The 461,373-nt window shown below is 65.3% G+C and carries 393 protein-coding genes, 2 tRNA genes, 1 other RNA gene, 6 pseudogenes and 1 riboswitch; of the genes and pseudogenes, 199 read left to right on the top strand and 203 right to left on the bottom strand.

Translation table 11 applies throughout. The features are described 5' to 3' along the window. Positions 1 to 132: 132 nt before the first annotated feature. The gene (locus HL666_RS22500) at positions 133 to 918 is read left to right on the top strand and encodes an MOSC domain-containing protein (RefSeq protein ID WP_172183668.1); all 786 of its coding nucleotides are present in this window, start codon (positions 133 to 135) and stop codon (positions 916 to 918) included. Positions 919 to 1,142: 224 nt separating this feature from the next. On the opposite strand, the gene HL666_RS22495 is transcribed toward HL666_RS22500, so the two are convergent. After that, complete coding sequence (locus HL666_RS22495) at positions 1,143 to 1,796, bottom strand: TIGR02594 family protein (protein WP_172115594.1); 654 nt, start codon at positions 1,794 to 1,796, stop codon at positions 1,143 to 1,145. A 256-nt stretch (positions 1,797 to 2,052) separates the two neighbouring features. Between HL666_RS22495 and HL666_RS22490 the strand changes: the two genes are divergently transcribed. Together HL666_RS22490 and HL666_RS22485 are read left to right on the top strand one after the other, a co-directional pair. Then, complete coding sequence (locus tag HL666_RS22490; protein WP_172115592.1) at positions 2,053 to 2,916, top strand: alpha/beta fold hydrolase; 864 nt, start codon at positions 2,053 to 2,055, stop codon at positions 2,914 to 2,916. A gap of 58 nt (positions 2,917 to 2,974) precedes the next feature. Next, complete coding sequence (locus HL666_RS22485) at positions 2,975 to 3,325, top strand: DUF805 domain-containing protein (RefSeq protein ID WP_172183666.1); 351 nt, start codon at positions 2,975 to 2,977, stop codon at positions 3,323 to 3,325. A gap of 64 nt (positions 3,326 to 3,389) precedes the next feature. On the opposite strand, the gene HL666_RS22480 is transcribed toward HL666_RS22485, so the two are convergent. After that, complete coding sequence (locus HL666_RS22480) at positions 3,390 to 4,295, bottom strand: LysR family transcriptional regulator (protein ID WP_172115588.1); 906 nt, start codon at positions 4,293 to 4,295, stop codon at positions 3,390 to 3,392. A gap of 126 nt (positions 4,296 to 4,421) precedes the next feature. Here HL666_RS22480 and HL666_RS22475 point away from each other — a divergent pair, with 126 nt between their 5' ends. Next, positions 4,422 to 5,282, top strand: a complete 861-nt coding sequence (locus HL666_RS22475; protein WP_172183664.1) for an alpha/beta fold hydrolase — start codon at positions 4,422 to 4,424, stop codon at positions 5,280 to 5,282. A gap of 482 nt (positions 5,283 to 5,764) precedes the next feature. On the opposite strand, the gene HL666_RS22470 is transcribed toward HL666_RS22475, so the two are convergent. Then, the gene (locus HL666_RS22470; protein ID WP_172111305.1) at positions 5,765 to 6,184 is read right to left on the bottom strand and encodes a secondary thiamine-phosphate synthase enzyme YjbQ; all 420 of its coding nucleotides are present in this window, start codon (positions 6,182 to 6,184) and stop codon (positions 5,765 to 5,767) included. Between the two features lie 192 nt (positions 6,185 to 6,376). Here HL666_RS22470 and HL666_RS22465 point away from each other — a divergent pair, with 192 nt between their 5' ends. Next, positions 6,377 to 6,793, top strand: a complete 417-nt coding sequence (locus HL666_RS22465) for a GFA family protein (protein WP_172183662.1) — start codon at positions 6,377 to 6,379, stop codon at positions 6,791 to 6,793. An 865-nt stretch (positions 6,794 to 7,658) separates the two neighbouring features. Here the strand turns inward: HL666_RS22465 and metW are convergent. Continuing rightward, positions 7,659 to 8,324: a methionine biosynthesis protein MetW gene (gene metW, locus HL666_RS22460; protein WP_172131129.1), complete on the bottom strand. Its 666-nt coding sequence runs from the start codon at positions 8,322 to 8,324 to the stop codon at positions 7,659 to 7,661. Positions 8,325 to 8,327: 3 nt separating this feature from the next. Further along, the gene (metX, locus tag HL666_RS22455) at positions 8,328 to 9,542 is read right to left on the bottom strand and encodes a homoserine O-acetyltransferase MetX (RefSeq protein ID WP_172131130.1); all 1,215 of its coding nucleotides are present in this window, start codon (positions 9,540 to 9,542) and stop codon (positions 8,328 to 8,330) included. 91 nt (positions 9,543 to 9,633) lie between these two features. Next, positions 9,634 to 9,713, bottom strand: a riboswitch (SAM riboswitch). Between the two features lie 199 nt (positions 9,714 to 9,912). Between metX and HL666_RS22450 the strand changes: the two genes are divergently transcribed. Genes HL666_RS22450 through HL666_RS22440 form a run of 3 tightly spaced genes read left to right on the top strand, consistent with a single transcriptional unit; the run spans position 9,913 to position 12,818 of the window. Beyond that, positions 9,913 to 10,746, top strand: a complete 834-nt coding sequence (locus tag HL666_RS22450; RefSeq protein ID WP_172111309.1) for a chorismate mutase — start codon at positions 9,913 to 9,915, stop codon at positions 10,744 to 10,746. Positions 10,747 to 10,788: 42 nt separating this feature from the next. Beyond that, positions 10,789 to 11,886, top strand: a complete 1,098-nt coding sequence (gene hisC, locus HL666_RS22445; RefSeq protein ID WP_172111310.1) for a histidinol-phosphate transaminase — start codon at positions 10,789 to 10,791, stop codon at positions 11,884 to 11,886. Further along, entirely contained in the window at positions 11,883 to 12,818 is a 936-nt protein-coding gene (locus HL666_RS22440; RefSeq protein WP_172111311.1) for a prephenate/arogenate dehydrogenase family protein, read from the top strand. Before hisC ends, HL666_RS22440 begins: the two co-directional genes overlap by 4 nt. Before the next feature lie 2 nt (positions 12,819 to 12,820). Here the strand turns inward: HL666_RS22440 and HL666_RS22435 are convergent, their stop codons facing one another. Beyond that, positions 12,821 to 14,005 (bottom strand): DUF2125 domain-containing protein, encoded by a 1,185-nt coding sequence (locus HL666_RS22435; protein ID WP_172183660.1) that lies wholly within the window; start codon positions 14,003 to 14,005, stop codon positions 12,821 to 12,823. A 99-nt stretch (positions 14,006 to 14,104) separates the two neighbouring features. Between HL666_RS22435 and HL666_RS22430 the strand changes: the two genes are divergently transcribed. After that, on the top strand, positions 14,105 to 14,704 hold the full coding sequence (locus HL666_RS22430) for a gamma-glutamylcyclotransferase (protein WP_376698610.1): 600 nt from the start codon (positions 14,105 to 14,107) through the stop codon (positions 14,702 to 14,704). 6 nt (positions 14,705 to 14,710) lie between these two features. Here HL666_RS22430 and HL666_RS22425 read toward each other — a convergent pair whose 3' ends face one another. From HL666_RS22425 to ftsE, 4 genes are all read right to left on the bottom strand, one after another. Next, positions 14,711 to 15,478: a lysophospholipid acyltransferase family protein gene (locus tag HL666_RS22425; RefSeq protein WP_172131133.1), complete on the bottom strand. Its 768-nt coding sequence runs from the start codon at positions 15,476 to 15,478 to the stop codon at positions 14,711 to 14,713. A 12-nt stretch (positions 15,479 to 15,490) separates the two neighbouring features. Continuing rightward, on the bottom strand, positions 15,491 to 16,204 hold the full coding sequence (locus HL666_RS22420) for a YdcF family protein (RefSeq protein WP_172183658.1): 714 nt from the start codon (positions 16,202 to 16,204) through the stop codon (positions 15,491 to 15,493). 255 nt (positions 16,205 to 16,459) lie between these two features. Further along, positions 16,460 to 17,428 (bottom strand): cell division protein FtsX, encoded by a 969-nt coding sequence (locus HL666_RS22415; RefSeq protein ID WP_172183656.1) that lies wholly within the window; start codon positions 17,426 to 17,428, stop codon positions 16,460 to 16,462. Continuing rightward, a complete protein-coding gene (gene ftsE, locus HL666_RS22410; protein WP_006615648.1) occupies positions 17,421 to 18,080 on the bottom strand; it encodes a cell division ATP-binding protein FtsE in 660 nt (219 codons plus the stop codon). Before ftsE ends, HL666_RS22415 begins: the two co-directional genes overlap by 8 nt. 214 nt (positions 18,081 to 18,294) lie before the next feature. On the opposite strand from ftsE, the gene HL666_RS22405 reads away from it, so the two are divergent. Both HL666_RS22405 and HL666_RS22400 read left to right on the top strand, forming a co-directional pair. Continuing rightward, positions 18,295 to 19,152 (top strand): MJ0042-type zinc finger domain-containing protein, encoded by an 858-nt coding sequence (locus HL666_RS22405; RefSeq protein WP_172183700.1) that lies wholly within the window; start codon positions 18,295 to 18,297, stop codon positions 19,150 to 19,152. 54 nt (positions 19,153 to 19,206) lie between these two features. Beyond that, on the top strand, positions 19,207 to 19,587 hold the full coding sequence (locus tag HL666_RS22400; protein ID WP_172183654.1) for a response regulator: 381 nt from the start codon (positions 19,207 to 19,209) through the stop codon (positions 19,585 to 19,587). 932 nt (positions 19,588 to 20,519) lie between these two features. Here the strand turns inward: HL666_RS22400 and HL666_RS22395 are convergent. Then, positions 20,520 to 21,389, bottom strand: coding sequence for a LysR family transcriptional regulator (locus HL666_RS22395; protein WP_172183652.1), 870 nt, complete (start codon positions 21,387 to 21,389; stop codon positions 20,520 to 20,522). Between the two features lie 457 nt (positions 21,390 to 21,846). Here HL666_RS22395 and HL666_RS22390 point away from each other — a divergent pair, with 457 nt between their 5' ends. The 5 genes from HL666_RS22390 to HL666_RS22370 all read left to right on the top strand — a co-directional run bounded on the left by HL666_RS22390 (position 21,847) and on the right by HL666_RS22370 (position 26,680). Continuing rightward, on the top strand, positions 21,847 to 22,923 hold the full coding sequence (locus HL666_RS22390) for an LLM class flavin-dependent oxidoreductase (RefSeq protein ID WP_172131136.1): 1,077 nt from the start codon (positions 21,847 to 21,849) through the stop codon (positions 22,921 to 22,923). Continuing rightward, on the top strand, positions 22,920 to 23,432 hold the full coding sequence (locus tag HL666_RS22385; protein WP_172111320.1) for a flavin reductase family protein: 513 nt from the start codon (positions 22,920 to 22,922) through the stop codon (positions 23,430 to 23,432). Before HL666_RS22390 ends, HL666_RS22385 begins: the two co-directional genes overlap by 4 nt. Before the next feature lie 17 nt (positions 23,433 to 23,449). Further along, entirely contained in the window at positions 23,450 to 24,940 is a 1,491-nt protein-coding gene (locus HL666_RS22380; RefSeq protein WP_172111321.1) for a sodium:solute symporter family transporter, read from the top strand. A gap of 64 nt (positions 24,941 to 25,004) precedes the next feature. After that, a complete protein-coding gene (locus HL666_RS22375) occupies positions 25,005 to 25,292 on the top strand; it encodes a hypothetical protein (RefSeq protein WP_172183650.1) in 288 nt (95 codons plus the stop codon). A gap of 59 nt (positions 25,293 to 25,351) precedes the next feature. Next, on the top strand, positions 25,352 to 26,680 hold the full coding sequence (locus tag HL666_RS22370; RefSeq protein WP_172183648.1) for an LLM class flavin-dependent oxidoreductase: 1,329 nt from the start codon (positions 25,352 to 25,354) through the stop codon (positions 26,678 to 26,680). A gap of 55 nt (positions 26,681 to 26,735) precedes the next feature. On the opposite strand, the gene HL666_RS22365 is transcribed toward HL666_RS22370, so the two are convergent. From HL666_RS22365 to HL666_RS22335, 7 genes are all read right to left on the bottom strand, one after another. Next, the gene (locus HL666_RS22365) at positions 26,736 to 27,905 is read right to left on the bottom strand and encodes a mandelate racemase/muconate lactonizing enzyme family protein (RefSeq protein ID WP_172183646.1); all 1,170 of its coding nucleotides are present in this window, start codon (positions 27,903 to 27,905) and stop codon (positions 26,736 to 26,738) included. A gap of 33 nt (positions 27,906 to 27,938) precedes the next feature. Then, the gene (locus tag HL666_RS22360; RefSeq protein ID WP_172131138.1) at positions 27,939 to 28,646 is read right to left on the bottom strand and encodes an SDR family NAD(P)-dependent oxidoreductase; all 708 of its coding nucleotides are present in this window, start codon (positions 28,644 to 28,646) and stop codon (positions 27,939 to 27,941) included. Further along, positions 28,643 to 29,713, bottom strand: coding sequence for an ABC transporter substrate-binding protein (locus HL666_RS22355; protein WP_172131139.1), 1,071 nt, complete (start codon positions 29,711 to 29,713; stop codon positions 28,643 to 28,645). Before HL666_RS22355 ends, HL666_RS22360 begins: the two co-directional genes overlap by 4 nt. Before the next feature lie 22 nt (positions 29,714 to 29,735). Further along, the gene (locus tag HL666_RS22350) at positions 29,736 to 30,575 is read right to left on the bottom strand and encodes an ABC transporter permease (RefSeq protein ID WP_172183644.1); all 840 of its coding nucleotides are present in this window, start codon (positions 30,573 to 30,575) and stop codon (positions 29,736 to 29,738) included. Then, on the bottom strand, positions 30,568 to 31,389 hold the full coding sequence (locus tag HL666_RS22345) for an ABC transporter ATP-binding protein (protein ID WP_172183642.1): 822 nt from the start codon (positions 31,387 to 31,389) through the stop codon (positions 30,568 to 30,570). The genes HL666_RS22350 and HL666_RS22345 overlap by 8 nt, the downstream gene beginning before the upstream one ends. 77 nt (positions 31,390 to 31,466) lie before the next feature. After that, entirely contained in the window at positions 31,467 to 32,411 is a 945-nt protein-coding gene (locus HL666_RS22340; RefSeq protein ID WP_172131142.1) for a dihydrodipicolinate synthase family protein, read from the bottom strand. Between the two features lie 25 nt (positions 32,412 to 32,436). Further along, positions 32,437 to 33,252 carry an IclR family transcriptional regulator gene (locus HL666_RS22335; RefSeq protein ID WP_172183640.1) on the bottom strand — a complete coding sequence of 272 codons (816 nt, stop codon included), beginning with the start codon at positions 33,250 to 33,252 and terminating at the stop codon, positions 32,437 to 32,439. 230 nt (positions 33,253 to 33,482) lie between these two features. Between HL666_RS22335 and greA the strand changes: the two genes are divergently transcribed. Then, positions 33,483 to 33,965, top strand: coding sequence for a transcription elongation factor GreA (gene greA, locus HL666_RS22330; RefSeq protein WP_172111331.1), 483 nt, complete (start codon positions 33,483 to 33,485; stop codon positions 33,963 to 33,965). 29 nt (positions 33,966 to 33,994) lie between these two features. Further along, the gene (locus HL666_RS22325) at positions 33,995 to 34,456 is read left to right on the top strand and encodes a metallophosphoesterase family protein (protein ID WP_172183638.1); all 462 of its coding nucleotides are present in this window, start codon (positions 33,995 to 33,997) and stop codon (positions 34,454 to 34,456) included. Between the two features lie 53 nt (positions 34,457 to 34,509). Here the strand turns inward: HL666_RS22325 and HL666_RS22320 are convergent, their stop codons facing one another. Next, positions 34,510 to 36,858: a phosphocholine-specific phospholipase C gene (locus tag HL666_RS22320; protein WP_172183636.1), complete on the bottom strand. Its 2,349-nt coding sequence runs from the start codon at positions 36,856 to 36,858 to the stop codon at positions 34,510 to 34,512. Positions 36,859 to 37,026: 168 nt separating this feature from the next. Between HL666_RS22320 and HL666_RS22315 the strand changes: the two genes are divergently transcribed. Next, on the top strand, positions 37,027 to 37,902 hold the full coding sequence (locus HL666_RS22315) for a MurR/RpiR family transcriptional regulator (RefSeq protein WP_172183634.1): 876 nt from the start codon (positions 37,027 to 37,029) through the stop codon (positions 37,900 to 37,902). Between the two features lie 21 nt (positions 37,903 to 37,923). On the opposite strand, the gene HL666_RS22310 is transcribed toward HL666_RS22315, so the two are convergent. Beyond that, positions 37,924 to 40,566 (bottom strand): TIGR02302 family protein, encoded by a 2,643-nt coding sequence (locus HL666_RS22310; RefSeq protein WP_172183632.1) that lies wholly within the window; start codon positions 40,564 to 40,566, stop codon positions 37,924 to 37,926. Between the two features lie 966 nt (positions 40,567 to 41,532). Here HL666_RS22310 and HL666_RS22305 point away from each other — a divergent pair. Both HL666_RS22305 and HL666_RS22300 read left to right on the top strand, forming a co-directional pair. Continuing rightward, positions 41,533 to 41,775, top strand: a complete 243-nt coding sequence (locus HL666_RS22305) for a DUF1902 domain-containing protein (RefSeq protein ID WP_172183630.1) — start codon at positions 41,533 to 41,535, stop codon at positions 41,773 to 41,775. Continuing rightward, positions 41,772 to 41,966, top strand: coding sequence for a type II toxin-antitoxin system HicA family toxin (locus HL666_RS22300; RefSeq protein WP_172183628.1), 195 nt, complete (start codon positions 41,772 to 41,774; stop codon positions 41,964 to 41,966). Before HL666_RS22305 ends, HL666_RS22300 begins: the two co-directional genes overlap by 4 nt. A 100-nt stretch (positions 41,967 to 42,066) precedes the next feature. On the opposite strand, the gene HL666_RS22295 is transcribed toward HL666_RS22300, so the two are convergent. The 5 genes from HL666_RS22295 to argH form a co-directional block, all read right to left on the bottom strand. Further along, positions 42,067 to 46,149 carry a helix-turn-helix domain-containing protein gene (locus HL666_RS22295; RefSeq protein WP_172183626.1) on the bottom strand — a complete coding sequence of 1,361 codons (4,083 nt, stop codon included), beginning with the start codon at positions 46,147 to 46,149 and terminating at the stop codon, positions 42,067 to 42,069. 332 nt (positions 46,150 to 46,481) lie between these two features. Then, a complete protein-coding gene (gene argC, locus HL666_RS22290) occupies positions 46,482 to 47,456 on the bottom strand; it encodes an N-acetyl-gamma-glutamyl-phosphate reductase (RefSeq protein ID WP_172183624.1) in 975 nt (324 codons plus the stop codon). A gap of 487 nt (positions 47,457 to 47,943) precedes the next feature. Continuing rightward, on the bottom strand, positions 47,944 to 49,209 hold the full coding sequence (gene lysA / locus HL666_RS22285) for a diaminopimelate decarboxylase (RefSeq protein ID WP_172183622.1): 1,266 nt from the start codon (positions 49,207 to 49,209) through the stop codon (positions 47,944 to 47,946). A gap of 310 nt (positions 49,210 to 49,519) precedes the next feature. Next, positions 49,520 to 49,813 (bottom strand): LPS translocon maturation chaperone LptM, encoded by a 294-nt coding sequence (lptM, locus tag HL666_RS22280; protein WP_172111342.1) that lies wholly within the window; start codon positions 49,811 to 49,813, stop codon positions 49,520 to 49,522. Positions 49,814 to 49,911: 98 nt separating this feature from the next. After that, on the bottom strand, positions 49,912 to 51,303 hold the full coding sequence (argH, locus tag HL666_RS22275) for an argininosuccinate lyase (RefSeq protein ID WP_172183620.1): 1,392 nt from the start codon (positions 51,301 to 51,303) through the stop codon (positions 49,912 to 49,914). Between the two features lie 96 nt (positions 51,304 to 51,399). Between argH and tlpA the strand changes: the two genes are divergently transcribed. After that, positions 51,400 to 52,089 (top strand): thiol:disulfide interchange protein TlpA, encoded by a 690-nt coding sequence (gene tlpA / locus HL666_RS22270; protein ID WP_172183618.1) that lies wholly within the window; start codon positions 51,400 to 51,402, stop codon positions 52,087 to 52,089. Between the two features lie 145 nt (positions 52,090 to 52,234). Here the strand turns inward: tlpA and HL666_RS22265 are convergent, their stop codons facing one another. From HL666_RS22265 to HL666_RS22240, 6 genes are all read right to left on the bottom strand, one after another. Further along, positions 52,235 to 52,432, bottom strand: a complete 198-nt coding sequence (locus tag HL666_RS22265; RefSeq protein WP_172111345.1) for a putative motility protein — start codon at positions 52,430 to 52,432, stop codon at positions 52,235 to 52,237. 73 nt (positions 52,433 to 52,505) lie between these two features. Beyond that, positions 52,506 to 53,384 carry a 3-hydroxybutyryl-CoA dehydrogenase gene (locus HL666_RS22260; protein ID WP_172111346.1) on the bottom strand — a complete coding sequence of 293 codons (879 nt, stop codon included), beginning with the start codon at positions 53,382 to 53,384 and terminating at the stop codon, positions 52,506 to 52,508. A gap of 100 nt (positions 53,385 to 53,484) precedes the next feature. Continuing rightward, on the bottom strand, positions 53,485 to 54,423 hold the full coding sequence (locus HL666_RS22255) for an electron transfer flavoprotein subunit alpha/FixB family protein (protein ID WP_172183615.1): 939 nt from the start codon (positions 54,421 to 54,423) through the stop codon (positions 53,485 to 53,487). Beyond that, positions 54,423 to 55,172 (bottom strand): electron transfer flavoprotein subunit beta/FixA family protein, encoded by a 750-nt coding sequence (locus HL666_RS22250; protein WP_172111348.1) that lies wholly within the window; start codon positions 55,170 to 55,172, stop codon positions 54,423 to 54,425. The genes HL666_RS22255 and HL666_RS22250 overlap by 1 nt, the downstream gene beginning before the upstream one ends. Positions 55,173 to 55,289: 117 nt before the next feature. Continuing rightward, positions 55,290 to 55,862 (bottom strand): cob(I)yrinic acid a,c-diamide adenosyltransferase, encoded by a 573-nt coding sequence (locus HL666_RS22245; protein ID WP_172131157.1) that lies wholly within the window; start codon positions 55,860 to 55,862, stop codon positions 55,290 to 55,292. Positions 55,863 to 55,903: 41 nt separating this feature from the next. Further along, positions 55,904 to 56,098, bottom strand: a complete 195-nt coding sequence (locus tag HL666_RS22240; RefSeq protein WP_008964842.1) for a twin transmembrane helix small protein — start codon at positions 56,096 to 56,098, stop codon at positions 55,904 to 55,906. 130 nt (positions 56,099 to 56,228) lie between these two features. Here HL666_RS22240 and HL666_RS22235 point away from each other — a divergent pair, with 130 nt between their 5' ends. Then, positions 56,229 to 57,122, top strand: coding sequence for a YihY/virulence factor BrkB family protein (locus HL666_RS22235; RefSeq protein WP_172111729.1), 894 nt, complete (start codon positions 56,229 to 56,231; stop codon positions 57,120 to 57,122). On the opposite strand, the gene HL666_RS22230 is transcribed toward HL666_RS22235, so the two are convergent. The 3 genes from HL666_RS22230 to HL666_RS22220 all read right to left on the bottom strand — a co-directional run bounded on the left by HL666_RS22230 (position 57,049) and on the right by HL666_RS22220 (position 60,459). Beyond that, positions 57,049 to 58,302, bottom strand: coding sequence for an ATP-binding protein (locus HL666_RS22230; protein WP_246739166.1), 1,254 nt, complete (start codon positions 58,300 to 58,302; stop codon positions 57,049 to 57,051). The two genes, HL666_RS22235 and HL666_RS22230, sit on opposite strands and share 74 nt — an antisense overlap. Before the next feature lie 421 nt (positions 58,303 to 58,723). Next, a complete protein-coding gene (gluQRS, locus tag HL666_RS22225; RefSeq protein ID WP_172111350.1) occupies positions 58,724 to 59,596 on the bottom strand; it encodes a tRNA glutamyl-Q(34) synthetase GluQRS in 873 nt (290 codons plus the stop codon). After that, positions 59,593 to 60,459, bottom strand: a complete 867-nt coding sequence (locus tag HL666_RS22220) for a DNA polymerase beta superfamily protein (protein ID WP_172111351.1) — start codon at positions 60,457 to 60,459, stop codon at positions 59,593 to 59,595. The genes gluQRS and HL666_RS22220 overlap by 4 nt, the downstream gene beginning before the upstream one ends. A 96-nt stretch (positions 60,460 to 60,555) precedes the next feature. Here HL666_RS22220 and HL666_RS22215 point away from each other — a divergent pair, with 96 nt between their 5' ends. The 6 genes from HL666_RS22215 to HL666_RS22190 all read left to right on the top strand — a co-directional run bounded on the left by HL666_RS22215 (position 60,556) and on the right by HL666_RS22190 (position 67,861). Beyond that, on the top strand, positions 60,556 to 61,200 hold the full coding sequence (locus HL666_RS22215) for a DNA-3-methyladenine glycosylase family protein (protein ID WP_172111352.1): 645 nt from the start codon (positions 60,556 to 60,558) through the stop codon (positions 61,198 to 61,200). An 81-nt stretch (positions 61,201 to 61,281) separates the two neighbouring features. Then, a complete protein-coding gene (locus tag HL666_RS22210) occupies positions 61,282 to 63,054 on the top strand; it encodes a flavin-containing monooxygenase (RefSeq protein ID WP_172111353.1) in 1,773 nt (590 codons plus the stop codon). Positions 63,055 to 63,084: 30 nt separating this feature from the next. Continuing rightward, entirely contained in the window at positions 63,085 to 64,056 is a 972-nt protein-coding gene (locus HL666_RS22205; RefSeq protein ID WP_172183613.1) for a peptidyl-alpha-hydroxyglycine alpha-amidating lyase family protein, read from the top strand. A 221-nt stretch (positions 64,057 to 64,277) separates the two neighbouring features. Continuing rightward, a complete protein-coding gene (locus HL666_RS22200; RefSeq protein WP_172111355.1) occupies positions 64,278 to 64,835 on the top strand; it encodes an HNH endonuclease in 558 nt (185 codons plus the stop codon). Between the two features lie 419 nt (positions 64,836 to 65,254). Next, positions 65,255 to 65,551 carry a hypothetical protein gene (locus HL666_RS22195; protein ID WP_210262017.1) on the top strand — a complete coding sequence of 99 codons (297 nt, stop codon included), beginning with the start codon at positions 65,255 to 65,257 and terminating at the stop codon, positions 65,549 to 65,551. 345 nt (positions 65,552 to 65,896) lie between these two features. Then, positions 65,897 to 67,861 carry a putative bifunctional diguanylate cyclase/phosphodiesterase gene (locus tag HL666_RS22190; RefSeq protein WP_172183609.1) on the top strand — a complete coding sequence of 655 codons (1,965 nt, stop codon included), beginning with the start codon at positions 65,897 to 65,899 and terminating at the stop codon, positions 67,859 to 67,861. 52 nt (positions 67,862 to 67,913) lie between these two features. Here HL666_RS22190 and HL666_RS22185 read toward each other — a convergent pair whose 3' ends face one another. The 4 genes from HL666_RS22185 to HL666_RS22170 all read right to left on the bottom strand — a co-directional run bounded on the left by HL666_RS22185 (position 67,914) and on the right by HL666_RS22170 (position 74,673). Continuing rightward, positions 67,914 to 69,017 carry an NAD(P)/FAD-dependent oxidoreductase gene (locus HL666_RS22185; RefSeq protein ID WP_172183607.1) on the bottom strand — a complete coding sequence of 368 codons (1,104 nt, stop codon included), beginning with the start codon at positions 69,015 to 69,017 and terminating at the stop codon, positions 67,914 to 67,916. After that, positions 69,014 to 71,950, bottom strand: a complete 2,937-nt coding sequence (locus tag HL666_RS22180; RefSeq protein WP_172183605.1) for a LodA/GoxA family CTQ-dependent oxidase — start codon at positions 71,948 to 71,950, stop codon at positions 69,014 to 69,016. The genes HL666_RS22185 and HL666_RS22180 overlap by 4 nt, the downstream gene beginning before the upstream one ends. 163 nt (positions 71,951 to 72,113) lie before the next feature. Beyond that, positions 72,114 to 73,397, bottom strand: coding sequence for an MgtC/SapB family protein (locus HL666_RS22175; protein WP_172131163.1), 1,284 nt, complete (start codon positions 73,395 to 73,397; stop codon positions 72,114 to 72,116). 34 nt (positions 73,398 to 73,431) lie between these two features. Next, positions 73,432 to 74,673, bottom strand: a complete 1,242-nt coding sequence (locus HL666_RS22170) for an APC family permease (protein ID WP_172183603.1) — start codon at positions 74,671 to 74,673, stop codon at positions 73,432 to 73,434. Positions 74,674 to 75,494: 821 nt separating this feature from the next. Here HL666_RS22170 and yidI point away from each other — a divergent pair. The 5 genes from yidI (at position 75,495) to HL666_RS22145 (ending at position 81,823) form a co-directional block, all read left to right on the top strand. Next, positions 75,495 to 75,947, top strand: coding sequence for an inner membrane protein YidI (yidI, locus tag HL666_RS22165; protein WP_172111362.1), 453 nt, complete (start codon positions 75,495 to 75,497; stop codon positions 75,945 to 75,947). Positions 75,948 to 76,390: 443 nt separating this feature from the next. Next, positions 76,391 to 77,530: an RNA ligase RtcB family protein gene (locus HL666_RS22160; protein WP_172111363.1), complete on the top strand. Its 1,140-nt coding sequence runs from the start codon at positions 76,391 to 76,393 to the stop codon at positions 77,528 to 77,530. Further along, the gene (gene prfH, locus HL666_RS22155) at positions 77,527 to 78,150 is read left to right on the top strand and encodes a peptide chain release factor H (protein ID WP_172111364.1); all 624 of its coding nucleotides are present in this window, start codon (positions 77,527 to 77,529) and stop codon (positions 78,148 to 78,150) included. The genes HL666_RS22160 and prfH overlap by 4 nt, the downstream gene beginning before the upstream one ends. 387 nt (positions 78,151 to 78,537) lie before the next feature. Beyond that, entirely contained in the window at positions 78,538 to 80,214 is a 1,677-nt protein-coding gene (locus HL666_RS22150; RefSeq protein ID WP_376698614.1) for an amidohydrolase, read from the top strand. Between the two features lie 349 nt (positions 80,215 to 80,563). Beyond that, positions 80,564 to 81,823: an Hsp70 family protein gene (locus HL666_RS22145; RefSeq protein ID WP_172183602.1), complete on the top strand. Its 1,260-nt coding sequence runs from the start codon at positions 80,564 to 80,566 to the stop codon at positions 81,821 to 81,823. A gap of 9 nt (positions 81,824 to 81,832) precedes the next feature. On the opposite strand, the gene HL666_RS22140 is transcribed toward HL666_RS22145, so the two are convergent. Then, positions 81,833 to 83,104, bottom strand: coding sequence for a hypothetical protein (locus tag HL666_RS22140; RefSeq protein ID WP_246741598.1), 1,272 nt, complete (start codon positions 83,102 to 83,104; stop codon positions 81,833 to 81,835). A 455-nt stretch (positions 83,105 to 83,559) separates the two neighbouring features. Continuing rightward, positions 83,560 to 84,972: a phosphatidylglycerol lysyltransferase domain-containing protein gene (locus HL666_RS22135; RefSeq protein ID WP_246739167.1), complete on the bottom strand. Its 1,413-nt coding sequence runs from the start codon at positions 84,970 to 84,972 to the stop codon at positions 83,560 to 83,562. Positions 84,973 to 85,334: 362 nt separating this feature from the next. Between HL666_RS22135 and HL666_RS22130 the strand changes: the two genes are divergently transcribed. Beyond that, positions 85,335 to 85,907: a GNAT family N-acetyltransferase gene (locus HL666_RS22130; RefSeq protein WP_172183598.1), complete on the top strand. Its 573-nt coding sequence runs from the start codon at positions 85,335 to 85,337 to the stop codon at positions 85,905 to 85,907. A gap of 5 nt (positions 85,908 to 85,912) precedes the next feature. On the opposite strand, the gene HL666_RS22125 is transcribed toward HL666_RS22130, so the two are convergent. After that, positions 85,913 to 86,962, bottom strand: a complete 1,050-nt coding sequence (locus HL666_RS22125) for an alpha/beta fold hydrolase (protein WP_172183596.1) — start codon at positions 86,960 to 86,962, stop codon at positions 85,913 to 85,915. Between the two features lie 136 nt (positions 86,963 to 87,098). Between HL666_RS22125 and HL666_RS22120 the strand changes: the two genes are divergently transcribed. Together HL666_RS22120 and HL666_RS22115 are read left to right on the top strand one after the other, a co-directional pair. Beyond that, positions 87,099 to 88,652 (top strand): winged helix-turn-helix domain-containing tetratricopeptide repeat protein, encoded by a 1,554-nt coding sequence (locus HL666_RS22120; protein ID WP_210262016.1) that lies wholly within the window; start codon positions 87,099 to 87,101, stop codon positions 88,650 to 88,652. 160 nt (positions 88,653 to 88,812) lie between these two features. After that, a complete protein-coding gene (locus HL666_RS22115; RefSeq protein ID WP_172111370.1) occupies positions 88,813 to 88,983 on the top strand; it encodes a Flp family type IVb pilin in 171 nt (56 codons plus the stop codon). A gap of 129 nt (positions 88,984 to 89,112) precedes the next feature. On the opposite strand, the gene HL666_RS22110 is transcribed toward HL666_RS22115, so the two are convergent. Further along, on the bottom strand, positions 89,113 to 89,517 hold the full coding sequence (locus HL666_RS22110) for a four-helix bundle copper-binding protein (protein WP_172131172.1): 405 nt from the start codon (positions 89,515 to 89,517) through the stop codon (positions 89,113 to 89,115). Between the two features lie 281 nt (positions 89,518 to 89,798). Continuing rightward, positions 89,799 to 91,814 (bottom strand): primary-amine oxidase, encoded by a 2,016-nt coding sequence (locus tag HL666_RS22105; RefSeq protein WP_311976144.1) that lies wholly within the window; start codon positions 91,812 to 91,814, stop codon positions 89,799 to 89,801. 202 nt (positions 91,815 to 92,016) lie between these two features. Between HL666_RS22105 and HL666_RS22100 the strand changes: the two genes are divergently transcribed. The 7 genes from HL666_RS22100 to HL666_RS22070 all read left to right on the top strand — a co-directional run bounded on the left by HL666_RS22100 (position 92,017) and on the right by HL666_RS22070 (position 99,103). Beyond that, on the top strand, positions 92,017 to 93,036 hold the full coding sequence (locus HL666_RS22100) for a helix-turn-helix domain-containing protein (protein ID WP_172183595.1): 1,020 nt from the start codon (positions 92,017 to 92,019) through the stop codon (positions 93,034 to 93,036). Between the two features lie 65 nt (positions 93,037 to 93,101). Then, positions 93,102 to 94,619, top strand: coding sequence for an AMP-binding protein (locus tag HL666_RS22095; RefSeq protein ID WP_172183593.1), 1,518 nt, complete (start codon positions 93,102 to 93,104; stop codon positions 94,617 to 94,619). 72 nt (positions 94,620 to 94,691) lie between these two features. Continuing rightward, positions 94,692 to 96,137 carry an FAD-binding oxidoreductase gene (locus tag HL666_RS22090; RefSeq protein WP_172131174.1) on the top strand — a complete coding sequence of 482 codons (1,446 nt, stop codon included), beginning with the start codon at positions 94,692 to 94,694 and terminating at the stop codon, positions 96,135 to 96,137. After that, positions 96,134 to 96,574: a DUF4383 domain-containing protein gene (locus tag HL666_RS22085; RefSeq protein ID WP_172111375.1), complete on the top strand. Its 441-nt coding sequence runs from the start codon at positions 96,134 to 96,136 to the stop codon at positions 96,572 to 96,574. The genes HL666_RS22090 and HL666_RS22085 overlap by 4 nt, the downstream gene beginning before the upstream one ends. Then, the gene (locus HL666_RS22080) at positions 96,571 to 97,674 is read left to right on the top strand and encodes a hypothetical protein (RefSeq protein ID WP_172111376.1); all 1,104 of its coding nucleotides are present in this window, start codon (positions 96,571 to 96,573) and stop codon (positions 97,672 to 97,674) included. The genes HL666_RS22085 and HL666_RS22080 overlap by 4 nt, the downstream gene beginning before the upstream one ends. Then, positions 97,658 to 97,963: a hypothetical protein gene (locus HL666_RS22075; RefSeq protein WP_172131176.1), complete on the top strand. Its 306-nt coding sequence runs from the start codon at positions 97,658 to 97,660 to the stop codon at positions 97,961 to 97,963. The genes HL666_RS22080 and HL666_RS22075 overlap by 17 nt, the downstream gene beginning before the upstream one ends. A 168-nt stretch (positions 97,964 to 98,131) precedes the next feature. Further along, a complete protein-coding gene (locus HL666_RS22070) occupies positions 98,132 to 99,103 on the top strand; it encodes a S1C family serine protease (protein ID WP_172111378.1) in 972 nt (323 codons plus the stop codon). A 19-nt stretch (positions 99,104 to 99,122) separates the two neighbouring features. Here the strand turns inward: HL666_RS22070 and HL666_RS22065 are convergent, their stop codons facing one another. Then, positions 99,123 to 101,060 carry a Tle-like phospholipase domain-containing protein gene (locus tag HL666_RS22065; RefSeq protein WP_172183592.1) on the bottom strand — a complete coding sequence of 646 codons (1,938 nt, stop codon included), beginning with the start codon at positions 101,058 to 101,060 and terminating at the stop codon, positions 99,123 to 99,125. A gap of 348 nt (positions 101,061 to 101,408) precedes the next feature. On the opposite strand from HL666_RS22065, the gene HL666_RS22060 reads away from it, so the two are divergent. The 4 genes from HL666_RS22060 to HL666_RS22045 all read left to right on the top strand — a co-directional run bounded on the left by HL666_RS22060 (position 101,409) and on the right by HL666_RS22045 (position 105,077). Beyond that, positions 101,409 to 102,473 carry an alpha/beta hydrolase family protein gene (locus HL666_RS22060; RefSeq protein WP_172131178.1) on the top strand — a complete coding sequence of 355 codons (1,065 nt, stop codon included), beginning with the start codon at positions 101,409 to 101,411 and terminating at the stop codon, positions 102,471 to 102,473. A 132-nt stretch (positions 102,474 to 102,605) separates the two neighbouring features. Further along, positions 102,606 to 103,958: a hypothetical protein gene (locus tag HL666_RS22055; RefSeq protein ID WP_172111381.1), complete on the top strand. Its 1,353-nt coding sequence runs from the start codon at positions 102,606 to 102,608 to the stop codon at positions 103,956 to 103,958. 3 nt (positions 103,959 to 103,961) lie between these two features. After that, positions 103,962 to 104,780 carry a COG3904 family protein gene (locus HL666_RS22050; RefSeq protein WP_172183590.1) on the top strand — a complete coding sequence of 273 codons (819 nt, stop codon included), beginning with the start codon at positions 103,962 to 103,964 and terminating at the stop codon, positions 104,778 to 104,780. Positions 104,781 to 104,870: 90 nt separating this feature from the next. Next, positions 104,871 to 105,077 (top strand): hypothetical protein, encoded by a 207-nt coding sequence (locus HL666_RS22045; RefSeq protein ID WP_172111383.1) that lies wholly within the window; start codon positions 104,871 to 104,873, stop codon positions 105,075 to 105,077. Between the two features lie 74 nt (positions 105,078 to 105,151). On the opposite strand, the gene HL666_RS22040 is transcribed toward HL666_RS22045, so the two are convergent. From HL666_RS22040 to HL666_RS22030, 3 genes are all read right to left on the bottom strand, one after another. Then, a complete protein-coding gene (locus HL666_RS22040) occupies positions 105,152 to 105,814 on the bottom strand; it encodes a DsbA family protein (protein WP_172183589.1) in 663 nt (220 codons plus the stop codon). A 5-nt stretch (positions 105,815 to 105,819) separates the two neighbouring features. After that, entirely contained in the window at positions 105,820 to 106,605 is a 786-nt protein-coding gene (locus HL666_RS22035) for a sulfite exporter TauE/SafE family protein (RefSeq protein WP_172183587.1), read from the bottom strand. A gap of 147 nt (positions 106,606 to 106,752) precedes the next feature. Then, positions 106,753 to 107,256 carry a hypothetical protein gene (locus tag HL666_RS22030; RefSeq protein WP_172111386.1) on the bottom strand — a complete coding sequence of 168 codons (504 nt, stop codon included), beginning with the start codon at positions 107,254 to 107,256 and terminating at the stop codon, positions 106,753 to 106,755. Between the two features lie 190 nt (positions 107,257 to 107,446). Between HL666_RS22030 and HL666_RS22025 the strand changes: the two genes are divergently transcribed. After that, on the top strand, positions 107,447 to 107,752 hold the full coding sequence (locus HL666_RS22025; RefSeq protein WP_172183586.1) for a hypothetical protein: 306 nt from the start codon (positions 107,447 to 107,449) through the stop codon (positions 107,750 to 107,752). A gap of 83 nt (positions 107,753 to 107,835) precedes the next feature. Continuing rightward, on the top strand, positions 107,836 to 108,921 hold the full coding sequence (locus HL666_RS22020) for an AbrB family protein (RefSeq protein WP_172111388.1): 1,086 nt from the start codon (positions 107,836 to 107,838) through the stop codon (positions 108,919 to 108,921). A 94-nt stretch (positions 108,922 to 109,015) separates the two neighbouring features. Here the strand turns inward: HL666_RS22020 and HL666_RS22015 are convergent, their stop codons facing one another. Beyond that, entirely contained in the window at positions 109,016 to 109,555 is a 540-nt protein-coding gene (locus HL666_RS22015; protein ID WP_246739168.1) for a disulfide bond formation protein B, read from the bottom strand. Positions 109,556 to 109,729: 174 nt separating this feature from the next. Here HL666_RS22015 and HL666_RS22010 point away from each other — a divergent pair. The 3 genes from HL666_RS22010 (at position 109,730) to HL666_RS22000 (ending at position 111,837) form a co-directional block, all read left to right on the top strand. Beyond that, positions 109,730 to 109,814: transfer RNA gene (locus tag HL666_RS22010), tRNA-Leu, on the top strand. Positions 109,815 to 110,036: 222 nt separating this feature from the next. Beyond that, a complete protein-coding gene (locus HL666_RS22005; RefSeq protein ID WP_172111389.1) occupies positions 110,037 to 111,407 on the top strand; it encodes a tyrosine-type recombinase/integrase in 1,371 nt (456 codons plus the stop codon). A 196-nt stretch (positions 111,408 to 111,603) separates the two neighbouring features. Then, positions 111,604 to 111,837: a hypothetical protein gene (locus HL666_RS22000; protein WP_172183584.1), complete on the top strand. Its 234-nt coding sequence runs from the start codon at positions 111,604 to 111,606 to the stop codon at positions 111,835 to 111,837. A gap of 164 nt (positions 111,838 to 112,001) precedes the next feature. Here HL666_RS22000 and HL666_RS21995 read toward each other — a convergent pair whose 3' ends face one another. The 5 genes from HL666_RS21995 to HL666_RS21975 all read right to left on the bottom strand — a co-directional run bounded on the left by HL666_RS21995 (position 112,002) and on the right by HL666_RS21975 (position 117,207). Continuing rightward, entirely contained in the window at positions 112,002 to 112,805 is an 804-nt protein-coding gene (locus HL666_RS21995) for a carbohydrate ABC transporter permease (protein ID WP_172183583.1), read from the bottom strand. Between the two features lie 29 nt (positions 112,806 to 112,834). Continuing rightward, a complete protein-coding gene (locus HL666_RS21990; RefSeq protein ID WP_311976139.1) occupies positions 112,835 to 113,773 on the bottom strand; it encodes a carbohydrate ABC transporter permease in 939 nt (312 codons plus the stop codon). Continuing rightward, positions 113,770 to 114,930, bottom strand: a complete 1,161-nt coding sequence (locus HL666_RS21985) for an ABC transporter ATP-binding protein (protein ID WP_172183581.1) — start codon at positions 114,928 to 114,930, stop codon at positions 113,770 to 113,772. Before HL666_RS21985 ends, HL666_RS21990 begins: the two co-directional genes overlap by 4 nt. A gap of 70 nt (positions 114,931 to 115,000) precedes the next feature. Beyond that, positions 115,001 to 115,930: a metallophosphoesterase family protein gene (locus tag HL666_RS21980; protein WP_172183580.1), complete on the bottom strand. Its 930-nt coding sequence runs from the start codon at positions 115,928 to 115,930 to the stop codon at positions 115,001 to 115,003. Next, positions 115,930 to 117,207 carry an ABC transporter substrate-binding protein gene (locus HL666_RS21975; RefSeq protein ID WP_246741597.1) on the bottom strand — a complete coding sequence of 426 codons (1,278 nt, stop codon included), beginning with the start codon at positions 117,205 to 117,207 and terminating at the stop codon, positions 115,930 to 115,932. Before HL666_RS21975 ends, HL666_RS21980 begins: the two co-directional genes overlap by 1 nt. Positions 117,208 to 118,404: 1,197 nt before the next feature. Between HL666_RS21975 and HL666_RS21970 the strand changes: the two genes are divergently transcribed. The 3 genes from HL666_RS21970 (at position 118,405) to HL666_RS21960 (ending at position 121,349) form a co-directional block, all read left to right on the top strand. After that, positions 118,405 to 119,496: an ABC transporter substrate-binding protein gene (locus HL666_RS21970; RefSeq protein WP_311976137.1), complete on the top strand. Its 1,092-nt coding sequence runs from the start codon at positions 118,405 to 118,407 to the stop codon at positions 119,494 to 119,496. Positions 119,497 to 119,580: 84 nt separating this feature from the next. Then, positions 119,581 to 120,399, top strand: coding sequence for a GntR family transcriptional regulator (locus HL666_RS21965; RefSeq protein WP_246739170.1), 819 nt, complete (start codon positions 119,581 to 119,583; stop codon positions 120,397 to 120,399). 164 nt (positions 120,400 to 120,563) lie between these two features. Beyond that, positions 120,564 to 121,349, top strand: coding sequence for a class I SAM-dependent methyltransferase (locus HL666_RS21960; RefSeq protein WP_172183578.1), 786 nt, complete (start codon positions 120,564 to 120,566; stop codon positions 121,347 to 121,349). 119 nt (positions 121,350 to 121,468) lie between these two features. On the opposite strand, the gene HL666_RS21955 is transcribed toward HL666_RS21960, so the two are convergent. Beyond that, entirely contained in the window at positions 121,469 to 121,918 is a 450-nt protein-coding gene (locus tag HL666_RS21955) for a hypothetical protein (RefSeq protein ID WP_172183576.1), read from the bottom strand. A gap of 730 nt (positions 121,919 to 122,648) precedes the next feature. Beyond that, the gene (locus HL666_RS21950; protein ID WP_172183575.1) at positions 122,649 to 123,569 is read right to left on the bottom strand and encodes a hypothetical protein; all 921 of its coding nucleotides are present in this window, start codon (positions 123,567 to 123,569) and stop codon (positions 122,649 to 122,651) included. Positions 123,570 to 123,911: 342 nt separating this feature from the next. On the opposite strand from HL666_RS21950, the gene aepX reads away from it, so the two are divergent. The 5 genes from aepX (at position 123,912) to phnY (ending at position 129,655) form a co-directional block, all read left to right on the top strand. Further along, entirely contained in the window at positions 123,912 to 124,859 is a 948-nt protein-coding gene (gene aepX / locus HL666_RS21945) for a phosphoenolpyruvate mutase (protein ID WP_172183573.1), read from the top strand. Positions 124,860 to 124,897: 38 nt separating this feature from the next. Further along, the gene (locus HL666_RS21940; RefSeq protein WP_172183563.1) at positions 124,898 to 125,977 is read left to right on the top strand and encodes a methyltransferase; all 1,080 of its coding nucleotides are present in this window, start codon (positions 124,898 to 124,900) and stop codon (positions 125,975 to 125,977) included. Positions 125,978 to 126,045: 68 nt separating this feature from the next. Further along, a complete protein-coding gene (gene aepY, locus HL666_RS21935; protein ID WP_172183561.1) occupies positions 126,046 to 127,212 on the top strand; it encodes a phosphonopyruvate decarboxylase in 1,167 nt (388 codons plus the stop codon). 44 nt (positions 127,213 to 127,256) lie between these two features. Next, positions 127,257 to 128,198, top strand: coding sequence for a DMT family transporter (locus HL666_RS21930; RefSeq protein ID WP_311976135.1), 942 nt, complete (start codon positions 127,257 to 127,259; stop codon positions 128,196 to 128,198). 14 nt (positions 128,199 to 128,212) lie between these two features. Continuing rightward, positions 128,213 to 129,655: a phosphonoacetaldehyde dehydrogenase gene (phnY, locus tag HL666_RS21925; RefSeq protein WP_172111401.1), complete on the top strand. Its 1,443-nt coding sequence runs from the start codon at positions 128,213 to 128,215 to the stop codon at positions 129,653 to 129,655. Between the two features lie 93 nt (positions 129,656 to 129,748). On the opposite strand, the gene HL666_RS21920 is transcribed toward phnY, so the two are convergent. Continuing rightward, on the bottom strand, positions 129,749 to 130,735 hold the full coding sequence (locus HL666_RS21920; protein WP_311976132.1) for a sugar-binding transcriptional regulator: 987 nt from the start codon (positions 130,733 to 130,735) through the stop codon (positions 129,749 to 129,751). A gap of 169 nt (positions 130,736 to 130,904) precedes the next feature. On the opposite strand from HL666_RS21920, the gene HL666_RS21915 reads away from it, so the two are divergent. The 8 genes and pseudogenes from HL666_RS21915 (at position 130,905) to HL666_RS21885 (ending at position 139,497) form a co-directional block, all read left to right on the top strand. Further along, positions 130,905 to 132,113 carry an ABC transporter substrate-binding protein gene (locus tag HL666_RS21915; RefSeq protein WP_172183547.1) on the top strand — a complete coding sequence of 403 codons (1,209 nt, stop codon included), beginning with the start codon at positions 130,905 to 130,907 and terminating at the stop codon, positions 132,111 to 132,113. Between the two features lie 15 nt (positions 132,114 to 132,128). Further along, a complete protein-coding gene (locus HL666_RS21910; RefSeq protein WP_172183545.1) occupies positions 132,129 to 132,938 on the top strand; it encodes an ABC transporter ATP-binding protein in 810 nt (269 codons plus the stop codon). Then, on the top strand, positions 132,931 to 133,656 hold the full coding sequence (locus HL666_RS21905) for an ABC transporter ATP-binding protein (protein ID WP_172183543.1): 726 nt from the start codon (positions 132,931 to 132,933) through the stop codon (positions 133,654 to 133,656). Before HL666_RS21910 ends, HL666_RS21905 begins: the two co-directional genes overlap by 8 nt. Positions 133,657 to 133,662: 6 nt before the next feature. Then, positions 133,663 to 134,517, top strand: a pseudogene (locus tag HL666_RS34520) (branched-chain amino acid ABC transporter permease); the annotation flags it as partial. 99 nt (positions 134,518 to 134,616) lie between these two features. Further along, on the top strand, positions 134,617 to 135,576 hold the full coding sequence (locus HL666_RS34515; RefSeq protein ID WP_311976167.1) for a branched-chain amino acid ABC transporter permease: 960 nt from the start codon (positions 134,617 to 134,619) through the stop codon (positions 135,574 to 135,576). Beyond that, positions 135,573 to 136,919 (top strand): amidase, encoded by a 1,347-nt coding sequence (locus HL666_RS21895; RefSeq protein WP_172183539.1) that lies wholly within the window; start codon positions 135,573 to 135,575, stop codon positions 136,917 to 136,919. Before HL666_RS34515 ends, HL666_RS21895 begins: the two co-directional genes overlap by 4 nt. Continuing rightward, on the top strand, positions 136,919 to 138,196 hold the full coding sequence (phnA, locus tag HL666_RS21890; protein ID WP_172183537.1) for a phosphonoacetate hydrolase: 1,278 nt from the start codon (positions 136,919 to 136,921) through the stop codon (positions 138,194 to 138,196). Before HL666_RS21895 ends, phnA begins: the two co-directional genes overlap by 1 nt. 2 nt (positions 138,197 to 138,198) lie before the next feature. Next, on the top strand, positions 138,199 to 139,497 hold the full coding sequence (locus HL666_RS21885) for an alkaline phosphatase family protein (RefSeq protein ID WP_246741595.1): 1,299 nt from the start codon (positions 138,199 to 138,201) through the stop codon (positions 139,495 to 139,497). A gap of 103 nt (positions 139,498 to 139,600) precedes the next feature. Here HL666_RS21885 and HL666_RS21880 read toward each other — a convergent pair whose 3' ends face one another. Next, entirely contained in the window at positions 139,601 to 139,972 is a 372-nt protein-coding gene (locus tag HL666_RS21880; RefSeq protein WP_172131196.1) for a nuclear transport factor 2 family protein, read from the bottom strand. Between the two features lie 30 nt (positions 139,973 to 140,002). Further along, a complete protein-coding gene (locus HL666_RS21875; protein ID WP_246741594.1) occupies positions 140,003 to 140,746 on the bottom strand; it encodes a hypothetical protein in 744 nt (247 codons plus the stop codon). Positions 140,747 to 140,950: 204 nt separating this feature from the next. Between HL666_RS21875 and HL666_RS21870 the strand changes: the two genes are divergently transcribed. Further along, on the top strand, positions 140,951 to 141,421 hold the full coding sequence (locus HL666_RS21870; RefSeq protein WP_311976130.1) for a helix-turn-helix domain-containing protein: 471 nt from the start codon (positions 140,951 to 140,953) through the stop codon (positions 141,419 to 141,421). Positions 141,422 to 141,537: 116 nt separating this feature from the next. Here HL666_RS21870 and HL666_RS21865 read toward each other — a convergent pair whose 3' ends face one another. From HL666_RS21865 to HL666_RS21825, 10 genes and pseudogenes are all read right to left on the bottom strand, one after another. Beyond that, the gene (locus HL666_RS21865; protein ID WP_376698613.1) at positions 141,538 to 142,245 is read right to left on the bottom strand and encodes a DUF2285 domain-containing protein; all 708 of its coding nucleotides are present in this window, start codon (positions 142,243 to 142,245) and stop codon (positions 141,538 to 141,540) included. Further along, positions 142,184 to 142,312, bottom strand: a pseudogene (locus HL666_RS34640) (transcriptional regulator domain-containing protein); the annotation flags it as partial. The gene HL666_RS21865 and the pseudogene HL666_RS34640, both read right to left, overlap by 62 nt. Positions 142,313 to 143,356: 1,044 nt before the next feature. Further along, the gene (locus HL666_RS21860) at positions 143,357 to 144,742 is read right to left on the bottom strand and encodes an MmgE/PrpD family protein (protein WP_172183531.1); all 1,386 of its coding nucleotides are present in this window, start codon (positions 144,740 to 144,742) and stop codon (positions 143,357 to 143,359) included. A 218-nt stretch (positions 144,743 to 144,960) separates the two neighbouring features. Continuing rightward, positions 144,961 to 145,977, bottom strand: coding sequence for an ABC transporter ATP-binding protein (locus HL666_RS21855; protein ID WP_172183529.1), 1,017 nt, complete (start codon positions 145,975 to 145,977; stop codon positions 144,961 to 144,963). Next, complete coding sequence (locus tag HL666_RS21850) at positions 145,977 to 146,972, bottom strand: ABC transporter ATP-binding protein (protein WP_172183527.1); 996 nt, start codon at positions 146,970 to 146,972, stop codon at positions 145,977 to 145,979. The genes HL666_RS21855 and HL666_RS21850 overlap by 1 nt, the downstream gene beginning before the upstream one ends. Positions 146,973 to 146,977: 5 nt before the next feature. Beyond that, positions 146,978 to 147,847, bottom strand: coding sequence for an ABC transporter permease (locus HL666_RS21845; protein WP_172183525.1), 870 nt, complete (start codon positions 147,845 to 147,847; stop codon positions 146,978 to 146,980). Further along, the gene (locus HL666_RS21840; RefSeq protein ID WP_172183523.1) at positions 147,844 to 148,782 is read right to left on the bottom strand and encodes an ABC transporter permease; all 939 of its coding nucleotides are present in this window, start codon (positions 148,780 to 148,782) and stop codon (positions 147,844 to 147,846) included. Before HL666_RS21840 ends, HL666_RS21845 begins: the two co-directional genes overlap by 4 nt. Before the next feature lie 76 nt (positions 148,783 to 148,858). Then, a complete protein-coding gene (locus HL666_RS21835) occupies positions 148,859 to 150,256 on the bottom strand; it encodes an NAD(P)/FAD-dependent oxidoreductase (RefSeq protein ID WP_210262014.1) in 1,398 nt (465 codons plus the stop codon). Continuing rightward, a complete protein-coding gene (locus HL666_RS21830; protein WP_172183519.1) occupies positions 150,253 to 150,546 on the bottom strand; it encodes a (2Fe-2S)-binding protein in 294 nt (97 codons plus the stop codon). Before HL666_RS21830 ends, HL666_RS21835 begins: the two co-directional genes overlap by 4 nt. Continuing rightward, the gene (locus HL666_RS21825; protein WP_246741591.1) at positions 150,527 to 151,693 is read right to left on the bottom strand and encodes an NAD(P)/FAD-dependent oxidoreductase; all 1,167 of its coding nucleotides are present in this window, start codon (positions 151,691 to 151,693) and stop codon (positions 150,527 to 150,529) included. Before HL666_RS21825 ends, HL666_RS21830 begins: the two co-directional genes overlap by 20 nt. Positions 151,694 to 151,731: 38 nt before the next feature. Between HL666_RS21825 and HL666_RS21820 the strand changes: the two genes are divergently transcribed. Next, positions 151,732 to 152,649, top strand: a complete 918-nt coding sequence (locus HL666_RS21820) for a LysR substrate-binding domain-containing protein (RefSeq protein WP_172183517.1) — start codon at positions 151,732 to 151,734, stop codon at positions 152,647 to 152,649. On the opposite strand, the gene HL666_RS21815 is transcribed toward HL666_RS21820, so the two are convergent. Next, positions 152,636 to 154,216 (bottom strand): ABC transporter substrate-binding protein, encoded by a 1,581-nt coding sequence (locus HL666_RS21815; protein WP_172183515.1) that lies wholly within the window; start codon positions 154,214 to 154,216, stop codon positions 152,636 to 152,638. The two genes, HL666_RS21820 and HL666_RS21815, sit on opposite strands and share 14 nt — an antisense overlap. A gap of 877 nt (positions 154,217 to 155,093) precedes the next feature. Here HL666_RS21815 and HL666_RS21810 point away from each other — a divergent pair. After that, positions 155,094 to 156,023: a DMT family transporter gene (locus tag HL666_RS21810; RefSeq protein ID WP_311976124.1), complete on the top strand. Its 930-nt coding sequence runs from the start codon at positions 155,094 to 155,096 to the stop codon at positions 156,021 to 156,023. Positions 156,024 to 156,040: 17 nt separating this feature from the next. Here the strand turns inward: HL666_RS21810 and HL666_RS21805 are convergent, their stop codons facing one another. The 6 genes from HL666_RS21805 to HL666_RS21780 all read right to left on the bottom strand — a co-directional run bounded on the left by HL666_RS21805 (position 156,041) and on the right by HL666_RS21780 (position 165,305). Continuing rightward, a complete protein-coding gene (locus tag HL666_RS21805) occupies positions 156,041 to 157,843 on the bottom strand; it encodes a dipeptide ABC transporter ATP-binding protein (RefSeq protein ID WP_172183511.1) in 1,803 nt (600 codons plus the stop codon). 19 nt (positions 157,844 to 157,862) lie between these two features. Then, a complete protein-coding gene (locus tag HL666_RS21800; protein WP_172183509.1) occupies positions 157,863 to 158,714 on the bottom strand; it encodes an ABC transporter permease in 852 nt (283 codons plus the stop codon). Beyond that, on the bottom strand, positions 158,714 to 159,730 hold the full coding sequence (locus HL666_RS21795; protein WP_172111425.1) for an ABC transporter permease: 1,017 nt from the start codon (positions 159,728 to 159,730) through the stop codon (positions 158,714 to 158,716). Before HL666_RS21795 ends, HL666_RS21800 begins: the two co-directional genes overlap by 1 nt. A 134-nt stretch (positions 159,731 to 159,864) precedes the next feature. Then, positions 159,865 to 161,355 carry an ABC transporter substrate-binding protein gene (locus HL666_RS21790; RefSeq protein ID WP_172183507.1) on the bottom strand — a complete coding sequence of 497 codons (1,491 nt, stop codon included), beginning with the start codon at positions 161,353 to 161,355 and terminating at the stop codon, positions 159,865 to 159,867. A 44-nt stretch (positions 161,356 to 161,399) separates the two neighbouring features. Continuing rightward, positions 161,400 to 163,232 carry a hydantoinase B/oxoprolinase family protein gene (locus HL666_RS21785; protein ID WP_172183505.1) on the bottom strand — a complete coding sequence of 611 codons (1,833 nt, stop codon included), beginning with the start codon at positions 163,230 to 163,232 and terminating at the stop codon, positions 161,400 to 161,402. Positions 163,233 to 163,241: 9 nt separating this feature from the next. Continuing rightward, positions 163,242 to 165,305 (bottom strand): hydantoinase/oxoprolinase family protein, encoded by a 2,064-nt coding sequence (locus HL666_RS21780; protein ID WP_172183503.1) that lies wholly within the window; start codon positions 165,303 to 165,305, stop codon positions 163,242 to 163,244. A 186-nt stretch (positions 165,306 to 165,491) separates the two neighbouring features. Between HL666_RS21780 and HL666_RS21775 the strand changes: the two genes are divergently transcribed. The 3 genes from HL666_RS21775 (at position 165,492) to HL666_RS21765 (ending at position 169,389) form a co-directional block, all read left to right on the top strand. Next, entirely contained in the window at positions 165,492 to 166,193 is a 702-nt protein-coding gene (locus HL666_RS21775) for a GntR family transcriptional regulator (protein WP_246741590.1), read from the top strand. Between the two features lie 80 nt (positions 166,194 to 166,273). Beyond that, positions 166,274 to 167,653, top strand: a complete 1,380-nt coding sequence (locus tag HL666_RS21770; protein WP_172183501.1) for an aspartate aminotransferase family protein — start codon at positions 166,274 to 166,276, stop codon at positions 167,651 to 167,653. Between the two features lie 5 nt (positions 167,654 to 167,658). Then, positions 167,659 to 169,389, top strand: a complete 1,731-nt coding sequence (locus HL666_RS21765; RefSeq protein WP_376698612.1) for an acetolactate synthase catalytic subunit — start codon at positions 167,659 to 167,661, stop codon at positions 169,387 to 169,389. Positions 169,390 to 169,397: 8 nt separating this feature from the next. Here the strand turns inward: HL666_RS21765 and HL666_RS21760 are convergent, their stop codons facing one another. The 5 genes from HL666_RS21760 to HL666_RS21740 form a co-directional block, all read right to left on the bottom strand. Next, positions 169,398 to 170,174, bottom strand: a complete 777-nt coding sequence (locus tag HL666_RS21760) for an SDR family NAD(P)-dependent oxidoreductase (protein WP_172183497.1) — start codon at positions 170,172 to 170,174, stop codon at positions 169,398 to 169,400. 2 nt (positions 170,175 to 170,176) lie between these two features. Then, the gene (locus tag HL666_RS21755) at positions 170,177 to 171,205 is read right to left on the bottom strand and encodes a cyclase family protein (RefSeq protein ID WP_172183496.1); all 1,029 of its coding nucleotides are present in this window, start codon (positions 171,203 to 171,205) and stop codon (positions 170,177 to 170,179) included. Further along, the gene (locus HL666_RS21750) at positions 171,198 to 172,055 is read right to left on the bottom strand and encodes a GntR family transcriptional regulator (RefSeq protein ID WP_172183494.1); all 858 of its coding nucleotides are present in this window, start codon (positions 172,053 to 172,055) and stop codon (positions 171,198 to 171,200) included. Before HL666_RS21750 ends, HL666_RS21755 begins: the two co-directional genes overlap by 8 nt. Before the next feature lie 57 nt (positions 172,056 to 172,112). Then, positions 172,113 to 173,396: an aminotransferase class I/II-fold pyridoxal phosphate-dependent enzyme gene (locus HL666_RS21745; protein WP_246741589.1), complete on the bottom strand. Its 1,284-nt coding sequence runs from the start codon at positions 173,394 to 173,396 to the stop codon at positions 172,113 to 172,115. A gap of 371 nt (positions 173,397 to 173,767) precedes the next feature. Beyond that, positions 173,768 to 174,547, bottom strand: a complete 780-nt coding sequence (locus HL666_RS21740; protein ID WP_172183493.1) for a helix-turn-helix transcriptional regulator — start codon at positions 174,545 to 174,547, stop codon at positions 173,768 to 173,770. 695 nt (positions 174,548 to 175,242) lie between these two features. Here HL666_RS21740 and HL666_RS21735 point away from each other — a divergent pair. Beyond that, a complete protein-coding gene (locus tag HL666_RS21735; RefSeq protein WP_172183491.1) occupies positions 175,243 to 175,965 on the top strand; it encodes an acyl-homoserine-lactone synthase in 723 nt (240 codons plus the stop codon). A 131-nt stretch (positions 175,966 to 176,096) separates the two neighbouring features. Here HL666_RS21735 and HL666_RS21730 read toward each other — a convergent pair whose 3' ends face one another. The 11 genes and pseudogenes from HL666_RS21730 to HL666_RS21680 all read right to left on the bottom strand — a co-directional run bounded on the left by HL666_RS21730 (position 176,097) and on the right by HL666_RS21680 (position 194,470). Further along, positions 176,097 to 177,110 carry an aldo/keto reductase gene (locus HL666_RS21730; RefSeq protein ID WP_172111434.1) on the bottom strand — a complete coding sequence of 338 codons (1,014 nt, stop codon included), beginning with the start codon at positions 177,108 to 177,110 and terminating at the stop codon, positions 176,097 to 176,099. A 230-nt stretch (positions 177,111 to 177,340) separates the two neighbouring features. Beyond that, positions 177,341 to 177,574, bottom strand: coding sequence for a DUF2274 domain-containing protein (locus HL666_RS21725; protein ID WP_172183688.1), 234 nt, complete (start codon positions 177,572 to 177,574; stop codon positions 177,341 to 177,343). Between the two features lie 5 nt (positions 177,575 to 177,579). Further along, positions 177,580 to 178,017, bottom strand: a pseudogene (locus HL666_RS21720) (TraB/TrbI/VirB10 family type IV secretion system protein); the annotation flags it as partial. Beyond that, positions 178,013 to 178,870, bottom strand: a pseudogene (locus tag HL666_RS21715) (ParB/RepB/Spo0J family partition protein); the annotation flags it as partial. The pseudogenes HL666_RS21715 and HL666_RS21720, both read right to left, overlap by 5 nt. 113 nt (positions 178,871 to 178,983) lie before the next feature. Further along, positions 178,984 to 179,940 (bottom strand): ArdC family protein, encoded by a 957-nt coding sequence (locus HL666_RS21710; RefSeq protein ID WP_172183490.1) that lies wholly within the window; start codon positions 179,938 to 179,940, stop codon positions 178,984 to 178,986. 970 nt (positions 179,941 to 180,910) lie between these two features. Continuing rightward, positions 180,911 to 184,006: a DEAD/DEAH box helicase gene (locus HL666_RS21705; protein ID WP_246741604.1), complete on the bottom strand. Its 3,096-nt coding sequence runs from the start codon at positions 184,004 to 184,006 to the stop codon at positions 180,911 to 180,913. 236 nt (positions 184,007 to 184,242) lie between these two features. Further along, entirely contained in the window at positions 184,243 to 184,740 is a 498-nt protein-coding gene (locus HL666_RS34635; RefSeq protein WP_376698611.1) for a molybdopterin cofactor-binding domain-containing protein, read from the bottom strand. Between the two features lie 78 nt (positions 184,741 to 184,818). Beyond that, positions 184,819 to 185,739, bottom strand: coding sequence for an FAD binding domain-containing protein (locus HL666_RS21695; protein WP_172183486.1), 921 nt, complete (start codon positions 185,737 to 185,739; stop codon positions 184,819 to 184,821). Then, positions 185,736 to 188,423, bottom strand: a complete 2,688-nt coding sequence (locus tag HL666_RS21690; RefSeq protein ID WP_172183485.1) for a molybdopterin-dependent oxidoreductase — start codon at positions 188,421 to 188,423, stop codon at positions 185,736 to 185,738. The genes HL666_RS21695 and HL666_RS21690 overlap by 4 nt, the downstream gene beginning before the upstream one ends. After that, a complete protein-coding gene (locus tag HL666_RS21685; protein ID WP_172111475.1) occupies positions 188,420 to 189,061 on the bottom strand; it encodes a TetR/AcrR family transcriptional regulator in 642 nt (213 codons plus the stop codon). The genes HL666_RS21690 and HL666_RS21685 overlap by 4 nt, the downstream gene beginning before the upstream one ends. Before the next feature lie 1,314 nt (positions 189,062 to 190,375). Further along, positions 190,376 to 194,470, bottom strand: a complete 4,095-nt coding sequence (locus HL666_RS21680) for a PAS domain S-box protein (RefSeq protein WP_172183483.1) — start codon at positions 194,468 to 194,470, stop codon at positions 190,376 to 190,378. Between the two features lie 361 nt (positions 194,471 to 194,831). Here HL666_RS21680 and HL666_RS21675 point away from each other — a divergent pair, with 361 nt between their 5' ends. Next, positions 194,832 to 195,050 carry a helix-turn-helix domain-containing protein gene (locus HL666_RS21675; RefSeq protein ID WP_172111477.1) on the top strand — a complete coding sequence of 73 codons (219 nt, stop codon included), beginning with the start codon at positions 194,832 to 194,834 and terminating at the stop codon, positions 195,048 to 195,050. Between the two features lie 259 nt (positions 195,051 to 195,309). Further along, the gene (locus HL666_RS21670; RefSeq protein ID WP_172111478.1) at positions 195,310 to 195,795 is read left to right on the top strand and encodes a DUF3833 family protein; all 486 of its coding nucleotides are present in this window, start codon (positions 195,310 to 195,312) and stop codon (positions 195,793 to 195,795) included. Between the two features lie 277 nt (positions 195,796 to 196,072). Here the strand turns inward: HL666_RS21670 and HL666_RS21665 are convergent, their stop codons facing one another. After that, positions 196,073 to 196,684 (bottom strand): hypothetical protein, encoded by a 612-nt coding sequence (locus HL666_RS21665; RefSeq protein ID WP_172111479.1) that lies wholly within the window; start codon positions 196,682 to 196,684, stop codon positions 196,073 to 196,075. Between the two features lie 690 nt (positions 196,685 to 197,374). On the opposite strand from HL666_RS21665, the gene HL666_RS21660 reads away from it, so the two are divergent. Both HL666_RS21660 and HL666_RS21655 read left to right on the top strand, forming a co-directional pair. Then, positions 197,375 to 198,502, top strand: a complete 1,128-nt coding sequence (locus tag HL666_RS21660; protein WP_172111480.1) for a mandelate racemase/muconate lactonizing enzyme family protein — start codon at positions 197,375 to 197,377, stop codon at positions 198,500 to 198,502. 1,325 nt (positions 198,503 to 199,827) lie between these two features. Next, the gene (locus tag HL666_RS21655) at positions 199,828 to 200,070 is read left to right on the top strand and encodes a hypothetical protein (RefSeq protein ID WP_172183482.1); all 243 of its coding nucleotides are present in this window, start codon (positions 199,828 to 199,830) and stop codon (positions 200,068 to 200,070) included. A 309-nt stretch (positions 200,071 to 200,379) separates the two neighbouring features. On the opposite strand, the gene HL666_RS21650 is transcribed toward HL666_RS21655, so the two are convergent. The 13 genes from HL666_RS21650 to HL666_RS21590 all read right to left on the bottom strand — a co-directional run bounded on the left by HL666_RS21650 (position 200,380) and on the right by HL666_RS21590 (position 215,451). Beyond that, the gene (locus tag HL666_RS21650) at positions 200,380 to 200,622 is read right to left on the bottom strand and encodes a hypothetical protein (protein WP_172111483.1); all 243 of its coding nucleotides are present in this window, start codon (positions 200,620 to 200,622) and stop codon (positions 200,380 to 200,382) included. Positions 200,623 to 200,749: 127 nt separating this feature from the next. Beyond that, the gene (locus tag HL666_RS21645) at positions 200,750 to 201,982 is read right to left on the bottom strand and encodes an MFS transporter (protein WP_172183480.1); all 1,233 of its coding nucleotides are present in this window, start codon (positions 201,980 to 201,982) and stop codon (positions 200,750 to 200,752) included. Positions 201,983 to 202,093: 111 nt separating this feature from the next. Next, entirely contained in the window at positions 202,094 to 202,783 is a 690-nt protein-coding gene (locus HL666_RS21640) for a substrate-binding domain-containing protein (RefSeq protein WP_172111485.1), read from the bottom strand. A 119-nt stretch (positions 202,784 to 202,902) separates the two neighbouring features. Further along, the gene (locus tag HL666_RS21635; RefSeq protein ID WP_172183479.1) at positions 202,903 to 203,535 is read right to left on the bottom strand and encodes a glutathione S-transferase family protein; all 633 of its coding nucleotides are present in this window, start codon (positions 203,533 to 203,535) and stop codon (positions 202,903 to 202,905) included. Between the two features lie 61 nt (positions 203,536 to 203,596). Beyond that, on the bottom strand, positions 203,597 to 204,190 hold the full coding sequence (locus HL666_RS21630; protein ID WP_172183684.1) for a GNAT family N-acetyltransferase: 594 nt from the start codon (positions 204,188 to 204,190) through the stop codon (positions 203,597 to 203,599). A gap of 99 nt (positions 204,191 to 204,289) precedes the next feature. Continuing rightward, positions 204,290 to 204,784, bottom strand: a complete 495-nt coding sequence (locus tag HL666_RS21625; protein WP_172183478.1) for a hypothetical protein — start codon at positions 204,782 to 204,784, stop codon at positions 204,290 to 204,292. Positions 204,785 to 204,840: 56 nt separating this feature from the next. After that, a complete protein-coding gene (gene glpK / locus HL666_RS21620) occupies positions 204,841 to 206,343 on the bottom strand; it encodes a glycerol kinase GlpK (protein WP_172183476.1) in 1,503 nt (500 codons plus the stop codon). A 307-nt stretch (positions 206,344 to 206,650) separates the two neighbouring features. After that, positions 206,651 to 207,424 carry an SDR family NAD(P)-dependent oxidoreductase gene (locus tag HL666_RS21615; RefSeq protein WP_172111490.1) on the bottom strand — a complete coding sequence of 258 codons (774 nt, stop codon included), beginning with the start codon at positions 207,422 to 207,424 and terminating at the stop codon, positions 206,651 to 206,653. 205 nt (positions 207,425 to 207,629) lie between these two features. Further along, on the bottom strand, positions 207,630 to 208,772 hold the full coding sequence (pimD, locus tag HL666_RS21610) for a pimeloyl-CoA dehydrogenase small subunit (protein WP_172111491.1): 1,143 nt from the start codon (positions 208,770 to 208,772) through the stop codon (positions 207,630 to 207,632). 145 nt (positions 208,773 to 208,917) lie between these two features. Then, positions 208,918 to 210,108: a pimeloyl-CoA dehydrogenase large subunit gene (pimC, locus tag HL666_RS21605; protein WP_172183475.1), complete on the bottom strand. Its 1,191-nt coding sequence runs from the start codon at positions 210,106 to 210,108 to the stop codon at positions 208,918 to 208,920. A gap of 229 nt (positions 210,109 to 210,337) precedes the next feature. Continuing rightward, entirely contained in the window at positions 210,338 to 211,525 is a 1,188-nt protein-coding gene (locus tag HL666_RS21600; RefSeq protein WP_172183473.1) for an acetyl-CoA C-acyltransferase, read from the bottom strand. 19 nt (positions 211,526 to 211,544) lie between these two features. Continuing rightward, a complete protein-coding gene (pimA, locus tag HL666_RS21595; RefSeq protein ID WP_172183472.1) occupies positions 211,545 to 213,209 on the bottom strand; it encodes a dicarboxylate--CoA ligase PimA in 1,665 nt (554 codons plus the stop codon). Positions 213,210 to 213,357: 148 nt separating this feature from the next. Further along, on the bottom strand, positions 213,358 to 215,451 hold the full coding sequence (locus HL666_RS21590) for a 3-hydroxyacyl-CoA dehydrogenase NAD-binding domain-containing protein (RefSeq protein WP_172183470.1): 2,094 nt from the start codon (positions 215,449 to 215,451) through the stop codon (positions 213,358 to 213,360). Between the two features lie 212 nt (positions 215,452 to 215,663). Here HL666_RS21590 and HL666_RS21585 point away from each other — a divergent pair, with 212 nt between their 5' ends. The 9 genes from HL666_RS21585 to HL666_RS21545 all read left to right on the top strand — a co-directional run bounded on the left by HL666_RS21585 (position 215,664) and on the right by HL666_RS21545 (position 225,626). Continuing rightward, entirely contained in the window at positions 215,664 to 216,560 is an 897-nt protein-coding gene (locus HL666_RS21585; RefSeq protein ID WP_172183469.1) for an IclR family transcriptional regulator, read from the top strand. A 66-nt stretch (positions 216,561 to 216,626) separates the two neighbouring features. Next, entirely contained in the window at positions 216,627 to 217,424 is a 798-nt protein-coding gene (locus HL666_RS21580) for an ABC transporter ATP-binding protein (protein WP_172111497.1), read from the top strand. Next, positions 217,421 to 218,134: an ABC transporter ATP-binding protein gene (locus HL666_RS21575; protein ID WP_172111498.1), complete on the top strand. Its 714-nt coding sequence runs from the start codon at positions 217,421 to 217,423 to the stop codon at positions 218,132 to 218,134. The genes HL666_RS21580 and HL666_RS21575 overlap by 4 nt, the downstream gene beginning before the upstream one ends. Positions 218,135 to 218,147: 13 nt before the next feature. Then, entirely contained in the window at positions 218,148 to 219,026 is an 879-nt protein-coding gene (locus HL666_RS21570; RefSeq protein WP_172111499.1) for a branched-chain amino acid ABC transporter permease, read from the top strand. Between the two features lie 2 nt (positions 219,027 to 219,028). Next, positions 219,029 to 220,045, top strand: a complete 1,017-nt coding sequence (locus HL666_RS21565) for a branched-chain amino acid ABC transporter permease (RefSeq protein WP_172111500.1) — start codon at positions 219,029 to 219,031, stop codon at positions 220,043 to 220,045. A gap of 10 nt (positions 220,046 to 220,055) precedes the next feature. Then, a complete protein-coding gene (locus HL666_RS21560) occupies positions 220,056 to 221,279 on the top strand; it encodes an ABC transporter substrate-binding protein (protein ID WP_172111501.1) in 1,224 nt (407 codons plus the stop codon). A gap of 339 nt (positions 221,280 to 221,618) precedes the next feature. Continuing rightward, positions 221,619 to 222,842, top strand: coding sequence for an ABC transporter substrate-binding protein (locus HL666_RS21555; protein WP_172111502.1), 1,224 nt, complete (start codon positions 221,619 to 221,621; stop codon positions 222,840 to 222,842). Between the two features lie 251 nt (positions 222,843 to 223,093). Then, entirely contained in the window at positions 223,094 to 224,317 is a 1,224-nt protein-coding gene (locus tag HL666_RS21550; RefSeq protein WP_172183467.1) for an ABC transporter substrate-binding protein, read from the top strand. Positions 224,318 to 224,345: 28 nt separating this feature from the next. Continuing rightward, positions 224,346 to 225,626, top strand: a complete 1,281-nt coding sequence (locus HL666_RS21545; protein ID WP_172183466.1) for a glycerate kinase type-2 family protein — start codon at positions 224,346 to 224,348, stop codon at positions 225,624 to 225,626. A gap of 14 nt (positions 225,627 to 225,640) precedes the next feature. Here the strand turns inward: HL666_RS21545 and HL666_RS21540 are convergent, their stop codons facing one another. Then, positions 225,641 to 226,147: a MarR family winged helix-turn-helix transcriptional regulator gene (locus tag HL666_RS21540; RefSeq protein WP_172111752.1), complete on the bottom strand. Its 507-nt coding sequence runs from the start codon at positions 226,145 to 226,147 to the stop codon at positions 225,641 to 225,643. 196 nt (positions 226,148 to 226,343) lie between these two features. On the opposite strand from HL666_RS21540, the gene HL666_RS21535 reads away from it, so the two are divergent. Genes HL666_RS21535 through HL666_RS21525 form a run of 3 tightly spaced genes read left to right on the top strand, consistent with a single transcriptional unit; the run spans position 226,344 to position 229,879 of the window. Then, complete coding sequence (locus HL666_RS21535) at positions 226,344 to 227,384, top strand: branched-chain amino acid ABC transporter permease (RefSeq protein ID WP_172111505.1); 1,041 nt, start codon at positions 226,344 to 226,346, stop codon at positions 227,382 to 227,384. Between the two features lie 3 nt (positions 227,385 to 227,387). Continuing rightward, a complete protein-coding gene (locus HL666_RS21530) occupies positions 227,388 to 229,157 on the top strand; it encodes a branched-chain amino acid ABC transporter ATP-binding protein/permease (protein WP_172183465.1) in 1,770 nt (589 codons plus the stop codon). Then, on the top strand, positions 229,154 to 229,879 hold the full coding sequence (locus HL666_RS21525) for an ABC transporter ATP-binding protein (protein ID WP_172111507.1): 726 nt from the start codon (positions 229,154 to 229,156) through the stop codon (positions 229,877 to 229,879). Before HL666_RS21530 ends, HL666_RS21525 begins: the two co-directional genes overlap by 4 nt. Positions 229,880 to 229,908: 29 nt before the next feature. On the opposite strand, the gene HL666_RS21520 is transcribed toward HL666_RS21525, so the two are convergent. From HL666_RS21520 to HL666_RS21495, 6 genes are all read right to left on the bottom strand, one after another. Then, complete coding sequence (locus tag HL666_RS21520; RefSeq protein ID WP_172183463.1) at positions 229,909 to 230,715, bottom strand: shikimate dehydrogenase family protein; 807 nt, start codon at positions 230,713 to 230,715, stop codon at positions 229,909 to 229,911. A 97-nt stretch (positions 230,716 to 230,812) separates the two neighbouring features. Continuing rightward, entirely contained in the window at positions 230,813 to 231,958 is a 1,146-nt protein-coding gene (locus HL666_RS21515; protein WP_172111509.1) for an ABC transporter substrate-binding protein, read from the bottom strand. 212 nt (positions 231,959 to 232,170) lie between these two features. Then, on the bottom strand, positions 232,171 to 232,590 hold the full coding sequence (locus HL666_RS21510) for an acyl-CoA thioesterase (protein WP_172111510.1): 420 nt from the start codon (positions 232,588 to 232,590) through the stop codon (positions 232,171 to 232,173). Positions 232,591 to 233,006: 416 nt separating this feature from the next. After that, positions 233,007 to 233,771, bottom strand: coding sequence for an SDR family NAD(P)-dependent oxidoreductase (locus HL666_RS21505; protein ID WP_172183461.1), 765 nt, complete (start codon positions 233,769 to 233,771; stop codon positions 233,007 to 233,009). A 25-nt stretch (positions 233,772 to 233,796) separates the two neighbouring features. Beyond that, positions 233,797 to 235,698 (bottom strand): feruloyl-CoA synthase, encoded by a 1,902-nt coding sequence (locus tag HL666_RS21500; RefSeq protein WP_172183459.1) that lies wholly within the window; start codon positions 235,696 to 235,698, stop codon positions 233,797 to 233,799. Between the two features lies 1 nt (position 235,699). Then, positions 235,700 to 236,503, bottom strand: a complete 804-nt coding sequence (locus HL666_RS21495; RefSeq protein WP_172183457.1) for a crotonase/enoyl-CoA hydratase family protein — start codon at positions 236,501 to 236,503, stop codon at positions 235,700 to 235,702. Positions 236,504 to 237,516: 1,013 nt separating this feature from the next. Here HL666_RS21495 and HL666_RS21490 point away from each other — a divergent pair. Then, positions 237,517 to 237,843, top strand: a complete 327-nt coding sequence (locus HL666_RS21490) for a hypothetical protein (RefSeq protein WP_172111514.1) — start codon at positions 237,517 to 237,519, stop codon at positions 237,841 to 237,843. A 211-nt stretch (positions 237,844 to 238,054) separates the two neighbouring features. Here the strand turns inward: HL666_RS21490 and HL666_RS21485 are convergent, their stop codons facing one another. From HL666_RS21485 to HL666_RS21470, 4 genes are all read right to left on the bottom strand, one after another. Then, positions 238,055 to 238,534 (bottom strand): DUF3237 domain-containing protein, encoded by a 480-nt coding sequence (locus tag HL666_RS21485; RefSeq protein WP_172183455.1) that lies wholly within the window; start codon positions 238,532 to 238,534, stop codon positions 238,055 to 238,057. Then, a complete protein-coding gene (locus HL666_RS21480) occupies positions 238,534 to 239,850 on the bottom strand; it encodes a TRAP transporter large permease (RefSeq protein WP_172111516.1) in 1,317 nt (438 codons plus the stop codon). The genes HL666_RS21485 and HL666_RS21480 overlap by 1 nt, the downstream gene beginning before the upstream one ends. 6 nt (positions 239,851 to 239,856) lie before the next feature. Further along, a complete protein-coding gene (locus tag HL666_RS21475) occupies positions 239,857 to 240,366 on the bottom strand; it encodes a TRAP transporter small permease (RefSeq protein WP_172111517.1) in 510 nt (169 codons plus the stop codon). A 279-nt stretch (positions 240,367 to 240,645) separates the two neighbouring features. Further along, a complete protein-coding gene (locus tag HL666_RS21470) occupies positions 240,646 to 241,662 on the bottom strand; it encodes a TRAP transporter substrate-binding protein (RefSeq protein WP_172111518.1) in 1,017 nt (338 codons plus the stop codon). A 417-nt stretch (positions 241,663 to 242,079) separates the two neighbouring features. On the opposite strand from HL666_RS21470, the gene HL666_RS21465 reads away from it, so the two are divergent. After that, positions 242,080 to 242,505, top strand: coding sequence for a PaaI family thioesterase (locus HL666_RS21465; protein WP_172131248.1), 426 nt, complete (start codon positions 242,080 to 242,082; stop codon positions 242,503 to 242,505). Positions 242,506 to 242,510: 5 nt separating this feature from the next. On the opposite strand, the gene HL666_RS21460 is transcribed toward HL666_RS21465, so the two are convergent. Further along, entirely contained in the window at positions 242,511 to 243,395 is an 885-nt protein-coding gene (locus HL666_RS21460; RefSeq protein WP_172111520.1) for a LysR family transcriptional regulator, read from the bottom strand. A gap of 119 nt (positions 243,396 to 243,514) precedes the next feature. Here HL666_RS21460 and HL666_RS21455 point away from each other — a divergent pair, with 119 nt between their 5' ends. Further along, positions 243,515 to 244,144: a pyridoxamine 5'-phosphate oxidase family protein gene (locus HL666_RS21455; protein ID WP_172183453.1), complete on the top strand. Its 630-nt coding sequence runs from the start codon at positions 243,515 to 243,517 to the stop codon at positions 244,142 to 244,144. 96 nt (positions 244,145 to 244,240) lie between these two features. Here HL666_RS21455 and HL666_RS21450 read toward each other — a convergent pair whose 3' ends face one another. After that, complete coding sequence (locus HL666_RS21450) at positions 244,241 to 244,969, bottom strand: glutathione S-transferase family protein (protein ID WP_172111522.1); 729 nt, start codon at positions 244,967 to 244,969, stop codon at positions 244,241 to 244,243. Between the two features lie 217 nt (positions 244,970 to 245,186). On the opposite strand from HL666_RS21450, the gene HL666_RS21445 reads away from it, so the two are divergent. Both HL666_RS21445 and HL666_RS21440 read left to right on the top strand, forming a co-directional pair. Continuing rightward, positions 245,187 to 245,885 (top strand): helix-turn-helix transcriptional regulator, encoded by a 699-nt coding sequence (locus HL666_RS21445; protein ID WP_172111523.1) that lies wholly within the window; start codon positions 245,187 to 245,189, stop codon positions 245,883 to 245,885. Positions 245,886 to 245,889: 4 nt separating this feature from the next. Further along, a complete protein-coding gene (locus HL666_RS21440) occupies positions 245,890 to 246,198 on the top strand; it encodes a YkgJ family cysteine cluster protein (RefSeq protein ID WP_376698608.1) in 309 nt (102 codons plus the stop codon). Positions 246,199 to 246,211: 13 nt separating this feature from the next. Here the strand turns inward: HL666_RS21440 and HL666_RS21435 are convergent, their stop codons facing one another. From HL666_RS21435 to HL666_RS21420, 4 genes are all read right to left on the bottom strand, one after another. After that, positions 246,212 to 246,604 carry a hypothetical protein gene (locus HL666_RS21435; RefSeq protein ID WP_172111525.1) on the bottom strand — a complete coding sequence of 131 codons (393 nt, stop codon included), beginning with the start codon at positions 246,602 to 246,604 and terminating at the stop codon, positions 246,212 to 246,214. 95 nt (positions 246,605 to 246,699) lie between these two features. Then, positions 246,700 to 247,050, bottom strand: a complete 351-nt coding sequence (locus HL666_RS21430; RefSeq protein WP_172111753.1) for a DUF3307 domain-containing protein — start codon at positions 247,048 to 247,050, stop codon at positions 246,700 to 246,702. A gap of 295 nt (positions 247,051 to 247,345) precedes the next feature. Continuing rightward, positions 247,346 to 248,230, bottom strand: a complete 885-nt coding sequence (locus HL666_RS21425; RefSeq protein ID WP_172111526.1) for a DUF6537 domain-containing protein — start codon at positions 248,228 to 248,230, stop codon at positions 247,346 to 247,348. A 20-nt stretch (positions 248,231 to 248,250) separates the two neighbouring features. Then, positions 248,251 to 248,919 carry a Crp/Fnr family transcriptional regulator gene (locus tag HL666_RS21420; RefSeq protein ID WP_172111527.1) on the bottom strand — a complete coding sequence of 223 codons (669 nt, stop codon included), beginning with the start codon at positions 248,917 to 248,919 and terminating at the stop codon, positions 248,251 to 248,253. Positions 248,920 to 249,720: 801 nt separating this feature from the next. Between HL666_RS21420 and HL666_RS21415 the strand changes: the two genes are divergently transcribed. The 3 genes from HL666_RS21415 to HL666_RS21405 all read left to right on the top strand — a co-directional run bounded on the left by HL666_RS21415 (position 249,721) and on the right by HL666_RS21405 (position 252,176). Continuing rightward, entirely contained in the window at positions 249,721 to 250,518 is a 798-nt protein-coding gene (locus HL666_RS21415) for an enoyl-CoA hydratase/isomerase family protein (RefSeq protein WP_172111528.1), read from the top strand. 157 nt (positions 250,519 to 250,675) lie between these two features. Next, positions 250,676 to 251,410, top strand: a complete 735-nt coding sequence (locus tag HL666_RS21410) for a LuxR family transcriptional regulator (protein WP_172111754.1) — start codon at positions 250,676 to 250,678, stop codon at positions 251,408 to 251,410. A gap of 82 nt (positions 251,411 to 251,492) precedes the next feature. Further along, the gene (locus HL666_RS21405) at positions 251,493 to 252,176 is read left to right on the top strand and encodes an acyl-homoserine-lactone synthase (RefSeq protein ID WP_172111529.1); all 684 of its coding nucleotides are present in this window, start codon (positions 251,493 to 251,495) and stop codon (positions 252,174 to 252,176) included. A gap of 650 nt (positions 252,177 to 252,826) precedes the next feature. On the opposite strand, the gene HL666_RS21400 is transcribed toward HL666_RS21405, so the two are convergent. From HL666_RS21400 to HL666_RS21365, 8 genes are all read right to left on the bottom strand, one after another. Then, on the bottom strand, positions 252,827 to 253,474 hold the full coding sequence (locus HL666_RS21400; protein WP_172131251.1) for a nitroreductase: 648 nt from the start codon (positions 253,472 to 253,474) through the stop codon (positions 252,827 to 252,829). A gap of 145 nt (positions 253,475 to 253,619) precedes the next feature. Beyond that, positions 253,620 to 254,867, bottom strand: coding sequence for an acyl-CoA dehydrogenase (locus tag HL666_RS21395; RefSeq protein ID WP_172183451.1), 1,248 nt, complete (start codon positions 254,865 to 254,867; stop codon positions 253,620 to 253,622). A 119-nt stretch (positions 254,868 to 254,986) separates the two neighbouring features. Then, the gene (locus HL666_RS21390) at positions 254,987 to 256,231 is read right to left on the bottom strand and encodes an acyl-CoA dehydrogenase (RefSeq protein WP_172183449.1); all 1,245 of its coding nucleotides are present in this window, start codon (positions 256,229 to 256,231) and stop codon (positions 254,987 to 254,989) included. Between the two features lie 149 nt (positions 256,232 to 256,380). Next, positions 256,381 to 257,508 (bottom strand): acyl-CoA dehydrogenase family protein, encoded by a 1,128-nt coding sequence (locus HL666_RS21385; protein WP_172183447.1) that lies wholly within the window; start codon positions 257,506 to 257,508, stop codon positions 256,381 to 256,383. 157 nt (positions 257,509 to 257,665) lie between these two features. Further along, positions 257,666 to 259,534: an AMP-binding protein gene (locus HL666_RS21380; protein ID WP_172183445.1), complete on the bottom strand. Its 1,869-nt coding sequence runs from the start codon at positions 259,532 to 259,534 to the stop codon at positions 257,666 to 257,668. Between the two features lie 41 nt (positions 259,535 to 259,575). Then, positions 259,576 to 260,382, bottom strand: a complete 807-nt coding sequence (locus HL666_RS21375; protein ID WP_172183443.1) for an enoyl-CoA hydratase/isomerase family protein — start codon at positions 260,380 to 260,382, stop codon at positions 259,576 to 259,578. 152 nt (positions 260,383 to 260,534) lie between these two features. Continuing rightward, on the bottom strand, positions 260,535 to 261,293 hold the full coding sequence (locus HL666_RS21370; protein WP_172183441.1) for an SDR family NAD(P)-dependent oxidoreductase: 759 nt from the start codon (positions 261,291 to 261,293) through the stop codon (positions 260,535 to 260,537). A gap of 57 nt (positions 261,294 to 261,350) precedes the next feature. Continuing rightward, positions 261,351 to 262,010 (bottom strand): TetR family transcriptional regulator, encoded by a 660-nt coding sequence (locus HL666_RS21365; RefSeq protein WP_172111537.1) that lies wholly within the window; start codon positions 262,008 to 262,010, stop codon positions 261,351 to 261,353. A gap of 138 nt (positions 262,011 to 262,148) precedes the next feature. Between HL666_RS21365 and HL666_RS21360 the strand changes: the two genes are divergently transcribed. From HL666_RS21360 to HL666_RS21345, 4 genes are all read left to right on the top strand, one after another. Then, a complete protein-coding gene (locus HL666_RS21360; protein WP_172183439.1) occupies positions 262,149 to 263,321 on the top strand; it encodes an acetyl-CoA C-acetyltransferase in 1,173 nt (390 codons plus the stop codon). A gap of 172 nt (positions 263,322 to 263,493) precedes the next feature. Beyond that, positions 263,494 to 265,029 carry an acyl-CoA synthetase gene (locus tag HL666_RS21355; RefSeq protein ID WP_172131258.1) on the top strand — a complete coding sequence of 512 codons (1,536 nt, stop codon included), beginning with the start codon at positions 263,494 to 263,496 and terminating at the stop codon, positions 265,027 to 265,029. A gap of 259 nt (positions 265,030 to 265,288) precedes the next feature. Then, entirely contained in the window at positions 265,289 to 266,359 is a 1,071-nt protein-coding gene (locus tag HL666_RS21350) for an alpha/beta fold hydrolase (protein WP_172183682.1), read from the top strand. Between the two features lie 97 nt (positions 266,360 to 266,456). Continuing rightward, complete coding sequence (locus HL666_RS21345; protein WP_172131259.1) at positions 266,457 to 266,843, top strand: hypothetical protein; 387 nt, start codon at positions 266,457 to 266,459, stop codon at positions 266,841 to 266,843. Between the two features lie 265 nt (positions 266,844 to 267,108). Here the strand turns inward: HL666_RS21345 and HL666_RS21340 are convergent, their stop codons facing one another. Continuing rightward, positions 267,109 to 267,831: a hypothetical protein gene (locus HL666_RS21340; RefSeq protein WP_172183436.1), complete on the bottom strand. Its 723-nt coding sequence runs from the start codon at positions 267,829 to 267,831 to the stop codon at positions 267,109 to 267,111. 201 nt (positions 267,832 to 268,032) lie between these two features. Here HL666_RS21340 and mbfA point away from each other — a divergent pair, with 201 nt between their 5' ends. The 3 genes from mbfA to HL666_RS21325 all read left to right on the top strand — a co-directional run bounded on the left by mbfA (position 268,033) and on the right by HL666_RS21325 (position 271,165). Then, positions 268,033 to 269,004 (top strand): iron exporter MbfA, encoded by a 972-nt coding sequence (gene mbfA / locus HL666_RS21335; RefSeq protein WP_172111541.1) that lies wholly within the window; start codon positions 268,033 to 268,035, stop codon positions 269,002 to 269,004. A 78-nt stretch (positions 269,005 to 269,082) separates the two neighbouring features. Then, positions 269,083 to 269,613, top strand: coding sequence for a cytochrome b (locus tag HL666_RS21330; RefSeq protein ID WP_172111542.1), 531 nt, complete (start codon positions 269,083 to 269,085; stop codon positions 269,611 to 269,613). A gap of 82 nt (positions 269,614 to 269,695) precedes the next feature. Further along, the gene (locus HL666_RS21325) at positions 269,696 to 271,165 is read left to right on the top strand and encodes an amidase (protein ID WP_172183434.1); all 1,470 of its coding nucleotides are present in this window, start codon (positions 269,696 to 269,698) and stop codon (positions 271,163 to 271,165) included. A gap of 308 nt (positions 271,166 to 271,473) precedes the next feature. On the opposite strand, the gene HL666_RS21320 is transcribed toward HL666_RS21325, so the two are convergent. Together HL666_RS21320 and HL666_RS21315 are read right to left on the bottom strand one after the other, a co-directional pair. Further along, positions 271,474 to 272,562: a Zn-dependent alcohol dehydrogenase gene (locus HL666_RS21320; RefSeq protein ID WP_172183432.1), complete on the bottom strand. Its 1,089-nt coding sequence runs from the start codon at positions 272,560 to 272,562 to the stop codon at positions 271,474 to 271,476. 41 nt (positions 272,563 to 272,603) lie between these two features. After that, positions 272,604 to 274,388, bottom strand: a complete 1,785-nt coding sequence (locus tag HL666_RS21315; RefSeq protein WP_172183430.1) for an acyl-CoA dehydrogenase family protein — start codon at positions 274,386 to 274,388, stop codon at positions 272,604 to 272,606. Between the two features lie 110 nt (positions 274,389 to 274,498). On the opposite strand from HL666_RS21315, the gene HL666_RS21310 reads away from it, so the two are divergent. Both HL666_RS21310 and HL666_RS21305 read left to right on the top strand, forming a co-directional pair. Beyond that, positions 274,499 to 275,518, top strand: a complete 1,020-nt coding sequence (locus tag HL666_RS21310) for a glutathione S-transferase family protein (protein WP_172111546.1) — start codon at positions 274,499 to 274,501, stop codon at positions 275,516 to 275,518. A 90-nt stretch (positions 275,519 to 275,608) separates the two neighbouring features. Beyond that, a complete protein-coding gene (locus HL666_RS21305) occupies positions 275,609 to 276,310 on the top strand; it encodes an SDR family NAD(P)-dependent oxidoreductase (protein WP_172111547.1) in 702 nt (233 codons plus the stop codon). Positions 276,311 to 276,563: 253 nt separating this feature from the next. On the opposite strand, the gene HL666_RS21300 is transcribed toward HL666_RS21305, so the two are convergent. Continuing rightward, the gene (locus HL666_RS21300) at positions 276,564 to 277,175 is read right to left on the bottom strand and encodes a GNAT family N-acetyltransferase (RefSeq protein WP_172183429.1); all 612 of its coding nucleotides are present in this window, start codon (positions 277,173 to 277,175) and stop codon (positions 276,564 to 276,566) included. A gap of 78 nt (positions 277,176 to 277,253) precedes the next feature. After that, complete coding sequence (locus tag HL666_RS21295) at positions 277,254 to 277,457, bottom strand: DUF1127 domain-containing protein (protein WP_172131266.1); 204 nt, start codon at positions 277,455 to 277,457, stop codon at positions 277,254 to 277,256. A gap of 112 nt (positions 277,458 to 277,569) precedes the next feature. On the opposite strand from HL666_RS21295, the gene HL666_RS21290 reads away from it, so the two are divergent. The 3 genes from HL666_RS21290 (at position 277,570) to HL666_RS21280 (ending at position 280,487) form a co-directional block, all read left to right on the top strand. After that, complete coding sequence (locus HL666_RS21290) at positions 277,570 to 278,490, top strand: transcriptional regulator GcvA (RefSeq protein WP_172131267.1); 921 nt, start codon at positions 277,570 to 277,572, stop codon at positions 278,488 to 278,490. 119 nt (positions 278,491 to 278,609) lie between these two features. After that, the gene (locus HL666_RS21285) at positions 278,610 to 279,920 is read left to right on the top strand and encodes an MFS transporter (RefSeq protein WP_172183427.1); all 1,311 of its coding nucleotides are present in this window, start codon (positions 278,610 to 278,612) and stop codon (positions 279,918 to 279,920) included. Positions 279,921 to 280,004: 84 nt separating this feature from the next. Beyond that, complete coding sequence (locus tag HL666_RS21280) at positions 280,005 to 280,487, top strand: CinA family protein (RefSeq protein WP_172131268.1); 483 nt, start codon at positions 280,005 to 280,007, stop codon at positions 280,485 to 280,487. A gap of 206 nt (positions 280,488 to 280,693) precedes the next feature. Here the strand turns inward: HL666_RS21280 and HL666_RS21275 are convergent, their stop codons facing one another. The 10 genes from HL666_RS21275 to HL666_RS21230 form a co-directional block, all read right to left on the bottom strand. Continuing rightward, positions 280,694 to 282,034 (bottom strand): HlyD family type I secretion periplasmic adaptor subunit, encoded by a 1,341-nt coding sequence (locus tag HL666_RS21275; RefSeq protein ID WP_172131269.1) that lies wholly within the window; start codon positions 282,032 to 282,034, stop codon positions 280,694 to 280,696. Between the two features lie 13 nt (positions 282,035 to 282,047). Then, on the bottom strand, positions 282,048 to 283,790 hold the full coding sequence (locus tag HL666_RS21270) for a type I secretion system permease/ATPase (RefSeq protein ID WP_172131270.1): 1,743 nt from the start codon (positions 283,788 to 283,790) through the stop codon (positions 282,048 to 282,050). 194 nt (positions 283,791 to 283,984) lie between these two features. Continuing rightward, on the bottom strand, positions 283,985 to 284,254 hold the full coding sequence (locus HL666_RS21265) for a GlsB/YeaQ/YmgE family stress response membrane protein (RefSeq protein ID WP_009030922.1): 270 nt from the start codon (positions 284,252 to 284,254) through the stop codon (positions 283,985 to 283,987). Between the two features lie 125 nt (positions 284,255 to 284,379). Next, the gene (locus HL666_RS21260; RefSeq protein WP_172183425.1) at positions 284,380 to 285,363 is read right to left on the bottom strand and encodes an ABC transporter ATP-binding protein; all 984 of its coding nucleotides are present in this window, start codon (positions 285,361 to 285,363) and stop codon (positions 284,380 to 284,382) included. A gap of 307 nt (positions 285,364 to 285,670) precedes the next feature. Next, entirely contained in the window at positions 285,671 to 287,083 is a 1,413-nt protein-coding gene (locus HL666_RS21255; protein ID WP_172183423.1) for an amidase, read from the bottom strand. Further along, a complete protein-coding gene (locus tag HL666_RS21250) occupies positions 287,080 to 287,277 on the bottom strand; it encodes a hypothetical protein (RefSeq protein WP_172111556.1) in 198 nt (65 codons plus the stop codon). The genes HL666_RS21255 and HL666_RS21250 overlap by 4 nt, the downstream gene beginning before the upstream one ends. Before the next feature lie 28 nt (positions 287,278 to 287,305). Continuing rightward, positions 287,306 to 288,355, bottom strand: a complete 1,050-nt coding sequence (locus HL666_RS21245) for an ABC transporter ATP-binding protein (protein ID WP_172111557.1) — start codon at positions 288,353 to 288,355, stop codon at positions 287,306 to 287,308. A 208-nt stretch (positions 288,356 to 288,563) separates the two neighbouring features. Beyond that, entirely contained in the window at positions 288,564 to 289,463 is a 900-nt protein-coding gene (locus tag HL666_RS21240; protein WP_172183421.1) for an ABC transporter permease, read from the bottom strand. 2 nt (positions 289,464 to 289,465) lie between these two features. After that, positions 289,466 to 290,419 carry an ABC transporter permease gene (locus HL666_RS21235; protein ID WP_172131274.1) on the bottom strand — a complete coding sequence of 318 codons (954 nt, stop codon included), beginning with the start codon at positions 290,417 to 290,419 and terminating at the stop codon, positions 289,466 to 289,468. A gap of 208 nt (positions 290,420 to 290,627) precedes the next feature. Then, entirely contained in the window at positions 290,628 to 292,244 is a 1,617-nt protein-coding gene (locus HL666_RS21230; RefSeq protein WP_246741603.1) for an ABC transporter substrate-binding protein, read from the bottom strand. Between the two features lie 248 nt (positions 292,245 to 292,492). Here HL666_RS21230 and HL666_RS21225 point away from each other — a divergent pair, with 248 nt between their 5' ends. Beyond that, entirely contained in the window at positions 292,493 to 294,088 is a 1,596-nt protein-coding gene (locus HL666_RS21225) for an ABC transporter substrate-binding protein (protein WP_172183417.1), read from the top strand. A 279-nt stretch (positions 294,089 to 294,367) separates the two neighbouring features. Here HL666_RS21225 and HL666_RS21220 read toward each other — a convergent pair whose 3' ends face one another. Further along, a complete protein-coding gene (locus tag HL666_RS21220; protein WP_172183416.1) occupies positions 294,368 to 296,602 on the bottom strand; it encodes a CHASE2 domain-containing protein in 2,235 nt (744 codons plus the stop codon). 99 nt (positions 296,603 to 296,701) lie between these two features. After that, positions 296,702 to 303,001 (bottom strand): Npun_F0296 family exosortase-dependent surface protein, encoded by a 6,300-nt coding sequence (locus HL666_RS21215; protein ID WP_172183414.1) that lies wholly within the window; start codon positions 302,999 to 303,001, stop codon positions 296,702 to 296,704. A 600-nt stretch (positions 303,002 to 303,601) separates the two neighbouring features. Here HL666_RS21215 and HL666_RS21210 point away from each other — a divergent pair. Beyond that, complete coding sequence (locus tag HL666_RS21210) at positions 303,602 to 304,372, top strand: transglutaminase-like cysteine peptidase (protein WP_172183412.1); 771 nt, start codon at positions 303,602 to 303,604, stop codon at positions 304,370 to 304,372. Between the two features lie 12 nt (positions 304,373 to 304,384). Here the strand turns inward: HL666_RS21210 and HL666_RS21205 are convergent, their stop codons facing one another. Further along, on the bottom strand, positions 304,385 to 305,860 hold the full coding sequence (locus HL666_RS21205) for an amidase (RefSeq protein WP_172183410.1): 1,476 nt from the start codon (positions 305,858 to 305,860) through the stop codon (positions 304,385 to 304,387). A gap of 345 nt (positions 305,861 to 306,205) precedes the next feature. On the opposite strand from HL666_RS21205, the gene HL666_RS21200 reads away from it, so the two are divergent. The 4 genes from HL666_RS21200 to HL666_RS21185 are packed head-to-tail and all read left to right on the top strand — an operon-like array spanning position 306,206 to position 312,041. After that, on the top strand, positions 306,206 to 306,568 hold the full coding sequence (locus HL666_RS21200) for a hypothetical protein (RefSeq protein ID WP_311976094.1): 363 nt from the start codon (positions 306,206 to 306,208) through the stop codon (positions 306,566 to 306,568). Between the two features lie 58 nt (positions 306,569 to 306,626). Continuing rightward, positions 306,627 to 307,895 (top strand): divalent metal ion exporter subunit IhpA, encoded by a 1,269-nt coding sequence (gene ihpA, locus HL666_RS21195; RefSeq protein WP_172111566.1) that lies wholly within the window; start codon positions 306,627 to 306,629, stop codon positions 307,893 to 307,895. Then, a complete protein-coding gene (gene ihpB, locus HL666_RS21190; RefSeq protein ID WP_172183408.1) occupies positions 307,892 to 308,881 on the top strand; it encodes a divalent metal ion exporter adaptor subunit IhpB in 990 nt (329 codons plus the stop codon). The genes ihpA and ihpB overlap by 4 nt, the downstream gene beginning before the upstream one ends. Then, positions 308,874 to 312,041, top strand: coding sequence for an efflux RND transporter permease subunit (locus HL666_RS21185; protein ID WP_172183406.1), 3,168 nt, complete (start codon positions 308,874 to 308,876; stop codon positions 312,039 to 312,041). The genes ihpB and HL666_RS21185 overlap by 8 nt, the downstream gene beginning before the upstream one ends. Before the next feature lie 50 nt (positions 312,042 to 312,091). On the opposite strand, the gene HL666_RS21180 is transcribed toward HL666_RS21185, so the two are convergent. Further along, positions 312,092 to 312,664 carry a hypothetical protein gene (locus HL666_RS21180; RefSeq protein ID WP_172111569.1) on the bottom strand — a complete coding sequence of 191 codons (573 nt, stop codon included), beginning with the start codon at positions 312,662 to 312,664 and terminating at the stop codon, positions 312,092 to 312,094. 212 nt (positions 312,665 to 312,876) lie between these two features. On the opposite strand from HL666_RS21180, the gene HL666_RS21175 reads away from it, so the two are divergent. From HL666_RS21175 to HL666_RS21165, 3 genes are all read left to right on the top strand, one after another. After that, positions 312,877 to 313,272, top strand: a complete 396-nt coding sequence (locus HL666_RS21175; RefSeq protein WP_172111570.1) for a GFA family protein — start codon at positions 312,877 to 312,879, stop codon at positions 313,270 to 313,272. Positions 313,273 to 314,157: 885 nt separating this feature from the next. Next, positions 314,158 to 315,414, top strand: coding sequence for an aminopeptidase (locus tag HL666_RS21170; protein ID WP_172183404.1), 1,257 nt, complete (start codon positions 314,158 to 314,160; stop codon positions 315,412 to 315,414). A 208-nt stretch (positions 315,415 to 315,622) separates the two neighbouring features. Continuing rightward, a complete protein-coding gene (locus HL666_RS21165; protein WP_172183402.1) occupies positions 315,623 to 318,412 on the top strand; it encodes a methyl-accepting chemotaxis protein in 2,790 nt (929 codons plus the stop codon). A gap of 72 nt (positions 318,413 to 318,484) precedes the next feature. Here the strand turns inward: HL666_RS21165 and HL666_RS21160 are convergent, their stop codons facing one another. Next, a complete protein-coding gene (locus tag HL666_RS21160) occupies positions 318,485 to 318,949 on the bottom strand; it encodes a DUF4399 domain-containing protein (protein ID WP_172131286.1) in 465 nt (154 codons plus the stop codon). Between the two features lie 325 nt (positions 318,950 to 319,274). On the opposite strand from HL666_RS21160, the gene HL666_RS21155 reads away from it, so the two are divergent. After that, the gene (locus HL666_RS21155; RefSeq protein ID WP_172111574.1) at positions 319,275 to 319,727 is read left to right on the top strand and encodes a cupin domain-containing protein; all 453 of its coding nucleotides are present in this window, start codon (positions 319,275 to 319,277) and stop codon (positions 319,725 to 319,727) included. 2 nt (positions 319,728 to 319,729) lie between these two features. Here HL666_RS21155 and HL666_RS21150 read toward each other — a convergent pair whose 3' ends face one another. Beyond that, positions 319,730 to 320,548, bottom strand: coding sequence for an MBL fold metallo-hydrolase (locus HL666_RS21150; protein ID WP_172183400.1), 819 nt, complete (start codon positions 320,546 to 320,548; stop codon positions 319,730 to 319,732). Positions 320,549 to 320,649: 101 nt separating this feature from the next. Here HL666_RS21150 and HL666_RS21145 point away from each other — a divergent pair, with 101 nt between their 5' ends. Beyond that, on the top strand, positions 320,650 to 321,573 hold the full coding sequence (locus HL666_RS21145; RefSeq protein ID WP_172183398.1) for an alpha/beta fold hydrolase: 924 nt from the start codon (positions 320,650 to 320,652) through the stop codon (positions 321,571 to 321,573). Between the two features lie 5 nt (positions 321,574 to 321,578). Here HL666_RS21145 and HL666_RS21140 read toward each other — a convergent pair whose 3' ends face one another. After that, positions 321,579 to 323,105, bottom strand: coding sequence for a permease (locus HL666_RS21140; RefSeq protein WP_172183396.1), 1,527 nt, complete (start codon positions 323,103 to 323,105; stop codon positions 321,579 to 321,581). Continuing rightward, positions 323,102 to 323,851 (bottom strand): ABC transporter ATP-binding protein, encoded by a 750-nt coding sequence (locus tag HL666_RS21135; RefSeq protein ID WP_172111578.1) that lies wholly within the window; start codon positions 323,849 to 323,851, stop codon positions 323,102 to 323,104. The genes HL666_RS21140 and HL666_RS21135 overlap by 4 nt, the downstream gene beginning before the upstream one ends. A 220-nt stretch (positions 323,852 to 324,071) precedes the next feature. Between HL666_RS21135 and HL666_RS21130 the strand changes: the two genes are divergently transcribed. The 8 genes from HL666_RS21130 (at position 324,072) to HL666_RS21095 (ending at position 330,517) form a co-directional block, all read left to right on the top strand. Further along, positions 324,072 to 324,848 carry an SDR family NAD(P)-dependent oxidoreductase gene (locus HL666_RS21130; RefSeq protein WP_311976163.1) on the top strand — a complete coding sequence of 259 codons (777 nt, stop codon included), beginning with the start codon at positions 324,072 to 324,074 and terminating at the stop codon, positions 324,846 to 324,848. 6 nt (positions 324,849 to 324,854) lie between these two features. Next, positions 324,855 to 325,034: a DUF2256 domain-containing protein gene (locus tag HL666_RS21125; RefSeq protein WP_172183394.1), complete on the top strand. Its 180-nt coding sequence runs from the start codon at positions 324,855 to 324,857 to the stop codon at positions 325,032 to 325,034. Between the two features lie 4 nt (positions 325,035 to 325,038). Further along, the gene (locus HL666_RS21120; RefSeq protein WP_172183392.1) at positions 325,039 to 325,500 is read left to right on the top strand and encodes a DUF3429 domain-containing protein; all 462 of its coding nucleotides are present in this window, start codon (positions 325,039 to 325,041) and stop codon (positions 325,498 to 325,500) included. Positions 325,501 to 325,568: 68 nt separating this feature from the next. After that, the gene (locus HL666_RS21115) at positions 325,569 to 326,318 is read left to right on the top strand and encodes an aspartate/glutamate racemase family protein (RefSeq protein WP_172183390.1); all 750 of its coding nucleotides are present in this window, start codon (positions 325,569 to 325,571) and stop codon (positions 326,316 to 326,318) included. 356 nt (positions 326,319 to 326,674) lie between these two features. Continuing rightward, positions 326,675 to 327,760 carry an ABC transporter ATP-binding protein gene (locus HL666_RS21110; RefSeq protein WP_172183388.1) on the top strand — a complete coding sequence of 362 codons (1,086 nt, stop codon included), beginning with the start codon at positions 326,675 to 326,677 and terminating at the stop codon, positions 327,758 to 327,760. Between the two features lie 24 nt (positions 327,761 to 327,784). Continuing rightward, positions 327,785 to 328,831 carry an ABC transporter substrate-binding protein gene (locus HL666_RS21105; protein ID WP_172183386.1) on the top strand — a complete coding sequence of 349 codons (1,047 nt, stop codon included), beginning with the start codon at positions 327,785 to 327,787 and terminating at the stop codon, positions 328,829 to 328,831. 4 nt (positions 328,832 to 328,835) lie between these two features. Next, entirely contained in the window at positions 328,836 to 329,705 is an 870-nt protein-coding gene (locus HL666_RS21100; RefSeq protein WP_172111585.1) for an ABC transporter permease, read from the top strand. Then, a complete protein-coding gene (locus tag HL666_RS21095; RefSeq protein WP_172111586.1) occupies positions 329,702 to 330,517 on the top strand; it encodes an ABC transporter permease in 816 nt (271 codons plus the stop codon). The genes HL666_RS21100 and HL666_RS21095 overlap by 4 nt, the downstream gene beginning before the upstream one ends. 196 nt (positions 330,518 to 330,713) lie before the next feature. Here the strand turns inward: HL666_RS21095 and uraH (HL666_RS21090) are convergent, their stop codons facing one another. Continuing rightward, a complete protein-coding gene (gene uraH / locus HL666_RS21090) occupies positions 330,714 to 331,055 on the bottom strand; it encodes a hydroxyisourate hydrolase (RefSeq protein ID WP_172183678.1) in 342 nt (113 codons plus the stop codon). A gap of 29 nt (positions 331,056 to 331,084) precedes the next feature. On the opposite strand from uraH (HL666_RS21090), the gene HL666_RS21085 reads away from it, so the two are divergent. Both HL666_RS21085 and HL666_RS21080 read left to right on the top strand, forming a co-directional pair. Continuing rightward, the gene (locus HL666_RS21085; protein WP_172183384.1) at positions 331,085 to 332,278 is read left to right on the top strand and encodes an MFS transporter; all 1,194 of its coding nucleotides are present in this window, start codon (positions 331,085 to 331,087) and stop codon (positions 332,276 to 332,278) included. Beyond that, on the top strand, positions 332,265 to 333,614 hold the full coding sequence (locus tag HL666_RS21080; protein ID WP_172183382.1) for an amidase: 1,350 nt from the start codon (positions 332,265 to 332,267) through the stop codon (positions 333,612 to 333,614). The genes HL666_RS21085 and HL666_RS21080 overlap by 14 nt, the downstream gene beginning before the upstream one ends. 319 nt (positions 333,615 to 333,933) lie before the next feature. Here HL666_RS21080 and puuE read toward each other — a convergent pair whose 3' ends face one another. From puuE to HL666_RS21045, 7 genes are all read right to left on the bottom strand, one after another. Further along, the gene (gene puuE / locus HL666_RS21075; RefSeq protein WP_172183380.1) at positions 333,934 to 335,361 is read right to left on the bottom strand and encodes an allantoinase PuuE; all 1,428 of its coding nucleotides are present in this window, start codon (positions 335,359 to 335,361) and stop codon (positions 333,934 to 333,936) included. 4 nt (positions 335,362 to 335,365) lie between these two features. Beyond that, positions 335,366 to 335,722 (bottom strand): hydroxyisourate hydrolase, encoded by a 357-nt coding sequence (uraH, locus tag HL666_RS21070; RefSeq protein ID WP_172183378.1) that lies wholly within the window; start codon positions 335,720 to 335,722, stop codon positions 335,366 to 335,368. 81 nt (positions 335,723 to 335,803) lie between these two features. Further along, the gene (locus tag HL666_RS21065) at positions 335,804 to 337,096 is read right to left on the bottom strand and encodes a four-carbon acid sugar kinase family protein (RefSeq protein ID WP_172183376.1); all 1,293 of its coding nucleotides are present in this window, start codon (positions 337,094 to 337,096) and stop codon (positions 335,804 to 335,806) included. Beyond that, on the bottom strand, positions 337,093 to 338,367 hold the full coding sequence (locus HL666_RS21060; RefSeq protein WP_172111592.1) for a ribulose-bisphosphate carboxylase large subunit family protein: 1,275 nt from the start codon (positions 338,365 to 338,367) through the stop codon (positions 337,093 to 337,095). The genes HL666_RS21065 and HL666_RS21060 overlap by 4 nt, the downstream gene beginning before the upstream one ends. A 2-nt stretch (positions 338,368 to 338,369) precedes the next feature. Then, complete coding sequence (locus HL666_RS21055) at positions 338,370 to 338,909, bottom strand: VOC family protein (protein WP_172183374.1); 540 nt, start codon at positions 338,907 to 338,909, stop codon at positions 338,370 to 338,372. A gap of 31 nt (positions 338,910 to 338,940) precedes the next feature. Next, the gene (locus tag HL666_RS21050; RefSeq protein ID WP_210262024.1) at positions 338,941 to 340,797 is read right to left on the bottom strand and encodes a TRAP transporter large permease; all 1,857 of its coding nucleotides are present in this window, start codon (positions 340,795 to 340,797) and stop codon (positions 338,941 to 338,943) included. 52 nt (positions 340,798 to 340,849) lie between these two features. Beyond that, on the bottom strand, positions 340,850 to 341,863 hold the full coding sequence (locus HL666_RS21045) for a TRAP transporter substrate-binding protein (protein ID WP_311976161.1): 1,014 nt from the start codon (positions 341,861 to 341,863) through the stop codon (positions 340,850 to 340,852). 149 nt (positions 341,864 to 342,012) lie between these two features. Between HL666_RS21045 and HL666_RS21040 the strand changes: the two genes are divergently transcribed. After that, positions 342,013 to 343,068 carry a LacI family DNA-binding transcriptional regulator gene (locus tag HL666_RS21040; RefSeq protein WP_172111596.1) on the top strand — a complete coding sequence of 352 codons (1,056 nt, stop codon included), beginning with the start codon at positions 342,013 to 342,015 and terminating at the stop codon, positions 343,066 to 343,068. 9 nt (positions 343,069 to 343,077) lie between these two features. Here the strand turns inward: HL666_RS21040 and HL666_RS21035 are convergent, their stop codons facing one another. Then, positions 343,078 to 343,971 carry a LysR family transcriptional regulator gene (locus HL666_RS21035; RefSeq protein ID WP_172131299.1) on the bottom strand — a complete coding sequence of 298 codons (894 nt, stop codon included), beginning with the start codon at positions 343,969 to 343,971 and terminating at the stop codon, positions 343,078 to 343,080. 134 nt (positions 343,972 to 344,105) lie between these two features. On the opposite strand from HL666_RS21035, the gene HL666_RS21030 reads away from it, so the two are divergent. The 3 genes from HL666_RS21030 (at position 344,106) to HL666_RS21020 (ending at position 346,994) form a co-directional block, all read left to right on the top strand. Further along, positions 344,106 to 345,044: a ring-cleaving dioxygenase gene (locus HL666_RS21030; RefSeq protein ID WP_172183368.1), complete on the top strand. Its 939-nt coding sequence runs from the start codon at positions 344,106 to 344,108 to the stop codon at positions 345,042 to 345,044. Next, a complete protein-coding gene (locus HL666_RS21025) occupies positions 345,041 to 345,673 on the top strand; it encodes an alpha/beta hydrolase (protein ID WP_172183367.1) in 633 nt (210 codons plus the stop codon). Before HL666_RS21030 ends, HL666_RS21025 begins: the two co-directional genes overlap by 4 nt. A gap of 115 nt (positions 345,674 to 345,788) precedes the next feature. Beyond that, complete coding sequence (locus HL666_RS21020) at positions 345,789 to 346,994, top strand: amidohydrolase family protein (protein ID WP_172183365.1); 1,206 nt, start codon at positions 345,789 to 345,791, stop codon at positions 346,992 to 346,994. Between the two features lie 6 nt (positions 346,995 to 347,000). Here the strand turns inward: HL666_RS21020 and HL666_RS21015 are convergent, their stop codons facing one another. From HL666_RS21015 to HL666_RS20990, 6 genes are all read right to left on the bottom strand, one after another. Then, entirely contained in the window at positions 347,001 to 348,233 is a 1,233-nt protein-coding gene (locus tag HL666_RS21015; RefSeq protein ID WP_172183364.1) for a carboxylate-amine ligase, read from the bottom strand. A gap of 19 nt (positions 348,234 to 348,252) precedes the next feature. Then, on the bottom strand, positions 348,253 to 350,025 hold the full coding sequence (locus HL666_RS21010; RefSeq protein ID WP_172183362.1) for an N-acetylglutaminylglutamine amidotransferase: 1,773 nt from the start codon (positions 350,023 to 350,025) through the stop codon (positions 348,253 to 348,255). A gap of 21 nt (positions 350,026 to 350,046) precedes the next feature. After that, on the bottom strand, positions 350,047 to 350,874 hold the full coding sequence (locus HL666_RS21005; protein WP_172111603.1) for a class II glutamine amidotransferase: 828 nt from the start codon (positions 350,872 to 350,874) through the stop codon (positions 350,047 to 350,049). A gap of 146 nt (positions 350,875 to 351,020) precedes the next feature. After that, positions 351,021 to 351,233 (bottom strand): hypothetical protein, encoded by a 213-nt coding sequence (locus tag HL666_RS21000; RefSeq protein WP_311976086.1) that lies wholly within the window; start codon positions 351,231 to 351,233, stop codon positions 351,021 to 351,023. Between the two features lie 264 nt (positions 351,234 to 351,497). Continuing rightward, on the bottom strand, positions 351,498 to 352,274 hold the full coding sequence (locus HL666_RS20995) for a succinate dehydrogenase iron-sulfur subunit (protein WP_172111604.1): 777 nt from the start codon (positions 352,272 to 352,274) through the stop codon (positions 351,498 to 351,500). 87 nt (positions 352,275 to 352,361) lie between these two features. Further along, positions 352,362 to 353,243, bottom strand: coding sequence for a LysR family transcriptional regulator (locus HL666_RS20990; RefSeq protein ID WP_172183359.1), 882 nt, complete (start codon positions 353,241 to 353,243; stop codon positions 352,362 to 352,364). Positions 353,244 to 353,352: 109 nt separating this feature from the next. On the opposite strand from HL666_RS20990, the gene HL666_RS20985 reads away from it, so the two are divergent. Then, positions 353,353 to 353,772, top strand: a complete 420-nt coding sequence (locus HL666_RS20985; RefSeq protein ID WP_172183358.1) for a CidA/LrgA family protein — start codon at positions 353,353 to 353,355, stop codon at positions 353,770 to 353,772. Beyond that, a complete protein-coding gene (locus HL666_RS20980; RefSeq protein ID WP_172183356.1) occupies positions 353,747 to 354,457 on the top strand; it encodes an LrgB family protein in 711 nt (236 codons plus the stop codon). The genes HL666_RS20985 and HL666_RS20980 overlap by 26 nt, the downstream gene beginning before the upstream one ends. Here the strand turns inward: HL666_RS20980 and HL666_RS20975 are convergent. From HL666_RS20975 to HL666_RS20960, 4 genes are all read right to left on the bottom strand, one after another. After that, positions 354,438 to 355,292, bottom strand: a complete 855-nt coding sequence (locus HL666_RS20975; protein WP_172111608.1) for a type 1 glutamine amidotransferase — start codon at positions 355,290 to 355,292, stop codon at positions 354,438 to 354,440. The genes HL666_RS20980 and HL666_RS20975 overlap by 20 nt on opposite strands. Before the next feature lie 22 nt (positions 355,293 to 355,314). Continuing rightward, a complete protein-coding gene (locus HL666_RS20970) occupies positions 355,315 to 356,145 on the bottom strand; it encodes a dienelactone hydrolase family protein (protein WP_172183355.1) in 831 nt (276 codons plus the stop codon). A gap of 132 nt (positions 356,146 to 356,277) precedes the next feature. Then, positions 356,278 to 356,733 carry a hypothetical protein gene (locus tag HL666_RS20965; RefSeq protein ID WP_172131307.1) on the bottom strand — a complete coding sequence of 152 codons (456 nt, stop codon included), beginning with the start codon at positions 356,731 to 356,733 and terminating at the stop codon, positions 356,278 to 356,280. A 118-nt stretch (positions 356,734 to 356,851) separates the two neighbouring features. Then, positions 356,852 to 357,538: an HAD family hydrolase gene (locus HL666_RS20960; RefSeq protein WP_172111611.1), complete on the bottom strand. Its 687-nt coding sequence runs from the start codon at positions 357,536 to 357,538 to the stop codon at positions 356,852 to 356,854. Between the two features lie 107 nt (positions 357,539 to 357,645). Here HL666_RS20960 and HL666_RS20955 point away from each other — a divergent pair, with 107 nt between their 5' ends. The 5 genes from HL666_RS20955 (at position 357,646) to tcmP (ending at position 364,611) form a co-directional block, all read left to right on the top strand. Next, positions 357,646 to 358,359, top strand: coding sequence for a hypothetical protein (locus HL666_RS20955; RefSeq protein WP_172131308.1), 714 nt, complete (start codon positions 357,646 to 357,648; stop codon positions 358,357 to 358,359). 129 nt (positions 358,360 to 358,488) lie between these two features. After that, positions 358,489 to 360,528 carry a YgiQ family radical SAM protein gene (locus HL666_RS20950; RefSeq protein WP_172183676.1) on the top strand — a complete coding sequence of 680 codons (2,040 nt, stop codon included), beginning with the start codon at positions 358,489 to 358,491 and terminating at the stop codon, positions 360,526 to 360,528. Between the two features lie 1,122 nt (positions 360,529 to 361,650). Further along, positions 361,651 to 362,631, top strand: a complete 981-nt coding sequence (locus HL666_RS20945; protein WP_172183353.1) for a hypothetical protein — start codon at positions 361,651 to 361,653, stop codon at positions 362,629 to 362,631. A gap of 71 nt (positions 362,632 to 362,702) precedes the next feature. Beyond that, the gene (locus HL666_RS20940; protein ID WP_172183352.1) at positions 362,703 to 363,449 is read left to right on the top strand and encodes a DUF5131 family protein; all 747 of its coding nucleotides are present in this window, start codon (positions 362,703 to 362,705) and stop codon (positions 363,447 to 363,449) included. Position 363,450: 1 nt separating this feature from the next. Further along, positions 363,451 to 364,611, top strand: coding sequence for a three-Cys-motif partner protein TcmP (gene tcmP, locus HL666_RS20935; RefSeq protein ID WP_172183350.1), 1,161 nt, complete (start codon positions 363,451 to 363,453; stop codon positions 364,609 to 364,611). Positions 364,612 to 364,639: 28 nt separating this feature from the next. Here the strand turns inward: tcmP and HL666_RS20930 are convergent, their stop codons facing one another. Then, entirely contained in the window at positions 364,640 to 365,062 is a 423-nt protein-coding gene (locus HL666_RS20930) for a hypothetical protein (RefSeq protein WP_172183349.1), read from the bottom strand. Between the two features lie 271 nt (positions 365,063 to 365,333). Between HL666_RS20930 and HL666_RS20925 the strand changes: the two genes are divergently transcribed. Further along, positions 365,334 to 365,510, top strand: coding sequence for a hypothetical protein (locus HL666_RS20925; RefSeq protein WP_172111615.1), 177 nt, complete (start codon positions 365,334 to 365,336; stop codon positions 365,508 to 365,510). Between the two features lie 222 nt (positions 365,511 to 365,732). On the opposite strand, the gene HL666_RS20920 is transcribed toward HL666_RS20925, so the two are convergent. Both HL666_RS20920 and HL666_RS20915 read right to left on the bottom strand, forming a co-directional pair. Next, positions 365,733 to 365,999 carry a hypothetical protein gene (locus tag HL666_RS20920; RefSeq protein WP_172183348.1) on the bottom strand — a complete coding sequence of 89 codons (267 nt, stop codon included), beginning with the start codon at positions 365,997 to 365,999 and terminating at the stop codon, positions 365,733 to 365,735. Positions 366,000 to 366,402: 403 nt separating this feature from the next. Continuing rightward, a complete protein-coding gene (locus tag HL666_RS20915; protein WP_172131313.1) occupies positions 366,403 to 367,644 on the bottom strand; it encodes an NF038122 family metalloprotease in 1,242 nt (413 codons plus the stop codon). 262 nt (positions 367,645 to 367,906) lie between these two features. Here HL666_RS20915 and HL666_RS20910 point away from each other — a divergent pair, with 262 nt between their 5' ends. Continuing rightward, a complete protein-coding gene (locus HL666_RS20910) occupies positions 367,907 to 368,857 on the top strand; it encodes an aldo/keto reductase (protein WP_172183346.1) in 951 nt (316 codons plus the stop codon). A 236-nt stretch (positions 368,858 to 369,093) separates the two neighbouring features. Beyond that, positions 369,094 to 370,260: a TAXI family TRAP transporter solute-binding subunit gene (locus HL666_RS20905; protein WP_172111619.1), complete on the top strand. Its 1,167-nt coding sequence runs from the start codon at positions 369,094 to 369,096 to the stop codon at positions 370,258 to 370,260. A gap of 18 nt (positions 370,261 to 370,278) precedes the next feature. On the opposite strand, the gene HL666_RS20900 is transcribed toward HL666_RS20905, so the two are convergent. Continuing rightward, the gene (locus HL666_RS20900; protein WP_246741588.1) at positions 370,279 to 371,730 is read right to left on the bottom strand and encodes a sensor histidine kinase; all 1,452 of its coding nucleotides are present in this window, start codon (positions 371,728 to 371,730) and stop codon (positions 370,279 to 370,281) included. Between the two features lie 5 nt (positions 371,731 to 371,735). Continuing rightward, positions 371,736 to 372,407 (bottom strand): response regulator, encoded by a 672-nt coding sequence (locus tag HL666_RS20895; RefSeq protein ID WP_172111621.1) that lies wholly within the window; start codon positions 372,405 to 372,407, stop codon positions 371,736 to 371,738. Between the two features lie 482 nt (positions 372,408 to 372,889). Between HL666_RS20895 and HL666_RS20890 the strand changes: the two genes are divergently transcribed. After that, on the top strand, positions 372,890 to 374,449 hold the full coding sequence (locus tag HL666_RS20890) for a glycosyltransferase family 39 protein (RefSeq protein WP_246741587.1): 1,560 nt from the start codon (positions 372,890 to 372,892) through the stop codon (positions 374,447 to 374,449). Between the two features lie 81 nt (positions 374,450 to 374,530). Here the strand turns inward: HL666_RS20890 and HL666_RS20885 are convergent, their stop codons facing one another. Then, positions 374,531 to 374,860, bottom strand: coding sequence for a hypothetical protein (locus HL666_RS20885; protein ID WP_172183343.1), 330 nt, complete (start codon positions 374,858 to 374,860; stop codon positions 374,531 to 374,533). An 830-nt stretch (positions 374,861 to 375,690) separates the two neighbouring features. Here HL666_RS20885 and HL666_RS20880 point away from each other — a divergent pair. The 11 genes from HL666_RS20880 (at position 375,691) to HL666_RS20830 (ending at position 387,547) form a co-directional block, all read left to right on the top strand. Next, positions 375,691 to 377,118 (top strand): SWIM zinc finger family protein, encoded by a 1,428-nt coding sequence (locus HL666_RS20880; RefSeq protein WP_172183342.1) that lies wholly within the window; start codon positions 375,691 to 375,693, stop codon positions 377,116 to 377,118. Between the two features lie 2 nt (positions 377,119 to 377,120). After that, the gene (locus HL666_RS20875) at positions 377,121 to 378,548 is read left to right on the top strand and encodes a DUF5691 domain-containing protein (RefSeq protein WP_172183341.1); all 1,428 of its coding nucleotides are present in this window, start codon (positions 377,121 to 377,123) and stop codon (positions 378,546 to 378,548) included. Continuing rightward, on the top strand, positions 378,545 to 379,648 hold the full coding sequence (locus HL666_RS20870; RefSeq protein ID WP_172111626.1) for an ATP-binding protein: 1,104 nt from the start codon (positions 378,545 to 378,547) through the stop codon (positions 379,646 to 379,648). Before HL666_RS20875 ends, HL666_RS20870 begins: the two co-directional genes overlap by 4 nt. A gap of 1 nt (position 379,649) precedes the next feature. Further along, positions 379,650 to 382,022 carry a DUF5682 family protein gene (locus HL666_RS20865; protein ID WP_172111627.1) on the top strand — a complete coding sequence of 791 codons (2,373 nt, stop codon included), beginning with the start codon at positions 379,650 to 379,652 and terminating at the stop codon, positions 382,020 to 382,022. A 5-nt stretch (positions 382,023 to 382,027) separates the two neighbouring features. Then, on the top strand, positions 382,028 to 383,212 hold the full coding sequence (locus HL666_RS20860) for a vWA domain-containing protein (RefSeq protein WP_172111628.1): 1,185 nt from the start codon (positions 382,028 to 382,030) through the stop codon (positions 383,210 to 383,212). 46 nt (positions 383,213 to 383,258) lie between these two features. Further along, a complete protein-coding gene (locus tag HL666_RS20855; RefSeq protein ID WP_172111629.1) occupies positions 383,259 to 383,699 on the top strand; it encodes a hypothetical protein in 441 nt (146 codons plus the stop codon). Next, positions 383,696 to 384,778 (top strand): M48 family metalloprotease, encoded by a 1,083-nt coding sequence (locus tag HL666_RS20850; RefSeq protein ID WP_172111630.1) that lies wholly within the window; start codon positions 383,696 to 383,698, stop codon positions 384,776 to 384,778. Before HL666_RS20855 ends, HL666_RS20850 begins: the two co-directional genes overlap by 4 nt. A gap of 29 nt (positions 384,779 to 384,807) precedes the next feature. Next, positions 384,808 to 385,422 (top strand): glycine-rich domain-containing protein, encoded by a 615-nt coding sequence (locus HL666_RS20845; protein WP_210262006.1) that lies wholly within the window; start codon positions 384,808 to 384,810, stop codon positions 385,420 to 385,422. A 4-nt stretch (positions 385,423 to 385,426) separates the two neighbouring features. Then, positions 385,427 to 386,251, top strand: a complete 825-nt coding sequence (locus tag HL666_RS20840) for a TIGR04222 domain-containing membrane protein (protein WP_172183339.1) — start codon at positions 385,427 to 385,429, stop codon at positions 386,249 to 386,251. Positions 386,252 to 386,315: 64 nt separating this feature from the next. Further along, positions 386,316 to 387,137: an NAD(+)--dinitrogen-reductase ADP-D-ribosyltransferase gene (locus tag HL666_RS20835; protein WP_376698607.1), complete on the top strand. Its 822-nt coding sequence runs from the start codon at positions 386,316 to 386,318 to the stop codon at positions 387,135 to 387,137. An 11-nt stretch (positions 387,138 to 387,148) separates the two neighbouring features. Continuing rightward, a complete protein-coding gene (locus tag HL666_RS20830) occupies positions 387,149 to 387,547 on the top strand; it encodes a cobaltochelatase CobT-related protein (protein WP_172183336.1) in 399 nt (132 codons plus the stop codon). Positions 387,548 to 387,776: 229 nt separating this feature from the next. Here HL666_RS20830 and HL666_RS20825 read toward each other — a convergent pair. Together HL666_RS20825 and HL666_RS20820 are read right to left on the bottom strand one after the other, a co-directional pair. Beyond that, positions 387,777 to 387,853: transfer RNA gene (locus HL666_RS20825), tRNA-Arg, on the bottom strand. A 198-nt stretch (positions 387,854 to 388,051) separates the two neighbouring features. Continuing rightward, positions 388,052 to 389,527 carry a sensor histidine kinase gene (locus tag HL666_RS20820; protein ID WP_172111634.1) on the bottom strand — a complete coding sequence of 492 codons (1,476 nt, stop codon included), beginning with the start codon at positions 389,525 to 389,527 and terminating at the stop codon, positions 388,052 to 388,054. Between the two features lie 541 nt (positions 389,528 to 390,068). On the opposite strand from HL666_RS20820, the gene rpmH reads away from it, so the two are divergent. The 11 genes from rpmH to dapE all read left to right on the top strand — a co-directional run bounded on the left by rpmH (position 390,069) and on the right by dapE (position 399,826). Then, positions 390,069 to 390,203 (top strand): 50S ribosomal protein L34, encoded by a 135-nt coding sequence (rpmH, locus tag HL666_RS20815; protein WP_006609582.1) that lies wholly within the window; start codon positions 390,069 to 390,071, stop codon positions 390,201 to 390,203. A gap of 30 nt (positions 390,204 to 390,233) precedes the next feature. Beyond that, positions 390,234 to 390,644 (top strand): ribonuclease P protein component, encoded by a 411-nt coding sequence (gene rnpA / locus HL666_RS20810; RefSeq protein ID WP_172111635.1) that lies wholly within the window; start codon positions 390,234 to 390,236, stop codon positions 390,642 to 390,644. Between the two features lie 22 nt (positions 390,645 to 390,666). Next, positions 390,667 to 392,535 (top strand): membrane protein insertase YidC, encoded by a 1,869-nt coding sequence (gene yidC, locus HL666_RS20805; RefSeq protein WP_172183335.1) that lies wholly within the window; start codon positions 390,667 to 390,669, stop codon positions 392,533 to 392,535. A 154-nt stretch (positions 392,536 to 392,689) separates the two neighbouring features. Further along, positions 392,690 to 393,349, top strand: a complete 660-nt coding sequence (yihA, locus tag HL666_RS20800) for a ribosome biogenesis GTP-binding protein YihA/YsxC (RefSeq protein ID WP_172183674.1) — start codon at positions 392,690 to 392,692, stop codon at positions 393,347 to 393,349. After that, a complete protein-coding gene (locus tag HL666_RS20795) occupies positions 393,346 to 393,717 on the top strand; it encodes a DUF423 domain-containing protein (protein WP_172183334.1) in 372 nt (123 codons plus the stop codon). Before yihA ends, HL666_RS20795 begins: the two co-directional genes overlap by 4 nt. Positions 393,718 to 393,791: 74 nt before the next feature. After that, a complete protein-coding gene (gene argB, locus HL666_RS20790; protein ID WP_172111639.1) occupies positions 393,792 to 394,688 on the top strand; it encodes an acetylglutamate kinase in 897 nt (298 codons plus the stop codon). 86 nt (positions 394,689 to 394,774) lie between these two features. After that, positions 394,775 to 395,839 (top strand): DUF1036 domain-containing protein, encoded by a 1,065-nt coding sequence (locus tag HL666_RS20785; RefSeq protein WP_172183672.1) that lies wholly within the window; start codon positions 394,775 to 394,777, stop codon positions 395,837 to 395,839. Positions 395,840 to 396,044: 205 nt separating this feature from the next. Continuing rightward, a complete protein-coding gene (locus tag HL666_RS20780) occupies positions 396,045 to 396,740 on the top strand; it encodes a pyrimidine 5'-nucleotidase (RefSeq protein ID WP_172183332.1) in 696 nt (231 codons plus the stop codon). A 359-nt stretch (positions 396,741 to 397,099) separates the two neighbouring features. Then, positions 397,100 to 397,945: a 2,3,4,5-tetrahydropyridine-2,6-dicarboxylate N-succinyltransferase gene (gene dapD, locus HL666_RS20775; protein ID WP_172183330.1), complete on the top strand. Its 846-nt coding sequence runs from the start codon at positions 397,100 to 397,102 to the stop codon at positions 397,943 to 397,945. Between the two features lie 64 nt (positions 397,946 to 398,009). Further along, positions 398,010 to 398,675, top strand: a complete 666-nt coding sequence (locus HL666_RS20770) for a DUF805 domain-containing protein (RefSeq protein WP_172183328.1) — start codon at positions 398,010 to 398,012, stop codon at positions 398,673 to 398,675. After that, positions 398,672 to 399,826, top strand: a complete 1,155-nt coding sequence (dapE, locus tag HL666_RS20765) for a succinyl-diaminopimelate desuccinylase (protein WP_172111643.1) — start codon at positions 398,672 to 398,674, stop codon at positions 399,824 to 399,826. Before HL666_RS20770 ends, dapE begins: the two co-directional genes overlap by 4 nt. Before the next feature lie 12 nt (positions 399,827 to 399,838). Here the strand turns inward: dapE and truA are convergent, their stop codons facing one another. The 3 genes from truA to def form a co-directional block, all read right to left on the bottom strand. Continuing rightward, positions 399,839 to 400,576, bottom strand: coding sequence for a tRNA pseudouridine(38-40) synthase TruA (truA, locus tag HL666_RS20760; protein WP_172111644.1), 738 nt, complete (start codon positions 400,574 to 400,576; stop codon positions 399,839 to 399,841). A gap of 116 nt (positions 400,577 to 400,692) precedes the next feature. Then, a complete protein-coding gene (gene fmt / locus HL666_RS20755) occupies positions 400,693 to 401,628 on the bottom strand; it encodes a methionyl-tRNA formyltransferase (RefSeq protein ID WP_172183326.1) in 936 nt (311 codons plus the stop codon). Positions 401,629 to 401,768: 140 nt separating this feature from the next. Then, positions 401,769 to 402,296, bottom strand: coding sequence for a peptide deformylase (gene def, locus HL666_RS20750; protein WP_172111646.1), 528 nt, complete (start codon positions 402,294 to 402,296; stop codon positions 401,769 to 401,771). Positions 402,297 to 402,465: 169 nt separating this feature from the next. On the opposite strand from def, the gene HL666_RS20745 reads away from it, so the two are divergent. The 3 genes from HL666_RS20745 to HL666_RS20735 all read left to right on the top strand — a co-directional run bounded on the left by HL666_RS20745 (position 402,466) and on the right by HL666_RS20735 (position 405,578). Further along, positions 402,466 to 403,710: a DNA recombination protein RmuC gene (locus tag HL666_RS20745; RefSeq protein ID WP_172183324.1), complete on the top strand. Its 1,245-nt coding sequence runs from the start codon at positions 402,466 to 402,468 to the stop codon at positions 403,708 to 403,710. 92 nt (positions 403,711 to 403,802) lie between these two features. Continuing rightward, on the top strand, positions 403,803 to 404,108 hold the full coding sequence (locus tag HL666_RS20740) for a GIY-YIG nuclease family protein (RefSeq protein ID WP_172183322.1): 306 nt from the start codon (positions 403,803 to 403,805) through the stop codon (positions 404,106 to 404,108). 84 nt (positions 404,109 to 404,192) lie between these two features. Beyond that, complete coding sequence (locus tag HL666_RS20735; protein ID WP_172183320.1) at positions 404,193 to 405,578, top strand: AmpG family muropeptide MFS transporter; 1,386 nt, start codon at positions 404,193 to 404,195, stop codon at positions 405,576 to 405,578. A gap of 1 nt (position 405,579) precedes the next feature. Here HL666_RS20735 and HL666_RS20730 read toward each other — a convergent pair whose 3' ends face one another. The 6 genes from HL666_RS20730 to ffs form a co-directional block, all read right to left on the bottom strand. Next, entirely contained in the window at positions 405,580 to 405,960 is a 381-nt protein-coding gene (locus HL666_RS20730) for a hypothetical protein (RefSeq protein ID WP_172131333.1), read from the bottom strand. 67 nt (positions 405,961 to 406,027) lie between these two features. Then, on the bottom strand, positions 406,028 to 406,453 hold the full coding sequence (locus HL666_RS20725) for a hypothetical protein (protein ID WP_172183318.1): 426 nt from the start codon (positions 406,451 to 406,453) through the stop codon (positions 406,028 to 406,030). Positions 406,454 to 406,472: 19 nt separating this feature from the next. Next, positions 406,473 to 407,072 (bottom strand): recombination mediator RecR, encoded by a 600-nt coding sequence (gene recR, locus HL666_RS20720; RefSeq protein ID WP_172111652.1) that lies wholly within the window; start codon positions 407,070 to 407,072, stop codon positions 406,473 to 406,475. Between the two features lie 25 nt (positions 407,073 to 407,097). Beyond that, positions 407,098 to 407,418 carry a YbaB/EbfC family nucleoid-associated protein gene (locus HL666_RS20715; protein ID WP_172111653.1) on the bottom strand — a complete coding sequence of 107 codons (321 nt, stop codon included), beginning with the start codon at positions 407,416 to 407,418 and terminating at the stop codon, positions 407,098 to 407,100. Between the two features lie 78 nt (positions 407,419 to 407,496). Next, positions 407,497 to 409,338 carry a DNA polymerase III subunit gamma/tau gene (locus tag HL666_RS20710; RefSeq protein ID WP_172183316.1) on the bottom strand — a complete coding sequence of 614 codons (1,842 nt, stop codon included), beginning with the start codon at positions 409,336 to 409,338 and terminating at the stop codon, positions 407,497 to 407,499. 145 nt (positions 409,339 to 409,483) lie between these two features. After that, positions 409,484 to 409,580, bottom strand: an RNA gene (gene ffs, locus HL666_RS20705) — signal recognition particle sRNA small type. A gap of 146 nt (positions 409,581 to 409,726) precedes the next feature. Between ffs and HL666_RS20700 the strand changes: the two genes are divergently transcribed. The 5 genes from HL666_RS20700 to HL666_RS20680 all read left to right on the top strand — a co-directional run bounded on the left by HL666_RS20700 (position 409,727) and on the right by HL666_RS20680 (position 413,639). Beyond that, positions 409,727 to 410,146: an HIT domain-containing protein gene (locus HL666_RS20700; RefSeq protein ID WP_172111655.1), complete on the top strand. Its 420-nt coding sequence runs from the start codon at positions 409,727 to 409,729 to the stop codon at positions 410,144 to 410,146. A 3-nt stretch (positions 410,147 to 410,149) separates the two neighbouring features. Further along, positions 410,150 to 411,088 carry an NAD(+) diphosphatase gene (gene nudC, locus HL666_RS20695; protein ID WP_172111656.1) on the top strand — a complete coding sequence of 313 codons (939 nt, stop codon included), beginning with the start codon at positions 410,150 to 410,152 and terminating at the stop codon, positions 411,086 to 411,088. Positions 411,089 to 411,224: 136 nt separating this feature from the next. Beyond that, positions 411,225 to 411,725, top strand: coding sequence for an Lrp/AsnC family transcriptional regulator (locus HL666_RS20690; protein ID WP_172131335.1), 501 nt, complete (start codon positions 411,225 to 411,227; stop codon positions 411,723 to 411,725). 149 nt (positions 411,726 to 411,874) lie between these two features. Beyond that, complete coding sequence (locus HL666_RS20685; RefSeq protein WP_172111763.1) at positions 411,875 to 412,153, top strand: hypothetical protein; 279 nt, start codon at positions 411,875 to 411,877, stop codon at positions 412,151 to 412,153. Positions 412,154 to 412,172: 19 nt separating this feature from the next. Then, the gene (locus HL666_RS20680) at positions 412,173 to 413,639 is read left to right on the top strand and encodes a methyl-accepting chemotaxis protein (protein WP_172183314.1); all 1,467 of its coding nucleotides are present in this window, start codon (positions 412,173 to 412,175) and stop codon (positions 413,637 to 413,639) included. A 62-nt stretch (positions 413,640 to 413,701) separates the two neighbouring features. Here the strand turns inward: HL666_RS20680 and HL666_RS20675 are convergent, their stop codons facing one another. The 4 genes from HL666_RS20675 to HL666_RS20660 form a co-directional block, all read right to left on the bottom strand. Continuing rightward, positions 413,702 to 415,201: a phosphomannomutase/phosphoglucomutase gene (locus HL666_RS20675; protein ID WP_172183312.1), complete on the bottom strand. Its 1,500-nt coding sequence runs from the start codon at positions 415,199 to 415,201 to the stop codon at positions 413,702 to 413,704. Between the two features lie 192 nt (positions 415,202 to 415,393). Next, the gene (locus HL666_RS20670; protein WP_172111764.1) at positions 415,394 to 415,894 is read right to left on the bottom strand and encodes a TIGR02281 family clan AA aspartic protease; all 501 of its coding nucleotides are present in this window, start codon (positions 415,892 to 415,894) and stop codon (positions 415,394 to 415,396) included. A gap of 160 nt (positions 415,895 to 416,054) precedes the next feature. Next, positions 416,055 to 418,529: an ATP-dependent helicase HrpB gene (hrpB, locus tag HL666_RS20665; protein WP_172183310.1), complete on the bottom strand. Its 2,475-nt coding sequence runs from the start codon at positions 418,527 to 418,529 to the stop codon at positions 416,055 to 416,057. Between the two features lie 110 nt (positions 418,530 to 418,639). Beyond that, positions 418,640 to 419,959 (bottom strand): UDP-glucose dehydrogenase family protein, encoded by a 1,320-nt coding sequence (locus tag HL666_RS20660; RefSeq protein ID WP_172111661.1) that lies wholly within the window; start codon positions 419,957 to 419,959, stop codon positions 418,640 to 418,642. Between the two features lie 151 nt (positions 419,960 to 420,110). Between HL666_RS20660 and HL666_RS20655 the strand changes: the two genes are divergently transcribed. Next, entirely contained in the window at positions 420,111 to 421,163 is a 1,053-nt protein-coding gene (locus HL666_RS20655; protein WP_172131339.1) for an acyltransferase family protein, read from the top strand. A gap of 8 nt (positions 421,164 to 421,171) precedes the next feature. Here the strand turns inward: HL666_RS20655 and HL666_RS20650 are convergent, their stop codons facing one another. Beyond that, positions 421,172 to 422,140: a quinone oxidoreductase family protein gene (locus HL666_RS20650; protein WP_172183308.1), complete on the bottom strand. Its 969-nt coding sequence runs from the start codon at positions 422,138 to 422,140 to the stop codon at positions 421,172 to 421,174. A 99-nt stretch (positions 422,141 to 422,239) separates the two neighbouring features. On the opposite strand from HL666_RS20650, the gene HL666_RS20645 reads away from it, so the two are divergent. From HL666_RS20645 to HL666_RS20635, 3 genes are all read left to right on the top strand, one after another. Further along, the gene (locus HL666_RS20645; RefSeq protein ID WP_172183306.1) at positions 422,240 to 423,094 is read left to right on the top strand and encodes a LysR family transcriptional regulator; all 855 of its coding nucleotides are present in this window, start codon (positions 422,240 to 422,242) and stop codon (positions 423,092 to 423,094) included. Between the two features lie 72 nt (positions 423,095 to 423,166). Then, entirely contained in the window at positions 423,167 to 426,190 is a 3,024-nt protein-coding gene (polA, locus tag HL666_RS20640; protein WP_172183304.1) for a DNA polymerase I, read from the top strand. A 1,147-nt stretch (positions 426,191 to 427,337) separates the two neighbouring features. After that, positions 427,338 to 428,537, top strand: coding sequence for a glycosyltransferase family 87 protein (locus tag HL666_RS20635; RefSeq protein WP_172183302.1), 1,200 nt, complete (start codon positions 427,338 to 427,340; stop codon positions 428,535 to 428,537). Between the two features lie 120 nt (positions 428,538 to 428,657). On the opposite strand, the gene HL666_RS20630 is transcribed toward HL666_RS20635, so the two are convergent. Continuing rightward, positions 428,658 to 429,284, bottom strand: coding sequence for a glutathione S-transferase family protein (locus HL666_RS20630; protein WP_172111667.1), 627 nt, complete (start codon positions 429,282 to 429,284; stop codon positions 428,658 to 428,660). A 182-nt stretch (positions 429,285 to 429,466) separates the two neighbouring features. On the opposite strand from HL666_RS20630, the gene pyrE reads away from it, so the two are divergent. Together pyrE and HL666_RS20620 are read left to right on the top strand one after the other, a co-directional pair. Continuing rightward, a complete protein-coding gene (gene pyrE, locus HL666_RS20625; RefSeq protein WP_172111668.1) occupies positions 429,467 to 430,024 on the top strand; it encodes an orotate phosphoribosyltransferase in 558 nt (185 codons plus the stop codon). Between the two features lie 176 nt (positions 430,025 to 430,200). Then, positions 430,201 to 431,016 carry a DUF2865 domain-containing protein gene (locus HL666_RS20620; protein WP_172183300.1) on the top strand — a complete coding sequence of 272 codons (816 nt, stop codon included), beginning with the start codon at positions 430,201 to 430,203 and terminating at the stop codon, positions 431,014 to 431,016. A gap of 87 nt (positions 431,017 to 431,103) precedes the next feature. Here HL666_RS20620 and HL666_RS20615 read toward each other — a convergent pair whose 3' ends face one another. Next, positions 431,104 to 431,535 (bottom strand): hypothetical protein, encoded by a 432-nt coding sequence (locus tag HL666_RS20615; protein WP_172111670.1) that lies wholly within the window; start codon positions 431,533 to 431,535, stop codon positions 431,104 to 431,106. A 184-nt stretch (positions 431,536 to 431,719) separates the two neighbouring features. Here HL666_RS20615 and HL666_RS20610 point away from each other — a divergent pair. The 3 genes and pseudogenes from HL666_RS20610 to HL666_RS20600 all read left to right on the top strand — a co-directional run bounded on the left by HL666_RS20610 (position 431,720) and on the right by HL666_RS20600 (position 435,665). Beyond that, positions 431,720 to 432,021, top strand: a pseudogene (locus HL666_RS20610) (GIY-YIG nuclease family protein). 217 nt (positions 432,022 to 432,238) lie between these two features. Beyond that, entirely contained in the window at positions 432,239 to 434,746 is a 2,508-nt protein-coding gene (locus HL666_RS20605; protein ID WP_172111671.1) for a glycogen/starch/alpha-glucan phosphorylase, read from the top strand. A gap of 100 nt (positions 434,747 to 434,846) precedes the next feature. Beyond that, a complete protein-coding gene (locus HL666_RS20600) occupies positions 434,847 to 435,665 on the top strand; it encodes an acyl-CoA thioesterase (protein WP_172111672.1) in 819 nt (272 codons plus the stop codon). A 241-nt stretch (positions 435,666 to 435,906) separates the two neighbouring features. Here the strand turns inward: HL666_RS20600 and HL666_RS20595 are convergent, their stop codons facing one another. The 3 genes from HL666_RS20595 to HL666_RS20585 all read right to left on the bottom strand — a co-directional run bounded on the left by HL666_RS20595 (position 435,907) and on the right by HL666_RS20585 (position 441,426). Further along, entirely contained in the window at positions 435,907 to 437,520 is a 1,614-nt protein-coding gene (locus HL666_RS20595; RefSeq protein ID WP_172183298.1) for a phosphoenolpyruvate carboxykinase, read from the bottom strand. Between the two features lie 251 nt (positions 437,521 to 437,771). Further along, positions 437,772 to 440,348, bottom strand: a complete 2,577-nt coding sequence (locus HL666_RS20590; protein ID WP_172111674.1) for a CHAT domain-containing tetratricopeptide repeat protein — start codon at positions 440,346 to 440,348, stop codon at positions 437,772 to 437,774. Positions 440,349 to 440,691: 343 nt separating this feature from the next. Beyond that, positions 440,692 to 441,426: a HugZ family pyridoxamine 5'-phosphate oxidase gene (locus tag HL666_RS20585; protein WP_172111675.1), complete on the bottom strand. Its 735-nt coding sequence runs from the start codon at positions 441,424 to 441,426 to the stop codon at positions 440,692 to 440,694. Positions 441,427 to 441,643: 217 nt separating this feature from the next. Here HL666_RS20585 and HL666_RS20580 point away from each other — a divergent pair, with 217 nt between their 5' ends. The 5 genes from HL666_RS20580 to HL666_RS20560 all read left to right on the top strand — a co-directional run bounded on the left by HL666_RS20580 (position 441,644) and on the right by HL666_RS20560 (position 445,762). Then, positions 441,644 to 442,345 carry a response regulator transcription factor gene (locus tag HL666_RS20580; protein ID WP_006611449.1) on the top strand — a complete coding sequence of 234 codons (702 nt, stop codon included), beginning with the start codon at positions 441,644 to 441,646 and terminating at the stop codon, positions 442,343 to 442,345. A gap of 230 nt (positions 442,346 to 442,575) precedes the next feature. Then, entirely contained in the window at positions 442,576 to 444,381 is a 1,806-nt protein-coding gene (locus tag HL666_RS20575) for a sensor histidine kinase (RefSeq protein WP_172111676.1), read from the top strand. Beyond that, positions 444,378 to 444,830, top strand: a complete 453-nt coding sequence (locus HL666_RS20570) for an HPr kinase/phosphorylase (RefSeq protein ID WP_172183296.1) — start codon at positions 444,378 to 444,380, stop codon at positions 444,828 to 444,830. The genes HL666_RS20575 and HL666_RS20570 overlap by 4 nt, the downstream gene beginning before the upstream one ends. Positions 444,831 to 445,034: 204 nt before the next feature. Then, positions 445,035 to 445,436, top strand: coding sequence for a PTS sugar transporter subunit IIA (locus HL666_RS20565; protein WP_006611446.1), 402 nt, complete (start codon positions 445,035 to 445,037; stop codon positions 445,434 to 445,436). Beyond that, positions 445,433 to 445,762 (top strand): HPr family phosphocarrier protein, encoded by a 330-nt coding sequence (locus HL666_RS20560; RefSeq protein ID WP_172111678.1) that lies wholly within the window; start codon positions 445,433 to 445,435, stop codon positions 445,760 to 445,762. Before HL666_RS20565 ends, HL666_RS20560 begins: the two co-directional genes overlap by 4 nt. A gap of 200 nt (positions 445,763 to 445,962) precedes the next feature. On the opposite strand, the gene HL666_RS20555 is transcribed toward HL666_RS20560, so the two are convergent. After that, positions 445,963 to 447,567, bottom strand: coding sequence for a glycosyltransferase family 39 protein (locus tag HL666_RS20555; RefSeq protein WP_172183294.1), 1,605 nt, complete (start codon positions 447,565 to 447,567; stop codon positions 445,963 to 445,965). Positions 447,568 to 447,683: 116 nt separating this feature from the next. Between HL666_RS20555 and lepA the strand changes: the two genes are divergently transcribed. Together lepA and HL666_RS20545 are read left to right on the top strand one after the other, a co-directional pair. After that, positions 447,684 to 449,495, top strand: a complete 1,812-nt coding sequence (gene lepA / locus HL666_RS20550; RefSeq protein ID WP_172111680.1) for a translation elongation factor 4 — start codon at positions 447,684 to 447,686, stop codon at positions 449,493 to 449,495. A 137-nt stretch (positions 449,496 to 449,632) separates the two neighbouring features. Further along, positions 449,633 to 451,600: a methyl-accepting chemotaxis protein gene (locus HL666_RS20545; protein ID WP_172131349.1), complete on the top strand. Its 1,968-nt coding sequence runs from the start codon at positions 449,633 to 449,635 to the stop codon at positions 451,598 to 451,600. Between the two features lie 200 nt (positions 451,601 to 451,800). Here HL666_RS20545 and HL666_RS20540 read toward each other — a convergent pair whose 3' ends face one another. Further along, positions 451,801 to 452,199, bottom strand: a complete 399-nt coding sequence (locus HL666_RS20540; protein WP_172131350.1) for a rhodanese-like domain-containing protein — start codon at positions 452,197 to 452,199, stop codon at positions 451,801 to 451,803. A gap of 99 nt (positions 452,200 to 452,298) precedes the next feature. Between HL666_RS20540 and ftrA the strand changes: the two genes are divergently transcribed. Continuing rightward, positions 452,299 to 453,285: a transcriptional regulator FtrA gene (ftrA, locus tag HL666_RS20535; RefSeq protein ID WP_172111683.1), complete on the top strand. Its 987-nt coding sequence runs from the start codon at positions 452,299 to 452,301 to the stop codon at positions 453,283 to 453,285. Between the two features lie 76 nt (positions 453,286 to 453,361). On the opposite strand, the gene HL666_RS20530 is transcribed toward ftrA, so the two are convergent. Next, positions 453,362 to 455,587, bottom strand: a complete 2,226-nt coding sequence (locus tag HL666_RS20530; RefSeq protein ID WP_172131351.1) for a sensor domain-containing protein — start codon at positions 455,585 to 455,587, stop codon at positions 453,362 to 453,364. Positions 455,588 to 455,962: 375 nt separating this feature from the next. On the opposite strand from HL666_RS20530, the gene mepA reads away from it, so the two are divergent. Next, positions 455,963 to 456,904 carry a penicillin-insensitive murein endopeptidase gene (mepA, locus tag HL666_RS20525; protein ID WP_172111685.1) on the top strand — a complete coding sequence of 314 codons (942 nt, stop codon included), beginning with the start codon at positions 455,963 to 455,965 and terminating at the stop codon, positions 456,902 to 456,904. A gap of 172 nt (positions 456,905 to 457,076) precedes the next feature. Continuing rightward, entirely contained in the window at positions 457,077 to 457,592 is a 516-nt protein-coding gene (locus tag HL666_RS20520) for a hypothetical protein (RefSeq protein WP_172183292.1), read from the top strand. 3 nt (positions 457,593 to 457,595) lie between these two features. Here the strand turns inward: HL666_RS20520 and HL666_RS20515 are convergent, their stop codons facing one another. Then, entirely contained in the window at positions 457,596 to 459,389 is a 1,794-nt protein-coding gene (locus tag HL666_RS20515) for a potassium/proton antiporter (protein ID WP_172111687.1), read from the bottom strand. Positions 459,390 to 459,598: 209 nt separating this feature from the next. Here HL666_RS20515 and HL666_RS20510 point away from each other — a divergent pair, with 209 nt between their 5' ends. Together HL666_RS20510 and HL666_RS20505 are read left to right on the top strand one after the other, a co-directional pair. Continuing rightward, entirely contained in the window at positions 459,599 to 460,915 is a 1,317-nt protein-coding gene (locus tag HL666_RS20510) for a mechanosensitive ion channel family protein (protein WP_172111688.1), read from the top strand. A 264-nt stretch (positions 460,916 to 461,179) separates the two neighbouring features. Continuing rightward, positions 461,180 to 461,373, top strand: a pseudogene (locus HL666_RS20505) (hypothetical protein); the annotation flags it as partial.

The following is a 461,373-nucleotide window of genomic DNA, read 5'->3' as shown; positions in this document are numbered from 1 at the left end:
CGCGCCAATCCACGTCGCCGGCCTGCGCCCGGCTTGAGAAGAAATGTGGGAAGGCGGCCCGAAAACGGAAGGGGCTGCTTCACAAATTCGTGTGCCCTGGCCGCGGCGACGGGAATCTCCTATGACCCCGCCATGAGCCAGACTTCTCCTGCCCGCATCGCCGGCCTGTACCGCTATCCCGTCAAGGGCCTTACTCCGGAACCACTGCAGAAAGCTCCGTTGCGGGTCGGGCAAACGCTGCCGGCCGATCGCCGCTACGCGCTGGAGAACGGCCCGACCGGCTTCGACCCGGAGGCCCCGGTATGGAAGCCGAAGACGGCGTATCTGATGCTGATGCGGAACGAGCGGCTGGCCGGCTTCAAGACGCTGTTCGAGGACGCGACCAACGTCCTCACCATCCGCAAGGACGGCGCCATCGTCGCGCAGGGCGATCTCGAAAGCCCGGAGGGGCGCGCCGCCATCGAGCGCTTCTTCGCGACCGAGTTCGCCGGCGAATTGCGCGGTCCGCCGAGACTGCTGTCGGGCGGCGGCTACAGCTTCACGGATCTGGCCCGCAAGGTGGTCTCGATCATCAACCTCGCCTCGATCGCCGAGATCGAGCAACTGGTGGGCGCGACCGTGCACCCGCTGCGCTTCCGCGCCAACATCTACGTCACCGGCTGGCCGGCCTGGTACGAGGCCACGCTGATGGGCGAGACCTTGCGCATCGGCGCGGCACGTCTGAAGGTCGTCAAGACCACCACCCGCTGCGCCGCCGTCAACGTCGATCCCGACACCGCGGCGCGCGACCTCGACATCCCGCCCGCGCTGATGCAGGCCCGCGGCAACAATGAATGCGGCATCTACGCCGAGGTGATCGAAGCCGGCGACATCGCCGTGGGCGATGATCTCGCGGTGGAGCAGCCGCGGCTGGTGTGAGGCCTCAGTCTCTCAGCGTCATCTGAAGAGCCGAAGGCGACGAAGCAATCCAGACTGTCCATGTGGCCCTGGATTGCTTCGCTGCGCTCGCAATGACGCCGTTGTTGGAGCCGATCTCTCACCACGATCGCGGTGCGCTCCCTCGCCCCGTTCTTACGGGGAGAGGGTTGGGGTGAGGGGCAGCCGCACGGGCGGTGCCGCCCTCGTCCAGAACGCCGGACCTATCAGTTCGGCATCACATACGCATACACGCGGCCGCGCGACACCGCGGTCTCGCGGACGCGGCCGCCATTGTTGCCGGAGATGACGATCGGATTGCCCTGGGCATCGACGCCCGAGACCACGCCGACGTGACCGCCGCCGCGGCGGCTCATGACTGCGATGGCGCCGACCTGCGGGCCGGAGACGCGCTGGCCATAGCTCGCGAAGGAGCGCGCCATGTCGGAGCCGGTACCGCGATGGCCGGTGCGCTCCAGCACCATGTTCATGAAGCGCGCGCACCACAGGCTGCGCCGGCCAGTGGGATTGCCGCCGCCGATGAAGCTGCGCGCCGCAGAGACGACCGTGCTGCCGCCGAAGCCTCCTGACGACGCCATGCCGTCGGACGCCGAGCCAGGCATCATGAGGCTGGCCTGCGCGTCGGCGACGCCGGTGACCTGCATCCGCGCCACGCCGCGCTCCCAGCGCGACAGCCGGGCGGCGGAACGACGGTGGTGATGATGCCGAGCGTAGTGATGGCCGCCGTGGCTGCGGTGGGCATGATGCCCGGAGCCGTGATGCGGACGGGCCGAAGCCGGTGTTGCGGTGGCGGCAATCACTGCCGAGCACATGGTCAGCGCAACGATGTGAAGCGACCGGCGAAGGGTAGACACAACCATACTCAATCCTTCTGTTACTTCCCCCAGTACCCTGACTTGGCACCCCCTGGTCCTCAGCGCGGCCCCTCTGCAAGCCGCCAGCGGGGTCCGTAAAAAGTCGCCGTGTGACCAAACCATGACGATTGGCGGCGAAAAACCGGCGACGAGGGGGTGATTCCGGGCTTATTCTGCGGCCAAAATCAGGCGGCTGGACCACCGATTGTCGCGCCTCGCGCGATCAGTCATGCTCCGGCACGCGACACGGGAGGAGCTGAGAATGCCCCATGCAACGGCGAAAGACGGCGTTCGCCTCTATTTTGAAGAGGCCGGAGCGGGCACGCCGCTGCTCTTCCTGCACGAGTTCGCCGCCGACCACACCAATTGGGAGCCGCAGCTGCGCTACCTCGCACGCCGCCATCGCTGCATCGCCTACTCGGCCCGCGGCTATACGCCCTCGGACGTGCCGCCATCGCCCGACCTCTACAGCTACGTGCACTTCACCACCGACGCGCTGGCCGTGCTCGATCACCTCGGCATCGACCGCGCGCATTTCGTCGGCCTGTCGATGGGCTCCTACTCGTCGCTGCAGGTGGCTCTGAACGCGCCTGATCGCATCCGCTCCATGGTGCTGGCCGGGGTCGGCTCCGGCTCGGACCTCGCGCAGCTCGAAGCCTTCCGCGCCCAGTGCCGCGCCACCGCCGAGCAGTTCGAGACGCTCGGCTCAGCCGAGACCGCCAAGGTGACGCGCGAAGCCCCCGGCCGCATCCCTTTCCTGGTCAAGGACCCGCGCGGCCACGCCGACTTCTACGCCGCGCTGGCCCGCCACGACGCCAAGGGCTCGGCCAACACGATGCGCGGCTTTCAAGGCGGCAGGCCCTCGATCTACACCATGGCCGACGCCATCCGCCGCGTGCAGACCCCCGCTTTGATCATCTGCGGCGACGAGGACGACGCCTGCATCGAGCCCAGCCTGTTCCTGAAGCGGCATCTGCCGGCCTCGGGGCTGATGGTCTTCCCGAAGTCGGGGCATGTGCTGAACCTGGAGGAGCCGGCGCTGTTCAACGAGGCCGTCGAGCGCTTCATCGCCCTGGTGGAGGCCGGCCGGTGGGGACAGCGCGATCCGAGATCGATGGCGGGATGACGAGATGGCTGTGGCTCTTCGCGTTCTGCGACAAACAAGTGACGGCTGCTGAAGCGTGATGCGATTGCTGCGTTTCCTGTTTTCATTCGACGGGCGGGTCAGCCGATCAGCGTACTGGCTCGGCCTCGTCCTGCCGCTCGCATTCGCGTTCTTTGTGGTGGTCGCCGTTGTGCCGCCGCTCGCATTCAATAATGCCGTGCTCGGCTTGTCTCTCCTGGCCTTGTGGCCAACTCTGGCGATCGGCGCGAAGCGTTGCCACGACCGCGGTCGCTCGGGTTGGTATCAACTGGTCGGCCTGATACCCTTCGTTGGACAGATCACGCTGTTCATCGAGCTGGGCTTCCTCCGTGGGACTGACGGGCCGAACCGCTTTATCGCTGCGCGCGGCGTGTCCAGCGGGCTATCGTGACTCGCCGCGCGCCGAAGTGCTCCCGATATCCATGACGATCTCTCCTGCCTCGCCTTGACGAGCCTCAAATCGCCGCCTCCACCAATCGCTGCCGCAGCAGCGGCACGACGAAATCGACGAAGGCGCGCAGCTTCAGCGGCAACCGGGTCTGGCCGTCATAGACGAGATGCACCGGACGCGGCGCCGGCTCGAAGGCGTCGAGCACGAGCTGAAGCCGGCCGCTGCGGACGTGGTCCACGACCTGATAGGACAGCGCCCGCACCAGCCCTGCCCCCGACAGGCCGGCTTCGATCGCCGCATCGATCGTGTTGACGCCGAGCCGCGCGCGAAAGCCGGCGGCGATCTCGGCGCCGTCGACCTCGAACCGCCAGGTGCCGGGCACCGACACGCTCTGGAACGAGATCACGCTGTGCCGTGCCAGATCGTCCGGCCGCACCGGGCGGCCGTTGGCGGCGAGATAATCCGGGCTGGCGCAGATCACATGGCGAACGCTGCCGAGCCGGGTAGCGATCAGGCTGGAATCCGGCAGCTGCCCGATGCGCAGCGCCACGTCGACCTGGTCGTCGAGAAAGTGCGCGACACGATCGGTCATGACGAGATCGACTGCAACATCCGGATAGGCCGCAAGGAAGCGCGTTACGACAGGCAGCGCATGCAGCCGGCCGAACATGATCGGCGCCGTTACGACCAGATCGCCCTTGGGCTCGGAATATTCACCGCTCGCGGCGCGCTCGGCTTCCGCGACCTGCTCCAGGATCACGCGCGCCGCCGCGACATAGGATCGCCCCGCTGGCGTCAGCTCCAGCCCCTTGGCCGAGCGGATCAAGAGCGAGGCTTTCAGATGCGCCTCGAGCTCGGCGACCTTACGACTGACGGTCGCCAGCGGCAGCCCAAGCGCCCGGCCGGCCTTCGACAGGCTGCCGGCATCAGCGGCAGCGAGAAGCACGGACATCGCATCCAGGCGATCCAAGCAGAACCCTTCCAAATTTCGAGAGGCAACTTCCCAATCCTATCGGCTGCCGCCGATTTTTGGAAGGCATACAAGTCCGTACCACACGGCCAACGACCCCGCCTTCCGAGAGACCAGGAGACCCTCATGACCACCACGACCCGCTACCGCAGCGCGACCGTTCACGGCCGCAAGGTGTTCTACCGCGAGGCCGGCGATCCCACCGCGCCGACCATCCTGCTACTGCACGGCCTGCCGACCAGCAGCCAGATGTTTCGTGACCTGATCCCCGCGCTGGCCGACCGCTTCCACCTGGTCGCGCCCGACTACATCGGCTTCGGCCATTCCGACGCGCCCGATCGCGGCGAATTCGCCTATACCTTCGACAATCTCGCCGCCCATGTCGAAGGCCTCGTCGACGTGCTCGGCCTCGAATCGTACATCCTCTACATGCAGGACTATGGCGGGCCGGTCGGCTTCCGCCTGTTCACCCAGCGACCCGAGCGCGTGAAGGGCTTCATCCTGCAAAACACCAACGCTTACATGGAGGGGGTCGGCGACGCGCCGAAGAAGGTGCTGCTGCCGCTGTGGGAGAAGCGCACGCCTGAGACCGAGGCGCCGGCGCGTGAGTTGCTCAGCCTCGACGGCACCAAATTCCAGTGGCTCGTAGGCGCGAGGGATCCCGAGGCCGTCAATCCCGACAACTGGATCTTCGACCAGGCCCTGCTCGACCGTCCGGGCACTCAGGACTATCAGCTCGATCTCCTGGAGAACTACAAGACCAACGTCGCGTTATATCCGCAGTGGCAGGCGGCGTTCCGCATCCGCAAGCCGAAGACGCTGATCATCTGGGGCCAGCACGATCCGTTCTTCATCCCGCCCGGTGCCCGCGCCTATCTCAACGACCTCTCCGACGTGAAGCTGGTCTGGCTCGACGCCGGCCACTTCGTGCTCGACGAGAACACGCCAAAGGTCGCCACAGAGATTAAGGCGGTGTTCGCCGGATAGGCGGCGCCGGCGTCGACGTCATACGACATGTCGGCAGACGACACGCGCCGTCTCAAGCTGGACGCCCGCCTGCGCCGACATGACAGCGGAGGTTGTCACCACCCTCCTCCGTCATCGCGAGCGCCAGCGAAACGATCCAGGGGCGACACGGAAAGACTTCACGCGTCGCCCGTGGATTGCGTCGTCGCTTGCGCTCCTCGCAATGACGGCCGTGGCGAAGCCGGCCGCACCACCACAGCTGTCATCGCCCGGCTTGACCGGGCGATCCAGTATTCCGAGATCGCCGTATGTCCCCGAGAGGCCGCGGCGTACTGGATGCCCGCCTGCGCGGGCATGACAGCGGAGGCTGTCGTCGCCGCCCTCCGTCATCGCGAGCGCCAGCGAAGCGATCCAGGGGCCACACGGAAGGACTTTACGCGTAACCCCTGGATTGCTTCGTCGCTTCGCTCCTCGCAATGACGACCGGGGCTCATGACATCACCCTACTCGCCGATGATCTTGATCAGCGCCCGCTTGCGGCGGCCGCCGTCGAATTCGCCGTAGAAGATCTGCTCCCACGGGCCGCAGTCGAGCTTGCCTTGCGTGATCGCCACCACGACCTCGCGGCCCATGATCTGCCGCTTCATATGGGCGTCCGCATTGTCCTCGCCGGTGCGGTTGTGGCGATAGCCCGAAACCGGCTCGTGCGGCGCCAGCTTCTCCAGCCACTGCTCATAGTCGTGATGCAGCCCGCTCTCATCGTCATTGATGAAGACGGAGGCGGTAATGTGCATGGCGTTGACCAGGACGAGTCCTTCGCGCACGCCGCTCTCCCGGAGCGCCGTTTCGACCTCACCAGTGATGTTGATGAAGGCGCGCCGGCCGGGGATGTCGAACCACAGCTCCTTGCGGAAGGATTTCATGAGCGCGTCTCTCCAAGATTGCCGAGGCCGCTGTCGAAGCCATATGTTACTGCGTTGCGAATGCTAAGAATCCGCTCGTCCTTTTATCCCACAATATCGTATGTGGCACATCGTGTGTGGCACTTGGCGGAAATGGCGTCGGATCGACAGAGTGAATTCGAAACAGAGTGAATTCGAAATTGGAGCCGCCCGATGATCAAAGGGAGCTGCCTCTGCGGAGGCATCCGATTCGAGATTGATACCGTTCGCGCTCTGACCCACTGCCATTGCAGCAACTGCCGCAAGCTGAGCGGAGCGGCCTTCGCCAGTTATGTTCACGTCGATGTCGACAAATTCCGGCTGCTATCCGGTGAGGAGCTCATGCAGCAGTTTGAGTCAGCGCCGGGCAGCCTTCGATTCTTTTGCCGCGTTTGCGGTGCGGCGGCGCCCGGCAGGGCTCCTTATCTTCCCACGGTCAGCATTCCCGCCGGACTGCTCGATGACGATCCCGGCGTCCGACCCAAGCTGCATGTGTTCGCTGGCTCCAAGGCGCCTTGGTGGGACATCACGGACGGGCTGCCTCAACACGAAAAGTGGGTGCCCGGATTCGGCCCCAAATCCGAGACGTGATTGTCCTTTGCGCTCTGCGCGCCGCGCCAGACCATCTTTCCGGTCTCTCCAAGCCTTCGTTCTAAGGACGCGACGCCGCAGTTCTGCACGACGGGCAATTCCCGCAGGCGCGCCATGCACAAACTGCCCGTCGTGTTAGTTTGTCGCATGATCGACACTTGCACCGTCGGGCAAATCAAGCGCAGATTTCCGGCCGTCCCGCCTCGCAGCAAGAGGGCGTATCGCGGTCGTCACGAACGCTGAGGCGGGATGCGGTGGGCGTGTCGGGTTGCGCGTGAGTTCGCTTGCGCGGACGAACAATTTCGGCACGCACGGTCAAGTCGCGCGGTCCTGATCCTCCGACGCTAGGATCAAGTTGGCGATGAATGTCGCAGACGATGGTGGCCAGAAAGCCCGGCGCACCAGGGAGAACGCGAAGCAGCCGTACAACCATCGCGCAGGGAAGGCCGGGTGTTCCGGCTCGTACCTGTGGTACCTGCCGCCTGCATTTTTCTCGCAGGCGGGCCATGGGTGCGGCCAGCATCCGGCCTTCCCTGCGCCTCTTCTATCGGAGGCGATGACTGACGCAGAGCTCGGGCGCGGATGCGCTGCGAGGCGGTGATCCATGCCGCCAGCAAGTCGAGGTGTGGAGCGCGACTATGACCTTGCTCGCAAAACAAAGATCGCAGCTTTGTCCATTGCTGTCATCGTCCGCGCAGGCGGATGATCCAGTACGCCGCGGCCTCTCGGCTCAAGCGCTGCCGTCTCTGGAATACTGGATCGCCCGGTCAAGCCCGGCGATGACGGCGGAGTGAATGGCACAAGTGATTTCGTCGGGGCCGGGATGAACACCGCCGGGAGCGTCATGCGAACGACGGCAACACCCCTACCGCCCCTTCTCCGCCCTGCTCAGCAGGAACACGCCCTGCTCGCCGAACATGTTCCAGAACCACCAGGGCATGGCGACACGCAAGGGGCGGGCGTAGGCGTCGAGCGCCACCGCGCGTTCCATCTTCACGCCGATCTCGTCGCAGAGCTGCACGAAGTCCTTGATGGTGCAGAAATGGATGTTAGGCGTGTCGTACCAGGTGAAGGGCAGATTGTCCGTGCGCGGCATGTGGCCGCCGACCAGCAGTTGCAGCCGCAGCCGCCAGAAGCCGAAATTCGGAAACGTCACGATGGCGCGGCGGCCAATGCGCAGCAGATTCTCCAGCACGACCTTGGGCTGGCGCGTCGCCTGCAGCGTCTGCGACAGGATCACATAGTCGAACGCATCGTCGGGATAATCGATCAGATCCGTGTCGGCATCGCCCTGCACCACCGCGAGCCCCTTGGCGACGCAATGGTTGACGCCCTCGCGCGACAGCTCGATGCCGCGGCCGTCGATGCCGCGGCTCTCCAGCAGCTGCAGCAGGTCGCCGTCGCCGCAGCCGATGTCGAGCACCTTGGAGCCGCGCTCGACCATGCCGGCGACCAGCAGATGATCGGGCCGATAGGCCAGCACCTCGCCACCGGAAAAGCCGTTCAACGGCAGCACACCCTGCAAGCTCATGACTTAGCCTCCATTCGGCGCCTTGAGGCCGCGCGCCTTGCCGGCGGATTCGAGAAAGGCGCCGGCGATGTCGATGAACTCGGGCACGTCGAGCAGGAACGCGTCGTGCCCCTTGTCGGTCTCGATCTCGGCGAACGACACCCGTGCGCTGGAGGCGTTGAGCGCGTGCACCAGGGCACGCGATTCCGAGGTCGGAAACAGCCAGTCGCTGGTGAACGACACCACGCAGAAGCGGGTCTGGATGCCGCGGAACGCCGCCGCCAGCACGCCGTCATGGTCGGCGGCGATGTCGAAATAATCCATCGCGCGCGTCAGGTAGAGATAGGAATTGGCGTCGAAGCGCTCGACGAAGGACGAGCCCTGGTAGCGCAGATAGCTCTCGACCTGGAAGTCGGCGTCGAACGAGAAGGTCGGCAGCTCGCGGTCCTGCATGCGGCGGCCGAACTTGCGATGCAGCGCCGCGTCCGACAGATAGGTGATGTGCGCGGCCATCCGCGCCACCGCGAGGCCGCGATGCGGATGGACGCCCTTGTCGCCGTAGCGGCCATGGTCCCAGTCGGGATCGGCCATGACCGCCTGGCGGCCGAGCTCGTGGAAGGCGATGTTCTGCGCCGAGTGCCGCGTCGCGCAGGCGATCGCGAGATTGGCGAACACACGCGCCGGATAGGCCACCGTCCATTGCAGCGCCTGCATGCCGCCCATCGAGCCGCCGACCACCGCGAACAGCGTATCGATGCCGAGATGGTCGATCAGCATCGCCTGCGCCCGCACCATGTCGGGGATGGTGATGATCGGGAAATCGAGCCCCCACACCTTGCCGGTCGCGGGGTTCATCGAGGCCGGCCCTGTCGAGCCCATGCAGCCGCCGATCACGTTCGAGCAGATGATGAAGTAGCGACTGGGGTCGAGCGGCCGTCCCTGGCCGACCAGCGTCTCCCACCAGCCGGGCTTGCCGGTGACCGGATGACGGTTGGCGACGTGCTGGTCGCCGGTCAGCGCGTGGCAGACCAGCACCGCGTTGGACTTGTCGGCGTTGAGCTCGCCATAGGTCTGGTAGGCGATCTGGAACGGCGCGAGGTCGACGCCGCAATCGAGCTTGAGCGGCTTGTCGGCGCCGAACTGCGCGACCAGCGAGCTCGGATGGTCGACCTCGTGCGAACGCTCTTCCGGCGCAACCGTGCGCAATGCGGAGGTGGATTTCGGCGTCAGGCCTGTCATGTCTCTCACCCCGGCCATTCCGCCGGAGCTCCCGAACCACGTGACATATCAGGCCATGAAAAACCCGGCCTGAACTGGGGTTCGGCCGGGATCGATAACGTCCCCGGCCTGTTTAGCGAGTTTTTTAACGTGGCTGCAAGCCGGCCGGCTCAAATGACCACGGAACGAGCAGAAACTAGTCCCGCGGGCGCTCCTCGTCAAGGCAAGCTGGGGTTGACCGCCGCTCGGGCTTTCCACGGCTGCAGGCCAGCCAAGCCTAGCCAGCACAAGGTAAACTTGCTGTTGCGCAGGCACGGCGCATCGGAGAGAACGGCATCCGTTCCCTGTGGCCGCGCGTTTCCCCGTGGCCTCGCGAAGAGTGACCTCAGCCATGTCGAACCCACCGCCTGCCCCGCCTTCGCTTGCCGATCTGCGCAAGGAGATCGACGCGATCGACGAGCAGGTGCATCACCTCCTGATGAACCGGGCCGACATCATCGACCGGCTGATCAAGGTCAAGAAGACCCAGGAGGTTGGCTCGGCGTTCCGCCCGGCGCGCGAGGCCGACATGATGCGCCGGCTGGTGCAGCGGCATCGCGGCATCCTGCCGCTCGACACGGTCGAGGGCATCTGGCGGGTGATCGTATCGACCTTCACCTATGTGCAGGCGCCGTTCTCGGTGCATGCCGACGTGTCGGTCGGCGAATCCGCAATGCGCGATTCCGCCCGGTTCCATTTCGGCTTCGTCGTGCCCTACGTTGCCCATTTCAGCGCCCAGGCCGCGGTCGAGGCGGTGGCGCGCTCGAAGGGCGATCTCGCGCTGGTGTCGACGACGTCGGGCCATACGCCCTGGTGGATCACGCTGGAGCCCACCGGCGCGCCGAAGATCATTGCGCGGCTGCCGTTCATCGAGCGCGCCGATCATCCGGCGGCGCTGCCGGTGTTCGCGGTGTCGCGTGTCGCCGACGATGCGCTGGTGCTGGAGGTCGAGACCTGGAGCATCCGCGTGTCCGGCTGGAACGCCCAGGTGTCGCGGGCGCTGTCGCCGCTCGCCGATGTCATCGCGGTGCCCGATACCGCCTTCGACGGCGCTGCGTTGCTGGTGTCGATCGAGGCGCCCGCGAACCTCGAAAAAATCAAGGCAGCCCTGATCGCGGCAGGCGCCTCGGTACGCTCCGCAGCCCTCGTCGGCGGCCACGCGAAACGCTATACGGTTCCCAGCTGAGGCCGCCTTGCGCCCCTCCCAAGACATTCTCCGGAGTTGACGATGTCCCGTCCCGTGCCGAACCCCGGCATTCTCGATATTGCGCCCTACACGCCCGGCAAGAGCCCGAAGCCGGAGCCCGGCCGCAAGGTCTTCAAGCTGTCGGCCAACGAGACCCCGTTCGGTCCGTCGCCCAAGGCGATCGAGGCGTTCAAGAGCGCGGCCGGTCATCTTGAGGATTATCCGGAAGGCACCTCGCGGGTGCTGCGCGAGGCGATCGGCCGCACCTACGGCCTCGACCCCGACCGCATCGTGTGCGGCGCCGGCTCCGACGAGATCCTCAACCTGCTGGCGCACACCTTCCTGCGCGAGGGCGACGAGGCGATCTCCAGCGCGCACGGCTTTCTGGTCTATCCGATCGCCACCATGGCCTGCGGCGCCAAGAGCGTGATTGCCGCCGAGAAGGAGTATCGCACCGATGTCGATGCGATCCTCGCCGCGGTGACGCCGCGCACCAAGCTGGTGTGGCTCGCCAATCCGAACAATCCGACCGGCACCTACATTCCGTTCGACGAGGTCAAGCGGCTGCGCGCCGGCCTGCCCTCGCATGTCGTGCTGGTGCTCGACGCCGCCTATGCCGACTACGTCTCGCGCAACGACTACGAGTTCGGCATCGAGCTGGTCGCGACGACCGAGAACACGGTGGTCACACACACCTTTTCCAAGATCCACGGCCTCGCCGCGCTGCGCGTCGGCTGGATGTTCGGCCCGGCGCACATCGTCGATGCGATCAATCGCATCCGCGGGCCGTTCAACGTCTCCTCGCCGGCGATGTTGGCCGCAGTGGCTGCGATCGAGGACACCGCGCATCAGCAGATGTCGAAGACGCACACCGAGACCTGGCGCAACCTGCTGACCGAGGAGATCGGCAAGCTCGGGCTGAAGGTCACGCCGAGCGTGACCAACTTCGTCCTGATCCACTTTCCGACGGAGAAGGGCAGGACCGCGGTCGAGGCCGACGAGTTCCTGACCCGTCGCGGCCTCGTGCTGCGCGCGCTCGCCAACTACAAGCTGCCGAACGCGCTGCGCATGACGATTGGTACCGAGGAAGCCAACCGTCTCGTGCTTGACGCCCTGCGTGAATTCATGGGGGCGAAGTGAGCGGTTCCGGGCGTTTCGAACGCGTCGCGCTGATCGGCTTCGGCCTGATCGGCGGCTCGATCGCGCGCGCGGCAAAGCTGCAGGGCGTGGCTGGCGAGATCGTCACCACGGCGCGCTCGGAGAAAACCCGCGCCCGCGTCACCGAGCTCGGCATCGTCGACCGCGTCGTCGCGAGCAACGCGGAGGCGGTGAAGGATGCAGATCTCGTCATCCTCTGCATTCCCGTCGGCGCCTGCGGCCCGGTCGCGGCAGAGATCGCGCCGCATCTGAAACCCGGTGCGGTCGTCTCCGATGTCGGCTCGGTGAAGGGCGCGATCGTCCGCGACATGGCCCCGCATCTGCCGGCGCATGTGCACTTCGTGCCGGCGCACCCGGTCGCGGGCACCGAAAATTCGGGTCCTGATTCCGGCTTCGCCGAGCTGTTCATCAACCGCTGGTGCATCCTGACGCCGCCCGACGGTGTCGACACCGGCGCGATCGATCGTCTTCGCGCGTTCTGGGCTGCACTCGGCGCCAAGGTCGAGATCATGACGCCGGATCATCACGACCGCGTGCTCGCGATCACCAGCCATCTGCCGCATCTGATCGCCTACACCATCGTCGGCACAGCGGATGAGCTGGCGCAGGTGACGGAATCCGAGGTGATCAAGTTCTCCGCCGGCGGCTTCCGCGATTTCACCCGCATCGCCGCGTCGGACCCGACGATGTGGCGCGACATTTTCCTGAGCAACAAGGATGCCGTGCTCGACATGCTCGGCACCTTCACCGAGGACCTGTCGAAGCTGACGCGCGCGATCCGCCGGGGGGATGGCGAGGCGCTGTTCGATCACTTCACCCGCACCCGGGCGATCCGCCGCGGCATCGTCGACATCGGCCAGGATTCGGCAGCGCCCGATTTCGGCCGGCCGCTGCCGCAGCTCAAGAAGCCCTGAGATCAGAACAGCGGAGGGACGCGGGCGACCTTGAACGGACCGAGTACGACGGCCCCGTCGGAGAAGCGCAACGGGAAGGTCCGCGCCTTGCGTCCCTCCAGCGTGGCCTCCTTGCCGAGCGCATTGATCCCGGCGGCGACACCGACATTGGCGTTCTGCTTGACCACCTTGCCGAGGCCGGGAATGGCGCGGTCGAGCGCCCCGATCAGGTTGCTGACGTCCTGCGACTTCACGCCCGGCGCGACGCGATCCAACGTCGCCTGCGGCACGCCGTTCTCCAGCATCTTGTCGAGACCGAGCGCCGGGATGACCTTTTCGATCCCCGCCACCGTCATCTGTACCTCGCCCTCGATCCCGCCATTGGCTGTGAGGGTGAGCGTGCCCGAGGCGACCGCGAGCAGTTCGCCCTGCTGGATGCGCGACTGGACGATCTCGACATGACCGCCGGCCGCCTGGATCTCGCGAAACCGCTCCGGCCAGGGTTTTGGGCGGAAATCCTTCAACCCCGTCACCCGGCCCTGGATATCCGCGCTGAACGGCTCGGCGAGCAGCGGATGGGCGCCCTGGATGCTGCCGCCCGCGATCTGCAGCGACGTCTCCAGCACCGGGTGGTCAGACGGCGTGCCCTCGGCGAACCGGCCGTGCAATTCGGCGTGATCGGCCCGCGCGGCAGGCACGGCGGCACTGCCCTCGATGCGCTCGACGGTCGGCTGCTCGAACACGAGATCGGCACGCTGAGGTGGCCCCGGCAGGCCGCGGACGCTGGCCTGCCCCACGCTCCAATTGACGGCATAGGACGCCGGCCCACGCCCGTCGGCGACGGTTGCGGGGCCCTTGAACTCCGCAATCACGCGCTTCGGATCCCAGACCTGCGCGACGACCAGGATTTCATCGAGCTTGGCATTCATCAGGGGGGTGCCGGCCGCCTGCGAGAACAAGGCGACGCTCGGGTCCGCACAGCGGACCTCGAGGCGGAACGGGAAACCGGCGACCGACCGCTTCGCGCAATCGTAGACGCGGCCGGCCTTCGCCTCGCGCGCGCGCCAAGCGTCGGCCTGGCCATCGACTTGCGAAGCGGCGAAGAACCAGAACGCGCTCCACGCGACGGCGGCGATCAGGAGCAGGACGGGGGCAAGAAACAGCCCCCAGAGCGGGCGCCTGCGGCGCGCTTGTGGCAAACGAGACATGCAGGACACCCTTTGGGCAGCAATTTTGGCAATTCCGCGATCACGGATTGTGTACATAAGTTAACAATTCGCGAGCACCACACTTAGGCTTCCGCTGCCATGTCCGCAATGACCCTCTCCCCACGCGACCTTCCCCACGGCGACCTCTGGGTGTTCGGCTATGGCTCCCTGATGTGGCGACCGGGCTTCGACTTCGTCGAGCAGGTGCCCGCACGCCTGATCGGCGAGCATCGCGCGCTGTGCGTCTATTCCTTCGTCCATCGCGGAACGCCGGAGAAGCCGGGCCTCGTGCTCGGTCTCGATCGCGGCGGCGCGTGTCGCGGCATTGCGTTTCGTGTGGCTGAAAACAAGCGCGACGAGACGATCGCGTATCTGCGCGCGCGCGAGCAGGTGACCTCGGTGTATCGCGAGGTGACCCGATCGGTGTGGCTGGAGAACGACGCGCGCGCGCGGGTGAGCGCGCTGGTCTACGTCGTCGATCGCGGCCATGTGCAATATGCCGGCCGGCTGTCGCCGCAGGAGCAGCTGCGCCATGTGCGGCAGGGTCACGGCCAATCCGGCGCCAACCGCGACTACGTTCTCTCGACGGTGAATGCGATCGAGGCGCAGGGATTTCGCGATACGCAGCTGCATCGGCTCGCGATGATGCTGCACGACGATGGCCACTCGCTTCACCCCGCCTCGGGACAGCAGGCATAGCGAGCTTCACGCTTTCGCCTCTGCCGGCACGCGGCCGAACAGCTGGGCCTGCTCCGCCTGCCCGACCGCCACGAGACGATTGGTTGCATCCTCGATGACGCTCTCGACGCGTGCCATGAATTCATGCCGCGACAAGCCCGGCGGCAGGGGATCGAGAAACTCCACCACCAGGGTCCCGGGATAGCGCAGGAACGTGCGGCGCGGCCAGAACAGACCCGAATTGAGCGCGACCGGCAGGCAGGGCACGCCGCAATCGACATAGATCACGCCGACGCCGGCCTTGTAGTCCGGCGGCGCGCCGGGCGGGCGCCGCGTTCCCTCGGGAAAGATCAGGAACTGGCGGCCGTGCTTCACCTCCTCGGCCGCCCGCCGCATCACCTGCTTCAAGGCGCGCGCGCCCGAGCTGCGGTCGATCGCGACCATGTTCGCCTTGACCAGGTACTGCCCGAACAGCGGGATGCGCAGCAGCTCGCGTTTGAGCACGAAGAACGGCTGGTCGAAGAAATGCAGCAGCGAGATCGTCTCCCACATCGACTGGTGCTTGGCGGCGACGATCAGCGGTCCCTTGGGGATCTTCTCGGCGCCGCGATATTCGACGCGGATGTTGCAGATGACGCGCATCAACAGAATGTTGCTCTGCGCCCACCAGTTCGCGACGCGCAGCAGCGCCTTTCGCGGCATCGCCAGGGTCGGCAGCGCGACCAGCAGCCAGAACACGAAGTTCGGGTAGAACAGGATGTTGAACAGGAGCGAACGCAGGAAGATCGAGACCATCAGAAACCCAGTTCAATTGGCTTGCGCCGTCGCCGGACGGCGCGACACCGAGCCGGTCGGCAGCTCGCTCTCGGGCACCAGATCGATGCCGAGGTCGGCGAGCCGCAGCCGGGCCTCGGCGGCAACGAATTTGGCATATTCGGACAGCAGCAGGCGAAGCGTCGGTCCGCTGGTCCACCACGGCTCATCCCGCCATTTCTCGCCGACGACGGCATAGGGAATGAGATCCATGCTCGGCATCGCATGCGACAGCTCCACGATGGCCCGAGGCATGTGATAGTTTGACGTCACGACGATCAGCGACTTGAACCCCCGTTCGGCCGCCCAGCGCCGCGTCTGGGCCGCGTTGCTGCGGGTATTGATTGCGGAATAATCCAGATCGACGCAGCAATTGATGAACGATCGCGCCTCCGGCAGCGAGCGGGTGATGTCGCTGGCCTCGTTGGTGGGGTGGACACCTGAAATCAGCAGTCTGCGGCCATAGCCGCCGGCCAGCAGCTCGACCGCATCCGACACCCGCGAGGAGCCTCCGGTCAGGACCACGATGCCGTCGGCCTTGCGCTCGGGCTTGATCTCGGCGCCGCGCAGCTGCGACAGAAAACCGACGAAGCCGACGGCCGCGACGAAGAAGCCGACCCCGAGTATGGCCACGACGCCCGCGAACGTCCGGCCCACCACCACGAGGAGCGGCAGCTTGCGGCTGCTATCGTCGGTCTCAGACCCCATGCTGCGCTTGGCGATTCCTTGCCTGCCCGCGCGCGGCGCCGTGCCGTCGCGCAATCCCGTCGTTCAAGTCCGGGAGCGCAGGCGGGTTTCGCCGGCATCCCGATCACGTTCGCTCGCCGCCGATCCTGTCGCGCGCCCTCAACCGTGTTCGTGACCCAGCTCACCCCATCTTGCCTCATCCCGGCGCGGACGATTCTAGGCGGTTTTCGGGCCGAGTGAAATCCACACTGAGGCGGCTGGGGACAGAAGCTGCCATCAGTCGATGCTCGCCAGGGTCGCGAACAGGGTCCGGCGGGCGGCCCAGCCGGTCACCGCGGCGATGACCACGGCCTGTAGCGCAATCGCCACATAACCAAGCGGCCGGAGCGAGAAGGTGCCGAGCAGCGCCGCGAACTGATCGCCGACCGGCGTCCCGGAGAACCAGCTGGCGATCGACTCCGAGAACCCGAAGCCGAGCATTGCCAGCCCGCCGCCGATCACGCCGCCCTCCAGCCCGAGCTGGAGAAAGTGGCGCAGGAAATGATTGGCAATGTAGCGGTCGCCGGCGCCGACGAAATGCAGGACCTCGACGATCGGCCGGTTCGCGGCCATGGCACCGCGGGTCGCGAACGACACCGAGATGATGGTGGCCACGATCACCAGCACGAGAATGCCGAAGCCCGCGAACAAGGTCGCGCCGGTCATCGAGCGCATGCGCTCGATCCAGGCACGATGATCGTCGACGCTGGCGCTCGGCGCCACCTGGGTCACGCGGTTGCGCAACGCGTTGAGATCGAAGCTGGTTCCGGGCTGCACCCGGGCGATGATCACGCGCGGCACCGGCAGCTCCTCGAACGACAGGCCGCTGCCGAGCCACGGCTCCAGCAGCTTGCTCGATTCCTCTTTGGTGAAGGGCCGGACCTCGACGATGCCGGATTGCCCCCGCATCGCCTCCGTCACGAGAGCAATGTCACGCTCGATATCGCGGCCGGTCTTGGGACGCACCTGGACCGTGATCTCGCTGGCGACCTCCGACTGCCACTCGGCCGCGGACTCGCTGACCAGCAGCACGGCGCCGGTGGTGATCGACGCCAGGAAGGTCATGATCGCCACCACGGCGACCAGCGCGCGGCCTGCAATCGAGGCCCGTGGCACGATCGGCGACACGATGCGCGCCTGCGCCGGCAGTTGCGGGCGGTCCTCGCCGAGATCGACCAAGAGGCCGCGATCGTCCACGCTACTCATAGATGTGCAATCGTCCCTGGTGCAGCACCAGCCGGCGGGCCTCGTACTGGTCCATCAGCGTGATGTCGTGGGTTGCGATGATCACCGCCGTGCCCGAGCGGTTCAGCTCGATGAACAGCCGCAGCAGCCGGCGCCCGAGCGTCGGATCGACGTTGCCGGTCGGCTCGTCGGCGAGCAGGAGCTGCGGACGCGAGATCACGGCGCGCGCGATCGCGGCGCGCTGCTTCTCACCGCCCGACAGGATCGGCGGCAGCGCATCCATGCGCTCGCCCAAGCCGACCCATTTCAGGAGGTCGATGACCTCCTTGCGGTAGCTCGATTCATCCCGCCCCATGACGCGAAACGGCAGCGCCACGTTCTCATAGGTCGTCATGTGGTCGAGCAGGCGAAAGTCCTGCAGCACGATGCCGATGCGCTTGCGCAGGTCGGCGATCTCCTCCTTGCTCAGCAGCGAGATGTCGTAGCCGAACAGGTTGACCAGCCCGCGCGTCGGCCGCAGCGACAGGAACAACAGCTTCAGCAGCGACGTCTTGCCGGCACCCGACGGGCCGGTCAGAAACTGAAAGGAATGGGCCGGAATCTGGAAGCTGAGGTCGCGGAGGATCTCCGGCCCCAGTCCATAGCGCAGCCCAACATTTTCGAACCGAACCAAAGCCTCAGCTCCGTTCGACCGCGTGCACGGCAAGCCCGCACGCTCCAAGCTCAGCGGTACGATGACCCGATTGAGCGCCCGTTATGGTTTCCGGTTCGTTAATGGTTGCCATGTACCAATGGCGCGATTGGGTTCCGAAGTTCGTCGACATGGCGGTCCTTGTAGCACGAACTGTCGGAAACAAAGCGGCAATGGCCGTTGGAGAAAAGGCGCGATGTTCATCGTTTGCCCCCATTGTGCGACGTCTTATGCCATCGATCTGGCAACTCTGGGTATGGCCGGCCGCAGCGTACGCTGTTCCCGTTGCAAGGAGGTCTGGCTGGCGCGTCCGGAGGATGCGGTCGAGGCTCCGGCCCCGATCCCGGCGATGGCCGAGGCCGGCGCGACCTCGGCGCCACGTGATGCCGCCGACGAATGGGAAGCCCTCGCTCGGGAGGACACCGACGAGCAGCCCCCCGAGGTGGAAAGCCCGTCCATAGCTGCCGGCTGGCCTGAGGATGCCGTCACCGAGGATTCCGAGGACACCGCGGCCGATGGCGATCAGCCGGCACCGCAGGGCAAGCTCGCGCGCCTCGCTGGCCTCCGCAAATCGATCAAGCTCTCGTCCTTTCCGGACTTCCCCGGGAAGAAGGTATTCAACCTGCCGGCGCTCACCGCGGCGATGGCGGCACTCTCGATTGCGCTCGTGCTGTGGCGCGGCGACGTCGTCCGCCTGCTGCCGCAGACGGCCTCGTTCTACAAGCTGGTCGGGCTCGAGGTGAACCTGCGCGGCCTGTCCTTCAAGGACCTGAAGGTGGCGACCGAAACCGTCGACGGCAAACCGGTGCTGGTGATCGAAGGCACCATCGTCAGCGTCACCAAGAAGGCGGTCGACCTGCCCCGGCTGCGCTTCAGCGTGCGTGACGCGCAGGGCACGGAGATCTATGCCTGGAACACGCTGCTCGAGCAGACCACGCTCAAGCCCGGCGAGCGCACGGCATTCAAATCGCGCCTGGCCTCGCCCCCTCCCGAAGGCCGCAATATCGATATACGGTTCTTCAACCGGCGCGATCTGGCCGCCGGCAGTGCATGATGATTCCGGTCTCGTGGGTCGCCCGCGGGGCCCACGAGACGGAGACGAAACGACATGTCGCGCGTCCTGATCGCCGACGACGAAGATTCGATGCGGACGCTGGTCGCGCGCGCCATTGCGATGGACGGCCATGACATCGTGACCGCGCAGGACGGCGCCGAGGCGCTCGACATCCTCACCCGCGAGAACGGCGCCTTCGACCTGCTGCTGACCGACATCCAGATGCCCATCATGGACGGCATCGCGCTGGCGCTCTCGGCGGCGCGCGACTTTCCCGACTTGACGATTCTCCTGATGACCGGCTTTGCGCATCAGCGCGAACGGGCGTCGAATCTCAGCGCGATCGCCCATGACGTGATCACCAAGCCGTTCTCGGTCGCCGACATCCGCACCGCGGTCGCCGATGCGCTGGCGTCGAAGCCGGCCAAGGCGTAGGGCGGCCGCCGCGGTGGCCGTTGAGATACGAAAGCTGGTCCTCCATCGTGCGCCATCACGCGTCCCTGGGGTTCTGGGTCCCGGCGTTCGCCGGGACGACGGCGGGGGTGGCGCGCCAGATGAGGGTCTCACCAACGCTCGCGCCTTGCCAATGATCGTCGAGGGTGCCTCACCTCTCTCATCCGTCATTGCGAGCGCAGCGAAGCAATCCAGAATCCGTCCGCGGTGACAGTCTGGATTGCTTCGCTGCGCTCGCAATGACGCCGGGGCAGGCATCTCATGTCCTCAATGTCATCTCGTAGATATGAGATCGCGATCCCGCGGCACGTGATGCCCGAGCTGTGCTGATCATCGTCACCCTCCTCAAGGTCGGAGGGCGCAGGGAATGCCGGGTGAAGGCCTCACCCATGGCCCGCCTGCGAAAGACAATGCAGGCGGCAGGTACCACAGGTTCAGCCGATCATCCGGCATTCCCTGCGCGATGGGCTTACGGCTGCTTCGCGATCTCCCCGGTGCGCCGGCTTGTTGGCCACCGTCATCCACGCCGTGCATCAGCAGCGGCGCAGACTTGACCTCAGCGTCGGGAGGCCAGGACTACACGACTTGACCGTCCGCAAGCGCCCGTTCGTCCGCACATCCGTCNTACACGACTTGACCGTCCGCAAGCGCCCGTTCGTCCGCACATCCGTCAGGACATGCTGCGAGCTCTCGCGGCCATCGCATCCCCGCCTCGCGTGTCGTGACGATCGCGCGCAACGCCCCTTCCGAGTGAGACGGGATGCGCGGAAACATCGTCCTGATTTGCCCGACGACACAAGCCTGCAAGGTGCGGCAAACTGGCTCGACGGGCAGTTCGCGCAGAGCTGTCATGAGTAGATTGCCCGTCGGGCAATCGTGTCATCGCCCTTTCTTCATGCGAGGCGCAGCCGGAACTATTCCACGCGCGTACCGAACAGCGCCACGAACCTGTCGATGTCGTGCTCACGCAGGCCGAACAGCCAATAGCGCACGGGAATCTCCAGCATGCCGATGCGCACGAGCCGCCCCGACATCAGCCACGGCTGCGCGGCGCGGTCCGCCACGAAGCCGATGTAGTGGCCGCCGAGCAGCGCCGAGATCACCGCCGTGCTCGACGACAGCCTGAGGACGGGATGCGCCACACGCTCGGGCTCGACATGGTGAGAGACGAGCGCCGCCGTCAGCGTCTGCGTCAGCTCGCCGTGCTCCCACAACAAGGGCGCCTGCTCGGCCAGTGACTTCCAGCTCAGATCGGCCGGCACATGCTGTGCCCGTTCGGGATGAGCGCATAGCACCAGACGGTCGGCGAACACGGCGACCTGGCGGAACTGCGGGTGGCTCGGCATGGCGCTGGTCACCCCTGCATCCGCCGTTCCACGCATGACATAAGCCGCCACCTCGTTGACGCTGCCCCGGACGAGATCGACACCGGATACGCCGGGACCATTGTCCCGCGCCAGAAGATGCGGCATCCAGAAGTCGTAGGCACTGGGGGTGCAAGCCACCAGCGCGGACGGCGAGACGGGACGCCGGCCTTCGACGCGGCGCATCGTCAGCTCGACGTCACGCAGGATCCGCTCCGCCTCGTTCAACAGCACCTGCCCGGCCTCGGTCAGCATCAGCCGGCGCCCGGAGCGGTCGAACAGCGGAACGTCCAGCTTCTCCTCCAGCTTCTTGATCGAGACGCTGACTGCCGATTGCGTGAGGCCCAGCCGCTCGGCAGCATGGGTGAAGCTGCCAAAATGAGCGGCTTCGAGGAAGATCCGCATTTGCTCGAAGGTCATGGACTCTCCTGGGCCTCGGCGACATCCGGCTCGCCGCCGAATGCGCTCCCACGGACAAATTCGAACCAGTTCCTGAGCCGGCCTGCCGTCAAACCAGTCACTCCCATGGCTTTCGATGAATTCGTTTCATCCTCGCAGGGACCAGCAGCAAAAGCGGCGCCGCATCATTCATACACTTCAGTGCGCATGAACTGAATGAATAAGTAGTTCAGATCTGCTTTCACCGCGGGCATTTCAGGACGCTTTATCGATCAATCACGCCGCTATTTTCAGCATCGGCCTTCGACGCCTGCGCGTGACCCGATTTGGCAAGGCGCTTGCTAATTACTTCGCACGAAGGTTTTTCGAGCGAGGACAGCGAGGACATGCCGCCTGCACCTTCTGCGACACAAGCCGACGAGGCACCGATCCATGATGGTGCTCCGCGAGCTTCCTTCACAGCATGCGAGGTGGCGTGATGGAGTTCGGCATCTGGCTTCCCGTCTATGGCGGCTGGCTGCGTTCGCTGGACGCACCGACCGGCCCTGACGTTGCAGCCTGCCTCGCCATCGCGCAGCAGGCCGAGGCGCTCGGGTTCGACTTCCTCTATGCGTCGGAGAATCTGCTCAACTGCATCCATGGTCCAAGCGAAAGCGTCGCCGACGCCTGGAGCATCATGGCTGCCATTGCCGCGGTGACCAGCAAGGTCGGGCTGTGCGGCGCGATCAAGCCCGGCTTCCGCTCGCCCTTTCTGGTTGCTCGCATGCTCGACACGCTGTCGAAGATCGCCGAGCGCCGGCTTGGCATGAACATCGTCTGCGGCTGGTGGAAGGAAGAGTTCGATCTGTCCGGCGTCGACTGGCTCGATCACAACGGCCGCTACGACCGCGCCAGCGAATTTCTCCGCACGCTGTACGGCCTATTCCAGCCGCCGGCCGAGATCGTCGAGACCGACGTCGGCGCGGGAGCGACGCCGTCGGTCGAGATCAAGCAGCCTCCGACCTACGGCCTGGACCAGAACGCGCTCCCCGAGGTCTGGATCGCGGGTCACTCCGACCGCGCCATGCGGATGGCGGCCGAGTGGGGCCACTGCCTGTTCCTGAATGGCATGGGCGACGAGGAGTTGAAGCGGCGCATCCAGGCGGTGCGGCAGGAAGCCAACGGCTGGGGCCGCCGCCTCCTGATCGCGGCCAACGCCTATGTCATCGCGACCGAGACGACCGAGCAGGCGCAGCAGCGCTGGAAAACGGTGGTCGCCCGCCGCAACTCCGAGACGATCGACTTCTTCCGCAAGGTGATCGGCAGCTCCGGCGCCGCCGCCTGGGCCGCGCTCGGCGAGGAGCAGATGGTCGATTCCAATGCCGGCTTCGAGCTCGGCCTGATCGGCTCCTTCGAAGACATCCGCAACCGCATCCCCAGGCTGCAGGCCATGGGCCTCGACCGCATCGTCTGCCAGTTCGACGACCCGATGCGCGATGCCGGGCCGTTCATGAAGCAGGTGATCCGGCCGCTGCGGGACAATCGCACGCTCGCCTTCGAAGGTCAGATATCATGAGCACGATCGAAGCGGCGATCACCCCCGCCGACAATCTCCGCCAGGGCTTCAAGGACGTCTTCAGCCAGCTGGCGTCCGGCGTCAGCGTCGTCACGTTCTGGCGCGGCAACCACCTGCACGGCTTCACGGCCACCTCCCTGACGTCGGTGTCGCTGCAGCCGCCACGGGTGCTGTTCTGCGTGGCGCAGGGCAGTCAAAGCTACGCAGCGCTCGGCGCCGGCACATGCGTCGGCATCTCGCTCCTCAGCGCCGGACAGCGCGAACTCTCCGACCGCTTCGCCCGCAAGCTCGCGCCGGGCGCCTATGAGGACGTGGCGCTGACGGGACCCGACGAGCGCGCGCCGCTGATTGCAGGCGCGCTCGGGCACCTGACGGCCGACATCGTCGAGCTGATCCCATCCGGCGACCACGCCATCGTGCTTTGCGACGTCACCGCGGCCCAGGCCGCCGGCGGCGCGCCGCTGCTGTACCACGCCCGCGCCTATCACACGCTTCACCCCCGTTCCTGAACCCCGGAGATATCGCAATGGACAAGTCTATCTTTGCCGCGATGCCAAGTCTGACGCCGACCCTCGGGTTCGCGTCGATGATCGGACTAGGCCTGTTCTCGCTCGCCCTGTCCTACGCCGTGAAGACCCTGCTCGTCAGGAACACCCACGACTTCATCATCGCCGACCGTCGCGTCGGGTTCGGCTTCGGCGTCGGATCGGTCATCGCCGTGTGGACCTGGGCCATGGCCGTGATGATGAGCTCGGCCATGACCTATCAATGGGGCCTGTCGGGCCTGTTCTGGTTCGTCGTGCCCAACGGCTTCGCCGTGATGGCGATGATCCCGTTCGCCCGCATCCTGCGCAAGAACATGCCGGAGGGCTACACGATCTCGGAGTTCATCGAATATCGCTTCAGCCGGTCCAAGGTCGCGACCGCAATCGTGACGGTGACGATGATCTTCGGCATCATCCTGGAGATCCTGATCAACCTCAAGGGCACCTCGGTCGTGGTCTCGACGGTGTTCGGGATCGACTGGAAGGTGGCGACCGTCGTCGGCATCATCTGCGTGCTGGCCTATTCCTATTTCGGCGGATTGTGGACCAGCGTGATGACCGGCACGCTCAATACGCTGATGATCACGGTGCCGGCGGCGATCGTCGTCGCCGCAGTCTACGCCGTGATCCCCGGCGGGTCGGAAGCCGTCTTCAAGGCCGCAGGCGAGGCGGATGCCCGTAACCTCTCCGTCCTGCGTCCCGACGCGGCCGCGGGCTTCGGCATCACGCTGGCGTTCGGCCTGCTCGCCGCCACCGTCTCCGACCAGACCTTCTGGCAGAAGGTGTGGGCGATCAAGAGCCGCGATGTCGGCCGCGTGTTCCTGTGGTCGGGCGCGCTGTTCTATCCGATCCCGATCTGCCTCGGCATGCTCGGCCTGGTTGGCATCGCCTATGGCCTGAAGCCGTCGGATTTCGGCGGTGACATCGTCGCAGTCGGCCCCTACATCGTCTCGCATATCGGCCTCGGACTAACGCTGGTGCTGCTCTACGTCCTCGTCATCCTCGCCGCCTGCTATTCGACGATCGACGGTGCCAGCGCTGCGCTGTCCTCGGTGGTCGCCGTCGACATCGTCAAGCGCTACTTCCCGCAGACATCCGAGAGCAGCCTGTTCGTGATCACCAAGCTGTCCGTGCTGCTGGGCGGCATCGTCGCGACCCTGATCGTGCTCTCGGGCCTCGACTTCACCACGCTGGTGCTGACGACCTACGCGCTGAAGACCTCGATCCTGCTGCCGCTGGTGCTGTCGATCCTGTGGCCGAAGACCAACATGGTCGGCTTCGTCGGCGGCATTGTGCTCGCGATCGCGGTGGGCATGCCGATCTATGCGACCGCGGGCGAGCTGATCGGCACGCTCTCGATCGTCGCGATCAGCGGCCTGACCGTGCTGGTCGCGGGCCTGATCGGCGGCAAGGATTTCGACCTCGCCGGCCTGCGCCGCGTCGGAGACGAAGTCTCGGCCCCTGCCGAATAGCTGCATCACGGCGCGCCGGGCATCGGCGCGCCGCATCCCTCAAGCCCATCCGAAGGAGCCAAGCATGTACATCTTCATCACGGTCGTCGGCATTGCCGTGACCCTGTTCTTCCTCGCCGGGTTCTGGCGCGGCCTGCAGAACGCCATTGCGGAATATCGCGGCGGTGCGCCGGAACGCTCGGACGTGCCCGACTACGGCTATGGCGGGCTGGCGGCGGTGTCCGTCATCGCCTCCGCCGTCATCATCGCCGGCGCCGGCTTCAGCCCGGCCATGATCTATGCCGGCCCGCTGCTCGCGCTGGTGACCGCGGCCGGATGCGGCCTCGCATTCTTCGTCGAGCAGAAGGGCTGAGCGGGCCGCCATCCGTTCGACGCTCGGCCAGATGAAGTCCTGAAGCAGGAGACAATCAGATGACGACGACCACGAAGAAGAAGGCTCACCTTCTGGGATTCATCCAGCACGGCGTCAACAGCCACGCGACCGGCATGTGGCGCCACGTCAAGGACAAGATCGGCTGGGATTTCGCCCGGCCGGAATATTGGCAGCACATGGCGCGCACGATGGAGCGCGGGATGTTCGACGCGATGTTCATCGCCGACGAGCTCGCGCCCTACAACACCCATGAGGACAGCTCCGACGCCATCGTGAAATGGGCGGTGCAGTGCCCGACCCACGAGCCGTCGACGATCGTGCCGATCATCACCACGGCGACCAAGCATCTCGGCGTCGGCGTCACGCTGTCGACCGCGTTCGAGCATCCCTACTCGATGTGCCGCAGGCTCTCCAGCCTCGACCATCTGTCCAACGGACGGGTCGCCTGGAACATCGTGTCGTCCTACTCCAAGAGCGAATGGGACGCCTATGGCCACACCATGACCGAGCGCAGCGGCCGCTATGACCGGCTCGAGGAGTACATGGAGGTCTGCTACCAGCTGTGGGATTCCTGGGAGCCCGATGCGATCATCGCCGACAAGGCCTCGGGCATCTACGCCGACCCGGCCAAGATCAAGGTCGTGAACCACGAGGGCAAATACTACAAATGCCACGGCCGACACTTCTGCGCACCGTCGCCGCAGGGCCGTCCCGTGCTGTGGCAGGCCGGCTCGTCCAACCAGGGGCGCGACTTTGCCGCCAAGCACGCCGAGGCGATCTTTGCCGTGCATCCGAACGTCGACCGCATGAAGCAATATGCCACCGACCTGAACGAGCGGCTGGCCGGCAAGTTCGGCCGCAGGCCCGGCTCGGTGAAGCTGATCTATGGCCTGCAGACGGTGGTCGCCGAGACACGCTCGGAGGCGCAGGAGAAATATGCGCGGATCAAGGAATGCATTCCGCCCGAGGGTGCGCTCGCCTGGATGTCCGGCCATTTCGGCCTCGACTTCTCGAAATTCGATGGCGACGCGATCGTGCAGAACATCGAGGTGCCCGGCATCCAGGGCCTGTTCGAATCGATCATCTACGCCAAGGGCGGCGCGCCGGTTACGGTGAAGGAAGCGGCGATGATCTACGCCCAGGGCATGGGCATGCCGGTGGCGGTCGGCACCGCGAAGGACATCGCCGATCAGATCGAGCAATATATGGACGAAGGAGGCGCCGACGGCTTCATGCTGGCCGCGACCTACACGCCCGGCTGCTTCGAGGAGTTCGCCGACCTCGTCGTCCCGGAGTTGCAGCGTCGCGGGCGGTTCCGGACGAGGTACACCGGTTCGACGTTGCGCGACAATCTGCTGGAGGATTGAGGTCTTCCGTCATGGCCGGGCTGTCCCGGCCATGCCTTGGAAACTTGCCCTCGCCTCACGCGCTCAAGGCGCGCATCTCCGCGTACAGATCCGACTTGCCTTCGAAGCCGATGCCGGGGAGATCGGGCATGGTGATGTGGCCGTCCACCACCTTCACGCCGTCGGGGAAGCCGCCATAGGGCTGGAACAGGTCCGGGTAGCTCTCATTGCCGCCGAGGCCGAGACCGGCGGCAATGTTGAGCGACATCTGGTGGCCGCCATGCGGGATGCAGCGTGACGGCGACCAGCCATGGGTCCTGAGCACGTCGAGCGTGCGCAGATATTCGCACAGGCCGTAGGACAGCGCGCAGTCGAACTGCAGCCAGTCACGATCGGGGCGCATGCCGCCGTAACGGATCAGGTTGCGGGCGTCCTGGTGGCTGAACAGGTTCTCGCCGGTGGCCATCGGTCCGGGATAGAAGTCGGCCAAGGTCGCCTGCAGGTGATAGTCGAGCGGATCGCCGGCCTCCTCGTACCAGAACAGCGGATAGTCGCGCAGCATCTTGGCGTAGGCGATCGCGGTCTCCAGGTCGAAGCGGCCATTGGCGTCGACGGCGAGCTGATTGGTCGGGCCGATCTCCTCCAGCACCGCCTCGATGCGCTGGCGGTCCTCGTCGATCGGTGCGCCGCCGATCTTCATCTTCACGACGGTGTAGCCACGCTCGAGATAGCCGCGCATCTCGCGGCGGAGCGCCGAGAGATCCTTGCCGGGATAGTAATAGCCGCCGGCGGCGTAGACGAAGACGCGCGGATCGGCCTTGCGGTGGTGACGCTCGGCGAGCAGGCGGAACAGCGGCTTGTCCGCGATCTTCGCCACCGCGTCCCAGATCGCCATGTCGAGCGTGCCGACCGCGACCGAGCGCTCGCCGTGGCCGCCGGGCTTCTCGTTGCTCATCATCGCCGCCCACGCCTTGTCGGGATCGATGTTGTCTTTGGTTGCATCGAGCAGCGAGGCCGGATCGGCTTCCAAGAGGCGCGCGCGAAACCGCTCGCGGATCAGCCCGCCCTGGCCGTAGCGGCCGTTGGAGTTGAAGCCATAGCCGACGACGGGGCGCCCATTGCGCTCCACATTGGTGATGACCGCGACCAGGCTCGACGTCATCTTGGTGAAGTCGATATAGGCGTTGCGGATTGGCGATGAGATCGGCTTCGTCACCTCGCGGACGTCGACGATGCGGATGGTCATGGGTCTTCTCCTGATCGTGGTCGCGCGCTGCCCCTAGAGCGAAGCGCCTGCGCAGATGGTGATGGTCTGTCCGGTGATGGCGCCCGCCTCGCCCGACAGGAGGAAAGCGGTCAGCGCGGCGACTTCCGCGGGATCGACGAAGCGGCCCATCGGCGGCAGCACCGGCGCGGTGCCGGCGCGGCCGGGATCGCGCAGGAACGGCGTGTCGGTGGCGGCCGGCGCGATGACGTTGACGGTGATGCGGCGCGGCGCCAGCTCGATCGCCCAGGAGCGCGCGAGGCCCGTGAGCGCAGCCTTGGTCGCGGCATATTGGCTGCGGCCCGCCGCGCCATTGGCGGTGCGGCTGCCGATCAGCACGATGCGGCCGCCATCGGCCATGTGTGGAGCCAGCGCATTGGCCAGCGCCTCCGCCGCGCCGACATGGACGCGCCACATGCCCTCGCCATTGTCGGGCGCGAGCTCGCCGAGCCGGCCGACGCGCATGTAGCCGGCGGCGTGAACCAGCGCAGTCACCGCGCCGATGTCGTCGAGGCGCGCGAGCAGCGCCTGGGGGTCCCAGAGGTCGGCCTGCAAGCCAACGAAGCCCGCTTGCGTCACCGCCGATGGCGCGCGATCGATGCCGGTCACGCGCCAGCCGGCGGCAAGCAGCCGCTCGGCGATGGCGCGGCCGATGCCGGAGCTGGTTCCGGTCACCACCGCATGGCGGAGACCGGAACCGCTGTCGTGATGCTCTGCCGTCATCCCTTGTACGCAGCCGCCTCGGCCTTGACCTTCACCGCATCGAAATTGTTGATCTTCTCGATCAGCTCATTGGTGTAGAGCGCATTGTAGTCCTTGATGTCGAGCCCGTTCATCGCGGCTTCGGTGCGGAACTCCTGCTCGTTGATCGTGCCCATCTTCGTATCGGCATAGGGCGGCGTGTACAGCTTGATGCGGCGGCTGATCGACTGCAGCACGGCCTTGACGGCCTCGTCCTCGCTGGCGCCGCGCGGCGCCGTCTCCGGATAGAGCTTCAGGAACGCCCTGGCGCCGGCGGCGGGATTGGCGAGCAGGAACTGCGAGGCCTTGCACACCGAGCGGCCGAAGCCGATCAGGAGATCTCTCTCCTTCTCGAACGTCTGGGGCATCGCCATCAGGAACTGGCCGCCGACCATCGGAATGGTGGTCGGGCGCGGCAGATAGGCCAGCTCGATGCCGGCGGCCTCGATCTGGCCGAAGCCGGTGTCGAAATAAGCGAGCGCATCGATGACGCCGCGCTGCAGGGCGACGCCCGCCGGCGTGCCATTGCCGACCGCGACGAAGCTCACGTCCTTCTCCGGATCGAGACCGAGCGCCTTCAGCACGTTCTTGGTGACCGGATATTCGGTGGCGCCGAAGTCGGACACGCCGACCTTCTTGCCCTTCAGGTCCGTGTAGCTCTTGAGCGCGGAGCCCGGCGGCACCGCGATGTCCCATTTGTAGGGATAGGTGTACTGATAGAACATCTTCGCGCCGCCCCATTCGCCCTTGGCGAGCAGCGGCAGCGCCGTCGAGGGCACGCCGATGCCGATGTTGACCGTGCCGCGATCGGTCGCGACCTGGACGTTGGCATTGGTGCCGAGCGCCTGCACGTCAAGCGAGAAGCCCTCTTGCGCATTGTAGCCGAGCGCCTCGCCGATCACGCAATTGATGACGGTGGCATTGAGCGCCTTGAGCCCGACGCCGAAGCGGATCTTCTTTGCGTCGGCGGCAACCAGGCCGGCCGGTGCGCCACTCAGCAGCAGCGCGGCGCCCGCGCTGCTCTTCAGCAATGACCTGCGCGAAATCATCTTCCGTTCCTCCCTGTTGGTCTTATTTCTTTCGATTGGCACCCCAATGCACCACCTTGGCCTCGCACCAGCGCACGATCCCGTGCAGCACGATGCCGAGCACGCCGAGAATGACCAGCGCGGCGAACACGCCAGCGACATCCGACACCGCCTGCGCCTGGGTGATCACGACGCCCATGCCGCGCTGCGCGCCGAGAAACTCGGCGACGATGGCACCGAGCAGCGCGTACACGACGGCCATGTCGAGCCCGGCAAAGATGAAGGGCGCGGCGTTGGGCAGCTTGACGATACGATAGGTCTCGAACCGCGAGGCCGACAGCGAGCGCATCAGGTCGATCCGCTCCGGCTCGACGGCGCGGAGGCCCGTGAAGCTGTTGATCAGCACGGGGAAGAACGACAGCAGCGCCGAGATCGCGATCTTCGACCCGTCGCCGAAGCCGAACCAGATCACGATCAAGGGCGCAATCGCCACTTTCGGCAGACTCTGCAACGCGAACGCATAGGGCATCACGAGACGCTCGATCGCCTCCACCTCGGCCATCAGCGAGCCAATGACCAGGCCGAGCCCGACGCCGATGGCGCAGCCGGCGGCGGCATTGCTGAGTGTGCTCCACAGCGGCAGGTAGTAGCCAAGCGGGCTTGCCGGGCTGACGGCGAGACCGGACCATAACGCGCGCACCACCGCCTCGGGCTTGGGAAGAATGTAGGACGGGATGTTCAGCAGATTGACCGCGGCGATCCAGCTCAGGATCAGCACGGCCAGGCCGATCCAGGCGATCGGCGATCCAAGACTGACACGGCGGCGCGGCTTCGTTGGTGTCTGAGACATGGCTGAAACGGCGATGTTGGCGAGATCAGTCATGGCCGTGCTCCTGCGCGTTGAGCAGTCCGCGGACCTCCTTGGCGAGCCGCGCGTAGTCCGGATGCAGCACGATGTCGTCGAACGTCCGCGGCCGCGGGATCGGGACGTGGAGATCGGCGAGGATGCGGCCGGGACGCGCCGACATCACGACGACGCGGTCGGCCAGGAAGATGGCTTCCGAGATCGAGTGCGTGATCAGCAGGATGGTCTTGCGGTTCTCCTGCCAGATTCGCTGCAGTTCGAGGTTCAGCCGCTCGCGCGTCAGTGCATCCAGCGCGCCGAACGGCTCGTCCATCAGCAGGATTTCCGGATCCCGCGCGAGCGCGCGGCAGATGCCCGCGCGCTGCTGCATGCCGCCGGACAGCTCATAAGGGAATTTGTCGCCGAAATCGCCAAGGCCGGTGACCGTGAGCAGACGCTCGATACGATCGCCCGCCGGCGCATGTTTGCCGCCGACGCGCAACGGCAGCCCGACATTGTCGCGCACCGTCATCCACGGCAGGAGGTTGGCGGCCTGGAACACGACGCCGACCTTGCGCGAGGGGCCGGCGACCTTCTCGCCATCGAGCAGCAGGCGCCCCTCGCTGTAGCTGTCGAGACCGGCGAGGAGACGCAGCAAGGTGCTCTTGCCGCAGCCGGACGGACCGACGACGCAGACGAATTCGCCCGGCTTGATGTCGAGCGAAATCCGGCTCAGCGCATGGACCACCGCGCCCGAGGCGGAGACATAGGTCTTCGACACCTGGTCGATCGCGATCAGCACGTCGTCCGGCGCGACGCGCCGGGGTGCGGTCTCGACATCCATCATCAGCATGAGCGTCCACCCGGAATCTTGTTCGTTCATTTGGGCACGGCAGCCGGGCGCGGCCCGGCTGCCGCCTCTTCGCAAACTCAGGCCGCAGCCTGCACCGTCAGTCCGGCCGCAGCCACCGCGGCGCGGATCGCGGCCATCTCCTCAGCGCTCGGCGCATGCGTCGGCGGGCGCACGGTGGCGTCCTTGATGACGCCGGCCACCTGCATCGCGGCCTTCATGCGGCCATGTGCCTCGCCAGTCGGTTCGCCCGCGCCATACACGGCGTCCTTCAGTGGATCGATCATGCTTTGCAGCTTCATCGCGAGCTTGAGATCACCGGCGGTGACGGCGGCGAACAGATCGTGGATCAGGTCCGGGATCAGCGAGGCGAAACCGACCAGCGCGCCGTCGACGCCCTGTACCATCGATGCCAGCAGATATTCGTCATGGCAGGTCAGTAGCGCCTTGTGCGGCGCCGCCGCGCGGATCGCCTTGAGGTCGCGGGCGTATTTGTTCATCTCGCGGGTGCCGATCTTGAACGCCTGGACGTGATCGAGACGCGCGAGTTCGGCGAGCAGCTCCGACGAGAACGAGGCGCGCGTCCAGGCCGGATAGACGTGGACGATCAGAGGCAGCCTCGTCGCCTCGCCGATCGCGCTGAAGTAATCGAGGCAATGCTCGCGCTTGAAGCCGAAGCGCAGCCAGTGATGCGGCGGCATGATGTCGAGCGCGGTGGCGCCGGCCTCCTTGGCCATGAGCGCATGCTCGATGCCGTCCTTGATGCCCTCGCAGACCACCGAGGAGATGGTCGGACAGATGCCGGTCAGCGCCTTGGCGACGATGCGCGTCACCTCCGCGCGCTCCTTGGCGGTGAGGCTGAACACCTCGCCGGTGTGGCCATTGGTCATGATGCCGACGATGCCGCGGCGCTTGCCGAGCCAGGCCGCGTAGCGCGTCAGCTCCGCCTCGTCGATCGCGTGGTCGGCGTTGAAGGGGACGGCGATCGCGGGGATGATCCCCTTGAAGTTGGTCATGACGGTCATGTCGGGCTCCTCGTGAGTTCTGATGTCATCGGCTGGAAACGGTAGCGGTGGCGCCGCCCATGGCTTCGAGCGCGCGCGACAGCTGCGCGGCTGCGCGCAGCAGCGGCGCGACGCCCATCCGCTCGAACGCCTCGGCCGAGATGCGCATGGTCGGCGCGGCGACGCTGATCGCGGCGAGCGGCACGCCATCGCGATCCACGACGGGCGCAGCGAGCACGCACAGGCCGGGCGCATTTTCCTGGTTGGACAGCGCGTAGCCAGCGGCCTTCACCTGGCGCAGGCGCTGCAGCAGCGCGTCGAGATCCGTAATCGTGGTTTCGGTGCGCTTGATGCGCGGCTGCGCTTCGAGCACCTCGATCTGCGTTTCCACCGGCAGCAGCGCGAGCAGCGCCTGGCCGACGGCGGTCGAGTAGACCGGCGCGCGACTGCCGATGCGGACGTCGACGCCGAGCCGGACCAGGCCGGCCTGGATGCGCTCGACATAGACGATGTCGCTGCCGTCGAGCACCGCCAGCGAGGCAGCCTCGTTCATCTCGCCGACCAGGCTGCGCAGGATCGGACGCGCCTGGTCGCGCAGCTCCGAGCGCGCGATCGCGTTGAAGCCGAGATCGAGACATTTCAGCGTCAGACGGAAGCGCCTGGTGTCGCCGACCTTCTCGACATAGCCGAGCATCACGAGCGTGTTGAGCAGGCGGAACGTGGTGCCCTTGTCGAGCGCGGCGCGGCGCGCGACGTCAGCCAGCACCAATTCGGGCTCCTCGCTGGTAAAGGCGTTCAGCACCTGGAAGCCCTTGGCCAGCGACTGCACGACACTCTTCCCGGCCTTGGCATCCTCGTCCACGAGAGGCTCCGACGTTTCCTGTTTGACGCCCGTCTCAATGGCGGGCATTTTCGGCTTCCTATAGTTCGGATTGCGAACTATAGTTCGTATATTCAAGCGAGGTTACCGACGCCTGTCAAGAGGTGCGCCGTCGCTTGCGCACGGCGGTCATCGACCGCTTGAAATTCGCGTGTCCGGCATGATCTCTCACCGATGCGCTGCGCATCCGGCAGCGCTTGCAGGAGACCGGCGTGAGCGTTGCATTCACCAAGGAAGAGAGCGCCGAGACCGCTGCCGAGACGATGCTGCCGGACCGGCCGATCTCGCCGCATCCGAACCTCGTTACCGAGGCGGGGCTGAAGGCACTCGAGGATCAATTGCGCCAGGCGCAGGCGGCCTACGAGGCGGCGCAGGCGATCGAGGACGTCAACGAGCGCCGGCGGGAGCAGGCGCTACCGTTGCGCGACGCGCGCTATTTCTCGGCGCGGCTGCGCACCGCGCAAGTGATGCCACCGCCCGCCTCGACCGAGACGATCGCGTTCGGCAGCACGGTGACGTTCAGGCGCGGCGACGGCCGCGTGCAGACCTACGCAATCGTCGGCGAGGACGAAGCCGACCCGAAGCTCGGCATGATCTCCCACGTGGCGCCGGTCGCGCGATTGTTGATGGGCAAGGCGGTCGGCGACGTGATCGAAGCATCGGGTCAGGAGCTGGAAATCCTGAGCATCGCGTGAGCGCTCAACGCATCAGGTGAGCTTCCGCCATGCGCATCGGCATCATCTCGGACACGCACGGCCTGCTCCGCCCGGAAGCGAAGCGGCATCTCGGCGGCGTCGATCACATCATCCACGCTGGCGACATCGGCCGTCCCGAGATCATCGATCGTCTCCGCTTGATCGCACCGGTCACCGCAATCCGCGGCAACATCGACACCGCGGAGTGGGCGAAGGCCTATCCTGCGACCCAGACCGTCGAACTTGGCGGCAGACGCTTTCACGTCGTGCATGACGTCCACGACCTCGCGATTGATCCGGCAAGCTCTGACATCGACATGGTCATCTCCGGCCACTCGCATCGCGCCAACGTCGAGATGCGCGACGGCGTGATGTACCTGAATCCCGGCAGCGCGGGGCCGCGGCGTTTCGGGCTGCCGATCACGCTGGCGACGCTCGATATCTCCCCGGGCAGTCTGTCGCCGGTGATTCACGATCTCGGCGGCGGCTGAATGGCAAGAGGGCGCCCAGGGGCGCCCTCCGCGACTGATTGAGAACACCGCGATCAGAAGCGGTCGGCGAGCGCCATGCCGGGGTCGCTGAACGAGGGACGGCCGGTCTCGATGTGGCCGGCGACGCGGCGGTAGAAGCTGTCATCGGTGTCGCTGGTGACGACGAAGTCGTACCACAGGCCGGACTTGCGCAGGTGCCAGTACAGCTCGCCGTGGTGGCCGGGCGCCGACGCCTTGACGGTCCACGAGGTCGACGGGCCGCCATGGCTCGGGCCGGGGAAGAAGCTCGGCGCGCCGAAGCCGAAGCCCGGCGCATCGAAATCCGGCGCCGGACGGAAGCCCGGGACGGGGCCGAAGCCGACCGGATGCACGTCGGGCCGCGGACCGAAGCCCGGACACATCGGCTCCAGCGCGGCCGACACCGACGCCGTGACGGCCTGCAGCGGTCCATAGATCGCGTTGGACTTCACCGCGAAATTCACGCGGCCCTGGCCGTCATTGCGCAGCTGCATGTGCAGGCCGCCCTCGAACAGGTTGTAGCCGACGAAGATCTCGGGGTTGGCCGCATGTGCCTGCCTGACCTTGCCGACATCGCCCTTGAAGTGACGATGGAAGCCGTTCGGGCCGAGCACCCAGAGATCGTACAGCCCGTCCTGACCGACGCTCCATTCGTCATCCAGCATCTTGCCGGCCTCGACGGTGTAGCGGCGCGGAATGAGATCGAGATGCCGCTTATCGTAGACATGGAAGACGGCGCCGGCGAAGCCGGTGTTGGCGAATAGGAGCTTCACCTTGCCGGAGGCAGCATCGACCTTCGCGGTGGCGTGCAGGATGTAGGGCAGCGGGCGCGAGTAGCGCGCGCCGGTCTCCTGGAACAGCGGCTGCGGCGTCGCGGGCGCGACGGGTGCCGGCAAGGTCTTCTGGTGCGCATCCGACGCCTGCCAGTTGCTCTGGTCGGGCAGCTCCGGGAAGCGCGGATCGTTCGGGCTGGCGAAATCGAACGCGGAGGTCAGATCGCCGGAGATCGCGCGGTGCCACGGGCTGATGGCCTCGACCTTGATGCCGAAGCGCTTCTCCAGGAAGCGGCCGACCGAGGTGTGATCGAACACCTGCGAGTTGACCCAGCCGCCCTTGCTCCACGGCGACACCACATACATCGGCACGCGGGCGGAGAGGCCCCATGGCCGGATGTTGCCGCTGATCGTGTCCGTCGCCGTCAGCACGTTGCCGACGGTGTTGGAGAAATACTCGCCATCGAGCGGCAGGGTCGCCTTGCCCATCAGTCTGCCGTTGATGTCGTAGGACGGCACGGCCGGCGCCGGCAGATGATCGAAGAAGCCGTCGTTCTCGTCGAAGGTCAGGAAGAAGACGGTCTGGCTCCAGACCTCGGGATTGGCCGTCAGCGCTTCCAGCACCTGGTCGGTGAAATTGCCGGCGCGGGTCGGGCTGCCGCCGCCGGGATGCTCGGAATTCGCCTGCGTCGGCAGGATCCACGACACCTGCGGCAGGGTGCCGGCCATGACGTCGGCCTTCAGCCGGTCGAGATAGTCCGGACCGCCGGTCAGGCCGTGCACGTAGTTCGGATCGTTCGGCTGCGCATGGCGGAAGCTGGAGAACGCGAGACAACCGTGCATCGCGCCGGTCCAGTTGTCGTTCATATCCTGATAGATGTGCCAGCTGACGCCGGCCTTGTTCAGGAGGTCCGGCAGCGTGTCCCAGTTGAAGTCGCTGCCGACGTATTTGTAACTGGCCTGCGGCTGCGGCTGGCCCGCGACCCAGGTGTGCGGGTTCGGCCAGCAGCGCAGATTGTTCGGCTCGGAATCGTTGGTGGTCGAGTTGACGCCCTGCGCGCGCAGCGCCGGATTGAAGTTGGAGCCGGACCAGAACACGATGCGGTTGGGATCGGTGCCGGTGGTGATCGAGGCGTGGTAGGCGTCGCAGATCGTGAACGCCTCGGCGAGGGCGAACTGGAACGGGATGTCGTCGCGGCCGAAATAGCCCATCGCATAGGGCGTCTTGTACTTCGCCCAATAGCCCATCTTGCCCTGATTCCACGCTGCCTGGCTGTCGCCGAAGGAATGCGGCGTGCCGTAGCCGACCAGCGCGTTGGAGGTCGTGGAGTCGCGGTGATAGGGCGGGATCTCGCGGGTGCCGTCGGACTGGAACCAGACTGGCTTGCCGCTCTCCAGCGGGATCGGGAAGCGGTCGCCGAAGCCGCGCACGCCGCGCAGCGTGCCGAAATAGTGGTCGAACGAACGGTTCTCCTGCATCAGGATGACGATGTGCTTGACGTCCTGAATGGTGCCGGTCCGGCGCCGCGCCGGAATGGCCAATGCCTGGCGGATGCTGGCGAAGGTCGCCGCCGCCGTGGCGCCTGCGAGAAAGTCGCGACGTGTTGTCATGATGTTTCGGCCTTCTGAAATCCTGGAGAGGACATCGGCGGCGGCCGGACAACGGCCTCCGCCTGGGAGCGGCCGAAGGGGTAGCAGTGCGACTTGACGTCGCTGTGAAATATTTATTTATGATCGGATTCACGATGAGATTTTCTCAGTCAAACGCATGAGGGTTGCGTGACGGGTTCCACCTTCAGCTCCGGGCCGGCGGCGACCGGCATTCTGTCCCGCGTGCGGGAGCTGCAGAACGAGCTGCCGCCGAAGGCGCGGCAGATTGCGGAGCTGGTGCTGGCGCGGCCGGAGCCGTTCATCCACATGTCGATCACCGAGGTGGCGGAGGCCTGCGGGGTCAGCGAGGGGACGATCGTGTCGTTCTGCCGGCGGGTGGGCGTGCGCGGCTTCCAGGAGCTCAAGATCATGCTGGCGCGGGACCTGATCGAGCCGGTCCGGCTGATCCAGGAGGATTTGCATCGCGGCGATGACCCAGCGACCGTCACGGACCACATCTTCGCCGCCCATGCCGCCTCGCTGCAGGAGACGCGGCGACTGCTGTCGATGGACGCGCTGGCGCAGGCGGCGAAGCTGCTGCGCGAGGCGCGGCGGATCGAGATCTACGGCATCGGCAGCTCGGCGCCGGTGGCGCAGGACCTCTCCTATCGGCTGCTGCAGCTCGGCCTCGCCGCGAATGCCATCGTCGACTCCCATGTCCAGGCCGTCAGCGCCGGGATGACCGGGCCTGAGGTCGCGACCGTCACCGTGTCGCATTCCGGCAGCACGGTCGAGACCGTGCTCGCGACCCGGCTGGCGCAGGCGGCGGGCGCGCGGACCATCGGCATCACCCGGCTCGGCAAGTCGCCGCTGGCGGCGCATTGCGAGGTGCTGCTCTACACCGTCGCCAACGAGACGCGCTACCGCCCGGAGGCGATGAGCAGCCGCGTCGCGCAGCTCGCGATCATCGACACGCTGGTCAGCTGCTGCGCGCTGACCGACACCGAACGCTCGGTCGAGAAACTGCAGCACGCGGCGCGCATCCTGTCCGAGAAGCGCTACTGACATCCGCAGCCCGCGCGCGAACTAATAGTCCTTCAGCAGCCGCTCGATGTAGTCGAGTTCGAGCTGCGGCCGTGACTGATCGCCGAGGCGGCGGCGCAGTTCTTCCAGAATGCGGCGGACGCGCTGGACGTCGATTTCGCCGGGGATCTTCTGCGAGAAATCGTCGATGTCGCGGCCGGGATGCATCGGGCGTCCGAGCGGATCGGTCTGCTGCGCGCCCTGCTGGCGGCCGGCGCGCTGGCCGGGGCCGTCGCCCGGCTGGTCGCCGTCGCCCTGCTGCATCGCCTCGGCGAGGCTCTTGGCGCCCTTGCGCAGCGCATCGAGCGCCTTGCCCTGCGACTCCACCGCACCGTCGGCATTGCTGTCGCCGAGCTGGCTGCCGGCATCGCCCATCGCGCCGTCGGCCTCGTCGAGACCGTCGCCGGCATCGCCCTGCTCGCCTTGATCCCCCTGCTCGCCCTGCTGACCCGGCTGCCCCTTCTGGCCTTTCTGACCCTTCTGTCCCTTTTCGCCCTTCTGGCCCATGCCGCGCTTGGCGAGCTGCTCCTGCAGCTGCTTGAGCCGGTCGCGCAGCGCCTGCTGGTCCTGCTGCAGGTCGCCCATGCTCTGGTCCTGGTCGCCCTGCTGGCCCTGCTGCTGCCTGCCACGGTTGCGCCGGGAGTCCTGGCCCTGCTTGAAGGTCTTGTCGCGAAGCTGCTGCTGCTTGCGGATCATGTCGCCGAGCTCGTTGAGCGCCTGCTCCATGTCCTGGTCGCCGCCCTGCCCCGGCTGCGCCATCTGCAGATTTTCCAGCATCTGCTGCAGCTGCTCGAGCAGCTCGCGCGCGCCCTCCTTGTCGCCCTGGCGCGACAGCCGCTCCATGCGGTCGATCATGTTCTGCAGGTCCTGCTGGCGCATGACCTTGGTGTTCTGGTCGAGCGGCCGCTGCGCCATCTGCGGATTGTTGCGCAGCTGCTCGGCGAGCTGGCGCATGTAGTTGTCCATCGCCTTGCGCAGGTCTTCGGCGAGCTTCTTGATCTCCTCGTCGCTGGCGCCGCGCTCCAGCGCCTGCTTCAGCGCGTCCTGTGCCGCGCGTAGCGCCTTATCGACGTCAGAGATGTTGCCGTCCTCGATCGTGACCGCGAGCGCCCACAGGCTCGCCACCACCTCGCGCAGGGCATCGTCGGTGCGGGCCGCCTCGAGCTGGTGCGTGACCGAGCGCAGGCCGAGATACTGGCCGAGCTCCGGCGAGAACAGTTCAGGCGCGATCGCCAGCGCATCGAGCGCGGTGAACACGTCGCCGTTGCGGTTGCCGTCGAGCGCCAACAGGCGCCGCTGCTCGATCAGCGCCCGCGCCAAGGGTTTTGTGAACAGCCGCTCGGGCAGCCTGGTCTCGAACGGCTCGCTGGTGCCCTCGTTGCCGGCCTCGTCCTTGGCCGTGAGGGTCAGCGTGACGTCGGCGCCGGCATAGGGGTCCTCGCTCAGATCCTTGACGGTCTGGCCGAGGCCATTGCGGGTGCGCGCGTTCGGCAGCACCAGCGGAAACTCCGGCGGCTGGAACAGCGGCCGCGCCGCTTGCGCGTCCGGCTTGGTCTCGGCGGCGCGTGCGGCAACCTTGGCGCGGGCTTCGGTGACACCGTAATCATCCTCGATCTTGTAGGACAGTTTCAGCGAGCCGCGCGCCTGGCGCTCAGGGTCCTTGGCCATGCTGATGACCGGCGGCTTGTCCGGCGTCGCCGCGAACACCCATTGCGGCTGGCCCGCCGGCGCGCGCACATGCACGGTGCCGTCGGACTTGATGACATAGTGCTTCTCGGTGGTTCCCTTCGGCGCGGCCTCGCCGGCGGCGACCTCGTTCGCCGCGGCCTCCGTCACGCCGCCACCGGTGATGACGTCGAGCGTGCCGCCGCTGGAGCGGATGATCAGGGTCGAGCCGGCGGGCACCACGATCGGGCCGTTCGCCGGCACCGCGCCTTCCTTGTTGGCGGCGGACAGGATGATCGGCGGCTTCGCGGTATAGAGCGGCGGCTTGACCCAGGCATCGACGCGGATCGCGACCGGCGTCATCACGCCGTTCCAGTCGAACGCGGAAGCCACGCGCATCGGCCGCTCGTCGCCAGCGGCAAAATAGGTCGCGACCAGCAGCACGACGACCAGCGCGCGCACCGCCCAGGGATCGTGCAGCAACAGCCGCGGCCGCGGCGTGCCGGCGCGGATGCGCTGGACGGACGCGAGCGTGCGCTCGCGCTGCGCCTGCCACAGCGCCTGCGCGATCGGATCCTTGCTGGTGAGCGTATCGGTGAGCGCGGTGGCCGGGCGATGCGCGATGCCGGAGCCGCGATCGAGCCGCGACAGGCCCTCCTCGCGGCTCGGCCAGCGGTACTTCAGGATCGGCACGGCGGCGCCGAGCAAAAGCAGGAGAAACAGCGACACGCCGATCATGCGCGCCGCGAACGGCAGGCCAAGCCACAGCCCGGCCCAGGACACGATCAGGAACAGGCCGATGACCATCAGCAGCCGCGCCAGATGCGGCCAGCCGCGCTCCCAGGCGATGGCATACCGCGCCCGCTTCAGCGCCTGCGCCAGCTTGAGCCGCGCGAGAGCGTCGCTGGACAGCCCATCGCCGGGACGCCGATCGGGAGTGCTGCTTGCCGGCGAGGCCGGCTCGTTCGTGAGGCCGCTCAACAGTCTCTCCAGGTTGCCCGGATGTTCACCCTACCACAAAGGCATCCATGAGGCACGCACCGTGCCAAGACTTTCCCGCCTGCGCAGGCCGTCCACACGGGAGTGTGACCGGGCTGGGTTCCCGGGGAGTTACGGGGCGGCATCTGGGGCCTCATGGTTCGAGACGCGCCGCGCCCGCGACAGTATCGCCGCACATCAGACATCGTCCGGCGCGGCGCTCCTCACCATGAGGGTCAGCAGTGGGACCAGCGCTGACACTCAGCGGCCACTCAGCAGACAACTCGCGCCCCTCACCCTGAGGGCCCGCCGCAGGCGGGCGTCTCGAAGGGCGAGGCCCCCGCTGCCGACCACACGCACCTCATGCACATGCGTTCTCGCGGCGCCTTTGCACCCGAGCTATCCAAGAATTCGTCACCCTCCTCAAACAGAGGGCGCAGGGAAGGCCAGGTGCCGACTGGCACCTGCGGTCCGCGTGCAACAAATAAGCACGCGGCAGAACCACAGGCTCAGCCGGGATCACCCGGCCTTCCCTGCGCGATGGTGTTACGACTTATACGCGCTCTTCCCGGGGACCGGCTTGTTGGCCCCGTCGCGGACGACACGTCATCGCCCACTTGGCATCAGCACCGGGATGCCAGAACCACGCGACTTCCTCGTCGCACCGGGATCGTTCGTCCGCGCGAGCAAGCCCGCGCTGCGTCCCCATGCGCCCACCGCATCCCGCACCCGACGTCCGTGACGATCGCGAAGCGCCCCCTCAACGGGACGGGATGCGAGGGAGTAGAGCATGATTTCGGATAAAGCGCAATAGAAATCTTCTGGGTGGAGGGCTCGGCAAAGGCCAGCGCGCTAACAATGCTACTGAGTTGGCTAACCAAGCGGCAAAATTGGCGGACATTGGGGCTGCGGGGTTGATTTTTCAGAACGGCGCGCCACAACATACACGCGGAAGAGGAGCACGCCGACATGTCGACGATCGTGGTTCGCGCGACTTGGGACCCGGAAGCCAGCTATTGGGTGGCCGAGAGCCCTGACGTGCCCGGCCTCGCCACCGGCGCCGCCACACTGAATGAGCTGGCCGCCAAGATCCCCGGTATCATCCAGGACCTGCTCGAAAACGCCGACGCTTCCGGCGTGACCGAGACCGAAATCCCCATTGAGATCATCGCCTCGATCTCAACGAAGGTGCGCGCCCACTTGGCCGCATGAAGAGCTTCACACCCGAGCTCAAGAAGATCCTGCGCGAAGCAGGATGCGAGTTCGTCAGGCATGGACGCGGCGACCATGAGATCTGGCAAAGCCCGATCAACGGCCACCGCTTCGTCGTCGACAATGCCATTCCCTCGCGCCACCTCGCCAACGCTGTTCTGAAACAGGCAGGATTACCGAAGGCGTTCTGACGACCAATCCCTTCGGAAGGCAGCTATGCATTTGACTCCTGCATCTTGCGGCCTTGGCCTTTATCCAGTGTACTACGACCGCAATCCCCCGAGCACTATCTCACCACTGAAAGCGATCGGCATCATCATCGGAATCGACACCGTCGCGAAGATAATGCTGCGAAAGCTGATCGAGCACAGCCGACGTGTGCGGCCACTCGAGACGAAGGTCCCTTGCAAGCTTGCGATAGTTTTTGGCCAAGTCACGCTCTTGTATGCCGCCATCAGTAGGTCGGCGCCAAGTCGCACCTCTCTTGTTGACGACACCCAAATAGAATCCACGCTCAATTGAACGACTGCCAACATGTTCGATGAGTTCTCGCACTGCCGTGCAGGGCCACGTTCCATCATCGTCGGCCGGTGAATACGCAAACAGCCTTCCGATATGCTGGTCGGCCACCTCGGAGCGGTCGGCATCCGCAGCCAGTATTCGTGCAGCCTTCACCCAGGCATCGAGCATGGCGCCATCCACCTTGTTCTCGGACCGTCCGGGGATTTCATGCCAATCGTTAAGTAGTCTGTAGGCATGACCTGCGATGGCCGCTTCTCGTTTTTTCTGCTCTTCTGACGCCGGATCACTCTCCTGCAGCTCTTCATGGTCGCCTGCCTTGCGCGGCCGATATATCACCGACAGAATCTGAACGAAGAGCTGGGGCGTAGTCGACAGAGCTCTCCGTAAAGTGGTCGGCGGCCGCTTCGAGCGCTGCAACACGTTCAGAAAGCTCCACTCCAACCGAGCCATTTCCGTTTCGGGTACGTCTCCGCTATCATCGAGGCACTGAAAGATCCGTTCGACGTGATACTGAAACATCGATGATTCATTGTGATCGTTTGAATTCGCACTCTGCTTCAAAGCGCCATCAAGAATGCGTACCAAAAGAGAGCTCGGCAGCCCTTCCAAATGATGACCGGCGAGATGGATGCAATCGCGCCCGCGACCAACAGCGAGCAGTTTCTCGATTGCCGAGACTATCGCCTCTTGCGTTCCCTGAATCCAGTGGGAACCCAGCCGAGTCCAGTACAGTCTATCGACGTCATCCCCTAAGCTCGACGCTCTCTGCATAAAATGCTCAGACTTCGGCAACGATAGCAGAATGCGCAAAAGCGCTTCGTTACCCCATCCTTCGGCTACAGCCCGGCCAATCAAGCGGTCGCCCCATGCATCACCTTTAGAGGAATTGAGGGTAATGATAATACCGTGGGCAAGATTCCAGCTCTTGTCGTCGCCAGCAAGAATTCCGCTGGCCAAGATTTCTTCAATCGCTGCATCATCTGCAACCTGTGCGACGGCGCGACCAATCAAGCCCGCCTCTTTGACGAGGCGTGCGAGCGTGAAGATGTCTTCAACACTGCCGTCAATCATCAAACTTGAAATGGCAGTGCGCCTCGCTTCGTTCGACGCTTCAATGTTGCGCTCCCAGGCGTACGCCGACAGCGGATTGAGAAGCGGTGCTTGTTCGTTCTCGAAGAGCCATTCAATCTTCTTGAACTTGTCGAAAGGAGCCAATGCAGTATAGACAGCCTCGAGCTCGTCCAATTCAGTTTCGGGGAGAGACCAATCGCTCTCTTCGAATTGACGGTGATGGTTGATCAACGCACGCAGAGCCCGTTGAATATTCGCTCTATCCTCATCATTGATAATCTTGCTGTCAGTCGCCAGCAACTTCTTGATGGCCGATTCTCGAAGATCGGGCGCCCATGCATCAAAGCCCTCGATCAGCTGCACCCAACGCGCGCTACTGATCCCCACATCATCCAGAAGCCAATCGCCGATTTGCTTCGCGCCGGAGAAATAAAGGGCGTCCGTAATTGGCTCGGGGTCTTCTTCGGTGAAATCCCGCCACCGCGGAACCGGCGCGGGGTCGACCGTGTCGTGGGGGCGTGGATATAGACCGAGCAGTAAACTCCACGACACCTCGGGCTCCGTCTTGCGCAATCGATTTAGCACTTTCAGCCGATCCTGCAGCGACGCGTTTGTTTGTGGGCACCAGAGAACGAAAACTTCCCGCAGGCTTCGTGCTGGCCGATTTCCCCAGCGGCCACCGGGATCCAGCGCCGTCAATCTAGCCAGCAATGCGGCTGCCCTCGCGAGGTAGTCTCTGCTCCAGGCGAGGGTTTCGAGCGCCCAGAGCAAATTTGCGTGGTAGGCGGAACCTCCCATCGGACCTCCGCCTTCAACGAACAGCTCAAGGATTGGCTTTGAATTGGTGTTCAGGCTGTCTTCGACAGCACCCAAGAATTCTTCAGGTGACGCCTCTGCGAGAACCTGAAGCTGGCTGGATAGCGACCACCAGCGTACGGCGTCGGCCTCGCGAAGGAGGCCTCTGACGATTGCTGCACCGCGAGCATCGGCGTGCGGGACGGCGGTGACTTGCTTTCCAAAGACATTCAGCAAAACCAAAGTTTCCGAAATGCCGGACTGTAGAAGCCCGGAATAGGCGGGCCGTTGTCCGTTGACGCCAGCCATCCAGCGCTCGTCCGGCGCCATATTGAAGCGCGGATCGACTGACGTGAGAACAAGGTTGGCAGCTTTGGTAAATCGGTCCAAATCCGCCGCGGTGATATTCCGCGCGATCCGGAACCAAGCATCCCGCGGAGAGGCGATTTTCCAGCAGTTGCCAGCTTTGCGAAGGGGGCTGTCGGCCATGCTGAGAAGAGGCGTAAGAGCCGCAGATACCTTCTCATAACTTGCTCCCGCCAATTCCTCGACGATTTGTCGATCGCCCTCTTGCCCCTCATCCCAGGCACCGGCGAGCAACGCCGGCATTAACGCTCTCGCGGCCTCGGCGGTCGCCCATTCCGGCACCTTGTAGGACGGCGCCGCAGGAATAAGGCGGCGAAGAATGGTCAGGCTTCGCCCAGAGTCGTGGGCGAAATTCCTGGCATCGCGCTCCGCCAAACCCATCTTTTCAAGTTCGTTTTCGATGGCATAGCGAGTCGGACGTTCGAGGATTAGCGCCTCCGACGGAGTTCCGATGTTGGAGCCGAACGCAAGAAAGACGTAGTGTCCCTTTTCGACGAGATGCATTGCCAGTCCAGCGTCTGGCTCATCCAGAACAATTATCAGAGGTGTCGCAACGTCCGCCAACGATCTAGCCGCGTTGGCATCTGCGGCAACAATAGCCCTGGTGTGGTAGAAATCGCGATTTCCCTCCGGCAACTGTTCGATCGAAGCATAGAGGAATGCAATCGCCTCTCCAGGGGCTTCCGCTTGCACAGATATTGCGCTTGCTTCAGCATAGAGCCAGTTCAGCAATTTCGTGCCTGCATCCTCGCGATCGACAACAATCAGGTCAGTGCTAAGCGGCGGCTTCGTCGAAAGCGACCATTCACGCCAGACCTCGCACAGCTCACGAACGCCTTCCGGTGCCTTCTCGATCAATCTGGCAAGCCAGAGGCCAACAGCCGGGAAACGTTCGATCCACTGTACGAGATCGACCGCGTCATAGGCTCGTACGTCGCGCCATTGGTTTTCTGCGCGACGCTCCTGAACCCATTCTTCTTTCTGAGCCCAACGCCGCGGCGTAACAAAAACGAACGTAGTTTCTGCCGGATTGAGGTCAAGCGCATCTTTGGTTCGGTGCTTATAGTCCTTGTCGGCCTTTCTCCTCGGACCGCGATCAGTACCGAGCTCCCAGCCCGACCAACCGGCGGGAACTTGGTCAGTGGCGATCTCGACCCTGCATTGCCCATCCCACCCATGCATCTGCACGCTGTCGCCCGATGGAAAGCGCAGCTCGGGGAAGTAGCCTTTTTCCGCGAGTATCAGTCGCCGGACTAGCTCTGGCAACATGGACTGCCCGTCTCGACGGTCGGCCCAATGATCAAGGTCCGTTTCGGTTATCCAGCGGATCGGCCGAAGCTTGTCAGCGGTGACATTTGAACGACTGCTCACCGCGTAGGTTGGCCCGGCAACTGCGCCGCCCGCGGGAAATGAAATGCCCGCCGACTCAAGGGCACCACGAATAGCATCCAGGTTATTGGGAACAGGCGAGCGGCTCCTGCGCTCGAAATCGGCCAGCGTCGAAGTCGCAACACCGGCTCTCCCAGCCAAATCCGCCTGCGACCATCCCAAGAGTGCTCGAGCAGCCTTGACCTGCACTGGCGTCAGTGCCGGACCCTGCTCAGTCGGCTCGTGTATCATCTCTATGACCTCATATTTTTAATAGGAGGTAGCCGATCAGCTTGGGGGTAGCAAGCGCCGCCTGTTCACGTTCTGTTTATCGCTGCGCCTGAGACTCAAGGACGATGCAATGCCGGCCCAAGTCGGCCCGAGCCGAGCTCGATCCAGAGGGCGTGCCTGATGGATACGTATTTGACCTAAGACCATCGACACGGGTGGCGTTACTTGGGTTCGCTCGGCACAACCTCAATGGAAATTAGCGCGGCCTCACAACCACAGCGCCGGCGTATCCATCGCAATCGACCCCCGACCTCGATCCGCAACCAGACCACCGCCGCCTGCTCGCCCCGACCTCACGGCCAGACCGGCGCCCCCTCCAGCCCCGCAGTCTCCGGCAGCCCGCAGATCAGGTTCGCATTCTGCACCGCCTGCCCGGCGGCGCCCTTGCCGAGATTGTCGACGACGCCCATCGCGATCACCAGGTTGCGGTCGGGGTCGGCGGCGTAGCTGACGAAGGCGAGGTTGGAGCCGGTGGCCCATTTGGTCTGCGGCGGCGTGTCGGTGACGCGGACGAAGGCGCTGTCACGATAGAAGCGGCGGGCGGCGTCGAGGCATTGCGCCGTGGTGGCGCGACCGCGGGCGTAGATGGTGGCGAGGATGCCGCGCGTCATCGGCACCAGATGCGGCGTGAACACGAGGCCTGTGGCGCTGCCGCCGCTGAGCCGCGCGATCGTGCGTTCGATCTCGGGCATGTGGACGTGCCGGAGCAGGCCGTAGGGGATCAGGTTCTCGTTGCTCTCGGCGTAGCCGAATTTGCTGTCGCCGCCGCGGCCGGCGCCGGAGATACCGGTCTTGGCGTCGATCACGATGGTCTCGGGCGAGATCAGTTGCGCGGCGAGCAGCGGCGCCAGCGGGGTCAGCGCCGCCGCCGGGAAGCAGCCGGGATTGGCGATGCGGGTCTGGCCCGTGATCTCGTTCGGCCAGACGTCGGCGAGGCCGTAGGTCCAGCCGTCGGCGTAGCGGTGGTCGCCGCCGATGTCGACGATCTTCACGTGGCCTGGCACGCGCGCCAGCGCCTCCCGCGAGGCGCCGGTGGGGAGCGAGGCGAACAACACGTCGAGCGGCGGCAGCGCTGTGGGGTCCCACTTCTCGATCACGAGATCGGCGAGTTTTGCGGGCACGCCGGGGAAGCGCGCCGCCAGACGCTGGCCGGCGCTGCCCTCGCCCGCGGCGTAGACCAGCTCGAATGCGGGATGCCCCGCGACCAGGCGCATCGCCTCGCCGCCGCCAAAACCGGAGATGCCGACGATGCCGATGCGAATGCTCATGGGGGGTCCTATTGGTGGAGCGGAAGAACTTTAGCTCGGCGGAAGCTGCGTAGGTGAGAAAGCAGAAGGCCGGTCTGCCGGCGATATTCGTTGTTGGCTGGATGATTGATGCCTAAGCAGTAGTCAATTGAAGCAGAACTCCAGATAATCCGAACAATATCGCCAATGACACTGATAGAGCCAAACGCCTACGGCGCCGTTGGCATCTCTCAGAAAGAGCGGGATGTAAGAGCGCTAACAGAGACAATGTGGATCTGCTCACCAAGTCCATGCTCTGGCAATGATCTTCCCGCCACTCCTTGAAAAACATTGTCTGTTGGTAGGCTGCCACGATCAGCATCGAAGCTGTTCCAAGGAATAAGGAGAGGTCAGCTATCGAAAGCAACGCCTTCATCCCTCAACAATCCGCATTCTGTCGAGTTGCCGTGCCTAAGACCGCGCCATAGGCGACTCAAGTCACGGGCCACCACGCGCAAACAACTTGCCCTCACAGCCACGGCGCCGGTGTATCCATCGCGATCAGTTGCTCGACCTCGATGCGCGGGCGGATCACGGCGGACTGGTCGCCCTTGACCAGCACCTCGGGGACCAGCGCGCGGGTGTTGTAGGTGCAGGCCTGGACGGCGCCGTAGGCGCCTGCGGTCATGATGGCGAGGAGATCGCCGGGCTTGGGCTCGGGCAGCGCGCGGTCGAGGGCGAGGTAGTCGCCGCTTTCGCAGACCGGGCCGACGACATCGGCCACGAAGGCGGGCGCGTTCGGCGCGGCCTGCTTCACGGGCAGGATGTCGTGATGCGCCTCGTAGAGCGTCGGGCGGATCAGGTCGTTCATCGCGGCGTCGATGATGACGAAGTTCTTGGCCTCGCCGTGCTTCACATAGATCACCTTGGCGACCAGGATGCCGGCATTGCCGACGATCATGCGGCCGGGCTCGAACATCAGCGTGCAGCCGAGATTGTGGCTGACGCGCTTGACCATCGCGGCATATTCCGCGGGCTCCGGCGGCACGGCGCGGTCCATGTGATAGGGGATGCCGAGGCCGCCGCCGAAATCGACATGGGAGATGTCGTGGCCGTCGGCGCGCAGGGTCTGCACGAAGTCGGCGAGGATGCGGAACGCGGTTTCCATCGGACCGAGATCGGTGATCTGGCTGCCGATATGGACGTCGACGCCGGTGACCTTGATGCCCGGCATCTTCGCCGCGCGGGCGTAGACGCGGCGGGCGTGGTCGAGCGGAATGCCGAACTTGTTCTCCGACTTGCCGGTCGAGATCTTGGCGTGCGTGCCGGCATCGACGTCCGGGTTGACGCGGATGGAGATGCGGGCTGTGTGACCCGTTTCGACCGCGAGACGCGCCAGCAGATCGAGCTCGGGCTCGGACTCGATGTTGAGGCAGTGGATGTCTGCGACGAGCGCGGCGCGCAGCTCGGCCTCGGTCTTGCCGACGCCGGAGAACACGATTTTCCGCGAGGGGATGCCGGCCGCCAGCGCGCGCTTCAATTCGCCGCCGGAGACGACGTCGGCGCCAGCGCCGAGGTTTGCCAGCGTGCGCAGCACCGACTGGTTGGAATTGGCCTTCATCGCGTAGCAGATCAGCACGTCCTGGCCGGCGAAGGCGTCGGCGAACACGCGATAGTGCCGCTCCAGGGTGGCGGTGGAGTAACAGTAGAACGGGGTGCCGACGGTGGCGGCGAGATCAGCGAGATTGACGTCCTCGGCGTGCAGCACGCCGTCGCGGTAGTCGAAATGGTTCATGGGTCAGGTCCGCGCGCGGGGCTGCGAGAATGGGAGATTGTGGCGGCGAATTGCCGGGAAATGGCAGGCATTGTCAATTGACGCTGCCAGCCTCCCCCTCCAGGGGAGGGTGAAGCGGCGCGCGCGGAGTTCGCTTGTGCCCGGCTATCTCTCCGGCGTCATGCCCGGGCTTGACCCGGGCATCCACGCCCACCGCGGATGCCGAACGACGTGGATGGCCGGGTCAAGCCCGGCCATGACGAGAGGGGAGGCCCGGGACCAGATCGTTGGGCCGGTGAGGATCAGACGGCGTCGTCGCGCCGCACCGCCCCTATTTGCTGTCCAGCAGCGGATCCAGGAAGAACGGTTTCTTCTGGCCGCGCGTCGCCGCGGGGGCGGCGTCGGCGCCGTAGCCGGAATTGAACAGGCCGGGCTTGTTGGCGGCGTCCGTCGCGGTGTCGGCGGGCGCCGCGGACATCTGCGGGGCCGGCGGGGAATTGGCCGGCAGGTCCAACGGGCCCTTGCGGCCGCAGGCGGCCAGCAGAAGGGCTGAAGCGCCCAGGACGAGCAGGACCCGGGCGGCGGAGGTTGGACGGCGAGCGCGATTCACGTGTGAAATCCCCATGCGGGCGGCACCATACAGAGAATGCACCGGCCTGACGAGTGCGGGAGTGCCACGCCAGGACGATCAAATTGCGGCGATCGAATTTCGGGCGACCCCCCCTACTTTCGCTGCTTTTCCAGCCGCTTCAGCCAGGCCTTGGCCTGCGAGGCGACGTTCTTCGGCGCGGTGCCGCCGAAGCTGGTGCGGCTCTTCACGGAGGATTCCACACTGAGCACGCCGAGCACGTCGGCGGTGATCTTGGGCTCGACCTCCTGCATCGCCTTCAGCGGCAGCTCGTGCAGCGCCACGCCCTGCTTCGACGCCAGCGCGACGATGCGGCCGGTGACGTGATGGGCCTCGCGGAACGGCATCTTGAGGGTGCGGACCAGCCAGTCGGCGAGATCCGTGGCGGTGGCATAGCCCTCGCCGGCGGCGGCCTTCATCCGGGCCTCGTCCGGCACCAGGTCGAGCGCCATACCGGTCATGGCCCTGATCGCCAGCGACAGCGCGGCGAACGCCTCCATCGCGCCCTGCTTATCCTCCTGCATGTCCTTCTGGTAGGCGAGCGGCAGGCCCTTCATGACGATCAGGAGGCCGTTGAGCGCGCCGATGACGCGCCCTGTCTTGGCGCGGACCAACTCGGCGGCGTCCGGATTGCGCTTCTGCGGCATGATCGAGGAGCCGGTGGTGAACTTGTCCGACAGCTTGATCAGGCCGACCAGCGGCGAGGTCCAGATCACGATCTCCTCGGCGAAGCGCGACAGGTGCACGGCGCAGATCGATGCGGCCGAGAGCGTCTCCAGCACGAAGTCGCGATCGGAGACGGCGTCGAGCGAATTGGCCATCGGGCGGTCGAAGCCGAGCGCTTCCGCGGTGGCGTGGCGGTCGATCGGGAACGAGGTGCCGGCGAGCGCGGCGGCGCCCAGCGGGGATTCATTGAGGCGCTTGCGGGCGTCGAGGAAGCGGCCGCGGTCGCGGCCGGCCATCTCGACATAGGCGAGGAGATGGTGGCCGAAGGTGACGGGCTGGGCGGTCTGCAGATGGGTGAAGCCGGGCATCACGGTGCCGGCATGGTCGAGCGCGCGGGACGCCAGCGCGTGCTGGTAGGCGGCGAGCGATGCGTCGATGTCGTCGATGGTGTCGCGCACGAACAGGCGGAAATCGGTCGCGACCTGGTCGTTGCGCGAGCGCGCGGTGTGCAGCCGGCCGGCGGCGGGGCCGATCAGCTCGGACAGCCGGCTCTCGACGTTCATATGAATGTCTTCGAGCGCCCGCTTGAACTCGAACGAGCCCTTGGTGATCTCTGACAGGATCGTGTCTAGACCCTTCCCGATATTTTTCGCATCACCTGCCGTGATGATGCCCTGGGCGGCGAGCATGGCGGCGTGCGCCTTGGACGCGGCGATGTCCTGCGCGTAGAGGTGGCGATCGACGTCGATCGAGACGTTGATGTCCTCCATGATCTCGTCGGGACGTTCCGTGAACCGGCCGCCCCACATCTTGTTGCTCATGCCTGCCGCTCTTAAACCTTGATGACCGCGTCTGGATGGGACACACCGCTTGGATGCCCCGAAATTCGCGCCTCTGATAGCCGCAACCGACCCGAGATGACAAACGATAAGCCAGAGCCGTCCCCTGCCCGCCCCGCCTCGCGCGGCAGAACCGTGCTTGCCGCCGGCGCCGTGGCCGTCGTCGCCGTGGCCGGCATCGCGGCGGTTTCGTTCGGCGGACTGTTGAAGGGCAAGCCGTCCGGGGACCAGGCGTGCGAGGCGGCGGTCAAGACCGCGGCCCGGATCGCGCCGCTGATCAGGGGCGAGGTGGCGGCGCTGACGGCGGCAACGACGCCGCTGCGGCTGCCGGATCTGGCCTTCGAGGACGCCTCGGGCGCGGCGAAGAAACTGTCGGACTTCCGCGGCAAGACGGTACTTTTGAACCTCTGGGCGACTTGGTGCGTGCCCTGCCGCAAGGAGATGCCGGCGCTGGACGGGCTGCAGGCCAAGCTCGGCAGCGACGCCTTCCAGGTGGTCGCGGTCAACATCGACACCCGCGACCCGGAGAAGCCGAAGACGTTCCTCGCCGACGCCAAGCTGACGCAGCTCGCTTATTTCAGCGATGCGAAGGCCAAGGTGTTCCAGGATCTCAAGGCGGTCGGCCGCGCGCTGGGCATGCCGACCTCGGTGCTGGTCGACGGCAATGGCTGCGAGATCGCGACCATCGCGGGACCGGCCGAATGGGACAGCGCCGACGCGCTCAAGCTGATCCAGGCGGCGACGTCGAAGGCCGCCGCGGGGCTGTAGACCTATCCCCACGGCCGTCATTCCGGGGCAGCCCGCAGGGCTGAACCCGGAATCTCGAGATGAGTCCGACGAACTCTGGATTCCGGGTTCGATGCTGCGCATCGCCCCGGAATGACCGTGGATCAGGGAGGAAGGCCCCTCGCGCTCAGGCCGCGATGTTCAGGTTGCCGCCGACGCCGGGGCCGACATTGGCGAGCGACAGGGTCTGCTGGGCACCGCCGAGCAGCGTCAGGACGGCGTCCTTCTGCGCGTCCAAATTCTGCTTCAAGACCGACGTCGCGACCTGCTGCTGGGTCGCACTCGCCTGCTGCGCCATGACCGCAGCCACCAAGCTCATATCCATACGCACATACCTCGTCTGAGCTGAACGGTAACCGATCAGCCTTAACGAAGCGTGTGGATCGTTTCAGATTGTTTCAGCGGGTCGGCACCGGCTTGGGGCCGCGATAGTCGTAGAAGCCGCGCTGCGTCTTGCGGCCGAGCCAGCCGGCCTCGACATATTTCACCAGCAGCGGACACGGCCGGTACTTGGAGTCGGCCAGGCCCTCATGCAGCACCTGCATGATGGAGAGACAGGTATCCAGGCCGATGAAATCGGCCAGCTCGAGCGGCCCCATCGGGTGATGCGCGCCGAGCTTCATCGCCGCATCGATCGCCTCGACGTTCCCCACGCCCTCGTACAGCGTGTAGATCGCCTCGTTGATCATCGGCAGCAGCACGCGGTTGACGATGAAGGCCGGAAAATCCTCGGAGACGGCGACCTGCTTGCCGAGCCGTCCGACGAACTCCTTGGCCGCCTCGAAGGTGGCGTCGTCGGTGGCGATGCCGCGGATCAGCTCGACCAGTTCCATCAGCGGAACCGGGTTCATGAAATGAATGCCGATGAAGCGTTCGGGGCGATCGGTGCAGGCTGCCAGCCGCGTGATCGAGATCGAGGAGGTGTTGGAGGCGATGATCGCCTCGGGCTTCAGGACCGCGCAGAGATCGTGGAAGATCTTGCGCTTGATGTCCTCCTTCTCGATCGCGGTCTCGATGACCAGATCGCAATCGGCCAGACCGTCGAGGCTTTCCGTGATCGAGATCCGGCCGAGCGCCTGGCTGCGCGCCTCCTCGGAGATCACCTTCTTGGCCACCTGGCGGGTCAGGTTGCCGTTGATGGTCGCCATGCCCGATTTCAACCGGTCGGAGGTCACGTCGTTGAGCACCACGTCGAGCCCGGCCAGCGCAGCGACATGCGCGATGCCGTTGCCCATCTGTCCTGCGCCGATCACACCGAGCTTGTTGATCTGAGCCATGTCGTCATCCACCGGAACGGCGCGAGGTCGGCGCCCATCCATGCCTTAACAGATGAAACACCGGCCGCGACAGTCCCATGCGCGGCCGGTGTGTAGGGTCTTACTTGCCGAGCGCGTCCGTCAGCTCGGGAACCGCCTGGTAGAGATCCGCCACCAGGCCGTAATCGGCGACCTGGAAGATCGGCGCGTCCTCGTCCTTGTTGATCGCGACGATCACCTTGGAGTCCTTCATACCGGCGAGATGCTGAATGGCGCCTGAAATGCCGATGGCCACGTACAGCTCCGGCGCGACCACCTTGCCGGTCTGGCCGACCTGCCAGTCGTTCGGCGCGTAGCCGGCATCGACCGCGGCGCGCGAGGCGCCGACGCCGGCCCCGAGCTTGTCGGCGAGCGGCTCGATGTACTTGGCGAAGTTCTCGCGGCTCTGCATCGCGCGGCCGCCGGAGACGATGATCTTGGCCGAGGTCAGCTCGGGACGATCGCTCTTGGCGACCTCCTCGCCGACGAAGCTCGACAGCGCCGGATCACCGGCCGCCGCCACCGTCTCGACCGAGCCGCTGCCGCCTTCGCTCGCCGCAGCGGCGAAGGTCGAGGTGCGCACGGTGATGACCTTCTTGGCGTCCTTGGACTTCACGGTCTGGATCGCGTTGCCGGCATAGATCGGCCGCTCGAACGTGTCGGGCGCGACCACCTTGATGATCTCCGACACCTGCATCACGTCGAGCAGGGCGGCGATGCGCGGCATCACGTTCTTGAAGCGCGAGGTCGCGGGCGCGACGATCGCGTCGTAGTTCGCGGCGAGCTTGACGACGAGGTCCGCGAGCGGCTCGGCGAGATCATGCGCATAGGCCGCATCGTCCGCGAGCAGCACCTTCTTGACGCCGGCAAGCTTGGCGGCGGCGTCCGCCGCGCCGTTCGCACCTTGGCCCGCGACCAGCACGTCGACATCGGCGCCGAGCGCGGCAGCCGCCGTCAGCGCCTTGTTGGTCGCGTCCTTGATCCCGGCATTGTCGTGTTCGGCAATCAGCAGCGTGGCCATCAGAGCACCCCCGCCTCGGTCTTGAGTTTGGAAACGAGCTCGGCGACGTCCTTCACCTTGACGCCGGCCTTGCGGCCCGCCGGCTCAGTGGTCTTGATCACTTCTAGCCGCGGCGTGAGATCGACACCGGTGTCGGCGGCGGTCTTCTCGGCGATCGGCTTCTTCTTCGCCTTCATGATGTTCGGCAGCGACGCGTAGCGCGGCTCGTTGAGGCGCAGATCGGTGGTGACGATCGCCGGTCCCTTCAGCTTCACGGTCTGCAGGCCGCCGTCGACCTCGCGGGTGACCTTGAAGTCGGCCCCTTCGACCTCGAGCTTGGAGGCGAAGGTCGCCTGCGCCCAGCCGAGCAGCGCGGCGAGCATCTGGCCGGTCTGGTTGCTGTCGTCGTCGATCGCCTGCTTGCCGAGGATGATCAGGCCGGGCTGCTCTTCCTGCGCCACGGCTTTCAGGATCTTGGCGACCGCCAGCGGTTCCACGTTGCCTTCGGCCTTGACCAGGATGCCACGGTCCGCGCCCATCGCGAGCGCGGTGCGGATCGTCTCGGACGCCTGCGCGGGCCCGATCGAGACCACGACGACCTCGGTGGCCTTGCCAGCTTCCTTCAGCCGCAGCGCTTCCTCGACGGCGATCTCGTCGAACGGATTCATCGACATCTTGACGTTGGCGAGCTCAACGCCCGATCCGTCGCTCTTGACGCGGACCTTGACGTTGTAATCGACCACCCGCTTGACCGGCACCAGAACCTTCATCGATCCTCTTTCGCTCTAAATTGTCCGGGGTTGACCTTTCGGGCGCGGAACCTAAAGCGCCCGTACCCCCCGGTCAACGCGCGAGGGGTGAAAAAAGCAAGCTCGCACGCCGCCGGGTTAACGGTTCTGCCCGGGCACCCACAACACGTCGCCGGCGCCGTTCCGGTTGGCGGCGCGGCTCGCCACGAACAGGAAATCCGACAGCCGGTTCATATAACGAATGGCAGCCTCGCTGACCGGCTCGTCGGGCTTGCCCGCGAGTTCCGCCATGATCCGTTCCGCCCTGCGGCAAATGGTACGCGCGACGTGCAGATGGGCGGCTGCGGGGGTTCCCCCGGGAAGCACGAACGAGGTCAGCGGCGACAGCCGCTCGTTCAGCGTATCGATGTCCCGCTCCAGCCGATCGACCTGGCTGCCGACCACGCGCAGCCGCTCCGCCTTGCCCTCGCGCTGCGGCACCGCCAAATCGGCGCCGAGGTCGAACAGGTCGTTCTGGATCAGGCCCAGCATCGCATCGATCTCGGGCGCTTCGGCGAGATGCAGCCGGACGACGCCGAGGGCAGCGTTGGTCTCGTCCACGGTTCCATAGGCGGAGACGCGCAGGTCGAATTTCGGCCGGCGCTCACCATTGCCGAGCGCGGTCGTCCCGTCATCACCGGTGCGCGTGTAGATGCGATTGAGGACCACCATGCTGTTTTCTCAACGTCCCAGTTTGCCAGCGTCGAAGCGTCTCAGCGTCCCATCGCCCAGATCGCCGCCATGGCAATGACGATCGCGACGAATTGCAGGATCACCCGCCAGCGCATCAGCTTCTGCGACAGATTGGGCGAGCCGCCGCGCGTCATGTTGACGAGGCCGAGAAACAGCACCAGGGCGACCGCGCCGACGGCGATCGGAAGGATGAATTTACCGAGAAGTGAAGCCATTCGCGCTAGATAACACCGCAGACGAAGGAGCGCCATGCCGGATCGGGACGTCCAGGGCTGCAACTTCTGGCTTTTGCATCCGTAATATCGGATTGTAGGAGATCGATTGTTTCGCGGAGTGCAGGGACAGGTGAAGGCGCTTCGCTACATCTTCCACGTCGTCATGGATGCGTTCTACACGTTCCTCGCCGATGACGGCTGGGCGATTGCCAGCCACATCGCGCTGTCCACCCTGATGGCGCTGTTTCCCTTCCTGATCGTGTTGACGTCGCTCGCCGGCTTTCTCGGCTCCAAGGACCTCGCCGACCAGGCCGCCACCCTGATGCTCGAGACCTGGCCGGCGCAGGTCGCGGATGCGCTGACCGGCGAGATCCACGACGTGCTGACCACGACCCGGACCGACGCGCTGACGATCGGTGCCGTTCTCGCGGTCTATTTCGCCTCGAACGGCGTCGAGGCACTGCGGGTCGCGCTCAACCGCGCCTATGGCGTGATCGAGCAGCGCCGCTGGTATTGGCTGCGGCTGGAATCGATCGGCTATACCCTGGTTGCCGCGATCACGGCGCTGGCGATGTCGTTCCTGATCGTGCTCGGCCCGCTGATGCTGGCCACCGCCCGGCGCTATCTGCCGCTGGCGGTCGAGGCCAATGAGCGCTTCGTCAACCTGTCCCGCTATGGCATCACCATCAGCGCGCTGGTCGTCGCGCTGTTCATCCTGCACGCCTGGCTGCCGGCGGGGCGGCGCAGCTTCATGCAGATCATGCCAGGCATCGTCTTCACCTTCGTCGCCTCGCTGGTCTCGGGCATCGTGTTCGGCCAGTACCTGGCGCGCTTCGCCAACAACTACGTCACCATGTATGCCGGACTCGCGTCCGTGATCATCGCGCTGGTGTTCCTGTATTTCATCGCCGCAATCTTCGTGTATGGCGGCGAATTGAACGCCTCGATCATCAAGTCGCGGCTGCCGCGCGGCGTGTCGCTCCAAGAAGCGCAGTCGCTAGAGCCCGCGGTGAAACAGGCTTGAGCAGGAACGCGTCCGCGCCGGCGGCGCGCGAGGCCGCCTCGTCCTCGCCGCGTCCGGACACGCCGATGATCGGGATGGTCCCGTGGGGCGCACCAAGGGCGCGGATCTGGGCGATCGTCTCGATGCCGTTGATGCCGGGCAGCACCATGTCCATCAGCACGGCGTCGTAGCTGCCGGCAGCGACCCGCTCGGGCGCGGCTTCGCCGCGACCGATGAACTCGGCCTGATGGCCGAGCTCGTTGAGGATGGTGTTGAGCACCACGCGGCCGAACGGATTGTCCTCCACCCCGAGGATGCGCAAGGCCCGGGTCGGGACCAAGGTGACGCCATCCTCGCCGCCCTCCGCCGTCGTCTGCGGGACCGCCGCAACGGTCAGCGTGACCGTCAAGGTGAAGGTCGTCCCGCCGCCCTCGTGCGGCTCGACCGCGACATCGCCCCCCATGGCGCGGGCCAGCTGCCGGACCGAGGACAGGCCGAGACCCGCGCCGCCAAAGCGCGAGGCAATCGAGACGTTGGCCTGGCTGAAGGGACGGAACAGCCGCCGGATTTCCTGGAGGGTCAACCCGATGCCGGAGTCGGAGATACGAAAGGCGACCGCGACCTTGCCCTTTGCTGTACTTTTGACGGCTTTTGGCGCCTTGCCGCGCCCGGCCTTGCCGGCCAGCCCGATCTCCAGCGCCACGCCGCCCTGCTCGGTGAACTTCACCGCATTGTCGATCAGGTTTTCCAGCGCCGCACGCAGGCGGACGGGATCGCCGACCACGAGCCCCGGCAAGGACTCTGACAGGTCGACCCTGGCCTCCAGGCCCTTCGCCGCGGCGCGGCCGGACAGCGAGTCGCCGGCAGCCCGTGCCAGCACGCGGAGATCGAACAGATCCTCGCGCAGCAGCGCCCCCGTGGTCTCGTCCTTGGCGGCGTCGACGAACAGGGTCGCCAAGCTGGAGAGGTGCTCCGCGCCGGCCTTGATGGTGTCCACCCAGCGCCGCTCGCGCTCGCCGAGTTCGGATGTGGCGAGCAGGTCGCTGATCGCGAGAATGCCCGTCAGCGGCGTACGGACCTCATGGGCGAAGACCGCGAGCGCGGCCTCGACGACACCGGGCCCAGGCAGGGCGCCATCAGCGGTCTTTGGTCGCGGCTTGCTCGCCTCTTGTCTGGCCGAACTGTATCGGGCTCCGGCCATGCCGGTCACCTGCGGGACGTGCTTCTTCAGAGGCCGCGCCTTCGCGCGCTCTTTCACCGGTGCCGCGGCTGTCGCTTTCGACGACCGCTTAGAAGACGACGGCCTCGAAGAAGTCTTGGACGACTTGGTTTCAGCAAGCGATTTGGTCGTGCCGGCGCGCTTGGCAGCCGGCTTGGCCGGGCGGGCCCGACGCCCCGTACTCGTGTTCCGAACGCGCTTCATCATGGCCCCTGTGACATGAACTCCGAAAAACGAAGGGGCACTTGTCTTGTCATGTCTCGCCGTGCCGCTTTCGATTGAAGCTCCCGATTACCCCGCGCTACCGAGCAGCATGGCACGGTCGTTTCCGGGTGTCACGATGCCCCGGAGGTTGTCCCCTCCGGAAACATGTGGAGACAGCGGGACTTGCGCGAGGACACGGCTAGACCAAGCCGATCCTGTGTCGGATTTCGGCCGGAGAGACGCCTTCCGCGCGCAGAGCGCGCAATCCTGTCGCCTGGCTCGACTTGGAGAGCTTCTGGCCGCGGTCATCGCGAATCAGTTGGTGGTGCCGATAGGTCGGCGCCGGCAGTCCGAGCAGGGCCTGCAAGAGCCTGTGCACGCTGGTCGCATGAAACAGATCCTGACCGCGGACGACCTCGGTCACTCCCTGGAGCGCATCGTCGATCACGACCGAGAGATGGTAGCTGGTCGGCGTCTCCTTGCGCGCCAGGATGACGTCGCCCCAGGCCTCTGGCCGCGCATCCACGCCCCCCGTCTCGCCGGACGGGCCGGCGCCCAACTCATCCCAGCTCAGCCGCCCGGCACGTCCGACCGCGGCGGCCATATCGAGCCGCAGCGCATAAGGCTGGCCGCCGGCGATCAGCTCTGCACGCTGGGCTTCGGACAGGGTTCCGGCGCTTCCCGGATAAAGCGGCGCGCCGTCAGGATCGCGGAGCCAGCCGCCGTGCGCCTCGCGCTCCGCCACCAGGCGGGCGATCTCGGCCCGGCTCTCGAAGCTCGGATAGACCAGCCCCAGCGCCCGCAGCCGGTTCAACGCAGCGCCATAGTCGGCGAGATGCTCCGACTGCCGCCGCACCGGCCGCTCCCAGACGATGCCGAGCCAGGCGAGATCTTCTTCGATCGCCTGCTCGAACTCCGGCCGGCAGCGGGTCTGGTCGATATCCTCGATGCGCAGCAGGAAACGGCCGCCGCTCTCCTGGGCGCGCCGGAAATTCAGCAGCGCCGAATAGGCGTGGCCGAGATGGAGATAGCCGTTCGGGCTGGGGGCAAATCGGAAAACGGGTGGCGTCATGGCGATATCGAGGAAACCAATCCCTGCTTCCCTGCTCCCTGCGCCTCGGATTCCAGACGCTCAACCACGGTCCGGTAAAATTGCTCCGCCTGCTGCATCATCTCGGCCGAACTGCCACGAGCGTCGCCGAAGGCCGACCGGGCCAGTTCGAATTCGACATCGATGAAGTCGGCGACGGCCATCGGCAGCGCCGCGCTGCCAAGCTCATGGGTCAGCGCCTTCCGGCGCAGGAGATCCGCGACCTCTTCGCTCAGCGCGGCGGGCGGATCGCATTCGGCCATCAAGGTCGGGAAATGCATCGGCGCCACGGCTTCGGCCGGATGCAAGCGGAGCCAGCGCAGCGTCGCAGCAGGCCGCAGCGCATAGAAGATCTTCTTCTGCGCCACGCTGGTGCCGTCGCCGAAATACACCCGCCGCTGCCGCTCGCCGAGATGCAGATAATGCCGCGCGATGGCGTCGCGCCTCGCCGCGCCTCTGGCGAAGGCCAGGAAGTCATCACGAAACCAGGCGACGCCGCGATACACCACCGGCGAGCGCAGCCATTCGATGATCACGGCATTGCCCTTCAGCAGAAGACGCAACGCCTTGGCGAGATCCCAGCCATTGGCGTCGAAATCGTCCTGCAGCGGAAACTCGATGACGTCGCGCACCGGCCACGGCTTGATATGGTCGGCGGCGCGACGCACATAGACGAACCGGCAATCATAGTCGCTGTCGGGCGAGGCGAAGCCCCAGGCGCGGCTGCCGCTCTCGATGGCCAGAGGCAGGAACACGCCGTGCTCGCGAACCACACGATCCAGCAGGGAGTCGACCCCGGCCACCTTGTCGCGGTCCATGTCCGAGGGGATGTTACGCAAGCTCATGAGAGTTCCAACTTTGACTGATCCTGCCTTAGCCCCGGCTCTTCGTGCCGTCCACCCGGCTGGGCATTGCGCAGCTCGGAGCAGCGCGACAGCCCGATGACCCTTCATCTCGACAGCCAGGACATCCTCGAGGACGCGATCCGAGACCTCGTCAGACAGGACACCCGCCTCGCGCCGATTCTGCAGGTCACCGGCATGCCGGCGCTGCGGCGGCGGGAGCCGGGGTTTGCCGGCCTCGCGCACATCGTCTGTGGCCAGCAACTGTCGACTGCCAGCGCGGCGGCAATCTGGGGACGGGTGCAGGCGGCGTTCGATCCGTTCGACGCGGATGCGATCCGCCGCGCCCGCGCCGACCGGCTGGGGCGGCTCGGGCTGTCGGCCGCCAAGATCAAGACACTGAAGCACATCGCGCGCGAGCTCGGCGCGGCGCGGCTGAACTTCGACGTGCTCGCCAATGAGGACGCCGACGCGGCGCACGCGACCCTGACCGCCCTTCCCGGCATCGGCCCGTGGACCGCAGACGTCTATCTGCTGTTCTGTCTCGGCCATGGCGATGCCTGGCCGGCGGGCGACCTGGCGGTGCAGGAGGCGGTGAAGGTCGGGCTCGGCCTGGCCACCCGTCCGACCGCGAAGCAGATGATGCCGCTCGCGGAAGGCTGGCGGCCGCTGCGCGGCGCGGCGGCGCATTTGTGGTGGAGCTACTACCGCGTGATCAAGCAGCGTGAGGGCGTCGTCGGATAGAACCCTATCCGCCCGCCTCGGTCCCGGGTTACGCTCGGCAAACGTCGGGGCCGCACGGACATGACGGCCGGGAGGATACGCATGCTCGACCGGACGCACGACCTCACGGCGACCGTCGAGAGCTGGCTCGCCGCGTTCGCACAGGCGCTCGCAGCGCCCGACGCCGGCGATCTCACAAGTCTGTTCCAGGCCGACAGCTATTGGCGCGACGTGCTGGCGCTGAGCTGGCGCATCAAGACGCTCAATGGGCGCGAGGCGATCCTGCGCGAGCTGCCGGCCGATGCGCGCGCGGCCGCGCCGCGTGCCTTCGCCATCGCGGCGGGACGCGCCGCCCCGCGCCGTGTGACGCGCGCCGGCACCGACAGCATCGAGGCGATCCTTCAATTCGAGACCACCCAGGGCCGTGGCTTCGGCATCGTCCGGCTGATCCCGGATGCCGCCGATGGCCAGCGCCCGAAGGCCTGGACGCTGCTGACGGCGCTCGACGAACTCAAGGGGTTCGAGGAGCCGATCGGCGCTCACCGGCCGCGCGGCCAATCCTATTCGCGCGACTTCCGCGGGCCGAACTGGCTCGACCAGCGCGAGGCCGCGCGCGCCTATGCCGATCGCGATCCCGCCGTGCTGGTGATCGGCGCGGGACAGGCCGGGCTCGCCATCGCCGCGCGGCTGACGATGCTGCAGATCGACACGCTGGTGGTCGATCGCGAGGCCCGGATCGGCGACAACTGGCGCAAGCGCTATCACGCGCTGACCCTGCACAACCAGGTGCAGGTCAATCACATGCCCTACATGCCGTTTCCGCCGAGCTGGCCGGTCTACATCCCCAAGGACAAGCTCGCCAACTGGTTCGAGGCTTATGCCGAGGCGCTGGAGCTGAACATCTGGACCGCCACGGAATTCGAAGGCGGCACCTATGACGAGGCGGCGCGGCGCTGGCGCGTGACGCTGCGCCGTGCAGACGGCAGCCAACGCGTCATGCAGCCTGCTCACATCGTCATGGCGACCGGTGTGAGCGGCATTCCCAACCGGCCGGAGCTGCCGGGCCTCGCCGACTACAAGGGCACGCTGCTGCATTCCAGCCAGTATGGCGACGGCGAGCCGTGGGCCGGCAAACACGCGCTGGTGATCGGCACCGGCAATTCCGGCCACGACATCGCGCAGGATCTCCAAGCCGCCGGCGCCGAGGTCACCATGGTGCAGCGGGCGCCGACGCTGGTCACCAACATCGAGCCTTCGGCGCAGCTCGCTTATGCCGCCTACAATGACGGCACGCTCGAGGATAACGACCTGATCGCGGCATCGATGCCGTTGGCGCTCGGCCGGCGCAGCCACCAGATGCTGACGGAACAGTCGAAGCAGCTCGACCACGCGCTGCTCGACGGCCTCGCACGGATCGGCTTCAAGCTCGATTTCGGCGAGGACGGCACCGGCTGGCAGTTCAAATATCTCACCCGCGGCGGCGGCTATTACTTCAACGTCGGCTGCTCCGACCTCCTGGTCAGCGGCGCGGTCAAGCTCATCCAGTTCGATGCGATCGCGCGCTTCGGCGCCGAGGGTGCGGAGCTGAAGGATGGACGCAAACTGGCGGCCGACCTGATCGTGCTCGCCACCGGCTACAAGCCGCAGGAGGAGCTGGTGCGCCGGCTGTACGGCGAGGCGGTCGCCGACCTGATCGGTCCGATCTGGGGCTTTGGTCGCGGCCAGGAACTGCGCAACATGTACACGCGTACGCCGCAGCCAGGGCTGTACTTCATCGCCGGCAGCCTCGCGCAGTGCCGCATCAACTCCAGATATCTCGCGCTGCAGATCAAGGCGATCGAGGAGGGCTTGCTGCCGGCCGGCGTATCGGGCTGAATGGCCACCTTGGATCACGGAGACCATGGCATGTCCGCTACCCTCGGCACCGGCGACTACACCTATCGCGTCGTCAAGAACTGGGCAAAGCTGCCCGAGGGTTTTGCGCTGACCGACGTCGCCTCGGTTGCCGTCGACAGCCGCGACCGCGTCTACGCCTTCAACCGCGGCGCCCATCCGATGATCGTGTTCGATCGCGACGGCAATTTCCTGCGAAGCTGGGGCGAGGGCCTGTTCAGCCGCGCCCATGGCCTGTCGATCGATGCGGACGACAATCTCTACTGCACCGATGACGGCGATCACACCGTGCGCAAATGCACTGCTGACGGCAAGGTGCTGCTGACCATCGGCCTGCCCGAGCGCCCCAGCCCGTTCATGAGCGGCGAGCCGTTCAACCGCTGCACCCATACCGCGCTGTCGCCGTCGGGCGAGATCTACGTCTCCGATGGTTACGGCAATGCGCGGGTTCACAAATACACGCCCGAGGGCAAGCTGCTGCGCAGCTGGGGCGAGCCGGGCTCCGATCCCGGCCAGTTCAACATCGTTCACAACATCGCGACCGACGCGGACGGCTTCGTTTACGTCGCCGACCGCGAGAATCACCGCATCCAGATCTTCGATGGCAACGGCCGCTACGAAACGCAGTGGAACAATCTGCACCGGCCCTGCGCATTGTGCGCCTGCGGAGCGAAGCGCAAGACCTTCATCATCGGCGAGCTCGGTCCCGGCATGCCCGTCAATCTCAACGTGCCCAATCTCGGGCCGCGGCTGACCATCACCGACGCCGGCAGGCGGCTGGCGCGGCTCGGCGGCGAGCACGGGCCGGGCCTGGAAACGGGGCGTTTCCTGGCGCCGCATGGCCTCGCCATCGACAGCCGTGGCGACATCTATGTCGGCGAGGTCGGCGTCACCAATTGGAGCACGAGCTTTCCCGGCCAAGCCATGCCGGCAGAGGTCAATACCCACCGCTGCTTGCAGAAGCTGGAGCGGGTGGCCACCTGACGGCACCGGGAAACCGTGGGGAGAACGACGCCGGATTTGCGAGCGAGTTGCACCGCAGATATCCACGCTATTGCCTTGCATCCGACGTGCTTTGGGCGCAGGCTCGAAACGTGGACAAGAGGGGCCCAAGCCATTCTTGGGGCTTCACAATCCCGTCACGCTGCATGTAGTATGTCAGGGCATGCTGCTTTGCAGCCGTATATGGAGGCCAGGAGCGTTACTTGAACGCACATGTCTCACAAGGCGGTTGGCCGGTGTTGGTGCTGAACGCGGACTTCCGGCCGCTGAGCTACTATCCGCTGTCGCTTTGGTCCTGGCAGGACGCGATCAAGGCGGTGTTCCTCGATCGCGTCAACATCGTCGAGTACTACGACAGGGCGATCCGAAGTCCCTCCTTCGAAATCCAGCTGCCCAGTGTGGTGTCGCTGAAATCCTTCGTGAAGCCGACGACCCATCCGGCCTTCACCCGCTTCAACGTCTTCCTGCGCGACCGCTTCGCCTGCCAGTACTGCCACTCCGGCGACGACCTCACCTTCGATCACGTCATTCCGCGCAGCAAGGGTGGCCAGACCACCTGGGAGAACGTCGTCGCCGCCTGCTCGCCCTGTAATCTGAAAAAGGGCAACCTGACGCCGCAGCAGGCCAAGATGTTTCCCAAGCAGGCGCCCTACGCGCCGACGGTCCATCAGCTCCACCGCAACGGCCGCCTGTTCCCGCCGAACTATCTGCACGAGAGCTGGCTCGACTATCTCTACTGGGACACCGAGCTGGATCCGTAGCAACGGGCCGGTACGGCTGTTCGGTGCACGTGGCTTGACCACCGCTGCATCAGTCAGCGCGCGGCGGCTTCGCGTGGCGCGCGACGTAGCCATCCGTGCGATTCGACCAGCGCCGCCGCACGAACCCGCGCCATGCGAGTCCGCAGGCGGCCGCAAGAGCGTTCGGCTGGGGCGGTTACGCTCGCACGCACATCGATGTTCGCCAGCCCCGGACAAGTGCCGCTGGCCCGCCTCGTCTGCACGTTCCTCTGAGTGACGAGGATCACGCAAGCAGGAGGCCCGGTTCGACTTTCGGTTGTCCGGCTCGAACGCCGCTCGTTTCCAGTCCGACCGATGATCACGGCGCCAAACGGTGCGTTCGACCGGGCACGCCGAACATCACGCCATCGATCAAACGGGTACAGGAGAAGGATATGGATATGAAGCTTTTGGCCAAGATGAACTGTCGGGTCCCGGCATTGATCCGGAATCCGGTCACCGCTTTCACGCTCGCGGCCCTCGTCGCCGGGGCCGCGTCGGCTTCGACGGCAGCGAGGGCGGCTGAAGGCTGCAACCCGCCATGCCCGAAAGGGCAGGTCTGCGCATTCAAGGACGCGAGAGGCGGCAATGGAGAAACGGTCTGCAAGACCCCGATCAAGATCGAGTGCCCCAACAACAACGACCCGCTCTGCGGTTTGAAGAACACGACGGGTCCGAGCTCACTGCGCGCCAAGTAGCTGAGCCCGCCACGGGCGGCGTCGAGCGACCGATCGCAGGCCTGTGACGCAACACCACCTCGACGCACTCCGCCGCCCGGCCTTGCCGGAGCACGGCGGAGTGCGACCGCGGCTGTCTTGCCTTCGGCGAGAACGATCGGATCGCGCCAAACGGTGCGGCCACGAAGGCCCGCACCGTCCCCACTCCGGCCGCCTGGACGGCCAACAAGGCGATGGCAGTACGGTATTATTTGACGGATTAACTCCACCTTAGGCCTCCGTCCAACATGCTCCTGCGCTGCCGCATGGCCGCCACCAGAGCTGCCTTCTTCCGTGACCGATCCAGCAGGGCCATCCGTTTCGCGCATGCAGACCGCTCCCACCGACCCCAAGGCGGCGGCGCTCGCGAAAGCCCAGGCCGCCAGCTCGCTGCAGAACATCGCCCTGACCCTGTTTGCCAACGTCGCCATCGCGGTGTCGCTGGCGCTGCTGATCTATCTGCGGGAGGGCAGCGCGCCGATCCTGTGGTGGCTGGCCGCGGCCGTGGCCTTTGCCGTGCTGCGCGCCGCATGGGTCTCGCACCTGAAATCGTCGGGAAAGATCGAGCGACATCCGCATCGCGTGCTTCGCGGCCTGACGATCATGGCGTTCGTCAGCGGATTGCTCTGGTCGGTGGTCCCGCTCGGCCTGCCGGTCTTCACGCATGCGCACAACGTCAACGACGTCGTCTTCATCATGGCCGGCACCACGACCGGCGCGATCATCCAGAGCCTGGCCTATTCGCCGATGGCGATCGCCTTCGGCGCGCCGTTGATGGGCGCCACGATCCTGCGGATGCTGCTCTCCGGCGGCGACGTCGGCTATATCGTCGCCGCCGACATCGCGTTCCTCACCGTCATGCTGTTCCGCGCGGCGCGGCTCGGCGAACGCAACTTCATCGCCAGCCAGAGCACGACGATCGCGGCCACCGAGCTGGCCGAATCGCTGGCCGCGGCCAACCACACGCTCGAACGCCTCGTGAGCATCGACTCGCTGACCGGCCTGGCCAATCGCAGCCACTTCCGCTCCGTGGCCGGTGCCGCCTGCGCTGCGGGGCGCGGCGTGGCCTTCCTTCTGTTCGACGTCGACAACTTCAAGATCATCAACGATACCCGCGGCCATGATGCCGGCGACCGCGTGCTGCAGACCGTGGCCGCGCTGCTGCGCTCGGCCTGCAGCGGGGACGATCTCCCGGTCCGCCTCGGCGGTGACGAGTTCATCGTGGTGCTGCAGGGTGAGGATGTGGCCAATCGAGCCGTTGCCCTCGGCGAGCGGCTGATGCAGGCGCTGCTGCGGCCGGTGATGATCGCCGGCCAGCCACTGGCCGTGAGTTGCTCGATCGGCATCGCCACGCAGGCGGAGGGCGCCATCGACCTGGAGGAGCTTTCGGCCCGGGCGGACGCTGCGCTGTACCGCGCCAAGGACGACGGCCGCGCCTGCATGCGGGTGTTCGACGCAAAGATGCAGTGCGCGCTCACGCTGCAACGCCGCCTCGACGCGGAGCTGCCGGCGGCGCTGGCGCGGCGCGAGCTCCATGTCGAATTCCAGCCGCAGGTCGCGATGGCGACCCAGGAGGTCATCGGCTTCGAGGCGCTGCTGCGCTGGAAGCACCCGACCGCCGGCCTCATTCCACCGCCCGACATCGTCTCCGCCGCGATCCGGCTGCGCCTGTCCGGCCAGCTCACGGAATTCGTCGGCGAGCGCGTCTGCGCGTTCCTGCGGGCGCTCGACCGCAAGAAGGCGCAAGCCATCCGGGTCTCGATCAACGTCTCGCCGCGCGAGTTTCCGATCCACTCGCCGGCCCAGACGCTCAAGCTCGTGACCGAGCGCTACGGCGTCGATCCCAGGCGGATCGAGATCGAGGTCACCGAGGAGGCGATGTTCGATCCCAAGCGCTGCGCCGATGAACTCAAGCTGATCGACGAGCACGGCTTCGCGCTCGCGATCGACGATTTCGGCGTCGGCCATTCCTCGATTGCCAACCTGATGGCGGTCGAGATCGACACCATCAAGATCGACCGCTCCTTCATCGACGGCATCGCCGGCAATCGCAGGGATCAGCAACTCGTCGCCGCCATCACCGCCGTGGCGCTGCCGCTCGGCCATCGCATCATCGCCGAGGGCGTCGAGCGCGAGGCGGATGCGGAGTGCCTGCGCATGCTCGGCTGCTCCTACGGCCAGGGGTGGCTCTACGGCAAGCCGATGAAGGAGGACGACGCGATCGCCTGGCTCGTCCGGCATCGCGGCGCTGCTCCGCCGGCGGTCGCTCCCATCGTGGCGCGCAGCGCGTAGCCGCGATCGCACGCTCGCCGTCGTCGGCGTACCGCGCTTCACCCGCATCGCCTCAGGCATCGCGGCGGTCCTCATTATGCCGCCGGCGCCAGAATGGCTGCGCAGTGAAGCGGCGCTCCTGGCCGTACCAGGCCACGAGGTGATCGTCATAGGCTTGCCGGATCGCAGCCAGGCCGGTCGCGTACTCCGGCAGCGCCGCGGCATCGCCATCGAGGTGGCGATGGGCCGCCTCGGCCGCGGCAAGGCCGGTGTAGAGCGCATGGAACAGGCCCTGCGACGACAACGGATCGAAGGCAAGCGCGGCGTCTCCGGCCGCGAGCCAGCCCTCTCCGGCCGGCGGCGCAAGCGCGGCGCTGTGCGCGGCGCAGACGCCCGATGACGCGTCAGGCGCGAAGCCGCTGGCGGCGAGAACGGCGCCGAGCTCCGGCAGCCTTGCGGCGCGCGCCAGCAGCGCCGTGGCGCTGCGGGTGTCGGACGCCGCGCCAAGGTCGGCATCGGTATGGAACGCGAGCACGCGGCGGTCGCCGGGCAGCGGCGCGGTGTACCACCAGCCCTCGGGCTCCGCGGCCGTGAAGGTCACGCCGGCGTCGGCGGCCCGTCGTGCGGTCCCCTGAACCCAGCCGCACAGCAGCTTGTCGCCGGCGTTGCGCCGGCCGCCGAACGGCCGCAGCAGGGTCGAGCTCCGGCCGCCGGCATCGATCAGAAGCGGCGCCCTCACCAGCAGGCGCTGGTCGCGATGGGCGACGCGCAGCTGCCATGCGCCATGCTCCCACGCGACGCCGATCGGGTGCGCCGGCGACAGCACGGCGGCGCCGCGGGCCGTCGCAGCGGTGCGCAGCATCGTTTCGAAGCGGACGCGATCGAGATGCCAGCCATGGCCGAGGGGATCGCGGATCGAATCCTGCTCGTCGGCCGCGGCGCCGCCCCACACGCTGCGGCGGACGTAGCAGGGCGCATGGCGATCGGCGGCGAAGGCGTCCCACAGCCCCATGTCCGCCAGCAGGCGGCGGATCGCGCCGGGCACGGACTCGCCGATGCGCGGGGCGGGCGCCGCGTTGCGCTCCAGCACCAGCACGCGGCGGAACGGCGCCAGATTGAGCGCCGTCGTCGCCCCGGCGGGGCCGCAACCGACGACGACGACATCGGCCTCGATCATTCCGTTCGACGTCCGAGACCTCCCGGGAAGCGCCGCACCTTCTCGATCTGCGTCAGGTCGACATCGACGAACACCGCCGGCGTGCCGCGCTGGCTCGACACCCGCGTCCCCGCGGCGCGCAGCTTCTTCTGCGCCTGCGGCGTATCGGTCGCGTCCTTGATCGGCTCGTGCTGATCCTCGACCTCGATCATGGCCGGGAACGCCGCATCGCCGGGACCCTTGCGCACCTCGACGACGCCGAGATGATCGAAGCCGTGGATCATGTTGTTGATCTGGTCGGTGTAGCTCGTCGTTCCCAGCGGTGCGATCCAGGCGGCGCGGTTGGCGAAGGCGGCGAGCCGCTCCTGCATCGGCTTCCCGGTGTCCATCACGATGGCGTAGTTCTCCTTGGTGAGAACCTGGTTCGGCACCCGCGCCGGCCAGAAGCTCGGCACATAGGGATCGTAGCTCTTGTCGTAGCCGGAGCGGCAGCTCGCGGTGTCGGTCTGCCACGGCACGGCCATCCAACGCGTGATGCTGCCCGGCAATTGGCCATAGAGCGGCCCGTTCGGAATGGTGACGCCGTCGCTGGTCAGTACCTCGCCGAGGCCCGGCTCGATCCAACCCTCAGGCGCGTGCAGGAATCGAAACGGTTCGAGATACATCGTCGCGGCTCGCACCGGCCACGTCATCTCGCAGCCGGGATGGAACGCATCGGCCAGGCAGAATTCGAGCGCGGCGCGCGTCAGCGTCTCGCCTTGCGCCGCGACCGGCACCTCCTCGATCGTCGCCGGGGCCTTGCGCGCCGGATCATAGTCGGGATCGAAATCCCCCGCCGCCCATTGCTGCAACATCATCAGCTGCGTGTTGCTGAGAGAGGCGTGCTGCAGCGGCGTCTGCGCCGGCGGGATGTTCATGGCGTCGCCATACAGCCACGGCCACGGCACCGGCGACCAGGAATCGATCTTGTCGTTGCGGAACTGATTGGCGATCACCTTGCGCAGCTCGGCATTCGCCGCACTGCCGTCGCCGAGCCGTGCGATCCAGTCCGGGCTCGCGAAGTCGAACGCGCTGCGCCAGCCGAAGCCGGCGGCGAAGCCTGCATTCACCCATTGCAGGCCGTTGAGGCGCTGGAAGATCGGCAGGATGTCGAAGCTGAAGGATGGTCGTGCCGGGCGCGGCAGCTGACCGGCAGCAATGGCGACGTCGCGCATCAGGTCCCACAGCGTGCGCACCGATTTCTGCTGCGGTCCATAATTCGGCGGCGCCACGACGACCCAGGCCGGCACCACGTCGAGCGGCGCACCATCGAGCTCGACGCGCGCCGTCACGGGGCCGTCGGAAACGTCGTCGTGCCAGCCTTCATTGTTGGCGAAGGTGATGGCGCGGGAGTGGTCGAACGATGCCGAATGACCATGACCGCCGAGCACGAGCAGCCGTCCCTGCGCATCGGTGAAGACCTCGCCGAGATAGACGCGCTTGCCCATGAACTCGCCGCTGTCGAATTGTTGCGGCGGGGCATTCGCCCCGGACACCGCGCGCCGGCCAGGCTTGATCGAAAGGCGCGTGCGGTCGGCGACGGCGGCGTTGCGCAGCACCGTCGGCGGCGCGGAGGCCGCCTCGGGAATGTCGAGCGCGAGCTCGAAGCCATACCACGCCGCCTTGGTGTTCGCGAGCTCGACCGACCAGGTGATCTTGGCATCGTCCGCGGTGAGCTCCTTGACGATCACGCCGCGCGCATTGACGCCATAGATGCGAAAGCGCGCCGCCTGGCGCTTCAGCGCGCCTTGGGCATCGCGATAGAAGCCTTTGGGCGCCGGCGGCGGATCGGGCACCTCGGGGCCGATGAAGTAGTCGTGGGGGCTGGTGCCGACGCGGGCGATGCCGATCGAGGGATAGATCACCGCCTTGACGATGCAATGATCGGGCTCGGCTTTGGGCTCTGCCGCCGGGCGCGGTGCTGTCGGGTCCTGCAGCGGCTGGCCGTTCGCACTATGACGCACATCCGCGCTCGACGCATAGACCACCTTGCGCGCCGCGGCGATCGTCGACTCCTTGGCCGGCGCATTCACCTCCGGAACGCGCCAGATGTTGTAGGCGAGACCTTGGCCATACTCCGGCTGGCCGCGCTCGTTCACGTCCTGGCGGGGCAGCTCCAGGATGCCGACCTCGACGAACGGACTCTCGCTCTCCGGCCAGTCGACGGTCGCCCGGTCGAGCGGCATCGTCGCCGGATTGGTGCGCAGCTGCACCATGAAGCGGAAACGATAGGGACGCTGCGACAGCCTGAGCGCGAGGTCGGTGGCGAGATAGTCGGCGGCGTCGTTCGGCACGTTCTCCGGCGGCGTCTCGGGATCGAGACGATACTTCACGAACCGGTCGCCGCAGCGGAACGGCAGGATCGCCCAATAGGTCGTGGTCAGCACGCTGCCCTCGACCCGGGCCATGTCGTCGAGAATCTTCGCGGTTGTCGGATGCTTGGCGAGATAGCCGGGATAGTCGCCTGCGACGACGCCGGCGTAGGTGAACTCACACATCTGCTCGACGTCGTCGACGAAGAACACCGGGTAGTTCTGCATGATGATGTCGGCAGTGTCGCCGTGGGTCCCCAGCGCATCGCTTCCGGCGACGCCGAACAGCTTGACGCCGATGCCGAGCGTCGACTGCAGGTCCGGCGAGGTCGGCGACGTATCACTCGAGAAGCGGACCCAGGCCGGCAGGCGGCGATGGGCGAAGATGCCGACCTTGAGATCGGCCGGCAGGTCGGCGCGCATCTCCAAGGTCCCATGCGCAACGCCATGCAGTTTGCGGAACACCGGCCGCTCGGCCGGCCGCTGGCCGAGCGCGATGCGCTTCTCCTGAACGATGCCGACGAACATCTCGTCGAGGCGCTCGGTCGCCTGATGGGCACAGTCGAAGCAGGATGGAGGCTTGGGCGAGAACTCATCGGTCATCGAAATATCTCCCGGTAGGAGCGAAGGGCGCGCGGCGCTGAGGCGAATCTAAAAATTTATGTAACCAATGGTTGTCGAGCCTAGTCGCGCCGGGAATGACGGTCAAGCGTCGGACCGCCGCGCTTTTGGGAGAGCATGATCGATCGCGTCTCGTGTTGCTCCTTCAATGAGTGAGAAAATGTTGCGCGACGTCTACGCCGAACGCGCCGGCCCACGCCGCGGCGACGACGAGAATAAGTCCGGGAACCAGCCGCAGCGCGAACGACGATCCGCCGCTGGTCCATGCCACGACGATCTTGCTGATCGTATTCATCGACAGCGCGGCCAGGATCGGCAGCACGGCTGCGGCGGCGTCGATCTTGCCGGAAGCGGCGAGCGTGGCCGCGGCCACGGCAGGCGCATGCGTGTCGGCGAGGCCCGCGACCGCTGCGCCGAGCACGAGGCCGGTTTCGCCGAACATCTCGCGCAGGCCGGCGGAGATCACCATCACCGCGGAGATCGTCGCGGCCAGCATCACGGCGCCCGGCAGGCTGAAGGCGCGTCCGGGCTCGAGCTCCGCGCTGCTCGCCTGACGCAGGCCGGCGATGGTGAAGATCGCTCCATAGGCCGCCGCGGCCGCACCGGCGCAGAGCAGCGGGACCAGCAGCGCCCGCAGCGCGGCGGGGCTCGTTGCGGCGAGAACCGCAGCGAGTTGGATGACGGTCGCAAGGGTCGACAGCGTCGCGCCGGCCGCGGCTGCCCCGCGCAGCTCCGGCGTGGTGCGCGCCCGTGCGCCCATCGCGCCGATCGTCGCCGTGCTGGAAATGAAGCCCGATGCGAAGCCCGAGACGGCGAGGCCGCCACGGGCGCCGAGCAGCCGCATCGAGACATGGCCGGCGGCGCCGATCGCCATCATGAGGACGACCAGCATCCAGATCGCACGCGGATTGAGCGTGCCGAACGGACCGAGCGGCCGATCGGGAAGCAGCGGCAGGACCACGAGGGTGGCGGCGGCGAAGATCAGGCCGTCCCTGAGCTCGCTTTCGCTGAGCACCGAGCGGACGAAATCGTGCAGCACCGGTCGCGCGGCAAGCAGCACCGCCAGGATGACGGCGACCCCTGCGGCCAGAGCCGCATGCTCGGTGGCGAGGCCACCGAGCAGAACGGTCAGGACGAGCGCCGTTTCCGATGTTAGTCCGGGATCGTCGCTACGGGACCGCAGATATGCGATCGCCACCAGGGCAATGACCCCGGCGGTGACGACCGCCAGCAGCGTCCTGCCACCGGCCAGCATGCTGACGGCGCCCGCGAGCGATGCCGCGGCAAAGGTCCTCAGCCCGGCGGGCCCGCGCCCAGGCCCCTCGCCCTTACGGCGCTCGCGCTCCAGGCCGATCAGGAGGCCGATGCCGAGTGCGACGGTGATCGCGATGATCTCGGGGCTCGGCGCCAGGCTCATGACGTCCGGCATTGGTCAGACCGACTGTTGCAGTGTCCAGGTCCCGTCATGGTGCGACGAACGCGCTGATGATCATCAGCATGCACGTGACGAGACCGATGGCAGGGATCCAGAGCGGCACCCGGACATGCCCGGTGGGCGACGCGACGTTGCGGGCCCGGATCCGCAGCAGGCACAGATTGACGACGGCGAAGATCGTGAGCGTGACCAGCGACGTCCCCTCCGCCAGGCGCTCCAGCGGAAAGCTCAGCGCGAGCGCCGCAACCGCCAGCATGACGAGCCCGGTCGCGATCAGCGGCGTTTCGGTGCGGCGATCGACGCGTCCCGCAATCCGCGGCAGGTCGCCCTGCTCCGCCATGCCGTAGACGACACGCGCCGTCATCGTCATCTGGGCGAGAACCGTGTTCATCGTCGACACGATGGCGATCATGTTGAATGTTGCCGGACTGATGTGCGCCACGGCGTTGAACACCAGGCTGAGCGGTGCCGGCGAGGCCGCGAGCACGGCCGGCGGCACGGCGCTGACGGCAATCGCGGCGATCAGCACGTAGAGAAGCGACGTGATCAGCAAGGTGAGCGCCATCGCCCACGGAATGTTCCGCTGCGGACTCTTGGCCTCCTCGACGACGTTGGCGAGATCCTCGAAGCCGACGAACGCGAAAAAGGCGAGCAGGCCGGCAAAGGTGATGCCGGAGAGCACGCCGACATCGAGCGGCGGCGGCACGAGCAGCGCCGGGCCGAACGACACGCCGGAGTGAACGGCCGAGACGATGATCCACAGCAGTCCGCCGGTCTCGATCAAGGTCAGCAGGCCCGCGAGCATCACCGATTCGAGAATGCCCCAGGCGGCGACGACGCCGAGCGCCCCGACGATCACCACGGCGACGAATGGCACCGGCAGATCGATCAGCTGCCGGATATAGCCGGCGCCGCCGAGCGTCACTGCGGCCGCGGCAATCACGCCGGTGGCCAGCCGCAGCGAGCCGACGGCCGTCGAGAGCAGCCGCGACTCGAACGCCGCACGGACATAGGCGGCTTCTCCGGCACTGACGGGATAGCGGGTCGCGAGCTCGGCGTAGGAGGCCGCCGTGAAAGCCATCACCGTGGCTGCCAACGCGAAGGCCCACGACGAATGGACGCCGGCGTGACCAGCGACGGCGCCGATCAGGACATAGATGCCTGCGCCCACCGTGACGCCCGTACCGTAGAGGACGAGCAATGGAAGTCCGAGCCGCCGCCGCAGGCCGGTCGGAGGCACGATGGGATCTTGCGGCACAACGGCGTCCATTCCTGATCACGACGAGCGACGGATGTTGTAGGGGCTTAATCGAGCAAGCGCGAGTTCTCTTGATCTCGGTCAACCGGACCGCGTTCGCGCCCCCCAGCGCTGCGGCGTTCGGTCGCCCGTCGGCGTGACGCGCGCGGAGACATGCGTTTGCTGCCTCGCGGCGCGGTTGGCCCGAGCTGTGCTGATGATGTCCCCTCTCCGACATCGAGAGGGTGCAGGGAAGACCGAGCCTCGGCTGAGGCCCGTGGCCCCCGTGCGGAGAAAATGCACGGGGCAGGAACCACAGGACCAGCCGGAAACGACCCGGCCTTCCCTGCGCGATGGTTGGAACGGCTGCTCCGCGCTCTCCTCGGGGACCGGCTTGTTTGCCCCCGTCACCCGCTGCGACGCACGAACGTCATCGCGAACTTGGCGCCAGCTTCGGGGCGCCAGGACCACACGGCTTGACCGTCCGCCACGCTGCCAGTCGTCTGCGCGAAACGCGCCTGACATCGCGCCGGCCACCACTCCCCACCTCCACGTATCGTGACGACGCGTACGTCCCTCTGCATGAGGCGGGATGGCGAGGAGATAAGCATGAATTCCGAAAATACGAAACAAGAATATTTTTCGCGGCACGGCTGGACATCGTCAAAGGATTGCGCGTGTCGGTACGACCGATTTGCCCGACGGGCAGCCTGCGATCGCCCCCTGTGCGGGGCGATTTGAACCACATCTCGCCGACGGCCGACAGATGATCCGGCATTTGGTCCAGCAGGTGTGGCTCCCGTCGCGACGGCGTCGCCGGGTGGCGCATGCGGCGGCCTGGGAGACGGACGGCAATGACGGAGACGATCGCGCGTTCACGCCGCCTCGGCTCGATCGGCAGCCTGGTGGGACTGCTCGCCCTCGTTGCAGCGATCCTGCCGCACTGGGTGCTGCCGATGATCGATCCGCCGCCGCCGATCGACAAGGTCATCGTCGACGTCGGACACCGCGTCAAGGACCGGCTGGTGGCGCACATCAAGGGCGTCGACTACCAGGCGCCGGCGCGCGAGAGATCGTGGACCGACCGGCTGCACCAGCAACTGCCCTTGGCCGCGGTGTCGCTCGGCCTGCTCGCGATCATCCTCGGCGTGATCGGCCAGCTCCGTCGCGAGGAGCGTCACATCGCGGCGATGGCGACGACGTTGGGCGGCTGCGCGATCGCCGTGCAGCTCTCCTTCGTGCTGATGGGCGTTCTGATCGTGATGGCAATCATCTATTTCGTCGGCGATTTCCTTTCGCTGTTCTGATCGCGGGATGCGCGTCCACTCATCTGCTTGCCGCGGGCGAAGCGATTTTTGTCGATCGAGATCTTTCAACGTCATTGCGAGCGCAGCGAAGCAGTCCAGGATGGTGGACGGGACTCTGGATTGCGTCGTCGCTGCGCTCCTCGCAATGACGGAGAGAAGCAGACCACCACAAACGGATGACCCATTCGTGGCCTATGTGCCACAGCGAGGCAGCGATTGCTTCCTGTACATTGCCAACGGCATCGTGATGTGATTAGTACGCCGCCGGCGTCGAGCATTCCGCTCCGCCGAACGAGGAGAGAGCGATGACTGCGATCATCCGTTGCTCCGCCAGGAGCCGCCGGGCCTGATCCTCGCGTGAGGCGAGGTGTGGCTAGGCACGCGTGCGTTCGCGCGCGCTGTTAGTCCCCTACCATATCTCCTGATCTCTCCAAGGTACCCACATGGGCAATTCCCATCGCGTGGACGGCCGTGCGCCGGTCCACGGCTTCTACTCGTCCAGCTCCTGGATCGAGGGCGCCGCCGTGCGCCAGCTCGAAACGGTGGCTGATATCGACGGCGTGCGCGCGGTCGCCGGCCTGCCGGATCTGCATCCCGGCAAGTTCGGCCCCGTCGGCTGCGCCATTCTCGCGGACCACATCCACCCGGCCTTCGTCGGCTCCGACGCCGGCTGCGGCATGGCACTGTTCGCACTCGACCTCGCCGCGCGCCGCATCCCCGTCGACAAGGCGGCGGACAGGCTGCGCGACATCGCCAAGCCCTATGACGGCGACATCGCAGGCGAGCTGGCCGCGCATGAGCTCGCGCCATCGGACTTCGATGCCTCGCTCGGTACGATCGGCGGCGGCAATCACTTCTGCGAGTTGCAGGCGGTCGAGCAGGTGTTCGATGCGACCTGCGGCATCGATCGCGATCGCGCCTATCTGCTGGTGCATTCGGGCTCGCGCGGCCTCGGCCATGCGCTGCTCGAACGGCAGGTCGCGGATGGACTGAGACCGCTCGCGCCTGACAGCGCGGACGGCCAGGCCTATTTCGCGGCGCATGACCATGCGTTGCGCTGGGCCCGGCTCAACCGCGGCCTCATCGCGCGGCGTGCGGCGGCGGCGTTGCGCTGCGAGGCCGATCCCGTCTGCGAATGCTCGCACAATTGCGTGGTCCATCGCCGCGAGGGCGTGCTGCACCGAAAGGGAGCGGCGCCGTCCGACCAGGGGCTCGTCGTCGTGCCGGGCTCGCGCGGCGCGCTGTCCTATCTGGTCGCGCCGCTCGCCACGGCGCCGAAGGAGGCGCTGTGGTCGATCGCGCATGGCGCCGGTCGCAAGTTCGACCGGTCGTCGATGATCGGCCGGGTCGGTGCGACCAAGTCGGATCGCGAGCGGCTGGCGCGCAATCCGTTCGGCGGCCGCGTGATCTGCGAGGACCGTGCGCTGCTCGCCGAGGAGGCGCCGGAGGCATACAAGCCGATCGCCGGTGTCATCGCCGATCTCGAGGCGTTCGGGCTCGCGCGCGTCGTCGCGAGCTTCCGGCCGCTGGTGACGGTGAAGAAGATCGCCACGATGCGGCGGCACAAGGAGGACCGCCGATGAGACGGCTGCTCCTCACATCGGGGCGCGGTCCGGCCGAGTGCCGGATCGCGGTCGCCCATGCGCTCACGCGGCTCGCAAGCGAGGCCGAGGCCGCGGAGTGCGACTGCGCGATTGCGCGCAGCGACGCGGAACGTCATGGACCCGCCAGCGCGATCGCCGTGCTGGATGGGCCGGGCGCCGGCGCGCTCGCGCAACGCTGGACGCAGGGCTCGCTGCTCTGGGTGTGCCGCAGTCCGCTGCGGCCGCATCACGGCCGCAAGAACTGGTTCGTCGGCGTCGTCGATCTGCCGCTGCCCGCGCAGATCCCGGCGCTCGCAACCGGCGACGTCAGGTTCGAGAGCTTCCGCGCCGGCGGTCCGGGCGGCCAGCACCAGAACAAGACCGAGAGCGCGGTGCGCGCCGTGCATTTGCCGAGCGGCCTCGCGGCGATCGCCCGCGACGGCCGCTCCCAGCACCGAAACAAGGCCCTGGCGCTCGCGCGCCTTGCGGCGTTGCTGGACGGGCAAGCCCGCCTGGCCGAGGCTGGCGAGGCGCGCCTGATGCAAGCCGCGCACGACCGTGTCGAACGCGGCGCAGCCGGTCTGCGCTTCGAAGGGCCGGCGTTTAGGTCCGCAGGGTGATAAAGGAGCGGCCACGGAATGAACCGCCATGGCCGCCCCACGCCGCGCGAACACCCGCGCCCCTCGCTTGCGGGGCCAACTCCTTCGACGTCCAGACTTTTGCGCTCGTCTGTCTCCACGCCGTCATGGCGGGCTTGTCCCGGCCATGACGGAGAAACTAACTCCCGGCCCCCTTCGTAGCGCTGCCTCTTACTGCCTCATGCGATTGCCAGGAGCGCGCACGCGGGGCGTTGCGTACCGAAGGAGCCACAAGCAGCCGAACTAAGCGCCGGATCATTGGACCGGGTCGATGCGTGCGGCTATCATCTAATAAGAACGGTCAAATGTTCATCTAATGAACGCAACAATCTGGAGGATGGAATGCTCTGCAGATCGACGGCGCTCGCGATGCTCGGTGTGGGTCTCCTGCTCGCAGGCCCGGCGCCTGTTCTAGCTCAGCAGGCGGAGGTCAATTCGCCCGATCTCGTCCTCGTCAACGGCAAGGTTCTGACGCTGGACGAGCAATCCAGCGTGACCGAGGCGATCGCCGTCCGCGACGGCAAGATTCTCGCGGTCGGAAACAGCGCATCGATGCGGGCGCTCGCCGGAGCGCGCACGCAGGTGCTAGATCTCGCGGGCAAGACCGTCGTTCCAGGATTGATCGATACGCATGCGCACTTCAGGGCGGCTGGACTTGGCGACTACGTCGTCATCATGGGCCGGGCGAAGACGGTCGCGGACGCGCTCGAGGCCATCAAGGCCTTCGTCGCCAAGAGGAAGCCGGGCGAGTGGATCGTTGGCGGCGCGTGGCATCCGCCGTCACAGCTCGCCGAGAAGCGCTATTTGACGCGGCAGGAGATCGACAGCGTCGCGCCTGATAATCCGGTCTACCTGCGCACCGTCGGGCATTTCTCGATGGCCAATTCGATGGCTTTGCAGAAGGCCGGCGTCGACAAGACCACCGCGAACCCGGACGGTGGCTCGTTCGAGCGCGACGCCGCCGGCGAACTGACCGGCCTCCTCTTGGAGACCGCGATCGACCGGGTCGAGAAAGCCGTTCCGCCCTGGACCGAAGAGGATGAAATCAGACAGTTCACGATTGCCGAACGCGCGCTGAACAGTTTCGGCATCACGAGCGCCGTCGAAGGCGCCACGGAAGCGCGTGACATCCGCACACTCCAGAAGCTCGCCGCGTCCGGACGGGCGACGCTGCGGACGGGATTGATGTACAGACCGGAGCCGCCCGCCGATCTCAACGCCTGGGACGCGATCATGTCAGGGAATGGCGCTGCGTCGGGATTCGGCGACGACTGGGTCAGGTTTGCCGGCATCAAGATCTTCTACGACGGCGGCATGACGCTGAAGACGGCGCTGATGCGCGACGTCTACCCGGACTCCCACGACAACTACCATGGCATCGCGCAGCAGACGCCCGAGCGGCTGGCGCAACTTGTCTCGATCTGCAATCGCCACGGCTGGCGCGTCGGCGTGCACGTCGTCGGCGATCTCGGCATCGATCAGGTGCTCGACGCCTTCGAGGCGGCCGACAAGGAAAGGTCCATAAAGGATCGTCGTTTCGTTCTGATCCATGCGAGCCTGATCAGGCCCGAGCAGATGGAGCGCGCGCGCAAGCTGGGGCTCAGGGTCGATTTCCAGAACGTCTTCATGTGGGACAAGGCTGCGACCGTCGAGCGCTTCCTGGGGCGGCCGACAGCCGATCGCGCCGTACCGACAAAGACCCTGATCGAGACGATGGGGCTGGACAATCTCGGTGCCGGGTCAGACTTTCCCGTCAACCCGATCAACCCGTTCCTCAACATGTACATCATGGTGACGCGGAAGGATCCGAGCGGCAAGGTCTACGGCGCGGCGGAGGCGATCAGCCGCGAGCAGGCGCTTCGCCTCTACACCTCGGCCGCGTCGCGCTACACGTTCGACGAAACGCGAAAGGGGACGATCCAGCCGGGCAGGCTTGCCGATTTTACGGTGCTGTCGGCAGACTACATGACCGTGCCGGACGAGCAGATCAAGGACATCAAGGCGGATATCACGCTCGTCGGTGGCAAGATCGTCTTTCAGCGCTGACGAGAGCCAGCCGTTTCTCAAGCGACGATCAGACTATTGCGCTCGTCCGTTTCCACGTCGTCATGGCCGGGCTTGTCCCGGCCATCCACGTCGTTCGGCGCACTGGGAAGGACATGGATGCCCGGGCAAGCCCGGGCATGACAGAGAAACTAACTGGCAGGCTTGTTCGTCGGCACGACCTTTTCCCACATGCGATTGCCGTGAACGCAGGTCCGAGGGCATCGCGGGCCGAAGGAGCCATGCGCCATCTGAGGAATCCTCATGCCCATCATGCCTCACATTCGCACATGACATTGCGCTGCGAAACGGCTAAGCGGTCCGCCCTCCCCGGACGGAAAACGAGACGAGCATGGCGGCAGCGGCCCATTGCGGCATCGACTTCGGCACTTCGAACACCACGGTCGGCCTCAGCGATGCAGCCTCCGCGGCGCTCATCCCGCTGGAGGGCGAGCAGCGGACGTTGCCGAGCGCGATGTTCTTCGATTTCGAGGATCACGGCGTTCAGTTCGGGCGCGCCGCCATCGAGCGCTATCTGACCGGCCATGACGGCCGCTTCATGCGCGCGCTGAAGAGCATTCTCGGCACCGCGCTGATCCATGAGAAGACCTATATCCGGCAGAAGGCGGTGCCGTTCTCCGGCATTCTCGGCTTCTTCTTCGCGCATCTGAAGAGCCAGATCGAAACGCGTCTCGGCCACGAGGTCGACCAGGTCGTGCTCGGCCGCCCCGTGCGCTTCGTCGACAAGGACGACGCCGCCGATGGCGAGGCGCAGGCCGCGCTGGAAGGAATCGCGCGCGAGCAGGGCTTCAAGCACATCGCCTTCCAATACGAGCCGATCGCGGCCGCGCTCGACTATGAGCAGCAAGTGAGCCGCGAGGAGCTGGTGCTGATCGTCGACATCGGCGGCGGCACCTCGGACTTCTCGATCGTGCGCGTCTCGCCCGAGCGGCGCGGCAAGGCCGATCGCGAGGACGACATCCTCGCCAATGGCGGCATTCACATCGGCGGCACCGATTTCGACCGGCTGCTGAGCTTGAGGAGCGTCATGCCGCATCTCGGCTATGGCAGCCTGACCGCCGACGGCAAGCGCGAGCTGCCGACCGCCTATTATCACGAGCTCGCCACCTGGCATCGCATCAACCAGCTCTACAAGAAGGGCGTGATCCACGAGCTGCGCCAGATCCGCTACGAGGCCGAGCGGCGCGATCTCGTCGACCGCTTCATCAAGGTGGTGGAGGAGCATCGCGGCCATACGCTGGCGATCGGCGTCGAGCAGGCCAAGATCGCGCTGACCGCGGCGAAGTCGCTGACCTCGGTGCTGTCGGAGAAGGACGAGTGGGCGCGCATCAAGTTCACGCGCCGCGATTTCGACCGCGCCATCGCCGATTCCGTCGCGCGCATCGTCCGGACCGTGACCACGCTGCTCGATGACGCCGCGGTGGACGCCGCCGCCATCAACACGATCTTCCTCACCGGCGGCTCGAGCATGGTGCCGGCGCTGCGCCAGGCGATCCTGGCGCTGTTTCCTGCGGCGCGGGTCGCCGAGACCGATCTGCTCGGCAGCGTCGGCCTTGGGCTTGCGCTGGACGCGCGGCGCAAGTTCGGCTGAAGGAGCGGCTCATTCGGGGGAGGCTGCGGCGGCCGGCCGCGCCGGCCTTTTCGGCGCGCCCTGAAGCTGGGTTCGGGTCACGGGATGCGGCACGGCCGACGCCGGCTCGGCGACACGGACGGGCGCAGGCTTTGCCCGAACGGGCCGAGCACCGGCCGGTCCGGTCCGCCCCGGCTCTCCGGCCCGGATGATGCCCCAGGGTCCGGCATTGGCCGCAGGCGGCGCAGATCCCGAGCCGCTTCGGCTCGCGCGCTGCGTCCGCGGCAGCTCCGCGCGCGGCACCGGCGCCGAGGCGGGGACGGCCTCGGGAGGCGCGTCCAGCCGGGACATGGCGACGGCGGGCTCGGCCTTCGCACTGACGGCGAGCGTCAACGCGGGTTCGACGACGAGAGCGACCGGCGCGGGCGATGCGGCTTCCAACGGAGTTGCGTGCACCGCTCGCTCCTCAGGCAAGTCCACGAGGGCCGGAGCGATGACAGCAGCGGCCTCGCGTCGGGCATCGGTCGTATCGTCGGCCAGCCTGTGAAGCATATGGCTCGGCAGCAGGAACCCCGCCGCGGTCAAGGCGACGGCCACGCTCCGGCCGAGCCCGACCTTCATGGAGTGAGCCGGGGCCGGCAGCGCACCAGCGGCCCGCCAAGCCATGTCGACGCCGGCCACCGCAATGAACGCCGCAAGACCGAGGCTGCCGCCGACCATCGGCAGAACCGTCGAAGCCTGGACCAGAACCACGGTGAGGGTCAGCGCGGCCACGATCGGCTGCAGCGCGCCGGACAGCCGCTGCGGCGACGACATGCCGAGAAAACATCCAGCATAATAGGCATCGACCAGACAGCGTTCATCGGACCAAAGCCCATGCATGATTGCCATTCCGGCAAACGCCAGGGTGGCCGAGACGAAGGTGCGGGCCGCCCGCCCCGACTCTGCAACGTGCGGAAGCCGTTGCATCAAGAGTGTCAGCACCGTTCCGGTGAAACAGGCCGCAAGAATCGCCAGCGAGCCGCCAAGCTCCCGGTCGAACTGATTCAGGTGCGCCAGATGGAGCGTTTCGCCGTGCCCGGCGAGCCAGGGCCCGAGGCTGACGAACAGCAGCGATCCGAGCGCAGCCAGTACGCCCAAGCGTCCGCCATAGCCCTGCAACAGCACGATACGTTGACGGATTTCGATCGCGGTGAAAATGCAGAACAGCAGGCCGCAAAAAATCGACAGCAGATAAAGTGACGCCTCCTGAGGCAATCCGGTGCGAACGACGCTTTCGCTGAGCTGTCCGATCGGCGTCATGCCGCTGAAGCTGCCGCCATAGACCGAGGACGAGAACGTGGTGGCTGCAAGATTGTCGGGAGACGTAATGACCAGACCTGCGCACAGCACGACCGTCACCGCCGCCGAGGCAAGCGCGGGTGACAGGCCCAACGCACTCAGATGCAACGTCGCGAGGCAGCCGAGACAAGCGCCCGCAAAGGACACGAGAAGCGCGACACAGAGATCGAAACGCCGCGGCTGAGGACGCGGCTCGAACAGGACCGGCAGGCCTGTTCGCCATGGCGCGCAATCAGAGGCCTGCTGCATCTGCGAACCACCCCCATGTGGATCGACCGGGCTTCTCATCTCGCCCTGACCACCGGACGAGCCCCCCTAAGCACCGCACGGTGCACGATGAAGTGGAAACATGGCGAAACGCGTGCGGAGGTGTGGCGGTGGCGGGTTATCGCCTCAAAAAGGCTTGGCGTCTGCCGTCAGGGGGCCGCCGAGGTCGACGGGTCGGGCCTCCACTCCGGTGCAGGCTGCACATCCTGGCGAGCCATGATGCGCGGGCGCGGCGACGAGTGCGGGACCACGCGCGCCTGGCTGCGCTTGGGCAGCATCGTCGGCACCGTGGCCACCTGGCCGTAGCGGACGACGCGCCGCTGCGGCTCCGAGGGGATCGGCGCAGGCGCGGCCGGACTTTGCTCGCTGGATCGGCGCGCCGGGGACGGCTCTCCGGCGTCCGGCCGCAGGATCTGCATGGGAAGCTCTGGCACCGGCGCGTTGACCGGCTTCTCGCCGGGTACACCGCCCTCCCCTCTTGCCTCGTCGGCCGGCGCCGCCTGCCGCACCGGCGCAACCGGCTTTGCCACCGACAGCGTCGAAGCTGCGGGCTCCTCGCGCGGCTGCTCGAACAGCAGCTCGCTCGACAGCAGCACCGCGAGGATCGCCAGGGTGGCGAGAAGACCGCGCGACCACGCGATCATGGTCTGTCGCGGCGATTCCCCTGCCTCGATGAACAGCCGTACGCCGGCGTCGACGAACATCACCGAGACGAAGGCGACATAACCGAGGCTGCCGCCGACCGCGGGAAGGATCGGGTATGTGAAGATCACGAGAGCCGTGAGCAGCACCGCCGCGGCCATCGCCTGCGGCAGGCTGCGCAGCCGGCGCGATGACGACATGCCGAGAAAGCAGCCGGCGAAATAGGCATCGAGCTCGGGGGCGTTGCCGGGGACGAATTGCAGCAGCAGGACCAAGCCGACGAACGCCACCGTCGCCGCGACGACGATGCGCACCGCACGCCGCGATCCTGCGACGGGGGCCCAGCGCAGCGCCGCCATGGTCGCCAGCATGCCCGCCGTGCACAGCAGGAAGGTGATCGCCGCAGCGCCGAGACCGAGCTCCGGCACAGGCCGGCGTGCGATCGGAAACAGCTCACCGTCGGCGCCCAGCAGCGGCGCCAAGCCGACGAACAGGAAGGATGCGACGGCCGCAAGCGCGCCCAGCCGTCCGCCATAGCCGCGGGCCAGCCCCCCGCGCAGCCACATGTCGAGCGCACATCCGAGACAGAACATCAGGCCTGTGAACAGCGACAGCAAGGTGAAGGCGGCATCGAGCGGCAGACCGGCGCGGATCACGCTCGCGTTCAACAGCGCCACCGGCGTCATGCCGACGAAGCTGCCGCCATAGGCCGATGAGAAGAACGTGCTCGGCACCAGATCCGCGGTGCGCGTCAGAATCAGCGACGCACAGAGCAGCAGCGCGGCAGCCGCAGACGCGACCTGCGGCGACAGACCGGATGCGCTGAGATGCAGGGTCATCAGACAGCCGAGGAAGGCGGCAATGAAGGAGGCCAGCGGCGGACAGCCGAGCTGAAACAGCTCGGAGCCGTAAAAAGGCATTGGCCGGCTCAGCTGCCGCGTGCGCCACATGTGTGGATCGAACGCACGCTGCGCCTGTGACCCACGCGACCGATGTCCCGCCGTCCCGCGATTCATGTCCAACACCTCATCGGGCGCAACCCTGAGCCCGTCCCGCCTCCGATACCTGCGGCGGTTGTACACACGCTGCATCCCTGCAATTGCGTGCATTCGATTCATGCACCGCAATGCAGCGTTGTGGAAGTATCCGGTTCCATCACACGGTCGAAAGTCTCCCGTAACCTTAATCGGGGTAACGTCTTCGATGAATCAACGAGATAGCTCGTTCACGCGGTGGCGCGGGCTGGACTTGCGATCCGCGTTGGTTAACGCCACCATGGCCCATGCTCACGCCCACGTTGCATACTGCTCGCCTGGTGTTGCGCCCGCTCGCGCGCAGCGATGCGCCGGCGATCCAGCGCCACTTCAACAACTGGAACATCATCCGCTCCCTCGCCACCATCGTGCCCTGGCCGTATCCGGACGATGGCGCCGAGACCTTCGTCAGGCTGCAACTCGACAAGATCGCGGCCGGCGAGGAGATCCATCAATGGGTGCTGGTTCTGCGGGACGGCGACGGCACGGCAATCGGCAACGTCCACTTCCGGCCGCGCGTCGAGTCCCGTAAATGCCATCGCGGCTTCTGGCTCGCGGAGCCCTATTGGAATCAGGGACTGATGACCGAGGCGATCGCAGCGGTGAACGACTTTGCCTTCGGCCCGCTCGGGCTCGACGCGTTCTACGTCTGCAACGTCGCAAGCAATGTCGCCTCGCGCCGGGTGAAGCAGAAGACCGGCGCCGAATTCTCCGGCTTCATCGACCTCGCGCATCACACGGGTGAGACCCGATCGGAGCGATGGATCGTGCGGCGGGAGACCTGGTTGCGCTGCCGGAGCTCGCAGCAGCCTCCCGCCTGAGATCGTCAGACGCCGGCCATCACGTCGATCACCGCCTGCGCAAAGGCGTGTGGCGCCTCCTGTGGCAGATTATGGCCGATGCCGCCGGTGATCAGCCGGTGCTCGTAGCGGCCGGCGAACTTCTTGGCATAGCTCTCGGGCGCGGGATGCGGCGCGCCGTTGGCGTCGCCCTCCATCGTGATCGTCGGCACCGAGATATCCGGAAATGTCGCCAGCTTCGCCTCGAGCGCATCATACTTCGCCTCGCCCTGCGTGAGGCCGAGCCGCCAGCGATAATTGTGCACGACGATGTCGACGTGATCGGGATTGTCGAAGGCGGCCGCACTGCGGGCGAAGGTGGCGTCGTCGAACGCCCATTTCGGCGAGGCCGTCTGCCAGATCAGCTTCGCGAAATCGTGCCGGTTCTTGTCATAGCCCTCGCGGCCGCGCTCGGTGGCGAAATAGAACTGATACCACCATTGTAGCTCGGCGGCCGGCGGCAGCGGCATGCGGCCGGCCTGCTGGCTGCCGATCAGATAGCCGCTCACGGAGACCATCGCCCTGCAGCGCTCCGGCCACAGCGCGGCGATGATGTTGGCGGTGCGCGCGCCCCAATCATAGCCGGCGAGCGTCGCTGATTTGATCCCCAGCGCATCCATCAGCGCGACGATGTCGGCGGCGACCGCGACCGGCTGGCCGTTGCGCAAGGCCGTTGGCGATAGCAGCCGCGTCGTGCCGTAGCCGCGCAAATGCGGAATGATGACGCGATGACCAGCTGCGGCCAGCGCCGGCGCGACGTCGGCGAAGCTATGGATGTCATAGGGCCAGCCGTGCAGCAGGATCACGACGGGACCATCGGCGGGACCTGCCTCGGCATAGCCGATGCTGACATCCCCGGCGACGACCTGCCTGATCGGCCCCAACGTCGTGGCCGTGCCCGGCCTGATCGCAGGAAGCTTCGATCCCGGCTTGAAGGTCCCGGCCTTCGCAACATGGGAACCGAGTTGAAAGGCGGCGATGGCGGTTCCCGCCAAGTTCAGGAAACGGCGGCGGCTATGCTGAAGGACGGTCGGCATGACGAAGCTCCTGGTTCGGATATGCCGGCCCCTTGTGCGCGATGTGAGCAAGATGCGCTTGGAGAGGGCTTTGATTTTTCCTTGAGACCAGCTTGATTTTGCGTGAGGAGAAGATGGACCGGTTCCCGCGGCAGCGATGGCGGCGCATGTGGTGTATTGCTTCGACGATTTCGTACTCGACGCCGGCCGCCGCGAGCTGCGCCGCGGCGGCCATCTGATTGCGCTGGAACCGCAGGTGTTCGACCTGCTGACATTCCTCATCAGGAGCCGTGACCGCGTCGTCAGCCGCGACGAGATCCTCGCCGAGATATGGGGCGGCCGCATCGTCTCCGAGGCGACGCTGGCGAGCCGCATCAGCGCAGCACGGAGCGCCATCGGCGACAGCGGCGAGGCACAGCGCCTGATCCGCACCGTCCCGCGCAAGGGCCTCCGCTTCACGGGCGAGGTCAGCGAGCAGGCCGAGGCCGCCCGGACGCCGACCGCCGCCGCTGCGACGTCGGTCGACGGCCCCGCCATCGCGGTGCTGCCGTTCACCAACATGAGCAGCGATGCCGCGCAGGACTACTTCGCCGACGGCATGGTCGAGGACATCATCACGGCACTGTCCCGCTGCAGCGGGCTCGCCGTGATCGCCCGCAACTCGTCGTTCACCTACAAGGGCAAGGCGGTCGACATCCGCGAGGTCGGACGCGAGCTCGGCGTCGGCTACGTGCTCGAAGGCAGCGTGCAGCGTGCCGGCGCGCGCCTGCGCATCAGCGGGCAGTTGATCGACGCTCGCTCCGGCGCGCATCTGTGGGCCGACCGATTCGATGGCGACGTCAGCGACATGTTCGCGCTGCAGGACCGCATTACCGAAAGCGTGGTGGCCGCCATCGAACCGACCCTGGAGCTCGCCGAAAGCGCGCGGCGCCGCGCGCTGCCGCGACCCGACGCCTATGATCTGGTGCTGCGCGCTGCCAGCCTGCGCGACGCCTTCACTCCGGAGAGTCTCAAGGCCGCGCTCGGCTGTCTCGACGAAGCGCTGGCGATCGATCCGGGTTATGCGCCGGCGATGGCCGCGAGCGCCTATTGCCAGGCGCTACGCCATTTCCAGGGCTGGAGCGATCCCGGCGAGACCTATCGCGAGACGGCCGTCGCGTTGGCGTGGCAGGCGAGCGAGCGCGCCCCCGGAGATGCGCAGGTGCTGTGGATGGCGGCCTTCGCGATCTGGAACATGGCCGACGACATCGCGCCTGCGCGCGAGCTGTTCCAGCGCTCGCTCGCCATTAATCCGAATTCGGCGATGGCGCTCACCATGAGCGGCTGGATCGAGGCCATGGCCGGGCGCCCGGCCGAGGGGCGGGCGATGGTCGAACGCGCCTTGCGGCTCAATCCGCGCGATCCGCGCGGCTGGTTCACGGCCGGCGCCATGGCGATCTGCGCTATGGCCAGCGGCGACCTGGCAGAGGCCATCGCCTGGGCCGAGAAGGCGCTCAGTCAAAACCGCCGATTTGCCGTCGCGCTGCGTGTCCTGATCGTCGCCTGGGTCGGAATCGGAGAGATGGATCGGGCCGCCGACATCGCGCGCCAGCTCCTGAGCGTGGAGCCTCATCTCACGGTGACGGGGTTCTTGAAACGCATCCCGTTCCCCGTGCGCACCATGGCTACAACCTATGCGGAAGCTCTTCGCGCAGCAGGCGTGCCCGATTAGACCGATAACGTGCAGAACCGCGCAGCTACAGCTGCAAACCACGTCATTTCAGCAAAGTCGCGAAACTTCGCCGCACCCTATTCACACTACCTTAGGTTCCAATCCGTAGTTTCGCGGACGTCTTCTGGGGCTGAACTCGCGGACGTGGCAAGGGGAACCGATGAAGAAATTGCTTCTTAAATTTTACGAGGATGAATCGGGCGCGACCGCCATCGAATACGGCTTGATCGCTGCCGGCATTGCGCTCGCGATCATCACGATCCTCAACCGGCTCGGACTGACGATCGAGGGCATCTTTACGACGTTGACGACCAAGTTGAACGGCGGCTGATCGAAGCACTTCGTCTGGATGGCGTTCTCAGGACCGGAGCAATCCGGTCGCCATGGTCGGACGGGCCGGGCCCTCGGGTCCGGCCTTTGCTTGTCTGGCCCCTTGTCGTCTCAACGACTCTTCCCGGACTCAATGCGCCATGCTGCGCCCGGCTTCCTCGCAGGCGCTCAGGCAGCGGCGGCAGGATTCGGCGCAGATCCGGCAATGCGCATGCATGCGAGCGTGCTTCTCGCATTCCTCGGCGCAGAACCGGCAGGCCGCCGCGCAGGCGTCGAGCATGCGCCGGATCATCTCCTGATCCGATCCGGTGCGCCGGGTCGCCATACGGCCCGTGATGGTGCAGACATCGGCGCAATCGAGGTTGAGCCGGATGCATTGCGTCAACTCGGCGACATTGTCCTCGGCGAGACAGGCATCGGCGCAGGACGTGCAAGTCTGCGCGCAGGAATAGCATTCCTCGATGCAGCGCACGAGCGCGTCGTCGACACGGCCGCGGACATGCGGATGGGTTTCGATCATCTGTTGGGCGTGCATGGCAAACTCCGAGAGCTGGCCCCCTCAGGGTCAATGATGATCCGCCGAGAAGGTTCTTAAGTCGGAGCCCTGCTTGGAAGCCTCGATCTCATCCGGAACGGTTCGCCGGCGAAGCGGTTGTCGTTGCGCATGCCGGGTGACAACCGGCCACAATGGGGAACGGCGGACGCAGCTGATTTTGCCGGTTTCTGGCTGCGACATCAACGTATCGGTACGCGCTGACGCCTAACCTGTTCCCGGCATGCATCCTTCGTCTTCGGCGCGATCCGGTGCGCGGCAGCTCAACTGCCGTGACAGCAGCTGCCGCCGCCTGCCGCTCCCGCCGGCGTGTCCGCACTGAGCACGCTCTTCGCGTTGCGGTCCGGCGGAATGTCGAAGCCGGCATTGGCGGCGAAGAAGCCGACCGGCTTGAGCACGAAGCCGGCATATTCGACCGGCATCACCGGAAAATCCTCCGGCTTGCACACATGGGTGTGCCCGAAGGAATGCCAGACCACGATGTCGGTGTTCTCGATCGTGCGGTTCTGCTGGATGTAGCGCGGCAGACCGTCGCCGCCGGCATGCACGTTCGGATAGTCGCCGCTGGCGTACTTCTCAGCCGGATCAAAGGCGGTGACCCAGACGTGCCTTGTGGCGAAGCCGCCGCGACTGCGCACGAAGCTGCCCTCCTGCGCCAGCATCAGCGGGCTCGGATTGACCACGAGCTTGTAGCCGGGCGAGGCTCCGACGGAGTTCTTGACGTTGGGATTGGAGATCTTCCAGTAGCGGCCGGTCTCGCCATTGGCGATGCGCGCGGCGTCACGCTCGCGCGACAGCACGCGACTCGTGGTATCGAATGCGTTGCCGTGCGGGTTGTCGCGCCCCCACGGACGCGGCACGAATTCGTGCTCGCTGACTGTGTTGCCGCCGCCGTCGTTGCCGCCGCCGTCGATGTCCATGTGCAGGCGTACGTTGAAGAAGTGCTGATGCGTCGGGCCGCCGAGATCGTCGTCGACCATGCCGCCCCAGGGATAGGTCGCACCCGGCGCAACCGCCGCCGTCTGGATGATGCCGGTGAGCTTGCATTCGAGCTGGATGGTGCCGTCCTGGTACAGGTACCAGTAGAAGCCGTAGTCGTAGTTGCCGACGGTGGCGAAGAAGCTGATCACGAGACGTCGCGAGCGCCGCACCTCGAACAGGCCGTTGCGGAATTCGTAATGCTTCCAGAGGATGCCGTAGTCCTCCTCATGCATGCAGATCGCGTTCTTCATCACGAACGGCTCGCCCTTGCTGTCTGCGGCCGGCACGTCGAAGTAATGGATGTTGCCGAGACAGTCGCAGCCGAGCTCGAGCGCGTTCGCCAGCATGCCGAGGCCGTATTCGCCGGCGTCGAACGCCGACTTCCAGAAGTGGTTGGCGGTTGGATCGGCGTAGGGCACCACCATCTCGGTGACGCTGGCGCGGTGGATGATCGCCCGCTTGCGCGCGCCGTCCTGATAGGAGAGCTGATGCAGCACGAGACCTTCGCGCGGCGTGAAGCCGACGCGGAAGCTCCATTTCTGCCAATCGACCTTCCATCCGTCGACGGTGAAGCTCGGCCCCTGGGGCTGCTCGATGTTGAGCGGCTTGATATCGGTGCGTGGGGCCGTCATCTCATGGGCGCCGTAGTTGCGCTTCTTGCGCGGGATCGGAATGACCGGATCCGCGTCGGTGAGATCGATGACTTTGCCGGCGATCAGGTCGACCACCGCGACGACGCCCTCGATCGGGTGGGCATAGCCGTTGTCCTGCGGATGCTCGCGAAAGAAGCTGACGGCGCGGACGATGCGGGCGCCGCGCTCGAACGGCAGGTCGAAAAAGCCGGACGAGAACGGATCGACCTGCACCAGCTCGATGTCCTTGTCCGTGAGGCCGCGCCGGTGCATCGCCTTGCGCCAGCCGGGATCGGCCTTCACCGCCGCCTCGCAGCGGAAGAACTCCTCCAGCATCACGGGCGGCTGGCCATAGGGCGCCTCTTGGTTGGGCACCGGCTTGCGGGAGACGATGCTCGGCTCGCCGAGATCGACGACATGCTCGACCGACTCGCCGTTTTGAACGTCGAGCGAGACCACGAACGCCCTGCGCGGCAGCGCCTGCCCGCCGTCAAGGGCCGCAAGCTCGGCCTTCGTCGGCTCCTCAAGCCGCACGATCGGAAAGCGGCAGCTGTCCGCCGCCGCGCATGCGCGCACCAGATTGCAGGCGGCGGCAATCTCTTCGGACGTCAGTGGGTCGAGCGGGTGGACGGCGGCGATTGCCGGAGCTGCAGCGATGTCCTGCACGATGATCTCCCTCGATCTGGTCGGTCCGCCTGGAAGGGGCAGGAGAGTACGCGCCCGACCGCGGCTTGTCTCGCCGCGAGACTGCCAATCAGACGCAGGACAGCGTTATCGAAATCGGGCAAAGTCGGCGTCTGCCGATGCGACCGGCGACCCGGCGGCGTGCATCTTGCAGGGCGGTCTCATCAGATAACGTCGTGATGCCATGAGCTTGAACCCGATGCATAGCGGGGCTGCGTGCCCGGGCCTGGTGCGGACGACCAGCGCCGACGTCGACGAGCATTGCGCGCAGCTCGGCGGCTGGCGTCTGACCTATGACCAGATCAGCGCCGGCGCTTTCCGCGGCAGCTTCACCCAATTGTCGCTGCCGCAGCTCGATATCTTCCACGAGGTCACGAGCCAGCAGGTGCGGCAGCATGGCGAACTCGGGCGCGACTGCTGCGGCCTGGCCGTGCCCTGCAGCGGCGAGGGCCCGGTGAATGTCAACGGCACGAGCATTCCGCAGGACGCGCTGATCGTTTCCTTCGATGCCGAGGTCGACATCTGCACACCGCGCGGCTTCACGTTGCGCGGCGTGACCTTGTCGGCCGGTCTCGTCGACGAGATCGCAAGCCAGCTGGCGATCGAACTGCCGCGCGATCTGCGACATCGCATGCGCGCGATGTCGGCACCGGCGGATGCGCTGGCGCGCTTCCGCGCCGCGCTGACGACGATCGACAGGCTGCGCGGCACGCAGACGGAGCCGAGGCAGAGTGCAGCGCTCGGCCGCACACTTCAAGACGGACTGCTGCTGGCGATCACTGATCTATTGTCCGACGCGCGGCCCTGCGACGACACCCGCAGCAGCGCCGCACGCAAGCGGATCGTCGATCGAGCCTGCGAGCTGATGCTGGCGTCGTCGGCCAGCCCTGTATCGCTGATGGATGTCTGCAAGGCGGTCGGCGCCAGCCGCCGCAAGCTCAGCTACTGCTTCCAGGACGTGCTCGGCACCAGTCCCCTGACCTATTGGCGCGCGGTGCGCCTCAACCGCGTGCGACGCGACCTGAAGGCCGCTCACGATCCGCGCGACGGAATTTACGACATCGCCGTGCGCCACGGCTTCTGGCACTTCAGTCAGTTCTCGCTCGACTACAAGCGCCATTTCGCAGAACTGCCATCCGAAACCCTGCGGCGCGCGCGTATGGACGCATCATCCGAGTTGAGGCACAACACCTTCCGTCACTGACGTGCGGCGTGAGCTGCCGAACAAGAAGGGCGCGCGCGCAAGTCGCCCGATGATGCGGAGGAAACATGCTGATCCCGATCGCGGATGTGCCGCGCTGGTACGCCGAGCGCAAACCGAAAGACAGTATCGCGGTTCAGCACGGACCTGATGCGCTGACCTGGGAGCAGCTCGAGCGCCGCGCCAATGCGCGCGCCCGTGCATTCATCGCCAAGGGCGTCAAGCCCGGCGACTTCGTCGCCATCGGCCTGCCGAACGGGAATGCGCTGTTCGAGACCAGTTTTGCAGTTTGGAAATGTGGCGCAACGCCGACATCGCTATCGTGGCGGCTGCCTCGGGGTGAAGCAGCGGCGGTGCTGGAGATTCTCAGGCCGTCACTCGTGGTCGGCGGCGAAGCCGATTGGAACGCGCCGAATGCGCTGCCGGCCGGCTTCACGCCGGAGGGATTTTCTGACGCGCCGCTCACAGCTCCGGTTTCTCGCTATTGGAAGGCGATGACCTCGGGCGGCTCGACGGGCCGGCCCAAGGTGATCCTCGATCATCAGCCCGCGGTGACCGACACGGCGGCCGAGCCGCCGCTGGGAATTCCGAAGGGCGCGTCGCTGCTCAATCCCGGGCCGCTGTATCACAACGCGCCGTTCATCGTGTCGCACTACGCGCTGTTCGCCGGCGGCAAGCTGACGGGCATGGTGAAGTTCGACGCCGAGGACACGCTGCGGCTGATCCAGGCGCAGCGCATCCAGTGGGTCAACTTCGTGCCGACCATGATGCACCGGATCTGGGCGCTGCCGGACGCGGTGCGCAACAGCTACGACGTGTCGAGCCTGAAGATGGTGTTCCACATGGCCGCGCCGATGCCGGCATGGCTCAAGGAGAAGTGGATCGAATGGCTCGGCCCCGAGCGCGTCTATGAGCTCTATGGCGGCACCGAGCGGCAGGGCCGGACCATCATCTCCGGCACCGAATGGCTGCAGCACCGGGGTTCGGTCGGCAAGATCGACGAATCCTGCAAGCTGCGCATCTTGGGCCCCGACGGCAACGATGTCCCGCCGGGGGAAAGCGGTGAGATCTACTTCCTGCCTGCCGATGGTCCAGGCAGCACCTATCATTATCTCGGCGCCGAGCCGAAGCGGCGCGCCGACGGCTGGGAGTCGCTCGGAGACATCGGCCGGCTCGATGCCGACGGCTATCTCTATCTCGGCGACCGCCTTGCCGACATGATCCTGCGCGGCGGCGCCAACATCTATCCGGCGGAGGTCGAGGCGGCGCTGATGGCGCATCCCGACATCCGCTCCTGCGTCGTGGTCGGCCTGCCCGATCCCGAGCTCGGCCAGCGCGTGCATGCGATCGTGGAGATCGACCGGGCCAAGGACGCGCAGGCGATCGTCGACGGCATGGGCGCGTTCCTAACCGACCGGCTCAGCCGATATAAGCATCCGGAAAGCTATGAGCTGGTCGACATGATGCTGCGCGACGATTCCGGCAAGGTCCGCCGGACCCTGCTGCGCGACGAGCGCGCCGCCTGGATCAAGGATGGACGGGATTTTCGTCTGGTGCCGACCAGGGGACGGCCGGCAGCGGAGTGAGGTCCGCGAGAATTTTTCGAACGTTTACGATGCTGGCATAGACTCCGCTTGGAGGTAAGGAGTGTCCGCGCCATGATCTCGAGACGACGGTTTCTACGCACCGCGGCCACGGCGGCGGCCCTGCCACTGGTGCGGATGCCGGGGGCACGGGCCGAGCTGCGCACCATCCTCAACGACGCCAGCCGGCTCAATCCGACGCCCGTCGCCAAGCATGTTGTCATCAAGAAGCCGGCCACCGACGAGTTGATCGCGCGCCTCCGCGCCGAGCTGAAGGAGGCGGCGGCCGCGAGACGCCCGATGGCGGCGGCCGTCGCCCGGCATTCGATGGGCGGCCAGAGCCTGCCGCGCGACGGCACCGCCGTCACGCTCGACGGCGGCGCGATCGAGCTCGACACCACGGCGCGAACCTATCGCACTGCCGCCGGCAATCGCTGGTGGGACGTGATTGCCACGCTCGACGCCAAGGGCTTCTCACCGGCGGTGATGCAATCCAACAGCGATTTCGGCGTCGGCAGCACGTTCTGCGTCAATGCGCATGGCTGGCCGGTGCCGTACGGCCCGTTCGGCTCGACGGTGAAGTCGATCCGCATGCTGCTCGCCGACGGCACGCTGGTGCAATGCTCGCGCACCGAGAATGCCGAGTTGTTCGGCCTGGCAATGGGCGGCTATGGCCTGTTCGGGATCATCGTCGATCTCGAGGTCGAGATGGTGCCCAACGTCCTGCTCGAACCGCGCTTCGAGCGCATGACGCCGGACAGGTTCGCCGAGCGATTCATGCGCAGCGTCGACGGCGACGCCAATGTGAAGATGGCCTATGGCCGGATGTCGGTGTCGCGCAAGGCGTTCTTCGACGACGCGCTGCTCGTCACCTTCCGGCCGGTTCCCGATGCGCCGACGCCGCTGCCTGCGGTGACGAGCTCGGGCAAGCTCACGGGCGTCGCCAACACGATCTATCGTGCGCAGACCGGATGGGAGGTCGCCAAGGGCCTGCGCTGGTTCATGGAGACGCAGCTCGGCCCGGCCATCTCCGACGGTCGATACACCCGCAATTCGCTGATGGCCGAGCCGGTCGCCAACCTGGCGCAGAAGGACATGCACCGGACCGACATCCTGCATGAATATTTCGTGGCGCCCGAGCGCTTCGGCGAGTTCCTCACCGCATGCCGCGAGATCATTCCGAAGGCACGCGCCGAGTTCCTCAACGTCACCCTGCGCTACGTTGCCGAGGACAAGACGCCTGTGCTCAGCATCGCGCCGGTGCGACGGATCGCGGCGGTGATGTCGTTCTCGCAGTCGACCTCGCCCGAGGGCGAGATCGACATGATGCGCACGACGGAAGCCCTGATCGACCGCATCACCGCGATTGGCGGCGCATTCTATCTGCCCTATCGTCTGCATGCCCGCCGCGACCAGGTCGAGAAGGCCTATCCCGCCGTGGCACGCTTCGTCGCGGCGAAGCGCCAGTATGATCCGAACCTGTTGTTCCGCAACGCGATGTGGGACGCTTATTTCGCATGACCGCATCAGCCGACGGCTTCTCATTGGACCGTTACCGAATCGCCGCACTCGCCCTCGCCGCGGCGCTGTTGTTTGCGGCCGCCACGGACTACATCCCCGCCTTCATCGATGCGCAGGGGCGCGTGTTCGGCCTGTTCCAGCTCGACATCTACAAGGACGCCCTGCACGTCGTCTCCGGCCTCTGGGCGCTGGCCTCGATGCTGTCGCGCCGCAGCGCCGTGTTCTTCCTGCGTGTGTTCGGCACGCTGTACTTCATCGACGGCGTCATGGGCGTGTTCACCGGCTCGGGCTATCTCGACCTCTCGATCGTCATCGACGGCATCCGCAACACCTCACTGCTGGTGAAGGTGCTCTCCAGCCTGCCGCATCTCGCGCTCGGCGCGATCGGCATCGCGGTCGGCTGGTCACCCTGGGGGGCGAGACACGTCACAGCATGAGCCTGCGCCGTAAAATCCTCTATCTGACCGGCGCGCTGGCGGCCGCTGCGGCGCTCGGCATCACCGCGACGGTGATCAGCGTCGAGACGGTCTGCACCGCCGACGTCCCGACACCGGCGGTGACGTCGCAGTTCGGCATCACCGATCCCGGCTATGCCAGGTCGCAAGGCGACAGCTTCCTCACCTTCCCCGAATGGTACATCGTGCACGCCTACAGCGATCTCGCCGGCGTGACGGGGCAGACCTCCGAGTCCGACTTCCGCTATCTGTCGAGCATCGCCGGGTTCTGGCGCAGCCTGTGCCGGGCCACGCGGCAGGCCGAGGGCTCGGGGCCGGCGACCTCGGACCAGAAGCTGACGAACTACATCATCGGCTTCAGCTTCACCGCCGAAATGGCGCTGCAGGGCGCCTATGAGAAGAGCATCGGTGCGCTCACCGAGGAGACGACCGACGGCGTCAAGACCGCCGAGGACGCCTTCAATCTCGCTCTGCTGAAAGATTACGCGGCATTTCTCTATCAGACACCCTGGTATCGCTACCCCTTCGCCGCCAAGCTCGACCAGTTCTGGCGCGACACACCGTTCGTGCCGTCGGTGCGCTCGGTGGAACGGCGGTTCTCGCTCAGCCTGCAATATGCCGGCCGCGCGGCCTACGCGGCAGTCATCGGCTATGCGGCCGGCTATGACCCCGCGGTCCTGACGATCCGGAGCGTGGTGACGGGCCTGCCGGCCGCCGAACTCGCGGCGATGCCGGGCGTGAAGGTGATCCGGGAGGTGAGCGACGTGAAGGGCACCAAGGGCGTGCTGGTCGAGACCGCGCGCTACGCCAAGTTCGACGCGTTCGCCAAGGAGCTCCGGCGCCATGCCGGCGCCGCGCTCGCCGAAGTGGCCGGCAACCACCAGATCCTGGTCACGATCGTGGTCCCGCCGGGCGACGGACGGCTGGCAGCCTTCGATGGATTACCTATATTCAGCATCCCGATCCAGTCCCGTCCGGGCGCCCGCCGCATCGGCGTCGATGTGCCCGTGCGGTCGCTGGTTCAGGACATCGCTCGTTTCGAAGCTGCCGGATACAATTTCGAGCATGCCTACGACTACTGACCGGCTCCCATTGTCGACCGCCCTGCCCCTGCGGGGCCTGCTGGCGGTCGCCTTCGCCTGGTTCGCAGGCATGGCGGCCATGGCGCTGGTCATCAGGCCCGACGCGGTGGTCGTGTTCGGACCCGCGGACCGCATGATCCCGGTGGTCGTTGCATCCGATGGAGCCTTGCTCGACGCCGGGCGTTTCCACGTTGCGGCGAGAACGGGAACGGCGACGGTCGGCAGCCTCTATGCGGCCGGCGCCTGGCTGGTCTGGCCGATCCTCGGCAAGGGTTGCGGCCGCAGCTAGCGCCGAACGCGCCGGTCCTCTCCGCGCGATTGCGGAGGCCTCGGAACTGGCGCCGACGCTCAAAGATGTTAAGCTCGCGTTGACGCTGTGGCGAAGACGCGAAGATCACGCGACACGAAGCAGAGCCTGGTCGATGCCCCCCGGTTATCGACAGGGCAGGAGAAAGCAATGCCTTCTTTGACCGAATGGAAAGTGCCGTTCGCCTTCCAGCCTCGCGCCGAAGACTATCAATACGATCTCGATCAAGCCTTGGCCTCGATCGTGGGCCTGCACGCGATCATTCCGCCGGATGCCTTCAGCGCGGAAACGCTGGGCACCGAGCGGGCCGGCAATGCAGTGGTCATCGACGACGGGCTGGTGCTGACCGTCGGCTATCTGATCACCGAGGCCGAGTCGGTCTGGCTGCACCTCAATGACGGGCGCGTGGTCGAGGGCCATGTGCTCGGCTTCGATTTCGCCACCGGCTTCGGTCTCGTGCAGGCGCTCGGCCCGCTGGACCTGCCGGCACTCCCGCTCGGGTCTTCGGCGGCCACAAAGATCGGCGACCAGGTCGTGCTCGGCGGCGCCGGCGGCCGGACGCGATCGGTTGCGAGCCAGATCGTCGCGAAGCAGGAATTCGCCGGCTATTGGGAATACCTGCTCGACGAGGCCATCTTCACCCATCCCGCACACCCCAATTGGGGTGGCACCGGACTGCTTTCCGCCAAGGGCGAGCTGATCGGCATCGGCTCGCTGCAGCTCGAGCGTGAGCGCGACAACAAGGCCGAGCACGTCAACATGATCGTGCCGATCGATCTGTTGAAGCCGATCATCGACGATCTCAGGCGGTTCGGCCGCGTCAACAAGCCGGCCCGGCCCTGGCTCGGCATGTACGCGACCGAGGTCGACGACCGCGTGGTGGTGATCGGCGTCTCCAACAACGGGCCCGCCGCGCGCGCCGAGCTGAAGACAGGCGATATCATCCTCGGCATCAACGGCGACAAGGTCACGACCCAGAGCGGGTTCTATCGCAAGCTCTGGGCGCTCGGCGAAGCCGGCGTCGACGTGCCGCTCACGGTCCACCACGAGGGCGTCACATTCGACGTCACGGTGGCATCGACCGATCGCGCCAAGCTCTTGAAGGCGCCGCGGCTGCATTGAGCAGAACGCTGAGTTCAGCTCAGGCGATGACGTGCCAGGCTGCCACGACCTGGTCGTGCAGCTGTGCATCGCTCGGCAGCTGCGAAGCCGCGGTCGGATCGAACCCTGGATGCGTTTGGGAGTAGGTCGCCATCGCCTGCACCAGCTGCGAGACTTGCGTATCCAGCTCCAGACCACCCGCCTTGATCTCCTGCAGCTGATAGGAGCCGCCGAGAAACCAATCAGCCACGGTGACCTGCTGATGGCTGCCGAGAATGTCGATCTCCAGGTCGTTGCCCGATTTGACGAACCAGAAACTGTCGGCGGTGTAGGCGGTGCCGAAATCGAGCGTGCCGGTTGGCTTGGACAGCGAGGCGATGCCGTTGATGATGACGTCGTTGCCGTCGCCCGGCGCGTACAGATAGGTCGCGCCGACACCGCCGACCAGGATGTTGTCGCCGGCCCCGCCCTTCAGCACGTCGCTGCCCAGGCCACCGATCAAGAGGTCGTCATTGGCGGTGCCGAACAGCATGTCGTTGCCGCCGCCTGCGATCAGAAGTGCACCGTCCGACGCGGCAATCGTCGCCCCCGGCACCGGATCGATCGTCACGATCGTCGAGACATCGCTCAGCGCGGCGCTGAGCCAGTCTAGATTGTCGGTCTTGCCGCCCCAGAGCACGCTGATCGCCATGTCGATCAGGCCGGCATCCTCGCCGTCGAAGCCGGCAACGGCATCGATCAACGCGGTCTTGCCGACGATATCGACCGCCGATCCCGTGTCGGTGCGCGACCACAGATCGGACGACAGGTCCGCAACCAGCAGGTTGTTCGCAATATCCTGATACAGGATGCCGTGCTCGTGGCCGATCACGCCCGGCGTTGGCGAGGTCACCTCGTCGTGGTTCTGCGCCAGGAGCGCCGAATACTCCACCACGATCTCGGCCAGCGCCTTCTCGACGCCGCCGTTCTTCAGATAGGACGCCGCCGTCGCCGCACTGAAGCTGTTGCCCAGCATGTCGCCGCCGTTGAACAGTGCCTGCACGGCGCTGTTGCCATAGCCGCTCGCGTCGGTGACGGTCGAATAGGCGATCATGTCCTTCATCTTGTCGGATGGCGCGCCTTCACCGCCCACGCCCGCCGCCTGGATGCCGAGGGCCAAGGCGATCGCGTCATCCTCGAGCGGCGCCAGCAGCACGGCGGCCGCCTTCTTCCAGTCTTGCGCATCGTTGTCGCTGGCCCATTGCATCATCGTCAGCAGCGCGATCGAATGCAGGCTGACCGGATCGAGCCCGAGATCCGTCCCCGCACCGAGCACCGTCTTCTGCTCGGAAGAGATGCCGATCGCCGCATGCGCGATCGCCATCGCTCCGGCGATCGGCCCGAGTTGCAGCAGTGCAAGCGGCGCTTCCAGCACGGGCGCCGCGGCGCGCACATATTGCAGCACCTCGCCGGACACGGAGACCATGTGGATGTCGTTGAAGCGATCGACGGGATGAGAGGTCAGCGCGCCCCAGAAGCCGTGCAGCTGGTCGTAGCGGACTTCGGCGGCGAACTCGAACGGCATCGCGTCGTACGCGTAGGCCACCTTGTCGTTCAGCGCCGCAATGTAGCCGGCAAGACCGCCACCCAGCGAATGGCCGGTGAGCGACACGTTCGACGTCGTCGCCCATGTCTTGTAGTAGGCCTCGGCATCCGGAAACTGGGTCGGCCAGCCGGCAAGCCCCGCACCGCCGAGCCAGCCGGGAACGTCCGCGATCGTGTCGGTGCCGCGATAGGAGATGATTCGCGTCGACGGATCGCCGGCGAGCTGATAGGTCGCCGCTTCGAAATCGTCCGCAGTCGAGGTCACGCTGCCTGCCACCAGCTCATAACTGCCGATGCGATTGAAGTTGACCGCGAGCGTCGGATTGACGCCTCTGTTGTAGACGTCCATGGCGAGCACGGCGTTGATCAACGCGGCCGACGGCGACTTGCTCATGATGCGGATCCCCCTTCGCAGCCGGTCGGCGATTTCGTCCGCGCACCGTGCTCCATTCGGAACCCAGGCTCGGCTGCCGGCTTTCATGAAGTGCGACATCGCGCCAGTTTTTTGTCAATCGCGATTCGTCCACACGTGTATTCGCTGATCTTGCGCCTCTCGCGCGATCCGATCCGTCAATCGGCGCTGTCTTGCCGCATTGCCTGCCATGTGGTGCAGCAGAACGCCGCTTTACGCAGATTGAACAAGCGTTCGGAAAATGATCATTGCCCGCGGAGCCGATTTTGCGTTGCATGAGAGCGCTCGCAGGCCAGCGGGTGCCAGGCCCGCCCGACCAAGGAGACCCGCATGACCGAAGCGGTAGTGGACGACATTCTCATCATGTTGCCGCCGCTGCTGCAGACGCTCGAAGCTCTGTCCTACGTCGCGCGCTATCTGAACCCGCCGGATTTCGATCGCGTGATGGCCGACATCGGCGATCCCGAGCAGGCGCTGCGGACTGCGCGGACCCATCTCACGTCGTGGCCGGCCGACTTCGCCCATATCCGCATCGCCTTCGACACCGCAGCCGACGCGGCGCTGATGTCATTTGCGGGACTGCGGGCGGTCCAGCGCGGCGAAGGCGATCTGATCGACGTATTCAGGGCATTGCGGCAGCTGCCCCGCGCGCTGGAAGCGCTGTTTCCACTCGCCGCGACCCTGCCGCCGCTCAGCGAATTCTTCCTGGATCCCGCAGTCGGGAACGACCAGGCGCTGCGTCAACTGCTCGCGGCGACCTCCGGCAAGGACGCCGTGTTTCATGACCACAACGAGATCGGCAATCGCGGCGGCTTCTCGCTCTATGTTCCCGAGTACTACACGGCCGACCGGGCCTGGCCGCTGGTCATGGCGCTGCATGGCGGCAGCGGCAACGGACGCGACTTCCTGTGGAGCTGGCTGCGCGCGGCACGCAGCATGGGCGCCATCCTGGTTGCGCCGACCGCAGCGGGACCGACCTGGGCCTTGATGGGTGAGGACGCCGATACGCCGAACCTCGTTCGCATCCTCGATCTCGTGCGCAGCCGCGTGGCCGTCGATTCCGCGCGCATGCTGCTGACCGGCATGAGCGATGGCGGCACCTTCTGCTACGTCAGCGGGCTGGAGCGCCATTCGCCGTTCACCCATCTCGCGCCGGTGGCTGCAACGTTCCATCCGCTGATGGCGCAGATTGCCGACCGGGATCGGCTGCGCGGATTGCCGATTCAGATCGTCCACGGGCAGCTCGACTGGATGTTCCCGGTCGAGATCGCGCGGCACACGCAGGATGCGCTGGCGAAGTCTGGCGCCCGCATCGTCTATCGCGAGATCGACGATCTCAGCCATTGCTATCCGCGCGAGGTGAATGTCGATCTCTTGCGCTGGCTGATGAGCTGAAGCGGCCCTGCACATGACGGATGGGTAAGGTCGGCGACATAATCTCGACCGATTTTCTCCGCATTGATTGCAGCCTGGCCAAACAGCGGGGGCGCTGCTCAGGGCGGATGTGAAGCCGCCGAAGGATCGTTCATGCCCTCGCCCGCCGCGCCTCCCTCTTCGGCCCGCCCCAGCGCCGTCCTGCTCGCAGATGGTGTCAACCGCCTCGAGGTCACGCTCAAGCTCACCACGGCGATCCTGGCGGTCGCCGCCGGCGTCTACACCTATCTCGGCGTCCGCGAGCTGCTCAACGGCAGTGCCACCACGGTGTTCTTCGCAGCGGTGATCTATTCCGTCGCGGTCTCCGTCGGCATCTATGCCTTCTGGGTTTTCATGATGCAGTTCATGCCCCACGTGACCAGCGTGATGGGACGGCTGCTGATGGGCGGCTGCATGCTGTTGGGCTCGCTGATGATCGTCGCGATGTCGTCCTGGCTGAATGCCTCGGCGCTCGCCGGCGCCGCCGCGATTCAACAGCACCTCGCGATCACCGTGCAGAACTACACCCGCGACCTCGACCGGGCCAACAGCCAGGCAATCGCGGCGCAGAGCCTGCTGCCCGACATCCAGCTCGCCTCCTCGCGCTTCGCCAAGCTGGCGGAGGCCGAACGCGCCGGCTCTCTTACCGGGACTTCCGGCTCGGGGACCGTCGTCCAACTGCTCAGCCAGATGTCGACGCAGCTCGATGGCCTCGGACAGCAGGTGCAGGAGTCCGGCAAGCGTGTCTCCGGGCTGTATGAGCAGGGCAGCAAGAGCCTCGCCAAGATGCGCGAGCTGATCTCCGACCGGGGTCCGATCGCCACGCGGAGCGATGCCTTCGCCACCGAGTCGCTCAATTTGATGGGCATCATCGCCAATCTGCAGCAGACCTCGGTGGCTCCTGCCGTAAAGCGCGCCGCGACCTCGCTTTCCGCCGGCTTCATCGCGCCCGCCGCCGGCGGACGCAGCGGCGACCTGGCCGAGCGCCAGACCGCCGTGGTCGGCAAGGTCGAAGGCGCGATCGCGACGCAGGCGGCCTCGCTTGCCGACGCCGCCGACAAGATCCTGGCGCTGCCGCGCATCGAGCCGACCAGGTTTCAGACGCTATCGCCGGCAGAAGCGGTGCTGCGCTACGCCGGCGATTTCATCCCGAGCTGGGCGGGCGCGATCTCGATCGACCTGATGCCTGCCGTGCTGGTGCTGATTCTCTGCGTCGTGCATGCCGCGATCCGCCGCGAGGGCCTGCCCGCCGCGAGCGCCTCAAGCCTGACCGCCAGCGATCTCGTCACGGCCTTGCAGATCGCCCGCGAGGTCGAGGATGCACGGCGCGCCGCCGAGGCGCGTCCTATCGCTACGCCGCGCGAAGTCCCTGCCGAGCTCCCAGTTGAGCTGCAACCGGCGCACGCAACAGGCACCGTTGCGGACGAGAACGTCACCTCGCTGTCCTCGGCTCGGATAGGGAAGTAGCTCGTGGCTTCGGCGGTCAATCGACGTCTCCAAGCCTGGCTCGCCGACAATCCCGACGAGAGCCTGCTGCGCTGGACGTTCCGCGTCGTCCTTGCCGTGACCGTCGCGGTTCTTGCGGCTGACCTCGTCGAGCTGAATGAGCCGCGTGTCACATCCGACACCGCCTCGCCCCCGTTCGACGTGCATCGGGAGCATGCCGACGGACAGCCGGCGTCTCCTGCCGTGCTGGCGCCGCTGCTGAAGCGGCTGATGCCGCTGCCCAAGAGCGATCCTGCGCTCGAGCGGCCGCTTAGCCTCGAGCTGCGCGGCGGCGGCCGGCTCTATGCGACAGGCACGATCACGCCCGGCAGCGCGCGGACTTTCGCGGACGAGGTCGATCGGCACGGCGAATACATCAAGACCGTCGTACTGAACTCCCCCGGCGGCTCGGTCGCCGACGCGCTCGCGATGGGACGGCTGATCCGGGCGCGGAAATACGCCACCGAGGTCGAGGCCGGCAAGCATTGCGCCTCGTCGTGCCCGCTGGTGTTCGCCGGCGGCACCGAGCGACGCGCCGGCGAGCGCGCGATGATCGGCGTGCATCAGATCGCCGCGGTAAGGTCCGCCAATGCTGCCCGCTCGGACGACGACATGAGTCTCGCACAGAACGTCTCCGCGCGCTGCCAGCGGCACCTCGCGGACATGGGTGTCGATCTCAAGGTCTGGATGCATGCAATGGACACGCCGCATGACCAGCTGTTCACCTTCAAGCCCGACGAGCTCAAAGCGCTCAATCTGGTCACGTCGGCGCCGGAATCGCGTCCCGAAAAACCACGCACTTAGTTTGTCTGGTCCCGCTCGAACCTTCCGCTGCGACGGCGGAACCAAGCTACGGCGGCGGCGTTGTCGGCCGTCACACTGGAGAACATGATCATGCGGACATTCGTGGGAATGATCCTTGGTGCGCTCATTCTGGGATTTGGCGTCTACATCCACGATTCGATGCAGACCTCCGAGGTCGCCAATGGCCCGACAGCGCAGACGCGCCGGACCATCGTCAACTGGGACGTCGCCGCGGACAGCTGGAATTCGCTCAAGACCCGCGCGCACGACGATTGGGTTCGCATCTCGTCCAAGTAAGTCGTCCACGTAGGCGCAGCATTGCTGAAGTGAAGGCGCCTCGGCCGATGCCGGGGCGCCTTTTCCATGTGCGCCTATTTGGTGGCCATCGCCTTGCGCGCGTCGGCGATCACCTGCTCGAACTGCGGCATCGTGAGCACGCCGGGGACCCTGAACTTGCCGACGATGAAGGACGGGGTGCCGCGGAAGCGCAGCCCGCGCGCCTGGCTGTCGTTGCGCGCCAGCATCGCGCCGATCGCCTTCGCATTGGTCGCGAGATCCCGCCTGGCACGATCGACGTCGATGCCGGCTTCCGACAGCAGCTCCTCGATGCGCGGCTCGGTGAGCTTCGAGCTGACACCGATCAACGCATCATGCGCCCGCGCGTATTTGTCCTGGTACTTGCAGGCCAGCGCCATGCGCGCGGCCACCACCGACACGGGGCCGAGGATCGGCCACTCCTTCAGCACCCAGCGCACCTTGCCGTCGTCGTGGACGATCTGCTGCAGCTCGGGATCGAGCTTGCGGCAATACGGACAATTGTAGTCGAACCATTCGACGATCGCGATGTCGCCCTGCGGGTTGCCGAGCACCGGCGCATCCGGATCACGCAGCACCGCGGCCTCGTCGGGCTCATCGGCCTCTTCGGCATGGCCGGCGCGCGGCCACAGGGAAACGGCGGCGCCGGCGGCAAGAAGGCCAAGAAGCCCGCGCCGACCGGCATCGACCGTGGTCGTGTCCAATGTGCTGCGTGTCATCACGATCAGCTCCAGATGTGCAGCAGGCTGCGCGCCAGCATGTACAGCGCGACCGCCGCAATCACCGCCGAAAACACCATGTTCAATGCGCCGCGCCGCTCTGAGAGATGGCGCGCCAGGCGCGTGCCGGCAACTCCCCCGGCGATCCCGCCTGCGATGAACAATCCCGCAAGATCCCACGCCACGAGCCCGGACCAGGCGTAGCTCGCAGCCGTGGTCAGTCCGAACGTGGTCACGGCGACGAGCGACGAGCTCACCGCATTCATGATCGGCATCCCCGTCGCGGCCATCAGCGCCGGCACGATCAGAAAGCCGCCGCCGATGCCGAAGAAGCCGGACAGCGTGCCGGTCGCGAGACCGAAGCCGACGATCGCCGGCAGGTTGGCCATGCTCATCTTGACGTCGGGAATGCCGACGCGCGCCCGCGTCTTCAGCATCAGCATCGCGATGACCATCATGACCAGCGCGAACAGCGCCAGCAGCTTCTGGCCGTCGACCATCTTGCCGAGCAGCGAGCCCACGAAGGCGCCGACGATGCCGGCGGCCGCGAACAGCGCCGCGACCGGCCAGATCACGGTGCCGCCGCGCGCGTGGTTGACGAGATTGAGGGCGGCATTGGTGGCCACCGCAATCGCGCTCGATCCGATCGCAATATGCGGCTCCGGCACGCCGACGACATAGACCATCAGCGGCACCGCCAGCACCGATCCGCCGCCGCCGACGAGGCCCAGCGAGAAGCCGACCATCGCGCCGCTGAGCACGCCGAGGATGCTTTGAGTGGCAGACATCATGGCGGGGACAAGGTCATTTCCCGAACATGAACGCAAGCCCCAAGATCACCGGAGCAGCAATGCCGCCGCGGCCGGCGCCTGTTGCGAAGAGAGCGGCGGCCGGACGCATCGCGCGCCCGGCCGCCGACGACATCATCGCCAGCCCGCTCAGGCCGCGCCTTTCAGCTTCTTGGTGCATTCGCTGAAGTAGCCGCCGCCCTTCTGGATCCACTTCATGCCGCCATTGGCGTTGGTCGCCTTGTTGGCGTTGTACTGATCGACGCAGGTATGCATGCGGGCCTTGCCGGCGGTCTCCTTGGCGTATTTCGGATCCACGGCACTCGGGAACACGGCGGGACCGCTGGGCGCGGGAGCCGCCTCCTTCGCAGCGGACTTCGTCTCCTTCGCCGGCTTGGCCTCGGCGGCAGGCGCGGCTGGAGCCGCCGCGGCCGGGGCGGCGTCGCTGCCACACTGCGCCTTGCGGAAGTCGTTCCACTTCTGGCCGCCCAGCGTGCCGGCCTCCTTCGCCTGCTTGTATTTGGCGCTGCATTCCTGCGCGGTCAGCGCGTGGGCCGGCGCGGCGGCGAAGGCCGTGAGGCCGACCACGGCCAGCGCGGCGAGTGACGAACCAACCAGTGACGAACCAACCAATGATTTTGCCTGAAAACTCATCCCAGATCTCCCCGTGGAGCATGTTGAATGGGACGGTAATTCTAGCGAGGCGCCTGCGGCCGACAAAGCAGGCGGGAGCGTGGCTGCGCGAAAATATAATTTGCCTCGCGCGACGATCCGGCTCATTCCATTCACTCCGGGTTCAGCATGGCCGGACGTCGCGCCATGCCTTTCGTTCGAGGATTTCTGCATGACTTTCACTGCCCGGGCGGCTGCCGCGGCCGTCGCGACTGCCATCCTGCTGGCCGCGGGCCCGGCCTCGTCGCAACCCGGATTGACACTGCCGTCCCGCCCCGATGCCGCCACCGACAAGTTCGCCACCATGGACAAGACGGCGCGGCGGGCGATTTCCGTCGCCTGCTCCAAGGAAGCCGACGACCAGGGACTGAAGGGCAAGGCGCGCGGCAAATATCGCTCCGCCTGCAAGCGCGACAAGGCGGCGGCAGCTGCGGCCGCCGCGCCCGCGCCGACGCCGACGCCGGAGAAGCCGAAATGATCGGCAGCGGCGGGCGCCCGCACGCATGGCGCCTGCGCAATGCCGGGAATTGTTCGGAACGGCGGCTTTTGGCATAAGGCGCCGTGCGCCAGATCATCTCCTCCCTCCCCTTTGCTGCTCCGAACCGTGCCAAGACCCTGAGCGCGATCGAGACGCTCGCCCTCGGCACCGCCGGCGGCCTGATCTTCCTCGTCGCCCACCTGCCCGGCGGGCTGATCTCCGGGGCGATGATCGCCACCGCGATCGCCGCCATCGCCGGCCGTCCGCTGTCGATGCCGCCGATCCTCACCCAGACCGTGCTGCTGCTGCTCGGCATCTCGATCGGCGCGATCGTCTCGCGCGAGCTGATCACCCATGTCAGCGCCTATCCGGTCACGATCGCGCTGCTGGCGCTGGCGACCTTCTGCTCGACCTTCGGCTCCAGCTTCTATCTGCAGCGTGTCCATGGCTGGGACCGCACCTCGGCGCTGCTCGCCGGCAGCCCAGGCGCGCTGTCGCAGATCACGATGCTCGCGGTCGAGCGCGGGGCCGACCTGCCGGCGATCGCCGTGGTGCAGACGCTGCGCGTGATCATCCTGACCGCCGCCTTGCCGCTGGTGCTGGCGCTGGCCGGGGTGGCGCCGGCCGAGCAGATCTCGCTCGGCCAGGCCGAGGCCTCGCCGCTCGGCCTGCTCGCTCTGCTGGTGGCCTCGCTGGTTGCGGCCATGCTGATGCAGCTGATCAAGTTTCCGGCGAGCTGGCTGTTCGGCGCGATGGTCGCCAGCGGCATTCTGCACGGCGCCGACCTGGTCGAAGGCGGCCTGCCGGAATGGATGCGCGGCGTGGCGCTGATCGGCATCGGCGCCCTGATCGGCAGCCGCTTCGCGCGGATGCGGGTGAAGACCCTGGTCGGCCATCTCAGGGCTGCGCTCGGCTCGTTTGCGATCGCAGTCGCGATCTCCGCCGCCTTCGTCGCCGTCATCGTGCTGACGACGCATGTGCGTTTCTCCGACACCATCGTCGCCTTCGCGCCCGGCGCGATGGACGCGATGATGGCGCTGGCCCTGACGCTGCACATCGACCCGATCTTCGTCGGCGCCCATCACCTCTCGCGCTTCGTCTTCGTCACCATCGCCACCCCCGGGATCGTCCACCTGTTCGGCCGGCCGCAGGAGGATGTCGACGACTAAAGCGCGATGAGATCAGGATGAATCGTCATCGCGCTTTAGGTTGTTTGCGCATGATCTTTTCGGAAAACCGCTGCGCACTTTTCCGGATCATGCTTTAGGCGGCTCTCGTCTTGCGCGTGACGCCCCAGGCCGCGATCGCGGCGATCAAGAGCGAGATCAGCACGCTGTAGCCGGCAAGCGACAGGCCGAGGAAGCGGAACTGCACCTCGTCGCAGCGCACGACGTGGACGCTGTCCAGCCGCTCCAGCAGGTTGCCGGCACTGCCGAGATTGCCGATCGGCCCGGTGCATTCGGTCGGCCCCGGCCAGAAGCCCCATTCGACGCCCGAATGATAGACGCCGAGCCCGGCATTGCCGAGCGCCGCCAGTGCGACCAGGCCGAGGCCGGCGAGCACCAGCGCGCGCGGTGCGCCGCCCCTCGCCGCGAGCGCCAGCACGAGCCCGAGCGGCACGATCGCGTAATAGGCCCAGCGCTGCTTGAGGCAGAGCTCGCAGGGCTGCAGGCCCCAGACCAGCTGCATGTACCAGGCACCCGCCAGCGCCGCCGCCGCGATGCCGGCCGCGAGCAGCGCCGCCGTCACCGCCGGGCTCATGGCCCCCGCCGCCGGGCGCGCCATCACCGAGGTATTGCTCATCGATCCTCCCGAACGGGCTGCATCCGGTCCAATGCCGGGCCGTTCCGGCTCCTACTCCCGCCAGCGAAAGCTGTCGAGATGAGCCGCCATCACGTCCGTGCGGGTTGACCCTGCCCCGCTGCCCGCTATAGTCCGCCCGCTTCGCTTGGGTTCCTGCACAGGGCCACGGCGAATGCCCCTGTGGCGGAACTGGTAGACGCGCTCGACTCAAAATCGAGTTCCGCAAGGAGTGCTGGTTCGATTCCGGCCAGGGGCACCAACTGGGCTGTTCACGCCCGTTCTAAATCGTCCGCAAGCGTTCGCCCAGCGCTCGGAACCCCTTGAAAAATAGAGCTTTCCGCGTACATGGGTGTTCGTCACCGTTTGTTCTCATCCGACCCCAGCCGCCCGATTTGTTGGTATTTTTGTTGGTATCGTGTTGGTATCGGGAGAACAAACGTTCACGGTGACTTTCGCTATTCCGAACGAAGGAATGGAGCAGATGACCCGCAAGAACGATGTCGCGTGCGTCAATCCCAAGCAGATCAGAACCGACGTTGACTGCCGCGCTGCCCAACCGAGATTCGACAATGGCGCGTGGGGTGCCGCCAAGATTTCCGACGTAACCGGCGGCGGTCTCTACCTCTTCGTCACACCCGACGACAATAAACCCGGCCATGCTGCCTCCAAGCTCTGGCGGATGGCCTACCGCTTCTCCGGTCGCCAGAAAACCTACTCCATCGGGCCTTACGGCAACGGAAAGAACGGCACGTTCTCACTCGCCGACGCACGTCACGAGCGCGACAAGGCCAAAAACCTGCTCAAGGACGGCAAAGACCCGAGCACCGAGAAACAGCTCGATAAGCACAGGCAAGCGGCCGCTCGACCTTTCGGGCTATGGGCTGACGAGTGGCTCGCGAAGAAAAAGGTGGAGAAAGTCAAGCGCGGCAGAATCGTTGCGGTGCGCGACCCAAAGACAATCGAGGTCCTTGAGCTGCGCGTCCGCTACGTCAAGGCCCGCTTTGGCAAGCTGTGCAGGCAGGACATCAAGCGTCCGGACGTGCTCGCTTTCCTGCGTTCATACGAAGCCAAGGGAAAGCTGGAAACCCGCGACCGCGTGCGCAGCATCGGTGCGCAAATCTGCGACTATGCCGACGTCGAAGGCGACGGCTACAATCCATTCCGTAATCTGAATGGGAAGCTGATTGCCAACATTTCGACGCCGCGTCCCGGCGTAACTGAGCCACGCGATGTGACGCGCGTCTTCAAGCTCATCAGCGCACCGTGGGCGAGAGGGAGGTTTGGCGACATTGTTGGCCTTGCCTTGCGCTTCGATGCGCTGACCATACCTCGCCCCGGCATGGTCAATGAAATGGAGTGGAGCGAGGTCGATTGGGACACCGAACGCTGGACTGTTCCAGCCACCAAGATGAAGACCGGTTGGGACCATGTCGTGCCCTTGTCACGACAGGCACTCGCAATCCTGCGGAGCGTCCAAAAGCTGACCGGCCATCGCCAGTACGTTTTTTCCTGCTCAAAGGATGCCCCGCTATCGAACAACACGCTCAACAAGCGCTTGCGGCTGCTTGGCATTGACACCAAGACTGATCATTGCGCCCACGGCTTCCGGACCACCTTCTCGACCCTGTCCCACCACGAAGAGATCAAGGAGGCCAAGGCATGGGATGGCGATGTCGTCGAGCTGCAGCTCGCGCATCTCGATAGTTCGACCGTGGAAGGGCTCTACAAGAAACACGGACCGCTCGCGCTGATCGGCTCGCGCACGAAGCTGATGCAGCACTGGGCTGATCGTATCGACCACTGGCTCGATCCCAAGAAGGTGGTGCCGATCAAGCTCGGCACGCAGGGCTGAGTCATGTATCTTCGTGCGCGGTTGATGCTGTCCGTTCGATTCCTTGCGAAGATCAAGTGACAGTTCTCAGCAGAGTGCTGGGTCAAAACTGGCCTGCTATCCTCATGACCGCGCCACTTGGCCAAAGGAAAGACCTGACTGCCGGCTAGAGAACGACCGCTGAACCGCAAGCAGCTCGAAGAGGAATATTCTTTGGTTGCTCACGCAAGATCAGTCAGTGCGAGCTACTACATCTCAACGATCGCGTATCTTCTGGATTGTACGCTTCGGCGACATCATTGAGCAGCTCAGCGATACAGCCGCCAAGAGCATCGACCAGGTGCTGGACACCCTGCCCAAGGATTTCCCCAACAAGATCGCAGACTCGGTCGCTGACGGCGCGAAGCGTCGCATCGCCACATTGTCTACAGCCAAAGACCGGCCGGATTGAAGCGTCACCTCGCATCGGATACCGATATCGCCGAAGCAGCCGCCATCTCGAGAACGGCCCAAGCCAGCGCGCCGCGCGGCCTGCTTTTGACCGCTTGCGATCGCTTCCGGCGACGAATCTTGCGAATACTCAAACCGAACGGGCGGACGAGCGCAGACGCTCACTTACTTCGTGCTGCCCAACATCAGCCCCTCAACGAACCAGCGCTGCGCGGCAAGAAAAGCAATGAGGAGCGGAGCCAGAATGATGGCCGCGCCGGCCATGAGAGGCCCATAGTCAGACCCCGCCTCCTCATTGCGGAAAGTGATCACGCCGAGCGCCGGCGGCATCAGCTCTTCCGTGCGGATCGCAATCAATGGCCAGAACAGATCGTTCCAATGGCTGGTGATCGAGAGAATGCTGAAGGCGATGACCGCCGGGCGGGCAAGCGGCAGCATGATCTGGAACACGATGCCGAGCTCCGAATAACCGTCGAGACGAGCCGCATGCATCAGGTCATCCGATGTCGACTTGAAGAACTGCCGGAACAAAAAAATGCCGAACGGTGACACGATGAACGGCAGCACCAGCGCGGCGTAGCTGTCCAGGATCCCGAGCTTCCAGCACAGGACGAACAGCGGCAAAGCCAGCACCTGATGGGGCAGCAGCAGGCCCACAAGAACGAGCGCAAAAATCGCGTCTCGCCCCCTGAACTGCAGCTTCGCCAAGGCATAAGCGATCGGCGCGCAGATCAGAATCTGGCACAGCAGGATCGTCAGGCACACGATAACACCGTTGCTGAGAAAGCGTGGCAGCGGTGCAACAGTGAGTGCGCGCATGTAGTTCTCAGCGGCATACCACTGCTCGGGCAGCAACGAAAACGAAGCACGAAAGATCTCGCCCGGCGGCTTGAGCGAAAGCGAGACCATCCACACCAAGGGGCCGAGCAGTAGCGCAGCGCTGCTCAATAGCAGCAGGTGGCGAGCCATGGCAGTCCACCATGATAAGCGCCCCGCTCTCACTGGTAGTGAACCCGCTTGTCGAGAACGAATACCTGTAGCAGGGTCAGGCCGATCACGATCAGCAGAAAGACGACCGAGACCGCCGCGCCGTAGCCTGTACGGAGGTACTCGAAGCTTTCGACGTAGAGGGTATAGAGCAGCATCTCGGACGCCTTGCCAGGGCCGCCCTGGGTGAGAACCTTGATGATGTCGAAGACTTCGAAGGCCCGCAACGCCACGACCACGAGCGCGAACATCGCAATCGGACCAAGCAGAGGCAGGGTGACGGTCGCAAGACGTGACAACGGGCCGTCGGCCCCGTCGACCTCGGCTGCATCATAGAGATCCGAAGGGATAGTCTTCAGGCCGGCAAGAAACAGCAGCATCGCATAACCGAGGTTCTTCCACACGAAGATCGCGCCCAGAACGGGGAGCACTGTATTCTCGTCCCTTAGCCAGTTGGTGTCTTGAACTCCGAATGACCTCAAGATCTGGTTGAGGAGCCCTATCGTGGGGTGAAGCAGAGACTCCCATGCGATCGCGGCCGCGGCCATCGTGGCCATGAAAGGCAGAAAGTGGACAGCACGATAGAACGCGCGAAAGCCCGATTCCGCCTCGATGAGCAGAGCCACGATGAGCCCCAGGCCGACCGTCACGGGCACGCAGACCGACACGAACGCTAATGTGTTGATCATCGAGTGCCAGAAGTCGGCGTCCTGCCAAAGCAGTTCGAAGTTCCTGAGCCCGACAAAGCTGAAACTCTTCGCCCCGAGCTGCCAATCCGTCGCGGCGATGGCAAACACCGCGATGGCCGGCAGAATGAACAAAATAAAAAGAAGCAGAATTCCCGGCCCCGCCAGCATCACCGCCGTCTGCCGGTCCCGTGTCCGGCGGCGCCCGATGGCACTGATGGCGGCATTGTGCCCGACTGAGCGTCTATACGGCACGATCGTCACGCGCTGCTCCTTGCGATCAAGATCTCGGTCGCATCGCACGGCCTTTTTCGCAATCTTCGACCCGCGGCATCGAACACGAGCATATCCTTGGGCTCCGCTTGCAACGCAATCGTTGCACCTGGCGCAAGATCTGGTCCGTCATGAGGATGGGTTCGAACGATCAGTGGACGCTCAGTGCGCGCAATGTCGATGTGGACGTACCGGTCGGCGCCGAGATGCTCTACAAGTCGGATGCGGCCGGCGATTGAACCAGCTGTCCCTTCATTGCAGATTGACAGCCTCTCCGGGCGGAATCCGATCGTCACGCCATCGAGGTTTCCGGCATCGCCGGCCCACCTGACCGCGGACGCGAGCCACTCGCTCAGGGCAGTGGCTTGCACAAGATTGATCGAGGGGGAGCCGACGAAAGCCGCGACATTGACGTGGTCGGGGTCATTGTAGAGAACCTGGGGTGGCGCAATCTGAACCAGCTCGCCGTCGATCATCAGGTCGACCCTGTCCGACAAGGTCATCGCTTCCGCCTGATCATGCGTCACGTAGACGAAGGTGACGCCGAGCTTGGCATGCAGCTCCTTGATCTCGGCTCTCATGGAGACGCGGAGCTTCGCGTCCAGGTTCGACAGCGGCTCGTCCATCAGGAACACTGCGGGCTGCCGAACCATGGCGCGGCCGACGGCCACGCGCTGCCGCTGGCCTCCTGACAATTGTCCGGGCTTGCGCGCGAGCAGCGGCTCGATCCCAAGCGCGAGAGCCACCTTGCGGACATCCGCGGCGATGCTGGCGCGCATCCGCTCCGTCCCCGGGGCCAATCGTCCGACCAGGGGCATCCGCTGCAGAGCACCCAGCCTGCGCATGACGAGCGGTACAGCCATGTTCCGTTCGACCGTCATATGCGGGTAGAGCGCATAGGACTGAAACACCATGGCAACATCCCGCGCCTTGGGCGGCAGGCCATCGACGGCGCGATCTCCGATGCGGACGGATCCTTCGTCCTGCAGCTCGAGGCCTGCGATGATGCGCAGCAAGGTGGATTTGCCACAGCCGGATGGGCCGACCAGCGTCAGAAACTCTCCATCGCGGATGTCGAGCGAGATACGCTTGAGGACGCGAGTACGGCCGAAAGACTTGCCGATACCGTCGAGGCTTATCGAGGCCATCGCGCGGCCTCTCCCCTGACCAGGAGGTAAAGAGTCTTCGGCACGCGGCAGGCGGTTGCGCAGATCATGGTCACGCCAGCTGCGTCGAAAGATGACCGCGCCACGGCTCGTCCGCATAACGCGCGTGAAAGCCGCGGGGGTCGGTGGACCAGTTTCCGAGATCGACGATCAGGAACGCGGTCGGCTCAACGAATTCGACGATGTGCTCATGCGGCGTGAAGGTGTGCCGCAGGAATCCCGGCCGCTTGATCCCTGGTTCGCGGGGCGACCGATCTGGACGCACGAAACGATTGGCGGCATCCATGACGAACGCAGTCGACGGCGCCCAAACTTGGCGCAGATCGCGCCATTGCAGCTCGTTCATCTCGTGCAGATGGCCGCAGAGATACGTCACATCGGCCGCCTCGTGAAAGCGCTCCGCCCAACGATGCCGATGCTCGGGAAACATGGCGCTCTGCGTGCGATCGGCGTCTTCGGGTTCGGCGAGGTAAAGCGGCTTGTGTGCCGCGACGATCAGGCGGCGCTGCCCGAGCGTGGCAATGGCGTGCGCTACAAGGGCCTCCTGCTCCGCTTCTTCGTCCAGGCCGCTGCCGGGAAGCATAGAGTTGAGGCCGAGCAGTCTGACAGCGCCAATATCTGTTGTCCAGAAGTCAGCGCCGAACTGGCCGCGATAGGCGGAGGCGCGTTTGGCCGAGACCGTGACCTCGCCGCCGCGCACGTCCGGTAGGCTGTTTCCGATGTCATGATTGCCGGGGACATACAAGATCTCCCGGCCGAGCCGGTCGAGCTGCCGGCGTGCGAAGGCAAGCTCGTCCGGATCATGGGCTCCGTCGAGTGACATGTCGCCAGTGCACAAGATGCAGTCCGCGGACGTTGAGGCGATGACGTCGCGAAGCGCCTCGAAATTGTGCTGAAAGAAGGGACGCCTCCTGCTGAGATGCAGGTCCGAGATGTGAATGAGCGTGAAGGCACCTTCGGCTGTGCCATCGCTGGCTGCCATCACGCCGCCTCGATTAGGCGGTTAACGTCGGCCGCCATCTGCTTCAGCGTTTGGCTGGCGCCTTGGCGGCCGGTAACGACAGCCTCGAGATGATTGCGGATGGTTTCGATGATCCGCACCGCGTTGGCTCCGGGGAAGGCGTACCAGCCCGTCATGACCGGAAGCTGGTCGACGCTGACCTTCTGATTGCGGGCCTGCTGGTAGTAGGCGCCGAGCAGAGCCGGGTCTGTGATCGACTTGGCGTTGCTCGGCATGTACCCCGTGAGACGGGCCATGAACGCCTGACTTTCCGGGCTGGTGCAGAACTGAAGATATTTCCACGCAGCGTCAGCCCGGCGCGGATCTTTTGCATGGATCACGCCAAGCGCGCCGCCGGCAGGGACCTTCCCGTTGGGGCTCACGAGCGGAAACGGCGCGACTCGCAGAGGGAATCTACCCGCGATCTGCTGCTCGGCATAGGCGATGTTCGAGCTGGAATCGGCCAAGATGCCGATCGTTCCCGCAGCAAGCGCAGGCCGGGCCTGCGCGGATTTCAGGTTCGGCATGCCGCTCCTGGCGAATGCCTCGAGCTGCTCCAGCGCCCAGAGTCCTTCAGGGCTGTCGAATGCAGCCGCCCTCTCGTCGTCGGACAGGATGCGGCCCCCACGGCTGAAGAGCATGGCCTGCCACATCCAATTTCCTGTGACATCCCATTGAAAGTAGAATCCCGTGCGATTGGCGCTGGTCGCATTAATCTTCTGACCGAGCGCAACGAGGCCCGACCAGTCAGGCGGCAGCAGCGAAGGGTCTCCGTCGACCTCGCGCACCAGAGCTTCGTTGACGTAAAGAACGGGAGTCGAGATGAAAAACGGAATGCCGTAGATGTCGCCACGCTGGCGAACGATGTCGAGAACCGCCGGCGCGTAACCCAGCAGGTCAGCACCGCCAGCTGCCGAGATCCGTTCCGCAAGGGGTTGGGCGAGGTCTCGCTCGACCAGCAGGCGTAACAAATTCAACCCGTGAAAGCTCAGATCGGGCAGCTGACCGATCAATGCCGCCCGCAGGACCTGCTGAGACATCTCTTCGTAGTTCTGCGCGGGATTGCGTAATTTTATCTTTATCTCCGGATTGATGCGCATGAAGCGGTCGGCCAGCCCAACGTGGATTTCACGGTTGTTGCCTACCGGAAACGGGAACATCACGTCGAGCGTGAGATCCTCACGGGCATGAACAGGCGGAGACGGAAGCGTTGCGGCCAGCGATCCGAGCAGCGCAGTTCGACGGCTGATCACTGGCATGGTAGTCGCCTTGTGTGCTCGCTACACTCACGCAAATCTGCCTAGACAGATTCAGTGACCGGGCGATGACATGCATTGCCGACTGGTGTTGCGAAGCTGGCAGCTGCCGGAGGCCTCGATCTCAGCAGCGACATCAAGATCCCGAGAGTGTCGCGAACAAGCCCTTGTTCGCGGGATCGACAAAGTCCTGGACTGCCATGAGCCCTCGACCTCTCCCGTCCGGCCGTTGTTGTTGATGACGGCGAGCACCTCGTTCTGCAACGAGACGCGGTACGCTGGACGAAGAAGGCGCAGGGCCTGTCGAGCCAATGGAATGCCTGCGCAACGGTCGCCAAGTCCACGGAGTTTGGCTCGAGCGGCAGGACCGCAGCGGGCGCGATGACGACATCGAGTCTCGCTGCGGCGCCCGTACAGCCAAGTCAAGGTTGGGCTCGACGGCCTGCACGCCCCAGTTCGGAAGAGCATCGATGAGTGCACGCCTCGAGAGTCCGGTCTCTGCGCCGACATCGAGACAGCCTGCCGGAACATCACCAGCGGCTGTAGCATGGGCGACGGCAGCGAGAACGCCAGGCGGCTAAGTCGGCCGGCTGGCGCTATAGACATCGGCAAGGCCCCCCGAGCTTTCGCGTATGGTCCTGCAAAGCGGGGCGAGGCTTCTCAAACCTTCCTGTGGAGAGAGCAATACAGCGCGATTTCGATCGCCTTGCTTCAGAAAGGCTCCCACACTTCCCCTTGTTTTCCGGTCCGCGGATCAGGACCTTGCCGCTCAACCGAGGAGAGAGCAACGACGGCAGGACTCGTGGCCGCAAGTGCACCGCGAAGACACGGCTTCGATCGACATGGCCGGCATACAGAGAGGTTGCTTTCTAAACCTATCTCGTCGCCTGCGGCGACGCCGCGCTGGCCGATTATATTCCCTGGCCGCTTCCGCTCTGCGCATCTGCGCGATTTGCATATCTGACACGCGTGCTTTGCAAGTTGCGAACGCTACCAAATCATCTTCGCGCGTCGACTCGATCAGCGCAAACACGTGACCGACTCTTCGGTCATATTCGATGCTCGTCAGCTACTTTCGACAATTTTTGGTCGCAATCTTCCGTCATGAACGTTTGGCGTGCACATGACTTGTGCAACCTCGGCGAGCTTTTGCCTTGCTCGTGCGGACGATCGTTCGTATGATTCGAATGTGATCGGATCGTGAGAAATTTTCACTACCGGCACACGTTCCTTCCCAACGCTCGCGAGACCCGGCCAGTGTTAGAGCGACGTAGTTTTCTCGGGCTTCCGCTATTGGCGTTGTGTGGCTCGGCGAAAGTGGCCCGAGCGGGCAACCCCGTCGAGACATCCAGAGTCAGAGTCACGATCGGCGGAAAGGCTTTTCTACAATACGCGCCGGTGACGCTTGCCGAGCGCCTTGGCTTCTTCAAGGACGCAGGCCTCGACCCGGAGCTTCTTGACGTGAGCGGCGGATCCAAGGCGCTCCAAGCTCTCGTGGCAGGAAGCGCTGAACTGACCGCCGGCGCATTCGACCACACGATTCAGATGCAGGCCAAGGGGCAGAAGATCGTTGGGGTTGTGCTGTTTGGCAGGCATCCGACGTTCGCGCTCGCTCTGCGAAAGGAGAAGGCTGCGGAATATCGCGACCCAAGCAGCCTCAGAGGCATGAAGATTGGGGTCACGGCGCTGGGATCCCAAACGCAGTTCATGGTGGAGTACATCGCTTTGCGAGCTGGCGTCTCCCCGACCGACATTTCGTTCATCAGTGTCGGAGGTGGCACAGGTGCCGTAGCAGCGATCCGCAACGGCGCCGTTGATGCGGTCGTCACGGGAGAGCCGGCGCTTACGACACTGACAGCCGCAGGTGACGTCAAACTGGTTGCGGACACTCGCACCAACGCAGGCACGATCGGAATTTTCGGCGGCCTCTATCCGTCAGGCACGATCTACGTACGATCAGACTTCATCGAACGCAATCCCGAGACAATCCAGGCCTTTGCTCTCGCGATGGTGCGGGCGCTGCAGTGGATTGATCGCGCATCCGTCGACGAGATTGCCGATGCGCTTCCGGAGGAGTGGGCCAAACCCGATCGAAACATCTTCATCGCCTCCATCCGGGGCACACGAGACATGTTTTCCCCCGATGGCCGGTTCAGCGCCGACGGCGCGAGCACCGCATTCCAGGTCTTGTCAACCGTTGACCCACAATTGCGTGGCGCGAAGGTCGATCTCGCCGAGACATTTACGAACAGATTCGTCGAAAAGGCCCTCCAGACGCTAGCATCGAAATAGCACCTCGGAGAGTTCGAACCGATGAACATGCCCGCGGCACTGTGGGATCGAGGCTAGGTTGTGGCGCCCCGAGTTCCGCGGCATTTGGACTCTTCTGCTTCTGTCGCCGAGAAAACGGCGCGTAAGGCGCGTCCGACAGAACAGCCCGAGCGCCAAAAAGGACCGCCCGCGATCCTTGCAAGACGCCGGCGCGATATTCCGCTTCATCATCAGGTGTTCCTGGTTCTGCAGGATGAAATCGCAGAACGCCGCTATGCACCGGGAGAAGTCTTGCCGGCGGAGGCGGATCTGGCTGCGCTCTTCGGCGTCTCGCGCGTGACCGTTCGGGCAGCGCTGGACACTCTCGATGAACTCGGTCTGATCGAACGCCGCCAGGGCATCGGCACGTTCGTTCGGGAGCTCTCGAAGCCAGAGCCTCTCACCGTACCCATGATGGACCTCGCTGCCCGCAACCGGGAGATTGTGCGCACAACGCGAGCCCACGTCGTCGAATTCGAATTCAAGCCCGCGCCTCGCCACGTTCGTGAGCACTTCCAAGCCGAGGCAGACGACCTTTTCCAACGAGCAGTTCGCATTCGCTACATGAATGACTGGCCAATCATGCAGGTTACGACCTACATTCCGGAAGTGATCGGCCGTCAATTCGGTCCTGAGGACATGGAGGGAGGCTCGCTGTACGCGATCCTGCAGCGCTTCGGCATAACCTTCGGCTCGGGCGAGCAGATTGTGACGGCAGCTGCGGCCGACCCCATCGTCGCAGCACGCCTCAATGTCGCGATAGGAGCACCGCTCTTGAAGGTCGTTCGTATCCACTTCGACAGTGCCGGACAGCCAATCCAGCACTTCGAGCTGCTGGCTCCGCCTGCAACCTACGAGCTTCGTATGCCGTTGAAGGATTTCTAGCCCGTTGCAGGGCGCGCCAGCTCTTCAGCCCGATCCGTCTCGATCCGACATCTCGGGGGCGTCAAGGAGAAGCGCGTTCAATCTCATCGGGCCCCCCGTGAGCAGACCGGCCCACACCGGAAGGCCTCCGGACTGAGGCTCAACACGCCGCCTGAACGATACAGATGACGCCCGAACCAATTTCCCCTTCATTCCCAAGCTTTCAATCAACGGTCCCTCACTACGTGGCCGGTCGACCAAACTACGCGCCCGCGCTCATCCAAGTCGTGGCGGATCACCTTCGTCTGACCAAGAACCATCGATTGATGGATCTTGGCTGTGGACCAGGGTGGCTCGGGATCGCATTTGCGCCGCTGGTCGGCAGCGTCCTCGGAATAGACCCGGAACCTGCGATGCTGGAGGCTGCTCGGGCAATCGCCAACGCGGCGGCCGTTGAGATCGAATTGGTCGAAGGCAGCTCGTTCGACCTCAGCCCGCAGCTCGGCCGCTTTCGCGCGGTGGCGATCGGGCGCGCCTTCCATTGGATGGACCGAGCCGATACGCTACGGAAGCTCGACCCCTTGATCGAGGAGGACGGCGCGGTCATGCTTTTCAATGACGTACGTCCCGATGTCCCGCAGAACGCCTGGTACAAGCGCTACTCGGCGGTGGTCGATCGCTTCACCAACAGAAGTGTCGGCTTCGCGCCCGAGCTCTTACGCCATGAAACGATTCTGCTTGAGTCGCGGTTTAGCCAGCTCACCAGAATTGGCGTCATTGAGCAGCGTCTTGTGCCTGTCGCTCGTCTCATCGATCGCGCACTCTCGATGTCGACCTCCTCGCCTGAACAGCTGGGCGCGCTCTCAGGTCAGCTCGCGCAGGAATTGACGACGGAGATGTCGCCATTCGCAACCGCCGGCGGCGTCGTCGAAGTGATTGAATCGCAGGTTCTTATTGCGCAGCGCTGCTGAGGCTTACGAGCTTCGCGGCCGATCTATATGGCCGTCCAGTCGGGGCGAGAGCGCCGACGCAGGCAATCGCCAAAGGCCATCGCAGCGCTCCATGACGAAGGAGGCCCGCAGCAAAGACCCTAGCTCAGATCGACACCGGCCACTGAACAAGCGGATTCGATCAGATGCCGCACTGTTCGGGCATCCCAGTCGAGCCGCTCGGGGACGTCCGTCCAGTAATTCGAGAGCACATACGCAGCATGTCGTGCCTTTACCCCCAGACCGACCACCGTCTTGGCCGGTATCGCCATGATGGCCCTCTCAATCGGATCAAGGGAGCTCAAGACCGCTTCGATGCGGTCGACGCTGGCCGCGGCCGCGGCCGCCATCTGCGATTTTGCATCGCAGGAGGCTACAGCTGATTCCACATCTTGCTGCTGGAGAGTTGCGAGTTCTGCGGAGAGCGCTTCAAAGCTGCGGCCAAGGGCAACCAGCACGGCATCGGGATTGCTTTCGACGGCTTGCTCATCGAGCATCAGGCCACTTGGCTCGACGCTTGCCAAAATTCGCAGGGTTTCATCAAGAGACATCACCGAACTCCAGACCGAAAACGGTCGGTGGAAGGTCGCCGACAGCCGGTCGGTTGCAAAGGATCGACGTGCACCCAGCCGACGCCGTCGCCTCTCCTTCTCGACGTGAGACGATATCGCCCAGTCGTATTAACATCAATACAATATCTGTTTCAGGCCGTAATCAATAGGTCCCGGACTGCCACAGCTCCGTCACGGTTCAACGTGGAGAAACTCACATAGCGAGCGCCAGAAGCGGCGTTGTCTTTGCCGCCGGCTCTTTCCGAGCGATGGGCCGAGACGAAAGAGGAAGATACGGCCAGCCTGACCCACTCATGCCACGTTAGCTTGCCCTTGGCGAGCTACCGAGATTGGTGGCCTCCGGCTGCGCGATGTCGCTGCCTCAGAAGGCTCGTCCGGCGTCCGCAATGCCATTGTCGTCACCACCCGTTTTACGCGAGTAGCCAAATGCCTCTTGGTTCCCACCCAAGCTGTGATGGGCAACCCGCAAGTGCCGTCCGTATCAGAATCTGGGGCGGCGCAATCAAAGGCGCCGGTTGTGCAGAGGGCTGTGACTATCGCGCCTGAATTGCCGTGCCGAATTGCCGCGGACCAAACCACGAATTCCCAGGTTGCGGACGGCTGGCCCATCGAGAGCAAGCCGCCCAACAGCCGGAAAGCTTGCTGATGGCACTCAACCATTTGCCATGAAGGCTCATCAACCATCACTTGCGCTGCATCGCGCCGGTCGTCAGATGGTTGATGCGATGTTCTCAACGAGCGACGCACCGACGAGACGAGCCGGCTTGGAACCGATGGAACCGCAGGGAAGGATGAGGCGCCTGTAATGCACCCGCAACCTGTCATCTCGATGCGGGCGCCGGATGACCGCATCAACGTCGTCGAACAGCGGCTTCCCCGTATGAAGTACATGATCGTAGACGCCACGGACCCATTGGCCGTAGTGATAGTCCGGCTGCTCCTCGAGCGGCAATCCCGGCGCATGCCGTTGCCAGGTTCTGCCAAAGCTTTCAAATCCGGAGCCGATCTCAGCGAAGATAAGCCGGCCATCGACAGGCTCGATGATGACGAAGCGTTGCAGTGACTGCAGATCGAGAAGGCCTTTCAGTTCGCCATTGTCGCGGGTCTGATCACATTCCAGCCATCGCGTGAACAGCACCGCAAGGGGCTCTGCCTCCTTGGCAAGCGCCGTGATCGGCAACTCACGGCTTCTGAACGTTGGCGACAGATGCTGGCGAGCTCGCGCGACCTGATCCTCGATATAGGCCATTGCTTGGCTGGCCCTTGGGAAGATGTGATCGACCACGTCATCTCCTGCGCTCACAACGATGATCCGCTCCACGGCCCTATCCGCGATCAAGTAGAGTGCCGAAGCGATGCTGATCCCGCAGGCGGTCCTCGGCCTGAACCGGATCCGGGCCGACCGGCCGTCAATCATGGTGACGGCGACAAATCCCAGATTGTCGACCACATAGGACGAGAAGTCGAAATCTGACACCGGGCATTGCAGAAATCTCCGCAACACGGGCGAATGAGCATCCCAAGCCCGCCCATGATCGTCCAAAAGGATGGTTGTCATCGGATCCATGCCAGCTTGAATGCGAACAAGCCGTCCGCCGGCTTCGCTCGCACCGATTGATGTTTCGATCATTGGCTCAGATCCGCCAGACGGCTGACCCGGGTGCCGGCGAAGCGAGCAGTTGAACGCATATCGATCCGCGCCGCTACTACAAGCTCAGGTAGCGACCGCCATCCCTCCGCCACGCGCGCGCCCGGCAAGGCGGCGGCCCCGGTGGCGCCATTGAGCCTGGCCTGATCTGCGCTGGGCGCGATCGCTCTCGGCCGGGATCGCCTCCCCTCGCTCCCTGCAGGCGCCTCTGCAACAGTGTGACTACCAGAGTTAGTAATTGATCTCAGCATCGCAAAACTGTCAACTAGTGGTTGATGAAAACGCCTCCAGGGATGGCACCCCGATAGGGAAGGGAGACCTTGCATGCTCACGCGACCGCAACCTCTACGTCACGCTGCAGATCATCGTCCGGAAGCCGCCACTCGCGCCGCAGCGCTCCGCGAGCAGATCTGCTGCAATCAAGATCTGAGCTTTCTGATGGAGGCCCATGACGGGCTCTCAAGCGCGGTCGCCGAGCGCGCCGGCTTCAAGGGCCTGTGGGCTTCCGGTCTATCGATCGCCTCCTCTCTCGGCTACCGCGACGCAAGCGAGGCGTCCTGGACCCAACTCATCGACGTCGTCGAACGCATGGTCGATTCGACCGACCTTCCGGTGCTCGTCGACGGCGACAGCGGCTTCGGCAATTTCAACAATGCGCGGATTCTGGCCCACAAGCTCCGTCAGCGGGGCGCCGCCGGCGTCGCCTTGGAAGACAAGCAGTTTCCGAAGATGAATTCGTTCGTCGGCGACCGTCATCCGCTCGCCGATGCCAATGAATTCTCCGGGCGTCTTCGTGCCGTGAAGGACGCGGTTGGAGACGGCCTCGTGCTCGTCGCCCGCATCGAGGCCCTGATCTCCGGCCATGGCATGGACGAGGCCCTTCACCGCGCCCACGCCTATGCGGACGCCGGAGCGGACGCCATTCTCATTCACTCCAGGAAGAGCACGGCGGATGAGATCTTCGCCTTCACCAATGGCTGGCAGAACCGCCTCCCTGTCGTGATCGTCCCGACCAAATATTATCGGACCCCAGCTTCCGCCTTTCGCGCTGCCGGCATCTCGACCGTGATCTGGGCCAATCATTCGATGCGCGCCGCGACGAGTGCGATGCGCAATGTCTGCGAGCGCATCATCACCGAGCAGAGCATCGCCGGGATCGAGGCTGAGGTCGCAACCCTCGAGGAGGTCTTCTCGCTGTTCCACTACGACGAGCTGGCCCGTGCGGAGGCACAATACCTGCCCGCGACTGCCGCGCCAGCCCAGCGAGACTAACCGAACAACTCACGCCGTCCTCGTAAAGGATCAGACCCATGGCCCCGATTGCACTCGCATCCCGCACCGACACGCTGACCGATGTCTCACAGGTCGGCCGCCCCGACATTGCCCAGATCATCAAGTGGCGGGACAGCTCATATGCCGCCGACCTCTACATTGCAGCAGTGTCCTGGCTCGACCTGTTCACCTATCTGGACGGTCATCCGGTCTCCGAAGACGAACTGCGGGAGCATTTCTCGCTTCGTGACCGGCCGACCCGTACCATGATCAGGCTCTTCGAATCCTGGGGCCTGATTGCCCGCAAGGGCGGACAACTTCACGCCACCATCGAAGCCCTCCGCTATCTCAGCAGTCGGTCCGACGAGAACGTCGCCTCCTACATCGCCACGATGAAGTACAAGTCATCGGTCCGCGAGCTGTACGACGTCCTGCGGAACGACGGCTCCGACACCTGGCATGTGGCGCGCGGCGACACGACCAGCTGGGACGATCTGATGCAGACCAGCGAGTTCGCGGACCTCAACACGCGCGGCATGGAGGAGCGCGGCCGGATCTTTGCCCCGCATCTGGCTGCCCTGCTCGACTGCAGCAGCGATACGAGCGTGCTCGATATCGGCGGCGGCTCCGGCGTTTATTCAGCTCATCTGCTGATGCGCTACCCTGGACTGTCGGCAATCATCTTCGAGCGCCCCCCGGTCGATGAGCTCGCGCGGTCCTGCCTGCTCGCGCGGGGCCTCTATCCCGACCGTGTTCGTATTGTTGCTGGCGACATGTTCGTCGATCCGCTGCCACGGGATGCAAGCCTTCATCTGTATTCCCACGTTCTGCACAATTGGGGACCCGACAAGGTCCGCCTGCTGATGCGCAAATCCCACGACAGCCTCAAGCCGGGCGGCCGCCTCGCTGTCTACAGCTGCCATCCCGACGATCGGGGCGGGGTTCCGGCCCCGGCCGCCGAAGCAGAATATTCGGTGCTCCTGACTACGGGCTACGAAGGCTGCTGCTACAGCTATGAAGACATGCGAGGGATGCTCGAACAGGCCGGCTTTGGTGATGTCGAGTACCACAAATCGCTCTGCAATCGCAGCCTGATCGTGGCGAAGAAGCTCAGCTGAGGTCGAAAGACATCGATCCCCTCGGGAACGGCCGAGCCGTTCCCGGCGCCTCTTGCAGGAGCAGAGCCATGTCCGTGCCGACGAACGTTCTCCTATCGAGATTGAGTGCAGCAGGCTACACATTCTTCTCCGGCGTTCCCTGCTCGCACTTCGCTGACCTCTTTGAGAGAGCGACCGAAAGCGCGCTGACCGACGTGGCCGCGGCCAACGAGGGCAGCGCGGTGGCGCTCGCCGCCGGCGCCGCGCTGTCTGGCCAGCGAGCCGTCGTCGCGCTGCAAAACTCCGGTCTTGGTCACGTCGTCAATCCGCTCACATCGTTGTTGATGGTCAACAGGATCCCGGTCCTCCTGCTGATCTCGGTGCGAGGACATCCCGACGAGAGCGCAGACGAGCCGCAGCACGTCTTCATGGGGGCCGCAACGAAGGCGATCCTTGATCAGCTGGCCATCGACTGGTGCGAGTTCGACGGAACGACGGGCGGCCTGGATCTGCTTCTCATCCGCGCCGCTGAAGCGCATCGGCAGGACGCGCCCTTTGCCGTGCTGTTGCGAAGGGGCCAGCTTGCGCAGAGCTCCGCAGGGCCGGCCTGCGACGTACCGCTCGACTACCCGCTCAGCGCGGGCGAGGCAATCGAACTGATCGGCCAGCGCCTCGATCCGGCCACTCTGATCATCTCGACGACGGGATTCATCACGCGAGAGCTGTTTCGGATCAACGATCGTCCTGAGAATTTCTACATGCAGGGCTCACTCGGTCATTGCAGCGCATTGGCGGCAGGTCTCGCCATCGCCATGCCGGAGCGTCCTGTCCTGGCGCTGGATGGCGACGGCGGCGCGCTGATGCACATGGGCGTCATGTCCACCATTGGCCACACCAAGCCTCAGAACCTCATCCATGTCGTGCTCGACAATGAAAGTTATGCCTCCACCGGTGGGCAGGCGTCGACGTCGCGAAGCTCCTCCCTCGATCTTGTGGCATCCGCCTGCGGCTACCGCTCAGCGGTGCGTTGCGTCGAAGCCGAGCACATCCTGACAGCCATGGAGCACTGTGCCAGCACTCCGGGCCCGCATTTCCTGCTTTGCAAGATCAATCGCTCCCATCCCGCAACGCTTCCGCGCGTGACCACCCGGCATACGCCGGTCGGGAACAAGCGCAGGTTCCAGGACGCCATCCAGGATGCCATGGAGCGCGATGTTCTTGAACCCTCAATTGCCGGCCAGAGGGGGGCGATGTGAGAGTCCGAAAGACATCGGCTTCGGCAGCCCTCTGCCTGATCTTCGTGATCCTGATCTGGGGTGTGAACTGGCTCGTCATAAAGGACGCGCTGCGCGTTGCCCCGCCCCTGTTCTTTACAGGACTGCGTCTTCTTGGCGGCGCGGTGGCCATCGCGGCGGCGCGCCTTGCATTGGGGCATCAGCTCCGCCTCGGCGATCACGGACGGCTTAACCTGTTTGCCGTCGGCATGCTGCAGATGGCCTGCGGGCTCGGCCTGAGCCTGGTTGGGCTGCAATATCTCGACATCGGTCGAAGTGCGCTCATTTTCTATACGATGCCGCTCTGGCTTGCGATCATTGAATGGGTCTTTGACGGAAGGCGGCAGACCGGCTTCGAGCTTGCAGCGATCGGGAGTGGGCTTGGCGGCATTATGCTGCTCGGCGCCAATGGTCTTGGGTTGCCGGCTGTGCCAACTTCCTTCAACAACGCCGAAGGGGTTGCCCTGCTGCTGATCGCCGCCATCTGCTGGGCCTTGGGCACCTGGCTCGCCAACCGGACCCGCAGCGATATCGACGTCTGGAGCCGGACCATATTCCAGCTCGCCACGTCGGGGGCGGCCGTCATGACGGCCTCGATCGTCCTCGAGCCGCATCTCGACGTCGAGCAGCTTTCGGCTCTCGCCGTCCCGATCGCGTTCAACTGCATCGTTGCGACCGGCCTCGCCTTCGTTGCCTGGTACTACGCGTTGGCTTCAATTCCGGCGCGGATCGCATCGCAGAGCCTCGTTCTCATTCCGGTCGTCGCACTGATGTCAGCTCTCATCCTGCAGGGAGAGGAGCTCGCGTTGCAGACGGTGCTTGCCTGCGTGCTGATCATCATGGGCGTCACGATCGTGATCTGGCAGCGCGAAGAGCAACCTTCGCGCAACAGCACGGTCAGAGCGTCATTCAGCCAAATTGACGAGGCTGACAAGCATCAAGCCGGCATCAGCCGAAGCGGGCTTTGAGTTGAGGTCGCCACATGCACGCAATCGAGCCAATCTACCAGCCGATGCTCCTGGCTGGGACACCAGCCGACGCAGATCGTGTCATCGAAGTCAGGAATCCGTTCTCCGGCGCGCTGGTAGGGTCGGTACCCCAGGCAGAGAAGCGTCAAATACGGGCTGCATTCGCAGCGGCCGCACGCTTCCGCCCGAAGCTGAGCCGCCGCGAAAGGTCGGATATCCTGCTCGGCACTGCACGAGCGATCGCAAGCAACCAGGACCGGCTCGCACGGCTCATAACTGCCGAGACCGGGCTCTGCCTGAAGGACTCCCTGCATGAAACCCGGCGCGCCTGCGACGTCTGGTCGTTTGCCGCCCATGCTCTGATACAGAACGATGGCGAGATTTACCCCGGGGACATCGGCGGAAATCCTCATGCTCGTCGCATCTTTTCAATGCGCACGCCACTCGCCGGGGTCATCGCGGCCATCACGCCCTTCAATCATCCGCTGAACCTAGTCAGCCACAAGCTGGCACCGGCAATTGCGACCAACAACCGCGTGGTGCTCAAGCCATCGGAGCAGACGCCCCTGACGGCACTTGCTCTGGGCAGGATCCTCCGCGAACAGGGTTTGCCAGACGGCATGCTCTCGATCGTGACCGGAACGCCGCACGATCTTGGAGATTGCGTGTTCACCGACGAGGACGCCGAGCTCGTGACGTTCACAGGGTCGGTTCGCGTCGGGCACCAGATCGCGGAACGGGCAGGTTACCGGCGGCTCGTCCTCGAATTGGGTGGGAACGATCCCTTCATCGTGCTGGCGGATGCCGACGTCGATCGGGCCGCGCAGCTGGCCGTGCAGGGCGCAGTCAGACACTCCGGCCAGCGATGTACAGCCGTAAAGCGGGCGCTCGTCGTGGAGGAGCTCGCCGATCGCTTCGCCGAGCGGGCCCTGCACCACATGCAGCAGCTCTCAACGGGCGACCCCAGCGACCCCTCGGTTGATCTCGGCACCGTCATCAGCGAAGACGCAGCTCAGCTGATTGCCAGACGCGTTGACGGTGCGGTCGCGGCAGGTGCCAGGCTTCTGCTCGGCGGTGAGCCTCGCGGCGCGTTTTGTCCTCCCACCCTGCTCGATCATGTCCCGCCCGCTTGCGAGCTCGTTGCCGAGGAGACATTCGGCCCGGTTCTGCCGATCATCCGATGCAACAACGATATCGAGGAGATCGTCATGACGGCGAACGCCACCAGGTTCGGACTTTCCGCCGCCATCTGCTCCAACCGCCTGGATCACGTCACGAGACTCATCGAGGGGCTCGCGGTCGGCTCCGTCAACGTCTGGGAAGTTCCCGGCTATCGCACCGAGCTCACGCCATTCGGCGGCATCAAGCAGTCGGGCCTGGGTCACAAGGAGGGCATCGTGGAGGCGATGCGCAGCTTCACACAGGTGAAGACCTACTCGCTGCCCTGGCCGGTGTAGGCCCTCGACCAGCATCGCCGTTGGGCCCGCGTGCGTGAAATCAACAGCGATCGCGCAGCCACGAACGAGATGGCTTTCGCCGGCAGTTCGCAATCAGTCGATCAGGAGCCTCTCGGCCGCACTTTCGTCAGTCACTAGGACATGGCAGAGCCTGGCGAGCAGCGCTGCGCGAATGATCGCGACCTTCTGAAGTCCGCCGGCTGCCAGAACCCGGTGCTTGATCCGATGAATATGCTCCCAGGGCGGATTGATGGTCCGCCGCGACAGCGGATGATCCACTCGCTTGCCGCTGCGATCGAGGTAGTGGCCGCAAATGTCCCCGACCGCGCCGGCCGCTCGCAGCGACGTCCAGGTCTTGCGCGAGATGACGTTGTATTCGAGCACCTTTGACTGTTCGGAAAGGTCGATCGCGCTCAAGAGCGCCATGTCCAGATTTGGCACCATGGCCAACACGGAGCGCACCGGCTCGCTGTCCACGATGAGGTCTCTGAAGGCCGCGTCGTCGACGAACATGGGCGCGGTGAGATAATAGCAGCGGGCTCCGAGTGCGCGTGCGATCATCGCAGCGTTGTCGTAAGGGTTGATCGGCGCGCTTTCCGCCAATCCGCCACAGAGCAGCACGACCTTGGTGTTCTGCCCCTGACGCGGCCTCAGGTTCTGGGCGGCTGCGTTGATCGTCCCTCCCCAGGTGATCCCGATCGAGCCGTCCGCTGGGAGCTGTTCAGCGACGTAGTTGGCAGCTGCCGCTCCGAGGAAGGACCTGACGTCCGGATCACTCATGGGGGTCGGGACCACGATAGCTTGCGTCAAGCCGTATCGCGCAGCGAGCTCAGCCTCGAGTTTCGTGCGCTGACCGGCGGGATCGGTGATCGTGATCTGAACGAAGCCGCTTTCCCGCGCGAGCCCGAGGATCCGGTTGACCCGCTTCCGCGTCATGTTCAGCCGCTGCGATATCGCTTCCTGGGTCTGGCCTTCCTTGAAGTAGTACCAGCATATCCTGGCAACCAGGACCCGGTCTTCCAGGATGGAATCGGCGTTGTCGGCCTCGCCGTCGCGCAGTTTCAGGTTTGAGGTGGTCACATCACAGCCTGAGCAGGTTTGAGTCAGAGCCCATGTGTGCCCCGTGGCGGTCGCTCCGACAACTCCCATCCGCCCTGTCCCATCCGCCCGACTCACTTGTACCATCCGCGTCACAAATGTGTCAGCGAAGCGGGTTAAGCACCACCTACCAAAAATGGGGGGTCTGACCATGCGAAGCCTGCTGCTATCGGTTGCTCTTCTGTCCGTCTCGACGAGTGCCGCACTGGCTGAATTCTCGGACGGCAAGGTCGTTCTCGGCGTCATGGGCGATCAGAGCGGCGTGGTCGCCGACGTCGGTGGTCCTGGCTCGATCGTCGCGGCCCGGATGGCCGTTGCCGGTTTCGGGGGAACCGTCGATGGCACCCCGATCGAGATCGTCACGGCAGATCATCAGAACAAGCCGGATATCGCCTCCAGCATCGCCCGGGAGTGGTTTGACCGGCGCGGCGTCGACGCCATCGTCGACCTGCCGCATTCGGGCGTGGTCTTCGGGCTGATCCCGCTCGCGACCGACAAGAAGCGCTCGCTTCTGATATCCGGCGCAGCCTCGACCGACATCACGGGCCGCTATTGCTCGCCCTATGTCACGCACTGGACGGACGATACCTATGCGCTGGCCCGCGGCACGGCGGCCTCGCTGCTCGACCAGGGCCAAAAGAGCTGGTTCTTCCTCACCGCGGATTATTCGTTCGGCCATGATCTGGAGGGAGTGGCGCAACAGGTCGTGGACGAGCGCGGCGGCAAGGTGGTCGGCAGCGCTCGCCATCCGCTCGGCACCGCCGACTTTTCCACGCTCCTGGTGCGGGCCCGCAGCTCCTCCGCCGAGGTGATCGCGCTCGCCAGCGCCGGAGCCGACACCGTCAACGCCATCAAGCAGGCCGGCCAGTTCGGGATCGCGCGGTCCGGGCAGAAGCTGGCCGCGCTGCATGCCTTCGTGACGGATATCAACAGCATCGGCCTGGAGACGGCGCAGAACCTGATCATCAGCACCGGCTTCTACTGGAACGACAATGATGCGACGCGCGCATTCGCCCGGCGGTTCTTTGCCACCCATGGGCGGATGCCGACGCGTGAGCAGGCCGGGGTCTATGTCAGCGTGCTGCACTATCTGAAGGCCGCGCGGGCGGCGCACAGCGACGATGCAGCTTCCGTCAACGACCAGATGCGACAGCTGCCGGTCGACCGCTTCGGCCGCGAAGCGCATATTCAGGCGAATGGACGGGTGACCTATGAGATCGGCGTCTACCGCGTGAAGACGCCTGCCGAGAGCAAAGAGCCGTGGGACTTCTACGCCCGCACGGCCACGGTTCCTGCGAGTGCGGCATTCCGTCCCGCATCGGCATCCGGCTGCAGCTCACAGGCGGCTAGGGCGCAGTAGAAAGGCGCAATAGACATGGCAACCAGCGCCTCGCTCCGGGCTTTCGCAACTCCGCGAACCGTCTCTGCTCCGCTGCCGCCCGATCCCGTGCTGAAAGTTCGTGCCCTGACGGTTCAGTTCAAGGAATTCGTTGCCTTGAACGAGGTGTCGCTCGATCTTCGCAATGGCTGCATTCATGCGGTGATCGGTCCCAATGGAGCAGGCAAGTCGACTCTTTTCAACGCGATCAGCGGCTTCATCAAGCCCATCCGCGGCCAGATCGAATTGTTTGGACGCGACGTCACCGCCTGGCCTGCCAATCGGCTGGCCAGGCTCGGCCTGGCCCGATCCTTCCAGATCTGCGCGATATTTCCCGAATTGTCGGTCGAGGAGAACATGCTGGTGGCGCAGGCCCATGCCAGCCCGCCACTCCGGCTGTTGCGCCGTCGCGTCAGCGGCGATCTCGCCCCGCACAGCGAGACGCTGCTGGCACGAGCCGGCCTGACCTCCGACCGACGCAGGCAGGCGCGTGAACTCTCCTATGGACGGCGGCGCCTGCTCGAAATTGCAACCACACTCGCCCTCAAACCTCGCCTCCTGCTTCTCGACGAGCCGACGTCAGGGCTCGGCCGGGAAGACATCGCTCCAGTCGTCGAGATGATTGCCGACGCGGCGCGGGATTGCTGCGTCCTGCTGGTTGAACACAATCTCAAGGTCGTCGAACGGCTCGCCGACCACGTCACCGTCCTGGCGAACGGATCCGTCCTGAGCGACGGATCCTATCAAGAGGTTGCGCGCGACCACCGCGTCCGCGCCGCCTATCTCGGTGCAGCCACTGATGCTTGAACCAGTAAGAAGCCAAGCAAGCCTCCCGCTCGTGATATCCAACCTCAGGGCTTGGTACGGCGAGGTCCAGGCGCTGTTCGGGATCGACTTCACGGTCGCGGAGGGCGAGGTCGTCGTGCTGCTGGGCCGCAACGGCGCCGGCAAGAGCACCATCCTGCGCGCCATCATGGGCCTGTTGCAGCGGCAGTCGGGACGCGTACTGGTGCGGGGGCGGGACGTGCGTCCGCTGCGTCCATCGGAACGCGCGCATCTTGGCCTTGGTTACTGCCCGGAAGAGCGAGGGATCTTCGCAAGCCTCACCGTGGCCGAGAACATGGCGCTACCGCCCATGCTGGGTGGCACCGGCATGAGCGATGATGAGATCTTCGAACTGTTTCCCAATCTGCGGTCACGGACCCGCCATTTCGGCGGGCAACTGAGCGGCGGCGAGCAGCAGATGCTGGCGATCGGGCGGATCCTACGCTCCGGTGCTCGAACGCTGTTGCTGGACGAACCGACCGAGGGACTTGCCCCCATCATCATCCGTCAGATCGAACAGGCGATCACCGCGCTCAAGCAGCGCGGCTACACCATCCTGCTGGTCGAACAAAACCTCGCTTTTGTGCTGGGCGTCGCTGACCGGGTCGTCGCAATCGAGAACGGATTGGTTGTGGACGATTGTTCGACCGGCGAGGCCGAGCGGGTCGAAGCACGCCTCTCCAAATACGTGGCGGTGTGAAACTTAATGTCAAACCTCATTCTCTCCTATCTCACGATCGGTCTGGTCAATGGATCGTTCTACGCCCTGCTCTGTCTTGGACTCGCACTGATCTTCGGGCTCCTGAACATCCTCAACATGGCTCACGGCGCGCTCTACATGATGGGCGCATTCGCCGCCTGGGCGGCCGTTGCGCGCCTTGGCCTTCCCTATCTGACCGGTCTGTTTGTGGCCGCTATCCTGGTCGGATCGGCGGGGATGATGCTGGAGCGGCTCTTGCTGCGGCGAACCTACAGCCTCGATCCGCTCTATGGGTTCATGCTGAGCTTCGGACTCGCAACCGCAATCCAGGGCGGATTTCAGGTCGCCTTCGGCTCTACGGGACTGCCGTTCACGACGCCCACCTGGCTGTCGGACGTGGTCGATCTTGGCTATGCGGTGTTCCCTGTGTACCGGCTATGGGTCGTCATGGTCGCCTTCATTGTCTGCCTCGGAGTATGGATCGCGATCGCCCGCACAAGGGCTGGAGCGACGCTTCGGGCAGCTTCCGAGAACGCCACGATAGCCGAAGCGCTGGGGGTGCCGATTCCTGCAGTGATGACGGCGACGTTCGGACTGGGTGCCGCTCTCGCGGGCCTCGCCGGCGCGCTCGCCGCGCCGATCTATCAGGTCAGCCCGCTGATGGGATCGGACGTCCTCCTTGTTGTCTTCGCCATCATCGTGATCGGTGGAATGGGCTCCCTCGGAGGGACGATCCTGGCGGCCTATTGTCTGGCATTGCTCGAGAGCGCGACACTGGCGGTGTTTCCGCAAGCGGCCAACGTCATGATCTTCGCTTTCATGTGCATCGTCCTGTCGGTCCGGCCGCAAGGGCTGTTCGGCATCGAGGTGTTGCGACAGCATTCCTTTGCGGGAATCCCGCCGCCGGTCACCGCCACACGCGATTCACTGCCAAGCCAGAATTACGAACGCGTCCTGATCATGGCCATGGTCGCCGCCGTGCTCGCTCTGCTGCCGGCCCTGCTCTATCCGATATTCCTGGTCAAGATCGTCTGCTTTGCGATCCTCGCCGCGTCGTTCAACTTCCTGCTCGGTTTCGCCGGCGTCATGTCGTTCGGCCAGGCGGCTCTCTACGGAACGGCCGCCTATGTGACCGCGCATGCCATGAAGGAATGGGCGATGTCCGCAGAGCTCGCGATTCTGGCCGGAATCACGGCCGCCATCCTGCTCGGCATCGTCATGGGAGCGCTGGCGATCCGGCGGCGCGGCATCTACCAGGCCATGATCACGCTCGCCGTTGCCCAGATGGTCTATTTCGTATTCGTGCAGTCGAGCTTCACGCATGGCGAAGACGGGCTCCAGGCGGTGCCGCGCGGTATCCTGTTTGGTCTGATCGATCTGCGCAACGACCTCGCCGTCTATGGGCTTGCCGTCATCGCCTTCTGCTCCGTCCATTTCGGCATCAAGCGGCTATTGTCGTCTCAGCTTGGGATGATGCTTGTCGCAGTCCGCGACGACGAGCGGCGCGCCTTGTCGCTTGGTCAGAACGCCTGGGGCCTGAAGCTGTTCGCCTTTGCGATCGCCGCCGGCTGCGCCGGCCTCGCCGGGTCACTGAGTGCGGTTGCCTTTCAGCTCGCGACCTTGTCCGGCGCACACTGGCACCTCTCCGGAGAGGCTGTTCTGATGTGCCTCATCGGCGGCCTCGGCACATTGGGCGGACCGTTGGTCGGCGCAGCGGTCCTGGTCACGATGCAGCACTTTCTCGCTCCCTATGGGGCCTGGGTGCAGGTGATCCAGGGCGTCGTCTTCGCAGCATGCGTCCTGACCTTTCGTGACGGGATGATGCCTCGACACGGGTTCGCATGGCCTTCACGGCTGCGCGGGCCCAGCGCCACCTCATTCGCACCTGCCGAGACCTTGGAGGAGACGGGCCGATCATGACCAGCGCGATCCCACACAGCCGGCATCAGCTTTGCGAGATGAATGGCGATCCTTCGCAGCTGACAGCCACGGCTGCAGCTTCTGCCATCCGCGAACGACGCCTGTCCGCGGCCACACTGCTCGAGGCCTGCCTTGCTCGCATCGCTGCACGCGACGGCGACGTCCACGCCTTCAGTCATCTCGCAGCAGAGGCGGGGCGGGAGCAGGCGTTCCTCGCCGACAAGGCGCAATCGGAAGGCCGGCTTGCCGGACCGCTCCACGGCCTGCCCGTCGGCGTCAAGGATGTCTTCGATACGATCGACATGCCATCAGAATATGGCAGCAGCCTGCTGCGCGACCGTCGCCCGGCAGCGGACGCCGCGGCGGTCGCGACCCTCAGGCGAGCCGGCGCCATCATCATCGGCAAGACGACGACGTCCGAGTTCGGCATGTATCATCCGAGCGCTGCCCGCAATCCCAATGATCTCGGGCGCTCACCTGGTGTGTCTTCGGCCGGTTCAGCAGCAGCTGTGGTCGACCGAATGGTCCCTCTTGCGCTCGGGACTCAGCATACCGCCTCGACGGTGCTGCCGGCATCATTCTGCGGAGCGCATGCCTTCAAGCCGTCGTTCGGGTTTGCAAGCATGGAAGGCTCCAACATCCTGGTGCCGCGGCTTGCGCAGATTGGCTATCTCGCGAGATCCGTCCAGGATCTCTGCTTGTTTGCCGGCGCATTTGATCCTGTTGTCGACGGCGCCGCCGATCGGATCGGACGCCCGCCGAGGCTCGCCGTGGTGCGCGGACCGGGATTCGAGCAGGTCGCTCCGGAGGTGGACGAGGCTTTGACAGCCTGCATCGGTGCGTTGCCGGTCGCGGTCGACGAGCTGGATCTTCCGAGCGAATTCGGCCATGCGATCGAGGTGGCTCTTGGCCTCTTGAACGCGCATCTGGCGGCTCGCTTCGGCGATCTCCCCCAGCATCTGTCTGCCAAGCTGTGTCCACCGCTGCAGGATGGAATTGCCGCGGGCCATGCGCTCAGCGCAAAACGCTACATCGAGTTGAACGCGTTGGCCGATCGCTTGATCCGGCTGACACCGCAGCTGTTCGCGCAGCACGACGTGCTGGTGACGCTGTCGGCGCCGGGCGAGGCAACACGGCTCGATGAAGGTCCCGGCTCGGGGAGTCTCGCCATGCCGTGGAGCCTGTGCGGCCTGCCTGTGGTCTCACTGCCGCTGCTCTGCGGCGCCCACGGCCTGCCGATCGGTCTCCAGCTCATTGGGCGCCATGGCTCCGACCGTGAGCTGCTTCAGAACGCCGCCTGGGTTGCTCACACCTGCGGCCTGCCAACACGGGTTCATCATTGATGCAATATTTATCCGCCACCGAGCCGACACCTGGTTCCGACACGCAGATCGAAGTGAACGGACGGGCCTACAATTGGCCGCGCGTTTCCACCGTCATCATCTGCTTCGATGGCTGTGACCCCGACTATATCGCAGCGGCGAGCGCCGCAGGCAGCATCCCGGCGATCGATCGGATGCGACGCGACGGCTTTGCGACCACGGCACTCGCGGCGATGCCGACCTTCACCAATCCAAACAACGTCTCGATCGTCACCGGGGTCGCACCCGCGCACCACGGCGTGTCGGGCAACTTCTACATCGACCGGGCGAGCGGACAGGAGGTGATGATGGTGGACGCATCGCCGATGCGCGCGCCGACGATCCTCTCCGCCTTCTCCCATGCGGGAGCCAAGGTGGCCGCCGTGACGGCCAAGGACAAGCTCCGCAAGGCACTTGGCAAGGACCTCAAGGGGATCGTGTTCTCTGCCGAAAAGGCGGATTGCTGCAGCGAAGCCGAGAATGGCATTACGAACGTGCCTGCGCGGATCGGCCGATCCGTCCCTCATCAGTATTCGGCGGACTTGTCACTGTTCGTCCTGGACGCCGGTGTCAGACTGTTGGAGGATCATCGCCCTGATCTGATGTACTTGTCGCTGTCCGACTATGTCCAGCACGCCTACGCGCCGGACGAGCCGGAAGCCCTGGCGTTCATGGCCGAGGTCGATCACAGGCTCGGCGCGCTGCATGCCGCGGGCGCGGTGGTCGGGATCGTCGCCGATCACGGCATGAGCGATATGGCCCGGGCCGATGGCTCACCCAACGTCATATATCTCGGCGATCAGCTCGACGCGGTCTTTGGCCTCAAGCGAACGCGGGTGATCTGCCCCATCACCGACCCGTTCGTGCGCCATCACGGCGCGCTCGGCAGCTTCGTCCGGGTTCACCTCCTGGATCCGTCGTTGCGCGCGTCAGATGTCGTTTCGTTTCTCGCGGGGCTTCCCGGCGTCGGTCTCGCCTTGACCGGAGATGACGCGGCCGCCCGCTTCGAGCTGCCGCGCGACCGTGAGGGCGACGTCTGCGTGATCGCAGCAACGGGAATCGCCCTGGGCGCCCGAACTTGCGACCACGAGCTTTCCAATCTGGCCGGCGCAAGGCTGCGCTCGCATGGCGGCCTCGCCGAGCAGCACGTCCCCTTCATCCTGTCTCATCGGCTTCGCGCGGGCCACGACGCCCCCGACGAGCGGACTTTACGCAATTTCGATATTTTCAGTGTCGCACTCAATGAGGTGGACCTTTGACCATGAAGCGTGTTGTCATCATGATCCTCGACGGACTGCGACGGGATCTGGTTTCGCCTGAGACCACGCCCCATCTCGCCGATTTGGCCGCGCGTGCCGAATGGTTCGAAGACTACCGGACGGTCTTTCCTTCGTGCACACGCGTCGTGTCGGCAAGTGTTGCAACCGGATGCACGCCGGCAAGACATGGCCTGCAAGGCAATTCCGTTGCCCTGATCGAATCCGGCAGGTTGGTGCTGCGCGACGCCGGAGATCCGCAGTTTCTGCAGCACAAGCGCCGAGTCACTGGATGTTCACTGCAGGTGCCTACGCTGGCAGAGCGCGTCAAGGCTGCAGGCGGCCAGATCGTCTTCAGCAACGTGTCCCCGGGGGCTGCCTATGCCCATGATCCGGACGGGCATGGCTTCGTCTATCACCGGGCCGGCTCGTTCGGACCTGGCCGCATCGAAGTCGCGGCAGCCGATCGCTTGGACGTCACGTTGGATAGCCGTGGGGATGCCAGAATGACGGCGCGATTCATCGACGACGTTCTGGTCAGACGTCGGCCCGCGGTGGGCGTTTTATGGCTGGGCGAGCCGGACCATATTCAACACAACGCGCCACTCGGTTCTCCCGACCATCTTGCCGTTCTGGCGGAGGCGGATCGTCGGGCGGCCGAGGTGATCGCAGCCGTCGAAAAACAGCGTGACCTAGGCGAAGACATCCTGCTTCTGATCGGATCGGATCATGGTCATCAAACGGTCGAGGACATCGTCGACATCGATGCAGCGCTGATCAATTCGGGTCTCAAAGCCAGTCACGCCTCCGACGAGATTTTGGCCATCTCGAATGGCACCTCGGCCTTGATCTATGTCGATTCCCGGCGCGGCCCGCTGTTGCAGAGCGTACGGTCCTTCCTGGACGCCAGCGATTGGGCGGGACAGGTCTTCGGGCCGGACGAACTCGGTCGGGTTGGACAGGCTCACACCGGCGGCCTTGCCTTTGCTGTTTCCATGCGGTCCAGCGACGTCCCCAACAGCTTCGGTATCCGCGGTTCGAGTCTTGCGGCCAAGCCTGCTCTTGGCAAGCCTGACCGACTTGGGTGCGGACAGCATGGAGGGCTTGGGATCTACGAGCAGGCTCCATTCCTGATGGCATCGGGCAAAGGCTTCAGTCCGGGTCAGATCCGCACGTCGCCTGCGCGTATCATCGACATCGCACCGACAGTGCTATCCCATCTTGGACTGGCCTGCACAGGAATGGATGGGGAAGCCTTGCAGGCGGCAGTCTGGCGTTCTGAGCCGCGCGCCATCAGAGCCTGACACCCGGGCTGCACACGCATTGGCCCAAACGATCGCCAGCCCAGACGCTCAAGCACCAATGATCGTCGCATCCGCTCTGGCCGCTGGCTGGCGGCTGTGCCGCTCAGAGCGCTGGACTGTCAAAGAACGTCCGGCGCCGGCCGATGCGGCCACTGCTGAGATGATAGACATCGGCAAACCTTGCCTTCAAAGGACGCCCATTCTTGTCCCGGCCGGAAAAGCTACCCCAACAGGCAATCTGCTCGCCATTGCTCAACACCTGCTCTAGCTGATGTTCTCCCGAGGCCACGATGCGCTCGTGGCGGTAGAACTGCATGATGGCCTGCTTGCCGACAAAGGGCTCATAACCCGGACGCTCGTAGACGGCGCCGTCATCCAGCAGGCTGGACAGGCCTGCCCAGTCGCGAGCGTCGATGCAGGTGAACAGGCGCCTGACATATGCCTCGGCTTCCCGATGGTCCAACGGTCTTTGCATGCCCTTCCTCACCATCGAACGCCGTTCTGCTTACATCGCCGCTGCGCGCGGATCCGATTCCTCGCTCCAACGCAATTCCATCGCGGCTTCCAGATCGGCCAGCATTTCCTGCGCCGGCATCCAGACAAGACCACAGCGCATGGACCCGAGCGGCGATACGACCAGTTCGACGCTCGACTGCTCGATCCGGGTGTAGCCGGTGCGATCCGCCATCCCTCCAGCAATCACGGCGTCGGCCATCATGCTGATCGTGAAATCCGTGTTCCAGCGCGCATGAGCATAGGCGCGCGAAATTCGAGGCAGGATTCGCGCCAACCCTCTGCCGCGAAAATCGCGCCGGTACCAGCCGGCGCCTGAAAATACGACCCTGCCCGCGATCGTGGACGCCACCGGAGTGGCGACCTTACAGCCGTCTCCGCGCGCCAAGGCGGCTACGGGATCTGCGTAGAACATCCGAAGCGAGACGGCTTCCTCGAACAACGTCGTGCCCGTCCAGTCGTAGTAGCGGCCCGCCTGTGTCGCGACGACCTCCCCGTTTTTGTCTGTCCCGATGATGACGAAGCTGTTGTCAGCTGTTGCGCCGCCGAGGTCGGGCTGGAAGATCGGCACCAGCGGCCGCCAGCTGTCGGAATTTGCGCTGTTGATGTCGAGCAAATCCTGTAGGCTCGCAAAATTGACGCTGATGCCGCGCTCCCGGGCGGCGGTGTCAGCGGCGAGAAAGAAGCGTCCCAGGAGGCTGATCGGACCATGATCGATCTTCAGAGTGGAAGGCATGCGTCCAGATTGAGGACAGCAATCCTGCATCGATATCCCCTACACCTTTGCTACGTCGGCTTATCAAGCCGTGGCGGACGACGATTGCATTCGATCTATCCTCTGTAGTTGTAGCGCGGATGACATAATTCTGGTTGATTGTTTCAAGCTGAGATTGATGCTTCATGGACGAACATCTTCGATGCGGCATGAGGTAAATCGGACGTGGCGACTTCCAAACAGATCCCTGACCGCCGCCCCGCGGCGTCCCAAGGCAAGCGGCTCAGGAGGTCATCCAAGAAGCCCAATTATGTCGATCAGCATGTCGGAACCCGATTGCGCCTGCGGAGGAACCTGCTCGATCTCAGCCAGGATGACCTGGCGAGACGCCTCGGCCTGACAGCCCAGCTCATTCAGAAGTATGAAGCGGGCGAGACCCGGATCAGCGCATCAAGGCTGTACGAAATCGCAAACCAGCTGGCTGTCCCGATCACGTGGTTCTTTGACGAGATCGACGTCAACGCACGCGCCGCCGCAACACAGGCGTCTCAGGAGCAGGCCGCGGACTTCAGCGAGCTTGTCACCAAACGCGAATCTCGCCAACTGCTCGAGCTCTATTTCGGTATTTCTGATGAGCGGCTGCGCAGAAAGGTGCTGCAGATGGCCGAGCTTCTCCGCTCGCGCGACGACGACTGAGGGCGGCGGGAGGTCCGCCAAACCAGACGACGGAGTTGCGCATGTTGCCTCGCGCCGCAGGATCTTGGACCGAACGTCCACATGCGCAACGGCCGCGAGACGGATTGGGACGCCCATCATGCTGATCGGCGTTGGCTGCGTAGCAGATTTCGATAGCCGCCTCGGACCAGGCCCTGACCTGCTTGAACCAGCCGGATTGTCCGGCTGCGCAGGTCGTGTGTTTTCCATCCCCGATCTGTCAGCCGCCCGGACCCGAAAAGAACCGTGGCGATAGCCCGATAATTCTCGCCCTCGACCCGGCCGTCCAAGGCGCGCAGCGCGAGAACCATCCGGAGCCGCTGCTGAATAGGCCCGGTCTGAGCCGGCAGCCGTATCGGACCTCGCCTCAGCGCCGTCCAGAGCCGATAGGCCGCGCGGGTCTGCAGATCGAAATCACGGTCGAGCGGCAGCTCGACAGCGACGGCCGTCCCCTTCGTCGGAAGCCGCGAGAGCAGCAGCCGGTGCGTGGCGCCGCCCAGCTGCAGCACCGCGTACCAGCCATCAGACGCCCGTCTCAGCTCGGCGTCGGGCGATCCGCGAAGGTCGAGATGAGAGAATGGCGCAAGCCGGCCTTGCGACGTCGGCGCGAGGCGAAGCACACTCGGCAAGACTTCCGGCGCCCAGAATATGGCCTGAGCGTCAAACCGGCGCGTCGGGTCGGCCGCGAAAAGAAAGCCCCCATCGCTGCCGGAATTCAGGCGCGGTGGGGGCGTCTTTGGCTTGTGCAAGCAGATCGCTGTAGTCTCGTCGATAGTCCGGATTGCGACGGAGACATTCCCAGGCAAAGTCGGCCGCATCAGCCGTTTCGAGCTCCTTGTACGACTCGGGCGACCGCCAGTTGAACTCACTCATTATACACTCGTCCCTGCCATTGCCGCCCTCTCACCAAAGCTTGGGGAGGCTAGCAACGAGGGCTCCGTCACCGAGACTATCAATCTGCGCAGTTGACACCGATCGAGCAAAACGCAGTGGATTTTGCGTATTCCCGGGTCATTCGGTTTCACTCAAATCGTGGGATTTTCCTCGCGCCAACGATGCGGCCCCGTTGCTGCGCGCGGCGTGCCCGGCCTTGCCTCAGATCGCATGACCAAGAGGATCGTAGCCGACGGTCGAGACCGCGGTCGCGACCGTCTCGGGTCCGCTGCACGCGAGGCTCGCCCAAGAATGGTGCTCACGCACGTTTGACGATCGCTTCCCGTCGGCCCGAGCAGGCTCAACCAGGCAAGCTCGGTCAAGCGATGTCGGCCAAGCCGTCTCGCGCCAGTTAATGCGCCCCGCTCAATTTGCCGGATTGAGCTGATATTCCAGCCAACGGGCAGCGCGATCGGAGATCAGTTCCGGACGAAGTCCGGCTGTGCCGGTGCTCTCGTGAGGCGCTCCTATCGTGAGCCATTCACTAAGCGCACGAGCCCACCCTGCGGCAGGATCAATGGCCAAAAGCGGCGTAGCCAAGCTCTCCTGGCACAATGGAAGACGCCACACCGTTCCCTGCAGCACACATATGTCGTCGCGGATGATGACCGTCCAGTGCTCAACAAACCCGGACCATTCGAGCGCAGATGGCGGCGGTGAGGTCCCTGCGCGCAAGCAGCCGAGCAGCTTCGCCGCGAAGACAAGGTTCGCCCTTGACACCCGCCAGTTCGCTTCGCAATTCCGATTGGAACTGAGCCTTCTGGCAACACCCGCTCCGACAGATGAGGGCGCATCCGTTGCGACGCTCGGTCTGATGAAAACTGGTCTTTTGGCCATGTCGGCCTTCTCGCTGCTCAAAACAACATTTCAGAGAGATCAAAGATCGATTCGACTGATGCGTGTCTCTTGTCACTTCGATGGCGACCGTAGCGTGTCTTTACCGCCTGAGGAGTGTCCAATATCGTGACGGGCATGCGACTTCATTCAGGACGACTGACTTCGATGTCGCCGCTCGACAGTCGAGGCGCTATTCGCGTCGGCGAACAGCCTTGCTTCCAGCATCGATTGCAGAGGCGCAAGATCTCCCGTCTGCAACGCGCCAATCGCACTTGGAATACCGGCCGCGACGCGCGTGCCGACGCGCTCCGCTGCAATGGCCAGGAACTTCGCCCCGATGTCGTCCCAGCTCATCGGGTTCGTCGGCTCCCCCTTCGGCGCCAACACTGTCTGTTCGAGGACGCCCGAAGCCGTGGTTATGCGAACCCGCCCGGGAACCGCCGCCGGGAACATGAGATCGAATTCGGGATTGACGGTCATCCGTACACGCCCGGCGATCTCGATGGCTCTTTGATCCCTCAGCGAATCGCTGCTCAAGGGGAGCAACGCCGCTGCGCCACTGATCGCGGCGACACCGAGACAGAAGGGAAGGCTGTATTGCGCTCCCTCCAGCGTGCCCGGGGCCACCTCGTTACTCAGTGTCAACGATCTCCCAAAGGTCTCGACATGGATGCCGATGATGGCGTCTGGGTGAATGTCATGATCTCTCAGCAATGAGAGCAGCGCATCAATTGGCGCGTGAATCCAACGGCAGCAACTATAAGGCTTGAAATAGGTGCTGTTGATGAGCCAACTCGCTCCGAGCCCGTCAAGAAGCCGCGCGCGATCGTAACGTTCTGAACTGTCCAGAATGTCGATCGGTCCGGTGAAGCCCTGCTTGGCCAGATCGACCGCAAGGACGCCGTTGGCGGCTCCCCATGGGATCCCCTCCTTGACACTATTGCCTCTGAACCGGGTGTATGGCGTAGCAGACTGGCTCGGCGCCGTCGTGCCGGCGATCGAGATCGCATGTGCGATCTGGCCCGGCGAGAGCCCTCTCAGCCAACCCACCGCTGCGGCTACGGCTTGACCGCTCCAGAGGCCACTGTTCACCGTCGGAACGCTTCGCAGATCCCGGGCAGAAGAAATGCGAACGCCCATCTCATATCCGACGGCAATGGCGGCAAGCGCCCGTTGCCCATCCAGGGACGGACTGCCGAGCAGTGACAATACCCCCGGAATGATTGCCGCGCCGGGATGCCCTGAAGCGGCGCGGTGGCCATCATCCAGATCGAGCGAGCACGCGCAGGCCGCATTGACGAAGGTTGCGCCTGCAGCGGTCGACTGCTCTCCTGAAAACCACATCGCGGCCGTTCCATGGCCCCATGTCATGCTTGCTATTCGGCGCACGGCCATCGCATTTGGTGTCTCATAACCAGCTATCGCAGCCGTCATCAAATCGAACACGCATTTCGCCGCGCTGATCCGAGCTTCTTCTGGCACTTCGCTCGCGCCGACCCATTCGGCCAACATCTCGGTAACGGCGTATGTCATGCGGCCTCCAGGGTCTTCAACATGTGTGCTGGATCCGACGAGTTGACGGAGCGCAGCCATCCAGGTCGGCAGATCAGACAATCAATGCGCGGCAAATTCTCGAAATCCCCGCAGCTCTCCGAGCGAGCTCCCGCTCAAGTCCACCTCGATCCAGAGTGGGATCAGGCAACTGGATCATGATGACGGCAAGCTCGCCAATGGTCTCCTTTGGTGTCGTTTTACGTCATCGCTCCGATGCGCAGGCTACCCCACGCGATATCGCTTGTTTCCGGGAAGTAGCAGGCTCGGGATCGGTCGTCTCCCGATGCTGCCAGCTGCGGCCTTTCGACGGAACACGGGCCTTCCGCTCGCGCGCAACGCGGATGGAAGCCACAACCCGGAGGCGGATTGGCTGCGGAAGGAACCTCTCCCGCGATCTGGATCAGAGGCCGGCGTGCCCTCGGATCAGGGACTGGATAACTGTCGCGCAGAAGCCTGGTATAAGGATGCAACGGCCGGTCGAGGACATCCGCCGTCGGCCCCTCTTCGACGATGCGCCCAAGATACATGACGCAGATCCGGTCGCAAAAATGTCGGACCACACCGAGGTCATGCGAAACGAACAAGAACGACAGGCCGCGGCGTTCGCGGAGCCCCTCCAGCAGCCGAAGAATTTGCGCCTGTACCGAGACATCGAGAGCAGAAACGGCCTCGTCCGCGACGACCAGTTCGGGATCCAATACCAGCGCCCGTGCAATACCGATCCGTTGCCGCTGACCGCCGGAGAACTCATGCGGATAGCGTTCCAGTGCTTCTCGCGGCAACCCGACCTCGACCATGGCGGCTTCTGCCTTCTCGCGGATCTCCTTGGACGACTGACGCAGATGGACGCGAAGAGGTTCTTCCAGAGTCTGGCGAATCGTTCGGCGCGGGTTGAGCGAAGAATAGGGATCTTGAAAGACGATCTGCATCCGGCGGCGCAACACGCGCAAGGCGGTACCCTTGGCGGCCCGAACGTCGACGCCGTCGAATACGATTGATCCGCTATCGGGCTCAATGAGCCGAAGGATGGCACGCGCGACCGTTGACTTGCCACAGCCAGACTCCCCCACGAGGCCAAGGGACGTCCCCTTTGGAACGCGGAAAGACACATCATCGACCGCTCGGACATTTCTTGCGCCCGAACCTCCGTGTCTTACGAAGGTCTTCGAAAGATGACTTACAACAAAGTCGCCGCTTCCCTGGGACGTCGTCATCAATGCACTCCTCCGACGGGTCTGACGGGACAGCGCACCAAATGTCCGGGATCACCCGATGATACGAGCTCTGGGTGCAGCTCGGTACAGCTACGGTCCTTGAACGGGCAGCGGGGCGCATAGGCGCAGCCTGTTGGAACGGCAGACAGGGCGGGAACGCTACCGGGGATCGGCTCCAGACTCTCATTGGCCCGGTCGGCTCGTGGCATGGCGCGCAGCAGCGCTGCCGTATAAGGGTGCATGGGCTTTGCGAACAGCGCGTCGACTGTCGCAAGCTCCACGATCTCGCCCGCATACATCACGGCAACGCGGTCGGCGATCTGCGCTACCACGCCGAGATTGTGCGTGATGAACAGCATCGACATTCCGTAGGCCTGTTTGAGCTCTTCGAGTTGGGACAGCACCTGCGCCTGGATCGTTACATCGAGGGCCGTCGTCGGCTCGTCGGCCAGAAGAACCCTCGGATGACAGGCAAGCGCCATGGCGATCATGACGCGCTGGCGCATCCCTCCCGAGAATTGATGCGGATACTCATCCAGGCGGCTCTTCGGCGATGGAATCTTGACCTCGTCCAAGAGCCGAAGCGCCTTAGCCTTGGCCTCCATGCGCGACCCTCCGCGGTGAATGAGGATCGCCTCCGCAATCTGGTCTCCCACCGTCATGGTTGGATTGAGGCTCGTCATCGGCTCCTGGAAGATCATCGCGATCGAATTGCCTCGGATGGTACTCATGTCCCGCTCGGACAAGGTCACCAGATCTTGGCCCTCGAACAGCACCTCTCCGCCCTGAATGCGAGCACCCGCATGCGGAAGCAGCCGCAGGATCGACAGGGCAGTGACGCTCTTGCCACTGCCCGATTCGCCCACGACCGCAAGCGTCTCGTTCGGCATCAGCGATACCGAGACGTTCCGTACTGCAGGGTACCAGCGGCCGCCGATTCGGAATTCGGTCCGCAGATTGCGCAGGTCGAGAGCTGGCCTGGGAAACGATGTCATGCCTGCTACTCCCCCCGCAGCTTTGGATCGATTGCGTCTCGCAGAGCATCTCCCAGAAGATTGAGGGCGAGCACGGTCAACAGGATCGCAAGACTCGGGAAGACCGCGAGCCACCAGGCGTCGAGGATGTTATCGAACCCTTCGCGGATCATGCTGCCCCAGGTCGGCGTCGGTGGCGGAACTCCGAGTCCGATGAAGCTCAGGGATGCTTCCGTGCGAATCGCGGAAGCCATCCACAACGAGCTCATCACCACGACATCCGAGATGAGATTGGGGAGAATATGGACCCCCATGATACGGACGGGTCCAAATCCGAGCGCGCGGCCGGCCATCACGAAGTCCTGCTGCTTCAATGCAATCGTTGGCGCGCGGGCAACTCGCGCAAACGGCGCGATCTCCGTGATTGCGATTGCAATGATCAGGTTCTGAAGGCTGGCGCCCAGCATCGCCGCAATCATGAGGCCGAGCAGCAGAGCCGGAAAGGAGAGCATCACATCGAGCACCCCCATCACCAGCTGATCCAGCGCGCCCCCGATATAACCTGCAACGATTCCGATGGTACAGCCGATCGTCATCGCGATCAGGATGGCGACAAAGCCGACCATGAGAGAGATGCGGGCTCCATAGATCAGACGGGACAGGACATCTCGACCATAGTTGTCCGTCCCGAACAGGAACTCCGCTGATGGCGGCTCAAGCCTTGCCACGATATTCTGCTCCAGCGGATCATGGGGCGCAATCAACGGCGCGAGCACTGACACCATGATGATGATGGCAAGGAGCAGCGCCCCCAGCCAGAACAGAGGATTTCTGGAGAAGACCAGCCACAATCGGCTAGGCTGCGACACTGCAACTGATGCGACCTCGATCGTCATTTGTACTTCACCCGCGGATCGATGAGCCCATATGTAATGTCCGTCAGCGTATTCACGACGATGACGCAGATCGCAAAGATGATCATCAGTCCCTCGAGCAACGTATAGTCGCGGGAATTGAGTGCCCCAAAGATCAGCTTGCCGAGGCCCGGTCGGTTGAAGATGATTTCCGTAAGCACCGAATTGCCGATCAACGTACCGAAGTAGAGGCCAACGACGGTCACCACCGGAATGAGGCCATTGCGCAGAGCGTGTCGCATGACCAGGCGCATGGGAGTGACCCCCTTTGCACGCGCTGTGCGGATGTAATCCTCGCCAAGCACCCCCAGCATGGATGACCGTGTCACACGCACCACATAGGCCATCAGGATCAAGCCGAGGTTCAGCGCAGGCAAGGCAAGGCTTCGCAAGCGCTCGAGAGGATCAGTGCTATCGGACGTGAGAACCGGGAACCATCCCAGATGGATTGCGAATATGATGAGCAGAAGGATGCCTGACACAAACGCGGGAAACGAGAGTCCGACCAACGAGACCAGCCGCGAGACGTAGTCGATCCAGCTGTTGCGACCGAGCGCCGCGAGAATTCCGAGCGGCAGACCCAGGACGATTCCGATCGTGATGGCCGCCAAGGTGAGTTGGATCGTGGAGGGCAACACCAGCAAGACCTCCTGAACGACCGTCCGGCCGCTGCTCAGCGATCGCCCGAGATTGCCGGTGAGCACGTCTCTGAGAAAGTGAAGGTATTGGACCTGGATCGGCTGATCGAGCCCGAGCCGGGCTCGCATCGCGCGAAGCGAGGCTTCGGTTGCCTGGTCGCCAAGGATGACGGACGCAGCATCACCCGGAACGAGTCGGACCAGCACGAAGATTGCTGTCAGCATCACGAACAGGGTGGGGATTGCGAGCAACAGCCGTTTGCAAGCAAAGCTGATCATTCGATAATCCCGCTCGATTGCGAATAGAACACAGGCTGAAGATGCTGAATTCTTGTCTGCGGACAATGAGAGTGCCTCACACCACCTCTCCCTCTTGATCGAGAGTGGCGAGCTCTCCAAGCGTCACGGGCTTGAGTGGAGGCCTGACGCGATAGAAGCCGATCTCGCTTGCGGGACAATTCTCCAGCTCCGCGAGGATGCGGGTGACGGTGTAACCACATTGCCGGCCCTGGCACGGGCCCATCCCTGCGCGCGTGAAGGCCTTGATCTGGTTCGGGCCGCAGCCGCCGATCTGCGCCATCGCACGGATCTCTCCCGCAGTGACCTCCTCGCACCGGCATATGACGGTGTCATCGGTCGGACTAAAGATTCTGGAGCGGGGTCTGAACAGGGTGTCGAGGAAGGGCCGCAAGGCAAGTTCGCGCGCCAGACTCTTCTGAACGCACGACGCATCCTTCAGCATGTTTTGCTCGTCCGCATAGCCGAGCTGGACTGCCAGCCTGTGGGCTGCGAGCGCACCACGACATTGCGCGGCCTTGGCCCCCGCAATGCCCGCGCCGTCACCGGCGACGAAGATGCCGGCTTTGGACGTTTCGCCCCATGGATCGAGAACCGGAACGTAGCAATCCTGCTGGTCACGCCATTCAACGGCGCAGCCCAGTCCGAGCGGCACATGAACGTTCGGAACAACGCCCTCATGCACGAGCAGATGATCCGCGGACACGGTTTCCTCTCGTCCATCCGCTGTGCGATAGCTGAGCGATTCGATCCTGTCCGATCCGTGTGCCTCCAGCTCGACGACGTGACGGATGACAGGCACGCGCCTGTGCCGGAGGATCGCCTTCCAGGCGAGCCCTTTGAGGAGTGCTCCAGCCCCACGCAAGGCTCTCGGCAGATACTGGAGCGCCGCCCAATGGTTCCCGGCCGGAGTCGTGTCGAGATAGCCAGCGATCTGACCTCCGGCGTTGAGCAACTGAACGATGTAGAGAAGCGGCAACGGGCCACACCCTGCGACCCACACTGGCTTCGCGGGAATCTGCCCGGCGGTCTTCAAGAGCACCTGAGCGGCGCCCACCGTGAGGACGCCCGGGAGTGTCCAGCCTGGAAATGGAGCAGGCCTCTCCTGGGCTCCGGTTGCAAGGATGATGGCCTTCGCCTCGATCGTCCGGGCTTTGCCATCATGGCTCACGAAGGCGCGATAACCGGGTTCGACCTGCCAGAGCTGTGTCCGAGGCTCATAATGTGCCCCGCTGGCGCGGAATGCGTCGGTCGTCGCCTTTCCATCCTGATAAGTTCTTCCGAGGATGTCCCCCCTTTCTGACGCTGCCTGAGTTTCGACCGAACGCCAGATCTGCCCGCCAGGCGCAGTCTGGTCGTCCACAACCAGAACGCCAATTCCATAGCGGCGGGCCGTGATGGCCGCCGTCATGCCGGCAGGGCCAGCCCCTACGATGAGAAGATCGGTTTTGCTCATGACGGCAGGCACCGCCTACGCTGCTGGTGCTCAACCGTCATACCGTCCCGCACCGGCATCATGCAGGTCTGAACTGAAGCAACTCCATCCACCCGGGCAAGGCAATCGAAACAGACGCCAATCATGCAATAGGGAGCTCGCCTGCTCCCCTTTACCGGCGTAGGGCGTGACCAGATGGCCTCCTGCCGGAGCAGGACGGCTGCCAGGTTTTCGCCCGGCTCCGCGACGACAGGCTTGCCCTCGACATAGACAGTCACGGCCTCAGCGGGCTCATGCAGCTTTCGGAACATCAAAGCGACTCTGATGAAAGATATCGAGCGAATCCGGCAACTGGCCGGCTGCGATCGCATCGGCCAAAACGGTGGCATGCAGCGCCGCAAGCGTGACACCTGAATGGCACAGCGCAACGAAGGCTCCCCGGTGCTTCTGCGACTGAGCATAAACGGGGCACCCGTCAGGGGTCATGATACGCAAACCCGCCCATTGCCGGACCAATTTCGCCTCGGCGAGACTCGGCACGATGCGAAGCGTCCGTCGGCTCAGATCTGCAGCGGCGGCCGCCGTCGCGGAGCTATCAAAGCCGGTCTCCTCATGGGTTGCACCGATCATCACGGTGCCTTCCCGGGTTTGGCGCAAGCCACTCGTCGGCAAAGGCAGCAATGGTTCAAGACGCTCGGTCACCAGGATCTGCCCTCGCTGAGGGCGCAGCGGGATTTCAAGACCCACTTGCCGCGCGAGCGCCTGCGACCCGAGACCCGCAGCGATCAGCACGCGCGGCGCACTGACGGTCTCGTTTCCGCACGCCACTGTAAAGCCCGCCTCGCTGGGCACGATCTGCCGCACCGCAGCGTTTCGCCGCAATTCTCCGCCGAGACGCAGAATTCCGGAATGAAGAGCCGCAAGGAGCTGAAGCGGATTGGCGTGCCCGTCCCGCTCACCGAAGCTGGCGCCGGCCACGTCCGGCCCCAATCGAACCTTCGGAAGCAGCCTGGCCAGTTCAGCGCGATCAAGCATCCGCCAATCCGCCTCCGCTCCGCCGAGCTGATTGTGCAATCGCTGGAGGTCCGAACGGCGCTTCTCGAACGCATCCTCTCCGAGGCAGAAAGCCAAGCCGCCATTCTGCTCGTATTGAAGATCCAACCCGGTCAGATCAGTGAGTTTCGACGCAAAGCCGGACCACATGTCGACGCTACGGCGTGACAGCTGCTGATAGGCCGGCATGTTCTGGCCTTTGCCCTGCAGCCAGACAAGGCCGAAATTGGCCCGTGCCGCGCGATGGTCGCGATCGTCACCGTCGAGCACGAGCACCCGGTGCTGTCTCCGCGCCAGCCCGTATGCGATCGCAGCACCGACCGTACCAGCACCGATAACTATTATCTCAGGATGCATCGCATTTCCTCTTGCCCAATATGACGACAAAAGGAGATATTTGGTCAAAGTCCAAAATCTCTGGCTGTATTCTTCAGGGTTATGGGATGGCTCGTCAGATCAATCTCAGACAGGTTGAGGCGTTCAAGGCGGTCATCGAGAGCGGCTCGATCAGCCGAGCCGCATTGATCCTCAACATCTCCCAGCCAGCGATGAGCAAACTGATCGCTCATCTCGAAGAGGACACCGGGCTCAGCCTGTTCGATCGCGTCAAAGGCCGCCTTGCTCCGACAGAGCGCGGCATGCGGCTTTACAGGGAGATCGATCGTATTTTTTCAGGTGTTCGCCAGGTCGAGAATGCCGTCGAGGTCATCCGCCGCGAGGAGCAGGGACAGCTTCTCATCGGAGTCATGCCGGCGTTGTCGCGTTCGTTCATCCAGCAGGCGACGATGGGCTTCCTGCAACAGCATCCCAACGTGTTCTGTTCGGTCAAGTCACGCAGTTCGGAATGGATCGTGGACTGGCTGGTCACACGCAAGCTCGATGTCGGCCTTGTCAGCTCGCGGATCGACAATCCTTATGTGATCGCCGAGCCGCTGACCCAGCAGCCGCTCGTCTGCATCATGCCGACCGATCATCCCCTCGCCATGAAGAACGTTGTCGAGCCGGATGATCTCGACAACATTCCCTTCGTGTCTTTCGATCCTGAGAGCCAGGCTGGTCAGTGCATTGCGACGATGTTGGATGCCTATCACGTCAGACCCAACACCGTGCTCGTGGCCAATGTTTCACCGACCCTTTGCGAATTCGTCGCAGCCGGTCTTGGCGTCTCGCTGGTGCATCCCCTGATGTTCAACGGGCTCCAGGACCGTCTGGCCATCAGACGCTTCGAGCCAGCCTTGCCTTACGATTTCCAGCTGTGCCGAATGCGCGATAGCCGTAATGCCAATCTGGTCGACGCATTCCTCCAGCAAGCGCGTACGACGGCTGCGCGGCTCTCGCAGGAGTCCCTCAGCGCGGCGTGAGCGTTGTCGCCTCGGTGATCGGCGGAGCGAGGTTCATGGCTCCTTTGAGCTCATAACCGTAATTGACGCGCTTGCTGTGCCCCCAGACCTGCTGAAGCTCAAACAGTGGAACAGAACAGACGGTGTCGTGGATCTTACGCTGAGCTTCCTTCCACAATTCCTGCTGCCGCTCGACGCTGCCTTCCACCCGCGCCGCCTGGATCTCGGCATCCGCGACGTCGCAATGCGAGAAATTGGCGACTGCCGTCGTCGTACCAATGCTGGAGCGCGAATGATAAAATTCGGTCAGATAGGTGTCGGCGACCGGAAACCTGGCGGCGCCATAGAACACCAGAGCGCTGGCATTGCCGCGGATCTGGCTCTGATAGGTGGCGTGATCGACAACGCTCATCTCGAGCTTGATGCCGGCCCTTGCGAGCTGACGCTGAATGATTTCCATTGTCGGCAGAATAGCCGAGATATTGGACACCACGACCTTGAGCGTCAAGCCATTTGGGTGGCCCGCTTCGGCCAGAAGCGCCTTGGCCTTCACCGGATCGTAAGCATAGGCCCCGGATGAACAGTCCTCTCCGATATAGCTTGGGGGCACGACCGAGCAGCCTTTCAGACTGACCGCCTTGCCGACAAACTGCACGAGATCGTCGACATTGATCGCAGCGGCGATTGCCTGTCGGACCCTCAGATCGTCGAGCGGCGGAATACTGCTGTTGATGTGAAGCGTCCGAAATTCTCCTGGACGGAAGACATCAACGACCATGTTGCTGCGCTGGCGAGTCGTATCGACCCAGCGTTGCTCCCGCCGGCCTTGGATGACGTCGAGCTCTCCCGACGAAAAGGCAAGCTCGCGGGCGCTGTCGGAGGGGATCGTACGGTACACGATGTTGCTGATCTGCGGCCGGCCCCGGAAATAGCCCTCGTTTGCCACCAGCTTGACATGCCGCTGAGTCTCATGCTCCGAAAACGCAAACGGACCTGTACCGACAGGGTTGGACGCAAACTTGTCTCCGAGCTCCTCGACGGCTCTCTTGCAGACGATGTTGCCGCCGTGATAGTTGGACAGGCGGCCGAGGACATTCGGATCCGGATACTTCAGCACGATACGAACTGTATACTCGTCGACCTTGGCAATGCTTTCCACCGGCGCGAAATCTGCAGCAAAGCTTGATCGGCTGGGGTCTGCGGCGCGGGTCAGCGAGTAGACCACGTCGTCTGCGGTGAGGGTGCCCCAGTTGCCGTGAAATTTGACACCCTTTCGGATGAAGAACGTCAAGACTCGCCCGTCTGTGGACGTTTCCCAGCGCTCGGCGAGATCGGGTTCAAGATCCTTGGGGTCGGCGCTCCCTGGTCTGAATCGAACGAGGCCGTTGAACATCAGGCCGATGAGCGGCTTATCAGTGCTGGTCGTCGCACGATGTGGATCCAGCGTGGTGACGTCTGATCCGCCGGCACCGATCTGCAGGGCGGTTCCCGGCGGGACTTCCGCCGCAGACACATCACCGGTCGCGTTCACGATGACGGCGATACAGAAAGCCATTATAGAGACGCGGTTCATATAGCCGAACTTCATTCGATGCCTCGCCCGTTATCCAAAGGTCAGGCTGGAAGAGTCCTGCAGCTCTGTCAAAGTCCGAAATTGAGGAGGCCTATTCGCCGGCGTTATGGCTAGGGGCAGAGCTCAATCGCGACGCGAAAATTCGGGTCGCAGGCCCCCGGTGGCAGCGACTGCAATTTGCACATCCGCGTCGGGCGAGCCGAATGCCACGTCTGCCTACAAAGCTCCTGGATCGTCAGATAAAAATCGGTGAGCGGTCGCGGCCTCGCTCTCACGATCCGACATGATCGGAAAGAGATCTGCGGTGATAGCCCGCCTGGCGCCTGCGGAGCGCTCGCCATAATCAGACATCGAGCCGTCGCGCTGCTTGGCTCAAGCAACAAATCGTCATCAGTCGACGTACACCACGCAGGCGATCTCTTGACGAGCTACCGAGATTGGTGGTCCTACGCCATATCACAACCACGAGGCCCCGGCTGAGGTGTGCAGCACACCCGCCTCGCCTCGAAATCGCGGGTCCACCAAAGGCTCGCAGCAGATGGCACCACCGGCAGCCGAGATCATAGAGCAGATCTGGGCGCGCGCGAGCTCCTGTATAAGACCTGCGACTGGGTCCAGGACCACTACCTTTCCAGGTAGCTGTGCCCATCGTAATCTTAATCGTACCATGACGTTAGGATCGGCATGGCTGGAAGCGAAGACTGGAGATTTGATCGATTCCCGCGTGGGAGAAAGATGACGCTGGGCTGAACAGACGTCGTTTGGCGCAGGCACGACCGTCTACTCTCGGCAGGCGCAAGGTTATACCTCGCAGTCACCCAGACTCGTCACAGCCTGCACACTACGTATTTTCGGTCGGCTGGAAGTGCGAAGACGGACCAGGAGATTACGTATGCAGGGTCATCCTGGACGGACGGACATCTTTTTGGGCCTTCGTGCCACATCTACAGCAGCAATGGCAGCTACGGTCGCGAGCTGCGCCAACGGGGCTCAACTCGCCGTGACGCGCCTGATCGTCCAGCAGCATGAGCCGCTGGCTATCGCCCTCATTCGCTGTGCGATTGCGGCTGCGTGCCTTGCGCCGCTTCTCAGGCGATCGCAACGTCCAGCAATCCGTGATTGTGCGACCATCCTCGCTCTTGGTGGCGTCGTCGCGGGGCTCTGCCCATGGCTTCTGACAATTGCCATGCAATACACCACTGCTTCGCGCGGAGCGCTTCTGATCTGCACCAGTCCTCTGCTGACCCTGACATTCGCCGCCTTGCTTGGGCAGGAAAAATGCACCCTCCGCCGGGTCGCCGGCTGTTGCTGCGCGTTTATCGGAGTTGCCGTCGGACTTTCCGGACAGCTCGCCGCGGGCACGCCATCGGCCATCAATCGGGGCGATGCGCTCGTGCTCCTGACCACCGTGTTATTGGCGCTGTTCAACGTGTGCGCCGCTCGCATGCTGACGCGCTATCCCGCCCATACGATCGCTCCGATCGCCTGTCTCGGCGGCGCTGCGATCCTGTTCGCCTTCACGCTCGCGGGTGGCACCCTTGGCGGGATACCACTGCTTGCAGCCAAAGATTGGCTCGCGTTGCTGTTCTGCGGGACGATTGGTGGAGCTGGCGTACTGCTGCTCTGGTCCTGGGCCATCGAACAGGCTTCGGCCGCCAGGATCGCGATCTTCGTGACGGCAGCGCCGATTTCGGCAGCAGCCGTTGGCGTGATCCTGCTGTCCGAGGTTGTATCACCTGCACTCGCCGCCGGAACCGGTCTCATCGTCGCCGGAATTTATTTCGTCTATCGAGCCGAACCGTTTGCCGAAAGCCAGGCGTGACGCCTGGCGCCATCGCTTCAGCTCCGGGGGACCGCGCCCGCACTCAAGCGGCTTCTCTCAAACCCGGAGATCGGCGCCTGCTCGCCGCCGAATTCGATCCGGGGAATCGCGTCGAGCAGCGCCTTGGTATAAGCGTGTTGCGGTCTGCTGAACAGGTCCGCGACCGTGGCCTGCTCGACAATGCGTCCTCCCTTCATGACCATGACGCGATCGCACATCAGCCGGACGATGTTGAGATCATGACTGACGAACAGATAGGACAGGCCGAGCGCCCGCTTCAGCTTGTCGAGCTGGTTGAGCACCACCGCCTGCACCGAGACGTCCAATGCGGACGTCGGCTCGTCGAGCACGACCAGCGCTGGATTGACCGATATCGCACGGCCAATGCCGACGCGGGCCTTCTGACCCCCGGAGAGCTGATGTGGGTACCTGCCAAGCAGCGCCTGCGGAAACTCGACCAGGTCGCAGATACCGTGGATGCGACGTTCGAGCTCCTCTGATCTCTTCAGCCGTTCAAGACGAAGCAGCGGATCGGCGATCGCCTCGAATGCAGTCCGCCGCGGATCCAGGCTGGAAGCAGGATCCTGAAACACGATCTGAATCAGCCGTCGCTTGGCCGACCGTGCGAAGGACCGCGGGTCCGTATCGGCGATCTCCTCACCATGAAGCCTGATCGATCCCGCCGAGGGCTTGACCAGTTTGGCAATCAGCCGAGACGTAGTCGTCTTGCCCGACCCGGACTCGCCGACAAGTCCGAGACATTCGCCCTGGTGCACCTCGAAGCTAAGATCATCGACCGCCCGAAACGACGTCGGCGCAGCCTCGGGCCGGCTATGCCAAGGCGCCATGAACTTCGACAAAATGCGCGGCGGCTTTTGCAGCACGTAGTCGTGAGTCAGCCCTCGGACGCTGAGGACGGGCTCCTTTTCAGGATCCGGCATAGGAGCCGCCTCCGAGAGCTGCCGGATCGGACCGAAGACCTGCCGCTCAGAGGCAGGTATCAGGTCTGTCAGTTTGTCGTGCCCCTGCGGGGTCGCACTCAGCAGCTTCCGCGTGTAGACATGTTGCGGTCGGCTGAAGATCTGCGCTGTCGGACCGTGCTCGACGACCCGTCCCCGTTCCATGATGACGACGCGGTCACAATATTGCGCCGCCAGACCGAGATCGTGGGTGATGAACATGGTCGACATGCCGCGAGAGCGATTCAACTCGACCAGCAGATCCATGGTCGCCTTCTGAGTGGTGACGTCCAGGCCGGTGGTCGGCTCATCGGCCAACAGCAGCCGTGGCGTACACGCAAGCGCCATGGCAATCACGCTGCGCTGACACATTCCCCCGGACATCTCGAACGGATAGGCGTGGACACGACGCTCAGGGTCTTGAATGCGAACCGCATGCAGCGCTTCGATAGCCCTGCTGTCGGCGTCCCTGCCCCGCAGCGGACTGTGCGCCCTCAGGACGTCGCTGATCTGGGCTCCGACCGGCCTGATCGGATTGAGAGCCGTTTGCGGGCTCTGAAACACCATCGATATCTCACTTCCGCGAATGGTCTTCAGTTCCGACTCTGGCAGGCCAAGCAATGACCGCCCGAGATAGGTGATCGAACCCGATTGGACCCGGGCCTTTCGCGGAAGCAACCCCAGGATTGAGTAGGCTGTGACAGACTTCCCGGATCCGCTTTCTCCGACGATGCCAACGATCTCGGCCGCTCCGATGTCGAACGACACGTGATCGAGCGCCCGCACGCGTCCATGCGGGGTATCGAACTCGACAGCCAGGCCATCAATGCTCAGCAACGGGGGATCGGATCTTTTCAACATGACCTGCTCACTCGGACTTCTATCGGCTACGAACGTCGAGGATGTCTCTCAAGGCATCACCCAGCAGATTGAACGCAAACACTGCCAAGGCGAGCGCTACGCCTGGAAAGACGACGAGCCACCAATTGCCGGCCATCGCCTGAGCGGCGCCATCAGCGACCATGATCCCCCATTCCGCGGTTGGCGGCCGAATGCCGAGGCCGATGAAGGACAGGCTTGCGGCATTGAGGATCGCCCAGCCGAGATTGACGGACAGCTGAATCATGAGGTTGGGCATCACGTTCGGGAGTAGAACCCGCGCGATGATCCGCGCGTCGCCGTTTCCGGCGACGCGCGCGGCTTCAACAAACAGCTGGCTGCTCAATACGCCAACCTCCACGCGCGCCAGCCGCACATAGAACGGGAGATTCACGATCGCGGTGGCGAGGATCACATTGCGCAGATCGTTTCCGAGAGCGGCAACCAGGGCCATGGCCAGAACGAACAGCGGAAACACCTGGAGCATCTCGGCGATGCGGCTGGTCCAGAGATCGAAGGCACCTCCCAGATAGCCGGACAGTCCGCCGATGCCGACGCCTATGGTGAAGGACGCTGTCACCGCACACACCGCGATGAAGAGATCGAGACGCGCCGACACGATCACTCTGCTCAGAACGTCCCGTCCCAACTGGTCGGTGCCGAACCAATGCGTCCGGCCCGGCGGCAGAAGCACGTGGCCGAGATCGGTCGCATAGGGATCGAACGGCGCCAGCATTGGTCCGAACACAGCCAACAGCAGCAGGATGGTGACGGTCGCGACAGCCGCAACCGACAACCAGTTCAGCGTGACGATCCGCGCCGCATGTGAGACGATCGAAGATGACGGCTGCATCACACCCCCCTGCGTGCGCGTGGATCAGCAAGACCATAGGCGACATCAATTGCCAGATTGACGGTGACGAGAAGCAGTCCCATCAACAGAACGAAGCCTTGCACGGGCGCATAGTCGGATGCGAGCAGCGCATTGAGCGCGAAGCTGCCGATCCCAGGCCAGCCAAACACCCGTTCGACCAGAACGTTTGAACCAAGCATCGTCGAGAACACGATCCCCATCGTCGTCAAGACTGGCAGCAGCGCGTTGCGCAGCGCGTAACGAATGTAGACCGTGACGTCGCTGAGCCCCATCGCGCGCGCCGTACGCACGAAATCGGAACTCAGCACGCCCAGCATCGAGGATCTCGTCATGCGCGTTAGCGGCGACAGCACGAAGATCGCCATTGTGATACTCGGCAGCACGAGCCTCCCAGCAGCCGATTGCAGTGCATCCCAACGCCCGCTCAGACTGCTGTCGATCAGGAGAAAGCCTGTCAGACGCGGCGGCGCAGCGATGAACATGTCGATGCGATCGACGGGTTCTGGTGCAAGACCGAGCCAGAGGAAGAACACATAGGTGAGGAGCAGGCCAGTGACGAAGGTCGGCATCGACACGCCGATGCTGCTGATGACGCGCGCAAGGTGATCCACTGGCGAGCCGCGCCATATCGCTGCCATGACCCCGAGGGGTATCGATATCGCCAGCGCCAGCAACAGCGCCGTGACTGCCAGCTCGAGCGAGGCTGGCAGGCGCTCGCGCAACTCCGTCAGAACCGGACGCCCGGTCGTGAACGACATGCCAAGATCAGCCCGGGCGATATCCTTCACATAGATCAGGAGTTGCTCGGGAACCGTCCGATCGAGTCCAAGCTTCTGTCGGACATAGGCCGTCTCTTCCGCGGTCGGCACGGGCCCCGAGGCGAAGAAGGCCGCTGGATCGCCGGGCAGAACGCGCATGATCAGGAACGTCGCCACGACCAGGGTGCAGATCGCAGGCACCGCCGCAAGCAGGCGGCGCACGAAGAAGGTCAACATCGCGGGGCTCCAAGCTCTTTAACCAGGCTCTTCAGCATGAACAAAACGAAAGCGGCCGCGGCTCCCGCAGACGGCGTAGGATGGCGAAGCACCGGCTCCTCGCCCGGGGGTGGCGAGGAGCCGCTTGGCATGTGTCAGTTCCTGGTCATCGACCGCACATCCGGCAGGGTATGAAACCAGTACGCGTAGTTGCCGATGTCCTTGCCTATGACGACCTCCAAGGCCGCCTGACGAAACATCAGGAGCGGAACATCGCGGTTCACGATCCCGATCATCTCGCGCATCGCCGCATCATAGTCGGCATCGCTGCCGGCGTCGTCGGCTTTTGCCAGCAGCGGATCAAGCGCGGGATTGTTGTAGCCAGAGAAATTCGAACGTGTATTTCCGCGGTAGAAGATCCGGATCCAGTAGTCGGGAAGATTGAGCCAAGCGACCTGGTTTTCGAGATAGGCCGGCATTTGCTTTGCTGTCTGCAACTCGCCGAAACGCGCCCCCGGCAGCTTCTCGATCGTCACGCGGACGCCAGCCCTGGCGAGATGATCCTTGAGCGCCACCGCGAGATTTTCGAAGTATTCCGCCTTGCAGGTGCATAGCGACAGAGTGGTGTCGAACCCGTTCGGATATCCCGCCTCCGCCAATAGCTTGCGCGCCAATTCCGGATCATAGGCGAACGACTGCGGCTGCGGAAAGCTGGCGCCCTGCACCTGCTCAGGCGGGCCGAACAGTCGCTTGCCTCGATTGAGGAACACACTCCGGAAGATGTCCTCTTGCGGAATGGCGTGAGCAATCGCCTGACGCACTCGCAGGTCGTCGAACGGCTTGGCCTGCGTGTTCATGACCAGAAACTCGAACTGGTTCGGCATCGGAATCAGCAACAGCCTGGCCTGTGCGCGCCGTTCGACGCCTTCGATGGCATTCGGCGTCAGCCCGACGGCAACATCGGCCGCACGCCGCTCGACCAGCGCCACGCGGGTCGTATCTTCAGGCACGGTCTGGAACACAGCCCACCGCATCGCCGGTTGCGGCGCGCCATGCCATTTGTCGTTACGCTGCAGGACAACCTGATCAGGACGGAACGTCATGACCTGATAGGCGCCGCTACCCGCCTCGTTGGACTTCAGCCACTCGGTGCCCCAGGGATCGTTCGGGGTGAGATGAGACTTGACCTGGGTCGCATTGATGATGGGTGCGAACGGGGTGCTGAGCGACAGCAGCAGATAGCGGTTTGGCTTGGTGAGCGCGATCTCCACGGTCTTGGCGTCGATGGCCTTGATCTGGTCTTCGCTGGCAAGACCTCCCAAATTGAGGACGAAGCGCGTGGTCGGCAGGCTGATCGCACGTTGCAGCGACCATTTGACGTCCTCGGCGGTCACTTGCGATCCGTCATGGAAGGCTGCGGAGCTGCGAAGATGAAATCTGTAGACCTTGCCATCCTCGGAGATGTCCCAACGTTCAGCGATGTCGCCGCGCGGCTCATCCAGCCTGTATTGCTGGACATTGTCACGCGGTTGATCCAGCGCGAACGTGACCAGCCGATCGTAGACGTGCCAGGACACGCCCCAGGTCGATCGCTGCACGCCGGCGCCCGCAGGATCGAGCGAGCTGGTCTCGAACGGCCAGACCACTCGTGCGGTTTCGCTGCGGCTCTGGCCCCAGACCGGTGAAAAACCTAATGCGACCTGAACGGCGACGGCCGCCGCGAAGATCGCTCGTCGTTTGCAGGCGTAGGCTCTTGCCGTGAAAGCTCCCATTGGGCGATCTCCTCAAGGGTGGTCGTGGTGAAACGTCTTTTGCTCCGCTCGCGATGCGTCGCCTGGTAGTCGACATTCGACATGTCGGATGACAGCACGACCTGGTAGATGGTCCGGGCCGCATCCAGGCTGACGAGCTCGTCGAGGACATCGCGGCGCACCGCTTCCGGATTCCGCTCGCCCGGATCGCCCCATCCGCCGCCGCCGGCCGACTCGATGGAAATGTCCATGGGCCCGCAGCGCAACGTGCCATAGGCCGGTGTTTGAAGAAGGGTGCCATCTGCGGCGCGGCAGCGGATGGAGGCTATGGCCCCGGCCTGTCCGCCCATCACCCCGGACCCGGACGGCCGCCTGCTCGCCTCGTCGCGAAACGTCGTCTCGGTAGGAACCAGCTGGCGGGCCTCGTAGTGAATTCCGGTCCCGCCACGCATCCGGCCAGGACCTCCTCCATCCGTTCGGAACTCCTGGCGGCGGATCTCGACTGGGTAGGCGAGCTCGAGGTCCTCGACATTCGGCAGCACGAGCCCACCGAGGGTATTGACGGTGCCGAGCACGTTGAAGCCATCGCGCTCTGCGACCGCCCCGGCGGCTGGATAGCCCAGCCAATGATAGAGAACAAAGACGTTGCCTTGTCGCGTCGAGCCGGCCGATACGGGGTGCAGCGACTTGCCCCACCCTGCGCAGCTGCGATCGGGCGCGGCGCCCGACAAGGCCTGCCAGCAGGCGGTAATGATCTCGTGCGCCGGATGCGTTGTCGTGAAGCCGACGGGTGCCGGCGATTTCGCGTTCACGATGGTGCCTTCGGGAGCGATGATCTGGATCGCCCGGTAGGCGCCCTCGTTGCGGGGCAAAGACTGGTCCAGGAAGGTCGCGACCGCGAGATAAACGGCGGACGAGGTATTGGCCAAGGGACTGTTCTTGAAGCCTGCGATCTGCGGCGAACAGCCGGAAAAGTCGAACACCAGCCGTTCGCGCTCGACCGTCAGCGACACCTCGATCCGGATATTGGCCTCGGCAAAGCAGTCGTGGTCGCTGACGTCGACGCCGCAGTACCGACCAGGCCGCAACTGCTCGATTTCGGCCTGCATCCGGCGCTCTGCATAGTCGAGCAGGTTTGGAAACAGCCTTTGCGCTTGTTTGCTGCCGAGATCGCGGGCCAGCGATGCGAGTCTTTCGGCGCCGATCCGCGTCGATCCGAGCATGGCGTGGAGGTCGCCGACGAGCAGGTCGGGGCAGCGCGTATTGGCGAGCAGCAACTGCAGGATATCCTCGCGAACGACATCCGTCTGGGCGATCCGCAATGGTGGGATGCGAACGCCTTCATGGAAGATCTCCCGCGCGGCCGCATTATAGGTGCCCGCGACACCTCCCCCGACGTCGGACTGATGGGCGCGATTGCATGAAAAGCCGAACAACACACCTTCGACAAAGACCGGCCGCATCACCGTCCAGTCCGCCAGATGATTGTTGCCCGCCAGATAAGGATCATTGGACAGGAAGACATCGCCCTCGGCGATATCTCCGCCAAAGGCGTGCTTCAGAGCGCGCAACGCAAAGCCGCCGCTCCCGGTGTGAATGGGGATGCCGTCGGCCTGCGCCACCACGGCCCCATCCGCGTCCCCTATGAAGCAGGAAAAGTCGTGAGACTGCGAGAAGATGGGACTGCGCGCGGTCTTCATCATCACCCATCCCATCTGCCGGGTGATATGATCGAGCTGCTTCTGCGTCAGGGCGAGCAAGACGGGATCCATGGTGTTCCCCTATTGGAGCTCGATGATGTAGTTGCCGCCGGAGGTCACCCGGAGCCGATCACCCGCGCCCACGAGGATCGTGGTGGTGCTTTCCTCGACGATGGCCGGGCCGTCGACCAGCCGGTGGGGCGCAAGCGCACTCCCTTTGAACACCGGGACCTCTTTCCAATCATGTTCGGCATCGACCCAGATTTCGCGCCGCTCGCAAGGATCAATTCCACGGCTGCTGGTGTAGTTCGACGCTTGAGCATGCAACCGGGACAGAAGCCCGAAGCCGCTGACCTTGACGGAAACGACCTGATGGCGACCGTCCGGCTGAGTATGACCGAACATGCGTCGATGCTCGGCTTCAAACCGCTCGATGATCGCGGCAATCGGCTCGTCGTCCCGAACGGTGATCGGGATCGATGACTGCTGACCGAAATAGCGCAGGTACCACTGCGTCAGGAAGCGCCGGCGCTCCGGTGGAAAACCTTCCGTCTCCAGCAGAGCTGTTGCCTGCCCGATCAGAGTAGCCGTCAGCCGGTCGAGAATGCCGCGATGTTGCTGCTCCAGTGCGATTGGAATGCTCCGCTGCAGATCGCAGCGCAGGTCGGTGTTGCACATTCCGAACGCGCACAAGACCCCCGCCAGACGCGGCACGAACACGTTCTGGCAGCGTGCCAGCCGCGCAATGCTGCTGGCATGCAGCGCGCCTGCCCCGCCACCAGCAACCAGTGTAAAGCGGTGCGGATCGAGCCCCTTCTCGATGCTGACGTTCTCGACCGCATGCAGCATCGTCTGCTCGGCCAGCCGAATGATGCCGACGGCCGCTTCAAACGGCTGAAGACCGAGTGGCTCGGCGATCTGCGTCCGGATCGCCTCCTCCGCGAGCCAGCGATTCAGAATGATCGCGCCGCCGCCTTGTGCTCCAGGTCGCAGCCTGCCGAGCAGCAGCTGCGCATCGGTCACGGTCGGCTGCATGCCGCCGCGCTCATAGCAAGCCGGCCCCGGATTGGATCCCGCCCCGCGAGGGCCGACGCAGAGCAGCCCTCCTTCGTCAACGCTGGCGATCGAACCGCCGCCGGCACTCACGGTCGTGATTTCGACCGATGGCACCGCAACGCGCAAACGTTCGATGTCGAGGAGATCGGTCATCCCGATCTCGCCTGCATTGACCATCATCACGTCGCAGCTCGTCCCCCCGACCTCGAGCGAGATCAGGTGGTCGGTACCAGCTTCTGTCTGAAAATGGGTGAGGGCACCGGCGGCTGCCGCGGGGCCGGATAGCAGCATGGAAACCGGATGCCTGGCGATCTGAGCCACCGAGACGACGCCGCCATTGCTTTGAACGACCAGTAGCGCGCGCAGGCCCATCGCCCGGAGCTCTCGTTCGAGACCGTTGAGATAGGGGACAACGCGCGGCGCCACATAGGCATTGATCACCGACGTCGATGCCCGCTCGTACTCACCGACGACCGGAGCGAGCTCGCTGGACAAGGTCACCCAAAGCTCCGGGGCATGCGCGGCAATGATGTCACGACAGCGCTGCTCATGGTCGGAATTGCGATAGCTGTGAAGCAGGCAGATGGCGACAGACTCGACGCCGAACGAGAGCATCCGGTCGAGCGCGCGGCGAACGGACGCTGGATCCAGCGGGATGACCGCATTGCCCTCCGCGTCCATCCGCTCGACCACCGACAATCGCCGGTGGCGCGGCACGATGGGATCTGGCCACGGAGCCCGATGGTCCCAGGGATTGTCTCGCCAGCCTCTCCTGATCTCGATGGTATCGCGAAATCCCTCGGTGCCGAGCAGACCCACGACCGCGCCCGTCCTTTCGAGCAAGGTATTGGTCGCGATGGTCGAGCCATGAACGAACAGGTCGGTCCGTGACAACAACAGCGGAAGCGTCAGGCCGAGCTCCAAGGCCGCACGCTCGAGCGCCGCAACCACACCTTTGGCTGGATCGGCCGGCATGCTTGGCGACTTGGTTGCATGCACATGACCGACACCATCGACGATGCTAACGTCGGTGAAGGTCCCGCCGATGTCGACACCGACGCGAAACCCGCCCCTCAATTCACTGTTCATAATACCACCACCCTCATTTTGATGTATCAGACAACAAATTTGTTATGTCAAGAGCCTGTCGCGCGACGGGCTGCAGCTTCTTGAGGGCCCGATCGGCGGCATCATCAGGCCTCAAATACGGGGAATGATGCACCAAATGCCCTGCCGCTGCTTGAAATCCGGCCCCGCTGCACTCAGAGTGCAGCCATGTTCTCAGACCTGACCGACCCCATCCTGAAATCGGCCGCCGAGATGCCTCTCGTGCCGATCGACCGCCAGACCAGCCTTGGTGAACTCGCCTACGCCTCCCTCAAGGAGGCCATCGTGCGAGGTGAGTTCTCGGCTGGACAAAAACTGACGGTGCGCGCCGTTGCCCAGGCGCTCGAAGTCAGCACCACGCCTGCGCGTGATGCCATCATGCGCCTGATCGGCGAGGGTGCCCTCGTCAATGCGGGTCCGAAGACCGTCATCGTGCCGCCCCTGACAAAGGCTGCGCTCGACGAGGTGACCGCGATCCGCCTGGTGCTGGAGGCATTGGCGGCAAAAATCGCCGCGGCAAACATCTCGCCGGAGACCATCGACAGGCTCAAAACCCTGCAATCCCAGATCAATTCGGCGCTCGACGCGGGCAACTATTCTGCCGCCCTGAAGGCCAACAAGGCCTTCCATTTTCTGATCTATCAGACCGCGAACATGCCGCGGCTGACCGCCATGATCGAATCGCTTTGGGTCCGTATCGGCCCCTCTCTGAACGACCTGTACCCGGAATTCGCGACCTCCAGAGTGGGCGTGAGCAACCACATGGAGGCCATCGCGGGCCTGGAAAGCCGGGATGCAGCCCGGGTTCAGGCGGCGATCGAGAAGGACATTCGCGACGGATACCGAAGGCTCGCCACGCGGGTCGGATAGCGTCCTTCCGCAACAAATTTGTTGCATCAAATATCAAATCCGCCTAGTCATGGCTCACTTCAGGCGAAGCGAGAACCATGATGACTGTCCAATCAGCCCTGCCCCAGGCTTCTGCGAGGCAGACCGGACCCGCCCAAGTGGGACCCAGATCCAAAGAGGCCTTTCGGCGCGCGAGTTGCGTTTTTCCCGATGGCACAACCCGGGCGACCATCGAACGGGATCCGCTGCCGCGCTATGTGAGCCACGGTTCAGGCGCCTACGTGTTCGATGCAGATGGGCGGAAATTTCTCGATCTGAATGCCAATTTCACCACCCTGATCCACGGTCACGCGTTCGGTCCCGTCGTGTCGGCGCTCGAGCGGCAGTTGCGCGACGGAACGTGTTTTGCCAATCCAACCGAACGAGAGATCGAACTGGCGGAATTGATCTGCGAGCGGGTCCCCGCCATCGAGCGCATCCGGTTCTGCAACACCGGCACGGAAGCGGTGATGTTCGCCATCAAGGCGGCGCGCGCATGGACCGGACGGCCCGCCATCGCCAAGATCGAGGGCGCCTATCACGGTGCGTATGACTGGGTCGAGGTGAGCCAGTCCAGCGGACCCAGCACTTGGGGGGCACCCGCCGAGCCTCAATCCGTTGCCTACTACAAGGGCCAGCCGGCCTCGGTATTGGATGAGGTGGTGCCGCTGCGCTTCAACGACGTCCAGGGCGCGGTGGACCGGATCGCGCGCAACGCTCATTCCCTGGCGGCCATCGTGATCGATCCGATGCCGAGCCGCGCCGGCCTGATTGCTCCGGATGCCGAATTTGTCGCGGCCATTCAGTCGACCGCCCGAGCTCACAACATCCTCATCATCAGCGATGAGGTGCTGAACTTCCGCCAGGGCTTCGCTGGAGCGTCGGCCCGCTACGGACTCCAGCCAGACCTCTACACGCTCGGCAAGATCATTGGAGGGGGACTTCCGATCGGTGCGATCGCCGGGCGCGCGTCAGTCATGAGCATGTTCGACGCCGGCCAGAGCAGGGCAGCCGTGCCGCAAGGAGGAACGTTCTCGGCGAATCCGATGTCGATGACGGCCGGTCTGATCGCGATGCAGAATCTCGATCACGCAGCCTTTGCCCGTCTGGAGAGACTCGGCGATCTGCTCCGAAGCCGTCTGATGCAGTCGATCGAACGATGGCAGATCGCGTTCTCCGTCACCGGAGCCGCATCGCTGTTTCGCATCCACCCTAAGCGGCGGCCGCCACGAGACTTCCGCGAGGCGTTCTGGTCGCCGAGCGAAGCCGCCATCATGACCGAGATGACGCGTTACTTCGCAACTGAGGGCATCATTCTGCCCAACGGCGCCGCCGCGTGCCTTTCGACCCCGATGCAAGACGGGGACGTCGACCTGATCGGGCAGGTCTTCGAGAATTTTCTGTCCGATGTGGCGCAGAGCTTCGAGTGGGGTCAACCGTGAATCAGATCGAGAACGAGAACATCACCGTCGCCGAGCGAATCGCACTGGCTCTCAAGCGACACGGCGTCGAGATCATCTTTGCCCAGAGCCTTCCTTCGGCCGTCATCCTGGCCGCTGAAGCCATTGGCATCAGGCAGGTGGCCTACCGGCAGGAGAATATGGGCGGCGCCATGGCAGATGGCTATGCCCGCATGTCCGGCCGGATTGCCGTCGTCGCTGCGCAGAACGGCCCTGCTGCAACCCTCCTGGTGCCGCCGCTGGCCGAAGCTTACAAGGCCAGCATTCCCGTGGTGGCCCTGGTTCAGGACGTCGAACGTCCTCAGCTGGACCGCAACGCGTTTCAGGATCTCGACCACGTGGCGTTGTTCGCGCCTTGCGCCAAGTCGGTCCGTCGCATGCTGACCGCTGATCGCGTCGACGACTATGTCGATGCAGCCTTTGTTGCCGCCGGAAGCGGACGTCCCGGCCCGGCAGTTCTGCTTCTGCCCGCCGATCTGCTGCGCGAACGCGCTACTACACCGCGACTGCAGCGGAGCGCCAGCTACGGTCAATGGCCGATCGACCGTACTGGTCCTTCGAAAGAGCTCATCGAAGCCGCAGCCGACCTGATCGCCGCAGCTCGTGCACCTGCCATCATCGCAGGCGGCGGCGCCACGTCCAAAGGTGCTGCCGAGGCGCTTGCCCAGCTGCAGGACACAGCTCACCTGCCCGTCTTCACGACCAACATGGGCAAAGGCAGCGTCGACGAGCACCACCCGCTGTCGTGCGGCGTTCTGGGAGCCTTGAACGGGCCCGGCTCGCTTGGACGGCATACGCGCCGGCTGCTCGACGCGGCCGACACGGTCCTCCTGGTAGGCTCCCGCACCAATCAGAACGGCACCGACAGCTGGCGACTGATCCCGCCGAGCGCCAAGATCATCCATATCGACATCGATCCGCAGGAGATCGGGCGCAACTACGAAGCGCTGCGTCTGGTCGGCGATGCAGCCACGACGCTCAAGCTGTTGTGTTCGGCGATACAGGCCCGCGATCTCCGAATGCGGCAGCGACAACGTGGTGAGCTCGAGAGTCGGATCGCCGCGGCATGGCGGCAGTTCGAGAGCGACCGCGGCCGGGTCAGGGACGCGAACTTGTCGCCCATCCGTCCTGAGCGGATCATGAAGGAGCTCCAGAGCCACCTCACGTCCAAGACGACCGTCGTCGCGGACGCGAGCTATGCTTCGATGTGGATCGTCGGCCAGCTGCGAGGCCTGCGCACCGGAATGCGCTTCATCACGCCGCGGGGACTTGCCGGGCTCGGCTGGGGCCTGCCTCTGGCGATCGGCGCCAAGCTTGCCGACCCTCAACATCCTGTCGTAGCGGTGGTAGGTGATGGCGGATTTGCTCATAGCTGGGCCGAACTCGAAACCATGGTTCGCAGCCGCATCGCCGTCGTCGTCATCGTCCTCAACAACGGCGTTCTTGGCTATCAGAAGGACGCCGAGACCGCGAAGTTCGGCCGGTTCACCAGCGCTTGCCATTTTAGCCCGGTCTCTCATGCCGAGATCGCGCAAGCCTGCGGTTGCGCCGCCATTCGAGTCACCGCCCCCGGCGAGCTTGCAACTGCGCTGGGGACCGCACTGACCGCCGAGCGCCCCTGGCTGATCGACGTGATCAGCGCGGCTGACGCCCACCCGCCACTGTCGCTCTACGATGGCACCCTCGACCGGCCCGAATTGGTCGAACCCGCGGTGTGATCGTCGGGTCAGGCGGCGAATTCACCACCGGTGACATCGAGTGTTGCCCCGGTCAGGAAGGCCGCGGCCGGTGAGCTGACGAGAAAGCCGACGAGTCCCGCAACCTCGTCGGCCGTTCCAAAGCGCCCAAGCGGGATCCGGCTGAGCGCAGCACGGTTGACCTCGCTGTCGGCAGGCCCCGTCATGTCGCTCAGGATCCGGCCAGGGGCCACGCAGTTGACGGTGATGCCAAACGGAGCCAGGTCGCGGGCTGCGGCACGGGTGAGACCGACAAGACCTGCCTTTGAAGCCGCGTAGTGCGGGCCAGCTATTTGGGGGATGGCGCGTCCCGCAAGCGAGCCGATGTTGACGATCCGTCCCGCACGCCTCCGTATCATCGCCGGCGCGACCAGGCGGGTCAGCATGAAGGGTGCGTTCAGATTGACGGCAAGGACGTGCTGCCATTCCTCTGATGTCGTCTGCGTCACCCACGGCGACTCCGGATCGCTGCGCTTGGGTGAGATGCCGGCATTGTTCACCAGCACGGCCACGTCATCCCAGCGCCGGCGCAGCCGTTCGACGAACGCTGCCATCTTCTCAGGACAGGTCACATCGATTGCTTCGGCCATCAGCCTAGCTTGATCGTAACCGAGATGATCGAGAGCTCGGGCGACGTGGTCCTGCTGTCTGGCCACGAACGCCACCCGGAAACCCTCTTCAACAAGACGGCGCACAATGGCAAGACCGATACCACCGGCCCCCCCTGTCACCAGAGCCACTCTGGATGTACCCTGCGCTTCCGACATGATCAGACCGTCGCGACTGGCGTGACCGGAGATCCGACCGCACCAGGCAATCGCAACGGCGGAGCGGTCAGAAGAAAACAGTTTCGCTCGTGACTTCTCAACCACGCGGCAAGCTCGGACAGGTACCAGAGCTCGCCGAGTGCGATTCCGGCCTTGAACAGGCAGAATTCGTGGAGCGGCAGCGTCGCGCGGCGGTCGTGATCAGCAGGGCGCGCCGGCAGGGCTTCGACGCCAATGTTGTCCGAGATCAGCGCCGACAAGCCACTGTCATCGATCCAGCCCAGCAGCTTCCGGTCACGCCCATCCAGCTCCGCACAACGGGCGGGATGCGCATCGGCAGGATCGAGAGCGCCCGAAGCTGCGAGGACGCGATCCCCGAAGCCCGAATAGAAGCAGACCAGGTCGCCCCGTTGGACCTCTACCCGGTCTGCTTCGATGATCCGCATCAGATCGTCGTAGCCAACCAGGTGCCGATCGGGCCCGAGGTGATGTCGCAAATCGATGAGAACACCCCGTCCCTGAATACAGGCGCGCGCCATGGTGTCGACACCGAGTCGAAACGTTCGCGCCGCTCCTGTCTCGGGATCGGGCGCGGCAACGTCACGCCCTGCGCGCCAGCCGTTATAATAAAGCGGCTCGGGGACGCCGTCGTCATCGGCATCGAAGCTCTGCCCAACGTGGGCGAACGTATCCCAATGGGTTGAATACTGTGTCGCAAGCGTGACCACGTCGTCGCTCACGATATCGGTCGCCCCTGGCTGCTCGATGGCAAGTGGATAGTTGTAGTTCAGCGTGCCGTCTTCGCCGCGGGCAAGAGCCGAAAGCCTGGGTGGATGTCGGAGACGGTGGATCACGGTCCCCCCCGGCAGGTTGAGAGGAAGGCTGAGACAGAATGTCAGGCCCTCCTGGACGTACCGTGCCGCCCGCCTGCGGACCTCCGGGGTCAGGTAGTTCAGCCGGCCAAGCTCGTCATCATCACCGAAATCTCCCCAGTTCGAGCCGATCGGCCGTCGTTGCCAACGCTTAAACATGATGGGCCCCCGATTGAATATGGCCCGCAGCTACAGAGCCCGACGCCGCGTTTGGAACGAGAGGTGGCGCCGGCAGATCTTGATTCACGTCGAGATTGCGATAGACGCCGCGGCCGTCGATCTCGGCAATCACAGCCCGCTCCGCTTTCGACGGATCACGTTGGCCGATCGCTTCAACGATGTCGCCGAGACGCATCGTTATTTCCCGTCGCGTGTCAGGATTCTCAGCCTTCTGGGTAAAGGTCGGTCCAAATCGGCACCAGATTCTGTCGACGAACATCGACAGGACGCTCGGTTCGGATAGGCCGAGAAGCGCTCCGCGCAACGCCCAGACCGCGGACGCAAACTGCACCGCCCGAGCTGTCTCGGCTGCCCTGCAGACATCGGTGTGGAGCAGCTTGAAGGCGCGCCAATCGGCTTTGCGGTGCATCTCCGCAGCATTCGCAAAAGCCAGCCGTTCGACGGCGATTCGGAGCCGGTGGAGTTCTTCCAGCTCGGCAGCTCCGAGGGTCGGCACGATGACACCGAACTCGCGGCTCTGTTGCAGGGCATCTGCGGCCGCAAGGCGGGACAGAGCGTCCCTCACAGGAGTCGGGCTCGTTCCGAGCAGACGTGCCAGCACGCCCAACGTCATCTGCTGACCCGGGCGGACCTCACCCACGATAAGCATGTGGCGAAGCCGCGTGAATGTGCCCTCGGCCAGTGAAGGGGCAGGAATGCGCGCGCCTTGCGCCATCGTCTGGCGCACAGCCGGCTGATGTTGGCCGGACGCAAGTAGCAGCCGAGCCGTCCTGCCGTAGCGAGCGCTCTCGGCGCTCGCGTTCACTTCATCACCATCTCGTCTTATCATTCACAGTCTCCACCGGCCAACCGCAGGCTCTGAACTTGAGCGTCTGGCTCCTGGTGATCAGGCTGACGCGGCCATTGCTTCCGGCTGACGCAACCCCGCGGACTTGCCCAGAATGCAGGCGCACAGCCGCTCGATGTCTTCGACGTCGTGGTCGGCCGTCAGACAAACCCTGACGCCGGCCTTGCCTTGGGCAACCGTCGGAAAGAAGGTGACCGAGGTGTAGAAGCCCGCATCGAGCAGTTCACGCGCCAGGGCGATGGCAGCCGTTTCCGAGCCGACCGTGATCATGCGGATCGGCAGCGAATTGCCGCTATCGGCCGTCGGAATGCGCCGGTCGAAAAGACCGATGCGCTGGGCCAGTCGACGCTGTCGCTGTCCAAGCTCCGCCGAGCGGTGGATTCTGCACGAGCCGAGAGCTGCCCCGACCGCCGCGAGATTCGCAGCCGCCGAGAATGCATGCGGAAGAGCGTAGCGGCGGAACAGCGCCTCCTGCTCTGCCGTCCCCAGCATCAGAACGCCTCCGGATGCACCGAAACCCTTGCCGAGGGAGGCCGCAATGATGGTGCGATCACCGATGTCGCTGCCGAACTGCGAACGTGCGAACCCTTGGCCCTGATCCCCGAACAGCGACACGCCATGCGCGTCGTCGATATAGAGGAACAGTCCATATTGCTGCTGGAGCCTCAGCAGTTCCGGGATCGGCGCGTGTCCGCCCATCGAGTAGACGCCGTCACAGACATAGGCGACCACCGGCTCTTCGCGGCAGAGCTTCTCCAGCGCGGCAATGTCGTTGTGGGGAATGGTTTCGACCCGGGTCTCGTCGGCGACCACCGGCTTGTGATAGGCGAGAGAGATATGGGCAAGGCGATCGAAGGCCACGACCGGCTTGACGCCGCCTGTCAGAAGGCCGGAAGCCAGGATCGGCATGGCACCGAGATTGGCCAGCATCACGGTCGAGAATGCGATCACCCGAGCCGAAAACATCTCCGACAGCGTGGCTTCCAATTCCGAGAGCAGGTCGAAGTTGAGGCGCGTGCGAGCGCACGACCAGTGCACGGAACGGTGCGCTTCTATTGCGTCAATGGCGCCGGAGACGATCACCGGATGATTGTCGAGGCCGAGATATGAGCATCGGACGAAATCGATCGCGTGCGGCCTGCTCTTGAGATCGCCGACGCCGAGCGCAACGGCGCGGCCGCGCAGCGAACGCCCGTAGACGGCCATGAGTCCGGCGTCATGTGCCGCATCGAAATGCGATCTACTCTCGTTGATCACATAGGCGGTGTTGCGAAAGCGTCCTACCGGACGAGCATTGCCAGAGAGATCCATCGCGTGTTGCATGATATCGTTTCCTCGTTCGCCGGAGGTGACCGACTTGTATTCATGTGCATACGATTAGCTTGGCCGATTGATCTCGCCGCTCGCCGGTCAGGCTCTTGCGGCTCGATTTCCTCATTGGTAGATCACGCCTGCTTCTTTGTGCAGCTACCAACCTAGATAGCGAACGGTCAGCCGCCAGGCGCCAGGTCCGGGGCAGGTGGACACGCGGAGCGGGCGCGGCGGCAAGCACGGCGCGGCGGACGGTCCGCCCGTTACGTCCAATCACCGCATTGGTCTGGAATCGGGCAGGAACGGACCCGCACAGGGAGGCGTCTGCCGACAGCCGCGCCGAAGCCTCGTTCTGTCACCAATCAGACAGGAGGCGCGCGGAGTCAGCTCTGGTCGGCGACGTCGGTCTCCGCCGGAAGGGACGAGTTTGATAAGCCCGGGATTTCGATCAATCCAAGCCTGATCGCTTTTACGACGGCGACCGTCCGGCTGGTCGTGTCGAGCTTTCTCATGACTTTCTTGATATGAAAGTTAATCGTGTTCTCGCTGATTTTGAGAATGATCCCGATATCCCAGGAGGTCTTGCCCTCTGCGGTCCACCTCAGGCATTCGCGTTCGCGCTGCGAAAGCGTGATTGCCCTGTTGTCCAACGCTGGACGGGAAAGCTCGCCAAAGGCGACATGGAACTGACACGCCAAGGCGTGAAGATGCCTGATCTGGCGAACAGGATCAGCGTCATTGAAGCGGGATGCAAATGAAAGCACGGCGATGCGTCCTGACGGCCCAAACAACGGCACGCTCACCCCGTGCTTGAGACCTGCTTCGCGGCTCTCGTTGATGACCAATCGCTCACCGGCCTGGAGCCGCTTCTGCTTGAGCAACTGATCCCACATGAATGGCCTGGTGTGAGACGCCGTTCGCCTGACGACCGGGTCGATGTTGTAGTACTTGCGCTCGAAATAGTGCTTGCGCCAATCGAGCGGAAAGTTGAGAGCGATGGCCGGCATCGGATGCTCCGGCAGCCGTACCGTCTCTTCATAGTTCAAGGCGCCATAAGCCACCTCGCCGAATCCTTGATCGGCTGCAGAACCGACAAGAAGATCGAACAGGTCGGACAGCGACTGCGTGCGGTTTGCACAATCGATGAAGCTGAAGAGGTCCATTGCTACCTCACGGCAGACAAAGCTGCGCGAACTTCTGCCCAGATGTGATCGTAAAAACCGAATCCGTCTCGACGTCCCGATCGCCGACGGTCCGTTGTTGCCCCCTCGTCGGCCTCGATCAAGGCGAGAAGCAGGCGCTTGCTTGTCCAAACCTCAACCCAACCTGAGGTAGACTGTATCATCATACACTCCATCGTGCAATTGACGATCATATGCGCTTCTGCTTGTGAAAGCCGTGATGTCATGTGCATTGCCATCCTGCAGGATCGGCGACCTGGCGATCTTGCCGCCTCGGCTGGCTCGATCACGCAGCAAAAAGGCCAGCGGGATAAGCACCAATGGGCATCCCTTGCATCCAAACGAAACTGGCATTCATGACGTGCGGAACATGCCTGCCGGAGGGCTTTTCCCGCACGCAGCATCTGCAACTCAGGCTTTGCGGCGATCCCCGCTGCCGTTCATCCGGCCAAGGGTGAGCCCTGCAAAAGCCAAGAATTCCACCCGATTGCAACTCAGAATTGCGTCTAATTGTAGGTGATATTGGGGCGCGGTTTAACAGATGCCGTCGCCTGAGAAGGCAGCGCTACAGCAGCCGCCGGGCGAGTACAGCAGCTACTCGACTGGGTAGCTCCCTGGCCGGCGACGAGCCCATTAGTCTGCCGTCTTCCTGTCAGGCGGCTTGTTGGAAGATGCTCATGCGTACCCTTTCAATCAGGTGGGACAACATCCATAGGCATGGTGAGGCGTGGATTTCGCACCATCGCCTGCGGTACAGGATGTTCGTCGAGCGCCAGGGGTGGTCCGTGCCTCATTATCGGTGCATGGAATATGATGAGTTCGACACGCCGGCAGCCACCTACATTCTGGTGGTAGACGAGCACGATCAGGCGCTGGGAACTGCCCGGCTGATTCCGACCACGCGCCCCTACATGGTCAAGTCGTTGTGGCCCGACCTGGTTGAAGGCTCGCTGCCGCATTCAGACGAGGTCTGGGAAGCATCGCGATTCGGCTGCGATCGCGCGCTGAGCGCGGGCGGGCGGCGCCGAGTGATCGGCCAGCTCATCCAGGCCTGTCAGGAATTCGGCCTCGCAAACGGCATCTCGTCCTATCTGGGCGTCATGCCCAGCTGGATCTTCAAGAATGTCATCGCCGCCCATGGCTGCCCTGTAAGGCCAATTGGGGTCACGCTGCCATTGCAAGGGCATGACATTGGGGCAGCCTATATCGGGGTATCGTCAGCGGTGCTGGAATTGGTTCGCCAGCATACCGGGATTCCGAAGGTACTGGATGAGAGCCCCTCCTCTGTCAAGCCGATCCCATCCGCACTGTCCCCGCGCCTGGCTGAGGACGCTCCATCGGAGCCTGTGGATGGACTGCCGCGCAGCTCGCAGCCTGAAGGGCTCGTGGAGGCCGAATGAGCGCGATCCGGAACCTTCGGCCGTCTTGCTGCCGCGGGATCCGCAAGCTTGCAGCGCTTGCATCAGACTTCAGGCCTGAGCTCGTTTGATCATTTCTGAAGGAGAAGCAGCATCACCGTGGCCGGTGGCCATCACTGCGCCCGGTCCTTCACCAAGGATCCTGGTATGCTGGATTGGGCACTCATGGACGCTCCCTGCTTCAGGAACGCCGAAAGTATCCGTCTCGCGTCCTCTCCGGATAGCTGTTTGTCGGGTGCGGCCGCGATCTGGCGGAGGTTGGCCAGCCTTGTCGTGCCAAAGATGCAGGATGACACCTGTCTCAGGCCCAAGACATATGACATGGCAGCTTGGGACGCTGACATTCCTTCAATGCCGGCGAGTGCGGGCCGGACGTCCCTCGCCACCTCCGCAAGGCGGCGCGCATCTCTGTTCAGAAGAGAACGCGCCAAATACCAGAGATCGGCCTGGGTGCGGGGGCGGCCGATCTTCCCTCCGATGAGATGGCCCTGGGCCAGAACGGTGCCGGCGATGACGGCAACGCCCGCCCTGTGAAGATAGTCGACGACTGGCAGCCGATCGAGCTGGGCTACGTTCAGATCGATGAGGGCAACATCGAAGACGCCGTCAAGATCGGCAATATATCTCATGTTCGCCTCGGAATGCGTATTGATTCCCAGAAGACGGAACATGCCGCGCTGACGCATCCCTTGCAGTCTTGTCAGCAATTCGTCCGTCAAGGAGGCTGGCGGGAAGCTGTGGAGGTAGAAGATATCGATATAGTCCACGCCAAGGTTCTGGATGCTCTTGGCGCACGCTTGTTCAATATAGTCCGGGCTGTGATCCTGGGTTTTTACATCCCGGAGCGACAGCAGAGGCTTGCGGCGCAGCGTGCCTGCCTTGGTGGATACGACGATCTTCGAGCGGTCCGTACGCCGCAGGATTTCAGACAAGGCTCGACCAAGACGCGGCTCGGCATTGTAGTCGCAATAATTATGTCCCGTATCAAAATGGTTGATGCCGAGCTCGAAGGCCTCATGCACGATTTCGATCGCTTGACGCTCGTCGAACCGCCTGTTTCCCCAAAACCCCGAGCAGCCCAACCCGATCTCGGAAACGGCAATGTCACGAATTTCCCGATATTTCATAACGCGGCAACAGCAATCCATAGAAATATTTCAGCCCAAACAACCATGCCGCGGTCACGTGCACAAGCTTCAACCGTCAACTGGGACAGGATTCCTTCTTGGAACCCACATCGTGCCGCGATGCAGCTCGGAGTTGAGCCTTGCTGTTGCTCAACGAACCCAGCCCACCTCTGAGGCTGAGCGCCGGCCGTTCCACTTTGCTTCGGCGAGCAGGCGACCGCGGCTGCGGGTCATTTGGCCTTGGGGACTGATGTCCGCTTCGACTTGGCAAACGCTCGATCAGTCGCCATGAAGCGTGCCACCATTGCCGAGGCGAGCCGACCAAGATCGTTGGCCGGCTGATCCGAATGGCGGCCAACAGCCGCGGCATAGGCCTGCAGATCGCGAAACACGCTGGCTGACAGTTCGACCGTGATCTTGACGGGCTTCTCGTCGGGAAGTTCCGAAATCTTCAGCTTCGCCATGACTGCTACCCCTGATACGGCTCGAGCACGAGGTCGCGATTGACGATCACGCGGACCGGAAAGCCCGGCCTCACCGTCAGAGTCGGCTGAATGTTCATCTGCTGGCCGACGAGCTGCTGACCTGTGCGGCTCATGGCGTTGCCGAAGCCCTGGCGGAGCGCCTGGATGATCGCTGTGTTGTTCGTATTCTGGTTCGTGCCGGCGTTGACCTCGCTCCCCATCGACAGCAGCGTCGACAGAAGCGCTGCGCCAAAAAGCTGCCTGACATGATTGTCGACCTCGTCTGAGAGACCTGAATAGCCGGCAGCGTCGGCGCCCGGCTGCCGTTCCAGAACGATCGAACGGCCATTGGGCATGATCAGCCTGGTCCAGACCAGGAGCACGCGCGATTGCCCGGCCGTCACCTGGCTGTCGTATGTCCCGATCAGCCGTGCTCCCTGCGGCCGCGATCCACTTCCAGCCCTCGGTGCCGATCCGCTCGGCCTCTGATTGCAGCTTCTCCGTCACGAGGCGATCGAGCAGCGCGGCATCCTGCAGCCAGCCGCCGTCATCGGCCTCGAACAGATCCCGCAGCACCACACCTCCTGCGGCCTCATAGGAGGCGAGCTTCACGAAGAGGACCCTGCGATCGAAAGCCCGAACCGTCCGCTCCGTCAGCTGACGGCGAATCTGGTACGGCGCATCGCAACCAGAGCGGCTGACCTGGTCCCAGACCTCCTGCTGGCGTGCATGATCGGTCGTGACCGTGAAGGCCATCAGCTGCTCGAGTGTCATCCCATCAGCGGCGTAGACATCGAGCAGCGCTTGGGAGACAGCGGCCAACCGCAAGCGCTGCTTGACGACCGCAACCGCCACGAAATGTCGCGCGGCGATCTCCTCCTCGCTCATGCCGCTGTCGCGCAACGCCTTGAACGCGCGAAATTGATCCAGGGGATGCAGACCGACACGCTGGTCATTTTCGGCAAACGAGTCATCCACAGCCGAGCCGGAGTCGCGAACCACGCAAGGCACGGCTTGCGTCTTGGCCATCCGCTTCTGCTTCACCAGCAGCTCGAGCGCCCGGTAGCGCCTGCCGCCCGCGGGCACTTCGAACATCCCAGTCTCCCTGCCGTCATCATCGAGCAAGGCGCGGACATTCAAGCTCTGCAGCAGCGTTCGCTCGGCAATACTCTCCGCCAACTCCTCGATTGAAACGCCACCCTTGATCCGGCGAACGTTGGATTGGCTCAGGACGAGCTTGTTGAAAGGAATGTCGCGCGACGGCGACAGCGTGATCTTGTGAGGGGCCTTGGTCATGTCTTGATTCTCCACAACGGGCTGGCCCGGAGCCTCTCTCTCAGGCCTTCAACCCGCCGCAAAGCGCCCCTCGCCCTCTCTCTCTCTCTCTGCACTGTCGCCAAACCGAGAGCTCACGCGGGGGCATGATCCGGAGCGTCCGGCTGAGGGAAGCAAGTCGCATTGGGTACCAGGCCGAGGAGATAGTCGGCCACGCGGCTGGCTTGGCTTGCCGCCCGGACAATGGCGCGATTGTCCTCGCGCAGAACGTCGAGCCAACAGCCGAGATAGTCGGCATGGCGCACGGTCGGCACGATGCCGAGCGCCGCGCAGCTGAACGCCGCCGCGATCTCGGCGATCAGCTCCTCAAAGGCATATTTGCGGCTGCCGAACCGGCCCGTGAGATCCCGATTCAACCGCGAGGCATGACCACTCGCATGGGCAAGTTCATGCAAGGCCGTGCGATGCCAGTTGATTGGCTCGAAGAACACAGCCGGCGGCGGCACCTGCACGAAATCTTCGGCTGGTGCATAGAACGCACGATCACCTCCGATCCGGAAGTCGACGCCACTGTTGGCAATCAGCGTCTCGACCAACGGCTCGATCCTACCCGGCGGCAGAAGCGGTGCCACAGTCGCGATATCATCTGGCAGACCATCGCATTGGCCGGTGTTGAAGACGGTGAACCGCTTCAGGAACGGAATGGCTTGCGCCTCCTCGCCGACTGCGCTGGCACGCTGCCGTTCATCCGACGGCACAAAGCGGTCGGCATAGACGACGGAAACGCCGCGCTCGCCCTTGCGGACATGGCCGCCGAGCGAAAGCGCTTGCCGTAAGGTCAACCAGCTCTGGCCCGTCAATCCGCGCTCGATGACAGCCCCCCAGAGGATCAACACGTTGATCCCCGAGTACGGCCGGCCCGTGGCCCCATTGCGCGGCAAAGCGAGCTGAGCCTTTGCTGCTTGCGTCCCCCAAGGCCGAACCCACGGCACCCGGCCAGCCTCCAACTCAGCGATGATCTTGCTCGTGATCTCCTCATAGAGGCTCGCCCGGCTCTCGCCGGCGCGCGCTCCAACTCTCCGTCCCTGCATCGCAGATCTCCGCGACGGGCGCAGCGGAACTCTCTCGCCACTTCGAACCCGTCACGGCCAACCCAGCCTGCACTCTTGCTCTTAACGAGCTCTTCGCGGCGGAAAACCTTCAGCGCGCTTCACAACACCGAGGACGCTGACGGCGTCGGAACAGCTCAAGCGCCTGATCTTGGTTTGGAGCGAAGCCAAGCACCATCGTCTTTTGAAGAGCCGTGTGGTTCCGGAGACCGCAACATCTGCTTTCGCTGATGCCGATGATCTTGCCGGTGCTGATGGCGGCTCAGCCCTTCGTCGCCTGCTCCACCTCGGTCACCAGATATGGCGAATAGAGGCTCTACCGGAATAGGAACGTGTGGTGCTCGAGAACTCGCCGTCGAGGGTCGCAGCCGCGGACCAGCCGTTACGCCACTGTCGTTCGAGACCCAGCGTCGTCAATGCAGCGTTCGGCGCCGGCCGCGCCGTTGATCGTAAAGCTCGCCCCGGGCAGTGATTGGAAAGCTGCAGCAATGCTGCGCTCGAGGTTGAATTTATGAGCCCAGGCGATGCGGCCGCGCCAGCTGAGCACGCCATCCGCCTCACCCAGAGACAAGCCGGCCCGAAGTCCTATTCGGTTCGATCGTCCGTCACTCGTTCGCGGCATAGCTCAGGGCGAAAATCGAGGTGCCGGTAAGCGGGTCCGTGGATGAGTTGAAGGTAGGCGCCCGCCAGAAAGAGATCAGATCTTCCTGTACCGAGGGCGTCGACCGTGAAACCTGAGCCACGACCGGCAAGAGCAAATCCTGCCACCTGGTGACGAGAGGATCGACCTGGCGACCTCAAACTCGATTGGCCAAGCAATTGTCCCGGAGAGAGATGGCGACACACTCTGCAAGATCAGCCTCGTGAAGATCTGCTTGCAGGCTACCGTGCGAGCGTGTCGAGCTCGCGACGTCACAATGCCGAGAACCAGCAGGTCACGACGTGTCTGTCGCTAATCGTCCAGAAGATCGATGAACTGTTCAACTCTTTGCAAGACCGGCTCGTTGCTGCGCCCGACATAAATGATCCGATTGCCATCGCGCTGCAGCAGCGCTGAGCACGACCTGCGGGTCCGTCCCGGCAGCAGCGTTGCCGCAATCGCGTCTGGTCCGACGTCGAGACGCATGATCCCGCGCTCTCTGCAGATCATCCTGAGCCTGGCGATTGCGAAAAAATTAATGGCCTCGGAAGGCAGCGCGCCAAAGCGACGCAGCGTTTCGTCCTCGAGGTCTTCCAGCTCATCTTGGGTCCGGCACCGGGCGGCGCGAGCGTAGATCTCAAGCCTGACTGCTTCTGACTGAACATAGTCTGCGGGCAGAAGCTCGGCGATCGGCAGGTTCAGCTCCGGAATCCAAAGAGCGGACATGGCGTCTCGATCACCCTCGAGAGCCAGGTTCAACAGATGGGCGTAGAGCGTCGGACCAAACACCTGCACGTGACCGGACTGACGATTCGAGAGCATGTCACCGCCACCTCGGAGATCGAGATCGCGCGCGCTGATTGCAAAACCTGCGCCCGGGCGGTTCAGCTCCTCGAGAACAGACAGGCGCTTCTCTGACCGCTCTGAGCCCCCTTCCGTCAAGAAATGAGCAAATGCTCGGATGCCGCCACGGCCCACACGCCCACGGAGTTGATGCAATTGTGCGAGGCCAAATTTCTCCGGCCAGCATACGACGATGGTGTTGGCTCGTGGGATATCGAGGCCGCTCTCGACGATGTTCGTCGCGAGCAAGACGTCAGCCCTGCCCTCGACGAAGGCCATTAGTCTTTCTTCGATCTCGTCGGCAGACAGCTTGCCGTGAAGCGCAATGATCTGCAGTTCGGGGGCCAAGGTGTGGATCCGAGCGAGCATGGGATCCAGATCCTGAATCCTCGGACAGACCACGAAGCTCTGGCCGTTGCGTCGATGCTCGCGGACCAGGGCCGCCGCGATAGCGATGTCCGAGAGCGGGGCCACTTTGGTGACGACCGGTACCCGATGAACCGGCGGCGTTGCGATGACGCTGAGGTCCCGCAAGCCTGTCAAGCCGGCCGCAAGTGTACGCGGGATGGGCGTCGCACTCATCCAGAGCCGGTGACCGTTCCTATTGAGGCTCGAGAGCAAGGCCTTGTCGGCTGCCCCGAAATGCTGCTCTTCGTCGATGATGACCAGTCCCAGATCCGCGAACTTGACCTCTTTCGAGACCAACGCCAGCGTCCCGACCACGACCTTGAGCTCACCACTTTTCAGTCGCTCTCGCATGCTGCGCGCCTCGGCTGTCGCCGCAACCCGCGAGAGATTGCCGACCTCGATGCCGAGCGTCGCGAAGCGCTTGCGGAATGTCTCGACATGCTGCCGAGCCAACACGGTCGTCGGGACGACGACCGCGACCTGCTTTCCGGCGAGAACGGTGGCGGCAGCGGCGCGCAACGCGACCTCTGTCTTGCCGAAGCCAACATCGCCACAGACAATCCGATCCATCGGATGCCCCGATGCGAGGTCGTCCAGAACCTCTCGGATGGCCTTGGCCTGATCCACGGTCGTGAAATATGGAAACCGTGCGACGAATTTCTCATAGCTCGCAGGCCGCGGCACCAGCTTCGGCGCGGGCCGCCGCCGGCGCTGGCTCATCTGCTTGGCGAGCTCCTTGGCGACCACATGAATCTCGGTCTCGGCAGCGGCCCGCCGTGGCCGCCATGAGCTGCCATCGGCCTTGTCGAGCGAGGTGTCGCCAAGCTCGCTGGCGTACGGCCAGGTCAGGGCCAGTTCGGCAAGGGGCACGAGGACTGCGTCATTCCCGGCGAAGACCAGCCGAACCATCTCACGCGCGGAGACACCGGCTGCGCCCATCGACCGCAATCCGCCGAGCCGGGCGAGTCCACGTTGCAGATGAACGACCACCGAGCCCAGGTCGGGCAGATCGACGGTTTCGAAGCCCGGTGACCAGGCCCAGTTCGCCGGCTGCGGCTGATGCGCCCTGCTGCCGAGAACGTCGGACGCGGTGATGACGACAATCGGCTTGCGCCCGGGAATGACGAAGCCGGCGTCGAATCCGGCCAGCAAGGAGGCTTCCCGCCGGCCCCTCGCGGTGGCCTGCGCCCAGTCCGCAGCACGGTCGGCTTTGACGCCGCTCATCCCGGCCATGAGCCGCAGATCCGCTTCGACCGCGGCGGCAAACACGATCCGCGCATCACCGTGCCGGACGTCCTCGATGAAGGCGCGCAGCGCCTTTCGAGGCGCGGCCTCCTTGAAGAACTCCGGCGTCCCTTGGTATGGCCCCGTCGGCGTCAGCAGAGCGATCCTCTTCAACGCCAGGTCCCATTCGCGCCGGCTTACATAGGCACGATCACGCTCAGCGCGCGGAGCCGCATCCTCGATCGTGCCCAGCCACGTGTCCGCATGCTTGGGCACATCCGCATCGGCGATCCACTTGGCCCGCGCGCAATACTCGAACATATTGGATTTGTTCCGGGCTCGCTGCTTGAACGCCGCCCGTTCGGACATCGGATCGATCTGGAGCTCCTTCAACTCGGAGATCACCTCCTGATCCAACGGATTGAACGCGGCAATCCGCCTGATTCTCCCTCCTGAATGCTCGACCCTGAACGGGCCGCGCCCACCGGCCGGAAAGATCTCGAACGTGTTGCCGTGAAACAGCACACCACCCGGATAATCCGGGCTGTCGTTCAGGTCATATCCGAGCGCAGCAAAGCGAGCCTCGAAATTCTGCTCGGAGTAGATTTCCCCGGGCCGTAGCAGCATGCCTATTCCCGACCACTCCGCCGGTCGCGGCAGACGCTCCATGAGCGCTTCCACGGTGGTGATCAACAGGACCGGCTTCTTCATGAGTGCCAAGCGCCTCAACACCGAACTTCGCCTGCCCGCGATGTCCCGCGACGGCTCGAGCAGATCGAACGGCAAGGTGTTCAGTCGGGGATAGACGAGCACTTCACAGGCCGGCTCGAGAAGCTGAATGATGGATGCCAACCGCTCGGCTCGGCGCTCGTTCTCGGCAAGAAACACAAGTCCGCTTCGACCAGCCGCTTGCCACTGTGCCACCAAGTGCATCGCCAGCAGCCCCAGAGGCGACGTGGATGACACGGCAGGCTTCGCGACCGCCACCTTCTTTGGCGCAGCTGATATCGTCTTGCGCGGAACCGGTCTCTTCGGTGTGGTGGACGGTTTTGGTGAGGTCGTCTTCCGCTGTGGCGAACTGCGGGGAGTACGAAGAACTGAGGGCAAAGAAGTCGGCTCGCGTGTGATTGAGGCCGCCGGGAGGAGAATCCTGGCGCATCTGCTGACGACTAGCGGATTCGGATGCTCAAGGGCACCCTAAGATCGAGATTTGTATTCTCGTTTCCACCCATCCCCCAGTTTGCCGCCGAACCCGCCGCCGACGAATGGCGACAGGATCCGCACGAAGGCTTCAGCCTCATCACGGTTGCGAGATGGTCCCTCGTGACGACCGGCGAGTGATAGGATCCTTGCAAGGATAGCTGCCCATCCCGCCAGACTGCCACCGAGGCGTGCGGCTCCATCGCCCTATGGCTCTTGGCTGGGTGTTCGGCAGACGGCGACACCAGAGCGGCGGCCTCGGTTACAGCGCGAGCGACATCGCCCTGCTCGGTATGGATGAGGAGTAAGTCCAAGGATATCGTCTGTTCGCGGCAGCGCGGTTTCGCGCGCCGCCACCATCTCGAAGACGCCGCGCGCTTCGCTGATCTTGAGAAATCGTGGACAGCGAGGCCTAAGCCGCCGCAAAGGCAGCACGGGCTGGCCGGCGTTGCCAAATGTCGGTTCACCGCGCCCGGCGGCGACGCCCGCCGCGCGCCTACCACGAGCAAGGCCGGTCTCGACGTCTTCCTCACATCCGCGACCAGCTAAATCGAGAGCCGCTCCAGCACATCGCGCACCAGCCCTTGCAGAAGATCCAGCTTGTAAGCCGTCATCGGCAATGGCTTGGCACCCGAGCTTGCCGATTTGGCCGCTTCCGCAATCGACGCCGCATCAGCAACCTTGCCTGCGAGCTGGACCTCTACCGCCGCGAGTCGAAGTGGCACTGGCGCCACACCGCCCGCAGCAAGACGTACAAGCTGGAACCTGCCGCCGGCGATCACAATGCGGGCACAGAGTTCTACCAGCGGCCATTCCGCATGCGTCCGGCTGATCGCCCGTTTGTAGGAAGCACGCTCGCCCTCAAGCGGAGCAGGAAGCGCAATGCTCTCGATCATCTCGCCTGCAGCGAGCGTATGATCGGCATTCGCGACGGAGCCGTCACCGAGCAGTTCGGCGATCGTCAGCCGGCTGCGCCGGTCCGTGGTGATCTTCGCATCATAAGCGAGCAGAGCCGCTGCCATGGTCGACGGGTGGAGCGCGACGCAGTCGCCGAGATCGAAGGCAACGCCATAGAGATGATTGCCAGTCCGGGCAGGGCAGGTGCTACCGCTTTTCTTCAAGCAATCGATGTCGGCCCGGCGGAAGTACCAGCAGCGTGAACGCTGCGCGAGATTGCCGCCGAGCGTTGCAACATGGCGCACCTGTGGCGTGGCGAGCCCTTGTGCGCTCACCGCAATGCCGGGATAAGCGGCGGCGATGCGTGCGTCGGTCGCGATCGTGGCGATGGTGGTCAGCGCGCCGATCTGAACGGCGCCGTCGGCGCCCCAGGTGATCGTCTTGTCGCCGGTATTCGAGATGTCGATCGGCATTCCCTGCGACACGCCGCTGCGACGGCGTTCGCTGAAGTCGGTCCCTCCAGCGCGGAATTCAGGCGTGGGATTCGCAGTGATCACGGCGACACTCATGCTGCATCCCTCCCCTTCAGCGCGGCGACCAGACGATCAGGCCGGAACGGAATTTCGGTCAGTCTCACGCCGATCGCATTGCGGATAGCGTTGGCGATCGCGGGTGAGGTCGGCACGGTCGCGACTTCGCCGATGCCGACGCTGCCGCCCGGCACATGCTCGAAACCGGCCTCGTCGAAATGCACCTCGAGTTTCGGCATGTCGCCAATTCCCGGAATGCGGTAATCCTCCATGCTGCCGCTCAGGATGTGGCCGCTCAATGGATCGGTCTCCCGGGTCTCATAAAGTGCGTAGCCGACACCCTGGATCACGGCGCCCGCTGCCTGGCTTCGCGCCAGGGCCGGGGCGGCGAGCTTACCAACCGCGAGGCCGGTATAGGCGTTGAGCACGCGCACATGCCCAAGCCAGGTATCGACCTCTACCTCCATCACCTGTACCGAGCTCGGCACGCCGGCGCCGACCACCATGTGGTTCATCAGACGCAGCACCCAGCCGAACACCCGGCCCATGAGTCCTGCCTCGTGCAGCGCAGGCCTGACTCCGGGCGGCGGCTTGCCGTCCTCCTGACGTCTCGCCGACACCGCGATGTCGGGAGCTGCCGCGATCATCTCGCGCCACGGCGCGTTCGAGCCGGCAGCGGGTGCGCGAGAAGCGGTACGCTTGATTTCCGCTTTCAGCTTTTCAATCGCGAGCAATGTCGGCGGCACCACCGAAGCGGTGACCCGGCTGCCGCCGGATCCCGGTCCGGGCGGCAGGTTGGAGCGGCCGATGCGAACTTCGACATCCTGCGGCTCGAGATCGAACGCCCTGGCGACTGTGTTCGCGATCACGCTGCGCGTGCCGGTGCCGATATCCTGCACCGCGCAGCTTGCGACAATGCGGCCACCCTCGACCGCGAGCTCGACCGAGGAGCCGGTCTGCCAGAGATAGAGCCAGTAGCCGGTGGCGACGCCGACCCCGCGCCGGAAGCGGCCGGTCTGGGAGGAGGCCGGATTGCGGCTCTTCCAGACGTCAAGGCCGGCAGCCCAATCATAGAGGCGCTGACGGTTGGGATCGGGATCCCAGAGCTTGCGCAGCTGAATCGGATCGATCTTCATGCGCAACGCCGCTTCGTCCACCGCCTGCTCCAGCGCAAACGACATCGGCGGACCGCCGGGGCCGCGGAACGGCGCGCCGGGCGGAAGATTGCTGAGCACGTCGAAGTCAACGAGCTCCTTTGCTTCGGCCGGATAGATCAGCCGGGCCAAGCCGGCGATCAGCGAGTTCACGGCGGCCCCGGTATCGGCATGGGCGGTCAGCGATAGCGCCTTGAGGCGGCCTTCCGCCGACGGCAGCAACGACAGCTTCAGCTCGGCGGCCGGACGATAGCCGGCGACGGAAAGCTCCTCTTCACGATCGAAGGCGACCCGTACCGGCGCCTTCGCTACGCGCGCAAGCTCAATCGCGGCGGTGGTCTCCAGCCCAACGCTGCCCTTGGAGCCGAACCCGCCACCGACATGATCGGCGATCACACGCACCTTGTCGTGCGGAAGGCCGAACCGCTTGGCGATCTTCTCCATGCTTTCGTGAATCGCCTGAGTCGAGATGTGCACGGTGAGCTGATCGCCGTCGAACCTGGCCACGGCAGCATGTGGCTCGAGACTTGCGTGCTGTTGAGCAGAGACGCGGAAGGTCTCCTCGACCAGCAGCGGATTGCGCTGCCGGCGCGCCTCGTCAAGCCAGCTCTTCGCCTGCTTGGCCTTTTGCGAGAACGGCGCCGAAGGTCCGCGCACATTTCCGCTCCACGACACCGGAGCGCCGCCGGCGCCCTCGGACACGTTCCCGGCGCGCTTGCGGTCCCTCTTGTCGAACACGACTGGCGCATCGTCGCGTCGCGCAGCATCCAGCCCGATCACGGCGGGTAAAGACGATGTCTTGAAGCTGATCGCAGCGATTGCCTTCAGCGCGGTGCGGCGATCCCTGGCCGCAACGGCTGCAATGGGCGCGCCGACGAAGCGGACCATGTTGTCGTCGTCGAGCAGCGGCACGACCGCAGCAACACCGGCCATGGCGCGCGCCGGCGCCAGATCAAGCTCGGTGATTTCAGCATGCGCGACGTGCGAACGCAGGATGACGCCTTCGAGCTGGCCGTCATGTTGGATGTCGACGGTGTAACGGGCCAGTCCCGTGACCTTGTCGCAGGCATCCAGTCGCGGCGCGATCGGATCGATGCCGTCGAAGCGGCCCGAGCATGCTTCGGCCACGGCGCGATAGATGCCTTCATAGGCGCCGCAGCGGCAGAGATGTCCCGATAGCGCTTCGGCGATCTCCTCGCGCGTGGGTGTGGCCACGCCCTTGGCCGCGCGCCAATGATCATGGAACGCGGTGGCTTCGACGACAAAGCCGGGCGTGCAGAAACCGCATTGGAGGGCGTCGTGCGCCATGAACGCCTTCTGTACGGGGTGCAACCCGGCTGCTCCGACGCCCTCGATGGTCGTCAATGATTTGTCGGCGGCCGCCTGCGCCGGCAAAAGGCAGCTCACAACGGGCGTGCCATCGAGCAACACGGTGCAGGCACCACAGACACCGGAGCCGCAGACGAGTTTGGTGCCGGTGAGGCCGCTATCGCGGATCGCCTCGATCAGGAGCGCATCCGGATCATCGGGCAGCACCAGAGGCCGTCCATTGATGGTCGTGATCGTCATTTTCGAACTCCCGTTTTGCGTAGGGACTTCCTTGCGGACGGCGCCATCGCGCCGGCGATCAGCATGCGCAGCATGGTCTCGAGCTGTTTGAGGAACGCGTCGACCGGCTGCATCGATGGGAAAGCGGATTTGGTGCCGTGGACCGCCATCTCGACACAGCGCGCGAGCTCTCGCACGCTGACACCGCTTTCGAGCGTGAGCTTTCGCTTGCGGCACACCCGCGCGATCGTGGTTGCAATTTCATCGCCGAAACGGTTCGAATAGCTCTGATAAAGGTCGCGCGCCTGCGCGAGGTGCTCCGAAAACAGCTCCTCGCTATGAGGCGAGTCCTTGAGCGAAGCGAGCATCGACTGCATTCGCGCGCCGATCTCGGCGACCAGGATGTCGGCAAGCTCGAGGCCTGCTTCCTCCGCCGCCTTGGCCGCCGCGATTTCCGCAGCAAGCCCCTGCTCGTAGAGCCGCTCGATGACTGCGCGAAACAGCGCCTCTTTGGAGGCGAAGTGATGATAGAGCGCCTGCCGCGTCAGACCGGCTTCCTCAGCCGCCTGCTCGATTGATGAGCGGCGGAAGCCGTGGCGCCGAAAAACGCGCATGGCGGCGTCTAGGATCCGGTCCTGGGGAGGGGCCTTGGCCTGCATTTGGTCAGTTTTGACAACGGCGACCGAACTGTCAAATCACAGTTCGATGACGGCGTTCTACGCGCAAGAGCGAAACTCGCCCTGCTCGGGGGGAGCATCGCCGCATTCCACTGGCCGGCATTGGCGCTCCGAAGACGTGCCTGCGCCGGTAACTTCTCCTGTTCGAAGACACTCACGGTTCAGCACACACAACATTCACCAGGGGAGCAGACGATCATCCGGGTTTCCATTCGGCAATGAAGTCACGATGCGGGACAAACAACCCGGGTGAGCAATGCATTTATCATTTTGCAAGGGTCCGAGCCGGATGGCGGCGACGCGCCTTCTCGTCGCAGCTCCGTTCACGACAGCACCGGCCCCGCCCGCGATCCGCCGCCCAATTGGTTTCACCGCGATTTTCGACTATCGCGGCTTTGTCCGGTCAAAACCGTACGGCGAAGGTCGTGAGCCTATGCTGCATCAGAAGGCGAATAACCGAGGTTGGGAGAATCTGATCTATTCTGGCCTTGCGAGCGGCCTCCGGCAGCGAGGCCCCCATTCATCTCTTGCGCTCCCTCTGATAAGGTCGCCGTTCAACAACGACGCCAGGCCACTTTCCCAGAAACATAACGCGTCCGCGTCCCAGATCCGCCTGAGTGAAAAGCGGCTCTCTACGCGTCGAACAAGACGTCCTCGAATCGCTGCAGGTCGCGACAACAAGGGTTCCCCAACGAGCCGCATCAAGTGACGCTCCGATACGTCAGACACGTCCCTCTCCAAATCCCGCATAGGCACTTCAGCATGACGACAAATGTCTCCATCGTCTGCCCGCCAGAATATGTTCGACTTATTCTCCCTGGCTGGCTTTGCACCTCGTGAGCAATGGGCGGAGCGGAGGACGGGAAGGCACCCGCGGTGGGACCCGGGACCGAGTGCAGTCGCCAGACCGGTTAACAAGGCACCCGCGTTTGCGACAGTCACGACGGTGCCGCGGGGCGGCAGTCCCCAAACGCGAGCGTCTCCAGCGAGCGACACCATGACTGCACACTTTTCTTCGTCGATGCTCCAATCGGGGTTCTAAGGCGCGCTCTCGACTGGCTGAACGGCAGCGGTTCATCTGACAGTGCCTACGCCAAGTTCATATCACGTTGGGGCTGAGTGCGTTTGGTCCAATCGCTGGTGCTGCCGGGCCGGACGAGGTCATGTGGAAGACCTGCACTTCCGTGAGGACAGGTGACGCGCCTTCTTTCGTCCAGACGACGAGAATCAGAAAGACGCGCGCATCTTGCAGGATTGGTGTCGCGCTTGCCCGAGCTGCGCGACTCGTCAGATGCATCAGAGGGGCCTCAAAGGTCCAAGCACCTGCGCTAGCGCAGAGGCGAGCTCGTCGCTTTTGAATGGCTTTGACAGGCGCGCCAAATCAGGCGCAAGGCCCTCTGTTTCCGCATAACCAGATATGATCAGAACTCCTGCGTCGGGACGAGCCGCAAGGACAAGGCGGGCCAGTTCTACGCCGCTCATACCCGGCATCAGATGATCGGTTACGAGCAGATCGATTGGCTCACCCTGGTGCACAAAGCGCAGTGCCTCCTCTGCGGAAGCGGCCTCAACGATGGAGAATCCCAAACCCTCCAACATGTCTGCCGTGCTGGCGCGGACCAGATCCTCATCATCCACGAGGAGCGCATGGCCGCGAGGTCCGACAAGGACCCGCGCATCAAATGACGAAGACCGTATTTCTGGAGCCATATCGCTGCGCGGAAGCCAGAGCTCAATGTTTGTGCCGAGCCCCGGCCGGCTGTTGATCGTAAGTGCGCCGCCAAGCTGCGAGGCCAAGCCATGCACCATGGACAGCCCAAGTCCCGTCCCCTTGCCAATGCCTTTGGTAGAAAAAAACGGCTCGACCGCGCGCGCGATCGTCGCCTCGTCCATCCCGACGCCGGTATCGGCGACGGACAGCCAGACGTAGTCACCCGGCCGCAGGGCTCGGTCGTTGCGCGGTTCAACACTGGCAGCCTTCGCGCTGATCCGCAGCGTGCCACCTCTTGGCATTGCGTCCCGCGCATTCACGGCCAAATTCAAGAGTGCCATCTCGAGCTGGTTAGGGTCAGCTTTCGCAGCCGGGAGATCGCTGGCAACGTCGACCACAACCTCGATTTGTGGCCCGGTCGTGCTCGATACGAGCTCGGCCATGCCAACCACCAGAGCGCCAACATCAACCGACACGGCCTGCAGCGGCTGACGCCGCGCAAACGCCAGGAGACGCTGCACGAGTGTTTTGGCGCGCTCTGCAGATTGCATAGCCCCAGAAATAAGCCGCTGCTCGCGTTCAGAACCGAGACCTCTGCGCTGCAGCAGATCGAGCGCCCCCACGATAGGTGTCAATAGATTATTGAAATCGTGCGCCACGCCGCCCGTCAGCTGCCCCATAGCTTCCATCTTCTGCGACTGTCGCAGTGCCTCTTCCGCCTGGGCAAGACGATTTTGCTCATCAAGCCGTTGTGTCACGTCCCGCCCGGTCAGGAACGCGCCGAGCTGCCGGCCGCTCGCATCGCGCAGGATCTCGAACCTCATTTCGTAGGAACGACGACCGAGCTGCGGGTCGCCCCAATCCGCGGATGCCGTGAAGGCGGTGCAAGCCAAAGCACGTGCCCACATCGCCTTGGCAGGCTCGAGGTGTTCGGGCTTGTGAGCAAGAAGCTCGAGGAGACTGTCGCCGATGCGGGGCCGAATGCCATACAGGCGCATATAGGCATCGACGCATGCGGGGTTGATGGCGAGCCAGCGATAGTTCAGGTCCAAAGCCTGGATCTGCTCCTCTGTGGTGTCGACGATAGTAGCGAGAAGATGCCGCTCAGCAGTCCGCTCGGCCACGCGTTGCTCGAGCGTTGCGTTCAGCTGGCGCAGCTCCGCCTCGACGCGCTTTGCCTCAGTCACTTCTTCAGCGGACACCGTAATGCCGACGATGTGGCCGGCGGCATTCCGAAGCGGGAGCCAGTTCTCTCGCCACGTTCGCATGACGCCGGGCTGCGCGGGGGTCTCACCCACGAATTCGGCTCCAAAGATGGCCTCGCCAGCCAGCACGCGGTGCAACACGCTGACTGCCTGGTCGTCGATCCCCGGCACCATCTCACGGACAGTCCTGCCGATGTGATCGGCTGCCGGCTTGCCGTTGATCTCCGCAAGCCGTTCATTGATGCGAACGTAGCGCAATTCCCGATCGAAGACGCAGAGCCCGATCGGCGCAGCGTCATATACGACGGCAATTTCCTCCGCCCTCTGACGGGCCAGTGCCTCGCTCTCGCGCAGAGCCGTCTCGGCTGCACGCCGCTCGCTGATATCCTCGATCGAGACCACCACCCGGCCCGGTTCGCCTGGAAGTGGGGCGCTTGCGATCCGCACCGGCAGGAGACGGCTGTCTCGCAGACGATACTCCTTCTCGTACGGCTCCCACCAGCCACGTTCGTGCGCCTGGGCGATGGCGGCTTCATCCTTAGCCAGGTGATCGGGGACGGTGATATCTCGCCAGTCCCAGCGCCCCTGCTCGAAGTCCAAGCGGCTGTAACCAGTCATGGCAAGAAAGTGATCGTTGATGGCTAACGTCTCACCCGTTCGGGCGTCGAAGATGGTGAAACCCATCAGATCCGAGTTGAAGACGCCCTCGAACCAGGCGGTTGCCCGCCGCCGCTCCGTGACATCATCGGCGACGCCTGCATAGCGACGAATGCCATCCGCCTTCACCGGAAATGCCCGATCGCGGATGAAGCGGACCTGGCCATCCGGTCGTACGATACGGTATTCAATCTCAAACGGTTCGCCAGCCGCTTGGCGCGGAGCCATCGCGGCGACACGCTCCTGATCATCCGGATGAATAGTCCTCAGAAACAATGTCAGATCGGCAAGCAGTTCGGACGCGGGGCGCCCCCAGACCCTCTCATAGGCCGGACTGAGGTAGAGGAGCCGGCCCGCATTGACATCAGTGATGTAGAAGACCTGATCGACCGCTTCTGCGAGCTGGCGAAAGCGCTCCTCGCTCTCCCGCAACTCCATGCCCGTGCGCTTGACTGTGTCGATATTGCTAATCGCCAAGGAAAAGGAAGTGACCCGGCCATTACGATTCTTGATCGGTACGGCGGCGACCGTGGTCCAGATTTCACGCCCGTCATCGTCGGTAAACAGGACCTCCACTCCGGGGACCACGCGCTCACCCCGGATTGCGCGAGCGCCCGGGAAATCCTCAGGCTTTAGCAACTCCCCATCCGCGGCCCAACCGCGCCACCGCGGCGCTGATACCGGATCGCTTGAAGGAATGCGGTTGGTCTGCAAGAAACGGCGCGCTTCGGGATTCGACAGGGTGAGATAGCCATCGGCGCCAAAAATGCCCACTCCCACAGGCAGGCTGTCGATAACAGCGGCCAGGCGGGCCTCACTTGCCCGGAGCGCCTGCTCAGCCTCTCGGCGCGCGATCGCACCGCGGGTCCGTCTCGTGAAATCCCGCACGAAGGCGATCTCCTCCTCTGTCCACACGCGGGGCACCGCGGAGTGGACGAACATTTCCGCCACCGCGCGACCGTCCTCGATCACCGGCACATCAAGGTGGGCCCGAATCCCCAGTTCCTCGAAGGCAGACGCATGAAGGGCGGTACGAGGGTCGCTGGTGACATCCAAGTTCGCGACAACCAGACCCTGCAGAAGCTCATCGAAATAGGCGCCGTAGCGCTCGAAATAGTGGAGACCGCCAACGTCCGAGAAACCCGGCGCGCTCCAATTTCGCTCGACCTGGATCGAACGCGCCTGTACGTCCAGGACGCCATAACCAACCCGACATGCGCCCAGCGCCTCGCCAAGGATCTTGGAAGCGGCGAACGACAGATCGGCAGCTTCGGGAAAATCTCGCAGACGCTCGTCCAGAGCAATCAAAGACGCGCGACGCCGCTCGGCGAGCACTCGCTCGGTCGTTTCCACGACAATGGCCAGCACGCCGACCGGGACACCGCTCTCGTCGACGACAGGCGAGTAGTCGAGATTCATGAAGACCTGCTCTGGCCGGCCATGCCTGAACAGCGTCAGCTCCTGGTCGCTATAATGTAATGTGCCGCCTGCCAGCACGACCGTCATAACGTTGTCGTTGAAGTCAGTGACCTCGGGCCACCCTTCGCGAACCTTGGAGCCAAGTAGCTTCGGATGGCGCGCCCCGGCGAGCACCGAGTACGCGTCGTTGTAGAGCATCACCCCTTCGCCGCCCCACAACATCACCATGGGCACTGGCGATCGAAGGAGGATCGCTGCGGCGGTTCTCAGGCTTTGCGGCCAATGCTCGATCGGCCCGAGTGAGGTCTGCGACCAATCGAAGGTCCGAATGAGCCGGCCCGCTTCTCCTCCGCCAGCCAGAAAGCTCCGGTTTATCTCTTCGTGCAGCCCCACAGACACCGTTCTCCTCGGGCGGTCCCGCTCCTGGCCGTTCTATCCAATAGCGCTGGTTCACCTCAGACTCGCGCTTGCGGTCCACACAAACCTCACCGCAACGACAACTCCACCAGTGACCGAAGGTTCCAGGCGTTATTGAGATCTGCACACGAAGCTGCACTCGGTCCTTGCCAGGCGGGGCGAGACTTATCGTCGGCAGCCCAATTCTTCGCCATTCTATCCAAAGCACGCACCAAGGCCCCAGATCTCTTCCCCGGTCGTCCTGCAGCATCTTGACTGCATTCAGCGAGGAGGCCGCGCTGGAGCAATAAAGCTGTAGGTGCTCACCTGACCCGCAAAGAAATCGAGAAACCCGAGCACTTCTATGAGCACAACTCAGAGTGACCACTTCAAGCAACGCCGGCTCGTTGAGTTCAAGGATGGATGCCGCTATGGCAGATTCGGGAAGACGAAAGCTTATGAGCTTATCGCGCGCGAACGGATCAAAGCCTACAAGATGGGCGGTAAGACACTCATCGACCTCGACAGCATCGACGAGTATCACGCCTCGTTGCCTCGTGTTGAATCACGAGCAATGATCTAAGCCCGCTTTCGCAGCGGCGGGGCCTCCCTCACGAAGCCGATCGAGCCGGTCGGCCCGATCTGCATCAGGCGCACACGTTCCGGTCACGAAGGCGGCGCTCGTCGCTTCAGTGACGCCGAACATGTACCGGAGCGAAACAACCCGCCCGGTCAACCGGCGGAGTGGTTTGAAGCGATCTACGCAGGCGTCGCCTTACGGGTTGAGCGTGACGGAACCTGCCACCTGCTGCCTGGTTAGTGCAGATTGCGAGGGAGATCCGATGTCCATTAAGCAGTTCGAGGGTATGAGCCCGGTCTTCCTGCCAGAGCGCTTCTTCCACGGGCGGCTGGAAGGATGGGCTGTGCTCGAAAGCCTGATGGGCGGTCTATTGAAGCGGGCAACGATCACGGCGGAGGGCCAATGGGACGAAACGAAGCAGGTTGTTCAGTTCGTTGAGACTTATCGTTTCGATGATGGACACGAGGACACGCTCAACTGGGCGATCCAAAAGCTTGGTCCCGGCAAGTATAACGGTTCAGGGCCAAACCTCGAAGGAGAAGCGGAAGGCGACCAGGCCGGATGCGCATTTCATTGGCGTTACACGAGGGATACACCGCAGGCCGACGGAAAGACCACCAAGCTGAACTTTGACGACTGGTTTTATCTCATCGATGACAACGCATGTATCGTTCGCGGATCCTCCGGCCGGGCCGGACTTCCCTTCGCGACAGCGCATGTGACATACCGCAGGCTATCCGGGCAATAGCAGCGACCTATGACGCAACAATCACTTCCGATCCAGGACGAGACGGGGTACCAAAGGCGACCCAGCAACGTGGCTCAGAGCGTCGGCCGAGGGCAGCTGTCGTAGCAGCAGTTAACTCACAGCTCAGTGATAACTGAGCCAATTTGCAGACTAGCAAGGTCTGTCCGTAGCTGAGTGAAGGCAAATAAGGCACTCGCAGGAGGGCCAGCATGGTGGCCGCCGCATTTGACGGACGGACCCGGGGCCCAGCGCGGGCGCTCCACCAGATTACGGGCGCTTAATCACGAGGCAGTAGCACCGGCGCGCCGAGCTTTGTCCGTAGCGACAGCATTGAGAATTTTACAGGCAGCGTGAGGTCCGCGTCGAACACTGTTTGCCGAACTTCACCCGGCTGGCGGGCCGCCATTGCGGCCGCCTCGTATCCTTCAATGTAAAGAAATGCGTCTAAGATCGACTTGGACTGCCGCAACCATATTGGATGGAACAGCTCCCTGAAGTGCGGCTCAACAAGTTGACACGTCAGAACGAGGGTCAGTTGATCCGCCCCGCCCTCACCCGGCTCGAAGATGTTTGCTGACGAGAGAGTTTTGCTACCGCTCTCACATAGCAGTGTAGCGGCATTCACTGGGCCGAGAAATGTCTCACCCTTGAATGCAAAGAGGTGATGTCGGATTGGCTTGAAAGTTGCCGAGATCGCAGTGCGAAAGGTCGGCTCCCCTTGCGGCTCGTCTCGGCCGGTCGGCCACTGCGCGATTGACCGAACAACCAACTCGATGCTTTCGAACATGACGAAGCAATTTCCCTTCCGCAGCTGCGAGTCGCGGCCATTCGGGCCTGTCAAATACAGCTCGTTGCCAACGATCGTCGCGCGTGGCTCGGCGGAATTCATGCTCTCGGCTTCTCTACCAATCTGAACGCGCCACGACCCTAGCACGGAGGGGGATGTCTGCTCATCACTTGATGAACGCGATCCAGCGATACCCGGTGCCATCGAGCACCAAAAGCTTACGAGTTCCCGGAACTAGGACTGATGCCCGGAGCCGCGTTCGACGAAACAGGGCTTATCCTTCGATCCTAGACGAGGCCGAGCGCAACCCGGAAATCGCCGCGGTGCAGGATCAACTGCACCGTAGCTTCATGGCGTTCGAAGCGGTCACCGAGCGAGCCAGAGCCACTGGCCCGTCGTTCCGTCGGCGCGCCACGGCCGACACCGTCGCCGGTCTTGTCGGCCCGCTGTTCTTGTGCCGTTGGTTTCGCGTGAACCCGTTGATGCGCGGTTCGTGGCGGCGATCATCGACAGTGCTTTAGAGTAACCGCTCACTACTTGCCGCCTGGGCCGCCACTTGTGCATCAGAGTTCGGCTCATTTGCGTTGCCCGTTATCGTCAACAAGCGCACCGAGCGAGACGAGCAATCAGCCTCTGAAGCTCCGCAGCAGTAAGCCCCCGGTGATCGCCGCCTCGCGCCGGAGAGCGCGTTCCAAACTGGTATCGTGCCCGGCCCACGGGCAGACTGAAGGCTTGCGCTCGGCACCAGCGATTTGTCAGTGTCGTGCATCTGTTGCGACTGAAAGTTCCCGCATGACGACCGACCGATTTACCATCCGTTCGATCAAAGCCTTTTGCTTTCGCTATCCTCTGGCGACACCGGTTGTAACGTCGTTCGGTCGAATGGGCGACCGGCCGGCCGTCTTTATTCGCGTTATCGATGAGGATGGGATCGAGGGCTGGGGGGAAGCGTGGTCGAATTTCCCGGCACCGGGGGCCGAGCACCGCTCGCGCCTTGTCAATGAGGTGATTGCGCCTGGCATTGCCGGACGCAGCTTCGGTGTCCCCTCCGAGGCGTTCGAGGAGCTGACAAAAGGGACCGAAGTGTTGGCGCTGCAGTGTGGCGAGCCCGGCCCCTTGGCTCAAGCGATAGCGGGTGTCGATCTCGCGCTCTGGGATCTCGTTGCCCGGCGCCGACGCCTGCCTTTGTGGCGCTTGCTTGGGGGGAGTGCGAACACGATCAAGGTCTATGCCAGCGGTATCAATCCCGGCGGCGCTGCGCAAACGGCGGAAGCCGCGCTGAAGCGCGGGCATCGCGCGTTGAAGCTGAAGGTCGGCTTCGGTGCCGACATCGATCTTGCGAATTTGGCCGCACTGCGCACGATCGCGGGAAGCGGCATGCTCGCTGTAGACGCCAACCAAGCCTGGTCGACCGAGCACGCGCTGACCATGCTGCCGCGTCTTGCCGCATTCGAGTTGCGCTGGCTCGAGGAGCCGATCCGAGCCGATCGACCGCGCGACGAGTGGCGCAGGTTGCGCGCACACGCACCAATGCCTCTCGCCGCCGGCGAGAACATCGCGAGCGTCGGGGGATTTGAGCAGGTATTGGCTGAGGACGTTCTGGGAGTCGTGCAGCCGGATATCGCAAAATGGGGCGGCATCAGCGCCGGTGCGAGCCTCGCCCGCGATATTATCAAGTCAGGTAAGACGTTCTGCCCTCACTATCTCGGCGGCGGCATCGGACTGCTTGCATCCGCTCATCTGCTGGCCGGTATTGGCGGCGGAGGATGGCTGGAAGTCGATGCCAATGACAATCCACTTCGGGACCGGTTCTGCGGTCCCGTGGCCCGGATCACCGACGGAACGGTTGCTTTGGGCGAAGAACCCGGGATCGGCCTCGTGCCCGATCTCGCCTCGATCGCTCAGTATCGCAGCGCCTAAAGCACGCCGTGAGTTTGGCTGGACGTCAGGACAGCTTTCAGGGGATGATCGCGCCCGAACGTAAGGAATCCGCAGTGCATGAGCGGGTGTTGAGGCAATGACATTTGATGAAGCGTGCCAGAACTAGGCCGGGCCTCCACTGAAGCCGGCCAGTGGCATAACTCCGGCAGTAAGACTTCGATCGGCCGGCTGGCTTTGCATCTCAAGCAGCTGAACAGGATTGAGAAGCGCCGAACAGCTTCCTAAATCGTCGGCGCCCAATCGGTCTTATCAGAGTTGGATAAATCCAGATCGATGGCCGATATGCGACCTGGCGTCCGTTATGCTCTATCAACTCGAGTCCTACTCCGGCTAGCAATCCATCCACGACCGCTAAGCAAGAAGGCTCTCTCACAAGCGCTCTTTTTGCCCGTACCATGGGCGAGTTGGGCTTCCGACTACATCGTCGTCGAACGCGACCTACTCGTTCAGCAGGTCAACCCGGTCGCGCAGAAGCCTGCGCGTGCAGTGGTCGCCGCTCGGCAGTCATCGCAGTCCATTGTCCACAGCGCCTTTATCGGTGTTCTCGCACGTTGGGACGCTGTCGTCATTTGGACGCACGGCAGATCGCGGATCAGCGTCGCGCGCTCCTGTGTTTTCAATACCTGTTTCGCGTGCACGTGACAAAGGCCCGCTCTTAACCTCTTGATATTGCGCAGGTGGAAGTCCGCCGGGCCTTCGCCGCATCCACGTCCACCGCAGCCCACCTCACGTATCGTGACGACGCGTACGCCCTCTGCACGAAGCGGGATACAAGGAATAGATCACAATTTCGGAAATTATGAAAGACAAAATTTTGAGCAGGAGCGACACTCCGGCAACCCACACATGTGCCGTTCCTGGCTGCATGCTCCGTAGTTAGATGCCGCTAGGTTGCGAGGAGTGCAACAAAGCAGGAGGCGTCCCAGCGACGATATTCGACGTACCGACACAACTTCATATTATGACATGTTCGTCGATGATTGCGACGATCTCATGCGCGAGCAATATTCGACCCACCGCGCGTCTCACTGCATCAATGAAGCCTATCATTTGCGAGAGTAGGTCTCTGGCATGAGCTCATTGAAAATGATCAAGAGCTGAAGATGCCTTGAACGTCACAGTCGATTACGTCTCTGACAACCTCATCGACCGCAATTGCCTTTTGTTCTCGTGTCGCAGGGCTATCACAAATGGCGGCAGCCTCCGCGGCTCGCCACTTTTGTCATTTCGCGCTGCAACGTTGCCAATCGAACGAATTGAGCGCAGGCTCTCACCAAGCATCAGCCGCATCAGGGGAGAGACGCATGAAAGAGCCGGGACTCGATGGCCGCCACCGGGACAAGGATGGCGAGATCAGCAGGAAGCACGGCAACACGCTGGTTGGCACGCTGCGCAAGATCTACGGCAAGTCGTTCGCGGCCGGCTATTCGGATGCCGACAAGCTCAGCGACGTGTTGATTCAGCTCAACGAGACGTCGCTAAGCCAGCTGCGCCGGGATCACGGCACCGGGCATCTGGAGCACAAGCTCAAGGAGGCCTCGAATTAGTCGAGCCATTCTGACGGTGGCGGGACGCAGGTCGGAGACGCTGGGCGCCGGCGCCGGTGGGACGCGCCCGCTTTGCTCCGCCATCGGCTGACAACTGCTGCACCGCGCAGACTTGGGGTCACGTGAATATTTTCGATTGCGGGAATTGGCAAGACAACGTCGAGATTCCGGGCTCAAGGCCTGCGGCCTTGCCCCGGAATGACGTGGGTGTGATGCAGACGGTGCGCGGGCACGCTGCGGATGGGTGACGAACGTCGGAAGCCCCGTGCACTGAGCTTTCCGACGCTGGGTGAGACCAGCTGAAGAGTCCTACTTCCCCATGCTCCCCGCCTGGTTGGTGCCGGGGCCGACATTGCCCTGGCTCGACGAGGTCGAATCGCGGCCGGACTTCATGCTGCTGCCGGTGGTCTGCATGTTGCTGCCGGTGGTCTGCGACGAGGTCGTGGGCGTCGCGGCGTTGTGCTTCTTGGAATTCTTGGCTTGCGCGGCGAGCGGCACGGCGGCGAGGCTGACGGCAACGAAGGTGGCAATGGCGAGTTGCGTTGTCTTCATGGAAAGGGTCTCCATCGGGTTGAACGGCACGCTTGGCCAACCCGGCCGGGACATCACCGTTCCTGCGGGCGGATCAAGCGTTGTTGTCCGAAGTCGACCGCGTGCGTGAAGGTGCGATGCAGTGGCGTCAGGCCGGTGCTTGCACCGGCGCGGCGGCCTGCTGCGGCGCGGGCCTGGGGAACGGCCTGAACGTCATCATCATCAGGACGGCGCCGAGGCCCATCACCCAGGAGCCGACATAGAGCCAGGTGTAGCTGGCGAAGCTGTCGTAGATCAGGCCGCCGGCCAGGGGCCCTGTCGCCATGCCCAGGCTGCCGGCCATCGCCGTGCCGCCGATCACGGTGCCCATGATGCCCAACGGGAAGTTGTCGCGCGCGATCGCGGCGTAGAGCGGCATGGTGCCGGCATAGAGGAAGCCGAACGTCGCCGCGACGGCATAGAACGCGGCAAGGTCGCGCACCACCACATAGGCCAGCGCACCGAACGCCTGGGCGAGCAGGCCGAGCACCAGCACGCGCTTGGCCCCGAAGCGGTCGCCGAGCAGGCCGAAGGCGATGCGGCCGCCGAGCCCGGCGAGCCCCTCGATGCTGTAGATCGTCACCGCTGCCATCAGCGGGATGCCGCAGGTGACGGCATAGCTCACGGTGTGGATGATCGGGCCGGAATGGGTGGCGCAGCAGAAGAAGTTGGTGGCGAGCAGGATCAGGAACTGCGGCGAGCGTAGCGCCGCTGATCGCGTCATCTCGGCCGGCGCGGCGTCGGGCCCAGCCGCGAGGACGGCGCCGGGCGCCGACAGGGGCGGACGGCCGACCAGCAGCGAGGTGGGGATCATGATCGCGGCGACGACAGCGGCGATGCACTGCATCGCGGTGCGCCAGTCATAGGTCGAGACGAGCCAGGCCGCGAGCGGCGACATCGTCATCGGCGCCACGCCCATGCCGGCCGACACCAGCGAGACCGCGAGGCTGCGATGGGTGTCGAACCAGCCGGTGACGGTCGCCATCACCGGCGGGAAGATCGCCGCCGTCGCGACGCCGGCGATCAGGCCGAACAGCAACTGGAACGCCAGCAGCGACGATGTCAGGCTTGCCAGGAGAAGACTGACTGCAAGCAGGGTCGAGCCGATCAGCAGCACGGGACGCGGGCCGATGCGGTCGGACAGCGTGCCCCAGGCCATGCTGGTGCAGGCCATTGCGAGGAAGCCGATCGTCAGCGCGCTGGAAATGCCGGCGACGGACCAGCCGGTCGCGGCGGCCATCGGCTTGAGGAACACCGGCAGCGAGAACAGACCGCCGACGGCGACGCAGCCGAGCACGCCTCCGGCCGCCACGATCACCCAGCGATAGTACGATGTGCTCATCTTGCGTCTCCTGCAGATTTCATCTGGAAGACGCGCCGCCGGTCGCCGGGACGACAGATGCCAGAATGTTTTTCAGCAGGGCTTGCGGAACTCCACCGCAGCGGCGCCGGCTCACACCGGAATCATGCCGTGCTGGCGCTTGGTCTCGGCGGTCTCCTCGGAGACGAGATATTCGATGAAGGCGCGCGCGGCCTCGGCGTGGGCCCCGGCCTTGCACAGCGCCGCGGCGAACACGGTGCCCGGCTGCAGCGCCTCGGGCAGCAGGCCGACGATCTCGATGCCGGGCGCGCCGAGCATCTCGCTGAGCTGCTGGAAGCCGACATCGACGTCGCCGTCGGCGAGCAGCTTTGCGACGGGAATGCCGGGCTTGGCCTGGACCAGGCGGGAGGCCCCCTCGCCTTCCAGGCCCCAGTCGCGGGCGAGCTTTTGCACGTGGGTGCCGCTCGGCCCGGTGGAGATGCCGATCGCCTTGGCGTTCTCCATGGCCTTGCGCACGGCCGCCTCGTCGAGCGGATCGGGCTTCGGGGTGCCCATGCGCACCGCCATGGCCATCGGCGATTCCGCGATCTCGATGATGCTGCCGGAGACGAGATGCCCGTCGGCTTCGAGCTTCTGCAGCGCGTCCGACGCCAGCACCGCGAAGTCGAACGCCTCGCCGGCACGGATGCGCTTGGCGGCGTCGACGCCGCCGACGGATTCGATCGTGATCACCTCGCCCGTCGCCTCCTCATAGGCCGCCGCGAGCTCGGCGAGGATCTGCCGGGTTGCCATCGAGGAAATGCCGGCGGCGGTCACGCTCATGGTGGGCTCCGTTGAACAGGTCACGCGAGGAGCCGGGCATGCCCCGGCTCCTAGCCGATAGGGTAAGCCGCCCGGCGAGGCAAGCCGGAGCGACCCGCCGATTGCAGCAATCGGCCCCCTCAATCGCCGCTCGGCGGGGCCAGCGGCTGGACGATCTCCTGGAACGGCGGCAGCGCCTCGCAGCGGGCGGCGTGGGCGGCCAGCGCCGGATGGCGCGCCGCATCGAACAGCTGCGGGTGGGCTTCGCGCGTGAAGCGCAGCACGCAGGCGACGGCGATGTCGGCGTGGCCGATCCGTTCGCCATGCCAATAATCCGTCGTGACGGCCGCGCGCTCGGCCTCGAGCATCACGAGCACGCCGGAGATCTGGGCCTCGCAGCGCGCGACCCACAGCGCCAGGCGATCCTTGCGCAGCACGCGCTCGTAGATCAGGCTGACGGCCTTGTCGCCCAGTCCGGTGGCGAGCGCGATCGTATGCAGCTGCTTGCGGCGGAGCGCGCCACCGCGCGCGATCATGGCGCGGTCCGGGCCCACGGTCTCGTCGAGATGATCGAGGATCGCCGCCGAATCGATCAGCGCCTCGCCGTCGTCGCGCACCAGCACCGGGACGCGCAGCAGCGGATTATACGGTGCGATCTTGTCGGCGTCGCCGAAGGTCGACCACGGCCTGTGCTCGAACGGAATGCCGTAGAGCTTCAGCGCGATCGCCGTGCGGCGGACGAAGGGCGAGTCGTATTGGCCGATCAGGAACATGGGGAATCCCTCCAATGCGCTGCATTGAAGCGTCAATCGGATGCGTTGTCAGCCGGCAAGTTCAGTCGATCAGCGGCACATGCGCGGCGACATCGCGCGGCAGGATGCCGTCGAGGCGCGGGTCGGGAGCGATCTCGACCTGGCGCCGATAGGGGCGAAAGCCGGCGCGCTGGTAGAACGCCAGCGCGCGCGGATGGTCGAAGCTGCAGGTGTGGACCCAGAGCCGGCTGAGCGGCCGCGCCCAGGCGCGGCGCAGCGCGTGGTTCATCAGCAGCCGGCCGGCGCCGGTGCCGATCAGCTTCGCGGTGACGCCGAACAGCACCAGCTCGCACTCGTTCTTCCTGCGGAAGTCGAGCTCCAGCAGGGCCTCGTCGCCGCCGTCATGCGCGAGCGTCGTGATCTCGACGCCATCGGCGCGAATGCTTGCCGCAAGCTCGGCGTCATTCATCCGCAGGCGCTGCGACCACAGCCATTCACGGCCGACGCGCGTATAGAGGTCGCGGTACCAATCCAGACCGGGCTGCGCGACCCGGCGAATGGTCCAGTCGCCGACCGGATCGGGCGGCAACACCGGCGCCGCCAGCATCTCGAGCGAGGTGACGACGGCGGCGATCTTGCCGGGCGGGACGTCGAAAGTGCCGTCCGGAATGGTCATGAGGAGTCCCATCTGTTTGTGCCTTCCGCACATGCGCTTGCCGGAAGTGCGGTGGAGGAGCGTGAGGTGTGCCGATTCTGAGAATGTCAGAACTTTCCGTCAAAGACAGGGGTTCATGACCGGCTCGCGCGGGTTCGCGAGGAGCTTCTTCACCGAGGCCCGCAGCTGCTCGGGAGCAATGCTGCGGAAGCGCTCAAGATCAGAACTTCGGCAGTGATTTTGGAGTCCCCGTGCCTGCCCTCGCGCGATATCCGCCGAAGCAGCGCGGCGCTTGAACTCCTCCAGCATCGCTCGTGTCGGCTTCAAGGAGGAGTTCGCCAGGATGAATTCGTCTATGGCGACGATCGCCTCATCGATTGCATCGTCGGTCGATCGTCGAGGCAGTTCACACATCGCCGTTTGGGCCTGGATGGAAAGATAGATTGACCAGGCGCATAAGACTGCGCCGCCGCCACTCTTGTCGACTTCGAACTGCTTTGGCCCAAGCACCATTTTCTCCTCACCGCGCGACGGCGCGGTGAGGAGAAAAGATCCGACCAGGACCACGAGCATGTGAAAGGGTGAGAAAACGGGATGCGGAATCGAGACCTCCATCCAGCCAGTGACGCCGATACAAGCCCGCGCATCACAGCATGGTTTCTTGTCGCCCCCTACTCGCCTTCGTCGCTCGCCAGCACGCCCTTCACGGCGCGGGCCCAGCCGGCGAGCTTGCGCTGGCGGGTCGCGGTGCTCATCGCCGGCTTGAAGCGGTGCTCGAGCCGCCAATTGTCGGCGAATTTTTCCGGCTCCGGATACACGCCGGCGTGGAGGCCGGCGAGATAGGCCGCGCCGAGCGCCGTCGTTTCCTGGATCATCGGACGGTCGACCGGCGCGTCGAGCAGGTCGGCGAGGCGCTGCATGGTCCAGTCCGACGCCGTCATGCCGCCGTCGACGCGCAGCACGATCGTCGCCGCCGACGCATCCGGCCAGTCGGCGCGCATCGCCGCCCACAGATCGTAGGTCTGGTAGCAGACGCTCTCGAGCGTGGCATGCGCGAGCTCGGCAGGCCCGGTGTTGCGGGTCAGGCCGAACAGCGCGCCGCGCACACGCGGATTCCAATACGGCGCGCCGAGGCCGACGAAGGCCGGCACCAGGTAGACCGACTGCATCGAGTCCGATCTGTCGGCGAGCGGGCCGGTCTCCGCGGCGTGCCTGATGATGCCGAGGCCGTCGCGCAGCCACTGCACCGCCGAGCCGGCGACGAAGATCGAGCCTTCGAGCGCATAAGTGCGCTCACCGTTCAACTGATAGGCGATGGTCGTCAGCAGCTTGTTGTTCGACTTCACCGGGGTGGCGCCGGTGTTGAGCAGCGCGAAGCAGCCGGTGCCGTAGGTCGACTTCATCATGCCTGGCGTGAAGCAGGCCTGTCCGATGGTCGCGGCCTGCTGGTCGCCGGCAATGCCTGCGACCTTGATCGGGCCGCCGAACAGGTCGGGCGTGGTGGTGCCGAAATCGGCCGAGGAATCCTTGACCTCGGGCAGCATCGAGCGCGGCACGCGGAACAGCTCGAGCAGCGCATCGTCCCACACGCCGCCGTGGATATTGAACAGCAGCGTGCGCGAGGCATTGGTGGCGTCGGTCGCATGCACCTTGCCGCCGGTGAGCCGCCACAGCAGATAACAGTCGACGGTGCCGAACAGCAGCTCGCCACGCTCGGCGCGCTCGCGCGCGCCCGGCACGTGGTCGAGAATCCAGGCCACCTTGGTGCCGGAGAAATAGGGGTCGATGATCAGGCCGGTCCTGGCGCTGACGGCCGGTTCGTGGCCTTCTGCTTTAAGTCGCGCGCAGATGTCGGCGGTGCGGCGGTCCTGCCAGACGATGGCGCGGTGGACGGCCTGGCCGGTGGCGCGGTCCCACACCACGGTGGTCTCGCGCTGGTTGGTGATGCCGATCGCGGCGATGTCCCTGGCCGTCAGCCCCGCCTTCTCCAGCGCGTCGCGGCAGGTCATCACGGTCGAGGTCCAGATGTCCTCCGGCTCGTGCTCGACCCAGCCCGACGCCGGGAAATGCTGCGGGAATTCCTGCTGCGCCACGGCGGCGATCGAGATGTCTGAGCGGAACACCATCGCGCGCGAGGACGTGGTGCCCTGATCGATGGCCAGCACGAAGGACATGGGGTTTCTTCCCGGGCAGTTGACGACATTGGGCCGACAAGCAAGCGGATTGGGAGGGCAAGGTCAAGGTGGTCGAGGCGTGCGCCACCTGCGCGTTGGAGCGGCAGTCGAGTCCGCTGCGCATGACTGCGCCCTCTCCCCTTGTGGGAGAGGGCTACACCGACGCCAGCCGCACATTCGCTCGGGTGAGGGGCTGGCGCCACAATCGCGCTTCGAGTTTGCGGAGAGAGACCCCTCACCCGGTTGCGCTTCGCGCAACCACCCTCTCCCACAAGGGGAGAGGGTGCAGTCGTCGTGTTGAAAGACCTTACACTGCCGCCGTGGTCACGCCGCCATCCACCACGATGGTCTGCCCCGTCATGAAGGTCGAGGCGTCCGAGGCGAGATAAGCCACTGCGCCGGCGATCTCGTGCGGCTCGCCGATGCGGCGCAGCGGCGTGGTCGCGCAGCGCTGCTTCAGGCGGGCCTCGTCTTCCCACAATGCGCGGGCGAAATCGGTCTTGATCAGGCCCGGCGCGACGCAATTGACGCGCACGCCCTGCGGGCCCCATTCGCCGGCGAGGCTGCGGCACAGCGCGAAGTCGGCCGCCTTGGAGATTCCGTAGGCGCCGATCACGGTGGAGCCGCGCAGGCCGCCGATCGAGGAGACGATGACGACCGAGCCTTTGCCGCGCGCGGCCATCGGCGGGATCGCCTTGGCGCAGAGCCAGAGATTGCTCTTGACGTTGGAGGCCATGATCTTGTCGAAGGCCTCGTCGGTGATGTCGAGCAGCGGACCGTAGTAGGGATTCACCGCTGCGTTGCAGACGAGGATGTCGACCTGGCCGTAATGCTTGACGGCGCCGTCGATCAGCGCGTCGACCTCTGCGCGGCGCGAGATGTTGCAGGGAATGACGTGGGCGTCGCCGCCATGGGCGCGGATGCCGGCTGCGACCTCCTCGCAGGCGTCCGCCTTACGGCTGGAGATCACGACCTTGGCGCCGAGCTGCGCCAGCAGTTCAGCCGACGCGCGGCCGATGCCGCGGCTCGAGCCGGTGACGACGGCGACCTGGCCGGCGAGGTTGAAGGGGTTGGGGGGCATGTTCTGTTTCCTCCGTCATGTCCTCACACTCCGCCGTCATCGCCCGGCTTGACCGGGCGATCCAGTACGCCGCGGCGGCTGTGATCAACGCGACGTCTCTGGAATACTGGATGCCCCGCTTTCGCGGGGCATGACAGTCGTCTTCATCACTTCGAGATTCCGGGTTCACGCGCTTGCGCGCGTGTCCCGGAATGACGTCGTGTGGTCAGATTAAGCCGCCGGCCTCGCTGACGCGGCGCATGTGGTAGTCGGTATCGCCGAAGGTGCTCTCGATCATGGTGAGGCGCTTGAAGTAGTGGCCGATCTTGGCCTCCATCGTCATGCCGATGCCGCCATGGAGCTGGATCGCCTGTTGGCCGACGAACTTGGCCGATTTGCCGATCTGCACCTTTGCGGCCGCGATCGAGGTCGCACGCTCCTTGGCGTCGTCGAAATCGGCGGCCATGGTGGCGAACATCGACATCGAGCGGGCCTGCTCCAGCGCCACGAACATGTCGGAGGCGCGGTGCTGCAGCGACTGGAACGAGCCGATCGCGACGCCGAACTGCTTGCGCGTCTTGATGTACTCGACCGTGGTCTTGAGCGACTCGTCCATCAGGCCGACGGCTTCGGCGCACAGCGCGATGCGGGCCTCGTCGACGACGCGCTCGATCAGCGGCAGCGCATTGGCCGGATCGCCGATCGCGGCATCGCTACCGACCTCGACACCGGTGAAGGTGATGTCGGCGGCATGCAGGCCGTCCTGAGTCGGATAGCCCTTGCGGGTGACGCCCTTCGCGTCAGCCGGCACGATGAACACGCCAATGCCGGACCTGTCGCGCTGGCCGCCGGCCGTGCGCGCGGTCACGATCAAGGTGTCGGCATTCTCGCCGTTGAGCACGACGAACTTCTCGCCGTCAATGACCCAGCCGTCGCCCTTCTTCTTGGCGGAGGTGGCGACATCGAACAGGTCGTAGCGCGACTGCTTCTCGAGCTGGGCGAACGCGAATGTCTTGCTGCCGTCGATGATGCCCGGAAGATGCGCCGTCTTCTGCGCCGCCGAGCCGCCATGGCGGAGGAAGCCGCCCGACAGCACCACCGTCGCGAGATACGGCTCGAGCACGAGCGCCCGGCCCATCGCCTCCATCACGATCATGGTCTCGACGCCGCCGGCGCCGAACCCGCCGTCTTCTTCCGAGAACGGCAGACCGAGCAGGCCCTGCTCGGCGAGCTTGGACCAGATCCCCTGGCTCCAGCCGCCCTTCTCCTTCATGTAAAGCTTGCGCTTGTCGAAATCGTAGGCATCCGCCAGCAGGCCGTCGATGCTGTCCTTGAGGAGGCGCTGCTCCTCGGTGAGATCAAAATCCATTGGTTGACTCTCCAGTATCCCCATTCTCCGTCATGCCCGCGCTTGTCGCGGGCATCCACGTCGTGCCCGCCGGGGCTACGCGTGGATGGCCGGGTCAAGCCCGGCCATGACGGCGTGCGTTGTCGAGGCGCTGCGGCTCATAAGGTCAAAGCCCCAGCACCGCCTTGGCGATGATGTTGCGCTGGATCTCGTTGGAGCCGCCGTAGATCGAGACCTTGCGGTTGTTGAAGTAGCTCGGCGCGATCTGGGCGGTCCAGTCCATGGTCTCGTTGCTGTCGTCGTCGCCATGGACGTCGTAGGGCGCGGCGAACGGACCGATCACCTCCATCAAGAGCTCGGTCGTGGTCTGCTGGATCTCGGAGCCCTTGATCTTCAGCACCGAGGACGCCGGGTTGGGCTTGCCCTTGCCGTGTTTGCCCTCGTCGGCGACGACACGGAGCTGCGTCAGCTCCAGCGCCTTCAGCTCGACCTCGCAGGCCGTAAGCTTCTCGCGGAACGACGGATCTTCCAGGACGGGGCGGCCGCCGGCTTCGATCTTGGCGGCGAGCTCCTTGATGCGGCGGATGCGCTCCTTGGAGACGCCGACGCGGGCAATCCCCGTGCGCTCATTGCCGAGCAGGAATTTCGCGTAGTCCCAGCCCTTGTTCTCCTCGCCGATCAGGTTCTCGATGGGCACTTCGACGTCGTCGAAGAACACCTCGTTGACCTCATGGCCGCCGTCGATGGTCTGGATCGGACGCACGGTGACGCCCTTCGACTTCATGCTGAAGACGATGAAGGAGATGCCCATCTGCTTCTTGGCGGAGGGATCGGTGCGGCACAGGCAGAAGATCATGTCGGCGTGCTGGGCGAGCGTGGTCCAGGTCTTCTGGCCGTTGATGATCCACTTGTCGCCGCGGCGCTCGGCCTTGGTTTTCAGCGAGGCGAGGTCGGAGCCGGAGCCCGGCTCGGAGAAACCCTGGCACCACCAATCGTCGACATTGGCGATGCGCGGCAGATATTTCTTCTTCTGCTCCTCATTGCCGAAGGTGTAGATGACCGGACCAACCATGCTGACGCCGAAGGCGAGCGGCTGCGGCGCCGGATAGGCCTGCAGCTCCTCGTTGAAGATGTAGTGCTGCACCGAGGTCCAGCCGGTGCCGCCATATTCCGTCGGCCAGTGCGAGACGCCCCAGCCCTTCTTGTTGAGGATGCGCCACCAGGTCACCATCTCGTCCTTCGACAGATGACGGCCCTCGACCATCTTGCGGCGCGTCTCCGCGGGCACGTTGTCCCTGAAGAACGCTCGCACTTCCTCGCGGAACGCCTGCTCTTCCTTCGTGAATGCAAGATCCATTGGATCCTCCCGTTAGTATCTCGATCGTTCGTTTCGTCGTCCCGGCGAAAGCCGGGACCCATAACCACCGGCTGTCGTTGGGAGCACAGGCATCTGCCACCGTGCCTCAAGCAACATCACGCGGTATGGGTCCCGGATCTGCGCCCGCAAGCGCGTTGCGCTTGCGGGCTTGTCCGGGACGACACCTGTTTGAAATGCCGCGCGAGGTTCGCGCGGCATTTCAAGTTTATTACTGCAGCACCTCGAACAGGCCGGCGGCGCCCATGCCGCCGCCGACGCACATGGTGACGACGGCGTATTTGGCCTTGCGGCGGCGGCCTTCGATCAGCGCGTGGCCGGTCAGGCGCGCGCCCGACATGCCGTAGGGATGGCCGACCGAGATCGCGCCGCCATTGACGTTGATCTTGTCGGGATCGATGCCGAGCTTGTCGCGGCAGTACAGCACCTGCACGGCAAATGCCTCGTTGAGTTCCCACAGGCCGATGTCGTCGACCGTGAGGCCATGACGCTTCAGCAGGCGCGGCACGGCGAAGACCGGGCCGATGCCCATCTCGTCGGGCTCGCAGCCATGCGCGACGAAGCCGCGGAAGATGCCGAGCGGCTGCAGGCCGCGCTTGGCGGCGGTGGCGTCGCTCATGATCACGCAGGCCGAGGCGCCGTCGGACAACTGGCTGGCATTGCCAGCGGTGATCGAGAAGCCGTCGCCGCGCACGGCCTTGAGGCCGGCGAGGCCTTCAGCCGTCGTCTCCGGGCGCGGACCTTCGTCCTGAGACAGCGTGATGTCCTTGAACGAGACGTTGCCGGTGGCCTTGTCGGTGACCGCCATCTTGGTGCTGATCGGCGCCAGCTCGTCGTTGAACTTGCCGCCCTGCTGCGCGGCAGCAGTCCGGCGCTGGCTCTCCAGCGCATATTCGTCCTGGCGCTCGCGCGAGATGCCGTAGCGCTTGGCGACGATTTCGGCGGTGTCGATCATCGGCATGTAGACGTCGCCCTTGATCTCGAGCAGCGCCGGATCGGTGGCCTGGAAGCTGTTCATCTTGTCGTTCTGCACCAGCGAGATCGACTCGCCGCCCCCGCCGACCGCGATCTCGACGCCGTCGAAGATCACCGAGCGCGCCGCGAGCGCGATCGCCTGCAGGCCGGAGGCACACTGGCGGTCGATGGTCGTGCCGCCGACCGACACCGGCAGGCCGGCGCGCAGCAGCGCCTTGCGCGCGATGTTACCGCCGGTCGAGCCCTGCTGCAGGGCCGCGCCCATCACGACGTCCTCGACCTCGGCCGGATCGACCTTGGCGCGCTTGACGGCCTCGCCGATGGCGTGGCCCAGCAGCGTGGCGCCGCCGGTGGCGTTGAGCGCGCCGCGATAGGCCTTGCCGATCGGCGTGCGGGCGGTGGAAACGATGACGGCATCGGTCATGGGCGACCTCCTGTTGTTGTTAGTGGTGTTGGCTGTGAGATGTGGATGATTGCTGCTGGCGCAATTCGTGGCGCGACAATTTACCGACCGGCGTGCGCGGCAGCTCGTCGACGAACTCGACCGCCGCCGGCAACTCATGCTTGCCGAGCTTGCCGGTGAGGAAGGTGCGGAGCTCCTCGACCGGGAACGGAGCGAAGCCGTCGCGCAGCTTGATGAACGCCTTGGCCGCCTCGCCGCGATAGGCATCGGGAATGCCGATCACGATCACCTCCTGAACGGCAGGATGGGTGTAGATGGCCTGCTCGATCATCTGCGGATAGACGTTGAAGCCGCCGGAGATGATCATGTCCTTCTTGCGGTCGACCAGAAAGTAGAAGCCATCGGCGTCGACATAGCCGATGTCGCCGGTCAGGAAATGGTCGCCGACGAAGGACTGCGCGGACTCTTCCGGCCGGTTCCAATAGCCCTTGGTGACGTTCGGCCCCTTGACGCGGATCTCGCCGACCTCGTTGATGCCGAGCACCTTCGAGGGATCCTCGAGCGACACGACGTCCATCTCGATGCCGGGCAGCGCGATGCCGATCGAGCCCGGCTTGTCCGGCCCCTCCTTGGGATGGCTGGTGCCGGGCGAGCAGGTCTCGGTCATGCCCCAGCCGCTCTTCAGCTTCATGCCGACGCGGCGCTCCAGGATGCGTGCGACCTCGACCGGCAGCGGCGCGCCGCCCGAGCCGACGCTGGTCAGCGACGACAGATCGCGCTTGTCGAGATCGGGCAGGTTGGCGATCGCGATCCACATCGTCGGCACGCCCGGGAAATAGGTCGCGCGCTTGACCTCGATATCGCGCATCACGGCCTCGAGATCGAAACGCTGATGCAGCGAGACCAGGCTGCCGATGCGCAGCGCGGTCAGCAGCACGACGGTCAGCGCGTAGATGTGGAACAGCGGCAGCACGCAGATGACGCGGTCGCCGCCGTCATGCTGGGTCCGCGTGGCGCGGCTCCAGATCTCGATGATCGAGACGGCGGAGGTGAGATTGCCATGCGTCAGCATCGCGCCCTTGGGCAGGCCGGTGGTGCCGCCGGTGTATTGCAGAAGCGCGATGTCGTCGGGCGAGATCGCAGGCCACGCGGCCGGCGCTACCGCGCCGTCTGCGAAAGCGCGATGCGTGATCACGGCGGAGTTGTCGGGCAGTGCCGTCTGCGGCGTGCCGACCTTGCCCCAATGATCATCCTCGCAGACGATCAGCCGGTCGAGCAGGCCCTTCGCCAGGAACTTCAGCGCCATCGGCAGCAGCGCCGACAAATTCGACGTCACCAGGATGCGTGCGCCGGAATCGCTGAGCTTGTGCGACAGCGCGATCTCGCCGTCGAGCGGCGACAGATGCACGACACGGGCGCCCGCCTTGAGCGCGCCGAAGAAATTGATCGGATGGTCCGGCGAGTTGCCGAGGAACAGCGCGATCGAGGCCCCCTTGCCGAAGCCGGCGCGCAGGAACGCGGCTGCGGCCTGATCGACCAGAGTTGATAGCTCCTTGAAGCTGATCGGTCGATCGCGGAATTCGAGCGCATGGCGGTCGCCGAAATCGTTCACCGACTTCGCCAGCAGATCCGGCAAGGTGCCGCGCGCGATCGGCATGTCCCAACGGATGCCTTCGGGATAGAACTGTTCGCCGGGATGGGTCATGCGCCGACTTGCCTGCCTCAAATGATGCTGTCATTCCGGGATGCGCCGCGAGGCGCAGGCCCGGAATCCATGCTCCCGGTCGTAGCTCTGGATTCCGGGCTCGCGCTCCGCGCGCCCCGGAATGACCATGTGGAGAGAGCAGGCCGCCTCAAGCGGCCTTCCCCTGCGCCAGCGAGGCAAAGGTCTTGCCTTCGTCCGCGAGCTGCTTCAGCAGCGGGGCCGGCTCCAGCGACGGGTCGTTGGTCTCCTTCGCGTAGAACGCCAGCCGCTCGGCGATGTGCTTCAGGCCGACGCTGTCGGCCCAGTACATCGGGCCGCCGCGATAGATCGGCCAGCCATAGCCATACAGCCAGACCACATCGATGTCCGACGGACGCGCGGCGATGCCCTCGGCGAGGATCTTCGCGCCCTCGTTGATCATCGGATACATCATCCGCTCGAGGATCTCCTCGTCGCTCACGTTGCGGCGCTTGAGGCCGAGCTTGGCGAGCGTCTCGTCGATCAGCTTCTCGACGTCCGGATCCGGCAGCGGCGCGCGCGAGCCGGTCTCGTATTTGTAATAGCCCTTGCCGGTCTTCTGGCCGAAGCGGCCGGCTTCGCACAGCGCGTCCGCGATCTCGCTCTTGATGCCACGGTCCTTGCGCGAGCGCCAGCCGATGTCGAGGCCGGCGAGATCGCCCATCGCGAACGGCCCCATCGGCATGCCGAACTTGGTGACGACCGCGTCGACCTGCTGCGGGAGCGCGCCTTCGAACAGCAGCTTCTCCGCCTGCTTGCCGCGCTGCGCCAGCATGCGGTTGCCGACGAAGCCGTCGCAGACGCCGACCACCGCCGGCACCTTGGCGATCTTGCGCGCGATCGACACCGCGGTGACGAGCGCGTCCGGCGCGGTCTTCTCGGCGCGCACGATCTCGCACAGCTTCATCACGTTGGCCGGCGAGAAGAAGTGCATGCCGAGCACGTCCTGCGGACGGCTGGTCTCGGCGGCGATGGCGTCGATGTTCAGATAGGAGGTGTTGGAGGCCAGCACCGCGCCCGGCTTGGCGTACTGATCGAGCTTGCCGAAAACTTCCTTCTTCACCGCCATGGTCTCGAACACGGCCTCGATGACGAGATCGGCGTCCTTGACGTTCTCCAGACCGACCTTGCCGTCGATCAGCGCCATGCGCTTGGCCGGCGCATCCGCCGGGATGCCGCCGCGCGCAGCAGTGGCTTCCCAGTTCTTCTGCATGATGCCCATGCCGCGCTTCAGCTGCTCCTCGGCGGTCTCGATCAGGGTGACCGGGATGCCGGCATTGGCGAACGACATCGCGATGCCGCCGCCCATGGTGCCGGCGCCGATGATGGCGACGCGCTCGACCTTGCGGCCCTTGGTGCCCTCGGGCACGCCGGCGATCTTGGCCGCCTCGCGCTCGGCAAAGAACGCATAGCGCTGCGCCTTCGACTGGTCGCTGGCGACGAGCTTGAGGAATCCCTCGCGCTCGCGCTTGAGGCCTTCGTCGAACGGCAGATCGATCGCGTAGCCGACGGCGTCGGCCGCCGCGAACGGCGCCTCAAGTCCGCGCGACTTTTTGGTGATCGCAGCCACCGCATTGGTGAAGATCGAACGATCGGCCTTGGCTGCGGCGATCTTCGAATCGTCATCCCGCAGCTTGCGCAGCGGACGGTTCTCCGCCACCACCTTGCGCGCAAAGTCGACACCGCCGGACGCCGGCCCCTCGACGATCTCCTCGATCAACCCAGACTTGAGCGCCTCTGCAGCGCCGATCGGGTCGCCGCCGACGATCATCTTGACCGCGAGCTCCGGACCGACCGCACGCGGCAGGCGCTGCGTGCCGCCGGCGCCCGGCAGCAGGCCGAGCTTGACTTCGGGCAGGCCGAGCTTCGAGTCCTTGGTGGCGACACGATAATGACAGGCCAGCGCCACTTCGAGGCCACCACCGAGCGCCGTACCATGGATCGCCGCGATCACCGGCTTGGGGCTGTTCTCGATCGTGCTCAAGACGTCGTTGAGCGCTGGCGGCTTCGGCGGCTTGCCGAACTCCGTGATATCGGCGCCGGCAATGAAGGTCCGCCCGCCGCAGGTCAGCACGATCGCCTTGATTGCGGGATCGTCGATCGCCGCCTTGACGTTGTCCAGGATGCCGCCACGGACTGCGGCACTCAGCGCATTGACCGGCGGACTGTCGATGGTGACGATGCCGATGATGTCATGACGATCAAGCTTTGCCACTTCGCTCACGCTAGGCTCCTTGGGATGTCGTTTCTTTGCGGCCGGTTAACGTCCCGGCCCATTCTTGGCTCTTCATTTGCGCAGAGTATCAGCCGTGCTTGCGTCTACCCGCTGCCGAACATCAATTCCGCAGTGCGAAATCTAATTCCACATCTTGACAGCCAGGGTTATTTTGAAGCACGAGCGTTGTCAACGAGGCTCATCAATCAACAGCCGATGACATGAAACGCCCAGGGAAGAAAGCTGCGACCGATCGCAACTTCGTCGTTGCGTTGTCGCGCGGCCTCGAAGTGCTCAGGGCTTTCCGGCCCAATGACGGCCTGCTGGGCAACCAGGAGATCGCCGCGCGCACCAACCTGCCCAAGCCGACCGTGTCGCGCCTGACATACACCCTGACCAAGCTCGGCTACCTCACTCCCGTTCCCCGCTTCGAGAAATATCAGCTCGCACCGTCCGCGCTGCTGCTCGGCTATGCCGCGCTCGCCAATCTCGGCGTGCGCCAGCTGTCGGAGCCGTTCCGCGAGCAGCTGATGCGCGAAACCGGCGGCGCGGTGGCGATCGGCGGCCGCGACCGGCTCAGCATGATCTATATCGGCCAGAGCCGGCACGGCGTGGTCAATGTCGAGCTCGACGTGGGCTCGCGCATTCCTATTGCGACGACCGCGATGGGCCGGGCATACCTCTGGGCCCTGCCCGAGGAGGAACGCACTGTCCTGATGCGCGAGATGCGCGAGCATTACGGCAACCGCTGGCCCAGGATTCGCGACGGCATCGAGCGCGCCGGTGAAACCGTCGCCAGGCACGGCTTCACGATCTCGGCCGGCGAGTGGCAGGACGACGTCCACGCCGTTGGCGTCGCGCTCAGGCTCAACGATGGAACAGGTCCCTACGCGATCAATTGCGGCGCGCCTGCATTCCGCTTCACGGAAGAGCGTCTGCTGACCGACATTGGACCTCGTCTCGTCGCGATGGTAAGGAAAATCGAAGCAGCGCTTGGCGGACTCGCGCCGCAAACTAATCAGACGAATACTCAGACGAGCCAATCGTCTCACAAAGAACCCAATAAAAAGCCGAAGCCAGGAGGAAAAGTTGCCCGTGTTGCCGAGGGTATCAGATAGCCTGCATCATCGCGGTCGGCTGGCGCCGCGTCCGTCCCTGAATGATTTCGGGAGGGGCGAGACGAGATGACGCAGGCACAACTCGCCCAAACTGACGCCCCGCTGCTCGCGGTTCGCGACGTCAGCGTCGTGTTCGGCGGCATCGTCGCGCTGAACGGCGTGTCGTTCGACATGCAGAAGGGCCAGATCCTCGGCCTCATCGGCCCGAACGGCGCCGGCAAGACCACGCTGTTCAACTGCCTCAGCCGGCTCTATCAGCCGAGCTCGGGCGACATCCTGATGGAAGGCCACAGCATCCTGAAGCGGCCGCCGCACCGCATCGCCGAGATCGGCATCGGCCGCACGTTCCAGAACGTCGCGCTGTTTCCCAATCTGTCGGTGCTCGACAACGTTCGCGTCGGCACGCATGCGCGCACCTCCAGCGACATCATCTCGGATTCGCTGCGGCTCGCCTGGATCCGGCGCAGCGAGACCTCGGTGAACACCAAGGTTCACGAGATCCTGGCCTATCTCAACCTCGAGGAGGTCGCGCACAAGACCGTGTCCGGCCTGCCGTTCGGCACGCAGAAGCGCGTCGAGCTGGCGCGCGCGCTCGCCGCCGATCCGAAGATCCTGCTGCTCGACGAGCCCGCCGGCGGCCTCAATCACGAGGAAGTCCATGTGCTCGGGGACCTGATCCGCCGCATCCGCGACGATCGCCACGTCACTGTGCTGCTGGTCGAGCATCACATGGGTCTCGTGATGTCGATCGCGGACCATGTGGTGGCGCTGAACTTCGGCCGCAAGCTCGCCGAGGGCACGCCGGCCCAGGTGCAGGCCGATCCCGACGTCATCAAGGCCTATCTCGGGAGCAAGGATCAATGACGGCGCTTCTCAACGTCAAGGACCTGCGCGCCTATTACGGCCAGGTCCAGGCCCTGCACGGCCTCTCCTTCTCGCTCAATGAGGGCTCGCTGACGACGCTGCTCGGCGCCAACGGCGCCGGCAAGACCACCACGCTGCGCGCGATCTGCAACATGGTGCGCTCGACCGGGGCGATCGAGTTCGAAGGCAAGCCGCTGAACAACAAGTCGACCGAGAGCATCGTGCGCTTCGGCATCGCGCATGTGCCGCAGGGCCGCGGCACCTTCACCAACATGACGGTGGAGGAGAACCTGCAGCTCGGCGCCATCACCCGCGGCGACAAGGCGGCCATCGTCGCCGACATCGAGCGGATGTACTCCTACTTCCCGAAGCTCAAGGAGCGTCACACCCAGCAGGCCGGCACGTTGTCCGGCGGCGAGCAGCAGATGCTGGCTGTGGCCCGCGCCCTGATGCTGCGTCCGCGGTTGATGCTGCTCGACGAGCCGTCGTTCGGCCTGGCGCCGCTGGTGGTCCGCGATCTCTTCGGCATTCTCGGCAGGATCAATCGCGACGAGAAGGTGTCGATCCTCGTCGTCGAGCAGAACGCGCAGCTCGCGCTGGAGCTCGCCGACCAGGCCTATGTGATCGAGACCGGACGAATCGTCATGTCGGGCGCGGCCGCAGACATCGCGAACGACGAGAACGTCCGCAAATCATATCTGGGCTACTAACGGAGGCGGGACGATGGAACTCTTCACCAACCAGGTCCTGGCCGGCATTGCGACGGGCGCGATCTACGCCTGCATGGCGCTCGCCGTCGTGATGATCTACCAGGCCATCGACCATCTCAACTTCGCGCAAGGCGAGATGGCGATGTTCTCCACGTTCATCTCGTGGCAGCTGATGCAATGGGGCCTGCCCTATTGGGTCGCCTTCGTGGTGACGCTGGCCTTCTCCTTCGCCGGCGGCATCGCCATCGAGCGCGTGCTGTTCAAGCCGCTGACCAAGGCGCCGATCCTGACCCAGGTCGCGGGCTTCATCGCGTTGTACTCGATCATCAACTCGTTTGCCGGACTGACCTGGGACTTCACCATCAAGCAATATCCGACGCCGTTCGGCTCCTCGCCCTTCCTCGGCAGCCAACTGATCTCGACGCACCAGGCGGGCATGATCGGCATCACTCTGCTGCTGCTGACCGGCCTGTACTTCTTCTTCCAGTACACGAGGGTCGGGCTCGCCATGCGCGCGGCGGCCGCGGTGCCCGAATCGGCCCGGCTGGTCGGCATCAACACGTCCTGGATGATCGCGCTCGGCTGGGGCATGGCGGCGGCGATCGGCTCGATCGCCGGCATGCTGATCGCCCCGGTCGTGTTCCTCGAGCCCAACATGATGGGCGGCGTTCTGATCTACGGCTTCGCCGCGGCCGTGCTCGGCGGCCTCACCAGCCCGTTCGGCGCGGTGCTCGGCGGCTTCCTGGTCGGCATCTTCGAGAATCTGGCCGGAACATACATCCCGCATGTCGGCAACGAGATGAAGCTACCGATCGCGCTGGCGCTGATCATCTCCGTCCTGGTCATCAAGCCCGCCGGCCTGTTCGGCCGCAACATCGTGAAGCGAGTCTGATCATGAGCGCAGTCGAGGAAATCGCGTCCCAGACGCCTGCGGTCCAGGCCGTGCCGAAGCGGGCCATGACACTGAGTGCCGGAACGGCCTTTGTGATCGTGCTGCTGCTGCTGGTCGTGCCGCTGTTCGTCAAGAACTTCATCATCTTCCAGATGACGATGCTGCTGATCTACGGGCTTGCCGTACTGGCGCTCAACATCCTGACCGGAGGATCCGGCCAGTTCTCGCTCGGCAACAGCGCGTTCTACGCCATCGGCGCCTATACGTCGGCGATCCTGATGGAGCAGTACAACGTCAACTACGCGCTGACCCTGCCGGTCGCGGGCGTCATCTGCTTCGGCGCCGGCTTCCTGTTCGGCCAGCCGGCGCTGCGGCTGTCGGGCGTGTATCTGGCACTCGCCACCTTTGCGCTCGCCACCGCCATGCCGCAGATCCTCAAGCTCGGCTTCTTCGAGCACTGGACCGGCGGCGTGCAGGGCCTGGTCGTCACCAAGCCGGACGCGCCGTTCGGCCTGCCGATGTCGCAGGACATGTGGCTGTACTACTTCACGCTGGCGATCACGATCGCGATCTACGTGTTCTCGGTGAACCTGTTGCGCTCGCGCTCCGGCCGGGCCTTCATGGCGATCCGCGACAACGAGATCGCAGCCTCCGCCATGGGCATCGACGTCGCCACCTACAAGACGCTGGCGTTCGGCGTCAGCGCCGGCATCACCGGCGTCGCCGGCGGGCTGGGCGCGATCGCGGTGCAGTTCGTGGCGCCGGACAGCTATACGATCACGCTGGCGATCTCGCTGTTCCTCGGGATGGTGGTCGGCGGCGTCGGCTGGCTGCCCGGCTCGTTCGTCGGCTCCGCCTTCATCATCTTCGTTCCCAACATCGCCGAAGGGATCTCCAAGGGCCTGTCCGGCGCGGTGTTCGGCGTGCTGCTGTTCCTCGTCATCTTCCTCGTGCCGCACGGTTCGCGGCAGGTGGCGATGGTGGCCCAGCAGCTGCTCGGCAAACTCAGAAAGAACTAAGGAGGAAATCTTGCAGGTCGTTCAACAACTACGAATCGCCGCGCTCGCCACGGCGGTCATCGCCCTCACCTCGGGCGGAGCTCTGGCCCAGAAGAAATACGACACCGGCGCATCGGACACGGAGATCAAGATCGGCAACATCATGCCCTATAGCGGCCCTGCGTCCGCTTACGGCGTGATCGGCAAGACCGAGGAAGCCTACTTCAAGAAGATCAACGCCGAGGGCGGCATCAACGGCCGCAAGATCACCTTCGTGAGCTATGACGATGCCTACTCGCCGCCCAAGGCCGTCGAGCAGGTGCGCAAGCTGGTCGAGAGCGACGAGGTGTTGTTCGTCTTCAACCCGCTCGGCACGCCCTCGAACTCGGCGATTCAGAAATATCTGAACGGCAAGAAGATTCCGCAGCTGTTCGTCGCCACCGGCGCCACCAAGTGGAACGACCCGAAGAACTTCCCGTGGACCATGGGCTGGCAGCCGAGTTACCAGAGCGAGGGCCGCATCTATGCGAAGTACCTCCTCAAGGACAAGCCGGGCGCCAAGATCGGCGTGCTGTTCCAGAACGACGATTTCGGCAAGGACTATCTCAAGGGGCTGAAGGACGGCCTCGGCGACAAGGCCGCGTCGATGATCGTGCTGGAGGAGAGCTATGAGACCTCCGAGCCCTCGATCGACGGCCACATCGTCAAGCTGAAGGCCTCCGGCGCCGACACCTTCTTCAGCGTCACGACGCCGAAGTTTGCGGCGCAGGCGATCAAGAAGCTCGCCGAGATCGACTGGCACCCGCTGCACATTGTCGTCAACGTCTCGGCCTCGGTCGGCAGCGTCATCAAGCCGGCCGGATTCGAGAACTCGCAGGGAATCCTGTCCGCCGCCTACGCCAAGGACGCTGCTGACGCGCAGTGGGCGAACGATCCCGGCATGAAGAAGTTCACCGAATTCCTCGCGCAGTACTATCCCGACGCCAACAAGCTCGACAGCTCGACCGTGTACGGCTATGGCGCGGCGCAGACCTTGGTGAAGGTGCTGCAGATGTGCGGTGACGACCTGACCCGCGCCAATGTGATGAAGCAGGCCGCGAGCCTGAAGGACTTCACGCCCGATACGTTGCTGCCAGGCGTCAAGATCAACACCTCGGCCACCGACTTCGCGCCCATTGAGCAGCTCCAGATGCAGCGCTTCAAGGGCGAGAAGTGGGAGCTGTTCGGCGAGGCGATCAGCGGCGCCATCGAGTAATCGCGCATCGCCGCAGAAAGCGGTGCCGATCTTCGACTGGCCCTCCGTGCCATCGGCACGGAGGGCCTTTTCATTGGCTGCGCGTCATGGCCGCGAGCGGGGAGCCAGCACCGCCTTGCTTATCTCAAGATGTTCTTGCAAAGCACGCACCCGCTGAGATTGCGCCACTCTCTCGCATGTGCACATGCATAAGGCCCCGAAGCGTACCGCGAAAACACGGACCGTGCCGTGATGTCGCAACCACGCCGCACCAGCTCTGCTATAGTTCCCGGCACAATGAGAGCTTCCAACAAGGAAGCCGCAGCACGCCATCAACAAGGACACGGGAGAGAACGCACCATGATGATCACGCGAAGAGCCGCCCTCGCCTCTGCGGCCGCCATCGTCCTCGCTTCGAGCGGCGCAATCGCAGCCGACAAGAAGTACGACACCGGCGCCTCCGATACCGAGATCAAGATCGGCAACATCATGCCTTATAGCGGGCCGGCCTCGGCCTACGGCATCATCGGCAAGACGGAGGCGGCCTACTTCAAGAAGATCAACGCCGAAGGCGGCGTCAACGGCCGCAAGATCAACTTCATCTCCTATGACGACGCCTACTCGCCGCCGAAGACGGTCGAACAGGCGCGCAAGCTCGTCGAGAGCGATGAGGTGCTGTTCATCTTCAACTCGCTGGGCACGCCGCCGAACTCGGCGATCCAAAAGTACATGAACTCGAAGAAGGTCCCGCAGCTGTTCGTCGCCACCGGCGCCACCAAGTGGAACGACCCAAAGGACTTCCCGTGGACCATGGGCTGGCAGCCGAACTACCAGAGTGAATCGCGGATCTACGCCAAATACCTGCTGAAGGAGAAGCCGGACGCCAAGATCGCGGTGCTGTATCAGAATGACGATTACGGCAAGGACTATCTGAAAGGGCTGAAGGACGGGCTTGGCGCCAAGGCCGCGTCGATGATCGTCATGGAGGAGAGCTACGAGACGGCCGAGCCCTCGATCGACAGCCACATCGTCAAGCTCAAGTCCACCGGCGCCGACGTCTTCATGAACATCACCACGCCCAAGTTTGCGGCGCAGGCGATCAAGAAGATCAAGGAGATCGATTGGAAGGCACTGCACCTGCTCAACAACGTGTCCGCCTCGGTCGGCAGCGTGCTGAAGCCGGCAGGCTTCGAGAACTCGCAGGACATCATCTCGGCCGCCTATCTGAAGGACGTCTCCGATCCCCAGTGGAAGGACGATCCCGGGATGAAGCAGTTCCTCGACTTCATGGCCAAGGAGTTCCCGGAGGGTGACAAGCTCGACGGCGGCACCGTCGTCGGCTACGCCGTCGCGCAGACCCTCGTACAGGTCCTCAAGCAGTGCGGTGACGATCTGACCCGCGCCAACGTGATGAAGCAGGCAGCATCCTTGCGCAACTTCCGCACCGAGATGCTGCTGCCGGGAATTACGATCAATACCTCGGCGACCGATTTTGCGCCCGTCAGCCAACTGCAGCTGATGCGATTCAAGGGCGAGAAGTGGGAGCTGTTCGGCGACGTGATCTCGGCCGACGTCGGCGGCTGACGGTCCGACGAATTCGAACCGGATCTCCTGCGGCGTCACGCCGCAGGAGATCGCCTCCGCACAGCTCGATCGTCTTTGCCAAGCATTTCTTAAGCTAGGAGCTCAAAGGACGGCGGTCATGCATTCGCTGCAGTTACGTGTCGCGTGCTGCTGCGCTATTGGGACTCGTCTGGAGTGAAACGAGTCGCCCGTCTCACGGGCGGATCCAACAACAAGGCCAATCTCCAAGGCCGAGAAGGAACCCCATTGCGATGACCACCATCCTCACCCGCCGCACCGTGTCCGGCCTGCTCGGCCTCGCACTGGCCGGCGCCGCTACCGGCAGCGCCTATGCCGACAAGAAATACGACACCGGCGCCAGCGACACCGAGATCAAGATCGGCAACATCGTGCCCTATAGCGGCCCGGCCTCGGCCTATGGCTCGGTCGGCAAGGCGATGACGGCCGTGTTCAAGAAGGTCAATGACGAGGGCGGCATCAACGGCCGCAAGATCAACTTCATCTCCTATGACGACGCCTACTCGCCGCCCAAGACGGTCGAGCAGGCGCGCAAGCTGGTCGAGAGCGACGAGGTGCTGTTCCTGTTCGGCGTGCTCGGCACCGCGCCCAATACGGCGATCCAGAAATATCTCAACGCCAAGAAGGTGCCGCAACTGTTCGTCGCGACGGGCGCGACCAAATGGAACGAGCCCAAGACCAATCCGTGGACCATGGGCTGGCTGCCGAGCTACCAGTCGGAGGCGAGGATCTACGCCAAATATCTCACCGCGCAGCAGCCGACCGGCAAGATTGCGGTGCTCTACCAGAACGACGACATGGGGAAGGACTATCTCAAGGGCCTCAAGGACGGCCTCGGCGATTCCTCCCGCCTGGTGCTGGAGGAGAGCTACGAGATCGCCGAGCCGACGGTGGAGTCGCACATCGTCAAGATGAAGTCGGCGAACCCCGACATCGTCGTGTTGTTCACGACGCCGAAGTCCGGCGCCCAGGCGATCAAGAAGCTCGGCGAGATGAGCTGGAAGCCGCTCACGATCATCTCCAACGTCAGCGCCTCGACGGCGGCCGTGATGCGCCCGGCCGGCGTCGAGAATTCGCAGGGCGTGATTTCCGCCGCCTACGCCAAGGATGCCTCCGATCCGCAATGGGCCAATGACCCAGGCCTCGGCGCGTTCCGCGAGTTGCTCGCCAAATATCTGCCGGAAATCAACCCCGTGGATTCGTCGGCGCTGACCGGCTACAACATCGCCACCACGATGGTCGAGGTGCTGAAGCGATGCGGCGACGAACTGACCCGCGCCAATGTCATGAAGCAGGCGGCAAGCCTGAAGCAGTTTGCGCAGGGCGGGCTGCTGCCCGGCGTCACGCTGACCACAGGTCCCGACGATTTTCAGCCGATCGAGCAGCTGCAGCTGATGCAGTTCAAGGGCGAGCGCTGGCAGCTGTTCGGCGAGGTGATGAGCGGCGAGCTGAAATAGGGTCTGTGCGGCACGCGGGCGGCGCCGCATGACCAGCCGCCGTCCGCTGTTGCGTGCGATCTTCGACGCCGCGGTCGCCGCGGCGCATCCCGACGTTGTGCTGCCGGGCTTCCTGCCGGCGGCTCCCAAGGGGCGCATCATTTGTCTTGCTGCGGGCAAGGGAGCGGCGGCGATGGCGGTCGCGGCCGAGCGGCATTATCTGGACACGCTCGGGTTTGATCCCGCGAAACTGACCGGCATTGCAACCACCCGCCATGGCCATGGCGTGCCCAGCCGCCGGGTGAAGGTCATTGAAGCCGGCCACCCGATGCCGGACGAGGCGGGTCTCAAGGCGGCGGACGATACGCTGCAACTAGCCGCGACTGCCGAGGCCGACGATCTGATGCTGGTGCTGATCTCCGGCGGCGGCTCGGCGAACTGGGTGGCACCTGCCAATGGCGTGAGCTTTGCGCAGAAGCAGCAGCTGACCCGCGCGCTGCTGCGCTCGGGCGCGCCAATCGGCGAGATGAACGTGGTTCGCAAGCATCTGTCGCGCATCAAGGGCGGTCGGCTCGCCCGCGCCGGGCACAAGGCCGAGATCGTGACGCTCGCGATATCCGACGTGCCGCACGACGATCCATCGGCCATCGCTTCCGGCCCCACCGTGCCGGATCCGACCACGCTGGCCGACGCCCGCGCGATCGTCGCCAAATACAAACTCGAGGTCGACCCGGCGGTCGCCCGGGCGCTCGAGGATGCCGCCAATGAGAGCTGCAAGCCCGGCGATCCCGCCTTTGCCCGCGCTTCTTTCGAGCTGATCGCACGGCCCGCCAGCTCGCTGGAAGCGGCCGTGGCCAGCGTCAAGGCGGCGGGCTACGACGTGCTGGACCTCGGCGCCGACCTCGAGGGTGAGGCCCGCGAGGTCGCCGCCGATCACGCCAAGCTGGCGCGCGAGGCCCGCGCGCTCAGCCGCCGCATGGCGATCATCTCCGGCGGCGAGCTCACCGTCACCGTCCGCGGCCAGGGGCGCGGCGGGCCGAACCAGGAATATGCCCTGGCGCTCGCCGACCTGCTCAAGGACATGGACGGCGTGGCGGCGCTGGCCGGCGACACCGATGGCGCCGATGGCGGCGGTGGCAGCGCCTCCGATCCGGCCGGCGCGCTGGTCGATGCCGAGGTCATCGCGGCGATGCGGACGCTGAAGCTGGATCCGCAGGCCTTTCTCGCCAACAACGACGCCACTGCGTTCTTCGCAGCCACCGGCGGCCTGCTGCAGACCGGACCGACGCTGACCAACGTCAACGACGTCAGGGTGATCCTGGTCGACTGAGGGCGCCCGCGCCTTCAGAACTCCTCCGCGATCTTGGTCAGCATCGCCAGCAGCGCCTCGCGGCCATCAGGGCCGAGCAGCTCGTTCAGCCGCGCCTCGTGCTTCGAGACCACCAGCTTCTTGGCGCGGGCCAGCACGGCATGGCCCTTCTCGGTCAGCATCAGGATGTGGGAGCGTCGGTCATTGGCCGAGCGGACGCGGGTGCAGAGGTCGCGGCTCTCCAGGCTGTCGAGCAGGGATACGAAGTTCGGCCGGAGGATGCCGAGCGTATTGGCGATCTCGGTCTGGTTGCGCCCGGGATTGGCGTCGAGCAGCAGCAGCACGGAGAACTGGGCGGGCGTCAGCTGCAGCGGAGCGACGCAGTGCAGGAAGTCCTCGAAGACTTTCAGCTGCGCCCGTTTCAGCACATAGCCGAGCAGATCCGACAGCTCACCGAGCTGGACCGCTTGCGTCTCGTCGGCCGCTACGGCAGCTTCCTTGCGGCCTTCCCTCCTGCTGACGGGTTTGGCGCTATCGGCCATCACGGTCCGCCACATTCATCGCATTTGCTTCCATCCCTGGTCTCGAATGCCGCAGCCGGAACAGCGGTCTTGAGATTATAATCGATAATTGTTATCCACTATATCAAACACGGGCAGCCGAATTCAACTGCCCCGACCAGCGGCTGGCGCACGGCGCCGTCCGCACCCGGTCATCACAGAGGGGGAGCGTCCTGTCTTGAACACAACGATCTTGCTGTTCCTGTTGCAGGACGGCATTACCAACGGCGCGATCTACGCCCTGCTCGGGCTGGCGCTGGTGCTGGTATTCGCCGTCACTCGCGTCATCCTGATCCCACAGGGCGAATTCGTCACCTACGGCGCGCTGACCTATGCCTCGCTCGCCGCCGGCCGCATGCCGGGCACGGCCAAGCTCGCGGTGGTGATCGGCCTCGTCGCCTTTGCCTTCGATCTCTATGCGATGCGCAAGACGCTGCACGTGCCGAGGATCGCGCGCGCCTTCGGCCTCAACCTCGCCTTTCCGGTGGCCGTGCTGCTGGCAACCATGTGGGTCGCCGACCAGCGCATGCCGGCCGGCGTGAGCCTCGTGCTGTCGCTGCTGATCGTCGCCTCCATCGGCCTGTCGCTCTACCGCATCGTGTTCCAGCCGCTCGCCCACACCTCGGTGCTGGTGCTGCTGATCGCCTCGGTCGGCGTGCACCTCGCGCTGCAAGGCCTCGGCCTGCTGTTCTTCGGTGCCGAGGGCCAGCGCGGCCCGACGCTCTTGACCGCCAGCGCGACGCTCGGCTCGCTGCGCTTCACCGGCCAGGGCATGGCCGTCTACGGCATCACGATCGCCTTCATCGTCGGTCTCTGGCTGTTCTTCGGCCTGACCCTGTACGGCAAGGCGCTGCGCGCCACCGCCGTCAACCGGCTCGGCGCCCGCCTCGTCGGCATCCGCACCACGCTGTCCGGCCAGATCGCGTTCCTGCTGGCCTCCACCATCGGCGCGCTCTCCGGCATCCTGATCGTTCCGATCACCACGCTCTATTACGACACCGGCTTCCTGATCGGCCTCAAAGGCTTCATCGCCGCGATCATCGGCGGCCTGATCAGCTATCCGCTCACGGCGGTCGCGGCGCTGGTCGTCGGCATCGTCGAGGCGTTCTCCTCGTTCTACGCCTCGAACTTCAAGGAAGTCATCGTCTTCACGCTGCTGATCCCGGTCCTGCTGCTGCGTTCGCTCGCCGCGCCCGCGGTCGAAGAAGAGAAGGATTGAGCCGTGCGCGAGCGTTGGCCTCTCATCGTCTTTGCCGTCATCGTTGCGGCGATCCCGTTCATCCCGGGCGTGCCGCCGTTCTGGATCGTGCTGCTCGACAATATCGGCCTGTCCGCGCTGGTCGCGATGGGCCTGGTGCTGCTCACCGGCGTCGGCGGCCTCACCTCGTTCGGCCAGGCCGCCTTCGTCGGCTTCGGCGCCTATACCACGGCGGTGCTGTCGGCGCAGTATGGCGTCTCGCCCTGGCTGACCCTGCCGCTGTCGCTGCTGGTGTCCGGCCTTGCCGCCGTGCTGCTCGGCCTCGTCACGGTCAGACTGTCCGGCCACTATCTGCCGCTGGGCACGCTCGCCTGGGGCCTTGGGCTCTACTACCTCTTCAGCAAGCTTGCCTTCCTCGGCCGCAATGACGGCATCTCGGGCATCCCGCCGCTGTCGATCGGCAGCCTCAGGATGCTCGATCCCGGCACGATCTATTTCGCGATCTGGGCCGCCGTGCTGATCTCCGCGCTGCTGACGATGAACCTGCTGGACTCCCGCACCGGCCGCGCCATCCGCGCGCTGCGTCGGGGCCACATCGCCGCGGAAGCGTTCGGCGTGTATTCGCCGCGCGCCAAGCTGCTGGTGTTCATCTATGCGGCGGTGCTCGCCGGTCTGTCCGGTTGGCTCTATGCGCACTTCACCCGCGCGGTAAACCCGACCCCGTTCGGCGCGCAGGCCGGCATCGAATATCTGTTTGTCGCGGTCGTCGGCGGCGCCGGCTATGTCTGGGGCGGCGTGCTCGGCGCTGCGATCGTCGTGATCCTGAAGGAAGTGCTGCAAAGCTACCTCCCGCTGCTGCTGCATGGCGAGGGCCAGCTCGAGACCATCGTGTTCGGCGTCCTCCTCGTCACCCTGCTGCAGCTCGCGCCGACCGGCCTGTGGCCGTGGCTGACTGCGCGGCTGCCGTTCAAGCCGCTCGCCAAGAAGCCGGACACCTCGCTCAAGTTGCCGGCGCGCGAGCGCTCCGCGACGACGCCGAACGTGCTGCTGCAGGTCGACAATGCGCGCAAACAGTTCGGTGGTGTGGTCGCGGTCAACAACGTCTCGTTCGACGTCCAGGCCCGCGAGATCGTGGCGCTGATCGGCCCCAACGGCGCCGGCAAGAGCACGACCTTCAACCTGATCACCGGCGTGCTGCCGCCGACCTCCGGCAACATCTCGGTGCTCGGCAAGGCTGTCGGCAACGCGCCGCCGCAGGACGTCGTCAAGCTCGGCATTTCCCGCACCTTCCAGCACGTCAAGTTGGTGCCGGACATGACGGTGCTCGAGAACGTCGCGATCGGCGCGCATCTGCGCGGCCATTCCGGCGCGCTCTCCAGCATGTTCCGGCTCGACCGCGGCGACGAGGCCAAGCTGCTGGCGGAAGCGGCGCGCCAGATCGAGCGCGTCGGGCTCGGCGACCAGATGCACCAGCTCGCCGGCTCGCTTTCGCTGGGCCAGCAGCGCATCGTCGAGATCGCCCGCGCGCTGTGCGTCGATCCGATGCTGCTGCTGCTCGACGAACCCGCCGCCGGCCTGCGCCACATGGAGAAGCAGCGCCTCGGGGCGTTGCTGCGCGAACTGCGCGCCGGCGGCATGTCGGTGCTGCTGGTGGAGCACGACATGGGCTTCGTCATGGATCTCGCCGACCGCATCGTGGTGCTCGACTTCGGCACCAAGATTGCCGAGGGCACACCAGCCGCGATCAAGACCAATCCCGAGGTGATCAAGGCGTATCTCGGAGCCACCGCATGAGCACCCTGCTGGAAGTCAGCGACGCCCACGTCTCCTACGGCAAGGTCGAGGCTGTCCGCTCGGTCTCGCTCACCGTGGCCGAGAACGAGATCGTCACCATCATCGGCGCCAATGGCGCCGGCAAGACGACGCTGCTGAGCGCCATCATGGGCGTGTTTCCGCTGAAGGGCCGTGTCGCGTTCCTGGGCGAGGACATGGCCCGGCTCGAGATCGAGGACCGCGTCGCCCGCGGCCTCTGCCTGGTGCCGGAGCATCGCGAGCTGTTCGCGACCATGAACGTGGAGGACAATCTGCAGCTCGGCGCCTTCAGGATGTCCAAGGCACATGCGGCCCGTGGCTTCGAGCACGTCTACACGCTGTTTCCGAAGCTGAAGGAGCGGCGCAAGCAGCTCGCCGGCACGCTCTCCGGCGGCGAGCAGCAGATGCTGGCGATGGGCCGCGCGCTGATGGGCTCGCCCAAGATGCTAATGCTCGACGAGCCGAGCCTCGGTCTGGCGCCGATCATCGTCGCCGGCATCTTCGAGATCGTCGCCAAGCTGCGCCAAGAAGGCGTCTCGGTGCTGCTGGTCGAGCAGAACGCCAAGGCGGCGCTGAATGTCGCCGACCGCGCCTATGTGATGGAGCTGGGCGAGTTCGTGCTCAATGGCAAGGCGAGCGAGATCGCGACCGACCCGCGCGTCGCGGCGAGCTATCTCGGCTTTGCCGAGGCGGCCGCGAGCTGAGCCGGATGGCGAGAGGATGAGGCGCTGTCTCAGGATGGCGCCTCCTTCGACAGCAGGAAGTCGACCATCACGCGCTCCAGCGCCCGGTACATATCCGTGCCGGTTGCCGTCAGGCAGCCGCGCGCACGCGCGGCGGCGATGAACGGCGAGACTTCCGGCTTGGTGATGACGCAGCCGCAATAGGCTGACGCGCTGACGGTCGCCATGTCGACCGGCAGGGGATCGCCGGGCTGCATGCCGGCCGGGGTCGCATTGGCGACCATGTCGAATCCGCCGGCATCGGTGCTGCCGATGACCGCGCGGCCCTTGCCGCGCTCATTGAGGCGCGCGATCAGCGCATCGCGACGGCCCGGATCGCTGTCGTGAATGGCGAGTTCGCGCACGCCGGAATCGATCAGCGCGAGCGCGATCGCCGAGCCGGCGCCGCCTGCTCCGATCTGCAAGGCGCGAACGCCAGCGGGATCGAATCCCGCAGCCTTTGCCGCACCGACGAAGCCGAGGCCGTCGACCATGTCGCCGTGCCACCCGCGGCTTGCAACGCGGCGCATGAGGTTCACGGCGCCGATGAAGTGGGCGCGCTCGGTCGCGGTCGTGCAGGCCCGGTAGCAGGCGAATTTATGCGGGATGGTCGCGACGATGCCGTCGAGATTGTTGACTCGCGTCATCGTCGCGATGAAGGCAGCGAGATCGGCCGGCGCGACCTGGACCGCAACCAGGATCGCGTCGCTCTCGCGATCCGCGAAGGCTTCGCTGACACCGGCCGGCGCGCGCACCTGCGCGATGGGATCGCCGATGATGATGTGGAGCCGGGTGGCGCCGGTGGGTGCGAAGATCATCGCGGCCTCTCGGAAAACGACAAAGATTGTGGTTCAAATAGCCGAAAGGCCGGCTCACCGAGCCGGCCTTCCTGATTCGAAGCTATGGTCTGTCCGCTCACTTCGCGGGGACGTATTTGCCGTCCTTCACGGTCAGGATGATGCGGGCGCGGTCGTCGAGGCCGGAGCGGTCCTTTTCGGTGAAGTTGTAGACGCCCTGCGAGGCCGCAAGGTCCTTCTCGCTCAGCAGCGCCTGGCGGATCGCCTCGCGGAACTCCGGCGTGCCGGGCTTGGCGGTCTTCAGCGCCACCGGGATGACGCGCTTGAGGATCTCGAACGCATCGAACGAGTGGCCGGCGAACTGGCTGCGGCTGTTCGGGCCGTACTTGGCTTCATAGGCCTTGTTCAGCTCCATGCCCGGCTTCTTGGTCAGCGCGCTGTCGTCCTGCGTCTCCGGCGACATCACCGGACCCGAGGCCATGATCACGCCCTCCGCCGCCTTGCCGGCGATGCGGATGAAGTCCATGCTCGCCGCGCCATGCGTCTGATAGATCAGGCCGGTGTAGCCGCGCTCGCGCAGCTCGGTCTGCGGCAGCGCCGCCGCGGTGCCGGAGGCGCCGACCAGGATGGCATCCGGATTGGCGGCGACCAGCTTCAGCACCTGGCCGGTGACCGAGGTGTCGGGACGCGCAAAGCGCTCCTCGTCGGCAATGGTGATGCCCATCGGCACGGCCTGGTTCTTGAGGTCGTTGAACCAGAGATCGCCGTAGGAGTCGGAATAGCCGATATAGCCGACGGTCTTCACATTATGCGCCTTCATGTGCTCGTACAGCACCTTGCCCATGATCGGCACCGGCTGCGGCATCACCACGGACCATTTCGCACGCTCCGGCGTGACCGGGAACGGCGCCAGGCCGAAATGCGGAATGCCGGCTTCGCTGGCGACGTTGGACACCGCGATGGTCGGCGGGGTCAGGGCCGAGCCCATGATGATGTCGGCCTTGGATTCCGTCACGAAGCGGCGGGCGTTGGTGGTCGCCGTGGTCGGATCGCCGCCGTCGTCGAGCACGATCACCTTCAGCGGCACGCCGCCGATCTCCTTCGGCACGAACTCCAGCGCATTGCGCTCGGGGATGCCGAGCGCCGCGCCCGGACCCGTCGTGGTCGTGGTGATGCCGATGGTGATCTCGCTGGTCTGCGCCAGCGCCGGGGCCGACGCGAGCATCGCGATGACGCCAGCCGCCGCCAGATAGGCCTTCCTCATAAAATCCTCCCTCAATCTTTTCGGTTCAGCTCGTGATCCGCCGATCCTGTTTGCATCCCGCCCCTTGTCCGGGGCGCCTTCCAACACGGCCGGCCGATATGTGTCCAAACGTGATCATAGCATTGAACACGAGAAGATCACTTCTCACCATCCGACCAAAGCACGACAGCTGAACATCCTTAAGACGGCCGCATGTCGCACCTATTCCAGCCTCATCCTCCGAGAAACCTGGCTCGCATCTCCTCCGGAAACGGCGCCGATTTCAGCTTGTCCGGGTCAGCCGGATCACGCCCAACCAGCACCCGCGTCTCGAACCCTTCGATCGCCAGCGCCTCGCCCTTGAACACCTTGTGGATGACGTCGAACGAGGAGCGCTTGATGCTCTCGATCCGGCTCTCGATCGTGATCCAGTCGCCATAGGTCGAGGGGATGTAGAACTTGGCGCGGGTGTCGACCATGGGGATGCCGACCAGTCCATAGCGGCGGACGATGTCCTGCTTGGAAAAGCCGGCCGCCTCGAACATCACCGAGGTCGCATCGTCGAACATCGCAAAGTAGCGCGGATAGTAGACGATGTTGGCGGGATCGCAGTCGCCCCACTGGATCTGCACGTCGCGGCGGTTGACGAACATGTTCTTAGCCTCGCTCTACGCCACGGCGGCAGTGCGCCCCCTCTCCCCGTCCTTCACGGGGAGAGGGGCGGGGTGAGGGGCAGCCACGAGCACCAGACTCGCGGAGAGCCCCCTCACCCGGATTGCATCTGGCGATGCAATCCGACCTCTCCCCGCGCGCGGGGAGAGGTTGAGAGCGAGCTCTTGGCGACCAGTGGTGTGCATCATACCGACTACGCTTCACCTTTTTTTGAGGCGGTGGGCACGCTGCGCTTTGCCCACCCTACGGCTGCGGATCTCTCCGTTGTCATTCCGGGGCGCGCGAAGCGCGAGCCCGGAATCCATGTCTCCACCGAACCAGAGGCCAAATGGATTCCGGGCCCGACGCTTTCGCGTCGTCCCGGAATGACGCCTATGTGGACGTCGGCGCGCGGCACTTACTTCGGCGCCATGCGCAGCGAGCCGTCGAGGCGGACGACTTCGCCGTTGAGGTAGGGGTTCTCGACCATGTGCAGCGCGAGCGCGGCGAATTCGTCGGCGTGGCCGAGCCGGCGCGGGAACGGGATCGCGGCGGCGAGCGAGTCCTGGGCCTCCTGCGGCAGGTTGGCGAGCAGCGGGGTCAGGAACAGGCCAGGCGCGATGGTCAGCACGCGGATGCCGAACTGCGCCAGCTCGCGCGCGATCGGCAGCGTCATGCCGACGATGCCGCCCTTCGAGGCCGAGTAGGCCGACTGCCCGATCTGGCCGTCATAGGCGGCCACCGAAGCCGTATTGATGACGACGCCGCGCTCGCCGGTCGCCTGCGGCTCCAGCTTGGTCATGCCGTTGGTGACCAGACGCAGCATGTTGAACGAGCCGATCAGATTGACCTTGATGACCTTCTCGAAATCGGACAGCGCCATCGGGCCGTCGCGGCCGACGACGCGCTTGGCGACGCCGATGCCGGCGCAGTTCACCAGCACGCGCGGCTGCTGGCCGAGCGCCTTGACGGCCTCGGCGACGCCGGCTTCCGCGCCCGCGGCGTCGGAGACGTCGCAGACCACGGAGACGCCGTTGATCTCGGCCGCGACCTCGGCCGCCAGCTTGGCGTTGAGATCGAACACGGCGACCTTGGCGCCCTGCGACGCGAGCTTGCGGGCGGTGGCGGCCCCGAGGCCGGAGGCGCCGCCGGTGACGATGGCGGCCTGATCCTTCAACAACATGTCGTTTCTCCCTTGAATGCTCAGGTCAGCGGGCCAGGATGACGTCGTCGTCCGGCGCCGCAGCGTAGATGCGCTCGATCAGGTCCTTGCGGTTCTCCAGCACGGCGCGCTGGTTGATCGAGCCCTTGTCGGTGACCTCGCCCTTGTCGATGGACAGCGGCAGGCCGAGCAGCACGGCGCGCGCGATGCGGGTCGACGAGCCGGTCGCGGTAGCCAGGAACTTCGTGAACCGCTCCCGGAATGCTTCCCGGATCAGGGGATCGGCAGCGGTCGCGGCGAGGTCGTCGAACGGCAACGTCGCATTGATCAGGCGGCAGCCGTCGAGATCGAGCACGACGATGGCCGCAATCTCGTCCCGGTTGATGCCGGCAATGATCACGTCGCGCGCCAGCGGCGCGCAGGCCGCGACGAAGCGCGCCCTGAGAGGACCGACCGAGACCCAGGTGCCGGATGCGAGCTTGAAGTCCTCGGCGACGCGGCCGTCGAAATCGAAGCCGGCGTTGAAATCGTTGGGGTCGACGGGCTTCAGCGCGTCGCCCATCTGATAGTAGCCTTCCGAGTCGAACGCTGCGGCCGACACCTCGGGCAGGCGCCAATAGCCCGGCGTGACGTTCGGGCCCTTGGCGCGCACTTCCATCTTGCCGTTGTTCGGCACCAGCTTGGCCTCGTTGCCCGGCACGGGAAGGCCGACATGGCCGGATCGGCTGGTGCGCGGATTGACCGACATGAAGAACGGCGCGGTCTCGGTCGAGCCGAGGCCGGTCAGCATCGGCACGCGATATCCCGTCTCGGCCACGGAGAGCTCGTCGAGCTCGTTCCAGACGTGCGGGGCAAGAGCTGCGCCGGAGAAGAACATCGCGTGCAGCCGCTTGAAGAAGGTCTTCCGCAGGCCCGGGTCCTCGCGGAAATACGGCAGTAGCGACTCGTAGCCCTTGGGGACGTTGAAGTAGACCGTCGGCGAGATCTCGCGCAAGTTGCGCACCGTCTCCTCGATGCCGCCGGGCACGGGCTTGCCCTGGTCGAGATACATCGAGCCGCCGTTGAACAAGGTCAGGCCGATGTTGTGGTTGCCGCCGAACGTGTGATTCCACGGCAGCCAGTCGATGATGACGGGCGGCTCGTCCTTCAGGAAGGCCAGCGTCTCGCGGATCATCACCTGGTTGGCGCAGATCATGCGCTGGGTGTTGATGACGGCCTTCGGATTGCCGGTCGAGCCCGAGGTCAGCAGGAATTTCGCGATCGTGTCGGGACCGATCTTGTCATTGATAGCGTCGAGGCCGGGGAACAGCGGCGAGGCGATGAGATCGGCGAGCATCGTGATCTTGCGACCCGGCACCGCGCCGAACGACGCCACGATCTCGGTGCCCTCGGGCACGTTGGCGACCAGCGCGTCGGCGAACTTGTCGGCGTCGTCGACGAAGACGAGGCCCGGCGTCAGCAGCTTCATCAAATAGGCGAGCTTGCCGAAGTCGCGCGACACCAGCGAATAGGCCGGGGAGACCGGGCAGAACGGCACGCCGGCATAGAGCGAGCCGAATGCCACCAGCGCATGGTCGATCGAATTGCCGGAGAGGATCATCACCGGACGATCCGGCGACAGGCCGCGGGCGAGCAGGCCCGAGGCGATGTGCCGGCTTGCCGCCAGCAACGTGCCATAGCTCAGCTCGCGCCAACCCTCGGGGCCGACGCGTTCGGCCATGAACACGCGCTCCGGCGCTTCCTTGGCGAAGTGGTGCAGCCGGTCGGTGATCCGCCGCGGGAAGTCGCCGAGCGGCCGCGTCGGCCGGAGATAGATGGTGCCGTCGTCACGGCGCTCGACGTTGACGACGGGATCGTTGAAAGAGATCGCGCGCAACGGATGAACACTGGCGCTGCGCGCCGTGTTGTCCGTCCCTCCCTGTGTGCTTGTTCTTGTTTGTGCGGTCATGTCACGTCGGCTTCACTTTTGCGGTCTTGTGATCGAGGAAGGCGCGGATACGACTCTTGGCCTCCTTGTCGCTCTGCGCGACGGTGGCCATCAGCGATTCCATCAGCAGCCCGGTCTGCGGATTCGCCTCGGCGATCATCGGCAAGGCCTGCAGCACGGCGAAGTTCGTCAGCGGCGCGTTGCCCGCGATCTTGGCCGCTAGCTCCAGCGCCTTGGTCATCGAGGCACCGGCGTCGACGAGATATTGCGCGAAGCCGTAGGACGAGCCTTCGGTGGCCGAGTAGACGCGGCCGGTCAGCATCATGTCCATCATGCGGGCGACGCCGATCAGGCGCGGCAATCGGACCGAGCCGCCGCCGCCGACGAAGATGCCGCGCTGGCCCTCGGGCAGCGCGAAATAGGCCGAGGGCTCGGCGACGCGAATATGCGCGGCGCAGGCGAGCTCGAGGCCGCCGCCGATGACGGCGCCCTTCAGCGCGGCGATCACCGGCACGCGGCAATATTGGATGCGGTCGAACACGCGATGCCACATCTGCGAATGCTGGAGGCCTTCGGTGGCGTCGCGCTCGCGCAACTCGGACAGATCGAGGCCGGAGGAGAAATTGTCGCCGAGGCCGTGGATCACGACGCAGCGGACGTCGTCGGGCAGGCTCGTGAAGCAGTCGCCGATCGCGAGGATGATGCCGTCATTGAGCGCATTGCGCTTGGCGGGACGGTTGAGCCCGATCGTCAGGACGGCGCCCTGCTGTTCGATCTGCAGCAGAGACGGATCGCCCGCTGGCGTGGCGGTGTCGGCGTTTCCCATCGCTTGATTGTGTCCTGTTCAGAATAGTTATGTTTTATAACGATCTCGGCAGGAGTCAATAAGCGGCGCCTGAGATCGTGTTGTGCAATGCAAAATGGACGGTGCCTCGAATGAACTACATGAGGCGTGCGGGCGGCATCGTAAGACGCATCAGCGCAAAGGCAAATGACATGATGCGGCATTCCCGCGGCGAATTCGCGCCCGGGTTTGCTGATCTCGTTCACCCTCTGGTGCAGAGGGCGCAGGGAAGGCCAGGCGCCGACTGACGCCTGCGGCCCGCCTGCGAAAAAAATGCAGGCGGCAGGTACCACAGGTGCAGCCGGAGAACGCCCGGCCTTCCCTGCGCGATGGTCTTCACGCTTATACGCAGTCTGCCTGGTGCGCCGGGCTTGTTGGCCACCATTCGCGACAATGCTTACGCATTGCGCGGGACACCAGCATCGGGGTGCCAGCACGCTGCGACTTCACGTCCGCGTCACGCCGTTCGTCCGCGCGAGCAAAGCCCACGCTGCGGCATGATCGCGGCCACCGCTCCCCGCCCCGCGTGTCGTGACGATCGCGCGCAACGCCCCTCGGCTTGGGACGGGATGGGGGGAGATGATCACGATTTCCGATAAATCGCAAGATATTTTTATTTTACAGAATTCACAAACGGCGCCATCGGATCGACTTCACAGTCGCGACATATCTCCTCTCGTCATTCCGGGGCGCCCGCAGGGCGAGCCCGGAATCCATAACCACCATCGGGAGTATGGATTCCGGGCTCGTGCCGCTTCGCGGCCCGCCCCGGAATGACCCGTGGATGGGTCGACGATCTCACTCATCTAACGGCTTACTCACGCCTGGCCAGGGCGTCGAATGATCCAATGCACGATCGAGGTGATGCATCGGCCCGATGCCAGGGCTCTGCGCCGGCTCCGCAAATGAACGGCCGACAACGTCGCATTCAGGGTGGCTTCAATGCGCACGCCGTAGAACGTCTGCCGTCACCACACTTCCCAATGGAGGGGACCATGGTTTCGCTGAAGAATTCTCTTGCTGGCGGCGTTGCCGCGCTTGCCGTGACCGCCACCCTGCTCGCCGGCGCGGCGCCGGCTCAGGCGCATGACGGGCGCAATGCGGCGCTGATCGGTGGTCTCCTGGTCGGCGCTCTCGTCGGCGGCGCCATCGCGTCGGAAGCGCAAGCCTATGAGCCGGCTCCGGTGTACCGGTCCCACTACCGCGACGCGGCGTATGACGGCTACGGCTACGAGCGTTACCGCTACGTGCCGGCGCGCCACTACCGCAATTGCGACCACGACGGCTACGGCCGGGCGTCGAGCTGGGACGACGAGGATTAGTCGCCGGCCTTGCCGAATACGAAGCTGTTGCGACGAACGACCCGGTCAGCCAATAGCTCCGTCATGCCCGGGCTTGTCCCGGGCATCCACGTCGTTCTACGCATGCCGGAGGACGTGGATGCCCGGGACAAGCCCGGCCATGACGACGTGGAGACAGGCGACCGCCAAACTCAGGCCGCCTGATGCGATCGCACTACGCAAGCAGCCGGGCCTACAACACCACGTGCACGTCGATGATGACGCGGTCCGCGTGCCGCGCCGCCGAGCCGATGAAGACGTGCTCCATCAGCCAGCGATATCTGTCGTGGCCGGTCTCGAAGCGCGGGTGGGTGCGGAAGTAGATCCGTTTGGGATCGACAGCCTCGCCGCGCTTGAGCTTCTGCAAGAGGTCGACCGGCCCGAAGCGGATGCCGCGGTTTTCGACATAGATGGTGGCGCCGTCGTCGGTCTCGAAGGCGTATTTGGCCTCGAGGTCGATCAGCTCGTTGGGGCGGATGACCTGGAAGTCGGCGCCGAAATTGCAGATCCGGCCGCTGACGCCCTCTCCGTTCAGGCCGGGCCCCTTCACCTCTCCGCCATGGATCGGGATGATCCGGCGCACGCCGATGCCGGTTTCGCCGGCCGAGGTGACGGCGCCGATCATCACGGTGAGGGTGAAGACGTAGCGGGTCTCGAGAGCGGGCGTCGTCATCAGCGGGCCATTTGTTGCGGAAGCCAGGTGGCGAGCAGCGGGAAGGCGATCAGGATCACCAGCCGGATCAGGTCGGTGGCGACGAACGGCAGCACGCCCTTGAAGATGGTCGAGAACGACACGTCCTTGACCACGCTCTTGATGACAAAGACGTTCATGCCGACCGGCGGATGGATCAGGCCGAGCTCGACGGTCATCACGATGATGACGCCGAACCAGATCGGATCGAAGCCGAGATGCTGGATGACAGGGAAGATGATCGGCACGGTCAGGATGATCATCGCCATGGCATCCATCAGGCAGCCGAGCACGAGATACATCACCATGATCAGCGCCAGCACGCCATACGGCCCGAGGCCGAGGCCGGTGAGGAACTCCGTCACCTTCTGCGGCGTCTGCGTCACCGTGAGGAAGTAGCCGAAGATCAGCGCGCCGATCAGCACCGTGAACACGGCAGCCGCCGTGCGCGTCGCCTGCAGCAGCGAGGCCAGGATCTTCTCCTTGTCGAGCCGCCCGGTGAACACCCCGATCAGGAACGCACCGGTGGCGCCGACGCCGCCGGCCTCGGTCGGCGTAAAGCGCGGCAGGAAGGGCAGACCATAGAGACCGCCGATCACGAACAGGAACAGCAGCATCGGCGCCCAGATGCCTTTCAGACCCTTGATGCGCTCGGACCACGGCGGCGCCTCGCCCTTCGGCAGGAAGTCCGGCCTGACGCGGCCGATCACCGTGATGGTGATCATGTACATGGTCATCGCCAGGAGCCCCGGAATGATGCCGGCGATGAACAGCTTGCCGATGTCCTGCTCGGTGATGATGCCGTAGACCGCGAGCACCGTCGACGGCGGCAGCATCGCGCCCAGGGTGCCGCCGGCGGCGATGACGCCGGTGGCGAAGGATTGCGGATAGCCGAAGCGGCGCATCTCGGGATAGGCCACCGCGGAGAACGTCGCGGCGGTCGCCACCGACGAGCCGCAGATCGCGGCGAAGCCGCCGCAGGCCGCCACCGTCGCGATGCCGAGGCCGCCTCTAAGATGACCGACGAAGCCGTTGGCGGCGCGGAACAGCTCGCGGCTCATGCCGGAGTTGGACACGAACGTTCCCATCAGGAGAAACATCGGGATCACGCCGAACGTGTAGTCCGTGACCGTGCGCATCGAGGTCTGGCCGACCAGCTTCAGCGCCGCCGTGCCGTTGACGAGATAGGCAAAGCCGGAGACGCCGACGAGCCCCATCGCCATGCCGACGGGCACGCGCAGCAGCATCAGCGCGAACAGCGCAACGAAGCCGATGACGGCAACCGCATCCGTGCTCATGCGGCGCTACTCCGTGGGCTTGACGTGAGGGTCATGAATCTCCTCGGGGTGGAAGATCAGGCGATAGGTTCGGATGGCGATGAGAAGCACCGCCGAGACGTCGCCGATCCAGGCGATGGCGAAGAACGGCCAGGTCGGCATGTGCAGATCGTAGGTGAGGACGTTGTCCTCATAGGTGCCGCGCACCTTGTCGAACAGGGTCCAGGTCTGCACGGTGACGACGAACAGCAACACCAGCGTGGCGAAGATGTCGATCCAGCGCTGGTAGCGCGGGCCGACATTGCCCCAGATCAGATCGACCGTGATGTGGGTGCCGCGATACGACGTCGCAGCAATGCCCCAGAAGATCAGGATGCCGAGCAGCATGCGCCCGATGTCGAACGAGTCCGGGATCGCGTAGTTCATCGTGTTGCGCAGCAGCACCGACAGAAAGATGTCGAGCGCGACGATGCCGACGAAGAACGCGGCGATCCACTCGATCCCGTCGATGATCCGGTCCATGAAGGCGCGCTGCATGGCGTCCCCGTTCTAGCGTCAAAGGTCTGAGAGATTAAAGCGAGCTGCTGCGCAGCAGGCAGTGGGCCCCCTCGCCCCGCCAGGGCGAAGCGAAGCTTCGGTCGGGCGGGGAGAGGGTTGGGGTGAGGGGCAGCCGCCCGGCAACACGCGGATGGAGGGGTAGAGGTCCAGCCGCGAGCACTGCCCGTGCCGCTGCCCCTCACCCCAGCCCTCTCCCCGTGAAGAACGGGGAGAGGGGGCGCACCGTCTGCCGCGCAATAGCTTGGGTGACAATCAGACCTACTGCGCCAGCGCTTTGTACTTGGCGAGCGAGGCCTTCAGCTCGGTCATGGCGGCGTCGGCGTCGATGCCGGTCTTCTTGACGCCGTCGGCCCAGGTCTTGAACAGCGGCTCGGAGGCCTTCTTCCAGGCAGCGGTCTGCTCCGGCGTCAGCTTGTAGACCTCCTGGCCGGACTCGGCCTTGATCTTGTCCACGCCGGCGTCCTCGAACTTGCCCCAGGGCTCGCCGACGCGGCCGGCCGCTTCCGTGTTGCAGTTGTCGTCGATCGCCTTCTTCTGCATCGCCGACATCTGGTTGTACTTGTCCTTGTTCATGACGAAGACGAAGGTCGTCACGTAGAACGGCGCGTCCATGTGATATTTGGTGACCTTGTCGACGCCGAACAGCACCAGCGATCCTGCCGGGAAGGTGACGCCGTCGGCGACGCCGCGCTCGATGATGTCGCGCACTTCAGGCGCGGACGACTGCACGTTGGTGCCGCCGAGCAGAGTGACGAAATTGGCGATCGTCGCATCCGCCGGGCGGATCTTCATGCCCTTGACGTCCTCGGGCAAGACGACCTTCTTGGTCCTCGTATGGAAGGCGGAGGGAGTATGGACGAAGGCGAGGCAATATTTGACGTCCTTCATCTCCTTCTCGGCGTACTTGCGATACCAGGCATCGAGACCTTCCGAGCCGCCCTTGGCGTCGGAGATCAGGAACGGCAGCTCGCCGGCGCCGATGATCGGGAAACGGCCGGGCTGATAGCCGGGGTTCACATAGGTCACGTCGGCGATGCCGTCACGCGCCATGTCGTAATGGTCGAATGCCTTGCCGAGCTGCTGGGCCGGGAACACCTTGCCCTTGATCGTGCCGCCGGAAGCCTTCTCGACCGACGCGGCCCAGTCCTCCAGCGCCTTTTGCAGCGGATGGCTCGCCGGCACCCAGTGGGAAATCTTCAATTCGAACGTCTTGTCCTGCGCAAGAGCGGGAGTCACACCGGCAGCCAGCGCCAACGCCAGAAGCGTCTTCCTCATCGAATCGTCTCCTTCCATCGGTTGAGCCTTCGAGGGCCCTTTGCTTCATTGTTATAGCATATAAGCATCATTGCAAGCGTGACGGCAGGCTTGCCACCGCTGCACGCGCCAAGCGGAGCCTGTCGCTGCGGCCGGCGTCAGTATGGCAGACGAAAGTTGCAGGTGCACGATTTTTCCTTAACACGTTAAGGATTTACACTGCACCCAAAATTGTGCGATGTCATCGACACACCATGAGATTGCTCCATGCGCCTGACCGCCAAGCTCCGACTGCGACATCATGCGCGCGGTCCGTCTCCGCGTCGGCGCGCAACGTTTCAAACATCGGCGCAAAAGTCGTTTGAAACTTTGTAGGCGGTGCAAAACGCGCGCAGACATCGTTGACTGTAGACATCACCAGCAATGATCGAGACGCGCATGAGCAGCATTCCCGCCGGATTCGAACCGCATTTCCGCAAGAGCCCGTTCACCGATCCATGGGAGCCGCTCTATGCCAGGAAGACCGACAAGGCCGTCATCCTCGGGCTGCGCCTCGCCAAACCGCATACCAATTCGCGCGGGCTGATCCATGGCGGCCTGATCGCGTCGCTCGCCGACAATGCGATGGGCTACAGCTGCGCCCAGGCGCTGGGCTGGGAGGTGTCCCTGGTCACGATCAATCTCGCGGTGGATTATATCGGCAGCGCCGGGATCGGGCAGTGGCTCAGCGTCGAGAGCGACGTCATCAAGAGCGGGCGGACGGTCTCGTTCGCCCATTGCCTCGTGCGCGCCGACGACGTCGTGATCGCGCGGGCCAATGCCACCTTCCACGTCACGCCGAAGCGGCATGACGCCCCTGCGTGACGTGATCACCCGAAGCGCCAGTTGCAGCTTTCCGTCACCAGATCGATGAAGGCGCGGACCTTGGCCGACAGCAGCCGCGAGCTCGGAAATACGATGTGGATCGGCAGCGGCGGCTGCTCGTATTTCGCAAGCACGCGCTTGAGGCGACCGCCATGCAGCGCCTCCTCGGCCTGATAGGCGAGCACCCGCGTCACGCCGCCGCCTGTCTCTGCGTATTGGATCGCGGCGTCGGCATTGTTGGTGACGAGCCGCGGACTGATCGGGATGCGCAGCTCGCGATCGTCCTTGACGAAACGCCAGTCCGGCCACGGGCCGAACTGGATGGTCTGGTGCCTGGCCAGCGCCTCCGGGGCCCGCGGCTCGCCATGCGCCTTGAAGTAGGCGGGCGCGCCCACCACGATCCGCCGCATGCTGCCGACCTGGCGGGCGACGAGCGAGGAATCGCCGAGATGGCCGATGCGTACGGCGCAATCGATGCCGTCCTCGACCAGGTTGATGATGCGGTCCTCCAGACGCAACTCCGCGGAGACGTCGGCATAACGGCTCAGATAGGCCGACATGACCGGGCCGACATGCAGGCGGCCGAAGCCGACGGGAGCGGAGACGACCAGCCGCCCGGCCGGTTGCAGCCGCTCGCTCTCGGCCGCCAGCTCCGCTTCCGCGAGGTCGGCGAGGATGCGACTGGCGCGCGCGAGGTAGCGCCGCCCGGAATCGGTGAGCGTCACCGAGCGCGTCGTCCGTTGCAGCAGGCGGACGCCGAGATGCGTTTCGAGCGCCGCGACCAGGCGGGTCACGGCCGAGGGCGACAGCTTCAGCCGGCGCGCCGCCGGCGCGAAGCCGTTGAGCTCGGCGACGGTGACGAACGCCTGCATGGCATCGATGCGGTCCATGGGATTATTGCAACATCCGCAACGATCCAGTGTCAAGCCGCCTGATTATTTCTTGCGGGATTCCGGACCATATTCCGGTGCAGCGGCAGCCGCTGCCGCATCGACAGGGAGTCATTGCCATGACCCAGACAGCCATCCAACCGCCCATCGATGTCGTGTTCTCGCCGGCAGTGAAGGCGGTCCAAGCGCGCAAGGGGTCGCGCGAGAGCTATGCCCGGATGGAGAGCCGCGGCTGGCGCCGCGAGGTCGACGCCGATCTCGCCGGCCGCCTCGCCGAGGCCACGAGCTTCTATCTCGCCACCGCCTCGGCCGACGGCCAGCCCTACATCCAGCATCGCGGCGGACCGAAGGGCTTTCTCAAGGTGCTCGACAGCCGCACGCTGGCGTTCGCCGACTACAGCGGCAACCGGCAGTACATCACGCAGGGCAATCTGTCGGAGAATGCGCGGGCGTACATCTTCGTGATGGACTACGCGCACCGGCGGAGGGTGAAGATCTGGGGCACGGCGCGCGTGGTCGAGGATGATGCCGCGCTGACGGCGTCCTTGATGCCCGGCAATTATCGGGCGCGGCCGGAGCAGGTCATCCTGTTCACGATCGAGGCGTGGGACACCAACTGCCCGCAGCACATTCCACAGAAGTTCGACGCGGCTGACGTCGCGGAAGCACTGGCCGTTCGGGACGCGAGGATTGCAGAGCTCGAGGCCGAGGTGGCGCGGTTGAAGGGCGAGGGTGCAGCCGCGGTCTGAGTCCTGCGCCTGACAGGCCGCGAATTTGCTTCCGTCGTTCCGGGTTCAAGGCCCAAAGGCCTCGCCCCGGAACGACGGCGATGGTCACAGAGTGGCTCAGGCGGCTTCCGCCGCCCGGCTCCAGTCGAACTCCGGAAAATACTGCGTCATCATGCGATCGGCATAGGCCACCAGATTGCCGAAGCCCTCGGTGCGCCGGCGCAGCTCGGAGTCGAAGAACGGCGTCAGGATGCCCGCGATGACCGCGAACGCCGTGGCGTCGGTGCCGCAGGGACGATCGCCCATCAGATAGGGCTGATCGCCGAGCTGCACCGACAAGGCGCGCAACGAGCGTGCGGCAAGATCGATGTCCTCGTCGGGCGCATGACGGCCCAGCCCGGAAATCAGGTAGTTCTCGGCGACGCGAAACTGCGCGTCCTCGCGCAGCTTGTCACGTCTGTCGGCGGGCGCGCCGTCGAAGAAATGCGCCGGGCCCTTGGCGAAGTTGACAGGATCGACCCAGCGCGCGCCGACGAGTGCAAAATACAGATGATGCTCGATCATGCGCTCGAACGCCCAGGCCTGCGCCCGCGCGCGCACGTCGAGCCCGGCATCGAAGTCGAAGCCGTAGCGCCGCTCGATATGGGCGCGGATGAAGGTGGAGTCGGCGACCAGCGCGCCGCCATCGTCGATGAAGGGCAGCTGCCCCTTGGGCGACGCCGGCGGCATCGCCCGTTGTTTCCGATAGGCCAGCCCCGCCATCTTCAGCTGCACCTCCGTCTTGGTGACGAAGGGGCTGATCTCCGGCAGGCCGAAGCCCGCGCCTAAACCAAACAGCGCAATCATGACAGCACTCCCGACTTCCTGAGCAGTCGGCGGAGGCTACGCACATGCTGCTGCCACCATGGTGTCAGCAGCGGCAGTAGCGAGCTGGCAAGGCCCAGGCCATAAAGCATCATCATCGACATCACCCCTTCAATCTCGTTGTTGGCCCGGTATAAGGACAGGCTGCTGCCAGCATCCTGTCAGCAGCGGCGGGGTGATCGCTTCCGCAGGACCCACCATGAGACGCGCCGACCGGCTGTTCCAGATCATCCAGGTGCTGAGACGCACGCGCCGCCCGCTGACGGCGGATGCGATCGCGGCCGAGCTGGAGACGTCGAAGCGCACGATCTATCGCGACATCGCCACTTTGATCGGCCAGCGCGTGCCGATCCGCGGCGAGGCCGGCATGGGCTACATCCTGGAGAAGGGTTTTGATCTGCCGCCCCTGATGCTGACGCCGGACGAGATCGAGGCTGCCGTGCTCGGCGCGCAATGGGTGGCGGCCAATGCCGATCCGGTGCTGGCGCGCGCGGCGGAGGATCTGATGGCCAAGATCGCCGACACCGTGCCGGAGCGGCTGCGGCCATTCGTGCTGGAGCCGGCGAGCCGCGCGCCGCGGCCGTGGAGCCGCGAGCCCGACCGCATCGACATGTCACGCACGCGCTCGCAGATTCATGAGGGCCGCAAGATCCGCTTACGCTATCGCGACGAGCAGGGCCGCGACAGCGAGCGCGTGATCTGGCCGATCGCGATCGGCTATCATGACGCGGTGCGGATCCTCGCCGCCTGGTGCGAGCTGCGCCGCGACTTCCGCAGCTTCAGGACGGATCGCGTGGTCGAAGCGGCCTATCTGGACGACAAATATCCCGAACGGCGCGAGGCGCTGCGCGCGAAATGGCGGCGCAGCCTGGTGTGGGAGGTTCCGAAGGATGTCTGAGCCGATGTCTGATCAGCTTGACGCCAGCCCTTGTCAAGGCTGTGGCGCCTGCTGCGCCTATTCGTCGAACTGGCCGCGCTTCACGATCGAGGAGGATGACGCGCTCGACCTGATCCCGCCCGAGCTCGTCAACGACAGGCTGTCGGGCATGCGCTGCGAGAACGACCGCTGCTGCGCGCTCGACGGCGAGATCGCACGCGCCGTGTCCTGCAGGATCTACGCAATTCGTCCGGAGGTGTGCCGCATTTGCATGCCGGGCGATGCCGAATGCGCGATGGCGCGGCGCAAGTTCGGCCTGCCTGCGCTGCCGTGAGGGAAAGGTCCGCTCACGCGGTGACAGGCGCGAGATCGTCGTCGAGGTCGTCGTCGAGCGGCGCCACCGCGGATAGCGGCTTGGTCGACAGCGAGATTGGCTTCTTGCTCGACAGCGGGCTCGCCCGCCCGCCGCTGCTGCCGCGGGACTGCGCGTAGAGCACGGTGCCGACGCGGCCGCCGAACTGCAGCAGATCCTGCTCGGTGCAGGTGGAGGCGATCGCCAGCGCCAATGAATGCAAATGGGTCCGCCGGTAGCAGAACAGCGCGAGCATGGCGCGGACATCGGCCGACACGCTCTCGACCAGTGCAGGCAGTCCGTTTGCATCGGCGCGATAGAGCGCACCGAGAAGTTCCTCGCCGACCGGGCAGGCATCGCTGTCGAAGGCACTACGGCTTGGAAGCATCTGTTGAATCCTCTTCAAGCGAGGATGCAGGGCGAATCGCTAATGCGGGGTTAACCATGTTCGACGGCGGGCATAGCGACCTGCGCAGCCGCGGCTCAGCCGTTGGCCGCCATGAAGATCGACAGCCCGAAGCCGGTGAGGTGATGCAGCGCCTGGTCGACGCCGATCAGTGTCCAGAACCAGGGATGCTCGAGGGTCATGCCGAAACGCGACGAGCAGATGCCCTTGATGCGGTCGATCGTGATGTGGATCGCGAAGTCGATCACCGCGACGAACCAGAACTTCGGCGCGACGATCAGGATCAGCACCATCGCCACGGCGAGATGGATCAGGCAGTGCACCAGCAACGGCAGCGCCCAGCCCTTCCGCTGATCCTTGCCATAAGCCATCCAGGCATTCTGCAGCACGAAGTCGCCAATGATGTGCTTGAAGGTGAGCAGCAGCATCCAGCCGACCAGCGCACCTACCGGAACCTGCGACGACAAAGCGGGGAAAGACAAAGCTGACGCTCTCGCTACGACCAATCCTTTGACGCACCGGGAACTGGAGGCGTTCAGCGCAATCTGATGAGAATACCCGGCCAATTCGACGCGTATGCGACGCTTATGACATCTCTGGTGGCGAATTGCACGCGAAAGGGAACCTGAAAGCGCACCCTGCTACCCTTCCCACATCTTCGACGAGAGGTAAGGTTACCTTCACCGGCGTTGGCCCTGCGCCTCCTGCGCCGTGCGGCGGCATTCATTCGGCGGCGTTGCTCTTCGGTTCCAGCGTCAGCGCCCGTGCACGGATCTGGGCGATGGTCCGCTTCAGGGCGCCCTGCCCCGGCTCCGCCAGCGCGACGGCGCGGGCCTCGGCGATGGCGGCGGCGAGATCTTGGATCGGCAGCACGCCATCGAAGGTCGGCTTGGCCAGGCCGTCGATGATGGCATGCCAATCCGCGAGCCCCTGCCGGTAGGCGTCGCCCTGTCCCTGGATCATCGTCGCCGTCGCGATCACCGCGGGAGCCGCCGCGGGCTGCTTGTCGAGCGCCCGGGCGATCATGTGCAGCCAGCGCTCGACCCAGGCCCGCTCCTCGCCATAGCGCACCGACTGCAGCCGCCAACGCCGCAGCCCGGCGATCAGCTTGAGCCGGCGAACCGCAAGCCGCGATCGGACCGAGAAGCGGACCTTGATGCGGCGGCGACCGAGCCAGCCGATCTGCTCGAAGCCGGTCAGCATCGAATCGGCGATGGCCTGCGGCAAGGCTCCGAGCAGTTCGTCGAGCCGAAACCGCCTGACATCGTCGGTGTCCCGCCCGCCCGGCCTGCGCCCCCGCTCCAGGCTCATCAATCTCAGTTGCGCGATCCGGATCGGATCCTCATAGGCCATGCGCGCCGCCAGCAACTGCGCGATCTCACACAGCGTGCCGACATCGAGGTTCGATCGACGAACGAACCGCTTGATGCGATCGACATAGAGCTGCGCGTAGCTGGCGCCCTGGTACTCCATCAGCAGATGAATCCCGTCGCTCACCGCCAGGGCAGCGGCCTCAGGCAGGCCATCGGGCAAAAAAGGCGGCTCGCCATCGTGGTCGCCGATGAAGTCGGCGAACAGATATCGCAGCGAGGACCGGACGCTTTCCACTGTGGTTCAGCCTCCCTGGATCACGCCGATTTCGACACGGGCGCAGCGGCTGCGGTCTGTTGCGCCAGCCGCCGCTCGAGCGTCTCGATGTTCTGGAACAGCCGGGCGCTGGCGAGGCGCAGGAAATAGAAGGCGAAAGCGGGGTTCTGGACGTAGAGCTGCTCGACCTGGTCGTAGGACACCGACAGGATCAGCCCGCCCTCCACGCATTCCAGCGTCTGCGTGCGCGTATTGGACGGCGAGATCATGCCGAACTCCCCGACGATGGCGCCGACCGGCAGCTCGATACCCGATTCGACCAGACGGAACCGGCCGCTGACGATGTAGTACATGCTGTCGGCCTTCTCGTCCTTGTAGAACAGGACCTCGCCGGGACCGCATTTGCGCTCGGTCATGAACGGCTTCAGCCACTCCATGGACAGGTCGCTGTTGACCGACTGCTTCACGTCGCGGACCAGCTGCAGCATCTGATGCAGGCGGTAGCTGTTGAGCGGCAGCAGCACGCCGTGCAGGATAAGAACCGGGTAGTTGTGCGTCGGCACCGCGGTCGCGATCAGGACGATGTTGGTAAGGATGGCGAACACCCGCAGCGGAATCATCGTCCGCATCGAGAGCGTGGCGACCACGAAGATCGATGCGAAGAGGCTGCCGGCGGCGCCTGCATGTTCGACCAGGTGTGAGGTATCCATCGGGATCAACCAGACCAGTGGGGCTTCAAGGGTGAGCGGACGCCGAGGTCCGACCTCCAGACGGCTAATTTAGCGTGTCCATGCCGACTTCCGATATACGGCGAACAGACGACGATTGAACCGGTATTTGAGTCGGGACGGCAAAATTCCCCGCCCGCAGCCGGCCGGTCAGGCCATCCGTCGACGTCGCGCAACTCCGGCCGGCGTCGTCGACGGACCTTCCCTGCTCAAGGCACCTTGCCGCGGCCGGAACACGAGAGCGACAGGCGCCTGCGTCCGACGACCCAAGCGTTGCGCCACCCTGCCGGCGTTGTCGCCGCGAGGTCGACGAAACATCGCCTGAGCAGTCAAGGAGGCGAAAGCGCGCGGCCCACCCGCCCGAATGCGGTCGATGATGGATGCGGCCCATCCGCTGCGCCGCGCTGGATCGTGACCCTGTTCTGGGGATGCCTTACCGTTTGGTCGTCGAACGGGCTGCCCGGGTTCAGCAGCGGGCACGAACGGACACCGCCGCGGCCTTCCAATGCCTTCCCGCCTTGCCGGGCCCGCGCCACCGGGGTGCACCGTTGTCCGCAAGGGCTTGCCCCCGCGGTTGCATGTGTTTCATTGCTTTGGAGAGGTCGAGCGTCCCGGCGAGGACAGGTTCGGCGAGTTGGCGCTGTGCGGTGCTGCGCTCGGCCGCTGCCGGCACCACCACGCTGTCCGAGCTGCTGGTCCTCGACCTCGCCGCGTGCTGATGGCACGTCACCCCGACCTGGCGCAGAGCATCCATGCCCGGCGCCGCGCTTTGGAGACCAAGACATGACCGATGGACCGACCGCCGCGGCCGAAGATGCGCCCAGCACGCCAGTTCTGACCATCGAGGGCGCGCGCGCCACGATCCGGCTCAACCGGCCCCGTCATCTCAACCGTCTTCAGCCGGAAGATCTCGGCGCCCTGATCGCGCTGTTCGATCGCATCGAGGCCGACGCCAGCCTGCGCGTGCTGATATTGACCGGGACGGGACGCGCCTTCAGCGCCGGCTATGATCTCGGGTCCATCGGCGGCGGGCCCGAGACGAGTCCCGCCGGCGGCTCTGGCCCGTCCTTCGAAGAGGTCGCCGACCGGCTCGAGGATCTCGCTCTGCCGACGATCTGCCGGATCAATGGCGGCGTCTATGGCGGCTCGACCGACCTCGCATTGGCCTGCGATTTCAGGATCGGGGTCGACACCGCGGACATGTTCATGCCCGCGGCGCGACTCGGGCTCCACTACTACCCGAACGGCATCAGGCGCTACGTCTCCCGGCTCGGCATCGATCACGCCAAACGCCTTTTCCTCACGGCGGAGAGGATCGGCGCGGCCGACATGCTACGCATCGGCTATCTGACCAGCATGGTGGCGGCCGAGGCGCTCGATGTGGAGGTCGAGCGACTGGCCGAGCAGCTGGCCGGCAACGCCCCAGCCGCCATGCGCGGCATGAAGCGCGCGATCAATGAGTTTGCCCGCGGCGCCCTCGATGATGCGGCAGCACGCCGCAGACATCAGGACAGCCTCAGCGGGACGGAGATCCGCGAAGGAATGAGATCGTTTGCAGAGAAGCGGGCGCCGAGATTTTGAGCGCAATGCGCGCATCGGCCCGCTGAATATTGCATGCATCCTGCTGTATCCAACCGGTGTGCCGCCACACGCTCAACGAACTATCGACTTAAAGCTCCAATTTGCGGTTGACAGCCTTTTGTCCGCAGCTAGCTTGGCTTTGGGCGGAGACTTTCACATGCAAGTGATAGACGCGTATTGGGGACGGCGGGCTCTGGACTACGTCGATGCGATCGAAGCGTCGAAGACCAGCGCGAGCGTGCTCTCCCAATTCGAGAAGATGATCGGCGATCTGGGCTTCCATGCCTACATCATGGCCGGAGTACCGGCGCCGGGCCAATCCCTGCAGCAGACCATCCTGGCCAATGGGTGGCCGCGGGAATGGTTCGACATGTATGCGCGGGAGCAGTTTCACCGCTTCGATCCGATTCCGCGGCACTGCGTCTCGACATTGAATCCATTCGCCTGGTCGGAGGCGCCCTACGACCGCCAGGACGAGCCGGGTGCGCACGAGGTGATGACGCGCGCAAAGGACTTCCGATTGAACGAAGGTTTCTGCGTGCCCATCCATTACGACGATGCGGTCGGCGCCGTCAGCATCGCCGGAGAGCATCCCAACCTCGCACCCGATGCCAGAGGCGCACTGCACCTGATCAGCATCTTCACGCATTCGAGACTGCGAGCACTGGTGCGCGCGACCACGAGCAATCAGGGCCGGCGCCTGTCGCGGATCGAGGCCGAGGTGCTGAGCTGGGCGGCGCGCGGCAAGACCGCTTGGGAGACTGCGCGCATCCTCGGCGTCTCCGAGCGCAACGTTCGTTGGCATCTCGAGGAGGCGCAGCGCAAGCTGGCGACCAAGAACAAGACGGCGACCGTTGCGACCGCTCTTGTCAACGGCGAGATCTCGATCTGATCTGGCGTTTTTTCCACTGGATCAATTCGAGCGCATCAGCAATCTGCAAACCCCAAGTTGCTTCAGACGACCGGGGGTTTCGATGCCTGAGATTCATGTCGTTCGAAAAGATAATCGCTCGCTCTACGAGAAATATTTCGATCCATATTACCGGCTGCGCCACGATATTTACGTCAAGCAGCGCAAGTGGATGGACCTCGATCGTCCGGACGGACGCGAGATCGATCAGTTCGATACCGAAGATGCCGTCTATCTGTTCTGCATCGACAACGGCCAGCTGATCGGTGCGATGCGCGCCGTGCCGACGGTGCTGCCGACGCTGATGAGCGACATCTTTCCCTATCTCAATCTGCGCGGGCCGGTTCAACGGCCGGACGTCTACGAGCTGTCACGCATCTTCGTGATCCCCGAGCGGCGCGGCGAGCATGCGGGGCCGCGGGTCGACCTGCTGCTGCTCACCGCGATCATGGAATACGGCATCTCGATCGGGCTCACCGGCTTCTCGATCGTGCTCGAAACATGGTGGCTGCCGCGCTTCGAAAAATGCGGCTGGAAGGCTAAGCCGCTGGGCGTCCCGCACATGATGGATGGGATGGCGGTGATGGCGGTCCTGGTCGATTGCGACGAGACGACATGGAAGTCACTGTGCACGCAGATCGGCCTGAAGCGGCCGACGCTGACCTGGCAGGGGCTCGAAGAGGTCAGCCGCCAGGCCCTGCCGGATATCTTTCTTCATCTTCCACCAGCCGTTCAGCCAGCGCAATGAGCTGCTCCCGGTTCCGCGTCAGCCTCAGCCTGTGGAACGCCTTCAAGAGGCGGTGACCAAGGAGCGTCGCCTCATCCACCTCGAGGGCGTAAAGGTTGGACGGCGTGTTCATGGAATCCATCGCTGATACTTCAGGTTTTGAGCCGTGACTGAACCTTCAATCGAGAAGATCATCGAGCGTCTGCAATTCTGCATCGTAGACGCTCGGGCAATGCAACTCAAAATGTTAGAGAGGATTTTGTCAATATCATTGCTTGAAGCCCATGAGCTCAAGGAAAAATGCGCGCCCAAGCCGAACGACAGCAACCACTAGCAACACGAGGCGCGACTTCCATCATGCCGTTACGCCTCCGGCCCGCGGTGTAAATCCAGGAGCACGGCCAAGGTCTTGATTTGTAGATATGATTTGTAGAGGGCTTTTCCTTTCATACGCGGCGCGGCGGCGCCACATTGATCCGCCTTCACGTTGCCGCAAGCCTGCCCCGCCCACGGCCATGGTCTGATTTTGTCGCAACATCGTGCAACAAATTTGCGGATCGACAGCGCCTTTTCCGCCCGGCGGAGCGAGGTCGCGGGGCGACGGAGTTCTACAATACGGAACTGGAGCTGTCCGCGGTCGCTCTCCGCGAATTGGCTTTCGACGACAACACCTAATCGTCCACGAAGCGGACGGTGTCCGCGAGCGCGGCACGGCTGGTGCGATAGGAGTTGGCGTCATGGGCGAGGTCGGGATAGCCGAACGAAATGCCGCAGACGATCTTGCGGTCGTCGCCCAGGCCGAAATGGTGCCGCACCACGTCGGAATGAAAAGCCAGCGCTGCCTGCGGCACCGTGGCGACGCCGAGCGCCTGGGCTGCCAGCATGAAGCTCGTGACATAGCCGCCGCAATCGATCGCGCCGTAGGTGCCGAGAGCCTCGTCGCTGTGGATGATCGCGACATGCGGCGCGCCGAAGAAGTTGTAGTTCTCCAGCGCCTGCCGCGCATAGCCGGCCTTGTCGCCGCGTGCGATGCCGAGGGCGTTGTAGAGCTGGAAGCCGCTCTCGCGCCGCCGCTCCAGATAGACGCCCTTGTATTCGCGCGGAAACGGGAAGTCGCCTGAGGAAGGCTTGCCGCTCGAGGCGGCCGCATACATCAGTTTCCGAAAGGCCTCGGTCGCGGCGCCGGATGTGATCTCCACCCGCCAGGGCTGGCTGTTGCACCAGGATGCCGTCTTCTGCGAAGCCGTCAGGATGCGCTCGATCGTCGCGCGGGGCACGGGATCCGCGCGGAAGCTGCGGCAGGAGAAGCGCGCGGCCATCAGGGATTCGAGGACGGTGATAGGGTCTCTCTCTACGACTGCAGCGCTTGCTTCCATTTGACTGGCTCTCGTCTCGACCGATCTCGCTCTTCACGGCGCGGAGGCGCGCAGCGGACGCTGCTGCGCAGCTCCTTGGAATGAGGGTTTAAGTCCGCCCCTTGGTCGGCACCTTGTTGAACGGCACGTCCTTGTCGACCCGGATGTCGCCGGGCAGGCCGAGCACGCGCTCGGCGATGATGTTGCGCAGGATCTCGTCGGTCCCGCCGGCGATGCGCATCGAGGGCGAGGTCAGCAGCATCTGCTGAAACTGGCCCTGCGTCTCCGCCTCGTCCGCGCCGGTGAGCACACCGGCGGCGCCTTCGAGGTCCATCGCATAGGTCGCGATGTCCTGCAGCATGACGCCGGCGACGAGTTTGCCGATCGAATTCTCCGGTCCGGGACGGTCGCCCTTGGACAGCGCCGAGATCGCGCGGTAGCTCGTGTACTTCAGCCCGCTGGCCTTCACCGCCCAGGAGGCCAGCTTCGAACGCGTGGCACGGTCATCGATCGCAAGACCATTCTCCGTCATCAGGTTGGCGCAGAACTCGAACATCTCCGGGAAGCCGGTGGCGAGCCGCGCGCCGATCGACATGCGCTCGTTCATCAAGGTCGTCAGCGACACGTTCCAGCCGTCGCCGACCGCGCCGAGCCGCTGGGAGTCTGGGATCACGACATCGGTGAAATAGACCTCGTTGAACTCCTGCATGCCGTTGGCCTGCTTGATCGGGCGGACCTCGACACCCGGGCTCTTCATGTCCAGGAAGAACATCGTGAGACCCTTGTGCTTCGGCACATTGGGATCCGTGCGCGTGATCAAAAGGCCGTAGTCCGAGTAGTGCGCGCCGGAGGTCCAGATCTTCTGGCCGTTGATGACCCAGTCGTCGCCGCGCTTCTCGGCGCGGGTGCGCAGGCCCGCGACATCCGAGCCGCCGGCGGGCTCGGAGAACAGCTGGCACCAGATCTCCTCGCCGGAGGCGAGCTTCGGCAGATAGCGCCGCTTGTGCTCCTCGCTGCCATAGGCCATCACGGTGGGCCCGCACATGCCTTCGCCGATCTGGAACGGCTGCGTCAGCTTGCCGTAGACGCCCTCCTCCTGCTGCCAGATCACACGCTCGATCGGCGTCGCGCCGCGGCCGCCATACTCCTTCGGCCAGTGCAAACAGGCCCAGCCGGCATCGGACTTCTTCTTCTGCCAGGCCTTGCCGACCTCGACGATGTCGGCGTGCTTCAGCCGGATGCGCCCGAGGGAGGAGCTCGCAAGCTCATCCTCCAGCTCCTTCGGCGCGTTGGCCGCGACCCAGGCGCGCGCGGTCTCGCGAAAGGCGGCTTCCTGCGGGGTGTCGTCGAAGTTCATGGTCGCTCTCTTTCCCGTTCGTCATTCCGGGGCGCGCGCAGCGCGAACCCGGAATCTCGACATGATCAGCTCCAGATTCCGGGTTCGCCGCGTTTCGCGGCGCCCCGGAATGACAGCAACTACGCCCGTCCCTTGGTCGGGACCTGGTTGAACGGCAGGTCCTTGTCGACCCGGATGTCGCCGGGCAGGCCGAGCACGCGCTCGGCGATGATGTTGCGCATGATCTCGTCGGTGCCGCCTTCGACGCGGGTGCCGGGGGCACGCAGCAGCATCGCCTGGAACCGCCCGGCGAACTCCGCCTCGGGCCCGCTGAGCACGCCGGCTGCGCCCTGCAGGTCGAGCGCGTAGCTCGCGACGTCCTGCACCATCGAACCCGCGACCAGCTTGCCGATCGAGTTCTCCGGTCCGGGACGCTCGCCCTTCGACAGCGCCGAGATGGCGCGCATGCTGGTGTATTTCAGCCCGCTCGCCTTCACCGCCCAGTTCGCCAGCTTGGAGCGGACGTTGCGGTCCTCGATCGCCGGACCATCGTCCAGCATCAGGCTGGAGCAGAAATCGAACAGCTCGGGGAAGCCGGTGGCAACACCCGCGCCGATCGACATGCGCTCGTTCATCAGCGTCGTGAGCGCGACGTTCCAGCCGTCATTGACGGTACCGAGCCGCTGCGAATCCGGGATCACGACATCGGTGAAATAGACCTCGTTGAAATCCGAGTGACCGCTGGCCTGCTTGATCGGACGGACCTCGACGCCGGGGCTCTTCATGTCCAGGAAGAACATGGTGAGGCCCTTGTGCTTCGGCACGGTGGGATCCGTTCGCGTCAGCAGGATGCCGTAGTCGGAGTAGTGCGCGCCCGAGGTCCAGATCTTCTGGCCGTTGATTACCCACTCGTCGCCGCGCTTCTCGGCGCGGGTGCGCAGGCCGGCGACATCCGAACCGCCGGCGGGCTCGGAGAACAGCTGGCACCACACCTTCTCGCCCGAGGCGAGCGGCGGCAGGTATTGCCGCTTATGCTCCTCGGAGGCGTAGGCCATCACCGTCGGCCCGCACATGCCGTGGCCGATGATGAACATCGCCGAGAGCTTGCCGAACGGCCCCTCCTCCTGCTGCCAGATCACGCGCTCGATCGGCGAGGCGCCGCGGCCGCCATATTCCTTCGGCCAGTGCAGGCAGGCCCAGCCGGCGTCGGCCTTCTTCTTCTGCCAGGCTTTTGCGACCTCGAGAATGTTGGCGTTCTTCAGCGCGGTGCGACCGAGCGAGGACGCGCGCAGTTCGTCCTCGTATTGCTTGGGCGCGTTGGCTGATATCCACGCACGCGCCTCGGCGCGAAACGCAGCCTCTTGCGGGGTGTCATCGAAGTTCATGGTCTAAACCCTGCTGTTGTAGCAATTGACCCGTCAGTTTCCACATCGTCATTGCGAGCGAAGCGAAGCAATCCAGTGCCAAACGAAGATTCTGGATTGCTTCGTCGCCTTCGGCTCCTCGCAATGACGACGGCACATTCAAGCTTAGCTCACGCCGCGTTGCGCTTGCGCATGCGGTCGATCAGCTGGTCCTCCCAGTACGACAGGCTGCCGAGGCCGAGCGCGAGTGCGTTGGCGCGGCGGTAATACATGTGGCAGTCGAACTCCCAGGTAAAACCCATGCCGCCATGGACCTGGATGTTGTTCTTGCCGCAGTGCTGATAGGCCTGCGTCGCGCTGATGCGCGCCGAAGCCGCAGCCTCCGGCAATTCCGGCGCGTTGGTCGAGAGCGCCCAGGCGCCGTAATAGGCGTTGGAACGCGCCAGCGTCGCCGAGACGTACATGTCGGCCAGCATGTGCTTGACCGCCTGGAACGAACCGATCGGCCGGCCGAAGGCGATGCGGTCGAGCGCGTAGTCACGACCCATCTCCAGGGCGCGATCGGAGCCGCCGACCTGCTCGAATGCGGTCAGCACCGCGGCGCGGTCGAGCACCTGGCTGATGATGCTCCAGCCCTCGCCGGCGGCGCCGAGCGGCTCGGCCTTGCAATTCGCAAAGGTGAGCTCGGCCTGGCCGCGGGTCGGATCGAGATTGGTCAGCGCCTTGGCCTCGACGCCGCCGGCCTTGGCGTCGACCAGGAACAGCGAGATGTCGCTGTCGCGTCCGGTCGATGCGGTGCGCGCGGCGACGATGATGAGATCGGCGATCGCGCCGTCGGCGACCGGCTTCTTGGTGCCGTTGAGCACGCCATTGCTAGCTTCGAGCTTGATCGCCTTCGGCGACGGATTGCCGGTGCCCTCGAACAGCGCGAGCGTGCCGATCGTCTCGCCGCTCGCGATCTTCGGCAGCCAGACCTGCTTCTGCGCATCGCTGCCGGCCAGCATCAGCGCTTCCGCGGCGAGATACACCGTCGAGGAGAACGGCACCGGCGCCAGCGCACGGCCGACTTCTTCTGCGATCACGCAGAGTTCGAGGTGGCCTGCGCCCGCCCCGCCATATTCCTCGGGGATGGCGACGCCGAGAAAGCCCATGTCGGCAAAGCCCTTCCACAGCGCGCGGTCATAGGTCTCCTTGCCGTCGAGCACGACGCGCACGGCTTTCGGCGGGCACTTCTCGGCGAGGAATTTCCGCGCCTGGTCCCGCAGCTGTTTCTGATCGTCGGAGAAATCGAAGTTCATGGATGTCACTCGCCTTTGAAATCAGGTCAAATTCGCCGTCATTCCGGGGCGCGCGGAGCGCGAGCCCGGAATCCATACGCCCGATCGGGGTTATGGATTCCGGGCCTGCGTGCTTCGCACGCATCCCGGAATGACGAGTGGGAAGAGACGGGTCTCATCACAGCACGATCACGTCGCTGTCGGGCGTCGCGGCATAGAGCCGCTCGACCAGCGCGGCGCGGCGCTCCAGGCCGGCGCGCTGGTTGATGTAGCCCTTGTCGGTCAGCTCGTGGCCGTCGATCGACGGCGGCTCGACCATCAGCATGGCGCGGCCGATGCGCCGGCTGGTCGCGCCTTCGCACTCTTTATTATGAGCCGCGATGCCACGGCGGACGCAATCGATAACGGCCGGATGCTTCACCACATCCTCGAACGTCGCTTCGGGATTGCCGACCAGCTGGCGGCAGGCGTGCAGATTGGGCCAGGCGAGCAGGCCGATGTATTCGCGGTCCTGCCCCGCCACGAGCGCATCGTGGATCGCCGGCGTCGCCGCTGCGATCGCATCGGTGCGCAGCGAACCGACATGGACGAAGGTGCCGGTGGTCAGCTTGAAATCCTCGACCACGCGTCCGGCGAAGATGATGCCCTGCACGGGATCATTGGGATCGACGAACACGCCGGCGTCGCCGATGCAGTAGAAGCCTTCGTCGTCGAACGCCTTCCTGGTCAGCTCGGGCTGGCCGAAATAGCCGGGCATCACGTTGACGCCGCGCAGCCGCAGCTCGTATTTGTCGCCGGTCGGGACCATCTTCAGCTCGACGCCGGGGAACGGCAGGCCGATCAGGCCGACGCGCTCGGTGTTCCAATAGGTGCCGGTCGAGGTCGGCGCGGTCTCGGTCGAGCCCCAGCCGGTGTAGAACACGATGCGCTCGCCGGTGGTCTTCACCGCCAGCGCCTGCATGCGCTCGTAGAGATCGTCCGGCAGCCGCGCGCCGCCATAGGCCATGATGCCCAGATCCTTGAAGAAGGAGCGACACAGCGCATCGTCCTTCTCCATCGCCGCCGCCAGCGCGGCATAGCCGGCGGGGACGTTGGCGTAGTAGGTCGGCGACACCTCGCGCAGGTTGCGGAGGCTCTCCTCGAACATCCCGGGCATCGGCCGACCGTCGTCGATATACAGCGTGCCGCCATCGATCAGCAGCGGATTGAACGCCGCATTGCCGCCCATCGTGTGATTCCACGGCATCCAATCCAGGACCGTGGAGACCGGCGCATCCGGCGCACGCGGCCGCGTCTGCATCATCATCGCCGCATTGGCGCACATCATCCGCTGGGTGTTGATGACCGCCTTGGGCATGCCGGTGGAGCCGGACGTGAACAGCAGCTTGCCCACGGTGTCGGGCGTGATCTGCGCGATGGAGGCATCAACGTCGCTGGTGATGGGCGTAGCAGCGAGATCGGCGAAGCTGACGCTCGGAACGCCCTCGCAGGGACGCGCGACGTGAACGACGGTGACGCCGTCGAGATCGAGCGCTTTGAGCGCCTTCTCGAACGTCGGCCCATCCTGCACCATCACGACGCCGGGCTTCACCAGGCCGAACAGATATTTCAGCTTGAGATGATCGTGGCTCATCAGCGAATAGGCCGGCGACACCGGCGCCGCCGGGGAGCGCGCCTGCATCGCGGCGAACGTCATCAGCGCATGCTCGATGGAATTGCCGGAGAGGATCGCGACCGGACGGCCGTCGAGCTTCAGATTGAGCAGGCCTTGCGTCAGTCCGTCGACGGTGCGCTTGGCCTCCGCATAGGACAGCTTGCGCCACTGCCGCTCCGGGCCGGTGCGCTGCGCGAGCCAGGTTCGCGTCGGCGCCTCCTTGGCCCAGCGGGCGAGCGGCGCGGCGAGATGCGGCTCATAGGCCTGCAGCGGAATGCGCGACTTGATGACGATCACGCCGTCATCACGCCGGTCGACGTCGATGTCGCGCGCCAGCCAATTGACCTTGCGGAATGCCGGCTTCTCCAACATCTTCGCTGCCGTCCCGTCCATTTTGCGTCTCCCGAAATATCGTCCTTTGCGGATCTTGATATCTAGCGGTTGGTATAGACCGGCTTGCGCTTCTGGAGAAAGGCTTCAATGCCTTCCTTGAAATCTTCCGAGCGGCTGCACAGCACCTGGTTGCGATCTTCCATCGCGATGACGGCCTCGATCGACGAGGCATCGACGCTCATGTTGAGGCATTCCTTCGACAGGCGGAGCCCGACCGGCGAGGCGGTCATCATGGCCTCGATGATCGGCGCAGCCGCGTCATCGAGCTGATCTTCTTCGACGATCTCCGACACCAGCCCGACCATCAGCGCGCGTTCGGCGCCGATGAAGCGGCCGGTGAGAATCAGTTCGGAGGCGACGGAGACGCCGACGAGGCGCGGCAAAAAGTAGCTGGTGCCGATGTCGCAGCCGCCCAGACCGAGCTTGATGAAGGCGCAGTTCATGCGGGCCGAGCGCGTGGCAATGCGAATGTCGGCGGCGAGCGCCAGCGCGAAGCCGCCGCCGGCGGCCGCGCCTTGCACCAGCGCGATGATCGGCTGCGGACAGCGCCGCATCAGCATCACGATGTCGGCGATGCGGCGCTGCGAGTCCAGAGATTCGGTCACGCTCGGTGGCTCGTTGACGCCGCCGCGGCGCTGCATCGCGGCCTTGAGATCGAGGCCGGCGCAGAAGTTCTTGCCGGCGCCCTTGAGCACGACGACGCGCGTGGTGCGATTGCGCTGCAGGCTTTCGAAATAGACGTTGAGCGCGTCGATCAGCGTCGGGTCGAGCGCGTTCAGGCTCTCGGGCCGATTGAGCGTCACCCGGTCGACACCATTGTCATGCTCGATCAGCAGCGGTTGGGACATGGCGCGCTCTCTCCTCGCCGTCATCCCGGCGAACGCCGGGATCCATAGCCACCGGCTTGTTTGGTCAGAGCGCGGCGTCTGCCAGAGTGCTTCTCACAGGCGCCGCGGAGTATGGGTCCCGGCTCAAGGCCGGGACGACAGCGGAATGTGCGTTAGCGCGGGGCCATGCGGATGGCGCCGTCGAGGCGGATGGTTTCGCCGTTCAGCATCGGGTTCTCGACGATGTGGACGGCGAGGTTGCCGTATTCCGAGGCGTCGCCGAGACGGGCCGGATGCGGCACCTGGGCGCCGAGGCTCTTGCGCGCCTCTTCGTTCAGACCCATCAGCAGCGGCGTCAGGAACAGGCCGGGCGCGATGGTGTTGACGCGGATCTTCTGGCTGGCGAGATCGCGCGCGGCCGGCAGGGTCAGGCCGACGACGCCGCCCTTCGACGCCGAATAGGCGATCTGGCCGATCTGGCCTTCATAGGCCGCAACGCTGGCGGTGTTGATGGCGACGCCGCGCTCCTCGCCGATGGGCTCGGCGGCGACCAGGCGCTCGGCGAACAGGCGCAGCACGTTGAAGGTGCCGATCAGGTTGACGTTGATGATGCGCGCGAACTTCGCCAGCGGATAGACGCCGTCCTTGCCGACGATGCGCTGCGAGCCGCCGATGCCGGCGCAGTTCACCAGCACGCGGGCGACACCATGCGCGGCCTCGGCCTTGGCGATGCCGGCCTTGACCTGGTCCTCATTGGTGACGTCGGCATGCAGGGCGACGCCGTTGAGCTCGGCCGCGACCTTCTCGGCATTCTCCAGGCTCTGATCGAGCACCGCGATCTTGGCGCCCTTGGCCGCCATGGCGCGCGCCGTGGCGGCGCCGAGACCCGAGCCACCGCCGGTGATGAGAACGGCAACGTTGTTCAACTGCATGGTTAAGTTTCCTCCGTGGATGTTTCTTGTTGGCGGCAAGGAGCAAGCGGCGAACACCTACTCGCCGTTCGCCCTCTTCAATATTCCGCCGCAGATCAGCGCCTCCATGTGGGCGATGTACTGGCGGCAGACATCATCGGTGACCGGGCCGACGCCGATCGCGCGCGACATCGCGTGGCGGCCGAAGAACAGGTGATCGCAGGCGCCGATCAGGCTGGTGTAGAACAGCACCGGATCGACGGCGCGAAACTCGCCCTTGGCGATGCCCTCCTCGATCAACCGGCGATGGAATTCCAACAGCGGCGCGACGAAGAACTTCGACACCTCGTCGGCAGCCTCGGCGCTGCTCTCGTGCAGGAGATAGTGGATCAGCCGGTTCATATAGGGAAACCGGTGATAGGCGCGGATGATGCCGCTGATGTGCAGCTTCAGCTTCGCGATCGGCGAGATCGGCTGCGCCAGCAGGAATTCGAGATTGGCGACCTCGGTCGCCGCGTCGCGCGCGAGCAGCGCCAGCAGCAGGCCGTCCTTGTTGCCGAAATGGTATTTCACCAGCGCGGCGTTCGAGCCGGACTTCTGGGCGATGTCGCTGAGCGAAATCTCGATCGAGGACCGCTGGATCATCAGCTCGCTTGCGGCATCCAGCAGCTTTTCCGCGGTGGCATTCCGCCCCACGGCAAGCTTCTCCGGCGCGCTGTTCTGCAACTGAGGTCCCAAAGCGTTTCCTATCGGTTATTGCGGCCAGATAAGCCGAAGCTGAAGTCGATCTCAAGAGTTAATTGATCGATTGACTAAAGCTCAATCGCGCATTTAAATCCCTCCCAATCAACGAACCAAGTCTAGGGAGGGAACCTCATGGCGGAAGCCTACATCGTGGCGGCTGCGCGCACGGCCGGCGGTCGCAAGGGCGGGCGTCTGTCCGGCTGGCATCCGGCCGATCTGGCGGCAAAGGTGCTGGACGCGCTGGTCGAGCGCTCCGGCGCCGCGCCGGATCAGGTCGAGGACGTGATCATGGGCTGCGTCATGCAGACCGGCGAGCAGTCCACCAACATCGCGCGCAACGCGGTGCTGGCCTCGAAACTGCCGGAGAGCGTGCCGGGCACCTCGATCGACCGCCAATGCGGCTCGTCGCAGCAGGCGCTGCATTTCGCCGCCCAGGCCGTGATGTCGGGCACAATGGACGTGGTGATCGCCGCCGGCGTGGAGTCGATGACCCGCGTGCCGATGGGCCTGTCCTCGACCTTGCCGGCCAAGAACGGCTTCGGGCATTACAAGAGCCCAAGCATGGAGAGCCGCTATCCGAACATCCAGTTCAGCCAATTCACCGGCGCGGAGATGATGGCGGAGAAGTACGGGCTCTCCAAGGATGATCTCGACGAATACGCCTACAACAGCCATCAGCGCGCGATCGCGGCGACGCAAGGAGGGCACTTCAAGGATGAGATCATCCCGCTTCAGATCACCCGCGCGGACGGCTCCACTGACACCCACCATATCGACGAGGGCATCCGTTTCGACGTCAGCCTCGACGGCATCAAGGGCGTCAAGCTGATCGCCGAGAACGGCAAGCTGACGGCGGCGTCCGCCAGCCAGATCTGCGACGGCGCCTCCGGCGTGATGGTCGTCAATGAGCGCGGCCTGAAGTCGCTCGGCGTCAAGCCGCTGGCGCGCGTGCATCACATGACCATGATGGGCGGCGATCCCGTCATCATGCTGGAAGCGCCGCTGCCGGCGACCCAGCGCGCGCTGCAGAAGGCGGGGATGTCGATCGACGACATCGACCTCTACGAGGTCAACGAGGCCTTCGCCTCGGTGCCGACCGCGTGGCTGAAGACCACCGGTGCAGACCCTAGCCGCCTCAATGTCAATGGCGGTGCCATCGCGCTCGGCCATCCGCTCGGCGGCTCCGGCACCAAGCTGATGACCACGCTGCTGCATGCACTGAAGCAGCGCAACAAGCGGTACGGCCTGCAGACCATGTGCGAAGGCGGCGGCATGGCCAATGTCACGATCGTCGAGAGACTCTAGATCTCACCGCACCACCGGTGTCGTCCCGGCCTTGAGCCGGGACCCATAGCCACCGAATCCAATGATACGCGAGCTGGAGCCTCAGCTCGCTCTCACCACAGGCCCCTGTGGTAATGGGTCCCGGCTCGAGGCCGGGACGACAGCTTTTTCCTTGATCAGCGGTGAGCCCATCATGACCCACCCGTCCATCTATGCCCAAAGCCATCCCGACAAGATCGCCTATCAGATGGCGGGGACCGGCAAGGCCATCACCTATCGCGAGCTCGACGAGCTTTCCAACCAGGGCGCCCAGCTGTTTCGTGCGCTCGGCCTCAAGGCGGGCGACCACGTCGCCTTCCTGATGGAGAACCGGCTCGCCTTCATGGAGATCGCCTGGGCCGCGCAGCGCTCGGGCCTCTACTACACTGCGATCAGCCGCTATCTCACCAAGGACGAGATCGCCTACATCATCAAGGATTGCGGCGCCAAGGTCTTCATCACCTCGCCGAAATGCGCCGAGCAGGTGCGCGATCTCGTGACGGCGGAGGGCCCGCTGTTTTTCATGGTCGACGAGCCCGAGCCCGGCTTCCGCTCCTGGGACAAGGAGGCCGGCGCGCAGCCCAAGACGCCGATCGCCGACCAGGTCGCCGGCTATGACATGCTGTATTCGTCCGGCACCACCGGGCGGCCGAAGGGCATCAAGAAGGATTTCGAAGGCAATCCGATCGATCAGCCCAACCAGTTCCTGCGCGTGCTCTGCGCCGACATGTGTGGCATGAATGCGGAGAGCATCTATCTGTCGCCGGCGCCGCTCTATCATGCGGCTCCGTTGCGCTTCAACATGATGGCGATCGTGCTCGGCGGGACCTCGATCATCATGGAACACTTCGACGCCGAGGATTTCCTCCGGCTGGTCGAGAAGTACAAGGTCACGCAGTCGCAGCTGGTGCCGACGATGTTCGTGCGCATGCTGAAGCTGCCGGAGGACGTCCGCAAGCGATACGACGTCTCGACCTTGAAGGGCGCGATCCATGCCGCGGCGCCCTGCCCGGTCGACGTCAAGGCCAGGATGATCGAGTGGTGGGGACCGATCCTGATCGAGTACTACGCCGGATCGGAAGGCAACGGCGTCACCGTCTGCACCTCGAAGCAATGGCTGGAGCATCGCGGCAGCGTCGGCCGCGCGGTAGTCGGCAAGATCAAGATCCTCGGCGAGGACGACCAGGAGATGCCGACCGGCGAGATCGGCACGGTCTATTTCGCCGATGCGCCGGTGTTCTCCTATCACAACGATCCGGAGAAGACGAAGCGCGCCTATAACGACAAAGGCTGGTCGACGCTCGGCGATGTCGGCTATGTCGATGCCGACGGCTTCCTCTATCTCACAGACCGCAAGTCCTACATGATCATCTCCGGCGGCGTGAACATCTACCCGCAGGAAACCGAGGACGTGCTGATCACCCATCCTGATGTCGCCGACGTCGCCGTGTTCGGCGTGCCGAACGAGGAGATGGGCGAGGAGGTCAAGGCGGTGGTGCAGCCGCACGACATGGCCCGCGCCGGCAAGGCGCTAGAAGAGCAACTGATGCTGTTCTGCCGCCAGCATCTCTCGCCGATCAAATGCCCGCGTTCGATCGACTTCGAGCCGGAGCTGCCGCGCACGCCGACCGGCAAGCTGGTCAAGCGCCATCTGCGCGAACGCTACTGGCCGAAGAAGGGCGCGGCGTAAGAGAGGCGCGGTATAGCTCCAAGCAAGCTGTCGTCCCGGCCTTGAGCCGGGACCCATAGCCACCGTCTTTTGTTTTGCGAAGACTGGAGTTGCCAGCAAGCCTCACCACGGCATCCTGTGGTTATGGGTCCCGGCTTTCGCCGGGACGACACTGATGAGAGCCGCGATGACCTCCTCCTCCCCACTTCAAGCTCTTCCCCCGTTGCCCCTTCCCCCCTCCATCCGCTCCCGCTACGTCGACGGCATCAACGGCTTGCGCATGCATGTGCTCGAAGCCGGGTTCGAAACGCCGGGCCGGCCCTGCGTGCTGCTGCTGCACGGCTTTCCCGAGCTCGCCTTTAGCTGGCGCAAGGTGATGCCGGCGCTGGCGGCGGCGGGTTATCACGTGCTGGCGCCGGACCAGCGCGGCTATGGCCGGACCACCGGCTGGAGTGCCGACTATGACGGCGACCTCGCGCCGTTCCGCTTCGTCAATCTGGTGCGCGATGCGCTCGGCGTCGTGTATGCGTTCGGCCATCGTCACGTCGCGGCGGTCGTCGGACATGATTTCGGCAGCCCGGTCGCAGCATGGTGCGCCCTGATCCGCCCCGACGTGTTTCGATCGGTCGTGATGATGAGCGCGCCGTTCCCGGGTCCACCGGCGGCACCGTTCGACATCGCCGACCATCCTCTCGCTCCACCCGAGGATCTCGTGCATGGCGAACTGGCCGCGCTGCCGCGGCCGCGCAAGCACTATCAATGGTACTACTCGACGCGAGAGGCCAACGCCGACATGCATCGCGCACCGCAGGGCCTGCATGATTTCCTGCGCGCCTACTATCATCACAAGAGTGCGGATTGGCCGGACAACAAGCCTGCGCCGTTGCAGGCATGGACAGCGAGCGAGCTGTCGAAGCTGCCGACCTACTACGTGATGGACCTGGATAAGACGATGGCCGCGACCGTCGCCGAGGAGATGCCTGACTCTGCGACGATCGCGGCCAATCGCTGGCTGCCGGATCATGAGCTCGCGGTTTACGCCGCGGAATATGAACGAACCGGCTTCCAAGGCGGCCTGCAATGGTATCGCTGCGGCACATCAGGCCTGTTCGACGCAGAATTGCAGACATGGTCGGATCGCACCATCGACGTTCCGTCCGCATTCATCTCCGGCCTGCAAGACTGGGGCATCTACCAACGGCCCGGCGTGCTTGAAGCGATGCAGTCCCGAGTGTGCACCAACATGATCCTGTGCGAGCTGATCGATCGTGCCGGACATTGGGTGCAGCAAGAGCAACATGACAAAGTCAATGAGCTCCTGTTCACGTTCCTGAACAAATCGACAGCCTGATTTTGGACGCGTTGCGGCCTCATCAGGCGAATCGAGGAACGAACATTCGGGGTGCGACGTTTTGGCATCCGGGCGATGCGCATCAGGAGATGAATTCATGGATAAGAAGATCGCAGGTTTGTTGAGCGCGGTTGCCGCTGTCGGCGCGCTCGGCACGGCACAGGCATCGGCGGCCCCCGCCCCCACCGATGTGCTGAAGGCCAATTCCTACGCCGACCTGCTCGAGCCGATCCCGAATGCGGCCGCGGTACTGCAGGCGCTCGACGAGCAGGCGCCGCCCGAGGCCGAGCCGAAGGTGCAGCTGGCGCAGTGGTATCATCACCACCATCATCATCACCACCATCACCATGGCTACTGGCGCGGCTATGGCTACGGCCCTGGCTATGGCTACGGCTATGGCCCCCGGGTCTATGTGGTGCCGCGCCGGTACTACCATCACCACCATCATCATCACCATCACCACTGGTACTACGATCGCTATTGATCGTAGCAAGGTGAAGGCCGAGGGCGCTGACCATCAGGTCGGCGCCCTTTCGTTTGAGGAAGCGCTGAATAAGGTGCTGCCGCATCGCGAGGCTGCAGCTTGTTACTCCGTCATGCCCGGGCTTGTCCCGGGCATCCACGTCGTTCGGAGCGTGCCGACCGACGTGGATGGCCGGGACAAGCCCGGCCATGACGACGCGGAGAGAGGAGAGCGCAAAACTTCCAGGGTCGTATGCGATCGTCCTGCTTTGCTTTTGGCGGGGGTGTCAGGACTTGCGCGCCTTCTCCTTGGCCGCGCGATGCAGATGGCGGTAGGTGCCGTCAAAAACGGTGTCGGTGCTCGACACCCATTCGGTCTCCTTGGCCAGCATTGGCCGGCTGGCGTGGATGCGGCGCGACTGCAGCTCGCGCTCGGCGGCCTCGTCGGGGCTCATCGGCTCCACGGTGAAGTTCGCCTCCTCAGGAATCACGATCACCTGCGCGAACGGCTCGCCGGGACGGAAGATGTGCGTGCGACCTTCCGCCGGCGCCTTGAACACGCAGAAGAACAGCATCGGCCAGAAGTTGCGCACCAGTGCCGGTACGGCGATCGGACAGGTATCCGTGCGATCGGTGTAGAAGCGCGGGTGCGGCTCGGTCCGGATGGCAAAGCCCGGGGGCACTTTGAGATCGAGCAGGATCTGATAGGTGTAGAACGCGCCGCCGAAATTCCGGAACGGCGGCCATTGCAGGCCGGGGCTGGGCGGCTCGCCCCAATCGCCAGTGATCTCCAGCTGGCCGTCGCGCGTGGTGACCTGCATCTCGAAGTCATAAGGGTAGAACAGCTCGATGCCGTATTGCGCGCCTTCGGAGAACGGCACGCAGTGCCAGACCTGCTCGTGCGAGCCATTCGCGCGCGGCTGCCGCTCGCCGGCCCAGCCCGGAATGTCCATCCTGGTCCGCCGCGGCGCCAGTCCTGGATCATTCAGCCTGTATTTGACGCTGGTCATTGGAACTCCTTAGGTAAACAAGCGGAAGCGCGAACGGTGATTTTGCCTATGGGTTCCCTGACTGGGGCCTGAATGCGACCTCACGATATGTTTCGCGGCCACGGCGCGGCAGCAGTTTGACCGCGCTGCGGCAGATCCATATACAGATTAGAATCGCTCTAAACACTCGAATGTTGAGAACGGCAATCCGGGGACTTTGGAATGAAGAATTTCGCCGACCTCACCGAGCGCGAGATCCTGGCGATCGCGATCTCGGCCGAAGAGGAAGACGGCCGCATCTACATGAGCTTCGCGGAAGACCTGGCGGAGCGGTATCCGGATTCGGCGAAACTGTTCGAGCAGATGGCCGAGGAGGAGAAGGGCCATCGCCACATGCTGCTCGAACTCTATGAGGAGCGCTTCGGCAAGAACCTGCCGCCGATCCGGCGCGAGAACGTCAAGGGCTTCATGCAGCGCCGGCCGATCTGGCTGACCAAGAACCTGTCGCTCGACGCCATCCGCAAGGAGGTCGGCACGATGGAGTTCGAGGCCGAGCGCTTCTATGCCAAGGCCGCCGAGCAGGCCAAGGATGTCGGCGTGCGCCGGCTGCTCGGCGATCTCGCCGAGGCCGAGAAGGGCCACGAGAAGGTCGCGGCGCAACTCACCGACAAGATCCTCAGTCCGGACGTACGGCATAAGGAAGACGAGACGCGACGCCGCGTGTTCGTGCTGCAATATGTGCAGCCGGGTCTCGCCGGATTAATGGACGGTTCGGTCTCCACGCTGGCGCCGCTATTCGCGGCCGCCTTCGCCACGCATCAGAATTTCCAGACCTTCCTGGTCGGCCTCGCCGCGTCGATCGGCGCAGGCATCAGCATGGGCTTCGCCGAGGCGCTCTCCGACGACGGCTCGCTCACGGGGCGCGGTTCGCCGTGGCTGCGCGGCGCCGTCTGCGGCGCGATGACGACGCTCGGCGGCCTCGGCCATACCATGCCCTATCTGGTGCCGGACTCCTGGACCAATGCGTTCTGGATCGCCACGGCCATCGCGTGCCTCGTCGTGTTCTTCGAGCTGTGGGCGATTGCCTATATCCGCGCGCGCTACATGGACACGCCGTTCCTGCAGGCGGTGTTCCAAATCGTGCTCGGCGGCATCATCGTGCTCGGCGTGGGGATATTGATCGGCGCGGCATAGCATCGGTCTCGTGCCGCTTTGCGGAAACTCCGCACGGCAGTCCGATGGCGCCAGACAGACCGCGACGGAAGGCTCGGCATGACACCACGCCTGCACTACGGCACGCCCGCGAAGATCCTGCACTGGCTGGTGGTGCTGCTGCTCGCCGTCCAATATCCGATCGGCTGGCTGATGCCGGACCTGCATGCGAATACGCCGCCCGGCACGCCGATGATCCTGCACATCTCGGTCGGGTTGACCATCCTGGCTCTGATCGTGTTGCGCTTCGTCTGGCGCCTGACCCATCCCGTCGCACCCGAAAGCTCGCTGCCGCCATGGCAGCGGCTGAGCTCGGAGGTGGTGCATTGGGGACTGTACGTCATGGTGCTGGCGAGCACGATCACCGGCTGGCTGTTCGCCTCGTTCCGCGGTTGGAGCGTGTCGTGCTTCTATCTGTTTGATCTGCCGATGCTGGCCGCGCGCAACCCCGCCGGCAACCGCGCCATCGACGGCCTGCACCAGGCCGCCGAGTGGCTGCTGCTGATCCTGATCGTCGTTCACGTCGGCGCGGCACTGGCGCACATCTTTGTCTATCGTGACCGCATCATGCAGCGCATGCTGCCGGGCTGACCGTCCAACCAGCAATTTCGGTCAAGCGCCTGCCACGCGCCTGGGGTAAAAGACGTCCTCCACGAGTACGAGGAGCAGGACCTTGGCTGCATCGCAATGGACGTTCGCAACCGCCGTCGAGACGGCGAAAGCTCTGGCACATCGCGAGATCTCGTCGGTCGAGCTGACTCAGCTCGCGATCGACCGCATCGAGCACCATGACGGCAAGATCAACGCGATCTGCGTGCGCGACTTCGACCGCGCGCTGGAGGCCGCCCGCGCCGCCGACGCGCGGCTGGCCCGCGGCGAGCGCGAGCCACTGCTCGGCCTGCCGCTGACGGTGAAGGAATCCTATAACATCGCCGGGCTGCCGACGACCTGGGGCTTTCCCCAGCAGAAGAGTTTCATCGCGGCCGAGGATGCGCTGACGGTCACGCGCGTGAAGGATGCCGGCGGCATCGTGCTCGGCAAGACCAACGTGCCGCTCGGGCTCGGCGACTGGCAGAGCTACAACGACATCTACGGCACGACGAATAACCCTTACGATCTCGGCCGCACGCCGGGCGGCTCCTCCGGCGGCTCGGCGGCGGCTCTTGCCGCGGGCTACGGCTCGCTGTCGCTCGGCTCTGATATCGGCGGCTCGCTGCGGGTGCCGGCGTTTCATTGCGGCGTGACCGCGCACAAGCCGACCTATGGGCTCGTGCCGACGCGCGGCCACACGCCGCCGCCGTTCCAGCCGCTGCCGAACGAGGCGGACCTTGCCGTGGTTGGCCCAATGGCGCGCTCGGCCGCGGACCTGTCGCTGCTGCTCGACGTCATGGCCGGCCCCGATCCGCTCGAAGCGGGCAAGGCGTATCGGCTGGAGCTGCCGCCGCCGCGTCATGCGCGGCTGCAGGATTTCCGCGTGCTGGTGGTCGCGTCGGATCCGCTGCTGCCGACCGACACCGCCGTGCGCGGCGCGATCGAGCGGCTCGCGGCTGATCTGGCGAAGGTGAGCGTCAGCGTCGTCAGTGAAAGCCCGCTGCTGCCGGATTTCGCCGCCTCCAGCCGGCTCTACATGCGCCTGCTGCTCGGCTTCCTCGGCGCGACCATGCCGCCGCAGGTTCATGCCGAGGCCAGCCAGGCCGTCGCGCATCTGCCGAAGGAGGCGATGAGCCTTGCGGCCGAGCGGCTGCGCGGCCTCGCGCTCAGCCATCGCGACTGGGTGCAGGCCAACAACGCCCGCTTCGGGCTACGCGCGCAATGGCGGGCACTGTTCGCGCAGTTCGATGCGGTGATCTGCCCGATCATGCCGACGCCGGCATTTCCGCACGACCACTCGCCGGATCAGCGGGAGCGGCGCGTCAGCATCGACGGCGTGGAGCACGACTACAATGATCAGCTCGCCTGGCCGGGCATCGCCACCCTGCCCGGCCTGCCTGCCACGCAGGTCCCGCTCGGGCTCGCCGATGGCCTGCCCGTGGGCGTGCAGATCGTCGGCCCCTTCCTCGAAGACCGCACGCCGATCAAGCTCGCCGAACTGATCGAACGCGAATTCGGCGGCTTCACGCCGCCGCCGATGTTTGCGGATTAGTTGTCGTCAGGAACGCAGTCACGCGCCTCATCCACTGTCGTCCCGGCCTTGAGCCGGGACCCATACCGCGGAATCTCGCGATCTTGCGCAACTACCAGTCATCGTCACATAACCGCCGGTGGCTATGGGTCCGGGCTCAAGGCCGGGACGACGGCGGTGTAGGCAGCGCCGGATCGCCCCACATCGTCATGGCCGGACTTGACCCGGCCATCCATCTCCGGGAGAGGATGGATGCCCGGGTCGAGCCCGGGCATGGCGAGCATCTGATACGCAGGCTGCCTCAGCCACGTCACACGTGACAAGGCCCCCTACGCGTCGAACATGATCACGCTGCGCAGCGTCTTGCCGGCCTTCATATTGGCAAAGCCCTCGTTGATCTCGGACAGCTTCAGCTTGGCGGAGATCCAGTCCTCCAGGTGCAGCTTGCCGCGCAAATAGAATTCGACGAGGCGGGGCATGTCGACGCGGAAGTGATTGGAGCCCATCGACGAGCCCTGGATGCGGCGCTCGCGCAGGAAGTCGAAGCCGTGCAGCTCGATCTTCTGGCCGAACGGGATCATTCCGACGATGGTCGCGGTGCCGCCCGGCGCGAGCATGGCGAACGCCTGCTCCGCGGTCTCCTTGCGTCCCAGCACCTCGAAGGCGTGATGCACGCCGCCTTTGGTGAGTTCACGCACCTGGGCAACGACGTCGCCGTCAGCGGGGTTGATGATGTCGGTGGCGCCGAGTTTCGTCGCAAGCTGCAGCTTGGCCGGGTTGGTATCGATGGCGATGATACGGCCGGCGCCGGCAATCTCCGCACCATTGATCGCCGCCATGCCGACGCCGCCGCAACCGATCACCGCGACGGTTTCGCCGGCCGTCACCCGCGCGGTGTTGACGACCGCGCCATAGCCGGTGATGACGCCGCACCCGATCAGCGCGGCGAGCTCGAGCGGCATGTCCTGGCGGATCTTCACGATCGCGTTCTCGTGCACCAGCATCTGCTCGGCGAAGGACGAGAGGTTGAGGAACTGATGCAGCTTCTCACTTCGTCCCCATGACAGCCGGTTGGACGCGCCGGGCGGCATCTTCACCGTGGTGTCGGTGCACAGCACCGGACGCCCCGTCGTGCAGTTGTCGCATGTGCCGCAGAACACCGACAGGCAGGTGACGACGTGATCGCCCGGCTTCACATAAGTGACGTCGGAGCCGACCTGCTCGACGATGCCGGCGGACTCATGGCCGAGCACCGCGGGCAGCGGATGAGGATACAGGCCCTCGATGAAGTGCAGATCTGAATGGCAGAGCCCTGCGACCGATGTCCTGATCAGCACCTCGCGCGGCCCCGGCTTGGGCACGCTGATCTCCTCGATCACCAGCGGCTTGTTGACCTCCATCAGCACGGCAGCTTTCATTGGCGTTCTCCCGATCTTGTTTGTTGGTGGTCGTGGCAAGCCTACGCCGCTGACAGCAGTTCGCCAACCTCCTCCATGTCGGCGACACGTTCGCCGAGCAGCAGTGTCGAGATGGCATCATCCATCCTATTTTCCGCAAGCCGGAACGGATCGGACGGCGTCAGCCGGTGCGCGACGACGAGCTTCGCCAGCAGCAGGCGGCGAGCATCGCCGCGCATCGCGTGGATGCGCGCGCTCTCCCAGGTGAGCGAAGCCGCGCTCGCGACATGATACAGCAGACTGGTGGCGCGGCGGGCTTCGGCTTCGTTGTCGGCGCGTGCCGCGACCTCACGCGCAAAGCCGACCGCGCGATCGACCAGACGATGCAGCTGATCGCGCCAAACGTGCGACACGGCGGCGCTGTCGTCGAGTCGCGCGTGCAGATCGGCTGCCAGCGCCTGCTCCGCGCCGTGACGCCCGACCGCGCGCTTCAGCGCATCGAGCGCGACGATGTTGCCGGTGCCCTCCCAGATCGAGCCGAGATGGGCGTCGCGCAAGAGGCGAGCGGTGGCGAACTCCTCGACATAGCCGATGCCGCCGCGCATCTCCAACGCATCGCCGCAGACCTTGCGGGCATCGCGGGTGGCGCGGAATTTCAAGGTCGGCGTCAGGATGCGGAGCAGCGCGGCCGCGTCCTGGCTGCCGGCCTCGGCACGGTCGAGCGCATCGGCCGTGAGGAAGCTCATCGACAACGCCTGCTCGGTCGCGAGCAGGATCTTCATCAGTTGGCGCCGACCGAGCGGCAGGTCGACGATGCGCTGCCCGAACACCACGCGATTGCGCGCAACGGTGATGGCATCGTGCCAGGCGCGCCGCATCAGCGCGGTCGACTTGACGCCGTTCGAGAGGCGCGACGAGTTGACCATCTCGGCCATATGAACGAAGCCGCGATCGAGCCGGCCGACCGCGTACGCAATCGCGCCTTCCAGCTTGATCTCGCCCGACGCCATCGAGCGCGTGCCGAGCTTGTCCTTCAGGCGCACGATCCGATAGTGATTTGGGCTGCCGTCATCGAGAAAGCGCGGCATCAGGAAAAGTCCCACGCCGCGCGTACCGCCGTCAGCGCCATCGGGTCGTGCCAGCAGCATCACCACTTTCGCATCGGCATTGGAGCAGAACCACTTCTCGCCATGCAGGCGCCAATGATCACCCTCGGGCACCGCGACCGTGGACAAGGTGCCGACATCGGAGCCGCCCTCCTTCTCGGTCATGAACTGCCCGCCCTGGGTCAGCTTCCGCATGTCGGTCTGCGTCAGGCCGTCGAGGTATCGGGCCTTGAGCGCGTCGCTGCCGAAGCTCGCGAGCAGCTTGGCGCAGCCGTCGGTCACGTTGATCGGACAGCCCAACCCGAACTCGGCCTGGTTGAACAGGAAGGTGAAGGCGTGCTTGGCGACGACCGGATATTTGGTGGGCCAGCCGAGAATACCCTTGCGGATCGACATCGCATGGATGCCGAACTCGCCGAAGGCGGCGCGCTCCAGCTCGCGATAGGCCGGATGATATTCGATCCACTGCACGTCGCGGCCGAAGCGATCGCGCTGATGCAGCACCGGTCCGTGGCGATCGGCCAGCCTGGCGCATTCGTCGAGATAGCCTCCCGCGAGCTCACCCAGCCGATCGAGATGCGGCACGAGGTGGTGAAACAACCGCTCGGGCAGATGGATGCGCAGGAGGTCGGCAAGCGCCGGATCGGCCCGATAGAAGTTCAGCCCGGTGGTATCAGGCGCCAGCAGCTCCGGGCGCTTGCCGCCGGTCATCACGTCATCGCGTCGCAGGAACTGATGCATGATCGTTAAGCCCTCGTTCGTTTCCGCCAGTCTTCTTACGGACTCTTCGACAGGTTGCGCCTGATCGGATACACAACAGCAACGGCTTGCGCCGAACCGGGAGCAGATCCATGACCAGTCAGCCGACGGAGGTTTATCGCATCTTCGGGGCGGAGATGTCGCCCTATTCGGTCAAGGTGCGATCGTATCTGCGTTACAAGGGCATTCCGCATCACTGGATATTGCGCAACGCGGAAAGCGAGGCGGATTATGCGCGACACGCCAAGCTGCCGATCATTCCGCTCGTCCTCGCTCCCGACGACGCGCCGATGCAGGATTCGACGCCGATCATCGACGCGCTGGAGCTCGACTTTCCCGAGCCGCCGATCCACCCCGCCGACGTGCTGACCAGCTTCATCTCGGCCCTGCTCGAGGAGTTCGGCGACGAGTGGGGCAACAAATGGATGTTCCACTACCGCTGGGCGCGCGATGTCGACCAGCGCGCCTCGGCGGGGCGCATTGCCCGCATGGTTGCGCCGAAGGCCGATGAGACCACCTTCGGCAAGGTGGCGGAGAAGATCCGCGCCCGCATGGTGGAGCGCCTCTGGTATGTCGGCTCCAACGAGGTCAATGCGCCGCAGATCGAGCAGGGTTTCGTCGAAATGCTCGGCCTGCTCGAACGGCATCTCGCCATCAGGCCCTATCTGTTCGGCGGCCGGCCGTCTTACGGCGATTTCGGCCTGTGGGGGCAGTTCTACGAACTGTGGACCGATCCGACCGCCGGCGCGCTGATCGAGGGCAATGCGCCACATGTGCTGGCCTGGATCCATCGCATGCTGTGGCCGCGCGCCGAAGGCGAGTTCGAGCTGTGGCCGGAACTGTCGCTGACCCTGATGCCGATCCTGACCCGGCAGGTCGGCGCATTGTTCATGCCGTGGACGCTCGCCAACGAGCGGGCGCTGACGGAGAACCGGGACATGTTCAGCGTTCAGCTCGGTGACACCGTCTGGACGCAGAAGCCGCAGAAATATCACGCCCGCTCACTGCAGATGCTCCGCAGCAAATACGCGTTCCTACACGACCGCAGCCGGCTCGACGTCGTGCTGGAGGAGATCGGCTGCCTCAATGGGTTGCAGCCGCGCCCGGCCTGACATCAGGCAGATTTGTGGGGATGGACGATAGGAAGATGGCCACAGCTGCACTAGCTTGAACGGCAGCGAACGCATGTCGAGGACAAGCCCATGGACATCCCTGCCTACAAGATCGCCCTGATCGTCGGCGCCGGCGAAGGGCTCTCCGCCTCGCTGGCCCGGCTGTTCGCGCGCGAGAAGATCCGCGTCGCGCTCGCCGCGCGCAAGACCGAGAAACTCGGCGCGCTCTGCAACGAGACCGGCGCCCGGGCCTATCCCTGCGACGCCAGCAATCCCGAGGAGGTCGAGCGGCTGTTCGGCCTCGTGACGCGCGAGATCGGCGAGCCTGATCTCGTGGTCTACAATGCAAGCGCCCGGGCGCGCGGGCCGCTCACCGATCTGGTGCCGGCCGACGTGCAGGAGTCCATTGCCGTCAGCGCCTTCGGCGGCTTCCTGGTGGGGCAGCAGGCAGCGCAGCGCATGCTGCCCAACAAGCACGGCGCGATCCTGTTCACCGGAGCCTCTGCAAGCGTGAAGGGCTATGCGCAGTCGGCCGCCTTCGCGATGGGCAAGTTCGCGCTGCGCGGCCTCGCCCAGAGCATGGCCCGCGAGCTGTCGCCGCAGGGCATCCACGTCGCGCACTTCGTCATCGATGGCGGCATCAGGAGCGCCGCGCGGCAGGAGCCGGCGGAGCGGCCGGACTCGATGCTCGATCCCGATGCGATCGCCGCCAGCTATTGGAACGTGCTGCAGCAGCCGCGCAGCGCCTGGAGCTGGGAGATGGAGCTCCGGCCCTGGCTGGAGACGTTTTGAGAGCTCCCCACGTGGCAGGCAAATCGCACCACAGTCGCCGTCATTGCGAGCGCAGCGAAGCAATCCAGAGTCCTTGCTCGGCGCTGGATTGCTTCGCTCACGCTCGCATTGACGTGGATAGGTCCTTGCCAAATGCGAGCTGCCATCGCCCGGCTTGACCGGGCGATCCAGTAAACGCAACTGATAGCTGGCGATACGGTGAGGCCGCGGCGTACTGGATGCCCCGCCTTCGCGGGGCATGACATCCTTCAGCCTATCTCAAACGTGCGATCTGCGGGTCGTTGTGGATCACGTGCAGATCTGCCCCCGTTGAATGCGCCAGCGCTTGGCTCAGCACCTTCTCGAACCGCACCAACGTCCAATCATCCGCGTGCGGCTGGATGGCGAAGCCGGCCTTGCGCGCCAGCGCGATCATCACGTCGTTGGTGCGCAGCGCGTCGCCTGACAGCGTCACACCACCGAGTGCGCGCGCTCGGCCTTCGAGATGCGCGATCAGTGCCGGGCCGATGCCGTGGCCGTGCCAGCGGTCATGCACCGAGAGGCCGAACTCGACGCGGCCCGTATTGCGATCGAGCGCGTAGCGCGCCTCGGCCACCATGCTCTCGACACCGTCGTGATCCATCGTCCCGATCAGGCTGTAGCGGTCATTGCGGCCGAGCGCGACGAAGTCGTCAAGCACCGGCTTCGGCAGCTCGCTGAGCGCGCCCAGGAAACGCCTGTTTCGCGAGCGTGGGCTCAGCGACCGCACATAGGCCTGCAGCACCTCGGCATCATCAGGCGTGACGAAGCGGAGGCGCACCTCCTCGCCGCGCCGCGTGCGGATGACATTGGACGCAGCGAGGACGGCGGCAGCTTGCGTCGGCATGGCGGGCTCCGGCGGAGATGGTGTTGCCGGCGCCCTCCTTTGCGAAGCGGCGCCGGCGCGGCGGGATGAGTGAGGGGCTCACCCCCGCCAGAACGGCTTGTCGATCTCGGCGGCGATGTCGCTGCGGGACAGGCCGAGATCGTGCAGGTCGCGCTCCGACCATTGCGCCAGCTCGTGCCGGGTCCGGTAGCGGAAACGCCAGGCCGAAAGCAGCTCGGCAACCCCCGACCAGAAACCGGGTGCATGATGTTTCGTCATTGACGAGGAGACGTAGAGCGACATGAAAGCCTCCTAAAATTCCTTGAGGCTGCAATATCCAGCGGTTGCGCTTCATCCACAAACGACATTTACTACCGTTTCGGATGAAATAACGTCATGAAACAGGAGGCCGTGAATGGCGCGATTGCCGTCGCTGAATGGACTAAGGGCGTTCGAGGCTGCCGCACGGCACCTGAGCTTCACCCGCGCGGCGTCGGAGCTGAACGTGACGCAGACCGCAATCAGCCATCAGATCAAGCGGTTGGAGGACGAGCTCGGCATCCGCCTGTTCGTCCGCCAGAACCGCAGCCTGGCGCTGACGCCCCAGGCCCGCGACTATCTCCCGCTGGTGCGGGCCGCATTCGACGATCTCCGGCTGGCGACGGAACGGCTGGTCCGCAAGGACAATGCCAAGGTGCTGACCGTCTCGACCATCGCCTCGCTGGCGGCGAAATGGCTGCTGCCGCGACTGACGGCCTTTCAGGAGGCGCATCCCGGCATCGACGTGCGCATCACGACCTCGACCGGCCTGGTGGATTTCCGCAAGGACGATGTCGACGCCGCGATCCGCTACGGCCGCGGCCACTGGCCGGGCGTGCGCGCCGAATGGCTGATGGCCGACGAGCTGTTTCCGGTGTGCAGCCCGGCCTTGTTGCAGGGCGACAAGCCGCTGCGCTGTCCGGAGGACCTCGCCCATCACACGCTCTTGCAGGCCAGCGGCGGCTATGATGACGACTGGCGGCTATGGCTGACGGCGGCGGGGCTGCCGGTGGAGCTGTCGCGGCAAAGCCGGCTGAGCTTCGATCTGTCGCTGATGACCGTGCAGGCTGCGATCGACGGGCTCGGCGTCGCGATCGGCCGCACCGCCTATGTCCAGGACGACATCGCCAAGGGCCGGCTGGTGGTGCCGTTCAAGATGGCGCTACCCAGCGATGCCGGCTTCTACCTGGTGATGCCCGAGGGCCGCGCAGACCCGCCCAAGCTGAAGGCGTTCCGGCAGTGGTTGAAGGGTGCAGCGCAGCAGAAGTCTCCGTCGCTGAATCCCGTTCAGATCTAGGCGTTCGCGCCAGCAAATCTATTGGCCCAGTGGACTAGGCGTGGCAGATTGTCGCACCTTTCCCTCGGCCGGCGTAGACATCCTCCGCACGAGCCCCTCGACGGTAGGAGTTTCCCCGCGTGTCCTCACAGCCAATCCCGCAGCCGGCGACCATCCATTCGCGCATCGGCGCGATCCTGCGCGCCACCAGCGGCAATTTCCTCGAGCAGTTCGACTTCTTCCTGTTCGGCTTCTATGCCCCGATCATCGCCAAGGCGTTCTTCCCCTCGGAGAACGAGACCGCGGCGCTGCTCAACGCCTATGGCGTGTTCTGGCTCGGCGCCTTGATGCGGCCGGTCGGCGCGGTCGTGCTCGGCGCGTATGTGGACAAGATCGGCCGGCGGCAGGGCCTGATCGTGACGCTCGGCATCATGGCGTTCGGCACGGTGGTCATCGCGTTCTGCCCGACCTATGCGACCATCGGCATCGCAGCCCCGATCATCGTGCTGCTCGGCCGCCTGCTGCAGGGCTTCTCCGCCGGCGTCGAGCTCGGCGGCGTGTCGGTCTACCTGTCGGAGATTTCCACGCCCGGCAATCGCGGCCTCTACACCTCGTTCCAGTCCTCCAGCCAGCAGGTCGCGATCTTCGTCGCCTCCCTCATCGGCTATGTGCTCAATCAGGCCATGCCCGCGGACATGGTGGCCGCCTGGGGCTGGCGCATCCCGTTCTTCATCGGCTGCCTAATCATCCCGCTGATCTTCTTCCTGCGCCGGACGCTGGAGGAGACGCCTGCCTTTCTCGCGATGAAGAAGCACCCGACCGCGCGCGAAGTGTTCGCCTCGGCGCTGGACAATTGGCGCATCGTGATTCTCGGCATGATGATCGCGGTGCTGACCACGACGACGTTCTATTTCATCACCGTCTACGGCCCCGGCTTCGGCAAGGAGCTGAAGCTTTCGGCGGCGGACTCGCTGCTCGTCACCCTGCTGGTCGCCGTCACCAACTTCCTCTGGAATCCGGTCGGCGGTGCGGTGTCGGACCGGATCGGGCGCAAGCCGGTGCTGGTGACCATCGCGGTGCTGGCGCTTCTCACCGCCTATCCGGCGCTGCATTGGCTCGCGGCGGCGCCGAGCTTCGGCAAGCTGCTCACCGTCGAGATGCTGTTCTCGTTCTATTTCGGCGTCTACAGCGGCACCATGCTGGGCTGCCTGGTCGAGATCGTGCCGGCGCATGTCCGCACGACCTGTTTTTCCATCGCCTTTGCGCTGGCCGCCGGCCTGTTCGGCACCGCGACGCCGGCAGTCTCGACCTGGCTGATCAACAAGACCGGCGACAAGGCCTCGCCCGGCTACTGGCTGATGTGCGCCGCCGTGCTCGGCATCATCGCCGCGACGACCGTGTATCGCGGCGGCCGGCAGGCCGTCGCGGCGCGCGAGCCGGTCGCGGCCTGATCCGCTTGTCTGTTCGCGTCGCGGGCGGCATCATCGAATGCCGCCCGTTTTTCGTCGGGGGCCGGAGTGGGAGCGAGGTCTGTCATGGATGAACTGATTGCCGTCGCCGCCCGGGCGGCCGAACGGCTGATCGCCAACAAGCAGACCATCGCGGTGGCGGAGTCGTCCGCGGGCGGGCTGATCGCGGCGGCGCTGCTCGCGGTTCCCGGCGCCTCGGCGTATTTCCTCGGCGGCGCCGTGGTCTATACGCGCGACGCCCGCCGCGTGCTGATGGACATTCCGGACGAGGCGATGAAGGGCATTCGTTCGGCGTCGGAGCCTTATGCGGAGCTGCTGGCGCGGCAGATCAGGACGCGCTTTGCCACGGATTGGGGATTATCGGAGACCGGCGCCGCCGGCCCGACCGGCAACCGCTACGGCGACGCCGCGGGTCATGCGTGCTTCGCCGTGGCCGGCCCCGCGTCCGCTGTGGTCACGCTGGAAAGCGGCCGCAGCGACCGCTTTGCCAACATGCAACTGTTTGCGACAAGCGCGCTGGAGTTGTTGTTAACAAAGCTTGATGAGTAACTCGGTGTCGTCCCGGACAAGCCCGTCGACGCGAAGCGGCGGCGGGCGCCGATCCGGGACCCATACCGCGTGATCTGTCTTGGGGCAGGCTGGATGTTGAAGCTGTCGCGCAAGCTAACAACCGCCTATGGTTATGGATCCCCGCTTTCGCGGGGATGACAGCGAGTGTGAGGTGCCAGATGTGGGCCAAGCGAGTGGCCGGCCCCTCACTTCTCCCGGAACGCCCGCATCAGCTGGTCGTGCAGCGGCTTCATCAGATAGGAGATCACGGTGCGGTCGCCGGTCTGGACGAAGGCTTCCACCGGCATGCCCGGGATCAGCTTGACGTCGCCGAGCCGGGCGATCTCCTCGGGCGGCATCGAGACGCGGATGGTGTAGTAGCTCTGGCCGGTGCGCTGGTCGGTGGTGACATCCGGCGACACGCGGCTGACGACACCGTTCAATTCCGGCGTCGTGCGCTGGTTGAAGGCGGACAAGCGCAGAAGCGTCTTCTGCCCGACCTGCAGCTTGTCGATGTCCTGGGGATTGACCTTGGCCTCGACCTGCAGGTCGTCGCTTTGCGGCACGATCAGCATGATGGTGTCGCCGGCGGTGATGACGCCGCCGACCGTGTGCACGCTGGACTGCAGCACCATGCCGTCCTGCGGCGCGCGGATGTCGACGCGGCGGAGCTGGTCCTCGGCGGTGACCTTGCGCTCGACGAACTCGCCGATCTTGTCGGTGGTCTCGCGCAGATCCTTGGAGACCTCGCTGACCATGTCCTTGTCGACCTGGATGATCTGCAGCTCGGTCTCGCTGATCTTGCCCTTGGCCTGGGCGCGGGCGGCGATGTATTGCGCGCGTTCGCCATTGAGGCGGGCCGCATCACGCTCCAGCGTGGTCAGGCGCGACAGCTGCACCAGGTGCTGCTCGTAGAGCTGGCGCACGCCGTCGAGCTCCTTCTGCACCAGCGCGATCTCCTGGTCCTTGGCGCTGACCTGCGCCGACAGACCCTCGATCTCCTCCGTGAGCTGGGCCACGCGCTCGCGCAGCTGCGCCTTCTGGCCGATGCGGCCGTTGACGCGAACCTCGAACAGCTTGGTCTCGCTGGCAGCCAGGCTCTTGACGTCGGGATCGCTCATCCGCTGCAGCAACTGCGGCGGAAACAGGATCTTGGCCCAGCCGCGCTGCTCGGCCTCGAGCCGGGCGGCGCGCGCCTGCAGCGCGTCCAGATTCTTGGTGACGATGGCGAGAGACGCCTTGGTCACGGTGTCGTCGAGCCGGACGACGATGTCGCCTGACTTGACGACGTCGCCATCGCGCGCGCGGAGCTCGCCGACCACGCCGCCGGTCGGATGCTGCACCTTCTTGACGTTGGATTCGACGACGATCTGGCCCGGCGCGATCAGCGCGCCCGAGATCTGCTGCGTCGCGGCCCAGCCGCCGAGCCCGCCGGCCACCGCAACGACGACGCCCATACCGACGATGAGGTGGCGCCGGATCGACTGCTGCGCGCTCTCCGGCCGCCGGACGCCCGGGACAGGACCGGTGATGACCTGACTGCTCATGCGCCGCGACTCCTCATGACTTCGTCACGCCGGCTTCCGAGACGATCTTGATCGGCGCCGGCGGCCGCGGCTGCAGCACCTGCGCCAGCACCGTCTCCTTCGGGCCGAACGCCTGCGCGCGGCCGTCCTTCATGACCAGAACCTGATCGACCGCCTCGATGCCGATCGGGCGATGCGCCACCACCACGACGATGGCGCCGCGCGCCCGCGCCGAGCGCACCGCGCGTGACAGCGCCTCGTCGCCTTCGGTGTCGAGATTGGAGTTGGGCTCGTCGAGCACGATCAGGAACGGATTGCCATAGAGCGCGCGCGCCAGCGCCACGCGCTGGGCCTGGCCGGCCGACAGCGCCGCACCCTGCTCGCCGATCTCCGTGTCGTACCCTTCCCGCATCTTGATGATCATGTCATGCACGCCGGCCTCCTTGGCGGCGGCGATGATGCCGTCGGCGGAGGCGTGGGGATCGAAGCGGCAGATGTTCTGCGCCACGGTGCCGGCAAACAGCTCGACGTCCTGCGGCAGATAGCCGACATGGCGGCCGAGTTCGTCCGTCGACCATTGGTCGAGCGCGGCGCCGTCGAGCCGGACGTGGCCGCGCACCGGACGCCAGACGCCGACCAGCGCGCGCACCAGCGAGGACTTGCCCGACGCGCTGGGGCCGATGATGCCCAATCCATTGCCGGCCGACAGCGCAAAGCTGACGTCCTGAACGATCGCCTTCTGGTCGCCCGGGGCGACGATCGAGATGCCCTCGACCGAGAGCTTGCTGACCGGAGGCTGCAGCAGCGTCGGCACGCCGCGCTGCGGCATGGTCTGCAGCAGCTGGTTGAGCCGGTGCCAGCTCTGGCGCGCGGCGACGAAGCTCTTCCAGTGCGCGATCGCGAGATCGACGGGGGCCAGCGCCCGCGCGCTGAGAATCGAGCCGGCAATGATGATCCCGGCGGTTGCCTCCTGGTGGATCACCAGATAGGCGCCGACCGCAAGCACCGCCGACTGCAGCATCATGCGCAGCACCTTGGCGATAGCGCCGAGACCGCCGGCAACGTCGCTGGCGCGCTGGTTGCCGGCGAGGTACTTCTGGTTGGTATCGCCCCAGCGCTCCAGCATGCGGCCCGTCATGCCCATCGCGACCAGCACCTCGGCATTACGGCGGCTCGTGGTGGCCAGATCGTTGCGGCGGGCGGCGAGGCCCATCGCCTCCTTGGCGGGGGTGCGGGTCAGAAACTCCGTGATCAGGGTCAAGGTGACGAGGATGACGGCACCGACCAGCGCAGTTACGCCGAGCAGGACGTGGAAGGCGAAGCAGATCGCCAGATACAGCGGCAGCCACGGCAGGTCGAAGAACGCACCGGGGCCCTGGCTGCCGAGAAAGCTCCTGATATTGTCGAGGTCGCGCAACGGCTGCAGCCCCTCGTTGCGCCCGCCGGACGACAGCGGCAGCCGGACCACCGTGTCGAACACCCGGGCGTTCAGGCTCTCGTCCAGCGCGGTGCCGATCCGGCCGAGGATGCGGCTGCGGATCATGTCGAGCGCGCCCTGGGCCATGTAGAGACCGGCCGCGATGATGATGAGGCCGATCAGGGTCGGCACCGAGCGGCTCGGCAGCACGCGGTCATAGACCTCGAGCATGAAGATCGAGCCGGTCAGATACAGCAGGTTGATGATGCAGCTCATCACCCCGACGCCGATGAAGGCGCTGCGGCAACCGCGCAGGGCATCGCTCAGCTCGGATTGCCTCACGTGAGGTGCGGCCGCCATCACCACCATCTCTTCAATTGAACGAATGAGCTGCAGAGCCGCCGATCAAACCAACAAGTTGGCGGCAAACAAGGCGAAATATACTGATTCCTGCGGCGAGCGTCCAACGACGCGCGCTTTAGCGTAAATTAGCAGTTGCGCCTGATGTGTCTCGCGGCGCAACGAAAACGTTCAGGGACAGCGGATTCGCAGCGCTAGAGACGTCCGCCGGTTCGCACCAGCCGGACGACGAGCAGCAGAATGATGGCGCCGAGCGCGGAATAGACGATCTCGGACACCAGTCCCGTTCCGAGCCGGATGCCGAGCCGCGGAAAGATGAGGCTCGCGACGAGCGCACCGAGCACGCCGATCACGATGTCGCCGATGAGCCCGAAGCCGGTGCCGCGCACGATCTTGCCGGCCAGCCAGCCTGCGATCAGGCCGACGAACAGGATGACCAAAATACCTTCGTTCGATACGTGCATGGCATGTCCTCAAGGGCGGCGGACGATCGGTCCCGCGCGCCCGCCGCAGCATAGCGATGCTGTCGCCAGGCTTCGACATGCGATGCAGGGTTCCGTCCGGGCGGCGCCGTGTTTCGGTGCAACCGTTACGTTGCCGCCACACTGGCCGGCGCTTCCGCCAGGATGCAGCGGGCGAGGCGCTGGGGACCGAGATCGACATTCGGCGGCAGCGTCTCCGCGCAACGCGGCTGGGCGAGGCTGCAGCGCGGCGCGAAAGAGCAGCTCTGCGGCGCATGGTCCAGCGAAGGCGGTGTGCCGGGAATGGTCTGCAGCCGCTCGCCGCGCTTGGCGCCATGGACGGTGGAAGCCAGCAGGCCGCGCGCATAAGGATGGACGGGTTGACGAACGATGTCGCGCAGGGAGCCCTGCTCCACGATCTGGCCGGCATACATCACCGCGACGCGATCGCAGATCTCGATCGCGACGCCGATGTCGTGGGTGACGAAGATGACGGACATGCCGAACTCGCGCTGCAACTCGCGCAGCAGCAGCAGGATCTGGATCTGCACGGTGGCATCGAGCGCGGTGGTCGGCTCGTCGGCGAGCAGCACTTTCGGCCGGCACGCCAGCGCAAGCGCGATCATCGCGCGCTGGCGCATGCCGCCGGACATTTCGTGCGGATAGGACTCCAGCCGCCGCTTGGCCGAGGGAATGCGGACCACATCGAGCATCTCGAGCGCCCGCGCCGTGCCCTCCGCGTAGCTCTTGCCCTCGTGCCTCATCACCGTCTCGGCGATCTGGCGGCCGATCGTGTAGACCGGATCGAGCGCCAGCCCCGGCTCCTGGAAGATCATCGACACCGTGCGGCCGCGGAACTGCGACAGCTCCTCGTCGCTCATGGCGAGCACGTCGCGGCCCATCACTCGGACGCTGCCGGATATCTGCGTCCGCTTCTTCGGCAACAGCCGCATCAGGGCGCGCATCGTCACGCTCTTTCCGGAGCCGGACTCGCCGAGCAGCCCCAGCACCTCGCCATCGGCCAGCGACAGGCTGACATCGTTCACCGCATGCACCGTGCGCTCGCCGGTGAAGCGGATGGTGAGGTTGGAAATCTCGACGATGTTGGTCATTGCAATCCGATCCTGACAAACTCAGTGTCGTCCCGGGCAAGCACGTCGGCGCATCGCGCCGTCGTGCGCCGACCCGGGACCCATAATCCCGGGAGGCGTTTGCGGCACAATCGCCACTCCGAGTCATCGCCACACAACGGCCGGTGGCTATGGGTCCCGGCTCGGCGCATGCCGTCGCTGCGCGACGTCAGGCTTGGCCGGGACGACACCGAATGTGAGGCGACATCTCCGATGGCGGCGCCTTCAGGCGATCGTCTTGCGTCACCTTGAGCACCACGCGGCCAGAAACGTTCGCCAACCCTGGGTGTCATGGCAGCGTCGGGACCCGGGCGTGGAAGTCGGTCGCGCGCTGGAAGGCGGCGCCGATGGTGAGGATCGTCGCTTCGTCGAAGGAGCGGCCGATCAGCTGCATGCCGACCGGCAGGCCCGTCGCCGTGAAGCCGGTCGGAATCGCCAGGGACGGCAGGCCGAGATAGTTCACCGGACGGGTGAAGCGGGTGATGCGCTGGATCACGGCTTCGGCGCCGGGCGCGCCGCCGACATCGCTGTCGGTGATTGACGGCGTCACCAGCGGCGAGACCGGCGCGATGACGGCATCGACGCCCGAAGTCGCGGCGACATGCGCGGCCAGCGCGGCGCCGCGCCAGCGCAGCGCCTCGAGATAGGCGACGCCTGAGACGGCGAGCGCGTTCTGCAATCGCATCAACACCTGCGGGCCGTAGTCCTGCGGCCGCTCGATCATCCAGCGCTTGTGGAACGCGGCCGCCTCGACCGCCAGCACGAGCTGACAGGCGGCGGTGAGCTGGCGCTGGTCCGGCAGATCGACCTGCACGACATCGGCGCCCTCGGTCTTCAGGACCGCGATCGTCGCATCGAGACAGCGCGCGACCTCGGGATCGAGGTCGTCGACATAGAATGCCTTGGGCACGCCGATCCTGAGGCCCTTGATCGAGGCCTGGGTGGCCGCAACGTAGTCCTGCACCGGCGCGGCGCTGGCGGTCGGATCCTCCGGATCCGGACCGGCCATCAGGCCGAGCAGCAGCGCGCAATCCTCCGTCGTCTGCGCCAGCGGTCCGACCGTATCCAGCGATTGCGACAGCGGCATCGCACCGGCGCGGCTGACGCGACCCCAGGTCACTTTCAGGCCGGTGACGCCGCAGAAATTCGCGGGCATCCGGATCGAGCCGCCGGTGTCGGAGCCGAGCGCCGCAAACGTCAAGCGGGCGCCGACCGCCGAGCCCGAGCCGGACGACGAGCCGCCGGTGACGTAGCCGAGCTTCCACGGATTATGGACGGCGCCATAATGCGCGTTGTGGCCGGTCGGGCCATAGGCGAACTCGGCCATCTGCAAGGTGCCGAGCCGGATCGACCCGGCGTCCTTCAGCCGCTGCAACGCGGTCGAGGTCGTCGTCGCGACGAAGTCGCGGCGGATCAGCGAGCCGCAGGTCGAGACGTGGCCGGCCTCATAATACATGTCCTTGTGCGCGAGCGGTACGCCATGCAGCGCCCCCTTGGGGCCGTCCTTGGCCAACGCAGCGTCAGCTTCGGCGGCGGCCTTCAGCGCCGGCTCGGACTCGATCGCCATGAAGGCGTTGAGCTTCGGTTGCCACTCGGCGATGCGGTGCAGGCAGGAGCGCGTCACCTCGACGGAGGAGAGCTTCTTCTCGGCGATCGCCTTGGCGACCGCGGTCAACGTCATCAGCGCGGGCTCGGTGCTCATCGGCCCACCTTCAGGGTCTGCGCTACGACGTAGCTTGCCGGCTCCAGGTCGAACGGCAGGGTACCGGCGACGGCCGCGAAATTGTCGAACGCCGGTCCGATCGAGTCGGAGATGCGGGTCGCGACCTCCTTGTCGACCGGCAGGCCGGAGGCCTCCGCGATGGCACTGACTTGCTGGGGCGTGGGTCTGGTCATTGACGCTTCTCGCTGCTGGTGTCTGCCCTCAGGCGGCCGGCGCGCGGCTGTGTCCCGAACGGGGGATCGCCATGTGGCAGGCGGCCTGATGGCCCATTGTATCCAGCTCCGTCAACCTTGGCGCGACATTCGAACAGGGCGCCTCGGCGAACGGACAGCGGGTGTGGAAACGGCAACCGGCCGGCGGATCGATCGGGTTGGGCGGATCGCCGGAAAGCGGCGGCACCTCCGTGCGCCTGTCCGGGTCGGACGACGGCATCGCAGCCAACAGCGCGCGCGTATACGGATGCGCCGGCTTGGCCCAGACCTGCTCGACCGGGCCGAGCTCGACGACCTCGCCGAGATACATCACCAGCACGCGGTCGGAGATGTAGTTGATGACGTTGAGGTCGTGGCTGATGAACAGATAGGTCAGGCCGAACTCGCGCTTCAGGTCCATCAGCAGATTGAGCACCTGCGCCTCGACCGATTTGTCGAGCGCGGAGACGGCTTCGTCGAGAATGACCAGCCGCGGCGACAGCGCCAAGGCGCGGGCAATGTTGACGCGCTGGCGCTGGCCGCCGGAGATCTCGTGCGGATAGCGGTTGGCGAAGGTTTCGGGCCTCAAGCCCACCTTGCCGAGCAGCTCGCGCGCGAGCGCACGCGCGGCGCCATCGGCCATGCCGTGCACCTTCGGCCCGAACGCGATCGATTCCTCGATCGTCAGCCGCGGATTGAGCGAGGCATAGGAGTCCTGAAACACCATCTGCATGCCGCGGCGCAGCTCGCGCAGCGAGATCTCGTGGCCGACCTGCCGACCGTCGAAGATGATCTCGCCGGCATCGCGGTCCATCAGATGCATCAAGAGGCGCGCCGTCGTCGACTTGCCGCAGCCGGACTCGCCGACGATGCCGACGGTCTCGCCCTTGCCGATGTTGAACGAGACGTCATCGACCGCCCGCACCGTCTTGCGCGCGCCAAACAGGCCGCCGCGCACGGGAAAGTGCTTGGTCAGTCCATCCACGCGCAAAAGCGGCTGCGCCTTGCCGCCCATGTCCTCGATCGGGGCGAGCCCGGTGACTGGCGATGCTTCACTCATGATGACACGCTCGGTGTGGCCGCAGCGCCACCTTCTCCCCTTGTGGGAGAAGGTAGCGCGGACGCCGTCCGCGACGGATGAGGGGTCTCTCTCCGCGGAGACAAACCCCTCACCCGGATTGCATCTGACGAGGCAATCCGACCTCTCCCACAAGGGGAGAGGTGCACTGCCGATGCCGAACGGCCATTGTTGGAAATCACCATGCCCATCAGCTCCGGATGTCCATGGCGCTGCGCAGGCCGTCGCTCAGCAGGTTGAAGCAGATCGACACCGCGAAGATCATCACGCCCGGCAGCGCCGCCACCCAGGGATTGACGTAGATCGCGGTGCGCAAGGTGTTCAGCATCAGTCCCCATTCGGGCTCCGGCGGCTTGGTGCCGAGGCCGAGGAAGGAGAGACCGGCGGCGAGGATCATCGACACCGAGATCAGGCCGGTGGCGTAGACGAAGATCGGCCCGAGCACGTTGCCGAGCATGTGCGCCCGCATGATCGTGAAGGCATTCGCGCCGGAGGCGCGCGCCGCTTCGACGAAATCGCGATTACGCACGCCGGTGGTGACGCTCTCGGCGACGCGGGTGATCTGCGGCACGAACACGATGGTCAGCGACACGATGGAGTTGGTGATCCCGGCGCCGAGCGCGCCCGAGATCGCGATCGCCAGCAGCACCGACGGGAACGCATAAAACACGTCGATGGTGCGCATGATCGCAGTGTTCACCCAGCCGCCGACATAGCCGGCGATGAGCCCGAGCATGGTGCCGATGCTGAAAGCGAGGATGACCGGCGAGATGCCGATCAGGAGCGACAGCCGGCCGCCATAGATCAGCCGCGCCAGCATGTCGCGTCCCAGCTCGTCGGTGCCGAGCGGATAGTTCGGGGTGCCGATGTGGCGCAGGCGGCGGATCATCGACCCCTGGTAGGGATCGGCGAGATGCAGATAGGGTGCGAGCAGCGCCGAGAGAAAGATCAGCAGCAGGATCGCGACGCAGACCATGCTGACCTTGTCGCGGACGATCCGGCGACCGACGGTCGCCCAATAGCCGCGTGCATTGGCCGGCGGCGCGGCCTGCAGCGCGGAGTCGTTCATCGCACTTGATCCGACGCTCATCGCTAGCCCCGCTTGATGCGCGGATCGATCGCGGCCTGCGCGATGTCGACCACCAGGTTGAGGATGACGAAGAACATCGCCAGCACCAGGATCGTGCCCTGCAGCAGCGGCAAATCGCGCTGGAAGATCGCCGAGTTCAGCAGCAGGCCCGAGCCGGGCCAGGAGAACACCGTCTCGATCAGGATCGAGCCGCCGAGCATGTAGCCGAGCTGCAGGCCCATCACCGCGAGCGCGGTCGGCGCGGCGTTCTTCAGCACGTGACGGAACACCTGGGTTTCGCGCAGGCCTTTGGCACGCAACGCCTCGACGAAGTCCTGGCTCAGGATGTCGCCGGTCAGCGCGCGCACGGTGCGGGTGATGATGCCCATCGGAATGACGGATGTCGTGATCGCCGGCAGGATCAGGAAGCGGATATGCGCCCAGTCCCACGCCCAGGCGCCCGAGCCGGACGGGCCTGCGCCGACCGCGGGCAGCCAGTTCAGCTCGACCGAGAAGATGATGACCAGCACCATGCCGAGCCAGTAATGCGGCACCGAGACGCCGGCGATCGCGATGGAGGTCGCGATCTTGTCGATCCAGGTATCGCGAAAATAGCCGGCGACGAGGCCGAAGAACAGGCCGAGCGAGAAGCCGATGATGGCCGCCGCGATGGCCAGCGTCACGGTGTTGGACACCGCGCGCAGCACCTCGGCCAGCACCGGCCGGCCGGTCGCGATCGAGCTGCCGAGATCGCCGTTGACGGCGCGCCACAGCCACAGGCCGAACTGCACCGGCAGCGGCTTGTCGAAGCCATAGGCCGTGCGCAGCTGCTGCGCCAGCTCCTGGGAGGCGTCGGCCGGCAGCACGGCGACGAGGGGATCACCCGGCGTGATGTGAACGAGCATGAAACAGACGAGCGCGACGCCGATGATGATCGGGATCGCGTACACCATCCGCCGGGCAGCATAAGAGAGCACGAGTCACCTTCGGTTGACTCTCCACCGCTGCAGAGAGTCGCGAGAAACAAGCGTCACGAAGAAAGCTCCCCTCCCCCTTGCGGGGAGGGGGCGGGGGTGGGGTCCCCACGAAGACTGCCGCCGGAGTACCCCCCGCCCCAGCCCTCCCCCACAAGGGGGGAGGGAGCGCAGGGGAGCCAGCGGCGAGATTAGTCTTCCAACGCCACAACTACTCCACCGAGATCGGCGAGAAGTCGATGAACCAGCTCTTCGGCTGCACCACGCCCTTGACCTTCGGGCTCATCGCCCGCGGGCCGACGTCGTGGGCGACGTAGAGGAAGGCGGCATCATCCACCGAGGCCGCATGCAGCTCGGCCAGCGCCTTGTCGCGTTCGGCGGGATCGAAGGTCTGGCGCGCCTTCTTGACCAGTTCGTCGAACTTCGGGTTGTTGATGAAGCCCCAATTGTTCGACACGGGCGGCGCCATCGACGACTGCAGGAAGCGCACCAGCGCGAAGAACGGGTCCATCGCCGCATAGGTGACGTTGGTGGCGTTGGCGCCGTTCGCAGAGGCGTCCTTGGCGCCGCGGCGCCAGTTGGTGAACAGCGTGTTCCACTCGATGACGTCGAGCTTGACGTCGAAATAGCACTCGGCGAGCGCCTGCTGCAGATACTCGTTCATCGGCAGCGGCTGCATCTGGCCGGAGCCCGACGCCGAGGTCTGCGTCTTGACCTCGAGCTTCTTGTTCGGACCGTAGCCGGCCTCCTGCATCAGCTTCTGAGCGGCCGCCTTGTCGTACTTGATCTCGAAGGTGACGTTGCCGCGCCAGGGATGGCCCTTCTCGAACGTGCCGCTGGCCGGCACCATCAGCCCGGCGAGCAGGCCGTCGCGCAGGCCTTCGCGATCGATGCAGAGATTGGCGGCCTTGCGGACGCGGATGTCGTTCCAGGGCGAGCCCTCGATGCGCGAGAACTGCCACGGCCAGACATGCGGCTGCTCGTTGGCGTAGAGCTTGAAGCCGCGCTGCTTGATCTCCGGCAGCGCATCCGGTGCCGGCGCCTCGACCCAATCGACCTGCCCGGACAGCAGCGCCGCGGTGCGCGCGTTCGCTTCCGGCATCGGCAGCAGGATCATCTTGTCGGTCTTAGGGACGCGCGCCTTGTCCCAATAGGCTTCGTTCTTGACCAGCTCCAAACGCTCGCGCGGCGTGAACTTGCTCATCTTCCACGGGCCGGTGCCCGAGGCGTCCTTGGCGAACGCCGCCCAGGCGGCTTGCGACTTCGCCTTGTCGTCGGCGCCGGTCGCCGCCTCATAGAGCTTCTGCCACTTGGTCGGGCTCGCCATGAACAGGTTGGTGAGATTGATCGGCAGGAAGCTGTCCGGCTCCTTGGTCGTCAGCTCGACGGTGAGATCATCGATCTTGCGCGCGGACGCGAGCGTCGGCATGCGCGAAGCCGTCACGCCGACCTGGCTCGGATCGAACTGCGGCGCATCCTGCTTCAGCACCTTCTCGACGTTCCACACCACGGCGTCGGCATTGAACGGCGCGCCGTCATGGAAGGTGACGCCGGGGCGCAGCTTGAACGTCCACTTGGTCTTGTCGGCGTCGTCGACCTTCCACTCGGTGGCGAGGCCTGGAATGACGACGCTCGGCTTGTCCGCCGACGACAGGTCCCACATCGTCAGCGCGTCATACATCGTGAGGCCGGTGAAGCGGTTGCCCTCGAAGCCCTGGTCGGGCTGGCCGAGCGTGCGTGGAATGTCGGCGGCCGTCATGCCGATGCGCAGCACGGATTCCGCACCCGCCTGCGCCGGCAGCACCAAGGCCGAGACCGTCGTCATCATCGCGGCCGCAACGGTGGCACGCACATTCATTGAGGTCGCAATACAAGAAAGCACGATCTTCTCTCCGATAAGGCTGGCTAGATTCTGGGCAGCATTATGCAACGCCTATGCCAGCACGGCCTGCGGAGCTCACCCTGCGACGCGACGCCACAACGTTTGTACTCAAACGATCTCGCTCGAGGGCTTGGCACCCGGATTGCAGGTTGTGCGCGTCGAATTTGATCCGGTTTCCACGGAGCCTCACCTTCATGCGTCTTCTCAAGCCACTGCTCGCCACCGCGCTCGCGCTCGGCCTCTCTGCCGCTGCAGCGCGCGCCGAGACTGTTCTGCGCTACGGCATCTCGATGGCCGACATTCCGTTGACGACGGGTCAGCCCGATCGCGGCGCCGGCGCCTATCAGTTTACCGGCTATACGATCTACGATCCGCTGGTCGCCTGGGACATGAGCGTCGCCGACAAGCCCGGCAAGCTGATCCCAGGCCTCGCCACCGAGTGGAAGGTCGACGATGCCGACAAGAAAAAGTGGCGCTTTACCTTGCGCAAGGGCGTCAAGTTCCACGACGGCAGCGACTTCAATGCCGATGCGGTGATCTGGAATCTGGACAAGGTGCTCAACGATAAGGCACCGCAGTTCGACAAGCGGCAGAGCGCGCAGGTCAAGACACGGCTGCCGTCGGTGGCGAGCTACGCCAAGATCGACGACTCCACCGTGGAGATCACGACCAAGACCGTCGACTCGTTCTTTCCCTATCAGATGCTGTGGTTCCTGATTTCGAGCCCGGCGCAGTATGAGAAGCTCGGCAAGGATTGGGACAAGTTCGCCAGCCAGCCCTCGGGCACCGGTCCGTTCAAGCTGACCAAGCTGGTGCCGCGCGAGCTCGCGGAGCTATCAAAGAATTCCGAATACTGGAACAAGGATCGGCTGCCCAAGACCGACAAGCTCGTGCTGGTGCCGATGCCGGAGGCGCTGACGCGCACCAACGCGCTGCTCGCCGGCCAGGTCGATTTGATCGAGACGCCGGCGCCGGACGCCGTGCCACAGCTCAAGGCGGCCGGCATGAAGCTCGTCGACAACGTCACGCCGCATGTCTGGAACTATCATCTCAGCGTGCTGCCGGGCTCGCCCTGGACCGACATCCGCCTGCGCAAGGCGCTCAACCTCGCGATCAACCGCGACGAGGTCGTCGGCCTGATGAATGGTCTCGCCAAGCCGGCCAAGGGCCAGGTCGACCCGTCGAGCCCGTGGTTCGGCAAGCCGACCTTCGAGCTGAAATATGATCTCGCGGCGGCCAAGAAGCTGGTCGAGGAGGCCGGCTACTCGCCGGCCAAGCCGCTGAAGACGACCTTCATCATCGCGCAAGGCGGCACCGGCCAGATGCTGTCGCTGCCGATGAACGAGTACCTGCAGCAGAGCTTCAAGGAGATCGGCATCAACATCGAGTTCAAGGTCGTCGAGCTCGAGACGCTCTACACGCATTGGCGCAAGGGTGCGGCCGACGAGATGAACGCCGGCATCACCGCCAACAACATCGCCTATGTCACGTCGGATCCGCTCTACGCCATCGTCCGCTTCTTCGCCTCCGACCAGATTGCGCCTGTCGGCGTCAACTGGGGCGGCTACAAGAATCCGAAGGTCGACGCGCTGATCGCCGAGGCGAAGCAGACGTTCGATCCGGCCAAGCAGGACGAGCTGATCGCGCAGGCGCACGCGCAGGTCGTCGACGACGCCGTGCTGGTCTGGGTCGTGCACGACACCAACCCGCATGCGCTGTCGCCGAAGGTGAAAAAATTCGTGCAGGCCCAGCACTGGTTCCAGGACCTGACGACGATCGGGGCGGAATAAGGAGCTGTCGTCTCGGTCTCGCAGCAAAGCGGTTGTCAGATAATGCGCCCTCTCCCCTTGTGGGAGAGGGCATGTGCGGCCTGTCCGCGAACGCGGTTTGGTGAGGGGTCTCTCTCAACGGGCGCAACTCGCGGAGAGAGACCCCCCACCCAACCGAGCTTGCCGAAGCGTCCTACGTGCCCTCTCCCACAAGGGGAGAGGGCGCATTCATAAGCACTGCACTCATGCCCGGCAACCGCACCCTGAAGGGGGTAGTTCATCGTTGCTAAGAGTTTAGCGCTACTTCGATGTCAGCGCGTGTGCACCGTTCCAGTCGACCGGCGGCGGGTTCTGCTGATAGCTGCAAATCCGCGCCTCGTAGAGATCGAACAGCTTCGCCAGCTCCTTCGCCTCATCCTTCTTCCGGCCTCGCGCGATCGCAGCAAGCGCCTCGTCCCAGTCGCGGCTGCGATAGGCCGCCAGCATTTCGATGGTCAGGTTGCGCAACAGCTGGAAGCGCTCGGAATACATCACGTCCTCGCGGCCGGCGATCGCATAGATCACCTCCGGCTCGGTCTTGCCCTTGACCATGATGAAATCGAGCTCGAGGATCGCGAGCTTGTCCTTGACCGCCATCGCCGTTGCCGAGCCGACGATGATCGGAAAGCCGTATTCCTTGGTCTGACCTTCGAGGCGCGAGGCGAGGTTGACGCTGTCGCCCAGCACCGAATAGTTCTTCTTGAGCTCCGAGCCCATGTTGCCGACGACGCCGATGCCGGTATTGAGGCCGATGCCGACGTTGAGCGGGATGTAGACATGGCCGCCATGGGCGGCCTCCTGTTCGCGCTGCCGGTTGACCTCGTCGATCTTGTCCAGCATGTCGAGTGCCGCCGTGCAGGCGTTGAGGTGATGCTCCCGGTCGTCGAGCGGCGCATTCCAGAATGCCATGATGGCATCGCCCATGTACTTGTCGACATAGCCTTTGCGCGCGATGATCGCGTCGGTCAACGGCGTCAGGAAGCGGTTCATCAGCGTCGTCAAGCCCTGGGGATCGCGCTTGTAGCTTTCCGAGATCGAGGTGAAGCCGCGCACGTCCGAGAACATGATGGTCATCTCGCGCTCCTCGCCGCCGAGCACGAGTTTCTCCGGCGATTGCGCCAGCTGCTCCACCAGCACCGGCGACATGTATTGCGCGAACCAGCCGCGAATCTCCTTGCGCTGCTGCTGCTCGCGAATGAAGCTGGCGAAGATCAGCGTCAGATAGATCGCCGTGGTCGACAGCATCGGATAGGTGAAGTCGATCAGGAACCGGTGCTGCGTATAGGCGTACCAGGAGAGGCCGATCAGAACGCTTGCGAACAGGGCGCCGACGAGCACCAGCGTGACGGCACCGAGCCGCGGCGCGAACACGATCACGAGCAGGCCGAAGATCAAGGCGCCGAAGAATTCGGCCGAAAGCCCCCAGAACGGCGGGGACAGGATCGAGTTCGTGAGGACGGATTCGAGGACCTGGGCATGCACCTCGACGCCCGGCATCGCCGGGTCGACCGGCGTCGTCTTGATGTCGTTCAGGCCGATGGCGGACGGTCCGATCAGCACCAGCTTCCTTGCGATCTTCTCCGGCGGCACGCGTCCCTCGAGCACGTCGATGGCCGACACGTAGATTGACGGATCGGAGCGGGCATAGTGCACCCAGATCCTGCCTTTGCGATCCGTCGGAATCTCGAAACCGCCGATGCGAAGGCTCTTGATGCCGCCGATATCGGCCTTGATCACCAGGGTGTCAGCGCCGCTCACCACTCGAAGCATCTCGAAGCTGAGCGCCAGCATCGTGATGTCCTGCGCCTGCAGGATCATCGGCACACGACGGATGATGCCGTCGCGCTCCGGCGGGATCGTGAACAGCCCACGTCCAGACGCGGCATGCTCGATCACCGAAACGTTGCGCAACAGCCCCGGGTAGCTCTCCATGAAGCCATCGGCTTCGGGCCCGATCGTGGCAACGCCCGTGACCGGCAAGGTCTTGTCGAGATCGGCGCGGACCTCGTTGCTGGCCGTCTCACCGAGAACGATTCGCGATCGGCGCAGAGCATCGGCGAGCACCTGATCGTTCGACGGCAGCGCCTTCAGCTTCTCGCGCGTCGCCTCGTCGAGATTGGGAAAGGTCTCGGCCGCAAGCGCGGGGTTCAACCGGTCCGGCTCGGCAAACACCACGTCGAACGCAATGACGAGGGCACCGAGGCGCGTGAGCTTCTCGATGATCTCAGCGATCCGCGTGCGTGGCCACGGCCACTGACCGAGCTTGGGATCGGCGACGCTCTTCTCGTCGATGTCGACGATGGTGACAGGACGCATCGTCTTCACCCGCGGGCTGAACGCCTGGAAGTTGTCGAATGTCCGCAGGCGCAGTTCCTGCATCGGAGCAGGATCGGCGGCGCGCAGCGCGGCGAAGGCAACCAGCAGCACGAGGCACATCAGGCGCGCATAGCCGAACTTGCGTGCGAACCACCGGGGAACTGCTCTCAATCGCTTCATGCAGCATCCGATATCACGCCGAGGCCGGCGATCCGAAACGTCTGATTAGCCCGAAGGGGATGCGCCTGACAACGCCGCCGCCCGCCTCGCTCACGAGGCTCAGACGAGGTGGAAGCCGTCGTGATGCAGCTTGAACTGGTCGAGCGTCACGCCCTTCAAGGTCAGCGTATCATGCGCCGCATCGGTGATGACGGTGTCGTGGCCGCCATTGGCGGATTGTGCGGAGGCGACAAGCGCATCCATATTGGCGAACAGCGAGAGGTCGATCTCGACGCTATCCTTGCTCAGATCGAAATCACCGATCGTGGCGCTGCCGAAATGCGGGTTGAAGACGAACGTGTCGTTGCCGTCCTTGCCGAAGATCGTGACGCCGCCGCCGACATTGACGAAATTGTCGTCCTGGTCCGTGCCATTCACCGTCGAAGCGCCGTTGCCAGCGAGCGTGACGGTCAGCGCCTTGGTCGCGGTTCCGCCGTGACCGTCGCTCACTCGGGCCTGATAGGTGACGGTCAGCGTATCGCCGGGATTGAGGAAATCCAGGTTGACGTCGGCGGGATGATACGTCCAGTGCAGGACGTCGGGCTTGCCGTCGGATGTGGTGCTGTCGAAGGTGATGGCATGGGCATCGGCCAGCGCCTGGACGTGGGCATTGGCGGGGAGGCTCGGCAGGCCGTTGTACTTGATGACGCCATCGTCGATCACTGCGGCCGTCAGCGTGTCACCGACATCCTTGTCGAGCACGGTCAAGGTGCCCGACATCTTGCTCGCGAGCTGGACCGGCTGATCGGCGACGTTGCCAGCCGAGATGTTGTCGATCTCGAATGCATTCTGGCTGCTGGCCAGCACGACCTTGTTGAACGGGGACAGGCCGAGGAACTCGACATAGCCGTTCGAGGCCAGCGACCCCTGGCCGCCATTGGCGAGCAGCGGCGCGACGTCGTTGCCCGTGTAGGACGCGACCAGCTTGTTGCCGTTGTAGAAGGAGATGCTGTTGTAGCTGTCGACCGAGCCCCAATACAGCCCAAAACTGTTCTTGACGCTGTCGAAGGTGATGGTCTCCTGCGCGTGACTGCCGATGCTGAGATAGTTGGTCTTGTCGGCACCGTCGGCCATGTAGGGCGCTGCCGACACCGGCGAGGAGCCGTGCACGATGCCCGCATTGCCGCTGGCCGTGAAGGTCGCGTGCAGCGCCTCGCTGTGGAAGCTGCCGTGACCGCGCCCGTTGTCGGAGATGTTGCCGGCCGAGACGTGATCGAAGGTTTCGGTCGGCATGCCCTCGGCATTGGTCTTCGCCGTGCTCGCCAGCACCGTGGCCCGCTCCGACAGGATGACGGTCTGCACCGTCGGGTTGGTCTCGCCGGTGATGACGGGCGCATCCTCTGCGCCATTGACCGTGATGGTGACGGGCACGTCGACGACGACGCCATGGCCGTCGTCGATCGCAACCGTGTAGGTCAGCGTCACTTGCTGGCCAACGCCGAGATAGTCGAACACCTTGTCCCGGGCAGCGAAGGTCCAGGCCTGCGATGCTCCGCCCGTGCCGGTTTCGGTGAGCGTTCCGAGCGACAGCCAGCTCTCGAGCACGGACGCGTCCGCGGGCAACCCGCTATCGTTGCCGGAAGTGGCCACTCCGGTCACCTTCAGGACATGCGCATCGGTGATGTCGGCATCCTCGAAGGTGATCGTGCCGCTCGCCTGATCGAGCAGATCCGAGCCGGACGTATCCGTGCGCTCGGCAATCTCCGCGGACTGCACCTCGCTCGTGACGACCGGAAGATCGTTGGTGCCGTTGATGGTCACGACCACCGCCGACATCGTAGTGTGGCCCTGATGATCGTCGATCGTCACCGTGGAGGTGACCGTCACGGTCTGGCCGGCCCCGAGGAAATCGAGCTTGCCATCGGCGATGGCATACGTCCAGTCGACTTTGCCATTGTTGGCATTGCCGACCTGGCTCAGTTTCAGCGCCTGTTCGAGCGCGGCGATCTGGCCCGGCGTGAGCTGACCCGACAAATCAGTCTGCTGGTCGGCCGCAAGCCAGGTCACGCTCTGCGCCCCGATCGACGCGGTCGGCCGGTCGGTCAGGTCCGCATCGGTGAATTTTACGCTGCCGGTGACGCTGTGCTGATCGGACGCCCCCGTCTGCGCCGCCGCTTCGGTGATCGCACCCGGCCGACCCGCATCCGCGACCACCGGCGCCGTGTCTTCGGCCTTCAGCGTGATCAGCGTTCCGCCCTGCCCGTCATCGCTGCCTGCGAAATGCAAGTCGCTGAAGTTGCCTTCGAGCGTCAGGGCGATGCTGTGCCCTTCGCCGTCGACGACCGTGAGCACGCCGGTTTCCGCATCGTAGGACGCCGTTGTCGCCTCGCCCCATTTGATCGTCTGCAGGTCGATCCTGTCGCCGGTGCCGAGACCGGCGAGCTTGGCGGAGAAGCTGGCGTCGTCGATGACGATCTCGCTGTTGCCCTCGCTGCTGAAATCGATCGTCTGATGAACGTGGCCATCGACCGTCAGCGTGGCGTCGGCGTCGACCTTGATCAGTCCGGAGCCCTCGACATCGCCGGTGATCTCGAACGTACCCGCCGTGATCTCGATCGTGCCAAAATTGAAGATCGTTCCGCCGATGCCGCTCAGCCCGCTCGCGGTGATCGTGCCATAGATGTAGAGCTTGCCGTCACTGCTCACATTGGTATCGGCAAGGCCGAGGGTCGCGCCGGGGTCGACGGTGAAGATGCCGAAATTCTGGACGTCCATATCGGACAGTGTCACGTCGTTGCCGGCGATCTGCAGCGTGCCGACGCTGCGGATTTCCAGCGTGCCGCCGGTCAGCGTCGTATTCCCATCCAGCACCAGAGTCGATTCCACCGGGATCTCACCATCCTCATCGATGATGATCACGCCGTCGGTGTTGTCGATGGTGACATTGTCGAAGGTGGTTGCGGCTGCGGTCTCGACATGCACGATGCCGTGATTGACGAGATCGCCTCCGGTGATCGTGCTGTTCTCGATCAGCAGCAGCGCATCGTCGTCGACCTGGATCGTGCCGGAATTGTCGACGGTGACGCCGACCAGGGTTGCCGTCTCGTCTGCAGCAACCTCGAGCGTCGAGCCGTCGCCGATGGTGATGTCGACGCCGGTCAACGACGCACCGCCCTCGACGGTCAGGACCGCCGTCATCTCCGCGAGCGGACCGATCTCGCCGACCAGCAGCACGCCACCCGCGACTGCGCTGCCGTCGATCGTGCTGTCGCCGTCGACCGAGATCGTCCCCTCGCTGGTGACGGCGCCGCCGGCGATGCTCGCGCCGCTCAGCGACAGCGCGCCACCGAGCGCGATGGTGATCGCGGCGGCGTTCGCATTGGTGATCGTCTCGTTGTCGAAGGCATTGCCGCTGCCCGACACAGCGATGATGCCGGAGTTGTCGAGCGCGCCACCGATCAGCGCGGCGCCGCCGGTCAGTGCGATCGTTCCGCCGGCTTCATTGGTCAGCGTGCCGCCCGTCATCTCGGCATGCGAGAGCGTCAGGGTCGCGGACTCCGCGACGGTGACGATCGCGCCAACGGCATTGTCGATGATCGTTTCATTGCCGAGCGCAAGCTCGCCGCCCGCCTTGACGTCGATCAGACCGACATTCGTGATGGTCTCGTTGCTGAAAGCATTTCCGCTGCCCGACACCTCGATCGTGCCGAAATTGGTCAGCTCCCCATTGCTGAGCTCGGCCCCGTCCTTCATGACGAGCAGCCCGTTCACGGGCGTTGGCGTGTCCCCGCCTTCGTTCAGCGTGCCGAAATTCTGAACGACCGGCGCACCTTGGATCAAGATGGTGCCGCCATCGATGCTGCCGCCATCCAGGGTCAGCGTCGCGCCGAGGTCGACCTGGATCAGACCGGAGCTGTCCTCGCCGACGTTGGTGACGTCGCCTTGCACCGTCAGCGTTCCGCCGGACAACTCGATCGTGCCGGTGTTGAAGATTCCAGCGTACGCCCCGAAGACGCCGCCGCCCGCCAGCAGCACGGTGCCGGCGTTGTGCAGCTCGCTCTGCCCCAGGATCTGCACCGAGCCGCCGACGGTGATCGTCGCAGCCGAGAAGTTGTAGATCAGCGAATCGACCTTGGCCGTCAGCGCGCCGCTGACCGTCAGCGTGCCGTGATTGTCGAGCTCCGGAATGGCTCCGCCGCCGAAATCATTCAGCGTGACCGACTTGGCATAGGCGAGGACGTCCTCGTCGATCGTCACCGGAAAGGCTGGCGTCAGGCCATGCAGCTGATCGGTGATGATGATGACGTCGTCATCGGCGGTCGGGGCCAGGCCGGTGGCCCAGTTCGCGCCGTCGCTCCACAAATGAACCTGCGCGCCGCTGCTGCCGCCGGCTTGCGTCGTCGCGATCCAGACCACGGCGGGGTCGTCGGTCCCGGTGATCGTCACCGTGATCGTCTGGGTCGACGTCGCGCCCTGCGAGTCGGTCAACGTCACCGTGTAGGTCAGCGTCACGGTCTGTCCGGCCGGAATGAAATCCGCGACATAGACCGGCAGGTTGCCAAGGCTCCAACTGATCGTTCCGGCGCCGCTGCCGGTGCTGTCGGACGATATCGACGCGGTCAGCGCCTGCGCGAACAGTGCCAGCGGGGCCGGCGGAATGCTGCCGCCGCCTTCCAGAACGGCGCTGGTCAGTGTGGCCGAGACCGTATGCGTGTCGGTGAGGTCGACATCCTTGAAGGTCAGCGTGCCCGCGGTCGGATCGTCGGAGGTCAGCGGCCCGCCGGGAACGTTCGTTCCGCCCTCGAACGCGATCGTCGGCACGCTCGCCGTGATCTCGGGCTTGTCATTGGTGCCTGTCACGGTGATCGTGACGGGGACCAGGGTGAATTCGTTGGACGGCGCAAAATTGTTGTCGACGCGGACGATGTAGGTCAGCGTCAGCGTTTCACCTGCCGCCAGGAAGTCGAAATACTTGTCGGGAACGCTGTAGGTCAGCGTCGCCGTGCCGGAGTTCTTGTTGTTCGGATTAGGCGTGACCGTGATCTTCACGGCCGTCGCCATCACGTCCTGCAGCTGCAGCGCATTCAACGAACCGGTGACATCGGTCTGTTGCGCGCTCTTGTATGAATAGGCGTTGAAGCTCACCGAGACCGTCGGCCGGTCGATGCCGTTGACGTCGAGGAAGCTGACGCGGCTGAGCACAATGTCGAGATCGCTGCCGTTCCCGGTCTGCCCGGCGCGCTCGATCAATCCGAACGCCGCCGTCAACCGGCCGTCGGCGTCGAAAATCCTGACCTCCGGCGGACCCGGGATGTGCAACGGCTGCTCGCCCGTCTGGCCGGTCCCGGTCGTCGGGCCGGCGTCGTCGACCACGCGGACGACCGGCGTTGCACTGGTGCCGTTGGCCAATGTCACCGGCGTCAGCGCCTGCGGCACGCCGATATCGGTGAAGTGGGTCGTCGACTTCGGGTTGGTGTTGTCGGTGAACTTGAGCGTGAAGACGTCGTTGATCAGCTTCTGGATGTCGGGCGAGAGCGGCACCGCGCTCTGATTGACGATGCCGTTGCTGATCTGGATCTGCTGACCGGCCTGGTTGACGACGGCGATCGGCTGCAACGTCGTCTTGTCGTACAGCACGTAGGAGCCGGTGCGGCCATCGGGCTCGACCAGCACCTGGAACTTGGCATCGGGCAGACCGCCCTGCCCCGGCACCGTGAAGTCGATCTCGACCAGCACGGCCGTGCCGCGAATGCCCATCGTCGCGACGGGCGTGTCGACCTTCATGTCGCCATGCTTGGCGGTCTCGCCGGCCACGAACGAGATCGTGCCGGCCACCAGGCTGATCAGCGAGGAGTTGTTCGACCCGTTGGGGTCGTACACCATCTCGTTCAGCACCATCCGGGCGTTCGAGGACAGGCCGAACACGGTGCCGTCGATGAAGGTGATGCCAACCGTCGAATTCGAGCCGGACTGGACGATGTCACCCTTCTCGACGTTGTCGCCGTTGTGAAGCAGGATCGAGACGCCGTTGCGGATGACGGTCGCCGTGCCCTGCAGCTTGGTGACGTGACCGATCACCTTGCCAGCGCTCGCGGCGCCACCGGCCTGGCTGACCTGCACGGCGCCCGACAGCGCGTTGACGAGGTCGCCGGTCAGATGGGCGCCATCGGGCGAAGCCAGCGGCGCCCGCTTCTCGCCCTTGAAATAGTCCGGCAACACGAGTTCACGACCATCGGACGACAGCACGAGGTCGAGACCGGAACGCTTGAAATCGGCGTTGAAAAGAAAATGCGCGTCCGGAACGACGATCGCGTCCGCCGGCGCATGGGCCGGCGGCGCATCCAGCTTCAAATAAGCCGGCGCGGACGTGCCCAGGCCGTCGGAGAAAAGCGCGGCGTCAGACTTGCCAGCGTAATTCACGGGGCCACCGACTATGGTTAATTATTACATAACAATTTGTGTTCAAAGCGTGCATATCACTGGCGAGTGTCTGGAGGAACCATCTTCAGCTTGTGCTCCTGAGGCGTGGAAACGGCGACGTCCACGGGTTTGCTTTGATATCGTCAAGCTTGCGCCTTCTTCGTGGCGAGCAAATTATGGTATAATCAAGTATTCATCGGCCTCGATAGGGCGGCCCAAAGTCTAGATCTGTATTTCCAAGACCACGATTACAGAGCCCGACCGTAACATCCGCACCCGCATACTCCTGCGGACCCATTTCGAGCGGAGGACGGAGACCGGGCGGACGGAAATCTACAAATTGCATCAATTGAGCGTGTGCTGGGGATGATCGACGGCCACAACCCGAACGCGAATCGCAATGATCCTACGCGACCCTCGCCCGGCTTTCGCTAGGATTTGTCGCATCGGAGCAACACAACGTTCAGCCTGACTGACGCGATTTTATCGCGGGCACCCCCGCCTTAAGCAGCGCCAAAGCCTCGGCGCGCATGCTGGCCCCAACAACACCCGGTTCCGCAGGCGCGTCTTCGCCGGCGAGTTCCGGGGACGGGGCGTCACATGACCAATCTCGCGCTGATCCGCGCATCATTTGCGGCTGCGGCTGCCACGGCGATGCTGTGGATCGGCAGCCCGGCACAGGCGGGTCCTGTCGGGCAGCCGGCGGAACTCGGGGCTTCCATCGGCGATGACGAGCCATTCGGCCTGAACCGGACGGAGCTCGGAGCCGGCCCGCTGCTGCGCAAATGGCTCACGCTGGCGCATAGGCTCGACGACGAGCGCGTGCAGCTCGCATTGTGCGACGGAGATCGCGAGCGCTGCGTCTCGCCCGCCGCACTGCGCCTGCTTGCCATCGTCGATCAGGCGCGCGCCAGAGACGGTCGTGCTCGGCTCGGCGAGATCAACCGGGCGATCAACCTCGCGATCCGGCCAACCAGCGACCTGGTTCAATATGGCGAGCCCGACGTCTGGACGTCCACGCTCGTCACCTTCGGAAGCCTGGCGGGGGACTGCGAGGATTATGCGATCGCGAAGTTCGTGGCGCTCCGGCTGGCCGGCATTCCGCCGCAGGATCTGCGCATCGTCATCCTACGCGACACCGCGCGCAATGAGGATCACGCCCTTGTCGCGGCGCGCCTCGACGGACGATGGCTGTTGCTGGACAACCAGCGGATGGCCATGATCCGGGACAGCGATGCACGGCAGGTGCGGCCGCGCTTCGTGATCGACGAGACCGGCATCTCGATTCTCGAGCCGGCGCCGTTGATGGCCGAGGTCGGCCGCCGATCGCTGGACCCGACGGTGCCGGGCTCCATGTCCGCCAGCAACTGACGATCCCAGCGCTCAGTCCCTGGTGACGTGCACCGTCGGTGTCGCCCCGCCGTTCCACTTCCCATCGATGGCGCGCTCGATCTGGGCCGCCAGCTGCAGCAGCAGGCCGTCATCGGCCTGCTTGCCGATAGCCTGGATGCCGAGCGGCAGGCCATGCTCGTTGGTGGCGAGCGGCAGCGAGATCGCCGGAATGCCGCAGAGATTGGCCAGCGGCGTGAACGCGAAGTTGCGCCACAGATTGCCGAACCAGTCGAGCACGTCGGGATTGTCGCTGATCGTCAGATATTCCGTGGTGCCGATCTTCGGCGTCGGCAGCGCCGTGATCGGGGTCAGGATGATGTCCCATTCCTCGAAGAAGGCGCCGAACGCGCGCGAGGTGGTGTTGAACACCGCCTGCATCGCCGCGCGCTCGGCGAAGCTGGTGCCGCGGCCCGCTTCCCAGATGCGGATGTTGACCGGTTCGATCAGATCGGCCGGCGGCCGGTCGAGCTGCCGCGACGCCAGGAGGTTGTTGATGACGATCGCGAAGTTCGAGATGTAACACGTGGTCTGCGCAGCGAACGCCTTGGGATAGTCGACATCCGGCAGCGCGTAGCCGACGTGATGGCCGAGGCTCTCGAGGAATGTGCCGACGCGCGCGAGCTCGGCCGCAATGTGCGGCGTTGCGCGGTAGTCGCCCCATTGATGCGACAGCGCGATCCGCAGCCTGCCGGGATCCCGCTTGATCAGCTCGACATAAGGCTCCGGCGTGGTCCAGTACGGCATGAACTCGCCCGGCGCGCCGCCGCGGCAATGATCGACGAAGGCCGCCGTGTCGCGCACGCTGCGCGACTGGCAGCCCTGGATCGAGACCAGCCCCGACAGGTCCGACAGATGCGGCGCGATCGAGAACACGCCGCGCGACACTTTCAGGCCGATGTTGCCGTTCACGCCTGCGGGAATCCGGATCGAGCCGCCGCCATCGGTCGCATGCGCGATCGGCACCACGCCGGCGGCGACCATCGCCGCACTGCCGGCCGACGAGCCGCAGGTGGTGTAGTCGGTGTCCCAAGGATTGCGCGTCACGTAGACGGCAGGGTTCTCCGCCGAGCTGCAGACACCGAATTCCGGCGTCGTGGTGCGCCCCATCAGATTGAGGCCGGCCTTGCGCATCTTCGTGGTGAGGTGCGTGTCGGCAGCGGGACGGTTGCCGCGCATGTAGAGCGAGCCCTGCTCTTGCAGGCGGCCGGTCATGGTCGGACCCAGATCCTTCATCAGGAACGGCAGGCCGGCAAACGGACCCGCGGCATTCGCACCGGCCTTGATCGGATCCTCGACCGCGTCGGCGAACACTTCCACGACGCCTGACAGCTTCGGATCAACCTTGGCGATGCCTGCCGCGGCCTGCCGCGCCAGCTCCGCCGCCGTCAGCTCGCCGCTGCGAACGCGCGCCGCCAGCGCCATGCCATCATGCCGGGCCCACTCGTCCCAGCTCATCGCCAAAGTCATCTGTCGTCCGATCCTTCGCGCCGTGATCATCGTGCTTCGCGCATTCGCGCGGCAGCGCAACTGAATCCGACGCAGTTGATTGTCTGATTGTCCGGTGGCGCGAACCTTAGTGGGAGAAGGCTCCAAGTCAATCGATCGCCACGCATGCCGTTATCCCACGCGATCATGCTGCATCGCCTACCGCTCACGGCGAGGACAAGCGCATCACCGCTGCCGGGCGTTCCGAAAAACGAAACCAGCCTCGCGCCGACGCTGGCCGTGCCGTAAACGGTTCCGCTTGTTACATTGTTGCTGATCGACAACGCCCGACGCCGCATGCTATCCGCGGAGCGAACAGAGGACATCGTGCGCGACATTGGTCGATCATATCTCACAAGCCGTCCGCGCCTGCTGCGCCGGATCTCGGCGTTGTGCCTGATGATCGCCTATCTGCTTGCCGGCGCACTGCACGGCGCCTGCGATCTCGATGTCGCGCATGCGTCGGCCGGCAAGCCGGAGATCGCCTCCCTGCTCGACAAGGCCGGGCACTCCGACCAACGCGGCATCGCCGACCATCATTGCCATGGCTGCTTCTCGGTGGCCGTGCCGCAGCTGCAGCTCGCGGCGGTTCCAGCCGAGATCGTCGCAGCAACGGACTGGCCGACCCCCGCCATCAGTGCCGGCATCCTGTCCGAGTCCGATTCCCCGCCGCCAAGACACCTGACCTGACGCCACGTGCCGGACGGCGAACGCCGTCCTTCCTTGCTCGTCCAGACAGGTTCATCTCATGCCATTCCCCGCGATGGCTGCGCGCGCGATCTGCGCCGCGGCCCTGCTCGCGGCGTCCGCGCACGCCGCGGCCGCTCAGACGCTGACCTTGCGCGAGGCGCTGTCCCGCGCGCTCGCCGCCAATCCCAGGCTGTCCGCCGCCGACCGCGACATCGGCATAGCCTCGGGCCAGCGGCTGCAGGCCGGCGCGCTGCTCAATCCGGAGCTCAGTTACGAGCAGGACAATTCCCTTGGCTCCGGCCAATATCGCGGCACGCGCTCGGCCGAGACGACCTTGCAGATCAGCCAGGCGTTCGAATGGTTCGGCAAGCGCGACGCGCGCATCGCCGCCGGGCAGGCCGGCATCCGCGTCGCCGAGATCCAGCGTCAGGCGGTGCGGCTCGAAGTCCTGTCGGAGACGGCGATCGCCTTCGTGACGGTGCTCGCCACGCAGCGCCGCATCCAGATCCTCGACGACCAGGTCGCCGCGCTCGATCGCCTGACGCCCTTGCTGCGGCGGCGGGTCGAGGCCGGTGCGTCGTCGCCGGCGGAGACCGGCCGCGCCGAGGTCGCCTCCGCCCTGGTGCGGGCCGATCGCGAGCGCGTCAAGGCGACGTTGGCGAGCGCGCGCCGTGAGCTTGCCGTGCTCACCGGAGACAGCTCGGCGAAACTCCCTTCCGTCACCGGCCGCTTCGATGCCACGACCCGGCCGCCGTCGTTCCAGACCGTCATCGCGGCCATCGATGCCAACCCGCAGCTCGTGCGCTGGACCGCCGTCTACGCGCAGCGCAATGCCGAGCTGCTGCTGGCGCGGCTGAAACCCTATCCGGACGTGCGCGTCGGCGCGGGCTGGCGGCATTTCAACGACACCCAGGACGATGCGGTCCGGCTCAGCGTCTCCGTGCCGATCCCGGTGTTCGACCAGAACCAGGGCAACATCCTCTCGGCGCAAGAGAGCGTCGCCAAGACCGAGGCCGAGCGCAAGGCCAACCGCAACGCGCTGCTGGTGATCGCCGGCCGCGCCTACGACTCGCTGCAGGGCTCGCTGCAGGAGCTCTCGGTCCTGCGCGAGATCGCAATTCCCAAGGCGCAGGAGGCCGCGGACGAGATCGCGCAAGGCTACAGCGCCGGCCGCTTCTCCCTGCTCGAGGTGCTCGATGCGCAGGCGAGCGTCGCGCAGGCGCGGCTGCGCGAGCAGGAGGCGCTGCAGAACATCCATGTCGCCGTGGCGACGATCGAGGGCCTGGTCGGCCGTCCCTTCACCCTGGCACGGGAGACCGCGCGATGAAGACGCCCACCGTCATTCTCATTGCGATCATTGCGGCCGTCGGCGGCGCCGGAGCGTCGCGCCTCCTGGTGGATGCGATGCCGCACACCGAAGCAGCCGCCGGCCATGCCGAGAAGGACCAAGCCGAGAAGGCGCCGAAGGATCACGTCGAGCAGGACGAGCACGGCGCAGACCGCATTCGCATCAGCGACGTCAAGCTCGCCGCGGCCGGCGTCACGCTGGCCGAAGCCGGCCCGGCAACCTTGTCGGATACGCTGGCGTTCAACGGCGTGCTCCGCGCCAATCAGGAAGCGTTGGTGCAGGTGACGCCGCGCTTTCCCGGCATCGTCCGCGCGATCAGGAAGCGCATTGGTGACACCGTCGCCAAGGACGAATTGCTGGCATCGATCGAGAGCAACCAGAGCCTGACCGCCTACGATCTCAAGGCGCCGATCGGCGGCACCATCATCGACCGCCAGATCTCGCTCGGCGAATACGCCTCCGAGCAGAAGCCCGCCTTCGTGGTCGCCGATCTCTCGACCATCTGGGTGGATCTGTCGATCTACCGCCAGGACCTCCGGCGCGTCCGTCTCGACGACGAGGTGCTGATCGATCCCGACGACGGCCGCGGCGCAATCCGCGGGCACGTCTCCTACATCGCCCCCGTCGGCGCCAGCGAAACCCAGACCGCGATGGCGCGCGTCGTGCTGGCCAATGCCGACGGCCGGCTGCGCCCGGGTCTGTTCGTCACGGCGCGGCTCGTGCTCGCCAAGCGCAACGTCGCTGTCGCAGTGCGCGCCAGCGCGATCCAGACGCTGGAGAACAAGACCGTCGTGTTCGTGCGCGAGGAGGGCGACAAGATCGAGGCGCGTCCCGTCGCGCTCGGCGAGTCCGATCCGACCCATGTCGAGATCCGCGACGGCCTCTCGCCCGGCGAGCACTACGTCGCCGAGAACAGCTTCGTGGTGAAGGCCGAGATGGGCAAGGGGGAGGCCGAGCATGATTGACGCGATCCTGGCTTTCGCCGTGCGCCAGCGCTGGCTGGTGCTGCTGGTCTCGCTCGCCGCAGCGGCGTTCGGCGCATGGAATTTCACCCGGCTGCCGATCGACGCCGTGCCCGACATCACCAACGTCCAGGTGCAGATCAACACCAAGGCGCCCGGCTACTCGCCGCTGGAGACCGAGCAGCGCATCACGTATCCCGTCGAGACCGCGATGGGCGGCCTGCCCCGCCTCGACACCACACGCTCGCTGTCGCGCTACGGGCTGAGCCAGGTCACCGTCGTGTTCCAGGACGGCACCGACATCTACTTTGCGCGCCAGCAGGTCAATGAGCGCATCCAGGAGATCAAGGATCAGCTGCCGCCCGGCATCGAGGTCGCGATGGGACCGCTCTCGACCGGCCTCGGCGAGATCTTCATGTATGCGGTGGAAGCAAAGCCCGGCGCCAAGACCGCCGAAGGCGCCGACTACTCACCGACCGATCTGCGCACCATCCAGGATTGGATCATCCGGCCACAGCTGCGCGGCGTGCCCGGCGTGATCGAGGTCAACACCATCGGCGGCTTCGCGCGCCAGTTTCACGTGCTGCCGGATCCCGGCCGCCTGATGGCCTACAGGATCAGCTTCCGCGACGTCATCGCCGCCCTCGCCTCCAACAACGCCAATGTCGGCGCCGGTTACATCGAGCGCAATGGCGAGCAATATCTGGTGCGCGCGCCCGGCCAGGTCGGCAGCGCCGCCGAGCTCAGGGACATCGTGATCGGCGCCCGCGGCGGCACGCCGGTGCGGATCGGCGACGTCGCGGAGGTCGCCGAGGGACGCGAGTTGCGCACCGGCGCCGCGACGCTGAACGGCGAGGAGACGATCCTCGGCACGGCCATGCTGCTGATCGGCGAGAACAGCCGCGCCGTGGCGCGGCGCGTCGCCACCCGGCTGGACCAGATCGCAAGATCACTCCCCGAGGGCGTGATCACGCGCACGCTCTACGACCGCACCCATCTGGTCGAAGCCACGATCCGCACCGTGGAGAAGAATCTCCTCGAAGGCGCAGCCCTCGTCGTCGTCGTGCTGTTCCTGCTGCTCGGCAACATCCGCGCCGCGCTGGTCACCGCCTGCATCATCCCGCTGTCGATGGCGATGACCATCACCGGCATGGTCGAGAGCAAGGTCAGCGCCAATCTGATGAGCCTGGGGGCGATCGATTTCGGCATCATCGTCGACGGCGCCGTCATCATCGTCGAGAACTGCCTTCGCCTGCTGAGCCAAGCGCAGCACAACAAAGGCGGCCTGCTCACGACATCCGAAAGAATGCAGACGATCATTGCGGGTGCTCGCGAGGTCATCGGCCCGAGCCTGTTCGGCACCTTGATCATCGGCGTGGTCTACCTCCCGGTTCTGACCCTGACCGGCGTCGAAGGCAAGATGTTCACGCCCATGGCGCTGACCGTGCTGATGGCGCTCGGCGCCGCCGTGCTGTTCTCGATCACCTTCGTTCCGGCCGCGGTCGCGATCTTCGTCACCGGCAAGGTGTCCGAGCAGGAGAACCTGGTGATGCGCGGCGCGCGGCGGATCTACGCCCCGCTGCTGCGTGGCGTGATCGCCTATCGGATGACGGTCGCAGCCGGGGCCATCGTCATGGTCGCCGTGAGCGGCGTTGCCGCGACGCGCATGGGCGGCGAGTTCATTCCGAGCCTCGACGAGGGCGACGTCGCGCTGGCCGCGCTGCGCATTCCCGGCACGAGCCTCACGCTTTCAGTCGACCTGCAGAAGGCGCTGGAGACGCGCCTGCGCCGGATCCCCGAGGTCAGGGACGTCTTCACCCGGATCGGCACTGCCGAAGTCGCCACTGATCCGATGGCGCCGTCGCAGGGCGACGGCTACATCATGCTGAAGCCGCGCAGCGAATGGCCAGATCCGGCCAAGGACAAGGCGAAGCTGGTGGCGGAGATCGAAGCGGCCGCCGACGAGATCCCTGGCAGCAATTACGAGATCTCGCAGCCGATCCAGCTGCGTTTCAACGAGCTGATCTCCGGCGTCCGCAGCGATGTCGGCGTCAAGATCTTCGGCGACGATCTCGACATCCTGCAGGGCGCGGCACGCCAGGTGGAAGCTGCGATCCGCGGCATCGCCGGCGCGACCGACGTCAAGACAGAGCAGGTCGCCGGACTGCCGATCCTCACCGTGAAGATCGACCGCCAGGCGCTGTCGCGCTACGGTCTCAGCGTCGCCGACGTGCAGAACGTCGTCGAGATCGCGATCGGCGGCAAGGCGACGGGAAAGCTGTTCGACGGCGACCGCCGCTTCGACATCATCGTCCGTCTGCCCGAGCGCCTGCGCGGCAATCTCGATGCGATTCGCGCCATCCCGATTCCGCTGCCCGCCGGAGAGGACACGACGGCGACGCCGCTGCGCACCGCCTTCAACACCACGAGCCAGCCGCGCTACGTGCCGCTGTCGTCGGTGGCCGCGGTCGCCTCCGCGCCGGGACCGAACCAGGTCAGCCGCGAGAACGGCAAGCGCCGCATCGTCGTGTCAGCCAATGTCCGTGCCCGCGATCTCGGCTCGTTCGTCACCGAGGCGCAGGCCGCGGTCGCGGAGAAGGTCAAGCTGCCGCCGGGCTACTGGATCGGGTGGGGCGGCCAGTTCGAGCAGCTGGTGTCGGCGACAAAGCGCCTCACCATCGTGGTGCCGATCGCGCTCGCATTGGTGTTTCTGCTGCTGTTCATGAGCATGGGGTCGCTCGCCGATGCGGCACTGGTGTTCTCCGGCGTGCCGCTGGCGCTGACCGGCGGTATTGCCGCGCTACTCGCCCGCGGCCTGCCTCTGTCGATCTCGGCCGGGGTCGGCTTCATCGCGCTGTCCGGCGTCGCCGTGCTCAACGGCCTCGTCATCATCGCCTTCATCGAGCGGCTGCGCCGGGAGGGGCGCACGGTGCGCGTCGCGGTGGAGGAAGGCGCGCTGGCGCGGCTGCGGCCGGTGCTGATGACCGCGCTGGTCGCCTCGCTCGGCTTCGTGCCGATGGCGCTCGCCACCGGCGCCGGCGCCGAGGTGCAGCGCCCGCTCGCCACCGTCGTGATCGGAGGCATCATCTCCTCGACCGTTCTGACGCTGCTGGTGCTGCCCGCGCTCTACGTGCTGTTCAGACGGGAGACTCGGGCAGAGTAGCGACGTGGCGAACGTTCCCGCTTGCCACGTCGCCAGACGATGTCCCGGCGTTAGTTGAACACCGGCGTCGCGTTGGCCATCCAGCCATCCAGCCGGCCATTGCGGGCGAACCGCTGGTAGCGCGGCGCGCGGGCTTCGCGCGTCGTGCGCGAGGCTGCGCCGAACATGGTCGAGCCGCCCCTGGGGTTCACGATCGTGTAGCCCGCAATCGAGCGCGGATGCTCGCGGGTGACGTGACCGCCGGAATTGCCGTCGTGGACGAGCCAGACGTTGCCGGCCACCTGCTGCTGCAGGATCATGACATGGCCGGAGCGGACCGCCGCCATGCCCGGTGCGGGCGCCGTGCGCGGGAAGCGGCGCCAGTTCGACGCCAGGTTCAGCTCGGGAATGACGCGGCCGAAAGTGTAGAGCGACGCCTCGCAGCCACAGAACGCGTGCGGGCATCCTGATGGCCGGCCACCGACGACGCGGCCTTCGCCCGGAATCGAGGCCATCGCGTTCATGACGGAGTGGTGGCGGTGCGAGTAATGATGATGATGACGGTGATGATGATGGCGAGGGCGGGCTTCCGCCTGAACTGATAGAGCGAGCAATGCGACGACGACAACAACAACGCGGTACATTCGGAGGACTCCTGTACACTGTGAAATCCCCCTGCCGCGCGCCTTTCAACGTCCAAACGTGTCCTCAAAGTGACCGAATCGCCTGCGAGCCATGCATTTGCGGGATGCGCCTGCCCGCTTCGGCAGTTCCCAATTGACCTATCTGCTTGACTCGCTCCCACTGTGCGACCGCGCAAGTTCAGCTCATCAATCGAAGCTCGCAGGAGGAAAATATGACCGCATTCCGTGGTAGTTGCCTGTGCGGCGAAGTTGCCTTTGCGGTTGACGGACCGTTCGACAAATTCCTCAACTGCCATTGCTCGCGCTGTCGCAAGGCAAGTGGCACGGCCCATTCCTGCGAGGTCATCGTCAGGGCAGCAGCGCTGCGGTGGCTGCACGGCGAAGCCAGCGTCACACGCTTCGACCTGCCGCAGGCGCGCAGCTTTGCCACCGCGTTCTGCTCCCGATGCGGCAGCCCGATGCCGCATCTGACCCGCAGCGGCCGCGAGGCGATCGTGCCCGCGGGCAGCTTCGATCAGCCGCTCGGCACCGCGCCCGATCGCCACGTCCATTGGACATCTCGTGCGGACTGGTACGTCCACGGCGAGCGCCTGCTCATCGAGGACTGAAGCTGCGAAGCTGGCACTGCGTGCCCGACGGGCGACTCGCCCAGGATGGGAAGGCTCGGGCAGGTCTCTGATCCGCGCGAACGACCGTGCGCACGCATTCTGATTTCACGAGCAGCTTCAAGCTGATTTGGGCTGTCCAGTCCTGCGGACGAAAATATTCCGCTTCGCGTTTTCGGAATTTCATGATCTTCTCCCGGCATCCCGCCTCATCGACGAGGGGCGCTGCGCGGTCGTCACGAAGCGTGGAGTGCGGGATGTGGTGGGCGGGCCGGTTTGCAGCGTGAGCAGTCGCGCGGACGAACAACACCGGTCCGTACGGTCAAGTCGCGTGGTCCTGGCCTCCCGAAGCTGAGGTCAAGTCCGTGCCGATGCGCTGCAAGCGCTCGCGTGGATGACGGTGGCCAACAAGCCCGGCGCACCGGGGAGATCGCGAAGCAGCCGTTCAAACCATCGCGCAGGGAGGGCCGGGTCGTTCCGGCTGGACCTGTGGTACCTGCCGCCTGCATTTTTTTCGCAGGCGGGCCACGGGCCTCAGTCGAGGCCCGGCCTTCCCTGCACCCTCGGTTTGGAGGGTGATCAATCACAACACTCGGACGCAAACAGCGGGCGCGAGAATGAATGACCGCGCCGATCTTCTCCGCAGTCGTCCCGGACAAGCCGTGACGCGCAACGCGCGTCGCGGCGCCGATCCGGGACCCATAATCCGCAGCAGTCGCATGAGGCACGCTGGAGCATCCCGTTCGTGCACCCATTCCCGCCGGTGGCTATGGGTCCCGGGTCAAGCCCGGGACGACAGCGAAGAATGCCGCGCTGCCTTCGCCATTGACCGCCGTATCCATTGGCCTATCTCTTCGAAGATCCCAAAGCAACGGAACTGGACACCCGATGACAGCACATCCCCGAAGCTTCGATACCGCCATCGATCCCGTGAAGCTCGACCGCCTCGCCGAGGTGGCGGTGAGGGTCGGGCTGCAATTGCAGCCGGGGCAGGATCTGCTGCTGACGGCGCCATCGGTGGCGCTGCCGCTGGTGCGCAAGGTCGCCGAGCACGCTTACAAGGCGGGGGCTGGGATCGTCACCTCGTTCTTCTCGGACGAGGAGTTGACGCTGGCGCGCTACCGCTTCGGTCATGACGACAGCTTCGATCGCGCCGCCGACTGGCTCTACCAGGGCATGGCCAAGGCGTTCTCGGAGAACACCGCGCGCCTCGCCATCGTCGGCGACAATCCCATGCTGTTGTCCGGCCAGGATCCGGCCAAGGTGGCGCGCGCCAGCAAGGCCAACTCCAAGGCCTATCAGCCCGCGCTGGAGAAGATCACCAATTTCGAGACCAACTGGAACATCATCGCCTACCCGAGTCTGGCCTGGGCCAAGCTGGTCTTCCCCGACGTCCCTGAGGAGGCCGCGGTGGCAAAGCTCGCGGACGCGATCTTCGCCGCGTCGCGGGTCGACCGCGAGGATGCGGTGTCGGCCTGGGAGCGTCACAACGCGGTGCTGCGCGAGCGCACCGAATGGCTCAACGGCCAGCGCTTCAGCGCCCTGCATTACACCGGTCCCGGCATGGATCTCACGATCGGTCTGGCCGACGGCCACGAATGGGAAGGCGGCGCCTCGACCGCCAAGAACGGCATCACCTGCAATGCCAACATCCCGACGGAGGAGGTGTTCACGACGCCGCACTGCCGCCGCGTGTCCGGCCACGTCAGGAGCTCCAAGCCGCTGTCCTACCAGGGCACGCTGATCGACAACATCCAGGTCAGGTTCGAGGAAGGCCGCATCGTCGAGGCCAAGGCGTCGAAGGGCGAGGAGGTACTGAACAAGGTTCTCGATACTGACGAGGGCGCGCGCCGGCTCGGCGAGGTCGCGCTGGTGCCGCACTCCTCGCCGATCTCCAAGAGCGGCCTGCTGTTCTACAACACGCTGTTCGACGAGAACGCCGCCTCGCACATCGCGCTCGGACAGTGCTACTCGAAGTGCTTCATCAACGGCACCTCGCTGTCGCCGCAGCAGATCGCGGCGCAGGGCGGCAACCAGAGCCTGATCCACATCGACTGGATGATCGGCGCGGCCGAGACCGACATCGACGGCGTCCATGCCGATGGCCGCCGGGTGCCGGTGTTCCGCAAGGGCGAATGGGCCTGATCTGATTCGCGCGGTCGGCGGTGCATCGCATGATGAGACCGCCGACTGCACGAGATCGTGCGTAGAATTGTTTGTTGTTGTTCAAAGCCCGTAGATCTACTGCATCCAATGGTTGAATAGCTCGCTCCTACCCGCCTCGATTAGTTCGTCCTTAAGCACGATCCATGACACTCGCCCCTGTTGCTCAATTGATTCACAGGGAACGACAATGAGTGCCTCGCTCGCGGTCTCCGCGCAGGGTCGGATTCGTTTTGGGCTCAAGGGCCAGATTCTTTGCCTCGGTGTCGCCGGCGTGGCGGTCATCGGCTGCCTCTATCTCACCGGACTATCGATCGAACGGCGCAGCCAGCAGGTTGCCGATCGTGTCGGGATGCTGGCTGGCTTGAGCGGCGGCATCTGGGAAGGGCTGTTGCAGGCCCGCGGCACCGCGACGGAGTTCCTGCAGAAGCCGTCCGACGCCAAGGTCGCCGCGCATCAGCAGATCGTCACGTCGATCGGGGCGCGGCTCGACCGTGCCGACGCAATCCTGTCGGCGGCTCCCGGTGACGAGACCGCGCGGCAGGCCGCTTCGTCGCGCGAGGCCATCACCGGCCATGCGGCGCGTTTCGCCAATGTCGTCGCAGCGCAGAAGATCATCGGTTTCGACGAGAACGACGGATTGCAGGGCAAGCTGCGCGGCGCCGTTCGCGCGATCGAGACCCAGTTGACGAAACACGATCAGCCGCGTCTCGCCGTGCTGATGCTGATGATGCGGCGGCATGAGAAGGACTTCATGCTGCGCGGCGATCCGAAATACGGCGACGACCTGCGCAAGCGCGTCGACGAGTTCGGCGCGGCGCTTGCGAAATCCGATCTGCCCGAGGCGGTCAAGTCCGAGATCGTCAAGCTGATGGACGTCTATCGCGCGAGCTTCCTCGCCTATATGGGCGGACAGACCAAGCTGCTGGACGAGGCGGCAGAGCTGACACGGCACTACGAGAGCGTCAGCCCGACGCTGCAGGGAATCCGCTCCGCCGCCGATCAGCGTCTCGGTGTCGTCAAGGCCGAGCTTGCAGGCGTCAAGGACTCGGTGTTCTGGTCGATCTGCATCACGGTGCTGATCACGGCGATTGCGGCTCTGCTGTTCGGACGGTGGCTGGCTTCGCCGCTGCTGCAGATGGCCCGCGCCATGGAGCGGCTGGCGCAGAATGATCTCGATGTCCAGCTGGAGCCGGTGAAGCGCCGCGACGAGGTCGGCCAGATCTCGCGCGCGCTCGGCGTATTCCACGGCAAGCTGCTGGAGAACCGGCAGCTCACGGAAGAGCAGGCCCGCGCGAAGGAAGCCGCCGAGCGCGAGCGCAAGAAGATGTTCGCCGAGATGTGGGAGCTGCTCGAGACCGACCTGGATTGCGCCGTCGCCGAAGTCATGACGATCAGCGGCGATGCGTCGTCGCGCAGCGCGCAGGCCGTCTCGGAGGCGAAGACGATTGCCAGCGAGGCCGGCATGGTGGCCCAGGCGTCGGCTCGCGCCAGCAGCAACGTCACGACGGTGTCGAGCTCGGCGGAGGAGCTGTCGGCAACGGGACGGGAGATCGCCCAGCGCGCCGCCGAGACGGCCGAGCTGGCCAGCCGCGCCGCGCGTGAAGCCCAGCAGGCCGGCTCGACGGTGGCCGCCCTGAGCGACGCAGCCGAGCAAATTTCATCCGTCGTCAGCACGATCGCCGAGGTCGCGGCCCAGACCAATCTGCTGGCGCTCAACGCCACGATCGAGGCGGCGCGCGCCGGCGAGGCGGGTGCCGGCTTTGCCATCGTCGCGCACGAGGTCAAGGCGCTGGCGCGCAAGACCTCCGACGCCGCTGACGACATCGCCCAGCGCATCGATCGCATTTCGACTGCGACCTCGGACTCGACGGCCGTGATCAGCAAGATCAGTGCTGCGATCGGCAGCATCGACGGCGCCAGCGCCGCCATGGCCGCCGCCGCCGAGCAGCAGGAGGCGACGTTGCGCGAGGTCGCGCGCAGTCTCACCGAAGCGTCGGCCGGCGTCGCTCTTGTGGCAGAGAACGTCACCCGCATCTCCGGCCGTTCCACGGAGATCGAACAGCAGACCCAGACCGTGTCCGAACTCGTGAACGGCACCAATGGCCGCGTATCCGAACTGCGCGCCAACCTGATGGTGTCGCTGCGGACCTCCAGCCTCGGCGATCGTCGCTCGTCCGACATGCGGCGGCCGGTCAGCATGCCCGCGCGCCTGCACAGCCGAGGTGGCCATGTCGACGGCGCCCTGCTCGATATCTCCGGCGGCGGTTTGCGTTTTCGGGCTGCGATGGACGTGGTCGGGCTGGCCGAGCAGCAGCGGGTCAGTGTCGAATGCGCAGCGTTCGGCATCGTGGAAGCCGACATCGTGGCGATCGGCAATCGCGACGTTCATCTCAGCTTCGGCGAGCTCGACCAGGCCCAGCGCGAAGCAGTCGATGGATTGCTGGCCAAGATCGATCGCGCCGAACAGGCGCATGTCGATGCCGCGCGGGCAGTCGCGGACGAAATCACCGAGGCGATCGAACGGTCGATCGCCTCGGGCGAGTCCACCGTGGCGCAATGGTTTGATTTCAACTATCAGCGCATTCCGGACACCGATCCCGAGCAGTTCGAGGCGCCGTTCACGGCGCTCTGCGACCGGCTGCTGCCGCCCATCCAGGAGGCTGCGCTGGTTGCGGATCCGAACGTCGTGTTCTGTGTGGCGATCGACCGCAATGCCTACATTCCGACGCACAACCGCAAGGTCTCACTGCCGCAGCGGCGCGGCGAGCGGGCGTGGAACGTGGGCAACTGCCGCAACCGCCGCTTCTACAAGGACCGCGCCGGCATGGCGGCCGCCCGCACCCTTCATGGCCATCTCGCTCAACGTTACGAGCGTGACATGGGCGGCGGCGTCACCATGTTGGTGAAAGAGATCGACGTGCCGATCAGGATCAACGAGCGCCACTGGGGCGGGCTGCGGCTCGCGTTCAAGCTGTAGATGAGCGCGAGCTGGTACGACCGAGAAACCAGCCGCGCAGCCCGCCATGACGCGGGCCGCACGGCGGTCGTGCTAAGGCGACTTGGCCTGGGTGGTCGGCTCGACCGTGATGGTGATCCGCTCCGACATCACCGGCTTGTTGTGCGGAACGTGGCTCCAGTCGCCGAGCACCATCTGCAGGGTGTGACTGCCCGGCGTGAGGTTGACCGAGGCTTCGGTCTGGCCCTTGCCGAAATGAACGTGCTCGGCATCCACCGGAATGGCTTCGTTGAGCGCGTCACCCGTGAGCGCGGGCGCGTCGATCAGGAGATGATGATGACCGGTGTTCGGCGCCTCGGTGCCGGACGGCGCCACGCCCATGCCCGACAGGCCGAAGCGGATCAGGACCGGCGAGGAGACCTTGTCGCCGTCCTTGAGGTTGATGAAGTACGCCTTGGCGTTATCGGGAGCGGGCGTCTCGCCGGCCATGACATGGGTTGTCGTGGCGAGGCTGGCGGCGGACAGGGTGAGAGCGATGGCGAGGCTCAGTCTGCGCATCCTGGGAAATCCTTATCTCTGCGACGGCGGCAAATGTTTAAAGGCGACGGCACGATGCAGGATGCGTCGGGTGACCGGAGGAGGCATGGTCGCATCTTGCAGTGCAGGCAAACAGTAGATCGGCAGGTTTGGCGAGGCCGCGAACAAATTGCGGCGTTCGCGTGAAGTTTATAGCGCTGGCGTGGTTGTGATGCGACGGCTGGTCGCGGCAGATCGTTCACATCTTAACGATTGCGGAAAGCAGGCATTAGGCGCAACCGGCTACGATTGCGGGCTCACGCCGGCTCCCGTCCGGTCATTTCAGCCCCATGAATTTGAGGTCCCAATGTCTCCTTCCTTGATCGAAACCGCCAATCTCGCCGTCGACCTGTCGCCGGCGCCGATCGAGCCGTCCTGGATCATCGAGGGCAATCCGACAGCGACCTCCTGCACCGTCGCCCGCAGCAGCGACGGTCTCGGCTCGACCATCGTCTGGCATTGCACCGAGGGCAAGTTCAACTGGTACTACGATTTCGACGAGACCATCCTGATTCTCGAAGGCTCGATCACGCTCGAGAGCGAGGGCATGCCGGCGAAGCGCTACGGGCCGGGCGACGTGATCTTCTTCCGCGACGGCGCGCATGCCAAATGGCATGTCGAGGGGCACGTCAAGAAGCTCGCCTTCTGCCTGAAGACCCAGCCTTACGTGCTCGGCCTCGCCGTGCGCGTGATCAACAAGCTCAAGCGCATGTTCCTGACGCCGGAAGGCCGCCGCGGCACCAGCCTCGCGGGCGCCTGAGCTTACACGCCGTCGAGGATGATCACGGTCGGACTCGACGGCAGCAGCTCGCGCGACATCTTCAGGCTGCGCTCGACGCGGCGGTCGATCTCGAACTGCTGGCCGATCTTGCGCATGAACTCGTCGAGCGGCGTCGCGAAGCGGTGCATCGGCAGCACCACCGAGGCGCGCAGCCGCTTGGTGATTTCGGAGATGCCGTCGAGCGACATCGTGTAGGTGCCGTCGATCGGCACCATCACCACGTCGAGCCGGCCGATCGCGGCGAAATGCGTCTCGTCCAGCTTGACGTGCAGATGGCCGAGATGGCCGATGCACAGGCCGGCAACCTCGAAAATGAAGATCGAATTGCCGTCCTTGATCATGTCGGCACCGAGCGAATCGCTGAAATAGCGGCGGATGTCGGTTGTGATGTTGCGCACCAGCACGTCGCCGATCCGCTCGAACACCTGCGCCGGCTTGCCGTCGTCGCCCCAGCCGCGCAGCACGTGCGGAATGCGCGGATCGGGCGCCAGCGTGTAGTGCGTCGAATGCGCGCGGTTCATGGTGATCACGTCGGGCAGCCGCCCGACCTGGTAGGCGCCGCTGTAGTCGGTGGCGATGCGGATGCCCATCGGCGTGTCGATGAAGTAGGTCGAATGGCCGGCATAGGTGATCGTCACCTCGTTGGCGGCGGCGGTCCGGCGCAGGCTCACCGGCATGGCGCGCGGCGGGCCGCCGGCCATGGCAAGACATTCGCTGGTGCGCGGTCCCGGTTGCTGCGCCAGAGCGGACGATGCGAACGAGACCAGGACGGCGAGCAGCGAGACCAGCGAGCGCAGCATGGCGGTTCCTCTTCAACGGCGCGTGAGAGTGTAGCGAGGATTCCGGAACAGAACTATCCTCATCGCAATGCGCGGCGGGCTCAGCGAAGCGGGAGGTTGGCATGAATGATCGGGACGGATCGTCGCAGGCGCAGCCGATGCAACCGATCAAGGCAGTGGATGCCGGGGTCCTGAGCATTGCCTATGTCGAGAGCGGGCCGGCCGATGGTCCCGCCGTCATCCTGCTGCACGGCTACCCCTACGACATCCATTCCTATGTCGACGTCGCGCCGCGCCTTGCGGCCCAGGGCTGCCGGGTCATCGTGCCCTACCTGCGCGGCTATGGCCCCACCCGCTTCCTCGATCCCTCCACGCCGCGCTCCGGCCAGCAGGCCGCCATCGGCGCCGACCTGATCGCGCTGATGGATGCGCTGGCGATCCCGCGTGCGGTGTTCGCCGGCTATGATTGGGGTGGCCGGGCCGCCTGCGTCGGCGCGGCGCTATGGCCGGAGCGCTGCACGGGCCTGGTGTCGGTCAACGGCTATCCGATCCAGGACATCGCCAGGGCGTTGGAGCCCGCCCCGGTGCCGCGCGAATTCGCGTTCTGGTATCAATGGTACTTCCAGACCGAGCGTGGCCGCGCCGGCCTCGCCGCGAACCGCGCCGAAATCGCGCGGGTGCTGTGGCAGCAATGGTCGCCGAACTGGCGGTTCGACGACGCGACCTTCGCGCGCGCGGCCGCCGCGTTCGACAATCCCGACCATGTCGACGTCGTGATCAACAGCTATCGCCATCGCTACGGTCTGGCCGCGGGCGATCCGCGTTACGACGAGCTCGAGCGGCGACTGGCGGCCCTGCCCGTCATCACCGTGCCCACGATCACCCTCGATGGCGACAGCGACGGCGTCATTCCGGCGACGGACGGCACGGCACATGCCGCGAAATTCAGCAATAGGATCGCGCATCGCGTGATTTGCGCCGGGCACAATCTGCCGCAGGAGGAACCCGCGGCATTCGCCGAAGCGGTCATGGAGGTGCTGCGCTGACGCGATCAGGATCGTGCCGGGCTGAGCTTCCAGGCGGCGAACAGCAGGCCTGCGGTCATCAGGCCGCAGATCAGAGCCGCCTCGGGCAGCGCAAGCGTCAGCGCGGCGGTTGCGGCCCAGCCGATCGACGAGAAGGCTTCCGCAAAGGTCGCAAGCCGCGACGAGGTCTGGCGCCGCCGGAACTGGCTGCGTCGCGCCTGGATGCGGAACCAGAGCTGGATCGCCGTGGAGGAGACCGTCGCGACCAGCGCGGCGACGGCCGTGACCATCGCCTGCGCGGGCGCAATCCAGCCGAACGCCAGCACGAGCGGCGCGAAGATCACCGCGATGGTGATGAGCACGACCTCGACCTTGGCGCGCACCACGCGCGCCGGCGTCAACGGCGCCGTCGCGACCAATTCAGGCGCGTCCTCGCCGGAGATCGTGAGCCAGGCGAGGCCGCCGGCGAGCTGGCCTGCCGCCATCACGATGACCGGCGTGATCAGGATCACCGCCTGCGAGCTGTCGGAATAGCTGCGCCACAGCAGCAGCGCCGGCGGCACCAGATAGAGCAGCTGCATCAGCGTCTGCGAGATCAGCCACGGATCGCGCCGCAGCAGCATGAACTCCTTGCGCCTGAGCGCCTGCTGCCGCGAGCCGCCGCGGAAGCTGCGGATCTGCGCGCCGGTGCGGCTGGTGACGCCTTGCGCGGCGGCGCTGATCGCGGTGTCGGCAAAGCGCGGCGAGAACACCATCATGACGACGCCGAGCAGCAACAGGCCTGCGGCAAGCAGGATCAGCAGCGCCTGAATGTCGCCGAGCGCGGCGCGCGCCGGCAGCCACACGACGCTCTCCGGGTCGGGCGCAATGGCCGCGGCAGCATCGGAGGTGAGCACGGCAAAGCGCGACAGCGTGCCGTAGGACACGATCGCCGCGATCTGCAGCACGATGACGAAGCCGGCACCGATCACGGCGGCCAGGATCTGCGCCACCAGACGGGTGCGTGCAGGGCCGATCAGGCGGAACAGGATGATCGTCACCGCGATGGCAGCCGCGGCCGCCGACAGGCCGACCGCTGCGACGACGACGAACGCAGCCAGCCAGCGCACCCCGCCCTCGATCAGCAGCACGTCGACGAAGGGCGTCGCCAACAGCAGCGCCATGCTGGTGACCGAGAGCGCGATGGCCGCGATCCGGACAGAAAAGATCTCAGCCAGTCGCACCGGCGAGGACATGATCAGGTCGAGATCGGCACGGGCATAGAACACGCGTGTGACCGACTCGATCGCCTGCGACAGCATCAGGGCCCACGACAGCATGATGGTCGCGGTGATGACGATGAGAGCGGTCTTGTCGAGCGGCGGCTGCAGATCGGCATAGCGGCCGACCACGGCCCAGGCCGGCAGATGCATGATGGCGCCGAACAGCACGAGGCCGATGATCGCGGCGCGCGTGCGGCGGCGTCTGCCCGCGGTGATCATTCCGAGCCATTCCCGCCAGGCGAGCCTGAGCTCGTGGCGGGCGAACCAGGCCAGCGTCGCCGCCCGCGTCATGCCGCGGACTCGACGTCGACCAGCGCGATGAACAGCTCCTCGAGGCTGGTATCGGTCCGGCCGTTCTGCTCGCGCAGCTCGGCAAGCGTTCCCTCGGCGACGATCCGCCCGGCGGCGATGACGCCGATCCGGTCGGCCATCCGCTCCGCCACTTCGAGAATGTGCGTCGTCATGATCACGGTGCCACCGCGGCGGACGCGGTCGGCGAGGAGCCCCTTGACGTGACGGGCCGAGACCGCATCGAGGCCGGTGAGCGGCTCATCGAGAATGATCAGTTGAGGATCATGGACCAGGGCGCCAGCGAGCGCCACCTTCTGGCGCATGCCCTTGGAGAAGCCTTCGCAACGCTCGTGCAGATGCCGCTCCAGCCCGAGCGAGACCAGCAGCTCGCGCGCCGCCTGACCGGACGTCATGGGATCGATGCCCCACAGGCCGGCGACGAATTCGAGATATTCGAGCGGCGTGAGCTTGTCGTAGATCATCGGCTCGTCGGACACCCACGCCATCACCTGTTTGGCGGCAATGGGCTCGCGCAGCGCGTCGATGCCGAAGATCGCGATCTCGCCGGCGTCTGGACGCAGCAGGCCGGCGACCATGCGCAAGGTCGTCGTCTTGCCGGCCCCGTTCGGACCGACGAGGGCGTAGAACTCACCGGCGCGCACGACGAGATCGAGCCCGTCGACGGCCGGCCGTTCGAAACATTTGGTTAACCCTCGGACGGTGAGGGCGGAGCTCTGTGGGGTCATGACCGCTCATTCGGTTCGCATCGGCAACTTGGACGCAACTCGTTGCGGCGCGGTGAACGACCACTCGATCGTGATCGCCACGAGCCTGCCCCGCGACCGGCTCCGACCGCCGAACCGGATCGCTCCGGCCCAACCTGGCGTCATGATCCGAACGCAGGACGATTTCGTTAGCACGACGAGCAGCCGCCATTGCGGCTGCGCGGCTCTGGCGAGGATGGACGTGACGGAACAGCTGATCGCGACGGCGACGAGTGACGGCACTCCGGAAGCAGTAGCGGCCCTGCCCCGGCATACCATTCGCCTGGAGTCCTTCCCGCGCGGCGGCGTCGCTGCGGTGTTCGGCGCCAGCGGCGGCATCGGCTCCGCGCTGAGCGCGATGCTGACCGAGAGCGGCCGGTTCGACGCCGTGGTCGGCTTCAGCCGCAGCACGGTTCCTCCATTCGACCTCACGGATGAAGAAAGCCTCGCGCGGGCCGCCGAGCAGGCGGCGGACGCTGGCGAGGTCCGGCTCGTGATCGTCGCAACCGGCACGCTGCAGCAGGGCGAGACGCTGCCGGAAAAGAGCTGGCGCGAACTCGATGCCGACCGTCTTGCCCGCGCCTTTGCCATCAACGCCACCGGGCCGGCGCTGCTGATGAAGCATCTGCTGCCGAGGCTCCCGCGCAGCGGCAAGGCGGTGCTCGCCGCGCTGTCTGCGCGGGTCGGTTCGATCGGCGACAACCGGCTGGGCGGCTGGTACGCCTACCGGGCTTCGAAGGCGGCGTTGAACCAGCTCGTGCGTTGCGCGGCCATCGAGCTTGCCCGACGGGCGCCCGAGGCGATCTGCGTCGCGTTGCATCCCGGCACGGTGGCGACACGGCTGTCGGCGCCGTTCACCTCGGCCGCGGGCATCGCACCGGCCGAGGCCGCGCGGCATCTGCTCGGTGTCATCGACCGGCTTGAAGCAAAGGACTCCGGCGGCTTCTACGACTGGCGCGGAACACAGGTCCCCTGGTGACTCCCCATGCCGAAGATGCGCCGCAAAGCCGATCTGCCGACCAAGATCTGTGCCGCCTGTGGCCGCCCCTTCGCGTGGCGGCGCAAATGGGCGCGCGACTGGGACGAGGTGAAGTTCTGTTCCGACCGCTGCCGGTCCGAGCGCGGCCGGGCGTCTTCTTCGATGCCCAAGAAGCGAGCGAGCTAGCCTCATGATGCCTGGCGTCCCCTCTCCGATGCGCGCGCTCGGCCTTGCCGGGCTGATCCCGTTCGTCGGCCTCGCTGGGCTGGTGATCGCAGGTGACGAGACGGTCCGGACGGCCGCACTGCGCGCACAGATCGGCTACGGGGCGGTGATCGCCAGCTTTCTCGGCGCGATCCATTGGGGGCTGGCGGTGCAGACGCCGGCGCTCTCGACTCTGCTGCGCATGGGCTGGGGCGTGACGCCGGCTTTGCTCGGCTGGGCGGCGCTGCTGCTGCCACCTGTCCCGGCGCTGGTGCTGCTGACGACGGCACTGCTCGCAGCGCTTGTGATCGATGAATTCAGTTTCGGCGGTGGCGATCGGCGGGCCTGGTTCCTGGAAATGCGGCGGCTGCTCAGTGTCGGAGCCATGCTGTCCCTGCTCGTCACCTTGATCGACCTCGTCGTGAAGGGTCCGCCGGGCGCAGCCTGACATCCGCACCGCCATGGACAAAGCCGTCATGCCTCGGGCAAGCTCGCGCATCCCCCCCGCGAGGCACCATGAATATCCTGCTGCTGAATCCAAACATCCGCACCGACATCACCGATCTCATGCTGCAGGTCGGCCGCGACGCTGCCGCACCCGGCACCACTTTGATCCCCTGCACCGCGCCGCGCGGCGTGCCCTATATCGCCACTCGTGCAGAGGCGCAGATCGGTGGCGCCGTGGCGCTGGAAATGCTGGCCGAACGCAACGGCAGCTTCGATGCGGCAATCATCGCCGCGTTCGGCGATCCCGGCCTGTTCGCGGCGCGCGAGCTGTTCGACGTGCCGGTGATCGGGCTCGCGGAAGCGGCGATGCTGACCGCCTGCATGGTTGGACGGCGCTTTGCCATCGTCACCTTCGCGCAGGCGCTCGGCCCGTGGTACGAGGAATGCGTGCGCATGCACGGCTTGACCGAGCGCTGCGCCGGCATCCGGATGCTCGACGGCAGCTTCAAGCAGATCTCGGACGTACAGAATGAGAAAGAGGAGCTGCTCGTCGAGCTCGCGCTGCGCGCCGTCGAGGAGAACGAGGCCGACGTGCTGATCTTCGCCGGCGCCCCGCTGTCGGGCCTCGCCGCCCGCGTTGCGCACCGCATTCCCGTGCCGGTGGTCGACCAGGTCATCGCCGCCGTGAAGCAGGCGGAGGCGCTGCTGGCGCTGAAGATGCGCAAGGCGACCGCCGGGACGTTCCGGCGTCCGGCGGCGAAGCCGACGACGGGATTACCGGAGGCGCTGGCTGCCCGGCTGGAGCATCGCGACGGATAGTTCGGCGAACGACGAGGGCCCCGTCTCTCTCCACGCCGTCATTCCGGGGCGCGCGTCAGCGCGAGCCCGGAATCCATAACCACGACTGTCTTTGGCGATACGAGATGTACCCACGACCATCCCGCTCTCCGACAACTGCCTGTGGGTATGGATTCCGGGCTCGCCCTTCGGGCGCCCCGGAATGACGTGGAGAGAGGCGGGCATGAGCTGACCGCGGTGCGCCCTAACCGGCTCCCCCAATAATGCGCTACCACACTTGCGTACCACTCCCCCCCTTCGCATGTACACAAGCGGCCGTCACTGCCTGAAAAGACGGCACGCTTCTTGCTTTTTCATTCGCATAGAGCAGGAAGCCAATGGCCAGCGTATCGGAAGCCAAGTCGCTCGTTCTGGATCGGATCACGCACCGCTTTGCGAGCGGGACGATGGCGGTCTCCGACATCAACCTCGATGTGAAAGGCGGCGAGATCATCGCCCTGCTCGGCCCGTCCGGCTGCGGCAAGACCACGCTGCTTCGCATCATCGCCGGCTTCATCGGCCAGAGCGAGGGGCGCGTCATCATCGGCAATGACGTCGTCGATGCGCTGCCGCCTAACCGGCGCGCGGTCGGCATCGTGTTCCAGAACTACGCACTGTTCCCGCATCTGTCGATCTCCGAGAATGTCGGCTACGGCCTCGCCGCGCGCGGCGTCGACAAGGCGACGCGCGCCAAGGAAGCGCAGCGGCTGCTCGACATGGTGCAGCTCGGCCCGTTCGGTGAGCGGCTGCCACGGCAATTGTCGGGCGGTCAGCAGCAGCGCGTGGCGCTGGCGCGCGCGCTCGCGATCAAGCCGTCGATCCTGCTGCTCGACGAGCCGTTCGCCGCGCTCGACAAGAACCTGCGGCTGGACATGCAGATCGAGGTCAAGCGGCTGCAACGCATGGCCGGAACCACCACCTTGATCGTGACCCACGACCAGGAGGAGGCGCTGTCGATGGCCGATCGTGTCGCCGTTCTGAGCCATGGTCATCTCGAGCAGTTCGGCACGCCGTCGGAGATCTACGACCAGCCACAGACGCTGTTCGTGAATAGCTTCGTCGGCACCGCTAACAAGATGAAAGGCGTGGTGGTTGCGACTGACGCGAGTGGCGCGAAAGTCGCCCTGGAAGCCGGCGGCGAGATCATCGCCCGCGCGCCCAAGCCGGTGAGTGCCTCAGACAAGGTCACCGTCTGCCTGCGTCCCGAGCATCTCACCTTCGTCACCGACGACACCGGCTTTGCCGGCGAGATCGGCATGGCGCTGCCGCTGGGCGCCACCGTCGTGCACGAGATCAAGGCCAAGGACGGAACGAGCATCAAGATTTCGCAGGCCCGCACCGGCGGCACGCCGCTGCGCGAGGCGGGCACGCCGGTCCGCGTCGCGCCGCTCGCGCCGGGGCTCGCCACCGTCTTCCCGGAATGACCAACCAACACATTGGAGTGAAACATGATGCTTGATCGCCGCCGGCTCCTGACCAGCGCCCTGACGCTGGGAGCCATGCACGCCTTCCCGGGGATGAGCCTCGCGCAGGCACGGCCGCTGGTGTTCGCGACCTTCACGGGCAGCTGGGAGGAGGCGCACAAGGCGGTGCTGGTGCCGGCGTTCCGCAAGGCCAACGCCGATGCGGCCATCGTGCTCGATCCGATGCTGTCGGTCGACCAGATCGCCAAGGTCAACGCCGCCAAGGCCAATCCGCCGATCGACGTGATGCTGCACGATCCGGGGCCGGCGCTGGTCGCGATCGGGCAGGATCTCGTCGATCCCTTCCCGGCCGACAAGAGCGCGTATTTCAAGGACCTGATTCCGGAAGCGCAGGATGCGATGGGTCCGGCGCCGTTCTTCCAGGTCGTAGGCCTGACCTACAATCCGGAGACGGTGAAGACGCCGCCGACCTCGTGGGCGGATCTGTGGAAGCCGGAGTTCAAGGGCAAGGTCGGCATCACCAACCTCAACTCCACGCTCGGCACCGGCTGGCTGGTCGAGATCGCGCGCATGCGCGGCGGCTCGGAGGCCAATGTCGACGAGGGCTTCAAGGCGCTCGAAGAACTCAAGCCGAACCTGGCTGCCGTCGCCGCCAATCCCGGCGCGCTGGCGACCCTGTTCCAGCAGGGTCAGATCGACATCTCGCCCGGCAACTTCAATGCGATCCAGATCCTGAAGGCGCGCGGCGTGCCGGTCGAGTTCGTGGCACCGAAGGAAGGCGCGATCGCCTTCAAGACCACGATCCACATCGTCAAGAACTCGCCGAACAAGGAGCTCGCCTTCAAGCTGATCGAGGCGGCGCTGTCGCCGGAGGTGCAGACCACCTTGATGAACTCGCCCTATCTCATCGTGCCGACCAACACCAAGGTCGCGATGTCCGGTGAGATCGCCAAGGTGCTGGCCAAGGACACCGCGGAGCTGAAGAAGAAGTTCGTGTTCCAGGACTGGAAGAAGATCAACGAGCAGCGTGCGTCCTGGATCGAGAAGTTCAATCGCGACATCAAGATCTGACGCCATGAAGAGCGCCACGACCGCACCGGGAGACGTGACCAGCTTCAGCCTGGGGCTGGCCCTGCCCCTCGGCCTGGCGTTCGCGATCTTCTTCGTGCTGCCGCTGGCGCAACTCTTCTATCTGTCGCTGCACAACGACACCGCGGCGACGGTGTGGGGGCTCGGCCAGTACATCAAGTTCCTGACCGATCCCTTCAGCCTCGCCGTGCTCGGCTCGACGCTTCTGCTCGGCGCCGAGGTGACGCTCGCCTGCCTCGTGCTCGGCTATCCCATCGCCTGGCTGTATCAGCGCTCGGGCAGCCGGGTGCAGACCCTGATCATCATGATCGTGCTGCTGCCGCTGCTCACCAGCGTCGTGGTCCGCACCTTCGCCTGGATCGTGATCCTGGGACGGCAGGGCATCATCAATTCCGTGTTGCAATCGCTCGGCCTGATCGGCACGCCGCTGCGCATGATCTACACGCAAGGCGGACTGATCGCCGCGCTGGCGCAGGTGCAGATGCCGCTGATGGTGCTGCCGCTGATCACCGCGATCGGCCGCATCGATCCCAACCTCTCCGATGCCTCGGCGTCGCTCGGCGCCGGCAGCTGGCGCACCTTCGTCAAGGTGATGCTGCCGCTCTCGATGCCCGGCATCATCGCCGGATGCACCCTGACTTACGCGGCGGCGATCACCGCCTTCATCACGCAATCGCTGGTCGGCGGCGGCCAGATGCTGTTCATGCCGATGTATCTGTATCAGCAGGCCTCGACCCTGCAGAACTGGCCGTTCGCCGCCGCCATCTCGATCATCTTCCTGTTCGCGGTGCTGGCGATCGTCGCGCTGTTCTCGACGCTCGGCCGGCGCGCCCGCGGCTATGGAGACGCTCGATGAGCCGGCGGCAGAATAATCTCGAAGCGTTGAGCTTCCAGATCGTGATGACGGTGATTGCCGTGCTGGCGCTGATCCTCATCGTGTCACCGTCGCTGGTCGTGGTGATCGTTTCCTTCACCTCCGGCTTTTCGCTGAAATTCCCGCCGCCCGGCTATTCGACGCGCTGGTATGTCGAGCTGTGGAACGCCTGGCAGCTGCAATTCGCCGCGCGAAACAGCGTCGTCGTCGCACTGTGGTCGACCGGGCTGTCGGTCGTGCTCGGCGTCGCCGCGGCGCTGGCGATCTCGCGATCGAAGACGCTGACCGCGAAGCTGCTGGACTCGCTGTTCATGTCGCCGCTGGTGCTGCCGGCGCTCGCCTTCGGGCTGGCGGCGCTGATGTTCTTCTCGCTGATCGGGCTGCCCGTGTCGCTGCTGACGCTGGTCATCGGCCACACCATCGTCTGCGTGCCCTATGTCGTCCGCAACACGGTGGCCGCCTTGGCGCAGCTCGAGCCGACGCTGCTCGAAAGCTCGGCGATCCTCGGCGCCTCCCGGCTCTACACCTTCCGCCGCATCGTGCTGCCGCTGATCCGCCCCGGCATCATCTCCGGCGCCTTCATCGCCTTCATGTCGTCGTTCGACAACGTACCGGTGTCGCTGTTTCTGCGCGACGCCGCCACCGACATGCTGCCGATCCGGATGTGGCAGGACCTCGAAGGCAAGCTCGACGTCACCATCGCAGCGCTGTCCAGCGTGCTGATCATCGCCACGGTAGCCTTGATGGCGATCATGGAGCGCACGACAGGGCTGTCGAAGCGGCTGACGGGTTAAGGCTGCTTGGCTCTCATCAGTGCCGGCTAGTGCCCGTCTCCATCAGCGCCGTCATGGCCGGGCTTGTCCCGGCCATCCACGTCGATCGGCGACTGCGGACAGACGTGGATGCCCGGGACAAGCCCGGGCATGACGAGCATCTCCTTGGTAGCGACCTCGTTCAATCAGCGTAGGACGGGGGGAAGGCATATCGCCCTCAAGCCCCGCGGAAGATCGAGTATCCCCACGGCGTGAACTTCAGCGGCAGATGAAAATGCTCCTCGACCTTGTCGATGGCGAAGCGAAACGGCACTGTGGTCAGGAATTTCGTTTGAGCATTCGCCCCGAAGAACTCACCGATATGGAACAGCACCTCATACTCGCCGGCGGTGACGCCATCGCCCTTGACGACCGGCGCCTGCAGGGTGCCGTCGGCGCCGAGCTGTCCTTCGGCGAGCAGCGTGCGATCAGGCGCGACGCGCCAGATCGCGACGCGCAAGCCCAGCGCCGGGCGCCCGTTCGCCACATCGACCGCATGAACCGAGATACCGCCGGCCATTTCGTGCTCCGCCATCAGGTTGCTGCGGCATGATAGACGCGAAACCCGATGCGGCGCCAGCGCCGCCGCTGTGGCCCGCGCTGGTGGCGATGACGGCGTTGCAGGCGCTGGTGTCGCTGGCGCTGTTCGCGCCCGGCACCGTGGCGCCGCGCGCCGGGCTCAGCATCGAGGAGTTGTCGCTGTTCTCGACCGCGGCGTTTGCGATCAGCCTGGTGTCCTCGTTCTGGGGCGGCACCCTGGTGCAGAAGATCGGCTCGCTGCGCGTTGCGGCGCTGTGCGCGGTGGCCGTCTGCGTCGGAATGTCGATGGCGACGCTCGGCCAAGGTTGGGCGCTGCTCGGCGCCGGCCTCGTGCTCGGACTTGCGGCCGGGCCGGAAACGCCGGCGAGCGCGGCCCTGCTCGGACGTCTCGTGCCGCCCGAACAGCGCGCGATGGTGTTCTCGATCCGGCAGACCGGCAGCCAAATCGGCGCGGTCGTCGGCTCGCTGCTGCTGCCGCCGCTCGCGGTCGGGCTTGCGCCGAGCTCCGCCTACGCCGCGGTGATCATCTGCGCCGTCATCGGCTTCATCAGGTTCGAGCGGCTGCGCCCGGCCTATGCGGTCAAGCTGCCCGCCATGCCGTATCTGGGCTTGCGGCAGCGGCTACAGCTCGTCAGCTCCGACCGGCGCATGGCCGCGCTCGCGGTCGCGTCGATCCCGTTCAGCGGCATGCAGGTGATCCTCAACACCTGCTACATCTCCTTCGGCACATCGGAGCTCGCGCTGAGCCATGTCGAGGCCGGCTGGCTGCTGGCATCGGCGCAAGGCGCGGGCCTGATCGGACGGCTCGGATGGGGCGCGGTGGCGACGCGGCTGCGCTCGGCGCGCGCGGTGCTGGTGATGGCGGGCGCGGGCATGGCGATCTGCGCGCTGCTGCTCGGCCTGTGGGGGCCGCGGCTGAGCGGATCGGTCCTGGTCCTGCTCACATTCGTGTTCGGACTGACGGCCAGCGGCTGGAACGGCGTGTTCATCGCCGAGATCGCCAACCTTGCCAAGCCGGGTCGCGTGGCGGAGGCCACCGGCGCGGTGCTGACCACGTCGTTTCTCGGCCTGGTCGCGGCGCCACTGCTGGTGGCGGTGCTGACGCCGCGCATCGGCCTCGGCGGCAGCTTCGTCATTCTGGGTTTGACCGCGGCCGCGGGCGCCGCCGTTCTGCTGATGGAGCGATCGCATGCGCGCAATTGAGATTGCACGCGCCGTCACGGCGCGAAAGACCACGGCCAGGCACATGGCCGAGCAGGCGTTGGCGCGCATCGAAGCCGGCCGTTCGCTCAACGCCGTCATTACGATCGATCCGGATCGGATGCGCGCCGAGGCCGATGCGGTGGACGCGCGCGTCGCCGCCGGTGAGAGCTTGCCGCTGGCCGGTGTGCCGGTGGTGATCAAGGACAACATCTGGGTCGGCGGCTGGCGCATCACGCAAGGCTCGAAGCTGTTCGCCGGGTTCACCGCACCGGAGGACGCGATCGCAATCGTGCGCCTGCGCCGCGCCGGTGCGGTCATCGTCGGCATCGGCGCCACCTCGGAATTCGCCTGCAAGGGCGTCACCACGTCGCTGCTGTACGGGCCGACGCGGCATCCGCAGAACCCGGAACTCACGCCGGGCGGATCATCCGGCGGACCGGCCGTTGCCGTGGCCGCGGGGCTCGTACCGCTGGCGATCGGCACCGATGCCGGCGGCTCGAGCCGACGGCCGCCCGCCCATGTCGGCGTGGTCGGCTTTAAGCCGTCCTACGGCGCGATCCCCTATGGACCGGGTTTTGCGGAGGCCGGCTGGGGCATCTCGGTGATGGCGCCGATCGCCGCCGATGTCGAAGACGCGAGGCTCGCTTTCGAGGCGATGGCCGGCTTCGATCCGCGCGATCCCGCGACGTTTGCGCTGCCAGGAGCGGATCACGCCAAGCCACTGCGCCTCGCCTACTCGCCGCGGCTCGGGCTCGACGTCGCGGTCGATGACGAGGTGAGCAGCGGTCTGCGCCACGCGGTCGATCGGCTGCGCGCCGCGGGAATGGCGATCGCCGACGCAGATCCGGTCTGGCCCGCAGACCTTGCCGAGGACGCGGTGATGCCGCTGCAGCATGCCGGGCTGGCGGCGCTGTATGGCGACGCCTTCCGCAGCGATGCCACGCAGTTCGATCCGGACATCGCCAAGCAGATCGAGCGCGGCCTCGCGCTCAGCGGCGCCGACGTCGCGCGCGCGCTCGAAGCCAGCACGCAGATTGCGCGCGCCTTTGCGGCGTTCTTTCTGGACGTCGACGTGCTGCTGGCGCCGACCGTGCCCTGCGTGGCCTGGCCGTTCACGCAGCTCGGCCCGTCCATGATCGGCGGCCGGCCGGCGAGCCCGCGCGGGCATGCGGTGTTCACGCCGTTCGTCAACCATGCGGGGGTGCCGGCGATCTCGATTCCATGCGGGACAAATGCGCAGGGCCTGCCGTTCGGAATGCAGCTGATTGCGGCGCGCGGGCGGGATCGCCTGCTGCTGGATGTGGCTGCGGCGGCGCAGCGGGCATTGCTGGGCTAGCTTGCCTCAGCTCTCGCAGCCCGCGCGGTGCTCATCTCGCCCTGCGGCCGGCCGGGCAATCGCATATGGAGATGCTGGGCCGTCGCGGCGAGCAATCCTGCACATTAGTTACTCCGTCATGCCCGGGCCTGTCCCAGGCATCCACGTGGTTCTCAGCATGCCGGACGACGTGGATGGCCGGGACAAGCCCGGCCATGACGACTTGGAGAGAGACGGGCACAAAATTGCGATCACCATAGGCGATCGCCCTGCCGCAACCGGGACGAGGGAGGCACCGCCTCCTGGCAACCAGCGTCGACTGGGCCCCCTGATCTGACACTCACCCCTGCTCGAACTTCTTCGCCAGCCTGGCCCGGGTGATGTGGCCGATCTGGTCGATGGCATTGGCGATCTCCGTATCCAGGTCGTTGCTGATGCGACGGTCCATCTCGGCGATGACGGAGGGGCGGTCGGCGTGCAGTGCGAGCGCCACGATCAGCGGCATGCCGAACTTGTCGCGATAGCGGCGGTTGATGTCGGCGACGCGCTCGAACTCGGCGCGCGACAGCGACGTGAAACCGAGACGGCCCTGCTCGCCGATCGAGTCGTTCGTCATCTCGCCGGCCAGCGCCTCGCGCCCGGCGAGCTCGGGATGGGCGCGGATCAGCTTCAGCTTCTCGTCACGGCTCATGGCACGGACGACGTTCATCAACGTCGTATGCAGCGCATCGGCGGCGTCGTCGAAGGCGGACAGACCGGCGCGATAGGCGCGCTCGGCAATCTCGGGCGTGTGCTCGAAGATGTCGCCATAGCGCTCGACGAACAGCACGCGGGACATCTGCGACGGGCGAAGATGACCGGCCGGCGGATGCGTCCGGATCCAGTGCCGGGCAATGTCGAGCCGGGTCGCGACCCAGACCTTGTCGTGGCTCATGATGTAGTCGAGGAAACGCGCCAGCGCCGCGGCACGCCCGGGACGGCCGACCAGCCGGCAATGCAGTCCGACCGACATCATGCGCGGGCACTCGGCGCCTTCGGCATAGAGCAGATCAAAGCTGTCCTTCAGATAGGCGAAGAACTGATCGCCGGAATTGAAGCCCTGTGGAGTCGCGAAGCGCATATCGTTGGCGTCGAGCGTATAGGGCACGATCAGCTGCGGGCCGTGCGGTCCTTTGATCCAATAGGGCAGCTCGTCGGCATAGGAATCCGCGCTGTAGACGAAGCCCTGCTCCTCCAGCACGATGTCGAGCGTGTGCTCCGACGTGCGGCCCTGATAGAAGCCGAGCGGCCGCTCACCGGTCAGCGCGGTGTGAAGCCGGATCGCCTCCTCGATATGGGCACGCTCGTCGACCGCGGAGACGTCGCGATAGTCGATCCATTTCAGGCCGTGCGAGGCGATCTCCCAACCGGCTTCCTTCATCGCGGCCACGGCCTCCGGGTTGCGTGCCATGGCGGTCGCGATCGCGAACACCGTGACCGGCAGCTTGCGGGAGGAGAACATGCGCCACAGCCGCCAGAACCCGGCGCGCGAGCCGAACTCGTAGATCGACTCCATGTTCATGTGGCGCTGGCCCGGCCAGGGCGCTGCACCGACGATCTCCGACAGGAATGTCTCGGAGGCGGCGTCACCGTGGAGGATGTTGTTCTCGCCTCCCTCCTCGTAATTGATCACGAACTGCACGGCGATGCGGGCGTCACCCGGCCAGCGCGGATGCGGCGGCGTGCGGCCGTAGCCGACCATGTCGCGCGGATAGGAATCAGCAGTCATCGGCTCAACTCCCGCGATAGGTCTGATAGCTCCAGGGCGTCGCGAGCAGCGGCACGTGATAGTGCGCGCTGGCATCGGCGACCGCGAAGCGGAGCGGGATCAAGTCCAGGAACAGCGGATCATCCGCCGCGAGGCCGTGCGCCTTGAAATAGGCGCCCATGTGGAAGGTCAGCATGTAGGTGCCCGTGGTGAGCTCGTCCCCGGCCAGCACCGGCTGGTCGGTACGTCCGTCGGCATTGGTCTGGAGCTGCTTGACCCGGCGCCAGGAGCCGCCGGGCTCCAGCACATCGAGGTCGATGGCGACGTCGGCGGCGGGCTTGCCCCTGACCGTGTCCAGAACATGCGTGCTCAGCCGCCCCATCCGTCTATCCCCCATGCTACGAGTCCAACCAGGACATTAGCAGCAGCCGGGAGTGTGCTCGAAGCGATTTTCTTCGACGCGTCAGCCCGTGATGACGTCGGCGAAGAACGTCACCGGGCCCATTTGTCCGCCCTTGAGGATGATGTCGCGGCCGTCGAGATGGGGATCGTCGCTGTGCAGGCGACACAACGGCGCGCCAGGGACCATCGGCGCCCGGTACGACAGGCCCCAGGCGTCGAGCGCCGCGGCCGCATGGCTCGACGTATCGCCGCCGGCCACGACGATGCGCGAGACGTCGGCTTCGCCGAGCACAGCACCAAGCAGTGCGGCGGTCGCCTGCGCCACGCGCGCCATCGCCGCGCCTTGAGCCTCATTCGTGACCAGCATGACGTGTCCTTGGGCAAGGCCCGCGATCGCGGCACGCCCCAACCCGTGCTGATACGCGGCATCCACGAGCAGCCTCGCCGACTCGATGGCGATGATCTGGTAGCCGCGCGCCGCCGCGACCTGGGCCCGTGTCACCGGCGACAGGCTGCCGACCAGCGCCAGCACAGGGCCGCCGGTGCGCGGCCGAGCGTGAGGCAGGACGACCTGCGCGACCGGCTCGTCCCAGACGGATGCCAGCGCCCGTGCCACCGAGCTCGGACCGACCGCGAGCATCCGCCCGGCGACGAGGTGATCCGTCAGCAGCCGGCCGATGACGGCCAGGTCGCTCTCCTGGGCGACATCGAACAGGACAGCGTGAGGCGCAGCCGCCAGGTTGGCATCGAGCCTGGTCTCGGCGTCCCCCTCCACATAGGCGCGGTAGTCGATCAGGGCGACCCTCTCCAGCCCCTGCGCGGCCAGATGACGGCGCAGATCGGCCTCCGCCATCGGAGTGACCGGGTGCTTGCTCATCGTCGGATGACGATCGATGCGATGGACGACGCCGCCGGCGCCGGCTGCGGCAAACAAATTGCCGAACAGGCAATAACGGCCGAGATTGGGTTGACCACCCAGGATCGGCACCAGCGGATTGGCGACATGCCGTCGCAGCACCGCCACGGCGGCGCCGATGCTGCCGATATCGGGCGCGCTGTCGAACGTCGAGCAGCATTTGTAGTGCACAACGTTGACGCCGAGCGCGGCAAAGGCGCGGCCGGCGGCATCGAGTTCCGCGGCAGCGGCATCGGGCGGCATGGAGCGCGCTGCGCCGGCGATGCCGACCGCATCGAGCGGCCCGGCCGCCGCCAGTTGCGAAGAGGTCGGCGGACGCAGGAAGAGCAGCGCGCGGTGGCCGCGCTCGGCCCAGGTCGCGAGCGTGTCGGTGGCGCCGGTCAGGTCGTCACCATACCAACCGACCCGCGGCCGGGAGACACATGCCGATGCGCTCATGCGGACTGCCCGAAGGTGGCCAATGCCTGCCGCAACTCCGGATGCTCGCGTGACGCGTGGTCGAGTGCGATGCCCGACGTCACCGCGTCCCAGGCCTGACGGATGCTGGTCACGCCCGCCGCGGGTCCGCCCGGATGCGCCATGATGCCGCCGCCAGCCATGAACAGGAGATCGGCGTGGCCGATCGCGTCAAAGGTCGCCTGGACGGTCGCGGCGGACTGCCCCGACGAAAACGCCGGCAGCACGCGATCGTCGCAGCCTTCGGCCAGCGGCCTCACGCAATCCCTGGCCGAGCCTACGACCTCGTCGTTCTCCTGCGCGAACTTGCCCTGCAGGCCGTGCACGTGCATGTGGTCGACGCCGGCGAGCCGCCACAGCGCCTGATAGGCCTGAAAGCCGATGCCGAGCAGCGGATGGCGCGAGATCGCCCCAAAGCCGTTGCGGTGGCCATGGAGCGCGAGATCGGTGCTGCGGCGAAGCGTCGTCACCGCCGAGAAGCCGCACCAGTTCAGCGACACCATGGCGCAGGACCCGCCGTGCTGCACGATCAGATCGGCGTGGCGCCGCATTGCGTCGGTCTCGTCGGTGATGTTGAACGCCATCATCACGTGCTTGCCGGTTGCGTCCTGATGTCGCTTGATCGCGGTCAGGACGGCGGGAATTCGCCGGGCAAGCGGAGCATGATCGGGATCGGCCGAGATCTCGTCGTCCTTGATGAAGTCGACGCCGGCGGCACAAAGGCGTGCGACCAATGCAGCGGTCTCCTCGGCGTCGAGACCGACATTCGGCTTGATGATCGAACCGACCAGCGCACCCTTGCTCACGCCCGTGAGCCGGCGCGTGCCGGCGATGCCGTGCTTTGGCTTGTCGAAGCGCCCGCGATACGTCGCCGGCAGCGTGATCTGCTCCAGCCTGAGCCCGGTGACCTCGCCGAGATCGTAGAGATTGCCGGCGACCACCGAGGCCAGCGTCGGCAGGTTGGCGCCGACATTGACCACGGGAAACGCGATCGTCACGCGCGCCCGGCGATAGGGTCCATGTACACGTTTGCGCCGCAGCCAGGCATTCGGCAGGCTCGGCTGATCCGCTGGCGGCAATTCGACGATTTCGGTCACCGTGGCCCGGGCACGCGCGCGCAGATCGTCGGTCTCGCCCTCGACACGGGTGAACGTGCCGCAGGACTGCTCACCCGCCATCACCTCCGCCACGAGGGCGGGATCGAGCGGCGTCTCGATCAGATAGCTTGCCTGGAAGCGGTCGGAGGCCGTCATGCTCACAGCCTGCTGAGATCCGGAAACGGGCGCACGGGATCCTTGCCGTCCCAGTTCTGCGAGGCCTCGCGGATCATGCGGAACATCGCGCCCTTCGGCCCCAGCACCTCCGACAGCTCGATCACCGTGCCGGGATGATAGTACGTATCAAAATAGATGAAGCGGCCGCGTTCGCCAACCTCGCCGCCCATGACCGGCTTGAAGCCCTCCCCGAGCAGCCGCTCGAGATCGGCATCGAAGCTTTCGGTCCAATAGGCGACATGCTGCAGGCCGCAATGGCCAGCTTGCGTGAAGTCGCGGTACATCGACGGCACGTCGTTGCGGCACTGGATCAGTTCGATCTGCAGCGGTCCTGAATTGGCCAGCGCCACCGAATTGTGCGGCTCGAAGCTTTCGCCCCGATACTGATAGTTCCGGATCGGCACACGCTCATTGTAGAAGAACGGGCCGACGCCGAGCACACGTGACCAATAGTCCATCGCCGCCTCGATATCGGGCACGACATACCCGGCTTGACGGATCTCGCCGAACAGGCGGCTCATGGCAATGTCCTTTCCAACACTCGCTCAATCATCAAAGGAAGCCGGTCGAGAACCACGGGATCGCGGCCACGGCGACGAGGCCGAGCAGCAGCGCGAGCACATAGCTCCAGATGTAGCGCAGCCCCTCGTCCGGATTGATCTTGCTGATGGCGCAGGCGCCGTAATAGCCGACGCCGAAGGGCGGCGCGAACAGGCCGATGCCCATCGCGAAGATCACGACCATCGCATAGTGCACCTCGTGCACGCCGGCCTGGCGCGCGATCGGGAACAACAGCGGTCCGAACAGCACGATCGCGGGAATGCCTTCGAGAATGCTGCCGAGGATGATGAAGGTGAGGATCGAGATCGCAAGAAAGCCCCAGGCGCCGCCGGGAATGGCCGCCATCAGCTCCGCCAGCTTCTGCGAGAAGCCGGATTGGGTGAGGCCCCAGGCCATCGCGGTGGCGCAGCCGATGATGAAGACGATGGCGCCGGTCAATGCGACGGTCTCGACCAGCATCGCCGGCAGCCGGCGCCAGTCGAACTGGCGGTAGATCAGGAGGCCGGCGAGCACGGAATAGGCGATGCCGATGGTCGAGACCTCGGTGGCCGTCGCGACGCCCTCGACCACCGCCAGCCGGATTACGAACGGCAGCGCGATGGCGGGCAAAGCGATCAGGCCGAGCCGTCCGACCTCGCGCCAGGACGGGCGCGCGATATGGCTGAGATCCTCGTTGCGATAGCGCCACCAGACGATGCTGCACAGGCCGAGGCCCAGCACGACGGCCGGCAACATGCCGCCGGTGAACAGCGCGGCGATCGAGACGCCGGTGACGGAGCCGATCGTGATCAGCACGATCGAGGGCGGGATGGTTTCGGTCTGTGCGCCCGTGGCCGCTAGCAGCGCAACGAGGTCGCCGGGCTTGGCGCCGCGCGCGCGCATCTCCGGAAACAGCACGGGTGCGATCGCGGCCATGTCGGCGATCTTGGAGCCGGAGATGCCCGACACCAGATACATCGCGCCGATCAGCACGTAAGAGAGGCCGCCTCTGACATGGCCGAGCAGTGACGACAGCCATCGGATCATGGCTGCGGCCATTCCCGTCATGCCAATGAGGGCGCCGAGGAAGATGAACAGCGGCACCGCCAGCAGCACGAGATGACTCATGCCTTCGTCGAGCCGTCCGACCATCACCAGCATCGGCGTCGAGGTGGTCAGGCCGAGATAGCCGAAGGTGGCGAGCGCAAAGGCGAAGGCGATCGGCACACCGGCAAAGACGTTGAGGCCAACGACACCGACGAAGAAGACCACGAGGTTGAGCCGTCCGAGCGGCTTGAAAACAGGCCCCGCAAGCCAGAACAGGAGCAGCAACGCGGCCGTGAGCGCGATCGCCAGCAACACCTCCTTGAGCGCATGCAGCCGCAGCAGACGGAACATGGCTGCGAGCAGCATCAGCGTGATGCCCGTCGGGATCGCCGCCGCACGCCAGGCGCTGGCGATCTCCAGCGCCGGCGTGACGATGAAACGCTCCTCCGAGGCGTAGTCCAACGCATGAGGCAGGATCAGCAGCAGCAGCGCGATGGACGCTGTCATCGCCACGGCTTCGAGCAGCGCGCGGGTGGCGGGGGGCACCCGCGCGACGATGCCCGTCATTCGCATGTGCTCGCCGCGGCGGAGCGCAATCGCTGCGCCCAGCATCGACAGCCACAGGAACAGGATCGAAGCGAGCTCATCCGACCACACCAGCGGGGCATGCAGCACGTAGCGTGCAACGACGCCGGCGCCGAGGATCAGGATCTCGACGACCAGCACGATCGCGGCGACGGCCTCGACGATGCGGCCGACGGCGAGCTCGATCCGGTGGGCAGCCGCCGCCAGGCCCGATGCCGGCAGGTCCGGCGCCGGCATCGCAACGGTGTGACTGTCCATGGCGAGTTGCTCCCGAAGCATCTGGCGACGATCAAGCGAGCACGCCGACCTCTTTCTCCAGCAGACCCCAGGCTTCGGGACCGAAGCGCTCCTTCCATTCCTTGTAGAAGCCGGCGTCGCGCAGCTTGGCGCGGAAGCTGTCCGGCGCGGCCTTGTTGAAGGTCAGGCCCTTGGCCTGCAGATCTGCCTGGACGGATTCATTCAGCTGCCGGACGTCGTCGCGCTGCTTCATGCCGGCCTCGTTGAGCGCCTCGGTGATGATGCCCTTGATGTCATCGGGCAAGCCGGCCCAGGCACGGCCATTGGCGACGAACCAGAAGCCGTCCCAGATGTGGTTGGTGAGCGCGCAGAACTTCTGCACCTCGTACAGCTTGGCGACCTGGATGATCGAGACCGGATTCTCCTGCGCATCGACGATGCGCGTCTGAAGCGAGGTGTAGACCTCGCTGAACTGCAGACTCGCCGGCGCCGAATCCAGCGCCTTGAACATCGACAGGCTGAGCGGGCTGACCGGCACGCGGATCTTCAAGCCCGCCATGTCCTTGGCCTGCTCGATCGGCTTGCTGCTGGAGGTCATCTGGCGGAAGCCATTGTCCCAGATTTTCTCGAAGGCGTGCAGATTGACCTTGGCAATCGCGGCCCGGACATGCGCGCCAAGGCCGCCATCCATCGCGCGCCACACCTGATCGTAATCGGCGAAGGCGAAGCCGACCGCGTTGATCGCCGCCACCGGCACCAGCGTTGCGATCACCAGCGCCGAGGGCGTGAAGAAGGTAATGCCGCCATTGCGCACCTGGCTCAGCATGTCGGTATCGCCGCCGAGTTGATTGTTCGGGAAGATCTTGATCTCCACCCGGCCGTTGGTCTTGGCACGAACCTGGTCGGCCGCCTGCTGCGCGCGGATGTTGAGCGGATGGGTCAGCGGCAGATTGTTGCCGTAACGCAGCTCGATCTCGGCGGCGCGCGCCACCATCGGCGCCCCGATCACGGAGGCCGCAGATGCACTCGCAAACGCCCCGAGGACGCTGCGCCGGCTCAGATTGATCATGACTTCCTCCCCCTTTTGTTTGGCTGGCCGGCCCTTGTTCCGGGCCCTTGCCGTGAGGTCGGACGCACGATAGAGAGCATAATTGACGGCCGTCAAACTCATTTATTGATGGTTTTTGATGGGTTTTTGCTCGACGGGGGCAGGCGATGACGGACACGAACAGCGAGGCGCCGCGGCGCCGCCGCCTGGCGCGCATCGATGACATCGCGCGTCTGTCCGGCGTCTCCGCCGCAACCGTCGATCGCGTCCTGAATCAGCGACCTGGCGTCCGCGCCGTCACGGTGCAGCGGGTGCTGCAAGCTGCCAACGAGCTCGGCTATCTGATGGATGGTACGCTGCCTGCGCAGGCGCTGAAGCCGTGGCGGCTCGGCTTCCTGCTGCCGGCCGGCACCAACCGCTTTCTCAACATGCTGGGACGGCTGATCATCTCATCCCAGGATCAGCTCGCTTCGTTCAACATGCGCGCGCGCGTCGATCACATCGAGAGCCTCAGGCCGGATCTGTTGGCGCAGGAGCTGCTGCGGCTCGGCCGCGAGGTCGACGGCATCGTGTTCATGGCGATCGAGCATCCGGCCGTCCGCGAAGCGGTCGATGTGTTGGCCGACCGCGGTGTGCCGACGGTGACCTTGATCTCGGACATCGCCAACACGCGCCGGATCGCCTATGTCGGCCTGGACAATCGAGCAGCCGGACGTACAGCGGGCTATCTCATCGCGCGCTTCATCGGCAACCGCCCGGCGCAGGTCGCCATGATCGCTGGCAGCCTCAGCTATCGCGCCCACGAGGAGCGCGAAATGGGGTTCCTGCATCTGTTCCGTGAGGAGTTTCCCGACATCGAGGTCGTCGGGCTGCGCGAAGGTCACGACGACGAGGCCAACAATTATCGTCAGACCAAGCTGCTGCTGGCGCGCCATCCGCGCCTCGCCGGCATCTACAACATCGGCGGCGGCGCCGACGGCATCGGGCGCGCGCTGCGCGAGGTCGGCCGCCAGCGTGACGTCGTGTTCGTCGGTCACGGCCTGTCGCCCGACACCCGTGCGATGCTGCTGGATGGCACGATGGACGCCGTGCTCACACAGAACCCCCAGGCCTCGCTGATGGACTGCATCACGATCTTCTCCAGCCTGCGCGCGGGGCGCACCGTGCAGGAAGCCGCCATGCGCGCCCGCACCGAGCTGATCGTGCGGGAGAACCTGCCGTGAGCAGATTTCTCAGCCGGCGTCCTTGCCGAAGCGCTCGACCAGGAAGTCGATGAACAGCCGCACCTTCACCGACAGATGCCGTGTTGGCGGATAGATCGCGTAGAGCGCGAGCGGCGGCGCGGTGTAGTCGGGCAGGATCGCAGCCAGCGCGCCGCTGGCGAGCGCGTCGGCAGCGATGAAGCGCGGGATCAGCGCAATGCCCTGCCCCTTGATGGCGACGTCGCGTAGCACCTCGGCATTGTTGACGCACAGGCTCCAGGCCGGCTGGATCCAGTGATCGCCATCGGCTCCGCTGAGCTTCCACTGATTGCCTGTGAGCAGGAAGCCGTAGGTCAGCGAGGTGTGCCGGCGCAGATCGTCCGGGACCTGCGGCTTGCCATGACGCTCGAAATACGACGGCGCGGCGCAGACGATGCGTTCCACGGGCATGATCCGCCGCGCCACCAAGCTCGACGATTCCAGCTCGGCGATCCTGAGCGTCACGTCGAAGCCGTCCTGCACCGGATCGAGCAGGTCGTCGCTGAGCACGATCTGCAGCTGCAGCTCTGGATAGCGCGCCATGAAGTCGGCCACCACGGGACCGAGCCGCATGGTACCGAACGACATCGGCGCGTTGACACGCAATATCCCGCGCGGCGCGGACTGCGACTGGCTCACCGCCTGATCGGCAGCGTCGAGCTCGGCAAGGATCGAGGCCGCGCGCTCGAAATAGCGCTGCCCGGCCTCGGTCGGACTGGCGTGCCGGGTGGTGCGGACGATCAGTTGCACGCCGAGGCTCGTTTCGAGCTCGCCGATATATTTCGAGATCGCCGAACGCGACAGCCGCAGCTGCCGACCGGCCTCGGCGAAGCTACCGCTCTCGACCACCTTTACGAAGGCCCGCAGGCTACCGAGCTTGTCCATGATCCCCGGATCGTCATTGTCGCCAAATCGTAGACAGAGACGTCACAAGAGCACGGATTGTCTCCAAAACAAAGCCAGCCAATATAGCGCCGTACCAGTTCAACGGCCCGAGGGCCAAGCCACAGGAGACCCACATGCCCGGACTGCACCACGTCACCGCGATTGCCGGCGATCCGATCCGCAATTTCGGCTTCTACACCCGCGACCTCGGCCTGCGTTTCGTCAAGAAGACGGTCAATTTCGACGATCCCGGCACCTACCACTTCTACTACGGCGACGAGACCGGCCGCCCCGGCACGATCCTGACCTTTTTCCCCTGGACCGGCGTGCGGCCCGGCCGCCGCGGCGTCGGCGAGACGCACCAGACCGCGTTCCGGGTGCCGCAGCGCTCGCTCGGCTACTGGACGCAGCGCCTCACCGAGAAGGGCATCGCCTATGAGGCGCTGGAAAAGCGCTTTGGCGAGTCGGTGCTGCCCTTCACCGACCCCGACGGCATGGCGCTCGCCCTGGTGGGCGTGCCCGGCGCGGAGAACGAGCCCGGATACAGCAATGGCGACATTCCGGCGGAGCATGCCATCCGCGGCTTCCATGGCGTCACGCTGCTGCTCGACTCGGCGGAGAAGACTGCCGCTGTCCTCACCGACGTGTTCGGCTTTGCCGAGCAAGGTCGCGAAGGCTCGGTGATCCGCTTCAAGGCTCCCCGCGATGCAGAAGGCAGCGTGGTCGACATCTACGAAGCCAAGGGCTTTCTGCGCGGCGCGCAAGGCGCGGGGTCTGTGCACCACATCGCCTTCCGCGCGGCCGACGACGCCGCGCAGGGCGTCATGGCCCAGAGGCTGGTCGATCGCCACGGCCTGCATCCGACCGAGCAGAAGGACCGCAACTACTTCCGCTCGATCTACTTCCGCGAGCCCGGCGGCGTGCTGTTCGAGATCGCGACCGACATTCCAGGCTTCGCGGTCGACGAGCCGGTCGCCGAGCTCGGACAGAACCTGAAGCTGCCCGCGTTCCTCGAATCCCACCGCAAGCAGATCGAGGGCGTGCTGCCCAACCTCGAGGAGGCCGTATCATGACCGGTGCATTTTCCTTCACTCACCGCTTCCAGCCTGGAAGCACGACGGGAGCGGCGCCGCTGCTGCTCCTCCACGGCACCGGCGGCGACGAGAACGATCTGCTGCCGCTCGGCGCCACGCTCTCGCCCGGCGCAGCCCTGCTGTCGCCGCGCGGGCAGGTGCTCGAGCATGGCATGCCGCGCTTCTTCCGCCGTCTGGCAGAAGGCGTGTTCGACGAGGACGACGTCCGCCGGCGTGCGCTGGAGCTCGGCGCCTTCATCGGTGAGGCACGGCAACGCTACGGCATCGAAGCGCCGGTCGCGGTCGGCTATTCCAACGGCGCCAACATCGCCGCCGCGCTGCTTCTGTTGCAACCCGAGGCCCTGGCCGGCGCGGTCCTGATCCGCGCCATGGTGCCGCTGACCCAGCCGCCGGCCGTCAAGCTGTCACGCAAGCCGGTCCTGATCCTGTCTGGATTGACCGATCCGATCGTGCCCGCCAGCAATTCGGCGAAGCTGTGCAGCCAACTCATCGAGGCCGGCGCCGACGTGACCCACACGACGCTGCCAACCGGGCATCAGCTGTCGCAGGCGGACATCGCACTCGCCCGAGATTGGATCGCCGGATTGCCGCAGGCGATTGCAGCCTGACCAGCATCTGCACTTGCGGCGCCGATCGATCCTGATCGAGAATGCCGATCCGTGTCGGCATCGGACCGCACCATGCGGCTCCGGTGCCGGCGGCAGATGGAAGGGGTTCGGCGAGATGGTCGTGGACAAGCTGTTCATCAATGCGCGGCTCGACCGTGGCGCGCGTCACGCGATCACCGTGCACGACGGCCGCATCAGTGGCCTGCTGCCTGAGACCGAACGCCCGGAGGCGCGCGAGGTGGTCGATCTCGCCGGCGCCCTGGTCGTGCCGGGCTTCGTCGAGGGCCACATCCATCTCGACACCAGCTTCTATGGCGATGCGTGGAAGCCGCACAAGCCGTGCACCAACGGCTTCGACGTGCATGAGCGCGTCACGTTCCAGGCGCAGAACATGGCCGCGGCCGCGCCGATGGATGTGCGCGCCCGCAACCAGCTCGATCTCTGCATCGGCCTCGGCACCACCCGGATGCGCAGCCATGTGATGGTCGACGGCTCGGTCGGCCTCAAATCGCTGGAGACGATTCTGCGCGTGCGTGAAGAATATCGCGAGTTGATCGAAATCCAGCTCGTTGCCTTTCCCCAGAGCGGCATCCTCAGGAGCCCGGGCACGCCGGAGCTGCTCGACGAGGCGATCAAGCTCGGCGCCGATCTCGTCGGCGGACTCGATCCGGCAAGCTTCGACCGCGACGTCGAGAAGCATCTCGACGTCGTGTTCGGCATAGCCCACAAGCACGGCGTCGATATCGACATTCATCTGCACGACCCCGGCATGCTCGGCCTGTTCGAGCTGGAGCAGATCGCCGCGCGCACCCGCGCGCTGGGAATGGCGGGCCACGTCACGGTCAGCCACGCCTATGCGCTTGGCGACTTGCCGGCGGATCCGCTCAAGAAAATCGCCGACGTGCTGGCGACGTCGGGCGTCGCCATCATGACCAATGCGCCGGGCGCGCGGCCCTTTCCGCCGGTGGCGCAGCTGCGCGCGGCCGGCGTCACCGTATTCAGCGGCAACGACAACATCCGCGATTCCTGGTGGCCCTATGGCGACGGCGATCTGTTGAACCGCGCCATGATGGTCGGCTACCGCTCGGGCTTCTATGTCGACGACGAATTGCGCATCGCCTTCGACCTTGTCACCGAGGCAGGCGCCAAGGCATTGCGACTGGCGGATTACGGCCTGCGCGTCGGAGCGCGCGCCGACTTCGTCACGGTGAATGCGGAACACGTGCCGGAGGCGGTGGTTGCCGTGCCTAAAGGGCGCTCCGTGTATAAAGGCGGCTGCCTCGTCGCCCGCGAAGGCCGCATCATCAGGCCGGCGACCTGACCGGCATCATTGCGCCGGCTCGACCGGCGCCTGCGAGCGTGGCGGCTCGGCACGCGAGACCGTCGCTGCTTCGATCCAGCGCGTCACGGCTGTCAGTTGCCCACCGGACTCGCGATAGGCCTGCAGCTGATAGTCGGCCGAGCTGCCGAACTGCATGATGGTGCGGCAGCGCTCGACCTCGGCAAGACACCCGAGCGTCTCGGCATGCGGCGCGACGTCAGCGATCATCCGATTGAGGATCTCCTGGCCGGTCACCGGACCGTCCTCGGTGACGAACAGGCAGTCGGTGCCGTAACGCTGCGCCCGCCATTTGTTCTCGACGGCGATCGCGCGCTCGACATTGCCGACGGCCCCGGCGAGATCCGGGTTGAGATACAAGTGGCGCGCCAGCGCGCGGTACAGCGAGGCGACTGCCACTGCATCATCGACTGCGGTGCAGACGTCGGGCGCACGCAATTCCAGCGTCGGATGACGCAGCGATGGCCGCATCGCCCACCACACATGGCTCTCGTCCGGCATCACACCCGACTTCGTCAGCGCCGCAACATAGCGGTCGTACTGCTTTTTGGACGTGAACAGCTCCGGCAGCCCGGTACGCGGCAGTTCGTCATAGGCAGCGAGCCGATAACCTTTCAAGCCAGTCTCGCGTGAATTCCAGAACGGCGACGACGCGGATAGCGCGATGAACACCGGAATGTAGGGAATCATCGCGCGCATGACCGCGAAGCGCCGCTCGGGATCGGGCAATTGGACATGCACGTGCATGCCGCACAGCATGTTGCGCTGGCCGACGATGCGCAGATCCTCCATCATCTCCACATAACGTGGCCTGGGCGTGGGCTGCGAGCTGCGCCACGTTGCGGTCGGATGCGTCGAACAGGCGAGGATCGTGAGGCCATACTGGCCGGCAACGCTGGCAACCTCGCGGCGCAGGAATTTCAGCTCCTCGCGCGCATCGCCCGCGTCGACATGCACGTTGGTCGCGACCTCGAGCTGCGCCTGCAGCATCTCGCGCATGGCCTGGCCGCCGGTCGACCAGTTCGCGGCCTCGAACAGATCATCCGGCGTGCGGATCGCAACATCCAGCGTCTTCGCATCTGCGAGGAAATACTCCTCCTCGATGCCAAAGGAATACTCGGTAACCTCCTCGCCGCCTGTGGCCGAGCGGATCACCAGCCGACGCTCGTCGTCGCTCAGACCAAGACGGAGCTTCTCCAAGATGCGTGGGTCCAATCCCATGTGATCAATCCTGATTGTATCAAATGCCGTGAGTCTGCAGCCAGGCTTCCAGCAATGCCGCCTGCCAAAGCCGCGAATGCCCTTTTGGGCTCATCTCCGCTTCGGGGTTTTGCAGCATGTGATCGACGAAATCGCGTCGATAGAGCCCGCGCGCGCGCGCCTTGTCGTCACTGAGCACGTCGCGCACGTAATCGAGGAACGGCCCCCTCAGATAGCGTAGCGAGGGGACGGGGAAGTAACCCTTGGGACGGTCGATCACCTCCGCCGGCACGCAGCGCCGGGCGGCCTCCTTCAGGATGTGCTTGCCGCCGTTCCTCACCTTCAGCTCGGCCGGCATGCGCGCGGCCAGCTCGATCACCTCATGATCCAGGAACGGAACGCGCGCTTCGAGCCCGAACGCCATGGTCATGTTGTCGACCCGCTTCACCGGGTCGTCCACCATCATGATCTCGGCGTCGATCTGCAGCACCTTGTCCACTGCGGACGCACCGCCGTGATCGGCGAAAAAGCGCTCGACCAGATCGAGACTCACGTCGTCGCCGAGCAGATCCGGCGTCAGAAGCTGTTGCAGATCCGCATGCTTCCAATCGAAATAGGCGTTCTGATATTGCTGCACGGCATCGTTGGCCGAGAGAAAGCCGGGGTACCAGCTGTAGCCGCCGAACACCTCGTCTGCGCCCTGCCCGCTCTGCACCACCTTGACGCGCTTGGCGACCTCCGATGACAGCAGATAGAACGCGACGGCGTCGTGGCTGACCATCGGTTCCGACATCGCGGCAATGGCCTGCGGCAAGGCCTCGAGCGCGCGATCGCCGTCGATCCGGATCTGCTCGTGATGGGTGCCGAAGGTGCGCGCGATGATGTCCGAGTAGCGAAACTCATCGCCGCTGTGGCCGCCGACCGCATCGAAACCGATCGAGAAGGTACGGATGTCCTCGTGACCCAGCTTCGACAGCAGCGCGACCAGCAACGACGAGTCGAGCCCGCCGGACAGCAGTACGCCCACCGGCACGTCCGCAACGCGGCGGCGGTCGACCGCAGCCGCCATGACATCCAGCACCGCATCCGACCATTCGTCCTCGCTCATCGCCCGATCGGTCGGACGCTGCTCACCGACGTTGAATTGCCAGAAACGCTCGCGGCGGTGCATTCCATCCGGGTCGATGGTCAGCAAGGTCGCCGGCTCCAGCTTCTTCACGCCGTTGAGGATGGTCCGCGGCGCCGGCACCGCGGCGTGGAAGCTGAAGAAGTGATGCAACGCCACCTGGTCGAGCGAGGTGTCGACGTCCCCGCCGGCAAGCAGCGCCGGCAGGGACGAGGCAAAGCGCAGGAAGCCAGGGCCTTCGGTGTAGTAGAGCGGCTTGATCCCCAGCCGGTCGCGCGCCAGGACCACGCGCCCGCTGTCGCGCTCCCACAGGGCGAAGGCGAACATCCCCTTGAAGCGCTGCACGCAGGCCCTGCCCCAGGCGTGGTACGCCTTGAGAATCACTTCGGTATCGCCATCCGAGAAGAAGCGATAGCCCTTCGCCTGCAGCTCACTGCGGAGCTCGCGGAAATTATAGATGCAGCCGTTGAATGCGATGCCGAGCCCCAGCGCGGCGTCGATCATCGGCTGCTGCGCGGCCGCCGACAGGTCGAGGATGCTGAGGCGGCGATGGCCGAGCGCGATCTGACCTTGCACATGGATGCCGGCCGCATCGGGTCCGCGCGCCTGCATCGCATCGTTCACACGGCCGAGCGCTGCCAGCGAGGGTTGGCCGGAATATCTGATCTCACCACAAATGCCGCACATCGCGGATCCAATTCCCTTGTGCTATGTACCTCCGATAACCCTCTGTGATCTCTTGCGTTCCGCGGCGAAACCAGCCTGGCCTGCGGCAAATAGCGGAACGATTTCGGCAGGTCGCGACGCACGCGCGACCAGCACGTGATCCGGCGGCACCTCGATCCAATCCGGCTCCTTGTCGTATGGCTCGGACACCGCGATCACCTGATCGCCGTCCTCGCGATAATAGAGGGAGTTCGCACGGTCGTTGGCGGCGAAGCGAAACGCGTAGAGATCGTGGCCATTGGACAGCGCCGAGGTGAAGCGCATGTGCTCGCGAAGACCGTCCTCATTCACCAGCTCACAAAGCGACCTCAGCACCTTGCGTGTCGCGCCGATCGGATCCTGCTCGATCCCGGCACCGACCATGGCGAGGAACACGGCTTCGGAATCGGTGGTCCCGAGCCGCGACGGATACAGTCCATCCGGAATCATTGCCTCGACCTTGCGGCGCAGCCGGTTCCAGCTGCCGACGAAACCATTGTGCATGAAAAGCCAGCGGCCGCAGGCGAACGGATGGCAGTTCTGCCGCGTCACTGCGGTGCCTGTCGCGGCACGCACATGCGCGAAGAATAGATGCGAGTGCAGATGGCGACAGAGATAGCGCAGGTTCTCGTCCGACCACGCCGGCCGCGTCTCGCGATAGAGGCCGGGCTCCGGGTGATCGCCGTACCAGCCAAGTCCAAATCCATCACCGTTTGTTCCGGCAGTCGATTCGAGCGCACGCAGGCTCTGCGTCACCAGAGAATGTTCCGGCTCGGTGACGTAATGCTCGAACGCGGTGCGCTCTCCGCGATAGGCAATCCAACGGCACATCCCTGCCCCTCCGGACGAACGATGATTCTCGCGACACCTCGAGACGGGTCGCGTTGATTCGGAGGAGGCGGAAACGCCTCAGAGCATCGGCGGTTCCGTGTCGAGACGCTCGATGGGGTTCCCGGCACGAATCATGTCATCCAAGATCATCCCGTCGGACTGGGGTTGGAGGAGCCCGGCTCCGACAACATTCCGGTGCCGGGCGTCTTGTCATTGTCGGTGAGCTCAGGCCGCGCATGCGGACCTGCCATTGGCATGTCCTCGGCCTGCGGCGTCTTCGGCGCTTCGCCGACCATTTTTCGAGGCCCAGCAGCAGGTCCGGGATTGAGGTCGGACGTCTTGCGATCTTGCTCGCTCATCATCATCCTTGAATGCCGGGCCAATGCGAGCGGTCCCGCTGATGGCCCTGATGGAGGTGTTCTGGACGTTGCCCCGGCGACCGTGCGCATCGAGATTCTCACGACCGGGATGCGATCTTGCACATCGATCCTTGGATCGATCGGAGCCGGGCCGTTGTCGCTGCGCCGTTCGAACGAAACGAGTGACATTCTCGGCATCAGCAGTCTGCCTTGCTCTTAAACGTCACCGCAAACCAATCGCCGTCGGCCGCAGCCGTTCCTCGACTACATCTTGCGCGCGACCAGCTTCATGCGCAGCTCGGAGATCGCCTCGCCGGGGTTGAGCCCCTTGGGGCAGGCCTTCGCGCAGTTCAGGATGGTGTGGCAGCGGTACAGCCTGAACGGATCCTCCAGAATGTCGAGGCGCTCGCCGGTGGCTTCGTCGCGGCTGTCGTTGATCCAGCGCGCGGCCTGGATCAACGCCGCCGGCCCGAGGAAGCGCTGCGAATTCCACCAATAGCTCGGGCACGACGTCGAGCAGCACGCGCAGAGGATGCATTCATACAGGCCGTTGAGCTTGTCGCGGTCCTCCTCACTCTGCCGCCATTCCTTCTGCGGTGTCGGCGTGGTGGTCTGCAGCCATGGCTCGATGACCGAGAGCTGTGCATAGAAATTGGTGAGATCCGGAACGAGATCCTTCACCACGGGCTGATGCGGCAGCGGCAGCAGCTGGACGGCGCCGTCCTGATCGCTCATCGACTTCGTGCAGGCCAGCGTGTTCTGGCCGTCGATATTCATAGAGCAGGAGCCGCAGATGCCTTCGCGGCACGAGCGGCGGAAGGCCAGCGTCGGATCGATGTTGTTCTTAATCCAGATCAGGCCGTCGAGCACCATCGGCCCGCAGTCCGAAGTGTCGACCTGATAGCTATCCATCTGCGGATTGCCGCCGACATCCGGATTCCAGCGATAGATGCGAAACTCGCGTAAGGTCGCGCTCTCAGGCCCGCGCCAGGATTTGCCTTCGCGGATCGCGGAGGCCTTGGGAAGCCTGAACTGAGCCATGGTGATTCTCGCCGGTCGTTGGTCGCGACAACCCTCCGTCTCACCGCACGTTCCTCCAACGAGGAGGCGACATCGTCGCACGGCAGCTCACGCTTGGCCGCGCTCCCGCACCAGCCTGAGCCACGCCGCCGCGGCCGGTGACAAATAGGCGCCGCGCCGCCAAGCCATCGCCAAGGTCCACTCGGTGTCGGGCTCGTCGAGCAGGACCAGGCTGATCGGCACCTGGGTGCGTTGAGTAGCGATCATGCGCGGTAGGAAGGCGACCCCGAGACCTGCGCCGGCGAGCTCGGCGATGAAGTCGATCTGGGTGCTCCGTGCGGCCACGACCGGCTCGAAGCCGTTGCGGCGGCAGGCCTCGCGCAGGATGCGGTTGAGCGCGAAGCCCGCCTCGAACAGCACGAACGGCGTGTCGCGCAGCTCGCTCAGCGTGATCGTGTCGCGCCGGGCAAGCGGATGGTCGACCGACAGCAGCGCCATCAGCGGCTCACGGCGGACGATCTGGGCCGCAAGCTCCTCGGCGATCGGCGGCAGCAGGCCGGCGAAGTCGATCTCACCTGCCGCGAGCAGCTCGCCTAGCCGATCGCTGCCATGCTCGACCAGCCGGATCTCGATCTCCGGATACAGCTGGCGATACAGTGCAAACAACGGCGCGAACACCGTGCTCGATCCGATCGGCGGCAGGCCAAGGCGGAGCGCGCCGCGCTTCAGCCCGCGCAGCTCGGCGAGCTCCGCCTGCAGGTCGTCCCGCTCCGCCAGCAGCCGGATGGCGCGGCGATAGACGATTTCGCCGGCCGCCGTCATCCGGCTCTTGTGGCCGAGCCGATCCAGCAGCGGCAGCCCGAGCTCGTCCTCGAGCTGCTTGACCGCCTTGCTGACGGTCGACTGGGTGGCGAACACCACCTTGGCCGCCTGGGAGAAGCCGCCCTGCCGGACAACCTCGACGAAGGTCTTGAGGGTTCTCAGTTCCATAATCGGCCATACTATTCCAATATCGACTGAAAAATAGTCAATCAATTCATTTTGGACATGCTGCAACGCGACATATTCTTCGCGGCACCTGCAGTTTGGAATATCGCTCATGATGCACCGCAACATTCCCCTCTCGCTTCTGCGGCTGCTCCGCCGCAGTCGGTTGGTGCAGATCGGCCTGCTCGGCCTGTTTTGGGCTGCCGGCGAAATCCTGGCGCGGGCAACCGGCCTGCCTCTGCCGGGCGGTATCATCGGCATGGCGCTGGCGCTCGCGCTGTTCCTGGCCGGCGGCCTGAAGGTCGCCAACATCAAGCGCGGCGCCAACTGGATGCTGGCCGAGATGCTGCTGTTCTTCGTTCCCGCCGTGCTGGCGCTGCTCGACCATCGCGAGCTGCTGGGACTGCTCGGATTGAAGATCTTTGCCCTGATCGTCGTGAGCACCACCGCCGTGATGTGCGTGACCGCGCTCACCGTCGATTTCTGTTATCGCTGGAGCGAGCGTGATGACGGCAGCAACGCTGTGGCGTGAGCCGCTGGTCCAGGCTGCGGTCTGGTCGCTGGCAACGATCCTGCTCTATGTGCTTGCCAAGCGCCTGCACCGTCGCTGGCCACGTTGGTGGCTGATGCCGCTCGCGGTGGCGCCCGCATTGCTGATGATCGCGGCGTTGGCGCTCAACGTCTCCTATCGTGACTACATCCGCGGCACGCATTGGCTGGTGGCCTTGCTCGGCCCCGCCACGGTCGCCTTTGCCGTGCCGATCTACGAGCAGCGCGCGCTGATCCGCCGTCGCTGGCCGATGCTGCTCGCCGGCATGGCCGCGGGGAGCCTTACCGCGGTGGCGACCAGCTGGGCCCTGGCCTACGTGCTCGGCATCGACGGCGAGTTGCGGCTCAGCCTGTTGCCGCGCTCCATGAGCACCCCGTTCGCGATGGAGGTCTCTGGCGAGATCGGGGGCATTCCGGATCTCACGGCGGTTTTCGTCGTGCTCACCGGCATCATCGGTGCCGCGGTCGGCGATGTCGTGCTGGCGCGCTTGCCGTTGCGCTCGGCACTTGCGAAGGGTGCACTTTTCGGCGTCGGCGCCCACGGCGCCGGTACCGCGCGCGCCCACCAGATCGGCCGCGAGGAGGGCGCGATCGCCGGCCTCGTCATGGTGTTGGTTGGGTTGATGAACGTCGCGCTGGCCCCTCTGATCATCCAGTTCTTGAGGTAGCCGCTTGGCGGTGATCCAGTGAGGCAAGCCAGTTGCCGATCTCGGCCTGGCGCAGCGCGTCATCGGCTACGTCCTGGTCGAGCCCCAGGCGCCAGAGCAGGTCGCCTCGCGCGCGGTCGTGGTGCAAGGTCGCGAGATCGGCGGCGTAACGCTCGAGCTCGGCGAGATCCGCGAAAAATCCTTCGTCGACCAGCGGCTGGCCGATGAGCCGGATCACGCACGCGACATCCTGCAGGCTGAACTCGGGATGATACTGCACGCCCCAGAAGCGGCCGCGGCCGCTGCGGATCTCGGCGGCCTGCACCTCGCTCATTGCATTGCACGCGGTGACGGTCCCATCCGGCGGCAATGTGGTGACGATGTCGCTATGAATGGCCGGTGCATCGAACACGACGCTTCGCGCCGCATGCATCGGATGGGCTCGCCCCGCCTCCGTCAGCGCGATCTTGCGCGCGAAGCCGACCTCGCGGCCGGCCGGATTGAGCGAGACCTCGCCGCCGGCGGCAACCGTCGCGAGTTGCAGGCCCCAGCAGGAGCCGAACATCGGCACGCCCTGCGCGAAGATCGTCCGCACCAGCTCGATCTGGCGCAGCGCTTCCGGCTCGCGCTGATAGATGTTCAGCGCCGATCCGGTGATGACGATGCCATGATAGGCATCGATCGGCTGCGGCAGCCGTGCGTCGGCGTCGGCCGGCGTGGCGATGTCGACGACGGCTTCCGGCGCCAGCGCGCGCAGCACGTCGGCATAGCTTTCCGACGGCGTGAGGCCAGCAATCTCCGCCCAGCGCCGTCGGCCGGCCAGCGAGTTGCCCTCGAGCACGAGCAGTCTCGGCACCTTCAAACTCCCGCCTGGCTCGTCATGGATTCAACACGCCGCGCAGGAAGCGCGCGCTCCGGTCGCGCACCTCGGGCCGGTTCAGGATCGTATGTACCTCGGCATCGATCACCATCACCTCCGCCCGCGGATCGTCCTTGAGCGCGGCGGCGCAGGAGCCGGTGACGGCGCGGTCCTTGTTCCAGGGATTGGCGGCCGAAAAATACGGATCGCGCGCCGAGATCGCGTTCAGCACCGGCTCCTTCGGGCCGATGCCGAGCCTGGGCGCGGTGACGAAGTAGTTGTCCTCGCAGGACCATGAATAGATCAGGCGAGCGGCGACATCCTTGCCGGCATAGCGGCCGACCGCCACGGCCCCTTCGCTGGTGCCCGCCATCACGAGGCGCTGGCGGTCGACCCAGCTCCAGTCGCGCGCGGCCTTCAGGGCATGGTCCAATTCGGCGAGCCGCAAGGCATGAACGCGCTCATAGGTCGCGACATCGACCGGCGAGGTGTAGGTCAGCCGGTCGGGAATCGCGAGGCTGTCGGGGGCGACCGAGGCGGCGCCGAGCTCGTCGGCCAGCCAGACCTGAAACTCCTTCACCGCCGGTGCCACGCCGCTCGATCCATGCATCACCACGACGAGCGGCGCGATGCCGATCACGTCGGGCGCATCCTCGGCACGTCCCTCCCAGCGCCGTCCGCCCGCAAGCGCCGCCGGCAGCACCAGATTTGCCTTCGCCCAGGTCCGTGCGAGGTTCTCCGCCGACGGCTCCAGCACCGTGCCCTTGGTGTCGCCGGGCTTGTCCGCGGCGACGGCGGCGGTTGCGCAACACAGAGCGGCGGTCAGCAACAGAACGCGCGACCCCCCCATGATCGATCCGACCTTCTGCAAAAGCGGCCCCAGCCTGTCTGGCGCGCATTGCTCGGTTCAATCACGGCATCGGTCTCCGGACAAGCAACGCGCGGCGGACAGAGCATGCAGGGCACCCATGCAGCGATGCCGTCAACAAAGGCGCAGCCGCCGGCGCTGCTCGCGCGGCGTTTCCACCGACCGGACGTGATGGCGGGGAGTGGCCGCGGCATGAAAGATCGCGGGGGGCGCGGCCGCTGGCATGACGCCTGCCTCGCGCGCGCCGCCGCAATCGCCGACGAGGCGCAGCTGCGGCGAAATCGAGGACACGCCCCGCATGCCATCGACCCGCATGCCATCGACCCGCATGTCCTCGCCGCGAGGCCTCGCAACACCGCGGATCTCCGCGGGCGCCAGAGCCAGCAGCGTGGCCCGCAACCCGCGAAGGATGATGGCCATGGCGTGCGACGGCTGCGCCCAGCGAAACCGCCGCGACCGATGTCCGCGCCGGATGCCGCGCTGGCCGCGATGTCCAGGCCCCGTATCGGACTGCGGCGTCAGGCGGTGGGGCTGTTCGGAGGGGCCTACCATGATCAGCAGGTTGCGCATGCGTCTCACCTTCGTCTCGTCCCGGCCGATCGGTCGGCCGCGTTCGTGACGACCATCGCGCAACTGCGGTGACGACAAGCTGTTGGCTGATGTCAGCAACATGTCAGCTCCGCCCTTATCACCGCGGGGCGCCCGCCTTGACGAGCGCGAGCACCTCGGCCTCGTCGAACGCCGCCGCGCTGATCGCCGCCCCCGCGGCAATCAGCTCGTCATGGCCGAGATTGGTGCGCATGCCGATGGTGGTGATGCCGGCGGCCGTCGCGGCGGCGATGCCGGCCCGTGAGTCCTCGAAGGCGACCGCGCAATCCGGCGTCGCATCCGCCGCGCGCAGGCCTTCCAGATAAGGCAGCGGGTGCGGCTTGCCGTGCGGCAGCTCGTCGCCGATGATGACCGCGCGAAACCGGTCCGTGATGCCGAGCCCGCGCAGGATCAGCTCGGCATTGGCGCGCGGCGCGTTGGTCACCGCGACGACCGGGATCGATGCTGCCGCGGCATGATCGAGCAGCGTCATCAGACCCGGCAGCGGCTGCACCGCGCCGGCGGCGAGGCCGCGAAACACCTCCTCCTTCTGTGCCATGATTGCGGCGCGCCGCTCGGGCCGCTCGTCCGGCAGAAACTCGGCGCCGATCGATGCATTGGAGCGGCCGAGCAGTTCGCGTGCCGCACGCGCGCGATCGAATGCGTGGCCGAAGGGCGCAAACACCGCGTTGAAGGCCTGAAGATGCAGCGCATCGGTGTCGGCAAGCGTGCCGTCGATGTCGAACAGCAACGCCTGAAGCTTGTTAAGAACGCCTCGCATCAGCAAATTGACCTCAAACTCATCCGGATGTTGACGCGATCTGATCCAACTCTCGACCACAGCCCCTGTCGTTATCTCTGAAACGGCGTGAAACCGCGACGGGGGAAATTGCGATGATCGGTGATTTGAAAGCGACGTCCCAATTCAGTTCGATACCGAAGCTCGGCGCCGCCGCGGCGCTGCTCTCGACGATGATCCTCGCGGTCCCCAATACGGCGCAGGCCGGCTCGGCGAACGACGAGATGGTCAACGGGCAATACTGCAATTCGCTCTGCAAGGCCTACATGTCCTGGTCTGATCGCATGTTGGCGATCACCCAGCCTCATGCGCGACCGCAGGTCCGCGTCGCGTTGCCGCAACAGAGCATGACGCCGAAGAAGATGGTCAAGGTCGAGACGACCGACCGGGCGGAGCCGCGGGCGCAGCACGCGCCGAAATCGCACCGGCCGACCAACCTCGATTCCTTCGCGCAGCTGCCGGCGGCAAGCCATGCGGCGCAGTCGGCCATGGACGATGGCCGCAGCGACGAGACGCCGGCCGAGTATGCCGCAGCGCGCCTGGGGCGACTGTACGGCACCGATCCCGCCCCGCCCCGCTCCGCCCTCGCCGAGATGCGCCGGGCCACGGCGGAGACCGCCGACATGCGGCTGGTGTCGATGACCGAGCCGGGCCTGTCGCAGGGCGCGATGACGGTGGGCGAAGCCTCGGGTAGCACCCGCTCGAAGATGCCCTCGATCTGGATCATGCTCGCCGCCGTGGCCCTGCTGGCGTTCTTCGGCCATGGCTGGCTGAAGCGGCGGGCCGACGCGGACCACGGGATCAACTGAGGCCCCAGCGACAGGCACGGGTGTGCCGCGATACCCCGCGGGAACCATTCCGGACAATTTGATCGTCCGCCGCGGGCTGCGACAGGCGGCTTGGTTGAACTGACCGCCCCGTTTCTCTATGCGTGGGCGATGAACATCGCCCTCACCGCTCCCCCGTTGAGTTCTCCCGCCTTGAGTTCCTGGCCGCGCCACCGCGCCGACCTCAAGCCCGCGCCGTTCCTGCCGATGAGCCGGAAGGAAATGGACGCGCTTGGCTGGGACGCCTGCGACATCGTGCTGGTGACCGGCGACGCCTATGTCGACCATCCCTCGTTCGGCATGGCGATCATCGGCCGGCTGCTCGAAGCTCAGGGCTTCCGCGTCGGCATCATCTCCCAGCCCGACTGGCACTCGGCCGAGCCGTTCAAGGCGCTGGGCCGCCCGCGCGTGTTCTTCGGCGTCACCGGCGGCAACATGGACTCCATGGTGAACCGCTACACCGCCGACCGCCGCATCCGCAGCGATGACGCCTACACGCCGAACGGCGAGGGCGGCAAGCGGCCGGACCGCTGCACGCTGGTCTATGCGCAGCGCTGCCGCGAGGCATTCAAGGACGTGCCGGTCGTGCTCGGCGGCATCGAGGCCTCGCTGCGCCGGATCGCCCACTACGACTACTGGTCCGACAAGGTGCGCCGCTCGGTGCTCGCCGACGCCAAGGCCGACATCCTGATCTACGGCAATGCCGAGCGCGCCGTGATCGAGGTCGCGCACCGCATCGCCGGCGGCGAACAGCCGAAGGACATCCACTCGGTCCGCGGCACCGCGCTGTTCCGGAAAGTCCCCGAGGGTTACGTCGAGCTGCACGCCGACGATCTCGACTCCGCCGACGAAGGCGCCGCGCGCGAGAAGGGCGACGTCGTCATCCGGCTGCCGTCCTGCGAGCAGGTCGAGGCCGACAAGGAAGCCTATGCGCGGGCCTCGCGCGTGCTCCACCGCGAGAGCAATCCCGGCAATGCGCGCCCCCTGGTGCAGCGCCATGGCGACCGCGACCTCTGGCTCAACCCGCCGCCGATCCCGCTGACCATGGCGGAGATGGACAGCGTCTACGACCTGCCCTACGCCCGCGCGCCGCATCCGTCCTACGGCGATGCCAAGATTCCGGCGTGGGACATGATCAAGTTCTCGGTCACGATCATGCGCGGCTGCTTCGGCGGCTGCACCTTCTGCTCGATCACCGAGCACGAGGGCCGCATCATCCAGAGCCGCTCGGAGGGCTCGATCCTGCAGGAGATCGAGCGCATCCGCGACAAGACACCGGGCTTCACCGGCGTGATCTCCGACATCGGCGGCCCCACCGCCAACATGTACCGCATGGCGTGCAAGGACCCGAAGGTCGAGGCCGCATGCCGCCGGCCGTCCTGCGTGTTTCCGGAGATCTGCCCGAACCTCAACACCTCGCATGACGATCTCATCCGTCTCTATCGCAAGGTGCGCGAGGTCAAGGGCGTCAAGCGCGTGATGGTCGCCTCCGGCGTACGCTACGACCTCGCTGTCGAGAGCCCGGCCTACATCAAGGAGCTCGTGACGCATCACGTCGGCGGCTATCTGAAGATCGCGCCGGAGCACACCGAGCGTGGCCCGCTCGACAAGATGATGAAGCCGGGCATCGGCACCTATCATCGCTTCAAGCAGATGTTCGATGCCGCAGCTGAGCAGGCGGGCAAGAAGTACTACCTCATCCCCTATTTCATCGCGGCGCATCCCGGCACGTCCGACGAGGACATGATGAACCTCGCGCTGTGGCTGAAGAAGAACCGCTACCGCGCCGACCAGGTCCAGACCTTCCTGCCGTCGCCGATGGCCACGGCGACAGCGATGTACCACACCGGCGTCAACCCGCTGCGCGGCGTCCGCCGTGGCGGCAGCGACAAGGTCGAGGCGATCAAGGGCCTGAAGCAGCGCAGGCTGCACAAGGCGTTCCTGCGCTATCACGACCCGGACAACTGGCCGGTGCTTCGCGACGCGCTCCGCGCCATGGGCCGCGCCGATCTGATCGGCTCGCGCCCGGACCAGCTGGTGCCCGCGCATCAGCCGCCGGGGACGGGCAAGGCCGCGGTCACCCGGCGCCCGGTGCGACCGGAGCAGCGCCCGCAGCGCTTCACGACCAAGGGCGTGAAGATCAGGAAGTAGTTCGCATAGAGGCGAGAGCCGCGCATTGCTCCCGAGCCTTTGCGTGTGAGTTGGACCCTCGCGCCTCATATTCAGTTGTCATCACCCGCGAAAGCGGGTGATCCAGTACGCCGCGGCCCCTCGGCTCTATCGCCACCGCCTCTGGAATACTGGATCGCCCGGTCAAGCCGGGAGATGACAGCGAGTTTGTCGCACAATCTCGCCCCACCCTCCACCGTCATCCCGGACGAGCGCGCACAGCGCGCGAAGATCCGAGATCCATGACCACAGGACGCTGTGTTGAGCACATGCTTAGCCATTTGCGTGCCTCGCACATCTGCCGGTGGTTATGGGTCCCGGCTCAGAGGCCGGGACGACACTGAGTTTGTTGTGACGCAGTTCCAACTCACAAGCACGGCGAACAACGCGCACGCGCGCCCGCCTCGATCCACTGCACGATGTTTGCAAACAGCCCCTCGCAGCCCCGCGGCGCATCCGCGCCCGGGTCATGCTGCCGACATCGCCCTCGGCAATTGAGAGGGCGCGGGGAAGGCCGGACCTCGACTGAGGCCCGTGGCCCGCCTGCGGAAAAAAATGCAGGCGGCAGGTACCACGAGTCCAGCCGGACGACCCGGCCTTCCCCGCGCGATGGCTTTAACGGCTGCTTCGCGCTCTCCCTGGGGACCGGCTTGTTGCCCCCATCACCGCCGAGACGCGTCTTCCGCATCATCGACCGGCTTGACCTCAGCACCGGGAGGCCAGGACCACGCGACTTGACCGTACGTCCCAGGCTCGCTCGCCGGCCCGCTTGCGCAGATCCCCAAGCCCGACACGTCCACCGCTCCCCGCCTGCTACGCTCCGTGACGATCGGCCGAAACGTCCCTCTTCATCGCGAACGGGATGGCCGAAACAATCGATCTGATTTGCCCGACGACACAAGCCGGACGACGTGCGACATACTGGCACGACGGGCAGCTGATGCATGAGGGGGTTGCAGAGATTACCCGTCGGGCGAGTTAGCGCGCGTGTGGAAGACTGCGAAAGTTTCTGGAGGCGGAATCCTCGCCGGACATTGATCCTGCTCCCAAACAGAACACATATAGAACTATCTGCCATCCCACAAAATTGCAGCAGCCCGCCCTATGATCATCTTACCAAAAAACGATGACCGTTGGCAGCTACTCACGCAGCGCAATTTAGCGCTAAGACGCCTGTGGGGCTGGGGTTACTCGGTACAGAAGATCCTCGCGACCTCCGAGCCGAAGCCGCGCGAATCCTCGTCGTTGTTCATCGCATCTGACTACGGGGGCGAGCATAAGAACGCCTCGCATTTGATCTACTGCTATCTGCTGATCCGCGGCGGAATGCGAGATTGGTTGTCGTCTTCGGCAATAGCTCGCAAACATCTCACGGACGCACGCCGAATGGCCTATAAGCGGCTTGACGATCCGCTGCGTCAGGAGGCGCTAATGCCGTTCCTTGCTGCTGCCTCGGCGCTCGATGGCCATCTCGTCGCAATTGCGGTGGACAAGCGAAAGAAGTGGCTATCGACCACGTTAGATATGTCGGATCGAATGTTGCTAGAGCTTGGTTTGAGAGCGAAATGGAATGCCCGGGCGTTGGAAGGCATGCTAAGAAAAGTTCACATTACGGCGATCCTGCTCTCGCTGTGGTCGCGACCTAACGGCAATGTCACTTGGATAACGGACCAAGACGAGTTCGTCGCAAATGACCTGCGACACGACGATGCCCTTTCAGCGGCAGCGCGTTTCTCATCGCTTTACATTGACTACCCGATGGGCGTCTTTCGCCTCAACACTACAGGGCAAGAGGAAGGTGCGCGTGACTTCGAGGACATGTGCGCGATTCCGGACTTGGCCGCCGGAATGTTATCCGACGTGTCGACGCGGCTCCGGAAGAGAAGCCAGGAAAGAGGGCTCTTGAAGTTGGCTTCGGAATTACCGCCCAAGGCCGAAGTCATTGCCGACTGGTTCTGGGATGAGGCTATGACGCTTCGCAAAACATTGATCTCGATCGACGAGCACGGTACTGGGTTTAGCGTCCGTAAGATTTCGATGATAACACAGATGCAGGGATCAGCGATCTTTCCCGACGGCGGCTAATCTCCGCCAATTTTTTAATTCTCAGACACAGCCATAAGTGGTACTCTTTTTTCTCTATTCGTGGGCTCACGATGGCAGATCGGACAACGATAGAATGGACTGATGCGACGTGGAATCCGGTCACGGGTTGCACAAAGATCAGCGCCGGCTGCGATAATTGCTACGCAGAACGTTTCTCTGAACGATTTCGTGGAACGGCAGGGCATCCCTTCGAAGCGGGATTCGACCTTACGCTTCGCCCTGAACGCTTGGAGCAACCTTTACATTGGCGCGGTCCGCGCATGGTCTTCGTCAATTCTATGAGTGACCTATTTCACAAGAAGGTTCCGAGAAAATTCGCATCGCGCGTGTTCGATACGATGGAAAAAGCAAATTGGCACTCGTTCCAAGTCCTAACGAAGCGCTCATCCATCTTGCGTGACTTCCTGCGCGCGCGCTACGGCTCTGCGCGAGGTCCCACGCACATTTGGTGTGGCGTGTCGATCGAGGACGGCAAGCGAAAATCGCGAATCGATCATCTGCGGGATGCGCCAGCCGGCATCCGGTTTTTGTCGATTGAGCCGCTCATCGCACCTGTCGGCCGCCTCAATCTGGACGGCATTGATTGGGTGATTGTCGGCGGCGAAAGCGGGCCTCGCGCGCGGGAAATACGTGTAGAGTGGGTCCGCGAGATTAGGGATCAGTGCACCGACAGTGGCGTCGCATTCTTCTTCAAACAATGGGGTGGGCTGCGCCCGAAGTCTGGTGGCCGGGATCTGGACGGCCGGGAGTGGAGTGAATTTCCGAAGCCCACAAATTACTTAGCGGCTGCAGAATAGAATGGTCGCGATCGAAGATTACCTTGGGCGCGAGCAGGCATACGTCAAGCACGTCTTCTTGGAACTCTACCTCGAACGGCTCGTGCATAAGACAGCAAGCCGTTTCGATCATATCGTTTACGTCGATGGATTCGCTGGGCCTTGGCTGAGCGCAAACGAGGACTTCCTTGATACGTCCTTCGGCATAGCTTTGAACGCGCTACGAAAAGCCAAAGCCACATGGAAAGCGGCAGGTCGTGACGTGAGGATGTCGGCATATCTCGTCGAGAAAGACAAGAACGCCTACGAGCGTCTCAACGGCATTGGCCATCGTTTTCCGGACATCCTTGTAAAGACTTATCCGCAGGACTTCCTAAACGCGCTTCCCACTATTCTTACCGACATTCCGACCACAGCCTTCACTTTTTTCTTTGTTGACCCTAAGGGCTGGCGCTTTCGCCTGCACGATCTGGCGACTATGCTCAAACGGTCCCATTCCGAGGTAGTATTTAATTTCATGTTCGATTTCATCAATCGTGCGGCCAGCATGAAGGAGCCGACGATCGAGCAGGGCGTGGACGAACTCATTCCTTTTGGCGACTGGCGTGCCAAGCTGGAGGACGCCGAACAGCGTGGGCCAAGTTCCGAGGATCGCAAGCGTATCCTCGTCGATGCTTTCGGGGAAAGCCTCGCGACGATTGGGGCGTACACGTACGTCGCGGAGACGACCGTATTGCGGCCTGTGAGCGACCGGGCACTGTACTGCCTATGCTACGCCACGCGTCATTCGGAAGGCATAAAGACCTTTCGGGATTGTCAGATCAAAGTTCTGGAGGAAGAGGCTAAGACGCGTGCAACAACAAAGATAAAGCGCGCCGAAGCTGTGTCTGGGCAGCGAGAGATATTTGAATCGCTGCACGATATGGCTCCAAACGACCTTGAGAGGAAGCTTGAGTTGGCAAGAACGGCGGCAGAGGCGGCATTCCTCGAACTTGTCCCCAGAGATCCGGCGTTGATTAGATTCGACGAGGTCTGGCCACACGTATTGAGCCGGCATATCCTTCGGTTGAAGGATATAAACGAGATTGCGGCCCGGCTGCGTAAAGAGGGCAAGTTGATCTTCCTCGACTGGGAAGCTCGAAAAAGGGTACCCGATGGGTACTATCGAATGCAGAGGTCTTGAACCTAAACGCAGGACCTCGCACCCCGAACTAACAGCTCGAATCCCCACTGGCCCATCGATAGATCCGGCTGCTCAGCGGCGCCGCGCCCAGCGGGTTGCTGACCTTGATGGTCACGCGCGATCCGGAGCCGGCCTTCTCGATCCGCGCGGCGACGAAGTAGTTCATCCGGACCCCATAGCTGCCTGCGACCAGGCGGAACTCCGCAAAGCCGCGGTCGCGGTGCAACTCGCCTTCGGCTTCGATCTGTCCCCCGCCCGGGTTGGCCGGATTGCCGAAGACCCGGACCGGCGGATTACAGCTCTTGCCGGCCTCCATCAGGCGGCGGTAGATCTCCTCGTAGCTTTCGGAAAAGCTTCTGCTGTCGGCGACGTCGCGCGAGTTCAAGCTCTCCGGCGACGCCGCGCATCCACCGAGCAACGCCAGGGCGGCGGCCGTCACCACCGCGCGCAATGCGAACTTCATTCCCATCAACGGTCCCCCAGCGCCGAACGATCGCCTCGCCCCCGAGTGATCACCGTCGTATTCGCGCCACCGGAAGGTTATGCGAGTTCCCGTGGGCCGCGCAACACGCGACGCGCCGGATCTGGTGCTTCCGTCCCGGACGTCTCCCAACGATCCGCGCAGCAGCAGGACCCGATGGCCGAAATCTCGGAACCATCGCCGTCGGCTGCCGTTGACTCCGATGCCTCGAATCGAACTCGCCAAGCCGCTCTCTCGAGCGATGCAGATCTATCGCCGCATGGCCAGACGTGATCTGGACCAGGGAACGCGGCGCGCGCTGGCGCGGCATATGCGCGGGGTCGCCGAACAGGGCGTGCATGATCCCGGCCGGCTGACCGTCTGCGGCTTGAGCTATCTGCGCCAGCTGGATCGACAACGCGACCGCGAGCGATCCTGACCTGCCGCGCCGGAACCGCGGCGATCGGTCGTGAGCGGGCCGCTCCTTCACCGTCCGATCGCTCGCCGGCATCGCCCCGGCATCTCCGTCCTTCACGACAAGCAGCGTACGCGGCAGGCGGCGCACCTTGGCGGGCGCGTGCGGACATCCCGAAACGAGGGCACCGCCACTCGCCACGGTTGATAAAATTTCAATACATCTCTCGCTCTGATGGTGCCCTCGTCAGGCGGAGGGCTCGCGGGTGAGATCTGTTACCAACTGGTTGACGGCGGCGGGGTCGCGGCGCTTCAAGTCCGCAGCGCTGACGACGGCCATCATGCTCGCTGCCGCGATGCTGCCGCGCGCTGCTGATGCCAAGTCGTGCTCCCGGCAGGGCGAGGAATGTCGCTCCTCGGCGAGGACTAGGGTTTCGGCGCGATATTTCGACACATACATCAACCGATGCAACGCCGAGACCAACGCCTGCATCGCCCGTTGCAAGACCGGCATCAAGGTCTTCGTCGACGTCTTCGACAGCCCCGGCAGCGCCCAGCAATATCCAATCGACGAGTGCCGCTAGGAATTAGCAGTGGCGCTGCAGAAAACTAATCGACTTGCCGCTCGCGCTGCCGGGCTCCGCGAGTGGCGGGCATGCGCCGCCTGCTCGCGTGCCTCACATGTCGGCCGGTGGTTATGGGTCCCGGGTCTCCGCCCGGGACGACACTGAGATTGTTGCGCGGCCATAATGTCTCGCGCGCATCGTACGGATGGCGCCGTCGGGCTGGCGGATGCGGGCGCGGCGTCGCGGGAAGCCCCGCGCATCCTGCCGCATCGCGGCTCGACGATACGAACCGGCTTGGGGTTTCCGTCACGGCGCGCCTTGCCGGCAGGCGCCGTGCCGGTGACGTCGAGCTCAGTTCGCGGTGATGTTGTGCAGGTGCATGGCCATCATGGAATCGTAGTGGGCGTTGCCGGCATAGGGGTCGTGGAGGGCCGCCTCGTGCGTCATGCCGTTCGCGTTGGTGGTGGTCGTGCCGTTGGCTGCGGCCGCATCGGCCTCGGCATTGGCCAGCACCTGCGCGGCACCGGCCGCGTCGCCCAGCTTGATCAGGCTGGCCGCGGTTTCGGCCGCGACAGCGGAGTTGATGGCCGCGGCCTGCTGCACGGTCTGCACGGGAGCGGCGACGCCGCGCGCCTGGGGCAGCTCGGCGAGCAGCGCCGCGGTGTCCGGCGTCGTGATGTTGTAGCCGAGCGTCTCCAGCACCACGAGGTCGATCGGTGACAGCGTCTGCGACGTGGTCGGATTGTAGAACTCGTTCAAAGGATCGTTGGCGCCCTGGATGCCGGTGTTGAGGAAGTCGGCCGGATCGGAGTTCTGGCCGTAATCGGCAATCTTGGTGACGCCGCCGTCGAGCGAAAAATAGGCCGGCGGTGCCGAGCTGATGCTGTTGTTGATCAGGTTCTGGCCGGGCCTGGTGAAGTCGAACAGATCGAAGATGTCGAGATTGCCCGGCGAGGGCACGCGCCCGAGCGCATGCGACAGCTCGTGCAGCGCGACGCCGACCAGCGACTGCGTCGGGATGTCGGTGTTGAAGATGGCGAAACCGTCCTCGGTCGTGGTGTCGTTCGGGTCGATCAGGCCGAGCACCTTGGCCTGCGCATTGGCGACGAACACCTGGGAATGGCCCTGCACCGCCCGCGTGTTCGGCAGATTGTCGAACACGGTGTCGCCTGCCGCCGCGTGGTCCTGCAGATCGGTCCGCAGCGACGCGTAGTTGGCGAACACGCCGTCGCTGACATTGGCGCCGGCGCCGCCGCCGGTGCCGGCATATTCGATCGACAGGTTGATCGTGGCCTCGTCGGTGATCGCCGACGACAGGATCGCGGCGGCCTGCTCGACGCCGGCCCGGAAGCTTTCCGGAGCGGCAGCGCCCGCCGCGTCGAAGGTCAGGTTGAAGGTGAGGCCGCCGGTGTGAACCGACACGGTCTCCGAGCCGTCGGCATGCACGACCGGATCCGAGACCGCATCCGGCGGCAGCACGAAGGGCGTCGCGGCGGCGGCCGTCGTGGTCGTCGTGTTGTTCGCCGCGGCCGTATCCTGCACCATCAGGGCGTCGGAGCTCAATCCGAGCTGGTCATAGGTCAGCGTGTTCATTGGACGGACTCCTCACCCGGGGCCTCGCATCCTCATCTGCAAGGCGCTCGCAATGGGCGGACCATCATCGGCAACTAAGTGGAAAGTCTGACGTCGTCGGAACCTCTTCGGGGCAGCGGTGCCATGGTTTGGCTGCGCCATGGCGGCCCCGCCATGCTCCCGCCGCGCTGGTCACGCGCGACGAACGGAGGCAATCTGTCGCAGGCGCTCGCCACATATCCAGCCACACATGTCACAAGCCCTCCCGAATCGAGAGATCGTCATGAAGCATCGTCCGCTCGGCCGCTCAGGCCTCACCGTCCCGCCCCTCTGCTTCGGCTGCAACGTGTTCGGCTGGACGGTCGACGAAGCCGCCTCGTTCCGCCTGCTCGACAAGGTGCTGGAGACCGGCATCAGCTTCCTCGACACCGCCGACGTCTATTCGCGCTGGGTGCCGGGCCATGCCGGCGGCGAGTCCGAGACCATCATCGGCAAATGGATGAAGCTGCGCGGCAACCGCGGCAAGATCATCCTCGCCACCAAGGTCGGCATGGACATGGGCGACGGCAAGGTCGGGCTGAAGGCCGACTACATCGCCCGCGCCGTGGAGGACAGCTTGCGCCGGCTGCAGACCGACGTGATCGATCTCTATCAGTCGCACAAGGACGACGAGGCCACGCCGCAGGAGGAGACGCTTTCGGCCTACGACAGGCTCATCAAGGCGGGCAAGGTGCGCGTCATCGGCGCCTCGAACTTCTCGGCGGAGCGGCTGCAGGCCGCGCTCGACATATCCAAGGCGAACGGCCTGCCGCGCTATGAGAGCCTGCAGCCGGAATACAGCCTCGCGGAGCGCGCTTCCTATGAAGGCGCGCTGCAGCGCGTCTGCGAGGACAACGGCGTCGGTGTCATTACCTTCTTCTCGCTCGCTGCCGGCTTCCTCACCGGCAAATACCGCTCGGAGGCCGATCTCGGCCAGAGCCCGCGCGGCACCCGCGCGATTCCCAAATACATGAACGAGCGCGGCATGCGCATTCTCGCCGGCCTCGACGCGGTCGCGCGCGAAACCGGCGCGCAGCCGGCCGCGATTGCGCTGGCCTGGCTGCTGGCCAAACCGTCCGTCACCGCGCCGATCGCCAGCGCCACGAAGCCGGAGCATGTCGACACGCTGGTGGCGGCGACGCAGCTCGCGCTGACTCCCGAACAGGTTGCGCGGCTCGACAAGGCCAGCGCTTGAGTTGTTAGTACGCATGTGGAGCACGGCGCGACCAGTTGACGCATCGCGCCAACGGCGCGCCGTGAGCCGGGCACGGAAGCGGCCGCCCCACTGCGATTCCAGCCGCAGCATGGAATTGATTGGGCTACTTTGCAGCTTCTTGCGCACCACCACGACGAGGACAAAATTCGGCCCGGATCGAATTGCTAAGTGCACTGCCAAATTAGAATGACTTCAAGGAAGCGTTGGGGGCAGGTGTGGCGCGTGTCGATGTTTGCGCAATCATTTCGGCGATCATCCTGGCAACGGCCTGCGGGCCCGGCGACAGCGCGCGGGCGCAGCAGCAGCGCGCCCCGGCCGGCGCGGCCCATGTCGGCGCGGCCCATGTCGGCACCCTGCCGGATCGTGAATCGCTGAACTCGGGCACGGTCACCGTCATCACCGCACCGATCGGCGGACCGATGTCGGTGATGGGCTCGGACATGGCCGCGGTGCTCGACGAAGGCGAGAGCCTGCGCGTGCTGCCGATCCTCGGCAAGGGCTCGGCGCAGAACCTCGTCGACATCATCATGCTGAAAAACATCGACATGGGCTTCGTCGCCACCGACGCGATGGAGTTCGTCAAGACGGAATACAACATCCCGGACATCGCCCAGCGCGTACGCTACATCGCGCAGCTGTTTCACAACGACGTCCACATCGTCGCGCGGCGCGAAATCCGCTCGTTGCAGGATCTCAACGGCAAGCGCGTGTTTGCCGAACGCTCGATCGGCCTGCCTGCCGCGCGCACGATCTTCCGGCGGCTCGGCATCCAGGCCGACATCGACTCGCAGACCGATCCGACCGGCGGCCTGCAGAAGCTGATCGACGGCCAGGGCGATGCCTGGATCGCCTCGGTGTCGAAGGACGCACCGATCATCAAGGGCATCAAGAACGAGGGCGGCCGACTGCATCTGCTCGCCGTGCCCTATGACCGCGCGTTGCAGGACATCTATCTGCCGACCGCGTTCTCGTCGGAGGAATATCCGAACCTGGTGCCGCCGGGCGCCAGGATCGACGCGGTCGCCGCCTCCACCGTGCTGATGGTGTACAACTGGCCCGAGAACAGCGAGCGCTATCGCCGCACGGCGCGGTTCGTCGATGCGCTGTTCGGCAAGATCCAGGTGCTGCAGTCGCCGCCGCGGCATCCGAAATGGCGCGACACCGTGCTGTCGGCGCCGGTGCAGGGCCTGGTCCGCTTCAAGGCGGCGCAGGAATGGCTCGAGGGCGCGCGGGCGATGCAGTCGCCGACGACGGACGGCAACCCCGCCGAATTCCGCAAATTCCTCGACGAGCGCAAGGCGCAGGCGCGGATGTCCTCGGACGAGGCGGCGCGGCTCTACAGCGACTTCCTGAAGTGGCAGCGGAGCAAGGAGACGCGCTGAGGTTTCGAGGATTGAAGCTCAGCCCGAGTGCGGCTGCAGCCCGGCCTTTCCTGCGGCGCGCCGCCGGGGCGGAGAGACCTCGTCGGCGGCGATCGATGCGCCGCCTCGCGGGGTCGAGGCGCGTGCGAAGCTCAGCTCCACCGTGGTGCCTCCACCGGGCGTCTCGTGCAGCGCGACGCGGCCATGGTGCGTCAGCATGACCTGCGACACGATGGAAAGCCCGAGTCCCATGCCTTCGCAGCGGGCGGGTCCGCGCGCGAACGGCTGCAGCAGGCGTTCGGGCTGATCCGACGGCAATCCCGGCCCGGAATCGATCACGCTCAAGCGCGCCGTTGCGTCGACGTCGACGAGAATCGGTCCGCCCGCGGCGGCATGCGTGACGGCGTTTCTGATCAGGTTGGAGATTGCCGCGGCAACAGCCGGCTCCGAGCCCTGGATCCACACCGGTGCCTCGGGCCCGGCGAAGCCGATCTCGAGGCCGGCCTTCAGCGCCATCGGCACGTGCTCCGCCGTGACGCGACGCGCCAGCGCGACTAGATCGATCTCGGTCAGCTCGGCCGGCTCCATCGAGATGCGCGCCAATTGCAGGAGCATGGTGACGATCGCGGACAGCTTCTGGTTTTCGGCAACAAGCCTGGAGCGCAGGCCGGCGTCCGGCACCGTCTCGAGCATCGTGCGTGCGTTGGTCAGCGGCGTCCTCAGCTCATGCGCGGCGTTGGAGAGGAAGTTGCGCTGCGCCTCGGCGGCGTGATCGATGCGGGACAGCGCACGATTGAATGCGGTGACCAGCGGCAGCAACTCGGCCGGCGCGTCCCGCTCCGGCAGACGGCGGCCGTCCGGCACGCCGTCGATCATCTCGGCCGCCCTCGCCACCGCGCGGACCGGGCGCGCGATCAGCGTCGGCACGAACACCAGGGCCGCAACCACCGTCGCAAGCAGCACGAGAATGATCGGGAGCGCCACGATCGTCGCGTCGGTCAGCGTGCCCAGCATCAGCTGCGTCGAGGTGTAGGCCACGCCGCCGGTCTCGATCCAGACCTCGCCCACCGGCGTGTTCCGGATGGCCGTCATGCGCTTCAGGTTCCGGGTCTCGCCGTCGATGGCGTAGGCCAGAAAGCTCGTGCTGTCCTGCGACGACGGATGCTTTTGCGGCCGCCATTTCGGAATCGGCCCGTAGCTGACCTCGCCGCTCTTGTCCGACACGACGTACCAGAAGGTCGGAAAATCCTGGATGATCTTGTCGAGACGCGCCGTCTGCTTGATGAGCAGCCGCCCGCCGGCGTCCCGCGCCACCGCCTCCTTCAGCGCATCGGCGACATCGGCCGCGCCCCACGTTCCGTCGTCGTCGCCGCCGAACCGGATCAGCAAGGCCGCGGCGCAGATCAGCATGATGGTGCTGACGACCCCGATCAGCGTCGCCGACAGCAGCGTGATGGAGCGACGGACGCGAGCGACCTTCTGCCACCTCATGCCCGTCACTCGCCGCTCAGGAGATAGCCGAGGCCGCGCACCGGCCTGATCGTGGCCTTGCAATTTGCCTCGCGCAGCCGCCGGCGCAGCCGGGAGACGTGGGCCTCGATCGCATTCGACTGGATCTCGTCCTCGAAGCCGTACGCCGCCGATTCGAGCGTCTCGCGCAGGACCACGCGTCCGCTGCCGCGGACCAGCGCCTCGAGAATTGCCAGCTCGCGCCGCGGCACGACGATGGGCGTCTGATCGACGCAGACCGCGCGATTGACGATGTCGTAGCTCAGATTGGCGATCGAGACCATCGCGCCGCGATCGAGAAACAGCCGGCGCAGCACCGCTCGTGCGCGTGCGACAAGCTCGATCGGCTCGAACGGCTTGGCGACGTAGTCGTCCGCGCCCTCATCCAGCGCCCGCGCGATGTCGGCGGGGTCGTCGAGCGCCGTCAGCACCACGGTCGCCGGGCTCGGCTTCTGCTGCCGCAGGTGCGGCAGCAGCGCCAGCCCGTCGCCATCGGGCAGGCCGCGGTCGATCACCACGAGCTCGAAATTGCGCACGGCGATCGCCGCCCGGCCCTCGTCGAGCGTGGTGACGATATCCGACGAGCCGAACGCGGTCGCGAGTGCATCCCGCAGCCAGATTCCCAGCTGAGGATCATCCTCAACGACCAGAACGCGCACGTCACTCTCCCGCACCATCGATACGCCAGTGTTTCTATTGATTACTGGCGGATTACAATAGGATTACATCGACGGCGTCCGGGCACCCGTTCCGAGGTCTGCTCCGCGTTCATCTTGATGATCTCCGGTTGCAAGCTGCACGACGTCTCAGCCGGCGCGTTTGCCATCGTATGACGTCGCATGGCAGCCGTGAGCCAACCTCTCGTGGGTCGGTGCGCATGGGCCGCGCATGTCAGGCTGCCGTAATCGTCCTGGCCGAAGCTGCGCGCCCAGCAATCGCCCAGGATATCTCCACGTGAAGACTGACGCATGATCGACCGGACAGGCCGGCCGGTCCCGATCCCACCCCCGGCCGCGGCGCCATCTCCGCTGCCGCCATCATCGTTCGGCTGCGACGAAGCTCAGCCGCCCCTTTCCTGCCCGGACCCTGCCACCGCCGACCCAACGTCGCGACGGGCGCTCCTTTCCTGATGCAGACCGACATGTTTCCTGACCTTGCCTTCGCGGCGACCGCCGAACGGTCGGATCGCAATCCGGCGGCGTGGCGACAGCCGTTGCTGCGCTGGCTCGACGGCATCGAGGCCGGCTGGGCCGTGCCGCTGCTGCTTCTGTGCTTCGTGGCCGTCTGGACCGGCTATCTCACCATCGCCTATTCCGGCGCCGGGCTGCACCCCGATGTCCTGGAAACGTGGGCATTCGGACGACAGCTCGCCTGGGGCTACGCCAAGCATCCGCCCCTGATGGGCTGGGTCGCCCGCGCCTGGACCACCATGTTCCCCTTGTCCGACTGGTCGTTTCACCTGATGGCGATGACCAACGCGGCGTTGGCGCTGTGGTTCGTCGACCTGGTGTCCCGCCGCTTCGTGACCGGCGACAAGCGCGTGATCGTGCTGCTGCTGCTGATGCTGACCCCCACCTATCAGTTTCACGCCCAGCGCTTCAACGCGAACTCGGTGCAGCTCGCGACCTGGCCGCTGGCGACCTATTGCTTCCTGCGGGCGTTCGAGACCCGCACGATGCCGTGGTCGATCGCCGCCGGCACGGCGGCTGCGCTCGCGGTGCTCGGCAAGTATTATTCGATCTTTCTCGTGATGAGCTTCGCGCTGGCGGCCATCGCGCATCCGCAGCGGCGGGCCTACTTCACCTCGGCATCGCCATGGATCTCGGCGGCCGCCGGTCTCGGCGCCCTCTCCATGCATCTGGACTGGCTGGGCGCGAGCGGCGGAGCACCGATCCAGCATGCGCTGGCGCACGCCGCGTCCGACCTCGCCACATCCGCACGGGATTCGCTGTTTTTCGTGCTTGGGCTGCTCGCCGCGATGGCGCTGCCGGCCGTGACCTGGATCATGGTGGTCGGCGCACGGATCAGACGTCTCCCCGCCGAGATGGCCGCGCTGAACGGCGGCCTGCGGCTGCTGTCATCCATCGCCATCGGCACCGTGAGCCTGCCCGTCGTCAACGCGCTGATCATGGGCACCGACCTGCCGTCGCTGTGGGCGCTGCAGGGACTGTTCATGTTCGTGGTGATCATCGTGTGCGGGACAAGCCACCGCATCGCGCGCTTCCACACCGTCAACGTCGCGGTGCTGACGGCCGGCATCGCCGTCGCAGCCGCCACCGTCGCAGCTCCGCTCCATGCACTCTATCGCAACAACCATGGCTACGAAGAGGGACGTACATATTATCGGCAGACCGCCGAGGAAGCGACGCGACAATGGCGCGAACTGACCGGACGGCCGCTCGCGTATATCGGCGGCACCGAAAGCCTCGCGCTTGCGACGGCCTTCTACAGCGCCGACCATCCGCATTACGGCCTGCCCGCTGCCGCGGATCAACCTGCTGCGGATCCCTCGCGCGAGACGACCGAGGAGCGCGGCTGGGTTTCGCTCTGTTTCCGCGACCAGCCGGATTGCATCGCGCGGGCCGAACGAGCCGCCGCTCGCGCGGGACACTTCATCAGGCGCGAATTTCTCGTGCACTCTCGCTTGTTGGGAAACGTGGGATGTGAGCGGGCCGTCGTCGCGTACATCGTGACGCGCTGAGGAGGCGCGCGGTCGCGTCCTGACGGGCAAGCAGCCGCGCGCAAGGCCCCGCACCGAGCGGGCCTTGCGCGCGGTGCTCCGTCAGTCCTGGTCGACGTCCCAGGCGCCATCCGAATAGCCATCGCGGTAGCCGGACTGGTAGCCCTCACCGTAATCACCGCCATAGCCCGGGTCATACTCGTAGACCCGGTGACGGCGATAGACGACGCGCGGCGGCGGAGCGTCGTAGCTGTACACATAAGTGGGAGCAGCATGGGCGGTTGCCGCAGACCCGATCAGGGCCCCGATCGCCAGGCCTCCCACGACGCCGGCAGCCACCGCCGCGCCACGGTTGCCGCCGGCGTTCGCCGGTGTCGCGACCGTGCCGGCGACGGTCGCTGCCGCGACGAGAAGTGCAAAAGCTCGTTTCATTCTGTTCTCCTTGCAATCGGCCCAGCCGTTGCAGCAGGAGAATCATGGCCGCGGCTTACGGGATCATGACATGCCGGACATCGTCGCTTCTCGACTGGAAGTCTTCCGATTGCAAAGCCCGCGCCCCATTCGGTCCCAGGCGCAGCAGATGCAGCGACGGAGCGAAGACCATCATTGCAGGCCGTTCGGGAGTGTGGGGCTGGGACACGGCCCGGACGGCCTGCTGGCTGGAGTCCGACGACGTTCGAAGCCATGCGGCACCAGCTCATGATGGAAGAATGCCGCAGGTCGGGCGACGCTGACCAGATCGGTCGGGCGTCACCTGCGGCACCACTCCGATGTCTTTCGGGTCGAACGCCACATCGCGCGACGGCGAGCATGGGTGCCGGCGCACGCAGTCGGTGGCGCAACTGCCGTGACGACGACCGTAAGGACAGTGAGGAGATAGCGGCCCGGCCTTACCGCAGCATTACGTCGCGCGACGCATTGCCGTCGCACATCCGCAGCCGCTCCTACGACATCAGCACGTTGCCATTCGGCCATGATCGTCATCGCCGCCGGACGGCGCAAAGCGGCGTGCCGACTCAATGATGATGATAGTCGGGCGGCCACGAGGCACGCGCATCGGCTTCGTCGGAGATTGCGGCGCGTCCGTATCGGCGACGTGTTCCGATGGCAGCGCGTCGCGACACAGCACGCGCGACTATGCTGCGCCCGTCGTCGCCGTGCGATGCCGAAACCGGCAAGGTTTCTGCTCTGAATTGTTGTGCGGCTCTCCCGCCATCTGCTAGGTAGTGCGCCATCGCGCAATCGGCCGGTTGGGAGAGTGGGTGTCTCTGACACGCGAACGGATCGAAGGGCTGGCGCCTGACCAGGCTTCACTTGCCGCGGCGTTGAAGCTTGTGAAGCCTGCGAGCTGGCCGGTGCTGGCCGCAAGCACGGATGCCGAGGTGCTGTGGGGCGAGTGTCAGGGCTCCGGCGCGACGCCGTATCGCATCGTGACCGCGGCCGATGGCGGCAGCTACAAATGCACCTGCCCGAGCCGCAAGTTTCCCTGCAAGCATGTGCTCGCCGTGCTGTGGCTGCGCGTCGACAAGCCGGAGCGGTTCGAGAGCCTGAGCCCACCGCAATGGGTCGAAGACTGGAGTGCGCGCCGCCGCGGCGGCGGACGCGCACCTGGCAAGCCGAAGCCTGACGGCGACGAAGCCGGCACGCCGCCTTCGCTGGACGCGGCGCTCGCCGAGACTGCCACCACCACCCCCGCGGATCCCAAGGCCGCGGCGCGCGCCGACGCGCAGCGCGAGCGCATCAAGGCCGAGCGCGAGGGGGCGATCCTCGCAGGCCTCGACGAACTCGAGCGCTGGATCGCCGATCAGCTCAATCAGGGCCTCGCCGATTTCGCCGGCCGCGTGGGCTCCGCCGCGCGCACGCTGTCGACGCGGCTGGTGGACGCCAAGGCCGGCGGCTTGGCCGCGCGGCTCGATCAGCTCGGCACCGAGCTGTTTCGCGTCGGTGAGGAGCGCCGCGCCGATCTCGTCATCGAGCGGCTGGGCTCGATGGCCCTGATCGCCTCCGCCTATCGGCATCAGGACCGGCTTCCGGCGCCGCTGCGCGACGATGTGCGCCGCGCGGTCGGCTGGTCGGTGCGGCGCGAGGAGCTGCTCGCCGATGCGACGGCGCCTCGCGTGACGAGCGTGTGGATCGTCGCCGCCAATCTGTCCGAGGTGCAACCGGACAAGCTGCGCAGGCTCGAAACCTGGATGATCAATGCAAGCACCGACATCACCCAGCCGCGCGCAGCGGTGCTGATCGATTTCGTGCCGGTGTCCGGCGGCGGTGCGGGTTTTCCGTTCTCGCCCGGCGAGCTCATCGAAGGCGAGGTCGTGTTCTATCCGTCGGCGGCGCCGCTCCGCGGGCTGCTGGCCAGCCGCAAGACGGCCGCCGCTGCGCGATGGCCGCAATCGTTGCCGGGCCTCGCGCCGGCGCTGCAGGACTACGCGCGGCGATTGGCTGCGCTGCCATGGCTCGATCGCTGGCCGTTGCTGCTGTCCAACGTCGCGCTGCGCACCGCCGGCAAGAGCGCGCTCGGGATTGCCGACGCGGGCGGCGCGACGATTGCGGTCGAGCGCAGCCAATTCGATCAGCTGCTGCCGCTGCTCGGCCTCGACGACGTGTCGCTGCTGTGTCTGTGGGACGGGCGGACTGCCCAGGTGCTCGCCGCCGACACGCCGCTGGGCCGCTGGCATCACGAGGACTGACGATGGCCAGTGCGATCGATCCGCAAATCCATGCCCGGCTGCGCCAATCGTTCCTGCTCGGCCTCGTGCGGCAGCCGCTGACCGTGCCGTCGGAGCTCGCCGAATTGCTGCCGCAAGGACGCGAGCCGGCGCTGCCGCTGCTCACGCTGATCGCGCAATGGCAGCGCTTTGCCGGCGCCCCGTCTCCGGTCATCGATCCTGTCCCCGATGCCGCGCAGCGGCTGCACCAGGATGCGCGGCCGATCCTGCCGGAGCCGGCGCGGCGCGCCCTCAAGGGCTTGGTGCGCAGCGTCGAGAAGACGATTGCCTCGACGGTCATGCCGCTTGCGTTGCGCCGGATCCACGGCGCCGGCTGCCGGCCGCATCCGTTCGACCTGCCGGACCTGGCCGCTTACATCAAGGCGGAGGCCGAGGGACAAGGTCTCGCCGAACGTGCCTTTCTTGCCTTGATCGCCTCCGACTCCGATGAGGATGCGGCGAAGGGCCTGTTCTTCGAGCGCATCACCGCCGACAACTGGACCACCTTCCCGAAAGCGCAGCGCCGCGCGTTCGTCGCTGGGATGCGCCGCACCGATGCCGCGGCCGGCCGCGCGCTGATCGAATCGGTGTGGAAGAGTGAGCCGGCGCCGGTCCGCGGCGCACTGCTCGACGCCCTGGTGGTCGGCCTCGGCCCGGAGGACAAGCCGTTCCTGGAGAGCCTCGGCAGCGATCGCGCCGACAGCGTCAAGCAGATCGCCGCACAACTGCTGACGCGCATCGCCGATCGCGAAGAACACGGCACCCGGCTCGCCGAGGCCGCGCGATGCTTCAAGCGCGCAGGCTCGTTGCTGGCCAAGATCGGGCTCGGCTCGGCGTCGACGCTGACATTCACCCTGCCGATCGACGGCCTGAAATGGCAGGAGGCCGAGGCGCTGCGCGAGCGGCTGTTCGGCGGCCTGCAGCTCTCTGCGCTGGCTGCGGCCGTCGGGGTGCCACCGGAGGCGCTGATCGCCGCGCTGCCGCCGCGCGAGCACCGCGTGCTCATGCTGCTGATGGATGCCGCCGCGGCCGAAGGCGATGACGACTTGGTGATGCACATCATCGGCGCGCATCTTGATGCCAGCGACTCGTTGCACGGCTATGCGCTGATGCCGCTGGCAGCGAAAGCCCGCCGGCCGCTCGCGCCGGCCACGGCCGAGCGCGTGATCGCGTCGTCGGCCTGGCAGAAGGCGGTGAAGGACATTGCCGACGCAACGACGCCTGCGGCGCAGAAGGATGACGGCCGTCTCGTGCTGATGGCCGCGCTGATGCCGCACGCGATGATGCCGGCCTTCGTCGCCTCGCTCGCGCCGCTGTCCCCCGCCTCCGCGCGGGCGGCACGGGATTTCGCCGCCCTCGTTCTCGCGCTGCCGACCGCAGCGCCACACATGATGCCTGGAGCACGCCCATGACCACGCCCGCTGCGAGCACCGCCGATACTCAGCTGCGCCGATCCGCCGAGGCGCTCCATGCGCATGAGCTCGATGCGCTGGCGCAGGAGGACACGCGGGCACGGCCGGCGCAGTGGCGGCTGTCGCCCCAGGCGGTCGTCACCTATCTGATGGGCGGCCGCACCAAGTCCGGCGTCGAGATCTCGCCGAAATATATCGGCAACCGCCGGCTGATCGAGACCGCGGTGGCGACGCTCGCCACCGACCGCGCGCTTCTCATCCTCGGCGTGCCCGGTACCGCAAAATCCTGGGTGTCCGAGCATCTCGCCGCGGCGATCTCAGGGTCCTCCGAGATGATCGTGCAATGCACGGCCGGCACCGACGAGAACCAGATCCGCTATGGCTGGAACTACGCGCTGCTGCTGGCGAAAGGTCCATCACGTGAGGCGATGGTGGCGACGCCGCTGATGCGCGCGATGGAGGCCGGGCGGATCGTCCGCTTCGAGGAGCTGACCCGCATGCCCTCGGACGTACAGGACACCTTGATCACCGTGCTGTCGGAGAAGCTGATGCCGATCCCGGAGATCAACGATTCCATCCATGCCACGCGCGGCTTCAACATGATCGCGACGGCCAATGCGCGGGACAAGGGCGTCAACGAGTTGTCCTCGGCGTTGAAGCGGCGCTTCAATGTCGTGGTGCTGCCGCTGCCGGCCGACCTGAATGAGGAGGTCAAGATCGTCACCAAGCGTGTCGGCGAGATCGGCGGCGGGCTGGAGCTGCCGAAGATCGCGCCCGCCGACCAGGAGATCATGCGTATCGTCACCGTGTTCCGCGAGCTGCGCGACGGCCAGACCCTGGACGGCCGCCTCAAGCTCAAATCACCGTCCGGCTCGCTGTCGACGGCGGAAGCGATCGCGGTGACCATCGGCGCGTGGGCGGAGGCCGGGCATTTCGGCTCGGGTGTGGTCGACGCGCAGAGCATGGCCGCCAACCTGGTCGGCGCGATCGTCAAAGACCCGGTGCAGGACAAGGTCGTGCTGCAGGAATACCTCGAAACCGTGGTGCGCGAACGCAAGCCGTGGGCCGATCTCTACGGCGCCATCCGCGAAGTGATGTGACGTGGCCGCAGCCTCGCCCGATCGTCTGCACCTCCTCGGCATCCGTCATCACGGGCCGGGCTCGGCGCGCGCGGTGCTGGCGGCGCTCGACGCCGCCGATCCGGCGGTCGTGCTGATCGAAGGGCCGCCCGACGCCGACGAACTGATCGGCTTCGCGGCGTCGCCCGCGATGGTGCCACCGGTCGCTCTGCTGGTGCATGCGCAGGATGACGCGAGCAACGCCAGCTTCTTCCCGTTCGCGGTGTTCTCGCCGGAATGGCAGGCGATCCGCTGGGCGCTGGCGAAGCAGCGACCGGTCCGCTTCATCGACCTGCCGGCGTCGCACCGCCTTGCCGAACGGGCCAAGCTGGCGAAGCAGGAGAGTGATGAAGGCGAGGCCACGCCGGAGAACGCCGACGCGGCTGCGCAAGATCCGCCAGAGCCCACAGACCCGGAGCTGGCACAGATCCGGCGCGATCCGCTGGCCTATCTCGCGACGCTCGCCGGCTATGACGACAGCGAGTCCTGGTGGAACGCGATCGTCGAACAGGGCACGCATGGACCGGAGATCTTTGCCGCGCTGGAAGCTGCGATCACGGCGTTACGGGAGACGATCGATCCGCTGCCCTATCAGCCCCCCGACGAGGCCCAGCGCGAGCTGCGCCGCGAAGCGCACATGCGCCTGCAAATCGCCGCTGCGTTGAGCGAGCATGATGGCCCTGTCGGCGTCGTGTGCGGCGCCTGGCACGTGCCGGCGCTGCGCAAGAAGGTCGCCCTGAAGGACGATCGTGCCCTGCTGAAGGGATTGCCGCAGATCAAGGTGACCGCGACATGGGTGCCCTGGACCGAGACGCGGCTCGCCGCCAGCTCCGGTTATGGCGCCGGCGTGATCTCTCCCGGCTGGTACGCGCATCTCTGGCAAGGATTGCAGCATGGTCAGGTCGCCGCACGCGACGCCACCAGCTTCACGACGCGTTGGCAGACTCGTGTCGCCGAGCTGTTGCGCCGGAATGGCCGGCCGGCATCGACGGCCTCGGCGATCGAAGCGTCGCGGCTGGCGATCACGCTCGCCGCGCTGCGCGACGTTGCGTTGCCTGGCCTCGCAGAAATGCGCGAGGCGAGCCTCGCCACGCTCTGCGAGGGCGAGACCGCGCTGTTCCGCCTGATCGAGCAGCAGCTGATCATCGGGCAGCGTGTCGGCGAGATCGACGACAGCGTGCCGCAGATGCCGCTGGCCGCCGATCTCGCGCGCTGGCAACGCAAGCTGAAGCTCAAGCCCGAGGCGCTCGACAGCGACCTCTCGCTGGATCTGCGCAGCGAGGCAGGCCTTGCGAAATCGCAACTCCTGCATCGTCTCGCGCTGATCCAGGTGCCCTGGGGACGGCTGCAGGGCTCGGGGCAGAGTCGCGGCACCTTTCGCGAGAACTGGCGGCTGCGCTGGGAGCCGGAATTCTCAGTGCGTCTGGTCGAGGCGCTGGTCCATGGCACGACGGTCGCGCAGGCCGCCGGCAACGCCGCGGTGAGCAACGCGCAAACGGCGGCGTCGCTGAACACGGTCGCCGCCATCGTGAGCGGCTGTCTCGAGGCCGGTCTGAGCGAGGCCGCCGAGACCACGATCGCGCTGCTGCAACAGCGCTCGGCGGCAACCAGCGACGTCGCCAATCTCACCGAAGCCGTGCCGCCCCTCGCCGAGATCCTGCGCTACGGCACCGCGCGGGCGCTGCCGACCGAGGCGCTGCGCCTCCTGGTGATCAGCCTCACCGAGACGATCTGCGCCGGCCTCGTCTATGCCTGCCGCAGCCTGCAGGCGGACGTCGCGGCTGATCTGCGCGGCAAGCTGGCGCGGCTCGACGCCGCGATCGGCCTGATCGAGGACGCCGGCCTGCGCGAGGGATGGCGGCGCGCGTTGGCGCTCGTCGCCAACGACACCTCGGCACATCCCTTGTTGAAGGGACTGGCGAGCCGCGCGCTGTACGATCACGGCATCGTCCGGCCCGAGCAGACGGCGCTGGCACTCTCGCGCGCGCTGTCGCACAGCGTACCGACATTGGAGGCCGGCGACTGGCTCGACGGCTTCCTCGGCCAGAGCGGCCAGGTGCTGCTGCACGACCAGGCGCTGCGACGGATCATCGACGCCTGGCTGGCGGCGATCGACGACGAGGCGTTCAACAATCTGCTGCCGGTGATGCGCCGCGCCTTTGCGGGCTTCGACCGCAGCGAGCGGCGGCGGCTGCTCGATGAGCTGGCAAGGCAGCGTCCGACCGCCATGTCGACGGCGACCGACGCCGCGCCGTTGCAGCCGCTGGCGCCGTTGCCGTCCAGCGCGGCCGGCTTCGACGCAGCGCTGCCCTTGCTGCTGACGATCCTTGGCGCGGACCGGCCGATGAAGGGATGACCGACATGAGCAGTGATGCGGAGGCCGAGCGCAATCGCCGCTGGCGCCTCGTTCTCGGTGGCGACGATCAGGCCGGCCTGTCCGATCGCGACCGCCGGCTCGATGCGGCGCTGGCCGGGCTGTATGACGCCGGCGCCGGCGGCAAACGCAGCGGCGGCCGCCGCGGCGGGCTTGGCGGCTCGGCGCCGCGCGTGGCGAGCTGGCTCGGCGACATCAGGGAGTTCTTTCCCGCGCCCGTGGTGCAGGTGATCCAGAAGGACGCGTTCGAGCGGCTCGGCCTGAAGGAAATGCTGCTGCAGCCGGAGTTTCTCGCCGCTCTCGAAGCCGACGTGCATCTCGTCGCCGACCTGATGGCGCTGCGCTCGGTCATGCCCGAGAAAACCAAGGCGACGGCGCGCGAGGTGGTGGCCAAGGTCGTGAAGGAGCTGATGGAGAAGCTCGACGCACGCACCACCGAGGCCATCCGTGGCGCGGTCGACCGCCGCCGCCGCACACGGCGTCCGCGTCCCGGCGACATCGACTGGCCGCGCACCATCGCGAAGAACCTGCGCCACTGGCAGGCCGAGCATCGCACCATCGTGCCGGAGACCCTGATCGGCCACGCCCGCGCCTCGCGGCGGACCAATCTGGAGGAGGTCATCCTCTGCGTGGATCAGTCGGGCTCGATGGGCACCTCCGTCGTCTACTCCTCGATCTTCGCCGCGGTGCTGGCCTCGATCCCGGCGATCGCGATGAAGCTCGTGGTGTTCGACACCAACATCATCGACCTCACCGAGGAGCTTGCTGATCCGGTCGAGGTGCTGTTCTCCGTGCAGCTCGGCGGCGGCACCGACATCAACCAGGCGCTTGCCTATTGCGAGCGCCTTGTGCATGAGCCGACACGGACGCATATGGTGCTGATCAGCGACCTCATCGAGGGCGGCATCGCCGAGCAGATGCTGGCGCGCGCCAAGGCCCTGGTTTCGTCGGGCGTGAATCTGATCGTGCTGCTGGCGCTGAACGACGATGGCCGCCCGGCCTACGACGCCAAGCACGCCGCGATCCTGGCCTCGCTCGGCTGCCCGGTGTTCGCCTGCACGCCGCACCAGTTTCCCGAGCTGATGGCGACGGCGCTGAAGCGCCAGGACATCTGGTCGTGGGCCGCGGCGCAGGACATCAAGCTGGTACGCCCGGAGGACGGTGGCGATTAGTTCGGAGTGCGATGCGGCCGACCGAAAACCAGCAAGCAGAGCGAGAATGGCGGTGCACCTGATCCACCTCACCACTGATCGCTTCGATCCTGCCGCGGAGCGCCCAAATCCGATCAACCCGTTTCCAGGAGAGGCTCTGCTGACCTGGCTGTCCTCCGAGCTGCGGGCGTCGGGCTACGACACGACCGACACCCAAGCTGAGGACTGGGGCTGGTATGCCTACACGGCGAGCGGGCCCATGTCCTACATGCTCGGCGCCAGTGGCGAACCAGGATCGGGACAGGATGTTCACTGGATCATTGCGATCAACGAACGCCGGAGCCTGCGCGACCGTCTCTTCCGCCGCAACAAGATGCTGGCCGAGGACGAGCTGTCCGCACCGTCGAGCGGCTGCTCCGCGCGCAGGGCGACTTTCGGATCACGGCCGTCGAAAGAGACGATTGATGTGCGAGCCGTCAACGGCTCCGATCGCATGGGACATCGATGAAGCGCCTTGTTCTGACATCCATCCTGTTGCTCGGCCGCTATGCGGTTCTGCCCCTGGTCGGGCTGGCTGGCGGATTGCTCTTCATCTGGCTGCTCGCGCTGGACCACTCTACGCGGTTTGTGCTGGCCACCGCGCCCATCATGTTCTGCGTGATCGCGGCTGCCGTCGCGCTGGCGCTCGGAATCCTGTTCGTGCCAGCGCGGCGCGACCGGAGCAACGTTCTGGACGAAGCGACGGCGCCCGCGCTTTGGCGAATCTGGCGGGAGCTCGACCCGGCCTTCGCCAAGCCGAGACGCAGCCTGCGCTTCGACGCCGATTTCAACGCGTCGATTGGCGAAGCGCGCTCCTATGCCGGCATCTTCCGCCAGCATGTCACGATGACCGTCGGACTGCCGCTGTTGATGATCCTCGACGAGCGGGCCATCCGCGCCACTATCGCCCATGAGGTCGCCCATGCCGAGCTGCGTCACATCACCGGCTCTGGCAATCTGTTCGACTTTCTGCGCGCCTGCGAGAACGTTCTCCACTACGCGAACCCCGATCGCACCATCACCGGCCGGATCGCGGCATTTCTGCTGCGCGCGGTGCTCGAATGGGTCAACAGGGAGTATCGCGCACTGTCACGCCAGAACGAGCTGGCCGCAGACCGGCGCGCGGCGGCGCTGATGGGACCCGCCGAGATGGCGCGATCGCTCGTGCTGATCGCCGGCGGCGCGGCGAGGCTGCGCGAGCTGGTCTTTGCGCCCCTCGAGACCGACATGCTCGGCGCCATCAGCGTGCCGGCCACGCCGCTGGAGCGAATATCGACCCAGCTCGCCGCCATCCGTGACCATGACGCGCTCGCCGCTGCCGCGGCCAAGACGATGGACGAGGAGCCCATGGAGGACCCGGATTCGACCCACCCGCCGCTCCGCGCGAGCCTTGCCAATCTCGGCTATGCCACGCTCCCCGCAGTCGATCCGATCGAGGCACCAGCCATCGCGCAGTTGCTGCCACCCGATGCCGCGCGCGACCTCGCCGCGCGGCTCGACGCCGAGTGGCGCAAATTGGCACAGACCAGGGTGCGCCTGGACGGCTGACGCCCAATCGGACCAGCCTGCGGCCCCCCATGGAACTCGGCGCGCTGCCATGCTATCGTCCAGCCGTGCACGATCTCCGAGACCCTTCGGTACAGCGCGCGCAGCTCAAGGTCGACGTCCAGGCCGGCGAGCCGGACTGGACGCCTGCGCGACAGGAATTATGGCGGCGCATCACCGCGCACGATTTCGAGCCGGGCACACCGTTCAACTTCACCCAGCGTCTGGCGCGCGATCATGGCTGGAGTCTCGACGAGGCCCGCGCCGCCATCGAGGCCTATCGGCGCTTCTGCTTTCTCGCGATGGTGTCACCGATGCCGGTGACGCCGAGCGAGGTGGTCGACGAGGTCTGGCATCAGCACCTGATCTATTCGCGCGACTATTGGATCATCTGGTGCGGTGAACGGCTGCAGTCCCCGCTGCATCATGATCCGACCCCGGGCGGGCCGGAGGCGCAGATGACCTACCGCCGCCAATATGCCGAGACCCTGGCGCTGCACGAACGCTTCTTCGGGCCGCCCAGCCCCGATCTGTGGCCTGCGACACATATCCGTTTCGCCGGCCCGCGCTATTTCGTCGCCGACCGTAGAGATTGGCTCACCCTGCCGCGGCCGCGCGCATGGCTGCGGCGACTGTTGAGGAGATGATTGCTTGCCGCTCAATCCGTTCGACTGGACTGCCGGCCCGTTCATCATGCTGTATGTCGGCAGCGCAGCCCTATTGTTCTGGACCGCGTATCGGTGGCGGCGGACGATCGGTCCGGCAGCTTCGATGATCCAGCCCCTGAGCGAGCTGGAGCTGGCCTATCTGGCTGGCGGCGATCGCCGGCTCGGCGATGCCGTGCTGCTCGGGCTCGCCGTGCAGAACGCCGTCACCTTCACATCCGGCGACCACAAGATCACGGTCTCAGATCAGGCGCCGCTGGCGGCCCTGATCAAGCAGCCGCCACGTCTCGCGCTCCAGCCCGACATGACGCGGGAGCAGTTCCAGACTGCACTGGAGCCGCTCGCCCGGCGCCTTCAGCAGCGTCTTCGGACCCTGGGCTATTGCCCGAGCAGCGCGCAGATGAGCGCCTTCCGCCGCTCGGTGCTGCCGTTCGTCGGCGCTCTCATGCTGTTTGGCATCGTCAAGGCGATCGTGGGCCACGCGCGGCACCACGATGTCGAATTTCTGATGTTTCTCCTCGGTGGCACCTTGTTCGCGACGCTGCCGCTCGCATCCGCGCCGCTGCGAACCCGCGCCGGCGAAGACGCATTGAAGAGCTACGAGGCCTCCCACGCGCGCGCAGCACGTGCACCACGCGAGCATGAGCTGCTGCTCGCCGTGGCACTGACGGGCGCCATGGTGTTGTCCGGCACCGCCTATGCGTCAGTGCTCGCGACCTCGAAGGCCCTCGGCGGCAATGGGGGTGGCTGCGGCGGCGGAGGTTGCGGCGGCGGCGATGGTGGCGGCGGCGGTTGCGGCGGCTGCAGCTGACAATCAATCGCTCCGCGCCGCGGTTGATACCAAAGCCTTTCCTGTTCGCATGCGGCGCGGCATCATGCCGGCCATGAGCGACGCAGCACGGCCGACACGGCGCGGCATCGGCCATTCGACCAATCTCGTGGGGCGCCCCTCGGAATGGCTGGCGAGCTGCGCCTTCAACGACAGCGCGGTGCCGCTGCACATCTGGGGCGTCACCGAGATGAACCCCAGCCTGTTCACGATGCTCGATCAGGCCGAGGATCTCGCCGAGGCCGGCCAGGCCTTCTCCAGCTACATGATGGCGATGTTCGGCCTCGATCCGGAGCAGCGCGCCGGGCAGCGGCGCTTCCGCTCCTCGTTCCTGCGGCTGATCCAGGGCTGGGGGTTCGACAGCAACGGCCCGGAAGGCGCCGTCCTGAAAGGCTGGGTCGAGAGCCGGTTCGGCCTCGGCCCGTCCTACCACAAAGAGATCATCGAACGCGTGGCGAGCCGGGCCTGGACGAGCTATGTGGAAGAGAAGATGTCGAGCCGCTTCCACAACAACGCGATCTGGGTGCAGCTCGATCTGCTGTTCGAGTTCTGTCAGTGGGCGATCCGCCGCTTCGCCTTCCCTGACGAAACGCATCTCACGCTCTATCGCGGCGTCAATTCGTTCGACGAGCACTGGATCATCGAGCAGACGACGCGCCGCGAGGCGGTGATCCGGCTCAACAATCTCGTGTCGTTCTCTTCGGACCGCGACGCCGCCGGCTGCTTCGGCGACATGATTCTCTCCGCCCGGATTCCCGTCAGCAAGGTCGTGTTCTTCAACAGCCTGCTGGCGTCGCACGCGCTGAAAGGCGAAGGCGAGTATCTCGTCATCGGCGGCGACACCCGCGTCAGCGTGGACTATGTCTGAGCGCGCTCCACATGAGCGCGCCTGATGTCGGCGAGACGCTGACCGCGCGGCACGCCGCGGCGATGCTGACCCCAGGACTGTTGAAGGAAAACATCGACGGCGAAGCCATCGCTTGGGCGTCCGCGCGCCTGCGGCAACGCGCGGAGCGGCGCAAATTTCTGATCGTGCTGTCGGACGGCGCGCCTGTGGACGACTCCACGCTCTCCGAGAACGGCGAGAGCTATCTGCATCATCACCTGCCTGAGCAGATCCGCCAGATCGAGGCGGCGGGGGACATCCGGATCGCGGCGATCGGAATTGGGCACCCCGTTGACCGCTATTACGGCGACGGCGTCATGATCGGCTCCCCCGGGGAGTTGGAGAGCACCGTGACGGCTGTAATCGAACGACTGTTGAAAGAAGGCACCTGAAGCCCTCGCCAAGCCTGTCGCCTCGGTGACGGCCCGAACGGGCAGTCATGAGCTTGACGAGACCGGGGATCTGCGGCCGCTGGCCCCGGCGCATCGGACGCAGGCCGCGCGCGAGTTCTGACCAGAAACGGCTCAAGACTGAGCTCCTCCGGCCCTGTCATACGCCCCAGGGCATCTCGATCGGAGCGGACGGGATCGGCAATTCAATGGGTGGGATATCATCGGCAAATGGCGCGCCCGGAACGATTCGAACGTCCGACCCTCAGATTCGTAGTCTGATGCTCTATCCAGCTGAGCTACGGGCGCGTTTTTCGCCATGTCAGGCTTCGGCGCTGGGCCGGATCCTGGAAGGCCGGAGCGGCAGATGCCGGCAGGCCTCGCGAAGGGCCTCTGACTAACGACTCGGAGGCCGCTTGGCAAGGCTGCAGCGGGACATTTTGTGCTCCTTTTTTGAAGGGACCTCCGCGCCGCGGACGGCAGGACGGTCGACGCCGCGGGGACGGATCAGGCGCTGGCGCGCTCGGTCCAGAACGTCTGCAGCTCGACCGGCCGGTCCGGAACCGTGATTCGGAAGGTCGCGCCCAGGGTGCCCTCGACCAGCTGGATGTCACCGTCATGAGCGCGCACCAGTTCGGCCGCGATGGCGAGGCCAAGGCCGGAGCCGCCAGGCCGGCCGGCGCCGCGAAATGCCTCGAACAGGTGCTCTCGCACCTTGGCTGGCACGCCGGGCCCGGTATCGGACACCTCCAGAATGGTCACCGCCCCCTCGCGGCGGCCGGTGATGCGGATCTGGCGAACGCCGGCATCCGCAGAGAGGCTGTCGAGGGCCTGCGCCGCGTTGCGCACGAGGTTGAGCAGCACGCGGAACAGCTGGTCCGGGTCGGCGTCGATCTTCAGTCCGCGCTCGATCGCGCTGATCCAGGTGATCGAAGCGTCGGGTGCGAGGCCGGCAGTCTCCCGCACCTCGGCGACCACCTGCTCGACGACGACCATGCGGCGGTCCGGCGCCGGCTCCTGGACCTTGCCGTAGGACAGCGTCGACTGGCAGAACGCGATGGCGCGCTCCAGCGAGCGCATCAGCTTCGGCGCGAAACGCTGCACCCGCGGATCGGGCACGCTGGCGAGCTGGTCCGACAGCAGCTGCGACGACGCCAGCAGGTTGCGCAGATCGTGATTGATCTTGGAGACGGCAAGGCCGAGCGCGGCCAGCCGGCTCTTCTGATGCAGCATCGAGACGAGGTCGCGCTGCATGTCGGCGAGCTCGCGCTCGGCGACACCGATCTCGTCGGAGCGCTGGCTCGGCACGATGATTCGCGCCGCGCTCTCGGGATTCTCATGGAAGCCGACCAGGCTCGCGGTCAGGCGCCGCATCGGCCGCACGAACAGATAATGCAGGGCCAGATAGACCAGTGCCGCCGTCAGCATCGCGAGCAGCAGCGACACGCCGAGCAGGTTGCGCGAGAAGCGGTACATCGCCTTGCGCAGCGGCTTCTCGTCGGTGACGACCTCGATGAACTGCGCACGGCCCTGCGCCGGCCCGATCACGCGCATGGTGTGATCGCCGGTCTCGGTCATCATCTTCAGCGAATTGACGATCGACGACCACACCGTCATGTCGCGCATGTCGAAGTCATGATCGATCGACGCCGGCAGGTCGGCGCTGGCGAGCAGACGGCGCTGCTGGCCCATCTTGATCGCGACGCCGCGCGCGTTGATCGAGGTCAGGATCTGGCGCGCCAGCGAATCCGGCACCATGCCGGAGGGCGCGGCGTCGAGCACCAGCGCGGCGGTATTGGCGGCGGCGAGGCGATCGTTGAGGCGGTTGGTCCAGAAGTTCGCGATCGCAGGCACGTAGACCAGAACGGCTGCGATCATCACCAGCGGAATCGTCAGCAGCAGCAGCTTTCCGGACAAGCCGAGGCGACGCGACCGCTTGGGTCGCAGACGCTCCAGGATCGGCTGGTTGTCGCTCTCTGTCACGTATCGCCCTTGTAAGAGACACCCCCACCCTTACGGGACCGCAAGATGGGACTGCACCGGAGTCCGGTCAAATTACGGATCGCTCATGTTGAGGTTTCCAAATCGTTCATAATGGAACCCGCAATCTCTCGACCCGCCTCTGCTTCCTCCCGTGCCCCCTGCTCCATGAACCCCGAAGCGCGGCGGTCATTCTCGACCACCCTGCCCCTGATCGCGTGTTCTCTTCTCGTGCCATCTTGTGTCATCCTGGGCCGACGCTGCCCCGGTGCGTGTTACCAGGGCCTTGTCGAGGGCTGCTGAACCAGGACTGCTGCCGCTCCCGTCGAGCTCTTCGCGGCGACGCCTTGCCGCGATTGACGAAGGCAGGACGCTCCCTTATAAGCCGCGCCAACTGTCCGCGATGACCCGGCTCGTCCGGGGGCGGCTCGATTTCAGGGCCGGCAGCGGTCCGCTTTGGGCCAGCAAGCATCACCGGACATCCTCGACATTTCAAGCCGGCAAGTTGTCAACTGGCAAATTGCCCGTCAGCGGAGAACGACCCGTGAAGCGGACTTATCAACCCAGCAAACTGGTGCGCAAGCGCCGTCACGGCTTCCGCGCCCGTCTCGCCACCACCGGCGGCCGCAAGGTCCTTGCCGCGCGTCGCGCCCGAGGCCGTAAGCGTCTCAGCGCCTGAAGCCAGGGCGTCGTCCCGGAGATTTCCATCATGGATCGGCTGCGGCAGCGGGCGGACTTCCTCGCCGTTGCCGATGGCGTGCGGGCGAACAGCCCTGCCTTCGTGGTCCAGCGGCGCGAGCGCGCGGACCAGGGCGCGATCCGGATCGGCTTTACCGTCACCAAGAAGAATGGCACCGCCACGGAGCGTAATCGCATCCGTCGGCGGTTGCGCGAGCTTGTGAAACGGCTCGATCCCCTGTCGCTACGGCCGCACAGCGACTATGTGCTGATCGGCCGCCGCGATGCGCTATCGCGCGATTTCCAGACCATGCTCGACGATCTCCAGGCGACGCTTCGCCGCCTCGACCGGCCGCAGGCCAAGCCGCAGCCGCGCAAGCCATCGGATGCGCACAGGCGCAATGCTCCCGCACCGGACGCGCATTCCCGCAAACCGGATTGAATGACGAGACGATAAGAAAACGATGACCGACAATCGCAACACCATCCTCGCCGTCATCCTGTCCGGCCTCGTGCTGATCCTCTGGCAGGTCTTCTACAATGGCCCGCAGATGGAGAAGGAGCGGCAGCGCGCGCAGATGCAGGCCGAGCTTGCCAAGAAGCAGGCACCGGCCGCGCAGTCCGACAGCACCGCGCCGTCTGCCACCCCACAGCCGGGAGCGGCGGCGTCGGGCAGCCCGAGCGCACCGGGCGGCGCAGCACCCGGCGCCAGCGGCGTGATGCCGCGCGAGACTGCGATCGCCGCCACGCCCCGCGTCAAGATCGACACGCCACGGCTCACCGGCAGCATCTCGCTCAAGGGCGCGCGCATCGACGATCTGGCCTTCGTGCAGTATCGCGAGACGGTCGATCCGAAGTCGCCGGCCATCGTGCTGTTCTCGCCGTCCAGCACCGCCGAGCCCTATTACGCCGAATTCGGCTGGGTCAACGCCGCCGGCGCCAAGGTCCAGGTGCCCGACCAGAACACGGTCTGGCAGCAGGACGGCTCCAACGCGCTGACGCCGTCAACGCCGGTCAAGCTGACCACCACCAATAGCGACGGCCTGACCTTCCAGCGCACCATCTCCGTCGACGATCACTATCTCTTCACGATCAAGGACGACGTCACCAACGCCGGCAACGCGCCGGTGACGCTGTATCCGTACGGCCTGATCTCCCGCCACGGCACGCCGCACGTGTCGGGCTACTACATCCTGCATGAAGGCCTGATCGGCTACCTCGGCGAGAAGGGCCTGCAGGAATACACCTACAAGAAGATCGACGAGGACAAGGCCGCGAAGTTCGACGTCACCAATGGCTGGCTCGGCATCACCGACAAATATTGGGCGACGGCGCTGCTGCCGATGACGGATGCGCGGCTGCAGGCGAACTATTCGTCGAAGCTGGTCGACAACCAGCATCGCTACCAGACCGACTATGTCGAGAACCCGCAGACGGTGCCGGCCGGCGGCTCGGCATCCGTCTCGACCCGGCTGTTCGCCGGCGCCAAGGAGGCCGGCGTCGTCGGCATCAACTTCCCGCTCGGCGGCCTCGGCGGCTACAACCAGAAGCTTGGGCTCAACCATTTCGATCTCTTGATCGACTGGGGCTGGTTCTACTTCCTGACCAAGCCGATGTTCCTGGCGCTCGACTTCTTCTTCCGCTTCTTCGGCAATTTCGGCATCTCGATCCTGCTGGTGACGGTGCTGGTGAAGCTCCTGTTCTTCCCGCTGGCCAACAAGTCCTACGCCTCGATGGCCAAGATGAAGGCGATCCAGCCGCAACTGCAGGCGCTCAAGGAGCGCTATCCGGACGACCGGATGAAGCAGCAGCAGGAGATGATGGAGATCTACAAGAAGGAGAAGATCAACCCGGTCGCCGGCTGTCTTCCGGTCGTGCTGCAGATCCCGGTGTTCTTCTCGCTCTACAAGGTGCTGTTCGTCACCATCGAGATGCGGCACGCGCCCTTCTACGGCTGGATCAAGGACCTCTCTGCGCCGGATCCGACCAACCTGTTCACGCTGTTCGGCCTGATCCCGTTCGATCCGACGCAGCTGCCGCTGTTCGGCCACTACCTCGCGCTCGGCATCTGGCCGATCATCATGGGTATCACGATGTGGTTCCAGATGAAGCTGAACCCGACGCCGCCGGATCCGACCCAGGCGATGATCTTCAACTGGATGCCGCTGATCTTCACCTTCATGCTCGCGGGCTTCCCGGCCGGTCTCGTGATCTACTGGGCCTGGAACAACACGCTGTCGGTGCTGCAGCAGGGCTTCATCATGCGCCGCAACGGCGTGAAGGTGGAGCTGTTCGACAACATCCGCGGCACCTTCAAGAAAAAAGCGGCGTGACGAGTAAGGCGGCGTGAAACGTCGAGCCGCCGAAACTACGAAAAATCCTGCGTCATGGCCGGGCTTGTCCCGGCCATCCACGTCTTGAGGGTCGGCAATGACGACGTGGATGCCCCGGGACGAGCCCGGGCATGACGGAGAGACGAGGGCCATGATGAGCACCACTGGCGACACCGACGAGCGCCTGATCGAAAAGGGCCGCAAGCTGTTTGCGCAGGCGTGGCGCTTCACGCACGCCTCGCCGTCGATCGAGAGCTTGCCGCCGATGGGGGCGATCGAGGTCGCCTTTGCCGGCCGCTCCAATGTCGGCAAGTCCAGCCTGATCAACGCGCTGACCGGCCAGAATGCGCTGGCGCGCACCTCGCACACGCCGGGCCGCACCCAGGAGCTGATCTTCTTCGAGGGACCCGACTATGCGCCGCTGCGCCTCGTCGACATGCCCGGCTATGGCTATGCTGCTGCGGCCAAGACCAAGGTCGCATCCTGGACCGAGCTGATCCACAAATTCCTGCTCGGACGCGCCTCGCTCGCCCGCGTTTATGTGCTGATCGATGCCCGCCACGGGCTGAAGGAGGTCGACCAGGACATCCTCAAGACGCTCGACCGATCCGCGGTCAGCTATCAGCTGGTGCTGACCAAGGCCGACCAGATCAAGCCGGCCGAGCTCACGACCCGCATCGCCGAGACCGAAGCTGCGCTTGCCAAGCATCCGGCGGCATTCCCGCAGGTGCTGGCCACGTCGTCCCGCTCGGGCACCGGCATGCCGGAGCTGCGCGCCGCGATGGTGCGGCTGCTGGAGGAACGCGGCGCATGACGAAGCTGTGGCGGCTGCTGATCGCGCTCGCCGGGCTGATGGGGGCCGCCGGCGTGGCGCTGGCCGCCAAGGCGGCGCACGATGCCGATGCATCGCGGCTCGCGACCGCATCGACCATGCTGCTGTTCCACGCCTGCGCTCTGCTCGGCGCGGTTACCCTGGCCGAGCGCGGCGTCGTTCATCGGCGCATCGGACTCGTCGCCGCGCTCGGCATGGTGCTGGGTCCCGCGCTGTTCTCCGGCGATCTCATGATGCGGCAGTTCGCCGGCGACCGGCTGTTTCCGTTCGCCGCGCCGACCGGCGGCATGCTCCTGATCGGCGGATGGCTGGTGCTCGCCCTCGCGGCGCTGTGGCCTCGGCGCGGCTGATCCGGCGCTTTGCGCCGCGCCCGGCAATCGGATAGAACCGCGCGCGACGCCCCGATAGCCGAGATCCCCCCGACATGGCCGACGCGACCACCATCAGCCCGCTCGATCAAGCCCGCATCCTGTCCGAAGCCCTCCCGCACATGCAGGAGTATGACGACGAAACCATCGTCATCAAATATGGCGGCCATGCCATGGGGGACGAGGACACCGCAAAGGCCTTCGCACGCGACATCGTGCTGCTCGAGCAGACCGCGATCAACCCGGTGGTGGTGCATGGCGGCGGACCGCAAATCGCGACCATGCTCAAGCGGCTCGGCATCGTCTCCGAATTCGCCGCGGGGCTGCGCATTACCGACGCCGCGACCATCGAGATCGTCGAGATGGTGCTGGCAGGCTCGATCAACAAGCAGCTGGTCGGCTATATCAATGAAGCCGGCGGCAAGGCCGTCGGCCTGTGCGGCAAGGACGGCAACATGGTGCGCGCCGTCAAGGCGACCCGTACCATGGTCGATCCCGACAGCCATATCGAGAAGGTGGTCGATCTCGGCTTTGTCGGCGAACCCGACAAGGTCGATCTCACGCTTCTCAACCAGCTGATCGGCTACGAGCTGATCCCGATCCTCGCGCCGCTCGCGACCTCGAAGGACGGCCAGACGTTCAACGTCAACGCCGACACCTTCGCCGGCGCGGTCGCCGGTGCGCTCAAGGCCAAGCGGCTGCTGCTGCTCACCGACGTGCCCGGCGTGCTCGACAAGTCGAAGAAGCTGATTCCGGAATTGTCGGTGAAGGACGCGCGCAAGCTGATCGCCGACGGCACCATTTCGGGCGGCATGATCCCGAAGGTCGAGACCTGCATCTACGCGCTCGAGCAGGGCGTCCAGGGCGTCGTGATCCTCGACGGCAAGGTGCAGCATGCCGTGCTGCTCGAGCTGTTCACCAACCAGGGCACGGGCACGCTGATCCACAAGTGATGGACACGTCCGCCACACAGCCATCTCTCGTCATGCCCGGGCTCGACCCGGGCATCCACGGCGCTCTTTCCGGTGGGGGCAACAACTTGGATGGCCGGGACAGGCCCGGCCATGACGGCGGAGAGAGATGTGGACGAGCGAAGTCCGTCCCGGCCCGCGTCGTGCTCGCCTTGGCTGCCCTCCTTCTTCCGCTTCTCGCCGCATCGTCCCCCGCCCGCGCCGACCTCAAGCTCTGCAACCGCATGAGCTACGTCGTCGAGGCCGCGATCGGCATCGACGAGAAGGCGGCGACCGCGACGCGCGGCTGGTTCCGGCTCGATCCGGCAACCTGCCGCGTGGTGTTGCAGGGCACGCTCACGGCAGACCGCATCCTCCTTCATGCCCGCGCGCTCAGCCTGTATGGCGCCTCGCCGCTCGCCGCGAACGGCAATGACCAGCTGTGCGTGGCATCCGACAATTTCGTCATCGCTGCCGCCCGGCAGTGCCGCACGGGACAGACGCCGGCGGCGTTCACGCAGGTGACGCCGACCAAGACCGATGACGGCACACTGATTGCCTATCTCGCCGAGAGCGCGGAGTATGACGACGAGCAGGCCCGGCTCGCCGGCATCCAGCGGCTGCTCGGCATTGCCGGCTACGACGCCTCGCCGATCGACGGCGTCGACGGGCCGAAGACGCAGGCTGCGCTCGCCGCGTTTCTAAAGAGCCGAGGCCTGTCGTCCGACGTCGTGTCGCAGCCGAGTTTTTTCGCAACCATGGTAGAGGCCGTGCAGACGCCCTCGCCGACCGGGTTGACCTGGTGCAACGACACGCCTCACAAGGTGATGGCGGCGGTCGGCACGGATGACGGTCGCACGGTGGTCAGCCGCGGCTGGTACCGCATCGATGCCGGCAAGTGCCTGCATCCGGACATCACGGGTCAGCCGAAGAAGGTCTACAGCTTCGCCGAAGCGGTCGACGACGAGAACCGCACCATCAAGCTGAAGAACAAGCCGCTGAACTGGGGCGGCCTGGTGCAGCTCTGCACCCGCGAGAACAAGTTCGAGACGTCGGAGCAAGGCGACTGCCCGAGCCGCGGCTTCACCGCGACCGGCTTCACCGCCGTCGACATCACCCGCAGCGGCAAGACGCTGCGCTTTGCGCTGCCGTGATGGGCTCGTCGATGTTGCCCGCAACGCCGCCAAAAACTCAGCCGTCATCCCGGCGAACGCCGGGATCCATAACCACCGGCCGTAATGTGGGCCGCCGGCGTGAGCCATCGTGCCTCAAGATAGATTCCGCGGTATGGGTCCCGGCGTTCGCCGGGACGACGACGGAATATGATGCGCCAGCCGGGCAAAACCGATCGAGGCAACAATGACAAAATCCCCCCGCGCCTTCGATCACGTCGACACCTGGGTGTTCGATCTCGACAACACGCTGTATCCGCATCACGTCAATCTGTGGCAGCAGGTGGATGCGCGGATCGGCGAGTTCGTGTCCAACTGGCTCAAGGTCGATGCGGACGAGGCACGCCGGATTCAAAAGGACTACTACCGCCGTTACGGCACAACGATGCGCGGCATGATGACCGAACATGGCGTGCACGCCGACGACTTCCTGGCCTACGTGCACAAGATCGACCATTCGCCGCTGGAGGCGAACCCGGCGATGGGGGCTGCGATCGAGCAGTTGCCGGGACGCAAGCTGATCCTGACCAACGGCTCGGTCGACCATGTCGACGCCGTGCTGGCGCGGCTCGGCATCGCCGATCATTTCCACGGCGTATTCGACATCAAGGCTGCCGAGTTGACGCCGAAGCCGGCGCGCGAAACTTATGACAAATTCCTGGGGCTGCACGATGTCGATCCGACGCGTGCCGCGATGTTCGAGGACCTCGCGCGCAATCTGGTCGTGCCGCACGACCTCGGCATGACCACGGTGCTGGTGGTGCCCGACGGCACCAAGGAGGTGGTGCGCGAGGATTGGGAGCTGGCGGGGCGCGACGATCCGCATGTCGATCACGTCACGGACGATTTGACCGGGTTCTTGCAGCGGCTTGTCTCCGCGTAGCCAGCTTCGCGTCGTCCCGGACAAGCGGCCGGCTGGCCGGTCATGAGTTGCGACGGCGGTCCGCCAAACTCGGTGTCGTCCCGGGCTTGACCCGGGACCCATAACCACAGGCGGATGAGTGAGGCACGCAAGTGGCTCAGGATGTGCCCATCACATCTCCCTGTGGTTATGGGTCCCGGATCGGCGCTCGCGCGAGAGAGCCTTCGCATGAGCGGACAGCGTGGCGCTCCGCTTGTCCGGGACGACGGCGGAGTGAACTTGACTCGCCTGCCCCAAACTCCGAAAAAGCCGGCCTGCCCCACCCTGCTCGTACATGACCGACCCAGGCGACCCGCCCGGGACCAAGCGAGGATCGATCGATGTCACTGTCCGCCCTGGAATCCACCATCAACAGCGCCTTCGATGCCCGCGACGGCGTCTCGACCTCGACCAAGGGCGAGGTCCGCGACGCCGTGGAGAGCGCGCTGGAGCTGCTCGACAAGGGCGAGGCGCGAGTCGCCGAGCGTGGTTCGGACGGGAAGTGGAGCGTCAACCAGTGGCTGAAGAAGGCCGTGCTGCTGTCGTTCCGCCTCAACGACATGAGCGTGATCCCCGGCGGCCCCGGCCAGGCGTCGTGGTGGGACAAGGTGCCGTCGAAGTTCGAGGGCTGGGGCGAGAACCGTTTTCGCGATGCCGGCTTCCGCGCCGTGCCCGGCGCGATCGTGCGCCGCTCGGCCTTCATCGCCAAGAACGTCGTGCTGATGCCGTCCTTCGTCAATCTCGGCGCCTATGTCGATGAGGCGACCATGGTCGACACCTGGTCGACGGTCGGCTCCTGCGCCCAGATCGGCAAGCGCGTGCACATCTCCGGCGGCGTCGGCATCGGCGGCGTGCTGGAGCCGCTGCAGGCCGGCCCCGTGATCGTCGAGGATGACTGCTTCATCGGCGCGCGTTCGGAGGTCGCCGAGGGCGTCATCGTGCGCAAGGGCGCGGTGCTGGCGATGGGCGTGTTCCTGGGCGCCTCGACCAAGATCGTCGACCGCGAGACCGGCGAGACCTTCGTCGGCGAGGTGCCGGAATACGCGGTGGTGGTGCCGGGCGCACTGCCGGGCAAGCCGATGAAGAACGGCCAGATCGGCCCCTCCACCGCCTGCGCCGTCATCGTCAAGCGCGTCGACGAGCGTACCCGCTCGAAGACGTCGATCAACGAGCTGCTGCGCGACTGATCGAACCACGGCTGCAACCGCAGCGACGAATCTCCGGACCGGCCGCGCCGTCCGGAGATTGCCCATGGATTGGACCTGGTTTCTGTTCCGCTTCGACGGCCGGATCAACCGCGCCAAGCTCTGGCTGTCGCTGCTGGTGATCTTCGGCTGGATGTTGCTCGCCGCCGCGCTGATGGCCGGCGTCAGCAAGCTGCTGGGCGGCCCTGCTGCCGCCAGCCTCAATCTGACGAGCATTTTTGCGGTCCTCGACCCCGACACCTATCGCGGCTTGGCGCGCGCCGATGTCGTGCGGTCGGCGGTCCATGTCGTTCTCACCCCCGTGTTCGCCTGGGTCTTCGCCGCGGGCGCGGTCAAGCGCCTGCATGACCGCGACAAGAGCGGTTGGTGGACGGTGCCGATGTTCGTCGTTCCGGGCCTCGTCGACCAATTCGCCGACCGCCTGCCGGGCACTGTCCTGCCGATGATCCTTGGAGCGATCGCCGCGCTGCTCTCGCTGTGGGGCTTCATCGAATTGTACTGCCTGGCCGGTGACCCCTGGACCAACCGCTTCGGACCGAACCCGTTGCCGAAGACCCGCCCTGGCGGCCAACGCTCCGGCCCGCCGCGCGCAGGATGGGATCAGCACCAGGAGCTGGAATTCACCCCGCAGATCGCCAGCCCGCCGCTGGCGGAAGCGTCAATCGGCAGCACTAGCCCGCCGCCAAACGAGCATGATAAGCGGAGGGCATGACCGATGCCCTCACCATCACCCGCGACCTGATCCGCTGCCCCTCCGTGACCCCGGCCGACGCCGGCGCCCTCGGCGTGCTCGAAGCCCTGCTGAAGGACGCGGGCTTCACGACCCATCGGGTCACTTTTTCGGAAGCCGGCACCGCCGACATCGACAACCTCTACGCCCGCATCGGCACCGAGGGCCCGCACATCACCTTTGCCGGCCATACCGACGTGGTGCCGCCTGGCGATGAGGCGGCATGGAGCCTTGGCGCATTCTCCGGCGAGGTGAAGGACGGCTACATCTACGGCCGCGGCGCCGTGGACATGAAGGGCGGCATTGCCTGCAGCGTGGCGGCTGCGCTCGCCTATCTGCGTGATCACGGCGGCAAGCCGAAGGGCTCGATTTCGTTCCTCATCACCGGCGACGAGGAGGACGTCTCGATCAACGGCACCATCAAGCTGCTGCAATGGGCGGCCGAGCGCGGCGAAAAGTTCGACCATTGCGTGCTGGGTGAGCCGTCCAACCAGGAAGTGATGGGCGACTGCATCAAGATCGGCCGCCGCGGCTCGCAGTCCGGCACGCTGATCGTCGAGGGCAAGCAGGGCCATGTCGCCTATCCGCACCGCGCCTCCAACCCGGTGCCGGACATTTCGCGGCTGATCGTCGCGCTGTCGGACGAGCCGCTGGACCATGGCAGCGCGCAGTTCCAGCCGTCGAACCTCGAATTCACCACCGTCGATGTCGGCAACACCGCCACCAACGTCATCGCGGGAATCGCACGGGCGAAGTTCAACATCCGCTACAATGACTGCCATACGCAGGAGTCGCTGCGCGCGCTGGTCGAGGAGCGGCTGGCGAGGGCCTGCGGCAACCGCATCCGCGCCCATATTGATTGGCTGCCGTCGAACTCCAACGTGTTCCTGACCAAGCCGGGACCGTTCACCGATCTCGCGGTCGCGGCCATCGCGGAGGTGACGGGACGCAGGCCGGAGCTGTCGACCACCGGCGGCACCTCGGACGCGCGCTTCATCTCGAGCTATTGCCCGGTGATCGAGTTCGGCCTGGTCGGCCAGACCATGCACCAGATCGATGAGCGGGCCTCCGTCGCAGACATCGCGACCTTGACCAAGATCTATCGCGGCATCCTCGATCGCTATTTCGCGTAGCCGAGCGCCGCCTTAGTAGTCGACCTTCACCAGATAGAGCCCTTCCGGCGGAGCGACGACGCCACACGCTGCGCGCTTGCGCGCGGCAAGCGCCGCAGCGAGATCGTCGGCACTCCAACGGCCCTGCCCGACCCACACCAGCGAACCGACCATCGAGCGCACCTGGCTGTGCAGGTAGGACCGCGCGGAGGTGATGATCGTGATCGCGTCGCCATCTCTCACGACGTCGAGCTGATCGAGCGTCTTTTCCGGCGACTTGGCCTGACACTCGGTGTCGCGGAAGGTCGTGAAATCATGCTTGCCGATCAGGCGCTGCGCCGCAACGTGCATCGCGTCGGAGTCGAGCCGCTGCGGCACGCGCCAGACGCGGCCGACCTCGAGGGCGAGGTTGGAGCGGCGGTTGACGATACGATAGCGATAGTGCCGCTTGCGCGCGGAGAAGCGCGCTTCGAACGTGTCGGGCACGATTTCGGCGTCGAGCACCGCGACGGGATTGGGCCGCAGATGCGCGTTGAGCGCATCGCGCAATTTGTCGGGCCGAAATTCCTTGTCGATGTCGCAATGCGCGACTTGTCCGGTGGCGTGGACGCCGGCATCGGTGCGGCCGGAACCGTGCACGCGCGTGGGCACGCCGCAGGTCGCCTGCACCGCCGCTTCCAGCGCGCCCTGCACCGACGGCAGCGTCTCCTGCAACTGCCAGCCGCAGAAGGGAGTGCCGTCGTATTCGATGGTGAGCTTGTAGCGGGGCATCGCCTCGATCGCATGTGGCCGTCATTGCCGGGCTTGACCCGGCAATCCATCCAGGAACGAAACTTGTTCGCGAGATGGATGCGCGGGTCAAGCCCGCGCATGACGAGCTGAAATGGTCAGCCGAAGCGCAGGCCCGGCGCGACAGACGTGCCGCGCAGGAAATCCGCGGCCTTCATCGGGCCCTTGCCGGCGCGCTGCAACTCGGTGATGCGGATCGCGCCGCCGGCGCAGGCGATGGTGAGGTGATCGTCGAGGACGGTGCCCGGCTCACCCGCGCCGTCGGCCAGCGCGCAGCGCAGGATCTTCAGGCGCACCGCCTCGCCGTCCAACACGACCTCGCTCCAGGCGCCGGGGAACGGCGACAGGCCGTGGATGTGACGCAGCACGGCGTGCGCCGGCTTCGCCCAGTCGATCCGCGCCTCGGCCTTGTCGATCTTGGCGGCGTAGGTCACGCCGTCCTCGGCCTGCCTGGTGAGCGTCAGTCCGCCGCGCTCCAGCGCCGCCATCGCGCGGACCATCAGGTCGGCGCCGATGCGGGACAGCTTGTCGTGCAGATCCGACGCCGTCATCGCATCCGTAATCGGCAACCGCTCGGCCATCGCGACGTCGCCCGTATCGAGCCCGACGTCCATCTTCATCACCATCACGCCGCTCTCGGCATCGCCCGCCATGATGGCGCGATTGATCGGCGCGGCGCCGCGCCAGCGCGGCAGCAGCGAGGCATGCAGGTTGTAGCAGCCGAGTTTTGGCGTATCGAGAATCGCCTGCGGCAGGATCATGCCGTAGGCCACGACGACGGCGGCATCAGCCTGGTGCGCGCGGAATTCGGCCAATGCCTCGTCGGTCTTCAGCGTCTTCGGGGTGAGCACGGGGATGCCGAGCCGGCGCGCCTCGGTCTCGATCGGCGTCGGCTGCAGCGCCAGGCCACGACGGCCACCGGGCTTCGGCGCACGCGTGTAGACGGCCACGATCTCGTGGCCGTGGCCGGCCAGCTCGAGCAGAGTGGGCACGGCGAAATCCGGCGTGCCCATGAAGATCAGGCGAAGCGGCATGTGGTCTAAGACCCTGCAAAGCCTCTACTCCGCTGTCATGGCCGGGCTTGTCCCGGCCATCCACGTCGCAATGCCAGCGCGAGAGGCAAGACGTGGATGCCCGGGTCAGGCCCGGGCATGACGAAGGAGAGAGTTGATCGTTACTCGCCCGCGCGCTTGGCGGCCTTGGTGAACTTCTTCATGACGCGGTCGCGCTTGAGCTTCGACAGGTAGTCGATGAACAGCACGCCGTTGAGATGGTCGATCTCGTGCTGGATGCAGGTGGCGTAGAGCCCCTCGGCATCCTCCTCGCGGACCACGCCGTCGAGATCGGTGAAGCGCACGCGCACCCGCGCCGGCCGCTCGACCTCCTCGTAATATTCGGGGATCGACAGGCAGCCTTCCTCATAGACCGACAGCTCATCTGACTTGGCGATGATCTCGGGATTGATGAACACCCGCGGCTCGCGCTTGGTCTCGCCGCCGGAGTCAGGCTTGGCCAGATCCATGGTGATGACGCGCACGGGTTGCGCGACCTGGATCGCCGCCAGCCCGATGCCGGGGGCGTCGTACATGGTCTGAAACATGTCGTCGACCAGCTGCCGGATGTCCGGCGTGACCTTCTCGACAGGCTTGGACACCAGCCGGAGCTGCCGGTCCGGCAGGATGATGATTTCTCTTAAGGACATGGCGCGCGATTTAAGCCCCGGAACAGGCGCGGTCAATGTGAGGACGCGCGGTTAAGAGTTCGCTAACCATGAATTTCAACGTCTCGTTAACCATGCTTCTTAACCCGCCCTTAACCATAAATGTTCTCTCTTCGTTCGCGACGCTTTGCGAATCGGATAGACGGGGGTGATGACCGCCAGCCAATCGCTGAATTCTGCGCTCAATCCTGTCGTCGTCATGGTCGGCGACCTGCCCGTGCGCGCCAGCGACGCGCTGATCGGGTTTGGCGTGCTGGTGCTGCTGCTGCTCGTGATGATCGGCCTGGCGGTGGCCCGCTCCGGACGGCGGAGCGCGGAGCTTGCCGCCCAGCAGGCGATGCGCACCGAGGAGATCGAACAGCGGTTCGGCGAAATGATCCGGGTGCAGAGCGAGGCCTCCGGCCGGGTCGACGCCATGGCGCAACTGCTCGCCGGCCGGCAGGTGGATCTCGCCCGCAGCGTCAACGAGCGGCTCGACGCCGTCACCCATCGCGTCGGCCAGTCGATGGAGCAGACCACGCGGCACACTATGGATAGCTTGCGCGTCCTGCACGAACGGCTCGGCATCATCGACAATGCGCACCGCGATCTCAGCGAGCTGACCACACAGGTCGCGACCTTGCGCGACGTGCTCGCCAACAAACAGTCGCGCGGCGCCTTCGGCCAGGCACGGATGGAGGCGATCGTGCAGGACGGGCTGCCGAAGGGCAGCTACGCGTTCCAGTACACGCTCGCCAGCGGCAAGCGGCCGGACTGCGTCGTGTTCCTGCCCGACGCCAGACCGCTGTGCATCGACGCCAAGTTTCCGCTGGAGGCCGTCACGGCGCTGCACGATGCGGAGACGGACGAAGAGAAGCGCGCGGCTGCGCAGCGCCTGCGCACCGATGTGCTGCGGCACGTCAACGACATTGCCGAGAAGTATCTCGTGGTCGGCGAGACGCAGGACACCGCGCTGATGTTCGTGCCGTCGGAGTCTGTTTATGCCGAGATCCATGACGGCTTCGACGACGTCATCCAGAAGGCCTATCGCGCCCGTGTCGTGCTGGTGTCACCATCGCTTTTGATGCTGGCGATCCAGGTCATGCAGCAGATCATGAAGGACGCCCGCATCCGCGACGCTGCCGACCAGATCCGCAACGAGGTGATCCATCTCGGCGACGATCTCGGCCGCCTGCGCGAGCGCGTACTCAAGCTGCAGAAGCATTTCGGCGACGTCGGCGAGGACATCCGCCAGATCCTGATCTCCGCCGACAAGATCGAGAAGCGCGCGGCGCGGATCGAGGAGCTCGATTTCAGCAAGCAGGATGCGGCGATGGACTCGCCGCGGATCGCGCCGGGCACGGGTGCGACGCCGGATCTGTTTCCGTTGGCGGGGCGGATGCAGGCGGGGGAGTGAGAGCGATCTGCTGTTATTGCAAGTGGCGGCAAATCCAACAACACTGTCATCGCCCGGCTTGACCGGGCGATCCAGTATCCCAGAGGCGTCCGATGGGTACGCGCTCGTACTACGTCTACATACTCGCCAGCCACATCGGCGGCACCTTGTACATCGGCGTGACCAATGATCCGGTTCGACGGGTCGCCGAGCACAGATCCAACCTCTCCGACAGCTTCACCAAGCGCTACGGCGTGACCCGACTCGTCTACTTCGAAGTCTTTGAACAGATCGAGCAAGCCATTCATCGCGAGAAGCGACTCAAGAAGTGGCAGCGGGACTGGAAGATCTCCTTGATCGAAAAGGACAGCCCGGACTGGAACGATCTCTATCCGCAGATCGCGGGAGGCGATGGATAGGCCTCTGGGATACTAGATCGCCCGGTCAAGCCGGGCGATGACAGCTGAGCTTGTGGCACCAGCGGAATCTGCTACCACCTGCGTATGACAGCACCCGAGGCTTCTTCCCACGATATCGCGACCAGCGCTGCGCCCGGCCCGGCCAACCCTGCCCCGCCGACCTGGCGCGAGAGCATGGCCGTCTATCTGCAGCCGCGCGTGCTCGTGGTGCTGTTCCTCGGCTTCTCCTCGGGCCTGCCGCTGGCGCTGTCCGGCTCGACCTTGCAGATCTGGATGCGCGAGCTCGGCGTCGATCTCGGCACGATCGGGCTGTTCGCCCTGGTCGGCACGCCCTACACCTTGAAGTTCCTGTGGGCGCCGCTGGTCGACGCGCTGCATGTGCCGCTGCTGACGCGCGCGTTCGGACGGCGCCGCGGCTGGCTGGTGTTCGCGCAGATGCTGCTGATCGGTGCGATCCTGTTGCTGGCGCTGACCGACCCGGCGCATGCGCCATTCATGGTGGCGCTGGCCGCGCTGCTGGTCGCGGCGACGTCGTCGACCCAGGACATCGTTGTCGACGCCTTTCGCGTGGAGAGCCTGCCGGAGAGCGAGCAGGCCGCCGGCATGGCGTCCTACGTCGCCGCCTATCGGATCGGCATGCTGGTCTCGACCGCCGGCGCGCTCGTCGTGGTCAGCGCATTCGAGAACGCAGGGCTGTCGCGTCCGTCGTCCTGGATGTGGGGCTACGTCGTCATGGCAGCCCTGGTGCTGATCGGCACCATCACCGCATTGGCGGCGACAGAACCAGCGCAGTCGAAGCAGGCCGAGGCCGAGATGAGCGCGGACACTGCGCTCACACGCGTGATGCATGCGGCCAGCGGTGCCTTCCTCGAATTCCTCGGCCGCCGGGACGCGCTGGCCGCGCTCGCCTTCGTCGTGCTGTTCAAGTTCACCGACGCCTTCTCCGGCACGATGACCGCGCCGTTCGTCATCGATCTCGGCTTCACCAAGGTCGACTACGCCGCGATCGTCAAAGGCGTCGGCCTCGCCGCCACGCTCGCCGGCGGCTTTGCCGGCGGCTTCGTCGCGCGGCGCTATTCGCTTGCGACAAGTCTCTGGATCGGCGGCGTGATGCAGGCGCTCGCCAATTTGTCGTTCTCCTGGCTCGCGGTGGTCGGCGTCAATCAATGGGCCCTGGCGCTGGCGATCTCGGCGGAGAATTTCACCAGCGCGATCGGCACGGTGATCTTCGTCGCCTATCTCTCGGCGCTGTGCCAGAACCCGCTGCACACCGCGACCCAATATGCGCTGCTCACCGCGCTGGCCGCGGTCGGGCGCACCTATCTGTCGTCAGGCGCCGGCTACGTGGCGAAGGCGACGGGCTGGCCGCTGTTCTTCGTGATCTGCGTATTGGTGGCGATCCCGAGTCTCGTGCTGCTCGCCTGGCTGCAGCGGCGCGGACATTTCGAGGGTTTGCAGACCCGCGTTTGAGCTAGCGCTTGAGTTCTTGTCGAACCTTGTCGTTGAGGCGCTCGAACTCCGCAACGACGGCGTCACAGGCCGGCTTCGCGGCCTCGCAGCGAACGTCCATATCGATGAACACCTCATCGCCCTTCTGCACCATGCGGCGGCGAACCGCGGTGGGATAGGCCGCGTGATCTTGCGGCGGAAACGACCAGACCGCTCGCGCGTCGGCGTCCTCGAAGATGGTCCAGCCGGATCGCGTAGAACTCTTGATCCCCGGCTTGGCCCGCAGGCCGGCCATGGCGGCAGCAACATCCGGATAGCCGAGATCGACCTTGGCGACTTCCTCGGACACTGCCGCCGAGATTGTCGCGAGTGTAGCTGTAACGAACACCAATCCGACCTTCACCGGCACCCCCCAAGCGATACACACCGGACAAATACGCGGTGCTATTGTAAGGGAATTTAGCCGAGGATCACCGCTTCACCAAGCTCCACTTCGTCACCACCGCCTCGGTCATCTGCCCCGCATCCTGTGCGCAGGCGATCTCGTCGACCTTGATGGCGATCTGCTTGCCGAGCAGGCCCTTGAGCTGCGAGGCCTGCGCCGGGGTGGCGGTGACGAGCTGGAACGTCTCTGGGCCGGTCTCGAGGTTGCACAGCCCGCTTGGCGGCGGCAGGCGGCGCGGCTCGCTCGTGATCTGATAGGCAGCGGAGGGCTGGCCCGGCTTGGCGGCCTTCAGCTTCAGCGCGGTCAATTCGCCCGACAGCACGTCGCCCATATTGAGCGGACGCCCTGCCTTCTGCGGCGCCTCACCCTGCTGCGCCAACACGGATGGCGCCGAGAGTGCCACGCAAATTGCGCCCAAAGCCAGCCGTTTGCCGAATCCGCGTTTCGTCATCATTCACTTCCGTCTGTGCTTAGAACAAGGTCCGCTGCCGCATCGCGGCCGAGAGCGTGCCTTCGTCGAGATAGTCGAGCTCGCCGCCGACGGGCACGCCATGTGCCAGCCGCGTGACCTTGACGTTCGCCTCCTGCAGGAGGTCGGTGATGTAGTGCGCCGTGGTCTGGCCATCGACCGTCGCGTTCAGGGCCAGGATGATCTCCTGCACCTCCGGTGCATGGGCTCGCTGCACCAGCGCGTCGATGGTGAGATCCTGCGGCCCGACGCCGTCGAGCGGCGACAGCGTGCCGCCGAGCACGTGATAGCGGCCGTTCGAGGCCTTGGCGCGCTCCAGCGCCCAGAGGTCGGCGACATCGGCCACGACCACGATCATCGCGGGATCGCGCCGCGGATCGGTGCACACCGTGCACGGGCTCTGGGTGTCGATGTTGCCGCAGGTCTTGCAGACCTGGATGCGCTCGATCGCGACCTGCAGCGCCGACGCCAGCGGCACCATCAGCGCCTCGCGCTTCTTGATCAGATGCAGCGCGGCACGTCGCGCCGAGCGCGGCCCAAGGCCGGGCAGGCGCGCAAGCAGCTGGATCAGGCGTTCGATCTCGGGACCGGCGACGGCCATCAGTTCACGACGATCATCGCGCGGACTAACCGAAGCCGAAGCCCGGCGGCAGGCCGAGCTTGCCGGTGATGGCCTGCATCTTCTCCTGCATCGCGGCTTCCGCCTTGCGGCGCGCGTCGCCATGCGCGGTGACCAGCAGATCCTCCAGGATCTCGGCCTCCTCCGGCTTCAACAGCGACGGATCGATCTTGACCGACTTCACGTCCATCTTGGCGGTCATTCGGACCGCGACGAGGCCGCCGCCCGAAATGCCCTCGACCTCGACGTTGCCGAGCTCCGCCTGCATCTCCTGCATCTTGGTTTGCAGTTGCGCCGCCTGTTTCATCATGCCGAGAAAGTCAGCCATCGGAGCACCTCATCATCAGGCCCTTCATGTTGAGCATCATCTTTCGGAAAACCGGTTTCCACTCGTCCGGATCATGCTCTAGAAATCATCATCATTCTCGGACTCGTCAGGAGGCTCGACAGCACTGGCGTCCGATTCGGGCGGCTCGGGGGCGAGCCGGCGCACTTCGATCACCTTGGTACCCGGGAACCGTGCCAGGACCTCCTGCACGCGCGGATCGGCTTCCGCAGCTGCCTCGCGCTCGCTCTTGGCGCGCAGGTTCTGCTCGCGCAAGGTCGCCTGGCCCTGCTCATTGGAGACGATCACGGTCCAGCGCCGGCCGGTCCAGTCCTCGAGCTTACGCCCGAGGTCCGAGACAAGCGATCGCTGCGCCGTCCGTTCCAGCGCAATCTCCAGACGGCCCTCCTCGAAGCGGACCAGCCGCACGTCCATCTCGAGCGCGCTCTTGGTGATCAGATCGCGATTCTTGCCGGCAAGCGCAACGAGCTCCTGGAAGCTTCCCAGCCGCAGTGCCGGCTGGTCCTGTGACGCCGGCGACGGCTGCGACGCCATGGCATGCGGCCTCATCCCGCCGCCGACAGCGGCAAGCGTTGGGCCCTGCGCACGCGCTGCCTGCATCGGCGCCGAACCCATCGCCGGCGGAGCTCCCGCGCTCATGCTCGGCGCCGGTGCAGGACGCGAACCGCCGCCATTGGTGACGACCGGCGATCCCCCGCCGTTCTGCTCGATCATCCGAATCGCTTCGTCGGGTGTCGGCAGGTCAGCAGCATAGGCGATACGGACCAGCACCATCTCGGCGGCAGCCGCGGGCCGCGTCGCGCTTTGCGTCTCGGCGATGCCCTTGAGCAGCATCTGCCACATCCGCGACAGCACTCGCATCGACAGCTTGGTGGCGAAGTCGCGCGCCCGCAGCCGTTCGGTCTCGCTGAAGGCGACGTTGTCGGCGGTGGCCGGCACGACTTTCACGCGGGTGACGAAGTTCACGAACTCGGCGAGATCCGACAGCACGACCACCGGATCAGCACCCACATCGTACTGCTCGCGAAATTCCTTGAACGCCGCGGCGATGTCGCCGCTGGCGAGATGGTGGAACAGGTCGATGACGCGGGTGCGATCGGCGAGACCCAGCATCTGCCGGACATCATCGGCGCGCACCTCGCCCGCGCTGTGCGCGATCGCCTGATCGAGCAGCGACAGCGAATCGCGCACCGAGCCTTCGGCGGCGCGCGCAATGATGCCGAGCGCCTCGGGCTCGATCGTCACGCCCTCTTTCGTCGCGATGCCGGCCAGATGCTTCATCAGCACGTCGGCCTCGACCCGGCGCAGATCGAAGCGCTGGCAGCGCGACAGCACCGTCACCGGGACCTTCCGGATCTCGGTGGTCGCGAACACGAATTTGGCGTGCTCCGGCGGCTCCTCCAGTGTCTTGAGGAAGGCGTTGAACGCCGCCGTCGACAGCATGTGGACTTCGTCGATGATGTAGACCTTGTAGCGCGCGCTGGCCGGCGCATAGCGGACGCTGTCATTGATCTGGCGGACGTCGTCGACGCCGGTATGCGACGCCGCGTCCATCTCCAGAATGTCCATATGCCGGCTTTCCATGATCGCCTGGCAATGGGTGCCGAGCACCGGCATGTGGATGGTCGGGCCCTTCACGGAGCCGTCGGGCAGCTCGTAATTGAGGGCACGAGCGAGGATGCGGGCGGTGGTGGTCTTGCCCACGCCGCGGACGCCGGTGAGGATCCAGGCCTGCGGGATGCGGCCGGTCTCGAACGCGTTCGAGACCGTGCGCACCACGGCCTCCTGGCCGATCAGATCCGCGAAGCTGGAGGGGCGGTATTTGCGCGCCAGAACCCGGTAGGGCTTGGCGGGAGCGTCGGCGCTGTCGGGCGGAACGGGTGGGGCGCCAGCGTCAGTCATCGAGCGATCCGCAAGTGAGTATTCAAGGCCGGCATCGATCGCGGTCGCCGACGCAATCAGCCTCGACGCAATCAGCCGGAGCGCGGTCGAGCGCCCGCTTGCGCGGGGTCCCCGCCATCTTTGCGCGATTCGCTCGAGAAAACAGGTAGGAGACTGACGAGCGACCCGATCCGGACCTCGTTAGGGCTGCTTCCTTCCGGACCTGACCCGGTTGGCGAGTGGCTCGTCCACCGCCAATCTCCCGCCGCCTATTTGGGGCCAAACCGTCCGGAAAGCAAGCGCGAGCTTCGCCGGTCCGCTCCCCCGCCCTGCGGGCTTGTGCCACAGCTTGGAAAGGCTTTAGGTGCCGTCCGACTCCCCCGCCAGACCGTCTGCCAGGAACCGCCGCATGCCCGAATCAGCCTGGTCGCTGCATCCGCAGCTTGCGAAGGACACGATCGATATCGGTGACCTGCCGCTGTCGCGCGTGCTGGTGATCAAGGACGCCAATTATCCCTGGCTGCTGCTTGTGCCGCGGCGCGAGGGCGCCGTCGAGATCATCGATCTCGACGAGGTCGCCCAGGCTCAGTTGATGACCGAGATGACGCGGGTGTCGCGCGCGGTCAAGGAGATCACCAAATGCGACAAGCTCAATGTCGCCGCGCTCGGCAACATGGTGCCGCAGCTGCACATCCACATCATCGCGCGCCGTACCAGTGACGTCGCCTGGCCGCGCCCCGTCTGGGGCGTCGCGGCGCCGGTGCCGCACGACGCGCAGGAGGTTGAGAGTTTCATCAGCGCCATCAGGCGCAAGATCTGGCTAGGGTGAGAGATGTCGCCATTCGACTTGTTTCCGTTGGGCAAGCCGGCCTTCGTCGGTCATCCGATCGATCGCGCCGCGCATCTGCGTTTTTCTGACGACAAGCTGATCGCCTTCGAGAGCAGGTCGTCGACGCGCGCCTATGTCGTGCATCGCGATTCGCTGGTCTTGAAGCGTGACGGCGACCAGCTGCGCGCACTGCTGTCGATCGACGAGGCGCTCAAGGTCGGCGCCAATCCCGGGACGATCTTCCTCGGCCTGCTCGATGGCGAAGCCGTGTTCGGCATGGGCATCTCGCCGGCCGCGGTGGAGAAGCTCGCCGGCCGTGAGGACGTCTCGGTCACCGAGCTGCGCGGCATGGCGATGCAGGGCGCGATCCCGGTCGACCAGCTCGCGACCATCGCGATGGCCAAGTCCATGGTGTCCTGGCATCAGCGCCACGGCTTCTGCGCCAACTGCGGCGCCAAAACCGCGATGCGCGAGGGCGGCTGGAAGCGCGAATGTCCGAGCTGCAAGACTGAGCATTTCCCGCGCACCGATCCGGTGGTGATCTCGCTGGTCGCCTCCGGCGACAAGTGCCTGCTCGGCCGGCAGAAGCAGTTTCCGGCCGGCATGTATTCCTGCCTCGCCGGCTTCGTCGAGGCAGCCGAGACCATCGAGGATGCGGTGCGCCGCGAGGTGTTCGAGGAATCCGGCATCCGCTGCGCCGATGTGACCTATTACATGACCCAGCCCTGGCCTTATCCGTCGTCGCTGATGATCGGCTGCAGCGCTCGGGCGCTGAACGAGGACATCGTCATCGACCGCAATGAGCTCGAGGACGTCCGCTGGTTCAGCCGTGACGAGGCCCGGCTGATGCTGCAGCGACAGCATCCGGAGGGGCTGGCAGGCCCGCACCCGTTCGCGATTGCCCATCATCTGGTCGGCCGCTGGCTCAAGGACGGCGTCTAACGGCACCTAAACACCATCTCCGCGTGAAATCACCTCCTCGGCAGACCGCACCGGGGGTGTGAACGACCGATCCTTGTCTTGGAACGATTTTCTCTATATGAGTGTTTCCCGACCTTCATATGGAACAAATTTCTCCATGTCCGACGTCTCCGCCCAGAGCCCCGAAGCCAACCGTCGGCTCGACGCCATCGACCGCAAGATCCTGATGGTCCTGCAGGAGGACGCCTCGCTGTCGGTCGCCGAGATCGGCGACCGGGTCGGACTGTCCTCGACACCGTGCTGGAAGCGCATCCAGCGGCTGGAGGCCGATGGCGTGATCCTCCGCCGGGTGGCTCTCGTCGATCAGAACAAGATCGGACTCGGCATCTCCGTGTTCGTCTCGGTGGAGAGCGCCGACCATTCCGAGGCTTGGCTGCGCAAATTCGCCGAGGCCGTCAGCTCCATGCCGGAGGTGATGGAGTTCTATCGCATGGCCGGCGACGTCGATTACATGCTGCGTGTGGTCGTTGCCGACATGCAGAGCTACGACGTGTTCTACAAGAAGCTGATCAGCGCGGTGCCGCTCAAGAACGTCACGTCGCGCTTCGCGATGGAGAAGATCAAGTCGGTAACGGCACTTCCGGTGCCGCCGGTCTAGGTCAGCCGCACGTTCCGGCCGACCTTCGCCTCGCTTTCCAGATCGTTTCCCGTCATCGTTTACCGGAAGTTATCTCCATCCATCTATCTTCAGATGCGATGGTGTCCGGTGCAACCATACCTTCGTCGTCGCGCGCCTGGCTGAATGCAATCGCCCTTTTGATCGCGAGCTTCGTCGGGGTGGCAGCGCTGTCGCTGCAGGTGCATCCCGGACGCGAGATCGTGGCCGTCGCCTTTCCACCCTGGTGGAGCGCGCAACAGACGATGCTGGCTGCAGCATCGGCTGACGCCGCTCTCGTGCGCACGACGAGCCTATCGTCGCTGCTGGTGGTCCGGCCCGGTGATCAGGAGGGCTTGGCGCGGCTGCGCAAGGCAGGAGCCTGGCTCGTCATCGACCCGCAGGCAATCTCGGCCTGCTTTTCACAATGATCGATATTGGGGGATGGGAATGACCGGCGAGACTGACGACCTGGCGCTTCTCCGTGCTACCACCAGCAAGCTTCTGCTGGCGGTGCTCTGGATTCACGTTCCGCTCGCCCTCATCATCGGCCTGTCGCGCGGCGACTGGATGATGCCGACCATGATGATGGTCGCCTTGGCGCTGGCCGCGACGCTGTCCTGGCGCAGCGCCGGCGACAGCCTGTCGACGCAGCTCACGGTCGCCGTGGCCCTCATGGGCGGCGTGTCCGTGCTCGTCTACCAGATGTCCGGTCATGCATGGCAGATCGACATGCACATGTACTTCTTCGCCGCGCTGGCCTGTCTCGTCGCCTATTGCGACTACCGGCCCATTGTCGCCGGCACCGTTGCCGTCGCGCTTCACCATCTGGTTCTCAATTTCGTCTTTCCTGCCGCCATCTACCCCGGCGGTGCCGATTTCGGCCGCGTCGTGCTGCACGCGATCATCCTCCTGATCGAGGCCGGCGTTCTCGTCGCGCTCGCGCTCAAACTGACACAGCTGTTCGAAACCAGCATGCGCATGACCGCAGAAGCCAACGCAGCGATGGCCGCCGAAGCACGCGCGAATGCCGAACGGCTCGAGGCCGAGCAGCGCGCCAAGGATCAGGGCGATGTTGCCCGGCGCGCGCTCGCCGAAGGCTTCGAGCGCAAGATCGGCGGCATCGTCGAGGCCGTGGCGGTTGCTGCCAACGACGTGCAGACGTTGGTGTCGTCGATGAGTCGGAGCAGTGCGGAGGCCTCGCGTCAGACGTCGGCCGCGGCCCACGCCTCGCAGCGGGCATCGTCCAACGTCGAGACGGTCGCGGCCGCGACCGAAGAGCTGACGGCTTCCATCGGCAGCATTTCCCAGCAGGTGACCCGCTCGGCGGAGATCGCCGCGAAGGCCGCCGAGGAGGCGCGCCGCACCAACAGCGTGGTCGAAAGCCTGGCCGCGGGCACGCAGAAGATCGGCGAGGTGGTGACGCTGATTCAGACGATCGCCAGCCAGACCAACCTGCTGGCGCTGAACGCCACCATCGAGGCCGCCCGCGCCGGCGAGCACGGCAAGGGCTTCGCGGTGGTCGCCAGCGAAGTGAAGGCGCTGGCCAATCAGACCGCCAAGGCCACCGAGGAAATCTCAAGCCAGGTACAGAGCATCCAGACCGCCACGGGGGACGCCGTCAGCGCCATCCAGATGATCGGCGGCACGATCGCCGAGATCGATGGCATCTCCAAGGAAATCGCGACCGCCGTGGAACAGCAGGGCCTCGCGACAGGTGAGATCTCCGGCAATGTGCAGCAGGCCTCCGAAGGCACGCGGTTGGTCAGCCAGAGCATGGGCACCGTGACCCAGGCGTCCGACGAGACCGGCAGCGCGGCGTCCCGGCTCCTGGAATCGGCGAACGGATTGTCTTCCCAATCGGCCCGGCTGAAATCCGAGGTCGATCAGTTCCTCAATTCATTGCGGGCCGCATAGCTTGCCCGGCTTGTCGGACCAGCGCGAGCATGCCTCCTCGGTGGACATGCTCGCGCTTCCCGTCAGATCGTCTGATTGTAGGCTCCGACTTCGGGATGGGTCCGCAGGACGACGTTGACCGCCTCGAACATGTCGTGCATCCGCTGCTCCGACACCGGGCTTTCGACCACCACGACGAGCTCCGGCTTGTTGGATGACGCCCGGACCAGGCACCAGCTGCCGTCCTCGACCGTGACGCGCACGCCGTTGACGGTGACGAGATCGCGGATCGGTTGCCCCGCGACCCTGCCGCCCTGCTGCTGCAACGTCTGGAAGTGCTTCACGACGGCGTCGACGACGCCGTATTTGACCTCGTCGCCGCAATGCGGCGACATCGTCGGCGACGACCAGGTCTTCGGCAACGCCTCCTTCAGATCGGCCATCGACTTGCCCGGCGCGCGGTCGAGCATCTCGCAGATCGCGATCGCGGACACCAGACCGTCGTCGTAACCGCGGCCGAACGGACGATTAAAGAAGAAGTGGCCGGACTTCTCGAAACCCGCGAGTGCGCCGAGCTCGTTGGTCCGACGCTTCATGTAGGAATGACCGGTCTTCCAATACGCGGTCTTCGCGCCCTGCGCCTGCAGCACCGGATCCGTCATGAACAGCCCGGTCGATTTCACGTCGACGACGAACTGCGCGTCCTTGTGAATCGCCGACATGTCGCGCGCCAGCATCACGCCGACCTTGTCGGCGAAGATCTCCTCGCCGGTGTTGTCGACCACGCCGCAGCGGTCGCCGTCGCCGTCGAAGCCAAGGCCGACATCGGCCTCGTGCGCCAGCACGGCGTCGCGGATGGCGTGCAGCATCTCCATGTCTTCGGGATTGGGATTGTATTTCGGGAAGGTGTGATCGAGCTCGGTATCGAGCGGGATCACCTCGCAGCCGATCGCCTCCAGTACCTGCGGCGCGAACGCGCCGGCGGTGCCGTTGCCGCAGGCGGCGACGACCTTGAGCCTGCGCTTCAGCTTGGGCCGCTTGGTGAGGTCGGCGATGTAGCGCGCCGGATAGTTTTCGTGGAACTGATAGGAGCCGCCGCTGCCGTTCTTGAACTCGGCATTGAGCACGATCTCCTTGAGCCGGGTCATCTCCTCCGGACCGAAGGTGAGCGGCCGGTTGGCGCCCATTTTGACGCCGGTCCAGCCATTGTCGTTGTGCGAGGCGGTCACCATGGCCACGCAGGGCACGTCGAGATCGAACTGCGCGAAATAGGCCATCGGCGTCACGGCGAGGCCGATGTCGTGCACCTTGCAGCCCGCAGCCATCAGGCCTGAGATCAGCGCATATTTGATCGAGGCGGAGTAGCCGCGGAAATCGTGACCCGTCACGATCTCCTGCTTCACGCCCCGTTCGGCGATCAGCGCGCCCAGCCCCATGCCGAGCGCCTGAACCCCCATCAGGTTGATTTCCTTGTTGAACAGCCAGCGCGCGTCATATTCGCGGAAGCCCGTCGGCTTCACCATCGGTTCGGATTCGAAGGCGTAGGTATTGGGGAGCAGGACCGGCTTCGGCTTGGGAAACATCGGGAGGGGGCCTCGGGAAAATCACATCAATGGAAGAATACGGTCGTGCCGCGCACGACGTCATCGGACAATGGCAGAAGGCAGATGAATGCAGGCAACAATCAGGCAGGCCCGCTTTGCCCGCTCGATCACCGAGCTTGCCGGTATATGGGGGCCATCAATGCATCAACCAAGATGCAGGCGAGCGAAGCCCTACTGCTCCAGTACCATCTGGCCGTTGGCATAGGCGAAGCGCTTCAGCTTCGACAGGAAGGACAGGCCGAGCAGGTTCTCCGACAGCGCCGCGTCGGGCAGCACCAGGGCGTCGACGTCGCGCACGATGAGCTCGCCGACTTCGACCATCGCAAGCTTGGCCCGCGCCGCCTTCACGGTCCCGTTCGCCGTGGTCACGGTCGCAATGTAGTCGCCGCGCGCCGGGCGCAGGCCGAAACGCGCGGCCGAGCTCTCGTTGAGGGCCACCATCGAGGCGCCGGTGTCGATCATGAAACTGATGCGTTGGCCGTCGATCCGGCCATCGGCGCGGAAATGGCCGCGGCGGTCGGTCGGGACGCTGAGGCTGCGCTGGCCGGCTGCGGAGGTGTCCACTGCCGCGCTGCGCACGGAGGTGGTGGCAGACGCCGGCGCCGGCGTCAGGCGATCGGCCAGTTGCGCCATGAAGGTGCCGAGGCCGACGAGAACGGCCGCGAAGATCATTATGTTACGCATCACGCAACGCCCGACTTTACCCAGCAACCGACTTGACCATGAAAGCCGCTGACGGGCGACTGAAGCGGAACGGCTGCCGTTGCCATTTTGGCGAAAACGATGAGCGAACCGTTAACGACGATGACGCAGACGGTATAATTTGCATCGGCTACGTGCCCCGCGGCTTGGCCCGCCGGGTCGGCAGCGCATTGGCGGGATCCTCCGGCCACGGGTGGCGCGGGTAGCGGCCGCGCAGGTCGGTGCGCACGGCGGCGTAGGAACCGCGCCAGAAGCCAGGCAGATCGCGCGTCACCTGCACCGGCCGCTGTGCTGGCGACAGCAGCTCCAGAACGAGCGGCACCGCGCCGCGGGCGATCGACGGATGCACGTTCAGCCCGAACAGCTCCTGCAGCCGCACCGCGATGGTCGGGCCCTGCTCGGCCTCGTAATCGATGGCCAGCATGGTGCCGGTCGGCGCTTCGAAATGCGTGGGCGCCTCCTTGTCGAGCCGCGCGCGCAGGTCCCAGGGCAGCAGCGCCATCACCGCATCCGAGACGTCGCCGGGTGAGATCTCTTTGAGCGCGGTCTTGTCGGCCAGCAGCGGCACCAGCCAGTCCTCGCGCCGCGCGCTCAGGCCCGCGTCCGACAGATCCGGCCAGCTGTCGCCTTCCGCCTTGCGCAGGAACGTGACCCGGTCGCGCCACTGCTTGGCAGCCTTCGACCAGGGCAGCCGGTCGAGGCCGGCGGCGCAGATGCCGTCGGCGAAGATGCGCGCGGTCTCCTCCGACGGCGTCAGCGCGACCGGCGCATCGGCCATGGTGATGGCATGCAGCTTGCGCCGACGGCGCGCCCGCAGCGCCATCGCGTTGGGGTCGAAGCTGACCTCGTCCCTGGCTTCGATGTGCGCAGCGAAGTGGCGCTCGATGTCCTCGATGGCGAGCGGCGCCGCCAGCAGGATGCGGCCGCTCGCGGCCGTCCCGGTCAGCTCGCCGACGGCGATATAGGGCAGGCGCGCCAGCGACGACGTCTGCTCGACCGCGGCGCCGCGGCCGTTGGCGAGCACGAAGCTGCCATTGCCGCGGTTGCGCGCGACACGGTCGGGGAAGGCGAAGGCGAGCATCAGGCCGGTCGTCAACTCCCCTGCCCCTCGCGACGAGGATGCGGTGCCGACCTGCTGCGCCCAGCGCCGCGCCAGATCGCGCGCGCTCTGCGCCCGCGGCGAGCGATCACGGCGGAACTGGTCGAGACGCACCTCGAGATCGACGCTGTCGCCGCCGAGCCCACGCTCGGTCAGGATCGCGGCGATATCCGCGGCCTGGGCGGCGGCGCCGTGGTCGGCGGCATCGACGATCATGCGCGCCAGCCGCGGCGGCAGCGCCAGCGCGCGCAGGCGCCGGCCCTCGTCGGTGAGCCGGCCGTCGGCATCGAGCGCGCCGAGCTCGTTGAGCAGATCGCGCGCCTCCTTCCAGGCCGGCTGCGGCGGCGAATCGAGGAAGGAGAGCGTGGAGGGGGCGCTGACGCCCCATTGCGCGAGGTCGAGCACCAAGGACGACAGATCCGCGCTCAGAATCTCCGGCTGGGTGTAGGCCGCGAGCGAGGCGGTCTGCGGCTCGTCCCAGAGGCGGTAGCAGACGCCGGGCTCGGTGCGGCCAGCGCGGCCGCGGCGCTGATCGACCGCGGCGCGCGAGGCGCGCACGGTTTCCAGCCGGGTCAGGCCGATGTCCGGCTCGTAGCGCGGCACCCGGGCGAGGCCGGAATCGACCACGATGCGCACACCCTCGATGGTCAGCGAAGTCTCGGCGATCGAGGTCGCCAGCACCACCTTGCGGCTGCCGTTGGGCGCCGGAGAGATGGCGCGGTCCTGGACCGCGGCATCGAGCGCGCCGAACAGCGGCACGATCTCGATGGCCGCATCGTGCACGCGCTCGGCCAGCATGGTCTGGGTGCGCCGGATCTCGGCCGCGCCCGGCAGGAACGCCAGCACCGAGCCGGCATCGGCGCGCAGCGCGCTGGCAATCGTCTCGGCCATCTGGCGCTCGACCGGCGCATCCGGCTTGCGGCCGACATAGCGCGTCTCCACGGGAAAAGCGCGGCCCTCGCTCTCGACCACCGGCGCATCGCCGAGCAGCTTGGCCACGCGAGCACCGTCGAGCGTCGCCGACATCACGAGGATGCGGAGGTCCTCGCGCAGCCCCTGCTGCGCATCGCGCGCCAGAGCGAGGCCCAGATCGGCATCAAGCGAGCGCTCGTGGAATTCGTCGAACAGCACGGCGGCGACGCCGGTGAGCTCGGGATCATCGAGGATCTGGCGGGTGAAGATGCCCTCGGTGACGACCTCGATGCGGGTCGCGCGCGAGATCTTCGAGCCGAACCGCACGCGGTAGCCGACGGTCTCGCCGGCCCGCTCGCCGAGTGACTTCGCCATCCTCTCGGCGCTGGCGCGCGCGGCGATGCGGCGTGGCTCCAGCACGATGATCTTGTTATCCCCGACCCACAGCGCATCGCGCAATGCCAGCGGCACGCGCGTGGTCTTGCCGGCACCCGGCGGCGCTACCAGGACCGCGGTGTTGCTGCGTTCGAGCGTGCCGGACAATTCGTCCAGCACGGCATCGATGGGCAACGGTGTGTCGAAGCGAAGGGGCAATCAACCAACCCGTCGTCACCCGCCGAGGCGGGTGATCCAATCATGCAGATCGCCTCGCGGCGATCGGTCGTCGTGCATACTCCGCCTGCGCGGCGTATGACAACGGCGTGTCACGCGCGCGTCACCGACGGCCGCCCGACGCTCTCGTAGACGAAGCCGTGGGCGGCCATCTCCTCGGGGCGGTAGACGTTGCGCAGGTCGACGACGACGGGACTGGCCATCACCTGCTTGAGGCGATCGAGATCCATCGCGCGATACTGCACCCACTCCGTCACCAGCACGATCGCATCGGCGCCCGTCGCGCAGTCATAGGGATCGTCGTAATAGGCGATCTCCGGCAGCTCCTTCTTGGCCTGCTCGATGCCGACCGGATCATGCGCGCGCACCTTGGCGCCCATGTCGAGGAGACCGGTCACCAGCGGGATCGACGGCGCCTCGCGCATGTCGTCGGTCTCCGGCTTGAAGGTGAGGCCGAGCACCGCGACCGTCTTGCCGCGCAGATTGCCGCCGACGGCGTGCGCCACCTTGCGCGCCATCGCGCGCTTGCGGTTGTCGTTGACCGCGAGCACGGATTCGACGATGCGCAGCTGCGTGTCGTAGTCCTGCGCGATCTTGATCAGCGCGCGCGTATCCTTCGGAAAGCACGAGCCGCCGAAGCCAGGACCGGCATGCAGGAACTTCGAGCCGATGCGGTTGTCGAGGCCGATGCCGCGCGCGACCTCCTGCACGTCGGCGCCGACCTTCTCGGCGAGATCGGCGACCTCGTTGATGAAGGTGATCTTGGTCGCCAGGAACGCATTCGCCGCGTATTTGATCAGCTCGGCGGTGCGCCGCGCGGTGTACATGACCGGCGCCTGATTCAGTGACAACGGTCGATAGATGTCGCCGAGCACCTTGCGGCCACGCTCATCGTCGGTGCCGACCACGATACGATCAGGCCATTTGAAGTCGCGGATTGCAGCACCCTCGCGGAGAAATTCCGGATTGGAGGCGACCACGACATCGGCCGCCGGATTGGTCTCGCGGATGATGCGCTCGACCTCATCGCCGGTACCGACCGGCACCGTCGACTTGGTCACGACGACCGTGAATCCGGTGAGCGACGCGGCGATCTCGCGCGCCGCGGCATAGACGTAGGTGAGGTCGGCATGACCATCGCCGCGCCGCGACGGCGTGCCGACGGCGATGAAGACGGCATCGGCATCCGCGACCGGCTGCTTCAGATCGGTCGTGAAGTCGAGCCGCTTGGCCTTCACATTGGTTGCGACGAGCGCATCCAGGCCGGGCTCGAAGATCGGAATTTCTCCGCGATGCAGCGCGGCGATCTTGCTCTCGTCCTTGTCCACGCAGGTCACCTGGTGACCGAAATCGGCGAAGCAGGCACCGGACACCAGACCCACATAGCCCGTGCCGATCATCGCAATTCGCATCGAAACCCATCCTTCAAGGTTAATACTTTCGCGTCTTAAACCATTTGCGGTTCAAGGGGAATTTAGAAAACGGCATGACGTTTGGATGACAGGGAGGAGTATTAACGGCTCTGCCCGACAATGCGGCAGCTCCGCGCCAAAGAGGGACAGCATGACCGCGAATGGTACGCCGAAATCGGCCGGAACCGAGACGCGCATCGACTGGGTGGACTACGCCAAGGGTATCTGCATCATCATGGTGGTGATGATGCACTCGGTGCTGGGCGTCGAGCTGGCCGCCGGCGAGACCGGCTTCATGCATGCGGTCGTCGCCTTCGCCAAGCCGTTCCGGATGCCCGACTTCTTCCTGATTTCCGGCCTGTTTCTGCCACTGGTGATCGACCGCGACTGGCGCACCTATATCGATCGCAAGGTCGTGCATTTCGCCTATTTCTATGTGCTGTGGGTGACGATCCAGTTCGGCTTCAAGGCGCCCGGCTTCGCCGCCGCGTCCGGCTGGCAGCATGCCGGCTATCTGTACCTGGAGTCCTTCATCGAGCCGTTCGGCACGCTGTGGTTCATCTATCTGCTGCCGATCTTCTTCGTCGTCATCAAACTGACACGAAAAGCGCCGGCGCCGGTGATCTGGGGCATCGCGGCCGGTCTCGAGATGACGCACATCGTCACCGGTTGGACCGTGATCGACGAGTTCTGCGCCCGCTTCGTCTACATCTACTCGGGCTATCTGTTCGCGACCACCATCTTCGCATTGTCGGACCGCGCCCGCGCGCAGCCCATGCTCGCCATCATCGGCCTGCTGCTCTGGGCCGTCATCAACCAGTCGCTGGTGAATCTCGGCGTCAGCGAGTGGCCGATCGTATCGCTGATGCTCGGCTATGCCGGCGCGGTCGCCATCATCATCGCCGGCACCCTGCTGGCGCGCGCGCAGCTTCTCAACGTGCTGCGCTTCTGCGGCGAGCATTCGATCGTGATCTACCTCGCCTTCTTCCTGCCGATGGCGGCGACCCGTACGTTGCTGCTGAAGACCGGGGTGATTTCGGACATCGGAGCGATCTCCCTGCTGGTGACCGTCGCCGGCGTGCTCGGCGCGCTCCTGATCTGGCGCCTCGCGTTGCGCGTCGGCGCGCGCTTCCTGTTCGAACGCCCGATCGCGTTCTGGATCGCGCCGCCGAAACGGAAAGCTGTGTTGCAGCCGGCAGAGTAGCGTCAACATCAGGGCACCAGAATGAGCGCGCCACGGCTTCGGCCGCTTTCGAGATCGACGTGGGCCTGAATGGCCTGGTCGAGCGGATAGGCCGTGCCATCCCCGACAAGCTTGCCGGCGGAGAGCGCAGAGAGAACGGCCTGGGCGTCCCTGCGATAGTCGTCGACATCGTTGACGTGCGCCATCACGCTGGGACGGGCCAGGGACAGGCTCCGCCGCGGCCCGATCTCCTCGACCGCGATGCTGGGAATCGGCCCGCCAGACTGACCGATGCTGGCGACTGTCCCGAACGGTCGGACGCAGTCCAGCGTCCTTGCCAGTGTGCCGCCGCCAATGCCGTCATAGGCGACATCGACGCCGCGTCCGTCGGTGAGCCGCCTGACCGCCGTCACGAAATCGGCGTCGCGTCCAACGATCAGATGATGCACACCGGCGGCGCGCGCCAGCTCCGCCTTGGCATCCGAGCCCACCGTGCCGATGATGGTGGCGCCACGCAGTCGGGCCAACCGCGTCAGCACAAGCCCAAGCCCGCCGGCCGCACTGTGTACCAACAGCGTCGTTCCGATCCCGACCGGATAGGTTCGATTGAGGAGCATCTCCGCGGTGATGCCCTTCAGCAACGTTGACGCCGCGCTGGCTTCCGATACCGAGGACGGGAGTGGGACCGCGCGCCAGGCCGGCAGATTCCGCTCGGACGCGTAGGCGCCGACCGGGGCGCCCGCATAGGCCACCCGGTCGCCAATGGACAAACCGGTCACGTCCGCACCTTTCGCCGCCACGAATCCCGCCCCCTCGACCCCGGGGATGCGGTTCGGCAGCGGATACAGCCCGCTGCGCTGGTAGATGTCGATGAAGTTCACGCCGATCGCACACTGGCGCAACCTGACCTCGCCAGGTCCCGGCTCGGGCAGATCGACCTCCTCCAATTGAAGATTGTCAGCGCCACCCGGCGCCTTGATTCGAACGACAACGGCCATGTCCGCCTCCGTGCAGCTTGCCTCGACCCGCGCATTGTGGTCACCGTCGGCGGTCTGCGAAATTGCCCAACATCCCTCAATCATTGTGAGTTTTCGCACATGCCGCTCGACTGGACCGACCTCCAGCATTTCGTCGCGCTGGCCCGCGAGGGGACGCTCTCTGCTGCCGCCCGCACGCTCGGGGTCGATCATGTCACCGTCGCTCGCCGGGTCGCGGCCTTGGAGCAGGCCACACGGCTGAAGCTGGTCGACCGGCGCGCGCGAGCGTATGCGCTCACCGACGATGGGCGCCGCCTCGTCCAGGCCGCCGGCCCGATGGAGCAGGCCGCCTTCGCAATCGAGCGCAGCGTCGTCGCCTCGCGACCTGGGCTGGGCGGCGAGGTCCTGGTCAGCGCGCCGCCGACGCTGGCGAACCGGCTGATTGCGCCGCGGCTGGTCGAGCTGCGTCGTCAGCATCCGGCCATCGCGATCAAGCTGATCGGCGAGAAACGCATCGCCTCGCTCAATCGGCGGGAGGCAGACATCGCCCTGCGGCTGTCGCGCCCCAAGGAGCAAGGCCTGATTGCGCGCAAGGTCGGCCGGTTCGGTTTCAGCCTGTACGGCGCGCCGGACTATCTCAAGGAAACACCGCAGCATGAGCTCGGCTTCATCGCCTATGACAGCAGCATGGACACCGCACCCCAGCAGCAATGGCTGAAGATGATCGCCGGCCCTCGACCGATCGTGTTCCAGAGCAGCGACCTCGAGAGCCAGGCCGCCGCGGCGCGCAGTGGCCTCGGCCTCGCCGCTTTGCCGGACTTCCTCGGCCAATCCGATCCCGGTCTCGTGCGTCTTGACAGCGGCGGCGGGAACATCAGCCGCGAGATCTGGCTGGTCGTCCATCGCGATCTCAGGCGCACGCCGCTCGTCCGCGCCGTCATGGGTTTTCTGATCGGCTGCGTTGCGTCGGCTTGAAGACAGGAAAAATCCGGTGCGGACGGCGTCATCACGGCTGTCAATCCGATCCAAATTCCCTACATTGCGGCCATGCCCAAAGCTCCCCAGAAAGCCGCCGCCACGCCCGCCGCTCCTGTGCCCGCCGCCGCCAAGAGCGCGGCCAAAGGCGACCATGTATTCCTGGTCGACGGCTCGTCCTACATCTTCCGCGCCTATCACGCGCTGCCGCCGCTCAACCGCAAGTCCGACGGGTTGAACGTCAATGCCGTGCTCGGCTTCTGCAACATGCTGTGGAAGCTGCTGCGCGACATGCCGGAGACCGACCGGCCGACGCATCTGGCGATCGTGTTCGACAAGTCGGAGGTCACGTTCCGCAACAAGATCTACGCCGACTACAAGGCGCACCGGCCGCCGGCGCCCGACGACCTGATCCCGCAATTCGCGCTGATCCGCGAGGCCGTGCGCGCGTTCGACCTGCCCTGCCTGGAGCAGGGGGGCTTCGAGGCCGACGACCTGATCGCGACCTATGCGAGGCTCGCCTGCGAGCGCGGCGCCACCACCACGATCGTGTCGTCCGACAAGGACCTGATGCAGCTCGTCAACGACTGCGTCACGATGTACGACACCATGAAAGACCGCCGCATCGGCACCGCCGAGGTGATCGAGAAGTTCGGCGTGCCGCCGGAGAAGGTCGTCGAGGTGCAGGCGCTGGCCGGCGATTCCACCGACAACGTGCCGGGCGTGCCCGGCATCGGCATCAAGACCGCCGCGCAGCTCATCAATGACTATGGCGATCTCGAAAGCCTGCTGACGCGCGCGGCCGAGATCAAGCAGCCGAAGCGGCGCGAAGCGCTGATCGAGAATGCCGAGAAGGCCCGGATCTCGCGCCAGCTCGTGCTGCTCGACGACAAGGTCGACCTCGAGGTGCCGCTCGACGACCTCGCGGTGCACGAGCCCGATCCGCGCAAGCTGATCGCCTTCCTCAAGGCGATGGAGTTCTCCACACTGACGCGGCGCGTCGCGGAGTATTCGCAGATCGATCCGGCTGACGTGACCGCGGATGCGCAATTGAAGAGTGGGGCAAGCGCGGCCGCGGCCCCCGCCCAGCCCTCCACCGCAAGCGGGGGAGCGAGCGCACCGAGCAAGCCGGCGGCTGCCGCCCCTCGGAGTGGCGATCCGCGCATCGACAAGTCGGCGATGAGCAAGGGCACGCCCGCCGGTCTCGCCGAGACCAGGGCGGAGGCGGCGAAGAGCGCCCGCATCGATCGCGACAAGTACCAGACGCTGCGGTCCCTGCCCGAGCTGAATGCGTGGCTGGCACGCGCGCATGATTTCGGCCGGATCACCATCGAGGTGAAGGCCAGCTCGATCGATCCGATGCAGGCGAGCCTGTGCGGACTCGCGCTGGCCCTGGCGCCGAACGAGGCCTGCTACATCCCGCTGGCGCACCGCCAGGCCGGCGATGGCGGCGGCCTGTTCGACGCCGGGCTCGCACCCGACCAGATCAATGAGCGCGACGCGCTCGCGGCGCTGAAGCCGGTCCTCGAATCCGCCGGGCTGCTGAAGATCGGCTACAACATCAAGTTCATCGCCGTGCTGCTGGCGCAGCACGGCATCACGCTGCAGAATGTCGACGACATCCTGCTGATGAGCTACGCGCTCGATGCCGGACGCGGCTCGCACAAGCTGGACTCGCTGGCCGAGCACGTGCTCGCCCATGCCTTGCTCAGTGAAAGCGAGCTGATCGGCAGCGGCAAGAACAAGCTGACCTTCGAGCAGGTCGCGATCGACCGTGCCACCGCGCATGCGGCTGAAGCGGCCGATGTGATCCATCGCGTGTGGCGCGTGTTGAAGCCGCGCCTCGTCGCCGAGCGCATGACGGCCGTCTATGAAACGCTGGAGCGGCCGCTTGTCTCGGTGCTGGCCCGCATGGAGCGGCGCGGCATCTCGATCGACCGCCAGGTGCTGTCGCGGCTGTCCGGCGATTTCGCCCAGACCGCGGCGCGCGTCGAGGCCGAGCTGCAGGAACTCGCCGGCGAGCCGATCAATGTCGGCAGCCCCAAGCAGATCGGCGACATCCTGTTCGGCAAGATGGGCCTGTCCGGCGGCACCAAGACCAAGACCGGCGCCTGGTCGACCTCCGCCTCGATCCTCGACGACCTCGCCGAGCAGGGCAACGACTTCGCGCGCAAGATCCTGGAATGGCGCCAGGTCTCGAAGCTGAAATCGACCTATACGGACGCGCTGCCGACCTACGTCAATCCGCGGACGCATCGGGTGCACACCACCTACGCGCTGGCCGCCACCACCACGGGCCGGCTGTCGTCGAACGAGCCGAATTTGCAGAACATCCCGGTGCGCACCGAGGACGGCCGCAAGATCCGCCGCGCCTTCATCGCGACGCCCGGGTACAAGCTGGTGTCGGCCGACTATTCGCAGATCGAGCTGCGGCTGCTGGCGGAGATCGCCGACATTCCGGTGCTGAAGCAGGCGTTCAAGGACGGCCTCGACATTCACGCGATGACGGCCTCCGAAATGTTCGGCGTGCCGATCAAGGACATGCCGAGCGAGGTGCGTCGCCGGGCGAAGGCGATCAATTTCGGCATCATCTACGGCATCTCGGCGTTCGGCCTCGCCAACCAGCTCGGCATCGCCCGCGAGGAGGCCTCGGCCTACATCAAGCGCTATTTCGAGCGCTTCCCGGGCATCCGCGCCTACATGGACGAGACGCGCGAGTTCTGCCGCAAGAACGGCTATGTCGTCACGCTGTTCGGCCGCAAGTGCCACTATCCGGAGATCAAGGCGTCGAACGCCTCGGTGCGCGCCTTCAACGAACGCGCCGCGATCAACGCGCGACTGCAGGGCACGGCGGCAGACATCATCCGCCGCGCCATGACGCGGGTCGAGGACGCGCTGGCCGAGAAGAAGCTGTCGGCGCAGATGCTGCTGCAGGTGCATGACGAGCTGATCTTCGAGGTGCCCGACGACGAGGTCGCCGCGACCTTGCCGGTCGTGCAGCACGTCATGCAGGACGCACCGTTCCCGGCCGTGCTGCTGTCGGTGCCGCTGCACGTCGACGCCCGCGCCGCTGACAATTGGGATGAGGCGCATTGAGCGGCGCTCTCTGCTCTCTCCCAAGTTATTGAGAACTTCGCTCGCAATGACGGCTGGTCGAGCCCCCTCTGTCTCGACGCCCAATTCTGTCGTCCCGGCGAACGCCGGGATCCATACCCCCAGGGAGCGGTTTGAGACACGCTGGCCGTTGGCTTTTTGCCGGTCACGACCGCTGCAGCGGATGGGTCCCGGATCAGCGCCCTGCCGCGCTGACGCGCGGCACGGCTTGTCCGGGACGACAGCGCAGCGAGAGGACGGATTCACGGTTCAAACAGCTGAAGACAGGTGAGAGACATAGCGACGCGATCTCGCGGCACGATCTGCCCGAGGGATGCCGGCTATTCGCCCCCCGGAAATTCGATGAGGGCGCAGGGAAGGCCAGGCCTCGGCTGAGGCCTGCGGCCCGCCTGCTGAAAAGAATGCAGGCGGCAGGTACCACAGGTCAGCCGGACGACCCGGCCCTCCCTGCGCGACGGCTTTAACGGCTGCTTCGCGTTCTCCCTGGTGCGCCGGGCTTGTTGGCCACCATTGCGCATGATGCTTGCGCATCAGCGCGTGATACCAGCGTCGGGGTATCAGGACCGCGCGACTTGACCGTGCATGCCCCGCTGTTCGTCCGCATGGTCAGACCATGCTGCAGCCAGGCACACCCATCGCATCCCACTGCCAACGATCCGTGACGTTCGCGAAACGCCCCCCATGCGGCAGCAGGGACGGGCGAAAATGTGCAGGTGATTTGCCCGACAACGCAACGTCGCCGGGCTGCGGCAAAGTAACACGACGGGCAGCTTGTGCATGAGAGACATGCGGCGCTGACAGTCGGGTGCGCGCCAGGCCGGGAGTCTTTTTTCCTGCGTGGCCGTAGCAGCGTCGGCGTGGCGAATGCACAAGCATCGGTGGCCATTCGAAGGACTCAGCCCGACGCGGTTGGCCGGGACGAGCCCGGCCATGACGACGCGGAGAAACGTTCGCGGGCGGCTGCTCTTGTGCGCGACGCTGCCGCGCCTCACCTGCCAGCGACGGCTTTACCCTTCCTTGACCATGATGGCGGGCGGCGATGACCGGCTGCGTGCCGGTAAGACGGCTTGCAATCCGTTCGGGCAAGACTGCCGGCTGTGAAAACGAACACCCCGGCCCCAGCAAGTCCATGACCGCGACGTCATCCGCAGCCACCCATCAGACGCATGACCGGCGCGCGGTCGTGATCGCGCTGATCGCGCTCGTGCTCTACAACGCCGCCTATCTCGTCAGCTGGGCGCTGTCGTCGCCGCAGCCGGCGTTCGGCGATTTCTTCGGGCTGTGGTCGTTCGGCAAGTTCGCAGCGCTCTCCGGCGCGGGCATCTACGATCCGGTCGCGCTCGCCCGCTATCAGCAGACGCTGGATCCGGCGCTCGGCGGCGGCGGGTTTCCCTATCCGTATCCGCCGACCTTCCTGGTCGCACTGATTCCACTGGGCCTGCTGGCGCTGCCGGTGGCCTATGTCTGCTGGATCTCGGTCACGTTCGCGCTGTATGGGCTGGCGACGCTCGGCCGCAACTGGCGCTCCCTGGACGGTCTGGCGCTGCTCGCGGCACCCACCACGCTGATCAACGCCATCACCGGCCAGAACGGCTTTCTGTCTGCAGCGCTGCTGATCGGCGGGCTGCGGCTGCTCGCGAGTCATCCCATCATCGCCGGCGCCCTGCTCGGCCTGCTCGCCTACAAGCCGCAATTCGTGCTGCTGATGCCGGTCGTGCTGCTGGCCTCGCGGAGCTGGCGCGCCATTGTGTCGGCCGTCGCCACGACCGTCATCGTTGCGGTCGTCACCAGTGCGGCGCTCGATCCCTGGATCTGGCTGCAGTGGGTCATGAAATTCCCGGACTATCAGGCGCAGCTCGGGGCCAACCAGGCCAGCCTCGATCACATGATGCCCACGGTCATCGCCGGCCTGCACGCGCTCGGCGCTCCGCCGCCGGTCGGCATCACGGTCCAGCTGGTGTTGTCCTGCGCCATCGTCGCGCTGGTCTGGGCTGCCTGGCGGCGCGGCATCACGAATCGGGCGATCGCGCTGGTCGCGGTCGGCAGCATCATCGCCACGCCCTATGCCATGATCTACGACCTGCCGATGGTGGCGGCCGGCATCGCGATCCATTGGAAGGCGCGGGTCGATGCGGGTGAGCCGATTGCTACGCTGGAGATCGGCCTCGTGATCGCGCTGGGCGTTTGCCTGCTCGCGATGATCGGACACACGGTCCCGCTTGCGGCAGCGCTCCTGCTGGTGCTGCTGGTGCTCAGCATTGCCGGCGTCTTCGACCGCTCCGCCCGGACCGTGGCCGCGCTGAACGTCGCGCCGCCGGCACCAGGCTGATCGCGCCCGGTGCCGGAGGGGTGGCGGCGGCCGTCGGTTGCCGCATCTGCCCCTCTTGTCCGTCGCTCGCCGGGCGAGGGCAGCGCCGAGTCGTCATCGGCGAGAAGGGCCCGAGCCCGCTCAATCCAGCTTCGCCTCCATGCCGCGCTTGACGGCGGGGCGGGCCATCAGCGCGTCGTACCAGCGCTTGACGTGGGGGAAGTCGGCGAGGTCGACCTTGTGGCGCGGATGTCGCCAGGCCCAGCCGAGGATGGCGAAATCCGCGATCGAGAGCGCGCCGGCCACGAATTCGTGGGAGGCGAGGCGGCGGTCGAGCACGCCATAGAGCCTGACGGTCTCGGCCATGTAGCGCTTCAGGCCGTAGGCGCGGTCCTGCTCATTCTCCAGCGCGATGAAATGATGCACCTGGCCGGGCATCGGGCCGAAGCCGCCCATCTGCCACATCAGCCATTCATAGACCGGGACCCGTTCGGCAAGCGGTTTCGGCAGGAACTGGCCGGTCTTCTCCGCCAGGTAGAGCAGGATCGCGCCGGACTCGAACACGCTGACCGGCTTGCCTTCGGGCCCCTCGGGATCGACGATCGCCGGGATCTTGTTGTTGGGGCTGATCGCGAGAAACTCCGGCGCCATCTGGGCGCCCTTGGTGATGTCGACCGGGATGACGCGGTAGGGCAGCCCCATCTCCTCCAGCGCGACCGAGATCTTGCGGCCGTTGGGGGTGTTCCAGGTGTGCAGCTCGATCGTCATGGCGGGGCGTCCTTCCAAATGTCCTTGCTTGGTCCGTCGCTTCCCATTAGCTCGAAACTGCGCGGCGTTCCAAACGTACCGTTGTTGATGGGACATCCTGGTGGCTGGCCTCGGCCGCCCGAGCCCGATAGATTGCGCCACCCGAGAATTCACCCAAGAATCGACCCTCAGGGGAAAACGCCGTGTCCAAATCCGCCTCCCGCGCCCGCCTCCTCGAGATCATCCGCAGGCGCTCGTTCGGCCGTGGCGAGGTCACGCTGGCCTCCGGCCGCAAGAGCGATTTCTACTTCAACCTGAAGCCGACCATGATGGACCCGGAGGGCGCCACCCTGCTCGCCGAGCTGACCTATGAGGCGCTGAAGGACGAGGGCTACGACTATATCGGCGGGCTGGAGATGGGCGCGGTGCCGCTGGCCGGCGCGATTGCGCAGATCTCCTGGATCAAGGGCCATCCGATTGCGGCGTTCTTCGTGCGCAAGAAGCCGAAGGAGCATGGCGCCAAGCTTGCCATCGAGGGCCTGACCCGCGATGAGACCCTGGCTGGAAAACGCATCGTGGTGGTCGAGGACGTCACCACGACCGGCGGCTCGGCGATGAAGGCGGTGGAAGCCCTGCGCGAGGCCGGCGCCGAGGTATCGCTGGTGTTCACGATGGTCGACCGCGAGGAAGGTGCCGCCGAGGCTTTCGCCGAGGCCGGCCTGCCGTTCCAGGCACTGTACAAAGCCCGCGAGTTCCTCTGACAGTTGCTCGCGAGCCGACTTTCGTCGTCCCGCGCACACCGCTCATTTACCAACGCCCATTAAGGTTACCGTAAAGCTGATGGCGCCATGCCGTGGGCATGGCCGGCTCGTTCGCGCATGATCGGCGCGGATTCGCCGCCTCGGACAGACCTTTGCGGTGAGAGATGGAGTGGGCGTTGCGTCACGTGTTGTCGTTTCGGCGGGGGCCCCGCCGCGTCGCCGTCGCGACCATGATCGGCATGGCGGCCTCGCTCGTGCTGGCGCCGCAGATGGCGTCGGCCCAGGGCCTATTCGATTTCCTGTTCGGCGGTTTCAACAAGCCGCAAGCGCAACGGCCGGCGGCGCAAGGCGGCTTCTTCGCGGATCCGTTCGGCAGCAATCCGCAGGTGCCGGCGCAGCCGCGCGTGTCGAGCGGATCGGGTGCGGCGTTCTGCGTGCGTACCTGCGACGGGCGCTACTTCCCGCTGACGCGCGGCCTGGCCTCGCCGGCGCAGATGTGCCAGGCGTTCTGCCCGGCCAGCGCGACCAAGATCTACTACGGCTCCAATATCGACTATGCGACGGCGGCCAATGGCGAGCGCTATGCCGACAGCGAGACCGCGTTCGCCTACCGCCAGGCGCTGCGCGCCGACTGCACCTGCAACGGCCGCGACCCGGCCGGGCTGGCACCGGTCGACCTGTCGCTCGACACCTCGCTGCGGCCCGGCGACATCGTCGCCACGGCCGACGGACTGGTGGCCTATTCGGGCAGCCGCGGCAGTGGCGGGCAGCCGGCCGATTTCAAGCCGGTCGCGTCCTATCCGGGACTGAACTCCGATACGCGGGCGCGGCTGAGCGAGATGAAGGTGGCGCCGGTGCGCGCCGAGATGCTGGCCGCCGATGCGTTGGCCGCCATGCCGCCGCCCGAGGCCCATGCCGGCAATGTCAGCGTCGCGCCGCCGATGACCATCGCACCGAAGCCGGGCCGCGCCAAACGCGCAGATGTGGACTGAGCTTTAGCCCTCGTCACTGCGAGCGAAGCAATCCGGGGTTCTCGCGCCGCCCCTGGATCGCTTCGCTCGCAATGACGATCATACCGGCTAGCGTCCGACGATCACGCCGATCACGTTTGGCGCCTCGAGATATTTATCCTCGATCGCCGCGCGCGCGGCCGCACGGTTGTCCGGCGTCAGCAGGCCGCGCTTCTCGGCCAGGATCATCCAGCAGAAGCCCCACCAGTCGCTCAGCATGCCCTCGTCATCGACCAGGTCGTAGCCCTGCTCGGCGGCGAAGATGCGCGCCCGCGCCTCGTCCAGGCCGTCGAGAAAGGTGTGATCGGTGGCCGAGAACAGGTCGTCCGAGATGTCGTCGGTGGTGTAGCCCCAGACCGACATGCACACCGCGTTGAACGCGCGGTCGATCTGGTCGTCGTCGACAGCGCGCCGCCGCGCCGTCTTGTGCAGCCGCGTCAAGCTGCGCGCGAAATCGGCAATGCGGGTGAGGGCCAGGGGATCGAAGGCGACGGTGGACATGGTGTCCTCGCGAGATGCTCTGATGCCGGAGCTTTGGGTGTCGGGCGGATCGAATCGCCACAGGGATAACAATCACTTGCTAAATTGTTCTTAATTTGTTCTGTTGGGAAAAGAAAGCTAATTTTGGTCGTCCTGGCCTCCGAGCCGGGACCCATATCCACCGCAGCCGCTTGGTTCGTGCACGATGAGCCACACGTGGACGTGGACGGTTTACATCCTTGCAAGCGGCCACCACGGTACGCTGTACGTCGGCGTGACCAATGATATGAGGAAGCGCCTCGAAGACCACCGCGCCGGACGAGGCTCCAAGTTCGTCAGCAGATACAAGGTTATTCGTCTGGTTCACGTCGAGCGCTTCGCCAGCCCGCTAGAGGCCATCGCCCGCGAAAAGCAGCTGAAGAACTGGCATCGCGATTGGAAGGTTGAGCTGATCGAAAAGGTAACCCCGATTGGAGCGACTTGTCGGGCCTCATCTTCGGCAGGTGAGTCTGGATCCCGGCTTTCGCCGGGATGACGATGTGGAGGGTCCTTCGGCCTCACTACGGATTTGCGCCGTTCTGGCGCGTTCCAACTCCGGAACCCGGCCCGAACCTTGCATCATTTTCCGTCACCTTGCTGTGCGGACCAGCCTTTCCCCGGGTTTCGGACCGCGCGCAACCATCGTATGCTTTTACCGGTTCCACGTAGCATCACAGGTTTCAAGGTGACAGATCAGCCGTCCCAGCGCAGCTTCGTAAGCACCGGCCAGCCCGTCGACGAATTGGCCGTCGCCGAGATCAAGAGCGACATCCTGGCCAAGCTTCGCCTCACCATCGGCAAGGAAGCGAGCCAGGCGACGCAGCAGGACTGGTATCACGCCGCGGCGCTGACCTTGCGCGACCGCATCGTGCATCGCTGGCTGACGGCGGACAAGGAGAGCTACGACGCCGGGCGCAAGCGCGTCTATTATCTCAGCCTCGAATTCCTGATCGGCCGGCTGTTCACCGACGCGCTCAACAACATGGGCCTGATGAAGGTGTTCGAGACCGCGCTCGGCGATCTCGGCGTCGGCCTGATGGATTTGCGCAAATGCGAACCGGACGCCGCGCTCGGCAATGGCGGCCTGGGGCGGCTGGCGGCGTGCTTCATGGAGAGCATGTCGACATTGCAGATCCCGGCGATCGGCTACGGCATCCGCTATGATTTCGGCCTGTTCCGCCAGGTGATCGTCGACGGCTGGCAGCACGAATATCCCGACGTCTGGCTGTCGTTCGGCAACCCCTGGGAATTCCAGCGCCCCGAAGTGGTCTATCACGTCCATTTCGGCGGCGGCGTCGAGCATGTCGACGACAAGGGCCGCGACCGCGCGATCTGGCATCCCGGCGAGACCGTGCAGGCGGTGGCCTATGACACGCCGATCGTCGGCTGGCGCGGCCAGCATGTGAACGCGCTCAGACTGTGGTCGGCGCGCTCGCCCGATCCGCTCAAGCTCGACGTGTTCAATTCCGGCGACTATCTCGGCGCCTCGGCCGAGGAGGCGCGCGCCGAGTCGATCTGCAAGTTCCTGTATCCGAACGACGAAAGCCCGGCCGGACGCGAGCTGCGGCTGCGGCAGGAATATTTCTTCGTCTCGGCCTCGCTCCAGGACCTCATCAAGCGCCATCTCGGCTCCGACGGCCAATTGCGCAGCCTGTCGCAAAAGGCGGCGGTGCAGCTCAACGACACGCATCCCTCGCTCGCCGTGGCCGAGTTGATGCGCATCCTGGTCGACCTGCACAATTTCCGCTGGGACGAGGCCTGGAAGATCACCGTCGCCACCCTGTCCTACACCAACCACACGCTGCTGCCCGAGGCGCTGGAGACCTGGCCGGTCGAATTGTTCGAGCGGCTGTTGCCGCGCCATCTCGAGATCATCTACCGCATCAATGCGCAGCATCTGGCGCTCGCCGAGCAGCGCGCGCCCGGCGACATCGACTATCGCGCCTCGGTGTCCTTGATCGACGAGAAGAGCGGCCGCCGCGTGCGCATGGGGCAGCTCGCCTTCGTCGGCTCGCATCGCATCAACGGCGTCTCCGCGATGCATTCGGACCTGATGAAGGAGACCGTGTTCCACGACCTCAACCATCTCTATTCCGGCCGCATCACCAACAAGACCAACGGCATCACCTTCCGCCGCTGGCTGACCCTCGCGAACCCGAAGCTGACGAGCCTGTTGTGCGAGGCCTGCGGCGACGCCATCGTCGATGATCCGACCTTGCTGACGAGCCTGGAAAGCTACGTCGCGGACTCGAGCTTCCACCAGAAGTTCCGCGCCGTGAAGCACCACAACAAGGTGCAGTTGGCACGCCTGATCGGCGAGCGCATGAACGTGCGGCTCGATCCGAGCGCGCTGTTCGACGTGCAGATCAAGCGCATCCACGAATACAAGCGGCAGCTCCTGAACATCCTCGAGGCGGTGGCGCTGTATCTGGACATCAAGGACGATCCGCAGGCCAACTGGGTGCCGCGGGTGAAGATCTTCGCGGGCAAGGCGGCGGCGAGCTATCGCTACGCCAAGCTGATCATCAAGCTGATCAACGACGTCGCGGAGGTCGTCAACAACGATCCCGCGATCGGCGGCAAGCTGAAGGTCGTGTTCATGGCCGACTACAATGTCAGCCTGGCGGAAACGATCATTCCGGCCGCCGATCTCTCCGAGCAGATCTCGACGGCCGGCATGGAGGCGTCCGGCACCGGCAACATGAAGCTGGCGCTGAACGGCGCGATCACCATCGGCACGCTGGACGGCGCCAACATCGAGATCCGCGACAATGTCGGGACCGACAACATCGCGATCTTCGGCATGGAGGCCGGCGACGTCATGCTCCGCCGCCAGCAGGGCCTCGACGCCACCGACATCATCCGCCGCTCGCCGCGGCTGGCGCGCGCGATCGATGCGATCGCCTCCGGGCTGTTCTCGCCGGGCGAGCCGGGCCGGTTCGAGCCGATCGCGCATGCGCTGCGTCACCTCGACCACTACATGGTGTCGGCCGATTTCGATTCCTATTACGAGGCCCAGCGCGGCGTCGACGCGCGCTGGCAGACCACTCCGGCCTGGACCCGCGCCTCGATCCTCAACGTCGCCCGCATGGCGTGGTTCTCCTCCGACCGCACCATCCGGGAATATGCCGACGACATCTGGAACGTGCCGGTCGGGCCGGTCGTGGCACCGGCGCATGCGCAGCGGGCGTAAGGGTTCGTCGCGGTTCGTCAACGACCTGTGACGTCATTGCCGACGCCGCAGATTGCCTTTGACCTGACGAGCATCATACGATGATCGTCAGGAGGAACGCATGACCGAGACGCCACCAGCCCATCTGTTCGACGAGGCCACCCGCGTCACTGCCGGCGACAGCCGCTGGCAGGGCCGCACCAGCCCGGACTACTGGGCCTTCGTCGGCCCGTTCGGCGGGGTCACCGCGGCGACCGTGCTGCGCGCCTTGATCCAGCATCCGCAGATCGCCGGCGATCCGCTGGCGGTGACGGTCAACTACTGCGCGCCGATCGCGGAAGGGCCGTTCGATCTCGACGTGCGGCTGGTGAAGGCCAACCGCTCATCGCAGCATTGGTGTGTCGAGTTGAGCCAGGGCGATGCGAATGCCGCGACCCTGGCGACCGCCGTGTTCGCCGAGCGGCGGCCCTCCTGGTCGCACCAGCCGGCCGTCAAGCCGGACGCACCGCCATTCGATCAGGTGAAGCGCCATCCCGATGCCGGCATGTCCTGGACCAAACAGTACGATTTCCGCTTCGTGGAAGGCCGCCCGGAGTTCGGCAGCCGCTCGGATGCACCGCGCAGCGCCTACTCACGGCTATGGATCTCGGACAGCAAGCCGCGCAAGCTCGATTGCCTGTCGGTGCTGTCGATGTCGGACGCGTTCTTCGGCCGCGCCTTCCACGTCCGCGGCGAGTTGATCCCGTTCGGCACGGTGTCGCTGACGACCTATTTCCATGTCAGCCGCGAGGAGCTCGCGGCCGAGGACATCACCCATGTGCTGGCGACGGCCGATGCCAAGGTGTTCAACCGCAGCTATCAGGACCAGCATGGCGAGCTGTGGTCGCCGTCCGGCCAACTGCTCGCGACGACGACGCAAATCGCGTATTTCAAGGCGTGAAGGCCCAAGGCGCTTCTACAATCTCGGTGTCGTCCCGGCCTTGAGCCGGGACCCATCACCACCGTCCGTCGTTTGGCGAAAGCTTGAGCGACCGCCTGCTTCAACCACGTTGTCCTGTGGTTATGGGTCCCGGCGTTCGCCGGGACGACGGCGGTGGGTGTAGCGCCACCTCGACCAATCATGCATCGGTCAGGCGAAAAGGGGCAGCCGCAGCGCGGCTGACCCTTGAGCTTGCAGAGCCCTACTCCGCCGCGAGCTTCACGTCCGGCGCGGCGGCGCGGACGTCGGCGTCGACCTGGGCTTCGAACTTGGCGAAGTTCTTCTGGAACATGCCGACCAGCGCGCGGGCGGTCTTGTCGAACTCGGCCTTGTCCTTCCAGGTGTTGACCGGATCGAGGATCTCGCTCGGCACGCCCGGCAGCGCGGTCGGCACCGCGAAGCCGAAATACTTGTCGGTGCGGAATTCGACGTTGCGAAGCGAGCCGTCGAGCGCCGCGGTGAGCAGCGCGCGCGTCACCTTGATCGGCATGCGCGAGCCCGTGCCGTACTTGCCGCCGGTCCAGCCGGTGTTGACCAGCCAGCAGTCGACATTGTGGTCGGCGATCAGCTGCCGCAGCATGTTGCCATAGACGGAAGGATCGAGCGGCAGGAACGGCGAGCCGAAGCAGGTCGAGAACTCCGGCTGCGGCTCGTTGCCGAGGCCGCGCTCGGTGCCGGCGACCTTGGCGGTGTAGCCGGACAGGAAGTGATACATCGCCTGCGCCGGCGACAGCTTTGCGATCGGCGGCAGCACGCCGAAGGCGTCGGCGGCGAGCATCACGACGTTCTTCGGATGCGGCGCGCGCCCGGTGCGCGAGGCGTTCGGGATGTAGTCGAGCGGATAGGCCGAGCGGGTGTTCTCGGTCTTCGAGCCGTCGTCGAAATCGGGGACGCGCGTGTCTTCGTCGAGGACCACGTTCTCCAGCACGGCGCCGAAGCGGGTCGAGGCCGCGTAGATCTGCGGCTCGGCGTCCTGCGACAGCTTGATGCATTTGGCGTAGCAGCCGCCCTCGAAATTGAACACGCCGGACGGACCCCAGCCATGCTCGTCGTCGCCGATCAAGGTGCGGTTCGGATCGGCCGACAGCGTGGTCTTGCCGGTGCCGGACAGGCCGAAGAAGATCGCGGTGTCACCCTTCGGGCCGACATTGGCCGAGCAGTGCATCGGCATCACGCCACGCTCGGGCAGATAGTAGTTGAGCGTCGTGAACACGCTCTTCTTCATCTCGCCGGCATAATAGGACCCGCCGATCAGGACGATCTTGCGGGCGAAATCGATGGCGACGACGTTCTGCGAGCGCACGCCGTGACGCGAGGGGTCAGCGCGGAAGCTCGGCATGTCGATGATCGTCAGCTCTGGCACGAAGGTGTCGAGCTCGATCGTCTCGGGACGGATCAGCAGCGTGCGGATGAACAGCGAGTGCCAGGCCAGCTCGGTGAAGACGCGGGTCTTGATCCGGAAGCTCGGATCGGCGCCGCCATAGAGATCCTGCGCGAACAGGCTCTTGCCCTCGGCGTGCTTGATGAAATCCTGATACAGCGCCTCGAACTGCTCGGGCGTGATCGCCTGATTGCCGGCCCACCACATCTTCTCGGTGGAGGCGTCGCGCACCGTGAACTTGTCCTTCGGGCTGCGGCCGGTGAACTCGCCAGTATCCGCGCACAGCGCCCCATCGGCAGACAGCACCGCCTCGCCCGCCGCCAGCGAATATTGATAGAGCTGGGGAGCGCCGAGATTCCAATGCAGCTGCTTGAGATTCTTTAGGCCGAACTTGTCGGCACCGAAGGCACCGTTGCGAATACCCGTCTCTTGCACGAAGATCCCTCCTGAGAGCCCGCATCAGTTGCGCGCAATTCGGCGCAGTGCGCGGTGACCGTTACCGTTTACATCGCCTTATCCAAGCGCGGTCGCCGACCTAATAATGATCAACGCCGGTCTTGCCAAGACGATCCGACTGAATTGGTTATTGCCAAAGGCTGATGCACGTAGCTCATTTCTGACGGGCGCCTGCTTATCGGAGCGGCACAGCGCCGGTCCTGCACTCATGCTGCAACGCAACAGATATATCAGTGCACTTCGGTTTCGCCGAGAAGCACGAACGGCGCCCAAACCGAAGGATCCGCGTTGGCCGGCGAAGATCGATCATCGAGCAAGGCCAGCATGGCCTGCCGCAGCGCCTCGCTGCGACCCATGGCCGGACGGTCCTTGAGCCGGCGGAATGTATCGCTCATCAGCCGTGTCGCCGCGGCCGAATCGACCGCCCAATGCGTCACCAGCAGGGCGCGCGCGCCGGCGTAGAAGAATGCCCGGGCAAGGCCCGACAACGCTTCCGCGCCCGGCCGGTCGCCTGCAATCGTGTTGCAGGCCGACAGCACGACGAACTCCGCATTGAGCTTCAGCTGCGCGACCTCGCTGGCCGTGAGCAGGCCGTCGTCCAACGTCGACGGCACGGCAGGCAGGCTCAGTGCCAGCGACGGCTCGGCGACCCCCTTGACGTCGCCGGCCACGAGACCATGCGTCGCGAAATAGACGATCCGGTAGTCCGAAAGCGCCGCTCGCTTCACCGTGGTCTCGCTGGCGTTGCTGCCGAGGTGGACGTCAGTGGATGCAACGCCGAGATCGCCCGCCACGGCCCTGAGCTCATCGGCCGTGTCCGGCAGTTGCGGGAGAGCGCGCGCGAGCTGGGCACGGTCGACCCCGGCACCGCGCCAGAAATCGGTGTAGGCAAGCGTTGCGATGTTGCGCGCGGCCTGCTTGCCGGCGCTGCCGCGAGAGGTCCCCGCAAGCGATGGATCGAAGACGGGGTCGCCGAAGCCGATCATCGGCCTGCTGCCGCGATCGGCGCGGGGCGTGCCGCGCAGCGCCTTGAGGCTGCCGAGTGAAGGCAGCACCGCCACCGCGTGCCGCCGCAGCAGCCACGCCGCATCGCGGTAACCGGTCACAGGATCGGGAATGGCGGCGGCCGACGGCTCAGTCACCAGCAGATGGAACGGCAGCGCGGTCAGCGCACCCGCCGGTACGATCAGCAGGCTGCGTTTGTCTGCCGTCAGCGCTTCGACCGGCGCGAGCAGCGCGGTGTAGAGCTCGGCGGCCACGGCAAGGTCGAACGCCGCGCCTTCCGCCGCAGCGCCGGGCGCAAGACCGCGGCGAAATCGCATGACATCGCGCGCGAGCGCGTCGGCGCCGCGCGGGATCTGCCGCCAGTCGAAGCGGTCGCGCGTGACCGCCAGGACGAAAGCACCCTGCTCCATGATTGCGAACGCGACCAGCGCCTCATCCTCCGCGAGCAGCGGCCGGATGTCGGCGAGCCTGAGCGGCAACGGATTCGACAGCGCCGCAAAATCCGGAAACTCCCGTGCCAGCATGGCGCGCAGACCGGCACGCTCCGCCGCAACCGTTGCAAGCCGCGCCTTGTCGCGCTTCTCGGCTGCCAGATCGCGCTGTCCGGCCGGGCGCGACACCGCGGCGATCGCGTTTCTATCGAGCGTCTCGCTCTCGGCGGCGAGGTCCTGATCCTTGCGCACCAGCTCGGCGAGTCTGTCATTGCCGGCGGCGAGACGGACGGCGAGCTTGTCGACCGCCGCGGCGGCCTGCGATTGCGCGCCACGCTGGATCACATCGATCGCATCGTCAAACGCCTTCTCCGCGGGCAGCGCGCCGGCGCGGCCGGCCGCAAACAGCACGGGGAGCGCCACCTTCGGCTGGGCCTGCCCGCGGTCAACGGCCCGCGCGACCAGCGGCAGCGCGTCCGGAATGCGCCCCGCGGACTGATACAATCCCGCAAGATTGTTCAACGCCGTGACGGCATCAGGGTGATTCGGCCCCAGCGCGCGCTCACGGATCACGAGCGCGCGGGCAAACAGCGTCTCGGCCTCGTCATAGCGCTGCTGCCGCTGCTTCAGATCAGCAAGATTGTTCAGCGAGCGGGCGACATCGGGATGATCGGCGCCGAGCAACTTGTCGCGAATGGCGAGGGACTGCCGGATCAGCGGCTCGGCCTGGTCGAAGCGCCCGTCGCTCTTGGTAAGCTGGCCGAGATTGTTGAGCAGGGTGGCAACCGGAGCGCTGTCGTTGCCGGCAGCCTTGCGGTAGATCGCCAACGCACGTTTGAACAGCGGCTCGGCGTCGGCATGGCGGTCCTGCCGTTCGTAGAGCGTGGCGAGATTGTTGAGTGACTGGCCGACGTCGGGATGCGTTGCACCGAGACCCTTCTCGCGGATCGCCAGCGCGCGCACGAACAACGGCTCGGCCTCTGCATAGCGCTGCTGGCGCTGATACAGCGCCGCGAGATTGTTCAGCGCGGGCGCGATCTCGACGCTGTCGAGCCCCAGTGCGGTCTCGTAGAGAGCCATCGCGCGCTTGTAGGCGGGCTCAGCCTCCGCATCGCGGCCGAGCGAGGCCAGGGTCTGGCCGAGGTTGGTGAGAGCCGCCGCGAGATCGCGCTTGTTCGAGGTCGCCTCGAGCCGCGCGACCATGGCTTGCGCCAACGGCAAGGCCTCGCGGTATTTGCCGGCGCGGCTGAGCGCGATGATGCGGCCGCTCTCCGCGGCAAGATCGCCTTTTTGGGCGAGAGCCGGATGGAGCAGCGCGCTCGTAAGAAGCACGGCTCCGATCGCGATTGCCACGCGCTTGCAGGACGGCATGCTCAGAAACTCCGCCAAAGACGGAGATTAAGTCGCCGCGGCGCGCAGTGGCGTTCAAAGCGCGGATCTTCGTCAGCCCCCGTTTGGGCGACCTGTCTCGTCTTGATGCGGCCGGTCAATCACCTATGACGCTCCACATATCGCGCTCGTCTGTATCCATTCGTGGCCGGGCCTGTCCCAGGCATGACGGAACAGCTGATCGGCAGGACTTGGTGCCGCGAGCGTCCCTGTCCCATCCGTTCCAGCGCGAGCGGGGCTCGTCGCCCCCGTGAGAAGCGAACAAAGGAGGCGCACCGCATTTGCGACGCGACACCAACTCAAACGGAAGCGGCACTCAAACTAATTAGCTGCCGGCTTTCGCCCTCGCCTCGTCCGCCAGCCGCACCAGCATCTTGCGCAGGCCGCCTGGCGTGGTGACGCGCTCGGGAAAATCCAGCCGCAACGTCCTGCCGTCAGCCATCAGATCCAGACCGTCGGGATCACAGCCGCTGCAGCGCCACTCCGCGGACTCCGCACCGAGCAGCTTCGTTGCATAGAGCCCGAGCGCGTCGCGATGATCTTCGTTCATGTGCTCGACGGCGCCCTGCTCGGCTGCGAGCAGCTCGGCGGCGTCGGAGATGTCGGTGAGAAACTGCTCGGGCTTGAGATCGACGATGCGGCCGAATCCTGCAACGAGATGCGTGCCTGCGGCGCGAATGACGAAGAACGAGAAGTCGGCGAAATCGGCGTAGTCGGCAGCCGACGGATGCGCATTGAGATACCGACGACGCAGCGTCTCGCGATCCTCATCAGTCGCCTGCTCGGCTTTTCCCGACAGCATGATCCGCGCACCTTCGAGCGGATCACCCGGCGCACGTTCATCGAGCATCAGCGACACGCGCGAATCGGCAAGTACATTCTTCGTGTGCACGGCGAGGCGCGAGATGAGAATGATCGGAGCACCATCCGGCGCGGTGGCGACGTTCACCAGCGAGCAATAAGGATCACCTGAGCCGGTCATCAAGGTTGCGAGTGCCCCCTGACGGCTTCGGCGCAGCAGGGAACGCGTGACGCGGTTAGGGTTAAAGCTCGCAGGCATCGTCTTTCCCTCGTCCATTCTGTTGCAATGAAGGCCGTTTTTCGGCTAAACGGGCCACAAACTTGGGCGGGGCACAAGACTTTGCCATGGTATTTGTGGAACTCGGTCACACTTCAGCCCAGCTTGCATTGCTCGTTGACCATGTTCGAAGCCCAAATACGCGGCCCTTATCTTGATTCTCGCAGTCTCGGCGTAACCAGACTCTGAAAGCAGGCTCATGCCCACAATCGCCTTGGTCGATGACGACCGTAACATTCTGACATCCGTCTCGATCGCGCTCGAGGCCGAAGGCTATCGCATCATGACCTACACCGATGGTGCGTCGGCGCTGGACGGTTTCCGGACGAGCCAGCCCGACCTGGCCATCCTCGACATCAAGATGCCGCGCATGGACGGCATGGAGACGCTGCGGCGGCTGCGGCAGAAGTCCGACCTGCCCGTAATCTTCCTGACGTCCAAGGACGAGGAGATCGACGAGCTGTTCGGCCTGAAGATGGGTGCGGACGACTTCATCCGCAAACCGTTCTCGCAGCGCCTCCTCGTCGAGCGCGTCAAGGCCGTGCTGCGCCGCTCGCAGCCCAAGGATCCGACGGCGCTGCCGAAGGAAAACGACGCCAAGGCGCTCGACCGCGGCCTGCTGCGCATGGACCCCGAGCGGCATACCTGCACCTGGAAGAACGAGCCGGTCACGCTGACGGTCACCGAGTTCCTGATCCTGCAGGCGCTGGCGCAGCGTCCGGGCGTGGTCAAGAGCCGCAACGCCCTGATGGACGCGGCCTATGACGACCAGGTCTATGTCGACGACCGCACCATCGACAGCCACATCAAGCGGCTGCGCAAGAAGTTCAAGATGGTCGACGAGGAGTTCGAGATGATCGAGACCCTCTACGGCGTCGGCTATCGCTTCAAGGAAACCTGACGCATCGACGGGAGCGACGTCATGCGAAATTGCGCGCTGACGTCGCACCGGGGATTGGGTAGACTGCGACGCCTGCGCATTGTTTGAAGCGCAGATGCCGGAACGGGGCCTTTGTTGCAGCGATCGTGTTGCGGCGACTATTGGTGCGGCGAATTTGACGTTCTGAACGAGCCCGCCGCACGTCACCACGCCGCAAACGCCTTGCGACATTCGGAATCGGAGCACTCACATTGCTCGATCGTACGCATCCTGACCCCGGACTGAACGCCGAGGACGCCGCAGCGTCCGCCGCTTCCGAGGTGACCGATGAGAGCCCGCGGGTGTCAGGCTGGCAGCGCCCGCTGAGCTGGCTGCGCCGCGCCGGACAGTTCCTGTTCGCGCTGTCGTTCTCGAGCCTGACCCGGCGCATCGTCTCGCTGAACATCGCTGGCCTGCTCGCACTGGTTGCAAGCATTCTCTACCTCTCGCAGTTCCGCGCCGGCCTGATCGATGCGCGCGCGCAGAGCCTGCTGGTGCAGGCCGAAATCATCGCCGGCGCGATCGCGGCCTCGGCGACGGTGCAGACCAACACCATCACCATCGATCCGGAGCGGCTGCTCGATCTCAAGCCCGGCGAGAGCTACGGCGCGCCGGACGAATATTCGCCGCTCGATTTTCCGATCAATCCGGAACGCGTCGCACCGGTGCTGCGTACGCTGATCTCGCCGACCAAGACGCGCGCCCGAATCTACGATCCGAACGGCGGCCTGCTGCTCGACAGCCGCAATCTCGAGAACGTGCTGCGCTTCGACCTGCCGCCGCCGTCGAGCGAGAAGCCGGGCTTCGTCGAGCGCGCGCTGATCTCGGTGCGCACCTGGCTCAATCGCGGCGACCTGCCGCTGTACCGCGAATACGGCCCGGAGAACGGCAACGGCTATGAGGAAGTCTCGGACGCGCTGAAGGGCCAGAAGCGCAGCATGGTACGGGTCAACTCGCGCGGCGAGGTGATCGTCTCGGTTGCGGTGTCGGTGCAGCGCTCGCGCACGATCCACGGCGCGCTGATGTTGTCGACGCAGGGCGACGACATCGACCAGATGGTGACCGCCGAGCGCCTCGCCATCCTGAAGGTCGGCGGCGTGGCCTCCGCGGTCATGATCGTGCTGTCGCTGCTGCTCGCCAGCACCATCGCCGGCCCCGTGCGCCGGCTGGCCGACAGCGCCGAGCGCGTCCGCCGCCGCATCAAGACCCGCGTCGAGATCCCCGACTTCACCCGCCGCCGCGACGAGATCGGCCATCTCTCCGGCGCGCTGCGCGACATGACGGATGCGCTCTACAACCGCATCGAGGCGATCGAGATGTTCGCCGCCGACGTCGCCCACGAGTTGAAGAATCCGCTGACCTCGCTGCGCTCCGCCGTGGAGACCCTGCCGCTGGCGCGCAACGACAACAGCCGCGCCCGCCTGCTCGCGGTCATCGAGCACGACGTCAAGCGGCTCGACCGGCTGATCTCCGACATATCCGACGCCAGCCGGCTCGACGCCGAGTTGCAGCGCCAGGACATGACACTGGTCGATCTGCGCCGGCTCCTGAACACGCTGACCTCGGTCGCCAACGAGACCAAGCTCGGCACCGACGTCGCCGTGGAGGTCCGCTTCGAAGGCCGCGGGGTCAACGACACCTTCTCGGTGCCGGGCCATGATTCGCGACTTGGCCAGGTCATCTCGAACCTGCTGTCGAACGCGCAGTCGTTCTCGGCGGCCGGCGGCAAGGTCCGCATCACCTGCCGGCGCGTGCGCTCCGAGATCGAGATCACGGTCGACGACGACGGCCCGGGCATTCGCGAGGACGCCCTGCAGCGGATCTTCGAGCGCTTCTACACCGACCGGCCGCACCAGGGCTTCGGCCAGAATTCGGGCCTGGGCCTGTCGATCTCCAAGCAGATCATCGATGCCCATGGCGGGCGGATCTGGGCCGAGAACCGGCCCGGGCCTGTCGATGCCGAGGGCAATCCGACCTCCGCCGGGGCCCGCTTCATCGTCCGGCTGCCGGCGTCGTGACCGCCGCAGCGGCGAGCGTCCATGCGTCTGCCGTCAAAGTCGGCGATCGCGCCGTGCTGATCCGCGGTCCCTCGGGCGCCGGCAAGTCGCGCCTGGCGTTCGACCTGATTCTGGCCGGGCGCGCCGGGCAGATCCCGCCGGCCGTTCTGGTCGGAGACGACCGTGTTCATCTCGCCACACGTGGCGGAGAAATGTGGGTCAGCCCCGCCCCTGCCCTGGCCGGCCTGCTCGAGATTCGCGGCCTCGGTATCCGTGCCTGCGACTTCGTGTCCGAGGCGCCCATAGGTCTCATTGTCGATTTGATGGCCGATGATGCAGAGCGGCTTCCGCCGCCGGATGCGCTGCGCTGGAACGAAAACGGTATCGAATTGCCGCGAATACCCGTGGGCCAGGGATACGCGCCCCTGCCGCTGGTTGTAGCCGCTCTGACCACGACCAAGAGTTCATGACCCGGTAATCTTTCGGCCAATTGTGTGAAGCGAATTGGTAACCATATCACCCCCACTATCGCGACCCGATAGACCGTCGCCAGCTCCCCCGCCCCTACCTCTGAATCCGGGAGAATCGCGAATATGCCCTCTTGCGCGGGGGCTCCGGATGGTCAAAGTGGCGCGTTCGTGCGGTGCACCCAAGGCGCCCGCGAGGAGTATCCGATGATTGGCCTGGTACTGGTGACCCATGGGCGCCTCGCCGACGAGTTCAGGGCGGCGCTCGAACACGTCATGGGTCCTCAAAAACAAATCGAAGCGGTCACGATTGGCGCCGACGATGATTCCGATCTCTGTCGCAGCGACATCATCGAAGCCGTGAACCGTGTGGACACCGGCGACGGCGTCGCCATCCTCACCGACATGTTCGGCGGCACGCCGTCGAATCTTGCGATCTCCTGCATGAGCCGGCCCAAGGTCGAGGTGCTCGCGGGCATCAACCTGCCCATGCTGGTCAAGCTCGCCAAGGTCCGCGAGGAACGCTCGCTGCCCGACGCCATCGCGATGGCGCAGGAGGCGGGACGCAAATACGTCACCATCGCAAGCCGGGTGCTTGCCGGCAAATGAGCGACGAGGACGACGCGCAGGACAACGTCGCCGGCCCGGCCGTTCCTGCCGGAGCCATCTCGCGAGAGCTGCTGATCACCAACAAGCGCGGCCTGCATGCGCGGGCGTCGGCGAAGTTCGTGCAGATGGTCGAGAAGTTCCAGGCCGAGGTCTGGGTGACCCGCGGCGGCGAGACCGTCGGCGGCCGCTCGATCATGGGCCTGATGATGCTGGCCGCGGCTCCGGGGACGAAGATCCTGGTGTCGGCCACCGGCCCCGAGGCCGAGGCCGCTTTGCAGGCGATCACTGATCTGGTGAACGACAAGTTCCACGAAGAAGGCGTGTGACCCCCTTAGCGGGTCCGTCATTCCGGGACGCGCCTCGTCAGAGGCGCGGGCCCGGAACCATAATCACAGGCGGTTGGACTCGGTATCGGACGACCCTGCCCACACACGGGCCTGTGGTTATGGATTCCGGGCTCAGCCCTTCGGGCTGCCCCGGAATGCCGGCCTCCATTGGGGCAGCAGGCGCGTCACCACGACGTCCGCTACGTCCCCGGCCCCTGAATATACACCTTCCAAACGATTGCAGGGCCCGCCTGGCCATGGAAGAAGCGCTGGGTCGTCATGACCAGCGGCTCGGCCTTGGGGGCCTCCTTGGCCATCCAGGCCTCGCAGGCGGCGATGCGGTTGTCGGTGGTGTCGCAGACGCCGATGAAGCCCTCGCGCTTGAGGTCGTCCAGCGTGCTCAGCCCCGAGCTCCAGGTCTCCTCGGCCGTATAGGGCACCGTGAACGGGCGGGGGTGATCCGGGCTGTAGAAGGTCATCGGCGTGTTCATCTCGGAATAGCCGGCGACCAGCGGCCAGGGCGAGCCGAAACGGGCGTGCCAAGCCTTGGTCAATTCCCGCGCCAGCTCCGACCGCCCGCCATAGCCGGTGGCGCCGTTCGGATTGGCGGCCATTTCACGGTGGGCGATCCACGGTGAAGCCGCCAGCGTGAGCAGCGACAGCACCAGCCAGATGGCGGCGAGCCGGGGCAGCATCGTCAGCCGCAGCCGCAAGGCGGGAATTGCGACCAGCGCCAGCGGCACCAGAAAGAACAGCGAGATGCCCCAATCGGTCTTCATGTAGATCGTGAAAGCGAGGCCGCCGAGCGGCGGGCCGACGGCAACGATCGACTGCACCAGCCAGACATTGATCGCCTGGCTCACATTGACGCCCGGATTTGGCCCGCGCCGCCAATTGCGGAACGCGAAGCGCGGCGGCCAGGCCAGGACCAGGGCCGCAAGCGCCACCGGCAGAGCGAGCAGCGCCAGATTGTGACCGACATAGCCGACGACGAGCGCGGCGGCGCGCCCCCGGTCCGACAGCGTATAGACGTCGCCGGCATAGGTGATGGCGACGAAGTCGACGCTCCACAGCCAGGCCAGATGCGGAATCATCGCGACCAGCATCGTGGCGATCGCGACCCAGGGCGCCGGCGAGGCCAGGAAGCGCAGCCGCTCGGGATGCAGCAGTGCCGCAAGGCCGATCGCACCGATCATGGTCAGCACCCAATATTTCGTCATCAGCGCGGCGGCGCCGGCGAGGCCGAGCCAGATGCCGGCGACGACGCTACGCTTCTCGAAGGCGTGCAGATAGGCCAGCACCAGCAGCGGCAGGGTCAGCAGCTGGACCAGATCGGCGTTGTACTTGAAGCCCTTGAAATTGAAGATCGGATACAGCGCGACCATCACCACGACGAAGAACGCCCGGCGGCGGTCGACGACCTTCAGGCTCGCGAACCAGACGCCGATCAGGCCGCTGCCGTTCACGGCCATCGCCAGCGCATAGGTCGACCAGTCCTTGACCGGAAACACCGAGAACCACAGCCCGGCGATCCAGCCCGACAGCGGCGGATGCTTGCCGTAGCCGAGCAGGAAGCGGCTGCCCCAGGCATAGGCCTCGGCGACGTCCATGTGAACGTCCTGCGCGGCCTTCAGATTGGTCAGGATCGCCGTCCACAGCACGACATGCGCAAGAACGAAGGCGATGACGACCCAGACCGACGTCGCCGGCGCGGTGGCGCGCACCGCCAGCCAGGCGGCCAGACGCTGCGGTCCGAGGCGGTTGCGCGGGCGGGCCGCCTGATGCGGCAGAGAGGTACTCGACATCCGCCCTCGGTAGCCTGTTTTCGAGCCACGGGGAATCAGCTTGGCGTGAAGAAAGGCCCTGGAAATTCAGCAATATGGTTGCTGGTCAGGGGCCCTTGATGCTATCTGCGCGACCCATGACGACCGTCCCCATTCCCAACATCCGCAACTTCTCCATCGTCGCCCATATCGACCATGGAAAGTCCACTTTGGCCGATCGCCTGATCCAGATGACGGGCGGCCTGTCGGACCGCGAGATGGCGGGCAAGGAGCAGGTGCTCGATTCGATGGACATCGAGCGCGAGCGCGGCATCACCATCAAGGCGCAGACCGTGCGCCTGCAATACCGCGCCAAGGACGGCAAGGATTACATCTTCAACCTGATGGACACGCCCGGCCACGTCGACTTCGCCTACGAGGTGTCGCGGTCGCTGGCGGCCTGCGAGGGCTCGCTGCTGGTGGTCGACGCCAGCCAGGGGGTCGAGGCGCAGACGCTCGCCAACGTCTACCAGGCGCTCGACAACAACCACGAGATCGTCCCGGTCCTCAACAAGATCGACCTGCCGGCCGCCGAGCCCGACAAGATCAAGCAGCAGATCGAGGACGTGATCGGCATCGACGCCTCCGACGCGGTGATGATCTCGGCCAAGACCGGCCTCGGCATTCCCGACGTGCTGGAGGCGATCGTCACCCGCCTGCCGCCGCCGAAGGGCGACCGCGACGCGACGCTGAAGGCGCTGCTTGTCGACAGCTGGTACGACGTCTATCTCGGCGTCGTCGTGCTCGTGCGCATCGTCGACGGCGTGATGAAAAAGGGCCAGCGCATCCGCATGATGGGCACGGGTGCGGCCTATGACGTCGAGCGCGTCGGCTTCTTCACGCCGAAGATGACCCAGGTCGACGAGCTCGGCCCCGGCGAGGTCGGCTTCATCACCGCGGCGATCAAGGAAGTCGCGGATACGCGCGTCGGCGACACCATCACCGACGACCGCAAGCCGGTGTCGGAGATGCTGCCGGGCTTCAAGCCGGCGATCCCCGTGGTGTTCTGCGGCCTGTTCCCGGTCGACGCCGACGATTTCGAGACCTTGCGCTCGGCCATGGGCAAGCTCAGGCTGAACGACGCCAGCTTCTCGTTCGAGATGGAGACCTCCGCCGCGCTCGGCTTCGGCTTCCGCTGCGGCTTCCTCGGGCTGCTGCATCTGGAGATCATCCAGGAGCGGCTGAGCCGCGAGTTCGATCTCAACCTGATCGCGACCGCGCCATCCGTCATCTACAAGATGAAGCTGACCGACGGCGAGGAGATCGAGATCCACAATCCGGTCGACATGCCCGACGTGGTCAAGATCGCCGAGATCCAGGAGCCCTGGATCGAGGCCACCATTCTGACGCCGGACGAATATCTCGGCAGCGTGCTGAAGCTCTGCCAGGATCGCCGCGGCAATCAGAAGGAGCTCACCTATGTGGGCAGCCGCGCGATGGTCAAATACGACCTGCCGCTCAACGAGGTGGTGTTCGACTTCTACGACCGGCTGAAGTCCGTCTCCAAGGGCTACGCCTCGTTCGACTATCATCTGACCGACTACAAGCCGGCCGACCTCGTGAAGATGCAGATCCTCGTCAACAACGAGCCGGTCGATGCGCTGTCGATGCTGGTGCACCGGACCCGCGCCGAAGGCCGGGGACGCGCGATGGTCGAGAAGATGAAGGACCTGATCCCGCCGCACATGTTCCAGATCCCGATCCAGGCGGCGATCGGCGGCAAGGTGATCGCGCGCGAGACCGTGCGCGCGCTGCGCAAGGACGTCACCGCCAAGTGCTATGGCGGCGACATCACGCGCAAGCGGAAGCTTCTGGAGAAGCAGAAGGAAGGCAAGAAGAAGATGCGGCAGTTCGGCAAGGTCGATATCCCGCAGGAAGCCTTCATCGCCGCGCTCAAGGTGGATAGCTGAGGCCGGGCTGCGCCGCGTCGGGTTGATTGGGACCTGAAACTAGGCACCCACCGGCAGAATCTGCGGTCCCGTACAACTACGGTATCTCTTCCTTAATGGTAATCTGGGACCCTTGCTGCAAAGCAAGGAATGCCCCCATGTCCCGCCTTCGGTCGATCTCCGCCCGCCTCATCATCGCGCTCTCGCTCACCGTCGCCATCGCCTGCGCCGTGCTCGGCACCTTCTCGGTCATCCAGCAGCGCGCGCTGACTCGCCTTGCGCTGGAGCAGCAGCTCAAGCTGCAGTTCGACAGCGTGTCGGCCGGCATCGATTACGAGGGCCGCGCGGCGCTGGCAGTGAGCTCGACGCTCGCGGCGCTGCCGCCGATCGCCGACGCTTATCTCAAGGGCGACCGCGACGCGCTCGGCGCCCTGCTCGGCGGCGCGATGCCGCTGCTGAAGGCGCAAGGCATTCCCCTGGTGAACGTGTGGGCGCCGCCGGCCACCAATTTCTATCGCGTGCACGAGCCGAAGGTGTTCGGCGACGACACTTCCAAGCGCCGCATCACCGTGGTGCAGGCCAACCAGACCGGCAAACAGATCGCCGGCGTCGAGCAGAGCCGGCTGTCGCTCGGCATCTTCGGCATGACGCCGATCGTGCGCGACGGCAAGGTGATCGCCACCGTCGATGTCGGCGCTGCCTTCGGCAAGGAATTCGTCGAGCGCGCCAAGCGGCGCTTCGGCATCGATCTCGCCGTCTACTGGATCAACGACGGCCAGCCGAAGCGGCTGTCCTCGACCTTCGGCGACGAGACCGTCGCCACCACGGACGAGGTGCTCGCGGTGTTCAAGGGCGCGCCGCTGCTGCGCGATGCCACGCTGGCCGGCAGGCCCGCCGCAGTCTATGCCGGCCAGATCAAGAACTATGCCGGCGACCCGATCGCCGTGCTCGAGGTGATCGAGGACACCACCGCCTATCAGGCTGCCGCCGCCAGCGCGCAGCAGCAGCTGATCATCGGCACGGTCGTGATCCTGCTGCTCGCGGTCATCGTCGCGCTGCTGGTCGCCCGCGGCATCTCGCGCCCGCTGGTCGCGATCACCGCCGTGATGCACCGCCTGTCGAGCGGCGATACCGAGGTTTCGATCCCGGGCGGCCAGCGCAAGGACGAACTCGGCACCATGGCCCAGGCGGTCGACGTCTTCCGCCGCAACATGATCGAGACGAGCAGCCTGCGCGCGGCGCAGGAGGCGACGCAGCTTCAGGCCGAACACGACAAGCAGGTGCTGCAGCGGCAGATGGCCGACCGCTTCGAGGCCGACGTCAAGGGCGTCGTCTCGTCCGTGGCCAAGGCCACGCAGGACATGGAGCGCGTGGTCCAGGAGATCACGGTCAGCGTCAACGGCACCTCGCAGCGCACCGCCGCCGCGGCGGCCGCCTCCGAGGAAGCCTCGAGCGGCGTGTCGACGGTCGCCGCCGCCTCCGAGGAACTCGCCTCCTCGGTGACCGAGATCGGCCGCCAGGTCGCGCATTCCAGCAAGGTCGCCGACGGCGCCGTCATCAAGGCGCGGCAGACCACCGAGATGGTCGGCAGCCTGGCCGCCGCCGCCGAGAAGATCGGCGACGTGCTGCGCCTGATCGATGCGATCGCGAGCCAGACTAATCTGCTCGCGCTCAATGCCACGATCGAGGCGGCGCGCGCCGGCGAGGCCGGCCGCGGCTTCGCCGTGGTCGCCGCCGAGGTCAAGGAGCTGGCCGGGCAGACCGCCAAGGCGACGGAAGAGATCGCCGGCCAGGTCAGCTCGATCCAGGCGGCGACGTCCGACTGCGTCACCGCCATCGGCGACATCAGCGGCACGATCCAGGAGATCAGCGGCATTGCCGCGACCATCGCCGCCGCCGTCGAGCAGCAGGACTCGGCGACGCGCGAGATCGCGCGCAGCGTCCAGCAGGCGGCCTCGGGCACCAGCGAGGTGTCGCAGAACGTGGTCGGCGCCAGCGACGCCGCCGAGCAGTCGCGCGCGCTCGCCGAACACGTCATGACCGCGACCCGCGACCTCGGCAAGCACGCGGGCGAGCTATTCAAGAGCGTCGACACGTTCCTGGCCGGCCTGCGCAAGGCGGCGTAGTGAGAGCCAACAGCGCCCGCCCCAAACTCGGTGTCGTCCCGGCCTTGAGCCGGGACCCATAGCCACCGAAGCCGGAGTTGGAGCAAGCTGGAGCTGCAGCTTGCTTGACCACAGGCGACACGGCGTATGGGTCCCGGCGTTCGCCGGGACGACGCTGGTGATGGATGACGTGAGAGCTGGGCTCTCACTTCAGCTTCGCTTCAATCGCCCCCCGTCAGCGCAAAGCCCTCGTCGAGCCAACCGGTGATGCCGCCGATCATCATCTTCACCGACAAGCCGAGCTGCGCGAGGCGGATGGCGGCGCGGTTGGCGCCGTTGCAATGTGGGCCGGCGCAGTAGACCACGAACAGCGTGTCAGCCGGATACGCAGCCATCCGCTCGGCCGTCATGGTCCGGTGCGGAATATTGACGGCCCCGGCGATATGTCCCTTCGCGAACGAGGCCGGACCGCGGACGTCGACCAGGACGAAGTCCAGCTCGGCGGCACGCAGGCTTTCATGCACGTCCCAGCAATCGGTCTCGTAGGCGAGCATCGCCTCGAAATGCGCGAGCGCCTGCTCTGACGGAGCTGCCGGCACTTCGGTGACATAGGTCGTCATGAGGTCTCTCCTGCGTCGTTGCGTAAGCAGGTCCAGTCTCGCGCGTGACGCCCGGCGCCCCAAGTGACGGATCTGACAAAGTCCGGTAAGTTTCCGCCAATGTCACGCGCCGTCGCCAAACGCCTTGATCCTGATCCCGGTCTCGTCGCCGTCATCACCTATGACGGGCTGTGCACGTTCGAGTTCGGCATCGCCGTCGAAGTGTTCGGACTGCCGCGGCCGGAGTTCGATTTCCCCTGGTATCAGTTCAAGGTCGTGTCGGCCGAGAGCCGGCGGTCACGCGCGATCGGCGGTGTCGTCGTCGAGGCCGATGCCCCGCTGGCGCGTTTGAAAGATGCGCGCACGATCATCGTGCCGGGCTGGCGCGACCGGAACGAGCGCCCGCCGGAGCGCCTGCTGCGCGCCATCACGCAGGCGTCCGCGCGCGGTGCGCGGTGTCTCTCGATCTGCTCGGGCGTATTTGTCCTCGCAGCGGCCGGCCTGCTCGACGGCAAGCGCGCCACCACGCATTGGCGGCACATGCCCGATCTGAAGCGGCTGTATCCGGACATCCGGATCGAAGACGACACGCTCTATGTCGACGAGGGCAATGTCATCACCTCGGCCGGCAGCGCTGCCGGCATCGACGCCTGCCTGCATCTCGTCCGCCGCGACTTCGGCAGCAAGGTCGCCAACAGCGTGGCCCGGCGCCTGGTGATGCCGCCGCATCGCGACGGCGGCCAGGCGCAATATGTTGCCGCGCCGATTCAGGCGCGCCCGGGACGCACGATCGGCGAGGTCATGGACTGGGCTCGCGCCCGGCTGTCGCAACCGATCGCGATCAGCGCGATGGCCAAGCGTGCCCGGATGAGCGAGCGCACCTTCCTGCGGCGCTTCAACGAGAGCACGGGCGCCGGCGCGGCCGCCTGGCTGCAGCAGGAGCGCATGTCACGCGCAAGGGAGCTACTGGAGAGCGGAACGCTGTCGCTCGCCGATATCTCGGCGCAATGCGGCTACCAGTCGCTCGAGACCTTTCGCGTCGCGTTCCGGCGCAGCGTCGGCACGTCGCCTGCGGCCTATCGCGCGCGGTTCAGAGCACAAGGTTGACGTGTATCGGTCGAAGTGAGCCGCCAGCCGCGATCTCCACTTCTCCCCACCGGGGCTCTACGCAGCGTCCCGCGCCTCAAGCCACCATCGCCTTGCCCGACGATGTCCCGTCCGCGGCATCCCGCTGCGCCTGCAGAAGGCCGACGATCTCGACGTTGGGCCGGGGACGGCTGAACAGATAGCCCTGCGCCTCGTGGCAACCTTCGGCGCGCAGGCAGCGCAGCTCGGCCTCCGTCTCCACGCCCTCCGCGGTGATGGTGACGCCGAGGCCCTTGCCGAGACTGACGATCGAGCGGACGATTGCCTGGGCCTCGCGGTTGGCGGCGAGATCGCGGATGAAGGACTGGTCGACCTTGATCTTGTCGAACGGGAAACTGCGCAGATAGCTCAGGCTGGAATAGCCGGTGCCGAAATCGTCCATCGAGATCCGCACGCCGAGCGCACGCAGCGCATGCAGGGTCGCCAGCACCTGTCCGCTCTTCTCCAGCACCAGCGTCTCGGTGATCTCGAGCTCGAGCCGCCTCGCCGGCAGGCCGGACTGCTTGAGCGCATCCATCACCAGCGACAGCACGTTGCCGACGCGGAACTGCAGCGGCGACATATTGACGGCGACACATACCTCGTCCGGCCACTTCGCCGCGTCGCTGCAGGCCTGGCGCAGCATCGAGCGGCCCAGCCCCGAGATCAGGCCGGTCTCCTCGGCGATCGGAATGAACTCGGACGGCGGGATCATGCCGCGTTCCGGATGCGGCCAGCGCACCAGCGCCTCGAAGCCGGTGATCCGTCCGCTCGAGAGATCGATCAGCGGCTGATAGTGCGGCTGCAATACGTCGCGCTGGATCGCGGCGCGCAACTCGGTCTCGATCTTGCGCCGGCTCTGCGCGCGCGCATCCATCCCCGACTCGAAATAGCTGAACGAGCCGCGCGTCTCGGTCTTGGCGCGAGATAGCGCCATATCGGCGTTCTTGAGCAGCTTCTCGGCGTCGTCGCCGTCGTTCGGCGCCATCGCAATGCCGATCGTCGCGCCGATCGTCACCGAGCTGCCGTCGATCAGATAGGGATCGGCGATTGCCTGCAGCAGGCGCCGGCACAGTTGGGCAGCCTCCTCGGGGCGCGCCAATCCGCCCTGCACGATCGCGAACTCGTCCGAGTTCAATCGCGCGACGATGTCCTCCTGGCGCAGGATCGAACGCAGCCGCTTCCCCACGCCGCGCAGCAGCCGGTCGCCGACGCCATGGCCCAAGGTGTCGTTGATCGATTTGAAATTGTCGAGGCCGAGCACGAGCACGGCCATCTTCTCCGAGCCGCGCCGCATCTGGATCAGCTTGTCGTCGATCTGCTGACGCAGCAGGTTGCGGCTCGGCAGGCCGGTCAGCGCGTCGTGCTGCGCGAGGAAGGCGAGCCGCGCTTCGGCGCGCTTGCGCTCGGTGATGTCCATCAGCGCCAGCAGCACGGCCGGCTGGTCGTTGTGGACGAGATGGCGCAGATAGATCGCGAGGTCGATCAGCGTGCCGTCGGCGCGGACATGCTTCCAGGTGCGCGCCGCCTTCTCCTCGATCGACTGCTCCTCGCCCCAGGGCGTCTCGCTCTCATAGGCCTGCAGGTTACGGATGCTGAGCCGCTCGAAAGCTGTACGGCTGTAACCATAGTGCTGAACCGCGGCGGCGTTGACGCCGAGCACGCGCCCGTCGTCCCGGGCACAGACGATCATCGGCACCGGATTGCCGTCGAACAGCAGGCGGAACGATTCCTCGCGCTGCTTCAATTCGGTGATGTCGACGCGCAGGCCGACGACGCCGCCGTCGCTCGTAAGGCGCTCCTCGATCAGGATGGTGCGACCGTCCGACAATTTCTGCTCGTGGCGTCCGCTCGGCTGAAACAGCTTCTCCAGCCGCTCGGCGATCCATTCCTCCTCGCGTCCCGCCGCTTCAGGATAGTCGCCGCGCGCCACGCCGACCCGAATCGTGTCCTGCAGGCGCGCACCGGACTGGAACAGGTCGGAGCTGCGGTTATAGATCTCGGCGTATTTCTTGTTCCACAGGATGTAGCGGCCGTCGGAATCGAGGAACACGATCCCTTCGGGGAGAAGGTCGATGGCCTCGATCAGGCGGTCATGCGCCTTCTTCGCCTCCGCAATGGCGGCTTCCGCCTCGGCGCGCGTGCTCGCGATCTCGTCGCTGGCGGCAGTCTCCCGCAGGTTGTGCCGCCCCAGCTTCGGGCTTGGCTTGACCGGGCGGAAAGAACCGCGGGCGGACGGCACGCGCTTCTGCTTCTTGGGCTTGGTTGGCCGAACAGGCCGCATCGCGTGCCTCTCTCTCCTCATTGCCGTCAGTTTTCGGCCAAGGGTCTGAAAAAATGGTATCTTGGTGCAGGAGACCACTATCGTCGATTGCGCGAACATGAGCACGCACTCGCCGAATGCGGGAGACGCTGGCGCTGAACATGGTCAATCAAAAATTTCACCACAACCGCAGGTAAGTCTGCCTCGTCGGCAGCCGCGAGAAACTGCGCGCATTGCGTGCAATCGACGTCCGCGTATCGTTCAACTACCGAACCAAAGCAGGCAATTGAGCCGTGTTCGGGCGGTTCCGCCAATCCGCCGGCAGGGTTACGCAACCGTTAACAAGCCCGCCTTTGGCGCCCTTCCCTGCCTGCCGCCAGCCGCTAGACTGGCGCCATGCATGCCCGCCTGATTCTGATGACCGTCATGAGTGCGGCCGCGATCGCCGCCACGGCGCCGGTCCATGCCCAGGATAAGGGCAGCGTCGAGCCGAAAGCCCTGCCGCCGCTGGTCCGACCCGACGATCCTGAGACGCCGGCCAAGGAGCTATTCGCGCGCAGGCTGCTGCCCTCGGCGCAGCCGACCAAGGTGCTCGGCACCTATAATCGCGGCTGCATCGCCGGTGCCGAGCGGATGCCGATCAATGGCGAGGGCTGGCAGGTGATGCGGCTGTCGCGCAACCGCAATTTCGGCCACCCGAACATGATCGCGCTGCTCAAGCGCCTGGCCGTGCGCGCGCACAAGGATGCCGGCTGGCCCGGCATTTTGGTCGGCGACATCAGCCAGCCGCGCGGCGGCCCGGCGCTGAGCGGCCATGCCAGCCACCAGATCGGGCTCGACGCCGACATCTGGCTGACGCCGATGCCGGAGCACCGGTTGTCGCGCAACGAGCGCGAGGAAATGTCGGCGGTGATGATGGTGCGCCAGGACCGGCTGGACGTCGATCCGCGGGTGTTCACGAAGGGGCACGTCGCCGTGATCCGCGCCGCCGCGAAAGAGCCTTCGGTGCAACGCATCTTCGTCAACGCCGCAATCAAGAAGGCGTTGTGCCGTGACGCCAAAGGCGACCGCAGTTGGCTCACGAAGGTAAGGCCGTGGTGGGGCCACGACTATCACTTCCACATCCGCATGGTGTGCCCGCCCGGCAATCCGGACTGCCATGGCCAGACCGACCAGGAGGGCGGCGACGGCTGCGGCGACCTCGACTACTGGTTCTCGGACGCGGTGCTGCATCCGCCGCCGCCGAAGGAGCCGCCCAAGCCGCCGCAGCCGATCACCATGGCGCAGCTGCCGCCGAGTTGCCGCGCCGTGCTGCACGCACCTGATGCCAAGAACTGAGATGCAAGCTCTGACGCGATCGCGATTCGCCGCGACGCCAGAGTGCGCTAGGATGTGAATGCTCGCGCCGTAAGCGCAGCACTCGAACGGGATGATGGTCCCACCTCCAGACAATGATGTGATGCTGCGCGCAGCGCTTTCGCGTTGTGCGGCCCAACCGTGCGAGTTCGTCATGCCCCAGATCCGTCGCGCCGCTGCCGCCCTCCTCCTGAGCCTCGCCGCAGGCGCAACCTCCTGGGCCGCCGAGCCGAGCGGCTGCGACAAGTTCAAATGGGACATCGCGCGCGAGCGTGCGGCGCTGACGTCCGCCGACCGCAAGACACTCGACTCGGGCGCCGAGATCGCAGCGCTACCTGCCTCCGGACTGTTGCTCACGCTGTATCCGTTCGCCGACGCCAAGCTGCCGACCACGCCGGAACGCTCACCGAGGGAAGGCACCTTCGCCGGCTTTACGCGGATGACGGCAGCGCCCAAGGCGGGCGTCTATACCGTGAGCCTGTCAACGGCGGCCTGGATCGACCTCATTCAGGACGGCACGACCCTCAGGCCGATCGCCTTCAGCGGCGCCACCGATTGCGACGGCATTCGCAAGACCGTGAAATACGAACTCGCCGGACAGCCCTTCGTGCTCCAGGTCAGCGGGGCGCCACAGGCTGAGATCTCGGTCGCGATCCTGCCGGCGGAATGAGCCTCACACCCCCGCCACCGACGACCAGACATCGGCGAGCTTGCGCCGCATCTGCTGCTTGCGCGTCAGCACCGGCGGCTCTTCTTCATCCTCGGGCAGGCGCAGGCCGACGACATTGACGCGGCCGCCGGAGATCGAGCGGGCCACCAGCACGATGGTGTCGAGCGCGACGGTCGAGCCTTCCTTCGGCGCGTTGTCGAGATGGATGTCGAAGTAATCCGCGAGCGTCAGCTTGTCCTCGCCCTCGCCGAGCTTGACGCCATAAATGCCGGCGACCTCGTCGAGCGTGTGCTCGGCCGAGACCATGAAGTCGCCGAGCAGATGCGGATCGGGCGCGGCGGACGGCGGCATGTCGACGAAGAAGCGGTCGAGCGACTCGGCCTTTTCCGGCGGCGCGAGCAGATAGAGATAATCGCCCGGCGCGATCGGCTCGGCCTCGCCCGGCGACAGGATCTGCTGGTTGCGGATCACCAGCGTCGGCTTGGACCAGGACGGGATCAAGCCGCGGCGAAAATACAGGCTCTTGGAGCGGATCGCATAGCCGACGAGCTGCTGCTCGAGCTGACCGGGCAGATCGAGCTCGATCCGGCGCGGACCGCGATCGGTGCGGGGCAGCGCGACGTGCAGCTTGCGCGCGGCGACGCCGAGCGTCCAGCCCTGCGCCAGCAGCGAGATGATCACGACGACGAAGGCGACGTCGAAATACAGATAGGCGTTGGACAGGCCGACCAGCATCGGGATCGAGGCGAGGAAGATCGCGACCGCGCCGCGCAGGCCGGTCCAGGCGATGAACGCCTTTTCCCGCCAGTTGAAGCGGAACGGACGGAGACAGAGGAACACCGCCACGGGGCGTGCGACCAGCATCAGCACCAGCGCCACGGCAATCGCAGGCAGCAGGCTGTCGAGCAGCCGCTGCGGTGACACCAGCAATCCGAGCAGTACGAACATCACGATCTGGGCGAGCCAGGTCGCGGCATCGAGGAAGGTGACCACCGAATTATGCGCCCGCGTCGGCCGGTTGCCGACGATGAGGCCGGCGAGATAGACGGCGAGGAAGCCGGAGCCATGGGCAATCTGCGCCATGCCGAAGATGACCAGCGCCGCCGTGGTCACGAACGGCGCGTGCAGGCCCTGGGGCAGCGCGACCTTGTTGAGGCCGATCACGACCAAGCGGCCACCAACGATGCCGAACAGCGTGCCGAGCACGGCTTCGCGCACCAGCTCGAACACAAAATGCCCGACGCTGCCGTGACCGACGGAGATCAGCTCGACCAGCATCAGGGTGAGGAACACCGCGAACGGATCGTTGCTGCCGGACTCCGCTTCCAGCGTGGCGCCGACACGCGGCCGCAGTCGCAGTCCCTGCGCATGCACCAGCAGGAACACCGCCGCCGCATCGGTCGAGGCGATGACGGCGCCGACCAGCATCGCCTCGGTCCAGCCGAGATCGAGCGCATATTTCGCCACCGGCGCGGTGATGAACGCGGTCATCAGCACGCCGACGGTCGCGAGCACCATCGAGGGCGCCAGTACGGTGCGGATGCTCTGGAAGCGCGTGCGCAGGCCGCCGTCGAACAGAATCAGCGCCAAGGCGACCGATCCCACCAGATAAGTGGTACGGACGTCCTGAAATTCGATATGACCGGGACCGGAATCGCCCGCCAGCATGCCGATCACCAGGAACACCAGCAGCAGCGGCGCGCCGAAGCGCAGCGCCAGCAGGCTGGACAGGATCCCGGCCATGACCAGGACCGCGCCAAGGAGGATGGCAATGCTGACGGCGTCGAGGGATGTCATGAAAAAACGTTGATGGATCCGACTTTTACATCCTTATCGTCGCCACACTTGCACGCCAACCGGATTTGCTCATATCGCGGCGATATGCCCATTTTTCCATCCTTGCCCGTGTTCGGGGTATATTTCGGGGCAATCGCCTGTAACGAAAACGAACTAAATCCCGCCGATCTGGCCGACCCGCGCCGCCGTTCCTCGCCGAGACCCCGCTGATGGACCTCGATCTCAAAGACGTTCTCGAATTCCTGCAGACCGTTGCCCGCTCGATCGGCGCCGAGGTCACCTCACCCTGGTTCTATCTGCAGCTCGGCCTGGTGCTGAGCGGCGCCGGCATCGCCTTTGCGGCCAGCGCCGCCGTGCGCGCGCGCATCGACATGACGTCGCTGGCAATGGGCTGGCCCGGCCCGCTGCGGCAGTTGCTGCGGGTGCTGCTGGAGAGCGTCACCACCGTGGTCTTCGTGATCCTGATGCGGATCGCGCGCACCGGCATGGTGCTGTGGACCTGGCCGAGCCGAAGCTACCTGCTCGCCGTCGCGCTCAAGCTCGCGCTGGCCTGGCTCGTCATCCGCCTGATCACCTCGGTGATCCGCAGCACCTTCATCGTGCAGATCGTGTCGATCTCCGCCTGGCTGGTCGCGGCGCTCAGCATCATCGGCCAGCTCGACAACGTGGTCGACGCGCTCGATTCCTTCTCGGTCGTGCTCGGCGGCCTCAGGCTGACGCCGCTGCTGGTGATCAAGCTGGGCGTGCTGCTGCTCAGCGTGCTGTGGCTGACCAACATCGCCAGCAATTTCGTCGAGAGCCGGATCACGCGCTCGACCGACCTGACGCCGTCGATCCAGGTGCTGCTGATCAAGATGGTCCGCATGGGCCTGATGATCTTCGGCATCGCCATTGCAATCAGCGCGGTCGGCATCAATTTGTCGGCGCTCGCGATCTTCTCCGGCGCCGCCGGCGTCGGCATCGGTTTGGGCCTGCAGCGCATCGTCGCCAATTTCGTCGCCGGCATCATCCTGCTGGCCGACAAGTCGGTGAAGCCGGGCGACCTCGTCACCATCGGCGACAGCTCGGGGCGCATCAGCGCGATGAACACGCGCTACATCTCCGTTGCTGCCGGTGACGGCCGCGAGTTCCTGATCCCGAACGAGGATCTCGTCACGCAGAAGGTGACGAACTGGACCTACACCGACAAGAACACTCTGGTGAAAGTGAATTTCGGCACCAATTACGACGCCGATCCGCGCCTCGTCTGCAAGCTCGCGATCGAGATCGCCAACGAGACGCCGCGCACGCTGAAGTCCAAGTCGCCGAGCTGCCTGCTCACCGAATTCACCGAGGCCGGCATGAAGTTCTCGCTGACATGCTGGATCGCCGATCCCAGCTACATGGACAGTGTCAAGAGCGAAGTGATGCTGTCGCTATGGGACGCCTTCAAGCGCGAAGGCATTCGCGTGCCCTATCCGGTGCGCGAGCTGCGCGTTCGCGGCGGCGCGCTGCCGGTGGAGACGACGGTCGAAGTGCCGACCTGATCCGAACGCCATGCGTCGCATCGACGCATGCATCGGGAAATATGAAGTAGTTCATAGTTCACGCGAGAGTGAAGGTGCACAGCGCCTTCACTCCATGTGCACGGTATCGACGTGATGGCCCTGTGCCTCCGCGTGTACCACATGGTCCATTCACCCCCTGTCCTGCCCTTTCTATCGTCGGCGTGCTCAGCGATCCCGTCGTTGTCGCGCGGCGGATCGCGATCGCAAGCAATTTGAATCGATCTGCGACCGAGGAGGAAGACCATGGACGGACAACAAGTGAACGGTGCACTCCAGTCGACGGTGCCTTACGGCCTGCTTGCTGCCCAGCAGCTGGCACCGCAGGGTTTCGTCGGCAATCTGCTCGGCCAATATGGCGCGCCGCTGGGCGGCATGATCGGCGGAGCCTTCGGCCATCAGGGCCTCGGCAATCAGATCGGCGGCGTCGCCGGCCAGCT

The organism is Bradyrhizobium aeschynomenes, assembly GCF_013178945.1.
Lineage (GTDB): Bacteria > Pseudomonadota > Alphaproteobacteria > Rhizobiales > Xanthobacteraceae > Bradyrhizobium > Bradyrhizobium aeschynomenes.
The sequence above is the reverse complement of the archived record's forward strand: the minus strand, read 5'-3'. Positions and strand labels throughout refer to the sequence as shown.

Excerpts from the sequence above, each read along its gene's own strand:
- HL666_RS22500 (WP_172183668.1), top strand. The coding sequence starts at position 133 with ATGAGCCAGACTTCTCCTGCCCGCATCGCCGGCCTGTACCGCTATCCC.
- HL666_RS22495 (WP_172115594.1), bottom strand. The coding sequence starts at position 1,796 with ATGGTTGTGTCTACCCTTCGCCGGTCGCTTCACATCGTTGCGCTGACC.
- HL666_RS22490 (WP_172115592.1), top strand. The coding sequence starts at position 2,053 with ATGCCCCATGCAACGGCGAAAGACGGCGTTCGCCTCTATTTTGAAGAG.
- HL666_RS22485 (WP_172183666.1), top strand. The coding sequence starts at position 2,975 with ATGCGATTGCTGCGTTTCCTGTTTTCATTCGACGGGCGGGTCAGCCGA.
- HL666_RS22475 (WP_172183664.1), top strand. The coding sequence starts at position 4,422 with ATGACCACCACGACCCGCTACCGCAGCGCGACCGTTCACGGCCGCAAG.
- HL666_RS22470 (WP_172111305.1), bottom strand. The coding sequence starts at position 6,184 with ATGAAATCCTTCCGCAAGGAGCTGTGGTTCGACATCCCCGGCCGGCGC.
- HL666_RS22465 (WP_172183662.1), top strand. The coding sequence starts at position 6,377 with ATGATCAAAGGGAGCTGCCTCTGCGGAGGCATCCGATTCGAGATTGAT.
- metW (WP_172131129.1), bottom strand. The coding sequence starts at position 8,324 with ATGAGCTTGCAGGGTGTGCTGCCGTTGAACGGCTTTTCCGGTGGCGAG.
- metX (WP_172131130.1), bottom strand. The coding sequence starts at position 9,542 with ATGACAGGCCTGACGCCGAAATCCACCTCCGCATTGCGCACGGTTGCG.
- HL666_RS22450 (WP_172111309.1), top strand. The coding sequence starts at position 9,913 with ATGTCGAACCCACCGCCTGCCCCGCCTTCGCTTGCCGATCTGCGCAAG.
- hisC (WP_172111310.1), top strand. The coding sequence starts at position 10,789 with ATGTCCCGTCCCGTGCCGAACCCCGGCATTCTCGATATTGCGCCCTAC.
- HL666_RS22435 (WP_172183660.1), bottom strand. The coding sequence starts at position 14,005 with ATGTCTCGTTTGCCACAAGCGCGCCGCAGGCGCCCGCTCTGGGGGCTG.
- HL666_RS22430 (WP_376698610.1), top strand. The coding sequence starts at position 14,105 with ATGTCCGCAATGACCCTCTCCCCACGCGACCTTCCCCACGGCGACCTC.
- HL666_RS22425 (WP_172131133.1), bottom strand. The coding sequence starts at position 15,478 with ATGGTCTCGATCTTCCTGCGTTCGCTCCTGTTCAACATCCTGTTCTAC.
- HL666_RS22420 (WP_172183658.1), bottom strand. The coding sequence starts at position 16,204 with ATGGGGTCTGAGACCGACGATAGCAGCCGCAAGCTGCCGCTCCTCGTG.
- HL666_RS22415 (WP_172183656.1), bottom strand. The coding sequence starts at position 17,428 with ATGAGTAGCGTGGACGATCGCGGCCTCTTGGTCGATCTCGGCGAGGAC.
- HL666_RS22405 (WP_172183700.1), top strand. The coding sequence starts at position 18,295 with ATGTTCATCGTTTGCCCCCATTGTGCGACGTCTTATGCCATCGATCTG.
- HL666_RS22400 (WP_172183654.1), top strand. The coding sequence starts at position 19,207 with ATGTCGCGCGTCCTGATCGCCGACGACGAAGATTCGATGCGGACGCTG.
- HL666_RS22395 (WP_172183652.1), bottom strand. The coding sequence starts at position 21,389 with ATGACCTTCGAGCAAATGCGGATCTTCCTCGAAGCCGCTCATTTTGGC.
- HL666_RS22390 (WP_172131136.1), top strand. The coding sequence starts at position 21,847 with ATGGAGTTCGGCATCTGGCTTCCCGTCTATGGCGGCTGGCTGCGTTCG.
- HL666_RS22385 (WP_172111320.1), top strand. The coding sequence starts at position 22,920 with ATGAGCACGATCGAAGCGGCGATCACCCCCGCCGACAATCTCCGCCAG.
- HL666_RS22380 (WP_172111321.1), top strand. The coding sequence starts at position 23,450 with ATGGACAAGTCTATCTTTGCCGCGATGCCAAGTCTGACGCCGACCCTC.
- HL666_RS22375 (WP_172183650.1), top strand. The coding sequence starts at position 25,005 with ATGTACATCTTCATCACGGTCGTCGGCATTGCCGTGACCCTGTTCTTC.
- HL666_RS22370 (WP_172183648.1), top strand. The coding sequence starts at position 25,352 with ATGACGACGACCACGAAGAAGAAGGCTCACCTTCTGGGATTCATCCAG.
- HL666_RS22365 (WP_172183646.1), bottom strand. The coding sequence starts at position 27,905 with ATGACCATCCGCATCGTCGACGTCCGCGAGGTGACGAAGCCGATCTCA.
- HL666_RS22360 (WP_172131138.1), bottom strand. The coding sequence starts at position 28,646 with ATGACGGCAGAGCATCACGACAGCGGTTCCGGTCTCCGCCATGCGGTG.
- HL666_RS22355 (WP_172131139.1), bottom strand. The coding sequence starts at position 29,713 with ATGATTTCGCGCAGGTCATTGCTGAAGAGCAGCGCGGGCGCCGCGCTG.
- HL666_RS22350 (WP_172183644.1), bottom strand. The coding sequence starts at position 30,575 with ATGACTGATCTCGCCAACATCGCCGTTTCAGCCATGTCTCAGACACCA.
- HL666_RS22345 (WP_172183642.1), bottom strand. The coding sequence starts at position 31,389 with ATGCTGATGATGGATGTCGAGACCGCACCCCGGCGCGTCGCGCCGGAC.
- HL666_RS22340 (WP_172131142.1), bottom strand. The coding sequence starts at position 32,411 with ATGACCGTCATGACCAACTTCAAGGGGATCATCCCCGCGATCGCCGTC.
- HL666_RS22325 (WP_172183638.1), top strand. The coding sequence starts at position 33,995 with ATGCGCATCGGCATCATCTCGGACACGCACGGCCTGCTCCGCCCGGAA.
- HL666_RS22320 (WP_172183636.1), bottom strand. The coding sequence starts at position 36,858 with ATGACAACACGTCGCGACTTTCTCGCAGGCGCCACGGCGGCGGCGACC.
- HL666_RS22305 (WP_172183630.1), top strand. The coding sequence starts at position 41,533 with ATGTCGACGATCGTGGTTCGCGCGACTTGGGACCCGGAAGCCAGCTAT.
- HL666_RS22300 (WP_172183628.1), top strand. The coding sequence starts at position 41,772 with ATGAAGAGCTTCACACCCGAGCTCAAGAAGATCCTGCGCGAAGCAGGA.
- HL666_RS22295 (WP_172183626.1), bottom strand. The coding sequence starts at position 46,149 with ATGATACACGAGCCGACTGAGCAGGGTCCGGCACTGACGCCAGTGCAG.
- argC (WP_172183624.1), bottom strand. The coding sequence starts at position 47,456 with ATGAGCATTCGCATCGGCATCGTCGGCATCTCCGGTTTTGGCGGCGGC.
- lysA (WP_172183622.1), bottom strand. The coding sequence starts at position 49,209 with ATGAACCATTTCGACTACCGCGACGGCGTGCTGCACGCCGAGGACGTC.
- lptM (WP_172111342.1), bottom strand. The coding sequence starts at position 49,813 with ATGGGGATTTCACACGTGAATCGCGCTCGCCGTCCAACCTCCGCCGCC.
- argH (WP_172183620.1), bottom strand. The coding sequence starts at position 51,303 with ATGAGCAACAAGATGTGGGGCGGCCGGTTCACGGAACGTCCCGACGAG.
- tlpA (WP_172183618.1), top strand. The coding sequence starts at position 51,400 with ATGACAAACGATAAGCCAGAGCCGTCCCCTGCCCGCCCCGCCTCGCGC.
- HL666_RS22265 (WP_172111345.1), bottom strand. The coding sequence starts at position 52,432 with ATGGATATGAGCTTGGTGGCTGCGGTCATGGCGCAGCAGGCGAGTGCG.
- HL666_RS22260 (WP_172111346.1), bottom strand. The coding sequence starts at position 53,384 with ATGGCTCAGATCAACAAGCTCGGTGTGATCGGCGCAGGACAGATGGGC.
- HL666_RS22255 (WP_172183615.1), bottom strand. The coding sequence starts at position 54,423 with ATGGCCACGCTGCTGATTGCCGAACACGACAATGCCGGGATCAAGGAC.
- HL666_RS22250 (WP_172111348.1), bottom strand. The coding sequence starts at position 55,172 with ATGAAGGTTCTGGTGCCGGTCAAGCGGGTGGTCGATTACAACGTCAAG.
- HL666_RS22245 (WP_172131157.1), bottom strand. The coding sequence starts at position 55,862 with ATGGTGGTCCTCAATCGCATCTACACGCGCACCGGTGATGACGGGACG.
- HL666_RS22240 (WP_008964842.1), bottom strand. The coding sequence starts at position 56,098 with ATGGCTTCACTTCTCGGTAAATTCATCCTTCCGATCGCCGTCGGCGCG.
- HL666_RS22230 (WP_246739166.1), bottom strand. The coding sequence starts at position 58,302 with ATGGCCGGAGCCCGATACAGTTCGGCCAGACAAGAGGCGAGCAAGCCG.
- gluQRS (WP_172111350.1), bottom strand. The coding sequence starts at position 59,596 with ATGACGCCACCCGTTTTCCGATTTGCCCCCAGCCCGAACGGCTATCTC.
- HL666_RS22220 (WP_172111351.1), bottom strand. The coding sequence starts at position 60,459 with ATGAGCTTGCGTAACATCCCCTCGGACATGGACCGCGACAAGGTGGCC.
- HL666_RS22215 (WP_172111352.1), top strand. The coding sequence starts at position 60,556 with ATGACCCTTCATCTCGACAGCCAGGACATCCTCGAGGACGCGATCCGA.
- HL666_RS22210 (WP_172111353.1), top strand. The coding sequence starts at position 61,282 with ATGCTCGACCGGACGCACGACCTCACGGCGACCGTCGAGAGCTGGCTC.
- HL666_RS22205 (WP_172183613.1), top strand. The coding sequence starts at position 63,085 with ATGTCCGCTACCCTCGGCACCGGCGACTACACCTATCGCGTCGTCAAG.
- HL666_RS22195 (WP_210262017.1), top strand. The coding sequence starts at position 65,255 with ATGAAGCTTTTGGCCAAGATGAACTGTCGGGTCCCGGCATTGATCCGG.
- HL666_RS22190 (WP_172183609.1), top strand. The coding sequence starts at position 65,897 with ATGCAGACCGCTCCCACCGACCCCAAGGCGGCGGCGCTCGCGAAAGCC.
- HL666_RS22185 (WP_172183607.1), bottom strand. The coding sequence starts at position 69,017 with ATGATCGAGGCCGATGTCGTCGTCGTCGGTTGCGGCCCCGCCGGGGCG.
- HL666_RS22180 (WP_172183605.1), bottom strand. The coding sequence starts at position 71,950 with ATGACCGATGAGTTCTCGCCCAAGCCTCCATCCTGCTTCGACTGTGCC.
- HL666_RS22175 (WP_172131163.1), bottom strand. The coding sequence starts at position 73,397 with ATGCCGGACGTCATGAGCCTGGCGCCGAGCCCCGAGATCATCGCGATC.
- HL666_RS22170 (WP_172183603.1), bottom strand. The coding sequence starts at position 74,673 with ATGGACGCCGTTGTGCCGCAAGATCCCATCGTGCCTCCGACCGGCCTG.
- yidI (WP_172111362.1), top strand. The coding sequence starts at position 75,495 with ATGACGGAGACGATCGCGCGTTCACGCCGCCTCGGCTCGATCGGCAGC.
- HL666_RS22160 (WP_172111363.1), top strand. The coding sequence starts at position 76,391 with ATGGGCAATTCCCATCGCGTGGACGGCCGTGCGCCGGTCCACGGCTTC.
- prfH (WP_172111364.1), top strand. The coding sequence starts at position 77,527 with ATGAGACGGCTGCTCCTCACATCGGGGCGCGGTCCGGCCGAGTGCCGG.
- HL666_RS22150 (WP_376698614.1), top strand. The coding sequence starts at position 78,538 with ATGCTCGGTGTGGGTCTCCTGCTCGCAGGCCCGGCGCCTGTTCTAGCT.
- HL666_RS22145 (WP_172183602.1), top strand. The coding sequence starts at position 80,564 with ATGGCGGCAGCGGCCCATTGCGGCATCGACTTCGGCACTTCGAACACC.
- HL666_RS22140 (WP_246741598.1), bottom strand. The coding sequence starts at position 83,104 with ATGACGCCGATCGGACAGCTCAGCGAAAGCGTCGTTCGCACCGGATTG.
- HL666_RS22135 (WP_246739167.1), bottom strand. The coding sequence starts at position 84,972 with ATGCCTTTTTACGGCTCCGAGCTGTTTCAGCTCGGCTGTCCGCCGCTG.
- HL666_RS22130 (WP_172183598.1), top strand. The coding sequence starts at position 85,335 with ATGCTCACGCCCACGTTGCATACTGCTCGCCTGGTGTTGCGCCCGCTC.
- HL666_RS22125 (WP_172183596.1), bottom strand. The coding sequence starts at position 86,962 with ATGCCGACCGTCCTTCAGCATAGCCGCCGCCGTTTCCTGAACTTGGCG.
- HL666_RS22120 (WP_210262016.1), top strand. The coding sequence starts at position 87,099 with ATGGCGGCGCATGTGGTGTATTGCTTCGACGATTTCGTACTCGACGCC.
- HL666_RS22115 (WP_172111370.1), top strand. The coding sequence starts at position 88,813 with ATGAAGAAATTGCTTCTTAAATTTTACGAGGATGAATCGGGCGCGACC.
- HL666_RS22110 (WP_172131172.1), bottom strand. The coding sequence starts at position 89,517 with ATGCACGCCCAACAGATGATCGAAACCCATCCGCATGTCCGCGGCCGT.
- HL666_RS22100 (WP_172183595.1), top strand. The coding sequence starts at position 92,017 with ATGAGCTTGAACCCGATGCATAGCGGGGCTGCGTGCCCGGGCCTGGTG.
- HL666_RS22095 (WP_172183593.1), top strand. The coding sequence starts at position 93,102 with ATGCTGATCCCGATCGCGGATGTGCCGCGCTGGTACGCCGAGCGCAAA.
- HL666_RS22090 (WP_172131174.1), top strand. The coding sequence starts at position 94,692 with ATGATCTCGAGACGACGGTTTCTACGCACCGCGGCCACGGCGGCGGCC.
- HL666_RS22085 (WP_172111375.1), top strand. The coding sequence starts at position 96,134 with ATGACCGCATCAGCCGACGGCTTCTCATTGGACCGTTACCGAATCGCC.
- HL666_RS22080 (WP_172111376.1), top strand. The coding sequence starts at position 96,571 with ATGAGCCTGCGCCGTAAAATCCTCTATCTGACCGGCGCGCTGGCGGCC.
- HL666_RS22075 (WP_172131176.1), top strand. The coding sequence starts at position 97,658 with ATGCCTACGACTACTGACCGGCTCCCATTGTCGACCGCCCTGCCCCTG.
- HL666_RS22070 (WP_172111378.1), top strand. The coding sequence starts at position 98,132 with ATGCCTTCTTTGACCGAATGGAAAGTGCCGTTCGCCTTCCAGCCTCGC.
- HL666_RS22065 (WP_172183592.1), bottom strand. The coding sequence starts at position 101,060 with ATGAGCAAGTCGCCGTCGGCCGCGTTGATCAACGCCGTGCTCGCCATG.
- HL666_RS22060 (WP_172131178.1), top strand. The coding sequence starts at position 101,409 with ATGACCGAAGCGGTAGTGGACGACATTCTCATCATGTTGCCGCCGCTG.
- HL666_RS22055 (WP_172111381.1), top strand. The coding sequence starts at position 102,606 with ATGCCCTCGCCCGCCGCGCCTCCCTCTTCGGCCCGCCCCAGCGCCGTC.
- HL666_RS22045 (WP_172111383.1), top strand. The coding sequence starts at position 104,871 with ATGCGGACATTCGTGGGAATGATCCTTGGTGCGCTCATTCTGGGATTT.
- HL666_RS22040 (WP_172183589.1), bottom strand. The coding sequence starts at position 105,814 with ATGACACGCAGCACATTGGACACGACCACGGTCGATGCCGGTCGGCGC.
- HL666_RS22035 (WP_172183587.1), bottom strand. The coding sequence starts at position 106,605 with ATGATGTCTGCCACTCAAAGCATCCTCGGCGTGCTCAGCGGCGCGATG.
- HL666_RS22030 (WP_172111386.1), bottom strand. The coding sequence starts at position 107,256 with ATGAGTTTTCAGGCAAAATCATTGGTTGGTTCGTCACTGGTTGGTTCG.
- HL666_RS22025 (WP_172183586.1), top strand. The coding sequence starts at position 107,447 with ATGACTTTCACTGCCCGGGCGGCTGCCGCGGCCGTCGCGACTGCCATC.
- HL666_RS22015 (WP_246739168.1), bottom strand. The coding sequence starts at position 109,555 with ATGAGCAATACCTCGGTGATGGCGCGCCCGGCGGCGGGGGCCATGAGC.
- HL666_RS22005 (WP_172111389.1), top strand. The coding sequence starts at position 110,037 with ATGACCCGCAAGAACGATGTCGCGTGCGTCAATCCCAAGCAGATCAGA.
- HL666_RS21995 (WP_172183583.1), bottom strand. The coding sequence starts at position 112,805 with ATGGCTCGCCACCTGCTGCTATTGAGCAGCGCTGCGCTACTGCTCGGC.
- HL666_RS21985 (WP_172183581.1), bottom strand. The coding sequence starts at position 114,930 with ATGGCCTCGATAAGCCTCGACGGTATCGGCAAGTCTTTCGGCCGTACT.
- HL666_RS21980 (WP_172183580.1), bottom strand. The coding sequence starts at position 115,930 with ATGGCAGCCAGCGATGGCACAGCCGAAGGTGCCTTCACGCTCATTCAC.
- HL666_RS21975 (WP_246741597.1), bottom strand. The coding sequence starts at position 117,207 with ATGCCAGTGATCAGCCGTCGAACTGCGCTGCTCGGATCGCTGGCCGCA.
- HL666_RS21960 (WP_172183578.1), top strand. The coding sequence starts at position 120,564 with ATGACGCCCGAACCAATTTCCCCTTCATTCCCAAGCTTTCAATCAACG.
- HL666_RS21955 (WP_172183576.1), bottom strand. The coding sequence starts at position 121,918 with ATGTCTCTTGATGAAACCCTGCGAATTTTGGCAAGCGTCGAGCCAAGT.
- HL666_RS21950 (WP_172183575.1), bottom strand. The coding sequence starts at position 123,569 with ATGATCGAAACATCAATCGGTGCGAGCGAAGCCGGCGGACGGCTTGTT.
- aepX (WP_172183573.1), top strand. The coding sequence starts at position 123,912 with ATGCTCACGCGACCGCAACCTCTACGTCACGCTGCAGATCATCGTCCG.
- HL666_RS21940 (WP_172183563.1), top strand. The coding sequence starts at position 124,898 with ATGGCCCCGATTGCACTCGCATCCCGCACCGACACGCTGACCGATGTC.
- aepY (WP_172183561.1), top strand. The coding sequence starts at position 126,046 with ATGTCCGTGCCGACGAACGTTCTCCTATCGAGATTGAGTGCAGCAGGC.
- phnY (WP_172111401.1), top strand. The coding sequence starts at position 128,213 with ATGCACGCAATCGAGCCAATCTACCAGCCGATGCTCCTGGCTGGGACA.
- HL666_RS21915 (WP_172183547.1), top strand. The coding sequence starts at position 130,905 with ATGCGAAGCCTGCTGCTATCGGTTGCTCTTCTGTCCGTCTCGACGAGT.
- HL666_RS21910 (WP_172183545.1), top strand. The coding sequence starts at position 132,129 with ATGGCAACCAGCGCCTCGCTCCGGGCTTTCGCAACTCCGCGAACCGTC.
- HL666_RS21905 (WP_172183543.1), top strand. The coding sequence starts at position 132,931 with ATGCTTGAACCAGTAAGAAGCCAAGCAAGCCTCCCGCTCGTGATATCC.
- HL666_RS34515 (WP_311976167.1), top strand. The coding sequence starts at position 134,617 with ATGGCCATGGTCGCCGCCGTGCTCGCTCTGCTGCCGGCCCTGCTCTAT.
- HL666_RS21895 (WP_172183539.1), top strand. The coding sequence starts at position 135,573 with ATGACCAGCGCGATCCCACACAGCCGGCATCAGCTTTGCGAGATGAAT.
- phnA (WP_172183537.1), top strand. The coding sequence starts at position 136,919 with ATGCAATATTTATCCGCCACCGAGCCGACACCTGGTTCCGACACGCAG.
- HL666_RS21885 (WP_246741595.1), top strand. The coding sequence starts at position 138,199 with ATGAAGCGTGTTGTCATCATGATCCTCGACGGACTGCGACGGGATCTG.
- HL666_RS21880 (WP_172131196.1), bottom strand. The coding sequence starts at position 139,972 with ATGCAAAGACCGTTGGACCATCGGGAAGCCGAGGCATATGTCAGGCGC.
- HL666_RS21875 (WP_246741594.1), bottom strand. The coding sequence starts at position 140,746 with ATGCCTTCCACTCTGAAGATCGATCATGGTCCGATCAGCCTCCTGGGA.
- HL666_RS21860 (WP_172183531.1), bottom strand. The coding sequence starts at position 144,742 with ATGACATACGCCGTTACCGAGATGTTGGCCGAATGGGTCGGCGCGAGC.
- HL666_RS21855 (WP_172183529.1), bottom strand. The coding sequence starts at position 145,977 with ATGACGACGTCCCAGGGAAGCGGCGACTTTGTTGTAAGTCATCTTTCG.
- HL666_RS21850 (WP_172183527.1), bottom strand. The coding sequence starts at position 146,972 with ATGACATCGTTTCCCAGGCCAGCTCTCGACCTGCGCAATCTGCGGACC.
- HL666_RS21845 (WP_172183525.1), bottom strand. The coding sequence starts at position 147,847 with ATGACGATCGAGGTCGCATCAGTTGCAGTGTCGCAGCCTAGCCGATTG.
- HL666_RS21840 (WP_172183523.1), bottom strand. The coding sequence starts at position 148,782 with ATGATCAGCTTTGCTTGCAAACGGCTGTTGCTCGCAATCCCCACCCTG.
- HL666_RS21835 (WP_210262014.1), bottom strand. The coding sequence starts at position 150,256 with ATGAGCAAAACCGATCTTCTCATCGTAGGGGCTGGCCCTGCCGGCATG.
- HL666_RS21830 (WP_172183519.1), bottom strand. The coding sequence starts at position 150,546 with ATGTTCCGAAAGCTGCATGAGCCCGCTGAGGCCGTGACTGTCTATGTC.
- HL666_RS21820 (WP_172183517.1), top strand. The coding sequence starts at position 151,732 with ATGGCTCGTCAGATCAATCTCAGACAGGTTGAGGCGTTCAAGGCGGTC.
- HL666_RS21815 (WP_172183515.1), bottom strand. The coding sequence starts at position 154,216 with ATGAAGTTCGGCTATATGAACCGCGTCTCTATAATGGCTTTCTGTATC.
- HL666_RS21810 (WP_311976124.1), top strand. The coding sequence starts at position 155,094 with ATGCAGGGTCATCCTGGACGGACGGACATCTTTTTGGGCCTTCGTGCC.
- HL666_RS21805 (WP_172183511.1), bottom strand. The coding sequence starts at position 157,843 with ATGTTGAAAAGATCCGATCCCCCGTTGCTGAGCATTGATGGCCTGGCT.
- HL666_RS21800 (WP_172183509.1), bottom strand. The coding sequence starts at position 158,714 with ATGCAGCCGTCATCTTCGATCGTCTCACATGCGGCGCGGATCGTCACG.
- HL666_RS21795 (WP_172111425.1), bottom strand. The coding sequence starts at position 159,730 with ATGTTGACCTTCTTCGTGCGCCGCCTGCTTGCGGCGGTGCCTGCGATC.
- HL666_RS21785 (WP_172183505.1), bottom strand. The coding sequence starts at position 163,232 with ATGGATCCCGTCTTGCTCGCCCTGACGCAGAAGCAGCTCGATCATATC.
- HL666_RS21780 (WP_172183503.1), bottom strand. The coding sequence starts at position 165,305 with ATGAACAGTGAATTGAGGGGCGGGTTTCGCGTCGGTGTCGACATCGGC.
- HL666_RS21775 (WP_246741590.1), top strand. The coding sequence starts at position 165,492 with ATGTTCTCAGACCTGACCGACCCCATCCTGAAATCGGCCGCCGAGATG.
- HL666_RS21770 (WP_172183501.1), top strand. The coding sequence starts at position 166,274 with ATGACTGTCCAATCAGCCCTGCCCCAGGCTTCTGCGAGGCAGACCGGA.
- HL666_RS21760 (WP_172183497.1), bottom strand. The coding sequence starts at position 170,174 with ATGTCGGAAGCGCAGGGTACATCCAGAGTGGCTCTGGTGACAGGGGGG.
- HL666_RS21755 (WP_172183496.1), bottom strand. The coding sequence starts at position 171,205 with ATGTTTAAGCGTTGGCAACGACGGCCGATCGGCTCGAACTGGGGAGAT.
- HL666_RS21750 (WP_172183494.1), bottom strand. The coding sequence starts at position 172,055 with ATGATAAGACGAGATGGTGATGAAGTGAACGCGAGCGCCGAGAGCGCT.
- HL666_RS21745 (WP_246741589.1), bottom strand. The coding sequence starts at position 173,396 with ATGCAACACGCGATGGATCTCTCTGGCAATGCTCGTCCGGTAGGACGC.
- HL666_RS21740 (WP_172183493.1), bottom strand. The coding sequence starts at position 174,547 with ATGGACCTCTTCAGCTTCATCGATTGTGCAAACCGCACGCAGTCGCTG.
- HL666_RS21735 (WP_172183491.1), top strand. The coding sequence starts at position 175,243 with ATGCGTACCCTTTCAATCAGGTGGGACAACATCCATAGGCATGGTGAG.
- HL666_RS21730 (WP_172111434.1), bottom strand. The coding sequence starts at position 177,110 with ATGAAATATCGGGAAATTCGTGACATTGCCGTTTCCGAGATCGGGTTG.
- HL666_RS21725 (WP_172183688.1), bottom strand. The coding sequence starts at position 177,574 with ATGGCGAAGCTGAAGATTTCGGAACTTCCCGACGAGAAGCCCGTCAAG.
- HL666_RS21710 (WP_172183490.1), bottom strand. The coding sequence starts at position 179,940 with ATGCAGGGACGGAGAGTTGGAGCGCGCGCCGGCGAGAGCCGGGCGAGC.
- HL666_RS21705 (WP_246741604.1), bottom strand. The coding sequence starts at position 184,006 with ATGCACTTGGTGGCACAGTGGCAAGCGGCTGGTCGAAGCGGACTTGTG.
- HL666_RS21695 (WP_172183486.1), bottom strand. The coding sequence starts at position 185,739 with ATGAGTGTCGCCGTGATCACTGCGAATCCCACGCCTGAATTCCGCGCT.
- HL666_RS21690 (WP_172183485.1), bottom strand. The coding sequence starts at position 188,423 with ATGACGATCACGACCATCAATGGACGGCCTCTGGTGCTGCCCGATGAT.
- HL666_RS21685 (WP_172111475.1), bottom strand. The coding sequence starts at position 189,061 with ATGCAGGCCAAGGCCCCTCCCCAGGACCGGATCCTAGACGCCGCCATG.
- HL666_RS21675 (WP_172111477.1), top strand. The coding sequence starts at position 194,832 with ATGAGCACAACTCAGAGTGACCACTTCAAGCAACGCCGGCTCGTTGAG.
- HL666_RS21670 (WP_172111478.1), top strand. The coding sequence starts at position 195,310 with ATGTCCATTAAGCAGTTCGAGGGTATGAGCCCGGTCTTCCTGCCAGAG.
- HL666_RS21665 (WP_172111479.1), bottom strand. The coding sequence starts at position 196,684 with ATGAATTCCGCCGAGCCACGCGCGACGATCGTTGGCAACGAGCTGTAT.
- HL666_RS21660 (WP_172111480.1), top strand. The coding sequence starts at position 197,375 with ATGACGACCGACCGATTTACCATCCGTTCGATCAAAGCCTTTTGCTTT.
- HL666_RS21655 (WP_172183482.1), top strand. The coding sequence starts at position 199,828 with ATGAAAGAGCCGGGACTCGATGGCCGCCACCGGGACAAGGATGGCGAG.
- HL666_RS21650 (WP_172111483.1), bottom strand. The coding sequence starts at position 200,622 with ATGAAGACAACGCAACTCGCCATTGCCACCTTCGTTGCCGTCAGCCTC.
- HL666_RS21645 (WP_172183480.1), bottom strand. The coding sequence starts at position 201,982 with ATGAGCACATCGTACTATCGCTGGGTGATCGTGGCGGCCGGAGGCGTG.
- HL666_RS21640 (WP_172111485.1), bottom strand. The coding sequence starts at position 202,783 with ATGAGCGTGACCGCCGCCGGCATTTCCTCGATGGCAACCCGGCAGATC.
- HL666_RS21635 (WP_172183479.1), bottom strand. The coding sequence starts at position 203,535 with ATGTTCCTGATCGGCCAATACGACTCGCCCTTCGTCCGCCGCACGGCG.
- HL666_RS21630 (WP_172183684.1), bottom strand. The coding sequence starts at position 204,190 with ATGACCATTCCGGACGGCACTTTCGACGTCCCGCCCGGCAAGATCGCC.
- HL666_RS21625 (WP_172183478.1), bottom strand. The coding sequence starts at position 204,784 with ATGGAGGTCTCGATTCCGCATCCCGTTTTCTCACCCTTTCACATGCTC.
- glpK (WP_172183476.1), bottom strand. The coding sequence starts at position 206,343 with ATGTCCTTCGTGCTGGCCATCGATCAGGGCACCACGTCCTCGCGCGCG.
- HL666_RS21615 (WP_172111490.1), bottom strand. The coding sequence starts at position 207,424 with ATGCCCCCCAACCCCTTCAACCTCGCCGGCCAGGTCGCCGTCGTCACC.
- pimD (WP_172111491.1), bottom strand. The coding sequence starts at position 208,772 with ATGGATTTTGATCTCACCGAGGAGCAGCGCCTCCTCAAGGACAGCATC.
- pimC (WP_172183475.1), bottom strand. The coding sequence starts at position 210,108 with ATGGATCTTGCATTCACGAAGGAAGAGCAGGCGTTCCGCGAGGAAGTG.
- HL666_RS21600 (WP_172183473.1), bottom strand. The coding sequence starts at position 211,525 with ATGACCGATGCCGTCATCGTTTCCACCGCCCGCACGCCGATCGGCAAG.
- pimA (WP_172183472.1), bottom strand. The coding sequence starts at position 213,209 with ATGACCCATCCCGGCGAACAGTTCTATCCCGAAGGCATCCGTTGGGAC.
- HL666_RS21585 (WP_172183469.1), top strand. The coding sequence starts at position 215,664 with ATGAAACGCCCAGGGAAGAAAGCTGCGACCGATCGCAACTTCGTCGTT.
- HL666_RS21580 (WP_172111497.1), top strand. The coding sequence starts at position 216,627 with ATGACGCAGGCACAACTCGCCCAAACTGACGCCCCGCTGCTCGCGGTT.
- HL666_RS21575 (WP_172111498.1), top strand. The coding sequence starts at position 217,421 with ATGACGGCGCTTCTCAACGTCAAGGACCTGCGCGCCTATTACGGCCAG.
- HL666_RS21570 (WP_172111499.1), top strand. The coding sequence starts at position 218,148 with ATGGAACTCTTCACCAACCAGGTCCTGGCCGGCATTGCGACGGGCGCG.
- HL666_RS21565 (WP_172111500.1), top strand. The coding sequence starts at position 219,029 with ATGAGCGCAGTCGAGGAAATCGCGTCCCAGACGCCTGCGGTCCAGGCC.
- HL666_RS21555 (WP_172111502.1), top strand. The coding sequence starts at position 221,619 with ATGATGATCACGCGAAGAGCCGCCCTCGCCTCTGCGGCCGCCATCGTC.
- HL666_RS21550 (WP_172183467.1), top strand. The coding sequence starts at position 223,094 with ATGACCACCATCCTCACCCGCCGCACCGTGTCCGGCCTGCTCGGCCTC.
- HL666_RS21545 (WP_172183466.1), top strand. The coding sequence starts at position 224,346 with ATGACCAGCCGCCGTCCGCTGTTGCGTGCGATCTTCGACGCCGCGGTC.
- HL666_RS21540 (WP_172111752.1), bottom strand. The coding sequence starts at position 226,147 with ATGGCCGATAGCGCCAAACCCGTCAGCAGGAGGGAAGGCCGCAAGGAA.
- HL666_RS21525 (WP_172111507.1), top strand. The coding sequence starts at position 229,154 with ATGAGCACCCTGCTGGAAGTCAGCGACGCCCACGTCTCCTACGGCAAG.
- HL666_RS21520 (WP_172183463.1), bottom strand. The coding sequence starts at position 230,715 with ATGATCTTCGCACCCACCGGCGCCACCCGGCTCCACATCATCATCGGC.
- HL666_RS21515 (WP_172111509.1), bottom strand. The coding sequence starts at position 231,958 with ATGAGGAAGGCCTATCTGGCGGCGGCTGGCGTCATCGCGATGCTCGCG.
- HL666_RS21510 (WP_172111510.1), bottom strand. The coding sequence starts at position 232,590 with ATGTTCGTCAACCGCCGCGACGTGCAGATCCAGTGGGGCGACTGCGAT.
- HL666_RS21505 (WP_172183461.1), bottom strand. The coding sequence starts at position 233,771 with ATGTTGTTGAAGGATCAGGCCGCCATCGTCACCGGCGGCGCCTCCGGC.
- HL666_RS21500 (WP_172183459.1), bottom strand. The coding sequence starts at position 235,698 with ATGACCGCACAAACAAGAACAAGCACACAGGGAGGGACGGACAACACG.
- HL666_RS21495 (WP_172183457.1), bottom strand. The coding sequence starts at position 236,503 with ATGGGAAACGCCGACACCGCCACGCCAGCGGGCGATCCGTCTCTGCTG.
- HL666_RS21490 (WP_172111514.1), top strand. The coding sequence starts at position 237,517 with ATGGTTTCGCTGAAGAATTCTCTTGCTGGCGGCGTTGCCGCGCTTGCC.
- HL666_RS21485 (WP_172183455.1), bottom strand. The coding sequence starts at position 238,534 with ATGACGACGCCCGCTCTCGAGACCCGCTACGTCTTCACCCTCACCGTG.
- HL666_RS21480 (WP_172111516.1), bottom strand. The coding sequence starts at position 239,850 with ATGAGCACGGATGCGGTTGCCGTCATCGGCTTCGTTGCGCTGTTCGCG.
- HL666_RS21475 (WP_172111517.1), bottom strand. The coding sequence starts at position 240,366 with ATGCAGCGCGCCTTCATGGACCGGATCATCGACGGGATCGAGTGGATC.
- HL666_RS21470 (WP_172111518.1), bottom strand. The coding sequence starts at position 241,662 with ATGAGGAAGACGCTTCTGGCGTTGGCGCTGGCTGCCGGTGTGACTCCC.
- HL666_RS21465 (WP_172131248.1), top strand. The coding sequence starts at position 242,080 with ATGAGCAGCATTCCCGCCGGATTCGAACCGCATTTCCGCAAGAGCCCG.
- HL666_RS21460 (WP_172111520.1), bottom strand. The coding sequence starts at position 243,395 with ATGGACCGCATCGATGCCATGCAGGCGTTCGTCACCGTCGCCGAGCTC.
- HL666_RS21455 (WP_172183453.1), top strand. The coding sequence starts at position 243,515 with ATGACCCAGACAGCCATCCAACCGCCCATCGATGTCGTGTTCTCGCCG.
- HL666_RS21450 (WP_172111522.1), bottom strand. The coding sequence starts at position 244,969 with ATGATTGCGCTGTTTGGTTTAGGCGCGGGCTTCGGCCTGCCGGAGATC.
- HL666_RS21445 (WP_172111523.1), top strand. The coding sequence starts at position 245,187 with ATGAGACGCGCCGACCGGCTGTTCCAGATCATCCAGGTGCTGAGACGC.
- HL666_RS21440 (WP_376698608.1), top strand. The coding sequence starts at position 245,890 with ATGTCTGATCAGCTTGACGCCAGCCCTTGTCAAGGCTGTGGCGCCTGC.
- HL666_RS21435 (WP_172111525.1), bottom strand. The coding sequence starts at position 246,604 with ATGCTTCCAAGCCGTAGTGCCTTCGACAGCGATGCCTGCCCGGTCGGC.
- HL666_RS21430 (WP_172111753.1), bottom strand. The coding sequence starts at position 247,050 with ATGCTGCTGCTCACCTTCAAGCACATCATTGGCGACTTCGTGCTGCAG.
- HL666_RS21420 (WP_172111527.1), bottom strand. The coding sequence starts at position 248,919 with ATGGATACCTCACACCTGGTCGAACATGCAGGCGCCGCCGGCAGCCTC.
- HL666_RS21415 (WP_172111528.1), top strand. The coding sequence starts at position 249,721 with ATGACCGATGGACCGACCGCCGCGGCCGAAGATGCGCCCAGCACGCCA.
- HL666_RS21410 (WP_172111754.1), top strand. The coding sequence starts at position 250,676 with ATGCAAGTGATAGACGCGTATTGGGGACGGCGGGCTCTGGACTACGTC.
- HL666_RS21405 (WP_172111529.1), top strand. The coding sequence starts at position 251,493 with ATGCCTGAGATTCATGTCGTTCGAAAAGATAATCGCTCGCTCTACGAG.
- HL666_RS21400 (WP_172131251.1), bottom strand. The coding sequence starts at position 253,474 with ATGGCCGCGCGCTTCTCCTGCCGCAGCTTCCGCGCGGATCCCGTGCCC.
- HL666_RS21395 (WP_172183451.1), bottom strand. The coding sequence starts at position 254,867 with ATGAACTTCGACGACACCCCGCAGGAAGCCGCCTTTCGCGAGACCGCG.
- HL666_RS21390 (WP_172183449.1), bottom strand. The coding sequence starts at position 256,231 with ATGAACTTCGATGACACCCCGCAAGAGGCTGCGTTTCGCGCCGAGGCG.
- HL666_RS21385 (WP_172183447.1), bottom strand. The coding sequence starts at position 257,508 with ATGAACTTCGATTTCTCCGACGATCAGAAACAGCTGCGGGACCAGGCG.
- HL666_RS21380 (WP_172183445.1), bottom strand. The coding sequence starts at position 259,534 with ATGGACGGGACGGCAGCGAAGATGTTGGAGAAGCCGGCATTCCGCAAG.
- HL666_RS21375 (WP_172183443.1), bottom strand. The coding sequence starts at position 260,382 with ATGTCCCAACCGCTGCTGATCGAGCATGACAATGGTGTCGACCGGGTG.
- HL666_RS21370 (WP_172183441.1), bottom strand. The coding sequence starts at position 261,293 with ATGCAGTTGAACAACGTTGCCGTTCTCATCACCGGCGGTGGCTCGGGT.
- HL666_RS21360 (WP_172183439.1), top strand. The coding sequence starts at position 262,149 with ATGGCGGAAGCCTACATCGTGGCGGCTGCGCGCACGGCCGGCGGTCGC.
- HL666_RS21355 (WP_172131258.1), top strand. The coding sequence starts at position 263,494 with ATGACCCACCCGTCCATCTATGCCCAAAGCCATCCCGACAAGATCGCC.
- HL666_RS21350 (WP_172183682.1), top strand. The coding sequence starts at position 265,289 with ATGCATGTGCTCGAAGCCGGGTTCGAAACGCCGGGCCGGCCCTGCGTG.
- HL666_RS21345 (WP_172131259.1), top strand. The coding sequence starts at position 266,457 with ATGGATAAGAAGATCGCAGGTTTGTTGAGCGCGGTTGCCGCTGTCGGC.
- HL666_RS21340 (WP_172183436.1), bottom strand. The coding sequence starts at position 267,831 with ATGACCAGCGTCAAATACAGGCTGAATGATCCAGGACTGGCGCCGCGG.
- mbfA (WP_172111541.1), top strand. The coding sequence starts at position 268,033 with ATGAAGAATTTCGCCGACCTCACCGAGCGCGAGATCCTGGCGATCGCG.
- HL666_RS21330 (WP_172111542.1), top strand. The coding sequence starts at position 269,083 with ATGACACCACGCCTGCACTACGGCACGCCCGCGAAGATCCTGCACTGG.
- HL666_RS21320 (WP_172183432.1), bottom strand. The coding sequence starts at position 272,562 with ATGAAAGCTGCCGTGCTGATGGAGGTCAACAAGCCGCTGGTGATCGAG.
- HL666_RS21315 (WP_172183430.1), bottom strand. The coding sequence starts at position 274,388 with ATGCATCAGTTCCTGCGACGCGATGACGTGATGACCGGCGGCAAGCGC.
- HL666_RS21310 (WP_172111546.1), top strand. The coding sequence starts at position 274,499 with ATGACCAGTCAGCCGACGGAGGTTTATCGCATCTTCGGGGCGGAGATG.
- HL666_RS21305 (WP_172111547.1), top strand. The coding sequence starts at position 275,609 with ATGGACATCCCTGCCTACAAGATCGCCCTGATCGTCGGCGCCGGCGAA.
- HL666_RS21300 (WP_172183429.1), bottom strand. The coding sequence starts at position 277,175 with ATGCCGACGCAAGCTGCCGCCGTCCTCGCTGCGTCCAATGTCATCCGC.
- HL666_RS21295 (WP_172131266.1), bottom strand. The coding sequence starts at position 277,457 with ATGTCGCTCTACGTCTCCTCGTCAATGACGAAACATCATGCACCCGGT.
- HL666_RS21290 (WP_172131267.1), top strand. The coding sequence starts at position 277,570 with ATGGCGCGATTGCCGTCGCTGAATGGACTAAGGGCGTTCGAGGCTGCC.
- HL666_RS21280 (WP_172131268.1), top strand. The coding sequence starts at position 280,005 with ATGGATGAACTGATTGCCGTCGCCGCCCGGGCGGCCGAACGGCTGATC.
- HL666_RS21275 (WP_172131269.1), bottom strand. The coding sequence starts at position 282,034 with ATGAGCAGTCAGGTCATCACCGGTCCTGTCCCGGGCGTCCGGCGGCCG.
- HL666_RS21270 (WP_172131270.1), bottom strand. The coding sequence starts at position 283,790 with ATGGCGGCCGCACCTCACGTGAGGCAATCCGAGCTGAGCGATGCCCTG.
- HL666_RS21265 (WP_009030922.1), bottom strand. The coding sequence starts at position 284,254 with ATGCACGTATCGAACGAAGGTATTTTGGTCATCCTGTTCGTCGGCCTG.
- HL666_RS21260 (WP_172183425.1), bottom strand. The coding sequence starts at position 285,363 with ATGACCAACATCGTCGAGATTTCCAACCTCACCATCCGCTTCACCGGC.
- HL666_RS21255 (WP_172183423.1), bottom strand. The coding sequence starts at position 287,083 with ATGAGCACCGAGCCCGCGCTGATGACGTTGACCGCGGTCGCCAAGGCG.
- HL666_RS21250 (WP_172111556.1), bottom strand. The coding sequence starts at position 287,277 with ATGACCAGACCCACGCCCCAGCAAGTCAGTGCCATCGCGGAGGCCTCC.
- HL666_RS21245 (WP_172111557.1), bottom strand. The coding sequence starts at position 288,355 with ATGAGTGAAGCATCGCCAGTCACCGGGCTCGCCCCGATCGAGGACATG.
- HL666_RS21240 (WP_172183421.1), bottom strand. The coding sequence starts at position 289,463 with ATGAGCGTCGGATCAAGTGCGATGAACGACTCCGCGCTGCAGGCCGCG.
- HL666_RS21230 (WP_246741603.1), bottom strand. The coding sequence starts at position 292,244 with ATGATGACGACGGTCTCGGCCTTGGTGCTGCCGGCGCAGGCGGGTGCG.
- HL666_RS21225 (WP_172183417.1), top strand. The coding sequence starts at position 292,493 with ATGCGTCTTCTCAAGCCACTGCTCGCCACCGCGCTCGCGCTCGGCCTC.
- HL666_RS21220 (WP_172183416.1), bottom strand. The coding sequence starts at position 296,602 with ATGAAGCGATTGAGAGCAGTTCCCCGGTGGTTCGCACGCAAGTTCGGC.
- HL666_RS21210 (WP_172183412.1), top strand. The coding sequence starts at position 303,602 with ATGACCAATCTCGCGCTGATCCGCGCATCATTTGCGGCTGCGGCTGCC.
- HL666_RS21205 (WP_172183410.1), bottom strand. The coding sequence starts at position 305,860 with ATGACTTTGGCGATGAGCTGGGACGAGTGGGCCCGGCATGATGGCATG.
- ihpA (WP_172111566.1), top strand. The coding sequence starts at position 306,627 with ATGCCATTCCCCGCGATGGCTGCGCGCGCGATCTGCGCCGCGGCCCTG.
- ihpB (WP_172183408.1), top strand. The coding sequence starts at position 307,892 with ATGAAGACGCCCACCGTCATTCTCATTGCGATCATTGCGGCCGTCGGC.
- HL666_RS21185 (WP_172183406.1), top strand. The coding sequence starts at position 308,874 with ATGATTGACGCGATCCTGGCTTTCGCCGTGCGCCAGCGCTGGCTGGTG.
- HL666_RS21180 (WP_172111569.1), bottom strand. The coding sequence starts at position 312,664 with ATGTACCGCGTTGTTGTTGTCGTCGTCGCATTGCTCGCTCTATCAGTT.
- HL666_RS21175 (WP_172111570.1), top strand. The coding sequence starts at position 312,877 with ATGACCGCATTCCGTGGTAGTTGCCTGTGCGGCGAAGTTGCCTTTGCG.
- HL666_RS21170 (WP_172183404.1), top strand. The coding sequence starts at position 314,158 with ATGACAGCACATCCCCGAAGCTTCGATACCGCCATCGATCCCGTGAAG.
- HL666_RS21165 (WP_172183402.1), top strand. The coding sequence starts at position 315,623 with ATGAGTGCCTCGCTCGCGGTCTCCGCGCAGGGTCGGATTCGTTTTGGG.
- HL666_RS21160 (WP_172131286.1), bottom strand. The coding sequence starts at position 318,949 with ATGCGCAGACTGAGCCTCGCCATCGCTCTCACCCTGTCCGCCGCCAGC.
- HL666_RS21155 (WP_172111574.1), top strand. The coding sequence starts at position 319,275 with ATGTCTCCTTCCTTGATCGAAACCGCCAATCTCGCCGTCGACCTGTCG.
- HL666_RS21150 (WP_172183400.1), bottom strand. The coding sequence starts at position 320,548 with ATGCTGCGCTCGCTGGTCTCGCTGCTCGCCGTCCTGGTCTCGTTCGCA.
- HL666_RS21145 (WP_172183398.1), top strand. The coding sequence starts at position 320,650 with ATGAATGATCGGGACGGATCGTCGCAGGCGCAGCCGATGCAACCGATC.
- HL666_RS21140 (WP_172183396.1), bottom strand. The coding sequence starts at position 323,105 with ATGACGCGGGCGGCGACGCTGGCCTGGTTCGCCCGCCACGAGCTCAGG.
- HL666_RS21135 (WP_172111578.1), bottom strand. The coding sequence starts at position 323,851 with ATGACCCCACAGAGCTCCGCCCTCACCGTCCGAGGGTTAACCAAATGT.
- HL666_RS21125 (WP_172183394.1), top strand. The coding sequence starts at position 324,855 with ATGCCGAAGATGCGCCGCAAAGCCGATCTGCCGACCAAGATCTGTGCC.
- HL666_RS21120 (WP_172183392.1), top strand. The coding sequence starts at position 325,039 with ATGATGCCTGGCGTCCCCTCTCCGATGCGCGCGCTCGGCCTTGCCGGG.
- HL666_RS21115 (WP_172183390.1), top strand. The coding sequence starts at position 325,569 with ATGAATATCCTGCTGCTGAATCCAAACATCCGCACCGACATCACCGAT.
- HL666_RS21110 (WP_172183388.1), top strand. The coding sequence starts at position 326,675 with ATGGCCAGCGTATCGGAAGCCAAGTCGCTCGTTCTGGATCGGATCACG.
- HL666_RS21105 (WP_172183386.1), top strand. The coding sequence starts at position 327,785 with ATGATGCTTGATCGCCGCCGGCTCCTGACCAGCGCCCTGACGCTGGGA.
- HL666_RS21100 (WP_172111585.1), top strand. The coding sequence starts at position 328,836 with ATGAAGAGCGCCACGACCGCACCGGGAGACGTGACCAGCTTCAGCCTG.
- HL666_RS21095 (WP_172111586.1), top strand. The coding sequence starts at position 329,702 with ATGAGCCGGCGGCAGAATAATCTCGAAGCGTTGAGCTTCCAGATCGTG.
- uraH (WP_172183678.1), bottom strand. The coding sequence starts at position 331,055 with ATGGCCGGCGGTATCTCGGTTCATGCGGTCGATGTGGCGAACGGGCGC.
- HL666_RS21085 (WP_172183384.1), top strand. The coding sequence starts at position 331,085 with ATGATAGACGCGAAACCCGATGCGGCGCCAGCGCCGCCGCTGTGGCCC.
- HL666_RS21080 (WP_172183382.1), top strand. The coding sequence starts at position 332,265 with ATGCGCGCAATTGAGATTGCACGCGCCGTCACGGCGCGAAAGACCACG.
- puuE (WP_172183380.1), bottom strand. The coding sequence starts at position 335,361 with ATGACTGCTGATTCCTATCCGCGCGACATGGTCGGCTACGGCCGCACG.
- uraH (WP_172183378.1), bottom strand. The coding sequence starts at position 335,722 with ATGGGGCGGCTGAGCACGCATGTTCTGGACACGGTCAGGGGCAAGCCC.
- HL666_RS21065 (WP_172183376.1), bottom strand. The coding sequence starts at position 337,096 with ATGAGCGCATCGGCATGTGTCTCCCGGCCGCGGGTCGGTTGGTATGGT.
- HL666_RS21060 (WP_172111592.1), bottom strand. The coding sequence starts at position 338,367 with ATGACGGCCTCCGACCGCTTCCAGGCAAGCTATCTGATCGAGACGCCG.
- HL666_RS21055 (WP_172183374.1), bottom strand. The coding sequence starts at position 338,909 with ATGAGCCGCCTGTTCGGCGAGATCCGTCAAGCCGGGTATGTCGTGCCC.
- HL666_RS21050 (WP_210262024.1), bottom strand. The coding sequence starts at position 340,797 with ATGCCGGCGCCGGACCTGCCGGCATCGGGCCTGGCGGCGGCTGCCCAC.
- HL666_RS21040 (WP_172111596.1), top strand. The coding sequence starts at position 342,013 with ATGACGGACACGAACAGCGAGGCGCCGCGGCGCCGCCGCCTGGCGCGC.
- HL666_RS21035 (WP_172131299.1), bottom strand. The coding sequence starts at position 343,971 with ATGGACAAGCTCGGTAGCCTGCGGGCCTTCGTAAAGGTGGTCGAGAGC.
- HL666_RS21030 (WP_172183368.1), top strand. The coding sequence starts at position 344,106 with ATGCCCGGACTGCACCACGTCACCGCGATTGCCGGCGATCCGATCCGC.
- HL666_RS21025 (WP_172183367.1), top strand. The coding sequence starts at position 345,041 with ATGACCGGTGCATTTTCCTTCACTCACCGCTTCCAGCCTGGAAGCACG.
- HL666_RS21020 (WP_172183365.1), top strand. The coding sequence starts at position 345,789 with ATGGTCGTGGACAAGCTGTTCATCAATGCGCGGCTCGACCGTGGCGCG.
- HL666_RS21015 (WP_172183364.1), bottom strand. The coding sequence starts at position 348,233 with ATGGGATTGGACCCACGCATCTTGGAGAAGCTCCGTCTTGGTCTGAGC.
- HL666_RS21010 (WP_172183362.1), bottom strand. The coding sequence starts at position 350,025 with ATGTGCGGCATTTGTGGTGAGATCAGATATTCCGGCCAACCCTCGCTG.
- HL666_RS21005 (WP_172111603.1), bottom strand. The coding sequence starts at position 350,874 with ATGTGCCGTTGGATTGCCTATCGCGGAGAGCGCACCGCGTTCGAGCAT.
- HL666_RS21000 (WP_311976086.1), bottom strand. The coding sequence starts at position 351,233 with ATGAGCGAGCAAGATCGCAAGACGTCCGACCTCAATCCCGGACCTGCT.
- HL666_RS20995 (WP_172111604.1), bottom strand. The coding sequence starts at position 352,274 with ATGGCTCAGTTCAGGCTTCCCAAGGCCTCCGCGATCCGCGAAGGCAAA.
- HL666_RS20990 (WP_172183359.1), bottom strand. The coding sequence starts at position 353,243 with ATGGAACTGAGAACCCTCAAGACCTTCGTCGAGGTTGTCCGGCAGGGC.
- HL666_RS20985 (WP_172183358.1), top strand. The coding sequence starts at position 353,353 with ATGATGCACCGCAACATTCCCCTCTCGCTTCTGCGGCTGCTCCGCCGC.
- HL666_RS20980 (WP_172183356.1), top strand. The coding sequence starts at position 353,747 with ATGACGGCAGCAACGCTGTGGCGTGAGCCGCTGGTCCAGGCTGCGGTC.
- HL666_RS20970 (WP_172183355.1), bottom strand. The coding sequence starts at position 356,145 with ATGGGGGGGTCGCGCGTTCTGTTGCTGACCGCCGCTCTGTGTTGCGCA.
- HL666_RS20965 (WP_172131307.1), bottom strand. The coding sequence starts at position 356,733 with ATGCGCAACCTGCTGATCATGGTAGGCCCCTCCGAACAGCCCCACCGC.
- HL666_RS20955 (WP_172131308.1), top strand. The coding sequence starts at position 357,646 with ATGATCGGTGATTTGAAAGCGACGTCCCAATTCAGTTCGATACCGAAG.
- HL666_RS20950 (WP_172183676.1), top strand. The coding sequence starts at position 358,489 with ATGAACATCGCCCTCACCGCTCCCCCGTTGAGTTCTCCCGCCTTGAGT.
- HL666_RS20945 (WP_172183353.1), top strand. The coding sequence starts at position 361,651 with ATGATCATCTTACCAAAAAACGATGACCGTTGGCAGCTACTCACGCAG.
- HL666_RS20940 (WP_172183352.1), top strand. The coding sequence starts at position 362,703 with ATGGCAGATCGGACAACGATAGAATGGACTGATGCGACGTGGAATCCG.
- tcmP (WP_172183350.1), top strand. The coding sequence starts at position 363,451 with ATGGTCGCGATCGAAGATTACCTTGGGCGCGAGCAGGCATACGTCAAG.
- HL666_RS20925 (WP_172111615.1), top strand. The coding sequence starts at position 365,334 with ATGCAGATCTATCGCCGCATGGCCAGACGTGATCTGGACCAGGGAACG.
- HL666_RS20920 (WP_172183348.1), bottom strand. The coding sequence starts at position 365,999 with ATGCCGGTCTTGCAACGGGCGATGCAGGCGTTGGTCTCGGCGTTGCAT.
- HL666_RS20915 (WP_172131313.1), bottom strand. The coding sequence starts at position 367,644 with ATGAACACGCTGACCTATGACCAGCTCGGATTGAGCTCCGACGCCCTG.
- HL666_RS20910 (WP_172183346.1), top strand. The coding sequence starts at position 367,907 with ATGAAGCATCGTCCGCTCGGCCGCTCAGGCCTCACCGTCCCGCCCCTC.
- HL666_RS20900 (WP_246741588.1), bottom strand. The coding sequence starts at position 371,730 with ATGAGGTGGCAGAAGGTCGCTCGCGTCCGTCGCTCCATCACGCTGCTG.
- HL666_RS20890 (WP_246741587.1), top strand. The coding sequence starts at position 372,890 with ATGTTTCCTGACCTTGCCTTCGCGGCGACCGCCGAACGGTCGGATCGC.
- HL666_RS20885 (WP_172183343.1), bottom strand. The coding sequence starts at position 374,860 with ATGAAACGAGCTTTTGCACTTCTCGTCGCGGCAGCGACCGTCGCCGGC.
- HL666_RS20875 (WP_172183341.1), top strand. The coding sequence starts at position 377,121 with ATGGCCAGTGCGATCGATCCGCAAATCCATGCCCGGCTGCGCCAATCG.
- HL666_RS20870 (WP_172111626.1), top strand. The coding sequence starts at position 378,545 with ATGACCACGCCCGCTGCGAGCACCGCCGATACTCAGCTGCGCCGATCC.
- HL666_RS20860 (WP_172111628.1), top strand. The coding sequence starts at position 382,028 with ATGAGCAGTGATGCGGAGGCCGAGCGCAATCGCCGCTGGCGCCTCGTT.
- HL666_RS20855 (WP_172111629.1), top strand. The coding sequence starts at position 383,259 with ATGGCGGTGCACCTGATCCACCTCACCACTGATCGCTTCGATCCTGCC.
- HL666_RS20850 (WP_172111630.1), top strand. The coding sequence starts at position 383,696 with ATGAAGCGCCTTGTTCTGACATCCATCCTGTTGCTCGGCCGCTATGCG.
- HL666_RS20845 (WP_210262006.1), top strand. The coding sequence starts at position 384,808 with ATGGAACTCGGCGCGCTGCCATGCTATCGTCCAGCCGTGCACGATCTC.
- HL666_RS20835 (WP_376698607.1), top strand. The coding sequence starts at position 386,316 with ATGCCGGCCATGAGCGACGCAGCACGGCCGACACGGCGCGGCATCGGC.
- HL666_RS20830 (WP_172183336.1), top strand. The coding sequence starts at position 387,149 with ATGAGCGCGCCTGATGTCGGCGAGACGCTGACCGCGCGGCACGCCGCG.
- rnpA (WP_172111635.1), top strand. The coding sequence starts at position 390,234 with ATGGATCGGCTGCGGCAGCGGGCGGACTTCCTCGCCGTTGCCGATGGC.
- yidC (WP_172183335.1), top strand. The coding sequence starts at position 390,667 with ATGACCGACAATCGCAACACCATCCTCGCCGTCATCCTGTCCGGCCTC.
- yihA (WP_172183674.1), top strand. The coding sequence starts at position 392,690 with ATGAGCACCACTGGCGACACCGACGAGCGCCTGATCGAAAAGGGCCGC.
- HL666_RS20795 (WP_172183334.1), top strand. The coding sequence starts at position 393,346 with ATGACGAAGCTGTGGCGGCTGCTGATCGCGCTCGCCGGGCTGATGGGG.
- argB (WP_172111639.1), top strand. The coding sequence starts at position 393,792 with ATGGCCGACGCGACCACCATCAGCCCGCTCGATCAAGCCCGCATCCTG.
- HL666_RS20780 (WP_172183332.1), top strand. The coding sequence starts at position 396,045 with ATGACAAAATCCCCCCGCGCCTTCGATCACGTCGACACCTGGGTGTTC.
- dapD (WP_172183330.1), top strand. The coding sequence starts at position 397,100 with ATGTCACTGTCCGCCCTGGAATCCACCATCAACAGCGCCTTCGATGCC.
- HL666_RS20770 (WP_172183328.1), top strand. The coding sequence starts at position 398,010 with ATGGATTGGACCTGGTTTCTGTTCCGCTTCGACGGCCGGATCAACCGC.
- dapE (WP_172111643.1), top strand. The coding sequence starts at position 398,672 with ATGACCGATGCCCTCACCATCACCCGCGACCTGATCCGCTGCCCCTCC.
- truA (WP_172111644.1), bottom strand. The coding sequence starts at position 400,576 with ATGCCCCGCTACAAGCTCACCATCGAATACGACGGCACTCCCTTCTGC.
- fmt (WP_172183326.1), bottom strand. The coding sequence starts at position 401,628 with ATGCCGCTTCGCCTGATCTTCATGGGCACGCCGGATTTCGCCGTGCCC.
- def (WP_172111646.1), bottom strand. The coding sequence starts at position 402,296 with ATGTCCTTAAGAGAAATCATCATCCTGCCGGACCGGCAGCTCCGGCTG.
- HL666_RS20745 (WP_172183324.1), top strand. The coding sequence starts at position 402,466 with ATGACCGCCAGCCAATCGCTGAATTCTGCGCTCAATCCTGTCGTCGTC.
- HL666_RS20740 (WP_172183322.1), top strand. The coding sequence starts at position 403,803 with ATGGGTACGCGCTCGTACTACGTCTACATACTCGCCAGCCACATCGGC.
- HL666_RS20735 (WP_172183320.1), top strand. The coding sequence starts at position 404,193 with ATGACAGCACCCGAGGCTTCTTCCCACGATATCGCGACCAGCGCTGCG.
- HL666_RS20725 (WP_172183318.1), bottom strand. The coding sequence starts at position 406,453 with ATGACGAAACGCGGATTCGGCAAACGGCTGGCTTTGGGCGCAATTTGC.
- recR (WP_172111652.1), bottom strand. The coding sequence starts at position 407,072 with ATGGCCGTCGCCGGTCCCGAGATCGAACGCCTGATCCAGCTGCTTGCG.
- HL666_RS20715 (WP_172111653.1), bottom strand. The coding sequence starts at position 407,418 with ATGGCTGACTTTCTCGGCATGATGAAACAGGCGGCGCAACTGCAAACC.
- HL666_RS20710 (WP_172183316.1), bottom strand. The coding sequence starts at position 409,338 with ATGACTGACGCTGGCGCCCCACCCGTTCCGCCCGACAGCGCCGACGCT.
- HL666_RS20700 (WP_172111655.1), top strand. The coding sequence starts at position 409,727 with ATGCCCGAATCAGCCTGGTCGCTGCATCCGCAGCTTGCGAAGGACACG.
- nudC (WP_172111656.1), top strand. The coding sequence starts at position 410,150 with ATGTCGCCATTCGACTTGTTTCCGTTGGGCAAGCCGGCCTTCGTCGGT.
- HL666_RS20690 (WP_172131335.1), top strand. The coding sequence starts at position 411,225 with ATGTCCGACGTCTCCGCCCAGAGCCCCGAAGCCAACCGTCGGCTCGAC.
- HL666_RS20680 (WP_172183314.1), top strand. The coding sequence starts at position 412,173 with ATGACCGGCGAGACTGACGACCTGGCGCTTCTCCGTGCTACCACCAGC.
- HL666_RS20675 (WP_172183312.1), bottom strand. The coding sequence starts at position 415,201 with ATGTTTCCCAAGCCGAAGCCGGTCCTGCTCCCCAATACCTACGCCTTC.
- HL666_RS20670 (WP_172111764.1), bottom strand. The coding sequence starts at position 415,894 with ATGATCTTCGCGGCCGTTCTCGTCGGCCTCGGCACCTTCATGGCGCAA.
- HL666_RS20660 (WP_172111661.1), bottom strand. The coding sequence starts at position 419,959 with ATGCGAATTGCGATGATCGGCACGGGCTATGTGGGTCTGGTGTCCGGT.
- HL666_RS20655 (WP_172131339.1), top strand. The coding sequence starts at position 420,111 with ATGACCGCGAATGGTACGCCGAAATCGGCCGGAACCGAGACGCGCATC.
- HL666_RS20650 (WP_172183308.1), bottom strand. The coding sequence starts at position 422,140 with ATGGCCGTTGTCGTTCGAATCAAGGCGCCGGGTGGCGCTGACAATCTT.
- HL666_RS20645 (WP_172183306.1), top strand. The coding sequence starts at position 422,240 with ATGCCGCTCGACTGGACCGACCTCCAGCATTTCGTCGCGCTGGCCCGC.
- polA (WP_172183304.1), top strand. The coding sequence starts at position 423,167 with ATGCCCAAAGCTCCCCAGAAAGCCGCCGCCACGCCCGCCGCTCCTGTG.
- HL666_RS20635 (WP_172183302.1), top strand. The coding sequence starts at position 427,338 with ATGACCGCGACGTCATCCGCAGCCACCCATCAGACGCATGACCGGCGC.
- HL666_RS20630 (WP_172111667.1), bottom strand. The coding sequence starts at position 429,284 with ATGACGATCGAGCTGCACACCTGGAACACCCCCAACGGCCGCAAGATC.
- HL666_RS20615 (WP_172111670.1), bottom strand. The coding sequence starts at position 431,535 with ATGTCCACCGTCGCCTTCGATCCCCTGGCCCTCACCCGCATTGCCGAT.
- HL666_RS20600 (WP_172111672.1), top strand. The coding sequence starts at position 434,847 with ATGACCGAGACGCCACCAGCCCATCTGTTCGACGAGGCCACCCGCGTC.
- HL666_RS20590 (WP_172111674.1), bottom strand. The coding sequence starts at position 440,348 with ATGCCGTCCTGCAAGCGCGTGGCAATCGCGATCGGAGCCGTGCTTCTT.
- HL666_RS20585 (WP_172111675.1), bottom strand. The coding sequence starts at position 441,426 with ATGCCTGCGAGCTTTAACCCTAACCGCGTCACGCGTTCCCTGCTGCGC.
- HL666_RS20580 (WP_006611449.1), top strand. The coding sequence starts at position 441,644 with ATGCCCACAATCGCCTTGGTCGATGACGACCGTAACATTCTGACATCC.
- HL666_RS20565 (WP_006611446.1), top strand. The coding sequence starts at position 445,035 with ATGATTGGCCTGGTACTGGTGACCCATGGGCGCCTCGCCGACGAGTTC.
- HL666_RS20560 (WP_172111678.1), top strand. The coding sequence starts at position 445,433 with ATGAGCGACGAGGACGACGCGCAGGACAACGTCGCCGGCCCGGCCGTT.
- HL666_RS20555 (WP_172183294.1), bottom strand. The coding sequence starts at position 447,567 with ATGTCGAGTACCTCTCTGCCGCATCAGGCGGCCCGCCCGCGCAACCGC.
- lepA (WP_172111680.1), top strand. The coding sequence starts at position 447,684 with ATGACGACCGTCCCCATTCCCAACATCCGCAACTTCTCCATCGTCGCC.
- HL666_RS20545 (WP_172131349.1), top strand. The coding sequence starts at position 449,633 with ATGTCCCGCCTTCGGTCGATCTCCGCCCGCCTCATCATCGCGCTCTCG.
- HL666_RS20540 (WP_172131350.1), bottom strand. The coding sequence starts at position 452,199 with ATGACGACCTATGTCACCGAAGTGCCGGCAGCTCCGTCAGAGCAGGCG.
- ftrA (WP_172111683.1), top strand. The coding sequence starts at position 452,299 with ATGTCACGCGCCGTCGCCAAACGCCTTGATCCTGATCCCGGTCTCGTC.
- HL666_RS20530 (WP_172131351.1), bottom strand. The coding sequence starts at position 455,587 with ATGCGGCCTGTTCGGCCAACCAAGCCCAAGAAGCAGAAGCGCGTGCCG.
- mepA (WP_172111685.1), top strand. The coding sequence starts at position 455,963 with ATGCATGCCCGCCTGATTCTGATGACCGTCATGAGTGCGGCCGCGATC.
- HL666_RS20520 (WP_172183292.1), top strand. The coding sequence starts at position 457,077 with ATGCCCCAGATCCGTCGCGCCGCTGCCGCCCTCCTCCTGAGCCTCGCC.
- HL666_RS20515 (WP_172111687.1), bottom strand. The coding sequence starts at position 459,389 with ATGACATCCCTCGACGCCGTCAGCATTGCCATCCTCCTTGGCGCGGTC.
- HL666_RS20510 (WP_172111688.1), top strand. The coding sequence starts at position 459,599 with ATGGACCTCGATCTCAAAGACGTTCTCGAATTCCTGCAGACCGTTGCC.